Source organism: Prosthecobacter dejongeii (assembly GCF_014203045.1).
Classification (GTDB): Bacteria; Verrucomicrobiota; Verrucomicrobiia; order Verrucomicrobiales; family Verrucomicrobiaceae; genus Prosthecobacter; species Prosthecobacter dejongeii.
In genome coordinates this window covers 574688-1036060 of record NZ_JACHIF010000001.1, presented here as the reverse complement: position 1 = coordinate 1036060, position 461373 = coordinate 574688, and the positions used below count along the sequence as shown (strand labels likewise).

Here is a 461373-nt window from a genome sequence, read left to right as displayed (position 1 = left end):
GTATTGAAGAACTTGCCCGCCACCTTTTCTGCGGGGGCCTCAGCGGCCAGCAGGTTGGCAGAGACGGCATTGTCCACAAAGGTAAAGTCGCGGGCCTGGAGACCATCGCCAAACACCAGAGGGCGCTCGCCTTTGAGCATGGCGGTGCAGTATTTAGCGATCACGCCTGAGTAGGGTGAATCAAAGGCCTGGCGCGGACCAAAGACATTGAAGTAACGCAGACCCACGGTTTCCAGACCATACAGGCGGTGGAAAAGCTGGCCGTACTTCTCACTCGCGTATTTCTGCAATGCGTAAGGTGAAAGCGGGTTCGGTGGCAGGCCTTCGTACTTGGAAGGAGCATCGGAATCGCCATAAATGGAGGAGGAACTGGCGAACATGAAGCGCTTCACGCCGGCATCGCGGGCTGCGATGAGGACCTTCAGTGTGCCATCCAGGTTTTGCGAATTGCTCTCCCACGGTTGTGCCACGGAGCGGGGCACCGAAGGCAGGGCACCTTCATGAAACACCCAGTCACAACCGGCGGTGATCTTCGCCAGCAGCGCTTCATCGCCGATGTCTCCCTGAACGAATTCCAAATCATCCCCCGGTTTTTTCCAGGCTAGATTCTCCAGGTTACCCAGGCTGAGATTGTCCAGCACGACCACACTCGCCCCACGGGCACAGAGAGCTTCAGCAATGTGAGAACCAATGAATCCGGCACCGCCGGTGATGAGAGCTTTCATAAAAAAGGTAAGGCCATCGTTTGGAACGTGTCAGGGCGATTTGCAATCACTGGATGGTTCCAAAGCGGCCAGAGATCAGGTCTTCCTCAGCGGAATTCGGGCTAAGCTTTGTAATAATGCGGCTGGCCTTTGAGCAACTGGCCAAAGGCATTGCGTGTATCCACGATGAGGCGGGCATTTTCGGCGATCAGTGGATAATCCACGGCTTGGTGATTCGTCGCCAGAAGGACCAGGTCATAGCTGGCGAGGTTCTCAGCAGACAAATCCACACTGAGGCGACCTGCAAAGTGGCCGTGCTCACGCGAAGGCCGGATGACGGGGACGTGCGGGTCGTGGTAAACCACGTCGGCGCCTGCCTCTTCCAGCATTTCCCAGAGGACGTAGGCTGGGCTTTCGCGGTCATCGTCCACATTTGGTTTGTAGGCGATGCCTAGCAGAAGGACTTTGCTACCCTTCAATTCTTTGCCATGGGCCGCCAGCGCCTCGCGGCAGCGCTGGATGACGTAGGCCGGCATGGCAGTATTGACCTCGCCTGCCAGTTCGATGAAGCGTGTCTCCTGGCCGTATTGACGGGCTTTCCAGGTGAGGTAAAACGGATCAATGGGGATGCAGTGGCCGCCCAGGCCTGGGCCAGGGTAGAAGGGCATGAAACCAAAGGGTTTGGTCTTGGCAGCAGCGATGACTTCCCAGATATCAATGCCCATTTTGTCATACACCACCTTCAGCTCATTCACCATGGCGATGTTGACCGCGCGGAAGATGTTCTCCGTCAGTTTGACCGCCTCGGCGATGCGGCAGGAGTCCACCGGCACCAGCGTTTGGATGGCCCGGCCATAGACTTCCATGGCGCGCTGCTGACAGGCGGGGGTGAGGCCGCCGATGACTTTCGGGATGCGGGAAACATCGCTCAGGGGATTACCTGGATCTTCGCGCTCGGGAGAAAAGGCGAGGTGAAAGTCCACCCCAGCAATCAGGCCAGAGCCTGCTTCGAGAACTTCTCGCAGTTCCCCATCCGTCGTCCCGGGGTAAGTGGTGGATTCCAGGACCACGAGTTGGCCCTTCTGGAGGTAAGGAGCGATGGCCCGGCCGGTGTTCAGCACGTAGCTCAGGTCCGGCTCATTGCCTGCGGCCAGAGGGGTAGGCACACAGATGATCAGTGCGTTGCACTCTGCCGCCTGGGAAAAATCAGTCGTGGCGCGGAAACGACCCTCGCTGACTGCTGCGGCAATGTCTTTTTCAGGGATGTGCAGAATATAGGTCTCACCTGCGGTCAACTTATTGACTTTCGTAGGGTCAATATCCAGACCAAGAACTCGACTGCCGCATTGGGCAAATCGCAAGCTGAGAGGGAGTCCGACATAGCCGAGACCGATGATGCCAATGAGTGAGTCGGAAGACATGACAATAAAATGCGGTAAGCGTGAGCGCCTTTCTATGGTGGAAATATGTTCCCCGTGCCACCACTTTCCCAGGAAATCCGTGAGGGAGGCCTCACATAAACTCCGCATACAAGCCATTCTTGACGCTTGCAAAGATCCACCCCTGGGGAATTGTCATCCAGCCCATAGCTTTCATAGCACGGGCCGTGAGTCAAAAAATCAAGCCCGCGCACTTCATGATCCTCCGTCTTACACTTCTTTTTGTGGCTGGCGCCCTGCTCAGCAGTTGCGCCTATCCTTTCGGCCACAGCAAAAACGGCAACTACTACGGTGGCCAGGGCATGGGCACGGCTCCTAGAACGCGTGTCCCTAAAGAAGTGCAGAGAGAGCGTGGAATGTTCTAAAAACATTCCAGCCGCGGCTTCCCCTCACCCTCACATCTTGCTCCCAGGACTTGATAGTCCTGATCCGTTTTTCCGATCCCTACTTTCATGCGTCACACCGCCGTCCGCGCTCCATCATCGGGCTTTACCATGCTGGAGTCCCTTTTGATGATTTGTCTGATGACCGTTCTGGCGCTCATGACTTGGGGTATTTATTTGAAAGAAACGGATCCGGCCCGCAAAGGTCCTGGCGTCTGGGAAAAAGTGGAGTCGCCCTTTGTCCCTGCCTTTCGTGAGGTGGACAATCCTGTCATCATCGTTCCAGACCCACCGCTGAAAAACCCAGTGGGACAGCCACAGTAAGCTTTGTGGCCGGGCTTTCCCCAGCCCTTCGTTTCACACAAAGACTTGCCCATGGATTCTGAAGCGAGCCCCCCCGCCCCGGATACTCTTCTCGCCCGCACAGGTCGCGCAATGATCGCGGCATCGGAAAATGAGGGCTGCTTTCCCATTCTCCTGCGCTGGTTGCGGCGTCTGACGCTTTGGAGCGTCATTCTCTACATCGTTTCGTTAATTGTCGTTACACAGGCGCTCAGTTGGGGTGGTGAGCGCAATGTCACGACGGCCTTCCTCATTTTTTTGCCACCTTCCATCTGGTGGCTGCCTGCGCCCCCGCTCGCCTTCGCCGCTCTGCTTTTGCATCGCCGCGCCCTGCTGTTTTTGCTGGGGGTGATGCTGTGGTTCGGTTATGGGTTTCTAGACTGGCGGCCAGGCCAAGACGCCTTCACTGGGGAAACAGCTCTGAAAGTGATGACCTACAACCGTGGGCAGCACATGAATCAGAGCCTTAAACCTTTCAAAGAGGCCACGCTTCCGGACATCATTGTCCTGCAAGAAGCCTATGGCCGGGCTGCGGGTTACGCGGCAGATCCAGATTACGCCGACCTGCCGCACACTCGCAACTTGGGCGAGCACACACTGCTCAGCCGTTACCCCGTGCTGGAGGAAAAAATGTTGCCCGCCCTGCCGGGGCAGTCGCCCAAAGCGGTGCGCTTTGTCATCGACTGGAAAGGCCAAAAAATAGCGCTTTACAGTGTGCATCTCCAGACTCCCCGTGAAGTGCTGGGGCACCAGGTGCGCGGGGGTTTCCTGTATGGCATCCTTGGGCTTCCAGGGACCCCTTGGGCTGGTAAGCGGCAGCAAATGCAGACGTTCTGGGATGGCCAGATCGCGGATGCTGAAATCATCCTCAAAGCGGTGCGTGAAGACCCCCTGCCGACTCTGCTGGCCGGCGATTTTAACTCGCCACATGTCGGTTACGTGCATCGCCTCATCACGCGGGAGTTGCAGGACTCGCACGCCGAGGCGGGGCAGGGTTTTGGCCTCAGTTTTCCTGGTAGCACTCACAATCCTTTGAGCATGGGTGGTCCCTGGCTGCGGATTGATTATGTTTTTGCCAGCCGTCACTGGCAGGTGGAGCAATGCGTCACGGAGGCGGATCGCCGTTCTCAGCACCGTGCTCTCACCACCACGGTGACGCTCAAGATGCCTTAACTGGGGCGGCCTGCCAGAGGCTGAGTGCATCACGCCGGGCTTTGAAGTAAGCACCCAGCGCGCGCAGGCAGGTCACCTGCAGCAGTAAAAACCCGGCTGGAATGGAAAAGAGCCGCAGCTTCATCTGGGGGAAAAGCAGCCCCAGTGTGGCGGCTCCGTAGGCGAAGACTTGGCCCGCCAGCAGCAGTACCACCCAAGGAGACGGTGGGGCAAGCACGGAGAGGAGCAGCACCGCGAGCATGAGCCAGGGGACTGCCAGCCGCAGGTACTTGTGGGAAATGAGCTGCCACCAAGTGCGATTCCGCCAGGGCAAAATCCAGCCAGGGAAGTGTTCCATCATCTGGTAATTGCCAGCGAGGGTCCGCAGCTTACGCTTTTTTTCCAGCGCTGGGTCCAGCGTCTGGGGATCATAAGCAATGGCGGTGGGCGCATAAAGCACCCGGTGTCCTGCCACGGCAATGCGCATGGGCACCACCACATCATCCAAAATGGTGGCGGGGTGCAGCGGCTGAAAAAGCTGACGACGGATGGCATAGATCGCCCCGGTGCAGCCGATCACCGAATCGTACCGCCCCTCCCACTCGCGCAGTTTGCGTTCGATTTTCCAGTAAAGATCCACGCCCTGGCCACTGCCTGAAGCGGAAGCAGCGATTTCCAAAAGCCCGCTGACGGCGCCCACCTCTGCATCCGCAAAGGGCTGCGTCAGTTCCATCAAGGCCTGCGGGTGGAAATCCTGTCGCGCATCGCAGAGAACGACTACTGGATATCGGCAGGTAGGCAGGGCTTCATTCAGAGCGGTCGCTTTACCACGCTGCTGGGGGTGGCTCATCACACGCACTCGAGTGTCTGCTAGCTCTGCCACTTTTTCTGCCGTAGCATCGGTGCAGCCATCACAAAAAACGACGATCTCCAGCTCTCCTGGCCATTCGCAGCCTAACAGGTTGCGCAGTCGTTCCTGGATCCGGGATTCCGCATTGTACACGCTCATCACCACGCTCATGCCTGCGGGCAAGGTTCCATCGGTCTTGACCTGCTTTGGCCTCAGGCGGGCCAGCAGCGCCATCCACAGCGGGTAACCCGCATGCGCATAGGCGATCAATAGCAGGCAGGTCAGCAGGAGCAGCAGCCACATGAGCTCAATCCTTTCGAGCCAAAACCAAGTACTGGCCTCCCAGCGGCAGCTTGCACAGCGTGGGCTCCAGAGGACGCAGGGCCTTCAAGCTCGCCGGAAAAACAAACAGGTAATCTCGCAGCACGATGCGGAATCCGGCCGTTTTCATCTGCCCGGCTGCCTCTGCGGGAAAGAGCATGATGGCATCCCGATCAAAGGGCACACGGCTCATCAATAGATGCACGATGGGATTCCACTTATTGTTTTCCCAAAAGGCAAACCAGCCCCCGGGTTTCACGCTTGCATACACGCGCTGAAAAGCTTCCGCCCGGGCAGCAACGGGGATGTGGTGAAACACACCGTTGCAGAAAGCCAGGTCAAAGTGATTCCGGGGCAGCAGATCCGCCTCGTGAACGAAGGAGTAGTTGCCATGAGGGTGATCCTTGATGGCCTCGGCCACGGATTCACTGGAGGGATCAAAGCCGATGTATTGCTCCAGATGCAGCCCCTCCATCAGTAGAGAGGCTGAGGTCCCCGTGCCACAGCCAAAGTCCAGGCAAGTGCGCGGATGTGCACCTTGGGCACCCAGCCGATCCTTCAGCCAGCGCATGCGCGTTTCCGCAAAGTACTCTTTCGTCTCACCAGTAAATTTTAACCCGCGATTGATGGCGGCATCATAGTCGCCTGCGTAGGCATCAAATTCAGCAGCAGGAGAGTCAGGCATGGGGGAGAGATCTTGGGTTTAGGCCTTCAGTGCCCAGTCGAGGAGGGCCTGCGCATCTTTCCAGACACCGCCTTCGGTATCATTGAGAACGACGACGATGCGGCGGCGGCCATTCCGCTCGCCACTGGCTACCAGGCAGTAACCGGCGGCATCGGTGTAGCCTGTTTTCATGCCATCGCAGTAGCCTGCACTGCGCAGCACACGGTTCGTATTGGAAAGTTCCGTCACTTTACCACTCGGCCATTTGAAGGTGTACTTTTGCAGTTTGACGATCTCACGGATTTCCGGCTTTCCATCGCAGGCTTTGGCGATGCGGCTTAGATCCCGAGCCGTGCTAAAGGGCTCGTCATCATTGCGGGAAGGCAGGCCGTGAGGATTCACGTAGTGGCTGTCTTGAAGGCCGAGAGCCAAGCAGCGCTCGTTCATTTTGGCGGCAAAGGCTTCCACGCTGCCTGCATTGTCCCGGGCCAGAGCCTGGGCGATGTCGTTGGAGCTTTTCACCAACATGGCGGTGAGCAACTGGCGGCGGGTGAATTGTTCCCCCACCTTCAGACCAAGGCGCACGGGGGAGCACTGGGTATCACTCAGTTCGACGGTGACGATCTTGTCCAGGTCTCCGGCTTCGACCACAAGCAAGGCGGTGAGCAACTTGGTGGTGCTGGCGATGGCACCGCGCTTGTCTGGATTTTTTTCAAAAAGGACCTCATCAGACGCGGTATCCACCACGATGACGCGGTCGGCACTCACCTGAGGGATGGGGCCCCGCAGCTCGCGGATCTCCACCTCACGGCGCACGCGTTTGGTTTTCTCCACTTCTTGGGCCAGTTGCTTTTGCAAAATGGCCACACTCTTTTCTTTCGCCAGGAGGTCTAGGCGGGAGCTTTCCACCACCTGCTTGTCCTTAGAAAGGGCCAGCTCACGCTGAATGATGGCGGCCTCCTTTTTATTGACCTCATCCTCACGCCACTGGATTTTCAGTTCGCGTTGTGGGTCTTCGCAGCCAGTGAGGGGCAGCAGCGCCAGGAGAGAGAGCCAGCGGTGAGCGGTGGTTTTGTGGAAAGTGGTCATATCACAGTTCAGCCAGGAGTTCCTTCAACCGAGCGGCAGGCCACTGCCCAGGAGCATTCGCCTCGCCAAGATAGCCGTAGTTGAGCAGGCTGCCACACTTTGCAAGGACCAACCGCGAGACTCGCCCTAAAGGACCCATGCCCATGCTGGAAAGTCGCAGCCGATGCACCTCAGAGGTGAGGGTGATCAAACGGTTTAGATCTTCGGATTTATTCAGAAATGTGGCCAGCTTCACGGCATCCAGCCCGGCTGGCTGGGCAAAGTTGATGGCTCCACGCAGGACTTCCTCCCCAGGAGTTGCCTGGAAATCATGGAAGGAGCCGATGACCCGCACGCCCATGCCTTGGGCCTTCTGCACAAGAGGGCGCATGTCCATGGCGCTGCGTAGCTCTATGTCCACCAGGGTGGCCAGGTCCAGCAGCGGCTCCAGCAGGGCAATCCGGCCTGCGGCGGCCTCAGTGCCCTGCCCACCTTCCGCAGGATGACGGGCGGTCAATAGGACGGGGATGGCATTTCCCGCTAGGGCAGTGCGGATGTCTGCGGCTGGAGTTTTGAGGGTATCAAGACGTAGCTCGATGACGTCACAGGATAACTCCCGCTGCGCAGGGGAAAGGCCGGCCCAAAGCTGCAGGGTATTAAGATCTGGAATGACCCCGACTGTCAGCGGGCGCGAAGACAGGAGCAGGTTACTGGAGGAAAGAAGTTGAGGCATTCGCTAGGTTTGTTATAATTTTAATAGAATTAAAGTAATCGCGTAGGATAGTAATACTCAGATTATGATTGGCCGCCGACAGGAAATCAATTTGCAGCTCACGCAGTTGCTAGACAGCGCTTTGCTGATCTTCTGCCTATGGCTCGCATACTTTCTCCGGTCCACCGTTCTTGCCCATGTTTGGCCTGACTTGGTGGAAATTCCACCCATGGAGAAACTCTACTGGATCATGGCCGTGGTGGGTCCGTTCACGCCCCTGGTGCTGGAGGCTCGGGGATTTTACTCCAATCTTTATCACAAATCCCCCGCGCAGAGCCTCCGGCAGTTGGGCGAGGGGCTGGTCATCATCGGCATGGTGGTCGGCGCTTTGGTCGTTTTCATGAAGTGGGAGGTGCCCAGCCGCTCGGTGGTCATCCTGGCCGTCGCGCTGGCTGGCTTTGCTTTGCTCATCCGGGAGACAGTCCAAAAGAGCAAGCTGCGTCACCGCATCGCCTCAGGCAAGGGGCGTGAAAAAGTGCTCTTGGCGGGTCTCAAGTCAGACATGCAGGATTTTGTCGAACGGCTGCCAGCGGAGCAACGCGCCAGTTTGGAGATCTGTGCGCTTATTGACATCACGCTGCGACCTGTGAGTGACCTCGTGGCGGAAATGCACCAGCATTCCGTAGCGCGGGTGATTTTTGCCGCTCAGCACGTGCATTTTAGCAAGATCGAAGAGGCCGTGCAGGCCTGCGAAACTGAGGGGGTCGAGGCCTGGATCGCTGCGGATTTCTTCCAGACCGCCATCGCCCGTCCCACCTTTGATGTCCTCGGTGGTCGGCTCATGCTGGTCTTCCACAGCACGCCCCAAGTGTCCTGGGCCCTATGGTTCAAGGAAATTGTGGATCGTGTGGGCGCAGCCGTGCTGTTGCTACTGACGTTGCCCCTTTGGCTCGTGGCCATGATCGGCATACGTCTCTCCTCTTCAGGGCCCATCTTTTTCCGTCAGGAACGCAGTGGCCACTACGGTAAAGCCTTCAGCATGTGGAAATTCCGCACCATGCATGCCGATGCTGAGGCACGCCGCGCTGAGCTGGAAGCGGCGAATGAAATGACCGGCCCGGTTTTTAAAATCACTGCCGATCCGCGCATCTTCCCCTTCGGCCGCTGGCTTCGACGCATGAGCATTGATGAGCTGCCGCAGTTGATCAACGTCTTGCGGGGGGAAATGAGCCTGGTCGGGCCGCGGCCGCTGCCAGTTTACGAGATCGAGAAGATCGAAAAACACGCTCAGCGCCGCCGCCTGAGCGTGAAGCCTGGCCTCACCTGCCTGTGGCAAGTCGCAGGCCGCAATGGCATCCGGAATTTTGAAGACTGGGTCGCCCTGGATCTTCAATACATTGATAATTGGTCTCTGTGGCTGGATTTGACGATCCTGCTCCGCACCCTCCCGGCTGTCCTGCGTGGCGCTGGTGCTTCTTGAGTGAGAAAGAGAGAGAAGTTTATTAATCGGGCAGTCTTTTTGAAAACGGCCTAACTTAAAAGCTTGCGATACACGGCTTCCGTTCGGTCGATCTGTGTCTCGAAAGTCAGTTCCTCCAGGGCATGCTCGCGGGCTCTGAGGGCCATTTTTTGAGTTAACTCGGGCTGGGCAAACACCTCGCGGAGGGCCTGCGCCAGCGCGGGCACATCTCCTGGGGGGACTACACGACCCCAGACGCCATCTGCCACCACCTCTGTCAGCCCGCCGGCGGAAGAGGAAACCACAGGTGTGCCCACCAGCATGGCCTGGGGCAGCACCTGGGAGGTGGCTTCATTTTTCAGCGAAGGCAGCACGCACACGTTCATGATTTTCATGACATTCGCCACATCTGTCCGGTGCCCGGTGAGGACGGCCCGGCCTTCCAGGCCGGCTTCCTGGATGCGCCTTTGCAGGGTGGGCCGCTGCGGTCCCTCCCCCACGATGAGCAAACGCGCCTGGGGCATTTCTTTAGCTAGGGTCATGAAGGCCTCCAGCAGGATCTCATGTCCCTTCCAGCTACGCAGCACAGCCACGATGCCGATGATCTGATCCGTCTCTGCAAAGCCGAAAGATGCGCGCAGCCCATCCACAGAGACACCTGGGTGGAAGATGCTAGTATCTGCCCCGGCTGGCACGGAGTACTGCCGCTCGGGATGGCAGCCGCCATCCTGGACCAAATGATCCCGAATGTGTCGCCCACTGGAAATCACGGCCTCTGGGAGCAGGTCATAGACGATCTTGGAATTCAGCCCCCGGCGCACGGGGGAGGAAAGGTGGCGGCTGCGCACCATGGGCACGCCGGCCAGTTTGGCCCCCATGCCACCCACCCAGCCATCCACAGAACTGTGGGTGTGGACGAGGTCAATGCGCTCACGGCGGATCAGTTGGGCGAGGCCAAACACCGTGGGTAAATGGAAGGCGGACTTGAAAGGGAGATGCGAAACTTGAAAGCCGGACTCGATAGCGCGTTTTGAGATGGTGGACGCCTCACGACAAACGAGCTGCATGTGCCAGCCGCGTGCCCGGAAAGCCTCCATCTCACGCAGGATGCGGATCTCCTGCCCTCCCCAACCGAGGGACCATTCGGTGTGCAGGATGCGGCGGTTGAGGGCAGGCTGGGTGGGCATGCTCTTTCGATGGCTCTGTGAAAGGACACGTCAAGCGATAGTCGCGGCCCGGGGCATCTCAGCGTTTTTTCGCAAAAGCGGTCTGGATGAATTCGCCACGGGTGGCAGCCTTGGCCAAATCTTCGGTAGGCAGGCCTAAGTTGACTGCCAGCTTCAGCCAGCGATTGCGCGTGCTTTCATCCATGGCACGGCTGAGTTCCGCCGCATGGCCAGGATTCGCCTCAAAGTATTGGCCGTGCAGGTTCTTACCGCGCTGACCGGGTTTGTCTGGCATGGGGTTCAGCCCGTGCAGTCCACCAGCTGTGCCCCACCACTGCACGGCTTCAAACTGGGGATGCCCTGGCAGCACATCGGCAATATAAACGGTAGCGGATTTATCCTGATGCAGGCGGGCCTGTAAGGCTGCGAGTTGGATTTCATGCACGGGTTTACCCGTCTGGATTGCGATGGCTGCGGCATGTCCGGACGCTTGGCCGAGAGACATCCAGATGGGCTCCAGACGCAGAGCACAGAAACCGACGTGGGAAGAAGAAACCGCCACGGGCACCAGCAGATTGTTCCGCTCCTTGGAAACCAGCGCCCCATAAGGGATCTGATAAGGCGGCACGGGATTGTACATTTCCCCCCCGTGTTTGCCGCCGATCTGGGGTCCGTCGTGGGAGGTGCCATGGCAGTTGTTGCCATAATCGCCCATGGCGATGGCGTCTGTAAACAGCTTGGCGCGGGCGTCGCCGGGGGCGTGTTCACTGTCCTGCTGGGTGTAAACATGCTGCCCCACCATGCGGCGTGCCTCGCGCACATAGAGCTGCGGGGGGAGGTGCAGGGTCTCAGTGAACTCATCTTTGCACCAGCCCCATTCGCGAGCGGGCTGCTGGATGACCTCCGGCACGGCTGGGTCATTGATGAGGAAGTAGAGCAGCCCCACATTGTAACGCAGATGCTCCTCATAGATGGCCTGTCGGGTCGCTTCATCGCCTTCCGGCCAGCCTAGGTTATGCCCGGGCATGGAAAGACGAATGAGACCACGGGAGACGTCATTGAGGTCATACTTTCGGTTCGGCAAAGCAGGCGTCTGTGCTTTGACAATGCAGCGCGAAGGATAACCAAAAACGCGATCAATCTTCCCTGGTTTTAAGAAGTCCAAGACGGCGACAAAATCCTCGCGGCGGTAGCCCTTGGGGGCGGTGATGGGCACACGATTGTTCGGGTCATCCGTGGCACAAAAGCGGAAGTTGTAGGCTTGCAGTTGACCATCGTCTTTCTCGGGTGCCAGGGATTCTCCATATTGATCCTGCCCTTCGCGGCCGACATGGTATTTCACCCCGGCATTGGCCAGGAGATCCCCTTCGTAACTGCCATCAATGAAGACTTTGGCTTTCACCTGGAGCGTGTCCTGACCGGTGGTGAATACCGCCTGAGCGATCGCGTCATCTTCCACATCCACAGAGGTCAAAACGGCCTGTTTATGCACGGTGATGCGGGTTTGCTCCTTCAGCATCTGCTCTAAAATGAAAAGGTTCACCTTCGGCTCGCCAAAGGTGCCTTCAAAGCAGGCCTTCACCTGCTCAGAGTCGGCTCCATAGGTCTTGATGTAATGGGCCTTCACGCGCTGGCTGAATTCCAAAAAGCTGCCAGTGAGAGATTCAAAAGAATGAAAATCTGTATGGGAAAGCCCGCTGGTCAGGAGCCCGCCTAGGCGTGCGGTGGGCTCTACCAAAACCACTTCAGCGCCAGATTTGGCTGCCGAAAGAGCGGCGGCGACTCCCCCTGGAGTGGCGCCGTAAATGCAGACATCCGTTTGCAGGTCCGCTGCCTGAAGGCAGGGGGCGAAGAGAAGGGCTAGGGGTAAAATTCGCATGGCTTTGGGGGGCCATGATATACCCTACCTGACCCGCCAATCTAGCACGCCTTTTTCCGTCTTCTCGTAAACCACGGGTTGAGCTAGCTCGGGCTTCTTCGGTCCTTCGGGCAAGTGCCGTCCCTCGGGATCAAACCACGCGGTGCGTCGGCCTTGATGCCGAATCCAGCCAATCAAACGGCCTGATTCATCATAACGATTCACATCCCGCCAGGGTTTAGGCGTGGTCAGTCGTGGGTCCACCCAGGCAGGGGCCAGCGAGCGTTCCAGAACTTCGGGAAAAAGAACTTGGCTGAGCAGGGTTCGATTGAGCCCGCTGAGGTAATAACGATCCGCTGAGGTGAGCTTGTCGGGAGCTGTGGCAGTCGTGAAGGTGCCTCCATTTTCTTCGAGCAGGATGTTGAGATCTTGCAGGCGCTTCACTTCGGTGGCGATGTCTGCCACTGCCGTGGTTTTGGGGGATTTGGCCGCGAGCGTGAGCAGTTCTTTTTGGAAAGCCGGGAACAGATCTGTGAATGCTACGATGCCCTCCAATGAATGCTCGATGGCGAGACGGGCTGTCGATCCTGGGTTACCCGACAAAGGCTGATGGAGGGCCTTAGCGACATCATCTAACAAACGATTTTTCAACTTTTCAGACTCTTCTTTCTTCGCCGGATCGGACTCTATTTTTTGTTGGGCGAGCCACTGCTCATTCAGGGGCTGCCAGAGCTGGGAGATGGCCAGCCGTTCTGCGGGCGGCAGCAGCTTTTCGGTGAGCCGACTGCGTAGGCCTTCTCCGGTGATCGAAATGGCTCGCATGGCCTGGAGCCACCGCAGATCTCGCGGGCTGGTGGGTAGGCCTAAATCCGGGTTATGAGCCTGGTAATAGATTTCTGAAACGCGGCCCTGCGCATCATAGAAATGTCTTTCGTTAGGCAGCAGGTAGAAAGTGATGAAGGCAGGTGCGCTGGTGCTGATGCCGTTGGAGGCAAACACGCCAATGTCTATGCGGTGACTGAGCAGGCCGCGGACCGACTGGATGGGGGGCTGCCAGCGTACTCGTACGCGTGCCTCGGGGACTTCGGGGGAACTTTCCAGGCTGACGAAGCGTGGATCTCCTTGTAGCAGATGCCATTGCAGTTTGACCGGGCGGCCCATGAGATCTGCGCTCTTGCGGGCACTGATGACCAGGGTGGATTCGCTGCTGCGTTCACGCATGATGCGGGCGATGGACACGGGCGTATCTGCTAGCTTGGACGGGTGCGGTTTTCCGGCTTCAAAGAAGTCTTTACCCTCCGCTCCGGCAGTCTCCTTGAGGACTTCCATCTGCACCACGGGTGGGATCATGGGGGGACGCATTTCATGGGCGAGGCGTACCATTTTTTCTTCGTCCAAATCTGCCGCGTCAAACACCACGGGATGGGCCTTCCCCGTGAAATAATCCGTCTCGGTTTTGACCTGCCGATTGGCCTGCCGGAAGAGGGACTGCACGGTGGGTATGAGCAGGCGTTTTTGGATCAGAGTGCGCTGGGTATCTGGAGGGAAGGCCGCTAGCGTGGCGAGGATGGCTTTGAGAAAGGGTTGGTCACTGCCGGATGAGCCTTGAGTGATCAGCGTGCAGGCATTGTTCGAAGGATACATGTCTCCATAGCCTCCGATGCCATTGGCACCTGGATCATGGTCCTGATGTTCAGGGTAGATCATGAGGTTATTCGCCAGATACTGCATCATGAGGAACTTCTGGCCGGAAGGATCCATCTGATACATTCGCGGTAGGCTACCACCCTTGTCTGCTGGGGCGGACATGGAGCAGTTGCCTACAGTGGGATTCAGGCGCAAAACAACCGCAGGCCCCGTAGGCGGCCCGCTTTTAGCATCGGGCTGGAAGGTCTGGAGTTGGGGGTAAAGGCCCGGCGGCAAGGGGGAGTGCTTGCCATCCCGGTTTTCATAAGTGATCTCACTCAGTCCAGCGGCGGTGCCTGCGGCATGCCATTCATTCAGCCATTTGCCCACCGTGTCTGTCCGGGAAGTGACTTGCGCTCCGGCCTGGCTGGCGTGGAGCATGGCTAGGCTGAAAAGCCCGAGTCTAAAGCCGGAGATAAGCATGCTCACGGGATCCAGCATCCCGCGAGCCGACCGTCTGTCAATTGAATGACACCGTGAGAAAAGTACTACACCAGGTCAGCGCGTGTGTAAGCAGCCACGACCGGGTAGCCTTTGCTCTCGATGTTTTGGCGACCCCCTTCCTGGCGATCCACCAGGATGAGGGCAAAGGCGACCTTGCCGCCTTCTTCTTCGATGGCCTGGATGGCTTTCAGCGTGGAATCGCCCGTGGTGATAACGTCATCCACCACGACCACAGGCTGGCTAGGATCAAAGTTTCCTTCGATGCGCTTGCCCCGACCATGGCCTTTCGGTTCTTTGCGCACGTTGAAGGCCTGGATGAGCTTGGTCTCGCCAGCGAGGCTGGATGTCATCGCCACAGCGAGGGTGATGGGGTCTGCGCCCATGGTCAGTCCGCCCAGGGAGCCGATGCTCAGGCCCTTGGCGGCTTCCTCTTTGCGCAGCAGATCATGCAGCACGCGGCCTACCAGGACGGCACCTCGGGCATCCAGGGTGGTCACCCGGCAGTCCACGTAAAGATCACTCTCCTTGCCAGAAGCCAGGGTGAATTTGCCCGTTTTCACGGATTTGGTGCGAAGGATCTGGGCGAGTTCGGTGCGGTCGGATTCGAGAGACATGAAATGCGTTTAGCGGGGGCCGTTTCGAGAAGCAAGGGCAGGATTTTGCCTCAGGCACGTAAAATGCTGGACAGCAGCGCGGCTGACTGAGAGAAGTTTAGGTCAATTGATCAGGTCTATATGAAGGAAAAAACCCGCCCTTGGAACTTTGAACGCCTCGTATGGCTGTGCATTAGCCTTTCTATGGTGACGGTTTTGCCTTGCGCTGAAGCTCAGCAGACTTCCTATAAGCGGCTGACCTTCCCTGGGAACAGGCACGTCCTAGCAGACTCGATTCGTCTGCCCGCGAATTATTACTCTGGAGATGGTGATGTGGTCATCGCCACCTCTGGGGCAGCTTGCACTCTGGAGTTTGATGCCGCCAGCATTGTGGAAAAAATCCGCTTCATCGTCCGCAAAGGTGCTCATTTGAAGGCGCGCGGGGCTCTGTTTCGTGAATGCCAGTTCGTTCTGGATCCTGGCGCAGAAGCGTCCTTTGATTCCTGCGGTCTGGATCGTTGTGAATTCAATGGTGATCCCACGCAAACCATCACGCCTGCGTCCCTCCGCATCATCAATAGCATTGTCCACTCTGGCGGCTGGCTGGTTTCGATGAATCATCTCGGGCTCGAGATGATGGACAGCGTCATCATCGACCAGCGCATGCGCAGCATGGAGCTGCGCACGCAAACGAACGCCGCTAGCAGCTTTGCGGATTTGGCCCGCCGCCCCGCAGTGCGCTACACCCGTTTTTTAAACTCATTCATTCACCCCAGCCTGTTGTTGACCGTTTCTCAGGTCACTTTTGAACGGTGCAGCGGCTTGTTCTCTGGGAATCGGGTGCTCATTGGTGCTGGCGGCACCAGCCCCATGGTCATGCTGCCGGTCCGCTGGGTGAATGGCACTCCTGAGAAACTCCCACCTCAGATCGCCGATGGCGTCGGCATCACGCTGGTGGAGCAACCCATCGCCGGAGGCTGTTCCCTGACTGCGACGGTCGAAAATGGCGTGCTTGTCATGGAGAACATGACGCAAATCGCTGCCCGCCCCATCCAAAACTTCCTGCCTCTTTCAGTGGCAGAAAATTCAGTGCCAGGCTCCCCGGCCTCCATGCCTGGTACCGTGCCAGCAGCGCCCAGTTCCGCCAAGGAACTGAAGCTGAAGCAGACCCATGTGAATGGGCTCCTGGTCATGCCCCTCGCCACAGGCCTCACAGCGGGGGAGGTCACCCGCATGAACATGACCGCTGTGCCGGGGAACTCCAATCTGCGCTTCAGCCAGTCTGTGGGAGCGGAGATGATGACGGCGCTCAACGAAGTGCGTAAATACATTTTCCTCCGTCACGAGGGCCTCCCGGCCAATCAGGATCTCGAGATCGCCTTTGAGGAAAAATACTCCGGTAAAGATGGACCCTCGGCTGCCGTTGCCTGCACGCTTTTGGTGGAGTCCCTCTACACAGGCCAGACCTGGGATCCTAGCTTTGCCGTCACAGGTGACATGAATGCCGATGGCAGTGTGCAACCCATCGGCGGTGTTTCCGCTAAGCTGCGAGGGGCCACGAAGGGGGCCTGTAAAATCGTCGCCATCCCGGCAAAAAATGAAAAGGCTGTTTCTGACATTATCGTGATGGACGGCCCTTCCGCTCTGGTGGGCATTCACGTTTTTGGTTTGGAAACCTTCGAGCAAGCCGTCAGCTTGGCCTCCACCCAGCGCGCCACCGCTTTGCAGCAGGCGGTGGATGAGTTTGAGGTCATCCGCAGCGTCCTATTGCGAGATCCACGGCAGATGGTGGCCATCTTGAGGAGTCAGCAGGCCATCGCCCGGCTCCAGGCCATTTTGGAAAAAGCCCCCAATAGCCTGTCTGCCAAACACCTGCTCCTCTTTGCTCAGGGGCGCACACCTACCACCCTTTCTATTGGCGGCTCCCTGGAGGGGGCTGATGCCAATGCAATGGGCCTCGTCAGCTCCATCAAAAACGACTTCAAAGGCACCGTCAGCACGCTGAAGCAGGATGAACTGGGTGGGACCATGAATCGCCTTCGCAATCTCCGCCCGCGCCTGGATGCCCGTGTTTGGCCCTATGTAGATGCCCTGCTCGACTACGGAGAAATCGTCCGTAGCGAAGTCTTGAACCCAGCCCGCACCTACGCCAAATTCAACGAAATGGCCACCCGTGCGCGCAAGGCAGCGGACATTGTCGCTTCTGCCAAAGAAACCCTCCTCGCAGACCCCCAAGTCCGCGAAGACCTCGGTTTATAAAGGTTTCAGATGCTCGGTCAGGCCTAACTAAAGTTGGCAAATTGCCATGTTCCTTGGCTTGACGCCCTCTCAGCTAGGCCACTAAGCTGCCCACTCAGTTTTACCACGGAGATCCAATGTCTATTTTACGCCCTCTCACCCTGGCAGGTCTCCTTATGAGCCTGGTCGTTTCTTCACTTGCTGCCCAGGAGTCCAAGCCTGACGCGGAACCCACCGCTGAAGAACGTGCTGCCCTAGAAAAACAGTTTCTCGATAAAATCGAGTCTCTGGGATGGACTCGCGAAGGCAAAGCCAAATTGGGCACGATGGCGGAGGTCGCCATCCCTAAAGGCTGGCGCTTCACCGACGGTAACGGCACGCGCTCGCTGCTGAAGATGTATGGTAACCTGCCAGGTGAGTCTGAGCTGGGCATGCTGACCACCGAAGGCCAAGGCCCCTGGGTCATCTTCGAGTTCGAAGATTCCGGTTACGTCAAGGATGATGAAAAGAACCAACTGGATGCGGATGCCATGCTAAAATCCCTTCAAGAAGGGCAAAAAATCGGCAATGAACGCCGGCGGGAGATGGGGCTGGAAGAACTTCAATTGTTAGGCTGGGCCGTTGCTCCTCGCTTCAACGACCAGACCAAAAACCTCGAGTGGGCCCTGCGTATCGGTTCTAAAAATGGCGAGTCCATCAATTACAGCACGCGCCTCTTAGGCCGCAGTGGTGTCATGGAGGTGGATCTGGTCTGTGGTCCTGAAGAAATGACCACGTTGCTTCCTCAGTATCAGAGCATCATCGCAGGTTTCCAATACGTGGCGGGCAACAGCTATGCCGAGTATCGCGAAGGTGATAAGGTGGCGAAATATGGTCTCACGGCTCTGGTAGCTGGGGGCGCTGCCGTTGCTGCTGGTAAAATGGGTCTTTTCGCCAAGTTGGGAGGCCTGTTAGCCAAACTGGGTAAAGGTGTGTTTGTCATCATTGCCGGGGTTGGCATCGCCATCAAAAGCCTGATCGGCAAGCTCTTTGGCAAGAAGGAACAGATCTAACCGTCCATGACTGACGGCCAGTCCCTGCTGCTCATTTTCGCAGTGCTCTACTTGCTGGAGTGCCTGCGTTGGCTACCGCCGCGTTGCTTCTTGTTATTGGGGAGTGGAGACCACTGGCATTTTCGTACGGCCTTCCAGCCTGTTCAGCTCGCTGGAGGCTCACCTGCATTACTGGCTTTTTTACCGCCTTTGCAGGCCCATGTGGCCACGCTGCCCTGGCTGCTCGTCCCTGCTTCAGCGGGCTTAGAGATCCGACAGGACCGGCTGCGTCCCCTGCTCCTCTCTTGGGAAAAAGTTCAGCCTCGTGCGGATGGGCGCAGCCTGCATTTGGCCCCTGGGTACCGCATCCGCTGCCTGAGTGAAGTGCACGCGCGCCATGCGCAGGAGCAGGTCACCTGCTGGATCTCGCTCACTCAGGAGGCGCGTGCCGCAGATTTCCTCCAGCACGCCCAGGCCACCCTTGAGGCTGCGCCTCTTTTAGAACTCACCGCTTCCATCACCGCCCAGACGCGTCAGCTACGTTGGCTAAGTCATCTTATCTTTATCTGGACGTTCGTTGTCCTGGTTATTCTATATCGTTGGTTAGGAGATACTGTCGAAATGCTTTGGGCCACTGCGGTTCTTTTCATGCTCCAGTTTACCCAAGCCATCTTGTTTTTCCGTCGGGCTCAGGGTTTGCCTTATCGTTTTTGGAAGGCCCTTGCCATCGCACTCCTGCCTCAGCATGCGATGCGTGCGGCGGATCACTTGTGTGACTTCAACACACCCTGCCCATCCCACCCACTCGCAGCTCGCGCGCAAGTGGGCGAGGCTGCTTGGAAAAAGCTGGCGACTGAACTTTGGAACCAAACTCGCTATCAACCCTCAGCCACCTCCAATCTACAAAGTCTCGCTTTGGAGAGGTACTTCATGGCGCAAGAGGTGCCTCTGACGGCCTTGGAGACAGTCCCCCTTCAGCAGCCAGGTTCGGCTCTCTACTGCCCAGGATGCTTGGCCCAGTTTCAGGCCACAGCGAGCCACTGCCAGGACTGCCACGGCACGGAACTGCGGGCTTTTAACGCGCCAGCTTGCACAGTGACGCCTGACAGCTAGCCTGAGGTTGTGCCTCGCCTTGATCAACTGCTCTCCTCCCTCGGTTATGGTTCGCGTAAAGAAGTCGCGGATTTTGTCAAAAAAGGGCGCGTGCTCTGGCGCGGGGAGGTGGTGAAAAGGCCGGATCAAAAGGTCGAAGCCTCCGACGTCAGGCTGGACGATGAACCGCTGGAAGCACCCGATGGCCTTTTGGTCATGTTGAACAAGCCGTTAGGCCATGTTTGCACGCACAGCGACGGCGAAGGAACCACCGTTTATGAACTGCTCCCGCCTCGCTGGATGGCGCGGAAACCCGCCATCACCAGCATTGGGCGGTTGGACAAAGACACCAGTGGCTTGCTCCTCATCACGGACCTGGGGCCTCTGGTTCACCGCTACACCTCGCCCAAAGCCGAGGTGGAAAAAATCTACGAAGTCACGGTGGATCGGGAGCTTGATCCCGCCCTCATCACCACCTTCGCTAGCGGCAGCGTACTGCTGCGTGGTGAGGATAAACCCTGCCTGCCGGCGCAGCTCGAGATCACGGGTCCCCTCACTGCGAGGCTGACGCTCATGGAGGGGCGTTATCATCAGGTGCGCCGCATGTTCGCTAGCCAGGGTTGGCACGTGGAAAAGCTGCACCGCAGCCGTTTTGGAGACTACAGGCTGGGGGATTTGGCTCCGGGCGAGTGGCGGGTGCTGGAGCTGCCTGATGTGAAATAAAAAGAGCGGCATCGCTGCCGCTCTTTCGTGGGATGATTTTAAGCGTCGTCCATGATCAATGCTCGTCAGCATCTGGCTTCGGCTCAGGCAGGAATTGGGTGAGGATGGCACCGATGAGGGCATAGCCACCGGCCACACAGGCACCGACGATGGCGATGCGGGCAGGATCAGGCTTGTCAGAAGCCGCCAGCGTCAGGGTGATCCAGGCAGCCGCAGTGCCGATGACGCGGCCCCCGATGTTGGCGGCAAAGCTTTCACCCGTGCCACGAAGGTGCATGGGGAAGACCAGGGGAATGTAGTTCCCCCAAAAGCTGAACTGCGCCACGGTGAGGAAACCGGCGACGAAGATGCCGATCTTGATGATGCCCAGGCTCTCCGGGTTATTGAGTTGGCCAGCCATCCACCAGAAAAGCAGCGGCACCAAGATGAGTGCGGGGATCTGGAAAACACGGAACAAGGTGCGGCGGCTAACGATGGCGACGGCCAGCAGAGCCAGGGCAATACGACCAACCATGCCGCCGATTTCCTGCCAGAAGGTGATTTGGGCCACGGCAGCATCGCTGGCATTGCCACCGATCTGGCGCTTCTTACCGGCGGGGATCTCGGGTTTGCCTTCAGCCTTGGCTTCCTGGACGGCTTTGCCCACGGCACCTTTGGCGGTGGCGATCATCGCGGCATGACCGGCTTCATTCGGCGTATTCAGTGCCTGCGCACCCAGGATCTGAGGAAGCTGCTGGATGGCGCCAAAGGCAATGCCGTAGCTGGCTGCGAAAACCAGGGTGGTCAGCACGGTGGTGCGGATGAGTTCTGGCGCGAACAACTCGCGGATGCTTGGGCGCTTGAGCACGCCAGCCTCTTTCTTGCGCGCCCACTCGGGCGACTCTGGCAGGAACGGGCGGATCAAGATGAGCGGCAGGGCTGGAATGACGCCCGAGATCAGCGTGTACCGCCAGGCCTCGTGGCCGCCGTGAATGGCGGGCAGATCCAGAGCGAACTTGGCTGCCAGCACATTGGCACCCGCAACGAGCAAGCCGCCGATGGAGGAGAAAGCCTGGGTGTAACCCAGCACTTTTTCACGCTGTACGTTGTCTTTGAACAGCTCCGCCAGCCATGCCACAGCCGCCACGAACTCCACACACACGCCGATGAAGACTAGGCAGCGGAAGAACAGGAGTTGATAGAGGTTCTGGGAAAAGCCAGCAGCGCAGGCGGCAAAGGCATAAAGAAGGATGCTGTAAGTGAGCACCCGGCGGCGGCCGAGACGGTCCGTCAAATAACCGCCAATGAGGCCAAAGACGCCCCCGGCTAGAGCGGGAATGAAAAACAGCATGCGCGCCCACTCCGTGAACTGGGGTGTCCCAGGCAGTAAAAGCGGCACCCCATCTGGCCCCACTCCCCCCAGAGAAGCCAGCGCTGGCTTCACGATCAGCGGTAGCATCAGCAGTTCATAAATATCGAAGGCAAAGCCGATCGCTGCGATGAAGCAGATCAGCCACTGAGTGGAGGTAAGTTTGGGAGCGGGCATGTGGGAGGGGTGATGGGTGGTTGAGTCGTGGTTAAGCAGTTGTTTGCTGTAGTTGGCAGTTGTTTGCCGTTGTTTCTAAGAGTCTGCGGCGCGGCGGAGCTGGGATTCGCGGAGATTATGAATACGCACACTCAGGTCATAAGCTTGATCCAACAATGGATCGGTGACCTTTTCTTGGGAAAATCCCAGATCGGTCGCAATGATGAGGTCAGATGCTGTTTCCATAAGTGAACCGTAAGCCTGAGCGGAAAAATGCGCCTGATCTTTTAGACTCGATCTTCCACAGCCTTCGGCCAAATTATTGGCCACGGAAACGGCCGAGCGGGTCAATTGACTGGTTAGGCCGAAACGCTCGTCTTTCGGAAAGGTTCGTGAGCACTCGTAAACATGGGTCACTAACTGCCTTGCGCGTTGCCAGACTTCAAGCTTCTCAAAGGGGAATTGCTTTCTCATGATTCACAAACAGATAGAAGTGTATCGTCGATTTGGTGGGTTGAGTTGCCAAGGGATTCGCATTTGAGCATTTTCAAATCCATGCCAACAACCGCCAACTATAGCCAGCCAGTGCAAACAGCTTTGCGCCACTGCTCAACAACCGCCAACTTTTATTAAGCTAGCTTCGGTCGCAGCATCTCGAGGATCTTGGGCACTTCCACCAGAGGATCGGTGTTCTTCACTTCATACTCGAGGGTGAACCAGCCTTGGTAATTGGCTTCGCGCAGGATCTTTAAGACGCGATCCACATCGCTCGGCTCATGTTCGCCTTTAGCGGCGCCTTTACGGCTGATTTCCATCTTCAACTGTACATTCACGGAGTAGGGGGCGATCTTGGCCAGGTCAGCGTACGGGTCTTCCGTGTGGAAGTTGCCGCTGTCGAAGTTGATGCCTGCCCAGGGGCTGTTGGCGGCCTTCACCATTTTGATGAGGTTTTCTGGCTCGGCCACGATGCCGCCGTGGTTTTCCAGGCCCAAAAAGACGCCTTTTTTGGCGGCGTAGTCCAGGCACTCTTGGTAGGCGGCTTGGCAGTTCGCTACGGCTTCCTCTTCACTCAGTCCCTTCGGCTGTGGCCCGGCGAAGACCCGGATGTGAGGGGCACTCATGATGGCGGAGTAATCGATCCAGCGTTTCACATCGGCGATCTCTTGATCCAGCTTTTCACCTTTGGGCAGGGCAAAGTTGTTACCTACGGCCGTCCCGGCGAGTTGCACCCCGCGCAGGTAAGCGTGGCGTTTCACTTCCAGCAGGTATTTCTCATCCACATCGGGTGGGAAAAAGTAGCTCGTCACCTCCGCTCCCGGCACATTGTTATCCGCGCACCAGTCGATGAAATCCAGGATGCTCCAGGGCTTTTGCCCCTCTTTGGCTTTTTGCTCCTTGCCGCGCATCCACTGGAAGCGTTCACGGAAGCTGTAAGCGGCCACGCCTAACTGCATGCGGCTTTTTCCGGCCCGCTTGATCGGCTCGATGGCGGGAAGTGCGGTAGCGCCTAGGGCGCTGAGACTGGCGGTGAGGAACGAGCGGCGTGTGGTCATAATGGAAAAAGCGAGTGTACTGAACGCTGCGAAGAAACGAATATTAATTTTCGGTTCGATTTGATTCTCTTCTGCCTTTGAGAAATCGACCTGTGTGTAAGAAGCCTTACCACCTTGTGAAAAAACAGTTGCCCGCCTGGGTGAAAGGCATTAAAGAATCCATCCGACAAACGCGCAGTTAGCTCAGTGGTAGAGCATCACCTTGACATGGTGGGGGTCACAGGTTCAAATCCTGTACCGCGCACCATCTCCTCAAATCAAAGGAGATGATGTTAAACGTGAAGAGCAGCGGTGCAACTCCTGCTCAACTTCGCTGGCGCAATATCAAGCCGCTTTAGCTAGGCAAGACTTGTGATTCGTGCGCGGGCATTTCAGTTTAACATTCAATTTTCGTTGACTCATTAGACCAATCGGTCTATTGATGTAATCATGAGCGACAGATCCACGAAGGAACGCATCCTCGACGCGGCCGAAGGGCTGATGCTTGAGAAGAGCTTTCATTCGGTGGGGCTCAATGAAATTCTCAAAGCTGTTAAAGTGCCCAAGGGGTCTTTTTATCATCACTTTGAGTCGAAGGAGCAGTTTGGGGTGGAGATGCTGCGACACTATGTAGCGGAGTCCACCGCTTATAAAAGTAAGCTGCTGCTTTCCCCCACCCCAGAGCCAGATCCCCTTCTTAGACTGGTGACTTATTTGGAGTCGAATGTCTGCCGGACCTTAGAATCTGAAGGGAAATGTCCCTGTTTAGTCATCAAATTGGCCTCTGAGGTCGCAGATTTTAGCGAGCCGATGCGAGAAGTCCTGGCTCAGGGAACTCGGGAATGGGTGGCTATTTTCGAAAAATTGCTCATCGAAGGTGTCCAAAAAGGCAAGATGGCCACCAGTATTGAGCCCACCCTCATGGCCCCGGTGATTTTGGATCTCTGGACGGGTGCCATGCACCGCGCGTCCACCACTCGCAGTGTGACTGCCCTGCGTGAAGCCATTACCTTTTTGAAATCCACCCTATCTCCCCACAAAATTTAGTTTTTTAACTTCCAGTAAACCGACTGGTCTATTCAAACGTAACTCGAACTCAAAACCTAGCTTTATGAAACCCCAATCTCTCACCAACGAAACCTTCGATGCCGCAATCAATAACGCCGCGGGCCAGCCTGTCCTGGTGGACTTTTGGGCTGAATGGTGTGGCCCGTGTAAGATGCTAGCACCGATCCTCGACCAGATCGCTGGTGAACAAGCAGGCACTGCGACCATCGCGAAGGTGGACATTGATGCACATCCGGAACTGGCTGAGCGTTTTGGCATTCGCGCCATCCCGACACTCATCGTGTTTAAGAATGGCCTGCCTGTGAACACGATCACTGGCGTTAAAAGCAAAGCGTTCATTGAAGCCGCTCTGGCAGCCTGATCCGATATTCCCGGGAACCTTTCCACGTTATGAATCTCACCCAGCGTCCTCCCCGCAGCCCACGTGTCCGCCTGGGCGGTTATGTGCTGCTGCCTCGATTACTCGATAAATGCCGCGCAGAAATCGCAGGCACGGCAGGCGAGTATCACTACAATTGCCCCATGGACCGCCGCTTTTTCGATTTCGCCGGGGTGGATCATGAGGCCCTGAAAACGCAGGTGAGTGAAGGCCTGGGAGATGGGGCTGTCCTGGCGTGGATTCTTGAAAACCGTGCACATCAGCACAGCGATTGGGAGATTGCCCAATGGAGCGCCCATCGTGAAACGGCGGTGCCTGCCGACAATGAAAGCCGTTCATTTATCAATGAAAAGGTGGCCGAGGCTGGCGGCGCAGACCGTGAAGACATCGGCACCTGGTTCGATTTCCTCGATCTCGACGATCATGTCACCTTCGGTGGCAAAGCTTAGACTCCCATATCACCTCATTCACCCCACATATGAGTACGCCCATTCACGCCCTAGCTGCCTTTGGTGCCAAACAGGCCCTGCAATCTTATGAATACACACCGGGGCCACTCGGTGATGAACAGGTAGAAATCGCCGTGGAGTCCTGCGGCATCTGCCACAGTGATCTTTCCATGCTGGACAATGACTGGGGCATCTCCAGTTACCCCTTTGTTCCAGGTCATGAAGTCGTGGGCAAAGTGGTGGAACTGGGGCCGCACACGAAACGTCTCAAAGTGGGAGATCGGGTAGGCCTGGGGTGGAACTCGGGAAGCTGTGGTGCCTGCGCTCAGTGTCTGTCTGGGAATCAAAACCTCTGCCCCACAGCGGAGGGTACCATCGTAGGTCGTCACGGAGGCTTTGCCAGTCGTGTGCGCGCTCATTGGACTTGGCTGAATCCCCTTCCCGAGACGCTGGATGCCAGCAAGGCAGGCCCACTTTTCTGCGGCGGCATCACTGTGTTTAATCCCATCATTCAATGCGGTGTGCAGCCCACAGATCGCGTGGGTGTCATTGGCATCGGTGGTTTGGGACACCTGGCTTTGAAGTTCCTCCGTGCTTGGGGCTGTGAGGTGGTGGCCTTTACCAGCAGTGATTCGAAGCGCGAAGAAGCCTTGCAGCTCGGGGCTCATCGCACGCTGAATTCGCGAGACAAGGGAGACCTTAACAAGGCGAATGGCAGCTTCGATTTTATCCTCAATACGACCAATGTGGCTCTGGACTGGAACACGTACATTGCGGCGCTCAAGCCTAAGGGCCGCCTGCACACCGTCGGAGCGGTTTTGGAGCCGATGGGCCTCGCGGCCTTCCCGATGATCTCGGGTCAAAAATCTGTCTCAGGTTCACCTCTGGGCAGCCCGGCCACGGTGGACACCATGCTAGAATTTTGCGCCCGTCACAGCATTGCGCCGACCACAGAGACTTTCCCTATGTCTCGCGCCAATGATGCACTGGAGCACCTGCGTTCTGGCAAAGCCCGCTACCGAATTGTGCTGGAAAATGATCTGAGTGCCTAACCAATTCTATTATTCGTCATGTCATCCCCTTCCCTCTTTAGCCCACTCACCCTCGGTGCCGTGGCAGTGCCCAATCGCATCTTCATGGCACCGCTGACCCGGTGCCGGGCCGACGTGAATCACGTGCCCACAGATCTGATGGTGGACTACTACACCCAGCGCGCCAGTGCAGGTCTCATCGTGGCAGAGGCCACCATGGTTATGGAGGGGAACTCCGCCTTTGCGGGACGTGAACCAGGCATCTACTCAGACGCGCAAATCGTTGCCTGGAGAAAGGTGACGGATGCGGTGCATGCGAAAGGGGGCCGCATCTTTCTCCAGCTCTGGCATGGAGGCCGAGCCTGCCATCCCTATTTCAACAATGGGGCCGTCCCCGTCTCCGCCAGCGCGATCCCCATTACCAATGATGAAGCTCACACGCCGGAAGGAAAGAAGCCTTATGCCACCCCGCGTGAACTGCGTGATGATGAGCTGCCGCAGATCGTCGAAGGATTCAAAAAAGCGGCTTTGAATGCCAAGGTGGCCGGCTTTGATGGCGTGGAAGTCCATGGAGCTAATGGCTATCTGCTGGATCAATTTCTGCGTGATGGCAGCAACCGTCGCAGTGGTGAGTACGGAGGCCCTTTGGAAAACCGGGCTCGCCTGCTTCTAGAAGTGGTGGATGCCGTCACTGATGTCTGGGGCGTGGGTTATGTGGGCGTGCGCATTTCACCACTGAATAGCTTCAACTCCATGGAAGACAGTGACCCCGCAGGTCTAACCGCTTATGTGGCTACACAACTGGACCAGCGTGGCATTGCCTACTTGCATCTCATGCGTGCCGATTTCTTCGGTGTGCAGCAGGGGGACATGGTCAGCATCGCGCGTGCCTGTTTTAAAGGGGCTTTGATCGGTAACATGGGCTATACGCCGGAAGAGGCCGCCCAAGCCGTGGAAGTAGGTACCCTTGAAGGCGTCGCGTTTGGTCATCATTACATCAGCAATCCAGATCTGGTCGAGTGCCTCCAGGCGGGCGTACCTCTGGTGGAGCCTGATGCCAGCACCTTCTACTCTCATGATGCGAAGGGATACACGGACTATCCAACCCGAACTGCGGCGTGATGGCTACCCAGCGCCCACCCGTCTCTGAGAAGGCTCTGCTCATTCTTTTAGCGACGGTCCAGTTTGCCCACATCATGGACTTCATGGTCATGATGCCTCTGGGCCCGCAGCTCATGCGGGAGCTAGACATCGGGCCAGAGCGGTTCAGCGGCATGGTCGCCGCTTATACTTTTGCAGCTGGCATCGTTGGTCTGCTAGCAGCGCCGTTTATGGATCGGTTTGATCGCCGTAAACTGCTGTTGTTTTGTTTTGCGGGGTTCATCATTGGCACCCTGGCTTGTGCCTTGGCGCATACCGCAGCAGCATTGACGCAAGCACGCATTATCTGTGGTGCTTTTGGCGGTGTTTCCGGGGCCTTGATCATGGCCATCGTGAGTGATGTGGTACCCCCTGAAAGACGTGCCGCTGGCATGGGCATCGTGATGACTGCATTCTCCGCCGCTGCGGCACTGGGCGTGCCTCTGGGGCTTTATCTGGCGCAGAAGTTTACCTGGGAAACACCCTTTTTTGTGATCGTGGGCATCGGCATCGTGACATGGCTGTCGTTGTGGTATTATTTGCCACCTATCCGTGACCACTTGAAAGTCAGCACCACACTGCGTGGCGAAGCTTTTTGGGCGCTGCTGCGCAATGCCAATGCTGGTTGGGCTTTGATGTTCATCTTCATGTTGGTGCTCGGGCACATGATCATGATCCCTCTGCTCTCTCCGTATCTGGTGCATAACTTGGGACTGCCCGAAGAGCATCTCTCGCTGGTTTATCTGATCGGTGGTTGCCTAACCATTTTTACTTCACCGTGGGTAGGACGTCTGGCGGATCGCCTGGGTCGCATTCAGGTGCTGGGCATCATGATCATTGTGGCAGCTGGCGTGGTGCTGACCATCACACATGCTCCTCATCTTCCTACCGTGGCTATCCTCAGTTTGAGCGGTCTGTTTTTTATCTTTGCCAGCGGTCGTTTTGTCCCTGCACAGGCCATCGGTTCTTTGGCCGTGCCTCAGTCTCAGCGCGGGGCCTTCATGAGCCTGAATGCCTGCGTGAGGGATCTGGGCGCGGGGGTAGCGGCTAGCCTTGCCGGCTTCATGGTCACCACGGCCCCTACCGGCGAGTTGGTTCATTACAACCGTATCGGTTACGTCGCTGTGGCGGCATCTGCTCTCAGTTATTGGATCGGTACTCGAGTGCGTACCCAGGACATTGTGGTTCCTTCCTCTATTGCTTCATGACTTCTCTTGAAACCATCCGTGATCTCTACCGCGCCATGCGTGAAAAGGACGATGCCGCAGTACATGCTCTTTGTGCTGAAGATATCGTTTGGCAGCAGAGCGCAGGTTTTCCAGGTGGCTCCACCTGGCATGGTCCTGCCTCGGTCATCGAAAATGTTTTCCGTGCCAATTCCCGTCGCTGGACAGGCTTTGCCTTCACGGAGGAGGAGATGATGGAGTTCGGCGATCGTGTGACTGTTCTAGGCCATTACTCCGGTACATCGCCTGCGACGGGCAAGTCCATGCGCGTGGCCGTGGCGCATGTGTATGATCTTAAAGAAGGTAAGGTGACACGCTTCCGCATGTATGCAGACACGCACCCTATGTGGCAGGCCATGACGGCGGATGCGTGAGATATTTCGCCAGATGCAGGTGGCTGGCGGCGTTCAAGAAGGACCTACCATGAAATTACGCCTTCTGCTGCCACTCGCCCTGTTATCCCTGCTCACCTCTGCCAGTGCTCAGGATGCCTTTGTCCCCCTCTTTGATGGTAAGACCCTGACTGGTTGGGAGCAGCACAGCGGCTCTGCCGAGTATCGTGTGGAAAATGGCGCGGTGGTAGGGAAGACGGTGCCCAATACGGGTAACTCTTTCCTCTGCACGGCCAAGAAGTACGGCGACTTCATCCTGGAACTGGAATTCAAAGTGGACCCCTCCATGAACTCCGGCATCCAGTTCCGCAGCAACTACTACACGAAGGAAACGGAAGTGGAGATCGCGGGGAAAAAGAAAAAGTTTCCAGCGGACCGCGTTCATGGTTATCAGTTTGAAATTGACCCCAGCGCACGTGCTTACACAGGCGGAATCTATGATGAAGGCCGGCGCGGCTGGCTGTTTGACCTGAAAAACAACGAAGCTGCACGCAAAGCCTTCAAACAAGGCGAGTGGAATAAGGCCCGCATTGAGTGCAAAGGCGACAGCATCAAAACCTTCATCAATGGAGTGCCAGCTGCGGATCTCAAAGACGACATGACCAAAGAAGGTGTGATCGCCCTCCAGGTGCATGGCGTGGGCAAAAAAACCGAAGCTATCGGCAAAGAAGTCATGTGGCGGAACATCCGCATTCAGGAACTAAAGTAAGCGGTAGTGGAAGTGATGCAGGCACTCTTGCCTGCAATCGAAGGGCGTTAGATTTCCGCCGCCTGTGCTATTCGTGCAGGCGGACAAGTTTTCGATCCTGCCCTTCCAGACAGGAGTGACCGCATCACTTTCACATCATCTTGCATCCAGCCGCCTGCATGTCTTTGATGGCGCGCTCCACATCACCAGGTTGGAGATTCACTCCACGGCAGGCATCGGTGATGAGGCTGACTTGAAAGCCTTCCGTCAGAGCATCTAGCACGGTGAACTTTACGCAGTAATCCGTGGCCACTCCTGCGACGTGCAATTCCGTGACACCCTGAGACTGGAGCCACTCACCCATGCCTGTGGAGGCACGATGACCATTGTCATGAAGGCCACTGTAACTATCAATCTGTGGGTTCATGCCTTTGGTAAACACCCTCTGAATGAGCCGGGTATCGAGGCCAGGGGCAAACAATGCACCTCCTGTGTTTTGCACACAGTGCGTGGGCCACAAGGTCTGGGGTAACCCGTCTAACGAAATTTGTTCAAAAACGTTCTTGCCGGGATGATTGTTGGCAAAGCTGCCGTGGTTCTCTGGGTGCCAATCTTGAGTGGCGACGACAAGGTCATACTTTGGCATCAGTTCACTGACCCTGGGGATGATCTGGTCACCCCCCGGCACAGCGAGTGAACCGCCAGGCATGAAGTCGTTTTGGATGTCGATGAGGAGAAGGGCTTTCATAAGGAATAAGGGCAAATGCTAGATTTGAGGAAGCTGCCAGTATCTTTCAGTGCGTCGGCTTTTACTGCCAAGTAGCTGACTGTGGCGGAGGTCTGTTTGTTTCAGTCGCTTCAGTGTACCGCAAAAGGCTTGAAACTGGGTGTCATAATAAAAAGCCGATGTTTGGCTTACCCAAGCTTCGTGATCCGTGGCTTGAATGAGCTGATTCGTAGCGAGCACTGATGACTGTTTTTGGAGAGGTTGGAGGAGCCATTTTTCGCAAAGTTTTCGTTCGGGTCCGGTCGGTAGGAACTGTTTCACATGTGGCAACTGGCGAAAGCTTTTTAACAGGAGTTGCACACAAATAGGGCCACCATCGAAACCTAATTCACGCAGGCGTAGCTCGGTGGCACCCACCGCATAGGCATAGGGGCGATCTTCATAAAAGGTCAGTCTCTGTGGCCCACGAAGCTGCCTAGCGGAATCATGTGTTAGGCGATGATCCACATGCGTGCCTACCCCGAGGGGTGCGTAGAGGTAGGTGGGGCGGATTTGGTTTAAACAATCGGTCAGAGAATGTGTCACTGCCTGCAAGGTGTGCGAATCTGCGTCATGCCAGCCAAAGATGATTTCACGAAAAGTTTGGTAACGAGGCATCCTGTCAGGAGCATCCAGATGACCCAGATGAATGGCTTCAACGCCTAACGAGTGAAGTGCTTTCCTATCCTCATCGCGTCTTTGAGGGTAATCCAGTGAGCCTTCGGTGAAAACCGTGGCCACCACCACCCGCGTGCCTTTGGCGACAAGTCGCTGAATCAGCGTGGCGCAGGAAAAGACTGCGTCATCCAGATGGGGGGAAATGAAAAGGGCCGTGCTCATGTCAGGTGATCAAGGCCGCACCTACGCCAAAGCCGAGGGTGAGAACTAAAGTGCGTCTTTGCACCAGAGGATCCAGCAAGGCCGAAGTCGCGGCCAATTCAGCATCGTTTAAAACAAGGAGCTGTGTTTGGCCGAACCCAGCCAGTACCAATGCCTCAGGAAGTAAGGAGGCATCACCTCCCATGCCGATGTAGGAGCTGCCTTCGGGTATGCCTAAATCGTCCAGACGGCTGGGTAGAGCGCAGACTAGACCATCAGGCCGTCGGCCCATGAGGTGGAGGAAACTTTGCAGTGCCTTCGCAATAAAATGCCGCAGCTCGGCACGCTGGTCAGCGACCGAGGTATCCAGCCTATCCTCCCTCAGGGGTAGTCGTGTCAGGTCACGAGGCCACGTCTGTTGATAGCCTGCTGCACTGATCTTGAGAGCACTCTGGCCTAAATCGAGAACCCATCCTGTGAGGCCCTGCTGGCCTAACAAAAAATGTCCACCTGCATCACCTGCAAAGTGTGAGGCTGTGCAAAGGTGGGTTCTTGACCAAGGGCCCTCTTGAAGACTTGCCAGCACGCTTTCGGCGCCGCCACCTGCTAGATAGAGTCCCTGAAAACCCCGCACGCACTCAGGCACCAAGCCTTCAGAACGCGTTGCTCCTTGGCCCTCCCAAACCTGCGTGAGGCTGTGTTTCAGGACACCACCAAAATCTGCCTGGGACATGTGATCCCACAAGATGCCCGTGCCGAGACACAGGTCCCAAAGTTCCAAAGGGAAGATACCGCTGGGACGCACTCGGATCATAGGGCTTTTTTGGTTTCAGTGACAGGGAGCCAAGTCTCCGGTGGCTGACCCGGCAAGGACTGAAAATAGAATTTTTCCAGTCTGTAACATAGATTGCAGCAGCCGAGTGCGAGCCGAAAAATGCGCCAGAGGAGGCGATCACGCCAGGGGGCGCGGCGTTCGGCTTCCCAGTCATAACCGCGCTGCTGATGCGCGGGGACGGATTCTGGAAAGAGGAGGTTTAGCCGCTCATGCTCTCTCCGCATGCGCAAATACATGCGATACATGCCGGTGAAAGTCTCAGGCGGCCGATAGCGAATCTCTGCGCTTGGGATTTCGCGAATGCCTTCAACTCCATAACGAAGGAGGATGTCCCGGCTTAACCAAATATCATCTACACGTAAGCCTGCGTGGAAGTCATAAAAGCGATCTCGGGGCAGTTGCAGCAGCCTAGGCTTTAGCTCCACCAAAGTGGGGGCCTGCCAATCGCGGATGGCGAAGAGTTTGCCATTGAAATAGCGGCGGGCTTTTTGGAAACCTTCCACGCGATTGTAGCAATACAAAGCGGCGGCCATGAGGCTAGACCGCTGAGGTGGCAGGGGGCGTTTGGTTGGGTAAGCCACTTGAAGCTGTGGATCGTCCAACATGGCCCGAGTGACCTCAAAAATGACGTTTTCACCCAAGAGGATATCGGCATCGGTGAAGATGACAAAAGGCCGCCTGTGGGCGATGGAGCGCTGGGCTTCGATGAGACCACCCTGAGCCTGGAGGATCTGCACGCGTGGGAAGTTTTTAACCACCGCTTCCGTGTTGTCGGTGCATTCATCCAGGATGGCCACGACTTCATAGGTGGCGATGTTTTTGCCCTGAGCATAGGCCACAGCAAGCAGCACAGAAGTGAGGGTGGCCGCGATGCAAGCCTCCTCATTCCGGGCGGTGATGCCGAGCGTGATGCATGGTTTCATAAGAGAGCCGTGATCAACTCTGCTGCTCGGTGCGCCCCGTCCACGGCGTAAGATTCGGCGACTCTTTTGACATGAGTTTGAATGCTTGGGTCATTCAGAAGTCGCTGCAGACTGTCCCGTGTTTCTGTGACAGTAGCGCTTTCAAGATTCAGCTCCAGACCTACACCCGAATGGCGAATGAAGTGCGCTTGATGAAACTGGTCATTGCAGACGGGAGAGATGAGTAGAGGCACGCCAAAGTGAAGAGCCTCCATGACACTGTTGGCCCCGCCATGGGTGATGAAGGCCTGAACGTGTGGCAGTAGCTTGAGCTGGGGCGCATAACGAAAGGCTAGTACGTGCGGAGGTAAATCAGCCAAAAGCGATGTGCCGAACAAATCATTCACCGAGAGGACCAACTGCACCCGCATGCCAGCCGTGGCCCGGATGACTTTGTGAAACAGCGAAGGTTGATGATAAATCTGGCTGCCGAATGACATGAAGATCTTTGGGCGATCAGTGGCGAGAAGCTCCCAAGGGAATTCAGTTTCATCTCCGCGCTGTGTAGGCGGTAGCGACGGTCCCACCATCTCTACTCCAGGCACGGACCTGCCAATGAAAGCAGGTGTGGTAAAGGCGATGGTGAGCTGGGGGGAAAGCATGTCGCAGCCACGGAACTCCATGTTCATGCCATAGGCGGCGAAGAGTGCTTGACGCGCTGGACTCAGGGCTTGGACGGTCTCCAGCAGATCGCTGGTGATGCGATCATTGAGAACAGGGTTGAGCGAGTTTGACAATGCTACCCAGGGAATGCCTGCATGATTCGCAGCAATCGCGGCTGGGTAGATCATGGGATCGGTCACGATAAGGTCCGGCTGAAAGTTCTGGATAGCAGCTTCCAGTGCAGGCAGTTGGGCGGGTGCTTCCTCCACCAGTAGCCGCTGGATCCACTCGCGTAACCAAGTGGGATCACGTACCTTTTCAGCGAAGAAAGCCCCACGATTGGCATCGGGTGGTGGCGCAGCAGGCACCTGCATTTCTAGGGCTTGAAGCCCTGCTGCGTGAAGCTGGGCGGAGATGTCATGGGCAGCATGAAAGCGCACCTCATGCCCCAGGCGCTGCAGCCACACGGCGGGGCCGATCATCGGATTGAGATGACCTTTCTCAGGGATGGTGAAAAAGAGGATGCGTTTCATGGTTCTCGCACGTGGTAGGCGGTGGCCCAATGGTGAAAACAAATGACTCGAAACAGCAGCGCGCGCTCCATTTCGGTGGGTGTGTAAGCTGGGTGGCAGAGCTGCCGGAGAGCCTGCAAATCCAACCAATGACTGAGGAGCTGGGACGAGGCATCGAGTGCCTTTTGAGCCTCCTGCTGATAGATACGCGTGCAGGCATCATCTTTGGACAAGCTAGACTTCCGTCTCACTCTCGCGGTCTCAGGCATAAGCCCTTTGGCTGCCCGGCGGAGAAGTGATTTTTCCATGCCCCCGTGCAGTGCCAAGTCGGGGTGGATCTGCACGGCGAGCTCCAGCAGTTCCGCATCCGCAAAGGGCACACGGGCCTCCAAACCGTGGGCCATGGTGTGGATGTCTCCATTGTGAAGCAGCCTGGGCAACCAACGCTGTACGATGAGATGGGTGATGCCACGTAGCCGATCTGCACGATTGTTGTTTCCATGGCCTGCTTCGGTCATCAGATGGCTGTAGTGATGGATCAGGTCTAAGGCTGCGCCTTCCATGGAAGGATTGAGTTTAGGACTGCCAAAACGGCACAACAAAATCGCTGGCCCACAGATGCTGATATCATCCAGCATGAAGCCATAGCCATAGTGGGTTTCATCCGCTGCATCGCCGACGAGCACCGCTCGATATTGGGTAGAAACAGCGCGTGCGAGGTGGTGCTGTGCCAACTCTTGCTCCCAGGCTGGCAGGGCATCATTCTGAATCGCCAATGTGCGCAGGTCATCGGCCAAGGTGGCACGACTCACGGGCACTAGGTGGTGGTTCAGCCCGATCTCGCGCGCTGCTTCAGCTGCAAACGGCACGTCGTCAGATTTTACCATCAAAGCTTTTGCATAGTCAAAGTGAGGCTGGCCCTCAAACACAATGGTATAACCACAAGTTACGTTGTGAGATTTTGCACAGGCTGCCAGCAGTGTGCTATCTAATCCGCCGCTGAGAAATACGGCGGCGCGCGTATCGGTATCCAGGGTCCTAGCCACGGTGCGCGGAAGCAGGTCGTGCAGGGTTTGTTGCAGACTTTCGGCATCCTCATTGACACTCCTCCGCAGATCATATCGCCACCAAGCGCGCTGTTCCATGCGGCCTTCTCTGAGGCTCAATAAATGCCCAGGCGGCAGGTGGTACATGCCCGCGAACATGGGCTCTGCCACGCCGCTGAAGCAGGGAGCCACGAAGTATTCTAAGACGGCCTTTGCATGGATCTGGGGCCTTCCTGGCAGGATCTCGATCAGAGCTTTCGCCTCAGAGGCAAAGGCCAGCCCATCGGCATAGGGCATCCAGACAAAAGGCTTCACGCCTAGCCGGTCACGACCTGCTAAGCCTTCGTTCTTTTGAGTATCCCAGAGGAAAAAGGCGAACATGCCATTGAGCCGTCGCAGCGCCTGTTCTCCCCAGGTGACGAGTGCGGCGAGCAGCACCTCCGTATCAGACTGTGTGATGAAAGGCCAGTGCTCGGCCAGATCTTGCCGCAGAGTGCGGTGATTGTGTATTTCGCCATTGAAGACCAGAGTCCAGCGGCCATCGGGCGATGACATGGGCTGCTGTCCGCCAAACGCATCCACTTGAGCTAGGCGATTGGCCCCCAGCACGCAATTGGGCCGCCTTTGAATGCCACTTCCATCAGGGCCGCGATGCCGCATACGGCGCAGCATGGTCTGCAACTTCTCGGCTGCGACTTCAGTCTCCAAGTGAGGAGCGATGATTCCAGCAATGGCGCACATCAGTTTATAAAATCAGCGAGAAGTCCAAACGAAGTCCACAGCGCCGTCTCGGCATTCACACAGGGCTGTGGAGCTGGGAGGTTGAGTTGTCGAGCCAAGGCGTGAATGGCAGACTGGTTCCAGTAAACAGAGAGATCCAGGTCAGGGGCATAGGTGGCAGTTTTGGGTCGGGTGATCAGTGCCTCGGGCAGCCAAGCGCGGGCTACTTCACGCAGAGCGCTTTTGTCAGGGGTGGGGGCGGGAGCGGCAGCCATTAATATTTCGTCGAAGAAGGGTGAACGGAGTTCCAGCCCTGCAGCCCGTGTCAGCGCACCGATGATGGGCAGGTAGTTGCGGGGATCGCTACCCGCGAAGACTTGATCCGCTCCATCGCCTGTCAGCAGGACTTCGTAGCCTTGCTGCCGCAGGGCTCGGGCCAGCAGCCAGCGATGCACGGGGTGTAGATTGAACAACGGCACCTCAGCCGCTGCGATCACCTCTGGAAAGGCAGCGATCCATTGGGATTCATCGGTTTCGATGACCTGTAAGTTTTCTACACCTAAGAGCTTCGCCGTCTGGCTGGTGAGGTGCCTTTCACAGTAACCAGCGAGGCCGCTGCTGAGCGTAAAAACGGGTATGTCATCTCGGCCTAAGCGACGAAGTATGGCCACGAGCAAGGCGCTGTCTAGCCCCCCGCTCAAAGCTACGGCGGCCCGTTTTCCATCCGCCAGCAGACGCGCCACGGATTGCTTGAGCAATTCGGTCAAGGGTCCGTCTATCTTGGGCAAGATCGGGCTGGGCCGGATCTTATAATGGTCCTCGGTTTGCACCAGATCATGCCCCGGCGGAATGGCATGTATGCCTGCAAAGCAGGTGTGCAGCCCATCGGGTTGGCGGGCCAAGTAGTTGCGAACGCCTCCGAGATCCCAAGTCCGTTGCGAGTGAGACTGAGCCATCACTGCATGAATGGTTTCACCTTTGGTTAGGCCGTCGGTGGTGTAGTAACTAGGCCGGATGCCAAAGGGGGCATAGCAGCGCACCGTCTTCATGCTGTCACTCGCACCCGCTCCTCTCCGGGTTTCAGTTGGCGGTGTGGGGCTTCCGGAGCATTGCCGCCCAGACAAAGGGCACAGGCTTCCAGAGGCTCGCTGCGCTGAAGGTAAGACTGGATTTCTTCAGCCGTGTTAGCTTCGTGCAATAACACTCCATCTGCCGTGAAGTCCTCATCGAGCATCTTGCTAAAATGAGCCGGGCGGGTGCAGGCATAAAAGCGCCCATCCCGGATCATGTGGCAGCGACGCCTCAACCAGCAGGCGGCCCAGACGGCCTCATTTTCTGCATCATCCTCGCACCGTTCTTCGCGATCCATTTGCACAAACTGGTCCTGCTTTTTCCAGTTCAGGCGCACGTGATGCTGTGCGGCTTTTTCTTCGATGAGTTGGATTGTGGCGGCAGGCAATGCAGGCTGGGGATAAAGCGATACGGTAAGGGCATCCAGCATTTCCCAAAATTCGTCAGCCTGTCGAGGCAGTAAAAAGCCATTTGTCGTGACGGAAACAATGGTGGCGATGTTTGCCGCTTTGGCCACCTCAAGGCATTCAAGGAGTCGCGAATGTAGCAATGGCTCCCCCCCTACCAATTTCAGCCAAGTCGGCGCAATGACCCGGCGCGCGAGTCGCAGCTCATCTGCGAGCGCAGCAGGTTCCACCTCCCACTTTGGCAGCTGAGGGGACAGGGAGCAGCACGACGCGCAACGTAGGTTGCAGTGATCCACAATGTGCGACTCCAGCGACCGAGTCTGCACGCGACCGTCAACGATGGGGAAGACGTTTTTCATGGGGCCTTGAGGATGTGCTCATAAAGCTGCTGATCCTGAATCGAGAAGCAGCAGAAGACGATGTGATTTAGCGAGGTGTCACGGACCGCAAAATCACGTGCTGCGGTGACGGCAATGTGTGCAGCCAAGTCTAAGGGATAGCCATAAATGCCAGTGGAGATGCAAGGAAAGGCAATGCTGCTTAACCCATGTTTATTGGCCAAGTGTAAGCTCTCGTCATAGCAGGCACGCAGCAGCTCAGGCTCACCGTGAGTGCCACCCCGCCATACTGGACCTACTGTGTGGATAATGTGTCGTGCTATGAGCCGATAACCTCTCGTGATCTTTGCCTGGCCGGTTTTGCAGCCGCCTAACAACCTGCATTCGTGGACTAGATCCGGCCCAGCGGCGCGATGAATGGCTCCGTCCACACCGCCACCGCCTAGCAAAGATGAATTCGCAGCATTCACGATGGCATCCACATCTAGGGTGGTGATATTGGCTTGGATAGCTTCGAGGGTCATCTTGAGGTGAATGGGGATTGGATAGCGAAGAGCGTTTTGCGGGCTAAAGCCTTGGAGTACTTTTGGCTTTCGCCATCATCGCCAGCTTCTTTTGCGCTAGGCTACCTTCGACCCCGGCAGGGTATTCGTGAGGATGCTGCAGGCGTCTCACCGTGGCGTGCAGGTGCTGAAGCTGATGACGGGTGCGGGCCTGAATTTCTTGAAGGGTAGGTTGTTCACCCACGAACTGGCCGCGCTGGAAGACTGGCTGTAAGAGATCCTCATGAGTGGCGGCTTCGGGCATGATCTTGCTGCGCTGAGGATCGGCCGGGTGCATGATCTCAGTCGGTGCGGGACAGCCGGTTTCTTGATCGTAAATGGCATCGCCGCGAAACTCGCCATTCAGGGTGAAACGGCGCACTTGCTGGATGCCAGGATTGCTCACTTTCACCGCCTGCTCACTGAGTTTGATCTTGGGTTCCCATTCGCCATTTTCATGGCGGATGGCACCCAGCTTATAAACGCCGCCCAGAGCAGCCTGTTCACCACCCGTAACGAGCTTGGTGCCCACACCCCAGACATTGATCGCAGCCCCCTGATGCTTCAGGCTTTCGATGAGATGTTCATCCAGGTCGTTGCTGGCCACGATGTTGGCTTGAGGAAATCCGCCCTCATCTAGGATGCGGCGTGCTTCCGTACTAAGCCAGGCGAGGTCTCCCGAGTCCAGCCGGATGCCCGCTAGTTCGTGACCTTGAGCCCGCAGCCTGTGGCCGATCTCCACGGCATGGCGGACGCCTTCCACGGTGTCGTAGGTATCTACCAGAAACACACAGTTGTTAGGCATGGCCTCGGCATAGGTGGCGAAGGCTTCCAGCTCGGTGTCGAACGACATGACCCACGAGTGAGCATGCGTGCCACGCACGGGAATGCCATGGGTCATGCCTGCGAGCACGTTCGAGGTGGAGGCACAGCCGCCAATGAAAGCCGCCCTACTGGCCATCACGGCACCGTCTGGTCCCTGAGCACGGCGGAGGCCGAATTCCAATACGGGCTCACCCTGCGCAGCCTGGCAGACGCGCGCGGCTTTGGTGGCGATGAGGGTTTGAAAATTGATGATGTTCAGCAAAGCAGTTTCGACAAGCTGAGCCTGAATGAGCGGACCCTGGATGCGCAGCAGGGGCTCATGAGGAAACACCACCGTGCCTTCAGGAATGGCCGTCACATCGCACTGCCACTTCATGGCACCGAGATAGTCGAGGAACCCAGGTTCAAACAACGGCTTGCCATCCCGTCCAGGGATGGTGGCTAGATACTCCAACTCCGCTCGGGCAAAGCGGAAACCTTGCAGCCACTTCACCACATCGCCCAGACCGGCAGCGATGGCGTAGCCGCCTGCAAAGGGCAGCTTGCGAAAGAAGAGATGGAAGACGGCTTCTTGTTCAGCTTTACCACACTTCCAATAGCCCGCTGCCATGGTGAGCTGATAGAGATCGGTGAGGAGGGGGGTATCTGTTTTCATGGAGAAGGGAGGGTCAGAGGTGACCATCAAGGTATTCTTGCAAGCGTGGATTCAGTTGTCTGGCAAAGATTCCGTGATACCAGGGCGATCTTATTTGAAGGTAAATTACGAGTAATGTCGCAGGTAATTGCCAGCCCATGATCGGCCAAAAATTCAGGTGGCCTTGGACCATGTGAAGGAGAACATTCACCACGAAAGAACCTGCCCAGATCAGTTCCCAGCATCGCCAAACTAGGAAGACATTGCAGAAGAGGAAGAAGTGGCCAATGGCCATCGGAACGACCCACCACAGTTCATAAGCGCGCTGATGCACCCAGGTGGCAACAACTGCGGCCGTTAGCAAAATAGCAGCATCTGTAGAAGAGAAACGGAATCCGAATTGGCGTTTCATGGGCTGTTTTGAAGTCATTTTATGGGCCTAATAAAAGCGAAGATGGATTCTGGAATGGAGGTTCCCAAATTCTAATCAGCCCTGAAAGGGCGTGGCAGCAAAGCCCAGGGTAAGCGAGCCTTAGCGAGCGGAGCCCTGGGTATAAAGAAGGGAAAAGAATCTGAGTCCAAGCCCTGAAAGGGCGAGGCACATGGGGGCTCGAAGATGAAGCGTTTCAATCCCATACATAGGCCTCGTTGTAGTCGATTTGGTAGAGTTCTAGCATGCGTCTGAATTCATCTTGGAAAGTTCGTTCCACGTGGTGTTCGGCTTGATTTCGAATGTAGTGAGTGACCGTTTCTAATTGGGATGCGCTGACAGAAAAAGCACCGTAACCGGACTGCCAAGTAAAGTGGCCGATGTGGCCCTGTGTCTTCATCCACTTCGAAGATTCTACCTTGGCGGTCTTCACCGCATCCGAGAGGGAGACAGTGCCAGCGAGTCGAAAGAGAAGATGCACATGGTCAGGCATGCCACCGACACAAAGCGCGGGGCAATCCACGGCGTTCAAGGTGCCAGCAAGATAGGCATGCAGTTTTGGCTGGATAGCGTTGCTAATGCAAGGTTCCCGGTCCTTGGTCGAGAATACCAAGTGGATATAAATCTGAGCGAGCGATGGAGACATGCTGAGGGTGTTGAGGGTTTGAAGTGCGTGTCATTGTCTCGCCCTTTCAGGGCTCTTTTTGAGAGACGAAGAGGTGTTGAAATCCCAGGGCTGCACTCGCTGAGGCTCGCTTGCCCCGGGCTTTGTTGTTACGCCCCTTTAGGGCTGGGGAAGAAGGGAGGAGGGCATTATGGAAGAAAGTTCAGATCCAATCTTTCGCGGGATTTTAGCCAATCTTCCGGAATGCCAGAACGGCCAACAAACATTGAAACAATGCCGCCGACGATGGCGCAGTTGGTGTCACAGTCACCGTCCCCTTCAAGGGTGGCGATGAGGGCTTCACGATAGTCATCGAGATGACGGATGGCACACCAAATGGCAAAGGGCACTGTGTCTGCCGCAGTGACCAGAAACCCGGAGCCTAGGATGCGAGCCGCATTTTCTGGGAGCATCTCAAGCGGGACTGCGAAGGCTCTTTGGAGTCCCTCCCATGTTTCGCCGTGTGGGGTCCGTTCCAGTGTTGCTTGCCAGATGCTGTGACGCGCCGCCTTCAATTCTAGCCCACGACTCTGCCAAGTCTGGGCAGCAGCTAGGGAAACCGCGACACTGCCCGCGATTCCCTCAGGATGGGAATGTGTGACTACGGAGCTTTGGGTGCTTTCACTGACAACACATTCAAGGTCGTCGGCGAAGTAAGCACCTAGAGGAGCCGATCTCATGGCACTGCCATTTCCTTTGGATCCACGTCCATTGAAAGCTGCTGTCGATGTCTGTCTCCAGCCTGTGCCACGGGCCATCTCCTGCAACTGCAATCTGGCCCCTCTGCCATAACCCCGGCCAGGATCCGCCAAGTAGCGCTTGGTAAACCGATCGGCGAGAGAGTCAGGTGAAATCTGTCCCGTTGCAGCGAGTTCCTCCACGATGGCCATCGCCATTTGACTGTCATCCGTGTGCCACCAGTGGGGCCCGGGAAGGCCATTATGTTCGACAATGCGTCTAGCGCTGCGTGATTGGGTCGAAAGCAACTGGCCGAAGGCATCCCCTACCGACAAACCATCCAGCGACAGTAAGGCTCTCTGGAGACGAGCTTCGTGAGTGGGAGCGTTGTGTCTATCTGTCATGGTTTGGCGTTAGGTTGTGTGTAAGATTACAAAAAAGCTCGGTCAGGACTCATGGTGCACAGAGAGGAATGAAGGGGTGGAAAAGATCATGGAGGCTTTGCTGGCGGGGCAGTTTGGCCTGCCAGTCTTTAGGGATGGAATCGAGTCCGTAATAGACACCTGCAAGGCCGCCAGCGACGCAGCCGGTGGTGTCGGTGTCATCGCCCAGATTCACGGCTTTGAGGACGCATTCGGAGAATGAGCTTGTGGTTAGGAGGCACCAGAGGGCGGCGGTGAGGGTTTCCATGACGTAGCCTCCAGAGCCGATCTGAGATTCTGGTAGGGTGCCAAGTGTGGGTTGCATCACCGTGACGAAGTGGCTGAACTCTTCGGACTTTTCGTAGATACCTACGAAACAGACTTGTGCTTGCTGAAGCGCAGCTTGCGGGTCCAGGCCGTAGATCAATCCGCGAACCATGAGCCCATAAAAAACACAGGCCATTTGGGAGCGTTGATGACCGTGTGTGATGGCAGAGGCTCTATCCAAATGGCTGCAAAAGAGAGTTTCGTCCTTGAGGTGAAAAGCCAGGGCCACGGGCAGAATGCGCATGAGGGAACCGTTGCCATTGTCATACTGATCCTGGCCACCTGCCAGCTCAGCGGGGCAACCTTGCTCAATGAGTAGCAAGGCCTTTCGAGTGGCGATGCCGATATCAAAAACGGTTCCATGAGCGGTCCAGTGCCCGAGGTTGCACCAGCGCACAAAACGAGCCCCCATGTCCTCGGTATCGAAACCTTTTTCCACCAAGCTTTCGACGGAGCAGAGGAGCAGGGCTCCATCATCCGACCACGTGCCTGCAGGCTGGCCGTGGGTGCCATAGTCTCGCATGCCCGTCACAGGATCTGCCACACGGTCGGCTCGCGGTTTGAATTCCACGGGCACTCCGAGGGCATCGCCGACGAGCGATCCGTAAAGGCCGCCGAGAAAGCGTTGTTGGTTAGTTTGGGCGTTCATTGATGGCGTTTCCAATCCGTGACGAAAGTTTGCTGCCGGGCGGTTTCCGGTATGACGGGGAAATAGGCACGGGCATGAGCGGTGAGTTGATGCAGCTTTTGGAGGGGATCAGGCTCTCCGTGGCGGGCTAGCCAACAGCCTATGACGGTGCCTGTGCGTCCTTTCCCACCCCAGCAGTGAACATAGGCGGTGCGTCCTTCAGCAAGCACGGCATCAATGGAATCCAGAGTCTCAATCATCTGCGTGACGGTGGGGATGCCAAGATCGCGGATGGGCTGATTCTCCCAAGTGACCGGCTGGCTGCGGGTGCGGCCGAGCGCGTACCAGGCTGGGCTGTAGTCCACAAAGGTCCGCTGGCGGGTGTGGTCGCACTCGTCCTCCTGCATGAGATTGATGATGTGCGAAACCCCGAAATCGAATAGCGAAGTCAGTTTCGAATTGGCCACGTAAGGGTCGCGGTCACCGGGATAGAAACCGGCCAGGAGTTTGCCTGGGACAACCCAGTAGCTGCGGGTGAAGGGGAGTTGGCGGAGAAGGCGGGTGTTCATAAAGGGCTCGGGGGGTTAATTTTTGATTTAGATATTCCCGGACTTCCATGAGGGCGAGGCCAAGGAGATTGAGGCCTTTCCGTTCAGCTCAATGTTTGGAAGCTGCTAACGTCGGGACTGCCATTTGGAGAGGAATTCATAATTCAAAGTGGAATCCCTTTTTCTTGAGTTTCTCGTAACGCACGGGATCGAAGCGGAAGAGTTGAGCGGGGCGGTGGGCGCCTTCGCGGTGGGTTTCGTCCAGGGGGAGGAGGAGGTCGTAGCTGAGGACTTTTTTGCGAAAGTTGCGCTTGTCCAATTCAGTGCCGAGCACGGCCTCGTAGAGCTGTTGGAGGTGGCTGAGGGTGAACTTGGGGGGCAGCAGTTCAAAGCCGATGGGCTCGTAGCGGAGCTTGCCGCGCAGTCGTTGCAGGGCTGTGGCTAGGATATCGGCATGGTCAAAGGCGAGGGCAGGGATGTGACGGACGGAGAACCACTGGGCATCGGCGGCATCGGTGGTGGCCTGAGTACGGTGGTAGGTAGGCTTGGTCAGGGCATAATAGGCCACGCTGATGACTCGCTCGCGAGGGTCGCGGTTCACCGAACTAAAAGTGTAGAGTTGTTCGAGAAAGAGTTTTTCTAAGCCCGTCTCTTCCAGGAGCTCCCGACGTGCGGCTTCATCGAGGGTTTCATCCACACGCACAAAGCCACCAGGCAGGGCCCACTGGCCTTTGAAAGGAGAGATCCCACGTTCAATGAGCAGCACTTGGAGTTCTGCAGCATCAAAGCCGAAAACAACACAGTCCACGGTAAGAGCAGCGCGTGGGTATTCATACGTGTGTTTCATGGCTCTATGAAAGTGTGAAAACTACACTATGTAAAGCATGGATGTTGAAATTCTTTTGGCTAAACACCATGCAATCGGCAAGAAAATGCATTTTGACAGACGGGCAGAACGCCTGATGCATGCTGATTATACGTGGGATATACTATGCTAATGCATTGAAAATGAACACTTTTGGAGAGTGCTAAAAATCGTGGCATGGCCAGTGCACTAGATCTGAATCACGGTGCTTTAACACCTTTTGTTTAACATCAACTCAACGACTACCATGAAACTCATTCGCATCCTGACACTCACCGTTGCTGCCTCCGCCCTCACCATGATCGCAGTGAGCTGCAAAGAAGAAAAAGGCCCAGCTGCTAAAGTGGGCGACAAAATTGACGATGCTCTCGACGCACGTCCTGCGGAAGGCATCCGTGACGCTGTGGAAAAAGTGACGGAATAATTCGCAGTCTTTCCCCCCGACAACAGGCTGGCTAGCTCCTTCCTCCACGGCTCAGCCAGCCTGTTTTGTTTTTCAGTCTAACAAACTTATATACATCATATTATGGGCTTCATTTCTTGGATCATCCTCGGCCTGCTTGCGGGCGGTATCGCTAAGTTTCTCATGCCAGGCAAAGACCCTGGCGGCTGTTTTCTCACCATCATTCTGGGCGTGGTCGGGGCCTCCGTGGGCGGCTGGATCGGCACCCAGCTAGGCTTTGGCTCGGTGGAACAGTTTGATCTGCGAGGGCTAGGCATTGCCATTCTTGGCTCTCTGGTTCTGCTGATGATTTATCGCGTCATTGCCGGACGGAAGTAACCCCCTTGAGTCGCCGCAGTTCACAATCATTGATTCATTCCCGCCTAATCCAATCCTCATGAGCGATCGCAAAAAAGCCTTGGAAAAAATTCACGTCATCCCTGGTATGGGCTGCATGGTGCAGCCTAAAGGCGTGGCTTTTCGTGTGTGGGCACCCCATGCAGAAAGTGTTTCAGTGGTGGGGCTTTTTAATAATTGGGACCCTGCGGCACACCCCATGCAGCGTGAGGATGGGGACACATGGTTCACCATGGTGGATGTGGCTGAGGAGGGCCAAGGTTACCTCTACCACATCCGGAATGGTGAGCAGGAATTTACCCGGCCAGATCCACGCGGGCGAGCTATGGAAAACTCGGTGGGCAATACCCTGGTGTGGAAGCCTAAACCGGAAGAGGCAGGTCCTGCCTTTACCGCGCCCAACATGAATGACTTGGTCATTTATGAAATGCATGTGGGGTCATTCAATGTGCCTGAAGGTGCCAATCATGGTACCTTTGCGAGCGCGGTGGAGAAGATGCCTTATTTGAAAAGCTTGGGCATCAATGCGATCGAGGTGATGCCTGTAGCAGAGTTTGCGGGAGATCTTTCTTGGGGATACAATCCCGCCAGTCCCTTTGCTGTGGAGTCTGCCTACGGGGGACCTCAAGGATTGCTCGCTTTCGTCAAAGCCGCACACGCTCATGGCATCGCGGTCATCATGGATGTGGTGTACAATCACTTTGGGCCCTCAGATCTCGGCCTCTGGCAGTTCGATGGCTGGTCTGAAAACGACAAAGGCGGTATCTACTTTTACAACGACCACCGCTCCAGCACGCCATGGGGAGACACCCGGCCTGATTACGGGCGGGGTGAGGTGCGCACCTACATTCGCGACAATGCGCTGATGTGGTTTGAAGAATACGGTGTGGACGGCCTGCGCTGGGACATGACGGTTTTCATCCGCAGTTGCCAAGGCAATCCTGGTCACCCAGACGATGATCTTTCTGAGGGATGGGGCCTGATGCAGTGGGTGAATGACGAGATCCACGCGCAGTATCCAGATGCCATCACCATCGCGGAAGATCTGCGTGACAGCGAATGGCTAGTCAAAGGCACAGGCGCAGGGGGGGCAGGCTTTCGCTCACAGTGGAATGCGGCTTTTGTACATCCTGTGCGCGATGTGATGATCCAGACAGCTGATGAACATCGGCGGTTGGAAGCCATTCAAACAGCTCTGACCTGCTGCTTTGATGGCGATGTCTTCAAGCGTGTGATTTACAGCGAGTCACATGATGAGGTGGCCAATGGAAAAGCGCGCCTGCCCACGGAAATCTCCCCGGATGATGCGGGTGCGCTGCCTGCAAGACAGCGGTCAAACCTCGCTGCGGCTTTGGTCTATACCGCGCCAGGCATCCCCATGATTTTTCAGGGGCAGGAGTTCCTCACAGATGAATGGTTCCGTGACGATGTGCCCCTTGACTGGTCGCGGCCTGAGGATTTCAAAGGCGTACTAGCTCTATACCGAGATCTCGCTGGTCTGCGTAGAAACCTGGGGGGTAACACTGCGGGGCTCACAGGTCAGCACGTGCATGTGCATCATGTGGAGCATGAGCGTAAGGTTCTGGGCTTCCGTCGCTGGCGCGAGGGAGGGGCGGGAGATGACGTGCTCGTCATTTTAAATCTGAGTCATACCGCTGCAGATGATGTGCGTGTGGGCGTGCCAAACGCAGGCTGCTGGAAGGTGCGTTTCCACAGTGACGCCCAGGTCTATGGGCACGATCTGGGAGGTCACCCCTGCCTGGATGCCGAGGCCACGGAGGGAGAATGGGAGGGGTATCCTTTCAGCATTCATCTTGCCTTAGGGGGATACTCTGCGGCTATTCTTTCGCAGGATAAGTGAGTGGCTTCCGGCACTCATGAGTGAGCCTGCAGGCGCTGAATGAAGCGGATGAATCCCTTGTTTGATTCTCACTCGCGCGAAAATTCTCTGCATAAACTCGCTGTTGCGTTGAAGGCGTGGGCTTATCGTACACGCCAATCCATGCAGCAGCGCCGTACCAATCTCTTGCTCATCCTCCTGGTCATCACGCCCGTAGCGTTGTTGACTTGGCTGGGCACATACCTCATCCGTGATGCTGCACGCAGCACGGACTCTGCCATGCAGGCGGTGCTAGCAGAGAGGCTGGCTGTGGCTAACCAGCAATTGGTCAACGATCTTCGCCGATTTACGGATAAACTGGATCTCATGGCCAACGCTGAGGGAATGACAGGTCGCGAGGTAGCAGCAGCTCTGGGCACGCATCAATGGATGATGGAGACCTGGGTGGCCCAGGAAGGCGGGGCAGTGATACCCGTCTTTGAAAAATCGGGCCATACCCCAGGTGAACGTGCTGATGCGCAGTTGAGATCGTCCGTGCTGCTGGACACTTTAAAGAGTGCCGTCAGCCAAGCGAGCGCCACGACAGGGCCCTTTTATGCTTGGGTCAATGCCACTCCTGCTCAGGCGACAGACCGCAGTCGCCAAGCGACGTGGATGACCTTTGCCCGAGCAGATAACTACCGTCTGCAGAATTTGGAATTGGAAACAGGACCGAGCAAATTTCTTTCGGGCTGGCACGTGACGGACGGTGATTTTATTTATTGGCGGCAGGTTTCGCCTAGAGAGGTGGTCTGTGCCCGGCTGATCAGCCTGCTTCTTCGGCGGGCGCTGTATGATCGCCTGCCTCCCCCTGGGTTGGATCCTTATCCCGGCAAATTGCTCCTGGCCACAGCCAGTGGTATCCAATTGCACACGGCTGGGCGCATGCTGTCAGGGTCCAGTGCGGCACCTTCAGCCCGTCTCGTGTGCTCTGCTCCGCTCAGTCAATGGGTGCTGTCGTATTCACCCGCCTCGGTGGAGTTCCCGAAGCCTTATCTGTTTCCCATTTTATTGGGCGTGAGTTCTGGCTGTTTGTTGGTGTTAGCTTTGGCCTGGACATTCTTCCGTGAAAATGCGCGTGAACTGCGTCTAGCTCAGCAGCGAGTGAGCTTTGTGAATCAGATCTCGCATGAACTCAAAACACCACTCACGAATATCCAGCTCTACACAGAGATGGCGGCGCATCGGATCGAAGATAGCGGTGACGCCATCGCGCAGCGCCATCTTCGGGTGGTAGAGACAGAAACGGCCAGGCTGAATCGCCTGATTCAAAACGTGCTGAATTACGCCCGCCAACAGCGGGATAAATTGAGCGTCCAAATCAAGCCCATCGTGCTGGATGAAGTGGTGAATCGTGCGGTGGGAAATTGGCGTACTTTGTTAGAAAACAAAGGCTTCCAGGTCCACACCGTTCTGCAAGGTCCGCCACTCATGAAGGCCGATGCGGATGCCCTGGAGCAGATTTTGGGAAACCTTCTCTCCAATGTGGACAAGTATGCAGCTCATGGAAAATGGGTGTCTATCCGCACGGAGACGGCTGGCAGCAGCGTCAGGATCGTGGTGGAAGATCGGGGTTCTGGCATTCCTTCAGGGAAACGCCGCATGGTGTTTGAGCCCTTTGAGCGCCTGCGGTCCGATTTGAATGAAGGCGTCAGCGGCACCGGGATTGGTTTGACGATTTCGCGTGAGCTGGCTGATTTGCACGGCGGCTCACTGGAGGTTTGCAGCCTCTACAAAGATGGCGCTAGATTTATTCTCACCTTGCCCGTTCATCCTCTATGAAGATCCTCATCGCCGAAGACGACGACCACACCCGCGAAGCCCTGCGCGAGGTGCTCAGCATGGAAGGTTATGACCTCGTGACAGCGAGTGATGGCCTGCAGGCGGTGGATTTCTTTCGCGCTACGCGGCCTGACTTTGTCTGCCTAGACGTGATGATGCCCGGCCAAAATGGCTATGAGGTCTGCAAGCAGATTCGCAAGATGGATGAGAATGTGCCCATCCTTTTTCTCACCGCCAAAGCGGAGGAGATTGATACCGTGCTGGGGCTGGAACTGGGGGCAGATGACTACATGACCAAGCCCTTTGGGGTCAAAGAGATCATCGCCCGCATTCGCGCCATCCTGCGGCGCACCGCAGCCCGTGCGGGAACAAAACCGCAGAATGAAGACTTTTTGATGGATGACCTGAAGGTGGTGCCGGCGGAATTGCGCGCCTACCGGGATGGGGCCGAGATCCAGCTCAGCCCACGTGACATGAAGGTTCTGAGCTTACTCTATGAGCGCAGGGGCAAAGTGGTGGACCGCAACACCATGGCAGATGAAGTTTGGGGCGTGGACTATTTCCCCGAAAGCCGTGCGCTGGACCAGCACATCTCCCAGCTCAGAAAACGGGTGGAAAAAGATCCTGCCAATCCGCAGATCATCCGCACTGTGCATGGGGCCGGATACCGATTTGAGTAAGGGAGGTTGGATCATCGCCTGACGCAACTTGTAGTTAGAAATAGTTCTTGCCTTCTTTTGGCTTACAGATGTAATCTTGAGATTACATTTGTAATTCAAGAAAATGCCTGCGCGTCCCCAGCCCCCGCTTTCACCCAAAATCTCCGATGCCGAATGGACCGTCATGAAGGTCTTATGGGAGCGTGGGGCGAGCACCGTGGCGGAGGTGGTAAAAGAGTTGGAAGGCCGCCTTCATTGGAAACCACGCACCGTGCAGACTCTGGTGCGCCGCTTGGCGGACAAGGGGGCTCTCGCGGTGGAAACCGTCGGGCGTGAATTTCGCTACGCACCGGCTGTGGCCCAAGACGAATGCCAGCATGAGGAAAGTCGCAGTTTCCTCCAGCGTGTGTTCGATGGTCGGCTCACGCCTTTTGTGAGCGCGCTGATGGACCGTGAAGAAGTCTCTAAAGATGATCTAGATGCCCTGCGCCGAGTGCTGCGTGAGGCGGAGAAAAAACTCAAAAAGTAGCCTCCCATGAATGCTGCCACTTTGGATTCCGCTCTTCACTGGCTCATGCGTACATCGCTGGAGGCCAGTGTACTCATCTTGGTTGTCTTGGGTCTGCGGACATTGTTAGGAGCACGGCTGGAGCCTGCTTGGCGGATCGGTTTGTGGGTGCTGGTAGGAGCCAAGTTGTTGTTACCGGCTTGCATCCCTGCAGGGTTTGGTTTGGGAGGGTGGGCGCAGAGCGGCCTGGTAGCTTCACTGCCCCTCCGGCACGAAATCACGGAAGACCCAATGAACGATCTAAATAGCGCCCTGAATGTGAGCGCTCAAGAGGTCGTCACACCAAGTAACCAAGCTACTTTTTCTAGGGCACATGCGCTATTTGTGATTTGGGCGGTGGGGGCTTTCTCGATCTTAGGCTGGGCCTTTTGGCGGCAACGTCATTTTGACCGTCAACTGGCACAAGCACCGCATGGAGAAGATGCAGCGTTGCTCTCCGTCGTGCGTGAGGTAAAGCGGCTGGCTGGTGTGAAGGCTGAGGTGCAGGTGCGGCTTTTGCCTCCTGGCAGCACACCCGCTGTCACAGGCCTGCGGCGGCCTCAGGTTTTACTGCCAGCAGACTGGGACATGTGTTTTGATGCAGCCAGCCTGCGGCATGTGCTTTTGCATGAACTCCTGCATGTGCGGCACCGGGATCTCTGGTGGAACTGGGCCATGCTGCTGGTGCAAGCGCTGCATTGGTTCAATCCTCTTGTGTGGTGCATCGGCTCACGCTTTCAGGCGGACCGGGAACTTCGCTGTGATGCCGCTGTGCTGCGCCTGCTTTCGCCTAACGAACGATGGGCTTACGGGCACACGCTCCTTCGCATTCAAGAAACCTTTTTTGCACCCCCGGTCATGGCAGGCGTGGCCTCGTGCGTGCGTAACCACCCCAGCCTGCTGCAACGCATCTCCATGATCGCCCAACCTCACCGCAACCATCCGTGGCTCCACGCCGTCTTCACCCTCGCATTTGGTGTGATCACTTGTTATGCTTTCACTACGGCGCATGCGGCTGAGGAGAAGGCCCTGCCTGTGAAGGAACGCAGCCGTGAGGGAGAACGTGGTGCGCTCTCCCATGAAGCCGAGAAGTCTCCCCGAGCCAGCCGCGAAGGCGATGGCAAAATGACGGGCGAGGGCGATGGGCTGAAGAGATCTGACATGCGCGACCGTGAGGACACCAAGACAGGGCCACGTGATGGGGATCGACCCAAAACCACTGAGCGAGATGGTGAGCGGCCTAAATCTGGACCACGCGATGGCGATAAACCGCACAGTGGTGAACGTGATGGTGAACGCCCAAAATCAAGTGAGCGGGATCATCCAAAATCTGGCTCTGAGGAGCGCGAAGGTAGGCGCAAGAATGCCGATGTGAGAAATTCTGAAAACGCCTCTGGCGAAACCCTGAACCTCCGTGTCACCCAAAATGGTGAGCGTGTGATCATCGGCCAGGAAGAAGTCGCGATGAATCGGTTGCGCGGTCATTTGCAAAGTTTTTTGCCAGAGCATCCGGGCGCTCAGGTTATCGTGAGGGGTGATTCTGGCGTGCCTTATAAAGCCCTCGCCGAGGCGATGGATGCCGTGCGCGACAATGGGAATAAGAATGTCAAAATCCAGGCTGATTGATTCGGCGGTTGGATTCCTTGGGACAGGCGATTGCGCCGGAGATCATTCTTCAATTTAGGCAGCAGAGGCCCCTCGGCTGAGTGGTTCAACGATGCTGCATTTATCCTTCAGTTCTTATGTTTAGAATCACCTGTTTATTCTTCGTCTGCTGCACCCTGGTTCAGGCAGCGACTCCGGTGGATGTGAGCCGTGCATTGTCCCGAGCTGTCGCTTTTTATCACACAAAGGCGGCCACGCATGGCGGCTATGTTTACCGTTACAGTGCAGACTTTACGCTACGTGAGGCGGAAGGCATCCCTGGGCCAGACACGATTTGGATCCAACCGCCAGCGACTCCGGCGGTAGGCATGGCTTTTTTAGATGCGTATGAAGCCACGAAAGATGAAACCTGTCTAAAGGCGGCGCTGGCAGCCGCGCATGCCGTCAGCCGCACCCAGTTGAGCTCGGGCGGGTGGGATTATTCCGGTCATTTTGATGCCGCCAGCCGAGCGAAACATCTGTATCGTCGGGATGTGGAGGGAAAGTTGGTGGAGCGGAAAAAAATCCCTCAGGGTGAGGCGGGCTGGCATATCTGGCGGCAGCGTGAACACAAGGACGCCAACTACTCCACGGTGGATGATGACGTGACGCAGGCCGCCACGCGCCTGCTCATCCGGGTGGACCACGCGCTGGCCGGAAAGGATGAGGAAATCCATGAGGCTGCGGACTATGCGCTCAATGCGATTATGAACGCGCAGTATCCAGCAGGTGGCTGGTCGGCTAGTTTTGATACCTGGCCGTCCTCGCCCCCGCCTGTGGACAAATATCCCGTTAAGTCGGGTAACTACCCAACGACGTGGCCGCGCAAATGGCCGAAGGATTTCACGGGCTGTTATGTGCTGAATGACAACACTCATGCTACCCTGATGAGCACGCTGTTGCTGGCGTGGAAGCTGCGCTCAGATGAACGTTACCTTACCGCTGCAAAGCGGGGTGGGGATTTCCTGGTCACCGCTCAAATGCCTGAACCGCAGCCCGCCTGGGCTCAGCAGTACAATGCGGAGATGCAACCCGTATGGAGTCGTGCGTTTGAACCCAGCTCCGTCAGTGGACGCGAATCTCAGGCAGCCATGTGGGCTTTGCTAAAACTCAGTGAAGCCAGCGGTGATAAAAAATACCTAGTCCCTGTCGCGAGGGCCTTGGGCTATCTCCGCAAGTCGTTGCTGCCCGGTAATAAGCTTGCGCGCTTCTATGAGCTACAAACGAATAAACCGCTGTACTTCGAACGAGGTGAAGGCGGCAAAGGCTTCGAGCTTACCTATAGTGATAAAAAAGCCTCTTCAAATTACGGCTGGGTATGGGACAGTGAACTGGATGCCATTGAGGCTACCGGACGCAAGATCGCTCGCAATGAGCCCGTGACCTTTCCCCGCACTGAAAAGGAGCGCTGGTCTTCACCGCCGACAGATCAAGACATCGCGCAAATCCTGCGTGAACAAAAGCCCGATGGATCCTGGACGGAGACTCAAGATGAGAGGGGCATCATGCGGGATGCCAGCGGTAAAAAAACACAGCCCAAGGGCGGTGTGATTTACAGCGATACCTTTGTCCAAAACGTCCGCGCGTTGAGCGCTTGGTTAAAGACTCAAGGAGGCAAACCCTGAAAGCTTGCCTTACCTGAGTCGTCTTGAGTTTGCTGCTGACGCAGATCCATAGCTTCGCTACGGACGATGAGAATCCCATGCCATGTCCCTACAAGCCGATGCAGCAGCCGAAGGTGTCTGAGGTCAAAGGCAAAGCATGGCCACGAGATGATTTGGACCATTTTATCCTGGCTCGTTTGGAGAAAAAAATCTACGCCCGATTCAGGATGCAACACGGGCAATGTGGATGGCAGGTGGTCGTGTGAAGGGAGAATATGTGCACGGCAGCACGAATGAAATGGGAGATACCGCAGCGACAGGGGTGATGAGTACGGATGATCTGCATGCCACAGTTCTACACCTGCTGGGCATCAATCATGAGCGCCTAACCTATCGTTATGCGGGGCGGAATTTCCGGCTGACGGATTTCAACGGCGAAGTGGCAAAGGCTATTTTGGCCTAACGGATGACAGCCCTTTCAAAGGCTGGCCTTCTCTGCGGTTTCATGCTTTGATAGCTGCCACCATGAATCGCCGCACCATCCCCTCGCTCCAGATGAGTGATTACGGACAGGATGGCCTGCGTGAACAAGGCGTGGTGGTGATGCCGCTGGAGATTTCCATGAGTCAAGAACCGCAGCGGCTGATTCCCCATTTTCATGATTTCTTTCAGCTCTTCCTCATCCAGGGACCAGCGCGGCTGATGCATGATTTCCGTGAATATGATGTCACGGGCATCACGTTGTTCTTCCTGAGTCCAGGGCAAGTGCATACCATTTATCCACGGTCAAATTCCATGCGCGGAACAGTGGCTTCGTTCACTCAGGCGTTCTTTGATCATCAGTTGCCGCCGCCCAGCATGCTGGTGGAGTTACCTTTCTTTTTTGCTTCTGGGGCCCCGCCCTGGTTCTCCGTGGAGAAAAGAAAGGCCGCGCGCCTCATGGGTTTGTTTGGAGATTTGCAGCGCGAGTATGATGGCGGGCAGCGTGGAGTGATGGAAGTGCTACGGTCGCTTCTGCGCATCCTGTTAATTGAGGCTAGCCGTATAGAAACCGTGGGACAGCCCGTGAAGGAAGCCACCCGTGCTGCTCTTTTGGCACGTCAGTTTCAGTTGGCCCTGGAACACCACTTTCGAGAATGGCAGGCTCTGGCACCTTATGCGAAACAACTGGGCATCACGGTGAATCATCTCAATGATGTCATCCGTGAGGAGACAGGCCATGCGGCAGGGGAGTTGATCCGTCATCGGCGTCTGCTAGATGCAAAGCGGCTGTTGCTGCATTCCGATCTCAGTGTTTCTGAAATTGGTTATCAGATCGGTTTTCAGGATCCCTCCTACTTCAGCCGATTCTTTCGCCGATATGCAGGTGCAACTCCCGCTGATTTCCGGGAGGCAATCCGAGAAAAATACCATTGAGACTGGGCAGAGCACCAGGGCTGTCATTTGAGGATGAGCGACTTCTTGGCAAGAGTCCTCGTCCTTATGAATGAGACTGTGATTGATGGGGTACCCGCGCCGACGAGGGCTCCGCAGAATGCCACGGAAACGGTGTTTGCCCTGCTTTTTGCCATCAGCTTTTCGCACCTGCTGAATGACACGATCCAGGCTTTGCTGCCGGCAATTTACCCGGTGCTCAAGGAGTCTTACGGACTCACCTTCACGCAGCTCGGACTCATCACGCTGACCTTCCAGGTCACCGCCTCGCTTTTGCAGCCACTGGTCGGCTACATCACAGATAAAAAGGCCATGCCCTACTCCCTGCCTGTGGGCATGGGCTTGACCTTAGTAGGCCTGCTGGCGCTTTCGCAGGCACATACATTCCCGACGATTCTCATTGCTTCCGGCATGGTGGGGGCGGGTTCGGCCATCTTTCATCCAGAGGCTTCACGCATCGCTCACATGGCCGCAGGACGGCGGCGGGGGCTGGCGCAGTCCCTCTTTCAGGTGGGTGGAAATGCAGGTACTTCCATCGGTCCCTTGCTGGCCGCATGGTTCATCGTCCCTCATGGTCAGGCAGCCCTGTCGTGGTTCTCGATCATCGCCATGGTCGGCGTCTTGATCCTTTTTCAGGTGGGGCAATGGCAGGCACGAAACCTGCATCGCATTCACAAAAGGCGGGGCACGGCTGCAAGCACGATGAGTGATGCGCCGACAGGCAAGCGCGTGGCCTTTGCCGTGGCGGTGCTGGTGGTGTTGATCTTCTCCAAGTATGTGTATCTGGCCAGCCTAACCAATTACTACACCTTCTATTTGATGGATCGTTTTCACGTTACGGTGCAGCAGTCGCAGTATTACTTGTTTATCTTCCTCTTTGCTGTCGCCGCAGGGACCATCATCGGTGGGCCCGTCGGGGATCGCATCGGTAGGAAGCGGGTGATCTGGGTTTCCATATTGGGAGTGGCTCCCTTTGCGCTCTGGTTGCCGCATGCTGACCTGATGACCACGGCCGTGTTGACCGTCATCATCGGTCTGGTGCTGGCCTCAGCCTTCTCCGCCATTCTGGTTTATGCGCAGGAACTCATGCCGGGCAAGGTGGGCATGATCGCCGGGTTGTTCTTCGGTTTAGCCTTTGGCATTGCCGGTATCGGCTCTGCTGTGCTCGGAGCCATGGCCGATAGCCAGGGCATCAACTTTGTCTTCCATGCCTGTGCCTATCTCCCTCTGCTGGGACTGCTGACGGCGTTTCTGCCGGATGTCGAAACTGCCATTGAGAAGTGAAGACCAGCAACGGTAGCAGGGAGACTTTGACCCCATTGCCCTGGGCCTTGTGTGGATGTGAACTTGAAGTGGTTTCGATAAAATCAAAATCTCATAAACAAGAGGCTCGCAGAGCTACCAAGCTTGCAACTTGGCCGCAGCATGATTGGGTAAACGTCCGACCATGAAAGAAGACCCCACGGTGCCTAGTGATGCACGTTTTGAGACCCGAGCCATCCACATCGGCCAGGATTACCGCAGCGAAACGGGTGCGGTCATCCCACCGATTTACATGACCTCGACCTACGAGACGGGGAATCCTGGCGGCTTTGACTACACGCGCAGCGGCAGCCCCAATTATCGCAATTTGCAAAACACCCTGGCCAGCCTAGAAAATGCCCAGCACTGCACGGTCTTCGCCAGCGGCGTCTCCGCCATCACCGCCATTGCCTTTGGCCTGAAAGCCGGGGACACCATCGTCTCCGAACAAAACATCTATGGCTGCACCTACCGCCTGTTTGAGCGCGTGCTGCGCAAGTTCAATGTGGAGATCGAGTACGTGGACCTGGCCAATCCCGCGAACTACGCCCGCATCGCTGAGATCAAACCAGCCCTGGTATGGCTGGAGTCCCCCACGAACCCCCTGCTCAAAATTTTGGACATCAGCGCCATCGCCGATGTGGCCCACAGCGTTGGCGCCACGGTGGTGATGGACAATACCTTTGCTTCTAGCCTCCTGCAGCGTCCTCTGGATCTAGGGGCCGATCTCTCCCTGCTCAGCACCACGAAGTACACCAATGGTCACTCCGATGCCCTGGGTGGCGCGGTCTGTTCGAATTCCGCCGAGTGGCAGGAGAAAATGATCTTTGCCCAAAAAGCCCTCGGTTTGCAGCCCAGCCCTTTTGATTCCTGGCTGACCTCACGTGGCGTGAAGACGGAGGCCCTTCGCATGGAGCGCCACAGTGCCAATGCCCTGGAGTTGGCCACCCGCCTGGAGGCCCGGGCCGACGTGAAAAGTGTGCGTTATCCCTTCCTACCTTCGAACCCTCAGTATGAGCTAGCGAAAAAGCAGATGAGCGCGGGCTCGGGCATGCTGTTGGCTGACTTTGGCCACACGCAGGAGCAGGCCCTCGCTTTCATCCGCAGGCTGCGTCTTTTCACACAGGCCGAAAGCCTCGGCGGCATCGAATCTCTGGTGTGCCATCCAGCCACCATGACCCATGCCTCCATCCCCAAAGACATCCGTGAAGCCGCCGGTGTCACCGATGGCCTCGTGCGTTTTTCCGTCGGCATTGAGCATGTGGAGGATCTCTGGGCAGACATCGAGCAGGCCTTGAAAGCCTGATCTCTCGCCCCGCGCCTCCCTCACCTGCTTCCCCCCTTTCTTTGACGTGGCATTACGCATTCATACCGCCATCACCCATGGTGAAATTGATAACACCGAACGCGGCCGCGTTCGGGGTCGTTTGTGGTTAATCGGACGTGAGGAGCCCGTGGAACTGGACCTGGATGGTGATGCCTGGCGGGACGTGGCTGGCACGCGTGTCTCCTTTGTCAATCCCACTGCCCTGCCCCAGCCTGAGTTGCGGAAGCTGAATCGCCTCCAGCATGGAGTGGTCGGTGACATCACGGCTTCGCGCAGGGTGAAGGTCTTCACTGTGCCGGAAGAAGAATGGCAAGCCGCCTACCGGGAAGACCGCATCGAAGACGTCCCCACGGAGTGGCGAAACAGCCTCTATCTGGAATGGTTCACTGCCGAGCAAGGCCGCTGCGTGGTAGAGAGCGCGGATTTAGAGATCACCATTTCGGAACATGTCTGGGAAATGGATGAGGATGAAGAAGGTGCGCAAAAGCTGGCGAACATGCAGGCCATGCGGGATTTCCTCGCGGCCATCATTCAGCGGCCTGAAGAGACTGAAAACGAACCAGAAGATGACGAGGGTGATCTGGCTCTGACCGAGGAGCAGTGGGAAGAACAACTGCAAGCTTCAGATCGGCTCGCTGATGCCAGCATGGAAGCCTACGAAAAGTATGGCGAAGATGAAGATGCCGATGAAAAAACGGCCTTCGTCATGGGCTGGGACCATCTGCTGGAAGACATGGCCGATGCTCAGGAAGGAGTGCAACCCTCAGAAAACGATAGCGACGATAAAAAGCGCCGCCGTGAATGGGCCGAGCTGATGAATCAAGCGGCCGAAGATGTGGAGCACGAATCCTGGAAACAGGAGGAAAAAGATGAACCGCATCCTCTCAAAGACCAGTCTCACCAGTATCTTGTCCGACTCATGAGCGACATGCGTGCGACGGGCCTGAATAAAGATCGGGGAGATGACCCCGATCATCCGCTGGATCGTTTCATGTCGAACGTGATGCAGGTCAGTGGCAAGCTCGCCGCCGCCCTGCACTCCCGCCGTGACTTGGAAAACCCGATGGATCGCGGTTACGTCCTCGCCATCACCAAACGCTGTTTGAACTGGATTCACGAAGCCCTCGCCGCTCTCCAGGATCTTCACGCCTTGGAGGACTATGCTTCGCATCGGCGGCTTATTGAAACATGGCGGGAGGGTGCCCTTCGGCTGCGTAATAGTATCGCGGACCTGCGTGAGGAATTGACCAAAGAATAAGTTTCAAATTACGCCGAGGGGAATAGGACCGTTTTGTTTGTATGCACTTGGCGAAGCAGCCGCCGCGATGGATTAGCTAGGCTAGAAACAGGAAAAAATCTCCAGATTTGAACAAAAAAAGCGCATTTCCATCTCATAGCTTCTGATTTCTGCCGCAAGGCAGTTTGCATGCTCCCAAGCACATGATGAAACAACGCTTTCCGTTCCTATCCTTTTCTTTACAGCCCCTGCGCTTTCTCGTTCCCGAACTCCCACAAAGCGCTCACACGCGCTTGTTCAGTCATTTGCAGAAGGCGGACTATTCGGTTCGCCTTCTTCGTTATTGGTGGGCGGGGCAGGCGCTGAAAGCCGAGGCCAAGAGACTAGGGCGACCGCTAACCGTTGTGGATCTGGGCTGTGAACGTGGCTGGCTGAAGCACTTTACCCCGGCAGGGACCGTGGATCGCTGGATCGGCCTGGATTGGAACCCGCGCGAGGAGGTCCGCACTCTGGCAAACTACGATGAGGTGCATCACGCAAACTTCGACGATACACTGCCTGTCTCTTCCCAGGTGGCAGACGCCGTTGTTAGCTTGCATGTATTTGAGCACCTGCCCCGCCCTGGCAGCACAATAGCGGAGATCAGCCGGCTCCTGCGTCCGGGTGGGATTTTCCTGGGCGGCTCGCCCACCATGCCACACTGGTTGGCCCAGTGGAGAGAGCGTTATTTCCGCCGCCGTTTGCAAAAAGGGCAGATCGCCCACGGGGGGCACATCACCGTTCTTTCGCCTACACGCTGGCGACATCTTGCCGAGGATGCTGGGCTGGATGTGGAGTTCATAACAGGTAGCCACTTGATGCGGCGCACTGGCCATGCGCTGGAGAATCAGCGCTGGTGGATTCGGCTCAACCAAATCTGGGGTGGTCTATTTCCCAGTCTCGGGTCGGAAGCTTATCTTCAGGCGCGCCGTCAGCCGCAGTGGGTTAGTCAAACCGATGATCTTTCCTCTCACGATCCTCACTGGCGCGGCCTGTGGGTGGGGCTTGGCGTGGCTGCCCTTCTACTGCTCATGGGGGTAGGTTATGGGTGGGTTCAAAATCTGCAGGAGGCGCATCGGGAAACACTGGCCTCCTGGCTAGACGCTCATCAAAAAGGTGGGGATGTGTTCATTTTGGGTGAAGAGGCTTTTCACCCAGAGATTGTAGATCGCCATGATACTCACCCAGCCGACTCCCTGAATGCGCTCAGTCATTTGTTGGAGCGGCACCCGGACGCACACGTGCTCGTTTCCCTGCCCACGGCTCTGGATCTGATCAACCGGAACACCACCGACCTCTGGCAGGTAGATTCGCGTCTGGATTTGGATGACCACGATTACCTCCTGTTGAAAAAGCATAGCGACGGCACCCCACTTCATGAATACCTGCTCGGTGCCGTCCATGTGCCCGCCAAGCCAACTTCATTGATGGATTGAGGGGGTAGCTTTATAACCGAAAGCGACGACCACCAACGTGAGACTGTTGAATCGAAGCAAGATATGTTTCGTCATCAGTCTCATGCTGGTTTCTGAAAATTCGCTTACGCCAATCTCACACTCCTCTTCTTGTCCAGCTTCAGAACGGCGCCGGTTTCCCAGGCGGGTTCGGCTTTGGGGTCGGTGAGTTTTTCGCCGTTGAGCTGGATGCTGCCGCCTTGGACGAGGCGGCGGACATCACCACCTGAGACGGTCTGCTCAAAGACGGAGAGGTAGGCATGCTGAACCACGCCCAGCACATCGCGGCGATCCGCCAGAGTGAGCAGGGGCAGCTCCACATTGGCGAGATCTTTCTTGCTGAAGCGCAGGTCCCAGTCGTCGCGGCATTCCTGGGCAGCAGCGGCACTGTGGTAAACGGCCACGCATTTGCCTGCCAGGGCTTTCTTGGCTTCCATCGGGTGCATCGTTGCATCCAGTTCTTCGCCGAGGACGAGCAGGTAGTACTTTGCCATGAGCTCGTCCGGGATGCTCATGAGTTTGCCGAACATCTCCTTCGGCGCATCCGTCAGGCCCACGTAGTTGCCCAGGGACTTGGACATCTTTTTCACGCCATCCAGACCTTCCAGCAGGGGCAGGGTCATGCAGATCTGTGGCTCCATGCCTTCTTCCTTTTGCAGGTCGCGGCCTACCAAAATGTTAAACAACTGGTCGCTGCCGCCGATCTCCACGTCGGACCGCACCACCACGCTGTCCCAGCCTTGCATGATGGGGTATTGGATTTCGTGCAGGCGCACCTCGGTGCCATTGGCCACGCGGTTTTTGAAATCTTCACGCTGAAGCATCTGTTGCAGGGTGACGCGGGCATTCAGTTTGATGACTTCCATGAAGGGCATCTCTTTGAACCAGTTGCCGTTGAAGACGACTTCCGTCTTGTCCTTGTCCAGGACGAGGAAGGCCTGGTCGGTGTAGGTCTTGGCATTCGCCAGAACTTCGTCGTAAGTCAGCGGCGGGCGTGTGGTGGAGCGGCCGCTGGGGTCGCCGATCATGGCGGTGAAGTCGCCGATGATGAGCACAATCTGATGCCCGAGATCCTGAAACTGACGCAGTTTTCTCAAGGCGACGGCATGCCCCAGGTGGATGTCTGGAGACGTGGGGTCCACACCCAGCTTGATGCGCAGGGGTTTGCCTTTGGCCAGTTTCGCCGCGAGTTCTTTCTCACTGTGGATCGTCACAGTGCCGCGCTTGAGGATTTCGAGTTGTTCAGGAACAGAGAGCATGATGGAAAACGGAAGGATGCCGGGGTGACAGCATGTCGAATGCCGGGCAAATGACAAATGCCCAAAGCAGAAGTTGCTGCTTTTCACCTTCACAGGGTTGGACGCAAGAAATCAAGGAGCCACATCCAAGGCCGTGAGATTCCAATAAGGGCTGTTTTCTAGAGGAATGACAGGTGGGATGATGTATTTCTGCGGCCTCATGTGTTGCAAACGTCCCTTGTTTCTACTGGCCCTTGGTTTCTGTGCGCCCTTGTTTGGGGCTTTGGAGCTCCAGGTCTCCCCTGTCCTATCTGTGCCACAGGCCTTGCAACAGGTGCGCGAGATGCGCCTGGCTGGCAACCAGGAGCCTGTCACGCTGCGCCTGCCCGGTGGGATCACGGAACTCACCCAGCCCATCGTTTTAGAAGCTCCCCATTCCCACCTCACCATCACAGGCACGAAAGCCACACTCATCGGTGCCCCGCTGGTTACGGATTGGCAGCCCCATGAGGGCCAGATCTTGCGCGCAGATGTTTCGAAGCTGGTCCCCAAAGGCTTTTTGCCCAAACAACTGCTCTTCGGCGGCCAGCGCCAAATTTTGGCCCGTTACCCGAACTTTGAGGAGGCGGATCCCCTTTACGGTGGCTGGGCCTTTGTGGCGGACTTTCCACAGGCTGGGGCACCTGAAGGACATCAGTGGAAACGTCATCTTTATGTCAAACCTACCGACATCCGAAAATGGGCTCACCCAGAGGATGTGGAGTTGGATATTTTTGCCCAATACGGCTGGTGGAATTTCATCGAGCCCATCCAGTCTGTGGACTCTCAAACGGGCCTGCTCACCCTCAAGAAAGATTGCAGCTATGACCTGCATCCGCATAACCGCTACCACTTCCAAAATGCCCTGGAGGAACTGGATGCGCCAGGCGAATGGTTTTATGACAAGCACACGGGCACGCTATACTTTTGGCCTCCTCAGCCCCTAGCAGATCAGGAAGTTCGCCTGCCCCTCCTGGAGAGTTTTTTCAAGGTCAAAACGGGCGCTAAAAACATCACCTTGAGCGGCCTCACCCTCACTGGTTGCCACGGCTCCGCCATCACGATGGATGGCGCGGAAGATTGCCGCGTGGAGCGCTGCACCCTTACCCAGGTGGGGGCCTTCAGTGGTAGCGGCATCACCGTGAGCACGGGTAAGAATGTGCGCTTATCTCGCAATGAAATCAGCTACACAGGTAGCAATGGCATCAGCCTCAGTGGGGGAGATGGCAAAACGCTGACAGGTCCCGGTCACGTGGCGGAAGACAATCACATCCACCACATCGGCGTGTTCAATAAGAACGCTTGCGGCATTGCCCTCAACGGTGTGGACCACACGGCGGCGCATAACCACATCCATGACGGCCCACGAATGGGCGTGCAGATGAGTGGGAACAATCTCATCGTGGAGTACAACCATCTGCATCATCTGGTGCTGGAGACCCAGGACGGCGGTGCCATCTACACGGGCGGGCGGGACTGGATCAGCAGCCGGGGTAGCAAGTGGCGGTATAACTTGATCCATGACATCGTCGGTTGTGGTCAGGAGGCGGGCGGTCTGAAACATCCCTGGTTCACCTTTGGGCTCTATCCCGATGATAACAGCGGCGGGCTGGACATCATCGGCAACATCGTTTTCCGGGTGGCCCACACCCCCATTCACATGCACAACGCCCGCGACTGCGTGGTGGAAAACAACGTCTTCGCCCTCGGTGGTAAGTTCCAGTTTGATCTCCATGGTTGGACAAAAACCATGCGGTTTTATGACAGTCACTACCCCACCATGGTGAAGGGCTACGAATCCGTCATGGGCCAGCCGGCGTGGAAAAACATGCGCAACATGGATCTCCACCCGAAGGATGCCATCCGTGAAGACGGCACCATGATGAGCGGCAATGTGTTTCGGCATAACATCATGTTAGGCGATACGCCCGGCGTGAAGTATGGCGATGTCCGTCATGCCTCCCCCCAGTGGAACTCGATTGATTATAACCTCGCCTGGAATGGCGGGCATCCCATCGTCACAGGCATCAATCAAGTAGGCCCAGACAAGGGCGAGCCGCTGGTGGTGGAAAACTTCGATCAAGCTCCAGCGGGTAAAACTCCGAAAGGCTGGGGTTTTAACCATCGGCCTAACCCAGAGGTACAACTCCTCGTGGCTGAAGGGGCCCTGCGTGTGGACTGCGCTTTGGGGAAAGATCCCAAGAATCCCAAAAGCGTCTTTCATGGCCCAGATGTGCCTATCCAACCCGGAGCTGCCTATCGGGTGAAACTGCGTGTCAGATCCACCGAGCCGAGTGCCAAAATGAGCCTCGCCCTGGCTTCGTTTAAGAATGGAGAGGGCTACTGGCAGACCGGCAGCACCAGCATCGTCGCGACGAGCGAATGGCAGGAAGTGGAGGCCACGGGTCGCATGCTGCGTGAAAATGAAACTGGCTGGAAACCCTGGATGAAAGCCTTCTGGCTGCGCGTGGACTGCCATGAACCTCAAGGCCAGATCTTCCTGGATGACATCCGCATCACCGAGGCAGAACCGCTGGATGAATGGACCGCCTGGCAGTCTGCGGGGTGGGATAAACACAGCCTCGTGGCTGATCCCCAGTTTGTGGACTGGAAGAACGATGACTGGCGCCTGAAGCCTGAATCCCCTGCCTTCAAGCTCGGTTTCAAAGCCATCCCGGTGGAAAAGATCGGCGTGCGCAAGGAGTAGCGAAGAGCCAAACAGTCATTGCCGAAGAATCTCCCGCGCTGCATAGCATCCCATGCACTACTTTATCACCGGCACCGATACCGACGCTGGCAAAACCTACGTCACCTGCTTGCTCATTGAGGCTCTGCGTCGTGAAGGGCATGCCGCCGTGGGCTACAAGCCGCTGGCCTGTGGTGACCGCATGGATGCCCACGCCCTGCGGCAGGCTAGCGAAGAAGTGCTATCTCTGGAGGAAGTGAATCCCGTCTATCTCAAGGTGCCTGCCTCTCCGTTTGCCGCTGGACTGCTGGAAAACAAAAAAGTGGATGTGGAGGCCGCCAAACAGGGGTTTTTCTCCTTAGCCGCCCGGTTTTCTCAGGTGCTGGTGGAGGGGGCTGGGGGCTGGGAAGTGCCATTGACAGAGAAACTGAGCATGGCGGATCTTGCTGGCGAGATGTCCATTCCCATCATCGTCGTGGTGAATAATAAATTAGGCTGCCTCAACCACACGATTTTGACGGTTAAAAATATCCAAGCTCGTGGCCTAACCTGCGCGGGCATCATCCTGAATAATACCCACGATGAAAGGGACCTAGCGAGCATTTCTAACCGCATGGTTCTGGCGCAATTCTTAAGTGTACCCGTCCTTGCGGAGATCATGCATGGTGAGTCTCAGATGGACTGGCCAGCAGATTTACCCTTATAAAGACTGTCACGATTGATTAAATTTGGGGTAATTACCTGGGGGGCTTGTGCCGAAATGCTTGATTTCCCGGTTGCCGTCCCGATGATGCCACCCTTTTATCCCATCGCCCAACCACGATGAAATTTGCCATTTTCGGAGACATTCATGCCAACCTGGAGGCCCTGCAGACCGTTCTGTGGGATGCCCAGGAGCAGGGCTGTGCCAACTACGTCTGCCTCGGTGACATCGTCGGTTATGCCGCGAATCCTGTGGAATGTCTGGAAACGGTGCGCCAGATGGGGTGTCCCGTCGTGCGTGGAAATCATGACGAAGGCGCGGCCAGTGAAAGCCACCTGGATGAGCTAAATCCCCTGGCCCAAGCGGCTCTGTTGTGGACACGTCAGCAGTTGAATGACGATCAACGTCAATGGCTACGTGAGCTGAAACTGGTGCGCCAGGTGCGGGATTTCACCATCGTCCACTCCACGCTAGATTCTCCGGGAGCCTGGGGCTACGTGACCAATCGTTTTGATGCGATGGCCAGCTTCAGCTACCAGTTTACCCAGGTCTGCTTTTACGGTCACACCCATGTGCCGCGCATTTTTGAAAAGGATGATTCCGTGCGCGCTGCCCGTGGCAATGATGTCACTCTCCAGCGTGGCGTGAAGTATTTCGTCAATGTCGGCAGTGTGGGCCAGCCCCGAGATGGAGACTGGCGTGCCGCCTATGCCATCTATGATGTGCAGGCGCAGACCATTTCCATCCGCCGCCTGGAGTATGACATCCAGACCGCGCAGGATAAGATCCGTGCCGCCGGGTTGCCCTCTCTGCTGGCTGAGCGTCTGTCTTTGGGCAAATAAATGAGCGCGTCTGGGCTGCCTTCCTTGGCTGGTTTTCGGTCGGTCATGATCGTCAAACCTAGCTCGCTGGGAGACATCGTCCACACGCTCCCCGCCGTGCAGGCCATCCGGCAGGCTTACCCACATTTGTCCATGCGCTGGCTGGCGAATACGGAATGGACACCGCTGCTCCAAGGCTCCCCCTTGTTGGACGAAGTCATCCCCTTCCCGCGTAAGCAGTTCCGTGGGCTCGGTGGATTATTCAAACTCCATGCTTGGACTCGTCAATGGCGCTCCTTGTCTCGGGAAGCGCCGGAGATCGTACTGGATTTTCAGGGTCTTTTTCGCAGTGGCTACATCGCACGTTCACGCGGTTCACGACCTGTCGTGGGCCTCTCGGATTCCCGAGAAGGTGCCCGTTTTTTTCATGATCACGTAGTGCCGGTGGATGCAGCGGCCCATGCGGTGGATCGTTACCTCACCCTGCCGCGCGCCTTTGGTATCCCGGTGGAGGCTGAGAGCCTGACTTTCCCCTTGGCCCATGGACAAAAACCCGTGGGATGGCCAGATCGAGAGGATTTGATCGTCCTACACCCCTGGTCACGGGGGGAGGGAAAGTCGCTGTCACCAGAGGTCGTCCAGGCCCTGTGTGAGGCCTTGGCTCCTCGGCCCGTGGTGCTGGTGGGCATGTCTCAGGGGGCAGCCATTCCGCGAGGTGCTCATGTGGTGGATTTCAGCAATCGCACCTCGTTAGCAGAGCTCATCTGGAGCCTGCGCCAGGCGCAGTGCGTCATCAGTGTGGACAGTGGCCCCATGCACATGGCGGCCGCAGTGAATGATCGCACGCTGGGCATCCATACCTGGAGCGATCCGCGCCAAGTGGGCCCCTACAACCCACGCGCGTGGGTGTGGAAAGCTGGCCGAGTAGCACGGCGTCACACCTTAACCGCAGAGGAATGTACCACCAGTCGTCAGGTGACCCTGGCAGATGTACCCCCAATTGCCGCCTTCGTCAGGAACTTCGGCGAGTAAGCATTGACAACCCAGGGCTGATTTCTAAACTCGACTTTGTAATTCAAACTGCACACGGGACCTGGAGGTTTACACTCAATGAGGAACGACGAATCTGAAGAGCCGAGGCGCGGCAGCCCAGCGCTGCACTCCGAAAAGATCATGACGGACCGGAAAATTTTCTTTCTGGACCTCAAAGAAAATGAACGGGGTCGCGTGATCAAAATCACCGAAGACGTCCGTGGCCGTCGGGATACCATCATGCTGCCCCTGGAGGCTGCCGATGAATTTCTCGATGCCCTTCAGCGCATCCTCGAAGTCGAACGCGACCTTCAGTAGCTCCTCGGCTCCAGGTCCCCTTCCCCCGCGACCTCATGACGGAGGAAGAAATCTTCCATGCCCTGCTCACTCAGGATGACCCTGAGGCCAGGCAGCATGTGCTTGAGGAACATTGCCAGCACGATCCCCTGCTGCGGCGGCGGGTCGAGGCCTTGCTGGATTCGCTGAAGACAGCGAACTTCATGCGCGTGCATTTGGAGCCGCCAACGGTGGTCAAAAACGCCATGGCGGAGAGTCAATCCATCGGCCCGTACAAGTTACTCCAGCAGATCGGAGAAGGGGGTTTTGGCACCGTCTGGATGGCGGAACAAACCCAGCCCGTGCAGCGGCGTGTGGCCCTGAAGATCATCAAGGCCGGCATGGATACCAAGGAGGTCATCGCCCGTTTTGAGCAGGAGCGTCAGGCCCTCGCGCTGATGGATCACCCAAACATCGCGCGGGTGCTGGATGCGGGTGCGACTGAAACCGGGCGTCCCTTTTTTGTCATGGAATTGGTTCGCGGCGTGCCCGTGACGAGGTTTTGTGATGAGCACCTGCTCAACCCAGAGGCGCGGCTTGCTCTCTTCATCCAGGTCTGCAGGGCGGTGCAGCATGCTCACATGAAGGGCGTCATTCATCGCGACCTGAAGCCCTCGAACATCCTCGTCACTCTCCATGACGGCGTGCCCGTGCCGAAGGTCATTGACTTCGGCGTGGCGAAGGCCATGCAGCAGCGCCTCACGGACAAGACGCTCTTCACGCACTTCGAGCAGATGGTGGGCACCCCCCTCTACATGGCCCCCGAGCAGGCGGAACTCAGCGGGCTGGACATTGATACCCGCTGTGACATCTACGCGCTCGGCGTGCTGCTCTATGAACTCCTCACGGGTTACACCCCGTTCAGCCAGGACGAACTGATGAAGGCCGGGTTTGATGAAATGCGCCGCCTCATTCGCGAACGTGAACCGAAGAAACCTTCCACCCTTTTGAAGACGCTGGCCGCAGCCACCGTCAGCACCGTGGCCAGCCATCGCCAGAGCGAGGCGCCCAAGCTCATCGGCCTGCTGAAGGGCGACCTCGACTGGATCGTCATGAAGGCCATGGAAAAGGACCGCCGCCGCCGTTATGACACGGCCAGCGCCTTGGCGGATGATCTCCAGCGCCATCTCGATCACGAGCCCGTCCTCGCCCGTCCACCAAGCACGATCTACCGCCTGCATAAGCTGATGCAGAAAAACCGGGCGGCCTTCATCACCGTCACCTTGGTCGCCTTGTCTCTACTCGTGGGGCTAGCGATCTCCACCACGCTTTATGTGAGGCTGAAGGTTGAAAAAGCCCAGCGCGCCGTGGAGGCAGCCCAGTTTGCCATCATGAGCGGTGAGGATGAGTGGATCACCGCCGCCATCCGTGAATGCACCGCCGCTGGTGTGCCCCAGGCCTTCATCGGCCTGCTGGAGGGGGAACAGCACTTGATTCAAGGCCGGGTGGAGGATGCCATCCATACGCTTGAGGACCTTGTTCGTGAAGCCCCCCAGAGCATCCCTGCGCGTGCCCTCCTAGCCACCGCGCATGATTTGGCGGATGACACCCGCAGCTACCATCGGGTGATGGCCACGCTGGCGGATGCCAAGCCGAAAGAGCGCGAGGATTACCTCATTCTCGGTCACGCTCTCAGCCACAGTGAGGATGCGAAGGAACGCCAGCAGGGGGTCGAGTTCATGGCTCACGCCATTCATCAAATGAGGGATTCGCCCATGGCGCGGGTGCTCCTAGCGGAGGCCCGCACCCGACTCGCCCTTCACAGCCACAGCCTGGAGGAAATCCAGGAAGCGATCGCCGACATCAATGCCGCCCGTGGCTGGCAGCGCCACGGCATCGCCGTGCTCGCCATCAGCTCCTGGGCCTATGCCGTGGGGGCGAAGATCGCTTCTGAAAAAGACCGGGCTGATCTACGCCAGTCCTGGCTGGCAGTCGCCCAAACGGATGGGGAACAACTGGCCACCTTCACCAGCTACTACGCGGAAAAATACCTGAAACTGCAGAAAGCCATCTTTGCCGATTTGGGCGTGAAGTGATGTGAATGAAAATGAGTTAGGCGGATGCAGCATCACGCGAGTTTCAGCGTCGTGTTTGCCTGACACAGTTCATCATGAATGATGCGCAAGGCATCGGCAGTGGGATGGACATGGCTGCTGCCCAGGCGTTCCAGAAAACGGCAGGCGGCATACCCCTGGGCCTTGGCTTCATAGGCAGCGATCCAGCGATGGCGGGCGGGCAGGTGCTCAGGCTTCACCGGCCAGTAACCGGGCCGGGGGCGAATGTGCTCGCGGATACCGATGCGCCAGGGTTTGGGGCTGAGGCGCGCACGGAAGCAGTGCTGATTGCGGCACATGCGGACGTAGATCGGGTCCGCATCCAGCGCTTCAAAGAAGTGCTGAACCACCTCATCGCGCGCGCCGAAGGTGGTGTGCATGACCAGAACGCGCAGTCCTTTGGGGGTCTCATAAACCCTCAGATGCCAGTCCGGGTGCTGGCGAGAAAACTGGTGGATGCGCTGGTGGGCGCGTTCGCGAGGGCCGCCTGTGGCTTTTTCATACAGGCGGAAAAGAAGCAGCGCCAGAGGTGAGCCGACCACCAAGGCGATCAACAGGCTGATCACGGTCACTTTGATGGAGCCTTGCCAGAGACCCAGCGCGGTGGCGACGGCCACCAGGGTAAGATAAACGGAGCAGCTCAATTTCAGCGGTACACTCTGGCCAAAGTCCACATCGGCAAAGAGTACGTCAGGGGTATTCAGGCAGCGCGCACCGTACAGATTCCGGGTGATGACCGCCTCCCCATGACGGGCCAGGATTTCCTCGCGGATGGGCACACCCTCTGCGCCGTTGTAGGCCATCTTGGGTTCGTATTTTTCCACCATCTCGCCGGCGGCGATTTCCTTCAGGGCCGCCTTGGCCCGTTCATCAGCATGGGCCTGGGCCTCTTCCTGGCTGATGTCGGACCAGCCAAATCGGCGCACGGTGACCTGACGGTCATCAAGACGTGCTTTGATTCGGCCCTCGGCCCAGAATTCAGGGACAATCATCCTGCGACCATGAAAGGGCGCATTGTGGCTGTCAAAACATCATTCCTTTGCACCCGGCGCGCTTTGCAGGCAAACATGGGCGTATTCTTCTGCTGGATTTTCCTTGCCGCCGCCTTCCAGGCGCACAGGAGTGTCGGCGCCCTATTTCAACCATGTCCCAACCTACCCTCACTCTCGGCACTCGCGGCAGCGAACTGGCACTCACGCAGACCCGCATGGTCACGGACGACCTGCAGGCGGCGCATGCGAATCTGCAGGTGGTGCGCCAGATCATCCAGACCAGTGGGGACAAGCGCCAGGACCTGCGTTTTTCTGAATTCAACGCGGTGGCCCATGTGGACAAAGGCATCTTCATCAAGGAACTCGAGATTGCCCTGGAGAACAGCGAGATTGATGCCGCCGTGCACAGCCTGAAGGATGTGCCTTCGGATCTGGCGGCGGGTTTTGTCATCGCCGCTGTACTGCCTCGCGCGCCGATTGAGGATGTGCTGATCACTCGGGAGGCCTGCACTTTGGAAACACTGCCCAAGGGGGCCCGTGTGGGCACCAGCAGCGTGCGTCGCGCGGCCCAGCTCAAGTGGCTGCGGCCGGATGTGGAGATCGTCGAGATTCGCGGCAATGTGCCGACTCGCGTTAAAAAAGTTCTCGGCGAACAGCCTCTGGATGCCGTGCTGCTAGCCGCTGCCGGTTTGATCCGCCTAGGCCTCATGGAAGGCAGCCAGATTCAGATCGAAGGTCACACCCTCAGCGCCTTGACGCTGGATCCCGTGACCTTTTTACCCGCTGCAGGGCAGGGGGCCATCGCCATTGAATGCCGTGCCGGCGATGAAACCTCCATCCAGGCCGTGCGGGCCCTGAACCATGCCGAAACAGAGGCCCGCGTAACCGTGGAGCGCGAGTTCCTCCGTCTGCTAGGGGCAGGCTGCCAGACCCCTGTCGGTGCCCATACTTGGATCAGTGGGGACCAGCTCACCATGGCGGTGCGGGTTTTTAACGAAGCGGATCTATCCGTGGCACCCGTGGAACTGGAGGCCACCGGCCCCGTGTCAGATCCTAAAGCTCTCGCTGCCACCTTGGCCAAGCAAGTGCTTGGCTGAGCGATCAGTGAATGATCTGCACTTCATCCCCCACGCGGACGAGGCTGAAGAACTTCTTCGCCTTGTCATACGGCAGGCGGATGCAGCCGTGGGAGGCTGGCCGCCCGGTCACGTAGCCGCTGTGCAGGCCGATGGCGCTGCAATTCAGTCGCATGAAAAAGGGCATGGAGACATGGTAAAGCGTGGAGGTCCAGGCCCGGTGCTTATCGGTGATCACATAACGGCCAGCAGGGGTGGAGAAACCCTCGCGTCCTGTGGAGACGAGACAGGTATCTATGACCTGCCCTTCCTGCGTGACCCAGGCGCGCTGTTTGCTCAGGTCCACCGTCACCAAGATCTGCGGTTCAGACTCAGGCTGGCGACCTAAAATGATGCGCATGAGAAACAGGTAACCCTGAGTGGCAGCAAAGTTGATGGGGTAACGTTTGTACCGTGTGGTGCAGTAACTCGTCTTGGCCCCTGCACGCAGCAGTTCCGCCGCGCCTTCCACATCCCCTCGGGCGGCACAGGCGATGAGCGGTGTCACCCCTCGGTCATTTTCCAGCGAGTGTTTGAGGTCCTTGATCATGACGCGATCCAGCACCGCTTTTGAAACCGGACTGGCGAAACGTGTGTTCGGATCTGCCCCAGCCGCCGTTAAGCTGCGCAAGATGTCCACCCCACGGCGTAGGGACGCGAGCGCGATGGGCGGCTGCTTTTCAAACCCGGGCTGCAAGGCATCGGCCCCGCCATAAAGCAGCGCGCGGACGCTGCTACCTGACATGTGGCGGATGGCTGCGCAGAGCGCTGTATCACCGCCCGGACTGAGTTCATTGGCATTGGCTCCCTGGGAGATGAGCTGGCTGATCCACTCGGCATCATCGTTTAAAACCGCGTAGTGAAGCAGGGGCAGACCGCCGAGGTCAGGGATTTCCGTCCGCAGACGCTCATTCACATCGTCCACCAGCGGCTGCCATTGCCAGGGAGGTAGGGCAGACTTTGGAGCTGGAGCTGGGGAAGGGACCGGGGCAATCTTCGGTGCGGGCTTTTCCACGGCCGGTTCCAATGCAGCCACTGGGACGGCAGCGGCGGTTTTTTGGGGAGGCGGCTGCGGGGTCGGAAAGCTGTTTTGCAGTACTTTCTTTTCCGGGCTGGGAGTCTGATTCAGAGCCTCTAGCGCCTGCTCAGTTTTGAGATCCGGTTGGCTCAAGATCACAATCATCCCGCCGCCGACAGCCGTTCCGACAAAAGCCGGAAGGACCCAGGCGAAAAGACTTTGAATCCAACTGGATTTTCCAATCATCGAGGCGCAATGCTTAGCAGCCTGTCGCGTACTGTCGAACGACGTTTCACAGAAGTGCACATGCTGCCATTTCTGCTACGCAAAAACGACTCCACAGTTACTCAATTTCTCGCTTCGATTTTAACAGTTATGAAGAGCACGGATATTCGGATCACTCAGGCGCAAGTTTACTTTTTACCCGTCACCATGCGGGTGCCGCTGAAGTTTGGGCCGGAGACCGTCACCAGCACCGTGTGCCTTCGCACTCAAGTCACTGTGGAGGATCGGAACGGCCGCTCTGCTACGGGTTGGGGAGAGACACCACTCAGCGTTTCGTGGGTCTGGCCAAGCACCCTGGCGGTGGCAGAGCGCGCCCGCCGCATGGAGGCCTTTTCCATCCAGCTCGCCAGCCGCTTGGTGCAGTCGGGCCTAGTGGGGCACCCGATGGAGATCGGGCAGGATTTCATCCATGGCCCCTTGGCCGAAACGCTGGCCGCCGCCAATGCCGCCGCCGGGAGCCCGGAGATGCCCTATCTGGGATCTCTGGTGGCCTTCAGTGCCTTCGACATCGCCACTCACGATGCCTATGGCAACCTCCTGGGCCGTGACATTTACGAGACCTACAACGCCGAGTTCATGAACCGCGATCTCTCGGCTTTCCTGGAGCCAGAAGCCGATAGCAACGTCAGCTTCGCAGGCCGTTACCCGGCCGATTTCTTGGTCAAAGAAGCCCCGAAAGTTTTGCCCGTGTGGCACCTCGTCGGCGGTGTGGATGCGCTGGAAACGGCGGACCTCACGGGCAGCGAGCCGAAGGATGAGCACCCGCTGCTCCTGGCCGACTGGATCCAGCGCGATGGCCTGAAATGCCTGAAGGTGAAGCTGCGCGGCACCGATGCCGCCTGGGACTATGAGCGGATGGTGCGCGTGGGCCGCATCGGCCTGACCCATGGGGTGAAATGGCTGAGCGCGGACTTCAACTGCACCGTCAAAGACCCCGCTTACGTCAATGACATCACGGACCGTCTCCTGGCCGATGAGCCCGAGCTGTATGCCCGCACGCTGTATGTGGAGCAACCTTTCCCTTACGACCTCGAAGCGCACCAGATTGACGTGCGCAGTGTCTCCGCCCGCAAACCGCTGTTCCTGGATGAAAGCGCGCATGACTGGGAATTCGTCCGCCTGGGCCGCCGTTTAGGCTGGTCGGGCGTGGCTTTGAAGACCTGCAAGACCCAGACCGGCGCGCTTCTCAGCCTCTGCTGGGCCAAGGCCCACGGCATGCCGCTCATGGTGCAGGATCTCACGAACCCCATGCTGGCCATCATCCCGCACGTGCGCCTCGCTGCCCATGCAGGCACGATCCAGGGCGTGGAGTGCAATGCCATGCAGTTCTACCCGGATGCCTCCGTGGTGGAGGAAAAAATCCACCCCGGCCTCTACCGTCGTCGTGGGGGCGTGGTGGACTTCAGCACGCTCAGCGGCAGCGGGTTCGGCTACCGGGTGGAGGAGATCGCCCGCCAGCTCCCCGCTCCGGCGGTGGCCTGATCAGGCCTCCTCTTTCTTCATCCGCTTGCTCACATCCAGCTCGATGGGGCCGTACTTTTGCTCATAGGCCTGCAGGGTCTGGGTGAGGTGTGCCCACAGTCGCTTGGCACCATCGTAGGAGGTGACCACGCGACTGACGATCTTGGCCTCTTCTTCCACCATCGGGCCAAAGGCATTCAGGTTGAGACCGAAGTCAAAGATGACCTCATTGGGCGTCGCGAACAGGCGCGTCACATTGGAGTACACCGCCTCGGCAGGCGGCGTGATTTTGGCCGGGGCAGGGGACTCGGGGCCGACGATTTTGACAGGGTTGGACATAGTTGGTTAGGGCTGAGTTGGAGAAAGTAGGCGTCCGGGGTGCGCATACACGTTCATGGTCTCCCCCCGGAGAAAGCCGATCAAAGTCTGGCCTGAATCGCGCGCAAAGTCCACCGCCAGACTGCTGGGCGCAGAAATCGCCGCTAGGATGGGGATGCCGCCAGCGAGGGCCTTTTGCATGATCTCAAAAGAAACCCGCCCGCTGACTAACAAAATGTGCTGCGAGAGCGGCAGCAAGTTCCGCTGCAGCGCGTAGCCCAGCACCTTGTCCAGGGCATTGTGGCGCCCCACATCCTCCCGCAGCACGATGAGGTTTCCCTCCAGATCAAAAAGCGCACTCGCATGCAGCCCGCCCGTCTTGGAAAAAGTCTCCTGCGCAGCGCGGAGCTTGGCGGGCAGTTGGGAGATCAGTTCCTGGCTGACTTGTGGAGCGGAGTGTTCAGTGTTCTGTTTACAGTGTTCAGTATTCAGAGGCGCTGCTTCGGGGACTGAAGACTGAACACTGGACACTGAACACTGGTCCCCGGCGAGCGGCGTGAATTTCTGAAACACGGACTCAATGCTCGTCTTGCCACACAGACCACAGCTCGAGGCGCTGAAGACATGGCGGGTCAGCGATTCCCAGTTCACCACGGCCCCGCCCAGCAGCACGTCCACGATGTTACCGAATTCGTTGTTCACGCTCGGGCACTGGGAGATTTCCAGGATGTCGCGGGCTCGGGTGACGACGCCTTCCGTGACCAGAAACCCGGCCACCAGCTCTTCATCATGCCCTGGTGTGCGCATCACCACGGCCACGCTGCGGCCCTCCACGCGGATCTCCAGTGGTTCTTCCCGCGCCACCACATCCTCCCGAGTCACCGCCGCCTGGCCTAACTGGAGGTGTGTCAGTTCAAGGGTGGCGATCTCACTCATGACGTGGTTTCCACCAGATCCGCGCTGACGAGACCCTGGGTCACATGGCGGGGCTCGGCAATCAGGCGCACCAGTTTGTCGAAGATCTCGCGGCCTTTGATGATCTCAATCTCCACCCGCAGGAAGTAGATGGGGATGTCCCCAGGCGGCAGTTTGGGGAAGCGTACAAAGTCCTTCTCAGTGGTTAGGATGGCATGGGCATCGGCCTTTTCACAACGTTCGATGAACTGCGTGATGTCCTTTTCCTGGAAGCGATGGTGATCCGTAAACCGGGCCACCCAATGCACCTTCGCACCCAGCTTCCGCAGCCCGTTTTCAAAACTCTCCGGCACCGCGATCCCGGACAACGCGCCCACGTATTTGCCACGAAAGGTGTCCAGCGGCAGGCGCTCACCCGTGTGGATGTGCTCAAAGTGCACGGGCCGGTGGCGACACTCGATGATCTCGGCCACCGGGTTGTACTTGCGGATTTGCTCGATGATTTCGCCACTGTCGCCATCGGACTTGGTCAGGAAGATGTAGCTGGCGCGCCGCAGGCTGGAGGGAGGCTCGCGCAGGGTGCCGCGCGGCAGCATGTAGCCTGTGCCAAAAGGGGCCGTCTTATCCACCAGCACGATGTCATGGCGATGCTTCAGCTTCAGGTATTGCAGGCCATCGTCCAGGATGAGCACATCCGCGCCGAATTTGCGGATGGCATGGGCCCCCGCCTTCACGCGGTTGCGGTCCACCACCACCGGCACGCCCTTGCAGTTTTGCGCCAGCATGAAGGGCTCATCCCCCGCCACGTAGGAATCCAGCAGCACCTTTTCACCATCGGAGACCACACGCGGCAGCAGCTCGCGCGGTTTGCGGGCCAGGCCCAGCTTCGCGGCGATGCGCCAGCTCAGCGGGATTTTGCGCTGGCGTTTGCTCTTGTAGCCTCGGCTCAGGATGGCCACGCGCCGTCCTTGGGCCAGCAGCGCCTTGGAAAACAGCTCCACCACCGGCGTCTTGCCCGTGCCGCCCACCGTGATGTTGCCAATGCTGATCACCGGCACGCCCAGGTGGTGATCGTGAATGAAACGCTCGCGATAAAGAAACAACCGCAGCCGCACCGCCCCCTTGTAGATGCCCGAGAGAAACCAGAACACCATCCGCAAAAAAGTCGCCCTCATGCCACGACGATTGTGGATGATGACATCAATGATGAATTGTTCGAGATCTTCGAGAGTGTCCTTCATCCGGTGGGCGAGGGGAACAGGTAGAGCGGGAGGGGCGGATGCTCAAGTACAGTAGTCATCAGTCTCTGAATGATGAGTTTTAGATTCCGCTGCTGGAGGAGATGGATGACGAACTTACCTGCGGCTAACCAGCAAGGGAGGAAAGCAGGTCTTTACGGGTGCGGTGGATGAATTATGTTGGAGGCATGAGCACCCTCACAGCGATACTCAATCCATCGCCCGACGGAACGTTGCATTTGCCCTTGCCGGCAGGATGGCGACCTCAGCAGGCTGTACGGGTCAAAGCTGTCTTGGAGCCAGTTCAAGACAATGAGGGAGAGACGGAAGAATCTGCGAGCCTGAAGGGATTTGGCTGTTTGCGAGGCCTGATATGGATGGCTCCCGATTTTGATGAGCCACTGGAGGATTTTGAGGAGTATTCTGCATGAAGCTTCTGATTGATACTCATGCCTTATTGTGGTTTTGCGAAGGCCACTCCTCGCTCAGCGCAAAAGCACGTGCCGCCATGGAAGATGAAAACAACGAGCGTTACGTTAGCTATGCCTCAGCCTGGGAAGTCGCTATTAAAGTGAGCCTTGGGAAACTCCATCTTAAACTGGATTATGACATTCTATTTTCGCAGGTGGTGCAGGCCAATGGATTCCAAATGATAGGCCAGGATTTAGGACACTATCAGGCGTTGATCGCCATGCCAAAACACCATGGTGATCCTTTTGACCGGTTGCTGATCGCGCAGGCTCAGGTGGAGGGTATGACTATCCTAAGCTGTGACAGAAACTTTGCGGCTTATGGAGTGCCGCTTCTTTGGTGGCGGAGTGACTTCCGATTGGTAGAGAAGAAGCACGCCTTTTAGGGCTGGGGAACTTTATAAACAAGACTGATGTGCATTGGATTCCCTCTGCTAAAGAACTCTCATTTGCATTTTAAAAGATGGTCTCTTCCCGATAAAGTAGAATATGAGTTCCATTCGGAATCCCCAAGAAAAGAAGCGGCTCAGTTATAACCGCGATCATTACAACCGTAATGGGGAAAACAACAAGAGCTGGCGCAAGAAGAAGCCGTTGAAGAAACGGAGTTCCCGCAAATCATTTCGAAAGACGTCGAATGACCTCGTGAAGGTCGTCGCAGATGGAAATGATGCTCCGGTGAATGCTGCCAAAAAACTTGGGGATCTTTGTCAGAGTAAAGTTCTCGATTGGGGATCCATTCACTTGCGTGAATTTGTAACGAATCGCAAGGAGATGCGACAGGAGCGCAGTCAGTCCGACAAGTAACAGAATAAACTGGGCAGCCGACGGAGGAAGAAGTCTTCCGAGAGGCAGACTTTTGCGGCTAGTGACTGTTATTATTCGAGATCTTTGAAATCAGCCTTTCCCACAACATCACTCGGAGAGTGATGACTACTGTACTAATACCTCCGCACCACGGTATCCGCAGGTTCCCGCACCAGATCCTTCTCGGGATAATCCAGGGTGAAATGCAGGCCGCGGCTTTCGTGGCGGCGGATGGCGCATTCGACGATGAGGGAGGCGGTTTCGACGAGGTTGCGCAGTTCTAGGAGTTCGCTGGTGATGCGGAAGTTCCAGTAAAACTCCTGCACCTCGCGCTTCAGGTTGCGCAGACGGGCGGCGGCGCGTTGCAGTCGCTTGGTGGTGCGCAGGATGGAGACGTAGTCCCACATCAGGCGGCGGATCTCGTCCCAGTTGTGGTAGATGACGACGAGCTCGTCATTGTCCACGGCCTCACCACTCTGCCACGGTGGCAGGGTGTAGGTCTGCTCCGCCTCTTTGCCGATGGGCATCTTGCGCAGCATGTGGTCCACGGCGCGGTGGGAGATGACCAGGCACTCGAGCAGGGAATTGCTGGCCAGACGGTTTGCGCCATGCAGGCCCGTGCAGCCTACCTCACCCACGGCGCAGAGGCCACGGATGCGGGTGGCCCCGTTCACATCTGTCACCACGCCCCCGCATTGATAGTGGGCGGCGGGCACCACGGGGATGGACTGCTTGGTGATGTCAATGTCCACCTCCAGGCAGGCTTTGTAGATGTTCGGGAAGTGGCTGAGGATGAACTCCGCCGGGCGGTGGGAGATGTCCAGGTACACGCAGGGGCCGCCGGTGCGCTTGATCTCGCTATCAATAGCGCGGGCGACGATGTCACGCGGGGCCAGGGAGCCGCGCGGATCATACTTGTGCATGAATTCATTGCCCTTGTTGTCAATCAGCCGGGCACCCTCACCCCGCATGGCCTCGGTGATGAGGAAGGAGCGTTTCTGTGGGTGATACAGGCAGGTGGGGTGGAACTGGATGAACTCCATGTTCGCGATGCTGGCCCCGGCGCGCCAGGCCATGGCCACACCGTCGCCCGTGGCGACGCGCGGGTTCGTGGTGTAAAGGTACACACGCCCGCAACCGCCGGTGGAAAGCACGATGCGGTCTGAGCGGAAGGTCTCCACCTCATGGGTGGACTCATTCAGCACGTAAAGCCCGAGGACGCGGTCCTCCGTGACAAAACCCAGCTTCGCCGTGGTGATGAGATCAATGGCGAAGTGGTTTTCGTAGATGGTGATGTTGGGCCGATCCTTCACCGCCGCCAGCAGCTTCTCCGTCAGCTCCCGTCCGGTGGCATCGGCGGCGTGCAAGACCCGGCGCTGCGAGTGGCCGCCCTCGCGGGTGAGGTCAAATTCCAGGTGCCCATCGGAGGCCTCGCGTTGGTCGAAGTCCACGCCCCATTTTACCAGTTCGCCGATGCGGTCCGGCCCTTCGGTGACGATGGTGCGCACCGCCGCCTCATTGCACAGTCCCGCGCCGGCGATGAGGGTATCGCTGACATGCTGCTCGATGCTGTCTTCCTCACTGGTCACGCAGGCGATGCCGCCCTGGGCCCAGTTAGAGTTCGAGTCCAGCGTGCCTCGCTTCGTGATGATGGCCACGTTTCCATGCTCAGAGGCATGCAATGCGGCACTCAGACCACCGGCACCGCTGCCAACAATGATAAAGTCGTAATCAATCACAAAGGGATAAACGGGTTGAAGCCATGCCTCGAGCCCGCGATTTGGAGATCGGCAAAGTTTTCCGGGTTGGAACGGCGCTGCCTCTCGTCAAGAAAGGGCTCCTGACGCCGCTAAACATGGCGAGAATGACAGCTCGCGCCAGCGGGTTGTTAAGGGGGGCAATGCGATGCACTTTTAAAACCGTCCTTGGTTCACCGCTTGAAACATCTGACCCACAGTCTGCACGAGGCGGTTCGCCATCAGGTGTTTACGATAGCCGTTATTCTCCGCTGCCCGACGCTGGGAGTATTCCAGTTCCAGTCTCACTTGGCGGTTTTGGGCCACAAATGCTGCGGAGGCAGGCAACGGATAAAGGAGGCCCGTTTCAGGTAATAACCGGGCAGATTCGGCCTCTAAAATGGCTTTCCAAAGCAACGGCAGACTGGCCATCGATTTTAGGCCTATGTTATGGGTGTTGGGATCCAGACGAAAGAGAGCCAGTGTGGCCTCATCTCGCTCGGCTCGTGGCATGGGCACATGATCGGTGGTGGCGAGGAGCTTTTTCCACGCATTGAGGTAATCCGGATCTAGCTTCACTGCGTGGCGGTAATGTTTGACGGCTTCCGCGTGGTTACCCTGCTGATCACGCAGGTAGCCTAGCAAATAGAATATCTGAGGCTTATTCGGCATTTCCACGGCCAGACGGGTGAAAACTTGGTCAGCGATGTTCTGAGCACGTTTGCCTTTGAAGGCTCCCTCGCAGCCGAAGCAGTGGCTTTCCACGCGGCCAAAGCTGTCTGGCATCAGCTCAAAGGCGCGCCGGTAATACATCTCCGCTTTGGCGAAGTCCCCCAGCTCACTGTAGCGCAAGGCCAAGCGGGACTGGATGCAGTAAGCATCCGCAAAATGGGTGAGGGCCTCCTCATACATGGCCACAGCACGGGACAACAGTCCGGCCTCCCACCAGTCATCCGCATTTTCAGAAATGCGGATAGCCTTCACCGCTCCGCGCATCACCTTGGCTTGGTCAGCATCACCCTTCTTGTCCAGAATGTCTGCGAGGACGGCATAGGCGCGCATGCGGTCGCCCTTGCCCTGTTCGCCATCGCTGGGATCAATAGCGATGGCGGCACGTACAGACTTTTCGGCTTCCTCTAGCCGCCCTTCATTGAGCTGCAATTGGGATTTCCAGATGAGCGGTCTCTCTTGAAAACGATGGGCAGCCTGGAGGGCATCCAGGCGGGTTTCTAAGTCGTCTCCTCCCAGGCTGAGAAGAAGGGCATAAATGGAGTCCTCGTCTGGATGAAGCTGTACGGCTCGCTGGGCGATGCGTCGTGCGACGTCGTTTTTGCCCGTCTCCGCCAAGGCCTTGGCCGCCATCACGAGAAGGGAATTGTCGAATGAGGTCAGTGTCAGATCAGCCAGATCCGTTGCACGCCAGCCGGGAGAAGTATCGAGAAGCTGAACGATCTCCGCGTACCGACCTGCCTGATGATATACCCCGACAAGCGACTCCAAGATGTCCCGCGTCTCGCGCATGGAACGCTCCTGCGATCCCGAATCGGAAGAGCGGACTAGCTGCTCCTTCAAAAAGGTTTCCGCAGCGCTGCTGCGGCCTGCCTTGACCAGTAGCTTCGTCACCGTCCACAGCTCGCTTTCCATTGACGTTTCATCTTCGGGAATCTGGGCATAGGCGGCCAGAGCCCCAGCGACGGCTTCATCCACAAGCTCGGGCCTCTTCAGTAAAAGCCCCAGGCTGAGGAGCCCTTCAGCGAGATTGATCCGCTCTCTTTCAGGCGAGTTTTGTCTCTGGCTGGAGATAAGCTGGAGATTGCGCTGCGCTTGTGGGGACAGTTTGTTTCGCACTCCCTCAGGCAGTTCATCGAGCGAACGTGAGTCGGAGCGTGGCGTCCCTTTTGCAGGCTCTCTTTTTACCATCTCACGCAGTATTTTCACCCCTTCATCCACCTCATCGGCCGCCAGCAGAGCGCGGTAAAAGTGGCTTTCCACTTCGCTCCTCGCCTGACCCACCAGAGCGGGCTTGGCCATGGCTTCGCGCAGGGATTGCAGCGCTTCCTTGGATAGGCCTTCATGAGCCGAGATCTCGATATACACCTTCCACAAAGGTAAGGCCGGCTGCTGGCTGAGCATGGCGTGCAGAAAATCCCGCATCTGCCGCCCAAAGCCCTGCTTTTGCAGGGTCTCGACATCGGTCGAGTAAAGGGTGAGTTTAGCACCACGCTCATTCGAAAGGCGGTTCAGGGTGAAAGCCATCGCCTCTTCCGTCCGGCCTGCGGCAATCAGGTGCAGCAGATAGAGTCTTTCCGCATCGCTCCGGTCGGACGAGTCGTCATCGGGGAATTTCTTCACCAGCCCTTCATAAAGGGGCAGGTCTGCCTCCGTCTCGACGAATCCCCAGACGGGTCTTTTCAGAGTCGGCAAATTCTCCAGGGCCAGCTTGGACGTGAGGCGGCGTGTTTGTTTGCCACTGACACGGATGCCAGCTTTCAGTCGCAAAGCACGCGCGATGAGAGGAGCCACCGTGGCCTCATCGGCCTCCTGGAGCAGATCAGGAATCAGGATCTCCTCCGTCATGCCTTCATCTTTTTCATAGGCGTCTAAAGTCGCTGTGAGGGCTTCCACTTGCTCCTTAGTGCTCCCTGCCAAAGTATCCAGCACGCGTCCAAGGCGGTCCACAGACTGCTGGAAGTAAGGCACGCCCCGTTTGGCAATCTTGGGGTCTTTGGCGATCAGGTCGCGAAGTCCGGCCATGGCTTGCTGCCGAGCCTGGGAATCATCCCGTAGCACTGCACTCATCAGGATGAGGCACTGCCTCTGCAGCGGCTCTTTATCTTTGGGGCGTTTTTCGATCGCCACCGCCAGGGCATCCCAGGTCTGTGCAGGTGGTAAAACCTCCGCCAGTTCCTCAAAGTTAATGTCCTGGTCCACGTGAGTCCACGCCTCAAACAAAACCAGCCATTGGGCAGCAGCTTCTTCTGCCGACAGCTTTGATGCACGGGCGGTATAATTCTTTAACTCTGCCCTAAGAGCTTTCACCTCCGCCTCCTCTTCATAAGAGCCTGCGAGCGACCGGAACAGGCTGTTTTTAATAAGGAGCCTGCTACCGAAAAAAACGGCGAAACAAAAGAAAAGAGCGAGGATAAAGAAGCGCGGGCGCATGATCAGGAAAAACTGCATCCAGTGGACCTTACATGTCTACTGGAAACAAGCCTTAATGGTTAGCCTGCCCTCAAACCCGAATTTTAACCCGTCTTGCTCTTGGCTTACTGCTCCTCACTCTCAATCGGGCCGATGTCCATGCCGTCGTAGCAGTCCAGGCCTTGATCGTGGGCGAACTGGTAGAGCTCGTCGTTTCGGGCATCCAGGGTGGCGGGGGTGTGGGTTTCTTCTTTTTCCACATGCAGCCACCAGGGGCGATTGCCTTGGGCGTCAGCTTCATCGAGCTGGTAGATGTCCACGAAACAATAACCCTGAGCCACCAGGAGGTCCTTTGCTTTCGCCAAGGCTTCCGGCTCATGATGGGTGAAAAAGTAACCCCACAACATGTCGCCCGCCATGTTCCAATCGGTCTTTTCAAAGATGTTGACGAACATCTTTTGAAGCATTTCGAGCGTGATGGTTTTAGGCTGGCGGGTTTTAGGCTTAGACATGGTCGGTGAAGGGGATAATGACAATAAATGGAATTGCCATTCGCTCAACGTCAGTCGTTTTTTTTGATGATGGGTGCTTCCCACCCATCATAACTGCCGCCGAGTTTCTTAGCCTGCCGTCCCAATTCGATGGAGTGACTGCTAATGTCGCCGATTTTAATCGTGCCATGATGAGAGACTCTGACACACGAGCCCCCCCTCATCATCCATCGTTGAGAGATCCGGCTCAGACTTAAAGCGGCTGGTTTCTAACCATGTTTTAAATAACGCGGCGGCACAGGGATCGGTGAAATAAATCCAATGATCCACTTTTCGAGGCACAGATCCATCATCGCCATGTTTTTCTAAAACTTCGATGACCTGGAGGTCCTTGATTACCTGCCGATCATCCTCTGTCGGGTATAGTTCCTGCCAGTAACCTTCATGTGTTGGGTCACTTCGAAACGACGGCACAAATTCATAGCCCGTTTGCTCGGTCACCAATGCGCTGAAGTCAGCCCAATCTGACTCCGAGCGTGATGTGTAAATGTAAAAGTAACGATATCCTGAAACGGTTACTCTCCCCACAAACCAATCGTTTACTAGACCTACAAACTGGGTCAAACAATCTTCGATAGAAGAAACGGCTTCGAATTCTATCTTCTTTGGAAGACCCGTAGGATAAGGATCCTGATAGGTAAGAGCAATTCGAACAAGCTTTGAAGGTGCCTGTTGGTCAATGATTTTCTCAATGCCTTCATCAAAGAAAATAAACGCTTGGTTATCCCCCATCGAACATGGGTAAAATTGCCACTGCTCACTCATAGTGTTACACAAAGTGGAACGGCACTGTCACCTCACCATCTCAATGTTATCAATCAGCCGCGCTTTATCAAAGAACACGGCGAGGGCGATGAGGCCGTCGTTTTCGAGGGTGGGCAGGGGTTGCAGGGTGTGGCGATCCACGAGGGCGATGTAGTCTTTGCGGCCCAGGGCGGCGTGCTGGGCGAGGTGCTGGTGGATGATGTCTAACAGGCGGGCGCTTTCGCTTTCGCCACCTAGCCAAGCCTCGCGGGCTTTGACCAAGGCGGCGCGCAGGGCTGGTGCTTGGGCACGTTCGGCAGGGCTGAGATAACGATTGCGGGAGCTCATGGCCAGGCCGTCGTCTTCGCGCACGGTTTCGATGCCGTGGATCTCGACCGGGAAGTCGAGATCGCGGACGAGGCGGCGGATGATGGCGAGCTGCTGGTAGTCCTTTTTACCAAAGACCGCGTTATCAGGCTGGACGAGGTTGAAGAGCTTGGCCACGACGGTGCAGACCCCGTCAAAGTGACCAGGGCGGCTGGCCCCGCAGAGGACTTTGGAGAGGCTGCTTTCCTGGATCTGAATGCTGCGGTCGGTGTGATAGACCTCTTTGACGCTGGGGGCAAAGACCATGTCGGCGCCGGCGGCCTGGCACATGGCGAGGTCGGTTTCGAGGGTGCGAGGGTAGCGGTCGAAGTCTTCGTTAGGCCCAAATTGCAGTGGGTTTACAAAGATGCTGGCCGCGACTTTCGCGTCCGTGCCTGCCAGCTTCCGGGCCTCGCGCACGAGGGTGGCATGGCCTTCATGCAGGGCCCCCATGGTGGGCACAAAGTACACGTGGCCGGCGGCCTTTCTCCAGGCGCGCAGGTCTTTGACAGTCTCAATCAAGGTCATGATTTCAGGTCTCTGGATTCAAATATGGCAGCGCCTGCGATGAAGAGCGAGGCATTGACGGCAGCGAGGACAGTGAAGGCGCGGATGACCTGGGGCCAGGCGATGTCCTGGGCCAGGATACGCGCCCAACTGCTGATGTGTTTGGTGAGCAGGAGTTGATCGTAGCTTTCCATGAAGCTGGTCTCCCGCAGGATGCGATCAATGAGAAAGTAGGACAGGGCGGTGATGGTGGCTGCGGCGGGCTTGATGGGCAGGCAGGAAAGGAAAAAGGCGATGCTGCTGACCGTGCTCATGCTGAAGGCCAAGAATAGCGAGGCGAGAGCGAAACGCTTTAGCCCCGGCAGCCAGTCATAAAACTCCAGCACGCCCACATCGGGTATCATGACAAAGAAGCCGCCGCCCCAGCCTTTGAGAGACAGGCCTAACAGGAAGGATGACCACGTGATGAACTGCACCAGCGCAAAGGTGTAGCCGATGCAGGTGAGGTACTTGATGAATAGCAGGCGCACCCGGCTGATGGGGCGGACGAGCATGAGCCGATAGTGACCATCCTCATTTTCCTTGGCCACGATGTCCCCGGCTACGAGCGCGAGGAAGATGGAGCCCAGCAGCACCACGGAAAAACCGATGATGATCTGCGCCAGCGTGAGCGCTGAGAAATAGTGCTCAAACGACTGACCCTGGCGCGAGATCATGCGGTCAAAAAAACGCTCCACTCCTTGCAGGTGGGAGACGATGAGCAGCACGATTTCAAAGAGTAGGAAGGCCCCAAAACCGATGAAGGTGCGGCGCTTGGCAAAGAGCTTCAGCAGTTCACCCTGCCACTGACGAAAAAAGAGAATCATGCGCTGGTTTTCCCAAGGTAAAATTCTTCCAGGGTGGGCATGTGCGGCTGCCAGGATTCCACCCGCACGTGGCTTTCCACCAGAGCCTTCAGCATCTGCGGCCCATTCAGGTAATCGGGCAGGGTGACGATGCGGCTGACGGGATCCATGACGGCTCCTGCCTGGGAGATGGCTTCGCGGGCCTTGGCGAGATCCGGTGTTTCCAGGTGATACACACCCTGCTTTTTCTCCCGAGAAGGCACGGGCCCTTCATACATCTTGCGGCCCTGTTTGAGGATGACGCAGCGGTCACACATCTGCTCCACCTCCACCAGGAGATGCGAGTTTAAAAGGATGGTCATGCCGAAGTCAGATCGCAGCTTGAGCACAAACTCTCGAAACTCACGAATGCCTTCGGGGTCGAGGCCATCGGTAGGCTCGTCTAACAACAAGCATTTCGGCCGGGGTAAGAGTGCCTGAGCCAGGGCCAACCTCTGGCGCATGCCGTGGCTGTAGGTTTTCGTCTTGTGATGGGCGCGGTCGGCCAGGTTCACCAGCTTCAGTACGCGGCGGGCTTCTTCCTCATCCCACCAGCCGGAGAGGGAGCAGAGCACGCGCAGGTTTTGCCAGCCAGTGAGGTAGTCATAAAAATGCGCGGCCTCATAAATGGCTCCCACGTGGCTGAGGGCCTGGGAACGCTGCTGCTGCACGGAGTGGCCGGCGATGCTTACCTCCCCTTCATCGGGACGCACCATGCCCAGCGTGATGCCGAGGATGGTGCTCTTGCCCGCGCCATTGTGGCCCAGCAGGCCCAGGATCTCGCCCTGGCGCATTTCAAAGCTGACGTCATCCAGCGCCAGACGGCCATTGGGCCAGCGTTTGGTGAGGTGACGGACTTCGAGGAGGGCCATGGGCCGCCACCATGGCGAAGGCCAGCCCTCTGTGCCAATCAGAATCTCAGCGACTGATGCGGAAGGTCACACCCCCCACCCGGCCACGCACGCCGCCGTGAACATGCGGTGGGCAGTAAGGCGTGCCATAACCACCCCCGAGATAACCGGAATAATACGGGTAACCATACCCGTAGCCATAACCATACCCCGGAGAACGATCGCGATAACCCACGCCGCGATAGTCCCGGCTGTCAAAGACTGCACCTAGAGGCGTCACCTCCGGCACGAGGGGCGGATTCGGCGGTGGGGCTTTGGCGGCCGCCTCCAGCTCGGCACGGGCCTGGACCTCAATGCCTCGCAGCCGCGCGAGCTCGATCTGCTGCGCCATCAGCAAGGCCTCGCCACGGGCCTCTTCCTGCTGGCGGCGGAGCGCAGCCTGGGCCAGGCGGCGTTCTTCTTGGTCTCGCTGGTAGGCTTTCGCCTTGGCGGGGTCATACCCCAGGCGGGTGCGCCATTCTTGAGAGAGGTCCGTGAAAAGGATCTTGGCCGCTCCATTGGCATGGGTGAAGGAAACCCCATCGGGATGCACCTTGACGATTTCACACTGGCGGTAGGTCTTCCCCCGCAGGGTGGAGATCTTTTCCAGCGTCTCTGCCTGGGCCGAGGCCACGGCGATGAGCACGATCAAGAGTGGCGCGAAGGTTTTCATGACAGTGATGAGACGACCCTCACGCAAATTTCCTTCAAACGCCGCCGCGTCAACTGGTGTGAAGGTCCTTATTTATAACCGGTGATGATGGCACAGGAGGTGTCTTTTTTCTTTCCAGCCTCCGTCTGATGAACGGTGACGACGTAAACGCCGGTCTTCTTCGGCTTGAAAAACAGCAGGAAACCCCAGCCATCCATCACAGGCTGGATTTCGCCGACCGGGTCGCCTTTGAAATCAAGCACGGAACCGCTGATGTGGACGCCATCCTTACGCGGCACCGCCACGCCGATGCAGTATTCATTGCCCTTAAAGAGCTGCATTTTCACCGCCTTGCCGATTTCTTGATTCAGCGCGCCTGTCCAGGCCTCCGCCCGGAAGATGTACCCCGCCTTTTCCTGATCGCGGGCCAGGGCCTGAGCAGCGGCTTCCGCCTCCTCGGGGGTGCCGGCATTCAGCGGAGAAAATGGGGAAAACAGGCAAAGGAGGGCCAGAAAGCAGAAAACCGCTCTGGCAGTGCGGGGTGGGAAAAGGGAAGGGGTCATGGCAGGACAGTGTGCAAAAGACGATCTTTGAGCAACATAGGCATTGCATCAGGAAAAAGCCAAGATTCTGTGTGCTTAGATTAAAATGCCAGCCTGGCATTCAAGAAATAAAGCAATCCCCCAATCCCGCATCATGGCCACACTTGTTTTTTACCTGGAGGATGGAAGCACCCTGAATCATACGTTGGATGAGGGGACAACGACGATCGGTAGGCACCCAGACAGCGTGGTGGTGCTGGAATTTGCTTCGGTTTCCGGGCATCATGCCGTCATTGAGCTGAACGAAACGGGCTGTTTTGTCAGTGATCTGAAGTCCAGCAACGGCACGCGGGTAAACGGAGTGGAGATTGAGGAAGCCCAGCTCCAGGATGGCGACCGGATCGCTTTTGGAGACGTGCAGGCGGTTTTCGCGGCGGCTGAGGTGCCACCGCCCGTCTATGTGCCAGCGCCGGAGATCATCGCTGCGGACGCACCACCACCCGTGTTGAAGACCAATTACCGCCAACCGCCACCCAAGCGGAACCCGAAGATCAAGCGCAAGGGTGGCTACCCTGACAGTGATGGGGGCGGCTGCGGCACGGCCATCGTCGTCATCGGCCTCTTTATCGCCGCTCTACTTGCCGGTCTTTACATGCGCCATCATAAGGAAACCGAAGGGGGCAATTTCTTTGAAGATCTTGCGGAAAGGTTGGGGACCAACATCCCGAAGATCAAGATCGAGAAAAAAGACGGTTAGTCGCCGCCGAGGTGAAGTTTTAGCGTGTCGGTCATCGTTTCATGGGCAACTTAGTTTGCCCTCATGAACCGCCGCGCTTTCCTCGCTACCTCCTTCGTTTCTTCCCTGTCTGCGCCGGCTCTCTGGAGTGCGGCGGCGCCGAAAAGCCGAGTGGCTGTGATCGGCCACACGGGACGGGGAAATTTCGGTCATGGGCTGGATACCATGTGGTTGGACATCCCTGAAACGGAAATCGTAGCCGTGGCAGATGCGGATGCGAAGGGCCTGGCCGGAGCGCTGAAAAAGCTGAAGCTTGACCAAGGTTTTGCGGATTATCGCAAGATGCTGAAGGAGACTCGCCCAGACATCGTGGCCATCGGCCCCCGGCACATTGATCAGCACCATGAGATGGCCCTGGCCGCCATTGAGGCTGGCGTGCGCGGCATCTACATGGAGAAACCCTTCGTGCCTACCCTCACCCAGGCAGATGAAATCATCGCCGCCTGTGAAAAACATGGCACCAAGGTCGCTCTGGCTCACCGGAACCGCTATCACCCCGTGCTGCCTTTGCTGAAAAAGCTCATCGCCGAAGGCACCATCGGTCGTCCGCTGGAGTATCGGGTGCGTGGTAAAGAAGATGCCCGGGGCGGCTCCCTGGACCTGTGGGTGCTAGGCTCCCACCTTTTCAACTTGGTCCACTACTTCGCGGGAGAGCCGCGGGCCTGCCTAGCGACCGTTTACCAAGACAGCCGTCTGGTGACAAAGGCCGATGTAAAAGAGGGTGCAGAGGGCATCGGCCCTCTGGCCGGGAATGAGGTGCATGCCCGCTTTGAGATGGCCGATGGCCTGCCCGCTTTTTTTGATTCAGTGCAAAACGCCGGGACCAAGACAGCGGGCTTTGGCGTGCAGATCATCGGCACAGAAGGAATCATTGACCTGCGGATTGATGAAGAGCCGGTGGCTCATTTCCTGCCGGGTAGCCCCTTTGATCCCGTGGCTGAACCACGTGCTTGGGTGCCCATCTCCACCGCAGGCATCGGCAAACCAGAACCTCTGGAAAACATGCGCAAGCTGGTGGGTGGCCATGTAGCCCCAGGGCGTGATCTCCTGGCCGCCATCGCCGAAGGACGTGAGCCTCTGTGCAGTGCTAAGGACGCACGAGTGACCCTGGAGATGACGATGGGTATCTTTGAATCCCATCGCCTCCATGGCCAGCGGGTGGAACTGCCGCTGAAGGATCGCCAGCACCCGCTGACGAGACTTTGAATTTTAGACCGGTTTCCAAAAACCTTGTCCGAAAAGCGGCGACGGGGCGGGACGATTGGCGGCGTTACTCACTTGGCTGTTATCATCAAGATAGCAGCCTGCGCTCTTGCCTTGCCACTCATCCCGCCGCGCCTGCCTTTTCAACCGGACAATCTTTTTGGAAATCGGTCTATTTCTGCAAGTTCCGTCGAAAGCAGGCATCCCGAAGATGAACCCAAACCTTCTGAATGCCATGAATGCGGACCCTTCTTCTGATGCCTCGCCCCTGCAAATGCTGCCCATGCTGCTGCTAGCCTTGTGGCTCTTCCTTCAGGCCATGAATGGCGGCTGATAAGAGCCTGGAAGATTTGGCTCACAACCCCACGGCCTTACGCGGATTTGTATCCAGCAGCAGCTCGAGTTCGGCTTTCGTCAGGCCCAGAGATTGCTGCCCATTGGATAGGATGCGCGGGATGGTGACGGTGCTGCCGACAAAGTGAGATCCATCTGGAGAACGGGCCACGAGGTCTTCGCCAATTTTGATGTCCCAGCCCGCGAGGGTGTAATTGCCAGGGCCGAGACGGGCGGCCGAGATGGCATCGGTGACAAAGATGGTCTTCTCCAGCCCAGCGCTGCGCAGGTAGTTGATCAGCGCAAAGAAATCAATGTGGACGCCATCTGGGATGAAGCAGAGCCAGAGCCGATCCCGCAGGGCCAGGGCACGGTGAATGATGTTATCATGCCGATGCATCAGCATGGGGCAGCCATTGCCCACATGAGTAAACATGCTGAGACCGTGCTCGGTGGCTGCGCGCAGTTGCTCCAAAGAAGGATTGCAGTGACCGGCAGAAACGGTGACCCCGTTGCTGGAGAGAAACTCCGTGACGTGGAAGTTTTCATCATGCTCTGGGGCCAGGGTGATGATTTTGGTCAGGCCACCCGCAGCATCCAGCAGGCGCTTGGTATCCTCCAGGTTTGCCGGCTTCACACATTGGGGGGGGTGGGCGCCGACATAGCCTTTTTCAGGGTTGATGAACGGTCCTTCGATGTGGATGCCTGCGATGACCTCCTGCGCTAGGGGATCCTTTTCACGCAGCCTGACCAGGGTGCTCATGCGCCGTTCCAGCGTGGCCACATCATCCGTGATAAAGGTGGCTAAAATAGCGTCACACCCGTCTTCACGCAGGCAGTGGCAGGCGTGGTGCAGCGCCTCGGCCGTGAGGTCATCGCGGTTAAAGTCGGTGCCTGCGTAGCCATTGACCTGAAGATCGAGCGGTTTCATGAGAGAGTTTAAGGAACGAGCCATAGACTAACAGTAAGCGCACACCTTTTGCGACCTCGGATGTCGCCGGGTTCTGTGCTTTTGTGATTCAGCCTCGCCGAAGGGGAGCGCCCTTGTGCGGAATCTGTCACGGGTGGCTAAAACTTCCATTCAGTTGCCCAAGGAAACTCTTTGAGCCGTCGTGAGCCCGACGTAGTACAAGCTGGATGTTTCCCCCCAACCCCACGGATACTGAGACCCCCGGCGGCTACGACCGCGAGGTGGTGGAGCGTGTCTGGGGACTGGCCCAAGTGATCCCAGGCAATGATCCCGCCGTCTGGCGCAAGGATGAGTTCGGTGCCTGGATCCACCGTCATGATTACCGCCACCGGCACAGCGAGTTTGGCTGGGAAATCGCCGACTACGGTTACCGCCGCCAACTGGGGGGCCTCGCCTCACTGCGCCCCATGCAATGGCAAAATCACGTGGACTTCCAGGTCGCTGCACGGAACCCCGCCGTGATGACTGCCGACGGTTTGCGCAATGCACGGCAGCTTGTGTGAGAGAAATGGAATAACAAAAAGTGTGGAGGGGTGGGCTGGTCTTCGATGTCGAGTTCTAGAGGTGTCCTTTTTGGGAAAAGGGCACCCTTTTGCGAACGGGATTCTGCGTGCTGCGACCACCCCCTCACCTTGGCCTTTCGCTGCGCGGCTTCGCACCCCCAATTCTTGGGAGAGAGGGAAAGCGCCGTGGAATCTCAAGATGCAAGGGCGAACGAGTGATGATTTACAGTAAAGAAGGTGCCTTTGGTCTTCAGCAAACGAAGGCCAAAATACGTCCTCCCTCGCCCCGCTTGCGGGGTTGCAAAGCCGCGAAGCGAAAGGGCTCGGGGTGAGGGGAGGTCGCAGCTCTAACGCCCCCCTTCCAGTTGTCATTGAGGGCCGAACCCAGGTTTCGCAGCACTCGGCATCAAAGCCAGCCGGTCTGGTTCAGCCGCCCGGTCAGCTCCATCTGGCGTTCCAGTTGGCTGGCATAAAGCGCGGCATTTTCCGGATTGGGCTTGCAGCGTGTGCTTTCATCCAGCGTCACTAGTTTAGCGCAGAGACTGTCATAGCTCACCGTCTCACCTTTCTCATGGGCTTGGGCATAGGCCGCCTGGATGGCTGCACCCAGGGCGGCACCTTCACTGGTGTTGAGGGTCACGACTTCGGCATTGAAACAATCAGCGGCGATTTGTCTCCAGGTGCTGCTTTTGCTGCCGCCGCCGGTGAGGCGGATCTCGGTCGGGTTCAGCCCCAGATCGCGGAAGCGTTTCAGGCCATAGGCCAGTCCCAGGGTGGCGCCCTCCACCGCTGCACGGGCGATGTTTTGCGGCGTCATGTTGGTGGGGCGCAGGCCGTGGATCACGCCGCTGCCATTCGGCAGGTTCGGCGTGCGTTCACCATTCAGGTAAGGCAGGAACATCACCCCTTCCGCCCCGGCAGGTGCGGCTTTCACAGCGTCTTCCAATTGGGTCAAATCCCAGCCATACATGTCGCGTACTTGCTCGGTGACCACCGTGACGTTCATGGTGCAGACGAGCGGCAGCCACTGGTCCGTGCTATCGCAAAAGGCGGCCACTTCGCCCTGGCCATCCACCACGGGGGAGGCGGCCACACCATACAGCGTGCCGCTGGTGCCGAAGCTAGCGGTGACCACACCGGGCTTGATGTTGCCTGTGCCGATGGCTCCCATCATGTTATCGCCACCACCCGCGCTGATGATGACGTTTTCACTCAGGCCCCAGGCCTGGGCCAGTGCGGGACGCAGACGACCATGCACGCTGCGGCTGGAGCCCAGTTCCGGCAGCATGGAGCGAACACGTGGGTCGATGTAATCGCAGAGTTCGTAGCACCATTCACGGGTGTTCACGTTCAGGATGCCCATGCCCGAGGCATCGCCGTATTCCATGCGCTTCACGCCACTGAGCCAGAAGTTGATGTAATCATGCGGCAGCAGGATGGAGGTGGTTTTGGCAAAGTTCTCCGGCTCATTCTGCTTCATCCACAGCAGTTTTGGGATAGTGTAGCCGGGTAGCATGGCATTGCCTGCTAGGGCAATGATGCCGGGCTGACCGCCGAACTCATGGGCCAGCTCTGCGCATTGGGGCTGGGTGGAGGTGTCGCACCACAGCTTGGCCGGGCGAACGGGCTGGTCATCCGCCCCGAGGGCGACAAGGCCGTGCTGCTGGCCACTGACGCCGATGCCGGCGACTTTGGCCTTATCGGCCCCCAGTGTTTCCAGGCACTGTTTCACACTGCTCTCCACCGCATCCAGCCAGTCTTGAGGATTCTGCTCCAAGTGGCCAGGGGGCAGGCCTTCGATCAGCTCATAGCTGCTGTGGCCAGAGGCGAGAATCTTGCCCGTGTCGAGATCGAGAACGATGGCCTTCGTGCTCTGGGTGCCGCTATCAATGCCGAGGAAATACATGGTGCTGGGTGGGTTGAGGAACGGGCCACTTTTGGCAGCGGCACTTCCCCGCAGCAATCCAATTCTCTGTCCGAGATGCCTTAAACCAAATGTAGGGGATGGGGAATGCGGGACATGGTCAGTTGCGAGGTGGTGCGGCCTGTGGCATAAGGCACCCTATTGCACTTATGGTCACCAAACTTCTTCATACCCGTTATCGCGTGAACGATCTGGACAAGACAGTCTCTTTTTACAAAGACGTTCTGGGGCTGGAAGAGGTCAAACGGCACAAGTCTCCGCGCGGTTCGGAATTGGTTTTCTTGAGGACACCGAATAGCGATGAACTCATCGAAATCTGCTCCTTCCCAGCCAGCGGCCCCGTCACTCTGGGGCCCGATGTCACGCATTTAGCCTTTGAAGTGGAAGATCTGGAGACCTTCGCGAAACATGCGGCAGAAAAAGGTTACCCTTTTTCAGATGGGCCTACGGAAAGCTCCAGTGGCACGTTTGCATTCATAGATGCACCTGAAGGTTACGAAATTGAACTCATTCAGTATCGGAAATAGCGCGAAAGTGGATGATCGAGTGACGTTGATGCTCAATAGATAACACATTATGGACTTCGACTGGCTAGGCGTTGCATTTGATCTCACGAAATTGCCTCCCAAGGACATTGAGGAGTCATTCGAGGATCCTTTTTCCCTGAAACTGCTGCCGGATGACAATGGCGATGGCACCAGCGCCCGTTATTACAACCTGGGCAAAGCCCTCAGTGGCCGCGCAGTTTTCAGTGCCTTTTGGACCGACGGTAAACGTTACCGCGTCATTTTCGCCCGCGACATGACCCATACAGAGGCAGATTTTTTCGAGCGCAAGAAAGCTGAGGACATGTAACCATGGAAGCACCACGACGCAAAGTTGAGACCACCCAGATCCCGCGATTCAGCGATGAATTGCCGTGCATCCAGACGTGGAAAGAAGTGCCCTCCTTTGATACGGCCGAGGCCGAAGGGCAGTTTTGGGCACAGCATCAGGTGGATCCCCGCCTAATGCAGATGTCCATTCACCGGTCGGATGTCCGTGAATCCACCACCATCACCCTCCGGTTTGATCCCCGGATGCTGAGCCGCATCAAGCGCATCGCCCGCCGCCGTTATCTGAACTATCAGAGCATGATCAAGCAGTGGTTGAGCGAGCGCATGGAGCAGGAAATGCGGGAGTAACGTCACCATTGAGCCTGCTGCCTGAGGCATCTTCATGGATTCTATGTCGCCCCTATTGGTTCGCTTGATCGTCCAGCGCTGGCTGTGGTGGCTGGGCGTAGGCGTGTGGGGCGTGGTTCTTTTCACCCTTTCCTCGCAGAGCACGCTCCCACCAGGGCCGGAGATTCCTTTTCAGGATAAGATCATCCATTTCCTCTACTTCAGTGGAGGCGGTTTTTGTTTCGTGCTCGCTTACTTACAGGGGCGGGGTGCCCCACTGAAACTTGGGCTTTGGGCTCTCGCTGGAGCCATTTTTGGGGGCCTTATCGGAGCTTTAGATGAGTTCCATCAAACCTTCACCCCTGGCCGCAGTGGCAATGATGTGGGTGATTGGCTAGCGGACTTCACCGGGGCCGCCACAGGGGCCCTAGTGGCATGCTGGTTCGTGCGCTGGACCCTGCGCTCGTCGGCAAAGTGAGCTGGGTGAAACGGGCCGTAGCGATCACCAAAGGGGTCCAAAAAAGCAGCGGTTCATATCTGGCCACCGTGACTAGTGCCCAGACGCTGTCACCATCAAAAAGCAAACCTGTGATGCCGTAACCACTGAGCATCAGCCAGATCACCTCCCCGCGTTTTGCCAAGACGTAGGCACGGCTCAGGCCCCAAAAAACGAGGGTTCCGAGTCCAAGAATACCAGGAAGGCCACCATGCACAAAGGTATCCCAAAACACACCATGCAGATGCTCAGGGTACCAATGGAGAGAGCAGGACCAGCAGTCATCATCCGCCCACATGCCCTTGCCCAGGAGCCAGTCCTGCCAGGTAGTCATGCTGCCCAAGGCGGCTCCATAGATCAAAAAGCGCCCGTTATCAGAACGAGCCATCGCGGTCTGCATCGGATTGGATGAAACCACGGCATCGCCGATTTGCTGCATGGCCGCTTCGTTGGAAATCCCGCGCCGTTTGGAGGCATCTTGGGCTGCGAGGTGAGAAATCAGGGGGGCGGAAAGTTGAAACAGAACCAAGATGGACGCCAGGGTGGCGAGAGGCCGCCAAGTGCGCCGCCAGCCCGAGGCTAAAAGGAGGATGAAATGCCCGGCCAGCAGGGCCAGGAGGGCTCCGCGACTCAGAGTGAGCACCGTGGCGGCATCCAGTAAAACCAGGGCGAGCAGCCAACGCCGGCGATTGCGGGTGCTCGTGGCTTCCATCCAGCCTGCGGCAGCCCAGCAGGCGGCAAAGCCAAAGGTGAGGCCGGAATTGACGGAATTCCAGCCGCCATAGACGAACCAATTGCGCAGGCGTGCGCCAAAGACGGCTTCTGGATGCACGGTGTAGAACACACCTAGACTCACGCAGGCCGCTACAGCAGCCATGGCCACCAGTGGTTTGCCAATCGCCGAGACGATGTCGGGTCGCTTAGCTGCCTGCCAAAGTGTCAGGAGAAAGCCGAGAAGTAAGACACTGTTTCCCCAGCCCAGCCATAAAGTCGTCAGCGTGGCCCCTGGAGATTCAAAGAGGGAGCTGCGCAGCAGCAGTGCCGCCCAGAGTACGGACGCTGCCTGCATCCAGCGGTCACGCCGCAGTGCCTCTGCCAGGTTTTCATGGCCGCCAGCCAGCAGCCACAACGTGGCCAAAATGAGTCCCCAGGCCAGTTGTAGCCACTGGTTATACATCACGAAATAGCCGCCCAGAAAGCCTGCCATATTGGCCAGCAGTAAAGACTGCCGCCAGGAGAAGGCCTGCTCGCCTGACAAGGGGATAGGCGCATCGTCCAGTCGCCAAGTGGTAGCGCCGACGGCGGAGAATGGCGGGCGTTCAGGCATTAGAAAGGAGACCAACCTTAAGCACAGTTTAGGTTTTAGCCAAGGTCTTCCTGCAAACAGCACTCTGCGTGCTTGCTTCCCCGACTGCGCCCTGCTTTAAGTCCACTGACTGTTTTTCAAACGGACTGTCTGCTGAAAAGACGAATTCACCCTGGGCGATTTCAATCTAGGAGGCGGGCTCACCGTCTTTTCATTTCCTTTCAGAAAGGCAAGATTTTTGGAAACGGGTCTAAAACTGCTTTACGAACACACGCTTGTGCGTCAACTGTTCGCTCGAACATTTAATTTTACGCTCTATCACCATGGCCAAGTCCCCTGCTAAAGAAACCTCCGCTGAGCCCAATGCCAACAAGATTGCTGAGGCACGCTCCCGCAACCTGGATCTCGCTATTCAGCAGATTCAGAAAGACTTTGGCGAAGGTTCCATCCTGCGCATGGCTGGTAATGAAAAAGTGGATGTGGCCGTCATCCCGACAGGGAATGTCTTGATTGATCAGGCTCTTGGCGTCGGCGGTTTTGCCCGCGGTCGTGTGGTGGAAGTGTATGGCCCTGAATCCTCGGGTAAAACCACGCTTACGCTTACCGTGATCGCTCAAGCCCAAAAGGCAGGTGGTCTGGCAGCCTTTATTGACGTGGAGCACGCGCTCGATCCCAATTACGCACGCCGCCTTGGGGTGAAGATGGATGAACTCCTCGTCTCTCAGCCAAGTTCAGGTGAAGAAGCTCTGCGCATTTGTGAAACCCTCGTTCGGTCCAATGCACTCGACGTCATCGTCATTGACTCCGTAGCGGCTCTGGTCACACGCCAGGAGCTCGAAGGTGACATTGGCGACTCCACCGTGGGCGCTCAGGCCCGTCTCATGAGCGCCGCCCTCCGAAAGCTCACGGCCATCATTTCGAAAGCCCGCACCTGCTGCATTTTCACCAACCAGATTCGTGAAAAGATCGGCGTTATGTTTGGTAATCCTGAAACCACTCCTGGCGGTAAGGCTCTGAAATTCTACTCCAGTGTGCGTGTGGACATCCGCCGCATCGGTGCCATCAAAAGCAGCGACGGTACTGTTACCGGTAACCGTACGAAGCTGAAGGTCGTCAAAAACAAGCTCGCCCCTCCTTACACCGAGGCCGAGTTCGACATCATGTACAATGAAGGCATTTCCAATGTGGGTTCCATGCTGGACCTAGCCATGGAAAATGACATCCTGCAGAAGCGCGGTTCCTGGATCAGCTACAAAGGCACACAACTCGCCCAGGGTCGTGATGCGGCCAAGGAAGCCCTGAAGGCAGATGCCGCTCTCTACAACGAGATCGAAGCTGCGGTGAAGGCGAAGCTGAATGAAAAAGGCGGCTCTACTGGGGGCGGTGCTACTCCAGCGCCTGCTGCGTCCGCGCCTATCACCGAGTAATTTGAAGAGGAGAACGATCTCAAAGCTGAGATCGTCCTCCAAGAATGGACTCCGCACAGTCTTCACTGGGTGGGAAGCTCCTGAGCTCAAGGTGAACCACCTGCACAGCAGGTGGCGCTGAGAGCTTGAGGAGTCGATTATGAGCTGTATGCTCAAACGTGCTGGTTGGTTTAGCATGATGACCAAACGGTATCTGGGACAGCGCGCCTAGCCAAGATCCCCACTGGACGCCTGGTCCTGCCCGGGGAAAAGTGCAGGCTCTGTGATCAAGCGTCTTTTGCCCTCCCCTCTGACTGATGTGGCCCTGCTGCTGCGCTGGGCACTGCTGGCGGTGCCTGTGGGCCTGGTGGGAGGCTCTGCCAGCGCTCTGTTTCTATGGGCGCTGGACTGGGTGACGCGCACGCATGCCACGCATCCAGAGCTGATTTGGGGCCTGCCCGTCGGGGGTGTTTGGGTCGGGTGGTTATACCATCGGTTTGGCAAAGGGAGTGAGCGTGGGAACAACCTGCTCATGGATGAAATCCATCAACCGGGTGGAGGGGTGCCTGCTCGCATGGCCCCGCTGGTTTTGCTGGGTACATTGGTCACGCATCTGTTGGGTGGCTCGGCTGGGCGTGAGGGCACGGCGGTGCAGATGGGCGGTAGCTTGGCGGGACTGCTGGCGCGGTGGTTTCGGGTGCGTCCAGAAAATCAACGGCTCATGCTCATGAGTGGCATTGCCGCAGGCTTTGGGGCGGTGTTTGGCACGCCTCTGACAGGGGCCATCTTTGCCATGGAGGTGCTGGTGATGGGGCGGTTGAATTACGAGGCCTTGATTCCCGTTTTGGTGGCCAGCCTGGTGGGGGATGTCACCTGCACGGCTTGGGGCATCCATCACACCCTGTATCATCTGGAAGTTTCACCCGAGGCGGGTTTGCGTGCTCCTTTAGAGTGGCTGCTTTTGGCAAAGGTGGGGCTGGCCGCCATCGCTTTTGGTCTTATGGCGCGCTTTTTCGCCGCGTTGACCCATTCTCTCCAGCGGGGGATGGCCCAGCTAGTGAGTTACCCTCCCTTGCGCCCGGCGGTTGGTGGGCTCGTTGTCATTGGGCTGGTGTATCTTCTCGGGACACGCGACTACTTGGGCTTGGGGGTCGAGGCGAATCGTGCCGGTGGGGTGAGCATTGTGTCTTCGTTTGAGACTGGAGGTGTCACACCCTGGAGCTGGCTGTGGAAGACGTTGTTCACTTTGGTGACCTTGGGTAGCGGATTCAAAGGCGGCGAGGTCACTCCTTTGTTCTTCATCGGTTCTACGCTGGGCCATCAGCTCGGTCTGCTTTTCCAGGAGCCGGTGGCGCTCTTTGCCGCTTTGGGGTTCATCGCTGTTTTTGCAGGCGCAGCGAATACGCCCCTGGCTTGCACAATCATGGGCATTGAGCTCTTTGGGGCTCACTACTCGGTTTACTTCGGCGTGGCCTGCTTCGTGGCGTATTTTTTCAGCGGTCACTCCGGCATTTACAGCGCCCAGAAAATCGGCGTGCCTAAACGACCGCCAGAACACTAGCGCAGCCGCTGCTCGCCATTGCCATTCTGCTTGAAGTAAGCATCGCGGGCCTTGCGCAGTTCTTCCAACCGGGAGGCCACATCGGCTTTACGCTGGGTCTGCTGTTGCACCTGGGCTTTGACGAAATGATTGTTATTCCCCAGAGTGCGCCAGGGGCCAACAGGGACTTCGTGAACGTCCACAAAGCGCCAGTCGCATTTGCCATTGCTGTTCATGCCCAGGTAATCTCGCACCGCCGGGCTGACATCAATGCCGGCTCCGCGATTGCTCGTGTTCTTGGGCTTGGCATTGCCAAAGACATACTCATGATCATCCGTGACGAATGGGCCACAGTCTTCCCACTGGGCGTAGCAAACGCGGTTGCCATAACGGATCGCCACCCAGGTGCCGCGCAGCACGGTCTTACCAGGTTTGGTGAAACGCTGCTTAAACCATGGGATCACGCGTGAGGCCTCAGGCTTGTGCGTGGAGTAGTCCTGACAGTCATTGTATGGCAGCGCGATGTAGAAGGGATTCAGCCCAGGGGTAAAATTGAGCGGGCAGAAGTTGTTGCCACGTTTCAAGGGATCCGGGTCATCGTAGCCGCCGAAGTTCTTTTCCCATTCCGTGTCCCAAGAACTCTTGTTGTTAGGCGTGGGGTTGTTTTCGGTCGGTTGTTCACCCACCCAAAAAACCGTGGCCATGATGTCCGTCTTCCAGGGATACTTGGAGTAGCCCAGCCGTGGCATGGTGGGGGAGTTCACACGCGGGACAGCCAGGGGAGCAGGCGGGTTAGCCACGGCACTGCCTGTGGCGCTCACTTTAGGCAAGGACTGCCCCATGAGCGATCCGGCTGCTGCTGAGAACAACAACAGAAAGAGGAGAGAGCATCGTGGGGGGGCGGCGATCATGCTTTCTTCAAGAGACGGACGGCAAATGTAACCGACAGACCCGGAGTAAGGCAATCTTAAAAGACACTGTTCATTTGAAATGTCTTTAGACCCGTTTTCTCCCCGGCTTTCAGGTGGCGGCAGGGAGAGTTTCCGAGTAAAAAGCCCCATGAGCTCTGAGCCCGCCGCCCATGCCACGTCTGCCTTGCCCAGTACTTTTCATGCGGCGGATTACGAATTTGCCCAAGATCTGTTGGATGGTGACAAGGCGGCCTGGGCACGTTTTGATCAGGAATTGAAACCTTCCATGCTGGCCAAACTGGCGGCTGCGGGTGCCACCCATGCCGATGCCCAGGAAGTGATCGGGATCGTCACGGAAAAGCTCTGGGCGCAGAGAAAGTTGGAGGCTTACTCCGGCTCAGGCCCTCTGGTGGGATTCGTCCGCACCATGGCAGCCAATGTCTGGCTGGAATACCTGCGCAAGCACCGCCGCATGGTCCCTGCCACGAATCTGACCCACGAGGATAACGATGCCGACCCGCTGGACTCCTTATCCAAAGAGGCCAAGGCCGCGCCCCAGGAAACACCGCTGGCCCAACTGCTGCGAGATGCCCTGCTGCATGCCCTGGCCCAGACGGATGCTGAGGCTCTGCTGGTGCTGCGGCTTTCCCTCCTCCAGGAGGTGAAACAGCGGGATCTCTGCGCCGTGTGGGGAGGCTGCCATGAGGGCACCATCTCCCGGAAAAAGATGGAGGCCATGGAGCAGATCCGCGATGCCACGCTAGCCTACCTAGCGGAAAAGGAGCCGACTTTGCAGATTTCCTGGCAGGATCTCCTCGAAGCCTGTGGCGAAGGGGCCGAGGCCATTTTAGGCCCTTCGGAATAAAAAGCTACTTTCTGTGCAAGTTCCCCACCGGCCCTGCATCCACCCATAGATACCCCGCCATGAATGCCGAACACGATCTCTCCATCCTCGCCAATTTCCTCCGCCGCATGGTGCCTGACGTGGAAGGCCACGACATGGGCGACCCGCCAGCGGAATTGATCCCGAGATTGGATGCCTTCGCTGCGGGTAAGGCCGACGCCAAAGAGCGCTCCGCCCTGGCTCTGCTGCTCAAAGAACATCCCGAATACCTGCGTTACCTGGGCAGGGCCATTCGCAGCCGCGCAGCTTGAGCATACTCTTCTTTAGGGCATGGGGATGGCCAGCGTTCGCATCATCTCCTTCGCGCTTTCCACACTCAGATCCGGGCGCAGAGACAATAGGCGAGCCAGCCAACCCGTGACCCGAGGTGCAGCAAAGCTGCTGCCCGTCACCACCTTCCACCCGCCCTGCCAGGGCACGCGTACTTGGTGCCCATGCGCTAAAAATTCCACCATGCTGCCTGGGCGGTGGGCCCAGGGGTGATCCGGCAGATCTGCCAGATTCACCGTGATCACGGTGGGGAACCAGCCTGGCCACTCGCGTAGGTTGGCGTCTTCATTACTGCATGCCGCTACGATGTGGGTGCGGCGCAGGTAGGCTTCGTCCGTCCATTCCTTGTAGGGCATGACAAAACGGGCCTCGCCTGGGCTGCCGAAGCTGCAATTCAGGATGTGGTACCCGCGCTGCATGGCCAGGCGGGCGGCCTCCCAGATGATGGTGGTGCGGCTGCGCAGGTCCCCATCCAGCACGCGGAAGCTGCCTAGCTCTGCCTCCGGCGCGAGGCTGCGGATGATCCAGGCAATGGCCGTACCGTGGCCCATGGCATCGCCGCCACTTTCGGTGACTTTGAGAAAAGGCCCTTCTCGGGCAAAGGTGACATCGTCCCGGAGTGTCAGCCCCGCTAGGGCAGGGTGTGCCGTCTCGATCCCCGAATCGAGAATGGCGATGCGCACGCCCTGGCCCGTGGCGTTTTGGAGGTCCTCGTGCGTCATGGTCATTCCTCCGTGCCCAGCACCCAGGCCGTCAGGCGGTGTTCAGTCAATTTTCCCACTGCCGCTGCGGTCGTCTCCATCGCGCTTAGATCCCCCGGGGTGAAGGCGGCTGGCGGAGCATAGTGGGAGGGGAAGTCTGCAGTGGATTCCGGCACACGGGTCAGTTCTGGCAAATCCTGGAGACGGATGAGCCGCACGGCGGTAATCACCCCGCGCAATTCACCGGCGAATTTTAGAGGCACGGCCAGCATGGCCCAGGTGAGCACGCCCAGGCTGTGATCCAACTCCTGATTTTGCCGCTGGTGAAAACACACCTCGCTCTCACTGGCGGCCAGGCCACTGGTAAAGACCAGGCCGGTGATGCCCTGGGTGGCAGGTAGGCGAAAGCTGCCCACAAAACGCGCTGCATCGGGCCCATTGTTCCAGACAGGCAATAGGATTTGGGAGTTTTCCAGGGCAAGCCATAGGCTACCTTCATCCGCCTGGATGCTGGCCAGCGTCTGCTGGATCAGCCTTGCGGGCAGGCCTTCCACCAGGGCTGCGGGGTTTTGCTGGAGGGCATGCTGGGTAAAGTGCTCGCGCCTCAGCGCCAGTTTCTCCTCCAGCGAGCTTAATTCGGGGTCTGGAAAGCTGGAAAACGGCGCGGCCATTCTTTAGGCATAGCATGAAGACGCGGGTTTGAGAAGAGAACGCTTGCGGGAGAGGGACAATGTTTCGACTATCGGCCCACCCAAAGATTTCGGGTCTCATGAAACGTTTTTTCTCCTTCGGCAAACGCACGCCGCCTCCTCAGGCGGCGCCTTCGGTGTCTGAAGGTGTGGCGGGCTGGGCCCCCATGCAGATTTATCCCTCCCCTTCTGAGCTCACAGGGATGATGCCTGCGGGTGAGTATGTCTTTGATGCCCTCATCGGCCAAGGCGGGATGGGAGCTGTGTATCGCGGGCGTCAGTTGAAGCTGGACCGGTCCGTCGCCATCAAGATCCTGCATCGCCAGCACGGCACGGATTACTCTTACGCAGAAAGGTTCCGAAGGGAGGCCCAGTCCTTGGCTCAAATGAGCCACCCCAACATCGTCAGCGTCTATGATTTCGGGGTAGTGGGGGACTACCTTTACTACGTCATGGAGCACATCGAGGGAACGGATCTGCACCACCTCCTCAGCACCCGGCAAATCACGCCCGCCAGAGCGGTGGAAATCCTTCCCGCTCTCTGCGATGCGCTCTTTTATGCGCATTCTAAAGGCCTCGTCCACCGTGACATCAAGCCGGCGAATGTGCTCATCGCCCATGATGGTCGCGTCAAGTTGGCGGATTTTGGCCTCGCCAAACGTTTCGATAAACCCAGCACCCTACTCACCCATAGTAACATGGCCATGGGCACGCCTGACTATGCTGCGCCTGAGCAGTATGACCCGCAGGCTGTGATTGATCATCGGGCGGATATCTATGCCCTGGGCGTGGTGTTTTACCAGATGCTCACCGGCACCGTCCCGCGTGGCGCGTGGCAGCCGCCGTCTGCCCTGGTGGGCACAGACCCATGTCTGGACATGGTCATCGTACGTGCGCTGCTGCCAGACCGAAATCAGCGCTACAACTCGGCTGCAGAGTTTAAGCAGGCCCTGCTGGCTAGTCTCACAGTGCCCATGGAGTCTGCCCAGGCACCCATCCAGGTGACCACGCCAGCTCCCTCCTCCCGCCCGCTTCAGGGGCGGGTGCTAGTGCTGGAGGATGACCTGCTGCTGCGCCAGCTCATCGTGAGGAATCTGAAGCAGGAAGGTTTTGAGATCGTCGAGACAGGCGATGGTGCCGATACTGTGCGCCGCTATAGCGAGGCCATGTTGGCGGGTCAGCCTTTTGATATGGTCCTCATTGATCTCACCATTCCCATGGGGATGGGCGGGGCCCGGGCCATGGAGCTGCTTTTGCAGATTGATCCCCAGGTGGATGCCATCGTCTCCAGCGGCTACCGCAGTGATCCCGCCATGCTGCATCCAGCCGCCTATGGCTTTGCCGATGTTTTGCCCAAGCCCTATGACAGTGCGGAACTCACGCGCATCGTCCGTCAGGTCCTCCAGCGGCGTCAGCGGCGGCTGGGCCTCTGAGTGCAGGTCCTGTACATGAAGCACCGCCCGCCAGGTGACCAGCGTGCGGTGCGACGTGAGTGGCTAAACCACGAGTTGAAGTCTTAGTGCTTGTGACCCTTTTTGGAGTCGCAGCAGGCGCTCTTTTCCTTTGAGCAGCAGGCCGCAGCAGCTTTGCCGCTAGGTGCCGTGCAGGAGGAACAATCCGCCTTTTTGCTAGCGCAAGAAGCGAGGAGCAAGGAGGCAGAAGCGAGGCCAATGGAGAGAAGACGGATCATAGAGAGAGTGTCGGTTGGAAACAGGTAGTCTATGAGACGACCTCGAAACCATTCAAATTACTTGCTCATCTGCACCGGTGCTGGTGGTGGCGGTGGGGGAGCCTTGGAGGCGCAGGAGACGAGACCACCGGCGATGACCGATGCTGCGAGAGCGAGGAGGGCGTATTTCATAGTGTGTTATGTAACGTGTTTGTTTGAATGCTACAGCATCCACAAGTGAGACTGAGCGTGGCGAGGCTAACGACAATTCCAGTATTTGCAACGGGCCAAATCGCAATGTTCTGCGTGGTAGATTCGCAGGAGTGAGAGATCTTCCATTAAGCCAGGAGATCTTTCACCACATGACCGTGTACATCGGTAAGGCGGTAGTTACGCCCCTGGAAACGATAAGTGAAGCGCTCATGGTCAAAGCCCAGCAGGTGCATCACCGTGGCCTGGAAGTCATGAACGTGGACTTTTTTCTCCGCCACGCTGAAGCCCAGTTCATCCGTACTGCCATAGTCAAAGCCGGACTTTACTCCACCACCTGCCATGAAAAGGGTAAAACAATCGGGGTAATGATCCCTCCCTAGCACCTTGCTAGCAGCGGTGCGGCCCTCGCGGAAAGGGGTGCGGCCAAATTCACCGCCCCAGATGATGAGGGTATCCTCCAGCAGCCCCCGTTGTTTCAGGTCTTTGATCAGTGCGGCCACGGGCTTGTCCGTCTCGGCCATTTTTTTCGTTAGACCATCGGTGATGCCAGAGGCCTCTGAGGTGCCATGAAAGTCCCAGCCCCAGTCAAAGAGCTGTACAAAGCGCACGCCTTTTTCCACCAAGCGGCGGGCGAGCAGGCAGTTATTCGCAAAGCTGGCTTCCCCGGGCTTGGCCCCATAGTCCTCGATGACTTTGGCAGGCTCTTTGGAGATATCCATCACCTCCGGCACACTCATCTGCATGCGGTAAGCCAGCTCGTATTGGGCGATGCGCGTCACCGTCTCTGCATGGCCCAGTTCTGCGGCCTGCTGTTCATTCAGATCCTTCAGAGCATCCAGCGTGCGGCGGCGCAGGTTCCGGTTCATGCCCGCTGGGTCAGAGGCATACAAGACAGGATCACCTTTGCTGCGGCATTGCACCCCTTGAAAGACGGAAGGGATGAAGCCACTGCCCCACAGGCCCTGGCCGCCACTGGGCTGAGTGCCGCTGGAGATGAGGGTGACGAAGCCGGGTAGATCCTGGTTTTCCGTGCCCAGTCCGTAAGTGGCCCAGGAGCCCAGAGAAGGCCGTCCCTGACGGGTATGCCCGGTGAATAACAGAAGCTCCGCAGGGGCATGATTAAACTGGTCCGTGTGCATGGACCGCACCATGGTAATCTCATCGGCGATGGTGTGGAAGTTCGGGCAGGCATCGCTCATCCACATGCCTGCTTTGCCATACTGTTTAAAGGTTCGAGGTGTGCCCATCAGCTTTGGCACGCCGGTGGTGAAGGCAAAGGTACGACCTTTGAGGATGGAGTCTGGGCAGTTCTGCCCATCGTGTTTCACCAGCTCCGGTTTGTAATCGAAAAGGTCCAGGTGCGGGGGCGCGCCAGACATGTGCAGGTAGATCACCCGCTTGGCTTTGGCCGCGTGGTGCGTCACCCTCGGGGCCATGGGGTTCTCTGTTCCAGGCATGGCTTTACCTTGGCCTTGCAGGGCCTGAAGAGCGATGGCCCCCAGGCTAAACTGGCCCGCCCCACTCAGGAAGGTGCGGCGTGTGGTGAATTCGAGGCTGTCGTGGCGGACGGGGTTCATGGGCACAGTCAGGGCAAAGTTATCTCCGCATCACAAATTCATCCAGGTTCATCACCACGTTGGCCACAGTGGTCCAGGCGGCTAGTTCAGCGATGTCTGCGTCTTTGGGCGCTGGGCCTAGGGGATCAGTCGCCATTTTTACAGCTTCTTGCGGCTGCGCGCGGTAGTCGGTCAGCGCCTCGTCATGCAGCTTTTGCAGGGTGGCCCGTTCGTGGTCAGTGGGAGTGCGGGCCACGCAGAGTTGGTAAAGGTGGCCGATCTTGTCTTCCACGTTCATCAGTCTGCGGGCCATGGCTTGATGCGTCTCGATAAAGACGGGGTCATTGAGCGTGACAAAGGCCTGGAGTGGGGTGTTCGTGCGACCCCGGCGGATGGTGCATACTTCGCGGTTAGGCGCATCGAAGGTGCTAAAACTGGGGTAAGGGCTGTTGCGCCGCATCTCTGTGTAGAGGCTGCGACGGTGCTTGTCTTCACCTTCACTCAGCGTCCAGTCATTGCTGCGACCAAAGGCTGTGGTGAGGCCCATGTTTGGTGCCAGAGGGCGCACTGAGGGGCCGCCCATTTTATGACTCAGCAGTCCGCCGACGGCCAGGGCCTGATCGCGCAGCAATTCACCCGTCGCGCGGAAGCGCGGCCCACGAGCCAGGAGGCGATTTTCAGGATCGCGCTCATTGAGCTCAGCCGTGCTGCGGGAGTCTTGGCGGTAGGCCTGCGTGGTCACCATCAAGCGTAGCAAGTGCTTCATATCCCAGCCGCTATCCATGAACTCCGCCGCTAGCCAGTCCAGCAGTTCTGGATGAAAGGGTAACTCCCCCTGACTGCCAAATTCCTCGCTGGTGCGCACGATGCCGATGCCGAACAAACTTTCCCACAGGCGATTCACGGTCACACGTGCGGTTAGGGGATTTTCCCGGTTCACCAGCCAGCGTGCCAGCGTGAGCCGGTTCCGTGGAGCTTCTGCGGGCAGTGGGGGGAAAACGGCGGGGGTGCCTTCCTGTACTTCTTCGCCCAGTGCCTGCCAGTTACCACGGAGTTGAATGTGGGTCTTCCGGCGTTCTTTGTTAGGCAAGTCCATCATCACCGGCACCGTGACGGGCTTCGTGCGGCTGAGTTCCTTGTTCAGAAAATTCAATCGCGCACGCTCGGCCTTGGCTTCGGGCGCGACAAAGCGGGTGTAATAAGTTTGCAGGGTCTTTTGCTGCTCTGGGTTCCGTTTCGCGGCGGCTAGGGCCTCGGTGACCTTCTTGTCTTTGATGGCCGGTTTGCTCGTCAGCCATGTTTCGTAACCCTTCAGCCAAGTCTCGGGATTTTTAGCGAACTGAGCTTCCAAACCAACGGCTTCTTGCTGCCACTGCTGGCGTTGTTTCTTCACTTCCGCAGGAAGAATTTCGTGAAAGGGGGCTTCGTCTTTCTTATCAGCATCCGCACTCTGATTCAGGAAGGCGTAGGCCTGGAAGTATTCCTTGTGGGTGAGAGGGTCATACTTGTGCGTGTGGCACTGCGCACAGGCCATGGTGGTGCCCATCCACACGGCAAAGGTGGTATTGACTCGATCTACCACAGCAGCGATGCGGAATTCCTCATCGCTGGTACCACCTTCGTTTTGGGTCATGGTATTGCGATGGAAAGCCGTGGCGATAAGTTGATTGTCCGTCGGGTCGGGCAGCAGATCCCCAGCAATTTGTTCGATGGTGAATTGGTCGAACGGCAGGTTTTGATTCAGTGCCCGAACGACCCAATCTCGAAAGGCCCAGATCTCGCGCGGTTGATCGCTGGGGTAACCGGAACTGTCAGCGTAGCGGGCTAGATCCAGCCACTGCCTGGCCCAGTGTTCACCAAACGCGGGTTTGGCCAGGAAATGATCCACCATCCTTTCATACGGGGCTTTTTGAAAAGCCTGCAGTTCCTCCAGCGTGGGCGGCAGTCCTGTCAAATCCAAGGCCACCCGGCGAATCAGTGTCGAGGCATCGGCAGAGGCTTGGAAAGCCAGTTTGTCCTCATGAAGCCGTTTCAGTAGAAACGCATCAATCGGTTGGGTGTCTTTTATCCGAGGGACGGGTGGCCTAACCACTTTTTCGTAACTCCAGTGGCCGCCCCATTTGGCACCTTCCTGGATCCATTGTTTCAGCAGCGCCACCTGGGCCGGCGGAATGACCTTGTGCTGCTTTGGCGGCGGCATCACTTCATCCTTGTCGGTGGAGAGGATGCGCTGCAGCAGAGCGCTTTGAGCGGGATTTCCTGGCACCACGGCTCGTACGCCGTCATGATCAGCCTTAGCTGCCGCTTCATCATCCAGCCGCAGCCCGGCCTCACGCTTTGCCTCATCGGGACCATGGCAGAAAAAGCAGTTCTCGGAGAGTATGGGGCGGATCTGCCGAGAAAAATCCACCGCAGCCAGCTTCCCAGTGAGCAGGGGCGAAAACAGACAAAGAAATGGGAAAAGCCGCGACATGGAATCAGGGCTAGATACGCGGCTCAGCCGTGTATCTTCCCAGGGCTGCGAGGATAGTCCATTGGTAGAGCAGAGACTTGCTAAGTTCTGTTAGCTGAGTCCTAGACGGGAGCTCGGGCTGCACTCAGCAAGCCCTCCCAGGTGATCTGCAGCCTGGATCACTCCAAGCCAGGGGGTTTTTCAGAGACCTTGCGGCCTCCAGGGCTTTTCGGCGCGACTGGAGGTTTGGTGGGGTCAAAGTATTCGCCGCCATGGATCTCGGCTTCGCCTTTGCCATTCAGCGCCATCTGGGGCCGATCTCCATTTTGCTCACGGTAGTAGGAGCGCTTTTTCAAGGAACCATCTGGAGCCACGATGCAGTGTGCATAGATGTGTGGCTGAGCCAGGAAGAGCGCATGGAGTTTGTTTTCGCGATCCAGGGTGATCTGTGGATCATGCGCCATACTGATGGGGCCCAGGCGGTAGGTCTGGAGGCGCAGCTTCGTCTTGTCATCAATCAGGCGGAAATAAAGGGAAGTGTTATCCATATCCGTGAACAAAATCACGGCATAACGGCGGGCTTCGCCAGCGCCTTTGTAGCCTTCAGGAACACCGAAGGCTTGTTCCCACATCGGTTTGTTATCGGTGATGTTAAAACGCACACGGGCACTCGCGTAAAATTGTCCTGATGGGGTGTGTGCCACACGTGCTGTTAGGCCGTAGTTGCCGATTTCAGTGGGTGAGTAGGCATCCGTCACCGTGATTTTTTTCTGGATGGTGCCACCGGCGGGAATCTGCACCAGCTCTACCCCAGAGACTTCAATAGGTGCCAGGGGGCGGCCACTGCTATCCGTCATTTCAAAGGACATCCACACGGCACGACCAGGCCCACCCAGCACGACATCGGCACCAGAGCGATTCGTGATTGTGACGGAGGCAGGGATAGCTTCCAGCACCATATAATTGGTTCGGGGTAAGGTCAGCCCGACCTGGAACTGGGCCTGCGCGGTGAGCGCGAGCAAAAAGAAAAAGAGGGGGGTGAGATAGCGCATGACTGATTGAAAGCGGAAAATGGAGGAACAGAAAACTCTAAAATGCGCTCCAGCCCTCAAAGAACGGCTTCCCGGTCACTTTTTCGGGGCAGGGGTGAGATCGCTGGCCGTGCGGAAGCCACGGGCCAGGGTGGACTCTGAAGCTGATTCAGCAAAAAAGCGGGTGGTTAAAAGATCGTTGCTGCCTTTGAGCGCGAAGTGCCCACCGCGTACCACAGGTACACGCAGGTCTGGGTAATCCGGGTGGGCGGGCCAGAGTTCGCCCGTGCGTTCACTGGCGGTCCATTCGGAGACATTACCTGCTAAGTCGCAGATGCCATAGGGACTAACATCGCCAGATTTGCGGTCAGCCGGTGCCCAGAGATTGTAGCCGTCCTTACCACCGCCTTTACCATTGGCGTCGTAGTCATCTCCCAGATTGGCTAGGGTTTTGTCCGCTTTATTGCCCCAGGGAAACAGCAGGCCCTTTTCACCGCGCGCGGCTTTTTCCCATTCTTCTTCGGTGGGCAGGCGCTGGCCTTTCCATTTGGCATAAGCGTACGCATCCCACCAGTCCACCTGCGTTACAGGGGTGTTCAGGCTCAGGGGTTGACCATTGAAGGTGGCCCCAGCTTTGGCGGCTGCATAGGTTTCCGCCCATTTGGCAGGCGTGTGGCCAGTCTTGGTCTTCGGCTGGTCGGGGTGGTCAAAGGTGGTCGTGGGAGAGTCTTCCAGCGCCTTCACAAATTCACCGTATTGGCCGATGGTGACTTCGTGTTTGCTGATCTGGTAAGCCGGGAGGTTGCGGGATTCCTTCTTCTGATAAATAAAATTTCCGGCAGGAATAGTCACCATTTCCTCCTTGAGCAAAGGTGTCGTGGTGGGCGTAGCGGTGCCCACCAGATTGCCCAGACCAAAAACGGCTGCTAGGGCCGCTGCTGCCAGAGCCCAGGCCCACCAGGGGGTAGGGCGCTTGCTAGCAGAGGCACCCTCTTCGGCCTCGATCCGGCGCATGATGCTGCGTTCCCGCATGGCATCGCGAACGTCGTCCAAAGCTTCCAACAAACCATTCCAGTCATGCCCGGCGTCTGCCAAGGTCGCGAGCAGCCCGCGGGCTTTGCCTTCACTGGCGAGCGGCTGCACGAGGTCTAAAAGTGCCGCCACTTCTTCCACGGCCACACGTGGCCGGCTGCCTGCTGGGCGGAAGATGTTCACGATGCTGGCTTGGTTCTCGGCATCCAGGTAAATATCCCGCGCATACAGGCGGCGATGGTGGTTGCCACGCTCCACGGCATACTGCATGGCCTCGGCGACGCCAAAGAGCAGCTCGGCGATTTTCCGCTCAGAGAGATGCTCCCCAGCGGCTTCCATTTCCTCAAGGTTGCGGCCTCGCGGCAGTTCACGGGTATAAAAAATCAGTCCATTGACGGCACCGGCTTCATAAAGCGGCGCGATTCGAGGATGCGAGATGGAGGCTTTCAGCCGTTCGCGTTCTTTGAATCCCTGAATCGCATCGGGTTGGCTCAGTAAGTCAGGCCGCAGTAGCACCAGGGCCACGGGCCGCTGGACCGTGACCTGGATGGCGCGGTAGGTTTCAGATTCTGTTTCCTGTGTCAGGCGGTCCTGCACTTGGTAATTGCCAAGCATGGTGCCAGGGGCCAGGAAGGGGGGCAATTCCACACAGCACGGAGGTGTTGGGGCCGTGAGTGCTGCCTGCGCTTTCAGCAAAAGCTTTTCCGCGCTGTAAGGCGCATCCAGCAGCACGGGCCAGCCGGCGATCTGGGATTCAAATCCGGTCAGGTCATAGCGCGTGGTGAAGAGCACCTTGGCTTTGGGAAACCGAGTCAGCGCGCTGTCACGCAGATTAAAACCCGTGTCGCCACTGGCAGCAGGAATGGCTTCGGTAATCAGCAGGTCTAACTCAGCCGCTCGGCCGAGCCAGGAGCGCCCTTCGGTGACGGTGGCCACGCTGTGGACGGTCCAGCCAGGTGGTTGTCGGAGGGCTTCAGTTCGGGGGCCGCGAGTGTCGGCATTGGCATCGAGAAAAAGGATCGTCATCGTATCGGGGGGCAGGGCCGTCAGTTCGTCAACGGCGGGAGCAGCGGGTTCACACCACCGGGGACGGTCTGGGGCGTGCGTGAACCAAAGTCCAGGAGGTCGCGCGGTTCTGCGGCCACGTCCTGGAGTTTGTGCTGGTAGTAGAGCCGGACGACGTAGCCGTGGTAAGAACGGCGGCCGTGGGCGGCAATTTCTCCCGGAGTGAGTGCCGGCAGGAAATAGGTTACATCAAGAGGTTCTTCACCGATGCCGCTCCAGTCCACAGGCGCAGCGGCCCAGGCAGAGACAGGTTCATCGGCGATGGTTTGGGCGATTTTTTCGCCATTCACACGGTCAAAAAAGTACACGTCAATGTCCACCTGGCTGGGGTCCACATTGCCATTGCCCTGACGTAAGATGGGGATGCGTAGCACCACCTTTTCACCATTGGTGGAGGCAGGATCACGGGCGGTTAGGCAGGCTCCCAGGGAAAGCATTTTCCCACCCTCACCGCCCGTCAGGGCCGAAAAAGCTGTGCTGGCTGGGGAGGTAGCAGCGGCTGCAGGTGTGCTGAGGCGGCGTTTCGCCAGGTCGCGAAAGCCCGCTGCACGTGCGGGATCCATGCTTTCCAGTTGTCTCCATAGAGCTGCGGCTTTGTCTCCCAGCCCCATGGTTTCATAACATTGAGCCGTCTCCGACATCACCTCCGGGCTCGCCGGATATTGGAGATCCGCGCGTCGGAGGACTTCGAGGGCACCTTGCATGTCACCTAGCCCACGCACTTGTTTGGCCAAGTCGATCATTTCTTCCAAGGACATGTTCGCTGCGGGATCTGCCGAGGGCATTTTAGCAGCGGGTGCAGGCGTAGGAGTCGGCAGTTTAGCCGTGGCGGCCACTGGTGCTGGGGCTTGGGACGCTGGGGCTACTGCAGGTGCTGGCGGGGTGGTCGGCTGCGTGGCGGGTCTCACTGCCGGAGGAGTGCCTGTCGGCGGGGCAAAGGAGCCAATCGCCGGCGGTGAAAAACTAGGTGCCGCAGGTGCCGGGGCCGCCACAGGTGGGAGGGCGGGGACGATCTGCCCAACGGCCGGGGGGCTGAAGCTGATGGTGGGCCGCACCGGGGTCAGCGGCGTTTCAGAAGGATTCACCCCAGGAGAAGAGCCCGGTTTGGCCGTAATTTCAGGCCTTCGTGAGGCGTCCCAGACGACTTTGGTGACTAAAACGACCTGCACACTCGCGAGTAGGCAGAGAACTCCGAGGGCCGTCGCACTGGCACGGCCCCGGTCAGCGTTGAGAATGGAAGGGGCTTGAGCCATGCCGATTGCCGCAGGAAATTCGTATGGTACGTTCCGCGCTCTCAAGTGTCAATGCTCCAGCCCTTTTCCACCGATTCTCCACCCGAAAAAGGAAGATTGTGGACACATGTGACCATTCCCTTGGGCAGCCCAGCGGAAATCGGGCGTCTTTTGGCCCCAGAACCCGGCTTTATTTGGCTGGATAGCGCCGTGGCGGGTCCGAGTGCGGTCTCTCTGCTCACGGCTTGGCCAGATCGCCTGCTTGAGGGGACTCTCGCCCAGGACTGGACTGCGGTGGAAGAAGCCCTGGATGAAGGAACCGCAGCTGCTCACAGCGGCGGTTTGTTCGGTTGGGTGGGGTATGATGGGCAATTTGTGTTGGGCCTTTATCCACATGCGCTGCTGTATGACCACGCGCAGGGAGAATGGTTCGAATGTGGTGATTTTACTCAGAAATTAAGTTCGATCCCCTCTCATCCCCAAGAATCTCCCGCCCTCACATTGCCGCGGCAGCCCTTTGCGCCCTTGGTCTCTCGTGAAAATTTTTTGGCCCAGGTTCGTCGGGCGCAGGAGTACATCATCGCTGGGGACATCTATCAGGTGAATATTTCCCAGCCCTGGCGTGCTGAATGGCCCGTGGGCACCCCGTTTTTTCCTTTTTACGAACGTCTGCGCCGGGTTTCCCCAGCGCCCCATGCGGCCTGTATGAATTTGGGAGAGACCACCCTTCTTTCCGCCTCGCCTGAACTGTTTCTCAAACTTTCTGGCCGCACTATCGCGACGCATCCCATCAAAGGCACCCGCCCACGCTTTCCCACAGATCCTGCCCGTGACGACGCCTCTGCCCGTGAGTTGTTAGCCAGCGACAAGGAGCGAGCGGAGCTCCTCATGATTACGGATCTGGAGCGCAATGACCTCGGCCAGGTGTGTGAGTTTGGCAGCGTGAAGGTGCCAGATCTTTGGCGGGTGGAAAGTTTCGCCCAGGTGTATCACCTCGTCTCCACCGTCACGGGCACGCTGCGGTCTGGCATCAGTCATGCGGCGGCTTTTCGGGCCTGTTTCCCTGGAGGGAGCATCACCGGTGCGCCGAAAAAACGCGCTTCCGAGATCATTGCAGAGCTGGAGCCCTACCCCCGTGGCCCCTACACGGGGGCGGTGGGTTACTTTGGTTTCGATGGCGAAAGCCAGTGGAATATCGTCATCCGTACGGCCGTGCAAAAAGGCGGGGAGATTACCTTTCATGCGGGATCTGGCATCGTCGCAGACAGCATCCCTGAAAAGGAATGGGAAGAGACGCTGCATAAAGCCTCCGGCATTTTGGCCGCCTGGGCCGCTGAAGATTGAGGCTCGATGTAATATCGTGCAAAAGGCAGCCTCTGGCCTTTTTCATCGCTGCAATCGGCATGGGAAAGTCGCCGCCGATATGAATGGCTAAGGATGCTAAAGCGTTGATGTTCAGCGCTTTGGGTGTGCCGAACATCACGGGGCATGAGTCTAGCTAAAGGGAAAGTAGTCGCCGTCCACTCGGATGGCCCATTTCTCAACTTAACCATTCCACCCTTATGAAACGCACTCTGCAAATCCTCTGCCTAGCTGTGGCCGCCCTCGGACTGTCCAGCTGCACCACCTATGTCGAAGAGACTGGCTACGTTGCTGCACGTCCTGGTTATGTCGCTGGGTATGGTTATCGCACCGCTCCACGCCATCACCACGGCCCATACTATGGCAGCAGCCGCTATTATGACGGCCGCACGGTAGCCTACCGCGGCCCTTCTCGTTATCGTTCCAGCTATCGCGACTATGATGGCCGCCGGGATTATGACCGCCGTCGTAGTGTCCCTTATCGCTCCACCAGCGTGAGCACCCGAGTTCGCGGCGATGTGACCCTGTTCCGCTAAAAACCCTCTCTCTTTTGCATCAACCTAACCTTCTTCACTCCCATGAAATCCATCGTCTATCTGACCCTCTCCGCTATGCTGGCCTTCGCCTTCCCTAGTTGCACGACCAACGTCAATGCGGGGGGCGGAGCCAGCGTCAAGCATGGTAAGGCCAAGCACTCCCACCACCAAAGCAAGACTGGAGTGAAAGCCAATGTCGGCGCTTCCCTGGGCTTGTAACATGGATCTTTTAAAACCCTTCTGTGCGGGTGGAGCTTCTCCATCCGCACTTTTTGTTAGGAGTCAGGCCATCGTATGGCGTTGACGAAATTGTCGAGGTGTCATGCCTGTGCGTTTGCGAAAGTGCTGGGTGAAGGCGCTTTGATCGCAAAACCCATGATCCAAGGCGATCTCGGCGATGGAGCTCCCCGTCTGAGTCAAGGCCTCCGCAGCGGCTTGGATCCGCAGTCGTAGAATAAGCTCATGAGGAGTGCTGCCCAGCGTCTCGCGCAGTTTTCGGTGGAGCTGTCGTTCAGAAAGATTCACCGCTTTGGCCAGATCGGAGGCTGTTAGGCTTTCGGAAAGGTGTGTTTGGATGTAGGCCACCGCTGCCGCCACCTCGCGGACAGCGTGTTGTGCACCCTTTTCTTCACAGCGGCGGCTCAGCCCCATGATGCCAATGATGGTCCCATCTTTACCCGTGATGGGCAGCTTGGTAGTCATGAACCAATTCAGTGCTCGCTGCTCATCCAGCCATAACTCCAGCCGGTTCACCACAGGCTTACCTGTGAGGATGATTTCTTGGTCATCTTGGCGGAAAGCCAGTGCCACATCTGGTGGGAAGAAGGCATCGTCTGTCGCTCCGATGAGCTCTTTCTCATGCTTTAAGCCCAGACGTTCCAACTTGGCGGCATTCGCGGCGATGAGACGGCCTTCGGCGTCTTTGACGAAAAAGAAGACCCCAGGGAGATGATCCAACATGGTCCGCAGAATCTGTGGATCCAACATGAGAGAAAAAAACTCGGTTTGAAGACTGGAGATCATGGCAGGGATTTAACAAAAGATGGCGCTCACTCACAAGACGCCACCCGTTCTCCTCTGCTATTCTTCGACCATGCGCACGCAGCTTCTTTCCTTTCTCTGCCTCACGTCCCTTCTCTCAGCGGCGGAGGTGGACCTTGTCGTTTATGGCGGCACCCCAGCGGGCATCAGCGCAGGCATTACCGCCGCGCGCGAAGGGGCCAAAGTGGTCATTATCGAACCGACCCAGTGGATCGGGGGGCTTGTCACGGGCGGGCTGTGCCGTACGGACGTGGGGCGGGAACAGACCATCGGAGGTTTCCCACGTGAGTTCTTCAGCCGCGCCGCCGCCGCACAACCCGGCACCAGCATGTGGTATGCGGAGCCGAAGACGAATCTGGCCACCTTCAAAACCATGCTTGAAGAAGCGGGCGTGGAAGTGGTCACCGCGCAGTCCTTGAAATCCATCACGAAGGAGGGCCCGCGCATCACCCGTCTCACCACCAGTGCGGGTACGACTTATCAGGGGAAGATGTTTGTGGATGCCAGTTATGAGGGCGACCTCATGGCCGCTGCCAAGGTGAGTTACATCGTTGGCCGGGAAAGTCAGGCGCATTATGGGGAATCGCTCGCAGGTTATTACCCCATGCCCATCCGCCCGCGCACGGTGGAGGTGATGGAGAGTGATTGCCCCAGCATCGGCGGCACAGGGCCCAGTTACATTCATGGCACCCCTGCTGGGATCTCAGGGCTGGATGCTGCAGGCAAACCTATCTTTGGGGTCTATGCCGCACCGCAGCTCCAGCCGGGCAGTGCAGATCACCGCACCCAGGCTTACAACTTCCGCATCTGCGTCACTCAGCGACCCGACCTGAAAGTGCCGTTTCCCAAACCCGCGACTTATGACCCAGCCAAATACGAGCTGCTGCTGCGTCTCATTCGGGCTTTTCCAGGCGTGCGCTTTGGCCGCTTGTTTCATCTCGGGGGTGTGGCTAACGACAAGTATGACCTGAATGCCCAGGGCCTGTTTTCCACCGATTATCCAGGTGCCAATACGGCCTATCCGGAAGGAGATGCGGCCACGCGTGCGCAGATCTGGCAGGATCATGTGGACTTCATTCAGGGCATGCTCTGGTTTCTAGGTCATGATGAACGCGTTCCGCAGAGCTTGCGAGATCAGTGCAACTCCTGGGGACTCTGCAAAGACGAATTTGCCGACAATCAATACTGGCCCTACGCCCTCTACGTCCGTGAAGGTCGTCGCATGATCGGTGAGTACGTCATGGTGCAAAAGGATCTGCAAAACGACATTTTTAAAGAGGACTCTGTGGGTATGGGTTCCTTCGTTATTGATTGTCACATCGTGCAACGCATCCTCGCGGAGGACGGCACGGTGAGGGATGAAGGCAGTTTTCCAGATGCCCCCGCTTTGCCTTATCAGATCGCTTATCGCAGCCTGACACCGAAGCTCACGGAGTGTGAAAACCTGCTCGTTCCCGTCTGCCTTTCCGCCAGTCACATCGCGTATTGTTCCCTGCGCATGGAGCCCGTGTACATGGCTCTGGGGCAGGCCTCAGGCTTGGCAGCAGTGATGGCGATGCAGAACAAAACTTCGGTGCAGGCCATTGATACGAAAGCGCTGAAACAGAAGCTGCTGGATCAAAAAGCGGTTTTGGAACTGGCGGAGCTCGCCACCATGGCTCGTTCCTCGAAACTGCCTGGACTCGTCATGGATGACCAAGATGCCGAGCGTGTGGGCCACTGGCAGGGTAGCACCTACGGGAGCACGTTGGATGGCTCCAGCCGCCATGATGAAAACCTGGAGAAAGGCAGCAAGAGTGTCATTTACCGTCTCAAAGTCCCCGCCACGGGGCGCTATGAAGTGCGTGTCTCTTACGCTTCCGCTCCCAATCGTGCCAGCAATGTACCCGTCAGCATTGCCCATGCAAAAGGCAGCACCCAGGTGCTCGTGAACCAGAAAAAAGTCCCCCCGGTGGATAAGCTCTTCATCAGTCTGGGCACCTTTTCATTTAAAGCAGATCAGGATGCCGTGATCACCATCAGCACTCAGGCCACGGATGGCATCGTGGGCGCAGATGCCGTGCAGTTGCTCCCGCAATAAATCCGCAGAGTCAGGAGAGGACTGGTCTCATGAAGAGACCAAAAGAAGTTCGTGTTTTTAAGGGTGCGATTGGCGTTGGTATCCGCGTGATCATGAAAGCGCTGCTCTCCTCCGCCCTTCTCCTGTCTCCTCTGCTGCTTTCAGCAGCCAGCCCCACAAAGCCTCTGAACATCGGCTCTCGGTGGGAGCTTTTCATGGATTCGCTCCTGCTGACCCAGGTCAAGGGGGTGACCCTGAAACTGCATGAACCTGTGCGCCGGGAAGTGGTGCTGGTGACGGATCAGCCCTGGGAAGGACCCACGTGTGCATACTTTTCCGCCATTCAAGATGGGAAGAAAGTGCGGCTCTATTATCGGGGCTCTGCTGGCGGTTCAGATCACTCAGCGGACCAAGTGACATGCGTGGTAGAAAGTGAAGATGGCATTCATTTCAGCCGTCCTAAGTTGGGACTGATTGAAGCTGGCGGCACCAAGGAGAACAATGTCATTTGGCGCGGCGTGGAGTCGCACAACTTCGCGGTCTTTCTCGATAGCAACCCTGCCGCCAAACCGATGGAACGTTACAAAGCCTTGGGTGGGGTAAAAGAGCCTGGGAAAAATTGGATGACGGGGGAAACCCCTGGCGGTCTTTATGCGTTTGCTTCAGCGGATGGTTTGAAGTGGAATAAAATGCGGCCAGAAACGGTGATGACCAAGGGGGCTTTCGATTCTCAAAACATTGCTTTTTGGGACGAGCCTAACCAACGATACACCAGTTACACGCGCATCTTTACGAATAAGATCCGTGACATTCAAAGCAGCCCCTCCACGGACTTTTTGACTTGGGGGGAGCCTACCTTGAACCGTTATGAGGCAGAAGTTCCGCGTGAGCATTTTTATACCTCCGCCACCATCCCTTGCCCCACCGCTCCTCACCTGTATCTTGCTTTCCCAAAACGCTACATGCCTGGCCGCAAAAAGATCGCCACACACGCACTGCCTGGAGTTTCAGACACGGTGTTCATGACCAGTCGTGATGGGGTGAATTGGGATCGCACTTTTTTAGAGGCGTGGCTACGTCCAGGCCCGGACCCGCTGAACTGGACCGACCGAAACAACATGGTCGCCTCGGGCATCGTCGAAACGGGGCCCGGTGAGTGGTCTCTTTACGCCAGCGAGCACTATCGTTATCCAGATCACAGGATGCGTCGCCTCAGTCTTCGCAAGCAGGGTTTTGCCTCCGTGCACGCCGATGTCAAAGGCGGTGAATTTGTGACACCTCCGCTCATTTTTACAGGCAAAAAATTGCTGCTCAACTACTCCACTTCAGGCACAGGCCGTGTGCAGATCGAGGTGCAGGATGAGGCGGGGAAAGCCATTCCAGGATTCGCCTTGGCTGAGATGCCAGAGCTTTATGGCGATGAATTTGAAGCCGAGGTGACATGGAAGAAGGGCTCCGATCTTGGCCTTCTCCAAGGCAAAGCCGTACGCCTCCGCATCTCGATGAAGGATGCCGATCTCTATGCCCTGCGTTTCGCTCCTTGAGGCTTGACGGAATGCTCCTGTCCTGAACAATCGCTCCTGGAATCCCTGCTGCCAAAAGCGGGTCTGATTTGATCCACTCTTCCATGAAACTACGCCCCTCCCGTATCCTGCGCGAACTGCGTGCAGGTGAGTCCTCCACGATTCTTAAACTGAATCTCATTGATCCGCGCATCATCGAATTGGCTGGTTTAGCTGGGGCCTCGGCAGTGTGGCTTTGCAATGAACATGTGCCCAACGATTGGTTGAATCTGGAACACCAGATCCGTGCTGCCAAGCTGTATGACATGGACACCATCGTGCGGGTGAATAAGGGCGGTTACAGTGAGTATGTGAAGCCCTTTGAGTGCGATGCAACTGGCATCATGGTGCCTCACATCACCAGTGCTGAAGAGGCACGGCAAGTGGTGGACATGGTGCGCTGTCGGCCGGTGGGTAGCAAAGCGCTGGATGGGGGAAACATGGATGGACTCTTTTGTCAGGTGTCGCTGAGTGAATACGTTCACCACTGCAATACTGAAAAGTTAGTTATTCTACAAATCGAGTCTCCCGAAGCTCTGGAGCAGGTGGAGGAGATTGCCGCTGTGCCGGGGTATGATGCGCTGCTGTTCGGAGCGGGGGATTTCAGCCACCGCGTGGGTTTGTTAGGCCAGGCCACCCACCCGCAAGTCGTCGCTGCCCGCAAGCGGGTGGCAGCGGCGGCATTGAAACATGGCAAGCATGTCGCCGTGGCCTCGCTCTTTGGTCAAAAGGAGGAGGTCATCGCCGAAGGCACCCGCATCTTCACGCTAGGGGCGGATGTGATCGAGCTTGGCAACGCTATGCGCAAGATGGTGACAGATTTCCACGGGGCGGCAGGGCGCGGTGAGACGGACTCGGTTTACGCTTCCAAATAACGGCCATGCTTTCTTCCTTTTCTCTCCAAGGTAAAACCATCCTGCTCACTGGGGCTGCGGGTCTTTTTGGCCGTGGCTTGGCCACTGCTCTGGCTGAAGCCGGGGCCACACTCATCATCGCCTCCCGCAGCGCGGAAAATCTACAGGCCGTGGCCACTGCGGAAATCGCGCGTGGGCACCGGGTGCACGCGGAGGCTTTTGATCAGGGAGATGAAGACTCTATCTTAGCCCTGCGCAGCCGCATTGAATCTCGCTTTGGTCCCCTCCATGGGCTGGTGAATAACTCCGTGCTGCGTCCGATGAAAGGCACACTGGGCAATGTGAGTCAGTGGGAAGACTCCATGCGGGTGAATGCCACGGGGCTGATGCTGATGCATCGCCATTTTGGCAGCACCATGGCTGAAGCGGGGCGCGGCAGCATCGTCAATATCGGCAGCATCCAGGGCATGATCGGCCCCAGCTATGAGCTCTATGCGGGAACCAGCATGGGTGACATGCCCCCCGATTACTTTTTTCACAAAGGCGGCATGCTGAATCTCACGCGCTTTTATGCGGCGCTTTATGGACCGAAAAACGTGCGGGTGAACTGCCTGGCACCAGGTGGGTTTTACAACAATCAGCCCGAGTTGTTTGTGCAGCGTTACAGCGAGCACACGATGCTGAATCGCATGGCGGATGACGATGATCTGGGTGGAGCTGTCGTCTTCCTGCTCAGTGAAGCTTCACGCTACATCACCGGGGTGAATCTGCCGGTGGATGGGGGTTACACCGCGAAGTGATCACCGCTCACGAAACACCGAAGGATCATCGGCTTTGCGACGTTCATGCTTACCCATGAAATGGTTCTTTCTTCCTCTTTTCAGTCTTACGCTCACCGCGGCCGAGCCGTTAAAGCTACCTCTGTGGCCTGAAGGCGCACCTGGAGAGATGAAAGCCCCCTCTGCCGCCACGGCGGAGTTCATTCAGAAGCGGGCGGGCAAGAGCACGGTGACGAACGTCACCTCCCCTACGATCACGGTTTACCAGCCAGATAAACCGAATGGTACGAGCGTCATCGTAGCTCCAGGTGGGGCCTATGCGTTTCTTTCCGCTGTGCATGAAGGCACGCAGGTCTGTGAATGGCTGAATACCCTGGGAGTCACGGGCGTGCTGCTGACTTACCGCACCCCCACGCGGGATGAAACACCTCCCCATGAGAAGCCGGTGCAGGATGCTCAAAAGGCCCTGGAGATCATCCGTCAACACGCCACTGAGTGGAAGCTGAACCCCAAACGTGTGGGCCTCCTCGGCTTTAGCGCGGGGGGCAATCTGTTGGGCCATCTGGCCTGTGATCGCGATTCCAAGACGAATGCTCAGCGCCCAGATTTTGGCATCATGATCTACGGCGGCGGTTTCCTAGATCCTGCGGATCCCTTCAAGCTGAATCCTGCTTTCACGGTGCCTGCCGATGCGCCGCCCATGTTCCTCGCCTGTGCCAGTGACGATGGCAATAACCCGGTAGCTGCCACCCTGCTTTACCTGGAGTATAAAAAGCAAAAACGCTCTGCCGAACTGCACCTCTTTTCCGCCGGCGGTCATGGCTTTGGCATGAGGGATAACAAACAGCCTATCAACGCCTGGCCCGCCCGTTGTGCTGAATGGATGGGCAGCATGGGCTGGTTGCCGTGATGTATCCGGAGGTGTGAACCCTTACTCCTCAGGGGGAAACAACCCCTGACTGTCTAAGAGGCTCGATTCGCCTTCACCGCCACCGCTTCGATCTCATACCGCAACGAAGGCGGCAGGCAGTTCGTGATCGTGGTGCGGGCGGGGAAGGGAGCGCTGAAGTATTCGCGATACAGTTGGTTAAACGTGGCCACGTCTTCTGCATCGCGCACGTAGTTGCGGGTCTGCACCACGTGGGCCAGGTCACTGCCTGCCGCTTCCAGCACCTTGCGCAGGTTTTCCACCGAACGGCGAAATTCGCCCTCAAAGCTGTCGCTGACAATTTTCCCCGTTTCATCCACGGAGGCTTGGCCAGAAACGAAGATCAGGTCCCCCACCACCACGCTGGGGCTGAAGGGCAGGTGCGAGGTGGGTGTATCGGGATTCTGCGGGTAGGAGACCAGGGGATGATTCATGGCGGGACGATCCGTGGCTGGGCTTTCCACGATTGACAGAGGCTCAGAGCAGCTTTTTACGCTTGAACCACCAGATGGGCAGCAGGGCGGAAATCACCAGCACGCAGATGACGGCTGGGTAGGCCCAGGGCAGCTTCAGCTCAGGCATGTGCTCAAAGTTCATGCCATACAGGCTGGCGATGAGCGTCGGCGGCATGAACAACACGCTGGCGATGGTGAAGATCTTGATGATTTGGTTCTGCTGGATGTTGATGAGGCCCAGGGTGGACTCGAGGAGAAAGGTCATCTCCTGCTGCTGTTGGTTGGTGTAGTCATCCAGAGACTTCACGTCGCGCATCACGCTGCGGAACTGGGCCGCGAGGTCGCTGCGCATCCAGGTCGCGGCATTGTTTAAAAAGAACTGCAGCATGCGGTTCACACTCACGAGGCTTTCACGCAGATTCGCGACTAGGGCACTGCGGCGGCCCAGGGTGCGGACGACGTCTCCCAGGTCTTTTTCCACAGCGGCATTCGCCTTATTTGGATCCAGGCTGAAGACCTCACGACCAATCTTTTTCAGGTCGGATTCCACGGCCTGCAGCGCATCGGCGATGCGGGCCACGATGAGTTCACACAGGGTCAAAAACACGGCATCGCTGCTCATGGGGCAGGAACACTGGCGGCGGACCTGCTCCACCATGACCCGGAAAGCCATGGGATCTGCGTAACGGACTGTCGTCAGGCAGTCGGGAGCCAGCACAAAGGTGATGGCGGTGGTGTCAGGATCGGGCGTGTCCAGTCCTACGGGAATCCACGCCGTCATGTACAGGGCACCGTGCTCTGTGTAGAGTCGGCTGGATTCCTCGATCTCCTGCATCTCTTCCCGGGTCGGGAGGCCGTGCTCCAGCCAGCTTTCCGCCTCCAGTTCCTCCGCACGGGAAGGATTCAGGAGGTCTAAGTACACCAGATTGTCCGGGAAGGGACGTACCTTCTCGTCCTGCCAATCGAAGAGCTGACCTTGCTGGGTGATGAGTCGAACCATGATGGGGGGCGCAAACAGTAGCGGCAGAGTGAGGAACCGCCAAGGAAAAGGCGCGGAAGATGTCAACTTGTCACGAAAGCACCAGAAACAAGGGCGGGCCTGGATGAAGGTTGAAGACTGCCCCTCGTCTCGCGTAGAAAGAAACCTCTGCATGATCCTCTCTCCAGCCTGGTACCACATCGAAAATGAGGCCGAAATCGCCTCGCCTGCCCTGCTGCTCTACCGTGAGCGCATTGAGTATAATCTCCAACTCATGCTGGAGATCGCTGGTGGGCCTGAACGCCTGCGACCGCATGTGAAGACCCACAAGCTGCAGCCGCTGATCCAGCGCCAGGTAAAGTTGGGCATCACAAAGTTTAAAGCCGCCACCATCGCGGAGGCGGAAATGTGTGCAGCCGGGGGCGGTACCGATGTATTGCTGGCCATGCCTTGCGTGGGGCCGAATGGCCATCGCCTGGCCCTGCTGGCCGTAAAGTTTCCTGAAGTGAAGTTTTCCGCCATCGCGGATGACGAGGCCTCGCTGCGCACGCTCGCGGCTGCGGCCCAGCAGCACGGTGTGACGCTAGGCGTTTACCTGGAGCTAGATTGCGGCATGGGCCGCACTGGCATCATCCCTGGAGAGGCGGCGGCTTTCCTCGTGCATGTGATCAAAGACACCCCGAGACTGCTTTTCCGCGGCCTTCATGCCTATGATGGGCACATCCATGATGCAGATCTCGAGACCCGCCGCAGCCGCTGTGAGGCGGCTTATGCGCCCGTGTTGGAATTTCGCAAGCGTCTGGAGGGGGAGGGCGTGCCCGTGGGGGAATTGGTCGCCGGCGGCTCCCCCACCTTCGGCATCCACGCACCTTTGCTGGATCGCACGCTTTCCCCAGGCACCACGGTGCTGTGGGACTTTGGGTATGGGGACAAACACCCTGATTTACCTTTTTTGCCTGCCGCTGTTTTGCTCGCCCGGGTGATCAGCAAACCAGGCACGAATCGCCTGACTCTGGACCTCGGTCACAAATCCGTGGCCCCAGAAAACCCGCATCCGCGTGTCCGGTTCGAGGAACTGCCTGAGGCGGAGGTGCTGATGCAAAGTGAGGAGCACCTGGTGCTGCAAACCGACCGTGCGCACGAGTTCCAGATCGGCCAGGCTCTGCATGGCATCCCGCGCCACATCTGCCCCACCGTTTCCATGCACGGGGAAGCCGTAGTCGTGGAGGGGAAATCCGCCACCCAGCGCTGGCCCATCACCGCGCGCAATCGGCGCATCTCGGTGTGAGGGGGACGTCGTTTGGCTTTCGTTAGCAATCAAATCCTGAGCGTCTAAAACGCGTTCCCTCGCCCCAGGAACTGGGGAGAGGCCCAGGTGAGGGGTGGTCGCAGCACGCGAAACATCGTCCGCAAAGTGTGCCCAGGTTCTTAAGCCTTCACCTCTCAAAGAAAAAGGAGACCGCCTTTGGAGCTCTGATCTCCAAGAGCAATCCTCTCCTGAACACCTCATTCGCCAAACCAACAAAAACGGGCCGGAAGTTTCCTTCCGGCCCGTCGTTGGGGGTTTGGGTTTTTTATCGTAAGGTCTGTCTTCGCAAGCTCCCGGTATGCGAGGACAGATCTCTCAAGACAAAAAAGTGTTTTTGAAGAGCGACCTGCCATGACAGACAGGCCACCCCCCTTATGAGTTCAAAAAGAACTCATTTATTCCATTACATCATGCCGCCGTGGTCATGAGCGTGGCCGCCATCGGCCTTCTCTTCCTTCGGAATGTCGGCGATGAGGCACTCTGTGGTCAGAAGCAGGCCGGAGATGGAGGCAGCGTTCTGGAGAGCGCTACGAGTCACCTTGGCTGGGTCAACGACACCCGCCTTGATAAGGTCGGTGTATTCACCTGTGGCCACGTTGTAACCTTCGTTGCCTTTGCCCTTCTTGACTTCAGCGACGATGAGTGCGCCTTCGACGCCAGCATTGGCTGCCAATTGACGAAGAGGAGCCTCGATGGCGCGAGCCACGATCTCAGCACCGGTCTTCTCGTCACCCGTGAGGCCGAGGTCGCCGATGGCGGCCTGAGCGCGGATGAGTGCGACACCACCGCCAGGAACAATGCCTTCTTCCACCGCAGCGCGGGTGGCGTGAAGGGCGTCTTCCACACGGGCTTTCTTTTCCTTCATCTCGGTTTCGGTAGCAGCACCGACGTTGATGACGGCCACACCGCCGGCCAGCTTGGCAAGACGCTCCTGGAGCTTCTCACGGTCGTAATCGCTGGTGGTTTCTTCGATCTGGCGCTTGATCTGGCTGACGCGGCCGGAGATGGCCTCGCTGCCGCCTTCACCTTCGACGATGACGGTGGACTCTTTGCCGATCGTGATGCGCTTAGCCTGGCCCAGGTCAGAAAGCTCGATGTTTTCAAGCTTGATGCCGAGGTCTTCGGTGATGCAGCGACCACCGGTGAGGATGGCGATGTCTTCCAGCATGGCCTTGCGGCGGTCGCCGAAGCCAGGAGCTTTGACGGCCACGATGTTGAGCGTGCCACGGAGCTTGTTGACGACGAGAGTCGCCAGGGCTTCGCCTTCCACGTCTTCAGCGATGATGAGGAGAGGCTTGCCGGAGCGAGCGACTTTCTCAAGCAGAGGAAGCATGTCTTTCAGGCTGCTGATCTTCTTCTCGTGGATGAGGATGAAGGCGGACTCAAGGTTCGCTTCCATGGACTCAGCGTCCGTGACGAAGTAAGGGGACAGGTAGCCTTTGTCGAACTGCATGCCTTCGACAACGTCGAGGGTGGTTTCGATGGACTTGGCTTCTTCGACGGTGATCGTGCCTTCCTTGCCCACTTTGTCCATAGCTTCGGCGATGATGTTGCCGATCGCGGTGTCCCAGTTGGCAGACACGGTCGCGACCTGGGCCACTTCCTTGCTGTCCTTCACGGGGGTGCTGATTTCTTTCAGCTTGGCCACGATGGCTTCGGTCGCCTTAAGGATACCGCGCTGAAGGGAGGTTGGGTTAGCACCAGCGGTCACGTTGCGGAGACCTTCGGAGTAGATGGCTTCAGCCAGGACCGTAGCGGTCGTGGTGCCGTCACCAGCGATGTCGGAGGTCTTGGAGGAGACTTCCTTGATGAGCTGGGCGCCCATGTTTTCATACGGATCAGGAAGCTCGATTTCCTTGGCCACGGTCACACCGTCTTTGGTGATCGTTGGGGAACCGAATTTCTTTTCAAGGATGACGTTACGGCCTGCAGGGCCAAGGGTAGCCTTGACGGCACGAGCCAGTTTGGTGACGCCGCGCAGGAGGGCCTGACGTGCGGATTCGTCGAAGTGGAGTTGTTTTGCCATAGTAAGTTAGCGTGTGAGGTGTGGTTTGTGAATGTGTAAGTCAGGGACGGCCATCAGAAGCACGCCCAGTGGACTTAGGCGATGATGCCCAGGATGTCGGTTTCGTTGACGATGAGGAGGTCTTCGCCGTTCACTTTGACTTCGGTGCCGCCGTATTTGGAGATGAGGACCTTGTCGCCAGCCTTCACCGTGAAGAGTGTGCTGACGTCTTTGCCTTCGTCGTCCTTGCCAGTGCCAAGGGCGAGCACTTCAGCTTCCTGTGGCTTTTCTTTGGCGGTGTCTGGAAGGAAGATTCCACCGGCGGTTTTTTCTTCGCTGATGGAGCGCTTGAGGAGGACGCGACGTCCAAGCGGGGTGATTGCGGTAGCCATAGTTGGTCTATTTTCTGCTAGCGGTTTACTTGTTCTGGTTTGGTTTGTTCATCTGCCCGGCTTGCAGTCACGCATGCGATGTGTGGCGGCCAGCCGGGCGGAAAATTGTTGGGGGGAGAGGAAGTCGGAGCGGAGCGGGATTTATTTCGCTGGAGGCTGGTTTTCTTTGATGGCGATGCCATTGCTGGCGCGATCTTTGCCGCCGTAACTCAGTTCAGGGGCAGCCTCGCCGATTTCCTCGACCAGGAAGCTGACAATGCGCTTGGGATCCTTCGAAAGGACGGCCTGCAGCATGCGGGACTTCTGGTCGCGGTTGTAGTTTTTGGTGTCGAGATCTAGACCGACAGAGCCGGGGGTGCCTTCCAGCCCCTTCATCTTGGCGGCCAGCTCCACGGTGGAGTTGATCTGGTTTTGCAGACCTTTGTCCTGGCCGAGTTTCGTGAGGGCCACTTTCAGGCTCTCATTCACTTCGGGCAGATTCAGGAGATCTGCGGCAGGTTTATTCGGGTACTTGTCCAAGATGGACTCAGCCTCATCGGCCAGTGCCTCGTTTTCTTCTGCTGCGGCTTTCTTGGGATCTTCAGCGAGGGCTTGCGACAGCTCGGCCTCGATCTTGGTATCGGAAACCACCGCTGCTTTAGGAGTGGGTGCCAGCACCGGGGCTTGGGCAGTTTCCTTTTTGCCACAAGAAATGAGAAGCGCGATGCCTACCACAGCCACAGCAGCGCGTGCCGATGCGAGATCGGTCGGGCTTTCCTGGGAGGGCTGGCGTTGGGCCAACCCTCTTGGGGAGTCGCTGTGCTGGCAACCTTGCGGTTGCGATGTCATCACGCTTCGCATGCTTTTTTGGAAGGCGATTACTTATCTTTGTCCACGACTTCGAAGTCGGCGTCCACGACCTTGCCTTTGTCCTGGGACTTAGGTTCGGAGGCAGAGGCGCCTGCGTCGGCGGCTCCGGCCATGCCGCCCATGTCGGGCATACCGCCAGGGGCACCGGTGGCACCAGCCTGGGCAGCGGCCTGGTAGGCAGCGGCGAAGAGTTTTTCCAGTTCTTCGGTCTGGGCCTTCATCTTGTCGGTGTCACCGGCTTCGACAGCAGACTTCAGCGCGGCCACCTTGTCGGTGATCGGGGTGAGCTGGTCGGCTGGGACTTTGCCTTCCCATTCTTTCAGCGTCTTCTCGATCTCGAAGGTCAGGCCTTCCGCCTTGTTCTTCACTTCCACGGCTTCTTTGCGCTTCAGGTCTTCCTCGGCGTGCTCTTCAGCATCGCGTTTGGCTTTTTCGATCTCGTCCTGGCTGAGGCCGGAGCTGCCCTGGATGGAGATGCGCTGTTCCTTGCCCGTGGTTTTTTCCTTGGCGGAGACGTGAAGGATGCCGTTGGCGTCAATGTCGAAGGTGACTTCGATCTGGGGTTGGCCACGTGGCAGCGGCGGGATGCCGTCGAGCTTGAAGGTACCCAGCGTCTTGTTGTCGCGGGACATCGGGCGCTCACCCTGAAGGATGACGATTTCCACACCCGGCTGGTTGTCAGCGTAGGTAGAGAACACCTGGCTGTGCTTTTTCGGGATGGTCGTGTTACGTGGGATCATCGGGGTGGCCACACCGCCTGCGGTCTCGATGGAGAGCGTCAGCGGGGTCACATCGAGGAGGAGCACGTCCTTGACGTCGCCTTTCAGCACGCCGCCCTGGATGGCAGCACCGATGGCCACCACTTCGTCTGGGTTCACGCCCTGGTGAGGGTCTTTGCCAGCCAATTTCTTGGCGGTTTCCACCACTTTCGGCATGCGGGTCATCCCGCCCACGAGGACGAGTTCGTCGATCTTACTGGCGTCCAGCTTGGCAGCAGCCAGGCACTCTTTCACGGGCTTGATGGTGCGCTCGAACAGGTTGTCTGTGAGCTGCTCCATCTTGGCGCGGGTGAGGGTCTTCATGATGTGCTTTGGCCCAGTGGCGTCGGCAGTGATGAAGGGCAGGTTCAGATCGTAGCTCTGGCTGGAGCTAAGGGCGATCTTGGCCTTTTCAGCTTCTTCCTTGATGCGCTGAAGCGCGTCAGGCTGGCCGCTGAGGTCAATGCCGCTGTCGGTTTTGAATTCGTTGACGATCCAGGTGATCAGAGTGTTGTCCCAGTCGTCACCGCCCAGGTGGGTGTCGCCATCGGTGGCCAGCACTTCGAAGACGCCGTCGCCGATTTCCAGCACGGAGATGTCGAAGGTACCACCGCCCAGGTCATACACGGCGACTTTTTCGTCGGACTTGCTGTCCAGGCCGTAAGCGAGGGCGGCAGCGGTCGGCTCATTGATGATGCGGCGGACGTTCAGGCCGGCGATTTCGCCTGCGGCCTTGGTGGCGTTACGCTGGCTGTCATTGAAGTAAGCAGGGACGGTGATCACGGCTTCCGTGATGGCTTCGCCGAGTTTGGCTTCAGCATCAGCCTTCAGCTTGGCCAGGATCATGGCGCTGACTTCCTGGGGGGAGTAGGTTTTGGTTTCGCCACCCACTTCCACCTGCACGTGGGCATCGCCATTGGCGGCGGCCACTATCTTGTAAGGCATGCGCTTGTCGGCCTCAGTGAGTTCAGCGAACTTGCGGCCCATGAGGCGCTTCACGGAGAAAACGGTGTTGCGGGGGTTCGTCACGGCCTGGCGCTTGGCAGCCTGACCGACGACACGTTCGCCGCTCTTGGTGAAAGCGACGACGGAAGGCGTGGTGCGTGCGCCTTCAGAGTTTTCCAGCACCGTGGCCTTGCCACCGTCGAGGACGGCCATGCAAGAGTTGGTGGTGCCGAGGTCAATGCCGAGGATTTTGCTCATGATGTATGGTTAGGAGAAAGATTGAAACTTGGGAAAACAGGTTGGTATTACTGGTTTCTACTTGGCTAGAGACGTGCCAGCTTGGTTTGATAAAGTGTAAACCGTTGATTATCATTGGATTAAGGAAATTGGGCTAATGCACGGCAGATGTTCTGTGTGGGCTAAAAGTGCCATTTATGGCACAACTGCGCTGGCACTTGGCACTTTAGTGTGGCGCATGTGGCACTTTGGATGCCCGAGAACGCTGCGTGATGCCGATGCCTGCTAAAAAACGGGGGTATTGATCCAGCGAGGTACCGTGTGGGGGCAGCACGAGGAACTTCGTTCGAGAAGGGGTGCACATTAGCCAAAAGCGAGACCTCTGTCTTTCACCCCAAGACCACCCCACAGCCCCTCACCCCGGGCCCTGCTCCCCACAAACGGGGAGAGGGGGGATGTGTTTTGGCCTTCGTTTGCTGAAGACCAACCGGCCAACATTTGCTCTGAAGCCGCCCTCCGTTCGCTCTTTCATCCAGAGTTTCCAAAAACGCGTTCCCTCTCCCCCGAATTGGGGGATGAGGCTAAGGTGAGGGGGTGGTCGCAACACGGAAAGACCACGTTCGCAAAAGGGTGCCCTTTAGACAAGAGCCCTCCACCGCCCCTCACTCCTTCGAGAATTCTTTGTCCAGGGCGTCCAGATACTTGGAAATGGCATCGGTGCGCTGGGGGAGCTCGTTTTGAATGGTTTCTGGTAACTTGAGGTAATCCTCAAACAAACCGGACATGGCGGGAGCGCCATTGGCTTCGTGGAGGTCCAAAAGGTCGCGCACCGCATCGGTTTTCTTCGTGGCTTCTTGGGTCCGGGCACGAAGATCGCGCAGGCGGGCATCCAGTCCCTTGGTCTTGCCTTTGAGGATGTCTTCCATGGCCGACACATACTCCGTCACAAGGGGACGGTAGAGGACGGAAGCGCGATTTTGCAGAGCGGCCAGGGCATTGACATTGCGCTCCATGATCTTGCCCAAGTCCTTGCGTTTGAGAATGGCTGCGTAGTCCTCGATGGGGATGGAGGCCGTCACCAGTGCTTCATCTTTGGACGACTTGGGTTTTGCTGCGGCGGGTTCTTTGGGTTTAGAGGGAGCGGTGGGTTTGGGCTCTGGGGCAGGGGGTGTGTCTGCGGGCATCTCTTCCTGGGCTTCCGCCTCAGGTTCAGGGGCTTTTTCTTCCTTCTTTTCAGAGCCAAAGAGGCGCAACCGCACGGGCTGACGTTTGGTTTTGGGGCTTTCCAGTTCAGCCGCTGCGTCGGGCATCGCCTCATCCACCTTCGGCTCGGGAGACTCCTTTTTGGCAGGCTCTTCTTTTGGGGCTTCGGCAGCGGGGGGGGCTTCCTTGGCTTTCTTGGTTTCTTTGGTGGGCTTTGGGGCCTCCTCCTGCGTTTTGGGGGCTTCTGGCTCGGCGGGGTCGTCTTTAGGCTTCTTTTTTCCGAATAGCCCAAACAGACGCTTTTTCTCTGCGGCGGGGGCCTCCTCTTCGGGGGCTTCTACGGCCACTTCCTGCATGGCCAGAGCGAAGATGGGGCGGCCGCTCCGAAGTTGGGCGATGAGGGGATCTGCGCTTTGGGAAAGGACTGTTTTCTTCTCCTTCGTTTCTTTTTCCGGAGCTGGGGCTGGGGCTTCCGAAGGCTCTTCAGGCTTGGCCTCCTTCTCCTTTTTACCCCCCCGGAACCAGTTCAGTGGGTTGAGCGTGGAGGGTTTTTTGTCCCCTTCGGCTTCGGACTTCGCTTCAGGTTCGCCCTTCGGTTTTTCTACCGTGGCTGTGGGGGCGGGAGTCGCTGACTTGGGGGGGGCGGGCGTGGTAACCTTGGCTTCCTCCAGGGGTGGTTCTTCCACGGGCTTGTCTGCCTTGGGTTTATCCTCGTCAAACCAGCGGTCCAGCAGCGGTTTGCGGCGCGTGCCGCTAGTGGTCGGGGCGGGTGCTGGGGCTTCAGGCAGGGCTGATTCTGCCGCTCCCGCAGGTGGTTCCGGGGCTTCGGGCATTGCACCGGAGCTTTCAGCCTCGACTCGCGCGGCTTCTTCAATCGCTGCGGCGATCTCGTCATCGCTGCTCTTGCGGCGCGAGAAGGGATTCAGGCGGCTCATGAAACCGCGTTTTTCCTGGGGCTCCTCGTTGATTGTGGCGATTTCAGTTTCGACTTTGGTTTCGGCAGGTGTGGGCTCGGCGGTTTTGGTGGCAGGCTTTTCGGTCTCCAGGCTTTTGGGAGCGCTTGGTTTGACGGCGGCCACGACCCGGCGGGATGAGGTCGGGATCTCGCTCGGTTTGGCCTGATAGCGGAAGGTGAGGGCTTCTTCCAGGGCGATGAGGGTATCCTGCGGACTGAGGGGTTCGGCCATGCCGGGACTGGCCAGGGTGGCAAGCTGCAGCGCCCACCATTTATTCAGGCTTGCTTCGCTACTGGCGAAGTTGGGGAACCACTGGTTTAGCAGCTCGCGCTCGCTGCGGGGGTCACTGGCCAGGGCATTGAGGAATTTGACCACTCGCAGGCCGCTGTCAGGCTGATCTAGCAGGGCCAGGACGAGCGCGCAGCAGGAGGTCTGGTAGATGGTTTTGGAAAGCGCGTCGTCAATGTCCGCAGCGGAGGCTTCGATGATTTCTTCGATGCCAAAGATTTTACCGCTTTTGAAAATGGCAGCAAACAGGGCGCTGGGGCGGGCACGCTGGCGGTAGTCCAGCGCTTCTAAGACACCTTGGAAAAGCCAGTCCGGTAGAAGTAGCTTGCGCTGCGTCGTGATCTCCTTGCGGTCACGCAGGATGCGCTCAGCCAGGAGCGCACGGATGACCTCCTTGCGCAGGTCGGTGGGGCGCAGGTCTGGCCGCATGTTCACATTCACCTGGATGTGAAAGCCACCGTGGGTGAGCTGCGAGATGACAGTGGAGGCCGTTTTTTCCGCTTTGCGGGCTGTTTCCCCTGAGTTCAGCAGGACCACGATGGGCAGAGCCCAGGGCTGCTTGTCATGCAAAAGGTTGCGTAGCTCGGTGGCGATGTCCTCGCATTTGCCGGAAAGGGCGCTGCGCAGTGTGAGGTCATCTCCGTGGACGATGAACTGGCCGCTGGTGCTGGTGGAGGATCGTGCCTTTGGCTTGGTCAGCGGCACGCTGGGGGCGCTGTTAAAGGTCGGCGGTGGGAGCCCGGAAAGTCCTGTGGGGGCAGGAGAGGTGGCCTCTTCCTGGCCCACTGCGGGCGGCAGGGCCCCTGGGGCGGGTGGCGGCATCGCAGGCGCGGCCTGGAGCTGGCCCGGTAGGGGAGGGGCCACGGGGATAACCGGGGCGCTGCCGGGCGCGGGTGGGGGAGACACCGGAGGTGCAGCGGGGACGGGGGGCGCCGCTTCCTGGGCAGTCACAGGCAGACCCAGACTGAGGAGCAGGGAGGCAGAAACAAAAGAGACGAGGGCAGCAGCGCGTGACATGCGGGCAAAAAGGTTACGGGAAACGGGGGTCGAGCACGAGCTTGTCCTGGGCGAGCTGGATCTGATTCATCTGGAACAAGGCCTGAATTTCTTCCTGGAGAGTGGCGGCCAGTTTCTCCAAAGCAGGAGCCAGAGGACGCAAGAGACCGTGGGGCACTTCCAGGTGACCGTAGCGGCCACCCACCACCTCCACGCGAAAAGCTTTCTCCTGTCGCGCGATGCGGAAATCCACCGTGGCGGTGCTGAGGTGATTGCGCACCTTCCAGACTAGGGTGGCATGGGCGATCTCAGGCTCCAGTTCCAGGGCCAGGCGCTCAAAGGTGGCCCATTCTCCAGCGGGCTGCGGCAGGGTGCCCTTCAGAGTTTTGGCCAGGTGGCGATTCAGCTCCGCCTCGCTGACCTCAAAGACAGCAGAGCGTTTGATGGCGGCCTGCTTCAGATCATCCACCAGTTCCCGCTGGCGTGCGCCGGGCTTGGGGGGCTCCACCGGCGCGATGGCGGTAGGCCGGTGTGCCACCCAGGCCGCACCGGTCAGGGCGCTCAGGCCGATGAGCAGCAAAAGATGGAAAAGGAATTTCACAGGAACGTGGATGATGCATCAGAACCCCGCCAGAGAGCAAGCGCGGAATCCGCCAGCTTCGGTAGCAATTCTGGAGACCGCACCATCTTGTCGCTCGCCCTTCCCGGCGCTTCAACGCTCGATGCTGAAACTCCGCTGGCCGAGCAGGGCGGGAATCACGGACACTTCACGTTCCTTGATCAGCGAGCCCAAGTTGCTCTCATCAATGGCCGCGAGAAAGGCCTCCAATTCCTCGGCATCTTGCGACATGGCCTGCAACTGCACCCGACCATCGGGCAGATTTTTGACTGTGCCTGTGACTTCATACCCCGCCGCGATTTGTTTGGTAGAGTAACGAAAGCCCACGCCCTGGACGCGACCGGTGTAGATGACTTGCTTGGCAATCATGGAGCTGTCTTGGATACGGCATCCAGCGTGCTTCGCAAGGCCTTGGCAAACTCCGCCGTCGCGGCATCCACCAGCAGGACACCCTGCCCCTGGCGATTGCGCAGAAGCAGGATGGAGCGCCCGCCAGCGGTGAGGGCCATTTCCTCGGCAGAATCCTGCGTAGGTTCTACATCGTAACGTTGCAGCAGGCAGTTGCGCATGGCTTTGAAAAAAGCCCCCGCCTGTGCCGGGGTGAGCCACTGCGTCTGCCAGGCGGCATGATCGCGCGGATGATCTGGGGCTGCGTAGGCTAACAAACGATCCGACTGCCACCCGCGCGCAGCTTGCCCGGCATCTTCATCGCTGTTGTAAGTACGCAGCGCATTGAAAATGGCAAAACGGCCCAGGCTATCGTCCCAATAAGGTGTGCTCTCCGCCACACGAGTGCTGGCAAACTGCGGGCGCGTGGATGGCAGTGCGGAGTTATCCAGATATCTCTCAGCTTCAATGATCTCCGCACAATCGCGGGGTGGGCGGGAGTAGGCCGCATTTAGCTGACCGAACTCCCCAGCGCTGTGCAGCGTTTGGGCGAATTCAAACCCGGGACGAAAGGGGAAAAGTGCCAGTTCTTTCAGGAACACCGGCATGGGCACCTCATTGAGCGGGTGGTCTGGGTCTTCTGCAGGCAGGTCACTTTTCGGCGCAGCCTCGGGATTCTGCAGGCTGAACAAAAAGCGTGTCAAACCTGCATCACCCGCCAACAGAGATTCACGCGCCAGCCGCTCATCCGTGGTCAAGGGTTCAGTGCGCTCTTTCGGAAACAGGGTGCTGCCGTATTGCCGAAGGAGCTGCCCAAAGGCGATCGCCATGGGGCGATCTGGGGCGGGTTTGCCGGGGATGGGATTTTCCTCCGTCACCAGCAGCGTGCCGCTTTCTTCATCATACCAGCCACCCAGTTGCCGGGCCCACAGGGCCGCGCGTAGGGGCAGGGGGTCCACAGGTTTATCAATCCAGCCCAGGGCGGTGAGAGCCAATCCAAAACGGGGGCCTTCATCATCGGGCTGTTGCTGCCGCAGCCAGGTCAGAATGGCGCGCTCCACCTCCGGCTGGGTGACGCCCGTGGTCGGGATGGGCAGGGCCTGGAGCTTGCGAAATTTCATCAGTTCGATCCCCATGCCCACATAGTCTGGTGGGTCTTCATCCACCACCACGGGCTCCATCTTGGGCACGCCTTTCATGCCCAGTGTGCCCAGCTTTTGCAGGAGCTGCGTGTTTTCCTCCTGCAGCGTGCCGACCTGCCCTTGAAGGTACTCCACCTGACCTTCCAGAAGCTTGATCTGCGCCCGTAGATCTTCCTGTTCTTCCGGGCTCTCGCTAGGCTGCGCCTTGGGCAGTTCCAGGGGATCTTTCCGCGACGGAGTCACAGCGACGGGGGCTGGCTTTGGCGCAGGCTTTTGTGAAAGGAACACGCTGACGCCTGCCCCCAAACCAATGAGGACCAGCAGGAGAGCAGCGGGGGAGGCTTTCAGCATGAGGGCAAGGATAGGCAGACGCAGCCGTCTGAAAACCGGATTAACGGAAATCTGAGCTGGGGTGATGTCAGACGTTTCAGGAACTCAGTAAATTTCCGGCTCAGGCACACCTTCAGGATGATGCTGGAGGAAGTCGAAATCCGCCCCTTCATTGGCCTGCGTGACGTGGTTTACAAAGAGCTTGGCAAACCCGCGCTGGTAACGTGGCGGGGCGGGTTTCCACTCGGCCTTGCGTTTGGCCAGTTCCTCATCACTCACATGCAGGTGCAACTTCCGGTTAGGCACATCCAGCTCGATGAGGTCGCCATTTTTCACCAAGGCCAGCGGTCCGCCCACGGCACTTTCCGGTGCGATGTGCAAGGCACAGGCACCGTAGCTGGTGCCGCTCATGCGGCAGTCAGACAGGCGCACCATGTCGCGAATGCCCTGAAGAATGAGTTTCTTTGGGATGGGCAATTGTCCCCACTCCGGCATTCCTGGGGCACCCACAGGGCCGGCATTGCGCAGGATGAGCACGGTGTCCTTCGTCACGTCTAGGTCCAAGTTATCAATCTGGGCCTTCATGTCCGGGTAGCTATCAAAAACCAGCGCTGGCCCTGTGTGCTGGCAGAGCTCGGGAGTTGCAGCGGCGTGTTTGATCACCGCCCCGTCCGGGCAGAGATTGCCGCGTAGGATGGCGGTGCCGCCATCGGGTTGGATCGGGTTTTCGGGCGTGCGAATGACATCGGGCTGGTAGATTTCGCAGCCCTCTACATTTTCGCCCAGGGTCTTGCCAGTGATGGTCAGCACATCCGTGTGCAGAAGATCACGCATGCCATTCAGCAGCGCACGCAGGCCCCCGGCCACGTAAAACTCATCCATCAGGTACTTGCCCGCCGGGCGCATGTTGGCCAGCAGGGGGATGCGACGGCTGATTTCGTCAAACTTCTCCAATGGCAGCTTAATGCCCAGGCGGCCTGCCATGGCCACCAAGTGAACGATGGCGTTCGTGCTGCCACCCAGCGCCATATCCACGGCGATGGCGTTTTCAAAGGAACGCTCCGTGACGATCTTCGAAGGCTTCAGGTCATTCCAGGCATTCTCCACGATCTGCCGACCTGCGGCAGCGGCCATGCGCACATGCGCGGCATCCACGGCTGGTACGGAGGAGGCCCCAGGGATCACAAGGCCTAGCGTTTCCGCCAGGGCCGTCATGGTGGAGGCCGTGCCCATCGTCATGCAGTGGCCCGGGCTGCGGGCGATGCCGTCTTCGATCTCGCACCACTGTTCCCAGCTCAGATTGCCCGCACGTTTTTCATCCCAGTATTTCCACACATCGCTGCCGGAACCCAGCGTTTCACCGCGCCAGTTGCCTTTGATCATCGGCCCGCAGGGCATGTAGATGACCGGGATGTCCATGCTAAAAGCGCCCATCAAAAGGCCTGGCGTGGACTTGTCACAGCCGCCCAGCAGCACTGCCCCATCCAGGGGATTGCCACGCAGCACTTCCTCGGCCTCCATGGCTAGCAGATTGCGGTGAAACATCGCCGTCGGTTTTGTCAGCATCTCGCCTGCCGAAAGCACCGGGATCTCCATGGGGTGCCCGCCCGCCTGCAAAATGCCCCGGCGCACGCCATCCGCCGTCAGCTTCAGGTGCATGTGGCAGGAGTTTTGTTCCGACCACGTGTTGAGGATGCCGATGATCGGCTTGCCCACATAGTCTTCCGCGCCCCAGCCCGACTGCTTCGCCCGCGAGCGATGCCCAAAGGAACGGAGTTCATCGCGGCCATACCAGCGCCAGGAGCGCAGTTGTTCAGGGGTCTTGCGGGTGGTGGTCATGTGGGTGTGAAAGCCGATGATGGGCCGGACCACGAAAAATGCCAGAATTCAGAGTTAAGGATCGAGATTTATTTATCCTCCCCGGGTTTTTCATCGGCATTTAAGGTTTTGCTAAACTCCTTAAATTTAGCGCTCACTTCATGGGTTAAAATTTCCCACTCCTCTTTCTTTTCAGAATAGTTATACATCTTTTTCCCAGTGAGATGGAAGATGGCAAAAACGCCGGTCGTGGACATCATACTTTTACGTCCCCCTTCATCAAATGCGTAATGGATGACGACGGTTTGGCGATAGTTGCTAAAGCTTCCTTGTCTGCCAAAATCAAAATCTTCAGAGCGATGTAAAATAAATGAGGATTGGCTGAATCCCCCGTATCTGCCACCAGCTCGTTCCTTGGGTGCACTCTCCAGTTCCTCAAACTGCTCTTTCAAAAGCGAGTCTTTCTCCAACAGCAAATTGAACTTCTCAATGAGTTGCTCGCCATAATCATACTCCTCGGCTTCCTCGCTTTTGGGAGTCAGGACAATCAGCGGTTCTACTGCGAAGCTACAATTCACAGCCAGCATCAAAAAGAGCAGTAGGGTCTTCATTCTTTGACCTGTATATTGGCGCTGATGAAAAAGGCAAATTCATTGATGTATTCCATTCTCCTCGAGTGAGAGAATACTGAAGCATGGAAATCGCCCATCCCCCAGGACTTGACCCATTTGTTCAGCACTTGGTGCATACTGGTCGTTATGCCGACGAAGCAGATGTGGTGAGAACGGCTTTGCGAGTTTTGGAACGTCAGGAATGCGATGAATCACCAGCCCTGGAGTCCGCCCTTTTGGAAGGGGTGCGATCCCCACACCGACCTTACGGCCCGGCGGTTCTTGAGGCCATCCGTCAAGCTGCGGGGATCCTGTGATTAACTTGCCGTGGCTGGTTGGTGGCCACTATAAGTAAAAATGTGGCCAAGCTAATTCCAAAATGGGTCATCTGGCGGAACAAGTTGTAATATCGTTTTTTCGATTTCTAGCGCCAATTTGTATTCGATAATGTCCGGATAGTTTTGCGACTTAACTTCCGGGGCATAAACTGCAAAGTGGCAATCCACATCCAGTTCAGGAATGACGATATCAAAAATGGTTTGAGGCGAGTCCGAAACCGAAGCATGCCGCAGAGGTGTTAGCAAATCCACCTTTAGGTCGATCACTGCATCCGAATAATTGAGAATGCCACTCTTCAGGACTCGTTTGAAAAAATCGGCTCCTCGTTGCGGATTTGGTGGACATACCAAACGATTTTCTTGGCCCGGTTCTAAAACATAGATAGAGCCATCCCCACTCACTCGAAGCGAGATGTTAGAAGCTCCTAGCCCTCCACGATATGAAAGGGTCATAAAGCCTTTGCTGATTGAAGCATCAAACTTTGACAGTTTTCGATTGGCTTCTGACAACTCAGATTTCCAATGAAACAAGTTGGGACCATAAATATTTTGGCGAAGTCGCGCAATCGAAGCAAGATGCCGTGATTCTTCGAACTCACGATTTCCTTTTTCATGCTTGCTGACGTACATGGCTCCGGCACAGAAAGAGGAAATACAGAGAAGTGCTATGAGGAAAGCCTTTTTCATCATGTTGTGGGTATATTAGTGACTGATACGTGCTATGCCAAGGCTGGTTATTGGACATAGAATTGATCGCAACACGTTGTCGTAAAGCACACGATATACAGTCTCTTCTTTTTATCTCTGGCTTTAAATCATGAAACCTATTCTTCTTGTTATTACTTCCATCGCCCTCATCACTCCTGGCTTCGCTCAGGACAAAGACGCGGAGGGTTTTGTCGAGCTATTCAATGGCAAGGACCTCAGCGGCTGGGACGGCGATCCGAAACTCTGGAAGGTAGAAGAGGGTCTTGTGACAGGCATCTGTACGGGCCCGGACAGTCCGGTGAACAACACCTTCCTCATCTGGCGCGGGGGGCAGGTGAAGGACTTTGAATTGAAGGCCACGATGCGCGTGATTGGGGACAACAACTCTGGCATCCAGTATCGCAGCCGTCCGCTACCGGAGGCTGGCCCCTGGGGCATCGCGGGTTATCAGCTCGATATCCATCCGGCCCTTGAGCACACCGGCATGACCTATGAGGAAAAGGGCCGTGGCATCTTCGGCCTCAATGGCAAAAACGTGCTGCTTGATCCTGAAGGCACGCGCTGGCTCACCAACGAGCACGAGCCCGTGAAAGTGGATGTCGCTCAGTGGAACGACTACACCATCATTGCCCGTGGCAATCACCTCATTCATCAGGTCAATTGCCAGACCACCTCGGAGTTGGTGGATCACGACGCCAAAGGTCGCACCCTGGAGGGCCTGCTGGCCATCCAACTCCATCGCGGCAATGCCAACACCGTCCAGATCAAAGACCTGCGGCTCAAGGTACTTAAACAGGTCCCTGTCCTCCCCTTTGATCCCACCACCCTGCCCGCCGGCGCAAAAAAGATCGAGCGCCCTGGCACCAAAAATCCTCAGGGCACCGGCCCGGCAGCGCCTGCGAAAAAGTAGGGTTGCTCAATCAAACTCATGCGTTGAATTTTAAAAAGCGGAGGTTAAGTTACTGACCATGTCCGCAACATTGGATACTTTGCACACCGATGGTCGCATCGTTTTCTCATTCCCTGAGAAGGCACTTCCACATGCAGATGAGGCCAGTTTTATTGCCTTCGTCAAAGCGGAGTGGACCGCCCGGCAGAGTCGGTTTTCCCAACAAGACGCCGAAGCTCTGGCGCAGGAGGTGGATTCCTCCTGGTGGTCTCGAAATCGCGAAAGAATTTTGGCGCAGGTAGATGCCGGATGAGTGCCTGTGTGGTCATTGATGCCAATCGCATCTTCTCAGAATTGATCGCGGCAAACCATCATTTACGGCGCGCTTTCGCCTCATTGCCAAACACCCGTTTTCTTTGCCCAAAGTACGTTTTCGTAGAGATCTTTAAGCATAAAGAACGCATTGTCTCTGCAAGTGGACTGCCTGAGCACGAATTACTGTCGCTACTTCACAGCATCTTGGAGCGAATAGAATTCATTGATGAAGACAGCATCCGACTGGGAAGCTGGACTGAATCATGGCGGCTATGCAGGGACGTGGATGAAAACGATACCGCCTATGTGGCGCTTACTTTGGATATGGATGCGCTGTTTTGGACTAGCGACCGAGTCTTGGAAACAGGCTTGAGAAAAAAAGGCTTCACTCGTTTTTTCACCCCGTTGTGGTGAGCTCCACGCGGTCTTCTCGAATGGGCTTGCATCATCGCTAACTCCCCCCCAATTCACAAAACCTCGGGCATTCATCGCAAAAGTACGCTCTCTGGGGCGTATCCTTTTCTCCCCCCAAACTCTGGCCCTGCCCATGCTTCACCGGATGACCCCTTCCGTTCGCCTTTTCATCTTCACGTCTCTCGCGGCGTCGCTTCATGCGGCACCGGAGTGGAAATCTGTGCAGCCGATGCTGGCAGAGACTTGTTACGACTGCCACAATGGCAAAAAGACCAAGGGTGGCGTGGACCTGGAGCGCTTGGAAAAAGAGCCTTCGGTGGAGAAGGAATATGCGCTTTGGGAAAAGGTGAAGGACGTGGTGGCCAAGGGGGAAATGCCGCCGGAAGATGAGACCCAGCTTTCCGCTGAAGAGAAAAAACAGCTCCTCGCTTGGGCCACTGGGGCGATGGATGCCGTCGCTACTGCGAATGCGGGAGACCCCGGAGCGGTGACGCTGCGCCGCCTGACCAATGCCGAGTATGATTACACGATCCGTGACCTGACGGGTGTGAACTACGGCCTCGCCAAAGAATTCCAGCCCGATGGTGGCGGGGGCGAAGGTTTCGCCAACACGGGTGACACGCTTTTTGTTAATCCGGCCCAACTCGACAAGTATCTGGCCGCAGCACGCAAGCTGGCGGACCACGCCACCATCCTGCCCGGCACGGGGGTCACCTTTCACCCGCAACGGGTGGGCATGCGGGGCAATGCTCAGGTCAAGGGGCAAGCCCAGCAGGCGCTCTACGTCTGGTATCAAAAGATGTCCGGCCCGCACCTACCCACCTATGACCGTGAACTGCGTGAGGCCGACTACATGCTGGCCTGCTGGAAATGGAAGCACAAGGACCTCACCGGAGCCACCTCGCTGGAGCAACTGGCCCAAGAAGCGAAGCTGTCCGTCCCTTTCCTGAACAACTGGTGGACGATGCTGAACGACACCAAAATCCAGTCTCGTTTCCTCGACCTCACGAAGCTGCCTTGGCGCAATCTGCCCCCGCCAGATGCGGCCAAACCCAAGGAAGTACCCGCTCCCGTGCTCGCCTCTTTGCAGGCCATTCAGGATCAGCGTCGCTCCTGGAATAACCCCCAAAATCCCGATAAACCCGGCACGGGCGTGCAGCGCCGCCAGCAGGACGCGGATGGCCTTCGCACCTATGGGGGCAGCCGTGTGCAGGTCAAAGGGCACAAGGAATTCCACGTCGTGCTTGGAGATACAGGCGATGGCAATGGCGGTGACTACGTCACTTTCACAGGCCTCAGCATTCGCCGTCAGGGCAAGAACTATGAATACGCGGCCTACATGCGCCAGGAACGGAATGCTTTCCGCAAACAGGTGCAGGACATCGAGGCGGGAAAAGCGGCCGTCAAAGAACTGACGCTGGAGCAACTGAAACAGCGGATCGCCACCGCTGAGAAAGCCCTATCCTACTTTGGCAAAGACCCTTTGGGTAAAAACGGCATCGGTGAAAATGTCCTCGCGGCCAAGGCCCCTCGGGTCATCACCCTGCCGCTTCCAGAAGGCACCACTGAAGTCTTCGGCTCAGGCCGTCTGGACATGCGCAGCTCGGAGGTGGATCTCGCCACCGTGCAGTGGGACCTCGTTGTGGGCACACCTCCAAACACCAAGGAGATCATTCCCGGCGTGTTGACCGTGTGGAAACGCAACACCGATGCCCATCGTCAAACCATGGCGGACTTTGGCCGCATGAAGACCGTGTTCCCAGACATGCTGGAGCGCCGCCTGGAGGAAGTGGCACGCAACCTCTACAGCGACAAACCTGGCCCCGGCGTCTATTACTTCAGCGATGAGCAGCTCAAGTCCATCATCCCTGAAGTGGAGAAAAAGCGCCTGGAGCAGATGCGTCTGGACTGGAGCTTCCTTTCCCGTGACACCCTGAAAAAAGAACAGCAGGTCCAGTATGACGATCTCATGCGCCAGCATCTACATCGTTTCGCCAGCCAGGCCTGGCGACGTCCCACCACCCAGGCAGAGCGTTCGCAACTTTCGAAGCTGTATCAGGACGGCCTAACCAAAGATCTAGATCGCGAATCCGCTGCACGTGAAGTCGTCACGCTCATTCTGGTTTCGCCTAACTTCTTGTATAAAACCGAAGTCGGCACCGTGGCAGGAGCGGAAAGTGATGCGGGCACTCCTGCCCGCAAAAACGAGGCTCCCAAGAGTCCCGCCGTTGCCAAAACATCTCCGAATAAGACTCCCGAGGGGAGCGTGGGCACTCCTGCCCGCCCCATCGAAGGCCAGACCACCAGCGTTCCTCAAAGCGCATCCCCTCCTGCTACCGCCGCCCCGACTGAAGTCACCCTCAATGCCTGGGAACTCGCCTCCCGCCTCAGCTACTTCCTCTGGTCGTCTCAGCCCGACTGGCAACTGCGCAAAGCCGCCACCGATGGCAGCCTGCTGAAGCCTGAAGTGCTGGCCGCACAGGTGAAGCGCATGCTCAAGGATCCAAAGGCCGAAGCCATGGCCAAGGAATTTGCGGGCCAGTGGCTGGAGTTCAAAGGCTTCGACAAACACGCCGCTGTGGATGACAAAAAGTTCCCTCAGTTCACCCCCGAACTGCGTCGTGATCTGGATCGTGAAACCACTCTGTTTTTCACCAACCTCATCCGCGAAGATCGGCCAGTTCAGGAGATCATCGGGGCGGATTACACCTTCCTCAATGAACGCCTCGCCAAACATTATGGCGTGCCAGGCGTCACGGGCGAAGAGTTCAAAAAGGTCAACGTCGCGGCCCAGCATCGCGGTGGTTTGTTAGGCCAAGGCAGCCTGCTCACCAAGACCTCTCGCAGCCACCGCACCAGCCCAGTGCTGCGTGGAAATTGGTTGCTGCAGGCCGTGCTAGGCACCCCCGTGCCACCTCCGCCGGCGGATGTTCCCGAGCTGAAGGAGCATGGCGAAAAACCTGCCACCGTGCGTGAAATGCTAGAGCAGCACCGCGCCTCCAAATCCTGCTCCGGTTGCCATGATCGCATTGACCCTCTCGGCTTCGCTTTGGAAGGCTTCGATGCCATCGGGCGTTATCGGGAAAAGGACGAAAGTGGACTGCCCCTGGACACCTCGGGACAGGTCAAAGGCGGAGCCAAATTTGTTGGCTTTGAAGGGTTGCGCGAATATCTGAAAACCCAGGATGACCAGCTCACTCACCACTTTTCGCGCAAGCTCATCGGCTTCGCTTTAGGTCGCCAAGTGTTGCCCACGGACAAGCTGCTGATGCAGAAGATCAAAACCGACCTGGCTACCAACGAAGGTCACTTCTCCGCTGCCGTGCTCGCCGTGGTGCAGAGCCGTCAGTTTACCAGCAAGCGGCTTTAGAGCAAGGACTCCGAAGCGGGAATTGAATGCACTTCGAACATTCAGAAACCGGCCGGATAGTTCGGCGAAGAAGGTCGAAGATTTGTGCGAAATCCTTTCGAGCCGAACACATCCGGCCTACGAACCAGCGGTCAAACGTAGGCCGGATGTGTTTGGCGCGTAGGCACTCCGTTCTTGTGGAAAGCTCATCGCCAAACTATCCGGCTTTCTGGGGAAGGTCTGAGTGGCCCTTAAGCCGCAGAGCGGTTAGCAGCCAAGTTCGTCCGCTATCCCACCACTTACTTCTCCACACAGGCCACGGCCATGGCGGCCATGCCTTCTTCACGACCGACAAAACCCATGCGCTCATTGGTGGTGGCTTTGATGCCGACCTGATCTGGTTGGATGCGCAGCGCCTCGGCGATTTTATCCTTCATGGCCGCCGCATGTTTCATCACCTTCGGAGCTTCGGCGATGAGGGTGGAGTCCACGTTGGTGATGACGTAGCCTTTTTCCTGCGCTAGCTCCGCGCACTTTTCCAGAATGCGCAGGCTGCAGATGCCTTCGATGCTGGCATCCGTCGGTGGAAAGTAGAAACCGATGTCCGGCAGGCCTAACGAACCAAGGATGGCATCGGCAATGGCGTGGCATAGCACATCTGCATCAGAGTGACCTTTCAGGCCACGGATATGGGGGATTTCGATGCCTCCCAGGATCAGGGGGCGTCCTTCTTCAAAGGGGTGCACATCATAGCCAATGCCGACTCGGTTCATGCCCATGCCTTAGGCCGGGTTTCCGAAGTGGCAAGGCCGAAAGGGAAATCAGCCCGGCTTGCCGCCCAAAGTCCGCATCTGCGCGCGATATTCACGGGGGGTGCTGCCCACCACTTCACGGAAACGGCGGTTGAAGTTGGCCAGATTGCGATACCCACAGTCTAGAGCGATATCCGTGATGTTGTTCTGGTCTTCCGCGATCATGCGGCAGGCGCGGCCAATTCGGACTTCGTTGATGTACTCCGGTACGGTTTTGCCCGTTCGGGAGCGGAAAAAGCGGCTGAATGCCCCTTCGCTGAGGTGCGCCAGCTTCGCGAGCTGAGCCCGATCAATGTCCTCCGTGAGATGCTGGTGGATGTAGTCACACACGCGTTCCATGCGGCCTTGGTCCGTGGCGTGCAGAGTGGGCTCGTAGGCGGCACTGGCCAGAGGTTTCAGGTCCTTGGCGCGGGACATCACATCCAGGATGGCCAGCAGGTCCACCACGCGGGTGAGGCCGTCACTTTCAGCCAGATGGCGCAGGCGCAGGGAGACTTCTTTCCGCACTGGGCCTTTGATTTCCAGCCCGCGACTCGCACGGCGTAGCAGGCGGCGCACAGATTCCAGCTCAGGCAGGGCCATCAAGTCCTTACCCAAAAAGTTCTCTTCAAAACGGATGATGATTGCATCCACGATGCCCGCACCCTCTTCCTGGTGCCACACATGCGGCAGGTTGGACCCGACGAGGACCAAGTCGCCATCGGTGATCGGGGCGATGTTATCCCCCACCACGCGGTGACCACGGCTGCGGATGGCCAGGGTGATCTGAAATTCCGGGTGGAAGTGCCAGCGGGTGCCGTAGTCGGGACCATGCACGAGCTCACAATGAAACGATTCCCAATCGCGGCGCGGGACTTTCTCAAAGACAGGCTTCATGTCCCGGAATGTAAACACGGATTCCGCGAATGCCAAATGCACGCTTGTGCTCAAGAATGGACTTTTGGTGCTCTACGCCTGTCCTCATCCTAGGGTTGCAGCTTTGCCCGGCGTGCCCTTTAATGGCTGTTTCCCATGCCACCTGAACACGAGGCCCTTCTCATCCTGACCCGCCAGCAGTTTCCCACGCTGAGGGATGTCCCTTGCCAGGTGGAGCCCATCGTCAAAGGCGGGTCGGACCGCCATTTTTATCGCTTTATCTGGGAGGGGGCCGCTCACCCGCCCATGATTCTCATGGTTTACACCATGGCCCGCCGGGATAATCCCAAGTTTGTCCCCGCTACGCATCGGCTGGCAGGGCTTGGGGTACACGTGCCGAAGATTTATGCCTTTGATGAGCAGCGGCTGTGCGTCTGGCTGGAGGATCTGGGCCGGGATGACCTGCATGCCCACCGCGAAGATGCCTGGGAAATCCGTCAGGGTTACTACCAGGCCACCCTGAGACAGGCGGCGAAAATCCACTCGGTGGGTGCAGCCAGCCTGTCCGCCGCAGACCTCAGCACTCTGGAGCCTGAGTTCAATGAGGCGCTCTACGAATGGGAGCAGAATTACTTCATCGAGCACTTCGTGCGGGGTGTCCTCCGCCGGGATGTCGAGATGCCAGAACATGCACCAGCCCGCGCGGTGTTGTTGGACCTTCGTCAGCGCCTCGCCCGGCTCCCGCGCTGCCTGGTGCATCGGGATTTTCAGAGTCAAAACGTGCTGCTGCGGGATGGTGAAGCCTGGCTGGTGGACTACCAGGGCCTACGCCCGGGATTGGCCGAATATGATCTGGCCTCCCTGCTTTTTGACCCCTACGTGACTCTCAGCCGGAGTGAGCGTGGCGAGCTGCTGCAATACTACGCAGACTTCCGTGGCCTGCCCCTGCCAGAGCTGCGCCAGGTGGTGTATCAATGTGCTGCCCAGCGCCTCATGCAGGCCCTCGGGGCCTATGGAAATCTCAGCCGCAACCAGGGCAAGACCCACTTTGAGCAGCACATCCCTGCCGGAGTGAAGAATCTCACCTCCGTGTGCGATGAGGCCCCTGAGCTGGAGTCCCTGCGCAGTCTTTTCCTCTGATGCACGTTTTTCTGCCTGTCATTGATTGCGGCCCGTTCTTGGTCCAGGAGCTTCAGCGCGCCAGCGTTTCTGCCACGGAAGATGCCGTCACAGGTCTCATCCACGCGCCAGCCCTGCCCGCGCTCCCCTGGCTGGCTTTCGCTCGTCAGACTCTGCCGGAAGCGAGCGAGGTGAAAGAGGCCTCCATCAATGCGTGGGCAGACCACATCATCACCCGCATCGCCGGGATCTTGCCGGACGCCCAACCCTGGCGCTTGCACCTCTGGCCGGCCTATGGCGAAGGAAAGGCGGGACTGCATCGCTGTGACCTCATTCGCACCGCGCTGAATGAGCGGCTGAAAAAGCGCCGCCGCGCCCTGACGCGTTCCTTGGAAGAAAGTGCCGCCCCCTTCACGCCAGAAACTTCCCTCGTGCAGGCTGTGCTTACGGGGCCAGACGCAGGTTTTGTCTCCGTCAGTGCCGCTCCGCAGCCTTCGCAGTTGCCTGCACTCATTTCGCCCTTCTTGGCCGGGGACATTCCCCATGCCGAAGACAAAGCTGCCCCCAGTCGCGCTTTTGCCAAAGTCATTGAGTCTGAGCTGCGCCTGGGCCAGCAGATCGAACGGAGCCAGACCTGTGTGGATCTGGGTGCCTCCCCAGGCAGCTGGAGCTACGTGGCCATTCAGCGCGGAGCTTACGTCACCGCCATTGACCGCAGCCCTCTGCGGGATGACCTGATGCGCAATCCTCGCCTGACCTTCCAGCAGGCCGATGCCTTCAAATTCCGCCCCCAACAGCCCGTGGACTGGCTGATCTGTGACATCATCGCTGCGCCCCAGCGCAGTGTGGATCTTCTCATGGATTGGCTGCGCGAGCGCCAGATGCGTCGTTTCATCGTGACGCTCAAGTTTAAAGGAAGTGACGAGTATCACCTCATGGATGCTCTCAAAGAACTCGCCCCACCTCTGTGTGCCGACTTCCGCCTCACCCGCCTCTGCGCGAATAAAAACGAAGTCACCGCTTTCGGCGTGGTGGCTTAAGCTCGCGTTGCCATGACCCTCATCATCTTCGACCTCGAAACCACGGGGCTTTCTCCGCGCTACCACGAAATCATCCAGATTGCGGCGGTGAAGGTCAAGGTGGGCTGCTGGGAACCGCTGGGTCATTTTGATTCGTTTGTGCGGCCCCAGGCTAGGATGCCGCGCTTCATCACGGGGCTGACGGGCATTTCTCAGGCGCAGGTGGAGCGGGCCCCCACTCCAGCGGAGGCCCTCCAGGCCTTTTCGCAGTTTATCGGTGAGGAAACGACGCTGGTGGCGCACAATGGCCCCGGCTTTGACATGCGTTTCATCGCGGAAAACTGCACACGCCACGGGCTGCCCGTGCGGCCCACGGCCATGATGGATTCTCGGGCGTTCTCGCGGAAGATCTGGGGTGGCCGCAGCGGTCATGGACTGGACCCGATCTTGCATCGCCTGGGACTATCCTCGGATGGGGTAAAGCGCCATGATGCCCGGGGCGATGTGCACTTGCTAGCACAGGCCGTGCGGAAGATGTGGGGGCAGCTAGCGCCAGATTTTCAGAGCTGCCCGGTAGAGCTTAAAACAGGCGTCATCCCCGCCCTGGTTCCGGCTTTTTAGCCGGTTGTCAAAAAGAACAGTATGGACAGTTGTTCTGCGGTTGACGAAAGAAGCGCACGTCACCACCCGTGACTAGAAGCTCATGTCTGCCATTTTCCGTCTCCAGCTTTCCACGCTCGCCTTTGCGGCAGCTCTTGCGGCCCAGCCAGCCACCACCCCGGTTTTTTGGCCGGATAAAAATGGCCCGACTTTCGATGGCGTGGTGCCTGCGGCTGAGGCGGCTAAATTGCCCCTGAAATGGAATGCCACCACCGGGGAGAACATCGTCTGGAAAGTGGACCTTCAAGATGATGGCCATAGCTCCCCTGTCATTGGCGGAGATCGCATCTGGTTCACTTCAGCGACCACGGATGGGAAGAAGCAGTTTCTTTATGGCATTGACCGCCAGAGCGGCCAGATCATCCATCATGACGTGCTGTTTGAAAATGCAGATCCCGAGGGTTTGGGCAATCCGCTGAACAATTACGCCGCCCCATCGCCCGTGCTGGAGGCGGATGCCCTGTATGTCCACTTTGGCACCTACGGTACGGCTCGTATTGATCCCGCCACGGGCAAAAAAGTCTGGGAGCGTCGAGATATCAATGTCCGCCATTATCGGGGGCCCGGCTCCTCACCCATGATTCATGGCGATCTACTCATCCTGACCTTTGACGGCATTGACCAACAGTTTGTGACCGCCCTCAATAAAAAGACCGGTGAGACTGTTTGGAAGACCGCTCGCACCACCGACTATGGCGACCTGGATGCTGAGGGCAAACCCACCCGCGATGGCGACATGCGGAAGGCCTACCACACGCCTAGTGTTTTTAATCTGGCCGGCGTGGAAACCCTGGTGTCCATTGGCTCTCGCGCTGCTTTTGGTTATGCGGTGGAGACGGGCAAAGAACTGTGGACTGTGCGCCATGGCGGTTTCAACGCGGCCATCCGCCCCCTGGTTTATCAAAACGTGCTGGTGCTGAACACCGGGTCTGAGCGCTCGCATACCGTCGGGGTAAAGATTGATGCCCAGATGAAAGGTGACATCACAGCCAGCCATGTGATTTGGGACCGCGAAAAGCGCAACGCCAGCGAGGCGAATTCAGTGCTGGTGAACGGGCTCCTTTTTCAGATCACCCGGGGTGGCATTGTCACCTGCATGAATCCCGTCACGGGGGAAGATGTTTGGGAGGAACGCCTCACAGGCCAGCACCTGCCCAGCCCTATCGCAGCCGGGGATCGCCTCTACTTCAGCAATGACCGTGGAGATACCCGGGTGCTGCGTGCAGGCCCTCAATTTGAGGTGCTGGCCGAAAACGTCCTACCGGATGCGATGACTGCGGCACCTGCGGTGGCGGAGGGAGCTCTTTTTATCCGCACCAAAAAACAACTTTTCAAAATTGCCGCTAAGTAACCTTTGGATATGCCCTAACGCCGCTTTGTTTTTTGCTCTTTAGGCCATCGGACGCATAAAAACGCGCTGGGAACCGCATTCTATCAGGAAAGCGAGTTATCAGAGAAATAACAGCTTCTTATCACAAATACGTCGCAAGTTTCGAATAACGTGTTATTCTAAAGACCTCTATGGCTACGACACCGACTCGCAAAACACGTTTCTCCCGCCGCGTCCCTGACCATGTAACCGATGAGCTCGTCAATGTATTGTCCAGTGGGGACACTCTTGAGTTCAACGCGTTGTTCAAACTGGTCTATGACAATTTAAAGCTGAAGAACGCTGTGAGTGGGGGCGAAGAAATGCTCCGCCTGCGTTCTTATGAGAAGCTTCAGGGCCTTGTGAGCCGTGGCCTTTGTGCCAAGGTCAGCAAGACCTACCGTGGTCTGGAAGGTCTGCGCGCAGCGCATCAGGCAACGATTGCTGCCCGCACGGCAGCCGTGGTGGCCCGTTAATCCTTCTTTTTATTGTCTTTAAAACCGCCTTTCCCTTCACTGGGAAAGGCGGTTCTTTTTTGTCCCCACGCACAGCTTGACGAGCGAGTCAGGCACCCACACAAACTGTCTCTCCATGTCATACAGCGATTTTGAACCCGATTCCGAGGCTGAGCGCGAGCTATCCCCGCTCCTGCAGGCGATCGTGCCGAAGCTCACTCCCTGCCGCGTCCGCGAGTATCTGCCAGAGGATTTTGAAGCCTGCCTGGAGATCTACCGTTCCAACACGCCTGATTTGTTGCCTGAAGAAGGTCTGGAGGCCTTTGCCGAGTTTTTGACCGTGGGCACCTCTTACATCCTTGTGATTGAGTATGATGGCGAACTCGTTGCCTGTGGTGGCCTGGAATTGATTGGCGATTCAGACTCCGCCACCCTTGTTCATGGCATGGTGCATGGGGATTACCATCGCCGTGGGCTGGGCACCACCTTGCTAGCCGCCCGTATTGCTCTGCTGGAGACGGAGGATCGCCCGCTGGATCTCTGGCTGCGCACCACGCGTCATTCCGTGCCGTTCTACGGCAGGTTTGGCTTTGCCCTGCATTCGGTGAGGGCCGGGGGCGTGGAACGTGAAGGGGCCAATGTCTGGCTGAGCATTGATGACCAGGACATTGAGGACATCCGTTTTGCCTTGGAGGAACGCAGCATCCGTATCTTTTTAAATGATCCTGACGAGGATGACGAAGAGGAGGAGTTTTAATAACTGGATGAAAACGAGACTGACTCCTCAGCAAAAGAAGCTTTATAGCTATGCCAAGGACGGAAGGAATGGCCGTGCTGAGTCGAGGTCCGTCGCCAATAAAGCGATTTCGAAACGTAAGGCTAAGGCGAGTCGGGCTTTTCGCCGAGCCCTGATTCAGGCTTTAACAAAGGACGATGAAACTGTTGCCCGAGTGGATCGCAAATCCTTCAAAAAATCGCCAGACATTCCGTTGGCTGTTTATGTGCAAATTCGTTTGTCTCAGCGTGCGAAGATCAAGGACGAAACTCTTTTAAAGGCAGGACAGAAGGCAGCCAAAATGAGAGAGTTTGTTATAGACGGGCATCTCAGGGCAGATCGAAACCTTGGAGGTGCTTGATTGGCTGTTTTATTTTAAAAAACGACCGTTGTTTATTATCCACTATGAAATCCTTTATCCTTGGCCTTGTCGCCATCAGTCTAGTTCCACTTTTGTCTGCGGCTGATACCAAGCCTGCCGCTCAAAAACCCGCTTCTGAAAGCCCCAAATGGAAGAAGCTGAATCCGCAGACGCCGACAGGCTTCACGCTGAAGACCCTGGAAGTCGCCAAATACCCGGAGCACACGGTGGAACTCTACGTTTATGTACCTGAGGCGGAGGGCACCTGGCCTTGCATCCTGGACATCCATGGTGGCGGCTGGCAGAAGCGCCAAGTGGAGGCGGATAAGCCGATGATGGAGCGTCTCGCCCAGCGCGGTTTTGTCACCGCGCTAGTCAGTTACCGCCTGTCCACAGAGGCGAAGTACCCGGCAGCCCTGCATGACTGCAAAGCGGCCCTGCGTTGCCTGCGAGCGCATGCGAAGGAACTCAAGATTGACCCCGAGCGCATCGGTTGCATGGGAGGCTCTGCCGGCGGGCACCTCTCAGGCCTCACCGCTATGACCAGTGGCCTGCCTGAGTTTGAAGGTGCGGGCCCTTTTAAAGATCAATCCAGCACAGTGAAAGCGGCCATCGTCATGGCTGCCACACAGGATCTGGTGGCCTCCAATGTGGGTAAAAAGAACGAAGGGGCCGTTCTCTTCTTCGGCGGGAGCCTAGAGGAAAAAACGGAGGTGTACAAAGCCGCCTCACCCATCACCCACGTGCGCTCTGGCGTGCCGCCCACGATCTTCATCGAAGGGGAAAAGGACACCCTAAAAATCGGCCGGGCCGAAATGATGGACGAGCTCCAAGCCCTGGGCATCGAGACCTCCGTGACCACTCTCAAAGATGCCCCTCATCCGTTCTGGATGAGCGATCCCTGGTGCGCCGAGACAGTGGACATCGCCGCGATTTTCTTCAAAAAGCACCTGGGCGAGCCGATTCTGAAATAAAGGATTTTATTCCTCATGCGCTTCTCTCCTTGGTTCCTGTTTTTTATCCTCTTCGTGACCCCAGCGCTCGCGCATGTGGTGCCGAACATGACCATCGAGACGGAGTTTACCCAGGGGCGGCAGTTCACCTTGAAGATGAACCTGGATCCTCGGGTGTTTCTGAGTGATCAGCCCACCTCGCTGCCGCCGGTGTCGGCAGATTGGTACCTGAACCAGAGCGAGACGGAGAAAGCCGCGACCTATGCAAAGGCCACGGAGTATCTGAAAGCAAATGTCGGCCTAACATTCAATGATCAAACGCTGCCCTTGCCCGCCTGTGAATTTGTCGCGCTGGATGGGGCCAACTATGAGCCGGTGAAACCCGACACAGCAGAGACGCATTTACTTGCCACCGCGAAGGCTGAAGTTCCTGGGGGGACTGACAGCTTTAAGATCGCCTTTGGCAAAGGGGCCAACGTCAGCCTCATCCTACTCAACAGCGAAGAAGGCAATGACGAGCGCAAGCCGCAGGTGATCTTTCCTGGCGAAACCAGTCGCCCCTTTAAACTCACCCAGACTACGAAGGCGGCGGAAGTGACTCCTGTGGCTGCGCCAGCTATCACCCAAACTGAAGGCATCCAGGTGACCGATGTCAAAGTGACACGGGTCTATCCCGAGTTTCCCAGGACTCCGCTCATCATCGGTGCCGGGCTGTTCGTGCTCATGGGCATCGGCTTGCTGTGGCTCAAACGCAGGCAGCGTTGAGGAACTCGATCACGCGGCGCTCATGCCAGCCGCGGAGGCGATGATCCAGGAAGCCCACATGACCGCCGTAGTCTGGTGTTTCCAGGTGCAGCAGGTCACTGTGAAAGGCGAGTTCTTGCGGGAAGGACGGCAGGGTGAGCAGGGGATCGTTCAGCGCATTCAGCAGCAGGCTTGGCACACGCAGTTTGGTCAGGTGAGGCAGGGAACTGGCGCGCGCCCAGTAGTCATCGGCATCGCGAAAGCCATGCAGCGGCGCGGTGAAGCGATCATCAAATTCCTTGATGGTACGGATGCTGTGAATGCCACGCAGATCAAAGCTTTCAGGGAACCTCCGCGCTTTCGCCTCCATCTTGAGGACGAGGGTTTTTAAAAAGCGTTTCAGGTAAACGCGGTTGTCCTTGTGCTCATCCAGGACGCGCGCGCTGGAGGCCAGATCCACCGGAGCCGAGACCGCCACAGCCGCGACGATGTGTGGATGCGCGGGCATTTCGCCGATGCACTTGAGCGTGATGTTACCGCCCAGGCTGAAGCCGACGAGGGCCATCTGCGGGTAGGCATCTGAAGCATGCTCAATGACGCTACGCAGGTCATTGGATTCGCCACTGTGGTAGGAGCGTGGCAGGCGATTTTCCACCCCACCACAGCCCCGGAAATTCCATGCCAGTACATTCCATCCGGCACGCAGCAGCGCGGCACTCATGCTGCGGATGTAGATGGCCTCGGCAGAGCCCTCCAGCCCATGCGAGAGGATGGCCAATCGCTTGTTCCCAGCATGATACCAGCGCAGATCCAGGAAATCACCATCGCTCAGTTCCAGGCGTTCATGCTTGGGCTGGGGCGGGTGCGCCCGCGGGAGAAACACTGGCAGCACCGTCTGCACATGGCCATTACGCAGGAAACGGGGTGCCTGGTAACTGGAGGTGACGACGGGCATGACGCGAGATCATTTCAGCCACCAGCAGAAGCTGCCGCTGGGCACGGGCAGCACATTCGCCGCGCCGCGCAGTTGCATCTCTCCCTGTTCCAGGCTGCCACCGGAGGAGCCAAACTGTTGGACTAACAAATGATGTAAAGAGATGGGCGTCAGCTCGGGCGTGTGGCAGGAAAGCAGCACGCCCAGGGGTTGATCGGACATCAGTTTGCCAATCAAGGAGAGCAGCGGCGGCAGATCGTTTTCAATCTTGAAGATCTCCCCCTTCGCGCCACGGCCATAGCTGGGCGGATCCAGGATGATGAGGTCGTAGCTGCGCGCGCGCCGGTGCTCACGGTCGAGGAATTTGGTCACATCATCCACGATCCAGCGGATGGGTTTTTCATCCAGGCCATTCAGTGTGGCGTTCTTGCGTGCCCAGTCCACCATGCCTTTGGAGGCATCCACATGGCACACCTCCGCACCGCCATGCGCGGCGGCCAGCGTGCTGCCACCGGAGTAGGCAAAGAGGTTCAGCACACGCGGGGCGCGATTGTGTTTTTTGCGGTAGTCGCCACACACTTCACGGATGCGTTTCCACTGGTCGCGCTGCTCCGGGAAGATGCCCAGGTGACCAAAGTCCGTGCTACTGAGCTGAAAGCGCGTGCCATCCACACCGATGTCCCAGGTGCTAGGCAGGCGATCCCGTCCGCGCCACTGGTTGCCGCCATCGCGAAAGAACGTGGCGGTGGCCTTTTGCCAGATGATGGGGGAGAGCGTTTGCTTCCACACCGCCTGAGCGCAGGGGCGGGAGAGCACCACTTCACCAAAGCGTTCCAGCTTTTGAAAGTTGCCGCTGTCGAGGAGTTCGTAGCCGTTGGGATTCATCCAAAAAAGAGCGCAGATTAATCTCCAAGACCGACCGCCTGGCGCACGCGATCCAGCGTTTTACGGGCGACCGCACGGGCTTTTTCAGCCCCCTCAGCCAGCACCTTGTTGACATACTCAGGGTTAGCCACCAGCTCCGCACGCTTCTCGCGGAAGGGGGCGAAGTAGTCGGTGATGCCTTGGAGGAGGCGCTTTTTGAAGTCGCCGTAGCCTTTGCCTCCGGCCTGGAAATCTGCCACCATCGCCTCGTAATCGGCCGGGGAGGCGACGAGTTGATACAGCGCCAGGATGCTGCTGCCTTCGATAGGTTTGGGCGATTCCACCGGGGTGGAGTCTGTCGGGATGCCCATGATGGCCTTCTTCAGTTTTCCAGGCTCTTCAAAGAGCTGGATGGTGTTGCCATAGCTCTTGCTCATCTTCCGGCCATCGGTGCCCTGGACCACGGCGGTTTCCTCGCGGATGCGCGGTGTGGGCAGTTTCAGCAGGTCTTGGCCAAAAGTTTCGTTCATCTTGATGGCGATGTCGCGGGTCACCTCCACGTGCTGCTTTTGGTCTTTTCCCACAGGCACCAGATCGGCATCATACATAAGGATGTCTGCGGCCATGAGTACCGGGTAGGCAAAGAGGCCGTGGCTGGGCTTTATACCGTTTGCTACCTTGTCCTTGTAGCTGTGGCAGCGTTCCAGCAGGCCCATGGGGGTGACGGTGCTCAGGATCCAGGAAAGCTCCGTGTGCTCTGGTACATCACTCTGGCGGAAAAACACACACTTCTCGGGATCCAGACCGCAGGCCAGGAAATCAATAGCAAGGTCACGCACATTGCTGCGCAGGGTCTTACCCTCGTGGATGCTTGTGAGGGAGTGGTAATCGGCGATGAAGTAGAAAGCTTCGCCTTCGTGTTGCAGCTTCAGGGCCGCCTCCATCATGCCAAAATAGTTGCCGATGTGGAGACGTCCGCTGGGTTGGAGGCCGGAAAGGATACGCATAGTCGCCTAGAGATGGCGGGCGATGCGGTCAGATTCAAGGGCGTAGCTGGATTTTCCGCTGCTAGCTTTGTTCATTCAGGTGCCAGCGCATGAAGGGCCGGGCGGCTGCGTTTAGGCTAAAGCGCCACGCCATTCACTCCCGGACTATGTTTTTACGCTCCCTCTACAGCTTACTTTTCCTTTCCACAGCCCTTTCCAGCCCGGCACAAACCGCCCCTGCACCAGCCCCCGCAGTTCAGCCGATCATTGACAAAGTGGTCACGGCCATAGGCGGAAAGGACAAACTGCTCACGCTTTTTCGCATCAAGGAAACCTTTCACTTCGGTGCCAACCCCACGCCTGATGAGGGCAAAAAAGCCTCCTCCCGCGAGTCCGTGCTGGAAGTGCCGAAGTACTGGTGGTTGGGCAAAAAAGAACGTGCGGATGAACCAGCGAAATACGATGTCTGGGCCTGGACGCTCGGCATCCTGGTGGATCCCCAGTCCAAGGTGGAGATCGCCCCGGACCTCACGCATGAAGGCACGCCACTTTTTGGCCTCCGAGTCAGCGGCACGGTGGACCCCGCCATGGAGATCTACTTTGACAAAGAAACCCAGCTCCTGCGCCGCCTCGACTGGCGGGGGGACTACTACCTTTTCAGCGACTGGAAGGAGCACGACGGCGTGAAGTACGCTAGCAAGACGGTGATCTACAAAAAGGCCAGTGGTAAACCTTGGTTCTTCCATGAAGTGACGGAGGTGCAGCGCCTGAAGGAACTGCCTGCCGGACTTACTCGCCACTGAGACACTTTCATGAAACGCGTCTGCCTCATCCTGCTGGGACTTTGCCTGGGAACCTGGGCTCGTGCCGAGTCCCTGATCATCCATGATATCGCCGCTCTGAAGGCTGCCGTGGCTGGGCTGAAAGCGGGCACGGTGATGAAAATCGCCCCTGGGGACTACCCTGGCGGCTGGCATATCATAGGCGTGGAGAATTTGACCATCGAGGCCCTGGATCCCCAGTCTCCGCCGCATTTCAAAGGCGCTGGAAATGGCTGGCAGTTTTCCAAATGTGCGGGGCTCACGCTGCGGAATGTCCACATCAGTGGCCAGAGTGGCAATGGCCTCAATTTAGACGATGGCGGTGATCTAGCAAACCCAGTCAAGGGCATCACCCTCGAGCACGTCCATATCAGCGACATCGGCCCAGAAGGAAATCACGATGGCATCAAATGCTCCGGTTTGGAAAACCTCACGATCCTTGATTGTACCCTCACGGGCTGGGGTGGGCAGGGCATAGATTTTGTCGGCTGTCACAAGTCACTCATCACGGGCTGCCAGTTCGTGGGTAAGGTGGGATTCTCCGCCAGTGCAGGAGTCCAGCTCAAAGGTGGTACCTCAGAGATCGTGGTGGAAAAATGCCGCTTCACGAATGCCGGGCAGCGTCCGCTGAATATCGGTGGTTCCACAGGCCTCGCCTACTTCCGCCCGCAAGGGGCCAAGCATGAAGCGCACAGCATCGTGGTACGTGAAAACATCATGGAGGGCAGCCCCTGCGCCGCCGCCTTTGTCGGAGTGGATGGCTGTGAGTTCAGTGGCAACACGATCTTGTTTCCCGAAAAGTGGCTCTTCCGCATCCTGCAGGAGACCCAGGAGCCGGGCTTTGTGCCCTGCCGAAATGTTTGGGTGAAAAACAACCGCTTCGTCTTCCGTCGCGTTCAGGTGCAGGTGGATGTCAACATCGGCAGTGGCGTGGCTGCTGAGACCTTTCGTTTTGAAAACAATCATTGGTTCGCGGAAGATCGTCCCTCGGCCTCCAAGCCGAAACTCCCCGTGGCCGAAGTGGCCGGAGTCCATGGCACAGACCCACGTTAACGCGCTATTCCACTAGCTCGAAGATCCCAAAAGAAGCTGGCGTGTGGAAATCGGCCTTCTCTGTCTGTGGGTTCACCCACGGCATCCAGCCCGAGTGAATGCCGCCCTCCGCCGTGTGGGAAAACTCCGCTCGATACACCCCGGCATAAAATTCCGAGGTTCCGGCTTTCAGCACATTCAACTCACGCAGCAGATTTAAGGGCAGACTTCCCTGCACCTGATAACGATGGCCCTGAATACTTGCATTTAAGTGCAGCTCCGGGCAGGTCCAGTTCCAGTCATACTCGCGGTAGAATCGCGCCGCATAGACCAGGGCTTCGCTGCTTGGACTCATCTCAAAGGCGTAATAAGGTGTGAGTGTGAGATCGGGTGTCAGAAAGATCTCCACCCGGTCAGATCTCAGCACACGCTCCTTCACCGTCTCACCCGCGCCGAGCACCAGGTCTTCATCCACACAGTCAAAGCGGAAGTGCAGCCGCTCTTCATCCCAAAGAGCACGGAACTGAGTCGAGGGTGGAACTGTGGACTCCCAGGGGAAAGTGAAACGATCTAGACACACAGCAGCAGACCAGTCCAAGAGAGCTCCACGACAGCGTCGGACGGGGTAACGATTGAGGGTAAAAGGTGCAGGTGTCATGGCACAGATTCTTCATATTGACGGCAGTACAGGAAGTCTGTCAGCATGAGGATTCATGTTTTCTGTTTTTCGCCCTGCCCCAGATGCCCCGCTCCTCCCGGCGGACCGAACGGATGCTGAGTACAAACGCTTGCGGCTGCAGGTGTTCATCGGGATTTTCATCGGTTATGCAGCTTACTACTTGGTGCGGAAGAATTTCTCTCTAGCCATGCCGGACATTCTACGGGAGTTTCCGCAGTATTCCAAGGCCCAGCTCGGCACGGCGATGACAGGCCTTTCCTTTGCCTATGGGGTGTCCAAGTTTTTGATGGGCTCCATTTCAGACCGCAGCAATCCACGCTATTTCCTGCCGTTTGGTCTGCTGCTTTCGGCCTCCATCATCGCGGTCTTTGGCTTGGTGAAAGAGGTCTATGCATCCCTGGCCATCATTGTCATTTTGCAGACGCTTAATGGGTGGGTGAATGGCATGGGCTGGCCTCCTTGTGGCAAAACCATGGTACATTGGTTCAGCACGCGCGAGCGGGGCCGCACCGTAGCCATCTGGAATGTGGCGCACAATGTCGGAGCCGGGGGCATGGCAGGACTCGCCGCTATGGGCGTGTGGCTCTTCGATGACTGGGGCGCGAAGTTTTACTTCAATGCTGCTGCTGCTGGGATCGTCGCCGTTTTAGCTTTTTGGCTCATGCGGGACACCCCCCAGAGTTGTGGCCTGCCGCCCATTGAGGCTTACAAAGACGATTATCCTCCGAACTATTCGGCAGAGCATGAACGGACGTTCACCTTCAAGGAGATCTTCTTCACCCATGTGTTTAACAACAAGTTTCTCTGGGCCATTGCCGTGGCCAATGCGTTTGTCTATTTCGTCCGTTATGGCATCGCAGACTGGATCCCTACCTACTTGCAAACGGCCAAAGGATTCTCCTTTCAGCAGTCTAGCATCGCCGTTTCATGCTTTGAGTATGCAGCGATTCCTGGCACCCTCCTCTGTGGGTGGATCTCGGACAAAATTTTTAAAGGCCGCCGTGCCCCTGCCACCATTCTGTTTATGACTTTGACCTTTGTTGGCCTAACAGGTTATGCTCTCAATCGTCAAGGGCCTTTCTGGATTGATTGCACGTCCCTCACGGCCATTGGCTTTTTCATCTACGGCCCGGTCATGATCATTGGGCTTCATGCTCTGGATCTAGTGCCGAAAAAGGCCGCAGGCACAGCCGCGGGCTTCACAGGCTTTTTTGGATACGCTTTTGGCTCGGCTGCCGCAGGCACAGGCGTCGGCTGGTTGGTGGATCATTGGGGCTGGAGCTGGGCCTTCGTCATCATGGGGCTTAGCAGCTTGCTCACCATCGTCTTCAGCGCCATGACCCTCGGGCACCGGGCTGAAAAGAACACCTCACGCGTATGAAATATCTCCTCCCCCTCCTCGCTTTACCCCTTATGGCTCAGGAACCTTCTCCCCTTGTCATCGCCCATCGTGGCGCCAGTGGTTATTTACCTGAACACACGCTGGAAGCCAAGGCCATGGCTCATGCTCAGGGCGCGCCTTCCATCGAACAGGATGTGGTGCTGACGAAGGACGATGTGCCCGTCGTCTTGCATGACATCCATGTGGATACCATCAGCGACGTGGCCACGCGATTTCCCGGTCGGCAGCGCGAAGATGGCCGCTTTTACGCCTTGGACTTCACTCTTGCTGAGCTGAAGCAACTTCGCGTCACCGAACGGTTTCATGCCAAAACAGGTCAGCAGGTGTTTCCCAAACGCTTTCCGATCCATACCTCCACCTTCCAGATTCCCACACTGGAGGAGGAGCTGCAATTGATCCAGGGACTGAACCGCAGCACTGGGCGGCAGGCGGGCATTTATCCCGAGATCAAACAGCCTGCCTGGCATCGCAAGGAAGGTCATGACATCAGTCGCATCGTCCTGCCCATCCTGGAAAAGTATGGTTACAAGAGCCGCGAGGATGCATGTCATGTGCAGTGCTTTGAGTATGAAGAGGTGAAAAGAATACGTTTGGAGTTAGGCTGGAAAGGTCGCCTCATCATACTCATGGGGGCTGGGGCTCAAGGCACAGACGGCACCGACTTTGCCCACTTGCGTTCCCCGGCTGGGCTGGTGGAGTTGAAACAGGTGGCCGATGGCATCGGCCCGGCACTCAGCAGCATCATTGCCGCAGATCGCAGCGTGACAGCCTTGGTCAGAGACGCTCATGCTCAGGGTCTCAAAGTCCATCCTTACACTTTGCGTACCGATGAACTGCCCAAGTTCGCACACTCGGCGGATGATCTCATGGACTTGCTTTTCACCCAGGCCGGGGTGGACGGCCTGTTCACGGATTTCCCGGATGTGGTGTTGAGTTGGTTGGCCAAGAAGCGCTGAGCACAAAGGTGAAAACGGGCTATTCTACACAGTGAAAAACGCTTTTCTTTGCCTCCTGCTGGCCGCATTGGCGGCCTTACTGGTGCTTCATTTTCGTGACGATCGTGAAAGTCACGCACCGCCTGCGACAGCGTTGGGTCAGATTTTCCAGCAGGTCTTTGAAGAGCCTGGCATGAAAGGGGCTGCCATCGGCTTTTGCCTGTTGGATGCCCAGGGCCAAGTGATCGAAGAACTCAACAGTCAAACGGCCTTCATTCCCGCTTCTACCCTCAAGACCCTCACCACCGCCACCGCTCTGGAGAAATGGGGGCCTGATCATCGTTTGGAAACGACGGTAATCACCACCGCTCCCATTCAAGAAGGTCGCCTAACCGGGGATGTGATCATTCGCGGCGGTGGAGATCCCATGCTCTCTTTGAATGATCTCGAAGGCTGGGTGCTCACACTTCTCCAAAAAGGGGTAAAGCGCATTCAGGGCCGCATCATTGGCGATGGCAGCTTATTCCCCGGCTCCATTTACGATGATTTTTGGAATTGGGGAGACATCGGCAATGGCTACGGCAGCGGCGTTTCTGGGCTGAATCTGGAGCATAACCGTAGCCTGATCCGGATTCGCCCCGGTGAGGAGGTGGGGGCCAAAGCGATGTTTCTAGTGGCCAACCCTCAGGTGCCGAACGTTCAGTGGGTGAATGAAGCGACCACCGGTGCTGCGAATTCAGGAGATGGCGTCGTGATTCATGGAGGTGAACGCACTGGAGTTCTGCATTTGCGTGGAACTGTGCCTTTGAGTGCGGGTAACTTTGAAGTGACGGCGGCGGTGCCAGACCCAGAACTCTATGCAGCCCATCACCTGCGCGTGCTGTTGGTGGATGCCGGGATCGAGGTGGATGGAGAGGCTGCTAGCGCCAGCGAACTGCGCAACGCGGGTGGGTCCGTACCTGAGGCGTCGGAGATTTTAATCAAACATGCTTCGCCCACCCTGAGGGAGATCGTCACCAGCATCCATGCCACTTCGGACAATCACGAGACAGAGTGCTTGTATCGTTTGTTAGGTGTTCGTGAAGGAAAATCTTCCGATGAGGTTTTGCGGGCTCACTGGCAGTCACGAGGGTTGGTTTTTGAGGGATTGCGCATGGAGGATGGCTGCGGTCTCGCACGCGCTGATTTCATTCGGCCTCTGGATCTTGCTCGCCTCCAGCATGTGGCCGGCACTGGACCTCAGGGTGCCGTCTATCGCGAATCTTTGCTGGCCACGGAAGATGGCTCTGTCAGGTGGAAAGGTGGGGCCATGTCCGGCGTGCGTTCTTACACGGGTTATGTCAAATCTGCCTCCGGGGGTGAATTTTGTTTTGCCTTGATGGTGAATCATTTTGCGGATGCGCAGGCGGTGGCTCGTTTGCGCGAGGCCGTGTTGGGTGCCTTGAAGACTCGCTGATTTTTTTCTCCGCATGATCCTTTCTTGTGCGGAATCTCGCACGGAGAAGAGCCATGCATATCAAACCCACGCTCGTCTCTGCCATTTTACTGCTTTCACTCGCCTCATGTGCCACTTATACGATTTCACAACTTTATCTGGCATAATTAAGGGAATGGGTTTAAAATTGTCTATGGCCCGACCTCGAAATCCATTGGATCCGCTGCATCAAGGTGCCCAAGTTTTGGCGCTCCACCCCCGTGAAAAAGTCGGCTGGAGGCGTGAGCGCCTTCTTGCCGTCAAGCTTGGCCTGGAAGGAAAGCTTTCTTCTAAGGCCATCGCCGCCCAGCTTGGTCACAGTCAAACAACCATCACCAGTTGGTTCAACCTCTACCGAAAGAAGGGGATTGAAGGCCTTCTGGAGCAAAAGCAACGCGGCCAAGGTTTTGCTCCAGAGCTGGATGAAAGCCAGATGCAGGAACTGGCCGTTGAACTGGAAAAAGGCCGCTGGCGCACGGCCAAGGAGGCTTACGCCTGGCTCAAGGAGCGTTTTAACGTCAAGTTTGGTCTGCCGCAGACCTATCGCTATCTAAAAAAGCTCGGAGGGCGCTTGAAGGTGACGCGCCCCTGCCACACGAAAAAAGACCCGCTCAAGGTCGTCGCCTTCAAAGAAACACTGGCCCAAAAGCTCATGGATCTTGATTTGCCAAGGGATCGTTCGTTGAGGCTGTGGATCTATGACGAAGCTCGCTATGGACTGGCACCGGTGACGCGGCGCATGTGGACCAGGAGAGGGACTGAAGTTGTGTGCCCGGTCAACAAGCAATACCAGTGGGGATACGTGTTTGGAGCCTTGCAAATCGGAGGAGCAGGCTGCGAATTTTTGTTCAGCCCGAAAGTGAGCAAGGAAGCGGACCGCAACTTCTTGGAACAGATATCGCGGCGTGATCCGGGTGCCATGCATGTGATCATCGGGGATGGAGCGGGCTTCCACCATCGTGAGAAAGGCCCGCAGGAAGGAGTGCCCAAGAATGTGCGCATCCTGACCTTGCCGCCCTACAGCCCGGAACTCAATCCGGTGGAGAAACTCTGGGACCTCATGAAAGACAGCCTGTGCAACCGGGTCTATGAAACACTTGAAGAAGTGGAGAAGGACATCACTCGGGTGCTCAAAGGCTATTGGGAGGATGGCCGAAAAGTCTTCTCACTGATCGGCAAGGGCTACCTACTGTCAAAACTAAACGCTATTTGAAATTTTACTATTACACCAGATTATGTAGTTAAATCGTATTACACCACGCCGGGGCGGCCTGCGGATCTGGGGACATTCACGGACCCGAAAGTGAAGAAGGCCTACGTCGCCCGCCCAGCCATCCAGTTTCCAGCCAACATCGCCGTGGTACGTGTACAAGAGAGCGGCTACCGCTCCGATTCAGGGCGAGCTCACGGCTCAGGCGCTTACAGTGTGGTCACCACACGCGACATTGAGCGCGCGGGCGATCTGGAAAAACTTCAGAATCTCCCTGGCCTGGAAGGCGTGGCGACGCTGAATCGTCTGCTGCTGCCGGAGTCGCTCAATAGCGACGAAGATCTGCGGGAGGCCGCTGCAAAATTGCAGGCCGATGCTATTCTCATCTACACTGTCAGCACCCAGTTTCGAAATGAAGACGTGGTGCCTCCGCTGACGGTATTGTCGCTCGGTTTGTTGAGCGTGAATCGTTTTGAAATCACCGCTTCCGCTTCGGCCGTGCTCATGGATACACGCACAGGTTACATCTATGGTGCGCTTGAAGAGAGCAACGACAAGGTGGGCGGAAGTTTCATCTTTGATGGCAGTGACCTCGCCAGGAAAAAAGCGGAGCGCTCCGCCTTCGAAAAACTCCTGACCGCTTTTGATCCTTTCTGGAGGAAGACTTATGCGCGTTACCGCTGAGCAACGTTTCTGTCGCATCTTCTTGGATGAAACAGTCGCACTCAGGCGTTTCGTTGAGTGTTCATGACACCCCCCGTTTATCCCCTGGTCCCTGCGCGCGTTTCCAGCCGCCGTTCTTTCGTCACCGGCTCAGCCTCACTGGCGCTGGCGGCTTTGGCTTGTGAACGTGCCTTTGGCGCCGTGAAATCTGCGCCCAAGTTTTCCAGCTACCCTTTTACCCTGGGTGTGGCATCGGGAGACCCGACGGCGGATGGCATGGTGCTCTGGACACGCTTAGCCCCCAAGCCCTTGGAGGGCGGGGGGATGGAGCCTGTGCCAGTGGAGGTTTCCTGGCAGGTTTCGGAAGATGAGGGCATGACCAAAATCGTCCGTCAAGGCACCGCCATCGCGACACCTGAGTGGGGGCATTCCGTGCATGTGGAGGTGGATGGGCTGCGGCCAGAACGCTGGTATTGGTATCAATTTAAAGCCGGGGGTGAGGTGAGTCCCAAGGGCCGCACGCGGACTTTCCCCGCGAAAGAAACGTTGCCGGAAAAACTGCGTTTCGCCTTCGCTTCCTGTCAGCATTTTGAGACGGGTCTCTTCACGGCCTATGAGCACATGGCGAAGGAGGACCTGGACCTCGTCGTCCATCTCGGTGACTACATTTATGAAAAGGAAGGGCTGGATGGACGCGTGCGCAAACACACCGGGCCAGAGATCAATACTTTGGAGGCTTACCGCAATCGCCACGCACAGTATAAAGGAGATCCTGCCCTTCAGGCCATGCATGCCATTGTCCCTTGGTTAGTCACCTGGGATGACCATGAAGTGGACAATAATTATGCGAGTGACATCTCCGAAGAAAAGGACGTCAAAAAAGAAGACTTCCTGCTCCGCCGTGCTGCCGCTTATCAGGCCTACTATGAGCACATGCCTCTGCGCCGCAGCGCCATGCCTAAAGGGCCAGACATGCTGCTTTATCGCAATGTGAGTTATGGCCGCCTCGCCGATTTCCATGTACTGGACACTCGTCAGTATCGCAGTGATCAGCCCTGTGGGGATGGCAGCAAGCCTCTTTGCGCCGAAGCTTTGAATCCGAATTCCAGCCTACTTGGCGTCATCCAGCGAGATTGGTTGTTTGAAGGTCTGGCTAAGTCTCCCTCTACCTGGAACGTCCTGGCTCAGCAAGTCATGATGGGGCTCGCCGATCGCAAGGTCGGCGAAGAAAAAGGCTACAGCATGGACCAGTGGCCGAGCTGTGAGATGGAGCGCCGCCGCATCCTGAAATACTTCGATGAACAGCGCATCTCCAATCCTGTGGTGCTGACTGGGGACATCCATAGCAACTGGGCGAACAACCTCCTCACCGACTTCGATGATTTGGAGTCGAAAGTGGTCGCCACAGAGTTCGTTGGCACCTCCATCAGTTCAGGGGGCGATGGCTTGCTGAAACCTAAGACCCTGGATGCCATCTATGCCGAGAATCCCTTCGTCAAATTCCACAGCGCGGAACGCGGTTATGTGAGTTGTGAGGTCACGCCCCAGCATTGGAAAACGAACTATCAGGCCGTGGAATATGTGACCCGCCCTGGTGCTCCTTTGATCACTCGCACCTCCTTTGCCGTGGAGGCAGGTAAGGCAGGTCTTCAGCAGGCCTAACCAAAAAGACTATGAGACTGAATGAGCCTTCCCCAGATTCTGACATCCAACTCTCGCGTTGGTCACATCTTTGGAAGGCCATTCCAGCTGAGGGAGATGGCCACAGCTGCTTTGGCGATTTGGTGAATGCTTATTCGCAACCGCATCGCCATTATCATAATCTGCGGCATTTGAGTGAATGCCTTGCTGAATTGGATGAGGTGAAGTCCCTGGCACATGACCCCTTGGCTCTGGAAGTAGCTCTATGGTTTCACGATGCTGTCTATGACTCACAATCGAGTTCAGACAATGAAGCGCTCAGTGCAGACTTGGCCATGGATGCTTTGAGTACAGGTGGTGTAGCCAGCGACTTCATCCAGCAGGTGCGGTCCCTCATTCTGCTGACAAAAAAGCATGTCCCAGATACCACGCAGGATGCGGCCCTGATGTGTGATATTGACCTCGCCATCCTGGGCAAGGATGAGCCCCAGTTTTGGGCCTATGAAAAGGCGATTCGGCAAGAGTATGTGCATGTCCCCCTTGCGGATTATTTGGTGGGTCGCAGTCGTGTCTTGCAGGACTTTTTACAGCGTCCGCAGCTCTATGCCACACCTCATTTCCACGAGCGATACGAGGCGAAGGCACGGCGCAATCTATCAGCCTCCATCGCATGTCTATCAGCAGGTCAGATCGCGTAATCAAAAGAGGTTGTTCTTTACCAGAAAATGGAATTAACCTTCATAGGTTAGTGTCTAAACGACTGCACTTCTTTTTGAACCATGAGCCATCCACAAAATCCCCAAAAGAAAAAAGGTCTTTCCGGTCTCGCCATCGCAGGCATGGGCTGTGGTGTCTTGCTCCTCGCCGCGTTCCTCGGAGGCGGTTTCCTGGTGGCTAAGATTTCTTCCAAGATCAAAAACTTTGCCGAAGATCCGGCGAAGGCGGCGGTCTGGGCTCTGGAAATGAACCCTGACATTCAGGTCCTGAAAAAGGACGATGCCAAAAGAGAGATCACTTTCAAAAACAAATCCACGGGTGAAACTTCCACCATCTCTTATGAAGATTTGGAAAAGGGGAAACTCACCATCAAGAACGACAAAGGTGAAGAGTATGGTTTTGACGCCTCCAAGGCTCAAACTGAAGGTGTCATTATTAAGGGCCCAGATGGTAAAACCATCACCGCAGGTCCCGTCGCAGCCTCGGCTCCTCCGGCCGAGGTGCCTCAGTATCCAGGCCTCATTTTGCAAGAGGGCGGCGGCTACCGAGTGGACCAGCCGGAGTCCGTCGGTGGCATGACTATCGGGAGTGTGAATGGCGATGTACCTCAGGTCAAAGAGCACTATGAAGGTGTGCTCAAAACCATGGGTTATGAAGTCACGAGCATCGTCAATGGCGACCATGAATCCGTCTCCATGAATGGGACCAAGAGCGACGGCAAATCCACCATCACTCTCATGATCAGCCGTGACAATGAAACGCCGGGCAAGGTGCTGATCACCACGCAATATCAGCTTCCTAAAAAGTGACCATGGCTGGCCTCACACATCCAAATCTAGTGGTCCTGACCGGGGCTGGTCTTTCGGCTGAATCCGGTGTGCCCACCTTTCGTGGGGTGGATGGCTTATGGGAAGGCTATCAAATCGAAGAAGTTGCTTCACCGGATGCCTTTCGCCGAACGCCCGAATTGGTGCATCGGTTCTACAATCTACGCCGTGCCGCACTCCACACCGTGGAGCCCAATCCCGCGCATCAGGCTCTGGCTAGGCTGGAGCAAGGCTGGCCAGGTTCTTTTCTCCATGTGACTCAAAATGTGGATGACCTGAATGAACGGGCGGGTGCCCAAAAGCTGTGCCACATGCATGGAGAGTTGCGGAAGGTGCGCTGCCTCTGGTGCCGAAATGTCATGCCTTGGGAGGCAGATTTGGATTGCTCTACGGCTTGCCCCATCTGTGAAAAGGCAGGGAAGATGCGGCCTGACATTGTCTGGTTTGGTGAGATACCTTATTACATCGAGGAAATCACCCAGGCGCTCGAAACGGTGGATATCTTCATTTGCATCGGTACTTCGGGCGTCGTTTACCCGGCCGCAGGCTTTGCCCGACAGGCCGCGTCGAAGGGCGCTAAGCGGCTGATCGAGATTAACCTCGAATCAACTGAGATTAGCAGCCATTTCACCGAGCGTCGTGCTGGCTCGGCCAGTGTGGAAGTGCCGCGCCTAGTGGATGAACTCTTGGCAGGTGCTGAGGCACTTTGAAAATTCCTCTTGTGAGATTGTACTTTCAGTATAATCTGAAAATAAGATGAGGGATGAAGCTGCCAATTGGGAAACCTCGCGAGAGGAGTTCATTGCGCAGTGGGGAGCCCTCGGCAGCAACTGGGGCATCAACCGCACCATGGCTCAAATCCACGCGCTGCTGATGACCGCCCCTGAGTGCATGCACACGGAAGAGATCATGGAACGCCTCCAGGTCAGTCGTGGCAATGCCAATACCAATCTTCGTGAGTTGGTCGGATGGGGGCTGGTGCGCAGTGTTCTAAAAAAGGGCGAACGCCGCGAATACTTTGAGGCTGAGAAGGATGTTTGGAAGATGTTTATCACCATCGCGCGGGAGCGCAAACGCCGTGAACTGGACCCAGCGCTGTCGGTCCTCAAAAGCTGTGCAGAGCAGACCAAAGAAGAACCTAGCGGCCCCGGGAAAGACTTTCACCGACAGATGAAGGAGCTCCAGGAGTTCGTCGAATTCGGCATGAAGGTTTCAGACACCGTCTCAGGCATGAAACACTCCTCAGCCCTTCAGTGGGCCATGCGTCTGTTAAGCTGATGTCTCTTTTTTTGCCATAAACTTTCAGAAGTTACCGAAAGTACGAAATATAAAAGCATTATGAACCAAACACCTCCTCCCACAAAGCCACCACTAGCACCTCTCAATTTCGCTCCAACCAAAGGGCTAGCCAAGACACTCTACAGCCTGCTAAGGACGATTTTTTATCCATCCGAAGACGCGCATTCCAAACACCGTGCCACGGCCTTTTTCACTCTTTGAAACACCTTTTAAAAATTCAAGCCTAACCAAAAAGATGAATGCTACCACCCTCACTTACGCCCTCTACCTCGTCCTTGCCATCACCCTGACCGTCTGGGTGGCGCGAACGCTTCACAAGAATGGGCGCATCTTCCTCGTCGAATGTTTCCAAGGAAACATGGAATTGGCAGACAGTGTCAATCACCTCCTGGTCGTGGGTTTTTACCTCATCAATATCGGCTTCGTTTCGCTTTATCTGAAGACCTCGGAGAGTGTGATTGGGGCGCAAGGCGTCTTTGAAATCCTCAGTGGCAAGATGGGCATCGTGCTGCTGGTGCTGGGGGGCATGCACTTCTTCAATCTGGTGGTCTTCACCAGGATGCGTCGGCGTGGCCAGCTCGCCACCATGCCACCTCCCGTCCCCCCGATGCTGAGAGTGGATGTCGGATAACCCAGAACTCGCCTGCCTGCGCTCATGTAGGCGCGAGCATGGCGAGGCCTAACAAGAAAAACCATCATGAAACTAAAGCACAAGTTCTCTCGCACATTTGTGGCCATGTTTTGGGGATGGGTGGCCTGCAATATTGTGACCTTTCTCATTTCGTGGGGGCATTACCAGTTTCGTTTCGACCACCTCCCCAAGGTAACTGGAGAAATGCCTTTGTGGGTGGGTGCCACGGCCGCTGTCATTTTCGGAGCTTGGTTGCTGGTCTTTTTGCCAGTGGATCTATGCGTGAGTGAGACGTCCAGGTGGCGACACCCCAAACCGGCTGCACTCGCCGGAGGTGTCGCGGGATTTCTGACCCTGTTTGTGCCCTCCTTACTCAACAGTCCTGAACCAGACGTGCCCGACCTCCTTGCGATGTCTTTGCTGGCCGCTGTGTGCGGCCTCACGGCCAGCCTTTATCTCGCCCGGCGCTACCCTGTAAAGAGCCGCTAGAAACTTCTACCCCAATGCCTGATGAAAACCCTCACCGTCTTCTATGATGCCCATTGTGGCTTATGCTCGCAGGTCAGGGGGTGGCTCAGCCGTCAGCCAGCGTATGTCAGGCTGGAATTTGTCCCTTATGATTCGCCTGAAGCTGCACATCGGCTTCCTAGCATCCGGCATTTGCAGGCGGACCAAGAAATCGTCGTCATGGCGGATAGCGGAGAGGTCTGGCAGGGGGGCGGTGCGTGGGTAACCTGCCTTTGGGCACTCAAAGAGTATCGCGCTTGGTCAGCGCGTTTAGCCAACCCAGCCATGCAGCGATTGGCCAGGGGCATTGTTCACTCGATTTCGCAGCATCGTTACAGGCTCTCTTACCTCATGGGATTCCAGAGCGATGCGGAGATATTGAGGCTCGCTCAAGGCCATGAAAGTTCACGTTCACCGCGTGTTTTGCATGATCTAGACCTCATTGATTGATAATGACGTATTTCGAGTAAATAAATTTATAGACCAATAAGAATTTATTATGCAAACATAAGAACCTAAGGAAATATATAAGATTCGTAGTTGGAATATAAGCACAAGTACTTGTTTCAGTTATGAAAAATGACTTGTAGTAATTATAATAAATCAGATATTTTCAGGGATGTTTAACAAAACACCCCGATGAAAAGAGTTCCAACACATTCCGTTGCTTTGCTTCTGGCTGTGTTGATTTTACTAGTGGTGACTTGGTTTACCTTTGATCTACCTCGGAAACTTGAAGGTAAAAAGGTACAGGAAATCAGGAGTGCTAAAGCTTCTCCGCTGACACTGTCCTACGAATCTAAGGGAGATTCAGCATCTCAAATGCTTCCCACGTTTGATCTGCGAAGCCCTTTGGTAAAAGGGATCGAGCTTCATTTACCACTCGAAAGAGCCCGTGCCGTCGCCCAGTTAAAAAAGGCAGTGCCTCACCTAGCGGTGGATTTTGATCCCATTTCGCAAGCTCCCAAATGGGTGGCTTCGACATCGGGCTTTTTGACCGATGGGCAAAGCTCTCTAGCAGCTCAAGATGCGGATGCTCCGATTCGTAAGTTTATTGAGCAGCATCATGACGTGTTCGGTCATGGACCTGAGGCGCTCGATCGTGCAAGACGCGTGACAGACTACAGCATTCCTCGCGGCAACAGTCGCAAAGTGGTGTGGCATCAGCAGTTGGAAGGCATTGATATTTTCGAGGCGGTTTTCCAGGCGAATCTCACGGCCTCTTCCGCGCTCATCAATGTCGGTAGCCAGTTCATAGCGCAGCCGGAAAAAGCGGCTGGCAAAAAGGACCGCGCAGCGCTCTTGGCTGCCCCGCCAGTGCCGGTGGCGCAAGCTGTGGCTGCGGCGGGACAGAACGTGGGGGAAAAGATTGCCGAGACAGCCGTGCGCCCGATGGGGCCACCCGAGGACCAGCCAGACCGGAAACAGCGGTTCCGTGCGGCCGTGCTGACGGATGCCGAGGCGCGCTTGATTTGGGTGCCCATGGATGCGACCACGCTACGCCTTGCCTGGGATGTCACCCTCACCAGCCGCAGTCGTGGGGAGATGTATCGGGTCTTGGTGGATGCTGAAACGGCCTCAGTACTAGTGCGTCACTCACTCACCGCCTACAATGCCGAGGCCACGTATCGTGTCTTTACCGCGGAAAGCCCCACACCATTTTCTCCAGGGCATGAGTCACCATCCAGCCTTCAGCCTGCACCCGTGCAGCGTGTCAATGTGACCACCACGGCGCTCAGTCCTCTCGCTTCCCCCGGCGGATGGATTCCTGCGGGAAGTCTAACCACAAGTGGCAACAATACCGACACCTACGTGGATGCGAATGCCGATAACCTGGCCGATCTACCCCTCACCACAGGCTCTCCAGAACGTGTCTTCGACTTTCCGTTGGATCTGACGCAAGAACCTTGGGCGAATAAGGATGCTTCAGTGACGCAACTTTTTTACTGGACCAACTTTGCTCATGATCGCCTCTATGACTTGGGCTTCACTGAGGCTGCGGGCAATTTCCAGCTCGATAACTTCGGCCGGGGTGGAGAGGGAAATGACCCGGTCAATGCGGAGGCCCAAGATGGATCCGGCACGAACAACGCGAACTTTTCCACCCCCGTGGATGGTGGGCGCGGGCGCATGCAGATGTTTAACTGGACGGGCCCCAGCCCTGATCGTGATGGCTCTTTCGAGGCAGAGGTGGTGCTGCATGAATACGCGCATGGTTTGAGCAATCGTTTGGTAGGAGGGCCCTCAGTCACCATTTCAGCCCTCAGCACGCGTGGGATGGGGGAAGGATGGTCTGACTTTTACGGCATGGCGCTCACCGCAGAGGCACAGGACAATCCCCATGGTAACTGGGCACGTGGAGGCTACTCCCGTTACCTGGGCGGTGACTGGTTTTCTGAAAACTACTACTATGGAGCGAGGCGTTACAGCTACAGCACCGATATGGGGAAAAACCCCCACACCTTTCGGGACATTGATCCGACTCAAGTAAACTGGCATCCCGAAGTGCCGCGAAATCCCACTTTCGCTGCCACGCAGGATGCCACTCAGGTGCATTATCAGGGCACGGTGTGGTGCGTTTTTTTATGGGAACTGCGGGCGAATCTCATTCTGAAACACGGCTTTGCCATTGGCAATGAGCGGGCTCTTTTTTTGGTGACTGAAGGCATGAAATTATGCCCTTCCAATCCCAACTTTGTGCAGGCACGGGACGGCATCCTTCAGGCCGTTTGGGTGCATCATGCCGAAGATCTAGGAGAGGTCTGGACCGCCTTTGCGAAGCGCGGTCTCGGAGATGGGGCCATGGCTCCGACCAGCACCACCACCACTGGCCTCACTGAATCCTACACCGTTCCGGATGCGCTTGAAATCAGTGACCGCAGTGGCTGGAATGTGATGGGAAATAAAGGCGGTTCTTTTACCCCAACCGCGCAGACTTTGACCCTTCGCAACGATGGCGCAGAACCTCTGTCCTGGACCGCTAGCAGTGACGCTGCTTGGATGAGTTGTTCGCCTTCAGGTGGTAGCTTGCAGCCAGGAGCTCAGACAGTCGTCACTGTTCAATTTCAGGCAGGGGCACAAAAGGCGGGTTTTCACAGCAGCCAAGTGGTGTTTCAAAATTCGGCCACGGGTTTTAAGCAGCCCATCGGCGTGCGTCTCTACATCGCTCCCCCAGTGGTTCACTCATTCACTTTGGACGAGGCTCCCGCAGGCTGGACGACGACGGGCGAATGGGTGCATGGAGTGCCTGGCGGCAACGGGGGACAGGCCACGGGAGGGAGTGGATATGCAGATCCCGCCGCAGGGGCAACGGGCAGTCAAGTGTATGGAGTGAATCTCTCTGGCAATCCCACCAGCACTCCTTCAGGCCCTTTTTATCTGACTTCTGCAGCACTGGATTTTACCGCTTATAAAAACACGCGCCTGCGGTTTCAGCGATGGCTGAATACTCCCGGCCTAACGAACAATCGAATCACCCTGGAGGTTCGTCGTCTGGATGGACCTTGGCGGGAGGTATTTGTCAACGATAGTAATCCAACGTTGGATGATCACTGGCAGTTGATGGACTATGACATTTCCACTGTGGTGGATGGTCACCCCGGAGTGCAGGTGCGGTGGAGCTACCAGCCTCTGACGAATGCAGGCAACTACTCCGGCTGGAATGTGGATGACATTCAGTTTCTGGCCGAGCCGCAGACCGAGTTCACGCTGGAGCTGGCAGCGGCGGTGGCTGAAAATGCAGCCCCCATCACAGGCACCGTGCGTCTGGATGCACCTCGTTCTCACGCGATGAGCGTGACGCTTACATCCAGTGATGCCACGGCTGCGTTGGTTCCTACGACCCTACTTTTGCCTGCTGGGCAAGTCAGCCAGACCTTCAGCCTGCAGCCTGTGGATGATGCCTTGCTGGATGGAACTCAAACAGTTCGCATTACCGCTTCCGCCTCTGGCATTGCCCCCGGCGTGGCCACTGTGGCAGTGACGGATAACGAGAGTGCTACGCTGACACTCACTCTGCCCAGCCTCATCACTGAGGGCAACGCCGTCCTCAGTGGGCAGCTCCAGGTCAGCAGCCCGCCTGCGCGTGAAGTCCAGGTGATGCTGGCCTGCGATCATGCTAGTCTTTCAGTGCCTGCGGTGGTCACACTCCCAGCGGGCAGCACAGCACCTGTGAGCTGGACGATGGCGATGCCAGACAATGCCGTGGCTGAGGGGACACGGGCTGTCACAGTCACGGCTACCGTGCCCGGTTGGGTCTCCGCCAGTGCAGTCACGCAGCTCGTGGATGATGACGCACCCGCCATCCTGCTCACGGGGCCTAGTTTTACTCGGGAAGGGGATAGCTCCGTGGTTCTGACCGCCACTGTTAACACCGTGCAGGTTTCAGATCGAGTCCTGTTGCTAACCAACAGTGATGCATCGGAATTGGACATGCCTAGTTCTGTTATGATTCCAGCAGGGCAGTCTCAGGTGCAGTTCTCCATGACGGGGGTGGATGATGCACTTCGGGATGGCACGCAGCAGGTCGTGATCGCGGCCAGTGCTGTGGGTTATGCCTCCGCCACACGCACGGTCACGGTGGCGGATAATGAGGTGGACCATTACACCTTCGGTCCCATCGGCAGCACGCAAAAACGCAATAAGCCCTTCACGGTCAGCCTAACAGCTTTTGATATGAATGGTGAAGTCATCAGCAATCATCGGGGAGACATCGCCTTCAGCACTGATTCGGCAGTAGGGGCGGTGCCTTTTTCGGTCGCCACGTGGACTGATTTTTCTCACGGCGTCGCGACTGCGTCTATAGCGGTCTCGGCTACGACTTCCTCCATGACCTTCACTGCCACGGATGCGCACGGGCGCACGGGCACCAGTTTACCGTTTGCCGTGGACGCCGTGCAGCATGATGGTTTTGTTTGGACAGATCTGCCCACTCAGACTCCCACAGATGCCCCCATCACAGGCACCGTGACAGCGGTGGACGATGTAGGCCAGACGGTCTCCAGCTATGCGGAGCCGACGCTGGTGGATACCTGGATGGCCACGCTCACCCAGACCGTGGGCTCCACCACCACCGCCACGAATACTTCGCGGGTTTACAACACAACAGCGCGTGATTCCCGTGTGCAGATCCTCTACACTGCGGAGGAGCTAGGCGCTTTTGCTCGTTGGTTAGGCCGACTGGATTTCAGCCGTTATCAGGACAGTGGCCAGACCCTGGGGCAGTTCACCCTACGGCTCAAGCATACCCATCGCGATTCCTTGGCTGGAGCCACCTGGGAGGAGGGGGGCTGGACGACGGTGTTCAGTGCTGCGACCTTCGCGGTCAACGCTACCAACCCTGCTTTTCAACGCCCGTTTTTCTACAATGGCATTCAGAACCTCATGGTAGATATCTCCTTTCGGAATGCGGTCCCCACGGCTGCTCCCACCGTGCGCTGCAGCACCACCGCCCCGGCCAGGATGCTCTCCGGCACCAGCGATGGGCAACACGGAGATCCCCTCGCCTGGACGCAGACAACAGGTCCGGTGGCTGTGATTAGCGACGAGCTGCCGACCCTGCTGCACTACGAACTCAAGAACGTGGGGCCCATCGTCAATTCTCCTTTATCCTTCAGCGTCGGCAGTGCGGGGGTGCAGGCTTTCATGCCAGTATCACCCACGAATACCCTCTGGCTGCGGGCCCAGGCCCCATCGGGTGTTGTGGGTTTCAGCCCGCCCATTTTCACCACTTCTCCTTCTCTGGTCACCGGTTCAGACCTGGTGCTCTTTGAGGGGTTTGAAAGCGGGCTCTTAGGGCCGCAGTGGAGCACGGCAGACAGCAGCCCTACCGCACGGGCTCAAGTCGTTTCCGGCTACACGCCCAAGTCTGGCAGCTATCACCTGCTGCTGGATGCACCCACTTCCTCCACGGGCACCTTTGTCCGCAATAGCCCCACGCTGACGGTGAATCTGGCCGGGCGCAGCCATGTCTCCGTGGAGTGGTATGCGAAGGAATATTCCGATGATAATCATCCGGCCTCGCCCATGGGGCCGCTGGGCACCTTCGGCTCCACCGCGAACTTTGATGGCGTGGCCATCAGTCAAGATGGGGTGACCTGGCATGAAATATCCTCGTTCGTCAGCCTATCTTCCAGCTACGCTAGCACGGCCACTCGCGTGTATTTGGACCCCATTCTTCAGCACCTGGGCTGGAGCTACAATGCCACCTTTAAGATTCGTTTTTCTCAGTATGATGACCAGTCGGCCACCAGCGACGGCATCGCTCTGGATAGCATTGCTATCCGGGCAAATCCCACCAGTGCGATAGGCTTCGCGCTGCCAGCCACGATGATGGAAGGCAGCCTCAATGTGCCTGTGCAGGTGTCTCTAGCTTCTCCGGTGCTGTTCAACACGACCGTGACCTTCACCTGCAATGCGAGGGCACGCCTCAGCCTGCCGAGCAGCGTCACCATTCCTGCCGGGCAGACCTCTGCCACCATTCTCATCAGCGCACCGCAAAATCAGATCGCCGATCTGGGCAAAGCCGTCATCATCACCGCTGCTGCCACGGCTAAACCCACCAGCTACAACCACATCCGCGTGCTGGATGATGAAGTGACCTCGCTGAACCTATCTCTTCCTGTATCCGTCATGGAGGGGAACCCCACCGCGACAGCCACGGTCCAGATGTCGTCCTTTTTGGCAAACCCAATCCCGGTTTATCTCAGCTCAGCCAGCCCTGACCAAGTGAGGGTGCACAGCAGCGTGGCGACGATCCCTGCGGGACAAAATAGCACCTCTTTTCCCATCTCGGCCGTGGATGATGTCTTCCTCGATGGTGCGCAGGAAATCAGCCTAACCGCAAGTGCGAATGGGATGCAGGCCGTCACTGCTACACTTTCAGTGCTCGACAATGAAAGCGCTCAGATCGTCATGACGGAACCTGACCCACTGCGTGAAGGGGGTGTGGCCAGTGAGGTCACCCTCACTCTCTCCGGGCCACGCAGTGAGGATACCGTGGTGGAGTTATCCTCCAGCGACACCTCTGCGGCGACTGTGCCGCCCATCGTGATCCTGCCTGCGGGGGAGATGAGTGTCTCGTTTGAGGTGGCCCCGGTGGATGATGCGCTACGCGATGGCGAGCAGACCGCGCTCATTCGGGTCAGCTCGGCGGGCCTGCTGGGGGGCAGTGTCGCGGTACAGGTCTTGGATGATGAGCCTGCTCACATCGCGGTTAGTCCCATCGCCTCACCCCAGGTGCAGGGCAGGCCGATCCAGCTAAGCCTGACGGCCAAGGATGAAACCGGGGCGCTTATTCCCTACCACGGCACCGCACTCCTCACCGCTCGTTCTGGATCTTACCCACTGCCCGTCACACCCGCCGCGCCCATCACCTTTGTGCAGGGCACCTGGGTGGGTGCGGTGAGCCTGGGCGAGGCCCGTGGCAGCGTGGTGCTCGTCATCACTACGCCTGGGGGACTGGTGTCAATTTCACCGCCTTTCGATGTCAACCCCACCACGATTCCCGAAGGCCTCGTGGTGCCTGTTCCAGCGCTGAATCCTGAGCCGCTATTCACCTCTGGCCTGGCGAATCAGATCCTCTGGCCTGCGGTGCCTACAGGAGTGGAAATCCAAGTGGAGGCCGCCCTAGACGCTGCCTTTACCCAATCTCAAATCGGCACCTGGGTGCCTGGGGTGGGCTACACTTTCAGCGGTCTCGTGGACGGGCAGACCTACCACTACCGCGCCCGCAGCCGTGTGGCCACCAGCACGGTGACACCGCAGACTTGGCAGCAGACCGTGACAGCGGGCGAGGTGACCTGGAGCTCGAGCGAGATCGGCTCCGCAAGCGCGGGCACGTTTGAATCGCTCATCATCCAGCCCACCTCGCTTTACCGCTGGGGCACGCTCCTCTTCAGTCCGGACCAGCCTGCTCAGACCACCGTCATGGTGGATGTTTTAGCGCCGTCGGGGCAGGTTCTCGCCACGGCCGTGCCATCTGGCACGGATCTGCATGCATTGACCGGCGGGGCAGACATACCTGCCATCAGACTGCGTGCTCGCCTAACCAGTACTGTGACAGGTGGGGCCGCAGGTGCGCTTTCTTGGTCGGTCAGTCACCTACCACTGCCCACCTTTGTTTATTCCGCTCCCTCAGCCAGCGTTGCTTCCACGCAGGACTCCACCCCGCCAGCTCTGGCCCTGCTCACGCCTGTCATCCGCTGCCTTTCCAGGACGAGTGCAGATATCTCAGGCACGGCTGCGGATGCAGGCAGCGGTCTCGCTTCCGTCTCCATCAATGGCCAGCCTGTGGCGAGTGCCAATGGGTATGCGAGTTGGCACCAGTCCCTCACAGGGTTGCAGGACGGGGCGAATGTCTTTACCCTCACGGCGACAGACCGCGCCAGTCCGCCGAATACCACCACGGTCATCAGCCGCATCTACCGCATCGCCAATCCCGCTGGGGATAACAATCGCAATGGCATCGCCGATCTGCTGGATCACGCCCTGGGCATCCCGCCAGCGGTCACGCAGGGGCCCGCCATGCTGCCACACGCATCTCGGGGGAGGAGCCTCACCACCGGGGAAACCTACCTGCTCCTCAACTATCGCCGTCACATTGAGCGCAGCGGCCTGCACTACATCATCGAGACCAGTGAAAACCTCACCCACTGGGACTCCTCCGGCCAGGATGTGGTGGAGGAATCTGTGACGCCCAATGACGACGGCCTCACCGAGACCGTGCAGGTCCGGGTGACGCCAGAACTCGGCCACCAGAGGGCCAAGTTCGTCCGTGTGCAGGTGGGGCTGGACTCTAACTAGCCTGCGATCACCGCCGCGCGTGCATTCTCTTCCGCGCCTGTCTTCTCCAGGTAGTAGTCATAACCGCCACTGTAAGGCGTGACCACCCCGGCATTGATGTGCAGCACCTTCGTCGCGAGACTGCGGATGAAGTGCACGTCATGTGAAATGAAGACCAGTGTGCCTTCAAACTTTTGCAGCGCCAGGATCAGGCCCTCAATGGCCCATATGTCCAAGTGCGTCGTCGGCTCATCCATCAAAAGTAGGTTAGGCGGATCCACCAGGAACTTCACCAGATTCAGACGGCTCTTTTCACCCCCGCTGAGGACTTTGCACTTCTTGTAAACGTCTTCACGCTTGAAGAGGAAGCTACCCAGGATGCTGCGGGCATCGTCTTCACGCAACTCAGGGGCGCAGCGTTTTAGTTCTTCCAGGATGGTGCATTCCGGGTCCAGCGTATCGGCGCGGTGCTGGGAGAAGTAGCCCATCTTGATGTTCGTGCCAAAGCGGCGCTCGCCCTTTTGGAAAGGCACCTCGCCGGCCATGATCTTGATCAGTGTGGACTTGCCTGCGCCGTTGGGGCCCACCAGCACGGTGCGCTCGCCCTTTTCCACTTCCAGGTCCAGGCCCTGGTAGATCTTCTTCTCGCCGTAGGCCTGATGGATGTCCGTCAGCGCGATGACACGCTGGCCGCCGCGCGGAGGCTGCGGGAAATTGAAACGGAAGGCCTTCCGCAAGGGGCGCGGCCGGTCCAGCTTATCCATCTTCTCCAGTTGGCGCTCGCGGCTCTGCGCCTGCGCCGCCTTCGAGGTCACGGAGCGGAACCGATCGATGAATTCCTGGATCGCTTCGATCTCCTTCTGCTGGTTTTTCCAGGCTTGGTAGGCGCGCTCCCAGTTCGCTTCCTTCTGCGTCAGGTACTGCGTGTAGTTACCCTGGTACTGCACCAGCTTGCTCTCTTCGATCTCGTACACCGTCTCGATCAGCTCATCCATGAAGTCACGGTCATGCGAAATCAGCAGGATCGCACCCGGGTAGTTCTTCAGGTAATTGCGGAACCACATCAGGGACAGCAGGTCCAGGTGGTTGGTCGGCTCATCCAGCAGCAGCAGATCTGGCTCGATGACCAGGATCCGCGCCAAGTGCGCACGCATCACCCAGCCGCCCGAGTATTCACGGGCAGGTTTGCTAAAATCCTCTTCCTTGAAACCGAACCCCTTCAGGATCTTCTTCGCCTTCGCCTCGGCCTGCGGATCATTCAGCGCATCGTGCTTGGCATGCGCCTCATTGTATTCCGGGGCTGCCACATCGCCGCGTTCTTCGAACTCGCGGAGGATCTTTTCCAGCTCCTCGATCAGCCCCGCCTTGCCCGTGGCCACATCCAGGATGGTCTCCTCGCCCACCGGCTCGCTCTCCTGCGGCAGGTAGCCCAGGGTCGTCCACTCATCGCGGATCACCTCGCCCGCGTCCGGCTCATCCTCCTTCAGGATCAGAGAAAACAGCGTGGACTTGCCCGCACCGTTCGGGCCGACGAGAGCCACGCGTTCTGCGTAGTTCACAGTCATGTTGGCCCCGGTAAACAGCGTTCGGGCATTGAAAGTCTTGGTGACGTCGCGGAGGGTGAGCATGTGGGGCAGAGCCTTTAGCACTGTTAGGACCACTTTGCAGCTTGTTTTCTGAGGGGGCTGTAAAGCAGTGAATCGTATGGGAATTCTTTTCCATGCATTCGAGGCTTTTCCTCCACCAATTATATTGGAGCGTAAGGTTAATTTCTGAGAGACCAGCAAACCAGCACTGGTGAAACTTTGACGCCGATGATAAGGCGGGACTCGCGAAACGAAGAATATATTACGCTAATGCTTAGAGTGGGGCTAACTGAGTCTGGGTCGGCAAAGAGATATTTTGATATTCAGCTAGAGTTCTCTGTTTTGCGCACTATTCGCAAATACTTAATCCATTAATGGAATTATCAATCATAAATATCTTATATTAAATTGAAAGGAGAGGGTGATCTTGTGAGATAGCTTTTAAGCCGCAGGTTTTAGAAAGTTTTTGCCCTGAGCAGCCTGCCTAAGTTGAGAGCACAAACTCTCCAAATTTTCAAGAACCTTATCTGTCAGAGTAGTGAATGTGTCCAGTGGATCAGATATTTCATCTCTTAAAGACTCGCCATGAGCTACTTTATTCCGATATTTCAATAATTGGTTATCAATCAGCTTCTCTTTTAACTCATACAACGTTAGATACCGCAGGCCTAATTTACACACTATTGCTTTAAATTCAGCAGAGGTGAGGTTCTGATTTTCTTTGGTGGAGATGTGAAGATCAGCATTAACACAAAATTTCTGTGTGTTAGAGGTTGTGAAAAAATCCTGTGTTTTTTCAAAAAGTGAATAGTTACTTAGATTAACTTTACCTGAGTTTTCTAGGGACTCTTTTACTGCAAAAAACAAAAAATTTGGCTGCATCAAGTGGTAGCAACATCCTTGGTTATTTACATAGGATAAATAGGCTTTTGCGGAAAACTTAACAAGGCCTTCCCAGTGAGCATATAATAATACAACTCCTGATCTAAAATACACGTCCACTTGATGAGCTCGGGCGGATTTTAGAGCAAGTTTTATTGTGGTGATTTCGTGTTTGCGCCATTGAAAATCTTTATCTATTGCAGCTTCAAAGTCGCCGATCGATTTTATCTTCATTTTAGCTCCATGGGTTACCTATCTGAACAACTCACGCGCCAGATCAACAAGTTTGGGCAAACGGTTGATTCCTCTCATTCCGTGCTTGGTTGCTTCGTTAAAATTTGGATTATCCGCTAACGTAACTACTAGCGTGCTAAGCTTAGATGAAATTTCCACTTCGGTCTGCCCTTGTTGTATCGCAAAAGCAACGCCCGCCGAAATGCATTCAAATAAAGAAACAGAAAACTGTCCTTCATGTTTTTGTTTGGGCTGTGAATAACGTCTGAAGGCGTCCTCTCCTTTGAGCCGAGCTAAAATATTGAAAGTTGTATCAAATAATTTGGTTTCATTTTCGAAAGCAAAATCATTGTCTACCATTAACCTTTTCATTTGAGTAGTTAGGAATGGTCCCATATCCTCGTCATCAATAGGTGCACTCTTATCATACTTCACAATACAGATGAAGCGCAAAACGAGCTCCATCTCATATTTTTCATCAATTAGTCTATCAGTTAAATTTAAGCAGTTTATGAAGTTTTCATTTTTACTCCTCTCCTTAAGCCATTCGTAAGATTTTCGATTTACCATAAGGAGAAGGCAGTTACGCACTTCCTGTTCTGAAAGACCGGCTCCACCAGTGTTAAGTCGTTGGAAGAGTTCAAACTTAGCGTTTTCGTCGCTTTCTTTTTTAATGATTTTTACATCAAACTTTTCTCGTTTGAAGGCTCTTTTAAGATCGTCTGGCATTCCATTATCCCATGAAACCCCTTCAAGTGAGGGAAGGTAGGGGGTCTTCTCAAGAACAAGCTGTTCAACCTTACATCCGCTCTCATCCAGGAGTTCTCCCATAAATGAAAGAATAGTAGAAATTCGCTGCAGTCCATCTACGACGTCCCAAACACCATCGTTTCGCTGCGCTACAAAAATAGATGGAAGTGGAATTCCGAGTAATATGGATTCTATGAGTCTACTTTTTTGGGAAAGCTTCCATCTGAACTCCCTTTGAAATTCAGGGTGGATTTCGAGCTCACCATCCCTGTAGAGATTAACGATCTCCCCAATCGACATTGAATAGGCATCCGTATGTATTTCCTGGCGTCCTTCTAAAACTTCTTGTTCAAGTGGCATTGTATTCGGGGTTTATTATTAAGGGCAATCGTTTGGTGATATTGGTATTTCGCGTAACGAAGAAACGGTTAAATGTCTACATCGAATCCGTCCATCTAACCATTCTCGAACCTTTTCGGAACGGAGGTGTTTTTGAATACGACGGCAAGTTTGTATTTTTCCGTCTAATGGACGTAACGTAATAAGGTGATTTTCGACGGCGACAGAGCCTGAGTAATTAATAATTGTGGTAATTGCGCGATTAATATCTGATGGACTTGAAGTTCGTCGTACAGCTAGAAATGGACCATTAACACAAGTCCCCGAATATCTAATGGTAGAAGCCAGATTTTTTAATTCACGCCATGGCGGGGAATCGGCTGTGGTTAAATAAGCAACCTTCGGCCCTTCTTGTGTGTGGCGATGTGGAACTACTGTGCCTACTCGAACTTCACAAATGTCGCCGAGAGCATGAGTGTCTTGCCTCGAACTTTGCTGAAACCATACAATATTCGTATGCCCTGCTTTACCAGAAATTGCATGTAAAATGAAAACGTCTACGTCCGCTTCATTGCTGAATCTTCCAACGACTTTTACCTTTGCTGATGAAGCATATTGGCTGACCAATTTACGCCAGCGTTCATAACGGGAACCGCTACGAAGTACATCGGGAAGGATAGCGATAATTTGTTGACCTGATCTAGCTAACTTTAAACAATTGAGAAAAGCGACGGCAGCAAAGGCAACTTTACCCGAAGACCAATTATAACAGTCTTCTGGAGTTTCTATCATAGTAAATGGTGGATTCATCAAAATGACAGCTTTGTCAGGAATGCACATATCACCGTGAAGTAAATCATGGCATATAAGACCCTTAAAAAAGTTGTCCGGCACTAGCTGTCCGTGTTTAAGCTTTGCACCTCGACTCACGGCTGCCAAAATTAGTCTACGTTTTGCTACTTGAAGGAATTCTGGATGAATCTCGACGCCATACAGTCGCTTTTCCCAATGTAACAGAGTGGCTTCCAAATCGCCATTAATTAGGCGCAACCGTTCTGACCATCGCAAAAGAAGGTCTCCGGCACCACAATTTGGGTCCCATGCGGAAGTGTCTCCGTAATTTTTTGGTGCAATCAATTGCACCATTTGACGAGCTAATTTCTCACCAGTGAAAAATGCTCCGGAGTTGCGCAGTTGATGCCTGTTTACCAAAGTTCTAAGTTCTGATGCAGCTCCACCATTGAGATGAAAGTGTACAAGTTCGTTGTCGAAGACACATCTGCCCCACTCAATGCTTTCTAAAATTGCATCAAGAGTATTGATATAGGCAGTGTATTTTTCCATTGATGCTTAAAGGTGTAATAATTGAGAGTTTTTGAATGGAATTACAACAAATGCTTTTAAGTCCTAATGAACCTCTCTTTAAAGGGGCTTAGGCTAATGGGTTATATCAACCGCGTGCATTTGGAATTGAGAAAATGATACAGGTGTCTGAATATTTTGTAAAGTCATTGGCGGTAGTCGGATTTCTCTGAAAATGACGAGAGGTTGGCTGGTTTGATAAGAGACATTCTCACCCAAAACAATAAGCACCTGAATTCAGTACGGATACCCCCTCATGTGAGATTACTCTTAGGGCCATTGAAGGTTGATGATGACGCGTGGAGATCCCCCTTAATAAAATGGAGATTCCACATTTGTGGAAGATGGATTTTTATGGCTCCAAGACCTCCGGCAATTGATCAAAGGTGTAAAACGCTAGCTTCAGCTCGCGGGCTTTGAGGAAGAGGTGTTCGAGGGCCTGGGGGGTGATGAAGTGGCCTTTGCCGCCGATGTTACGGATGCCGTGGGCGTAGAGGGTGAGGATCTCGCCCCGAGTGGCGGTGCGGGTGAGGGCGGCGTCGAGCTGGTCGTAGGTGCGGTCTTCGCGGGTGGGGGCGTAGTCAATGCCTTTGGAGGGCAGAGCCCCACGGGTGGGAACTTGGGCGATGGGGGTGAAGAAGGGATCGCGGTCGCTGAGGCGGTCTCCCGGGGCCATGGGGCCGCCGATGCGCAGGTGACGGAAGATTTTGAGCAAGGCGGTTTCGGTGGCGGCATCGCTACTGCTGCTGGGAAAGGCAAACGAGGTCACGGAGATGCCCGCAGCCTGCCAGGCATCGAGCTGCGGTTGAACTTCGTGGCGAAGGTAGTCTTCGATGGAATGCTCCCGCACATAATCCACGGCTTTGAGATGATGCACGCTGTGGGAGCCGATGGCGTGGCCGTGGGCGATGAGTTGGCGGCAGGCGGCCAGGGCCTTTTCATCGATGGGGCCGCTGATGAAGAAGGTGGCCTTGACGCCGTATTGATCGAACAAGGGGAGGGCGGCCAGCCAATCGTCAAAGTTGCGGTCATCAAAGGTGAGGACGAGGCCAGCTTTTTCCAGAGGGGGTGGATTGGGGTTGGCGGGGGCGGTTTTCTCCCCAGCCCCGCAAACGGACCCCGTGGGTAGCAGCGCGAAGAATAAAATCGGCGCGAGGAGGCAGAAGGCGCAGTTCCGCAGGGCAGGGGTGGACATGAGGAGAGGTACGGGGGTGATGAAGCCTGCATTTCTACTGTCAGGAGAGTCCCCTGGCGCAAAGCCTGCTTTTGACTGATAATAAAGGCTTCTCCCGCGACGTATCTTTCCCATCACGATGTCCAAAATCCTTTCCCGTCGAACTGTCTTGCGTGGCCTGGGGGCCACGGTGGCGCTGCCTTTTCTGGAGGCGATGCAGCCACGTGCGGCGCGGGCAGCAGCGGCGGTGAAGGCGCCTACGCGCATGGGCTTCCTGTTCATGCCGAATGGGGTGCGGGAGGATCGCTGGACGCCGGAGGGGCTGGGGACGGACTTTAAATTATCGCCCATTTTGAGCCCGCTGGAGGCGCACCGGAAGGACATCACCGTGCTGACGGGCCTGGGCAACCGCGCCTCGTTGGCCGGGGACGGACACTATGCGAAGACGGCGAACTGGCTCACGGGCACGCCTATCGCCAAGACGACGGGCAAGGACCTGCACTGCGGCATCTCCGTGGATCAGGTGCTGGCCAAGGAAAAAGGTTACCTCACGCGCTTCCCCTCCCTGGAACTAGGCACGGAGCCGATCATGAGCGGGGTGGATCGCAATGTAAACTACACCATGCTCTACGGCAGCCACATCGCCTGGCGCACGCCCACCAGCCCCATCCCGGCGGAGATCAATCCGCGCTTCGTCTTTGACCGCCTGTTCCGCGAGGATGCCGCGCAGCGCCAAGCGAGTGCCGAGGAAAACAAAAGCGTGCTGGACCTGGTGCTGGCCGATGCCAAATCCCTGCGCGCGAAGGTGGGCAAGGAGGACCAGCAGCGCCTGGACGAATACCTGGAAAGCCTGCGCCACATCGAGCGCCGGATTGATGCCGACATCGCCCGCGTGGCCAGTGGGGAAAACCTGGACCCAGCGGCCAAGGAGGCCACGGCACGCTTGGACAAACGCATCGCTGAGGCCATGACCGCCAACCCCAAGGACGCGGGCTCCCGCCTGCGGCTGGACCACACGGAGCACTGCCGCCTGATGCTGGACCTCATGGCGCTGTCCTTCCAGACAGACAGCACCCGCACCAGCACCTTCATGTTTGGCTGGGCGGTGAGTGGCAAGAATTTCTCCTTCCTTCCGGGCGTGGAGGGCGGCCACCACCAGCTCTCCCATCACGAGGGCAAGGCGGACAAACTGGACGCTTACGAGAAGATCAACCGCTGGCACATCGAGCAGTATAGTTACCTCATCGACAAGCTGAAGAGCATCAAAGAAGGTGAGGGCAACCTGTTGGATAACAGCCTCATCCTCTTTGGCTCCAGCATCCGCGATGGCAACAAGCACGACCCTCGCAACCTCCCGCTCGTCCTCGCCGGTCATGGTGGAGGCGTGAAAGGCGGCCAGCATGTGGTGGCGGCCAAGGACACTCCCCTGTGCAATCTCTACACCGGCATGCTGAACCGCGCCGGCGTGGAAACACCCTCCTTCGGCGACAGCTCCGGCATCCTGGAGGTGTGATCTTCTTTGAAGGTATGGGTGGCGTCGTTTTTGGGTAAAGGGTGCCTTTCGCGGACGAGGTTCTGCGTGTTGCGACCACCCCCTCACCTGGGCCTCTCCCCCCAATTCTTGGGGGAGAGGGAACGCGCTTTGGGAGTTCAAAATTGAAGACCTAACGGGTGCTAATCATAGAGCAAACGAGCGCCGAATGGTCTTTAGCCTCAGAAGGCGAAAAGACATCCTCCCTCGCCCCGCTTGCGGGGAGAGGGCCAGGGGTGAGGGGCGGTGGAATGATCTCGGGGGTGGAGTGCAGAAGTGTCGTTTTGGAGAAAAGGCACCCTTTGCGGACGAGGTATGAACAACCCCGAAATTCACACCGCACAAACAGGCCAACGCATTTTATACTCGCTCCAAGCTCACTCAGGCAGGAGTGCCCGCCTCACGGGGCCTCACGCCACAAACTTGCCAGGATTCAGAATCCCATTTGGGTCCAGGGCCTTCTTCAGCCGGGAGTGGACATCCCGTGCTTCCGCCGAAAGGGCCTCGGGGAACCAGCGTCCTTTGGCGATGCCCACGCCGTGCTCGCCGGTGATGGCACCGTTCCAGGCGATGACCTTGCGGAAAAGCTGGTCCAAGGCCGCTTCGGCGCGCTCCCGCTGGGCGGGATCGTCCATGCTCTGCACCATGATGTTGACGTGGATGTTGCCATCTCCCGCATGGCCAAAGCTGGCAATGGGAAAGCCGCATTCGGATTGCAGGGCTTCGGCAAATTCCACCAAATCCACCAGGCGACTGCGCGGCACCACGATGTCCTCATTCAGCTTGATCAGCCCGGTGTTGCGCAGGCTGTAGCTGAACTCGCGGCGGAGTTTCCAGAATCGTTCGCAGGCCTCATCGCCCAGAGCTTCTTCCAGGGAGATGCAGCCCAGCTCACGCACGAGTTTCGCCAGTTGTACCAGCTCGCCTTTGACGGACTCTTCTTGACCGTCAATTTCCACCAGTAAATGGGCATCGCCCTGGGGCGTTACCGACTCGCCCAGATACTCGCGCGCTGCGCGGAGGGTGAACTTATCTGCGATCTCCAGAGCACTCGGTAGGAAGCCTGCATTTAGGATGCGCTGCACGGCATTTGCAGCCTCGGCAAAGGTTTCAAAACCGGCTGAAAGCATGGCGCGCATGGGCGGGTGGGGGATGAGGCGCAGGGTGGCCTGGGTGACCACACCTAGCAGTCCCTCGCTGCCGACCATGAGGCCCACCAGGTCAAAACCCGTTTTGTTTTTGTGACAGCGGCCCCCGGCCTTCACCACAGACCCATCCGCCAGCACGGCCTCCAGGCCTAACACATAGTGTCGCGTCACGCCGTATTTCAGGCAGCGCGGCCCGCCAGCATTGGTGGCCACATTGCCGCCCAGGCTGCACTCCTTCAGGCTGGCAGGGTCAGGGGGGTAAAACCAGCCCAGCTCCCGCACAGCGGCCTGCAACTCGCCGGTGATGACGCCGGGCTCCACCACGGCCACGCCATCGGCAATGTTGATTTCCACGATCTTATTCATCCGCGCCAGTGACAGGGCGATGCCACCCCGCAGCGGGACAGCGCCCCCAACGTAACCGACGCGCGAGCCCTGCGGCGTGACCGGGATGCGATGCTCGTTGGCATACTTCATCACCTTGGACACCTCCTCCGTGGACTCGGCATGGACGACCACCTCCGGTGGGTTTGAGGCAAACCATTTGTCTGTGCTGTGGGCGGCGAGATCCTCCACCGTGGAGGACACGCGAGCTGCGCCGATGAGGGAAATGAGATCGTCTGCCAGGGAGGCCATGCCTCACGGTGCATGGGGTCTGCGGCGGGTGCAAGATTTCTACACCGCCCACATCGCCCTTGCGCCGCGCGCGCCCCTCCCCTCAGTCAGCGCATGCTCGTTTCTGGCACTCCGTATCGCACCATCTGGCTTCATGAGGAAAGCGTCCGCATCATTGACCAGCGGCGGCTCCCCTGGTCCTTTGAGGTGGTGGATCTGCACACCGTGGCGGAGGTGGCGGAGGCCATTCGGGACATGGCTGTGCGTGGGGCGGGGCTCATTGGCGCTACCGCCGGTTACGGCATGTGGTTGGCTGCCCGCGAGGCCTCCACGCCGGAGGAACTGCGCACGCTGGCAGAGAGCCTCATCTGCACCCGTCCCACGGCGGTGAATCTGAGTTGGGCGGTGCATCGTCAGCTCGAGGCCATCCAGGAAACCGGGTTCGGGGACCGAGTCGCCAACGCTCGCCTCACCGCTGAAGCCATTGCCGATGAAGATGCCGCAGCCTGTGCCGCCATTGGTCGCCACGGACTGGAAATCATTCGCGACATCGCTTCACGCAAACCTGGCCAGGTGGTGAATATCCTCACTCATTGCAATGCAGGCTGGCTGGCCTTTGTGGATCACGGTTCCGCCACCGCGCCCATCTATGCCGCCCATGCGGCAGGTATCCCCATCCATGTGTGGGTGGATGAAACACGCCCGCGCAATCAAGGGGCCCGCCTCACCGCCTGGGAGCTAGCGCAGCAGGGCGTGCCGCACACCGTCATTGCCGACAATACAGGGGGCCACCTCATGCAGCACGGTCAGGTGGACCTGGTTATCACTGGGGCAGACCGCGTGACGCGCAGTGGGGATGTGGCAAACAAGATCGGCACGTATTTAAAAGCGCTGGCCGCTACCGATAATGGCGTGCCGTTTTACGTGGCCCTGCCCAGCTCCACCTTCGACTGGACCCTCCGCAATGGCGTGAAAGGCATCCCCATCGAACAACGCGGGGCTGAGGAGGTGGCGCAAATGGAAGGCGTGACTGCCAGTGGCAGCGTGGAGACCGTGCGCATCCTCTCCCCAGGATCGCCAGCGGCGAATTACGCCTTTGATGTTACGCCTGCTCGTCTGGTGACTGGTTTGATTACCGAACGTGGCGTTTGTCCTGCGACTGAAGAGGCCATCTGCTCCTTGCACCCGCAGGCGTCCAGCGCCATTCCATCTGCCCACCTCTCATGACTGGCTGGCGCGCACGCACACACTACTGGAGCCGCCACAGTGGCTTTCTCAAACGGCTGGCCCTGAGCATCGCCGGCGGAGGTTTCATCCTGGCCTTGGTCATCATCGCCCTTTCACCCGATACGGGGCGCTACATCACGGTGGACCCCACAGAGCAGAGGCTGCGTGAGCAGTGGCAGCAACTGCAACGCGCCGAGAAACCCACCCCGTATGAGCTGGTGCGCTGGCTGCATCTGGTCACGGACCAGATCCATAGCCTCAGTGAAGTGCTAGGGATCAAAACCACCACCTGGGAGGACTACTGGCGGGACGGTCAACTGGCTGGGTATGATGTGCAGCCGCTGCTGGCCAAGCACTCCGCCGACCCTGCGGTGCAGCAACTGTGGCGAGATTTCATCCAGACCGGGCTGAGTCGCGATGCCGACCTCATGCAAAGCCTGGGCGAAAAAGCCGCCCAGGAATCTCCCCTCATCACGGCCAACTTCATCCAGGCTCTCCAAATGAAGGAGCGGAACCCACCTGCTGCCCTGGCAGCGATGATGCGCGAGATCCAACTTTTTTCCGAGACCCAACTGGTGCGCGAAGCTGCCCTGCATCTCGCGCTCGATCTCAAAGACCTGCCGGTGCTGAGGCAGATCGCCGCCCAGCCTGACTGGTGGTCTTCCATTGACCCGGTGAGGCGTCAATACGCCGCCGCGCTGATCGGGGAATTTGGCCTGCAGTGGAAGGCGCTACTGGAATATCGGTTTCTCCTGGCGGCGCCATTGGGCACGCTTGCCATCGCTCTTTTAGCGGCTGCCATTTGGTACATCATCCTGGTGCTGCATGGCGTGCGGGGTCGGTGGCGCTGGGTAGTGCCGTTGCTGCCGTTAGCGGCTGGCATCATCAGTGTGGCCCCGGTGATCATCGTCGGCGCATGGCAAGAGGTGGCGCTAGGCATCCAGAAGGATGCCACCTTCCCACGGGATCTTTGGTACCAGATCGGTGGTGTGGGCATGCGGGAAGAATTGAGCAAACTCCTGCTCGCCAGCCTCTTTATGCCATTGCTGCTGCTGAAACGCCCGGCGGGTGGCGCGGTGATGGTGGGAGCCTTTGTGGGGCTGGGTTTCGCTTTGGAGGAAAATATCAATTACTACCTCCGGTATGAAGGCGGGGTGGCGTTGGCTCGCTTTTTCACGGCCAATTTTTTTCATGCCGCCCTCACCGGTACCACTACCCACGCTCTCTACCAGTTGCTGCGGTCGCGGTTCGGCACGGCAGATCGTTTTCTGGTCACCTTCGCTGGACTGGTGCTGGCGCATGGCTGCTACAACTATGCTTCGTCCGAGTCCCTGCCCGAAGGTTTTGCCATGCTCTCCACCATCATCCTGGCGCTGGTGGCTTGGCATTTCCTGGACCTAGTGGAGCAGGAGTGCCCAAGGGGCCGCCAGTGGATCTCCCCTGCCGCAGTCTTCATCGTGGGAACAGCCGTGCTGATGGCGGCTATCTTCATCTCCATCGCCCTACGCACACCCGATCGCCAACTGCTTTCCGCCGCAGCCATGAGCTGCGTCTCTATGTTCCCCATCGCCTTCATTTATTGGCGTCGGCTGGGGGTTTGAGGCGTTTTGAGCGGCAAGGAAAGGGGCTGGATGGGAGCTTTCTGCAAGAATCCCCCACGCTCCCCCTTTGACACCCGGCGCTTTGTCCGCCACACTCCGCGCCCTTTTACCTACTCGCATGTTTGAACTTCTGGCCACCGATCCCAACTCCTCCGCCCGGCGGGGACGGTTGACGACGCCTCATGGCGTGATCGAGACGCCCATTTTCATGCCCGTGGGTACCCAGGCCACGGTGAAGGCCGTGCACCCGGAAGAGCTGCGCTCGCTGAACGCGCAAATCATTCTCGGCAATACCTACCACCTGTGGGTGCGGCCAGGGACGGAAATCATCGGCGCGGCTGGTGGTCTGCATAAGTTCATGAACTGGGACCGGCCCATCCTCACGGACAGCGGCGGTTTCCAGGTCTTCTCCCTCGCCAAGCTGCGCAAGCTCAAGGAAGAAGGCTGCTACTTTAACAATCATGTGGATGGCAGCCCCATGTTCCTGGGGCCGGAAGTGGCGATGGAAATCCAGGCCACCTTGGGCAGCGACATCGCCATGCTCTTCGACGAATGCACGCCCTGGCCCTGCAAGCCCGAGGATGCCCGCAGCAGCATGGAGCTGACCCTACGCTGGGCGCGCCGTTGCCGCGACTGGATTGACCAGCACCAGCCGCAGACCGGCGGCGGGGCGCAGTTGCACTTTGGGATTGTCCAGGGCAGCACTTTCCAGGATCTGCGCGAACGCTGTGCCCGGGAAATGGTGGCCATGGGTTTCAGCGGTTACGCCATCGGCGGCCTCAGTGTGGGCGAGCCAGAAGAGGACATGATGCGCATTGCCGAGTGGACTTGCCCGCTGCTGCCGCAAAACCAGGCCCGCTACGCCATGGGGCTGGGCACGCCACCGCAGATGGTGGAATTGATCGCTCGTGGCATTGACATGTTTGACTGTGTGCTGCCGACCCGGCTGGCGCGCAATGGCACCGCCTTCACCCATGAAGGCACGCTGAACCTGCGAAACAACAAATTCGCCAAGGATTTCCGCCCCCTCGCTGAGGACACTCACCCGCTCTGCCAGGGCTTTTCCAGGGCCTACATCCGCCATCTCATCAATACCCAGGAGGTCCTGGGTTTGCGGTTGATTTCCCTGCACAATCTGCATTTCTACCTGTCCCTTGCCGCCAGGGCCCGCTCTGCCATCGAACAAGGTTGCTTTGCTGACTTCCGTGAGGAGGTCATCGCCCGTTACCAAACCCGTCCCGAAACCACCGACCCATGACCCAGATTTTCCTACCCTTCCTCGCTCAGGCAGCACCTCCAGGCCAGAGCAGTTCCACGACCTTCATCATGATGGCGTTGATGTTCGTGATGATGTACTTTGTCCTCATCCGCCCACAGCGCATGAAGCAAAAAGAGCACGAGAAGCTCATCAACAACGTCAAGGTGGGGGACCATGTCATCCTCAATGGCGGTGAGCACGGCATCATCACCAGCGTGAAAGAGCGCACCGTCATGGTGAAAGTGGCCGACAATGTGAAGATCGAATACGACCGCGCAGCCATCGCCTCCATCAGCAAAAAATCCGACGTGGTCGAAGCTACCACCACTGCCTGATCTGCCCCGCCTTCCCCCTTGTGCTCCCCTGAGCACTGAGCCCCGCTCTTCTCTCCTTTCACTCAATCCACCATGGCCGCCTTCTCAACCTTCCTCGTCGGAGCATCCATCCTCCTGCTGCTCCTCTTTTACGTCGGCACCACGATGCATGACCGTAAACGCAAGTACGGTTCCCTGCTGATACTCATCGCCACGGCCTTTGCTTTGTGGACGATCAATAGCATGGGCATCAAACTGGGCATTGACCTTCAGGGCGGCAGCGAGTTCGTCGTGCGTCTGGAGCCGGGCAAGTCCGATGACGGCACCGCCAAACCGGTGACCCCGAGCTCGGTCCAGCAGGCCATCGCCATTCTGGAAAAACGCCTCAATCCTGAAGGCAATAAAGACCTCACCATGCAGCCGCAGGGGGATGACCGCATCCTTATCCAGATGCCTGGTGTGAAAGCCGAGGAATTTGCCGATGTGCGCCAGAAGATCCAACAGGTGGCCTTCCTGGAGTTCCGCATCGTCAAACCCCAGGCCGCTCCTGGTGAGCTGCGCGCCCCAGGTACCGAAGAGCTGAAGTATAAAATTCAGAAGGACGACCAGGGCAAAGAACTACCTAGCCGTGGCGGCGAGACGGTGGGTAACCGCGCCGACATGGAAGGCAAGTATGTGAAGGAAGCTTTCGCGACGTATGATGCAGAAGGCTGGAAGGTCATTCTGAACTTCGACAGCACTGGAGCCAAGCTCTTCGACGAAGTCGCCGCTGTGAACCGTGGCCGCCAGCTCGCCATCATCGTGGACAAAGAAATCATCTCTGCCCCGACCCTCCAGACGGATCGTTTCGGTGGCACCGCCGTCATCAGTGGCCGTTTCAAGGAGCAGGAAGCCCGCACGCTGGCTAGCCTGCTGGAAAACCCCCTGGAAAACCCGATGACGATCCTGTCTGAAAGCGCCGTTTCCGCTGCTTACGGTCAGTCCTCCATCAATCAGGGCAAGTGGGTCGGCATCGCTGGTCTGGGCATCACCACCCTGTTCATGCTCTTTGTGTATCGCATGGCGGGCCTCATCGCGATTGTCGGTCTGGTCATCAACTTGGCCGTCCTCTTCGGCGGCATGTCCCTCTTCGGCTTCACCCTCACGATGCCAGGTATCGCTGGTATCGTGCTGACCATCGGCATGGCTGTGGATGCTAACGTGCTGATCTACGAACGTCTGCGTGAGGAACGTGAGGCGGGCAAGACCATCGCCGGTGCGCTGGAAGCAGCCTACGAAAAAGCTTTCTCCGCCATTGCGGACTCGAACATCACCACTCTCATCTCTGCCATCATCCTGTTCGCCATCGCTGGCGGTCTGGTGAAAGGCTTCGCCGTTACGCTGATGATTGGTCTGCTTTCCTCCATGGTCGGTGCTCTCATCGTGACTCGCGTGATCTTCATGTGGGTGATTGATAAAGGCCTGCTCAAGAGCATTTCCACCGTGAAGCTCTTCCCGGATGGCGTGTTTGACATCCTGGCCAAGGCCAAGGGCTTCATCATCGCCTCCCTGGTGGTCACCGCGATTTCCTTTGCGACCCTGGCTGTGAAGGGCAAAGGCAGCCTCGGCATTGACTTCCGTGGTGGTGGTCTCACCCACGTGGAACTGAAGACGGGCAAAGCCATCAGCGACAGTGAACTGGATGCCGTTCTCAAAGGCCTGAAACTGCCCGATGGTAAGGATATCGGCAGCTACTACCTCCAGCGCAAAGGCAATGCCACTGGCGGTGACGTCATCGCCATCCGCAGTGAATTCGAGGCGGGTCCCGTCATCGAGCAGGCGGTGAAGGCCAAGTTTGCCGATCAAGTCGAAGGGACTCAGGGCAGCCGCGTTGGTGCTGTCATCGGGGATGAAGCGGCTAAGACCTCCATCATCGCCCTCGTCGTCGCGCTGATCGCCATCTTCGTTTACTTGATGTTCCGTTTTGAGTTCGCCTTTGCCCTCGGAGCCATCGTGGCTCTGGCGCATGACGTTCTCATGGTGCCGGGTCTGTGCGTTCTTTTCGGCCAGGAACTCAGCCTCATCCACGTGGGTGCCATGCTGACCATCGCTGGTTACTCCATCAACGACACCATCGTGGTGTTTGACCGTATCCGTGAAAACATCCAGAAGGGTGTCGGCGGCAGCACGCGTGAGTTGATGAATGACGCCATTTGCAAGACCCTCAGCCGTACCCTCCTCACCGGTCCGACGGCTCTGGCCCCGATGATCGTGCTTCTGTTCTTGGGCAATCCGGCCATGCTTGAATTCGCCGTGCCGATCACCATCGGTGTGCTTCTGGGCACCTACTCCTCCATCTTCATCGCCAGCCCGCTGGTGCTGTGGTATGCGAAGAAGACCGGCACCAGCCTCAAGCGTCAGGTTTTGGATGCCCAGATCGAAGCCGAAAAAGCCCAGGCTGCCATCGCTGCTGCCAAGGCTCAGGCCTAATCTGGCTGAGAATCTTCCCACGGGTGAGGTCGCAAGACCTCACCCGTTTTTGTTGGTGGCAGCTTCCTGGGTGCTGGAGGGGCCACAGATCCTTTACCCTGTGGAGAATTCGGCCTTGCAGACCCTGCTCGAACGCCTCCAACAACTCGATATATCCCCCCTCGCCGCATCATTCTTTAGGCCAGCCTCGTCGTGAGGCAATCCTATGGCTCCCCGTTGCCCTCCAGAGAAGAATACGAGTTTTTGGTGCAGCGCGGGTGTGGCGACCTTAATATCTGACTTTGGCCATGGATAGCTTCCTCCCGCTGACCTCCATCGCCGAGATATGGCCAGCTAACCGAGCGTGCAGCTCTGACAAAGATAAGCCAGACTTCCGAACTTATCTGTTGGAGGAGCAACCTTTATCTCCGAATACGGTGTCAGCTTTCTACACTCTGTGCATTCGATGTCCAAGGACGGTAACCGGAGATGCATCGCGAGGCCTGCAGGTAGTACGTCCTTGACTCCAGACAGTTGGCGCAAACCTTTGACCAATGGAATGCGCAGGTCCGTAAAACCTGCCCAGAATTCACCGATGAGTGCCAGGTTCGGCTGACACTCCTTAAGTAAACGCGCCGTGCCACGATAGCCCAAATGGACGTCTTTGAGCTTCGAGGGGTCTCTAAGCTCTTCGATGGTTGGTTGGCTAATGTGTGCGATCAAAACATCACACTTGGAGAGATGTTGCTGAAGATCTGCAAAATATGCTGTATCCGCTGTATAGCCGATCCGTAGAACCGTTTTCCCTTTATTGTCGAGAAGTTCTACCATCATTCCCAGTGCGTGCTGTACATCAGTCCCGTGGTTTACCTTGAATGGAGTGATGCGCACGGGAATCTTTGCGGGGTGCTTGCCTAAATGGAAAGGTTGCGGAAACCCGCTTCCCATGACTATTGGCGGATGCTGATGCTGGGGCTTATCAAACCCGAATTTTGTCGCAGTGCTCGTATCTTCATCCCATAGCAACACATAAGGCTTGCTGCCAGGTCCCTTCGTGGAAGCCAAGCGTTTGTAGAGTTCATACCGGAGGTCGTCGATGTGCTTGAGGTCGCTGTTATGGTCGGGATGATTATGGCTCACCACCACGGCAGCGATTTCCCTCCCGTGATACCCAGCATCGTGAAAGTTTCTCAGAAAGTCGAATCCAGGATCAATCACAATCCCATAACCTCTCCACTTCAGGAAATAGCCACCACCGCGCCAGCGCCGCTCCGAGCCTTCTAGAAGGGTGACGGCACTGCTCCAGCCACGCAGAATACTCAGCGTGTTGTCCCGCTCGGAATCACCCTTCTTGAGGTATCTTTCATATTGGGTATCTCCGGCTTCGTCGATCGCCGCGATGATCCCTTCTTCTATTTCAGCAGTATCACCACCCTTCGCAGGTCTTGCCATCATGGCCCGGTCATCTGGAGAAAGGGCAGTAGGAACAATCTTCGATCTCAAAATCTGCAAGCCGCGGCGAGCACGAGCATGATCACCTCCTTGGGTGTCTTTGCTCGCAAGTGCCTTCTGGTAGGCACCCTCTGCTTCCTCCAATTTTCCTAAGTCGACATACGTCTGGGCAAGATTGGTCCACGCTTTTGCACGCGTTTGGAGGTTAGGATCTTCAAGAGCTTTGCGGTAGGCCTTAATCGCCTCATCGTGCTCGCCTTTGTCTCCTAGTGCGTTGCCGATGTTGTTCCAAGTGTATCCAGGGGTATCGTAGTTCGGATAGTCAAGAGCCCTGCGGTAAGCCTTAATCGCCTCATCGTGCTCGCCTTTGGCCCATAGTGCGTTGCCGATGTTGTTCCAAGCGTATCCAGGGGTATCATAGTTCGGATAGTCAAGAGCTGTGCGGTAGGCCTTAATCGCCTCATCCTGCTCGCCTTTGTCTCCTAGTACTATGCCGAGGTTGTTCCAAGCGTATCCAGGGGTATCGAAGCTCGGATCGTCAAGAGCTCTGCGGTAGGCCTTAATCGCCTCGTCGAGCGCACCTTTGTCTGCTAGTTTATTGCCGAAACTGTTCCAAACGTTTCCAGGTTGACTGAGTTTAGGATCGTCGAGGGCTTTGCGGTAAGCCTTGATCGCTTCTTCGTGATGGCCTTCTTCTTCAAAAGCAGCGCCTCGAACAAAATGAAGTAATCCTTGCCAACGTTCGGGTACCGAGTGTTCCGTCTCGGCGATAAGTTTGAGAGCCTTGTCGAACTCGCTCGTTCGACTTAGTTTACTTGCTTTGATCAACGCCTTTGCCCACTCCCAACTTTGAGCATCTGCAAAGGCCATCGCGGTCTCTGATGAAGAATCCGACGTTGACGCCTTATCTCCGAGAAGTGGTTGCTGCTCCCAGACAGCCCAGAACAGCCGGCTGAACTCGGACTCCTGATCATCCTTGGAGCGCTTCGAGGCTATTTTCCGCCGAGATGGTTGCATTGTGGATCATACAGGGCCGTAGTTGCGACACAACATATTCCAAATTTGATGAGCAAATCTCCTAATTGTTAAAAGATTGATTACCAAAGCTCGACGATGTGCAACGATTTCTGGTCTCACTTCCCCGTATCCAGGAACTTGATCACTTTTTCCAGCCATTTGGCTTCGGGAGCACCGTGGCCTTGGCCGGGGATCTGGAAGAGTTTTACGCCTTTGAAGTCGTCGGCCTGGAAGCCTTGCTCATAGATGGCCAGGGTGTTGTCGAGGTTGGAATCTTTGTCGCCGGTGATGAGGGCGAAGCGGTTTTGCTGCTGGGCGATCTGGGCCATCTGCGGATGGGGGAAGTAGCGGCGGTCATAGGCCATGCCTTCCTTGCCCTGGGTGGGGCGAAAGTAGTTCACGCCCATGAAACAGGCGGTGCCGGTGAACATGTCGGAATACGCGACGCCGATCATGGAGGCGACCCGCGCCCCACCGGAGTGGCCGCTGACGTAAACGCGGTCGGGATTCACTTTGTAGAGCTGGCGCAGGTGGTGGTTGGCATCCACGGCGAGGCGGATGCGGTCGGGCACTTCGCGATTGTTGCCGGAATTGACGGCACCGATGAAGATCAGCTTTTCATCGGCCAGCACCTTTTCCCATTCGGGATTGAGGTTCGGTTTTTCCCCGGGGCTGATCCAGATGAAAAGGCCGTGGGGATCGCTGTCCTTGTAGCTTTTGGGGACGATGATTTCGAAGGTTTCACGGCTGAGATCGTAGGGCCGAGGGGCATCGGAATCCGACAGCCGCATTTGGTACTGTTCGTCGCTGTTTTGCGGGATGGAGCCCTGGAAAGTGATGGTGCTGCGGACGCCTAGCTTGATTTCTGGGGCTGCGGGTGTGGCAGCGGCCAGGGGTAGGACGGCCGTGAAGAGGGCGAAGAGAGAAAAACGAAGCATGCAGTCATCACAACGGATGAAGTGGCATAATCCAAGAGAGAAGTTTCGCCTGGAGGCCCAGGGACGCACGGCAGCGGTTGCGCCCGCGCCATTCCCGCCTATCTACCCGGCCCGCATATGCACAGTTTCCGTTATACCCAGGGCGAATTGTTCGCCGAAAACGTCTCTCTCCAATCCCTGGCCGAGCAACACGGCACGCCCCTGTACGTGTATTCCAAAGCCACGATCACGGGCCACTTCACCCGCCTGGATGCGGCGCTGGGCCAGTTGGACCACCTCATCTGCTACGCGGTGAAGGCGAACTCCAACCTCGCCGTGCTGAGCACCATCGCCAAGCTGGGCGGTGGGTTTGACATCGTTTCCGCCGGCGAACTTTATCGCGTGATCAAAGCCGGGGGCGATGCCTCCAAGTGTACCTTTGCCGGAGTGGGCAAGACCCGCGACGAGATCGTCTATGCGCTGGAGCAGGGTGTGTACTGCATCAATGCGGAGTCCGAAGCTGAGCTGCGCTACATCAACCAAGTGGCGGGCGAGATCGGCAAAAAAGCCCCGGTGGCTGTGCGCGTGAACCCGAACGTGGATGCGAAGACGCACGCGAAGATCACCACGGGCAAGAGCGAGAACAAATTCGGCATCGAGTTTGAAAACATCCTCGAAGTTTATGGCCGTGTGGCGGCTGAGATGCCGAATCTCCAGATCAAGGGCCTGCAGATGCACATCGGCTCCCAGCTCACTAGCGTGGATCCGTTCGTTGAAGCGGTGAAAAAAGTGGTGCCTTTGGTCCAGGAAGTGAAGGACAAGTACGGTATCCAGTTTTTCAGCATCGGCGGTGGTATCGGCATCAATTATAAGCAGAGCCTGGACTCCGGCGATGAAGGCTGGTGGCAGGAAAACAGCGAAGTGCACCCCCTCACCGTCCAGGCCTATGCTGAAGCGGTGGTGCCTCACTTGGCTCCCCTGGGCCTGCGTATCCTGTGCGAGCCGGGCCGTTTCATGGTGGGCAATGCAGGCGTGCTTTTGACCAAGGTGCTCTATGAAAAGCGCGGTGCGGCCAAGACCTTCAAGATCGTGGATGCGGGGATGAATGACCTCATCCGCCCGACGCTGTATGAAGGCTGGCACATGATCACCCCGCTGAAGCAGCCGGCGACGGATGCGGTGGAGAAGGTGGACGTGGTGGGCCCCATCTGCGAAACGGGAGATTTCCTGGCGCAGAACCGCGAGATTCCCCTGGTGAATGAAGGCGACTACTTGGCGGTGCTCAGCGCCGGCGCGTATGGTTTTACCATGGCCTCCAACTACAATACCCGCCCGATGCCGGCCGAGATCCTGGTGGATGGTGACAAGGCTACCGTGGTGCGCGAGCGCCAGACGCTGGAAGACGTGCTGAAGGGCGAGCACATCGCCTAATTCGATCCCGATCTTCTGACAAATTCAGCCCTCTCTGCCAGCTTGGTGGAGGGGGCTTTTTTATGGGCTATCTGGACTCCGGCTTTGTCTCTTCCTTCTCCTCAGCCTTTTTCACCAGAGATTCAAAGACGAACCACTGGTCCCAGTGCTCATGGACAAAACGATGCATGATGGGCAGCCAGACTTTGCCCAGGTCATCGGCACGTTGCTTGGTCTTGCCATCGTAAAAGCAGGGGCCGCAGACGATGCGGTATTTCAGGGTGCCCATGAGTTGCAGGAAAATGGGGTAACAGGGCACTCGGGCGATCTCTGCCAGCACCAGGGGCCCGCGCGGGATTTTGAAGGTCACACCCTCATCATCCATCTCGATGGGGGAGACGCCTGTGACGACTCGATCCCCCTGAACGGCTACGGCTTCGCCTGCCATGAGGATGCGGCAAAGCTCCAGCCCTAGGTGGCTGTCCACCTCATTGTAGTGGACACGTAGGTGCGGATTTTCGGCTTCCACTTTTCTCAATTCGGCCGCTCGCAGTTCCTGCAGCTCCTCGGTTTGCTCCGGTACGCGGACCATGTGCAGGGTGCGGCCAAATTTTTGGGCGAACAGAGTGGCTCCAATGTCGTAATTGCCACTGTGAATCGTAAAAACCAGGACCCCGCCGGGCTGCGCGCGCATTTCTTCGAAGTGCTCGAGGTTGGGTATGTCCCAGGTGACCTCGCGCTTAAAATGCATGTGCCAGAGGCGGTCAAGGTAGGTCAGGGCGAACTGGTGGAATACCTGGTACCCGGCCCACCAGCGGCGCAGGAGGCCGAAGTCCGGGCGCAGCCCACGCAAATTATCCAGTACCGCCCGGCGCTGCGGGCCCGCCAGGCAGTAGATGGCCAAGACCACGGTGGAATTCAGTGCGAGGCACAGCCAAACGGGCAAAATGCGCAGAATTTTGAGCAAAATCTGAGTCCAGAAAGCACCATGCAGTCCAGTATTCCGCAGACGCGGCGCTTGCGGAGTAGGAGCTTTGGCGGTTTCTTCTGGAGGCATGAGGGGGCAGCTTCGATGTCTATCCGTGACTCCATGGGCCACAGCCTGAGACATCTCTTCAGCTCTACCTTTGCCTAGACCAGTAACTCCGTCAAAACAACATGAACGATCCCCAACTGTCTGCCATGCCAAAGACTGATTACGATGTGATCATCATGGGCGGTGCCTTTAGCGGTGCCTCCGCCGCCCTATTATTGAAGCGTGACCACCCCGAGCTGCGAGTGCTGGTGGTGGAGCGGAGGGTGGAATTTGATCGCAAAGTGGGTGAGAGCACCTCTGAGGTGGGGGGCTGCTTCCTCACCCGTGTCCTACACCTAGGCAGCTACCTCAGCGCTCATCATTATCAAAAACATGGCCTGCGCATGTGGTTCTGCAAAAGCCCACAGGACAGTGTGGAAGACTGCACGGAGCTAGGGCCCAAATTTCAAAGCCGTCTCCCCACCTTCCAACTGGATCGCTCTCTGCTGGATGAGCACGTGCTGCAACTGGCCCAGGAAGCTGGAGCGGATCTGCTACGCCCTGCTACCCTGCGTGAAGTGAATCTGGCTGAAGATGAGAGCCCCCACACCGTCACGGTGGCCAGCATGTCTCCTGAAGGCAATAAAGAGACCCGCACTTACTCGACTCGCTGGGTCATTGATGCCTCTGGCAAAGCGGCCGTGCTTTCAAAAAAGCTAGGCCTGCACCGCCCACTAGGTGATGAGCATGCTACTTCCTCCCTCTGGTGCCGCTACCGCAATGTCAATACGCTGGACAGTCACAAGAGCCGCAGCATGCACCCACAGCTCATGATGAGGGCGAAGGCCTCCCGCGCCAGCGCGACAAATCACCTCATGGGCCGCGGCTGGTGGGTGTGGCTCATCCCCCTCTCCAACGGCGACTACAGCGTGGGCATCGTGTGGGACCGCAGTGTCTTCACCCTGCCAGAAGGGCCCTCCCTCCAAGCGAGGTTGCACGCCCATATCTTGCAGCACCCGATTGGTCGGCTCATGTTTAAAAATGCCGAGCCGATTGAGGGAGACACTTTTTACTACAAGGGCCTGCCCTATCACACGGAGCAGATGGCGGGCAATCGCTGGGCCATGGTGGGAGATGCCGCCGGTTTCATTGATCCCCTCTATAGCCAGGGTCTGGACTACTGCGGCCACACCGTTTACGCCGTCACCCAGATGATCGGTAAAGAGGCCATGGGGCAGGACATCACCGAGACGCTGAACTACCTCAAAGGGGCCTACAAACGCAGTTACCGCCTGTGGTTTGAATCCCTCTACATGGGTAAGTACGAATACATGGGCGATGCCGAACTGGTGCGCATCTCCTTCATCATGGACCTGGGCACCTACTTTGTGGGGCCCGTGCGCCTGGTTTATGACAACCCAGACTACGAGTTTGGCCGCCTGCCATACGATGGGCCTGCCGGGACCTTTTTTGCCAAATTCATGGCGTTGTACAATCGCCGCCTGAATGCCATGGCCAAAAAACGTCTGGCCAAGGGCACTTATGGGCTCTGGAATACCGGCATGGATCTCACGCTGGGGCAGAGCTACACGCCGGATTTTTCTGCGCTGCGTTTCCTACGCTGGGGCATCCGTCTGTGGCTGATGGCTGAGCTACGCACGATCTTTGGCAAGGCCCCTAAAACCATGCCGGCGATGGCAGAGATGCCGATGGAAAAGGCCCCCATGCCGTCGGTGGCGTGATGGGCGTTTTCAAAGCTGCGATTTAGTGCGGCGGGGGAAAGTCGCTCGATCTTCCCCAGCGCCCGATGAGACCTAACGAGTGCTCTTGAGCAACTCGGACAGCGGCACGATGTCACCTTCGGGGACTTCGGGATCGAAGTCACCACGTGCACGGCGCTTTTCTTCGGAGGCTTTTTCTTTGGAGTCACGCAGCGCATTGCGCTTGGACTCCTTCTTTTCCTTGCGGGTGGAAGGCGTCATTTCCAGGAAGGTGGAGGAGGACTTCAGTTCGTTGATGCTGGGGTGTTTTTCTTCCAGCAGAGTCACCAGTTCTTCCGGTAGGCCACGCCACACCGTGAACATGCCATTGGAGACCGGGCGATCAATGATGACGTGGTCCACCACCGTGCCATTGACCATGGTCATCAGCATCTCTCCCTGACGCATGCGGGTGACGATGTCCAAGGCCTGGGTGCCTTTGAAATCCAGCTTCAGGGTCACACCATAGGTGCCATCATCTGCGGGGAAGGGATGGATGGCGGAGACGCCCTGGGTGCTGAATTCCGGAATGATCTTGAAGATCATGTTCCGCCCATTGACGTTGCGGCGGAAGATCGTCTTGGGGGAATCCATGTCATTTCCCTGGGAGTGGACGGTGATGACCACCTTCTCCTTTTCCATGGATTGACAGGCAGGAAACCAAACGGCCACCAAGAGAGCAAGAAACAGACGGTGCATAAGTGTAAGGAAACCAGATTGCCTCCGGCTTTGCAACCCAGGAGACAGATTATCCCACATCCCTTTGCCATTACGGGGCCTTCCCCGCAGGGGGCTTGGGGCGGATTTTTTCAAACACTTCTTTTTGCTCTGGGGTGAGTTCCTTTTCGATGTCCTGCGCAGCGCGCGTGACGATCTCCCAAACCTGGCGGATACCCTCTTCCCTCAGTTCTGTCAGCTCCGCCACGGCCTTGTCCGTGTGCGCTTCTAGCCTCGGACGCTGGGCCTCTGCTGGGTGCAGTTTTTCCAAGTGTTTCATCGCCTGCTGTTTCCAAAATGCAGGGTCCTCTTTCTTTTTCTGGATGCCTTTGCTGACGATGATCCCCAGGGTGAAGCCCACGCCGAGGCTGAACACGATGAGCAAGGTGATGAGGCAGCCTGCCTTAGTGCGGGGAGAGTAACTCATGGCCAGGAAAGCTCCATGGTGACGGCGCGGTCCAGCGCCGGGGCTTCGATGCGGGATTCAAACCAACCCGAAAACGCATAGCCCGCACTCAGGCTAAACACGACCGCAGTGGCCAGCACAGCCCGCAGACCCAGGCCATTCAAGACCTCCTCCCACACCTCCCCTGTCGTCTGCCGTGCCTGCGCCAGCACACGCGTGGTGAAACCGAAAGGTAGGGCCGGAAGATCGGCCTCAGTGGCCTGGCGGGCCTGCTGGGCGAGAAGCTGCCAGCGTTGGTCGAAGTTGTTCATGGCTTGTGAAATTCACTTTTCATCGTTTGGCGTGCCAGGGCACGAAGTTTGTGCCGGGCCCGCATGGCGCGCATTTTCACCATGGGGCGAGTCCAGCCCGTGATCTGGGATATCTCCTGGGTGGAGCGTTCCTCCAGATCCAGCAGCGTGAGCACCAGGCGGTCTGACGGAGACAGCAGGGAGAGCAGTCGAGTGACCACCGCTTTGGCATCGGTGCTGGGCGTGGTGGGTTGCTCCGCCTGGCGATTCAGCAGGTAGTCCATCCAGTCGGCCTCGCCCTCGTTGAGGTCGGTAAAGCGCCACTCGGGCCGCGCCTTCTCGGCCCGTAATGCATCCAGGCAGGTGCGTACGGTGAGGCGGCTCACCCAGTGCTCGAAGGGGATGCCGTCCCGCTCGCGATACGAGTCCAGTTTTTGAAACAGCTTCCCATAGACCTCCTGCATCAGATCTTCCTCGCTCTCGCGCCGGGGCAGGTGATTGCGCACCAGTCGCCGCACCAGCGGATGCAAGTGGACGATCAACGCCTCGGCGGCAGCGGCATCGCCACTGCGCACGCGCTGAAGACAGTCCTGCACCTCGAAAGCATCTGGCATCACGATGGCGGGAGTTTATGGAAGAAACGGGGCACACTGCGAGAACAACGTGGCGGCATGTCGCCCGGTAACGGCTTATTTGATCAAGTCTGCCACAGCAATGCGTAAACAGGCATCCGTGCGGGACTTTTGTTTGTCCTCCCCGCCCAGGCAATAGACCTGCCCCTCACACACCACCAGACCCACCATCGCCTTGTATGGCAGCGGTTTGGCGGGGCGATATTCGTTCTTCTGGAGATCGTAGAGAAAGGCCTCATCCGTGAAGCCTTCGGCATCGTTTTTGAAACCGCCGGCGAGGTAGATCAAATCGTCATGGAGAGCCACCGCCGTGAGACCCCGCACCGCATAGGGAAACGAAGGCAGCTTTCTCCAGGTCTGGGTTTCCATGGCAAAGGCGTAGGCATCGTAGGTATTCACCACGACTTGTTTTGCCACGTCCCAATGAGCGCCGCCAAAGATAAAAAGCTGCTCTCCCACCGTGGCTGAAGCTGCGATGCCAATCGGCAGACCGGGGTAATCAGGCAGAGGCTCTATTTGGCCGTCGGGATTTAATGTGAAAACAGATTTGGTTAGGCTTGCGAGGTCAGCGGCATCGGGAGTGCCTCCCACGAAGAGGAGCTTTTCTCCCATCATCCCGCCCGCAGCCAGCACGACGGGCTGTGTTTTGGGTAGCCCCTGACGCAGGACCAGATGGCCAGCCGCGAATGAGCCTTGAGAATCAAAGCCCTTTGTCCCGGTAGAGCCTCCGGCAAAAACGAAGCCCATTTTAGACTGCCCTGCCACCCCATAAGCCATAGGTGATGGCAGTTCCAAGGCGGAGGTCTTCCACTGCTTCTTGACGGGATCAAAAAGATGCACCGAGGAGAGCCACTTTTTCTCGCCATTGAGCCAGCGGGTACCACCTGCCACCACCACGTGTCCATGATCTACCCCACAGGCAAATCCGCCGTTCGCCTCCGGCAATCGGGGCAGTTTTTCCCACTCAGCGGCTTTCGCTTTCAGCAGGCACAGCACTGTCAGCAGGCAGCTTATGGTCAGGATCGGTCGCGCGGTCATAGGCATCCATACGGGTTTCAGGAGTTTTCCAATCAGGCCGCAGGCGAACATCGGCTTTTCCAGAGAGTTCGCCCACCGCGCTGGCGGGCTGCTTGTCCTCCGTGCGGCGCATTTCCCACCAGCACTGACCGCAGTGATTGTGGGCGTGGTTGATGACAAATCCGGCCTCCTTCATCAGCGGGCCGATCCAGCCCATGCAGTGGTCGCAGTAGTCCGGGTATTGTTGCAGGTCATTGCGGATCAAGAAACCCTTGGAAGGGCAGGCGTGCATATCAATGCGAAAGACATCTTCCTTTGCCGTCGTGGTCCAGTCACCGCCTTCCTCCGCCAGGGTGTGGCCCCAATATTCCTTCATGCCTTCGAAGCCCTTGCCCACAATCAGGGCCGTGGCATGGCGCTGCGAGTCTTCATAAATGGCTTCATGCCAGTAGCTACGAACTAGCCCATGCCCGCCTTGCTTCTGCAGCCAGTCAAAGGTCCACTCATAGTGGCCGCAGAAGTCGTAGATGCCGATCATGGGGGTATCAAACGGGGTTCGTGATCGGTTGCTTACGTGGTTCCGTTTCGTCTGTTAAAGGTTCGGGCAGTCCACTCACTCGGGCCAAGGGTGACAGCACATTCACGGGCCAAGGGCGGAAGCGTTCGATGATGCCGGGGGCCAATTCCTTGCCGTTTTGGTATCCTCGACGCAGCATCTCCATCTTCGCATCAATGTTATCCACATGATGTAGGATGACCGCCTCAGGTGTCTTGGGTAGCACGGGCGAACCAAATTCATACTGGCCGTGGTGAGAGGCGATGAGATGCAGCAGGTGCATGCGCACCAGATCTCCCGCAGGCTCCAGCATCGTCCAGGCAGGAGCCTCGGGCCGATCCATCATGTCACGCCAGAGTTTGTTCACCAATTCCAGGCCTAACGAAATGTGTCCCAACATTTCCCCATGCAGTTGATAGGGTTGGCTGAAGCCTGTCTCGGGGTAGGTGTTTTCCCACAGCTTGCCGCAATCATGAAACAACACCCCAGCCACCAGAAGATCGTGATTGAGGGTGGGATACACTCCGGCAATCGCCACGGCCGTGCGCATCATTTGCGCGACGTGTTCCACTAGGCCACCCCGGCGGGCATGATGATTTTCCCGCGCCGCAGCGGTACGGCGGAAACGCTCTCCATGCTTCTCCAAAAACAGACTGCAAAGTGTCTTCAGCCGAGGATCACGCATCGCCTCCACCAAGGCTACAATGTCCGCATAGTCCGCCCGCTGCCGCTCGGCCAGATCGGCATCGCCACTGAGGATGATTTGCTTTTCCTCGTCGCTGAGCAGGCGCATTTGTGGCTGCCGTGGCTCGATGCCATATTTCCCCGTGTCCACCCACTGCGCCGCCAGTTCGATGAACGTGCCGCGTTGGAGCTGCCGTGCGTCTTGAAACAATGGGTTATTATCAAACACGCGCCAGACCATGGAGTCTCCGGCATCGGCCAGTTTCACCTCCAGGAACGGCGCTCCACCTGAGGTTTGCTTTTCGATGCGGTTATCCACCTGAGCATGGACCCGGTAAGGCTGCGCTGAAGGACCCGCGATCTGCTTCAGTTGCGTGAGGGTCAAAAGGTCAAGATCAGCGGCATCGTCCATGCCTCAGTCAAAACCGACTCCGGCAGGGGATGCAAGGAAGAACGTGAGAGCAGATGGTGAACTGAAGGGTTTAGTAAAACTCAAAAGCTAGCCATTGGCCCAGACTGGACGAAACCACTTTAATACGTTAATATGGAACATGTCTGCGACTTTCAACTCCGTGCTTGAACAGGCTCTTCAGTTGCCTGTTGATGAACGTTCACGCATCGCCTCCCGTTTGATTGAAAGCGTGGATGAAGCCGAAGATATGGAGATAAGCCCTGCTTGGCAGGCTGAGATCGAAAGCCGAATGGAGTCCATTCGCCAGGGCAGCGCCAAACTCATCCCCCACGACGATGTGATCACCGGGCTTCGGCGTAAACTGGCTGAACAGCGAGCCTCCAAGTCCGCATGACCATCTTATGGCACGGCGATGCCGTTCGCGAACTTGAAGAGGCTGCGCTTTATTATAGAGGTATTCATGAGGAACTTGGTCAGAAGTTCGTTTCTACAACCGAGGTGGTCCTTGCCGAGATCCAAGCGAGACCGGTCATGCGCAGAAAATTCGATGGGGAAGCACAAAAAGCTCGATTAAAGAGGTTCCCGTATGCCGTGGTTTACTGGGTGGATCAGGCTGAGCTTCATATCATCGCCGTCATGCATTTGCATCGAGAGCCAGGATATTGGCACGGGCGATTGGATGAATAGATGACTTTATTTCCACAAGATTCACACCGCATTCGCCTTGAGTACACGCAGCATGTTTTCTCCCAGCACCAGGCGGATGGCTTCGTCGCTGTGGCCACGCATGACCATGCCTAGGGTGAATAGGGGCCAGTTGGTCCAGGCGATGCTTTGTTCAGCCTGAGGTGTGGTGACGTAGTCATCCTTGGGCCACAGGTGCTCCCAGCGGTCACCGACTCCCCCGAGAGGTGATGAACCATCCGGGCGGCGCAGAATTTTGGCACGCTCCTCTTTCTCAAATCGCGAGGTGTAGGAGATGTCGCAGCCGATGGCGGCATGCTGAGCACCGAAGGTTTTGATGACGTGATCCAGGTGATCCATGAGCGAGGTGATGTCCCCTTTGCCGCCGAGGAAACGCGAGATGCAGCACATACCCACGAGGCCGTCCGTTTCACAAATGGCGCGGATGGCACTGTCGGGTTTGCCACGGAAGTGAGTGTAAACCCCGGCGCAGGTAGTGTGGCTGGCCACCATGGGTTTGCTCGAAGCTTTGGCGGCATCTTCTGCCGTTTTCCAGCCGCTGTGGGCCACATCCACGATGACTCCGACCTTGTTCATTTCGGCCACAGTGGCTTTGCCGAAATCGCTCAAGCCGCCGTCATGCGGCTCTCCCGCGCCATCGCCGATGGGGTTTCGGCGGTTATACGTGAGGTGCATCATGCGGATGCCCAGCTCATGGAAGATGCGGACGAAACGCAGCTCATCCTTCACGCTGTCCCACTCCATTCGTAGCGGCACGCCATTGCCCGTAAAACAGAGGCCGACATGCCCCTCTTTTTTGAGGGCGACGATTTCCTCCGCTGTGGTGACCTTCGATAGCGCAGGCTTCAGGCCATCGGTAGCTTTGGTGAAATGCGCGAGACGCTTGATGAGTCGCAGCGGATCATTACCCTCCTCGCCTGCGTTTTGGAAAATGCAGGTCACGCCTGCCGCATTGAAGGCCTGGAAAAACTCCTCTCGCTCCCGTTCATTGGCCACCCCTCGGCTCATTGACATGGACTCGCGCAGATCACTCAATTCATCTGAAGAAGCGCCTTCCCGAATGGCCGCATTGATGGCCTCACCATCCACGGCGAAGCGGGGCGCAAAGCCATACGATTCGAAGACGACCGAGTTGAAGTGCAGTTCCCAGGCCCGTTCGACTTGTGCCTGGGTGGGTTTCAATAGGCCCAGAGCAATCTCGCGGGGCTTGTCGATCGTTGGGTTACCTGTTCTCCAGATCTCGCGGCTTGCTTGAGCCTGAGTGGAGATGTGGAAACTGCTGGCCAGGGCAGCCAGGGGTAACTGAGACAGCAGGGAACGACGGGAAAGACTCATAAATCTCTTTTGGTTAGGCGGGGTAGTGATCAGGGAGCCAAAGCCTTCAAAACAGACAGGGCTTTGTCCTCAAAAATCTTTTGCCACTCTGGGGCCACGAGGGCGTCACAATCCTCCTGGGCATATCCCGTGTTGTTCCGCTGCGCGACGGTGGCGGCGTAGTAGATATAGCCATTGGTGTAGCCTGCGACAAACGCATGAGGATCGGCGAACGCTCTCTTGATATTCAAGCCGACTTCGACTGTCAGTTCACCCGGAAAAGTGACCATCTTAAAATCTCCCACGCGCAGCCCAGCGATCTCTACATCGAGGGTGGGAGATCCTGCTGCACGGTTTTGCGCCAGATGTTTTTTGAGCAGGGCATGATTGGCATTCAGCCGGGTGAGCTTTTCCATGATCTGGATGTTTTGCAGGTAGGTCTCCACGGCTGCACGATTGTCGGCATCCAGCTTGGTCAGGGCATCTTGGCCTAACGATTGATCATGCAAATAACTTTGGGCGTAGTGGGAGGGGAAATCGGGTGTCAGCTTTTGCTGGATGAGCAGAGGCAGGAAGGTTTTAAAATTGATGTTCGTCGGCTTCAGCGCTGCCAGGAGTTTGATCTGCTCTGCCTCGATGGCGGCCATGCGTTTCTCCAAGTCCTGCCCCCGAGGCAATGCGAGGATTTCCTGGCTGACTTTGAGCGTGGTCGTGCTGGTGGTTTGGATCTTTTTGGCCGCTTGAATGACGCTAAGTCCCAGCTTGTGTCCGAGAGGCTCCGCATCCGCCGGGCGGCTGACTTCCTTGTAGCGCAGTGGATTGATGTCGCCGCCGCAGCCTTGGATAAAGAAGGCCATCGCTCCGCCGCCAAGGCTTTCTTCGATCAACTGCGAAGCATAGGCTGGATAGTCCGCCGAGCTGCCTTTGTGCGGCGGATTCATGATGGGGTGACAGGCAAAGGAATACAGCAGAGCTAGGGTCTGCCCATCTTCACGGTCCAGCCGCAGAAGACCGATCTGGGGGTCAATGGGCCCCACACTGGCCACGTCTTCATCCCGGGGCATGGAGTAGGCGCGGCGCATGTCCACCTCGCTCCCATCCTTCATTTTTAAGCGGCGGTTTTCACTGATGCGGTCTTCATGCCCCACCCCTGCACCTGCTTTGACCGGGACTAAATGAGCCCAGGCTTCCTTGATGGCTTGGGCAACTAACGTCTCCGCATCTGCACGTACGATGCCATGGCAGTGGCTGGCATTCACCACGATGCTTTCCGGTTTTACGCCTAACTCCTTTTGCAATTGGCCGCGTAAATTGGCCATGAAGCCATTGCCAATGCGACCAATTTCCCCCACTGCCACCGCATCTAAAGTGACCAGCACCAAAGTTTCTGCATCACTCTGAATGACCAAGGCCTTGGCAAAGCTAGGGTCATGAACAGGTCCGGCTTTGTAATCGGTGATGTCCACTTTAGATACCCCAGCACGCAGCCCTGCCGCTTCTAGGGGGGACGTGAACAGTGCCAGGAAAAGCAAAAACGTGGAGAGACGGGCGGCAGGCATTGCGCCTGAAAAAACGCATCTAAAAAAGACCTTTCAGCACCCATCAGCGCCAGAAAAAGATGTTTTTGTGACCCCCTCGTTCCGTTTTTAGGGCGTCTTATGTTAGGATGGGAACGCGTGGGCAAAGAGCGGGCGTAAATCTCTGCGCGGAAATACGCTATTCGCGCTAAAGAACCGCCCGCTCGTTCGTTGCACAGATGCCGGGTGCCGTCTTTCCAGACCTGCGCCTCGGGCCCAATTTCCTTCACCATGATTCGCAAGCCTCTTTCTGTCCTCCTTTTGCCCTTGGCTCTGAGCCTCAGCTCCTGCGGCCCCAAGCCTGAAGTCCAGGCGACTCAAGAAGCGCCTGCCGCCAAGCCTGAGGCCAAAAAGACCGAGGAAAAACCTGCACCTGTGGCTGCTGTGGCCCCTTCCGCCCCGGCAATTCCTGAAGCTCCAGCGATGGCCAATCCCCAGTTTCCTCAGGCGGTGGACATTGGTGGGTTTGGCAGTGACGAGCCCCTGGAGCCCAAAGACATGCCCTCCCGCGGCATCATTACCATGGGGCCGGAATCGTGGGAGCATAGCAATGGCGCTCACTGGGAAACCTACACGGGCACGAAGTTTAAGGCGAAGCGCTGGGGCCGTTACAAGGTGCGCCTGACTTACTCGCTGAATCGCGCAGCTTTAGGCATGCAGTTCCGCATGGGGGATTTGGTGGTCAAAAAGTCCCTCTCAAATGCCAGCACCCCACGCAAAACCTACCTGGGTGAAATTTATGTCGCTCAGCCAGGGGACCTTCCTTTTGCCCTGCTGACCCCGCCAACGGATAACGGCGGCTTTGTCCTGCATGAGGTGGCCCTCATCCCCACTTGTGAGGGTGAAACGCCCAAACAGGCGGAAGACGGCAGCATCACGCTGAGTGCTAAGGATGCCATCACGTGGTCTGAAAACATGCGCTATGAACCGAAGCCCGAGAAGAACTGCCTGGGCTACTGGACCTCTGAGGAAGACCTGGCCGAGTGGGAATTCCAAGTCACCAAACCTGGGCGCTATAAAGTCACGGTGAGTCATGGCTGCGGTGGGGGCAATCACGGCAGCGAGGTGGAACTCAAACACGCGGACCAGACCCTGAAATTCACCACGCAGGACACCGGCGGATTCCAGAATTGGAAAGAGGTGTCGCTGGGCGAAATCGAAATCAAGGCCACGGGCAAACAGCGCCTGCGCATTGACCCGGTGAACAAGGTGAAATCGGCCGTGCTGGACGTGCAGAAAGTGGTGCTGACACCGGTGGGTTAAGCCTCCGCTTTTTCAGCCAGCAGGATCCGCAGCACCTCCGCTGCAATCGCAAAACCAAAGGTGCCCGTGACAAAGGTGGCCGCGCCGAAACCCGCTGCGCAGTCCAGCCGCAGCCCCCCCTCTGTGCCCTGTTCCCGCTCGGTGGAGCAGGAGCCATCTGCTTGCGGATACACCGCTTTTTCCGTGGAATACACGCAGGGCACATCCCAGTGCATCGGCTTTCCGCCAAGGCTTTTGGCAAAACCATGGACATCCCGCAGGCAGCGGCGCAGTTGCAGCAGCAGCGGGTCCCCGCCAGCGTGACCTAGATCAGCCACCTTGACCTGGGTGGGATCTCGTCGGCCCCCCGCACTGCCAGAAACGACCACGGGAATGCCCAACGCCCGCGCTTTGGCGATGATGAGAGCTTTGATCTGAGTGCTATCTACTGCATCCACAAGGACATCGAAACCCGGTGCCAGCAGACGATCTGCATTGCTTTCCAGGAAAAATTCCGGCTGGGCGAGCACTTGGCATTCGGGCGTGATTTCCGCCACACGCCGGGCCAGCACCGCCACTTTCGGGTGCCCCACAGTGTGCGCCAGCGCGGGCAGTTGGCGATTGGTATTGGTGATGCAGACATCATCCATGTCCATCAGCGTCAGGGAGCCCACACCGCTACGGGCCAGCGCCTCCACCACCCATGAGCCGACCCCGCCCACACCGATCACCGCCACACGTGCGCCATGCAGCCGTGGCAGGGCCTGCACGCCGTAGAGACGGCCAATACCGCCGAAACGCTGGAGATAACTTTCTGTCATGCTTCCTTCCATAGCCGTAAAAGAACACAGGCAAGGCAAAAAACACCTGCCTGAATTCTTTGCGTTCCATGGGCCTCTTTGCAGCTATACCTCTCTCACATGTCTGAATTCTCGCTCACCTTCCTCGGCACCGGCACCTCCGTCGGCATCCCGATGATCGGCTGTGACTGTGAGACCTGCCACAGCACGGATCCCCGGGATAACCGCCTACGCTCCAGCATCTGGCTGCGCACGCCGGAGATGAGCTCGATCGTGGACACGCCGCCAGACCTCCGCACCCAGTGCCTGCGCGCAGGCATCCGCCACCTGGATGCGGCCCTCTTCACGCACCCGCACATGGATCACCTCACGGGCTTTGACGAGTTGCGCCGCTTCACCATCCCGGCAGATCAATTCATGCCCATCTATGCCATGCCCTCCTGCCTCGCCGTGCTGGAGCGCATGTTTGAGTACGCCTTCAATGGGGAGAACCGCTATCGTGGTTATCTCAAACCTTTCCCGAAACCCATTCATGGCCCCTTTCACTTGGGTGAAACGCTGGTGACACCCCTGCCTGTGCTGCATGGCAAAGTAGAGACCGTGGGCTACCTTTTTACCCGGCAAGAGCGCAAACTCTGTGCCTATATCCCTGATGCCAAGATCATCCAGCCCGAGGCCCTTGCCGCCATGGGAGGCGTGGATACTCTCATTGTGGATGCCCTGCGTTACACGGAGCACCCCACGCACATGAGCGTGGCCGAGGCCCTGGCCGTGCAGGCGCAGATCCGCCCTCGGCGCACCTTTCTCACCCACTTGCAATGCGAGGTCATGCACTCGCGGGCTGAACCCCTCCTGCCCGAGGGAGTCAAAATCGCCTATGATGGGCTGGAACTGCACTGGGATCTGTGATCATGGCCACCTCCAGACCATCATCCCTTGGGTTAGGCTGCTTTAGACAGACGATCGTGCACGGCCTAGCCCTACTTACTCTCTTCGCCAGTCCTCTGCGGGCTCAGGAGCCCCCGCCAGCTTTGGATCTCAGCGGTGAAACCGTGGTCATTTACAATCCCGACTTCGCCCAGTCTCAGGAACTGGCTGAATACTACGCCCAAAAGCGTGGCATCCCTGCGGACCGTGTCATCGGTCTCGATTGCCCCATGACGGACTCCATGACCCGCCAGGAGTATAACGAACTTTTGCGCAAACCTTTGTTCGAGGCCTTCGTGCGTCGGGGCTGGTGGCGGCTGGGCCAGCAAGAGTTAAAAGATCCGGTCACGGGCAAGTCCATGCCTGCCATGACGGTGGCCGAGTCTGCCGTGCGCGTGGTGGTGCTGATGCGCGGCATCCCGTTTCAAATTCAGCGCGATGCGCAAAACCCCAAGAACACGCAGGAAGATGAAGCCAGCGTGGATAGCGAACTGGCCCTGCTAGGCCTGCCGCGCCAGCCCATCGCGGGTGCTTTGCGTAATCCTTACTTCAAGCAGGACATGCGCTTCCAAATGTTCCAGGGCACACCGGGGCTGCTGCTGGTGGGGCGGCTAGATGGGCCGGATGCAGACACTGTGAAACGCATGATTGATGACGCCCTTAGCGCTGAAGAACACGGGCTTCGTGGGCGCGCCGTGATTGACCTGGCTCAGAAAACTGGAGCCTATCAGGAAGGTGAAGACTGGCTAAACCGCAGCGCCATCCTCTTTCGCCAAAAGGGCATCCCCGTTTATGTGGACAAGGCGGAGGCCGTGCTGCCAGACCACTGGCCCCTGCCGGATACCGCCTTTTATTTTGGCTGGTATACCACCCACGCCAGCGGGGCTATCGCCAGTCCCTCATTCAAATTTCAGACCGGGGCCATCGCCTGTCATTTGCACTCCTTCAGTGGGGCTGCCCTGCGTGCGCCAGATCGGCACTGGGTAGGTCCGCTGCTGCGCCAGGGGGCCGCCGCTGCCCTGGGAAATGTGTTTGAGCCCTACCTCAGCCTCACGGTCCACTTTGATGTGCTCAACCAGCGCCTGCTGGAAGGCTACACACTGGCGGAGGCGGCCTGGAATGCCACCCCCGTGCTCTCCTGGATGAACGTCGTCTGTGGCGATCCTCTCTACCGTCCCTATGCACGCGGCGCTGGCTCCAGCATGGGCGATGGACGCGACCGCGACTACGCTTTGTATCAGGGCACCTCCACCCGACATCCGGGTGAGGATAGCCGGGAACTGAAGCAGGCCCTGACCACCCTCGCCGAAACACGCAGCAAACCGCACCTGCTGGAACTCACCTCCCTGCTCTCCGCCAGCGAAGGCAAGAACAACGAAGCCATTGACCTGCTGGAGCACGCCCTCAGCCTCTACGTCATCGCCTCTGACAAAGCCCGCGCGCATCTATATCAGGCCCGTCTGTATCTGGATGAAAACCGTCCGGCTGAGGCCAAGGCCACCCTGCAAAAGATGCTGGATGATCCTAACCAAAAGGATGTGCCGGCCAGCCAAGCCGCCCGGCTCATTCACAGTCAGATTCCCTGAGCCAGCCGCACGCGGATGAGCAGGTCATTGATGCCAGAACGAGCTGCATCCTCGGGTAGCTCCCGCAGCGTGCTCGCCTCATGCGCGGCCTGTAGCATGGCCCTCAGGCGCTCAAACTCGCTCTGGTGAAAAGCCAGGTCTGCATCGTCCAGCGTGCCCTGTTCAGGCCCGGCCAGCTTGCGGGCGATGAGGTCATCCACATACGGCAGGCGAAAGGTCTCATTCAGCGTCACCAGATTCGCCTCCACCTCGCCCGTGCGCATCATCCAGATGCCCGTCAGCAGCACACGATAGACATATAGCAGCGGCTTCACCCGATGCGGCGATTCTTTCAAAAACAGCTCCCACTGCGTGTGTACAAAACCCAGGTAGTGATGCGAATGATGACGGGTGATGCAGCCCTTGGCGATCTCCTTTAGCTCCGCATGTTCCGGAGTCGTCTGCACGATCAGCGGCGAATAAAGCTGCTCCAGCACATAGCCGTTTTTCTTCAGCAGTAGGTTGAAGAACTTCTTCACATCATGGCTGACGATGTCCATCTCCAGCCCCTCAATGATGCGGGAATCCTCCACCGTCTCATGCCGGGCATCCAGTCCCAGTACCTGCCTGAGCGGCAGCACATGCGCGCCTCGCAGATCCACATCTGAATCCGGAGACGGAAAGCCATACAAGTGCGCTCCGCTAATGGTCGCAAACAGCAAGGGATAAGGCTGCGCCGTGGTGATGCGCTGAAGGCGAGGGTCTTGGACCGTGGCTGCGATGGAAGGTGTCATAAAGAATGGATGGTTAGGCCGCTTTGGAGCGCCGCGCCAAAATTAATATTTGGTTAGCCGCTTCATAGTCCGGTCTTTCGGGCAGCTTGGTTTCGGCCAGGGCTTGTTCGAATTCGCGGTGCAGGCGCTGCCGCCAGGCATCCACCTGCTCCCAGGTGAGTTCACCGCGCTTCACGGCCAGCAGTTCCTCGCGGCGCTCGCCCACATGCACGGGCACGCGGCCTTCGCGTACCGCCCCCGCTCCGCTCATGAGGAGGCGGAGGAGGTGCATGGCGTGCTTCCAGCGCACCTGCCCCTGATTGCGCAGGTCCTGCTCAATCTTTTTGAACTGACTGAGGGCATAACCGTTGAAGGTCTGGAAGATCATCTGGGAGAGGAACTTGTCCCGAATCGCCAGCAGCTCCTGAGCAATGGGCGTGGCCTTTTCCACCAGCGGCGAATACAGGCACTCAAGGATGTTGGGGTTGGCTTTCAGGGCCATGGTGAGAAACTTCTGCAGCTCCCAGTAGCAGGCCTGCTGTTCGTTGTCCTCAAACTGCTCGGGTGCACCATAAAGCGACCAGTGCAGATCTGCCGGGGCGAGGTAGATGCCGCGCAAATCTGTGTCCGAAGTCTCCGTCTCCAGGCCATAAGCCCGAGAACCGACGATGCAGCGGTAGATGACATGATCCTCTAGCGCAAAGTTTTGCAGGCTATTGGAGGCACCCTCGAGGCGATCTTTGAAAAGCTTCAGCACCTCCATCTCGTTAGGCAGCAAAGCGGCTTCAAAGCCATCAGGAAAACGCACGAGGTAACGCTGCTCCTCACCACAGGGAGTCCTTGTTACAATGCCCACGGCCCCACGCGGATGTACCAGGGCATGATTGCTGCCATGCACGCTGATGAGCGTGACCACCTGCGTGCCAGCGTGGATGTTTTGGGGTTGATGAGACATGAATAAACTTAGGAGGAGGCCGTCCAGTTCTCCACCTTCAGTCCAGGAATGCGAGTGAATTCACGGGTGTTGTTCGTCACCAGCACAGCTTTTAATGCCATGGCATGGGCGGCAATGAGCTGGTCATTTTCACCAATGTTTTTTCCTTTGGATTCCAAGTGATGGCGGATGAAGCCATAAGCCTCCACACAGCCCTCCACTGTCCAGTCAAACGCATGAAAGGCAGACATCGCCAGCCGGGTGGCGGCGGCCTCCTGCTCATAGTCCAGGCTATTGCGAGCGCCAAACTCCAGCTCTGCCAGAGTGATGGCTGAACAAGCTACCGTATGCCCGGCCTTGGACTGTGCCCGGCAAGCTGAAAGAATGTTTCGCGCCTGCTGCACACGCAGCTTCTGAGCCTCCGTCCTGGCGACCCTGATCTTCAGTCCTCGCATCATGTGAATGAGGATGTCTGTATCAAGCAAGTAGATCATCTTCAGTCAGACCCTTTGCGTTTCTGAGGCGGCTTTTTCTCACGCTTTTCGACGGCTTTCAGAAACTCATCCGAAAGCTGCTGGCAGCCTTCTTCCATACGATCCCAAGGATCGCGTTCACTGATCAAAATGCCTTCGGGAGTGTGGCGGATATAAACCTCAGGGCCTTTGACACGAAACTCCTTGGGCAGTCGCACGGCCTGGCTGCGCCCGTTTTGAAAAACTTTGGCGATGGCGGTCATGCTTGATCTATACCATCTGGTAGCATCAGATCAAGCCTCCCGTTATGCGCCATCACTTCACCTTGATCGGCTGTCGGGCGATCACCTCGTTTTCCTGGGTGGTGTAGCGCAGCTCGTAATCTCCGGCTTCTTCAGGGGCCTTGATCTCGACCATGGCAGGAGCATCCACGACGTAGGCATAGTCGAGGTATTCGGACTCTGGCGCGCCGACCTTGGTGATGGTGACAAAGTCTCCTGCGCCAGCAGGACCTGTCCAGGCGATGTTAATGGGTGAATCCTTGGCCACTTCGGTCGGGCCTTTGAGCGTGGCCTGCATAGCCGTGAGTTTGATGGGCCGGCTAAATATCACTTTGTTTTGCTGCTCCTCAGTGATCCGGATCTCCATTTCGCCAGTCTTGCGCGGGGCCAGAATTTTCAGCGGATTCTCCCCGCCATCCAGTCGGCGGTAGTCATTGTAGGCACCGGGCTGTGCTGTTTTTTCGACGATGGAAATGTAGAGATTCCCAACAGCCGGGGCTTTCCAGCCGATGGCTACCATGGACCCGGCCATGACGGTTTCAGGAGCTTCCAGGCCCAGTGTGGCTGCCTCCACCTTGAAGGCTTTGCGAGCGAAGGGCTTGATGCTGCCCTCGTTGGCATAGCGCATTTCATAGTCACCAGGTTCCGCCGGGGCATTCATCTGCACGCTGTCACTGTTGGCCGTGGGGCGTGTGTAAATTTGGTATTCGCCATCTTCAGCGCCTGCTTTCACCCAGCCGATCCAGTCGTTGTTCTGAACGGGGGCTTTGAATTTGACCGTCATCGGGGTGCTGGAGGTCACGGTGGCGGGTACTTCCAGCGTGACCTGCGGCACTTTGACCTCGAAGGGTTTAGATCGGCCACAAATCACGTTGGACCCATTCGCCCCGCGTTGGGTGAAACGCGCCTCATACATGCCCGGCAGGTCCGGGGCGATGATGGCCATCGTGGCCTCTTTTCCAATCGCATCTCGCAGATTGGGCACGGCGGAATCGGGTGCGTCTGCTGGAGCGATGACGATGTGTTGGTCACCGATGCCATTGGCCCCCGAGAACATCAGGGCAAACTCCTGCAACACGGTGATCTCTTCATTGGGAATTTCGATCGTGACCTTGGGCAGTTCTGTCACATCCAGCACGAAGGTATTGTCCGCTGAGCGCGCCACGCCCAGGTCCGTGAATGTGCGCCCGGCTGGGGCGACCTTCGCTGTGTAGATCCCGGGCGGCAGCTCGCCTGTCCAGGTGCCGGGCTCCTCGCCCTTCGTCAATTTATTGGGCGTTTTGTCTCCCCCGGTGAGGCTGATGTCACCCTCCGCCAGCGGCTCCCCGTTCTTCATGACCCGCACGGTGACCTTCAGCTTTTCCACCTTTGGCGGAGCGGCAGGGATGGCGACAGTGGTGGCGGTAGCGTTTTTGAGCGCCTCGGCCAGCTTCAGCACGCTGTCCGCGTTTTCAATCGGGGCCAGGACGGCAAACCGCGCCGCCACCCCTTTCGGCAGGCCGATGCCAATGATGCGCACATCGGCATCAATGCCCTCGGACTTCAGTTTGGCCAAGGCTGCGGTCACATCGCCTCCGCAGGATTCTTCGCCATCGGTAAAAACGATGACCTGTTTCTTACCCGGTTTTGTGAAATCCTCAGCCGCCGCATTCAGCGAGATGGCCAGCGGTGTGGCCCCGATGGCGCGGGCTTCTTTGACCAGCTTCAGCATTTCACCTCGCTGAAAACCTTCGATGGGGACGACTAGGGCGGTGTCCTCACAGGCCCCGGGTTCACGGTGAGACACTTTGGAACCATAGAGTCGCAGACCGATGTGCAGATCTTCCTTTTCAGGCGCCGTGGCGATAAATTCACTGAGCACCTGCTTCGCCGCATCAATGCGGTAACGCCCGTCGCTGAGCTTGTTCCACATGGAGCCGGAGCAGTCCAGGATGAGCTCCACGGAGGTCGGCTCGGCGAGCGCGGTGGATGACAACAGACCCAGACAAGTGAGGAAAACGGGAAGGCGCATACGATGGATACTTAACGAGTTATAGCCTCTTTGAGACACGACGGTTACTGCACAAAATAAACCGCTTAGAAGATTTTAGACCGCTGTGAAGGAAACTTCCGTTCTGGGCCATCTGCTCCTTTAGGGATCGAACAACATGTCGCGCTCACTACCCGAGACGCACCTTACATTTTGTGGGTTCTATATGCAAATAAGTTGCGCTTTAAATAAATGCAACTTACTTGCTTTAATGATCGCTCCTCCTTCACGTCTTCCTGTCACCGTTCTTTCCGGCTTTCTCGGTGCCGGAAAGACCACGCTTCTGAACCACATCTTGCGGAATCGTGAAGGCCGCAAAGTGGCGGTGATTGTGAATGACATGAGCGAGGTGAATGTGGATGCCCAGTTGGTGAAATCCGGTGATGCAAAGCTCAGCCGCACCGAAGAAAAGATGGTGGAAATGAGCAACGGCTGCATTTGCTGCACCCTGCGTGAAGACCTGATGCTGGAGGTGGGTAAATTGGCCCGCGAAGGTCGCTTCGATGCGCTGGTGATCGAGTCCACGGGCGTCTCAGAGCCCATGCCTGTGGCGGAGACCTTCACCTTTGAAGATGAGGCGGGGCACTCCCTTTCCGATTTAGCGCAACTGGACACGATGGTTACCGTGGTGGATGCCCGGAATTTTTTGGAAGACTACCACAGCACCGAAGACCTCCAAGACCGAGGCCAAGGCATGAGTGAGGAAGACGGGCGCACCCTAGCCCACCTGCTGACGGACCAGATCGAATTCGCCAACGTCATCCTCATCAACAAGACCGACTGCGTGGCACCTGAAGAAGTGAAGGAGATCCAGGGCATCATCCACGCCCTCAATCCCAAGGCAAAAGTCCACCTCACCCAGCACTCTGAGGTGCCCTTAGAAACAGTGATGCACACAGGTCTCTTTGACATGCAGGAGGCGGAAGAAAGCCAGGGCTGGCTGGACAGCCTCCAAGGCCACACGCCTGAGACTGAGGAGTATGGCATCAGCAGTTTCGTTTACCGGGCTCATCGCCCCTTTCACCCCGAGCGTTTTCAGGCCCACCTCAAGGCCTCCTGGGAAGGCGTGGTGAGGGCGAAAGGTCTCTTTTGGTTAGCCACTCGCATGGAACTGGCGGGTTTTGTTTCTCAAGCGGGCGTCTTGCGTGACACCCGCGCCCTTGGCTTTTTCTGGTCGGCCGTGGATCAGGCTGAATGGCCGCAGGATGCGGTGAGCCTCCAGGAGATCCAGGCAAACAGCCGTGACCCGTATGGCGATCGCCGACAGGAGATCGTCATCATCGGCCGTCACATGGATCAGGATTCCCTGCGTGCAAATTTTGATGCCTGTCTATTGACGGATGAGGAATACGCTGGAGGGCCTGCGGCCTGGAGCCGATTCCCCGATCCGTTTCCGAAATGGGGTCCTGCGGAAGAATAAATTCACGCGCCATCACAACTTCATTCCATCGCCAGCACCCCAGGGTTCCAGGTTTTGCAACTTTTGGTTAGCCAGTTCTGCATAACAGTCTGGCAGATCAAAATGCGCCAGTACGCCTGGCAGCATCACGGCATAGGGCCACTGGTATTCCGCATCCTCTGCGATCACTTGGAAAGAGGCGAGCGCATTTTTGAGGGTCACCTGCTTGACCTCGTTTGCAAATAGCGCAGTCAAGCCAGCGACCAAAGCACCCCACCCGCGCCCAGCGAGGTGGATCTCCTGATGTCCCGCCGCACGCAGGGCTTGGATGACCCGCAGAACGTCAAACACTCGCTGGCCTAACAAAGGACGGTTCAACATCAATCCATGCGCGGCATAGAAATAGTGGCTGCCGTAAGGTTTCAAAAATTGATTCACTCCGCAGGTATTCGGCTGGGATTCCCCGATGCCACGAACATCGCAACCGTAGAAAGCCGCTTCGGGCTCGGCCTGGATGAGTCCCTGCACCCAGGCATCGCTGCGCATCTCAGCATCGGCGGAATGGTGGGAGAGGTAAAGGATGGCCCGCTTGGCCGCACCGGGAATGCGGGAGGTCAGCTCCTCTTCCTGGAGGCGAGTGAGGAGGGCATGGATGCCAGGCTCCGTTTCTACCGTGTAGGTGCAGTAGGCTTTAGCCGGGTATTTGCGTGAACCTGCTCCACGAAGGATGCCGTAATCCGGGGCCGTGGTGGGCAGTGGGGGCAGCCGCAGCACCTCACGCACGGCGGCTTTTAAAGCTTCCCCCTTCAGGGCCTTGCGCTGCTGGGCTAGGTTTGCGACCTTCTCCTGGGTGAAGGACATGAGCGTGCGGGACTTCAGCTCCGCCACCTGCCCTTTGGGCGCGCACAGCAGCGTTTCGTCTTTCTCTAGGGTCAGCGTGGGCTCTGCGGCTACTTCGGGCAGACCCGTGACCTTGTTGAAGAAACGGTACATCGCCTCGCGATTGGACTGCGAGTAACCATGCGGGTCTGGCCCGGTGTGGAGCTGGATGTTCTCCGGTCTACCTAACAAGGTGTATAACTTTTTAAGCTGCTCATAGGCCTCGGCAGAACCGCGAGCATCAAAGAAATCCTTTTCCTGTGCCATGATGATGACGGGCTTCGGAGCCATGGCAGCGATGAAATCCAGGTGATCCAACCCCAGTGCCAGCACCTGCGGCGGGCACTGCTCCGTATCGGCGGGCAGTTCGTTTTCCACGTTGCGACGGAAGGTTGTCACAAAGCAGGAGGGCGCACCCATGGTAAACCGGGGCTCCAGCCCGCAGAGCCAAGTGGTCTGTGTGCCGCCGCCCGAGTTGCCCGTGACACCGAGATGCTGCGGGTCCACCTCATCCCGCGTGAGCAGGTAGTCCAGTGCGCGGATGCCATCCCAGGCAAACCAGCTGCCGAGGAACTCGCCGACAAGCGTCTGGGAATTGCCCATCTGGATGTGCTCTGACACACCACCACCCAGACGCGACTTCAGGCCTGCATTGTCCAGGTATTGAAAGCGTTCTCCCTGACCTACGGGGTCAATGATGAAACAGATGTGCCCAAGTCGCGCGAGGCCCTGGGCAAAGCTCTGGTAAGCCTCGGCGGCCTTGCCATTCAGGGAATGCCCGCACAGGCCCACGGTCGCAGGCATCTTGCCCGTGCGACCTTTCGGCACATACATATTGCCCGTGACGAAGTAACCCGGACGGCTTTCAAAGACGATGTTTTCGATCCGATATGCCTCGCGCTCCACCACGCCTGTGACCTTCGCATTCAGCGGCGTCTTCTCGGGCAGCGGGCCAAAACTCTGACGGATGCGCTTCTGCACAGATTTCACATAGGCCTCAGCATCGGCCTGAGTTTTCAGGGCGGCACGCTGGGCATTCCCTTGGGCTTCGATCCCACGCACCACATCCACCAACCAGTCCTGCTGCATGCGCGGGAAACGGTTCAGCGGCTCCAGGGCAGGGGAAGAAACCGGGGCCGATGTGACTGCGTTGGCCGAGGCAGGTGACTTGGGTTTGCTGCCACCTTGCTGGGCCTTGGCGAGCGTCGGCAGGCTGAGCAGGGTCAGTCCGGTACTTTGAAGAAACTGGCGGCGAGGAGTGATGGAGGGAGCGGAAAATGGCGCAGACATGTTTGCAGGAGTGTACCTTTCTCCCTGGCAGTTTCTTTCCCGCAGTCTTTGGAGCCGTGGAGGAACGACGCCCCGTGTGTGCCATCACCCGCATTGTGCGATGAACACGACTTCAGGCATGATTTCGCACGCGGAATATTTCAGTGCGTTGAGTTCGGGTGGCAGCCTCCAAAAACCGACTTTTCCTGATCGGAAATCTAGTTTAGATTTATTCTATGATGATCGACCGCATCGCACCGGAAGCCTTAAAGCTTCCTCTGGAGGAGCGGATACAGCTTGCGGCCTCTTTATGGGAGAGCATTGAAGATCCGTATGCGCTGGCAGCGGATCGGGAAGACGAAGAGGCCATCTTGTTAGCGCTCGTGCGAGATGCAGAAATTGAATCCGGGAAAGTCGCCCCAATCTCACACAGCGATTTGATGAGGCGTCTTCGAAAATGAAGATTGAATCTCTGGGTGACCGCGGTGAAGCATGAGAAGAGGCACCCTGCGTTTGGTTTGGGGCGACGCTAAATCATCAAGGGAGAGCAAGTAGAAACGCGCCATCGCCTACCTTCTAAAAGTTATAGCATTTTAGATAAAGGAGTCACCCACCCTAAAATTGAATCCCCGAATGGGAGTGTGATTGAGGATCGAAGACGAGTCGCGTCATTTTTTTTGGAAAAGGTCCCCTTTCGCGAACGAGGTTCTGCGTGCTGCGCCCTCCCCCCTCACCTTGGCCTCTCCCCCAATTCTTGGGGGAGAGGGAACGCGCTTTTGGCAGCTCAAAATTGAAGACCTAACGGGTGCTAATCATAGAGCAAACGAGCGCCGAATGGTCTTTAGCCTTAGAACGCGAAAAGACGCCTCCCTCGCCCCAGGAACTGGGGAGAGGGCCAGGGGTGAGGGGCAGTCGAGAGCTCTCGGGGATCGAATTTTAGAAGTGTCGTTTTTGGGAAAAGAGCACCCCTCTGCGAACGAACTTTCTACGTGCTGCGCGCCTTCACCTTGGCCTTTCACTTCGCGGCTTCTCACCCCCAATTCTTGTGGTAGAGGGAATGCGCTTTTGGAAGCTCGGGATGAGCACAGACTAGCTACATCATTTTTTAAAATACTCTAGAATACTGTAAGCCCGTTATGGATTCATTCCTGGAGGCACGCTTCATAAAAAAACGGGTCTTCGGAGTGACCGAAGACCCGTTTGGTGAAGAGCTTTTTAAAGCGGGGTGATCAACCAGCGATGGAGAACACCTCACGGGCGTCGGCGATGCTGCCTGTCAGGGCGGCGGCGGCGACCATGACGGGGGACATGAGCACGGTGCGACCCGTGGTGCTGCCCTGGCGGCCTTTGAAGTTGCGGTTGCTGGAGGAAGCGCAAAGCTGGTCACCCACGAGCTTGTCGGGGTTCATGGCCAGGCACATGGAGCAGCCTGCATTGCGCCATTCGAAACCGGCGTCGGAGAAGACTTTGTCGAGGCCTTCCTGACGGGCCATGACATCCACGATCTGGGAGCCAGGAACAGCGATGGCTTTGACGCCTGCGGCGACCTTTTTGCCCTTGATGAACTTGGCCACTTCGCGGAAGTCGCTCAGACGGCCGTTGGTGCAGGAACCGATGAAGGCGACGTCAATCTTCGTGCCTTTGATCGGCTCGCCCGCAGGCAGTTTCATGTAGTCCAGGGCGTCCTGGATGGAGATGCGGCCGGGTTCAGTCGTGGCGCTTTCAGGGGTCGGCACGTTTTCAGTAACGGCGATGGCCTGATCCGGGCTGGTACCCCAGGTGACTGTCGGCGGCACGTCTTCAGCACGGATGTTGACGACGTCGTCATACTTGGCGTCCTTGTCGGAAGCCACTTCGCGCCACTTGGCCACAGTGCTGTCCCATTCAGCGCCTGTCGGGGAGTAAGGGCGGCCTTTGAGGTATTCAAAGGTGGTTTCATCCGGATTCACGTAACCACAGCGGGCACCGCCTTCGATGGCCATGTTGCAGACGGTCATGCGCTCTTCCATCGTGAACTCGTCAAAGATATTGCCGCCGTATTCGTAGGCGTAGCCGATGCCGCCATTCGCGCCCAGGAGGCGGATGATGTGCAGGGCGACGTCCTTGGAGTAAACTCCGGGGCGAAGTTTGCCCTCCACATTGATGCGGCGGACCTTCATCTTGCCCATGGCCATGGTCTGAGTGGCCAGGATGTCACGCACCTGCGTGGTGCCGATGCCGAAGGCGATGGCGCCAAAGGCGCCGTGAGTGGCGGTGTGGGAGTCGCCACAGGCGATGGTGGTGCCTGGCTGGGTGATGCCCTGCTCTGGCCCGACGACGTGGACGATGCCCTGCTTGCCGCTGGCTAGGCTGAAGTAGGTGATGCCAAATTCCTGCGCATTCTTGTTCAGCTCCTGGATCATCGCCTCAGCGAGAGGATCGGAGAAAGGCGAGACCTGGCTATCGGTCGGGACGATGTGGTCCACCGTCGCGAAGGTGCGGTGCGGGTAGGCTACCTTCAGGTTGAGGTCGCGCAGCATACCGAAGGCCTGCGGGCTGGTCACTTCATGCACCAGGTGGGTATCAATGAGAAGCTGCGTCTGGCCGTTCGCAAGAGTTCCGACGACGTGAGATTCCCAGACTTTTTCGAAGAGTGTTTTGCCCATGGTGTGTGAAGGATACGTTCCCGTCTGCCGGGTGGAGGCAAACCGGGGGAGGCCAGACTAGCACGAATTCGCGCGAGTGCAATTCACCGCGAAAAAATGTCATTTTCCGGCGGATGTCTCGGGTTTTCGGCCTGTCAAAGGCGCGAATGGGAGCCAAATGTCACCTCTAGGATCCCCCTGCCAGAGCCTGACGTGCGGTCTGCTCCGTCAGCAATTTAGAGGCATTCACCTCCACCAGGCTTTCGCGACCGAGGAATTCGAGGAGGATTTTGACACGATCCTGCCCATTGTGGATGCTGTTGACGATGCCTTTCAAGCCCCGCATCGGGCCCTCGGTGAGCTCCACAGTGTCCCCCACCTTCATGCCAGAGGGGACCTCCTTGATGTCCTGGCCATCCATCTCCTCACGGATCAATTGTATGACGCGATCTGAGACCGAAACCATCTGATCTCCAAAATCCACAATGCGGATGACATTCTGCGAATGCCGCACTGCTCGAAGCGAATCGGCAGGAACAAAACGCGCAAAGAAGTAGCTGGGGAACAAAGCCTCCACAAACCACACCTTTCCCCGCCGCGTGCTCCGCTGAAAGCGGATGCGCGGGCAGTAGCTCTCTACCCCAGGCAGCCCCTGCATCATGGCGGCAGCCAGATGCTCGCATTTAGGTTTAGAGTGAATGACGTACCACGCAGGCTGGTCAGATGGCATGAGGTCTCAGACTGCAACGGCTACCCCGTTGCAGCAACTTTAAACCAGAAGCATTGCCAGCAGGTGGTGGGCTAGATCACTTTTTCTTTTTCGCGGGGGCCTTCGCCTTGCCTTTTCCAAAGCCAAATTTTTGGTACCACTTTTTCTCCGATTCGGGAGTATCAGGGGCGGGAGGTGCTGCTTTTTTACTGGCAGATTTGCCATGACGTTGTGGGCGAGATTCCGCTGCCGTTTCGGGTGACTTGGGTGATGGGGGGCTCCACGGCTGGACTTTTTCGGCAGATGCACTGCTGCGTTTACCTCCCTTTTTGGACATGGGTTGGTTTGCAGTGACTTCCTCCTGGCGTGGTCCTGCTGGACGATCTGTGCGCTCACCTAGGCTTCGGGCGCTCGATTTCTTCGATCCTTCAGAGCGGAATTTCCCCCCTCTTTGAGGGGCTGGATCCTGACGCTGAAACTCCTGTGGCCGGGACTCTTGAGTGCGATTTGGGGGGGCCTCCTCCCTGCGCCGATTAGGCTTCTGAAATTCACCACGCGACTTGCCCGAAGGCCTAACTGGTGGTTTGCCACGAAGAGGTTCAAAACGAGATTCCTGTGCTTGGGGTCTCTCGCGGGTGAGTTCAAAGTCCACCTGCTTTTTAAAACGATCCAACTTGTAAATCTGCACCGTCACGCGGTCGCCAAGCTTGATCACCCGATGGGTGTGGCGGCCGATGAGGTGATTGCGCGTGGGTTCCAGCATGTAGAAATCATCCTGGATGGAGGATAGCGGCACCACGCCGCTGAGGCCCAGGTCTGGCACATCCACAAAGAAACCAAAGTTTCGAGTGTCTGTGACCAGGGCCGAGTAGGCTGTGGGATTGCCTGAGGCGAGCTGCGACTCGAGGTAAGCGTAAAGCTTCACCTCTTTGCTGTCGCGTTCGGCATCGGCCGAGTTTTTCTCCGTCTCGGTGATGTGTTCGGCGATCTGTTTTAGCGCCGGGATGGGTGCCTCGACTTTGTCAAACAACACACGGTGGACGACTAGATCCGCGTAACGGCGGATGGGCGAGGTGAAGTGCGTGTACTTCGTCTTGGCGAGGCCGTAGTGGCCCAGAGGCTCCACGGCGTAACGGGCACGCATGAGGGAGCGCAGGAAGCCGATCTTCAGGGCCTGGCCGATGGGCAGGGTGCCCAGCTTGGCCAGCAGCTTTTGTACTTCTGGGCGGTGGGAAAGATCACCGCAGGGGATGCGGTGGCTCAGCACATCCTCACGGTAGTCTTGCAGTTTCTTGTCCTTCGGCGCTTCATGGATGCGGTAAACAGCGGGGCGATTCCGCTTCATGAGGTCGGCGGCCACGGCTTCATTCGCCAGCAGCATGTATTCCTCGATGAGTTGGTGAGAGACATCGTTTTCGATGCGTTCGATGCGCAAGACGCGGCCTTGTCCATCCAGGCGGATCTTGTTCTCTGGGAAGTCCAGATCCAGGGAACCATTGTCAAAGCGAGCCTTGCGGATGAGCTGCGCCATGTCATGCGCATCATGCAGCATGGATTCGATCTCGCCCACAGGTTGGCGCTGGATGACAGCGAAGGCTTCCTTGTAGGTGAAGCGACGCTTGGACCGGATGACGGCAGCGTAGAACTTCGTGGAGATGACCTCGCCGGTTTTGGACAAGAGAAATTCCACGCATTTGGTTAGCCGATCCACGTCTGGTTTCAGCGAGCACAGCTCGTTGCTCAGCGCCTCAGGCAGCATGGGAATCACGCGGTCCACGAGGTAGGTCGAGTTGCCGCGCTTTTTCGCCTCCACATCCAGCGGGCTGCCGGGGCGGACGTAGTGTGACACATCGGCAATGTGCACCCACACCTTCCACTTGCCGCCGGCGGCAGACTGGATGCAGATGGCATCGTCAAAGTCACGCGCATCGTCCGGGTCAATGGTGATGACATTATGGCCCCGGCAATCCACGCGCTGAGCACTTTCCTCCACACTCGGTTGGTTATCCGGGCGGGATTTGGCGATGCTGTTGGCCTCGGCCAGCACCTCTTTGGGGAAGTGCAGCGGCAGGGCGTAGTGGCGGAGCACGGACAGCATGTCCACGCCTTCGGCATCGGGCGCGCCCAGGACTTCGATCACTTCGCCTTCGGGTGGTGTCTGGCGGTTTTCCCAGGCGGTGATTTCCACCACCACCTTATCACCCATGTTCGCTTGGCGGCCCACATCGCGCGGCTCGGGCACGTAGATGTTGTGTGGGATGCGGGGATCGTCTGGGATGACGTAGAGGAACTGTTTGCTGCGCTGCAGGGTGCCCACAAACTGGGTGCGCTTGCGCTCCAGGATACGAACCACCGTCCCGGAATTATTATCCGTTACGCCTTTGCGCAGGCCGGTAGGCTTGACGTCGCGCCGCACCAGCACGCGGTCCCCATGCAGGGCGGTGGAGGTGGCGCTTTCAGCAATGCTGATTTCGCCGATGCCGGATTCATCCGGCTGGACAAACCCACGCCCGCCACGGGTGATCTGGATGATGCCCGGCACGAGGTCGGCATTGCGCGATTCGATGTAGCGATTGCCTTTGGTGCGGATGATGAGGCCTTGTTTGACGAGGTCCACCAGCACAGCTTGCAGCTCTTGTTGCTGACCTGGGTTCAGGCGCAGGAGGTCAATCAGCTCAGGGACGTTCGAAGGCGCGTAATCGGCCTGCCCGAGCAGTTTCAGAATTTTCGATTCCATAAAGGAGGTTACACAGAAACTCCGCCGGGCGTCACCTTTGTTTGTAGGTGACAAGCGTCCAGGCTGGAAAACTCTGCGTTTGTTAATTGAGGTATCTTACGTTTGTATCACTGCATGAACCCAAAAGGCATTCACTTTCAGTTTCAGGGCAAACGCGGTCTTCCGGCCGTTTTGCCGCTGATCTTCATGGCGATTGTCGCCATTGGGCTCATTGCATTATTTGTCTTTGTAGGCCTTGCCATTGCGGCGGTAGGCCTGGGTGTGTCTGCCTGCGCAGCACTTTATTATGCCGTTCGCCGCAAACTCACTAGCACCAGTTATCGCTCATCTCCGCTGAATGATCAAGCACATCGTGAAAATCCCCCTCACGACGTGAAGGTGATCGAGGTGGAAGCAGTGCGCGTGGAGCGTGAGTGAGTTTACGCTGACGCCGATTCATCAAGTGGGGCGTTCCCCCCATCAGTCTTTTGACTGCGGGACATAAAACAGCTTCTCAGCGTTAGCCAGAGCAAGACCCACCCGAGCGAAAACACAATCCGGTAAACAGCCACATCTTGCCTGTCTTTGAGCTCCGATGCTCTGATTTCCTGGAGTAGCTTGTAGCTGTAGAAAGCCGATTCGAGACTGTATAATGCCAGGATCCCGAACAGAGCACTAATAAGCGACGACTGCCACGGGCGGCTTCTGTCCCAACTGAGAAGCCTGAGCGGGGGTTGGGCTGCTACGGACGCTGCGCAGCAAAGCACAAAGAAAAAGGGGTAGCCCAAGACCGCAATCAAGAAGCCTCCAGCGATGGGGATCCCAATAGAATCAGCCTCTGGCGGATACCAGTCGAGGTGTTGAGTCACCTCAAAAAACCCTATCATGAGGAACGGGTGAGCAACCCAAAGAAGAGTCGAAAGGCACCATATCAAAGAGACAATCAAAACCTTACGGTTCTTCATGGCAGACTCATTTCACTCCGTTGTTCAAGAGGCTTGTCGGCGTTCGCCGTCGTTCGATCACTCCTCCTTTTTCTTCGCCGCCAGCTTGTGTTTGATCACTTCAATCACGATGGGCAGGACAGAGACGAAGATGATCAGCACAAAGACGAGCTTCAGGTTATTCTTGATGAAGGGGATGCTGCCGAGGAAGTAGCCGGCCAGGGTGAAGCTGAGCACCCAGATGAAACCACCGCCTAGGCTGTAGCTGAGGAATCGGGAGTATTGCATCTGGCCGAAGCCTGCGGTGAAGGGGGCAAAGGTGCGCACGATGGGGACAAAACGCGCGAGGATGATGGCCTTGCCGCCATGCTTGACAAAGAAGGCCTCGGTCTTGGAGAGGTAGTCTCGTTTGAACCACTTCTGCGTCACCATCCAGGTCCCGGCCTTGCGGCCGATCCAGTAGTTCAGGTTGTCTCCGATGATGGCCGCCGCGATCAGCAGCGGGATGATGAGCTCTAGCCGCACAAAGCCCTGGACGGACAGTGCCCCCACGGCAAAGAGCAGGGAATCCCCCGGCAAAAACGGCGTGACCACCAGCCCGGTCTCACAAAAAACAATGGCGAAGAGCAGCACGTAAATGAGCGTGCCATAGTTCTGGGCAAACGTGAGCAGGTGCTTGTCCACGTGCAGGATGAGATCAAGGAAGTCGCCAATCATGAACGTGTACTTTCCAGCCTCAGCGCGACGGGGCAAACGAAATGTCAGTCAGATAAGGGCTGCCTTTAGACCGTTCCCATTCCCACGGGGGCTTTCATCCCTCATCACCGTCCTGCGGCGTCACGATAAAGCCTGCGGTAGCACTCGGCCATGGCTTCCATGGAGTAGCGCTTCAGCACCGTCTCTCGGGCACCGCTACCACAGCGCGCGAGGAGTGCAGGGTCCTTTAGCGGGGCCTCGATGCAGTCCGCAAGCATGTCTGCATTCTGGATGTCTGACAAAAATCCGGTTAGGCCATCTTCGATGACTTCGGCATTGCCACAGGCGGAATGCGCCAGCACAGGCACGGCGCAGGCCATGGCCTCCAGCACCGCATTGGATAGACCTTCGATCTCGGACGGAGCGGCCAGCAGATCCATGGCGCGGTAGTACTTAGGCAGGTCGTTCTGATGCCCGGCCCAGAGGATGCGATCCGCGTAACGATGCCCCTTCATGGCTTCGATGAGGCGTTCACGGTCCGCTCCACCATCGCCCACCACCAGCAGGCGCAGGCTGGGCCATTGAACGGCCAGCTTTTCAAAGGCGGCAAAGAGCATCTCATGCCGCTTCAGCGCCACGAGGCGGCCCACGATGCCCACCACGATGGCATTGCCGGGGAGGCCCAGATCTTGTTTGGCCAGGGCCCGATCTCGGGCTGGCGAAAAGCGCTCGCTGTCCACGCCATTCGGCGTCACCACGATCTTCTTTTGGGGGTCCAGGCCCAGCTCTTGCAGATTATCCCGCACACTGCTGCTCACCACATGCACGCTGTGGCACAGCTTAAAAAACCAGCGCCGTTGGGCCAGCCGTTTCGGGGTGAGGTCCTGCTTTTGTACCTGCCCATGCTCCCCATGCACGATGGGGTGCGTGAGGCCGCCCAGAGTGGCCAGCGCCGCATAGATGAGCGTGCCTAAATTGTGTGAATGGATGACCTCTGCCTGCGTCTTTAAAATGTGTTTTCGCAGGGCGAGCACGGCCTTGAGAGAAAAGCCGCCCGTCTTACCCATCACCACCACCTTGTCAGGCTCGGGCATGCGTTCGGCGAAGTCGCCGCGAAAGCGCAGACAGGCCGAATGAATGTCAAAACCTTGGCCATTCAGCCTTTGAGCCACATTGACCACGCCGTTCTCCAGCCCGCCTGGGGCCAGGGAGTCGAGGACGTGCAGGACGCGGACGGTGGGGGAGGTGCTCATGCTTCAGTCAGCCACGGCCACCAGACCCACGGAGGGAAAAAGACGCTGGCAGAGCTTGCGCCGTAGCTTATGGGGCAGGGGACTCAGCAGTAGCTCTGTGGTGTCCACCAGGGCATTGATCAAAGCGCTGCGCTGGGGTTTGCCAAAACGGAAGACCCAGGTGGTGGAAAAGCCATGCTTCTTCAGCAGCTTGCGCATCTCCCGGTGGGTCCATTCCTGAAAGTGAAAGCACTCCAGCTTGTCCGTGAAAAAGGCTGAAATGTCATGCGGCCCCGTGTAGCGGTGCGGGGTGTCATAGACGTAAACACCGCCCGGTTTCAGCACCCGGCGGGCGATCTGGAAATGGGGAGCGATGTCATCCGGATGCAAATGCTCCAGAAACTGGTAGCTGAAGCAGATATCCACCGACTGCGGCGCGACATCCAATGAGTAACCGTCATAGACGACCAACTCAAGGTTAGGCGGGGACTCTTCCGTGGCAGAGCGCTGGTCTGAGATGTCCACCCCGATGACTTTTTTCACCTTGGCAGCAGCGGCGGCAGCTAGGCGGCAGTCGCCAGGGGCAAATTCCAGCAGCACGCTATCCGGCTTCAAGAAGGGGGCCAGGAGCCGCATCTGGGAGGCAACCTTGCGTTTGCTATCCTCCGGCGTATCCCGGCGGGTCAGGCGTGGATGATCCGGCACGCGGTCGAAGAGCTCGCCATACAGGGTGGCGAAAAGGGTCGTACGTTCTTCCTTGGTGGACTTCCTCAGGCGTGCGGCCAGCTCGCGCTCCACCTCATAATGATGACGCAGGCGGTCCAGGGTGCGGGATGATTCAGAGGCCATATAAGGTATTATCGTTGCGTGCAGGCAGCGCACAGGTCCAGGAAGATGCCCGTGGCAGCCGTCCATGAATAGTGGTCTTCCACGTTCATGCGAGCCTGTTTTGCCACTTTATCTGCCAGCACAGGCTCGGCAGCGAGTCGCAGGATCTCACGGGCAAAATCGCCCGCTTCATCGGCCAGCAGGATGTCGCTGTCATGCACGACCGGCAGGCCTTCCGCCCCGATGCGGGTGGAGATCACTGGCACTCCCATGGCCATGGCTTCGTAGATCTTGATGCGGGTGCCGCCGCCCGCGCGCAGCGGGACGATGATGGCGTGGCAGCTCTGCACATGCGGCCGCACGTCGTCCACTGTACCGGTGATGTGGATGCGGTCGCTGGCTCGGTCACGCAGGCTCGCGGGTGGATTCCGGCCGATGATCTTTAGGTGGCAGTCGGGCCGCTGGGCATGCACGAGGGGGAGGATGTCATCCAGGAAAAACTGGCAGGCATCAATGTTCGGCATCCAATCCATGGAACCCAAGAAGCCTAATGTGAAGGGTGACAGAGGAGCCGCTCCTGGTTTAAAAAACGTCACATCCACGCCCGTCGGCACATCGCCCAGCACATTCGTCAGGCCATAGAGATCGCGGGCCAAGCGGCTGTCATCAGGGGAGACGGTGATGACGCCGTCAAAGAGCCGAGAGAGCTTGTCCTCCCATCGGTGCATACGCCGGTATTGCAGGTGCAGGTAGCGGCGTTTGATGGGTGAGGCCTCCGCCTCCGCCAGCCGTTTCCAGATTTGAGATTCGATGTTGTGCTGAAACAGCACCGTCGGGCAGGCAAAGTCCACGCCCAGAAAGTTCAGCGCTGGAGCTAGGAAATCACAGATCACCAGATCAAATTCTTTCCCCGCTGCCATCTCTTGCAGTCGTGCCCGCAGCTTCGGCTCTTCGTAGCGCTGCACCGCATAGGGGCGGCTGGTCAGAACCGTACTGCGCGCCAGATCCACCCAAAAGCGGGGCGAACTCTTCGGCACCTGCTTGGACGTGATCCAGATTTTTCGCTGGGCATAAGCATCCGCCTCCTCTTCCGAAGAAACCTGCGTCCCCTCTGGCAGCAGGGCCAGATACGTCACCTCATGCAGGCGACTAATCTCCGTCAGCATCGCATGCGTGCGGCGTTTTCCCCCCGTATCGAGCGGATGAAGTGGCCCCGTTTTTACCCAGAGAATGCGCATGCGCCCCGCAGATAAAACAGGGAGGTGCTTCTGTCACGTAGAGAACCTTTCTGGGCACAGGTGAAAAGCTGGATTTTTTAGCGCATTCAAAACGAGTCAGGCTCGGCTCGATGACTGTGCCAAAACCGTAGCACGTAAACGAGGCTCTGATCCGCCTCCACTCGATAAATAATGCGATAACTGGCTTTGAAGACTTTGATTTCGCGTGTTCCAGGTAGAAGAGCGGATTTGAGTTTTTCCCAGCCAACGCTTTGCTTGGAATCGTCAGGTATTGGTGAGTTACATGGGCAAGATCACGCACATATTGTCCCCTCCCCCTCTCTGGTTCACTGTGCAGCGTCCAATAGTCGTCTATCTCGTTGAGATCACGAAGGGCAGACTCTGTTAGGCGGATTTGGAAAGTCGGCGTGCCCATTTGGCTTCCATCTGAGGGATCAATTCTTCCAAACCCAAAGTGCGTCTTTCACGGATATCGGCTTCCGCTTCGACGACAGCATGCAGAAATCGGGCCTCCTCATGCAAATTGGCCCAGGCCTCTGAGCTTTCAGGCAGATCCGACAGCCACGATAGAGTTTGTTCTTTGACGCTCATCGAGTGAATAGTCTTTGACGTGGATTGATTTGTAAAACCGAGACTCTTTTGGCTCGGAGGAACACAAATACATGTTCGTATCGAAATCTGGTTGCCGAGCGCCTGAGTGCGATTAATCTACTTGCCCGCCAAACAGGCGAACGCCGGGATAGCTCAGTGGTAGAGCAGTTGATTTGTAATCATCAGGTCGCGAGTTCGAATCTCGCTCCCGGCTCCCTTGAAATTCAACGAGTTACGTTGAATTTGGCTGCATAAATAATTTCTAACTGTGCAGACTCTGTGCATTTTAACAGGGCATGTGATCCTGACTCTCAGGTTAGCCTGGGCGAATCCACCATGTAGGTGATGTTCACAACATGCCTGGAATTCGTCATTTTGACAGCTGAAGCAGGCGAATTGATATAACCACAGACACAGAGTTCCGCGTCAATCTGCCAGATCTGACGTTCACGAAGTCTTCGACCGCTCATAGTGAGGCGGTGTCATGGACTGGCCTCTGTGTTTAGATATTTTTCACCACTCAAAATAAATCCTTCAGATTGACCTTCAGACCATCCGCGATTTTCAAAAGCACCCAGAGGGTCGGTCGGGCTTCATTTCTCTCCAGGTTGGGAATGGTGTTCCGGCTGATTTTGATTTTCTTTGCGAGTTGGGCCGCTGAAATTCCTTGTCGTTCTCGTTCGGCCTTCAATGCCATGACAATGGCGCGTTCGCGGGGATCAATTTGAGATGGGTTTTCCACCTCGTCACAAATCCCGCGTTGACGACACTAGCACGCCCATTAAAATGGGCATTACTCATTCTGAGAAGGACTGAAAATTATGATGCATTACCACATCCACAAAGATGGTCAGCAGGTTGGACCATTGACTGAAAATGAAATCACCACAGGTGTTAATTCTGGTCGTTTTCATGTAAATGACCTGGTGTGGCGGGAAGGCCTTGCTGAATGGCTGCCTATTTCATCAATATTTCCTTCTCTCCTTCCCAGTGGAATCAGTAGTCCTCCTGTACCACCGCCAGTCCCTGTAAGCCAAGCAGAGGAAAAGTTCGGCTGTAAGCATCTTTTCGGACTGGTGTTAGCAGCCATCTTTGGACTGGTGATCCTGGTAGCTATGTTTGGAGATTCTGACTCCTCAAAAGTTGAAGCCTCTTTGACAGAAGAACAAAAAGCAAACGAAGCCAAGAGGCAGGCGAAAGACGGGAATGCCATTATTGCTAATGCATCTGAAGGGACCACTCTTCAAAAGGAACAGTATGAACGTGAGCATCTAGGCAAGAGGTACTTTTTTAAAGGGAATGTGACGGATGTGAAATCAAACCGTACAATCACTGTCATACTGGACACCTGGAACCATGCAAACGTCACATTCCTGTCAGAAGATGTCAGTTCATTCCATAAAGATAAAGTGGTGTATTTCTCGGCAATAATTGAAGAGTTTGGTACAGGGATGCTTGTCAGGCATGATCTTGGAGAAGCAAGAATGGAAAATATAGACAATCCTGAGGAGGTATCCATGGAAGTGAAAACACAAGAACCCGTGAACCCTAATATCAAAGGGCCAAAGATTCTTGATATTCAACTTGGTGACCACATTTTCGAAATCCGCGATGTCTTCAATAAGAAATATAGATCTGAATTACAGGGTGAAGAAATGGAGATGAGGAGAGCCCCCGACAATTCTGCCATCATATGCACCACGGCACAAGGTTTAAAGGCGCTTCAGAAGATGGGTGTTCTTCATGGTTTTCAGAATGCAGTGCAGTCTTCAAAAGACAAATCAGCGGCTCTTTTGTTTGGAGCACTAGCTGGCGAAGACGGATTCATTGGAGGCACTATCGAACTAAAAACTTTAAAGGCTCCCATCATCTATGCTGACAAGGATGGGATCATTAACAAAGTCTTGATCAGTCCTATGGCGGCACAGGTTTTCTTTGGAACAGGATTTATGTCCAATAAGGAATTTGCCAGTTTTATGCATTCCAAGTATGATCTGCCTGATTTGGAAGGTGAGCTTGTTGAGGTCAGCGACGGGTTTACTCGCCAGACAAATTTTGAGACAAAATACTTTGGGTATTCCCACAGTTATTCCGTCAGTATTGACGAAACGAAAATGTTTGTCATTGAATCAATAAAGTAGGGGCATCTAAAGATTGCGACAGTCTGCATGTCAATCACACAGATTATCTGGATTCGGTTGTCCCTTCAGTCTGAGGAAATGTCAAATAAGGACTGACACATTGCACGTGAGGTTGTCACCGATGATTTCAAACCCCACCAGTCGGAAGCGTAACTTCCGTGTCAATCAACGAATTTAAGGGACCAAGATACCTGAGCTTGCCACAGCCGCTTAAATCGAGCCGCTTTAGCCCTTCATGGGCCGCTAGAGGCGAGATATCTGTGACCATGTCACAATGCATCAGGTTCACGCTGTGCAAGCGTTGAAGGCGAGCGAGCGGACTGAGATCTCTTAGAACCATGGCTCCAGAAAGATCAAGTACCCGGAGTGATTTCATATCACCGATCTCAGTAATGTCAGTGAGAGTTGTTGCCCCCTGAAGTTTAAGGTTCTCAATTTTTAGAAGTTTGCCCAAGACTTCGACATTTCGCAATGATTTGCACTGCACTAAGTGAAGAACTGTAAGATTGCTCAGAAAGCGAAATGAATTCAGATCCTCTACATCCTCTGGCAGATTGACAGAGAGACCAGTCAAAGATTGGGGAAACAGCCACGCAGAAAGTTCCTGCGCAGACTTTGCCACTAATTCTAAATACTTGAGGTCTGACAAATGTGAAACAGCTTTCAACACCATGGCTGTCAATGGCTTCAGAGCCTGGATCTGAAGCCGTTTAATACGAGATGTGGGCACGAGCCCTTCCAGGCCTCTGTAGGCGCACCAGGACACTGCTATAGGCTCGTCACCGGGCGGTAGAGGGCCGGGCGGACAAACGTCGGAACCGAGGACCGCGACGGGAATAGAATTGACCACTAACGTATCCCAGCCGCCATATTTTAGAAATTCAAATGTCCATACGGAATCCCGTTCCCTGACTTTCGATGGCAGTGGGCAGAGAATGCCAAATGCCTGTACCTGAGAAGGGACATCTTCAGGTTTATTCAGAATCAGAGTATTGCCGCTGAGCTGAGCATCGTCGGGAATGTCTAATAAGAACCCGATGTCTCGACTTCCATGACCAACCATCGTCCAGAATAAGGCAGCAGAAAATTGGAAGTCAGAAAATGGGCAGCGGTCAGAATCTTTGAAAAACGGTTGAACATTGACAATTATGGACCGTGGAAATGTCTGGGATATCAAATGTGTAAAAGGAGACTGGAAATGTCCTACAGCATAGAGATTTTAACATCGACAAATGCACGCCAAGCTTAGTAACTAAATCCAAATCGAAAAAGTTGAAGGAACCCCTCTAATTTGAGGATTTTGGGGGTACATTTTGTAACGAAATTGAGTGCTTTTGAGCCAAATAATATGGGAGGAGAGACGCTGGCGGATACATTCTGTAATCTTCTCTTAATATCCATAATATTTGCAATGTTATGGATATTAATTACATGTACAATTTGAAAACTATTCTATAGTTCTCAAATTGAGAATATAGGGGTCATTCATTTTTGGTTTTTTTTCGCCCCAGAGGCTTCTAGTATAATGCATCGAAATGCGATTGTCAATCACAGTTGGTTGGAAAATGGACGCCAATAATTTATTCAGAATGAAAATTTCGCCCACCGCTTAACCCAGACGCTTCAAAGAATTGCTGAATAAGTTTATCAGCATAAACATTCTCATTTGAAATAGTTTGTCATTCTACGTGACATTCAATTTTTTGATAAATGGCTTGCATACCATACTATTTTAGTATAAATTATTCCTGTGAATAAAAACACCAAAATTCTAAACATCCGAAATCGAAATATCGATAGACTTAAAGGGGCTATCGCAAAACTGAATCCTGACGAGCACATGTTTCTGAGTGGACCTGATGGATTCGTGTCAGGACGAAAGGGGACATTTTACCATCCTTCATCAGGGTTATTTGTTACCGCGAGTGGTCTGGTAAAGAACTTGGACAAGATGTCTTTTGAAAAGGGAGTTCAAATATTGACCTCGAGGCTGTGAACTTAGAGGCATGTCGCGACAGTGATTTGATTGAATAATCACCTCAATGTCAGTATTAACGCAAAGCAGGGTCTGGTCAGAATCTGGCTTTTTAACAAGGCGAGGCATGTGAAAACCTCTAGCGAGGTCCCTTCTAAGCCGATGGCTACAAGGGCCTTGGACTGAGCCATTTGGTATTCTAGGCATAGACGTCCCTCGCTCTTCCGTTCTGCCAGGCCAAATTTGCCAGAATATGGTGTGAGCAATCAATCAACGCCGCCGAGGGTGTAACATATTGCTTTAATCCATTGATGATTTTCGCCGACCCTCACACAACCTAATATATTATATATACATTCTAATTAATACAGTCCACCTCAATAGATACAAATCAGGAGATCTGGACAACTTTCCCTACTCACCAATGGGAGGAGACCCAAAATTCAAGTTTAATGAAACAACCCAAATACGTAAAATCTCAATTTGTCCTAACTCGAGGCGCTTATTCTAGGATCTCGAATATCGACAGGCTGCTCGCACTCCTTATCCATAAGCTTCGCAAGCAACTTTCTAACCGAAGAAACAAATTTCAGAATAAAACTGCAAATCAGTTTGTGGATTATCGGTTTACTTCGCTCAGCGCCAAGAGAGACCTCACGGCGGTATTGGGAAAGAATTACAGAAAAACAATTCTTGAGGCAGAGGCCCTAGGACTAATTAATATATTTCGCAGTAAAGTAAACATTGAATCTTATTCACAGCGCAAGAAGGCATCTTTCAGTAAAAAGTACACAGTCAATGACGAAATTTGGAATCAAATAAAGAATAGAGAATTTATAATAATATACCTTCAGATCCCAAATCCAGCTCTGACACACAAGTATGGTTCTCACAAACCAAGCAGTAAGGTAAAAGATAAATTTCTTATAATCAAAAATAATTTGGACCAGCTCATTATTGCCGACGAAGTATTTAGTGACCCGGACTTTGACTATCTTGAATCAAATTCTTATGTTCGCTCTTTTTTTACCAAGAAGTATCTGATCTCAGATGGCGATCCAGATGCGATGGACGAAGAGAAGACAGGTAGAATATATCACGATGTCATATGCATGAAAAAGGCGTTGAGAAAATATATTCGTCATGTCGGTGGCAAACCTCTACTCATTATTGACGCTTCAGCCATGAACCCAATTCTTTTGGCTAGTGAAATTGAAGATTGGAAAGAAAGGTATCGCTGGTTAAGAATATGCATGTCGGGTAATTTTTACACAGATCTTGTCGGAGTTGATAAGATTGAGAAAAATGAATGGAAAACCCCATTTATGGAAGCTATGTCCAGTAAGGACTTAAAACACAATGAAAAGGTCCAACAGATTCGTACAGTGATTCAGAGAGATTTTCCATCTCTTCACGCAGCCCTGCAAAAGATTCATAAAAGCGGGGTGACGGTGGCCAGGAAACTAGGGAAAATCGAAACCAAAATCTTTAGATTTACTTTTAAGAATGAAAGCCGTTTTCACGTGTCTATGCATGACGGTCTATTGATCTCAAAAGAGGATCTTGTGTACTTCAATAACGCCATCCAAGATGCAGCTAAAATAATTATTGGCTATCCTCTCTTACTGAAAGTCGAGACTCTTGCAGGCGATGTCATTGGTGAAGGTGCTAAAATCCATGCACGGACTACTTGTGTAAACAAAGATTATGACACGTCGATGTCATTAAAACAAATAGCAGCCTAGTGAGATTGGCGCATGGACAGGGACAGTTTTATTCGGTCTCCAGTAATCGCCGAAACTCTCCGGTGTTTTTCAACGAGTAGCCGTCGCGATCATTGTTGAAGGAGGCCCATGTCCGCTTGGCACCGCTGAGGCGGCTGCGACTCACCCATGTCTGGAATTCCGCATCGGTATCGTCATGTGGGTACCATCGGATGGTGCCGTGGAGCCGGACATAAATTTGGTCCGTGGCTTGATCTGCTCATCCGGCACGTCCTGCCTCGTTTGAGGCTGTCGAGCATGGGATGCGCCGCACCGCCACGCGATATGATAAAACCGATGTTTCTTCATGGCTTTTGACCTGTTCGGTATCTGCATCTTATTCCTCAGAAACTAATCTTGAAACATGCCTTAGAGAATCTGAGATCACCTTCATCTGGTTTTATAAAGTCAGACGCTCAAAAAAATTTTGGCCAACATTCATTCCATATTTTTCCATAGTACGTACAAGATCCGATGGTTCCATTAGTGGTCTACTGAAATGTCGGCACAAAGATGCTTTCTTATTAACTGGAAATTAACTCTTGAATGGCAATGTCTGTGGGGTTATCTTACTTAGTTAGTATGATTTCAGTTAAACCAAACAAAAAAATTCAAAATGACATAGAGGCACCTTTATTATCTAGAAAAGACGTCTGCCGTATCATGTGTGTATCAAATATGACCGTCAAGCGGTTGCAGGGGCGTGGTCTTTTGACCCCTATATACTTTGGCCCAAGGCTTATCCGCTATCGCTCAGAAGACGTGGCTGATTTAATCAGCAAATCCGCCGCTTAGTGCTTGTTACATATTGACAATAAAGATTGGTGTCGCTCGCGATGTGCATAGTTGCTGCAAGTTCGGTAGTGATGAACAGGCGAATCTGTCCACGTTTTAGGGCGCACGTCACTGAGAAGCAGCAGATGGCCATGTTGCACTGAGTGTGTCACGAAATTTAGGCTGTTTTCAAAGCTTCTGCCCCAGGACATCTGGACGAAGTCCAAGTGACTCCTCTTAGCCAATTATAGCCATTTTAAAAGGTTTTCATCGCGTCGTTTTTATCATGGTACCCCCGCCCTCGTAGCCAGAGAAAGATGACTGGAGTGACAATAAGAATGTGGATCAAGCTGGAGATCATGCCGCCGATGACGGGCGTGGCGAGGGGTTGCATGACTTCAGATCCTTGACGGTGGCTCCACATGATCGGCAGCAGGGAGGCGACAATGGTGGCAACGGTCATCACTTTTGGGCGCAGGCGCAAGCGTGCGCCGTCCTTCACGGCCTGTACAAGGTCACTATAGGCGAAAGCGGCTCCAAGTTGCGCCATGCGGGCTTTCACGGTCTCCTCCAGATACACCACCATGACGACGCCGGTTTGAACAGCGGTGCCAAAGAGGGCGATGTAACCGACCCAGACGGCTCCATTGAAGTTGTAACCGAGCAGTTTTTGCAGCAGCACGCCACCACTCAAAGCGAAGGGCACGGCGAGCATGACGTGAGCGGCCTCCAGTGCGCTGTGATACACGATATAGAGCAGCACGAAGATGATGAGCAGTACGATGGGAAAGACAACCTGCATCGTCTGAACGAAACGGCGCTGATTTTCATACTCGCCGGTCATTTTGTAGGTCATGCCTTCCCAATTGATGGCCTTGAGTTTCTGCTCGACCTCCTGAACGAAACCGCCTAGGTCTCGGTCTTGCACGTTCGCCTGAACGTAGGAACGAAGTCGTCCGTTCTCACTGGCAATCTCATTGGCACCAACTTCACGGGTGATCTTCGCCACCATGCCAAGCGGGATATAAGTGACGGGAGTGTTTCCCGAGCTCAATGCCATACCTGCGGCTGGTGCTGCACCCGTGCCACCGGTCATGCCTCCGCCACTTCCCAACGGATCGGCACCGGATGCACTCATGCCCTGACGTTCAGCAACAAGGATGCTGCTGAGTTTCTCGATGTCGTCACGCTCGCCGCGTTGCACGCGGATCTGGATGGGGAAGCGCTGCCGACCTTCGATGGTGGTGCTGACGTTCTTGCCACCGATGGCAATCTCCACGGCATCAAGCACATCCTTGGCACTGAGGCCATAGCGGGCCATAGATTGGCGATCCACCTGGATATTGAGGTAGGGCTTTCCCTGCACGCGTGAGGGCGATACTCCGGCAGCTCCTTCGATGCTGTTGATAAGTTTTTCGATCTCGAAGGCTTTGCGCTGAATCTTATCGAGGTCGTCACCATAGATCTTCACGCCGACCTGCGCTCGAATGCCAGTGTAGAGCATGAGGATGCGGTTCTCGATGGGTTGCAGGAAGGCTGGCACATAGCCAGGCACTTGCTTCATCTTTTCAGTTAGTTCGGCTTTGAGTTTTTCCACTGTCATGCCTTCACGCCATGCAGGGTTGCGTTTTACGCTCCAGCGACCATCGCGGATGTACTCAGGTTTGAGCATGATCGTCGTTTCCAGCATCTCCGTGGGCGCGGGATCGGTTGCGGTTTCAAAGCGGCCCAGCTTGCCCGCGACAGACTCGACTTCGGGAGTCGCGGCGATGACAGCGTCCTGCCAGGACATGACGCGCTGGATCTCTTTGAGGCCGGTTTTTGGCATCATCACAGGCATGTAGAGCAGACTGCCTTCATTGAGCGGAGGCATGAATTCTTTGCCAAAACCAGTGACAATCTCACTGAGACGCGGATAGCCAGCATCGCGGATGCCCTTCACCGTGGCGCGTGGCAGGCCAAAAGCGGTGAGCAAAGCTACCATGAGGATACACATGGCTGCCGTGATGACCGTTTTCCGATGATTGAGTGCCCAGTTGAGAGTTGGCTCATACAAACGGAGCAGGAACTTCATCACGATGTTGCTTTCCTCTGAATGAAACGGCCCGCGTACAAGTAACGAGCACAACACGGGCACCAGTGTCACCGCAAGCAGAGTGGAGCCGATCATGGCAAAGGTCTTCGTGAAGGCCAACGGATGGAACAGTTTGCCTTCTTGACCGCTGAGCGCAAACACCGGCACAAAAGCGAGGATGATGATCGCCATGGCGAAGAAGATGGGCCTGCCGACCTGTGTGCAGGCAACGAGCGTGACATCCCAGGTCTCTTTAGAGTTTAGCCGCCCGCCTTTTTTGTGCTCAGCTTCTTCACAGTGTCGGATGACATTCTCTGTGACGACGATAGCGGCATCCACCAGCACGCCGATGGCGATGGCGATGCCGGTGAGCGACATGATATTGCTGGTAATGCCAAACTCCTTCATCAGCAGGAAGGAGATCAAGATCGAGATCGGCAATGGCAGTGTTACAATGAGGATGCTGCGGAAGTGCCAGAGAAAAATGATGTGTGCGAACGTGACGAGAATGAACTCCTCCAGCAGCGCGTGCTTAAGCGTGCCAATGGTGTTGTCGATCAACTCACTGCGGTCATAGAAGGGCTTGATGGTGACACCAGGTGGCAGGCTGGGCGCGATCTGTGCGATCTTTTCCTTGATGCGCTCGATGACGGCTTTGGCGTTTTCGCCAGTGCGCATGACCACGGTGCCACCCACGGCTTCATGGCCATTTAAATCAAGCGCACCGCGTCTAAAGTCGCCACCGATCTGCACGGTGGCGATGTCCTTCAAGTAAATGGGTGTGCCCCCCATTGCCTTCACGGTGACGAGTTCCAGGTCTTCGACACTTGTGACGAGGCCGATGCCACGCAGTACGAACTCGGCCCCATTTTCCTCCACTACCTTGCCACCGACATTGAGGTTCGCATTCTGCACCGCCGTCATCACATCCATGAGTGTGACGTTCGACATGCGCATCTGGGTGGAGTTTAGCTCGACCTGATACTGCTTCACAAAACCTCCGATGCTCGCCACTTCTGCCACACCTTGCACGCTGGCGAGTTGGTAGCGCACATACCAATCTTGCAGCGAACGAAGCTCCGCGAGATCATAGCCGCCGTCCTTTGCTTTGGAGGCATCGACATCGAAGTAGTATTGATACACCCAGCCGAGGCCGGAGGCATCAGGGCCAAGCTGCGGCTTCACACCTTCAGGCATGGAGCCTTGCAAGTAGTTCAACCGCTCCAACACTCGCGCTCGTGCAAAGTAGGTGTCCACCTTGTCCTCGAAGATGATGGTGATGAGTGAGAAGCCGAACATCGAAGTCGCACGCACCTCTTTGACGCCTGCCAGACCTTGCAGGCCAGTCGAAAGCGGGAACGTCACCTGATCCTCCACCTCCTGCGGGCTGCGGCCCATCCACTCGCCATAGACGAGCACTTGGTTCTCCGTGAGGTCGGGAATTGCATCGACAGGTGTGAGGTAAATGGCTCGCACGCCCAGCGCGATAAGCAGCAGTGCAGCACAAGCGACTAAGAAACGGTTTTTCAGGCTCCAATGAATGATGGTCTCAATCATGGCAACACTTCCCCAGGTTTGATTTCCTTCACGCACTCCAGCATGTCACTGCCGAAGAAAGGACTGTGCCCGGCGCGGGTGCTGAGCTGTATCCAGCGGCCTTTGGCGGGCACCTTTGGCACGATTTGATCCACCATGAAGCATTCCCAGACTTTGAACTCAGGAGCGCCTTTCGCCATGCGTAGCGGTTCCAGCAGGGCGGTGGTGGCGACCGTGAAGGTGTGGAAGGCGATACGCGCCTGCTTGATGTCCGCAAAGCCGTGAAAGTGTCGCGCTTTGTCGAGTGCATCGAGTTTGGGTTTCCATTCGGGATTCGTGCTCAAGGCGGTGATGAGATCGCCTGTCTGCACCATCGCGGCTTCGCTGGCTTTGTTGAAAGCGGCAAGATCATCATTGGAAAGCGTGGCAGCCATGGCATCAGCGACTTTGATAAAACTGCTGATAGCTTTGCTCTGTGGCGCTGTCAGCTCGGCGATAGACGTGGCGGGTGCCATGGGTTCCATTGGTGATGCAAAAGAACGGTTCATCTCCGCCTGGCCGTCAATCAGAAGGTTGCCGTTCGTTACGATCTTATCGCCAGCCTTGATGCCAGAGAGCACCTCCAGCAAGGTGTCACCACGTCGTCCGATCTTCACCACACTTCGTGCGTAGGCACCTCCACCTTGATCAACATAGACCACGGCTTCTGGTCCAGTCTGGATGACGGTGGACTTTGGCACCGTGAGCACTTCCGGTAAGTCCACCTTCACCGTTCCCTCGGCATAAAGTCGGTGAAGCAATTCGCGGCGACCTTCGACTATCGGATTCGGCAGTTCGACACGCACCTGGGTGGAGCGTGTGGTTTCATCAAAGTTCGGATCAATGAAGGTGATTTCACCTGTGAAGACTTTGCCCGGCACTGATGGTGTGGTGATCTGCACCTTTTGTCCGACCTTGATCCATGGCATGTCTTGCTCATAGGCATTGAACAAAAACCACATGACACTGAAATCAGCGATGGCAAAAAGCTTCTGTCCCATGGTCACATACTGGCCTTCAAAGACCTCATGCTCGACCACGGTGCCAGTAAGTGGCGCGAGGATTTCTGAGTTCAGTGCATCCGCAGGTTTGGAGTCGAGAGCCACGATTTGTTTTTCAGTGAGGCCTAATTGACGCAGCCGTAGCGCGGTGTTCTTTTTCAGCTCACCAGTGAGTTGCCGATATTCACGTTCTGCTTGCAAAAGCGTGGGGCTGTAAAGCAGTGCCAGCGGCTCGCCCGCGACGACTTCGACGCCATGATGATTGGCAAACAGGCGGTCGATGCGCCCGTCCACATACGCGCTCAGGATGCGGTGGCGACGCTGATCGTCATTGATGATACCGGAGACTGGCAGTGATTTGGTGAGCAGCTGCTTTTTGGCCTCCACTGTTTGCACATGGAGGACTTGGATTTGATTTTGTGTGAGCGGCACGACATCGCCACCAGAGGCGTCGAAACCCTTTTCACCTTCATAGACGGGCGTCAACTCCATGCCACAGATCGTGCAGCGCCCTGGCTTGTCGCTCTTGATCCACGGATGCATGGCACTCTGGTAAAAGAGCACCTTTCGCTCACTGGACGACGGCGCGGCAGTTATGGGAGTGCCTCCAAATTTGTCACGGAGGAACCAGCCTCCGGCGAGTGCAGCGATGATGAACAAAAGTGTGATGAGGTTCTTCATGGCCTAACGAGATGAAGGTTTGACGAGGCTGCCAGTGAGCGCGGACAGTGCTTGAGCCGCTACGGTTTGAGCCGCAAGCGCCCGTTTTTGCTCCTGACGCGCCTGGAGCAAAGCGCGACGGGCTTCGAGTACCTCAAGGAGTGTGGCCTTGGATGACACCCAGGCGTTTTGCAGGGTCTCAACGGTCTTTTCCGTCTTCGGCAGTACCTCGCTGGTATAGGCAGCGGCCAGACGGCGGTTGTTCTCCGCCTCAGTCATCAAAAGTGTGAACTGCGTGTACAGTTTACGCTGTTCGGCGGCCAGATCACCTTGCGCGGCAGCACGCATGCTTTCCGCACGAGCGATGTCGGCTCGATAAGCGGAGCGGTTGAACCAGGGTAGGTTCATTCCTACCGTAAACATGGTCATCGCATCGTGGCTGCTCCCCGCCGAGTAGGCATTCACCTGGACGCCCACTGAAAAAGCTGGCTTGCGCTTCTCTTTCGCAGCATCCGTCTCAGCCTGCGCACCCGCCACTTGATGGCGTAACGCGGCGAGCTTGGGATTGTCATGCTCCAGGCGTGCCTTCAATGCGGCGGTGCTGGTAAGTTCCGGTACTTTCATCGGCAGCGAGAGTCGTTGCCATGCGCTGTTTGTCGCCCGTCCCATCAGCAGATTCAGCGTGGTTGCATACAGCGTACGCTGACGCTTTGCTGCCTCCACTGTCTGCGTTTGCACCGCCAACTCACTTTCCAGCCGCAGTGTTTCCGTGGCTGTCGCATCAGGGCTTTTGGCACGTTCCTCGGCGGTTTTCACGATGGTTTGCAGCCAGCCAAGGTTCTCCGACTGAAGATTCACGACTTCATCCGCCAGTGCCAGCTCCAGCACTGATTGAGCGACAGCGAGGGCGATCTCATTCGCCGTCTGCCGCTTTGTGGCTTGCTGCACCTGCTGTTCGGCAATGGCGCGGCGTTTTTCCGCCTGATAAAGCTTGGGACGCGGCAACATCTGTTCGATGCCTGTGACAATGTCACCCTGTCCCTGGCGGTTCATCTGGCTGGCAAACAGGGTACCGAGGCCGAGCTGCGGATCTTCCCACAGCCGCAAGGCTCCGATGGCAGAAGCGGCAGCCTGGGCACGCGCCTGAGCGGCTTCGACTGAAGGATGTGTCGTGACCGCCTCTTTGACCAGACGTTCGATGAATGCTGGGGCGACGGGAGTAGCGCTGTCTTCGGCCTGAGCCGTGAATACTACTGCAAGGGACAGAGCCAGGGCAGAGAGTGATTGTGATGTCTTCATTGAGTCCTCATTGGAAAAGCTTCGTTACGGGTTCGTGCAGCGTGGGATGCGGGCACAATTCGCCTGTGAAAACGTAGCTTCGTCAGATGAGGAGGGCGCAATGCAGCGCCAAAGCTGGCGGGCAATGCGGAAGGAAGGTATCCGTTGCCAGAAGCCTCAGCGGTTTCTGGGAAAGGAGCGGAAAAAAGCGCAGCACGACCACACTCATGAGCACTGGCATGAACTTGAGCTCCTGAATATGCGATACCGGAGCCACAGGCGCGGGCTTTACCGGCTCACTATTCGGAGCCATACCACATCCACAGATGGCACCGGAGCAGCAAGGCAGCGAGCAACGAACTGTTGTTGGCTGCTCCGCCCTGCATGACGGGCCTGTTGCAGAAACGCCTGCCACCTGCACCATCAGGAAGATGGCAGCGGTGAGGATTCTGATCCAGGCGTGTCTCATGGGAGTCAAAAGCAGCAGGTCTCGTGTCGTATAACGCTGACAAAGCTCATTTCTTCTCTGCCGCCTTCACCTTGGCGACGAACTTAGCAGGCTCTTTGTTGAAGTCCTTTGTGCAGGCTTTGCAGCAGAGATATACGTCGGTGCCTTCGTAGGTGACTTTAACAGGCTTGCCCATGGTGCCAAGGTCTTCGTTAGAGACGACGCATGTTTTGAGCGGATAAGTGGCTGGTACAGCAGTATCAGCGGCGGAAGCAAGGCCAGTACTGAGAAGCAGGCTGGAGAGCAGGGCGAGGGTGAGTTTCATGATAGATGAGGAGGTCGTTGGTTTTGTGAGTGTCTGACAACTCGTGCAACTCCAGGCAGTGAAGAACCCCTCAAGATTCCGTCGAAAAAGTTCAGGGGGCCTGTTTTGCGATGATCCCCCTCAGCATCTGCCTCGCCCGATAGATGCGAACTTCGATGGCTTTGGCGGAGCAGCCGAGGGCTGCTGCCACTTCGGTGTGGCTCATGTCTTCGACGGTGAAGAGCAGCAGCGCCTCCCTCAGGTCGGTGGGCAAAATGGCGATGGCTTGGTTCACGAGCGTGGTTTTCTCATGCAGAGCCGCCGCATCATCAGGGGACAACTGCGGATCAGCAGACTCGTGGATCATAGCGCCTTCGTTGTCGGTGAGTGGCACGGTCGGATGCCTGCCTTTCCAGCGAATATGGCTTCGGGCCAGATTGGCAGCGATGTGAAAGAGATACGTCGAAAAAACGGCTGTGGGCTGGTAGCGGTGACGGCTGGTATAGAGGCGCACAAAGCTCTCCTGGGTGAGGTCCATCGCCGTCGCATGATCGCCCACCATGCGCAGAAGGAAGGCGGCGACTCGCCCGCGCCAGCGTGCCATGAGCGTGTTCAAGGCAAGGTCTTCACCATTGGCGAGCTGCTGCATGAGCTGGATGTCGTCATCAGATGAGGATGTCATGCGCGGCGAGAACGGTTAGTGGCCACCGGGACTGTGCCCGGCATCTGGGCCGATGATCTGCGGAAGCATGGTGTCAAGATAGTGCTTCGCCTGGTTGGGCGACATGACGGCAGCCGTTTCATGCAGATGCTTGAGCATGGCTTTCTGGCATTCTGCCCGCACGGCGGCCTGTTCCTCAAGTGCAGCAGAAAGTTCAGGTGAGGCGATGTTTCTTGCCTGCGCAAGCGTCTGAACTTTCTTCTGTGAAGCGGCTACCTTCATGCACAGCGCCTCGCAGGTGGGGCGGTAGGCAAGGTGTCTTTCCTTAACCTTCGCAAACTGCTCGTCTGTAAGCTTCAACTCATGGTGCAGCCATTTCAGCTCCGGCAGCAGAGAGCCGCCGTCATGGGTAGCCATCTCTTCACCGCTGGTGTCGCAGCGCGGCTGGCGCGTGACAAAATAACCGACAATGCCGACAAGTAGTGCGGTGAGGAAGATCAAAAATCCACGTTTCATGGCTGCATGGAAGCGTTGGTTGCTTTCAGCGGATTGATGGACTCGATGTATGCGGCACGCATGGAATCGCTATGGTCGGGTGCAGTGAGGTTGCCGAGGCTGATACCGGCAGCGAGCATGACTGCCACGGTGGCAAGTGCTGGCATCGGACGAGCAAGCCAGAGGAAAAACATCTGACTCCACTGCTTGCATTGAGCTGACCACGAATGTTGCTCAACCACAGCGATTTTCCCCCAGACCTCACGCTGAAAGGAAGAACCAAACTCGGGTTTGGGATGAGTCTGGCGGATTAGACAATCGATTTCGTCGTCATTCATGGAGGAGAAAGATGGTGGATGATGTGACTGAAAACAACCCGTCAGGTCACCTGATACCTGACGGGCTGGTAGGTTGTTCCTAGTTGGCACACTGCTTGCGTTCAGCAGCCGTGCAGTTCTTAGCGGCATGGCGTACACTACAGCCAGTGTTACACACAATGCTCTTGTTTGCTTGGAGGCCACGGCCACCCGGAGTTGTACTGTAGCTCGTTTTGGTATCGCAACAGGACATTCGTTCCGACTTGACGCTACCGCTTTTGGCGGACGTTTGGCCGTTGGCGAAACTCCAGTTAGACGGGACCGCTTGAACACTGGTGGAAGCGAAGCCGAAAAGGAGAGTGGCGACGAGGAGGGTAAGTTTCATTTTCATGGTTAGATTTATTTGGTCGGACGCATTAATCGCGTTCATGCAGTGCAACTCCGCCTGCACGCAAACCCCTCACTTTTTGATCAAAAACGCAGACGAGACGAATAGTGGGGCAAAGGGCTCGTCTGAGGAGACTCCATGGGCCATCCATGAAATCCACTACGCTTCGCCACTCTTGCGGGCATCCCGCTTGCGATTTCTTTCATCGCCTTTGCTGCAAAAGGCGTTTTCAATCCCCCGCACAACTGCCATGCACCTTCGTAATCAGTTCTGACGACATAACCATCATCATCTTGGCAACGCTGGTGTGACGGACAACAAGACAACTGATGGCCTGGTCATTGATGGCGGCGCTCAATGTCTGTCATCGCTCTTTTCCATTGCCTTCATGAATCGAGCGCCATCTTCGGGTGCCATCAAGGAACTGATCTCCTGATGGTGGCGGTGCTTTTCTTCTTTGGTTCGGGCGGGTTTGATGCTGAAGGGACTGCCGTTGCCATGGAAGTCGAGTTCGATCTGCTGGATGAGTTCCGCCTTCTCGTCGTCGATGTGATAAATGTGCTTCCACTTCTGAACAGTCTTTGAAATGGAGGCAGTCTGGTCGTGAATGGAGCGGCGATGCAAGAAGAAGGATGGAAGACCAAAAAATAGGAGTGCAAAGCCAATAAAAAACACTTTCTCACGCAGCTTTAGCGTGGCGGGTGGCGTCACAGCTTTCTTTTTGTGGGAGAGCTTGCTCATCGGCTTACTGCTTGGTGGTTTGTGCAGCGCCAAGAAGCCGGAGTGCGTTCATGATGACCAGCAACGTCGCGCCGGTATCCGCCAGGATAGCAAGCCACAGACTGGTGTGGCCGGTGAAGGCGAGGATGAGAAAGATGGCTTTCACAACGAGTGCGAAGGTGACATTGAACTGAATGATGCGCAGGGTACGGCGGCCCAGTGCAATGGCTTCAGCCACGCGGGTAAGGTCGTCTTTCATAAGGGCCATGTCAGCAGTCTCGATGGCGGTGTCGCTGCCGATGGCTCCCATGGCGATGCCGACGCTGGCAAGGGCCAGCGCGGGAGCGTCATTCACTCCGTCGCCAATCATGCCGACATAGTGATGCTCTGTCATGAGGCGGCGTATGTGCTCGATCTTTTGCTCAGGCATGAGATCGCCATAGGCTTCGTCAATGCCTGCAAGACGTGCGATGGCATCGACGGTGCGCTGATTGTCGCCGCTGAGCATGACAACTTTTTCGATGCCCGCGTTATGTAGCAGGGTGAGGGCATTGGCGGCTTCTGGCCGGATGGTGTCACCTATGCTAAGAATGCCCAGCACTTTGCCATTACAGCCTTCATGCGGCGCGTGGCCGAGGATGGCCAGGGACTGGCCTTTGATTTCGATCTCAGTTAGGCGGGCCTCGATATCCGGACTGCATAGCCCCAGTTCATGCGCCATTTTGTGATTGCCTATGAAGTGCGGGTGACCGTCAATAATGGCGGTGGCTCCTCGACCCGTAACGGATTTATACTGAGAAGACTCGATCCAGGTGATACCCTTGGCCTGTGCAGCAGCGACGACGGCTTTCGCCAGAGGATGCTCGGAATGCACATCAATGGCAGCGGCACGACGCAGGACATCTTCCTCTGCTATATCGCCAATGGGAATGACGCTGGTGATCTGGGGGCGGCCTTGCGTGATGGTGCCGGTCTTGTCCACGGCGAGAGCACGCAATTTGCCCACCGCTTCCAAATAGGCACCGCCTTTAATGAGCACGCCGCGTCGTGCGAGCGCAGTGAGGCCGGAGACAATCGAAACAGGTGTGGCGATGACGAGAGCACAGGGACAGGCGATGACGAGCAGCACGAGTGCGCGGTAAGTCCACTCTGACCACGCGCCACCCATGAACAATGGCGGCAGCAGGGCCACTAACAACGCCACCAAAAAAATCGCAGGCGTGTAGATGGCGGCAAACTTGTCCACAAAGCGCTGCGTGGGTGCCTTCTGCTCTTCGGCTTCCTCCACGAGCTTGATGATGCGTGCGAGAGTGCTGTCGCTTGCCGCTTTGGTGACACGCACGGTGAGCGAGCCTTCGCCGTTGATGGTGCCCGCAAACACGGGGTCACCGGGCTTCTTTTCCACTGGCACGGACTCGCCAGTGATAGGCGCTTGGTTCACGGCAGACTCACCGGCAATGACCTCACCATCCAAAGGAACACTGCTGCCGCTGCGCACGCTGATCTCCGCTCCCACGACGACTTCTGCCACGGGCATTTCTTTGGTAACACCATCGGCTCCGCGCACGAGCGTGGTCTGCGGCGTGAGTTTCAGCAGGGAGGCGATGGCACGTCGCGCACGACCCACACTCCAAGACTCAAGCATTTCAGACAGAGCAAAGAGGAAGACCACAGCCGCTCCTTCAGCGCCTTCGCCCACGAGCCACGCTCCCGTGACGGCTACGGTCATCAGGACGTTCATGTCGAGGCGTGCTTTTTTAAGCGCCTTGAAGGCGGCAGGAAAAACCAGCAGACCTCCCGCCAGTGTGGCGAGGGCAAAGCAGGCCGTGTGTAGCTGAACGGGGCCGAGTTTCAGCCATTGCAGCAGCATCCCGCTGCCAAGCAGCGCACCGGAGATGATGACGAGCGCATTGCGCGGCAGCGGTGTTTCATCGTGCCCGTGCTCGCAGGAGCCACAGGATTTGGATTCGGAGGCGGGGTGGTCTTGTGTGTTCATAAATCAAGTTCTTGGTGCGAGTATGATGACGCTCGCCCCAAGCAGGCATAGGAAAGCGCCAGTGAAATCAAAGCGGTCAGGAACAATGCCCTCAACCCTCCAAAGCCAGAGCAAGGATGCGGCGATGTAAACACCACCATAAGCCGCGTAAATGCGCCCGGCACCTTCTGCGGGATGCAGTGTCAGCAGCCAAGCAAAAAGCGCGAGGGTCACTGCGCCCAACAGCAGCCACAAAGGATGCCGTCCTTGGCGCAAAACAGCATAGGTGGCGAAACAACCGCTGATTTCGGCAAGGGCTGTGATGAAGAAGAGAATGAAAGTTTTCATGAGAGGAATGGATCAAATGAATAACCGCGACGGCAACCCGTCCGACTTACATGCCGCTCTTTGGCGGTAACGACTCAAATCCAAAACCAACGCATTATGAGAAAGGTCATCACTCTGCTGGCGATCACTGCCAGCTTCGCCATCTTCACTCCTGCCGCAGTGCAGGCGGGAGACCGCCATCATTCCAGCCGTTCCAGTCATGGAAGCGGTCATAGCTCCGACCACAATGGAGGCCACTCCAGCCATCACAACTCGGGACACAGATCCAACCACGGGAGTGGTGGCAGTCACGGCTATGACTCTCGTCATGGTTCCAGTCACGGCAGGCACAGCCCCTCTCATCGCTCCAGCCACCACCGCGATAACAGGGGCCATATCAGCCTGCCTGGATTTCACTTCGATTTTGGCGGCCGTAGCCGTCACTAACGGGGAGTGAATAGAATCGGAGGATTTCACCAATCCCGCCAGAATGTGCAAGAGCTCTGGCGGGATTTTTCCGCTCGGAGAGAAAGGATGTTTCATGAGCTTCAATCCGTTCCACCCATGAGTTTTTTGATGCTCGGCGCACTGTAGGCTTCACCGGCGAGTTTGCCGTCCACAAAGGCCCGCACGCCCCAGGCGTGATAGCGAACACCGGTGGCCTCAATGACCTTTGAGAGTGATCGCTTGCCGCTGCCGGTGCGAACCGAATGGCGAGGAGTGAAGGTGAAGTTGACGAGCTTGGTCTTTGCGTCGGCCTCTTTGCTTTGCACCAGTTCCACGGTCTCAGTGCCGCCCTCATGTTTAACCACCTTGTTCGAGTCGAGGTTGTCGCCAAAGAACGCCCATTCGAGCCGAACGGCGGCAGGCTTTTCGAGATGAAAGGCCGTGACCGAGATTTCAAGCCAGCGGCTTTGCACCTCTTGCGGATTGTTGCCTTTGGGGTCGTTGTGCTCGCTCTTGGCGGCAACCTGGAGCTTGATGCTGTTATCAGCGAGCGCTGATCCAGTAGTGGTGAGCAAAAGGCAGATTATCTGCGCGGAAATCCGGCGGAATGAAATCCGGCGGCTTCGGGTAGAGGTGGTTCGGGTATTCATAGTGCAGACACGCTCCTTCCGCTTTTTGGCCTTGTGATTCCTCCTTGTTTGTTAAGCAGCACGATCTGGGTGACAAAATCCGGTCCGATGAGAGGGTTGTGCAGGTTGACCTGGACTCGCATGCCTGTCTTGAGATGTGCAGGCAGGGCTTCTGGCTCGTCGTGCCAGAACTTGGCCCACTCCGAGTAAACGAAATGGCGGACAGGGCCGCCATCCTGGGCGAAAACGATCCAGCGGGAGGCATGATCGACGCTCTGCACAACGCCGGTCATCGTGCTGCCTCGCGGGTGTCTGGCTTCGGCGGTCGAAGGAAGCCAGAAGCTCAGGAGGAGGGCGGCAATGAGAAAGAGAATCGAGTGTTTCATAACTGTGTGTGCCCGCAGCCAGCAGCGCCGCCCTCACGGTGGGACGGCGCTGTGGCATGACGCAGGCGAGAGGTTACTTTTTCTCCTCTTCACCGTGCGAACAGGTGCAGGCGTATTCCTTGTTCTTGCAGGTAGGGCAGTCGTTGAGGTTCAGGTTGAACTTCTCGGTCACTGCCTTGGCACCTTCCTTCTCGCGGATCTGCACCACGGTGGGGAGGTCGTTGCCTTCGGGAACTGCCTTGTCTGAGACAAGCTTGTCGCCGTCTTTGGTGAAGCTCAGCTTCGTGGGAGCAGAGCGGTCGCCAAGGGTTACGCTGATGACTTGCGCTCCAGGAGCAACGACTTTCATGTCGTCGTCGATGAAGCGGATTTCGACCTTCTTGTCCTTGTTCACAAAGAACTCGACGTGGGGTTCGACTTCAGTGATGAGTTTGCCACCGGTAGGTCCGGCTTTGGCTTCATGCTCGTGGTCATGTTTGTCAGCAGCGGTCGCCGAGAAGGCCAGAGCGAGGGTCAGAAGGGTGGTGGTAAGCAGTTTTTTCATGATGTTGGTTCGTTTGGTTTGTTTGGTTTGTTTGGTTTTGCCTTGGCGGCGGAAGCCTGAGCCTCCGTCGATTCGGAAAGGGGTGGGTCAATGAGACGCAGGCGCATCGTTCTCGATGGCACTGGCGGCTGCCTTGCGCCCGAAGGTGTAGAACACAGTGGGCGTGACGCCGAGGCCAAGCAGCGTGCTGGTGATGAGGCCGCCGACGATGACGACGGCTACGGGATGGAGGATCTCCTTGCCTGGCTGATCGGCAGCGAGCACGAGCGGGATCAACCCGATGCCAGCGGCCAGCGCGGTCATGAGCACAGGCACGAGACGTTCCTTGGTGCCGCGAATGACCATCTTCCGGGTGAAGCCCTCGCCTTCGTGCTGCATGAGATGCAGGTAATGACTGATGAGCATGATGCTGTTACGGGCGGCGACACCAGCGACGGCGATGAAACCAACCAGCGTGGCGATGCTAATGTTGTTCAGCTTGAAGTATGTGAAGACGAGCCCGCCGACCATGGCTAGCGGAATGTCGCACAGCACCTGGATGGCGAAGAATGGTGTGCGGAAGTAGCCGTAGAGAAGGAAGGCAATCACGGCAAGCACCACGAGGGTAAAGGTGGCAATGCGCTGCGTGGCCTCCTGCTGCGCCTGGAACTCACCCTCGAAAGTGATGAAGTAGCCTTCAGGGAGCTTGACCTTTTCGGTGACTTCATCCCGCATTTTGACGACGAGGTTAGACACGTCCTGCACGGTGGGCTTGATAGCCAAGGCGAAGCGGCGCTGGCTGTTTTCGCGGAAGATGACGTTCGGCCCTTTGGCCTCGCGCACATCGGCGACAAGCGAAAGAGGGATGCGCTGGCCGCCAGCCTCAATGGGGAGCTCGGCGATCTTATCGGGTGAGTCACGCCACTCGACGGGCAGACGCAGGACGAGATTCACTGCACGTTGCCCCTCGCGCAACTCTGCCACTTCTTTTCCACCAATGAGAGCGGATAGCTGGTCGTTCAGCTTGCCTGGGGCGATGCCGTAAGCTTTCGCACGATCACGGTCAGCCTCGATGCGAAGCTGCGGGATGGATGAAGTCTGATCCAGCTTGCAGTCCTCGAATCCTGGGATGGTTTTCGCAATGGTTTGAATTTCGATACCAATCTGGCGGAGCTTTTCGAGATCTGGGCCAAAGACTTTCACCGCCACGGGTGCAGAAACACCACTCATCATGTGGCCGATGCGGTCAGCTAGAGGGCCGCTGACAACGGCGAAAACACCCGGCACTGTTTTGAGCTTTTTGGTGATGTCTTCGATGATCTCTTTGCGACCCCGGCCTCCGGCGGAATGGCCTTCGCCGTCACCCTCTTCCTTGCGAAAGTCCACGTCAAATTCGGCGGTGGAGACGGGGACAACATGATCCCCACGCTCGGCCCGTCCCAAGCGACGGCCTACTTTGGAAACACCTTCGACAGAGAGAATCTGCTGCTCCAGCACGTCGGAGATTTTGTTCATCTCCTCCAGTGAGGTGCCGGGAGCCGCCGTGGCCGCCACAAGGGCTGTTTCCTCCTGGAACTTGGGTAAGAAGTCCTTGTTCATCTTCGGGTAAAGCGAAAACGCAGCTATGACGATCACCAGCACGATGCCGAGCATGAGGAACGGCTGGCTGAGGCCGAATCGCAGCAGAGTGTTCTCCAGCAGCCATTTCATACCGCGAGTGAGGAAGCCGTCTTTGTGTTCATGGCCTACTTTGGGATTCAACAGAATCGAACATAGCACAGGAATCGCCGTGAGAGAGACGATGAAGGAAGCCATCATCGAGATAATAGTGGCGATGGCGATGGGGGCAAAAAGCTTACCTTCCACTCCCGTCAAACCCAGCAGCGGCAGGAACACCAGAATGATGAGCACCGTGGCATAGAGGATGGAATTCCGCACTTCGCCGGAAGCCTTGGCAATGACCTGCAATCTGGGGTGTGGATGCGGCAGAGCAGCGTTCTCCCGCAATCGGCGGAAGACGTTCTCTACATCCACAATAGCATCGTCCACAACCATACCAATGGCGACGGCGAGTCCACCAAGAGTCATGCTGTTCACACTGATACCGAACCATTTGAAGACCAGCATGGTAATGCCAAACGAAAGCGGCATGGCCATCAGCGTGATGAAGGTGGTGCGGAAGTTCAGCAGGAACAGGAACAGCACGATGGTCACCATGATGGCTCCGTCACGAATGGCCTCGGTGAGATTTCCGATTGCATTGTCGATGAAGTCTTTTTGCTGGAACAGCAGCGTGGTTTCGATGCCTGGAGGAAAGGTGGAGTTCAATTCATCCAATGCCACTTTGATTTGTTCCGTAAGTGCCCGTGTATCAAAGCCAGGTGACTTGGTTATAGACATGATGACGCCGTAGGTGGCAGACTTCTCCGGGTACTGGCTCACGGTGGCATCACCACGCATCGGCTCCACACTCCAGATAACGTTAGCCACATCCCCGATGGATATAGGGCGATCATTGACCTTTTTGATGACTGTGCGGGCGATGTCGTCCAGTTCAACGGTCATCGCCAAGTTGCGCACCATGATTTCCGTGGGGCCTGTATTAATGAAGCCGCCCGTCGTGGTGTTGGCCGCCTCCGTGGCCGCCTGCTCCAGTTCATCAAAGCCGATGCCATTAGCCTGCATTTTGAAGGGGTCAGGCTGGATTTCGATTCGCTTCACACCGCCGCCCATGTTTAGGATTTCGGCAATGCCCGAGATGCTTTGCAAGCGGCGCTTGATCGTCCAGTCAGCTAGGGAACGCACTTCACGAGGCGGCAGGTAGCCGGGTTCACCTTCCTTGATGGTAGAGCGCACGCCGACGAGAAGAATCTCACCCATGAGCGAGGCCACCGGCGTCATGAAAGGCTGCACGCCTTCTGGTAATTGCTCACGCACACCTTGAAGGCGCTCCTGGACGAACATTCGTGCTTTATAAATGTCCGTGTCCCACCCGAATTCGGCATAGACGAGCGATAGCGCCACGTCAGAATTGGAACGCAGTCGAGTCAGACCAGCTACGCCCATGAGGGCGCTTTCAATGGGCTGTGTGACCCGTGTCTCAACTTCTTCTGGTGCCAGACCGGAGGCCTCAGTCAGGATGATGACCGTTGGCTTGGTGAGGTCAGGCAGCACCTCCACAGGCAACTCCGTGGCTGTCTTCAAGCCCATCACCATGAGGATGAGCGAGACGCCAATGATGAGCGCCCTGCTGGCGAGCGCCCAATGAATCATTTTATTCAGCATACTAGTGCGCCTCCTTCTTGGTGGGGGTGGGGGCCTGGGTGTCGTTCTCGTCATCCACGCGGCTTTTCTTGGTGAAAATGGAAAGCAGCAGCAGGACAAAAAGAACGCCTGTGGCATACATCCACATAGAGCTGGCCCCGCCAGATTCTTCATGTCCATGCCCATCGCCGCCTCCTTGCTTGGCGGCCATCTCCGCTTTTTTCTCTGGGGTCAACTCACCCCCATCGGCGGCGTGTTCATGGCCGTGCGCAGCGTCCAATGCTTCCTTCAGCGAGACACTGCTGGCTCCGGCAAAAGAGAGTGAATATGCACCGCGAGTGACCACTTCATCCGCTGGCAATAGTCCGTTGGTAACTTCGACAAAACGGTCATTGATCTCGCCCACGGTGACAGGCGTTTTCACAAAGGCGTTCGCGAGGTCAAAATCCTTCACATAGACGAAGCGGTTACCTCCCTCGCCTTGCAAAGCGGCTCGCGGTACACTGACGACGTTGCTACGCTTGCTCATTACGATGCTGAATTCCGCCCTCATGTCCGAGCGAAGTTGCCCGCCATTGTTCGGAAGACGGAAGATGGCGTCGATTGTGCCACTCTCCTTGTCGGCACTGGTGCCGAAGCGCAGCAACTCGCCATCAAATTTCTCATTCGGCAGTGCAGCGACCTTGATATGCGCTACGGTTCCTGGCGTCATGCGCCCGGCTTGATGCTCCGGCACACGAGCGACAGCATAGACCTCGCTGAGGTCGGTGATCTCCAGCATCGCTTTCTCGGGGTCAATGGGATCGCCCAAGCGTGCATCCACATGGGTGACAAGGCCCGCCAGCGGTGCAACAAGAGAAATAACTGGTGGTGGATCGCCTGGCTGGCGGCTTTCCACCTTCGCAACTTCGTCGCCCAACTTCACTGTTTCCCCAGGCGATACCTTCAGCTCAACAATGCGCCCTGGAATGCGGCTACTGACAGCCGCGACTTTGCTGGGAATGGCCTCGATGCGGCCTAACGAAAAAATGGTGGCCTCGAAGTCGGTTTCTTCGACCTCGACGGTTTCGATGCGGAGGTTCTTCACTCCAGTCTCGTCGAGTACGACGGTGTTTGCAGCACGTTTAGCATCACCTTCGGCATGGACCACACCAGACATGGCGAGGGAGAGGATCAAAGAGACAAGGGGTCGTTTCATGTTGGAAATCAGATGGGGATGGTGAAATTAGCGTTTTGTAGAAGTGACTGGCACTGCGGGCGCGTGCTTGCCGATGGCCGTCTCGTAGCGGATACGGGCGAGGTGAAAGTCACGCACGGCATCCAGAGCTGCGGCTTCGAGTTGCAGGCGCTGCTCGCGGGCGCGGAGAATCGTGAGCAAGTCGGTCTGGCCGCTCTCGTAGGCTTTTTCGAGCTTGCCAGTCTGCTCGATCACGAGCGGAAGCAGCTTGTCGCGGGTTTCGTGTGCGAGATCATAGCTGGTCTGCATGTCTTTCCGGGCATTCTCCACATCACTACGGATTTGCTTGGCAAGCGCCGCTTGCTCCAGGCGCACACGCTCCGCAGCGGCGGTTTTCTCGGCCACTTGCCCCTCGTTCTTGTTCCAAAACGGTAACGGAAGCGAGATGCGGAAACCAATCACACCATTGGTCCGTCGATCATCTCCAGATGCATTTTGATATTCTGGCCCGGCGAAGATGCCAGCGCTCACGTCCTGCCACTTGTTGGCTTTGGCAAGACCGATGTCGGTTTGAGAAGCGATGAGCTTGGCTTCAGCGAGCTGATAATCTGCACGCATTATCCAATTTGCACCTTTGCCGGGCACGCCCATTTCAGGGAGGGTGCCGGAGATCGACAGAGCCTCATCTGGGTCAAGGTCTAGCATAGGCTTGAGAGTGCCCAACAGGCTGCGGCTCTCGCCTTCCAGCTTGCGGGCTTCCACAATGAGGCGTTGTGCGTCCACTTGAGCCTGTGCGGCATCCAGCGCCGAGAGTTCACCTGCCTTTGCGCGTCCGGCAACGAACGCTGAGAGTTTTGTCGCCAACGCTGTCTGCTGCTGGCGCAACCCCCGTTGCTGCTCAATTGCGAGAATCTGTACTGCCAAAGTTTGCGCATCAGAAATCAAACTCCGTTCGGCATCTTTCACCTCCAGCTCCGCTGCGGTAACGAGCTGCCCGGTGAGCTGCTTCTCCAGCCGCAAGCGCCTAGTGATTGGGAAAGACTGATCGAGAGATAGGATGACCTCGCCTGGTGAAAGAAATGTTTCATTGCGTGAATCCAAGCCCACTGAGGGATTCGAAAGCCGCCCGGCACCGAGCTGGCGAGCACGAGCCTCCTCCACAGCCATGCGAGCGGCCTTGAGAGACGGGTGCGAGGCGCGGACCCTTGATCCAATGTCCGAAAGGGTGAGAGTAACGGCAGATGCCGACGAGGCGGCTGCACACAGCAGTGGTAGAAGCAAAAAGGTAGAGCGAAGCATGAGAAAGACGGTGGTTTGTGGTTTGCAGGCGTGGACATGCCATGCCAGAAGCAGTGAGAAGATCGCCAGAGCGCCTCAGCCGTCAGTCGTGGACGGCAGCGCAGGCTTCTTACCTCAAACCAAAATCACCATGCAACGTGCCACCTGCAACGATGCAGGCGGACTCTCCCCCCCTGTGTCCAGGGGCATCTTCATCCATTCATTCTCAGCGAGCGCTTGAATCAGCACCCAGTCATGAACCCAAGTTTCAATGACCAATACCGCAACAAAAGTAGGAATCGAAACTGCCACCAAACTTGAAGGGGCAGCCTGCATGTCCACACCCAAAGGCGCGTGGTGATCCTTCTCGCCCTGATTGTCACACTCTTTCGTGGAGCTTTCCTCGCAGGGAACTTCATGCGACTGATCATCCACCACCACTTGATGGCAGTGCTCAACTTCAGTCTCCACAACAGCATTGCCATGGTTACAGGCATAGCCACGCTGCACGCCAAACACCTGCGCGCACGCCACGACCAAAACGGCCAGCATGAGGAGGATGTGTTTGCGGAAACGTGACATGTGAGGTTCTAAGATGCTCTGGTGGCCGATATATTCAATTTTAATTTTGAAGCCCCTGATTCCTGAGCTCGGAATCAGGAGCCTCGAAGTCGTTCAATCACTCGTCGCACGTACAAGCATATTCTGCGTTGCTACACCCGTTGCAGACATGGGTTTGGAGCTTGATACGAAAGTTCTTCACCTTCGCGTTAGGTGTTGCCTTGGCTTGCAGAACAATTTGGTAGCCTTCGCCATCTGGCAGTGGGGTCTTCGAGACCAGCATGTCGCCTTTCTTCTCAAACTCGATCTTCGTCTTGCCGCTCGGCGCTTCGGCTGTGGCGGTGATGACTTCAGTGCTGGCGGGCTGGGCTTTCAGCGCGGCGTCATAAACGGCAATGCTGATGGTACGGTTCTTCTCAACCAAGAATTCGGCGTGCTTATCGCCGAGTTCAAGGAGAAGGCCCTTGCGGGGACCGGCTTTGACTTTTGCATCAGCAAAAACCGCAGTGGTGGAAAGGGCGGCGATGAGGAGGATATTTAGCAGTGTTTTCATTGTGCGTTGGTTGTGGTTTGGTTTTTCGTTCAATCCAGTCGTAGAGCACAGGCACGACGAGCAAGATGAGAAAGTATATGAGGTATTCAGAGAATGACGGTGAAAGTGGGAGGCGGAGTTCTTTTCAGTTCCTGGCGTCATTGATGTGTGGCAGCCAAAATCATGCGGTGACCGCCATCGCGTGAGCAATCAGCAGGAATCCAATAAGCAACCAGCCTACCAACCGCATGGCGGGCCTGCCTGTCAAAGAACGTGGCAAAACCAATGCCAGTCCGAAGCCGCCAGCCGCGTGGCTGACATTGGAAAAAAAAATGTTCTGCCGCCAATAATCGAGCGTTTTTGCAGCACCATGAACCGATTCTAAAGTTTCTGCTGCAAATAGCGGTGAAGATATTAGAAGAGCGACCAGCGAAATATAGATTGTGATTTTCATGTCGGCAGTTGGTTTAGTTTCGGTTGCGGCTTGGTCTTCCGTTCAATCCAGTCGTAGAGCACAGGGACGACGAGCAGGGTGAGGAAAGTCGAGGTGAGGATGCCACCAATGACGACGGTGGCGATGGGCCGTTGCACTTCGGCTCCGGCTCCGGTGGCGAGCGCCATGGGCAGGAAACCGAGGCTGGCGACAAGGGCGGTCATGAGTTTGGGCCGCAGACGGGTGAGGGTTCCTTCGACCACGGCCTCGCGCAGCTCCCGGCCTTCGCTGCGCAGTTGATTAATGAAGCTGATGAGCATGATGCCATTAAGAACGGCGATACCGCTGAGGGCGATAAATCCCACCGCTGCGCTGATGGTGAAAGGCATTCCTCGGAGGTGCAGAGCGAAGATGCCGCCAGTGACGGCGAGAGGCACACACATGAAGATAAGCGTGGCCTGCCTCAATGAACCAAAGCTCAGGAAAATGAGAACATAGATCAAGGCGAGCGCGAGAGGCACGACAATCAGCAGTCGCGCTTTGGCCTCTTGCAGATTCTTAAACTGGCCGCCAAACTCGAAGTAATAGCCATCGGGAAATGTGACCGTCTCGCGAATGAGGTTTGTGGCCTCTTCCACAAAACCCTCGGTATCGCGCCCTCTCACGTTGATAAGGATGCTGACACGGCGCTGTGTATCTTCACGGGCGATCTGAACAGGCTGGGGCACCAGCACGATCTTGGCAACCTGGCCAAGCGCCAGCATGCCGCCATCCTCGGTACGCAAAGCGAGGCGTTTCATGCCTTCGAGATCTGCTCGGCGGTCTTCAGCCAGACGGACGACGATGGAGCTACGGCGATTTCCTTCAATGAACGTACCGACCTCTTTTCCGGCGAGTGCGGTTTCCACAAGTCGGTTCAATTCGTCCGCATGAACGTTGAACTTGCGCATGGCTTCGCGATCCGGCTGGATCTCAATCATGGGGTTTTTGCCAATGCTGTCGAACTCCGTCTCGCCTCCGCCACGAATGCTGGCAATGGCAGTGCGGACTTCGCCGGCGAGACGTTCGAGTTCATCGTAACTGTCTCCAAAGACTTTGCATACAAGGTCGGCGCGGGCTCCTGCCATGATCTCATTGAAGCGCATCTGGATAGGCTGGGTAACCAGGATGTTTTGGCCGGGCACCTGATCGAGCAATGCCTTTCGCATGAGTTCACCGAGGCGTTCTTTGCTGATGATTGTGCCATTCTCTTTCCGCCACTGGTCACGCGGATTGAGCATGAGGTAGGTATCGGCGACGTTCGGGTTCATCGGGTCGGTCGCGATCTCCGCCGTGCCGATGCGGGAGAAGATTTCCTTAACCTCCGGGAATTCGCGTCGAATGACAGCCTCGCTCTGTTTCTGCAAATCAAGCGAAGAGGAAAGCCCGGCACTGCTGCTGCGAATAAGCTGAAAGGCGAAGTCGCCCTCATCAAGTTGCGGAATGAATTCCGAACCGAGACGTGAGAACACCCAGAGCGAGGAACCGAACAGGACGAGCATAGGCAGCACGACAAGCAGGCGGAAGCGAAGGCCAAAGTTCAGGAGCGGTGTGTAAAGCCGCTTGGTGAAAGTGACGAGCCAGTTGTCTTTTTCCTGAATCTTTCCGCCGAGCAAATACGAACACAGCACGGGCATCAAGGTCACCGCCAGCACAAGCGAACCACCTAGCGCCAGCATGACAACCAGCGCCATGGGCTTGAACATCTTCCCTTCAATGCCTTGGAGCGCAAGGATGGGCACATAAACGACCGTGATGATCAACACGCCGAAGAACATTGGATTGGCAACCTCCTTGGCGGACTTAACCACTTCTTCAGTGCGCTCGCTGGCGGTGAGCCTGCGACCAAGCGCGTGCTGTCGCTCGCCTAGATGGCGGACGATGTTTTCGACCATCACCACAGCGCCATCAATGATCAGGCCAAAGTCGATGGCCCCGAGGCTCATCAGATTCCCACTGATGTGATAGCGCACCATCCCCGTCATGGCAAAGAGCATGGAAAGCGGAATGACGAGGGCGACGATGAAGGCAGCGCGAAAGTTCCCAAGCAGCGCAAACAGCACCACAACGACGAGCAAAGCCCCTTCGGTAAGATTCCTCTCCACCGTGGCAATCGTGCGGCTGACAAGATTGCTGCGATCATAGAGCGTCCTGATGACAACGCCGTGCGGCAGCTTGGCCTGGATGTCGGTAAGCTTCGCCCGCACGGCTTCAGCAACTTGTCGTGAGCTTTCACCTGCAAGCATGATGGCGGCACCCACAAGGGCCTCGTCTCCGTCGTCGGTAGCCGCTCCAGAACGAAAGGCGCTGCCGATGCTCACCGTGGCCACTTCGCTGATGAGGATGGGCTTTACACCACCTGCAAACTTGAGCGGTATGGCGAGGATTTGTTCGATGTCGTTCACGCGACTGACAGCGCGGACAATAAGCTGTTCGCCACCGATCTCGACATAGCCTCCGCCTGCATTGCGGGTGTTTTGCTCGACGATCTCTGCCAGCATGTCGAGCGAAAGACCTCGTTCGGCAAGACGGGCGGGATCAGGTTTGATGACGATTTGCTTTTGATAACCGCCGTTGGTGTTAACCTCCGCAACGCCGGGCGTACTGCGCAGCAATGGCTTCACCTGATATTCCTGAATTTGTGCGAGTTCCATGAGCTGCGCCTCACGGGTGGCGGGTTTGGTTTTTGCGTCGTCGCTGTAATCAAGACTGTAATAGAAGATTTCTCCCAGCCCAGTGGCAACGGGTGCCAGCTTCGGCGTAAGTCCTGGCGGCAGTTCGTCCAGCACAGCTTGTAGGCGCTCGGTGACGAGTTGGCGAATGCGGAACAGATCTACATCGTCATGGAAAACCATCGTGACTTGTGAAAGCCCAAACTTCGACAATGAGCGAAGTTCGATCATCTGCGGCAATCCCGCCATTTCGCTTTCAATGGGAAAGGTGACCAGCTTTTCGATCTCTTCTGGGGCGAGAGCGGAAACAGCGGTGTTGATCTGCACCTGTGGGTTGGTGATGTCCGGGACAGCATCAATGGGCAGATGGAGGGCCGACCACGAGCCGATGCCGAGAAGAACCAGCATGGCAAGCAACACGGCGGCACGATGCCGCATAGCGATGGTGATGAGATGGGCGAGCATGGTATGCTAGTGGCCGCAGTTGCAGGCCTTGCCGCCGCGTAGGATTTGCAGTTCGGCAAGCCAGAGCGACATCACAGGTGTGGTGACGATCTCATCCCCAGTGTAGAGGCCATCGGTGATCTCCACATGTTCGCCGCTTGCTGATCCAACTTTAACTGGAGTACGCAGGTAAAACTCGTCGTTCTTAGCATAGACAAACGTGCCTTCGGCGGTCGTGAGCAGTGCGGCTTTTGGAATCGCAGTGACGGCATCGCTCGCAGGAAAGCGGAAGGTCGCAGTGAGAGCGGCACCTGCTTCAACAGGTGCGGCTGTTTGCACCGTCACTTCATAGTCACCGAGGGTCAGATAAGGGGCCTTCTCGATGCGGAGCACGCTGCCTATGGTGGAGCTGATTTCCACATCCATGCCGGGCTTCACCTGCTGGGCCTGGGCTTCGGTAAGCCAGCCGCTGGCTTCACTTCCCCGCTGTATAGACTGCAAATTAACGGTGAAGGATGGTGCAATTTTTTCCTCCTGAACCTCAGCCGTTTGCAGGCCGATGGATTCCATCATGAGCGTGGTGAGGGAAACACCTTTGCCCTCTCTAAACTGCGCGCCGTTTTCCGGTGCAGCTGTGTGAGTTGGACTGGCGTTGGATTGACTGCAACTGTTGAGTGCTGCGGCTATGGGAAGGCAAAGAATGGAAAATAAAAGTTTCATGGTGGGTACAGGTCAAGGCTTCGGTGCGCTGAGGGTGATGAGAGAGCCAATCGCGCCAGTGAGTTCTTCCAGCATGAGCCCGGCTTCGAGCGCCTGGGACTGCGCCTCGCTGATGGACTCGACCGCTTCGAGATACTTGTCCTGGAGTTCGACAAAGGTCGCTGTGGGGACTGCGCCAAGACGGTAATGGCGATCCGCCAGCGCTGCCGCTTCACTGAATCTCGTGATGGCATCTCCTTTCCACAGCAGCACGCGTGACTGCTGGGTTTTGAACAGCAACATGGACTCGGTGACCAGTCTTTCGACCTCCCGTTGGGCAGCGTTTAATGTAGCCTGGGCTTGTGACAGCCGCGCCTCCGCCGAGGCGACTTCGGCTTTGCCAGACTTCCAGAATGGCAGCGGAAAGGAAATGCCGAGTCCGCCGACAGTTTGATCCTCCTGGCTTTTCGTGTTCTGAACTTCAACGTAGGGACCGACGGTGAAAGAGGGATAACGTTCGTTTTTGGCGAGTTCGACCTTGAACCCCTGCTGCTCAAGCTCCGTGCGCCGGATACGCAGATCGTAATGGTTCTGCATGGCTGTGCCCAGCAATGAGTCAAGGGAGGGTGGGGTCTTCATGTCAAACCCGGATCGCTTAACCACGAGAGGCGTGTCGGCACGGCGGCCCATGAGCTGGTTCAGTTCCAAGAGTATCTTTTGCACTGCTACAGCGGCTGTCGCTGCCCGCGACTCCGCTACCAGTGCCGCCGCCTCAATGGTCACTATCTCCAATTGGGGGGCAATACCTGCGGGCTCTCGCTGCACCATGACCTCACGCAACGCCGCATAACGTGAAGCGACCTCGCTGGCCGCAGCAGATATTTCCTGCTGTGCTGCGAGCGTGTAGGCCAGCACCCGCACTCGGGAGGCGAGATGAAAGCGAAAGCGTTCCAAACCAAGCTCAGCAAGGGTAATGTCACGATTCGCAATGGCCTTGCGCAGCCCCAGTCTTCCTGGCCATTCGATGGGCTGCGCCAGAGCGGCTGAGAAGGCCAGGCCATTTGAGCGACTGTCTGCCGATGAGACGCGGTTCTGCCCGATTTCGAGGCTCAGTTCAGGATTTGAAAGCCTGCCTGCCGTAGTGCGTGTGGCCTTCGCCGAGGCAATCTCCGCCTCATAGAAGCGAATCTCCGGATTGGCCGTCAGTGTGCGGGAAACAAGTTCTGAAATAGAACTGGCGGCAGGTTTGGTCTCCGCCGCAGGGAGCGATGGCAAAGCCATGATAATGACAAAGTAACAGAGGGAACGCATGAAAAGAACAGGTTGGAGGGGCAAGCAAAGGCATGAAACGGCCTCGTCACGAGACACGAAGATGCCCCCTTTGGACGAGGTGCATCACTTCCGGCGCACTCAGTCACCGCCTTTTAGGCGGACGTAGCGCACGGCAAATCACCCCAGAACGGCAGGGGCGCGTGCAGGCAATGAAGCACGGCTCACAAATGCCCAAGTCGTTCTCAGCTCCGGCGGTGCCGTGGTTGGCATTGACACCGGGGCAGCGGCCTGTTCAATCAGATCAAGCAATGCGAAAGCCTGTATGAGACAGATTAGTTCCACCATCTGCATTTCCGGCATTGCCACCATTTCCGGAAGAAAACTTTGGGCGATGGTACCGCTTGGGCAGATGTCTGGCATTGTGGGAACGTCATGGCCCTCATCGCCATGAGAACAGCACCCAGCATGTTGTTTCTCCACCTCCTGTGGCACCAGACAACACATCGACGCAGGCACCATGAGTGCCAGAAGGATGAGTGCGAGAATTTGCCAGAGGCGTTTCATTTGAAAATGCATCAAACGATCATCGCCAAAAAAGGAAGATCAAGCAGGATGTGAAAGGTTTGCCTCGTCTTTCGGATAATTTGGATGAATCGCACACTCCTTTTCAGAATGCATGGAGAACCAATCCGTCCATGCTGACGGCATCCAACCATTTTTGCCATTCATGAGCTCAAGGCGATAAAGCATGAGCGGGGCAAGAAATGGATCGGTTATTTATGTGCCTTCAGTCTTTCAGTCAGAAAAGTCGTGGAAATTCTTGTACAGATCCGTTGGCCATAAGTGAAAAGCACGCCAGCAATGAAAATTATTCGTTTTTTAAGATTCGATTCGCAGGCTAGAAACTTTGTCGCATTGGTTCTTCAGTCGTGGCTGGTCAAGCTCTGGTAATTGTCTTCAATGGTCCCCTCGATAGTTGGACAACTAACTTCGGACAATTAAGGGCAGCACATCCAACATGTTGGCAGACCACCCCACAAAGAGGACCAATTTATTTAAAACTTAGCGCCCATATATCAACCTGCGCTAGGGAGTCACTTAAAGAACCAGAATTATCGATAATCACGTCAGCATTAGGACGAATAAAGGAAATTAATTCAATTTCGGTGACATCAGCGTCGTATTCTTCACACTGTTCTTTAAGCCATCCACGACTGTCAAAGAGTCGCTGGTGTCTAATGACATTATCAACATCGACATAGACCAACTTCAGATATTTGTCACCCACGCGATCAAGCAAAAGATCGAGAATCAGCTTATGGCGTAGACCGTCGAGAACCCCGATACTATTGGAATCTGCGCCCAACGACTCAAAGACTAAATCGCAAAAGTGTTCTGGTTCATTTTCTACCATTTTTTGACCTATAGTCTGAAGAACTCGTTTATCCTCGGTAGACATACCAAGTCTTGCAGCTTCAAAACGAACAACGTTCCCGAAGCTCGTCCATTTAAGGCCCTGCGACAAGGCAAACGGCTTGGAAATACTGGTTTTACCTGACCCAGTGTGACCAGCAAAAACGACCAAATTATTTTGTGACTTCATGGCCTTGTTCCATCATTTCAATATTACCCATCCCCTTCGATCTGATTTCTTGAATGGAATATCTTCGAAAGATCGGAATGATGTGATCCATATTAGCGAACAATATGAGGCACTCTGTCGCTCATCCCAAAAATCAGAGTTCGAAGGACAGATTCCCCTGCCAAACTGCTCCTTGATTTGATCTAATGAACCTGGCAATAAATGATAAAACCAAACTTGATCGACGACACACACACCGGCTATTCCTGCGCCAGATCGTTTCAAAAGAATGATATCGCCCTTCTCTATGCATTCAAAAGGAGCAATGCGATTCTTTGAAAACCTGGTCTCAATAGACTTTTTCCCCTCTGAAATGAATGTAAAATAGGGTTCAACAAAAACTGCCAGGTGAATTTTAATGAGTTCATCAACCGAGTCCAAAATATCCGTCCACTGCCTATCATCTGCAAGCGCAGCCTTTAGTTTGTTAAGAGCTGAATCCCGGCCTTCAATCATACATTTCCTTCAAATAGGTTGCCCGATCATTGATTTCGCTGTGTAGAACTGAATTCAATTCACGAGCGTTTCTTTCACCGCCAGCGTTGGTTGATATGTTTATTCCGCCATCACGATTCTGGCCCGCCAACAACATTTCTGCTAATAAATATGGGTCGCTGCATTCGAAAAAACGATTTCCTGAAGTCACTAAATTAGCCCTGGCCCGCCCTAGAAAATTTGTACTAACAGACGGAAGAATAGCCTCTCGCCAAACAGGAGAAAGAAACGCGCGCCCTGAACCTCCTTGCTTACCGTCTTTTTTATCCCCAGAGTTTTTAACTGAAAACTTTATACCTTGGATAATAAATTCATTCCATTCAGCAGTGAATAGTCGAGACGTATCATCATTATAAGTAAGCCGACAGTTATCGGATACTCGATTTCGGAATATAAGTACTTCGGCGCTCCGCCAGGCGGGAATACGTGCACTAAATCCTGCGGCTTTGAGGCTAGTGCTTTCAAAAAATGGAGTTTTATAATGTAGTTTAATTTTATTCGTTGGATTCAATTCTAAACCGCCTTCCTTGCACCAATTTAACAGTTCTGCCAACTCTTTACTAGCACTGGATCGAGTGCCTTCTAACGGAAAACTCAATAATATCAACCCGCCAGGTTTCACTATAGATTGAGCCTTAACCATGAAGTGCTTTGTTAGATGATTGTACCAAGGCGGATCTACCACGGCAATATCCATCAGCGGATGCGTGGGGATGGGTTTAGTAAGATCACATGCCATGAGGTTGGCAGAATTAATCTGAGATTTTAATAGATCGGCTCGACGATCTAGCAATGACCAGCTCCACGAAGGCCTTATTTTGTCACCTGCCACCACAATGCTAGGGCAACCAAGGCAAGCAACGGAAGGCTGTTTTGAACCACCAATCTCCCGAGTTAGAAAATCAAGGATATCGCGAATACTCTCTTGGGTAAACCTCCATTCATAGTCAAGGGGGTGCTCAGGAGAGTTTGGGAAAGGTTCCGGGAATATCTGCCTAGCAACACTTGCTCCGGCTATTCCCAGGAGGCCACTCTCAAGATTCAAGCGAGAGAGAGACTGCCAGACATCTAGTGGGTAGTATCCTGGAAGTTTCCTGAGAAAAGATTCCCAATTTTCATGATCCCCAGTCCAAAAACTTCGAACACATTCATCTAGACGACGGACGAATATTGGATCTGATTCACACAGGAGCTGACTATCAAATCGCCACTTCATAAATTGGGAGATTTCGTTGATGAAGTGAAAATCGCGATTCGATCTCCAAATTCCAGCATTTGATGGCTTCCTGTTGAATTTCCATCGATTTTTGATGGACCGCGTTGATTCTCATTTCGTCTTGAGCAGGTCGAAAAGCTGACACACAAAGGGGCACGACTCTTAATGGCAGCAGCGGAGAAATTGCCTGTAATCGATCTACGAACTCAGTCATTTTAGCATCAATTGCTTTATTGTCAGGGGCCGTGAAGGTTGCATATCCATAGACATCTATACCGAGGGAAACAATCTTTTTAAAGATAGAGAATTGTTGATCAAATAAAGCAGGGGCAGCACGTGTATTAAAAGAAAATGACGACGAATCGAAGCCTTTAAAACAGCCAACTTTAGCGTAATTACGGTAAGATACCACTCGATCAATTTCAGACGTGCTAAGCTTTGTCCAGAAAAAGTCCGTACTCAAATTATCGTCGGACCAAAGGAATGTTCTTTCTGACAATCCACCTTTTTCCAAAGCATCCATGGTCCAAGGAATCCATTCAGGCGTAAGGTCCGGTTGTCCTCCAGAAAGGTCTATAATAGCCGGTGGATGCTCGTGCGCCCGATATCTATCTACTAATTCATCGGCAGTCAACCAAAGGCCTTTTTGCTCATCCGCTTTGAGCAGATCGAACGGCACATAGCAATACCAGCATCGCCAGTTACATGCAGCGTTCTGAAAGACTTGAGCTAAGGCAACATCTCCTGAATCTATCCCAAGCTTATGATTGGCGGGATCAATAGGCAAAGAATTTTCAGGCCAACCTAAAGCAGTCCAACGACGAAAATGCCTGATTCGTCCGACTCCTCCACAATTGGTAGGATCGGTAATATCTATTTCTTGACTCGTGCCGCTTAACTTTGCCACAAGTAATTCCTTAGTATCCAGACGTATTGCCTTGGCCCTTAACTTAGACGAGTATTGTAATGTGTCTATAGTGTTAAAATTCATAATGACAAATCCAATTCAGATTGAACCCGGTTTTCTTCATCGAGCAGATCTGGTAATTTAACATTTAGATATGCCCAAATCACCTTTTCAAGGTAATCCAGTTCAGCTTGCAGGAGATCCCGTTCCTCGGGGATGCCATGCCAATAAAAGACACATTTCCTACAACAGGTTGCTGTTGCATGTTGTGCGTAATGAATAGGATCATCGTCTCGCAGCAAGGGAGTTTGTTGTCCTTCACGAAAGTGATGTCCTAAGCCTATGGATTTTTTAAGCCGCAAACGAACTTTTTTTTCCAGGCGCTGGCGACCTATCATGAGGGGGCGACGTTTTGATACCCACGATATGTCATTCCTCCAAAAGTATGCGCGTATGTGCTCCTTTTTCAGGCTACTAACCAGTATACTGATGTTGTTAATATCTCGTTTATGTAGTAGGTCCCACTCAATTGGAGATGCTCCGCAATTCGTGCAAATGCTGGGCGAGTGGCGTCTTTCTTTCGGTGGTTTCTTGGGACTGAAGCAATGTTCGTCTTCAGCACACTTGAAGTCCGTGCATTTAATATCCAGCTTTTCTCTTTTTTTAGGCATAGACGTTGCCCCCCCCTTATTGTTTTTCTATTGCACGAATAAACATATCACGATCAAACTCATTTAGTACGGCAAGATTTACATGAGTGAGCAAACCCTTTCTGACGATCTCATCTGGGGCAATTAGACCTTTTTGAAGATTCTCGGCGGCTCCCCACCAATTAATCTGTTGATCCGCAAGCCTCCAGGCCATGTGATTGGCAAGTACGCCTACGTCCATTTCGAAAGTGTCTGCAACCTTCTCTATAGCGGCTTTCATCATCTTAACATTACCGCTGGCCGCTTTGACCACGGCTTTCTCGATTCTGTCACTATCACCATCAAAAAGAACATCTTCAGCCCATTCATTTGCTACGGTTTCATCATCATCAGTATCCGACTCTTTTTGACCGATGGGTTCAATTTCGATCACCGCTGATGTTTCAGATACGTGGTTGTTAACTACGTGTCCTATTTCATGAAGCAGGTCAAATAACCATCGAGCAGTTTGGCTAGTGTTTTGTTTGACTACTATTACATGTCTTCCGCTTATTTTCCAAACAGCTCCATGAAATGCACCGCTATAGCAAATAGGAATGACAATAATCCCGCAATTCCAAGTGTAATCCAAAACTGACTGAAGGCTTATTTTGCCAAAATCAGCTAATATGGCATCTCTGAAACTCGACCACTCTTGCGGAATAGCGATCATCGGTACGTGTTCACAAGCTTTACACGCAAGCGCAGCGACATAATGAGCGTAAACTGTAAATGCATCGACTTTCTCGCTGTCTGCGTTAGTGCGTAATTTATATCGAACCCTTGAGCCAAATGCAAATGGAAGCGATGAATCAGCATCGAGTAGCCGTCGAATTGATATACCAAATACTGAGCTAAGTTCTACCAAGGCATTCCAAATGGCCTCGCCCGAACCCAAGCCAGATATTAGTGCAGTGTAAGAATTAGCTGGAAGTATTCTGGCTAGCATTGCCTTATCAAACCCACAAGCCGCCAAACGATGGAGCAATCTCGGCATATCGCTTGCTGATTTCATTACAATCAGATCGCTGGCTACCCCAACATTAAGTGCCGTAGCGACGGATTTCAGAGTTGCCAAGCTCGCCGCTTCATAGTTATCGGCCTCCCATCTTTGCACTTGTTGCTCTTTTAGACCCAATATTGCGGCCAGTTCTTTTTGAGTCTTGCCTCTGGCGATGCGGGCTTTAATTAGCGATGAAGGAAGATCATCTAGTGACGAAACAGAAAATACTGATATATCCCCCCTCACTAAGGCTTCATATTCTGAAATTTGGAGGCTAAGTAAATCAATTTCAGATTGATGTGCAGCTCGGTGAATCTCTGCGAAGGCATTTTCGCTAGTGCCAATTTCACTTATTCTTTCAACGAACCGATCCAACTGGCTCTTTGATATGCGGTACTGTCTTTCGTTCTTGATCATTGGAGTGAAGAAAGTTTGAATGCCACTAATCCTTTTGGAGCACCGGTATCTTTATTAATTTGAAAGAATTCGAAGAAAGTTCGTGCTGGTCCTTCGGCTTGAGCTCCACTCGGAAAAAACTCTCCCCCAAATCTTGCTTTTTGAGCTTGCCTGAAATTATTGAAGTCAAAAAACACTGGATCAAGCTTTTCAAGTTGTACCCCTAAAGGGTCCCAGCAGGCGTCAAAATCTTCCGGTAATTCTTTAGTTGTTACGAAACTACCATCCAGATACACAAATCGGCAGCCTGCCAATCGGAGCAAATACGAACCTTCAATGAAGCCGTCGAAAAGTCGACGTCGTCTTGCTCCGACTGCGAATCGTTTGGCCAACTCGTTAGGGTCAGCTGTCCAGTGCAGCCCTGGGGGCAGCAGTCCGAATTGATCGTGAGGCGGAATCATTGGGCGTGCTCATAAGCAACACAACAAAAATGTTGTGTCAAGCTTTTTCGAGTGCTTTACCTAGCACTCGGGCTGTAGTGCTTATTCGCCCGTGAAGAACTCACCCGAGCACGACAGATTCGCGTGAAGGCTGTCGCCAAGTTCTACAAGGTAAAGCACGTGTTGAAGCGGGCCGAGGGGAAGCGATCAAAGTACGCCAATTGCCACAAAATTGAGGGGCTTGTCCCACGTTTCTCCGGTAAAGCCATCACTACGGTCAGGTATAAAAGTTCAATGAGAGAGTCGTGGAAATTTTGTACATAAATCTGCTTCCCGTGAGAGAACGACCACGGGCAGTGAAAATTATTTTGTGTTTATAAATTGTTTTTCTCTGGACAGAAATTTTTGTCGTCATTGATTTCAATCTCTCGATCAAAGCATCAAATCCCTCGCTTATCTGGCTTCCTCCTCGACTTCGGCTTTTGTGATTTCGAGCGTGGTTGAGTCAAGTGTTGGTGATTGTCAGTGTTGGTGGCGAGTAATGATCCGAGGCCGACCGTAACGCGCTTCTTTTGGGCAACATAGTGTTGCGCCGTGATGGCAACGTCGGCATGGCGCAAGAACCGGGAAGCGTCCAATAATCCATCTTTTGCTGCGATCTGTGAGCCAGCTTCCTTCCTCAACGTGTGCAGAGGCGTGCGGGCCTTGACACCGTGCTTACGCAACCATGTGACGAGGCGAGTAAAACTTTGGTCAGCCCTGTACTTACTCCAGGTAGGTTCCGCCGCCTCGGTCGTTAGGACAGGTCGCGGCACTTTGAATTTCCGTTTGGGTGGATCGGCGGCCATGACATAAATGGCGTTTGGATCACTCGTTCTGAGCTTCTTTAAGATCTCTGTCACTTCAGCGTCTATGGGCACTTCACCCAAACTGGTTTCGGCCTTGGGAGCAAAATCGGATTGGGATTCTACGCGGATCAAACCTGCGTCGAGGTCCACGGATTCCCAGCGGAGCTTGTCCGCTTCGTTCCGCCGCAGACCAGCAAATAGCCCCAGCAAAAATGCTTTGAATGCCTCGGGGTCCTCAACCGCCAGTTTGTTACGTGCGGCTGAGAGGAGGGATTCGACGTTCATGGTTGAAACGTAGCGCATCGACTGACGTGGATAGAGGTCCACTCCGTCAAATGGGAGTGGGGAAGGCAGAACGACACGGTTGGTGACCAGACGCAAAAGGCGTTTTGCAAAGAGGCTCTTACCCATGCGGATGAGTGAATTTGCACTGTTGCGAGCAGCGCGTGCTTTGGTCTCATCTCTGCCTGCCCGGCTGCTGACGTAGCGGAGTTTCCAAGCCTCAATCCGATCAGGAGTAAGTTTTGCCAACAGCACAGCATCCACTGCGGTGAGCCAGGTGCTACGACTGTCGCCGCAGCGAGCAAAACGGCCTGCTGTAGCCTCAATGCCTTCGACATCGGCCACGATGCGTCTGAAGGTTGCGACATAGCCACGCAACGTCGTTGCTCTCACATTTGACAGCTCCGTCACCGCTGCCAGCAAGTCACCCACCGTCGCGCCTTTAACCGGTGACGCCGACGCTGGCTTGAATTTTAACAATGCTTCCTCCCAGCCATTGCTACGAAGCATTTGATAAATGTTCAGTGCCTTTTTGGCTGCGGCCTCCTTGATGGGGGTGCCAAGCGGGAATCGATGCCGCTGTCCCCGATAGGCTATCTGAACGCTGTAGTCAGGAGAATCCACCTTCCTCACTCGCTCCTGCCAATGCCGCACATCCCCCTTTGGGTAGCTGTGCATTTTCTGTGCAGTTTTTGAGATCTTACCTGTGCTGTTTTGATCCGATCTGATATCCTTCCTTGGTCGTTTCTCCCTTGTAGGAGCTTGTTTCTTTGTGCTCACTAGATAACATACAGGATCAGGAGCAAACATTCAATAAAACAATTTGTAATCATCAGGTCGTCGGTTCAAATCCGACTCTCGGCTCCAGCGATGACCCAAAAGGGGGGCATGAGGTTTTTTCTTTTGTCATGTGGCTGCAATTGGAAAGTCGGGGGCTGCCTACTCTTGGAATAATCCATCCAGGTAAATGAATGTGCCCGTCTAACCGATGAGATGCAGATTGCACACATGACGAATCGCGCTTTTCCCCACAATAAATGGGTATAAATTGTAGGCAGTGGCTGTTTATTGGCAGCATCCTAATTTTTTATGAGAACGCTCTCGCTCTTCGCGCTCGTCGCGGCTGCCTTCTTTTGTTTGCCGCTTTCTTCGGAGGCTGGGGCGATCAAATACAAGAATACCCCGGGTGACATGAGCTGGCCAGGTGGCCGGGTGCCGTATGTGTTCAACTCAGACATCACCAGCGCTGAAAAGCTGGTGTTTTTTCGCTGCGTGCGGGCTTGGCAGCGATTTGGCAATGTGCGCTTTGTGCCAACTACGGAGTCGGGTTTCCATCAGTCGCCAGAGGGTAACTACCTGCTCGTGCAGCGGAATGACCTGCGGTTTTTCGATGTGGTGAAGGATGTGAATTATGCCTGGATCGGCCGCTCTGGAAACATCGGTTTCCCGAATGCGCTGATGCAGCCCATGTCCATCCACAATTGGGATGGCGAAACGGTGGTGCATGAGATGGGGCACACGCTGGGCTTCATCCACGAGCACATGCGTGAGGACCGTAATACTTATGTGCGAGTGGACTATGACCAGATCAATGGCTTCACCCGCATCAATTTCGACATGGAGCGTGCCACCCTCCACACGACGTATGACTATGACTCCATCATGCATTACCCGGCCACGGCCTTTCGCGATACTTGGAAAACCGGGCTGTGCATGGAAGCGTTGGTGGACCCCTCGAAGACTGGAACGATGGGCTACAGCACTCACTTCAAGCCGCACCCCGAAGAGTGGAAAGTGGGGGATGAGATCGGCAAAATCACCTCGCTGCTGAGTGACGGCGACCGCGAGACCATCTATGACGAATACGGCACCTCCACCGAAGTCAGAGGCGTGATCAAAACGCCCGATGGGAAACCTTTGAGTGGTGTGAGGGCAACTCTGGTCGCGGTCGGCTCGGGCCACGATGAACAGGCCTTTGTGGATCTGCTAGGAGAAACCGGGGAGCGCCAGGTCCGCACCAATAGCAAGGGGGAGTTCTTTTTTCGTGGGGTGCCTTCCGGCAGTTTCAAGATCCAGTTATCCAAGTCGAAATTCACCTTCAGCCCTTCGGAAAGCACGTTCCAGGGCGGGTCTGCCCCCATCCTGGTGCATCTGTTTGACGCGACCCACACTGACAGTACGCCGCCGAATCCCTCCTTCACCGTGCCTCCACAGGCACCGCCAGACGCAGTCGGCTTTGAGCCAGCGACTTACAAAGCCTACCCGACTCTTTCGGGTGAAGCCCATGACACGGGTGGATCTGGCCTGAATCGCATTCAACTGGCGATGGATAATGGTGGCCGCTGGTGGAACTGGAGCACGCACAGTTATGGTGCGCCTGGAGCTACCTTTAACGAAGCTACGGATGCCCTTCCTCACACCACGTTTGACTCCGCAGGCAAGTGGACCCTGCCGGCCGATCAACTCGATAATTTGCCGGACGGCACGCACCACTTGCAGATCCGGGCGGGGGACTTTTCCAATAACTACTCGCCCTGGGAAGAGGTCAATTTCACACTGGATCGAAATCTACCGGTCGTGACGGCGGATGCGCCTCCTGCGGCTGAGTTCTTTGATTTCGAGACTCTCAACCTGGGCGGAACGGTCACGGATGCCACAGACCCGAATCCCACGGTCACCATCACTTTGATTAAAAGTGCGGGTTCGAAGTATTGGGATGGCAAGAACTGGGTTGATTCTTCGGCAGATCCGAAGACGCTGCGGCCTGCCGAAGTTAGCGGAGGGCGCTGGAAGCCCGCGGCTGTGGACACCCTGCCGCGCCGGTCTGACTTGTCCCCAGGGAACTACATCGTGCTGGTGAAGGCCAAGGACAAAGCCGGAAACTTCAACCTCCTGCCCACCGGCATCGATGGACTCGTTCGTTCTGCCGTGGATACCACCGTGCCAGATGTCGCCATTACCCCTTCGTTCCATGGCCAGCGGTATGCCGTGCATGAGATGCCCACGCTGATCGGCACAGCGAATGATGAACAAAGTTATGTCAAAGGTGTGCGGGTGTACCTGATGCGCCTAGTCCCGGGCATGAATGGGGCACCGAATGGCTTCCGTTATTGGACGGGTTTCGAGTGGTCCCCGGTGTCGCCCAATACGCCGCCACATCTGGAAGTTACCTATAACTCGACCACCCATGTGTGGAGTGCGCCCCCCTCTCGTGAGTGGGGCGACCCAGCCACCGATGTTCGCTTGCCAACAGGAGCCGCCGAACTGCCAGACGGCACTTATAAAGTCCAAGCCACCGCCTTTAACCGCGAGGAGCCGCAGGGCACTCGGTTGGTGGAGGAAACTTTCTACATTGCCACTGCTCCACCTCAGGTCACCATCACCCGTCCCGCCCACAATGGATTTGCCAAAGCAGGCTGGACCATCGGGGGAACGGTGTCAGACCCATCTGGCACGGGTTATGACAATGGCCGCATGAGCTTCACTCTGGTGAATATCGGCACAGGTAAGTTTTGGAATGGCGACGAATGGCAGGATAACATGGTCGCGCTGGAGGTGGACATCACGAACAACACCTGGACCTACGATGGCAGTGGTGCACATGCCCAACTGCCCCCAGGGGAAGGGCAGTATGCCATCAGTGCCACGGTCACGGATCGCAATGGTAACATCTCCCGGCCGATTTCAGGCGGTAACCAGATCCTCTTCCGCGCGGACCTGACTCCGCCTGTGTGTGAGATCGCCGGCCCAACCAACAATGCGATCATCACCACCTCTCCCATCCTCCCGTCCAGCTTTCATGGAACGGCTTCGGATGCATCCGGCCAGCCTCAGGTGACGCTGTTCCTGCGGAGATTGAAGGATAACTATTTTTGGAGCGGTCCCGGCACGGGTAACGGTTGGAAGGACGATGCCCAGGATGCCATCTTGACGAGTGCTTACGCCGGGGGGGGGCAGTCAGAGGCCTGGGCTTTGCAAACAGAGTTTCCATGCCTGAACCAGTTTTACTGGGGCATGCCGAATGGTGCCTATGTGCTGACTGCGGTGGCAAAAGATGCCGCAGGTAACACCACTCAGCGGGACGTGAATGTGACGGTAAATTACAATCCGCCCTGGCTGCGCCCGCAGGATGCGTTGGCCCGCTTTAACGTGCATCAAACGGCACCTGTGGCTGGCAGCACCGTGACGTCGGAACTGGCACAGACTTTCACACCGTGGCTGGATGGGCAGCCAGGGAATGGAGGCTACCTCACACCGCGCTCTTTTGGCCTAGATGCTACGGGCAACTTTTATGTGACCAACAACATGTCTCAGCGACAGATCTTTGGCGCCAATGAATACTGGGTGGATCACGGGGTGATCCAGCGTGTGGGACCCAATGGTTGGCGTCGCCAGCGAATGGTGGAGCAGGTGATCGCGGGCAGCGATGTTTTCTACTATGAGCGGTGGTCACCTGGTGGCCCGGCCATTCCGATCACAGCGGGTGAATTCTCGGTGCTGTCCACCACGCTGGTGAAAGGCTGCACGGATGCCGCAGGCAACACCTACGCTGCTTTTGAACTTACAGATTATTCGCCTTTCGGCAGTCCTAAATTTCCTTCTCGCAGTTATGTCCTGGTGGTCAAGTTCGATGCCCAAGGGAACCTCGTCTGGCGGCGCTACGTGCCGGGGCTAGTTCCCCCCAGCGACTGGCTGGCCATCGTGCACGTTCATGACCTTCTAGTGGCGGCAGACGGCACCGTCAGTTTGGTGATGGGAAACAATACCCGATTCAATGAATCCTTTTCCCAGTATCACGCTTGGCTCGTGCGTCTTTCGGCCACAGGAACCACCCTGGGCACGGCGCGGATGGGGCAAACTGGCGTCAGTGGCAATCCGGCACAGCCTTACAAAAGCTCGTCTCCTGAGCACTGCGTGGTCGCGGCAGATGGCACCACATGGATCCTTTCCACCGATGGCACGGCAGGCGTGTCTTACCCCTCACAAATCCTGCGGAAGTACGGGCCGAATGCGAATCTGCTGGCCAGCTATGAAACCAATCTTTGCAAAGCACCCGAGCGCTGGACTGACCTCGCCGTGGATGCAAATGGCATCGCCTATGTGACTGCGAACTTCCAGGTCAGTGAAAACGATGGCCGTGCCTGCCTGCTGCGTTTTGATAGCAATCTGAATTTGACCTGGCGCGCCTTTGGTCCGCTGGGTGGTGTTTACATCGGGGATGGGTTGGAAAGTGCCACCACAGACTATCGGGTGCAGGTGGGTGCGCAGGGCATCACCGTGATGCATGAGACGCCCGGCACCCAGGAGAGCGGTTACTATTACCGCCACCCCGTGGTGCTGCGCTTTACTGATGCAGGTGAACTGAAGTGGGCGCGCCGAGTGATGCCTACGGAATTGCAAGGAAATGCAGGTGCTTCCCATATGCAGGTGACCTCGGCTGGCGATGTCCTTTTGACCGGATTCTTCAGCGAAAGCCTCAGTCTGGCCACGTCATTTTATGGCAAGATCAGCAACGCTGGCGATCTCCAATACTTTGCCGATCTAGCCAGCACCGCAGGCGTGGCGCTGACATGCCTGACGGCCAATGATCGCCTAGCCGTTTTAGAGGCTGCCCCTGGCAGTGTCTATTCTCCTCAGGGAGACCAGAGCATCCGGATCTATGGGAATCCCGCCTCCGTCTTGCTGCCTGTCGTTCTGGATGCGGGCCTGCCGCAGAGCCGCAGTGTGCTCTCTGGCAGCACGGTGGAGTTCAGAGTGGTGAATCGCGGCAGCCCAGCTAGTTACCAGTGGCGCAAGCAAACTGGGGCAGGCACACCGCAGGACATCCTCGGTGCTACAGGGGATGCGCTGGCCTTAAGCAATGTGCAATCTGGGGACGCTGGCGGCTACAGCTGCGTGGTGACCAATGCGGCAGGCAGCGTCACCTCAGGTACGGCCACTCTCACCGTCGTGCAGGTGGTGCCGCTGGTCACCGCCCTGGATGACAGTGGACGCACGTGGACGACTGGAGGCGATGCCTCTTGGTATGGGGCAACCGGGGGTGTCAGCCATGACGGAACAGATGCCGCCGCCTCGGGGGAGCTGGATCACAATCAGGTCTCTTGGCTGGAAACCACCGTGACAGGTCCGGCCACCATCAACTTCTGGTGGAAGTCTTCCACGGAACATTTTGATGCCCTCACCTTCAAGGTGGATGGCGTCACTTCTGGTTCTCCTCTTGCGGGAGACCGGGACTGGACCCTGGTCACCCTTACTCTGGGCAGTGGCACGCACACTTTGCGCTGGGAGTATGAGCGCGATGGCGTTGGCGGTAGCGACTTGAACCGGGTCTGGGTGGACCAGTTTTCTGTGGTTTATCCGCTGACTTTGGCAGACGCTGTGGATGCCCCTGCCATGACCTTCACCACAGGCGGAGACGCCGAGTGGGCCGGCGTGGCCAGCACATCTTCGTCCGACTTTGTGGATCACGCCGCCAGTGCTTACATCAGCGCCAATAAAGAATCCTGGATGCAGACCACCGTCACCGGCCCAGGCACGCTGACGTTTTGGTGGAATGTGGAGTGTGATCCAGACCAGCACTACCTGCGGCTGAAGGTGGACGGTGCCGCCGTGCGCAGCATCACCGGTTTTCCAGGCTGGGCCAAGGTGACACAGGCCATCGGCTCAGGCACGCACACCATCCGCTGGGCTTTTGAGAGCGGCCCCGGCATCATTTTCCTGGGAGATGGTGGCAAGGTGGACCGTGTATCCTTCGCAGCGGGTGGGCTAGAGCCTGGTTTCCTCGCCCATCCAACCTCACAGATTCGCCTCGCGGGCGGGCAGGTCTCGTTCAGTGTCACGCCCAGCGGGGACAGTCCGCAATACCAATGGCTGAAAGGTCCAGCGAAAACCGTGCTGAATGGCACCACCTCCCAGGGTTTTACCAAGATCCACCTCAGTGCCGCAGATGCCACGCTCTACTGGGTGAAATTGACCAATGACCACGGCACCGCTACCAGTAACCCTGCTTATCTAGGTGTGGCTACGCCGCTCCCTGCTGCCAGCACCTTGAAAGAAGGGGCCGCGCTGGCGCTGAATGCCGCCGTGGCCGTGCCCCCAGGTTGCTCCATCAGCAGCTATCAGTGGCGGAATGGCAGCCAGATCTTGGCAGACGGAACTGTCAATGGCGTGACCACCTCTGGCGCAGGCACCAAGGCACTGAAAATCACGGGCCTGAAGGCAGCAAACAGCGGGCCTTACACCTGCATCGTGGAGATGACCACCCCCGGCGGCACCGTCACAGGCAGCCTCGGCGTGAGCACCGTCACCGTCCTGCCCAAACCTGAAGTGGCCGCCTTGCCACCGCGCACCTACACCGTGAGTGAATCGGTGGATGTCCAGATCAACTCGACGAACAGCCCAACCAAATATGCCGTCACGGGCCTCCCCGCCGGCGTGACTGTCAATGCCGCCACGGGTCGCATCACGGGCAAGCCCAAGGTAGCCTCCGCTCTCCTCAAAGACGGAACTCGGAAGCCCTTCAAGCTCAGCATCACCGCCACCAATGCCGCAGGCACCAGCAGCCCCGTGACGGTGGACTGGATTGTCCATCCCCTGGACTCTCGCTTGGTAGGTACCTACAATGGCTTGTTAGACCGCAATGCAGCGGTGAATGGCACCCTACCCACCTCCACCACCGGCCTCGGTGGCACCGTGCAGCTACAGATCACCAGCGGTGGAGTCATCTCCGGCACTCTGAAGCTGGGCAGCCAAGTCGCTTACCGACTGGCTGGCGCCGTGGACGTCTCTCCCACAAACGGCAGCCTCTCCTGCTCCCTGCCGATCACGCGCAAAGCACCCTGGGCAAATGTGACCTTGAACCTAAGCTTTGACCTGGCCAGCGGTGGCATCGCGGGTTCGATTACCGATGGCGGTGCCAATGCTCCACTTGTGAAAGGCTGGCGCACCACCAGCCTCACCAGCTACAACGGTCTCCACAACAGCGCCTTGTTCGTGGATGCTGGATTGTCTGGAGATTTCACGACGACGCCCAAAGGCGACGGTTTTGCGGCCCTGAATGTCACAGGCAAAGGCACCGCCAAATGGACAGCGAAATTGCCCGATGGCTCCGCCGTCATTGCCAGCACACCTGTTGGCCCCACGGGTCAGGTCATGCTGCATCAGTTGCTCCAGGGCGGGGCTGGCAGCGTGCAGGGTTGGGTCGAAATTGATGCCGCCACGCATGAAGTGGAGGGTGCCCCTAGCCTTAGCTGGTTCAAGACCTCCCAAGAAGCATCCCGCAATTACAAAGACGGCATTGCCCTGCAAAACCTGACTGTCACAGGAGGCCTCTATGTGGCCAAAAACGTCAGCCTCCACGCCCTGCTGGGTCTAGGTGCGCCGCCGCTGAATGCCCAGGTCCGCTTAAGCCAGGGCGGACTAGATCCCGCACTCGTGCAAAGCTTCACCTTGACCGCACCCAATACCGTCACGGTCCCGACGAACCCACTGGGAATGAAACTCACGCTCGCCCCCGCCACAGGTTTAGTGACCGGCAGCTTTACCCAGCCCGGGCTCACTGCCAAAACACCACGGAAGGCCGACGTCTTCGGCCTCATCGTGCCACGTCTGAGCCGAGGGGTAGGCTACTTTCTCCTCCCAGAGTTACCCACCCCCAGCACCACCCCCGCCACAGCCCCCATCTGGAGCGGCAAACTGGAAATCGGCGTTCCCGTAGAGCCCTGATGTGGAGATGAACTGATCTTCAATTTTACGTCAGGCCTGCGTGTCGAGCGCAAGCAGGAGGCGGTCTCCCCACCCAGCACACGGCCTATGTCTTTAGCGGGGGCCTGAGCGTGGCGGAATACATCCGCACAGGTAGTACCAATCCCAACACGCCTCTTACCAACAGTAGCGTGCCTACCGTGCAGTATGTGCGTGGCCGGGACATGGGCGGCGGGGTAGGCGGCCTGCTTTACAGCATCCGAGGCACCACGCTGAAGTACAATCACAGCAACGGACGTGGCGACATCGTGGCACATAGCGACAGCACAGGCGCCTTGTCGTGGACGGCCAGCTACGAGGCGTATGGCCAAACCACGAAGGAAACGAATTTCAACAGTAATACCAACGCCGATACTCAACGCGCTAACAGTAAGGACGAAGAAAAAGATACGAGCCTGCTGAACGAAGGCTACCGCTATCGCGACCTGGAAACCGGCGTGTGGCTCAGCCGCGACCCCGCTGGCTTCGTGGACGGCCCCAACCTCTATGCCTATGTCCAACAGAACCCTTGGAGTAAGTTCGATGCGGAAGGACTCTTCCTGAGTGCTCTGGTCACGGCAGGTTTCGCGGCGTATGATACGTATCAGTACGCGACTGGCAAGATCAGCGGATCGGACTATGCCGGAAGAATGGCGCTCAATGGAGCAGCTCTAGTTGCAGACGCAGCCAGCGGAGGCTTGGGGGGCGGGCTGGCAGTTAGAATGACTGCGACAGGTTCAAGGGCAGTTACGACCATCATCAAAACGGCCAAGGCTGTGGACAAGGCCAATGACCTGGTTGAGAACGTCCAGACCGCTGTTGAGACTGGACAGAGTATTGTGGAAGCCTCGGAGGGCGAAGGGCGAGGCTTGGTGCGAGCTGCTGCCAATGCCTTGGAGGATGCGGCAACAAAGAAAGTGCTGGGTGCTGTCGCAAAAAAGCCAACGGGCTCGTATACCAACACACACGAAAGTGGGAAAAAGTATCACGGTATGGGTACCGAGGAACGGATGAATACTTCGGCCAAAGAAAAGGCGACCGAGTACGGAGATCCAGTTGTCGAACAGGACTTCAAGCCTGCTGCGGACCGTCGGGAGGCATTCAAAGACGAAGCCCGGCGTATCCGCGAGGATGGCGGGGTTGAAAATCCGGAAAACTACAACAAAATCAACTCTCCCGGTGAGAAATACCTCAAACAAGACGGCGAATGAAAACTGCTGAAATCATAAAATGGGGACGTTGGCGCATTGCATGGGTTTCTTCGGGAAATCTCGACGAGGTGGGTAAACTCTTGCGTTCAGGCGAGATAGATGGCGTTGGCTTGAACCCTCATCACGGGTTCACTGGTGATCCGTCGTTCCTCAATGAACTACCGTCATTCGCTGGGATTATCGTGACCGAAACTGGCTCTCTAGATTGCCAAACACTGCCTCGTTTTAACGAGTTGCGCTTCATTAGCCTAGGAGGAATGAGATTGCGTGGATTTGATTTCAGGGAATTTATTAACTTGGTGGATTTACGGATCGTCTGGCATTCGGGTGACATCCTGCCCAGCAGCGGAGATTCTTTAGAGTCCCTTTATCTTAAAGGTTACAAACCCAAGACGAAAGATCTCAACGCTCTCTCTTCATTTGCTAACTTGGAAGCACTGGAGCTTGTCCAAGCAGGAGTGACAAGCCTTGATGGCGTGCAGAGGCTGGCGAGGCTTCGCCAGATTGACGTGAGTTATTGTAAAGCTCTTGTCACCATTGCCGCGCTGATAAGCACTCCCATTGAGCAAGTTCACTTTGAAGCCTGCGGAAATATTCAGGACATTCCGCTGCTAAGTAGGTGCGCTCGTGTCCGCTCGATTAAGCTTTCCTCATGTGGAAAGCTGCAGTCTTTGAGCTTTTTGGAGGAAAGCAAAACTATCGAGGAGTTCCGTTTTGTAAAAACGGAAGTGGCAGATGGGGATATGTCACCACTTTTGAAGTTGAAATCAGTTGGTTTCATTAATAAACGCGACTATTCGCACACAAGTGAACAAGTGAATGAATTCATCAGCAGGCGTGCTGCAAACAGTGACCACCCATAGCCCGTCATTCATGCCTGTCTCCAGGGCAATCCCCTCCGGCGAATTGGTCATGGGACGTGGGCATAGTGGGTCTTCAAGACATCCGCTGCGTTGTATATGGAGCTAGGTATAACAAGAGGTTAGATCAAATCAATCCTTGCTGGATGCCGCGTTGGACGGCCTGGATGAAGCCGATGGCGTTGCAAATGAGCCTCATCCTGTCCACGTTCCTGGCCTTGTAGCGGGAGGGCGGGCGGGAGCCCGGCACGATGCTGGTGGCGGTGACGATGTAACCGTAACCGGGGGTGGCCCAGTAGAGGGAGCTTTGTACTCGGCCTCTTCGCGGCCGATCCAGCGCCCGTCACGGAGCCTGCGTGCACTGCCCTGGAAGGCACTCTTCAATTGGCCCCAAAAGAGACGGTTGCCGACGATGGAGGGGCATTTGGACAGGATGCGGCACTCTGCACCAGGGGCTGGTTTGTGGGGGATGGCTTTGAAGGTAGACGTCTTGGGGAAGGGGTGTCTGTTGTTGATGACTACCGGGCGAGTATGAAGGGGAACTATGTTCAGGCTCGCTCGGGAGGAGGCGCTAGGAGAAGTGGCGCTCGGTGTTGACACCGAAGAAAGGGGCGAATCGAATCTAAACGTCTGGTTAGGCCAGACGCTCTGGGTTTTCTCTCTTGGGCCTGAGGGTCCATCTCTTCGGCTTCCTTTGGGGCTTGGAAGAGGACTCTGCTATATGAGGTGCGGAATCGTCTCGCTGGTCTGTTTTTCGCCCGTGAGGGGGTCAGGCGCGGCTCATCATGGTGACTACGCGGTGGACGATCTGGGTCAATTCACCGGCTTCGTAGGGCTTGGGCAGTACGCCGACGAAGCCTTTCTCGAGGAAGGTCATTTGCACGTCTTCATTGACGCTGCCGCTGGTGACGACGAGGCGCGCTTCGGGGTCGAATCGGAGGATCTCTTCAGCGGTTTCGCCACCGTTCATGCCGCCGCGGAGGGTCAGGTCCATGAGCACGACATCGGGTGGGGTGCCGGTGCGGGCGAGGCTGTGGTAGATCTTTACGGCATCTTGACCGTTGTCGCATTCGATGACTTCATACCCGCAGCGTTTGAGGATGAGCTGGGCGACTTTCCGCAGGTCATCTTCATCATCCACAATGAGGACGCGGCCCTGGCCTTTTTTCAAGGGCACGGGGGCATGGTCTCGCTCTGGGGTGCCCACCTGTCCTGTCATGGCGGGCACGGCGGGCAGGTAAACGCTGAACTCGGTGCCGACATTCAGCCTGGATGAGACACGGATGTCGCCTTCGTGAGCATGGATGAAAAGCTTGCAGGTGGTGAGGCCGATGCCGTTGCCATCGGGCTTGGTGGTGAAGGTTTCTTTGAAGAGACGCTCCAGGTTTTCTGGTGAAATGCCGCAGCCACGATCCCGCACGGTGATGCGCACGTAGGGGCCGGGTTTCAGGATGTCATCCTGGCCGAGACCGATGTCTGCATTCTCTGCATCCACATCCATGTAGCCGCCCTGGGGCATGGCCTGGATGCCATTGAGAATGAGGTTTTGCAGCACTTGGCTGATCTTCACCGCATCGGCCACGGGCCAGCGGAGGGCTTGGCCCAGGCGCACGCGCAGTTGGGCATTGGATCCTGCGCCGGCGAACTTGACTGTGTCATGAATGATGGCGGCTACATCAATGGGCTGCTTTTGGTTAGGCTTGGCTTTGCAGGCGGTCACCACCTGGGAGGTGAATTGACGAGCGCGCTTCAGCCCGCTGAATATGAGCTGCAGCTCTTCCTTCAGAGCAGGCTGTCCCTGCACTTGCTGGAGCAGGTCTGAAAGGCGCATGGTGACTGGGCCTAACAAATTATTGACATCATGAGCGATGCCCTGGGCCAGGGCGGCTAGATTGTCCTGCTTCAGTTGATCTGACTGGCTGTCCAGATCTTCTCCACGGGCAGGCACCGGTTTAGGCAGCGCTGCCGATAGGATGGGCAGGGGAGTGACGACGAGGGTGTAGTTCAGCAGCTTGCGCATGCTGTTGAAGACGGCACGTACGCGCCAGTTGCAGCGCTGGGGAGGATGGCCGTAAAAGTTCTGAACGAAGGCCTCGCACTCGTGTGCGCCGCCGTTTTCGGTGGCATGTTTCAGGCTGCCTAAAAGTGTGGCAGCATCGGAGTCGCCTGCGGCTAAGTCAGCAATGCCGAGGCCGCGAAGGCCTTTTTCAGGCTCGACGCCTACCAGCACGGCGGCGGCGGCGTTGCTAAAGAGCACCTTGGGCCCTGCGTTGTCCGTGGGTTCGGCCTCCAGGATGAGTACCGCCTCCGGCACTTGATCCACCGCGACTCGGAGGAAGTAGTTGGCCGTTTTCATCTGGTGCAGACTTGCTTCCAGTTCGGCCAGTGTGTCAGGACGCAGTGTATCGGGAGAAAGTGTCATGGCAGCCACAGGTAATCAGGGCTCCATTTAGCTATCTTAAATTATTAAGTAAACTTTAATTTTCGGGAAACTGATCTTTAATGCATCTCATTTTTGAAACTCTCGTCAATATAGCGCGCAGACTTCCCCTGGGGCGGCCTGGTGGAGGCTGGAGAGGTGGTGAGACTACAGATGGGCCTGGAGCCAGGCGGTGCTGCGCTGGAGTTCACCCTTTTGGTAGGCGATCTCGGCATCCTTTTTACCCGGTCCATCCGGTGCTTTAAAGCTGGGGATGGCTTTGCCTTTTTTCGACATTTCTACCCAGGCCTTGAAGGCGGCGGTATCGCGATAGCCGGGGTAGGGCTTCCAGAATTCTTCGCTCTTGTAGTTCATCGGGCGGGCAAAGCCTGAAATGGTCTCCACCTGGAGGGGGACGCCAGGGGCGAGCTCGGCAAAGCGTTTGGCGTAGGCTTTAAAATCCACCAGTCCTTCACCGATGGCGGTCCACTGCACCACGGCGCCTTCTTCCGTGTCCCACACCATGCTGTCACGCACGCTGGAGCAGACGGTGAGGGCACCGAGGGCCTCCAGATGCGCCATGGGCTCCTCCATGGCCCAGACGGCATTGCCGGGGTCAATGTTCGCGCCGACGTAGCCCTTGCCTGCGGCTTCGATGAGGGCCCTCAGCTCGTGGGATTGCATGTCGCCGGCGTGGTTTTCGATGGCGATTTTGATGCCTTCGGCTTCCGCGCGGGATTGGTTGGCCTGGATGACTTTGAGAATGGCTTCGATGTGCTTCTGGATGCCGCCATCTGTGGCGCGGTCTTTGTTATTTCCCAGGTAACAGCGGGCCACGGGCGAGCCCAGGGCCTTGGCCACACGGATGGTCAGGGCTAGATGCTCCTCTGGGGTGCCATAGGTGTCCTTCCAGGTATTCGAGGTGGGGCAGACGGAACCCGTGCCCACATACAGCTTGAGCCCGGCTTTGTCGGCCTGCTCTTTCAGGCCCTTGAGGTAGGCCTCTTCGAAGTTTTCAAAGATGTGCAGTTCTGAGATGAAGCAGGTGTCCAGCTTCAGACTGGCGGCATGGTCAATGTACTGGCCCGCCTTCCAGCCGGTGGCGCGCACGGAAAAGTGGTCCATCCCGATCAAAGGGCGCGAGTCTGAAGCCTTCAGCTTGGAGGCGGTGAGGGCGGCAGTGATGAAGGCAGACTGGTGGAGAAAGGCGCGGCGGTTCATGCAGACGGGAGTGAAGAGAGTCTGACATCAACGGTCAAGCCTGCAGTTCCCTGTCAGACATCCTGAATGAAAGCCGCCTTGTCTGCCAGGACTGGGCGCGTTATGAAACAAGTTAGCCATGCCCGCCCTAAACCCCGAATCCGACCTCCACTGGATGAGCCTCGCCCTGGAGCAGGCGCGCCAGGGCATCGGCTTCACCAGTCCAAATCCAGCCGTGGGGGCGGTGATCGTGGCGGAGGGTGAACTGATTGGCCAAGGGTTCCATCGTCAAGCGGGTCAGCCCCATGCGGAGATTGAGGCACTTAAGGATGCCCGCATTCGCGCGCCCGAGCGCATCGCGGGCTCCACCATATATGTCACGCTGGAACCGTGCAGCACGCAGGGACGCACAGGCCCCTGCACCTCCGCGATTCAGGCCGCAGGCATCACACGCGTGGTGTGGGGGGCGCAGGACCCAAATCCCAGCCACGTGGGCCGTGCGCAGCAGCTTTTAGAAAGCGCAGGCATCGCCGTGACTACCGGCATCCTGGAAAGCGAGTGCCAGGAAATTCTGCGCCCTTTTGCTAAATGGATCACCACGGGTCTTCCGTACGTCATTGCCAAGGCTGGGCAGAGCCTGGATGGTCGCATCACCCGCCCTCCCGGTGAGGGCCCCTGGATCACCAGCGAGGCCGCCCGTGCTCATAGCCAGGGCCTGCGCGCTCGGGTAGATGCCATCCTGGTGGGAGCGGAAACAGTGCGGCAGGACAATCCCCGTCTCACCCTGCGAAACGGCAGCCTCAAGCCACAGCCCTTTCGCATCATCCTCACCCGCAGCGGTCATCTGCCCGCAGACGCGTACGTCTTTACCGATGCCTATCAGGACCGCACCCTTGTGCTGCGGGATCTGGCCTTTCCCGAGGTCCTGCGGGATCTCGCCGCCCGTGGCATCACCAGTGTGCTCATTGAGGGCGGTAGCAACGTGCTCGGCCAGGCCTTTGCTGCGCGCTGTGTGGACGAGGTATGCTGGTACATCGCCCCGCGTCTCTGTGGGGGCGGGCTGCCTGTCATCGGCGGTCCAGATTGGCAAAGCTCCGTCGCATTGGAAAACGTCACCCTCTTGCCCATTGGCGATAACCTCTGCCTCACAGGTCGTCCTGTTTGGCCTAACCTAGAATCTGATCACGCATGAGCCGACCGGTTGTTTTTTTTGACCGCGATGGAGTCGTCAATCTTTCTCCAGGAGCCGGATACGTCCTCCGCTGGGAAGATTTTCATTTCAGTCCGGGCATTGTCGAGGCTCTGGCCTTTTGTCGAGCTCGTGGTTACGCCACCATTTTAGCCACCAGCCAGCAGGGGGTGGGCAAAGGGCTGATGACCCAGGCCACGCTGGATGACATCCATGCCCGGATGCAGGCAGAGCTGGCTCTGCACGATGCCGCCTTCGATGGCATCTACGCCTGCACCTGCCTTTCCAAAGACCCCACCTGCACCTGCCGGAAACCCAGTGCTGAGATGCTGCTGCGTGCAGCCCAGGAGCACGATCTCGATCTCGCCCACAGCTTCATGATCGGCGATGCTGATCGCGACATCGAAATGGGCACCCATGCCGGTGTCCCCATCAGCATCCGCATCGAAAGCGAAAACCCCCACCTCGTTTCCGCCACTCATACTCTGCCCGATACACGCGGGCTGAAGGCACTGCTGGAGACGTTATTATAAATCTTAAGATGAACAACTTTCGCAGGCCCTTTGTCTGCCAAGTATTCTTCTGCATGAATCATGAACTTATCCGCTGGGTAGTGGCCGAGGCGAATACGCATCCCCTGCTACAAAACCTCTACTTCACGGCCTTGCGTGAGGGGCAGCTGGATCGCGAGGTATTCCGGGAAACGCAACAGCAGTTCTTTTTTGCCGTGCGCTATTTCTCCCGGCCCATGGCGGCACTGACGGCGCGCATGCCAAGCTCTGCGCTGCGCCAGGGGCTCATCCACAATCTTTCTGAGGAACATGGTTTTGAGGATGGAGATGAGGGGGAAAGCCCAGCAGGCTTTGACCCTAGACTGGCGCATGACATGAGCTTCCAGCAATTTTTGGCCACCCTTGGTGTGTCTCGCGAGGAGGTGCGACGGCTGCGGGAAGGGCCCGCCGTCCGGGCCTTTAACACCAGCCTGATGGGGACCTGCCTCATGGAGCCCATCGAAGTCGCCTTCGGGTGTCTGGGCGTCATCGAACACACTTTTGCAGACATCTCCGCTCTCATAGGTGAGCAGGTGGTGAAGCAGGGGTGGATTGCTTTTGAGGACCTTGTTCACTACAAGCTCCATGCAGAGATTGACCAGCGCCATGCAGCGGATTTTTTCCAGATCGTCGCAGGATCATGGGATCGTGGGGGCGAGAACCGCGCCGCTGTACAGGATGGCGTGAAGCTGGGCCTGCATGTCTTTAATCGCCTCTATGAGGATCTTTTGGAGGAAGCCCAACCTACCCGCCCTCATGAGCCTGCCACCGCCCACGCTGCCGCCTGAGCTCCTGCGCCTCTGCCACACGCGGGCTGCTGGCCAGCATGTGCTGCGCCTTTTCATCTTCGCCGGGCTGTATGGCGCGGCGGCCTGGACTGCCTGCACGGCTGCGGCGCAAGTCACGCACGGGTGGCAGTGGCTGCTGCTGGTGCCGCTGTATCTTCTCGCGGCGGCCTCCCTGCATGGTGTTAGCCTGTTTACCCATGAGGCTGTGCATGGTACGCTTTCTCATCGTCGTTTCTTGAATGCTATGGGCGGTTCCTTGTGCGCCATTCCTGTGCTTCAAAACTTCAGCGCCTACCGTGTGCTGCACCTGCGCCATCATCAGCACCTGGGGGAGGAAAATGATCCTGATCACTACGCTAGCTACACCCGCTGGACTTGGTTGGTGTTCATCATGAACTGGCTGCGGCTGCTCATCGGATATCCCATTTACATCACTGCGATTCCGATTCTCGGTTTCAGGCATGGCACGAGGCGTGATCGGGTGGGTATCTTAGCGGAAGTCGCAGCCACTCTCATGCTCATCTGGCTGGCTTTGGAATGGCTGCCCGCTCGGTGGTTGTGGCATGGCTGGTTCATCCCCATGCTTTTCATCAATACCATGGTCAATATCCGCGGCATGAGCCAGCACACGCTACTGGAACATGCGGATGATGAGGTGCGCGGCACGCGCACCATTCTCACTTATCCCATCGTTCGTTTCTTCATGTGCAATGAAAACTACCACCTGGAGCATCACCTCTACCCCGGTGTGCCGTGGCATCATCTACCGCAGGTGCATGAGGCGCTGAAACAGCCACTGAAGGAGCAGGGTGCACCCTTTATCCGCTCCTACTGGGCATTTGTGCAGGAGTTCGTCACTGGTAGCCTCCGGCGTAGCCCGCTGGGTCCGAAGCAAAAAGTGGAGCCTCGGGTATGAGACCAGTCCCAGCTAGACATGAGTTTCTGTTCTTGGTTCTCGGCTCCGGTGTCCTGGCTGCCCTGTTTTGGGTGAAAGGCGTGCATGGCCTAACTATAAGTGCAGTGTGTGGAATGGTGGCCTATGCTGTCTTGTTGTGGAGGACGCAAAGCGGTGACCGCATGCGGCTGGTCGGTAGCTATTTAGTGGCTTGGGCCTTTTATGCTAGCTCCTCCACTCTGGTAGAGGTGCTGGGTATTCCACTGCGGCATCGGGAGCTGCTGGAAGCGGATGCTGCAATGTTTGGGTCATCACCTGCCATCTCATGGCAGGGGCGTCTGGCCCTGTGGGCAAACGAAGAACTGAGTTTCGGGTACTTGAGTTACCACCTTTACCTACACTGGGTGTTGTTGGATGCCCTGTGGCGCGATCCGTCTTGGCGTAGCCAGATCAGCGCACCTTTGTTCGCCGCCTTTGGCCTCGGATTTGTTGGTTATCTATTGTACCCCGCTGCGCCTCCCGCCGTCGCTTTTCCTGAGCTCTTTTCAGAGCCGGTCAAAGGTGGGGTGCTCACTGCCTGGAACCAGCAGATCAATAGCATGATGGCCGCCAGATACGATGCGTTTCCAAGCCTACATTTACTCATCACGCTCACGCTGCTGGCCTGGGACTGGGCGCACTTCCGCGCTCGCTTCTGGGCCATGCTGGCCCCCTCTGCTCTCATGATGGTGGCCACCGTCGCTCTTAGGCTGCATTATGCTGTGGATTTGCTCGCCAGCCTGCTGCTCTTCCTTATCCTTCAGATCTGCCATGAACGACCTGCCCCCCGCCGATCCCTGGGCTCTTGAGGCCGCCAAGTTGCCTCTGGCCTTTGCCCAGGTGCGGGAAGATCCCGCGCTGGATGTGGAGCTAGCCACGGCTTTGCCTGAAAATGCCACCGTCGTCATGATTGCTTCTGGTGGTGAAACATTGATCCAGCTCGCGCGCCTGCCACTGGCCCGCATCCATGCGGTTGATGTGAATCCCGCCCAGTTGGCCTTAGCACGGTTCAAGGCTCATCTTGCCACCCATGAATCGGCCATGGTATCATGCAATCTGTTAGGCCATGCGCCTTTGCCAGCACTAGAACGTGAAGAAGCGTTGCTTCCTCGGCTGGAGATTCTGGATTTACCCGCGGATGTCTTCGGTCCTCCGTCCTTGGTGTCCGAGCATGGGCCGGATCATTTGGGAAGGTATGAACGCTGCTTTGCCACACTGCGTCAGGCTCTACCCCCGGGCGTGTCAATAAACCAAAACGGTTTGGATGAAGCCTTGGCGAAGGTGATGTCCCTGGCCAATCTGGTGGCCCTTTTTGGCCAGGAGGCCACTCAAAATCCGCGTCTGCCTTTTCATGAACATTTCGCCTGGCGCACACGGGTGGCACTGAGCCGTGCCGATGCCGCAACCAATCCCTTTTTGCACCAGATGTATGGCGGACGTTTTGCCCCAGGCTGTCCTTATGACTGGTTAAGATCCACCGAGCCGCTGCAAGCAGAAATCGTCTGGCATCAAGGTCGTATGCAGGAAGTCCTGGATGACCTTCCGCCTGCGAGTGCGGACCTAGTGCACCTTTCCAACATCCTCGACTGGCTTCCCCCCGCCCATGCGGCGCAGACCCTTGCAGCGGCAGCGCGGGTGATGAAGCCGGGCGCGCGTCTTATCATTCGCCAGCTTAACTCCACGCTCGAAATAGAGACGTTGGTCGATGGAATCCGCTGGGATCGAGCCCAGGGGGAAGCCATGGAAAAACGAGACCGCAGTTTTTTCTATCCCCGCATCTTGGTTGGCACCCGACTATGACTCTGCACTGCTATTCCGAGCCGCCGCCTAGATGGATGGGTGAGGCGCTGGAGAGATTCGAGGGGCAGTTCCGATATCCTCTAGGGGACAGCGGCCACTTCTCCATCTCCCATGGCCGGGCGTATCTGCCATTTTTTACCGCCATGGGACCAGCGACTTTGCTTGTTGTCGAGCGCGAAGGGGAGGTCATAGGCACTCTGGCGCGGGTGCAGCGCTGGCTGCATTGGCAGGGTGAATGCCCGATGACGCAGTTGGCCCATTACCTGTGCGATCTCAAAATCAGCCCGCAGGCGCGTGGCAGTCGTGTGCTCGCGCTGCTGATGAATGAGGCGCGGCGGCAGATCGAACGGAGCAAGTCGCGAAGCTGTTATGGCATCGTCATGAACGGCACTGGCCGCCTGCCTATTAGCTATACAGGGAGAGTGGGGATTCCACTCTTTGAAAAAGTGGCCGAGATTGTGGTGCTCCGTCTTTCTTCATTGCAAAATACTGAGGCCAAAGCGGGCCATGCAGTGGAGAAAACATGTCCAGGCCCTCCGGCTTGCATCGTAACAGGCGGGCGCTCCGGACTGCGTTCTCAGATGCCACCCGTGCCGATCTTGGATGAAGGAGGGAAAATGCGCGGTCTGCTTGAAGATACCCGACTGAGTAAGCAGCTATGGTCTGATAGCGGTGTGGAGATGGTCTCTGCCCACCTTTCCGGGTTGTATTTTGACACTGCCCAGCAGGGTGCCGAGACGATTCGGAGGGCCGTTCAGGAAGCCGCACTGCAACAAATGCCCGCCGTTTTCACCGCCGTCCCCCGGTCTCAAATGGCAGTCCTGCGGCTTTACCTCAAAGATCTGAAAGTGGAAGAAGCTCCAGCCACAATTTATGGTCATCGGATTAAAGCTGGCTATGACTGGTGGGTGGACACAGCTGAGATCTGACGGCGCCGTCTTCACTTTCTTTTTCGACATGACTTCCGTTACTATTTACACTGATGGCGCATGTAGCGGCAATCCGGGCCCAGGTGGCTATGGGGTGTTGCTGCAGGCGGGCGCGCACACCAAGGAACTTTCTGAGGGTTATCGTCGCACGACGAACAATCGCATGGAGCTGATGGCTCTCATCAAGGGCCTGGAGCTGCTGAATCGCCCCTGCACGGTCACGCTTTTTTCCGATTCCAAATACGTCGTGGATACGGTGCAAAAGGGCTGGGCTAAGAGCTGGAAAGCTCGGGGCTGGGTGAAGGCGGACAAGCAACCTGCGGTGAATGCCGACCTCTGGGATCGCGCCTTGAAAGCTCTGGAAAAACACAAGGTGACCATTCGCTGGGTGAAAGGCCATGCTTCCAACGCGGGCAACAACCGCTGTGACGAACTCGCCGTCGCTGCTTCTAAATCCGGTGGGCTTCAGGCCGATGAGGGGTATGAACTGGCGAAGGCGAAACCTGCATCGTTGCTTTAAACGAAAAGGGGAGGGGTTCATGCCCTCTCAGGTTCACAATCACGGGCGTTATGGAGTCACTAACTCCAACGCACTCTTCAGATTTCCCTGAGCCCGTAGGGCTCTCCATAAATAGCCGGAGGTGAAGCGAGCTTTGGCGAGCTAACCTCTGGTATTGAATCATGATCCTGCTATCCCGAGGCTACCCGGAGGGTAGGCCCATCACCTGCTCATTTCATGAAGTTACCCCTACTGGTCTGAATTCCTCAAGGGGCTTAGCTCCTCCTAGAACACTTTGACCTTTAAAACGGGTGTGTCATTTCTTTTTACCACGGCACGTGGCTACCTACACCCAGATTCTTTATCATATTGTCTTTGCGACCAAACATCGCGAGCGAGTGCTTGACCAAGCTCGTCGCGATGAGCTGTTTCGTTTCATCTGGGGCGTGCTGAAAAATCGCCAATGCCATCTCTATCGGATCGGAGGAGTGGAAGATCATCTGCACATGCTGATCAGTCTTCATCCCAGTGTGGCTCTTTCGGATCTGGTCAAAGAAGTCAAAACGGCATCATCAGCCTGGATCAAGGGCCAAAAGGTATTTCCCAATTTCACTTATTGGCAAGAAGGTTATGGTGCCTTTACTTGTTCGTTGGAGCAGAAATCGGCCTTGATTGACTATATTCGGAATCAAGAAGCCCATCATCGTGAAGAGACGTTTCGGCAGGAGTACGAGCGTCTCTTGTCTGAAGTTGGTTTAGCTATTCATGACCGTGACAATGAAGGGTAGTGGGCTGAGGGATGAGGCGGAGTGATCGGGCAACCCTGCGGGTTGTCCCAGATTGGGAGGACCTCATCGGCGCGCATCCGGAGGTTGGCTCGCCGAGGCTCGCGGCACCTCCGGCTATTCATGGGTAGCCCTACGGGCTGAACAACAGGCGGAGTGATCGGGCAACCCTGCGGGTTGTCCCAGATTGGGAGGGCATTATCGGCGCGCATCCGGAGGTTGGCTCGCCGAGGCTCGCGGCACCTCCGGCTATTCATGGGTAGCCCTGCGGGCTGAACAACAGGCGGGGTGATCGGGCAACCCTGCGGGTTGTCCCAGATTGGGAGGGCATTATCGGTGCGCATCCGGAGGTTGGCTCACCGAGGCTCGCGGCACCTCCGGCTATTCATGGGTAGCCCTGCGGGCTGAAGAATGGGACCATGAAATCGCCATCAGTCAGGATGTCTCACTCCTGGGCTGTGGCTTTTGTGAGAAATCCTCCGAGCTCCACCGCTCTACTTCTTCCACAAGATCCTTGCCGCATACACGCTGTTGTCGGCACCGAAGGCATTTTCGGGTGGGACGATGATGTTTGGGGGCGTGTTTTGCATCCACTCGGCCACGGTGACCCAGGTCTCGTTTTCGCTGACTTCGGTGACGGCGAAGTTGCCCAGGCGCACGCCGCGCTCGGGCACCAGGATGCGCTCGGTGGAGCGGATGACTTTGAGCGTGTCAGGATTGACCTGAGCCATCACTAGTGGGGCTCGGTGGCGGACGATGTGGTCGTTGTTCAAGCCTCTGCGGTTGTAAACGAGATACAATCCATGGTTATGCGTGACCCAATGCTGCTGGGTGTTGTAATTGCCCAGGTCGCTGCCGTCTTCGAACTGCCAGGGCTGGATGGGGCCGTAGTTCAGGCCATCGGTGCTGGTGGTGACGTAGGCGGCGGTGTCGTTGCGGAGGGTCAGGTAAAACTTGCCTTGATAGTGGGTAAGCGATGGCTCATACACACCACGGCCTGACTCCAGCTTGAGGTCGTTGCCTTGGCCGAGGCATTTTAAAGTTTTCCCGTCGAAGCTGCATCGAAGCACGGTGACGCTGTAATACTTATCGCCTTGGCCCTTGAAATAAACAGGCAGCAGAATGTCGCCATTTTCCAGATCGAAGCGCTGTACACAGCCCGCACCTGAGTTGAAGAATTTAGCTTCCTTCGGCATTTCAAGCGTGGCCCATGGGGACCAAGTGTGGCTTTTTTCATCATAGACGGCGTAGCTGGTGCCGCGCTTTTGGTCATGCATGACTTTATCATTCTGGTAGTGAACGGTGTGACCCGTGCCTAGCAGCTTGCCCGACTTGGCATGCCATTTGGGGGTGAAGTCGCAAGCAGCCACAATGATGTCCCCCGGCATGTTGCGGCGGCCTAACGTTTGATCGTGTTGCTTGATCGGGCTCCAGGTTCTCCCCAGATCATCCGTGCGTAAATCATTGAGAGCAAAGAAGACGTCGCTACCCGTGAGGAGAAGCTTTTGCATCGTCATCACCACCGTTGGAGTGGGGCCCGGGATGGCACCCGCACGAGGATGCACCCAGCAGGTTTTGCCATCGTAGCCGCTGGTAACCGTCTCCAGTTTCACCTCATAAGGCAGCCCTTTTGGGGGTGGTGGCAGGAGTTGTAGGTAAGGGCGCAGTTCAGGAACTTCACGTGCTAAACCTTCCGCCACGAGACGTGCGATCATGCGGGCTCCTTCTTTATTGAAGTGGGTGCGGTCTGTGTCTGACGGGGCATAACGCAGGCAAAACTTTTCGCCCATTTGATTGCCGAACCACAGGCTGCGCTGGTGCAGATCAATGACGGGCACTTTCATCTGCTGGCCCACCTCCTTCACGGCCTCCACATAAGGCCAGAGGGTGGAAACCAGTTTGCCATTTTCATACACACGTCGCACGACGGATGTGATGAGTACAGGCTGGCCACCAGCGGTGCGCACTTCTTCGATGAAGCGGCGCAGATTATCCCGGTAGTCGCCTTTGGGATCCGTGGTGCGTTCGCCTTTGCCGGGCTGATCGTTATGACCAAACTGAATCAAAACATAGTCTGGGTTTTCCGCGATGACCTTGTTCCACAGACCCAGACTGCGAAAGCTTTTGGAACTGGCTCCACCCCGCGCATGATTGACCACGGTGGCCTGCGGCAAGAACTCGTGTAGCATCTGCCCCCAGCCTGCCAGGTCCGGCCGATCCTTCTTGGTCTGGGTGACCGTGGCGACTGTGGAGTCACCTGCCAAGACAATGCGGGGCCCGTTTTGAGCGAATGCCAAAACGCTAGAAGCCAGGGTGAGAGCGAGAATCAAAAAACGCATGGACTTATTAACGTTCACCAAAGGTTGTTGCTCTCAGCGACGTAGGTGGCTTGGTCGCCAGAGTGGATACTTTTCTCCTGATGAATGCCATTACTCGCCGATGCCGCAGGCCAGGAGCACTGTGTTTCAAAAGCTGACCTAACCAAGGATGAAGTCATGCCCATGTTTCTGATGCCGCCCGCGTTTGGCCAAATGATCCCCGAGGCGGATTTTGTGAATCTCGTCGGGTGGTTGCTGGGGAAATGAATCTCTGTTAAAATTCTAGTGGGTCGCAGCTCAGGTGAGTGTCGCTGTTTCCTCCTGCAAATAAGTCCTTCCCCTGTAAAACCTCACCACCAAGAGAAACAGCGCAGCAGTGACCGCCATGCACTGGACAAAGAACCAGTAGTAAGCTGCACCGTTTAGGCTACTGGCAAGACCGGCTTTCTCAATGGAGGCATTGACGAGAGAAGTGAAGACATTGCCCAGAAAGACGCTGGAATAATAGACGGCCATGATGATAGACTTCAGCCGCGCGGGGGCCTGGCTGTAGCTGAACTCCAAGGAGGTGATGGAGATCATGATTTCTGCCCCGGTGATGAGTACATAAGCCAGCACCTGCCACCAGATGCTGGGCCGTTCACCGGCACTGATCCAACTTTCCACCAGGGCAGGAATGACGAATGAGATGGCAGCGAGGATAAAACCTGCCCAGATCTTCCTCAAGGGTGTGAGGGTGAACAGACGGCCTAACCAAGGATAAATCACCCAGGAGAAAAGCGGGATCATCAGCATGACCAAGATGGGGTTGGCGCTTTGAATTTGATCTGGCAACACGGGGTAGCCAAACAGATGCAAATCCATGCGAGTGGCCTGGGCCACCCAGCGGGAAGCGGTCTGATCAAAGAGGGACCAGAACATGGCGATGAACAGGTAAATCATCACCAAGCCCGAGAGTGAGCGCACAACCTCAGGGCGCACCAGCTCTCTCATGAACTCCCTTGGCTGCGGAGGGATGTGGGCGAAACGCTGGCGGCCTAACCAAAAGAGGACCGTGGCAAGAAACATGAGAATGCCTGGCACGCCAAAGGCCACGTGTGGGCCATAGTGCTTCATGAGCCAAGGCGTCAGCAAGGTCGCGAAGAAAGAACCAAAGTTGATGGAAAAATAAAACCAGTTGTAGATGCGAGGTAGGAGATGGGCGTTGGTTTGACCGAATTGATCTCCCACGTGCGAAGCCACGCAGGGTTTGATGCCGCCTGCTCCGATGGCCACCAGTGTGAGTCCCCAGAAAAGCCCATCACGTGTGCTGTCCAGCGCCAGCACCAGGTGCCCCAGGCAATACACCAGCGATAGAGAAAGGATGGTCTTGTATTTACCCAGCCACAGATCAGCAATGAGGCCACCTGCCAGTGGGGTAAGGTAAACGGCAGCCATGTAAGCGTGGATCCATTTGGAGGCTTCAGCCTCGCTCATGAGATCCTTAGCTCCTTCATGAGTCACCAAGGCGGTGGTCATGAAGATCATGAGGATGGTGCGCATGCCATAGAAGCTGAAGCGTTCAGCGAGCTCGTTGCCAATGATATAGGGAATGCCTGGAGGCATCGTGGGCGTGGCAACGGGTGCGGTGCGGTAGGCCATGGGAGTGGTTTCGTTGTTAGTGGGCATCTTTCCTTTGCGCCCATTTCTTTCTTGCTGCGAGTGCGCGCAGGGTTTCATCCAGGCGCTTGGCGATGGTGTCTGGCTGTTTCGCCATGCCTACCCACACCTTGTATTCGCGCTGGTAGGTCGGCTTCAATTGGTCATAGAACGCAGCGGCTGCTGGGTTCTTTTTTAGCCTCGCAGCCAGGGCCTCCGGCATGGGCCATTCTTCGCGTGGGGGCGCTGGGGGTTTGGGCTGGGTAGGTTCAGCATCCAGCAGGACCGCAGCACGGAGTAAAGACCTGAGAGCGCGCAGATTCAGCCCCTCCAATCCGTTAGGCAGGTCTAGGCTGTGGATGGAGGCATTCTCCAGACCATGGTTAAAGAGGTGCGTGGGGTCGGGTAGATCGCTGCCTCGATAAAAGGTGAGCTGGGCGTGATCTTTAAACCCGCTGATGCCACACACTCGCTTTTTTAGGCTGTAGCAAAGCATATTAGAATTGATAGACTCCTTCAAGTCTGGCTCCCAGCGGAAGATGAGGTCACGCAGTTCCTCGCACACGGCTTTCGAGCCCTCTGGGCAGGTGGCGATCCATTTTTCAGGGTCAGAGGTGCGTGAGCGGCGGCAGTCCATGCAGACTTGGAATACAGGTCAAGAAAATCTAAGTGACAAGACTTTCGTCAAAGGAGACGCTTTTTAAGTTGGGTGAAGAGAGGGTTCTGGAAAAGGATGCTTTCCTGTCACGTAGCTAAAAGACTGCTGATTTCCCCAACCATGAAAAAACTTGCCCTATTCATGCTCGCTGCCACACCCGCGCTCTGGAGCGCGGAAGTTTTTGAGGCCCATCTGGGGCGTGAAAAGGAGCTGCCAGGAGGGAAAGAGGCGGATGGAATTCGGGGAGACTTTGTGCTGCGCAATGATTTGGTCGAAGCGGTGATCTCCCACAATGCACCGAATCGCCGGGCAAATATGAGCACCTTTTATGGAGCCGATGGCATGTCCCCTGGGTGCCTCTATGATCTGACGCTACGTGGCGCGGCCAATGACCAACTCACGGCCTACTGCCCGGCCGGATATGGTCCTGTTTCTTATGTGCGCATCGTCGAAGGCACACCGAAAGGTGAATCTGCGGTGGAAGCGGTGACTACGGCCGCGAGCCATGGTGGCATCTACAAACGGAACGAATATCGCGTCAAGGATGGCCAGCAGGGTGTCTTCATCACCACCACGCTGCGCAATGAAACGGACAAGCCACAGAAGGTCGGCACCAAGTCAGAAATGACCCGTTTTAATAACAAGGGGGATACTGTGGATGGCATCTTTTGGGTGGATGCGGTGAATCCCGCTCATCGCTGTGGATATGCCATCGCGAGTCTGAAGACCGAGGGGGTGAAAAATTGGGGAGGCGATATCGAAATCGCTCCTGGGCAGGAAGTCGTAGCTACGCGCTTTTTTGCGGTGGGTAATTCCCCAGCGCAGGCGGTGGGCGAGGCCTTGGCCGCCCAAGGTAAAAAGGTGGGCTGGGTGAAAGGCACGTTGAAGTCTGAACAGGGACCTGTGACTACCGCCACGGTGGCCGTTCCGTTTACGAAAGTGCCAGTGCCTGCCTATCCGAATGACCAAGGGGAGTATGCGTTTCGTGCGTTGCCCGGACCTCTGGAACTGACCGTGGCCGACCTAGGTCGTGCCGAAGTGAAGCTGGCTGTGAAGGTCAAGGCGGGTGAGGAGAACCGTGCGGAGACGATGCTCTCAGCCGCCGCGCGCATTCGTTTTGAGATTGCCGATGAAGCCGGGGTTTCCATCCCTTGCAAGGCCCACTTTGAGCCGCTGGATCAAGAGGCCTTGAAGTTGGATCTGGGCCCGAAAGAACGCGCCCACGGCTGTGTGGACCAGTATCATAGTGAGAAGGGCCAGTTCACCGTGCAACTGCCTCCAGGCAAGTATCGAGTCGTGGTGGTGCGTGGGCCGGAATACGGTCACCTGGCCCAAGAAGTCACTGTCGAGCCTAACAAGGAATTTGTTTTTAAAGGAACTCTCAAGCGGCTGGTGGATACCACTGGCTGGATCAGCGCAGACTTTCACAATCACAGCACGCCTAGCGGTGACAATGTTTGCGATACGGATGGCCGCCTCATCAATATCGCTGCAGAGCATCTGGAGTTCACACCCACCACAGAGCATAACCGTTTCTTTGATTGGGAGCCCACGATCCAAGCCCTGGGACTGAGTCCATTCATCAAGACGGTGAAGGGCGTCGAAATCACAGGTTCGGGCCAGCACATCAATGCCTTCCCTTTTGAGCCGGAGGCTTTTGTGCAAGATGGTGGGGCACCTGTGTGGAATAAAGACCCACGGGTGACGGCCCTGACGCTGCGCCGCTGGCAGGGGGAGCGGGCAGACCGCTGGATCCAGTTCAATCACCCGAACCTCACGGACATGTTTGTGGACCGGGATGGGGACAGTGCCGTGGATGGAGGGTTTGTGGGCGTGGGGACAATGATTGATGGCATGGAAGCACAGAATGGGGGCAGCACAGACATCCTCCATGATGCGCCGTTCAAACTCGCTCGATCTGGCAAATCCCTAGCCACCAAGGTGACGCAGTGCCGCGAATTCATGTGGCGCCAACTTTTGAATCAGGGTCACCGATTGGTGGCTGTGGGCGTGGCCGATGCCCATGCTGTGTATGGCAATGGTGTGGGCTGCTGGCGTGTTTACCTGCCTAGCAGCACGGATGATCCAGCGAAGATTGACTGGGCGGAACTGTCTCCGAAAGCCAAGGGTGGCAACATGGTGCTGACCACCGGGCCTTTCCTGCAAGTGAGCACAGCCGATGGCAAAATGGCCGGTAACGATGTTAGCTCCCCCGGTGGTGTCGAGCTGAAGGTGAAGGTGCAGTGTACCGATTGGCAGGACATCAACCGCGTGCAGGTGCTGGTGAATAGCCGGCCCGATCCGAAGCTGAATTTCACCCGCGAAACGCATCCCCAGATGTTCCAGGATGGCGTGGTGAAGTTTGACCAGACTCTGCAAGTGCCACTCAAAGAGGATGCCCACCTCATCGTCGTCGCCATGCATGAGACCATGGATCTGAAGACCGGTTACGGCACCAGTAGCTATGCCAGCATGCGCCCCTGTGCGTATAACAATCCCATCTATGTGGACGTGGATGGCGGGGGTTTTAAAGCCAATGGAGACAACCTGGGTTTTGACCTGCCGCTGTCGAACCTGACGGTGGACCAAGCCAAGGTGCTGCTGGAAAAGAAACCGTAAAGGATCTCTGGGCGCTGTCTCGAAGTTGGCTGGGAGTGAATTCCCGGCCATAGGAGGCAGCGCCAAAGTAACCAGAGCTTTAGCTCGCCCAGATGCCGTCTTTGATTCGGCTCGTTATGTCTTCAGCTCGGCATGAGAGCTTCGGCCTTCCCAAACAGCCGGATAGTTTGCCGGTGAGGTTTTAAGAGGGATCGAGGTACCTGGGCGACATACACATCCGGCCTACGGCAGAAAGGCTTGGCGAGAATAGACCCTGCACAGTTCTTTGGCTATTCTAATGCTGAATAGCCTTATCCCGGCCCTCATCCTCGCGCCACATTCAGGATGCTGGCGCAAGGTGCCTGCGGGGCGTCTTTTACCAGCCGTTCTTTTTGATGACGGCTTTCTTGCGGAGGCCTTCCATCCACTTATCAATAACGGCTTTGGACTTCTCGTTGGAAATGGCGCGCTCGATTTCCTGGCGCACTTCGCTCATGGGCTTGGAGTTGCCGTACTTGATGGCATCGCAGGCGATGATGATGTAGGCCGCTTCGTCATCAATGACACTGCTGAGGCCACCGGTTTTGAGGTTGAAGGCCACGTTGGCGATGGAGGGCTTCATCTGCTCACGGGACATCCAGTCCCAGGCACCACCGTCTTCGGCATGGCTGTCTTGAGAGTAAGTTTTAGCGGTGGTCGCGAAGTCAGCGCCTTTGACCAGCTTGGAATGGATTTCCTGGGCCATCTTTTTCTGGCTGGCAGGGGTGGCGGTGGCTTCACCGCTGAATTTAGCCACGGTGATGGTGCTGATTTTGATCATGTCGCCACTGCGCCATTTAGCGACGTTCTTTTTGTAGTAGGCCTCCACTTCGGCCGGTGTGGCAGGTGGCTGCTCGGCAGCTTGCTTGCCACGCATCGCCTGCACGATCATCATCTTCTCGCGCATGTCGCGGAACTTCTTCAGGGTCATGCCAGACTCGGCCAGTTCCTTGACGAAGGCTTCACGGTTGCCTTTGAAGCTTTCGCGGATGATGCCGTTGATGTCATCATCCACCCACTGGCTTTTGATGGCAGCGCCCATGCGCTTGAATTCCGCCAGGACGAGTTCGCGATCAATGAGGCCATCCAGAGCGGTGGCCTTCAGGGTGGCCATTTCACGCTGCAGGGCGGCTGGGTCGTTTTGATACTGCATGCGCAGCATCTGTTCTTGTGCATTCACCGCATCGCGCACTTCGGATTTGGTGATGACATTTCCATTCACAATGGCAGCGATGCCATTGCTGGAGGATTGCGAAAAAGCAGGCACTGCCGAGCAAAGCAGCGCCGCGAGGCAGGTAAGATGGCGCAGGGAAACAGACATGACGAGGAATTCAGCTCACGCTTAACCGCACGCGCCCCCGTGGCAAGGGCAAAACCAGCGGGTTCAGGCGGCGTTCAGTTTAGCCAGCATGGGCTGAATGAGCGGTAAAATATGGGAATAATGGGTGCTGCCGCCTGCACGACTGAGCTGGGAGGCAATGAGGTCTGCATCACTCACCACATCCGCGGGCAAAATCTCCTCGTGGCTGTGCCCCTCGCAGGAAGCATGAGTGTGGACAAAGGCAGAGGCACCCTCTCGGGTGATGGAGACTTCCAGGCAGGGGGCGATGAGGCGCAGGGATTGGAGCGCGCAGCCCTCGGCTTTTTCAATGAGCTTCACCTGGATCGTCTTCCCATCGGCCTTGCTAAAAGCGAGGCCAGGGGCCGACTCATCCAGGCTGGCACCCAGGCGCTGGGCGATCCACCCGCCAAGCAGGAGGGCGGCGCAGGTCTGCCCCTTCGCATGGGTGATCTCGAGCGTCTCCACCATGGGCAGGTGCTCGCGGGCTTTGGCGTCTTGAAAGCTATTTGCCAGCGCGGTGCGCAGGAAGTGGCTGCGTGTCCAGCTCAGGTCCCGAACGTCAAAGGAAGAGGCTGCGCGGGCTTCCAGCAGCATGGCAAATTCTGAAATCGGGGCAGACCAGCGGCTGCTATCAATGATGAGGGTGCCGATGCGGCTGTAGAAACGTTCCTCGAAATTTTTCGTCAGATCCCCCTGCCACCAGATGATCAGCGGAAGATCCGAATCCAGGTGTGCGAAGACGATGTTCTGGACTTGGGCCGCATCGCCACCTTCCAGGACAAAGGAAATCTGCTCGCTACAGACGATTTGTTTCCCCTGATAAGGGCGGCACAGGGCATTGATCCAGGCGCGGGCACGCGGGGGTTTAGCCTCTGGCAGGCAGGTGATGAGGAGGGCGCGGCAGGCATTGTCCGCCGTGATGCGGGCCATCTGCTCATTGTTCTTCACCACGCTTTCAGGGTCTTCGCTGTAAATGGCAAAGTTGATCAGCGAAGCCCGTGTTTTAGCCTCATCGCTGGACCACAGGTCCTTGAGTGCACGGTCAATCTTCGGCAGCGGAACTTCGGTGCCGAGGCAGGAAAGGGTGTCTTCAGTGAGGGGCATGAGAGTTAAAGGGAGCGTTTGAGTTCGCGGCGAATCCATTGAGGGTCTTGGCGCAGGTCAATGACTCGGTGGATCAAAAGGCGATCAGATTCGACGGTGTAGTAGATGCCTCGATGGAATTTTTTCAGGAGCATGCGGTAGAACCGGCCTTGGTGAGGATGAATCCCGTAACTGTCAGATAGGCCGCGAATGCCAGTGAGAGTGGATTGGAGGAAAATATCCCCTGTCCCCGGTTCTTGATCTTCATAGAAATGCCACCCATCTTCGAGATCTCTCTCGGCAGAACTGAGGATGATCAGCTTCATCGAGACTGGAGCTTGGTCTTGAGACGAGCCTCCACGGCATCAATTTCATCACCCGTTTCGAGGCCCGCGTGGTAACGATCATTTTGTTCCTCCAGATCTTTCACGAGCCATTCCGGAAAGGCGTCTTGATCCGTCGGCTCAGGGAAGAGCCGATCTACCAGAGCATGGAGCAGCTCTTTCTGTTCCTCAGGGGTGAAACTGTGGATCATCAACGAGGCGTTCATGGGCACAGTTTCGTCTGAGAACGGGTGAAAAACAATCAGATGTTCCTTAGAGCGTGCGCCACTCGCGGCCGTCCTGGCGCAGGAGGTCATCGGCCTCTTTCGGGCCCCAGGATCCGGCGGGGTATTCGCACATGGTCGGTGGGTTTTCCGTCTTGTGCCAGGCGTGCTCGAGTTCATCAATGAACTTCCACGCGCTTTCCACTTCGTCGCGACGGGCAAAGAGGGTGGCATCGCCGGCCATGGCGTCCAGGAGGAGGCGCTCGTAGGCCTCGGGGCTGGCTTTGCCAAAGCTGCTGCTGTAGCGGAAGTCCATCTTCACCTGCTGCATGGACAGGGCCTGACCGGGTTGCTTGGCCAGGATGCGCAGGGCGATACCCTCATCCGGCTGGATACGGATGACCAGGGTGTTTTCGCTGCTGCCGGGGAGACGCGCGGTGGCGAAGGGGACCTGTGGCGGTTTTTTGAAATGCACGCTGATCTCCGTGGCCTTTTTGGGCAGTTGCTTGCCCACGCGAATGTAAAAGGGCACTCCCTGCCAGCGCCAGGTATCAATGTAGAGGCGCAGGGCCACGTAGGCCTCCGTATTGGATTCCGGATTCACTCGGTCCTCCTGGCGGTAGCCCACACGCGCGGCTCCGTCCACACTGCCAGCCGTGTATTGAGCGCGGATGACATTGGCCCCCACCGCTTCAGGCCCCACCAGCGGGCGCAGCGCGCGGATGACCTTCACCTTCTCATCGCGCACACTGTCCGCGCTGAGGTCGGTCGGCGGCTCCATGGCCACCAGAGAGAGGAGCTGGAAGAGGTGGTTTTGCACCATGTCACGCAGAGCCCCAGCGGTGTCATAGTAGCCACCGCGGCCACCTTCCATGCCCAGGTTTTCGGCGCAGGTGATCTGCACGTGGTCAATGTAGCGACTGTTCCAGTTCGGCTCAAACAGGGCATTGGCAAAGCGCAGCACCATGATGTTCTGCGCTGTTTCTTTGCCCAGGTAATGGTCAATGCGGTAGGTGTCCTTTTCCGCAAAGGTGCCCGCCACGGTTTCATTCAGCGCCCGGGCGGTGACCAGGTCCTTGCCGAAGGGTTTTTCACACACTACACGCGCCCACTTACCATTCACCCCTTCATGCAGGCCTGCCTCACGCAGCATCTCCAAGATGGGTTTGAAAGCTTCTGGGGCGGAGGCAAGGTAAAATAGGCGGTTGGCTGGGGCACCGCGCTCTTCATCGAATTTGTCCAGCAGATCGGCCAGGGCCTTGTAGCCTTCCAGGTCTTCAAATTCGCTGCGGTGGTAATGGATGGTTTGGGCAAAGTTGGCCCACAATTCCTCATTGTGACCCTGGCGGCTGTTTTTGCGATTTCCCTCTTCCAATTCTTTGCGGAAGACGTCGTCAGATTTGTCCCGGCGGGCAAAGCCCACCACCTTAAACTGGGGGGGGAGGTCTCCCTCTGCCGCCACATTGTAGAGCGCGGGGATGAGTTTGCGGTTCGTCAGATCGCCCGTGGCGCCAAAGATGACCACGGTGCAAGGCTCTGCGCGATGGCGCTGGAGAAGCGTTTCTTGAAAGGGATTTTCCAGTTCAGGCATGATGGGAAAGGGCGTAGAGAGTAGCGCACCCCCCACGGCTGGCAACTAGCGATGCAGTCTCTGGGCCAGGACATGGATGAAAAGGGTTCATGGATGGGATGAAATGACTGGAGGGAAGGGGTGAGACAGGATTTGAACTTTAGGATTTCCCCGCGTAATCCCTCCAGGGTTCTTACGACGCTGCCATGATTCTCGAAACAATGCTTCAGAGGCTCTTCGCCAGCCTCGTCCACGGTCCGTCCATGAATGCACGGCCGCACCGTTCCCGGCAGCGATGCGACTGGATGGATCTGACCTCACTCCAGGGACTGGACCCAGCCTCGGCGCTGAAGACCTTGCTGGAAAAGCGAAAAATCGAGTTTCCGGCCAAGGTGCCTGCCTTCAGCGCCCCTGCTTTTCCTGAGGCGGAGTGGTCCGACGAACAAAAGAAAGCCCGGGATGCCTTTCAGAAGCAAACCCGTCTGCTGAAAAAGCTGCGCGACATGGCTGATGACGCCCTGGAATACATGAATGACCATGGCGAATCCTGCCTAGCCCTCGGTTTCCCCCTCATTTCCATGCCCCCGGTGGCGGATGAAAAATCCCTGCGCGGCTCCAGTCGCGTGCTCGCACCGCTGCTGCTCATGCCGGTGAATATCCAGGTGCGCACCGCCTCACGGGCCGGGGTTACCTTGGAATGTGTGGGCGAAGGGGCCGACCTGCTGGTGGCCAATCCAGCCCTCGTCGCCTGGCTGGAGCGGCAGACGGGCAAGACTCTGGGAGACCTTTATTTGGATGATGAAGCCGCAGACCCGTGGCGTGAGGTCGAGGAATTGCTGAAACAGATTCAGACGCTGCTGGATCTACCCATAGCCCCTGCTTTCCATAGTGACACGCTTCTAGAGACCGTGCCGCTGCTGGAAAAACTGCCGAAGAGCGTGACGGTGCTGCCCTCCGCCGTGCTGGGGCTTTTCCCTCTGTCCAATCAGTCCCTGCTGCGAGACACGCGCTGGATGCTGGAAAATCAGGCCATCTTGCAGGAACCGGCGTCCGCTTTTTTGAATCCTCAGGCGCTGCATGAGGTGTCGGAGGAAATGGCCGCGGAAGAAACCATCGCGGTCCAGGGGCGTCACTTTGCCCAGGAATGGTTGGTTTCTGCCGCTGATCCTTGCCAGGCCAATGCGGTGCTGGCCTCTCGCGAGGCCAAGGCGCTGGTCGTTCATGGCCCACCCGGAACAGGGAAGAGCCAGACCATCACCAACATGATTGCAGACCACCTCGCCCGTGGGGAGCGGGTGCTGTTCGTCTGTGATAAACGCACGGCTCTGGACGTGGTGAAGTATCGCCTGGATGCCGTCGGCCTCGGTGACCTCTGCGGTGTGGTGCATGATCCTAGTGGAGATCGCAAAGACTTCTACATGGGCCTGAGAGGAAAGCTGGAAACGCTGGCTGACATGCCTTCGCCTAAGGATCCCCGCAGTCAACTCGACTCGGTCAACAAGCAGCTCGCTGCTCTGCATGCGGAGCTGGAGGGCTGCCGGAAGAAGCTGCACCTCACTCCCGATGCGGCAGCGCAGAGTTTTCATGATTTGTTAGGCGCCTGGCTGGAGTATGCGGCCAAGGATCACCCCGCTTTGGCGGAATCCATCCCTTCACTGTTGCCTGCGATGGTGGAAGAGGCCTCGACCTCGCTGGATGAAATCTGCCGCCGGGCGGAGAAGGCGGGTTACCCGGCCAATCCGTTTCGCGATCTATTGGACATCGGTCTGGCGGATTTTCTGGGTCGCTCATCTTCAGATGTTCGGGCCACGTTGGATGCTCTCCATGCTGCCGCCGAAAAGGCTGATGCGCTGAAGCCGACTTCAGCGGTCGCTAACTTGGATCCCGCTAAGCCTCTCTCCGGTCAGGCTGCCATGCGGGATTCGTTGGTGAAATTGCTGCGGGAACTGGCCGCGGAGCAGGACCTCTCGTTCGCTCAGGCGTGTGTGGTTTTGCCGGAAGCACGTCGTCAAGAACTGCGCAAGGAACTGCCGGATGTCACCACTTGGCTGGAGCAGGCGGGGCCAGCGCTGGATCGCAGTCTCGTCAGCAGCGCACGCAGCGCCGGATTGCTCACGTTGGCGTTGGTGAATCAGCATCTGGCCTCGCTCCAGGCCTGGGAAAGTGTGGCGGGGAGTTTCTTCAAGCGATTGTTTGCCGGAGCCACAAAGACGGCAGCAAATGCGGCCTTGATGCCTCTCGGGTTAACTCTGGCCACAGGCTGGCAGCAGGGACTGGCTTTTTATCGGGGGGTGAAATATCGCTTGCTCGTGGCGGATTGGCTGGCCCGTGTCACCGGCATTGCCAGCATCACCTTACCTGAGGAGGTCGAAATGCACAGGCAGGTGAAGGTGGCCCAAACGGCCTGGGAAACCCACGCTCTCTTGCTCAACTTGGGCTGTGCCGATTCGTTGGCTGCCAGCTTGCAAGATCAGGCTTCCGTGGAATCACTTGCCGTTAGGCTGGAGCAGGAGGGCCAGTGGGCTCATGCATTGAATCAGCTCACCACGCTGGTCGCGCAGAGTGGGCTCTTCGCGGAAGCTGCGCCCAGGGAGTTGTTATCCCGGTGGCTCAGCGCTGGCAGCGTGCAGGAGACCACCCGCAGTTGGCAGGTACACGCTCCTTCGTTGGAGGACATGGTGCGTCTTCAGCATGCGCTGGGGCAGTTGCCCCCTTCCTTGCAGGATCCGACGCGGAAGCTTCTTGTCCAGGGTATCGCCTTTGAAGACCTGCGGGCCACCTTCATGCATCAGGCTGTGGAGAACGGGCTGCGCGAGCGTCTGCGCCAGGACCCGGAGCTTGCCGCCATGGATGGCGAGCGTATCGAGGCTGCTTTTGATGCGTTTTTAAAACTGTCTCAAGAGAAGCCGCAGCATGTGGGTGACTACATCCGGTTTTTGTGGGTGAATCATCAGCGTGAGCGCCTGCTGGCCAGCACGGGATCTCAGCTCAATAAACAAGGGGCTGGGCTACGGCAGCGACTGTATGTGAAAGGCAAGAAGGCGCTGAAACTGCGCCAGATGCTGGCCACTGGCGCGGAAGTGGAAGGGGGAGACCCGATCTATGATCTCTGCCCCGTGTGGATGGCCAGCCCCTCCACTGTTGCGCAGATCTTCCCCCGCCAGCCCATCTTTGATGTCGTCATCTTTGATGAGGCCTCCCAGTGCCGTCTTGAAGAAGCCCTGCCTGTGTTGCTGCGCGGTCACCGAGTGGTCATCGCTGGAGATCAAAAACAATTGCCGCCCACGCGCTTCTTTGAATCGGCGTTGGCTGATTCCGGCGATAGCGATGCGGAGACGGCTGAAGAGCTGTTTTATCAACAGCAACAGGAGGCGGAGGACCTCCTCACTGCCGCGCTCAACCTCGATGTGAAAGAGGCCTACCTGGATGTGCATTATCGCAGCCGCAATGAGGCGCTTATTGGTTTCTCGAACGAGCATTACTACGGCTCCCGCCTTCAGCCCATCCCGGGGCATCCGCGCAATAAAGCTCTCAGCACCCCCATCCGCCTGCATCGGGTCAATGGGGTTTATCAGGACCGCGCCAATGTGCAGGAGGCGGAGGCTGCAGTGAACCTCATCGCCGAACTGCTGGCCAACCCCGAGCCTCCCTCCATCGGAGTGGCCTGCTTTAACCTCACGCAAAAAGAGGCCATCCATGACGCTCTCGCCAACCGCGTGACTCAAGACCCCGATTTTGCCCGATTGTATGAGGTGGCGAAGAGTCGCAAGGGAAGGGATTCCTTTGAAGGACTGTTTGTTAAAAATCTCGAAAACGTGCAAGGAGACGAGCGGGATGTGATGATCATTTGCACCACCTTTGGTCCTGATCCGCAGGGCAAATTTCGCCGCAACTTCGGTGCGCTCTCTCAGCGTGAAGGTGGGCGGAGGCTGAATGTCCTGGTCACTCGCGCTCGCGATGCCGTGCATGTGCTCACCTCCATCCCTGCGGCAGAATACAGCGTGGCCGAGGCAACACCACCGGGCCAGATTCCCAATGGCCGCCTCCAGCTTTATGCTTACCTGCGATATGCTGAAAAGCTGGCGGCTGTCTTTACCCATTATCAGGAGGAACTGGAAAAAATGCGCCGGGACACCCAGCCAGAATTGAAAAAATGGGACAGCGCCACGCCTTCCCCTCTCGCGGAGGCCTTTGGCCATGCCCTTCTGGATCGTCACCAGACTGGCACGCACATTCATTGGGGCAATGAAGGTTTCTGTGTGGATGTGGCCTGTATTCACCCTCTGATGCCAGCGGATGTGACCGTGGGGGTGCTCACGGACTTTAGCCGATTCCATAAAACGCCGGACCCCATCGAGTGGGACATCTTCCGCACACGCGTCCTTCGCGCTCAGGGGTGGGAACTCCAGCGTCTGTGGTCACCCGTCTTGTTCCGGCGGGCGCCGGAGTCACTGCAATCCGTGAAGGATGAACACGACCGCCTCTCTCTGCCACCCACGGATAAGCAGGTGGCAGCGATGGTGGAGTGAGGTCGGTTGATTCACTGCTCAAGGCAGCAAATCCTGAAGTTGCACGGTGCCGACATGCACCGGATCTTTCACCGTGCCGAGGGGGATCATGAACTGGCCAAAACCGCGCTTTTCCGAGGTTCCCAAATGCCGCACCAAAACCCCGCTGAAGCTGCCACTGCGTCCACTCGTGAGGTCCTTGTACTTGCCTGAATAAAGGCCTGTGGTGGAGGCTAGAGTGAGGGTGACGCCGTAGGGATTCAGAGGGCCAGCTTTTGGCATAACGATTTTCGCAGGTGCTTTCACGGCGAAGCTTTGGGAAAATGCGGCGAGGTTGAGATCGAGATCACCCATAAAGGAAAGTGCGGCCGAAGGCTGATCCAGGCCGGGAGATTCTAAAAGAGGATCGAAGTTTTCGACCTTTGAGTACTTGTTCCCTACCAGGGTCAGTGCTCGCAAAGGAACGCCACCCGGGAAGGTGGTATCACGGGTGCCGGCGAGGCGCGGCAACAGCAGACAATCCAGCGGGATCGTGGCCTCATTGAGGGGCGCAAGATCCTGCGTCGTGGGGTGAATACTCACCGCTCCCTGCAGGCTGCCTTGGTCCTTGTCCAGCAGTGCATGGAACAGCACGGTCTGCGCGGAAGTCGTCAGCTTGGATGCGCAGGTGAAGGTAGAACCATCACCTGCACGACCTGTCCACTGAGACGTTCCAGTTTTACTCACCTTCACTCGGGCAAAGCCCTCTGCTAATGGAGTGGCGCTGGGAAAGCCCACCGTGTAGTCGCCCGAAATAGCCCCCGCGATTTCCGCCGCTGGCGTCACCCGGTGGATGAGCAAAGCAGCAGGATCCGTCGGCGTTTCCTCACTGGAAGAAATTTCTTGTAGCGAACCTGTAATCACCGATGCGTTCGCACTTAAAGTTAGGCGGAGAGCGGTGAGAAAAGGTTTCTTGCGGGGGATGCTCACCGTTGCCTGGAAGCTGCCGGGATCTGCCACCTGCGTGTCCAAGGCCATCTTAAAGGCGTATCGTTGGTTAGCCACTTGGAGACTGCCGCTGGCGACGCCGGTGGGGGCCACGGTGAAGTCTAGTCGCCCACCCAAGTCGCCATTGCTGTGGCTCTCGCGTTCTACCAGGCCGATGTAGCTACCCTCAAATGGGGTTTTCTCAATCGTCAGGTACATTTCCTTTGCTGTGCTAAGGCCCACATCATTGCGGGCAAAAAAGGTGATCTTGAACGGCTGGTAAGTCTCCGTGGCAGCATCGTAACGACTTGTCTGAAGAGGGCGGCCTGTGATGCGGCCTGTGCTTGTATTCAGGCTGAGGCCTTTTGGCAGGCCCACGGCAGAGTAAGTTTTCGGGGCTTGGGTGGCACGCACTTCCGCCTCTACGGGTTCACTGACGAGAAGGGTGGTCGGCAGGGTGACTTCTTCGATCACTGGCACCTCATCCACGATGCTCACCCGCGTTGGGGATTGAAACAGAAATGGCGAGTGGTCGGGGGTATTCAGGGTCACCCGGCAGTCATAGTCACCGCTGTCCTCCAGGCTCGTCTGGGTGATCGAAAGAGTGGCCGTTGCAGCACCGCTGATAAGTGCGCCATTTTCTTGAAGCCCATTGGTGAGAGGCGTGCCATTTTTGCGCCAGAGGTAGCTGAGGGTGACCCCAGCCACTTTCGGGGCGGTCACCTTGCTCGCCAGTTTTACAGCGCCACCTTTTTTCAAACTGAGGCTGGGCAATGCCGGGGCCACCACAGCCACATGGGCTGGGGCCGATTCTTTGGAGGTGCTGCTGCCGCTGATCACGACGGAGTAGCTGCCCGCATGTGTGGCTGTGGCTGCCTCAGTGACTTGGTAGTGGTCTGCCCTCGAATTGGGCAGATTTGTTTTGCCCTTTTTCCATTGGTAAAACAGCGGTGCGCGGCCCAGTGCGGAGACGCTCAGCTCCAGCGCACTTCCTTGGTGGATGATCTGGGGCAGCGGCTGCTGCTGGATGAAGGGAGTGCGGTGCACCGTCACCGCCGCAGGCTGACTGGGCACGGAGCCTGCCGGATTCGTAACGATGACATCGTAGGTGCCTTCATGCCGAATCTCGGTCGCTGCAACGACCCATTCGGAGGCCGTCGCCAGCGGGATAGGTTGTTCATTTTTACGCCACTGATACCTTAGGGTACCTGTTCCTGTGGCGATCACCCGCAGTCTCAGTTCAGCCCCCTCACTCACCTGAGTCGTGGTGGGGTGCTGCGTGATGATGGGCAGATTCGCCACCGTCAGCGTGAAGCTGGCACTTCTTTGGGCGCTGCCATCGCTGGCTGTCAGGGTGATGAGGGTGGTGCCACTCTGACCCGGTGCTGGAGTAATGTTCAATGTGCGGATATTGTTCGTGCCGCCTAACAAGATGTTTTCGTTCGGCACCAGAGCTGTGTTGCTGGAGGCCGCCGTGACCGTCAGAGCTGAGGGGACCGATTCCGCATCCTGGACGTTAAAATTCACCGTTCCCGTGGCAGTGTTTTCGAATACATGCCGATCTATGAGGCCAGTGATAGTCGGGGCATCATTGATAGCATTCACGGTGAGGGAAAAGGTGCGCTCCACGGTCAGGGCCCCGTCAGAGACTGAAACGGTAATGGTGGCATTACCATTGCGGTTGGCAGCAGGAGTGATGACGAGGGTGCGGTTCGCCTCCGCCCCCCCGAGAGTGAAAGCTGCACTAGGCGTGAGTGTGCTATTGCTGGAGCGAACGGTCACCACTAGGGCACTGAGGGCCGTTTCCAGGTCAGCGATGGTGAAGGGGATGGCGGCAGTGGCCGTGTCTTCGTCCGTGGTCTGATTGGGGATGCTACTGATCGTGGGCGCATCATTAACGGCAGTCACCGTCAGGGTAAAAGTAAAGTTGCGACTGGCAGTGCCATCATTGACACGGATGGTGATCACAGAGCTGCCATTTTTATTCGGCAGGGGTGTCAAGGTGATGGTGCGGTCCTCCCCACTGCCGCCCAAGACGATGTTGGCCTCAGGGACAAGACTGGTATTGCTGGAAGTGGCCGTGAGGGTCAATTCCTCTGCAGGTGTTTCTACATCCGCGATGGTGAAGGGGAGCGCTGTTGTGGCACTGTCTTCAAGGATCGTCTGGGTGGTGAGACCCGTCACGGTTGGAAGGTCATTGACGGAGCGTACGGTGAGAGTGATCGGCACGGCAGTGGTGGTGGTGCCATCCCCCACACGCACGGTGATCGTGCTGGTGCCGAATCGGTTCGCCCTTGGGTAAATACTGAAGGTGCGTTCCCTTCCCGTGCCGCTCCCGACGGAGAGCGTTCCAAAGGTGAGATTTGTATTGCTAGAAGTGACGGAGACGGTGAGGTCTGCCAGCGGAGTCTCTACATCCCCAATGGTGAAGGGGATATTGAGTCCTAAATCATCTTCATTGATCGTGATATCCGTCAGACCTGTGATCGTGGGAGCGTTGTTCAGTCCGATGCCCGTGAGGAAAATATCAAACGGACTGTTATTCAGGTCGTTGGATTCGATGTGCAGGGCGGCAAAACGTTCCCCCAATGCCTTGGGGTTAAAGGTCACCGTCAGCGTGGCACTGGCCCCTGGAGCCAAGGTGGAAGGTAGGGTGGAAGCGGTGAAGTTGCTCGCTTGCGGGCCGTCTTTAGTCAGGATGAGTCCTGTCAGCGTCTGCGGTCCAGTGTTTCGCAGCCTGTAAGTGATGACGCTGCTGGAGGCATTCACCAAAACCCCCCCGAAGTCGGCTTTCTGCGCGCGGTTTCCCAAGGCAGTTCCAGAGGGCCGCTCGACCACGAGACTCGCCTGGGCGCTGCCGTAACGGACGATCTTTTCCACGAGGTAAGAGCTGCCGTTTTTCAGGCCTCCATAGGCCCGGCCCCGGGCGCGCACCCAGGAGTTTGCCGGGAGGTTGAGCCCCGTCATTTGCCAGCCTCCAGGCATGCGTGAGGCCCTCCCCAGGGGAGACCAGGAGTTGCCATTCCAGCTCTCGAAACTCACATGACTGATCTCAGCGGCGCTGCCACCGCGCAGCCACTGGATCTCATGGTTACCTGAGACGGTGAGTGATTCACTGACAGGGATATTGTTAGGCAGTCGGGCCAGGAATTGGCGCGAGACATTCCCGATCTGGCTGAAAATGCCGCCTGCCAAAATGCTGCCATCTTTTTGCAGGCTCAGCCCATGCACCCAGTTATCGCTATCGGGGTCGAATTGCGGGTCCAGACTGCCATCCGAGAAAAGACGAGCGATGTGGCGGCGGCGGATGCCGTTCACTTCCGTAAACTGTCCAGCGATGAGGATTTTCCCATCGGCTTGGAGGATCATGCTTTCGATGAGGCCATTGACCTTCGGCGCAAAGGCCAGATCCAGGCTGCCATCGGCATGCACACGGGCGATTCCCTCACGTGTGATGCCGCCGACGGGTTCCATGTCACCTCCGATGAGGATCTTGCCATCTGGCTGAATGGCCAGAGTATTCACCGTGAGATCTGAAAACCAAGAACTGCTGCCTGCGCTCATGAAGCTAGTGTCCCGATTGTGATCGGGTAGGAAACGGACCAGACCTTTTTTACCATCAGGCGTGATGAAGTAGCCCCCCACGAGGTAACACCCATCTTCTTGCAGGGCTAGGGCATTCACATAGCTGCCCACTCCCATGTTCTGGGTGGTCACCTGACTGCCATCGGCGGAAAAACGGTACACATTCCCAAAGGATTCATTGGTGGATGAGTTTCGCAGCCTGATGGAGGCAATGATTTCACCTGTGGGGTAGATGATCATGCTATGGCCATCATTGAATTCGCTCCGGCCCACGAAGGTTCCATCGTTAGAACCGCTGGTAGTCCAGCGTTTGACCGTCTTAGAGTACCCAAAGGTGGACTGTGTGGTCAGCAGCTTGCCATCAGGCATCATCGCCGTTTGGTTGATACGGAAAGAGTCACTGAAAGGGAGGCTGGCCAGTCCTGTCTCATTCACCCATGCCAAGTCTGTCGCGGCGGTGCTGTGATTGATGGAATCCAAGTAACCTACCAGCAGGATGCGGCCATCGGGGTGCTGTGTCGCCGCATATACATAAGATCCTTCGATGGCCAAATTCAGTGTGGGATCTTCATGCACACCCGTCCCGGTGAGTGCCACGCGAAAGGGACGTTCATCCGCATCGTTGCTGGAAATGAGAAGGGTGCCTTCTCGGCTGGAGGCCCCCTGCGGGGTGAAGGTGACGGTGAAGGTGGTGCTGGCCCCAGCGGCGAGGGTGGTGACGGCCGGGCCGCTGATGCCAAAGTCGCTCCCTTGCTCGCCAATAACCGTGATGGCAATGTTGGTTAGATCAGCCGTGCCGGTATTGCGCAGGGTCAGTTCTTTAGCAGCACCTGGGACCAGCCAGTTCTGCGTGCCAAAGCTGAGGGTGTCCTGGTGATCTGTGAGGCTACCCTGGCCCGCCGCCTCCACTTCCAGTTCGGCCACCGCCGTGCCGTAGCTGTGGATTTGCTCTGCATGCCAGGAGCTGCCACTTTGGGTGCCGCCCTGTACACGGCCCTGGGCCCGGATCCAGGAACTGCCGGGAAGCGTCAGCCCGGTGAGCTGCCAGCCGCCCGAAATCGCGCTGGCTTTCCCGCAGGGCTGCCAGGTGAGGGTGGCATTGTCCCAGACATCGAAGGTCACTTTTTCCACTTCCGGGGCACTGCCGCTCCGCAGCCACTGGATCACGCCCGTGCTGGAGTTGGCCGTCAGGCTTTCAGCCGGTGGCTCTGCAGGGATGATGCGGGCGATGCCGCTGCGGGGAATGCCTCCCACGGTGGTAAAGTCACCACAGAGAAGGATGTGGCCGTTTTTTTGAAGACTGATTCCATAGCAAATTCCGCCTGCCTGGGTGGGCAACAGGCTGGTGAAGCTACCATCCGCAGCCAGCTGGCTGAAAGAGCTGACAATGCTGCCTCCCGCTTGCAGCGCCAGGCAAGATCCTACGGAGCCTGTAGTTGTAAATTGGGTGTCCAGGCTGCCATCCGCATTCAGGCGGGCCAGGGAGCTGCGCGCGATGCCATTGATATGAGTAAAACCGCTGCCTAGCAGGGTTTTCCCCTCTGGCAGTGTGTGGAGACACAGCACTCTTCCGGTCACATTGGCGATGGCAAAGGTAGGATCGCGCGTGCCATCCGCGTTCAGTTTCATGACCTTGTATTCGTTGGAAAATTGACCGGAAACCACCACTTGCCCGTTAGGCAGGCATTCCAGATCTTGCACGCTCTTGATGTTCGTGCTGGCTGCATTGAAAGAAGTGTCCAGCGTGCCATTCGTCTTCAGCCGTGCCAGCCGCCCATGCGTGGTCTGACGTTCCACATTGAGAAAATCCCCGCCTATAATCACCTTGCCATCTTCCTGTTGGGCTAGGGCATCCACTGTGGAACGATCAATCATGCCGTTGCCCATGTCACTGCTGACACCCGTGGCAAAGCTGGTGTCCAGGGTTCCATCGGCGTTTAGCCGTGCGACTCGATTGCGGGGTGTGCCGCCGATGTGGGTGAAATCGCCCCCAAGAATGATTTTGCCATCGGCCTGCACCATCAGGCATTTCACCCCACTGAAATCGGTGGGAAAAATGGGAGGATCCGAAAAACCTGTGACATCAGGGTCAAAGGTCAGGTCCACAGAGCCATCGGGGTTCAGGCGTGCGAGGCGGTTTCTAGCGATCCCTCCCACCTGAGTGAAATCACCGCCGATGAGGATTTTCCCGTCCGCCAAGGGCACTGCTACATGCACCGTGTCATTCGCATTGGGATCAAAGGTCGCATCCAGCACCTGGGCCTCGGCTAAGGGCACCGTGGTTAAAAAGGCTAGGAAGCCGAGCAGTACAAAGCGGCGACTGGGGGGCAAAGACATCATGAGCTTCCCCTATATCGGCAAATTCAGGAGGGGAGGCAATCATAATATGGCAGAGACTTATCCAGGGTATTACCATTAGAAGCTGGGCGTGGAATTCCCATCACCCACCTGGAGCGGTGAGGGGTCTGCCATTATCCTCGGACCCGAGTTGGATGAGGAAGGGCACTGCTGTGCGTGCCCATTCTTCGGGGGTGGGGTAGCCGTCGGCGGATTCGCCAAAACAACTGCGCAGCATGTGGGTATCAATGATCCCCGGGTTCAGTGGAATCACAGCCACCTTTCCGCCTGTTTCTTGAGCCACCGCCTGGGACAGACCTTCGATGGCGTACTTCGTCGCACAGTACGGAGCGACTTCGGGGGAAGTGCTGCGGCCCCAACCGGAAGAAAAATTGACGACCACCCCGCTGCCTCGTTTCAGCATGGCGGGCAAAAGATAGCGCATCACGCTGGCAGTGCCTTTGACATTGATGTCCACCACCCGGCTAAATTCCTCGGACGAAATCTCCCACAGCGGTGCATTGGCATTGACGATGGCGGCGTTGTTCAGCACCAGATCCGGCACGCCTTGTTGGTCCAAGACGCTTTGGCAAAAGGCCCGGACTTCGGCGTCATCCGCCACGTCACAGGCCATGAAGTGGTGTGGGGCAGGGAACTGTTGTTGCAGTTGCGCCACCTTTTCGGCATCGCGGGCACAGCCCACGACGGTCCAGCCGCGTGCGCTGAATTCCTGGATCATGGCGCGGCCTAGCCCACGGCTGCAGCCTGTGATGAAAACAAGTTTTTGAGAATTCATGACCATTCCTGGGGTATTCCTCCATTGGATGCCTTAAAAATTGAAAAAGAAAAGCGCGCCCAGCCATTCGCAAAAAGCCGTATTCGCCTTTACCCAAACACCACACTCCCACTATGATGAACGCTCCCATGCCCACCGTTCAAACGACGGCCAACGGCCGCAAATTCCCGAAGTTCGATCTCTATCGTCTTCTTCATACCGTTTTTCAGCCCACTTTTGGCTGTAAAATTTGTATCCTCATTGATCTCCCTGACCTGGCCGAGGCCAAGGACATGGCCTTTTTGAACAATCCCGCCCGCGCCGTCCAGCGCAATGCCCATAAGCACTTTTACCTGGGGCTGCAAAACGGCGTCATGGAAGAACTGGCGATGAAGGGTGGCGAAATCTACGCCTACACCCAGACGACGGGAAGCAATCTGGATCTGCCTGATGAATGCGTGGACATGGCGGGCAATCCGCTGAGCCTGGAGAAGGACATCTACACGAACTATGACATCATTCTCTGCATCTCCACTTTCTCCGCCACGGCGCCTTTGACCGCCTTTGCGAAGCAGTATGGTTTCCGTGGTGCCACCCTGCACGGTCTCAATGACATCATTTTGAATACCGGTCTGGCCGTGGATTACGATGAAGTCAGCCGAGATGCGGAAAAACTGCGTCTCGCCATGACTCAGGCTGACTCGGTGGAAATTGATTTCGCCCTCGAAACCGGCGAGGTGCTCACCGCCAAGCTGGAGCTCAGTGGTCAGGAAGCCCAGAAGAGCCACGGCCTCTGCCGTGGCACTGCGCCAGATGTCGCCAACTTGCCTGCTGGCGAAGTCTATTTCGTTCCGACCGGTGCGGAAGGTTTTTTCCCCATGAAGTATGAAGACGGGACCCTGGGCAAGCTCACCGTCACCGGCGGCTGCATCATCAAGAGCGAGCTCATCGCCGGCGATCAGGCCACCATTGACGCTCACAATGCCAAGCTGCTGGACGATCCAATGACGGGCGTTCTCGGTGAACTCGGTTTCGGCACGCAGGTGCTGCCGGTCTCTGGCGCGGACATCCAGGACGAAAAAGTTCTAGGCACCTGCCATTTGGCCACAGGTCGTGACGACCATCTCGGCGGTCACATCACCCCCGCCCAGTTCAAGCGCCACCAGAACGCCACGCATGATGACATTTTGTTTGCGCCTCACAAGACGCCGAACTTTGACATCAAACAGGTGCGCATGAATCGCGGTGGCCAGCAGGAAATCCTCATCGAGCACTTCCAGCCCGCTAAGTACCTGCTGGATGCGCTCGCCGCTGAGTAATCCGGTCTAATCAACTTTAAAGCCCTGCTTCCAGATCGGAAGCAGGGCTTTTTGTTGGAGAACATCCTGTTCTAGTTCTTCTTGGGTGCGAAAGCCTCCAACATATGCTCGCCAGAAACGGCTTTTTCTGCATGCTTTGGCCCATCATGCTTATTCGCAATGCTAGCCGCTATAAGGGGTATCCGGCTTCGGAAGAGATCAGGGCTTTGCTTGAGACACTTCAGCCGTGGGAGTTTCGGCAATGGGTGGAGAAGATTTCAGTGTCTCGGCATTTCCAGGTCAATCCTGACAGTAACGAGCAAACGGCTTACTGGTTGGCGCAGACATTAAAGTCCTGGGGATATGATGTGAAGTTTCAGGGCCGCTACCGCAATGTGGTGGCTACGTCTCCAGGCGTCGGCAAGCAAGCCGTTTTGGTGGGCGCTCACTATGACAGTGTGCCCATGACGCCAGGAGCCGATGACAATGGCAGTGCTGTGGCGGCCATGCTCGGCTGTGCCAAGGCCTGTGCTCAATTTCTGCCGAGAATCCCGGTGGTGTTTGTTGCCTTCAACTGCGAGGAGGATGGCCTGCTGGGGAGTTCAGACTGGGTCCATTCTTTTCTCCCAGCTTGTGGTTATGAAATCATCTCCAGCCATATTTTGGAAATGGTCGGTTATGCGAGCAGCGAGCCGGGGTCTCAAAAAATACCGCCAGGATTGCCAATCAAATTGCCGGACCGTGGCGACTTCATCGGATTGCTGACAAATCGTTCAGGGGCTGCGTTGATGGCAGATTCTCTCAATGGCCTTCGCACCTACTGTCCGCAATTGCCCGCCTACGGATTGGAGGTGCTAATCGGGCTTGAGCGGTTCTTTCCCGTGCTGCATCGAAGCGACCATTCACCCTTCTGGAAGTCACGTATCCCCTGTGTCATGTGGACGGATACTTCTGAATTTCGCAATCCCCATTATCATGGCGAGAGTGACTTGCCCCACACCCTCAACTATGAGTTTCTCACGAATGTCTGCCGCGCCTTAACCGCCGTGGTTCTGCGCTCCGCCACGACGATGTGAATCATTTTCTAAAGGTAGTCAGGACAATTCCAGATTTTACCTAACTGCTCACATCCCCGGAAACGAGAGCTTCAGATCCAGGGGGTCATCCATCTTTTGCTGAAGGGCGAGGAGCTGCTGGAACAAATTTTTAAGACGGGGCTGCTGAGAGGGTTGGGCGGCGAGGTCGCGGAGTTCTTCGGGGTCTTCGGCCACATGGTAGAGGCGGAGTTTTTTGGCTTCAGGATAGGCGATGAGTTTCCAACCATCGGCCAGGATAGCACGCTGGAGTTCCAGGTAGGCTCCATATACTGGGCTGGCGGTGGCCTGGGTGGACTGGCCGCGGATCAGCGGCAGTAGGCTCTGAAACTCGACCTCGTCAGGCTTGCCGCCGGCGAGGTCCAGGCTGGTCGCCATGACGTCCTGAAGATAGATGGGGGCGCTGATCTTGCCGGGTTTCACTCTGGGCCCTTTCACCAGGAAGGGGACACGCAGGCTGTGCTCATACATGTTTTGTTTGCCTAACAAACCATGCTTACCCACGGCGAGTCCATGGTCGGCCGTGAAGAAGATCCAGGTGTTGTCGGCCTGGCCGCTGGCCTCCAGGGCGGTGAGCACCCGACCAATCTGGGCATCAAGATGGGTGATGAGGGCGTAGTATTCGGCACGGTGGGTCTTAATGGCGAACTCCGTGCGCGGGAAGGGGGCCAGTTTTTCATCCCGTAGGCTGGGGCCGCAGCCCATCTGCTTTTGGTAAGGATACTCGGGCTGGTAGCTGGCAGGAATCTGGATGCGATCCAGCGGATATTTGGCCACATACTCGGCCGGGGACTGACGGGGATCGTGCGGTGCATTGAAGGCTACGTACATGAAGAAAGGCTGGGCCTTGCCGACTCCGCTTTGGAAAAAACCGATGGCGTCATCCGCGGTGACCTCGCTCCAGTGTTTACTGCCCTGCCAATAACCACCGAGGTCCGTGTCGGACGGGTTCCAGGCATCGGGCTGGCCTGCGATGGGGCGATTGTAACTGGCAGGTGTGTCTTTGGGCATGCCAGAGCGGACGGTGCCTGTGCGGGTGAAGCACTTTTCCGCCTGCACCGCGACGTGCCATTTGCCGGTCATGAGGGTCTCGTAACCACGTGCCGCCATGAGTTGCGGCCACAGTTTGCCCTCAGCTTGTGCCTGGGGCAGAGCCACCTTTTGCGCGCGCCACACATGCTTACCCGTGTTGAGCATGGTGCGGCTGGCCACGCAGACGGCACCGCTCCAGGAGCCCATGTTGTAGGCGTGGGTGAAGACCTTGCCGCTTTGAGCTAGGCGATCCAAATTCGGCGTCTCAATGTCCGTTTTTTCAAAGGCGCGGATGGCATCGTAGGTGAGATCGTCGGCAAAAAGAAAGAGGATGTTGGGTTTCTCCGCCGCGCTGAGGCACGTGTGCAGGAGACAGGCGCAAAAGAGCAGGAGCTTCGATTTCATGTGGATAGAACAAACGACCGAGAATCCTGGTCATTTCAGCGCATCGGTCTGGCGTGCTGTGTGCTTGTTTAAACCTTGAACATCATCTACTGGAAAGCATGACTCCCCCACCTGCGACTGATACCAAGCGTCCCGAAGAAGTGGTGATCCTCGGCGGTGGTTTTGCCGGGCTGACCTGTGCCAAGGAACTGAATGATGCGCGCTACCATGTCACTCTGGTGGACCGGTGGAATCATCACCTTTTCCAGCCCCTCCTTTATCAGGTGGCCACGGCGGGACTTTCCACCACAGAGATTGCCCAGCCGCTGCGCTCCATTTTGGCCGAGCATAAAAATGTGACGACGCTCATGGATGAGGTCACGGAGATTGATCTGCCGAATAAAAAGGTGGTCATGAAAGGCCACACGCTGGCCTATGATCACCTCGTCATTGCACTGGGTGCCAAGACGGGATTTTTTGGTCGCAATGAATGGGAGCCTTTCACCTTGGGGCTGAAGAGCCTGGAGGATGCCATGGACATCCGTCGCAAGGTGTTGCTGGCTTTTGAAAAAGCTGAGGCCACCAATGATCCGGCGGAAACGAAGCGACTGCTGACCATGATCGTGGTGGGTGGCGGGCCCACAGGTGTCGAGATGTCGGGGTCTCTGGCGGAGCTGGCCAAAGTGGTGCTGCGTGAGGACTTTCGCCGCATTGATCCCACCCAGGCGCACGTCCACCTCATCGAGGCGGGACCGAAGTTGCTGCCGATGTTTTCGGAAAGCCTAATCAACTATACTCGCGAGCACCTGGAGGAGATCGGCGTCACCGTGCATCTCAATTGCCCGGTCAAGGAAGTGGGGAAAGGCTACGTCATCGCGGGTGAGCAGCGCATCGAGGCTGACATTATCATCTGGGCCGCTGGCGTGGAGGCCAGCCCGGTTACCAAAACGCTCGCAGGCGTGCCGCTGGATCGCGGTGGGCGCATCCAGGTGCAGCCAGATCTCAGTCTGCCGGGTTACCCGCAGGTCTATGCGGCGGGGGATCTGGTGGCCCTCACTGATGTCAAAGGCGTGCGTGTCCCTGGGGTGTGCCCAGCGGCTATCCAGATGGGGCAGCACATCGCCAAAGTCATCAAAGAAGGCGACCGCATCCCTTACGCCTATTGGGATAAAGGCAGCATGGCTACCATCGGGCGCAAGGCGGCGGTGGCGATGTTTAAAGGCATGAATTTCAGTGGCTTTTTCGCCTGGCTCATGTGGCTCTTTGTCCACCTGCTGTTCCTGGTAGGCATGCGCAATCGCGCCGCTGTTTTCCTGCACTGGGTGTGGGGCTATTTCACCTGGCAGCGCGGCGCGCGCATCATCTTGAACCGAGACGAATAACCTTACTTTTGCCGCATGGCCCGCACATGGGCCAGTGCCGCCTCCGTCATGAAGGCACTCGCTTCCGGGCTGCTTTTGTGACCTGTCAGTGGCATGGTGTGCAGGGTTTTCGGCATGGTGAGAGCATTGTAGGCTGCATAGACGCTGCTGGGTGGGCACACGGTGTCAATGAAACCGACGGTCACGGCGGCTCCCTGGCACTTGGCGCGAGTGGCGAAATTGACGTTGTCAAAGTAGCGCGCTGTTTGCAGCTCGGCCTCCATGGCCTTGCCATCGGTGACGGTCACCAGTTTGGGCCAGCCATTGATGCGACCTGCGGAGATGCCCGTGTGGTCACAACCTGCCGGCACGCCCGCGCAAAAGAAGGTGACGCGTGGGTCCAGCCCTGCTGCGGCAAAGGCCTGGAAACCACCCTGGCTGCTGCCATAGACGATGAGCGTCTTGCCATCCCACTCCGGCTGCGCGGTGAGGAAATCCAGCGCGCGGATGACGCGGAGGAACATGCCTTTGAAGTAGCATTTTTCGCGATCATCCCGGCCCTGAAAGCGGTAGTCCTTCAGAGCGCCTGCGGCTTGCTCATCGTAAAAAGCCTTGGGTTTGCCATTCGGCAGTCCATGGGCATTGATATCCAGGGACAGCATGCCGCCTTCACGTTCCGACCACGCCACAGCGCCCAGGCTGGAACCGCCGACCCCGGCACCGTGCACGAAGAGGATGGCGGGGTAGCTTTTCGCCTTCGCATTTTTGGGCCTTCCGTAGTAGCCGGAGACTGGGGCCCCCAGGCAGGTGATCTGGGCGTCAAACGCATCCACTTTCGGCACAGGGCTATCCACGGGGGTCAGGGTGGACTTCATCTCCACTTGAGCCAAGGCAGCTTTTTGGGCGGACCAAAAAGCGTCGAAGTCATCCGGCACAGGCAGACTCGGCTTGATTTCCTGCGGGCTGAATCCAGCGCTGGCCTGGGCGAAATCCTTTTGGCCTGCGATGCTCGCACGCAGCAGCAGAAAGCCGGGTTCGCCCAGTGTCCCAGTCAGTGAGGCTTTGCCGTCCTGGATCTGGAGGATCTCCTCACGTTTGGGGTCCACTCCATCTTTGGAGAGGAAGCACTGGATCTGTCCCTGGGCCAGCGGCTTGCCAGCCTGAGTCACAGTCAGGTCAAACTGGGCCGTCTCCCCCGTCTGATACAGGGCCTGCGGACGGTCGGTCACGGCTCGAATGACGAGAGCGGGCGTCTGGGCGGTGGCCGAACAGGCTAGAGCGAGGTAAAAAAAAGTGCGTAACATGAGCGCAAAACAACGCGGCTGAAGCCGGAGATCTGTCGCTGGATACCTCCTGACGGATGGACCCACCCGATTCTAGCTGAACATTTAACAAAGTTTTACAGTCAAAGCGCTGGCTTGACCCTGCCTCCCAGGCGTTGCAGGATTCCAATTAAGCGCGGAATGCTGCGCTTTTCCCCATCATCATCATGATAACCCCTGCCGCACGCCTTGCATGAGTTTGCCGGATATCGCTGGACATGAATTGCAGGACTTGATCGGCAGCGGGCGCTGCGGAGCTGTTTACCGGGCGAGCTCCGGCGGCAAGGCCTGTGCGGTGAAGGTTTTTTCCTCCATGGCCATCAACCGCAAGGCCCTGGCTACGGCCCTTGGGGCATTGCAGCAGATGCCCCATCACCGCGGGGTGCTACCCGTAGAAAATTTTAATTTTGATCGCAGTCCCTATTATGCCGCCATGCCCCTGGTAGGCATGATGGTGAAGGACGCGCAAGGCCGCCGCCTGTGGCAGACGCCGACGCTGGAGTCCCTGTGCAATCAGCCGAACCCTGACCAAGCCTGGAACTGCATCTACCAGCTCTCCGATGCCCTGGCGTGGCTGCATAAGCACGGCATCCCGCATGGAAACCTGCGACCCTGCAATGTACTGCTGGAAGACGATGCAGAGGCGAGCATCCGCCTCACCGACATGGCGCAGGGCTGGGTGGGCGGCATCCATCACCTGGAACTGACGGACCATTTTGTTCATCTGTGCCCAGAGCAGGCGGAAAATCCAGAAGGCGTCTTCAATGGCTACGGCGCGAGCTGGGACGTGTACAGCTTTGGCGTCTTGGCCTTTCGCCTTTTGACCGGGCAACTGCCCCGGGGTGCCCGCGCCTGGGCAGAGCAAGTGAGCTCGGTGCAGAAAAAAGCCGCCACAGGGCTCGCTTACGGGATTGATAGCGCGGCATTGATCACTGCGGTACGCGCGCAGCCGAAGATCGTCTGGCCAGAGGCTCCTCAGTCCAAGTGGGATGAACGCCGCCGTAACATCATCGAGCGGGCTTTGGATCTGAATCCTGCGGCCCGCTGGACGGACATGCGCGAAGTCGTGCGTGAGTTTGAGGTGCTGGAGTCTGACTATCTGCTGGAGGAATCTCGTGAGCAGACCATTCATGAACGTAAGAAGCAGGCGCTGAAAGTGCGCATGCTTCAGGTCACCGTGCTCAGCCTTGTCACTGCGGCAGTGATGATCAGCACATACGCTTTCATGACCCTGCGCCGCGCGCAGAATGCCGAGGTCACCGTCGCTGAAAACAAGGTGGTTTTACAGCGGGAAATCGATGTGAGGGAAGGCAAGATTTCCACCCTCACCGGCCAGCGGGACAAAGCCATCGCTCAAAAGAAAACGGCGGATGCCAACCTGCAACATTCCCAGACAGCGGTGGATCAATTCCTCACGCAGTTGCTGGAATCCCCCACCAGCAATGAACTGGATACCGAGTTTTCCAAAGGCCAGTTGAGAGATGCTTTGGCCTTCTGCATGGCCGGGCTTCCTCCTCTGGAAAAAGACCCCGCTTTAGGCGTGGAGCGCCTGCGTGCGTATGGGAACATCGGCCAAATTCACCTGCGCATGCGGGATCATGAACAGGCACGGGTTTACCTGGAAAAAGCGCGTGATCAAGCTGCCCTCTTGCTCAAGGACGGGAAGGGGGATCCTCAACTGCCCTTGTTTCATCAATGGTTCGGCAAATACAGCCTGCTTCTCTCGGATCTGGCCAATCGTAAAGGCGAGCGCGCGACCTCGCTGGCCTACCTGCGAGATGCCACCACAAGCCTCACGGAAGGCCTCGCCGCAGATTCAAAAAATCGCCTCGCGCGCAATGAGTGTGCCCGCGCCTGGATGGAGTATGGGCTGCGCATGCAGGAGAGTGGGGACCTCAATGAAGCAGAAAAGGCCTTGGCTCATGTGCCCGAAGTTTTGGACCCGAAACTCATCGGGGCGGAACCGATTCCTGATGAACGTTTCCTCCTCTCACGTTCCAAATTTGCCAAGGGCCTGGCCCAGCGGGATGCTGGCCGTGTGCAGGATGCGCTGACCACCCTCATTGATGCGGTAACGGAAATGGGAGAGCTGGTCATGGGCTCCTCCCCACGCAATCAAGAGCAGGCGCTGATGCTGGCAGATGCCTACACCGAGCTTGCGGAATTGATCGGCAAAAGCATCGGTGCCAAAGAAGCCCGGGAAGCCCATCAGCAGGCCATCCCCATCCTGTTGGAGCTGAATCGTCTTTTACCTGAATGGGCGGAGGTGAAGTATCTCCTGGCCAAGAACTATGGTGGCCTCTCTCTGCTGGAGCGGGACGATGGCAACAACAATGACGCCATCAAAAAGAAGCAGGATGCCATGGAGCTGCTGAATGAGATCCTGGTGGATGAACCGGACAATCTGAACTTCGGCTTTCTCCAGGCTAAGCTGCGCGGTGAGTACGCGGAGCTAATGTCTGACCTTGGCAAGCCCAGCGCGGCACTGCCCATCGTGCAGCAGGCCGTCACTTCTCTGGAGACAATCCTTGCCAAAGAGCCCGATGCACGCCTGACGCCGCAGCGCAAGTCCCAGGAGATACAACTGGCTCAACTCTACGGCGTGCTGGGGCATACCAGTCAATCCCTCAGCAAGAAAGAGGAGGCGAAAAGCGCCTTCGGTTTCGCGGTGAAGAGATGGGAAAAACTTGCCGCGCTCATCCCCGGGGATGACATCATCCAGCAGGGTCTCATCTGGGCCAAAGACCGCCTCACCAAGCTGAAATAACTTCTCATGCCTTCCACCGCTTACGATCAGCTCCAATCCCTCGTCCAAGAGGTCAGCCTCCTCACCTCCACGGAGGCCACGCTTTCCTGGGATCAGGAGACATTTATGCCCGCGAAGGCTCTAGGCCATCGCGCCCGGCAGATGGCTTACCTGAATGGCAAGGCACATGCCCTCGCCACAGGCACGGTTTTTCGCAAGCTCTTGGAAAAAGCCGAGTCTGAAAAACGCCGCCAGCCCAAGGCGCTCGCGAACCTGCGCGAACTCCGCCGTGACTATGACCGGGCGGTAAAGCTGCCACAAAAGCTCGTCATCGAGGAAAGCGAAATCTGCGCCCATGGCAAAGCCGCCTGGGCAGAGGCGCGGAAAAAATCGGACTTCAAAGTCTTTGCCCCGCATCTGCAAAAACTCGTCACCCTCGCACGCAAGAAGGCGGATCTCTGGGGCTACGCCGATGAACCTTACGATGCTCTTTTGGAAACCTATGAGCGCGGAGCCCACACGGCTGAAGTGGCGGCCTTGTTCACGAAGCTAAAGCCCGAGCTTACCCAGATTGCCCGGCAGGCTGTGGAGCAGAGTGCAGCAGTGAAGCCTAACCTCTTGCGGGGTCATTACCCGATTGAAAAGCAGCAGATCCTCAACGCTGAAGTGGCCGCGAGTCTGGGTTTTGACTTTGAGGCGGGTCGCATTGACACCACCGCCCACCCTTTCTGCACCACCCTGGGCCCGGCAGATATTCGCCTCACCACGCGTTATGATGAGGCGGACTTCACCTCCTCACTTTTTGGCGTCATGCATGAGGCAGGCCATGGTTTGTATGAACAGGGGCTGCCTCAGGATGATTTTGGCCAGCCTTCGGGCCGGGCTTGCTCTCTGGGTATCCATGAATCTCAAAGCCGTCTTTGGGAAAATCATGTGGGCCGCTCCCGCAGCTTTTGGGAAAGGTGGTTGCCGCGCACGCAAGAAATATTCCCTCACCTGAAGAAGATCAAGCTGGAGAACTTTCTCCGTGCCATCAACCGCGCTGAGTATTCCTTCATTCGTGTGGAGGCAGACCAGGCGACGTATGACCTCCATATCCTCCTACGCTTCAGCATTGAACGCCGGATCATCAGTGGTGAACTGGCCGTGAAAGATGTGCCGGCTGCGTGGAATGCCGAGTTTGAAAGTTTGTTCGGCATGGTTCCGCCGGATGATGCCCATGGCTGCCTCCAGGACATTCATTGGAGCATGGGCGGCCTCGGTTACTTCGCGACTTACACCTTGGGTAATTTGAATGCAGCCCAGCTTTTTGGCACCGCTCGTAAGCAGAAGAAGATCGCCACCGCCCTCGACAAGGCCGACTACGCCCCGCTTCTGGCCTGGTTGCGTGAAAAGGTCCACTCCCAGGGCGGCACGCCACTGCCTGGCGAGATCATGGTTCATGCCACTGGCAAGCCTACGGATGCCAAATGGCACCTCAAACATCTGCGTGACCGTTTTGCGGAATGACGCGGCGGATCGTGGATTGTTAAGTTTCCACAGGATGTCGTGGGAAAGATATCGCCTGAGTTTCCTCTGTCGGCCATTGGATGCCCTAGGGGTGTAGGGTGGCCCAGTCATCTTATAAAGCGATTCATCAAGATTGCCTTTGCTAAAGTTGTTGATGCAATTTATTTGCGTTAATAACTCCATGCTGGTCACTTTAATCACGGGCTTTTTAGGCTCAGGGAAAACCACGTTGCTGCGCCGACTCCTGCGGGAGGTGGGGCCGCTGAGGCTGGGCGTCATCGTCAATGACATGAGCCCGCTGGAGGTGGATGGTGACCTCATTCGTGAAGGGAAGCGGGTCTCGGAAGCGGCTGGGACTTTGGTGAGCTTGGCTTCAGGTTCCATCAGCGGCAGTCAGCAGCAGGCCTTTGAGCACGCACTGGATGCCTGGGCCGGGCGCACGGACCTGGATCACGTCATCATCGAAACCTCTGGCAGTGCGCACCCGTGGCCTTTAGTTGAGGCCATCTCCCGCCGCGCTGCTTACACCCTGGGCCAACTGGTGACCCTGCTGGATGCGCGCACGATGACTGAGGACTACGAGGCGGGCCGTGGGCTGATGGATCGGCTCGCCCGCCATGAAAAACACGGGCAGCGGGGGCTTGAAAATCTGCTGGCAGAGCAGATCCAGTGGGCCAGCACCCTGCTGCTGACCAAGACGGACCGGGTGACACCGAGCGACGTGGATTCCCTGCAGGAATGCCTGGGAAAGTTGAATCCGGAGGCGGCGGTGCATCGTGTCTCTCACGGCCAAATATCTCCTTCTCTTTTGTTAGGTGGAGCTTCTTACGATCTACACCGGGCACAGGAAATGGCCCGTGTGCGATGGGGGGACGCTTTGGCAGGGGTGGGTGAGGCGGCGGCCTATGATCTGGGTAGCTCGGTGGTGTGTGATGCCCGGCCCCTGCACCCACAAAGGCTGTGGGATTTATTTCATCATCAGTTAGGTGTGGGTATTCACCGCAGCAAAGGCTTCCTGTGGATGGCCTCCCGGGATGAACAAGTGCTGTTATGGAACCAGGCCGGCGGTGGGCTGAGCCTAGAACTGCTGGCCTACTGGAAAGCGGCCCTGGTGAAAGATCCCTTGGGAAAATTATTGCCGGAAGAGATCGCCCATCTGGAGCAACAACTGAGCGCCCTGGACCCGCGTTTTGGAGATCGGCTGAATGAGATCACCGTCATCGGCACGCAGCAGCACCGGGAGTATTTTGTGGGGCAACTGCAAACCTGCTTTTGCACGGAGGCTGAGATCCAGCACTGGCAGCAGGGTGGGCGCTTTCAAGACCCGTGGCCACAGGCCTTGAAAGCGCGCGGATAAACCGGATTACTTGGTCATCTCTTCCTGGATGATCTGCATGATCTTGGGTTGCAAAGCCTGGGCCTTGGAGGCACCCAGCTTGGCGGCTTCAGGCAGGACCTTGAGCTGCTTGACAATGACGGTCTGGAACTCGGGCTTTTCCAGCAAAGGCAGCACGGCATTGATCTCAGCGAGGGTGAGGTTCTGAGCATACAGCTCCACCAGTTCACCCTTCATTTTGTCCCAGCCGATTTCGGCTTTCATGAATTCCTTCACGCGACCGATGGCGACTTTGAATTTTTCCTTCTGGGCCTCAGGCATCTGGTCCACAGCACCCCCGAGGGCGGACTCAAAACCGGCGGTCATGGAGGTCTCATACTGCTCCTGCTGGTGCATGAGCTTGAACATTTTTTCGATCGCGGCTTGATGCTCTGGCTCCACAGCCATAGCGGGTGTCAAAAGGGCGATGGCAAGGAAAGCACAGGAAATGATTTTTTTCATAAGGAGAAATCGGAGGGAAGCGGTTTCACTCTATCTTGGCAATCTCAAAAGCGGCGAAAAGGCAGTCAGCGTTGATCCTACCGGGCATTTTTGCCTTTGAAGTCCTGCTTTTGATCTCTACCATACCCCTATGCTCCAGATCGTTTTTAATGACATCAGTGCCGCCGAGTTGTCACGGCTGCCGACGCAGATCCAGTTCCACATTCTGGAAGCGTTGAACATTCAATCCAGCGATCTGGATGAGAACACATTGGCAAAAAAATTCGGTGTCCTGGAGCGCGGGCCGAAAAAGAAACTCTATCGCTGCCGGGCGGGAGATCACCGCATCTACTTTGCTGTGAATGATGGCGATGTTCGCATCCACCGCGTGCTCCATAAAAATACCCTGGCCGATTTCCTCTTCCGTAGCAATCTGCCCGGTGGCGGGGAAGATGAGGCGCTGAGCCAGTCGAAGAATTTTTGGCAGCTCATTGATGAAGGGGCCAAAACCCTGAAAACGGTCTGATCCACCGAGGCAACAGCAAGCGGCATTGACTCTTTCCGCGGGGTCCTTTTAGCTGAGGCCATGCGTTTTCTTTTGCTGTCCCTCGTCCTCGCTGCCGTTCAGGCACTGGCCCAAGACTTCCCGCCGGCAGGCATTCAACAACTGGAAAAGGTGGTGGATGCAGCCGTCGCCAAAAAAAGCCCGGTGGGGGCGGTGGTGTGGCTGGAGCATGAGGGGCGCGCGCACACGCTGGTCAAAGGGGATCGTGCCCAGGTGCCCAGCATCGAGCCGATGACGGTGGACACTGTTTTTGACGCGGCCTCGCTGACCAAGGTCATAGCCACAGCTCCTGCGATCATGCACCTGTGGGAGCGAGGGAAACTGAATCTGGAGGCCCCAGTCAGCCGCTACCTGCCGGAATTTACCGGGGAGGGGCGCGAGGCCATCCTCCTGCGGCACCTACTCACGCATACTTCGGGTTTAAAGCCGGGCATCCCGCGAGACCCTGCGTGGAGTGGTTATGCCGAAGGCATCCGCCGGGCGACAACCACCGTGCCGGATGCACCCCCGGATAGCTTTTTCCGATACAGCGACATCAACTTCATTTTGTTAGGCGAGATCGTCCAACGGGTGAGCGGTGAGTCGCTGGATAGTTACGTGCAGAAGGCTCTTTTCACCCCTTTGGGCATGACCTCCACCCGCTTCCGGCCACCAGCGGAATGGCAGGCACGGCTGGCACCCACGGAGAAAGATGAAAAAGACTTGATGCTGCGCGGGGTGGTGCATGACCCCACCTGTCGGCGCATGGGCGGGGTGGCTGGGCACGCGGGCCTTTTTACCACGGCGGGGGATCTGGCCCGCTTTTCCCGCATGATCCTGCAGGGGGGAACGCTGGAGGGTGTGCAGATTTTCAAACCGGGCACGCTGGCCCAAATGCAACGGGTGCAGACCGCCGCGACGGTGACGGAAAGGCGCGGCCTGGGCTGGGACCTGGAGTCTCCCTACAGCCGCCCTCGGGGAGATCGCTTCCCCATCGGCTCCTTTGGCCACACGGGATTCACTGGCACCAGTCTGTGGCTGGACCCGTATTCGAAGACCTTCGTCATCTTCCTGAGTTCCCGCCTGCATCCGGATGGGAAAGGCAGCGTTCGGGATCTGTATGAGGAGATCGGCCGGGCAGCCGCGCGCTGTGTGCCTAAGTTTGACTTCGACAAAGTCGCCGGGGCGCTGCACCCGCGAGGCGCCGATGAAGTACCCAGCGTGCTGAACGGCATTGATGTGCTGAAGCGGGATGGCTTTGCCCCACTCAAGGGTCTGCGGGTGGGCCTGATCACCAACCAGACCGGCATTGATGCCGAACGCACGCCGACCATCGACCTGCTGGCCAAGGCCCCGGAGGTGAAACTGCGCGCCCTTTTCAGCCCGGAGCACGGCATCCGGGGGGCACTGGACCAGGAAAAAATCAAGGACGGGGTGGATGCCAAAACGGGCCGCCCCATCCACAGCCTGTATGGGGAACGCCGCGCGCCCACGCCGGAGCAACTGGCCGAGCTGGACGCGCTGGTCTTTGACATTCAAGACATCGGCTGTCGTTTCTACACCTACATCTCCACGCTGCGTCTGTGCCTGGAAGCTGCGGCAAAGTCGAACAAAAAGGTTTTCGTTTTGGATCGCCAAAATCCCATCGGCGGAAACGCTGTCGAAGGGCCAACGGTGGTGGAGAAAGAAACCTTCACCGCCACACACGCCATCCCCCTGCGCCACGGCATGACGGTGGGTGAGCTGGCGCAAATGATGAATGCGGAGCGCGGGATCCAGGCGGATCTGCAAATCATCCGCCTGGAGGGTTGGCAGCGGAAGTGGCTGATGGATCAAACCGGCCTGCCCTGGGTGAATCCCTCCCCCAACATGCGGCGGCTGGAGGCCGCGCTGCTGTATCCAGGCATCGGCCTGCTGGAATTTTCCATCAGCGTGGGCCGTGGCACGGACAGCCCCTTTGAGATGCTGGGAGCGCCGTATGTGAATGACCGCAGGCTGGCCCATGAACTCAATCAGTTAGGCCTGCCAGGGCTCCGGTTCATGCCAGTACGCTTTACCCCCACGACCAGTGTTTTTAAAGACCAGGTGTGTGGGGGAGTGCGGCTGGAAATCACGCAACGCAGTGCGGTGAGGCCGGTGCTCACGGGCGTCTCCATCGCAGCGGTTTTCCAGCGTTTGTATCCGAAGGATTTTGCCTTGGAAAAGGTGAACACCTTGCTGAATCACCCCGCACTATTGAAGGGTCTCAAGAGCGGAAAAACGGGGAAAGAACTATCGGCTCAGTGGGCGGCTGAGACCGCTGCCTTTCAGGCGCGGCGAGCAAATTTTTTGCTGTATTGATGCGATGGCGCGGCAGACTCACAGGGCCTCTTCGGCAGATGCCTGAAGGGCAGGGGGCAGCTCATGCCTTATGTCCCTGACGTGCTGAGTTCAAAAACGGGTTATGGAAATCGGCCTAAATCCATGCACACGCTGTAACCCGGCCTAACAATTCCAGTAAAGAGTGAGGAGGGCAGAGATCCCCGCCGTCTGGCGCAGTCCCTGCTTCTCCACTTTTTAATCCGTTCCGACGATGAAAAGTGCTCTCACTCACCTCCCCGTTTGGGCTCGCCGGAGCCCGCTCCGTCATTGGCTCCTCATCGCCAGTCTCTCCTCTTCCCTTGCTGTGGCTGAGGTGCGAATGTGGACGGATGTCTCGGGTCGGAAGGTGGAAGCCGAGCTGGTGATGATGCAGGGCGAGTTCGTTTACCTTAAAACGCAGGATGGAAAAACGCACCCCTTTCCCCTCACTCGACTCAGCGCCGATGACATCGCCCTGGCGCGTCGCCTGACTCCTCCGGCCCCCTCAGGGGTAGCGGCGGCACGCCCTGTGAACCTCACGCTCGAACAGGCCGCAGAGCGCCTGGACCGTGTGGTGGAGGCCCACCTGAAGGCCAAGGGCATCAAGCCAAATCCGCCTCTCAATGACGAACAATTTGTTCGCCGTCTCTACCTGCAAACGGTGGGTCGCATCCCGAAATACGAAGAGGCCATGGCCTTCATCGCAGACAAGGACCGCAACAAACGCGCGAAGCTGACGGACCAGTTGCTCACCTCCCCTGGCCACACCAGTCACTTGTTCAATTACTACGCCGACATGCTGCGGCTAAAGACCCGTGTCTCCGAATACATCAGCGGCGCTGCTTACAACCGCTGGGTGAAACAGGCCGTCGCCGAAAACAAACCCTACGACGTCATGGTGAGGGAGATGATGACCGCCAGTGGCAACACGCAGACGAATCCCGCTGCGGGGTATCTCTTGCGCGATTCCGGCATGCTCCTGGATAATCTCTCCGTGACCAGTCAGGTCTTTTTAGGCACGGATATTTCCTGCGCTCAGTGTCATGACCACCCTTTTGATGACTGGACACAAAAGCAGTTTTACCACCTCGCCGCTTACTTTGGCAGCACCCGTTCGGCCCCAGACTACGGCATGTTAAAACAGGGCCTGGCAGATCGCGGTCTCGCCTGGCGGGACAATCTGACCCTGGTGGCAGAAGCAGATAAGTTTCAGCCCATTGATCCCCTCGTCAAACCGGCCGTGCAGCGCTTCCTGCATGCCTCCGCTCATCACATCACGGAAAACCCGAAAAGCGTGATGAAGCTGCCGCATGACTACCAATACAAAGACGGCACACCCGGGGAGGTGGTGGAGCCGAAAGTCCTCTTTGGCAATGCGCCAGACCTAACCAAGTTTGATAACCGCCGCGCCGCCTTTGCCCACTGGCTCACGGCGGATGACAATCCGCGCTTTGCCATCACCGTCGCCAATCGTCTGTGGAAGCGGGCCTTTGGCCGCGCCGTGGTGGAGCCCGTCACGGATGTGAATGATCTCAGCACCGCCGCCATCCCTGGCCTCGTGCAGCTCCTGGGCGAGGAAATGAAACGCCTGCGTTATGACATCCGCGAATTTGAACGCCTGCTTTACCGCACCCGGGCATGGCAAAGGGAGTCCTCCCTGGTCTCCATCGCGCCCGGCGCGTCTTATGACTTCCCTGGGCCTCTGCTGCGTAGGCTCACGGCCGAACAAATCTGGGACTCGGTTTTGACCCTCATTTTGGAGGATCCGGATTACTTCAACGGCCAGCGCGACTACACGGAATGGGAGAAGCTCTACAGCATGGATCGCGGCACCGTCACGGGGAAGGAACTCACAGAACGCTACGCGAAACTGGTAGAACTAAGCAGCAAAGATGGTGGTTTGTTCGGCTGGCCACGCGAGGATGAATCCATGCGCCCCAGCGGCTCGCCCCTTTACATAGATCCCCGCATCAAGGCCTGGCGGCTGTATGGTGATGTTCTCGTGCGTGCCTCGGAAATCACCCAACCCACGGGTGGCGGCCACCTGCTGCGAAATCTGGGCCAGTCCGACCGCGAGCTGGTGGATGCCAGCGTCATGACCGGCTCGGTCCCCATTTCCCTGGCCCTCATGAATGGTCGGGGCAGTCAGGTCATCACGAAGCCTGGTTCCCGCCTTATGAATGTGGTGGATCAACACAAGGCGGATGGCCCCAAAGTGGAGGCCGTTTTTCTCAGCATCCTCAGCCGCCTGCCCTCGCCAGACGAACGCTCAGCCGCTTATAAAACCATCCGCCAAGGTGGCAAAAACGGCTTTGCCGATGTCGCCTGGGCGCTGCTAAACACCCGGGAATTCCTATTCGTCCAATAAACTCATAGGGCACACGCCTTCGGGACGGCAAGACCACGTCTAAGCCACGCCACGCACTATTCGCTTGGCGTCATGCCTTCTCCCGCCTAAGTCAGCGGTGATGAAAGAGAGTTTGGACGGCCGCTTTCCCACCACCCACTGGACCTTAATCCAGCGGTTAAAAAGCGAGGACGCGCAGGTCAGCACCCGCGCTTTGGAAGATCTTTGCCGCCAGTACCACTACCCCCTCTACTGCTACATCCGCCGCCGCGGGCTGGACCATCACGATGCTGAAGACGCCCTGCATGATTTTTTAGCCAAGCTTCTGCGCCTGGATTCCCTCCAGGATACGGAGGAGGCACGCGGTCGCCTACGCGGCTTTCTCTGCACCTCCTTGCACCGCTTCCTCATCAACTGGCATGAAAGCCGCCGCAACAGTACCCAGCGAGTGAAATCCCTGGAGGACCTTTCGGAATCTGAAAAACGCTATCAGATGGAGCATCTCACCGATGCCGACACCCCCGAGCGGATCTTTAACCGCAAGTGGAGCCAGGAACTCCTCAAACGGGTGCTGGAAAGTCTGGATGAAGACTATCAGGCCCGGGGCAAAAGTGCGGACTACCAGGCCCTGAAGCCCATCTTACTCTCCGGCGGCAGCCTGCGCGGGTATGATACCCAGGCCCTCAGCCAAAGCCTCAGCATCACGGAGGGCACCTTACGCATTCGGCTCCACCGCCTGCTCAAAGACTACCGCACCCTGCTGCGCAATGAGGTTCTACAGACCGTGGGCCACATGGATCAGGTGGAGGATGAAATCAGCCATCTGATGGCCGTCTTCCAGAAATGACTGCCACTTCCTAGCTTTTCAAAAAAATATCAGGGGGTGATGCCTCAAACAATCATCTGAAAATCAACCTTTTAGATTCTAGATTGTAATCGTTAGAATTGTTCAAAAGAGCAGTTGCTTGAGCATTGGCGAAAAATTGGTTATGGGTAGGGGTTATGTCGTCCTCCCCCGCTGAAAGTCATCTGCCCGCGACTCAGTGGACGCTGATCGCGCGCCTCCGGCATGGCGATGCTGCAGAGGCCAAACGCGCGCTGGATGAGTTGATCACCCAGTACCGTTACCCCCTATACTGCTACCTCCGGCGGCGCGGTTACCAGCACAGTGATGCGGATGACATTTTGCAGGATTTTCTGATGAAGCTCCTGCGCAATGAAAGCTTCGCCGCTGCCGATGCCTCCAAAGGCCGCCTACGCTGCATGCTGCACGTCAGTCTCGAGCGTTTTGTCATCAGTTGGGAGCGCCTTCACCAGCACCGCCGCCGCGAGGTGAGCGCCGAGGAAGAGGCCCACCCTGGAGACTCCGACAGCGAAAAGCGCTATCAGCATGAAAAATTCCAAGACCACGAAACGCCGGATCAGATCTTCGGCCGCAAGTGGACGCTGACACTCCTGGGCGCTGCCCTAAACCGCGTGGGGGAATTGTACAAAAGCCGGGGCAAAGAGCCGTTGTTTAAAGTCCTGCGCCCCGTGCTCATGGATGGCGGCAGCCTGCGCGGGATCAATGGCCCCCAGATGGCCGAGCAAGTCGGCATGAACTACGGTGCCCTGCGCACCGCCCTCATGCGCATGATGGCCGACTACCAAGAGGCCCTCCAGGAAGAGATTCTGCAAACGGTGGAAGACCCCGCCGCTGCGAAGGAAGAACTGGCCCAGCTCCGCCAAAGTGTTTCTTGAGATCAAACTTTCGGGAATAAGCAATCAAGCGCCCTTCTCGCACGTTTGAAGATTACATCCATCATGAACAAAAAAGCGTTACTTTTCGTGGCCCTGTCCAGCCTCTCCCTCGTCGCCTGCGCGGATGACAAACCCAAGTCCCCTGCCCCTATGCCTAAAACCGAAGTCAACCTAACCGAAGCCGATTGGAAAAAACGCCTCACGGCTGAGCAATACGCCGTCACACGCCAGGCCGGAACGGAGCGGCCCTTTGGTGCCACTTACGAGGAATTTGAAAAGCAGGGTGAAGGCACCTACTACTGCGTTTGCTGCGGGGTGGAGCTCTTCACCTCCAAAGAAAAGTTTCACTCTGGCTGCGGCTGGCCTTCTTTCTATGATGCCTCCACCGCCAAGAATGTACTGGAGCGCCGCGACGACTCCCACGGCATGGCCCGTGTAGAGACGCTGTGCAAACGCTGCGGAGCCCACCTGGGGCACGTGTTTGAGGGCGAATCCGTCTCTGCCAATACGCCCACAAAGCGCCGCTTTTGCATCAATGGCGTGGCCCTCACCTACGTGGAAAAAGGCGGCACCGCCCCGAAACTGCTGGAGCTAACGGACGCCTCCGTGGACAAGAAGAAAGAAGAGGTGGCCAAGGAAGCAGGAGTCGAGGTCAAGAAGCCCTGACCTCAAGCTTGCCACCGCCCCTGCGTGCCCGCTAAAATGCGGGCATGAACCGCAAGCAAATCCTTCGCCTGTGCCTCATCGCCTTTTCCCTCTACTTGCTCAAAGTCGGCTGGGATAAGGTGCAGGATAACGTGGGCATGATGCTCGTCTATTTTCTCGGGCTGGGCATCGTGGCGGGGCTTTTGATCGTGGCCTACGTGCTGCCCTGGTTCGGCGATGCGGTCGGCACAGCGGTGTATTCATCGGGGGAAAAAATCAAAGCCACAGGCAGTGCCAAAGCCGCTGCGAAGATGGCCCAGGGCGACTACGAAGGTGCCATCGAGGAGCATGAAAAAGAGCTGGCGGCAGATCCTAGCCAGACCTTCCCCATTGTGGAAATGGCCAAGATCTGTGCCGATAAATTGGCAGATCCCCAGCGCGCCCAGCGCCTGCTGCAAAACCACCTCCAGGACTATCCTTGGTCACCCGATGATGCCGCGCTGCTACGCTTCCGCCTAGTGGATCTGCAACTGCATCATTTCAAAGACTTCCCCACCACGCGCCAACTGCTGGAGCGCATCATCGCGGATTTTCCCAACACCCGCCACAGTGCCAATGCCCACCACAAGCTGCATGAGCTGGAGCAGGCCGAGTATAAACACCTAACAGAGGAAAGTGGGCGCGCGCATCATCGGCCTTAGCTCGTCACCTGCTCAAGCTCGCCGCCATTGGACGATGTCTTTCCGCTCTCGCTTCCTCCCGTGGCCCAGTCGCTACCCCATGCTGCTGCTCATGCTGGCGGCCATCGTGGGTATCCTAGTTGCCGAGTTTCAGGCCTACACTCCTGGGTTGGGTTTCTGCCTTGTCACGCTTTTGGTTGGGCTGTATTTCGCCTATCGTCCAGGCCTTGCCACGGCCCTGCCACTCATCTGTCTAGGGTTCATCTTTTGGCATTCGCAGCGGTTGGCAGAGACCTTCGGCCATCCCGTGCGGCAGCATCTACTCACCCGCCCCGATACAGCAGAAACGGCCACGGTGCAGGGGCGGTTGTATCCCTGGACTGAAGGGGCCGAGCTGGATCAGGCCACCGCCCTCTGTGAAGTGACGCACCTCAAATGGTCACGGGAGACACAGTTCACGCCGCAGAAACTCAGTGTTAAAGTGCGCCTACCGGAGGGTTACACCCTCGCTACCCCCGGTATCTACACTCTCCAGGGCCGTCTCAGTCTGCCTGCACCGCCTAACAATCCCGGTCAGTTCGATGCCGTCACTTACAGCTTACGCATGGGCTGGGTGGCCACCTTAAAAGCCCAGGAAATCACCCTGGAAAAGGCAGATGCGCTAGCTCTTCGGTTTCGTCTCCTGCATGCAGCGGAAGCCTCCCGGCAGTGGATCACTCAGCGGCTCACTCAGGGCCTGGAGTCTCAGCCTACCCAGGCTGGCGTCATCTTGGCCATGGCTCTCGGTGCCTCCGATGCCGCAGGTAAGGACATTGAAGACGCCTTCCGCGACAGCGGCACCCTGCATGTCTTTGCCGTCAGTGGCCTTCACGTCGTCATGCTGGCCCACATCGCCTCCATGGGCCTCAGTTGGTTAGGCCGCCTACGCCTCAGCATCGTCCTCATCCTCCTCGTCTTTGCGTATGCCTTCATCACTGGTTGGCGCCCTTCCGCCGCACGGGCGGCCTTCATGACGGCCTTTGTTCTCGCGGCACCGCTGCTGAATCGTAAATCCCAGGTCATCAATATCCTGGGGGCCGTGGCCCTGCTGCTGCTCACGGCAGAGACTCACCTGCTGTTTATGCCCGGCTTCCAGCTCTCCTTTTTTGTGTTGCTAGCCATCGTCATGATCGCCTCCGGCCTGCTCACCTTGACCCACGCCTGGTCAGAGCTGGACCCGTATCTCCCACCCACCCTGGCTACCTATGGGCAGCGCTGCGGCTCACGACTTCGCATGTGGGCAGCCGCTTTATTATTCAGCTCCATCGCCGCCTGGTTCGGAAGTCTGCCCTTTTTGTTAGGCCATTTTCAGACCTTTTCACCGGTGGCTCTGGTGTCAAATCTGATCCTCGTGCCTGCATCGGAGCTGTGCCTTCTGCTGTCCTGCATCAGCTTGGTTTTTGCGAGTTTGCACTGGGGCTGGGCTGTCGCGGCGTTTAATCAGCTTAATGCCCACCTCGCCAGTTTCATGGTGGCGGCGGCCACTTGGTTCGCCACATGGCCGGGGGCAAATCATCACGTGAATGTGGTGCAGGTGACTGCGCCGGAGGCCGCGATACAGGTCTTCCAGCTTCCGTTTGGTGGTGGGGCCGCATATTTGGCCAGCGGCTCGCAGCACTGGCTGCTGGATACGGGAAATGAGGATCAGTGGCGGTATGTCGTGCGGCCCTTTCTCCGGCAGGCTGGGGTGGATCAGCTCCAGGGTCTCATCCTCAGCCATTCAGACATCTCCCATGTGGGTGCAGCCCCCTGGGTGCTTGCCGCCCAGGGCAGGCCCACCCTGCACACCAGTCACCTAGAACCCTGGAAGCCCGATCCACCTTTTTCCAGCCTGAAAAAACTCAGCACTCAAGTCCATCCAGACAGCCCCCTCTGGCAGCGCCATGAGCAGGGCCAGACCATCCCCATCGCTCCGTATGAAACCCAACCCATCACCGCTCAAGTCCTGCACCCGGGGCCACGTGACCTCCACGAAAAGGCCGATGATCGTGGTCTGGTTCTCATGATCCACCTCGGGGCCTTTCGCGTGCTGTGGCTCAACGACGCTGGCTTCATCACTGAAAAACGCCTGCTGGAGAAGCCAGACACACTGCGTTGCGACCTTTTAGTTCGGCACCAGCACAGCGCCGACATCGCCGGTCTCACGGAGCTTCTTCTGGCCGCGCAACCACAGGCCATCATCAGCTCCAACGACCGCTACAGCCCTGAAGAAACCCTGCCCCAGCGCCTGCGCGACTTTTGCCAGCAGCAGCAGGTGCCGCTCTTCGATCTGGAGGCGGATGGCAGCGTGCGTCTTGAGATTCAGGGTGCGCAAGCCCAGCTCAAGGCCTTCAAAAGCACACGCTCCATGATCCTCAAGCCACGCCAGCCCTAGGCGATTAAAACACCAAGAGACTCATCTTTGCGGCATGAATTTCAGAGCGGTTCATACCTCGTTCGCTCCATGATTAGCAGCCGTTCGGTCTTCAATTTTGAGCTTTCAAAAGCGCATTCCCTCTCCCCCCAAGAATTGGGGGGAGATGCCAAGGTGAGGGGGTGGTCACAGCCCGCAGAACCTCGTTCGCAAAAGGTGCCCTATTCCTCTAAACGACACCTTCACGCCCTCTGCACGGTCCCTCCCCCGAGCCCTCGTGTGCTCAAGATCATTTAAAATGCCCTAACGAACTTTGAGTTTCTCAAACGCTTCGCCACCTTTGCGCGCGCCCTCCACATACAGACTCATGGCTTGCATGTGTTTCACAAAATCGGCTGCTTCGATCTCGTCTCCCTTCAGCCAATACCCTTCAGGCGTCTGCGTTTTCAGCGCCTGCACGGTTTTATCCACAGCTCCTTTCGCGCGGCTGGTCCAGCTTTTCTCCGTGGTGGGTGCGGCCCGTTTCGCCAGCAGTTCTTCCCGTGGTTTTTTTAGCAGCTCCTTCAGGCGCTCCAGATCACGGCCCACGGTATCCAGCTTAAAGCCGTAATGCGTGGGCAGGTTGCCATCGTCATACACCAGCTCATATGTGTCCTTCACGAAGTAGAGGGGCTTATTCGTCTGCAGCTCATAAAACCGAGCATACTGGCCATCCGGCAGGGCAGATTTTTCATACCAGGCAAAGGCGGCGGGCAGGGGCTTGAGATATTTTTCATCTCCCGTCACCACGTAGAGCTCATGCAGCGTCTCCATGGTACTCAGGCTTTCCCCACCCGTCACACAGGGCGGCTCAAACTTGCGCGCCCACACTGGCTCCATTTGCAGATTGTACTGCTGGGCCCAGCCGGGCTGCGGCTCAGGCATCTGAGCGAGGATAAAAAAATCTCCTGCCTTTTTCGAGGCACTGAGGAAGCGCTCCTCCTGGGTCAACTCATACGCACGTAGCAGCAGTTGGACGATCTTCTGCATGTTGCCATCATTCAGCGTGTAAAAGCCCACGTAGTTCTCTTTGGGAAATTCCCGTGGCCATGCTTTTGGATAGGCCGCCTTCAGCACCGGCGTGCTTGCATCCACCGGGCCCGCATACTGTTGGGGAAATCCGCCGTTCGGGTATTGAGCAGCCAGCAGGCTATCCAGCCCAGCTTTCAGGCTGTCATGCAGGGCGGTCTCTTCCTTGCACTCCGGCAGATGCGCCAGCTCGAGGAGGAAGAGCAAAGCTGACTGCGTTTTATTATCATCCAACGTACTCTGGTAGTGGCGTTTACCAGGTTCCTTATCCCCTGCCAGCACCTGCTGGCGCAGGTGGTAGCGTTTCATGGACTCCTCGGCAAAGTCCATGGCACTTTCCCAGCCACCGCTGGAAAGCTGGCACTCCACGAGGGCGCGGCCTGCTGCTTTGGCCGCCTCTAGAAACTGCGCATCCCCCGTGGCCTGATAGGCCTTCACCAGCGCCAGGCCCACCGTCGTGGTGCCATGTGGCTGGATGGAAATGACCGTCTTCGACTTCTTATGCTCCGTCATGCCCAGGCTCAGATCCTTGGTCCAGGAACTGGCATAGCCCCCATGCACAGCCAGTTTTTCCGTGTAAAAAGACGTCGCTTTTTTCATCGCCGCCGTCACCACGGCGGGCTCAGGCAGGGGATCGGCGGCCAGGGCCACTAAGGGCAGGAGGAGGCAGAGAAACTTTTTCATGGAAGGTTGGGCGGTCCATGGCTGAACGCCTTTGCCGTCTCCATTTCATCACGAATGTTGTTTTTTAGCGCAAACGCGCCTCATCTCGAACCCACGAAAAAGGGCAAACCTCAAGCCCGGCCCCTTGGGACCTGACTCAAAATTTGCCCTTTGTCAGAGGCAGATCACCCATCATTCGATGCCGAGGTAATCCAGCAGCACTTCATCAATGATCCCCGTCGGTTCCAAACCGTTGTCAGCCTGGAAATTCGCGATCGAAAGGCGAGACATCGGACCGATGTCACCATCCAGAGGGCCGTCGTAGTAGCCCAAGTTTGCCAGGGCTTCCTGCACGGAGTAGTCCAGCGAATTCACTGGGGAATACGTCAGATTCACATAACTAGCTGGGGCGTAGCTGCGAGAGCTGTAATAAGACACACCGGGCGTCTCATAGTAGTAGGACACGTTCGGCGGGCCGAAATACCAGCCCAGACCGCGCCAGCCCTGCCCATGGCACAGCCGGTAGTGACTGCGGGGATAAGAGCGGTAGGCCTCATGACGGTCAATCCGTGCGAAACGCGACGAGTCGGTAAAGTGGCGATGACCGCTGTGGGCGGCAGCCACCACGCCTGGGCGGCGCCCAGGATAGGCTTTTTCATAAGGCGTCAGCGGGCGGCTCACCGAAGGGCGCTGCACGCTTGGGCGGGTGATCGTAGGCCTATCCGAACCGGAACCTGGGCGTGTCACAATCGAAGGCCGCTTGGGTATGCTAGGACGCGTCACGGAAGGGCGGCTAGGGACGCTGGGCCGGGTCACTGAAGGCCGCTCTGGCGTGGGGCGGGTGGTCACCGTCGGCCGCTGGGGGCTGCGTCCCGGGTAGGCCTTTTCATAAGCGGTCTTTGGCCGCACCACCGTGGTGGGGCGGGAGACGGAAGGTGGGCGCTGCACGCTGGGCCGGCTCACTGTAGGGGGGCGCTGCGGCGTGCTGGGCCGGGAGACGGAGGGGCGTGGGGCCGAAGGACGTGCCGCAGGGGGGCGGCTAGCAGAGGGGGTGGGCCGGGAAGGCGATGGGCGGCTAGGGGCAGCAGGCCGTGCTTGGCTGGGGGCCCGCTCACGACGCGAATCCTCCCGGGCAGCCTGGGAGGCCATGGGCGCTCCTACCACCAGAGCGGCCAGCAAGACCGCCACACCGGAGCCCAGATTCAGGGAAAAAAGTTTTAGTTTCATCCCTCACTCTGACGCACAGGCCCACGCTTGCATTCAATCCTTTGTGCCGATTTTTCCTACCCACCACTCCAGCCTAGGCCTTGCGCCGTAGCACAGCCACCCAGCGGTCCACGGATTTCCCTGGGGCATCCGAAAGGGCACGGGAGGCTTTGTTGCGCTTATTACTCACCACTTCCATGCCCAGCGCTTCCAGGGCTTTGAGGGCCAGTTTGTGCTCCACATCGAAGTAACTGGTGATGACCAGCATGCCATCGGGTCGGAGTTTGGCGATGCCTTGGTCAAAGATCTTTTTCCACAGCTCCTGCCCGTGCCAGAAGTTCTGATGACGCAGGAAGACGAGGTTGAAGTCATCTCCCAGTTCCTTGTGTTGATCCATCTTCGTCGCGTCCTCGATGAGAAACTTCGCCGGCAAATGGGCGTGCTGCTCACGCGCTTGGCGGATTTCGCGGATGCGGATGTCCGCGCCGATCATTTCTACCTGGCCGCCGGGAGTGAGTTCCTGGCCCACGGAGACCAGCGTTTCCGCCTCATCGCAGCGTCCGCAGGCGAGGTTGAGGATGCGCAGATCATTGGCAGCTTTCAGGTTCGGCTGCAGACTTTCCCGCAGCAGGCCTTTCAGCTTCGCCATGTCTTGGGCGATGGACGGTGGCAGCGACGTAGAGGCATGGACCAGGAGGGAATCTCCGGCCGGGGATGCCTGCGGCGTGCTGAAAGGCTCGTTCATGGGCGAATTGGAACATCATCCAGGCTCTCTGGCAAGTGGGCTGACGAGGGCAAAAAAAGGCCTCGAACGGCAGACAGTGGCGAATTTGGCATGGATGTCGCGCGTCTGGGAAAGAGTGTGTGCCTGCCGTTTAGGCTTGTGCTGGATCTGCCCACCCTGATAAAGATGCCTCCCATGCGCTGTTTTTCACCCCTGATTTTCCTGCTCGGTTCCGGGCTGGCACTTCATGCGGAGGAGTCCCTGGCCCCGAGGGCTGAGATCTGGCAGTCGCCCTGTGAGATCCTGTGTACGAATCTGACCAAAGCCATCCAGGAGCGGCCAGACCTGATGGTAATGCGGCTGGAGGATGCCCTGGTGATCAATGAAGCCTGCGCGGCGGAGATCGTCACTGCGGCCATGGATGCCGTGCGGGCCAAACCAGCGCTGGTGCAGGAAATCCTCAACACGGCCCTGAAAGTGGCTCCTTCCCGGTCCAGCCTGGTGATGAACGCCGTGCGCAGCTACACCCCAGCGAGTGAGCGGGTGGTGGTGCGGGAGGAAGTCCGCCGCGCTGAGGTGGCCCCCGTGGGAACATTGTTCGAGGTGCGACGGGCCGAGGTGGCCCATACCAGCCAGCCGCAGGCGATCGAAGAAGTGCGCCGCGCCGAAGTACCTGCACTGAGGGCGATCGAAGTGGAAGCCCCCACCCCTGCCTCAGGCGAATACATCCAGGAAGAAATCCGCCGCCCCGAGATCACCCTCATGGCGCGCCCCCGGTCCTGAGAGCGTGTAGCTCTCAAGCGGGTGCGGAATTCGACTCCAGCCACGCCGCATAGGCAGCCTCCGTCATTTCGCCTGCAGCCAGAGCCAAGGTGCGAACTGCCGCATCAGCTTCCCCCGCCGTGAAGTGATAGCCATTGAGTTCGAGCATCAAGATGCCAGTGATGAATCCGGTGCGTTTATTGCCATCCAGGAAAAGGTGGTTTTTGACGAGGCCATACACATAGCTAGCTGCCAGATCAAACAAGGTGGGGTGACCATACGCGAAGACATTTATCGGTTTACCCAAAGCAGAGTCTAACAATCCCTCGTCGCGGATGCCTGGAGAGCCGCCATGATCATGCAGTGACTGTTCATGCAGTCCTAAAACTGTTTCTTTTTCAATCCACTCGGGCTCGTTCATTTGGCCAGTTCTCGGAGGGTATTGCGGTAACGCTCCATAATGCTCTGCGCTGCTTTCATCTGGCGGCTGACGTTTTGATTGGAAGCATTCAGGCGCAAACTCCCATCTGCAGATTCCGTGATTAACACAGAATCTCCTTCGTCTGCTTTCAAATGAGCGAGGGCTTCTTTGGGCAGGACGAGGCCCACCGAGTTGCCAATCTTGCGAAGTTTGAGTTCCAGAACCATAAGGACAGTGTAGCCACGGATGTTATAACATCAAGTGATTACACCGTTCATTGGAGACGCTTAGAACTTCAGCTCTTCCTGGAAGATCATGCGGGCGGCTTGGGCCACGTCTTTGTCACCGCGACCGGAAAGGTTGACGATGATGACCTGATCCTTGCTCATTTTGGGCGCGACTTTCTGGACTTCGGCGATGGCGTGGCTGCTTTCCAAAGCGGGGATGATGCCCTCCACGCGGCTGAGTTCCTGGAAGGCTTCCAGGGCCTCGGTGTCCGTAGCGTAGTTGTACTCCACGCGACCTTCGTCATGCAACCAGGCGTGCTCAGGCCCTATGGCAGCGTAGTCCAGACCGGCGCTGACGCTGTGCGTGAGCTCGATCTGGCCGTCATCGTTGGCTAGCAGCCAGGTCTTCGTGCCCTGCAAGACACCCAGGCGACCGCCTTGAAAACGGGCAGCGTGGCGCTCGGGCACGATGCCGTCGCCACCAGCTTCCACGCCGATCATGCGCACATTGGCGTCATTGAGGAAGGGATGGAAAAGGCCGATGGAGTTGCTGCCACCGCCTACACAGGCCACGAGGAGATCTGGCAGGCGATTTTCACGCTCCAGGATCTGCTGGCGGGCTTCCACCCCGATGACGCGGTGAAAGTCCCGTACCATCATGGGGAAAGGGTGAGAGCCCAGAGCGCTGCCCAGGATGTAGTGGGTGGTGCGGACATTGGTCACCCAGTCACGCATGGCCTCATTGACGGCCTCTTTCAGGGTGGCCTGACCCGCGGTGACGGCCACAACTTTGGCCCCGAGGAAGCGCATGCGTGCCACATTCAGAGCCTGGCGTTCCATGTCCACCTTGCCCATGTAGATGGTGCAGTCCAGACCGAAGCGGGCGCAGACGGTGGCGGTGGCCACGCCGTGCTGACCCGCGCCCGTTTCAGCGATGATGCGCTGTTTGCCCAAACGCAGAGCCAGGAGGGCCTGGCCGAGAGCGTTATTGATCTTGTGTGCGCCCGTGTGCAGGAGGTCTTCACGCTTCAGGTAGATGCGTGCACCGCCCAGTTTCTCTGTCCAGCGCTCCGCAAAATAAAGGGGGGTGGGGCGGCCGACGTACTCGTGCAGGAGACGGTTCAGCTCGGTTTGGAAAAGTGGGTCAGCCTTAGCACGCTCATACTCTTCGGAGAGTTCATTGAGAGCAGACATCAGCGTCTCCGGCACAAACATGCCTCCATAGCGGCCAAAGTGGCCGTGTTTGTCAGGCATTGCGGGGAGAGAAGCAGCAGGGGCAGCAGTCATGGCGGGAGGGCAGGATAAATCAGATACGCGGCTTGGCAAAGGGCAGGAAAGAAATCGGGCAAAAGGAAGTCTTAAAGCGGTGGCCAAGACCTCTCTGTTTGCTCGGTGATGAGGGTGGGCACGCAGGCATCGTGGCTTTCACGGGGGATTTCCTGCAAGACTTGGGCCTCGAAACACAGGCCCACGAGGGCAGCGTTCACGGCGGGTAGGTCCAGGAAACGATCATAAAAACCACCGCCACGGCCCAGGCGGCCTCCATCGCTGTGGCTAAAGGCCAGCCCAGGGACGAGGATGAGTGTCAATTCCTCCGGGGGAATGGGGCGGCACTGTGAGACCACTGGCACCCATACACCCAGGGGCCCGCGTTCCAGATCGTGATCACCCGTGACCTCGTAGGCATGCAGTTCCACCCCCTCCATGGCAAAGAGGGCCGTCTGCCAGCCGTGAGTGCGCAGCCAGGGCAGCAGGGTGGTGATGATATCTGGCTCATTTCGCAGCCCCCCAAAGAGGCTGACGGTGCCAGGTCGTGCCCAGAGATCTCTCCGCGCCATGAGGCGCTGGACAATTTGCTCGGACCAAACGGCTAGCTCCTCCACAGGCATGGCGCGCAGGCGTTCGCGGACTTGGCGGCGCAGGTCGGCTTTGGTGAGAGGGGCGGTGGACATGGGCGTATGTGGCCAAAGAGCAGGCCTTTGGAAAGCGGCAAGTTGCGAGACATTCCGTCCCGCGCTTGCCACCTTTAGAAAGCGCCTGCATCATTCCCGTGAATGGTCGCCTTTCTCTTCCGCCGTCTTTTGAGCAGCCTCCTGGTGCTGTTCTTTGCGGTGTCACTCACTTTTCTTCTGACACGCTCGCTGCCGGGCGGGCCGTTTGATCGTGAAAAGACCAGCTCGGCCCAGGTAAAGGAAGCGCTGGAAAAACAGTACAAACTGGATGGCAGCCTGTGGCAGCAATACACCGCTTATTTGCGAGATCTGGCCCGGCTGGACTTGCGCGTGTCCTTCAAATACCGTGACTGGAGCGTGGCGGAGATCCTGGCACAGAAGATGCCCACGTCCATCAAGCTGGGCGGGGTGGCCTTTGTCATCGCCAGTGTGCTGGGTGTCTTCATCGGCAGTCTCGCGGCCATGCGGCGGGACACGGCGGTGGACTGGACGGCCATGTTTGGGGCCATCGTGGCCATTTCCATCCCCTCTTTCATCACCGGGCCGTTTTTGGTCGCGGTGTTTGCTCTTTGGTTAGGCTGGTTGCCGGTCGGCGGCTGGGGCAGTGTGCAGCACCTCATCCTGCCAGCCTGCTGTCTGGCGGCGCCGTATGTGGCCTATGTGGCGCGGCTCATGCGCAACAGCCTCCTGGATGTTTTGAAAAGTGACTTTCTGCGCACGGCACGGGCGAAGGGGCTGACGGAATCTCAGGCCCTGGCACGCCATGCCATGAAGGTGGCCATCCTGCCGGTGGTCACCTATCTCGGCCCGCTGGCGGCTCATCTGCTCACAGGTTCGATGATTGTGGAGAGTGTGTTTAACATCTCCGGTGCGGGCAGCATCTTTGTGAATGCCATCCAGAATCGCGATGCCTTCCTCCTTTGCGGTGCGGTGGTGATCTACTGCACATTGCTCATTGTCTTTAACCTCATCGTGGACCTGCTTTACAGCGTCCTGGATAAACGCATCCAGCTCCATGGCTAAAGCTCCCACCGCAGCCGCTATCAGCCGCCCAGGAGGCTGGGCCATTGTCCGGCGGAATCGCCCGGCGATGATCTCGCTCATCTACCTCAGCTTTGTGGCCCTGGTGGCCTTCACGCTACCGTTTCTACTGCCGGAAAGTCTGAAGGCAACTAGCAGCGGTACTTTTTTGCCACCTTTGTCGTTAGGTCAAGAGCACGGCCTGCTGCACCTGTGCGGCACGGATGTGAATGGCCAGGACCTGTTTTATCGCCTTCTCACGGGGGCCCAGGTATCGCTGGGGGTGGGCATCATCGGCGCTCTCATTTCCCTCTTCATTGGCACCACCTATGGCATGGTCAGTGGCTTCTTTGGTGGGCGTGTGGATGCCCTCATGATGCGCACAGTGGATATGCTGTATGCGGTGCCGCGCATCCTTTTCATCATGATCTTCATCGCCGCTTTTGATGGGGTTTTTAAAGATTGGTTGGACGGCACCCGGCTGTGGGCGCAGGAGCAGCAGTGGGGGAAGCTGGAGGAGGCCGCACGTTACCTCATTCCGTATTCAAAGATCTTGGTGATGATCCTTTCGCTAGGCCTGGTGGAATGGCTGACCATGGCGCGCATCATTCGGGGGCAGGTCTTGGTGCTGAGAGAGATGACCTTCGTCACTGCCTCCCGTGCGATGGGCCAGGGGGGCTGGACCATCCTGCGTAAGCACTTGCTGCCGAATTTGAGCACCCTTATTTTGACGTATCTCACGCTGACAATCCCCGCCGTCATCCTGGATGAGTCCTTCCTGAGTTTCCTCGGTCTGGGCATCGAAGACCCCGCTGCGAGCTGGGGCTCTCTGCTGAAGGATGGAGCGCAGGTAATCAATCCGCTCGAGAGCAAATGGTGGCTACTCGCCTTCCCGGCGCTGCTCATGTCGCTGAGTCTTTTGGCGCTGAATTTCCTGGGTGATGGGCTTCGGGATGCCTTTGATCCCAAGTCTGCGGAGTGAAAAAATGTTGCTGGAATGCCGCGTCATTCGTTGACTAGGCAATTGACTTTAAGAAAGCCTGCGCCTTCTTTTCGTTGTTCGCAGCTTTGGTTGTGAATAGGTGTCCCCCCCCACAAGTTCCTGTCCTCATGGCAAAGCCCAGCCAGCACCAACAGGGAAACTCCGCCAGCCAACGCAGCGGGGCCGGGCAGACCATCGTTGAGCTTTGCACCGTCTCTGATTGCGGTCTGGTGTTTTGGTCTCGGCAGCGTTTTGACATTGGGTCTGAGCTGCAAATCCGCGTCCTACGCAGTGCCATCCCGCATTTATCTGCCCCAGAAAGCACCAATGAAGAATGGGTGACCCTGCGTGGTTATGTGGTGGAATGCCCGGCGCTGCGACGTCCTAGTGGCGAGCATGGTTTTCAAGTCTCGTTATTGCTCGACAGTGCGCTGACTGCGATGACGCAGCAACCTCGCAGTCGCCCCACGAAGACCTGTCCCAAGATGCGCTCCAGCTTTCCTGGGCTGCAACGCGTGGGCTTGAATTGAGCCACCAGCCGCTACTTGTCCTTCGGGGCCATGTTGGCCGGGCCGTGAAAGGCGAGGGAGCGGTCGGCGATCCAGCGGCTGTCCTTGCCGGGTAGCAATTTGAAATGATGCACGGTTAGGCCCGTAGCCCCGCTGTCCATGCCGAAGCCTAGGCCCCCTCGCACTTTTTTCACAGGACCTATTTCCGCTTTGCCCAGCCACCGCCCATCGTAACCGACACGCAGGTGACGAGCCTCAAGGACGTTGCGAATTTCCAATCTGATGGTTAGGCGCTTGCCGGGGGTGTAAGTGGCCCCAGGACTTTCCCACAGGACACGCCCATGGGTAAGGATGCGCCGGGAGCTGAGCTCTATCGAACAAACGCCATTTTGCAGGCCTTGCTGGGATTCTTTGGGGAAGTCCACGTAGAGCGGGATGTCTGGGGAAGTGGGGGTGTAGCAGATTTCAAGGTCGAAGTCCCCACACTCCAGGAGGCCGGGGCAGATGAGTTTGCCCACGCGACCATCAGGGGTGTAAACGAAGTCCGTGCCCTGCCGGTGCCACTGGTTTTTGCCCACGCGACCGATGGACCAAAAGCGGTCCAGCACGGGATCCATCTGTGTGGTGAGATTGATCCATGGCAGTGAGTCACTGGCCATGGCTGGCGGAGGAGCAGCGGGACGGAGCCAAAACCAAGCGGCTGCTGTGGTGGCGGTGGCCACGCTGACGATGAGACCGCTGGTGAGGCGGCGGCGTGTCCAGGGACTGGGCGCAGCAGTGGGTTTTTCCAGATACAGGGACGAGAGGTCCTGCTGCATCTCATGGACGCTGGGGTAGCGCTGGTCACGATCTGTTTGCAGAGCGCGGTCCACCACGCGGTCCAGGCCCGCATAGGCATCCCGCCGCAGTTGGGTGGGCAGGGCAAAGCGGCCCTTCGGCAGGTGGCCGGTCAACATCTGGTAAAGCAGCACGCCCACGGCATACACGTCTGCGCGGCCATCCAGAGACAGGCCGGGGGAAAAGGCTTCAGGCGCGATGAAGTCGGGGCTGCCCACGGCCACGTCGCTGAGTGTGAGGGATTCACCCGCCTGCAAAGGCTGGCGAGCAAGGCCGAAGTCCATCACCTTTACCTGACCCTCAGGCCCCACCATGATGTTGGAGGGCTTGATATCGCGGTGGATCACACCCTGGCTGTGCATGTAGGCCAGCGCATCGCAGACCTGGGCGGTGATGCGGATGGCCTCATCCTGTGGCAGGGGGCCCGTGCTTTTTAGCCACTGCGCCAGGTCCATGCCCTCCACCAATTCCATGACCAGATAGGGCAGGCCATCGTGAGTTTCACCCGCTTCATGGACGGTGACCACGCGGGGGTGCTTCAGCCGTGCCATCGCTCGCGCTTCCTGCTGAAAGCGCAGGCTGAAGGCGGGGTCTAGCCGGGCTAGCTCAGGCGGCAGTACCTTGATGGCTACGGTTCGTTCCAGAGCGGGCTGCACGGCACGGTACACGGCGCCCATGCCGCCGCGAGCGATGAAGGCCTGCACCTGAAACTGTGGCAGGGATGCCTGCAAGGAAGCGACGGAGGGGGGCACCCAGGTAGCCCCATGCACAGGAGGTTGACCCGCCTGCCATAGCCCCTGCGCCTGAGAATCCGTCAGCTCAGGGGTGGATGAAGGGTCTGGGGTGGCAGACATAAGTCACTGGGTAGATATCATTCACCCCGCAGGTCATAACAAACGATGCGGGTGCCGTTTTTTCGATCCAGCGATTCCGCCTGCTGGTGCACGTAAAGCAGGCCGTGGCTCAGGGAGGGCAGGCTCCAGGTATTCAGCGCGTAAAAGAGCTGAGTGCGGGAGACCTCCTCACAGCCCTGGGGGGAAAGTTTCAGCGTGTGCAGGCTGCCGGTTTCACCCAAGCAGAGGAAGTGACCCTCCACCTTCAAAAGGCTGGCTCGCAGGATGCTTAGGCGCACGGGTTTGCTGCGGCCCTGGGCGGTGGCAAAGGCAGCGTCTTCCCACTCGATGTTTCTTCCCCACACCTCCGCCCCCGTGTCTGCATTCACGCAGACGAGGCGGGAATTGTTTTCGCGCTCGCCATCAATCGCGTAAAGGTGGCCTTCGTGATAAACGGGTGTCATCCAGTGCACGCCGATCTTTTTGGAATGCCAGACTTCTTTGACCTGGAACTGCGCATCATATTCCACCATCACACCGCCTAACGGCTGATTCTTTGGGTAGCAGGTGGTGATGAAAGCACGATTTTTTTCTGGGACTACCACAGGGCTGCTGCCGGTAGCCTGGATGTATTCCTCATCCCGCCAAGGAAAGCGGCTGTGTACGGTGCCGGTGGTCGGGTCAATGCATAGCAGGCCGCCGATGGCGGGATCACTCTCTCCTCCGGCATAGATGAGAACCTTCGTCTGGCCGTGCAGCTTCGCAGGAATGGGCGAGGCATAACTGGCACCCCATTCATCCTCCACCTTCCATTTCACCGCCCCTGTGGTTAGGTCAAAAGCAGCCACGCTGACGCCTTTCGTGGCCAGCTTCGCCGCACGATCTCGGCGGTCTTCAAAGCCATCGAATGCCTCCGCCTTGCCACCTACATTGACAATGACGAGCCCATCTAAAATCAGGGGCGAGGAGCCCGCGCCGAAGAAATCCTGTGGCACGTTGTATTCCTTTCGCAGGTCATGCGCCCACAGCACCTTGCCGGTCTTTAAATCGTAAGCGTGAAGCTGGGACGTCACGCCCAGCGTCACCACCACACCCTGGGAGATGACCGGACTGCTACGCGGGCCATTGCCGAACCCGTAGCGGTCCTGGTACTCGATGGGGTAGGCCTGGCTCCAGAATCGCTGGCCCGTTTCCCGGTGCAGGCACTCCACGGTTTCCTGCTTCTCCAGCGCGTGGAAAATCACGCAGTAGTCACCGCTGAGGATGGGGGAGGTGTAGGCCTCGCCCGTGGTCACTTCCCAAACAGGTGACAGGCCAGTCGCGGGCCAGGTTTTTAAGAGGTGGGTTTCGGGTGTGCTGGCATCGTGGCTGGGGCCCAGCACGCGCGGCCAGTCACTGGTTTTTGCTCCAGCGGCCAGGGGTTTCGGTGCATGGTGAAAGGTGAGCCGGTCAAAAGGCTGCGCCTCCTGGGCAGGGAGGGCTCCAGAAAACAGGTACAGGCAGAAAAACAGTCTCGACGCTTCCTTCATGGTCACGCAGACTAAAGACCGCTATGCAAAAAGCCATCGCCATCTTTTCCTTTGCCGCCCTCAGCCTGCTCGCCTCCTGCACCACTTGCCCCATGGGGCACAAGACCACTGCCCAGGGCAAGGTAGAGCACGTCGTCCTCCTGTGGCTGAAAAAGCCGGGCGATGCCGCAGATCGGGCCGCCATCATCGCTGCGGCCAAGGGTTTCCAAAAGGATATCCCCGGCATCCAGCACCTCAGCGTGGGCACCCCGCTGGCCAGTGAGCGCCCGGTGGTGGACGATAGTTTCGACGTGGGTCTGGTGATGCGCTTTGCCACCCCGGCGGACCTGGCCGTGTATGAAAAACACCCCGCGCACGTGAAAGCGGTGAACGAGATCCTGAAACCGAAGGCCAAAAAACTGCTGGTTTATGACGTGGTGGCCCAGTAGGCCACGAATTGTCCGTCAAAACCCTTGCAGCCGGGGCCAGCGCATTTCATCACTGCGGGATGCCCAAGCCCGCACCCGTCGCCCGTCAGAACCGCCACTCGTCTCCCACCACGGGGCACGTGCCTGTGTATGATGAAGATGACCTGTCTCTGCTGCTGGAGGGGAAAGAAAACCCGCTCGTGCTCATCCTGGACTGCATCCAGGATCCGCACAACCTGGGGGCCTGCCTGCGCACGGCCGATGCGGCGGGCTGTGATTGCGTGGTGATGCCGAAGGACAAGTCTGCGCCCATCTCCGATACCGTCATCCGCGTCTCGTGCGGCGGTGCCGAAAACATCCCTCTCGTGCGCGTGACGAATCTGGTCCGCGCTATGGAAAAGCTGAAGAAACTGGGCATCTGGATCGTCGGCACGGCGGATGAAACCACGAAGTCCATCTACGATCTGGATCTCAAAGGCCCCACGGCCATCGTCATGGGTGCTGAAGGCGACGGCATGCGCCGCCTGACAGGGGAGCATTGCGATTTCCTCGTCCGCATCCCCATGGCAGGTCGCGTGCCGTGTCTGAACGTCTCCGTGGCGACGGGTGTGTCTTTGTTTGAAGTGGTGCGCCAGCGGCAGGGGAAGAAGTAGAGAGCGTTAAGAATTTTCAGCGCTTACCTTTGGAGGGAGAGGAGAGTGTCTCATGCTCTCCTGTCACCTAAGTTCTCAACAGCGCGTTCTACCGGGCCCTGCCTGCGGGTTTGCGAAGTCTCGCTGAGAAAGATTTAAAAGGAGGTGAGGCCCATCCCTGCACTCCTTTCTTGCCAGAGTCTCCAAACAGGTGGCATGGGTGGCCATGCCTCAAGATCTCACCGCCACCCTTCGCCAGCACTTTGGCCATGCGGCTTTTCGCCCAGGGCAGGAGGCTGTGATGCAGGCGTTGCTGGCGGGGCGGAGTGCGCTGGCGCTTTTTCCCACCAGTGCCGGAAAGTCTCTGTGCTATCAGCTTCCAGCTTTGCTGATGGATGGAGTCACCTTGGTCATTTCACCTCTCATCGCGCTGATGAAAGATCAGGTGGAGGCGCTGAAGGCGAGGGGCATTGGCGCGGCGCGGTTGGATTCATCTTTGAAATTGGAAGAGGCGCAGCAAGTCTTTGAGGATCTGCGCACCGGAAAGACGAAGCTGCTCTACATCGCACCTGAGCGGCTGATGAATGAGAACTTCATGGAGCGGCTGAAGCGGATCAAAATCGCCATGATGGCGGTGGATGAAGCGCACTGCATTTCGGAGTGGGGGCATAACTTCCGGCCAGAGTATTTGCGTCTGGCGCATGTGGCGAAAGAGCTGGAGATTTCCCCCGTGTTGGCCCTCACGGCCACTGCGACCCCGAGCGTGGCGGCGGATATTCGGCGGGCTTTTGACATTGTCCAGGAGGATCACATCCAGACCTCCTTCCATCGGCCTAACTTACATTACCGAATCACTCCCTGCGCGGCGGTGAAGCGCAAAGAGGTACTGACGAAGCTGCTGCTGAAACGCCAGGTGCCGTCCATCGTATACGTCACACTGCAACAGACGGCTGAGGAAGTGGCGACGCATCTGCAAAAAGCTGGGGTCAATGCGCTGGCGTATCATGCGGGGCTGCCGGACGAATATCGGCACGCGGCGCAGGATGGTTTCATGACCGGACAGACGGAAGTGATCGTGGCGACCATCGCTTTCGGGATGGGGATTGATAAGGCGGATATCCGGGCGGTGTATCACTACAACCTGCCTAAAACGCTGGAAAACTACATGCAGGAAACGGGCCGTGCGGGGCGCGATGGCAAGGTATCTGTCTGTGAAATGCTGGCCTGCCAAGATGACTGCACCGTGCTGGCAAATTTCACCTTTGGGGATACCCCCACGCCGCAGGCCCTGCGGCAGTTGGTGGACCATCTGCTGCGGCAGGGAGATGAATTTGATATTTCCATTTATGATCTTTCTGGCAGCACGGACATACGCCCTTTGGTGATTGAGACGGTTTTGACAAACTTAGAGTTAGGTGGGCTGGTGCGCCCGCTGGGCATGTTTTATTCCAGTTATCAGTACAGTTTTCTCCAGCCCGAGGCGCGCATCCTGGCGGGGCATAAACCAGAACGGCAGGCGTTTTTACGGAAGCTTTTCGCCTGTGGGAAACGCGGGCACAAATGGACCACTTTAGTCCTGGATGAAGCTGCGGCTGAAATGGGCGAACCACGGGAGCGCCTGCTGAAGGCGCTGACCTGGCTGGAGGAGGCGGGAGAGATTCAGATGAAACCCAGTGGCTCACGCCAGCGATACAGGCTGTGTGGGGATGCTGCTGACCGCGATCCTGAGGCGGTGAGTCAAAAGATGCAGCAGCTCTTTGCCGGGCGTGAGCTGCGGGATGTGCAGCGGCTGGACCAGATCCTCGAACTGGCCAGTCAGCGCGAATGCATCCCGCGCTGGTTGCTACGCTATTTTGGCGAGGAGATGGCGGAGGACTGCGGCACCTGCACGAGCTGCCTGGAGCGGGCAAAAAAGGTGGACATGAGTGAGCCACGCAGCATTCCACAGTCGGCACGACCGGGAGTCACGACGGAAGATGTGGCGGTTATCCGCACACTTTTGGATGAGCGGCATCCCGCACTGCGCACGCCGCGGCAGTTGGCACGCTTTCTGTGTGGCATCACCAGCCCTGCGACCACGCGGGCTCGCCTCACACGATTGGATAGCTTTGGCATGCTGGACCAAGTGCCCTTTGCCGATGTGCTGGCGCAGGCGGAGACGATGCGCTGAGATTGGATTTCACCCTGCCTTCGCCCTTGCATCTGCGTGGTGACCCCGCACACTGGCGCGCCATGTCTCCCGATTCCCTCGAACGCCTTAGCTCCACGATCCGTGATGTGCCGGATTTTCCTCAACCCGGCATTCTTTTCAAAGATATCACGCCGGTGCTGGCGGATGCGCATCTTCTCCAAGAGGCCATTGAAGGCATGGCGGAAATCTTCGCCGGTCAGAAGGTGGATAAGGTGGTGGGCATTGATGCCCGTGGCTTTATTTTTGGTGCTATGATCGCGCAGCGGCTAGGGGCTGGTTTTGTACCCGTGCGGAAAAAGGGCAAGTTGCCCTGGAAGACCCGCGGGGTGGACTATAGTCTGGAGTATGGCACGAACAGTGTGGAGATGCACCTGGATGCCCTAGCCCCCGGGGAGCGGGTGGTGCTGGCGGATGATCTGCTGGCCACCGGTGGCACGGCTGGCGCGGCGCTGGAACTGATCCGCCAGTCCGGGGCTGAGTTGCTTGGCTCAGTCTTTTTCATTGAGCTGGCTTTTCTCTGCGGTCGTGAACGACTGGAGGGTATGGGGCCGATTCATTCGCTGCTGAAGTTTTGATTTTTTTGACCCCTCGCACGCATGACTGTACAGGAGTATCAGCGCCGTTTGGAAGCCGCCGCGCAAAAGGTGTTCGGCAAAGACGTGGCGCTACCCCGTGGCCGCACGGAGACGTTGAAACTCTGCAAGCGGTTTCTGCGCCTCAAGGAGCAGCGAATCAAGCAACGTCATCGAGCAGGCGGAAGTGGGGTGGAGATCTGCCGCATGCGGTCCGATGTCATGGACTACATCGTGCGGCTGCTGTGGCAGGAATGCCTAGCCGCGCTGGAACCTGCGGTGAGGAATAAGCTGAATCTCAGCGTGGTGGCTCACGGTGGATATGGGCGGCAGGTGATGAGCCCGGGCAGTGATGTGGACCTGACTTTCATGCTGCCGGGGAATAGCTCGAACGTTTCTCCGGAGTTGGCCAAGTTGATCGGAGACTACCTGCTGTTCTTTTATGACATGAAGCTGAAGGTGGGCCACGGCACGCGCAGCGTGGGTGACTGCCTGAAGCTGGCGAATGAAAGCATGGAGACCAAAACGGCGCTGATGGAGGCGCGTTTTCTCTGTGGTAGTGAGGAGGCCATTCAGGATTTCCGCGCTCGTTTTGACAAGGAGTGCATGACCGGGCGCGAGGCAGAATTTCTCAAGCTGCGTCAGCAAGATCTTGCGAGTCGTCACAATAAATACGGCGGCACGAACTGCGTGCAGGAGCCGAACGTCAAAAATGGCTGCGGTGGCCTGCGCGATTACCAGAACCTCATCTGGATGACTTATGCGAAGCTGGGCACGCTGAATCCGCAAGACCTGGTAACGAAGGGACTGCTGACTCCTGCGGGGTGGAAAGAGATCCAGCAGGCCTACGACTTCATCCTGCGCACGCGCAATGAGATGCACTACACAGAGAAGCGTGCCAGCGACATCCTGACCCTGCGCCTGCAAGGATTTGTGGCTACGAATCTAGGCTATCGGCACAAGCGAATCCTGCGCCGTATCGAGGCCTTCATGCGCGAGTACTACATGGCCACGCGGGACATCCTCCAGCGTAGCAGTGAAGTGATGGACAGGTTTCACCTTCAGGCTTTGGAAGATGAAAGCACGCGTAAGGGATTGCTAAACTTCATGGTTAGGCGCAAGACGGCGCTGAAGAGGGCTGAGAAGTTTGATGGTTTCATTGCCAAAAATGAGCGCTTGTTTGTCGAAGATAAGGCTCTCTTTAAAGAAGACCCCAGCAAGCTCATGCAGGTGTTTCTTCACACCCAGCAGCGGCATCTGCGGCTGAGTCCAGAGCTATTCCAGCTCATGCAGGAAAGCTTCCGTCTGGTGAATGTGAGCTATCGGTATAACAAAGGGGTGAGAGAAACCTTTGAGGCCATTCTTTCCTGCAAAGGGGATGTGGCACGGGTGATGCGGCAGATGCATCGCGTGGGTTTTCTGGGGCGCTACATGCCGGAATTTGGCGCGCTGACCTGCCTGGTGCAGCATGAATTTTTTCATCGTTACACGGCAGATGAGCACACGCTGCGCACGCTGGATAAGCTGGACGAACTCAGCGGCCCTCCCAAGCCTGGGCTGAGTCTTTATCAAAACCTTCTGCATGAACTGGCGCAGCCGGCGATCTTGTATCTGGCCCTGCTGCTGCATGATGCGGGCCGCGCAGCCAATGCGAAGGCCCATGATGCTGAAAGCACCGTGATGGCGGATGCCGTATGCCGCCGCCTCCAGATCAAAGGGGAGAAGCGCAAGCTTCTGCTGTTTTTGGTGGATAATCACCTGCTGATGTATCGCACCGCGACGACGATGAATCTGGATGATCCGAAGGTGATCGGCGAATTTGCCGGCATCGTGCGGACGAAGGAGTATCTGGACACACTTTTGGTGATGACCTATGCGGATTCCAAGGGCACCAGCGAAGCGAGTTGGTCCGGTTACAAAGAGGCCTCCATCCGCCAACTGTACCACAACACGCTGCAATTTATGGATGCGCCGGCGGACTTCATGCGCCGTGCAGCAGTGCCCATGGATGAGGTGAGAGCGGGTGTGGCGAAAGAACTGGGGGCTGAATTTGACCTGGAAATCAGCGCGCACTTCCAGCACATGCCGCGCAGTTACTTTAACTTCCGAGAGCCCGCACAGATCGCGGATCACATCCGCCAATTTCGCCAGTTTTTTACCCAGCTCATGGTGGAGGAGGCGGAGGCTGGCCTCCTACCGGTGATGACCTGGACGGACCATGTGGAGCAAGGCTACAGCGAACTGACGGTCACCTGCTGGGACCGCCATCAGTTGCTGGCGCGTATTTCAGGGGCGCTCTCTGCGGAAAGCATCAACATTCTGAGTGCCGATCTCTACCAACGCGGAGATAATCTGGTGCTGGATATGTTCCGCGTCTGCAATACGAACTTTGCGGCGGTGACGAGCAAGACAGCGAGGCAGCGGGTGGAGGCCTCCGTCCGCCAGGCTTTCCTGGCGCAGAAGTTTGATTTCGGTCCTGCCATCGCGAAAACGCGTAAAGCCATTCCTGGTTATGATGAGGTGATGTCCGAGATCCCACAGCGGGTTTACATCAACAACGAACTCTCGCATGACCAGACCATCGTGGAACTGCAGGTGGTGGACCGCCTGGGGCTTTTGTACGATGTTTTCATGGCCATCGGCAAGCTGGGGCTGAACATCACACATGCGCGCATCGGCACAGAAAAAGGCGTGGCGATTGACTCCATCTATGTGCAGGACGAAAATGGGAGGAAGCTTTCGACCCGACTCGTTTTGGACACCTTGCAGGGCAAGATCGAGGAGGCCGTGTTTGGTTAAGGTGGTGGGAAGGGGCGATTGAGGGCAGGCCTAAAAAGAATCGTCTCTTAACTACACAAAATCCTCGTATCCTGCGGGGGGCTTGCTAGTTTCCTGACCCGTGATCAAAAAAAGCACCAGGGGTATATGGGGCGCGCTTATCTTGAGCGTTGCCAGCAGCGACATTCATGCGGCAGAGCCCGTGAAGGTAACGCTGAAAAATGGTGCTCAGGTGCAGGGGGAGGTGCTTCGTGAACGCGATGATGTGCTGATGCTGGACCTGGGCTTCACCGTGCTGAATGTGCCACGGCTGGAGATCGCCAGTCAGGAAAAAGCCGGGACACAGAAAGTCTCTGGCCCGAGTGAGGCGGAAAGCGAAGACATGTACTTTGTGGAGCCTGGACGTGAGCCTCTGGCGGTGGATAAGAACGTCCTGCGCGTGGGAGAATCTGTGGTGCAGATCCAGACATCCTCCGGGCTAGGTTCAGGCTTCATCATCAATAAGTTAGGCCACGTGGTGACCAATCAACACGTGATCGCTGGTGAGCGAGAAATCTCCGTGGTGGTCTATCGCAAAAAGAATGGCGGGCTGGAAAAGGAGGTTTTCCCGAAGATCAAGATCATCGCAATGAATGGCTTTCTGGATTTGGCCATTTTGCAGATTGATGATCCGGCTGTGAGCAAGCTGCCCTTTGCGCCTTTGGGGGATTCAGACATGCTCATTCAGGGGCAGCCTGTGTTTGCCATCGGCAGTCCTTTGGGCCTGGAGCGTTCTGTCTCTCAGGGCATCGTCAGTGTGCGTGCTCGCGAGACCCGCGGTGCTTGGTCCATTCAGAGCACCACGCAGATCAATCCAGGAAACTCGGGTGGACCACTCTTTAATGCCCGTGGGGAGGTGGTGGGAGTGAACAATATGAAGCTGGCGGGTGTCGGTGTGGAGGGTCTTGGCTTTTCCATCCCTGCAAACTTGCTGAAACTGTTCCTCAAAAACCGGGATGCTTTTGCCTTTGACCCTCGCAACCCCAACAGCGGCTTTCGCTACCTTTCCCCTCCGGCTCCGGCCAGTGCCCCAGCTCCTGAAACAACTCCTAAAACCCCAGAGACTCAGCCATGAAACCCCCTCGTTTTCTTTCTCTTTTTACCTTGCTCAGCCTGCTGAGCAGTGTGTCTGCGCATGCGGATAAACTCGACGATTGGTATAAGCTTCTGCCGAAAAATACGGTGGGCGTGATCGCCATCAAAAATACCCCTGAGCTGCTGGCTGACTGGGATAAAAGCAGCTTCACGAAGCTGCTGCAGGACGAGGAGTTCAAGAAATGGACCGCACCTATGATGAAAGATGGTGAGGCCCCCTGGGATAAAGCTGTGAAGGAAGACTCAGGCGAAGGTCTGTATGACAGTCTGAAACGCTATCCTGGGGCTAGCATGGCCATTTTCCTGGGAGATAGCCCCGAGGACTTCTCTGGTGATGAGCCGCCCCTGTGTGGTCTCAGTGATGCTACCGGTCAGGAAAAAGGCCTGGAAGAGATGAAGCTCAAAGAGGCTGAAATCTCGATGAAAAAAGACGAGTCTCTGAAGCAGCGCACGCAGGACATCGCAGGTGTCACCGTGCACATTCTGGCAGCGACGGAAGACGCAGAGGAAGGCTGGGAAGATGGTTATGCCTTTGTGGATGGCACGCTGGTGGAGGCCAATTCCCTCAAGGACATGCAGTATTTCATCACCGCACTGAAAAGTGGTGCAGGTGAGGGCTCTGACGTGGTCGCAGGTCACCTCACTCGTTTAGCTCAGTTGACGGATGGGCACACAGATGTGCTCGTTTATTTGAATGGTGAAACCTTGGTCCAGTGGGGCCTGCAGGCTGCCACAGCGGCTGCGGCGGGCGGTACCAGCCAGATGCCGATCTCCCCTGAGACGATCATCGAAGTTCTGGGGCCACAGGAGATCCAGTCCATCGCACTGACACTGGACATCGCTGACGATCAGTCCCGCATCGAAATGGCGCTGCTGCATCCTGAAAAGCCCACGGGTTTTGTCAGCCTGCTGCGGAGTGCTGGCGGTGAAGTGGTGCTGCCTGCCTTTGTTCCTACCGATGTCATCAGCAGCACAGTGACACGCTACAGCCTTGTTGGCCTTTGGGATAAGCTGATGGTCATGGTGAACAAGCTGGGGCCCATGGCGGCCATGGCGACGATGCAGCTCGGCGGTGTGGAAGCACAGGCCGGAGTCAAACTGCGGGATGACCTCTTCGCCAGCTTGGATGATGAATACATCGAGATCACGGATGGCAGCCTGGAAAATCAGAGCCAGGTGCTCGCGATCAAGGTGAAGGATCATCAGCGTTTCGGCGGTGCTCTGGATGGAGTGAAACGCTTTGCTGGCGCTGGCTTTGCGGCTTTTGAAGAGACCGAATATCTGGGCCACCAGATCAATGTCATCAAAGCTGCCCAACCTACGGGCGCGGAGATGGCCTTCTGCCTAACGAATGATTATTTTCTCTTCAGCACGGGCCCGCAGGCGCTGCTGAAAAAGGTGCTCTCCCGCATGAAGGAAGCCAGCGGACCGAGCATCTGGGATGATGCCCGCGTGCAGGACCTCATCGCCCGCTTGCCAAAAGGCTATGCAGGCGTGGGTGTGGCGGATGGCGGCAAGATGATGAAGGTGGTGGTGGATGCCATGTCCATGGTGCAGGGCCAAGTGGGCAAAACCGCCAAGAAAAAAGGCAAGAAGGGCAAAGGCAAAAAAGCACCAGCTTCTGAAGACGAAGAAGCTCTGGAAGCCATTTCTGGAGCTGATACCTGGTTTGACCCGACGGCAGTGCCTTCGGATGCCATGTGGAAGCGCTACTTTGGCACCAGTGTCAGTGGCTACTATTCACCTGCCAATGCCATCTATTATCGCTCAGTGACCACTCCGGTGGAGGCCCAGTAAACGCTGACTCATTATGCGCGCGCTCCTTTTTCTCGCTGCCCTCAGCGCCCAGGCTGCAGATACCCCCGGCCTCTATTTTGATGGGCCGGAGGTGGTCAAGCTGGACTGGAATACATCGAGCCCTTGCTCGGGTGATTTCAATGGCGATGGGTTGCAGGATCTGGTGGTGCTGAACCAGGATCGCGCGCGCATTGAGTTTCTGCTTCAGCGCAAAGAGGGAGCCCAGCCGGGGGAGCCTGAGCGTACCTCACGTGCCGACCGCTGGAATCCCATCTTGGAGATTTCACGACTGGAAAAGCAACCTCTCGTCATCGGCCAGAGTGCCTGGTCATTGGCCGTAGGAGATTGGAATGGCGATGGGCGGCCTGACATCGCCTACACGAATGATGATGATAAACTGGTCCTCCGCACCCAGGGCAAGCCGGGAGATTGGAGCCAGAAAAAGGAGTTCACGCTCGATTCTGTGGCGGAGGATTCGGCAGTCCTTTTGGCCGTGGATCTCAATGCGGATAAAAAGCAGGATCTGGCTCTTTTGACCACTACGCGTCTCATGGTGTGGTTGCAAAGTGGCCCTGGCACATGGGCCGAACCTAAGACCTACGTGCTCGGCCAAACAGGCTGTGGAGGATTGCGCAGTGGCGACCTCAACGGCGACGGTAAGCTGGATCTCTTTTATACCGCGCCTGATGCGGATGCACTTTTGGTTAGGTTGCAAAAAGAAGGTGCCAGCTTTGGCGAAGAATGGCGACTGGAGATGCCAGAGAGCCGCTGCTGGGTACACCCAGCAAAGCTTGGGAAAGAAACGGGCCTCACCTGGATCCGCAGTGACACGGGCATGGTGGAGATCGCCCGGCTCACCACGGCAACGGCCAAGCCTGACTCTGAGCGTGCGGTGACCATCCGCCATGCCATGCCCTCCACGGAAAGCAAAGGCGGCGGCACCGCCTACGGAGATCTCAATGGTGACAAGGTGGCTGACATTGTCCTCGCAGAACCGAAGAACGCTCGACTTTGGTTCTTTGCAGGTCTGGCGGCTGGTGGTTTTGCCGAAGGTTGTGAGTTTCCAGCCCTCAGCGGCATCGAGTCTCTCTCCATCGCCGATGTGGATGGAGATAACCAGGCGGAACTGCTGTTGCTGAGCCCTGCTGAAAAAAGCATCGGCCTTTCCCGTTGGGCAAAGGATCGCCTCACTTACCCCGAAGTGATTTACCAGACGGCGGATACGCTGCTGACGCTTCAAACAGGTCGTTTAGGAGACTCCAAAGAAACCTCCGTGCTGGCCCTCACGGAAGCTAAAAGCAAAGTTTCGCTGCTGGCGCTCAACTGGTCCGCTGCGGAAAAGAAATTCCAGTCCGCCACTCAGGAACTGCCGAGCAGTCCGACCAAACCGAATGCTCTGCGCTTGGTGGATGCCAACCAGGATGGACGTGTGGATCTGGCGATTTTTTCGAGCATCGCTTCCATGCAGATCCTGCTCAGTCAAAAGGATGCCAAAGTCCCGTTCAAGAGGGCGGAGGGGCTCCCGGATAACTTGTTGAACAAGCTTTCGGCCATCGCCATGACGACTGCAGATCTGGACGGAGATGGCAAGGAGGAGATCATCGTCGCAAAGGATCAAATTGCCCGTGCACTTCGTGTGGGGGCAGATGGGAAAGCGGTGACGGTGGAACAGTTCAATGCGCCTGAATCCACCGCGCAGATCAGCGCGGTCATTGTCGTGCCGGGTAAAGCCAAACCGGATGTTCTTTTGGCCGATACAGTGAATGGCCAGCTTTACGAAATGGTCACGGGTAAAGACGGCGTGTATCGTTCCTCCCACACACACGCGCTGGCTAGCGTGACTCCAGACGAGTGTCATCTCATCCCCACGGGGAAAGGGCAGGGTCTGCTGCTGATCGGCAAAACCAGTTTTGAAATCAGCCCATTAACTGGCGAACTCTTGGCTCTAGAGACGGTCACCACTTTCGATAGCGAATTGAAAGACACGTCTGCGACAGATCTGATCGTGGCTCCATTTACCCAGGGGGTGAATGATGATCTACTCACGGTGGATTCGGGCAAAAGCCGTGTGCTGGAACTGTTCCAGGCCCAAGCGGAAACGCCTCCCGTGTGGACGAGTGCGCTGCACTTCCGTGTTTTCGAAATTGATCCTCAATACCGGGGTAAAACAGGCCTCACAAGCGAACCTCACGACTACACGACGGTGGATCTGAATGGTGATGGCAAGCTGGACCTGGCCCTCCTCGTCCATGATCGTCTGCTGCTGTACGTCCGGAAGTGAAGTGGACCCGGATGGAGGTTAGTAAGTTTCGAGAATCTCAACTCCAGGTGCCGTTCTTTAAAAAACCGATGGGCAGAGAGCTGGAATTTACGTTGTAAAAATTTGCGATGTTAGGCAGGACGTAATCCATATCGGCAGCAGGCACACCGAACCAGCGCAGCATCTCTGCAAAGAGGGAATCCACCGAGGTGGTGGGAATGGTGCGGCCGCCATAACCCGTGTCGTCGTTGCTTTCGAGAGTCAGGTCAGGGAATGTTCCGTAGATGCGGCCCCCCCGCACAGGACCACCCATGACCAGAGCATTGGCCCCCCAGGCATGGTCCGTGCCGCGACCATTGCTGCGCAAGGTGCGTCCAAAGTCCGAAGCGGTGTAAGTGATGACGCTGTCTTGCAGATTCAGTTGATCCAGCGCACGCTGAAAGGCAGTGAGCGCTGCATCCATCATTGTCAGCATCTCGGCCTGGGTTTCCAGCAACTCTCCGTGGTGATCCCACCCGCCGAAGCTGAGATACAGGGTCTGTCTATGCAGGCCTAGGCTATCGCGCAGGGCGATCATCTTGGCGGCGGCACGGAACTGCTGGGCGACCCAGTTGCCAGAAGGAAAGAGGCTGCTGATGGCGCTGTCATCATAACTGTTGAACTGCTGAAGGAAGAACTCCTGAAGCTCAATGCTGTTTTTGGTGAGGCGCGCATAGGACTGCTGCATGAGGTTGGCATAATTCTGTTCGATCATGCTGCGATGCGCTGCATTCTTCAGTCGCATGGGGTGCAGTTCATCGCCGATATCACTGCCCGTGAAAGTCAGTGCCCCACTATCGGTCACCACAAATTGCGTGGTGCTATTGCCCACCTGCCACAGGCTATTGCCAGCCAGGGAAATGTTCATGGAGATGCTGTCCGCATTGACGACGTTATTCAGTACATCGGCAGCGCGACCAGCCCAGCCGGCGAGCTGGGTCATGCCCTGCGGGACGGAGGTCTGCCACTGGTCAATCTGGTCACTGTGTGAATAAAGCGCGCGAGGCAGGGGCATGCTTTCCGCCAAGTATTGCGCCTTGGTCACGGGCTGGATCAGGGTACCCACATTGGAGATGAAAGCGGCACGGCGTTTCGCGGAGTCACCCCCTAGGCCATTGAAGAGTTCTTGCAGGCCGGGGCAGCTTGGGTGGATGCCATAAAGCTGCCCATCCCCGCCGTCTTGGTTCAGTGGGCGCAGCACGCCCGTGCCCAAGGCCAAATGATCCCGTGTTTCTGCATACACCGCGTGCCGAGCGCTGTCTCGTGGGACTAACCAATTGTAGGAATCATTTCCGCCATGAAGAAATAAGCATAGCAGCGTCCGATGATCTGTCGGGGCCGCCTGGGCGGCAGCATTTCCCGCCAGCTTGAGATTCAGCAAGGTATTGAGCACTGAAACGCTCCCCAAAGCAGAACAGGCAGACTGACCGATGAAACGGCGGCGGGTGGCATTCATGTTGAAATAGTGAGTGATTACCAAAGGCCTTCTGCCATCAACTGTAGCCTTAGCAATACCATGGTGTTTTGATTCATATTTAGAACCTGCACCGTGACTAGGCCTTCAGGCGTTCGACCACGAATGTAAGCCTTCTCGTATTTAAAATGCTGGTCCCATGAATCTCGGCGTGGATGATACAATGCTACGAGCGCCTTTGTTATGGGATGTAAGCCCGAGATGTTAACGCCTTTGTGACGGTTACAGAAAGCACATGACCAAGCCAAATTTTCAAAAGACGAGTTTCCTTGGTGCTTTCGAGGAATGATGTGTTCTACCTCAAACGGTGCCTGAGTGCCATGAGCAGGCAGGCGACAATATTCGCAGCGGTCTCCAGCACGCATCTTCACGCGTAACGATAAGCTGGAGGGCAGGCTGGACATGGTTAGCGCGCCTTGGTACTTTTCTTGATCACGCTGCTAGCTTGCGCTCGCAGAATGTCGAGATTCAGACAAGCATCAAGAATAGCGTCAAGTTCTGCCGATTCCTCTTCGCTGATGGTTTCACTTTTGACCTTCGCATTGAGAGTTTTGATGCGGCGGTGATCACGCGCGGATAACTGAGTGTTTTCCAAAAGCCAACGCGCAACAGGGAGTGGCATGATCGCTTTGCCTACAGCTTTGCGCGCAGGCGATTTTTTCGCGGGCAGCAGGGTATGAATCATGGTGAAAGTATGGTGGATGTAAAAGGGAAATTCAAGACTCGATCCAGGAAAGAGACCGGGTCATCTCATCACTGCGCCTTCGGGGCAGACGAGGGCGAGGTAGGCGGCCACCTGCACGCGGGCGGAGGTTTGTTGAGCGGGAATCTGGTTGATCACCCCGAGGATGAGCATGCGGGTGGAGGGGCGCATTTGCCCGGCGCAGAAGAGTAAGTTGAGGTGGTCCACTAAATCTGCAGGTGTTGAAGCGAGGGCTTTTTCACGGGAGAGATCCAGCGGAAAGCGGTAAGTTTCCCACATGGAAAAGCCCTGCATGAGAGTCTGCCAGAGGCGATTCGGAAAGGAGATGGAACTGAAGCTATCGGTGATCTGGAACACGGGACCGGCGAGATTGTTTTGAGTCAACAAACCAGGGGCGCGGTAGTCGGGTCGGTAGAAATTAAACACACTGGGGGAAAAGGTGGGTTCTTGGCGGCTGGCATTGAAGAAATCCCCCCAGTCCCACCACAGCAAATCCGGTACCTCCTTCAAACCGAAGGCGCGGGCCAAGGCCATGGTGCGGATCACAGGTTCCTTCAAGCGACCGTAGGAAGGCCGGCCCGTGATGCGTGGATCGCGGGCTTCTTCATCCAGGAGAATCGCCGTGACGACGGACTTCAAATCACCTCGCACACCTTCGCCATTGTCAGCGAAGACAGCGGCGATTCGCTGAATGTATGCGGGGCTGGGATTGTCTGTGACGAGGAACTGGATGAGCTGCCGCCCGACGAAGATGGGCGTGTTTGGGTGCTTAAAAAGATGTCTCACGGCATCGCTCACATCGCGCTCCGCATTCTCATCTGTGGCAGCACGGGCCGGGATGATGTAACCGCCTAACAAGGTTTTCTTGCCAAAGTCATGGTATTGACCACGCAAGGTCATGGGTGTGGCGAGGTCCTGCTCTGTCCAGCCGCCGCCGCCCCAGGTATGGCCGCCGAACCAAAAGCCTGTCATGACCCGCGCGAGCTGGGTGATCTCTGCATTCGTGTAGGTGGGAATGGACTGGCCCTGCCCATTGAGTTTCTGAGTGCCATCAGGATTCAGTTCCCATAGCCCGATGGTGAAGAGCTGCATGATCTCACGGGCGTAGTTTTCATCGGGATAGCGGTTGATAGAAGGGTCTGCTTTTTGGTTGCCCACGTGGCTGAGGTAGCGGCCCATGACGGGATGCAGGGTCACCTTCATGAGCAGATCGTGGTAATTGCCAAAAGCATGGCGAACGAGGACATCGTAATAGTCGGCCATGCCGAGGCAGCGGCTTTCCAGGTTGGCATCCCGCCGGGAGGTGACGAGGATTTGGCTGAGCGCAAAGGCCACGCGTTGGCGTAACTGGTCCTCTCCTTGGATGCTGGCGCGGGCAAAGGCGGTCATCATGTTATTGCCAAACAGGAAGGGGGCCTCGATTTCGCCACCGCGATTGAAGTTGCTCTGGGAACGCTGCCCTAGCATGTCGTCATAGATGCCCTGGATGTAGGTGGAGTGCAGGGTGGGTGGCTTGGCTACCTGCTCGGCTATCCAGTCGGCATAACCGAGAGTTTGTACCCGATGGATGTCCTCTAGGGTGGGGCCAAACGCAGCCTGCATGAGGAAGCGAGAGGCTTGGGAACGCATGATGGCTGGCTGGCCTGCACTGGCTGCACTACTGCCTTGGCCAAATTGCTCCAGCAGGCTCACCAAATCTCCACCCACCTCTGCATCGGGCACACCGTCGCCATTGAGGTCGGTAAAGACGGGAGGGCGAATGCTGCTATCTATCTGAGGATTCGACCCCAGCACGTTGACTTCGGTCCAGTCGCTGACGCCATCTCCATCACTGTCCACATCCTCTAGGGCGAGACGATAGAAAGTGCTGATGGGGTTTTGCAGTGCATTGGCAAAGGTCTGCGTCCAATTACTGCCGTCTGGGACTGGGGTGCCGGAAGCTGCGGCCCAATTGGAAAGATTGTGCGATTCCCACACATGGCCGGTTTTGAAATTCAGCGTCGGCCAGCGCACGGTGACATCAGTCCCTAGATGTTCGACGGTGGACCAAAAACGCGACTGTGGATTGAAAGGGTCAGTGCCCGCTGCGGCTTCATCACCATTGGTTAGGCCGTCCTTGTCCGCGTCCAAGTGACGGGGGAGAATGCCGCCGCCAGCCCAGTATTCCCAGGGATCTGACATGCCGTTGCCATTAAAGTCTTCCATGGCCGGGAGGCTCGGGGTGCCATGATAGAAAGGCGGTAGGCTGCTAGCCTGGAGGGGGTGACTGCCATTCTGCATCTCCAGCCCATCCGGTGCGCCGTCGTCGTCGCTATCGCGATCTCGTGGGCTTGTGCCTGCGAGGTATTCCTGAAGGTTGGTTAGGCCATCAACGTCGCTGTCCACACTGGCGTTGGTGGCATTGTTTTTATCCAACGTGTAAGCGTCCTCCCAAACATCGGGCATGCCATCTTCATCGGTGTCTTTGTAGGCGGCAAAGGCAGGCGTGTCCTCTAGAGGGGTACTTTGAAAAAACATCTGCACGCCAACGTGCCGGGTGATTTCCAGCCGATTGGCATTGGGGGGATCTCGAAGGTCCTGCCAGTTGACCGCATTGGTATGCACGTTCGTGGCGAGATGGCAGCCGACAAAGGTGCGTTCGATCACGGTGCTGCCTGTGTCTTGATTGATAAGACTGAAGGTGAAGGTCCAGTTCGTCTGGGCACCGGGGCTGGTGCCGAGGATTTGGAAACGCAGCCGATCCGAGATATCGGCACGGCCATGCCCGCTGAAGCCGAGCGCGGCTTTGTGGTCGGTGGGCATTTCATTCCAGTCGGCCTCCCAGATGTCCCAGCCATCATTGTCTGGGTGGCTGAAGCCATTTTCGTAGCTGGAATAGAGGAAGTGGGAAACGCGCCCGCCTTTCACGCGCAGGGCTATTTGGAAGGCATCGCGGCCTGGATTGGCCGCATTGGCCAGGCGGAAATTCATGAGTTGGTTATCGCCCCAGGGCATGTCCACCACGTGGCCACGTGTGTGGTCCCAGACGAGCTGCACATTGTCCACCACCCAGATGAAGTTGCGTGGTGAGGTGGTGACGATGGGCATCTGCGCATTGGCGGCATCGGCTTCCACAGGGTTGGTGCTCTGGCGGATCTCATCTCGGTCGCTGCGGCCATCGCCATCGCTATCAGCTAAGTTTGGATTCGTTGGTTGAGGGAGGCGGTTCACTTCCTCGCCATCGGCCAGCCCATCGCTGTCCGTATCGGCGAGCAGGGGGCTGGAGCCCGTGTCGGTCGCGCTCACCCACTGGCCGGTGGATGTTTCCACGTCGTCGGTTAGGCCATCGCCATCCGTGTCGGCCACATGAGGATCGGTTTGCCGGGTCCATTCGCCAAGGTTGTCCAGGAGATCGCCATCCAGGTCAGTCGCGGCATCGTTGGCGGCAGGATTGAGCTTGTGGGCTAGCTCCCACCAGGTGGGCATGCCATCATTGTCGGCGTTCGCGGTGGCATCGACGATCTGCACGCCGTGGATGCCCACCTCATACCAACTGGTGCGGAAGAGTTTCAGGTTAAAACTGCTGCCGCTGATGTTGCGAAAGCGGATGGTATTGCCACGCCAGGGGACCGCCTCACTGGAGATCAGGGGCTGGATGAAGCGCGTTTCTGGGGCGGTGCTGGAGGTGACAAACCAGCGATCACTCGTGGCCTGGTCATTGAGGCGCAGCCGCCCTTTGGCCCCATCATAAACGGAGCCCACATAGACGATGACATCATAGGTGGCGTAGGGCACCTGGCTAAAGGTGAGCGTGCCGCCTGTGTCATTGTTCACGCTGAAAAAACCATCGAACAATTTGCCCGTGGAACTGCCCCCGTGGCCGCTGGCCCAAAAGCCGGAGGTGGAGCTCCAGCTCATCGTCATCGCCGTGGGGGTGCCTGCGCTATTGACCAAAACCCCTGCTACAGGACTGGCCACGGCCTGATGGGTTCCGGTGGCCGAGTTCCAACTGGTGAGCGGGATCGTGCTATTCCAGTTCATCTGCGGGGCAAAGCCGGTGACAGCCCGTGCCGCGAGGGCATTTTCAGGATTCAGTTCGGAGACAAAATTCAGCCCGATGCTGCCACTCCAGACCGGTGGAGTGTGGGTGGCGGAAGTCGCATTGAATCCCGTGCGCAGCTCCCAGGCATCAGGGGCACCATCATTGTCCGTATCGGCCAGCAGCGGATTCGTCGGCGGTGTGGCGGTGGTTTCTTCGCCATCGGTTAGGGTATCGCCATCGGTATCGGCCAGCAGCGGCTGGGTGCCCAGCTCCACCTCGCGTCCATCTTTGAGACCATCTCCGTCTGTGTCGGCGACTCGGGGATCGGTTTTTAGCGCATACTCTTGCAGGTTGGTCAGACCGTCTTGGTCAGGATTGGCCACAGCATCGGCCGTGACGGCATCGCTCAGGCCGTGGTCTTCCTCCCACCAGCGGGGCAGGCCGTCGCCATCGGCATCCACCAGCGCAGTGGGGTGGATCTCCAGAGTCAGGGAGTCCAGCTGCACCCAGCCATCTGCCGCCCCGCCGATGCGCGCCACTTGCAGGATGTTTTCACCGACGAGTGGGGTCATGCTGCCTGCATTGGCCTCCACCACCACGGTGCCACTGGTGGTTGCGGTCTCAGTTTTGAGCACTGTGCCGTTCAGGCGCACTTCCAGTTCATGGGCTCCGTAGCCGGGCTCTGACCAGCCGCCCCAGACATGATGGAAGACGAAACGCAGGCGCAGGGTCGGCGTCACTTGGGCGGCATTCAGGTTGAAGTGCAGTCGGGTCAGCGGATTGCCCGTGCCGAGGGTTCGTTCCAGATTCGTCCACGGTTCTGCCTCAGCCACCAGGCCGATCGGTGCCGGGTAGGTACCCGAAAAATAATAGTCATTGTCCAGTGCCGTAGCACTGCCCGGGGCCGCATTCGTACCCCAGGTGCCGTCGCCAAATTCCTGGGGATTGCCATCTTGATTCCCCAACGAGCCAAGCATGGTGAATTCCCCCTGCAAAGCAGGCGTACCCAGGAGGAGGCCCAGGACGATGGCATGGAGGGTCAAATGGCCTTTCATGAGAGGAAAATGCACAAAAAATAAAGCGCCTGAGGCCAGAAAAGTAACCGCAGGGATTGATTCCCGCAATCCCAGGCCAAAGTTTCACTAGAGAGGACTGAAAATTTCTTCGGCCCAGGCTCTCAAAAATGACGATTTGCCCGATTTTGATGGAAAAGAGAAGCTTTTGGCCCCCGGATTGCTGCTTGACGGAAGTAAACCGGCAGTGATTGGTTGATCCCCGACATCCGGGCTCCCTATGATCGAGTGGGAAAAGCTTCTCTGGTTAACCAGTTACATCATCGTTTCCGCCGGACTGTCCGCCTTTGGGGCGCACAAGGTCAAGGTTCTGTACACCTATTGGAAGCACCGTAAAAACCCGCCCAAGGCCCTGCGAGAGTTCGCTGAACTGCCCGTGGTGACCATCCAACTCCCGATTTTTAACGAGGCGGATGTCTTGGGCCAGCTCGTCGCCTCCATCAGTGCCTTGGAGTACCCGAAAGATCGCCTGCAGATCCAGTTTCTGGATGATTCCACGGATGAAACTTCCCAGGCCTGCGAGCAATACGCTCAAACGATGCGGGAGCAGGGCTTCGACGTGGAGTATCGCCACCGCACGAACCGGCAAGGTTTTAAAGCTGGAGCACTGGATGCCGCCATGGCGACGGTCAAAGGCGAGTTCATCTGCATCTTCGATGCCGACTTTGAGCCGGAGCCGGACTACCTGATGCAGACCATCCACCACTTTACGGATCCCCAAGTGGGCATCGTGCAGGCGCGCTGGGGGCACAAGAATCTGGATTTCTCCCTGCTCACTCGTCTCCAGGGCATCCTGCTGGATGGGCATCTGATGATGGAGCAGACCTCCCGCAGCCGGCAGGGTGAGTTTTGTAACTTCAATGGCACGGCGGGCCTCTGGCGCCGCTGCGTGATTGATGAAGCAGGCGGCTGGAAACATGACACGCTGACGGAAGATCTGGACCTCAGCTACCGTGCGCAGATGCTGGGCTGGCGGTTCATTTACCTGAATGACATCATCGTCCCTGCAGAGTTGCCGCCGGACATGGATGGCTTTAAATCCCAGCAGCACCGCTGGACCAAGGGGTCCGTGCAGGTTTGCAAAAAAGTGCTGGGCAAGGTCTGGCGCAGCGATGAGCCCTTCATGAAAAAGGTGGAGGCCACCGCTCACCTGACCTCAAACTTTGCGAACTTACTGACTCTTTGCACCCTGGTGCTGCTGTATCCGGTGGATTTCCTGCCAGTGAATTCCTGGCAAAAGGCGGTCTTTGTGGACTTGCCGGTGTTCCTCTTTGCCACGGTGGCGGTGATCGCCTTTTACCTCACCGCTCAGGGAGCGCAGCGGCGCTTGGGCTGGCTACAGACCATCCCCTACATTCCGCTTTTCATGGCGCTGGGCATCGGGATGTCCATCAACAACGGCAAGGCGGTCATTGAGGCGCTTTTGGGCCAGGAGTCTGAATTTGTGCGCACGCCGAAGTATGGCGTGAATAGCCGCGCCCAGGCGCAGTCCTCGAAAAAATCCTTCCGCTACAAAGCGGGTAAATCCCTGTGTTTGTGGATCGAACTGGCCCTCGTCGGTTACTTTGGCCACCTGCTCTGGATGGCGGTGGAGAAAGAGCAGTGGGGCTCGTTGCCCTTCCTCGCCTTGTTCCTCGGTGGCTTCCTATATGTCTCTCTCAGTTCCCTGATGAAGCGCTTTTCCATGGCCACTTTCACCCCGCCCGAGCCGCCTTCCAAAGGCCCCAGCGAGACCGAAGAGGCTGAAGTGATGGTGGCTTGAGAGCCAAGAGACTCATTCCTTGGTGATCGTCTCGTCGAGATTCAGCAGAACCCGGGCGACGACGACCATTGGAGGCGCTTCGTCGGCGGCTTTGATCTGTCGCTGGCGTTTTAGCAGATCCGTCAGCAGCGCGGCTTCTTTGACCGTGGGTGGGCGTGAGGTGCAGAGGGTAAAGCCGTGGGAGATGGCTTTGGCATCATCGCCCGCGCCAGCTTTCTCCATGCGCTGGGCCAGATGCTGCGCCGCCTCCATGCTGAGGGTTTCATTCAGTGTCATCAGAGCCTGAAGCGGCGTGTTGCTGCGGGCGCGTTTCACGCAGGCGGTTTCTCCATTCGGCACGTCGAAGGTACCTAGGAAGGGGAAGGGGGTGCTGCGGCGACGGAAGACATAGACGCTGCGGCGATACTTTTGGTTATCTCCTTCAATTTTCCACGGAAAGGGGGCATAGCTCACGGGTTTTTCAAACAAGTACTCAGGGGCCGGGGGCATGACACTGCGCCCGCCTAACTGAGGATTTAACAAACCGCTGACCGCGAGCTGGATGTCACGCACCACCTCGCCCTCCACGCGAAAGCGGGGGCCACGGGCCAGCAGTCGGTTGTAGGGATCTTTTTCCAGCAGTGCAGGGGTGACTTTGCTCTCCTGACGGTAGGTGGCGCTGGTGAGGATGAGGCGGTGCAGGTCTTTGTTAGACCAGCCCTTGTCCATGAACTCAGCGGCCAGCCAGTCCAGCAGTTCGGGGTGGCTGGGCAGGCTGCCTTGAAGGCCAAAGTCCTCCGGTGTATCCACGAGCCCGATGCCAAAGTAAGCCTGCCAGACCCTGTTTACCCAGGCCCGTGCTGTGGTGGGAGACTGGCGGGAAACCATCCAGCGGGCGAAGGTGAGGCGGGAGCCGTCGGCATCCTGGGGGAGGGGATTGTTCAGCATCGCAGGCACACCAGCGGTCACTTGTTCACCGGGCTTGAGGAAATCCCCGCGCTTCAGCAGGTTGGTCATGCGGGGTTCATCGCGACCATCCAGCACCAGGGTAGTGGTGCCTTCTGGATGCTGCTTCCAGAGGGTTTCGATCTCGTCATTGACGCTCTTCCATTCGAGGAGGGTGCTGCGGAAAAAAGCAAAGACAGGGGAGGGGATGGCCGCATCTTTCATGGTGGCATCTTCTTTTTTCTCCACCCAGGCGCGGACGGATGGCGGCAGTGGATCAGCCGTCGCGTCAGGGGCATCGGTAGCGCAGATACGGTAGCGGCCCAGGTTCATCGTTTGCAGGTCATCGCTGTTCCAGCCGCCGTGCTTCATGCTGAGGCCTACGGTGAGCTCCATACTGGGAGTGACGACCAGGGGTTTTCCCAAAACGAAGACGGCTTTGCGGGGCACATTTCGGCGGCCGGGTCCGGCATCTATGCCCCAGGCTGTTTTGGCATCACCATCGATGGCGTAAGTGACCGGGCCCGTGACACGATTGTCCTTGTCCGCTTCCTTATCGCGGGCATAGGGCACCAAGGGTGTGTTTTCAGGCTCGCCGTAATCAGCGGTGGCTTTGATGAATTTCAATGGGGTGAGCTTGTCACCGACTTTGATTTCAGCCGTGAACTCCGTGAGGGCGGCCATACCTTTGATGGAGCGGCCTGGGCCATAGGCTGGCAGGTTGGGATCGTTGAGAAGTTCCAGGCGAAAGGCGGTGATGGTGCGCGTGGGGGCTACGCTCTCCTCAGGACGGCGGACAGGAGTGTCCACGCTCCTCTCGGGGATGCTTGTGCTCCTCTCGAGGCCCTTTAGATCCACGACAAATTTCACGTGGGACTTGGTGGGTGCGTAGCCTTGGGCCAAGATACTGCCGTCTTTTTGACGGATGGCTTTTTCACCGCCGGAGGGATCGTCTTCAAATTTCAGCGTGGTCCAGGCGGGTTGGTTGCCCTTCACCTGGGCGGCCCATTGCTCCAGGCGTTGAGGCCAGTCGGCGTGCTCATGCTTCAGTTTGTTTTCCAGGTCCTGGATGCTTTGTAAAACCTGTGCGCGCTGCATCTGCTCGCTGCTGGTATAGACGACGCGCCAGGGCTCGTTGTCGTTGTTCAGGAAGGCGAACATCTGATAATATTCCACCTGGCTGATGGGGTCATACTTGTGGTTATGGCACTGAGTGCAGCCGATGGTGAGGCCGAGGATGCTTTTGCCGATGGTGTCCATGCGATCAAACATGGCCTCCATGCGGAATTGCTCGGGGTCCACGCCGCCTTCCTCATTGATCATGGAGTTCCGCAGAAATCCGGTGGCGACGATTTGGTCCTGCGTGGCTTTTGGCAACTGATCTCCGGCGAGTTGCTCAATGATGAACTGGTCATAGGGCAGATCGCGATTGAAGGCGCTGATGACCCAGTCGCGGTAAAACCAGATGTGGCGCATGGGGTCCTTTTCATAACCGTTGCTGTCCGCATAACGCGCCGCATCCAGCCAGTGGCGGCCCCAGCGTTCACCGTAATGCGGGCTGGACAGCAACTTTTCGATCATGCGCTCGTAGGCCTTGGGAGAAGACTTAAAATCCTGCACAAAAGCCGTCACTTCTTCCGGCGTGGGCGGCAGGCCGGTGAGGTCCAGAGAAACGCGGCGGATGAGCGTTTCAGGAGCCGCTTCTGGAGAAGGCTTTAAGCCTTCGCGGGTGAGCCGCTGCTTAATGAAAGCATCCACGGGATGAATGGCCGCAGGCAAGGCTGGCTTGATGGGTGCTTTGAAGGCCCAGTGGTCCACTTTCGTTTCCAGACTGACGCTGGCACTGTCTGGCCACTCGGCCCCGGCATCAATCCAGGCTTTGATTTTGCCGATCTCTTCGGGTGAGAGAGGATCTCCCTTGCGGGGCATTTTCATCTTCGGGTTCCGGCCTTCGATGGCGTGGACCAAGATGGAATCCGCACTGTGTCGTGGCTTGATGGCCAGACCAAAGTCACCGCCCTTTAGCGCGCTAGGTTTGTGATCCAGACGGAAGGCCGCCTCTTGTTTGTTGCTGCCATGGCAGCCGTAGCAGCGCTGCTCAAAGATGGGCTGGATGTCCGCCACAAAATCCACCGCTTGAGCAGAAGAAAAGGCGAGTATAAAAAGGGAAAACCGCAGCATGTTAGGCAAGTTATACGCAAACGCAGATCAAAAGCCAAGAGCGCCCGGCATGGAGGATTCAGGCGAGCAATGCAAGGAGTGAGGGCTTCTAGCCCTCTCAATCCCGCAGTCGCGGGACAGGGATGGCCTCACTCCTTGATTTTAGTAGGACCTTCTTTACCACGTGGCCGTGGACATCGGTGAGGCGGTAGTCGCGGCCCTGGGTGTGGAAGGTGAGTCGCTCGTGATCGAAGCCCATGAGATGCAGCATGGTGGCCTGCACATCGTGAACGTGGACGGGATCTTCCACGACATTGAAGCCGAGCTCATCCGTCGCCCCGATGGTCTGACCGCCTTTGACACCGCCGCCTGCCATCCAGATGGTGAAGGCCTGCGGGTGGTGATCACGTCCGAGTGCGCGGCCTAACGCGGGATTGGTTTCCACCATTGGGGTGCGGCCAAATTCACCGCCCCAGACCACCAGTGTATCATCCAGCAGACCGCGTTGTTTGAGGTCCTTCACTAGGGCGGCACTGGCTTGGTCGGTCTCCTTGCAGTTGTTGCGCACGTTGCCTTCGACGTTGGAGTGGGCATCCCAGCCTTCGTGGTAGATGTTTACGAAACGTACCCCGCGCTCGATCATGCGCCGGGCTAAGAGACAAGCGCGGGCGTAACTGGGCTTGTCAGGATCGCAGCCATACATCTCCAGAGTCTCCTTGCTCTCGCTGCGCAGGTCCGTGAGTTCCGGGGCGCTGGTCTGCATGCGGAAGGCCATTTCATAGGAAGCGATGCGCGTGGCGATCTCCGGATCTCCCACCGCACCTAGGCGTTTTTGATTGAGCTGGCTGACGAGGTCCAGCGTGTCTCGCTGCGCCCGCGAATCAATGCCCGCAGGGCTGGAGACATTCAGGATGGGGTCACCGCTATTGCGGAAGCGTACGCCGTTGTAGATGGTCGGGAGGAAGCCGCTGGACATGAGGGCCGTGCCGCCGCTGAGGCCTGAGCCGGTGGACATGACCACAAAGGCAGGAAGGTTTTGCGTCTCGGCCCCGAGTCCATACAGCGCCCAGGAGCCCATGCAGGGGCGGCCCGGCTGGCCAAAGCCTGTCTGGAAAAAGATCTGCGCGGGGGCGTGATTGAACTGGTCCGTTTTCACGGAACGGATGATGCACAGCTCATCAGCAATCTTCGCTACATGCGGCATCACCTCGGAGATCCAGGCCCCACTTTGCCCATGCTGGGCGAATTTGAAACGAGGACCCAGAGCGGCGGCATCCGACCGGATGAAGGCGTAACGCTGGCCGCCAATGACCTCGGGAGGGATGGGTTTGCCCTCATACTTGGTGAGCATGGGTTTGGGGTCGAAGGTCTCGAGCTGACTTGGAGCCCCCGCCATGAAGAGGTGGATCACCCGTTTGGCCTTCGGGGCAAAGTGAGGGCCGCGCGCGCTCAGCGGATTTGCTGCAGCGGCACCGCTGAGTGAATCCGTCAGCAGACCGGCGGCGGCCACTTTGCCCAAACCATAAGTGCAATCACGCAGGAAGTGACGGCGGGAGTAGAAGGTGGGGGTGTGAAACATGACCGTCGTTTAGTTTTTGGTGATGAACTCGTCGAGGTTAAAGAGGGCGCGGGAGGCGAGAGTCCAGGTGGCGGCTTCAGGCGAAGGGGCATTGGCTTGGCCGCAAATCTCAGAGGCTTTGAGTTCGCCTGACTTGAGGCGCGCACGCTGCTGCTGGAGGAAGGTTTTCATAAGCTGGATTTCATCCGCTTCGGGCTGGCGAGAAAGCACCCGCAGGTAGAGCTGACGAAGGAGGGTTTCATCCCCGTCGGCCTCTTTGGCCAGCAGGCTGCCAAGCGACTGGGCACCCTCGGTGAAGATGACATCGTTCATGATGGTGAGCGCCTGGAGCGCGGAGTTGGAGGCTTCACGCTTGACCAGGCAGGCGTCTCCCGTAGGCGCATCAAAAGTGGTGTAGAGGGCAAAAGGCGCGGTGCGTTTGCTGAAGGTGTAGAGGCTGCGGCGGTAGCGGTCTGCTCCCGTGCTGGGAGTCCACTTGAATTTGCCATAGGCCACTTCCGTGACGCTGTCCGGCTGGGGTGGATAGACGCTGGGGCCGCCTAACTTAGGATTTAACAAACCTGCGGCCTTGAGCATGGAATCGCGGATCATCTCAGCCTCCAGCCGCACGCGAGGGAAGCGGGAGTAGAGAATGTTTTCCGGATCTTTAGCCTGGCTGAGATCGGAGACCTGGACCGATTGCCGATACGTGGCACTCGTCACCAGCAGGCGATGCAGCTTCTTCATGGACCAGCCCTGCCTAACAAACTCCACGGCCAGGGTGTCGAGCAATTCGGGGTGGCTGGGCAGGGAACCCTGGTAACCAAAGTCATCCACCGTCTTCACCAGCCCACGGCCAAACAGCGTGGCCCACTGGCGATTTACCACGACTCGCGGTGTGAGGGGATTTTCCGGTGACATGAGCCAGCGGGCGAACTCCAGCCGGGTCTTCGGTGCTTGTTGAGGAAAAGCATGCAGCACCGCCAGGGTCACAGGCTGCACAGGTTCCTTCGGCTGAGTGAACTCCCCGCGATGGTGGCGGAAGGTGGGGCGCTGATGATTGGCCGGGCGCTCCCGCATGACGAGGCTGATGGGAAGAGCGGGTGCCGTGCGCAGATTCCGAATAGTCTTGGCCTCTGCAGCGAGTTGGGGGGCGGTGAGGAGAAAGTGCTCCCAAAGCGTTTGCCGATCATTCGAAGTCAGTTCAGGCTTTGCTAGGAGGCTGGTCAGTTCGTTGCCCATGTCACGTGCGACTGCCTTCGCATCGGCGCTGGCCGAGAGGCGAAAGTGGCCCAATGGGCAGGCGTAGTGACGGCCAAATTGCATGATCACACGGATCTCCGTCCCGGCAGGAACCGGCTGTGCGAGGATAAAAACGGCTTCGTGACGTTCGCCATAACGGGCGGCGCAGCTCCAGCCTGTTTGGGGATCGCCATCAATGGCCTGCTGTGCGGTGGCTGGGTTTTTGCCAAAGTTGTTTTTAAAGTAGCTCTCCGTCGCAGAGGCAAATTTCACGGGCTGTCCGTTCACGATGACCTTGAACTCGCCCATGAAGAAATCGCCCTTGGGGCCTTCGTAATTGCACATCCCTGGGCCATGAGCGGGCAGGCTTTCGTGAGGCAGCGCCTCCAAACGAATGGCGGAGACGGGTTGGCTTGAGGGGGCGAGGGTCAGGTCGTAGGTGTCAGACTTGGTGATGTCGCCGGAGGCGAGGACGCTGCCGTCTGCGTGGATGGCCAGCAGCGGCAGATTGGTGGAGGCCTTCGTGGGCTTCAGCGTCTGCCACACCGTATTGCGGGCACGTTCGGTGGTCAGCCATTGATCGAAGGCTTTTTCGGCAGTGTTGCCGCTTTTTTGGTTAGGCCATTTAGATGGCAGATCTTTCAGCAAGGTGGCGGCCTTTTGGAGATTGGCCCGATGCTGGGCCGCGAGGGTTTCATCCGGCAGGTCCAGGTCGGGCTCATCCGCATTGTTGAGGAAGGCCATCATGCCGTAGTATTCCGTGTGGGTGATGGGATCGAACTTATGCGTGTGGCACTGGGTGCACTGAAGGGTGAGGCCCAGCCAGGTGGCCCCGGTCGTCGCCACGCGGTCCGTCATGGCGTGAAAACGGAATTCCAGGGGATCAATGCCGCCCTCTTCATTGAGCATGGTGTTGCGGTGAAACCCAGTGGCGATGCGCTGCGCTAGCGTAGCCTCAGGGAGCATGTCGCCAGCGAGTTGTTCGATGCTGAATTGATCAAACGGCATGTCGGCATTCAGCGCCTGGATGACCCAGTCGCGGTAGGGCCAGATGCTGCGCTCGCGGTCTTTTTCATAGCCGTTGGTATCGGCATACCGGGCCAGGTCCAGCCAGCGGCGGGCCCAGCGTTCGCCATAGGCAGGGGAGGCCAGCAGTCTGTCCACATAGGTTTCATAGGTGGCCTGCGGCTCGGTTTTGAAGGCGGCGACAAAGGCCTCCAGCTCATCTGTCGTGGGCTGTAGCCCGGTCAGGTCCAGCGAGACACGCCGGGCCAGGGTGTAAGGATCGGCCTCGGGGGCTAGTTTCAGCCCGGCTTCGTGGAGCTTTTTCTGGATCAAGTGATCTACGGCATGAACCCCGGCCGGCACGGCAGCGGCGAGGGGTTTGGTAAAAGCCCAGTGGGGGGCGTATTCAGCTCCTTCGGCCACCCATCGTTTCAGCGTGGCTTTCTGGGCGGCAGTGATGGGCTTTTTCGCGTGAGGCGGCGGCATCAGCTCGTCCTCATCCTCGGAAAGAATGCGGCGGATGATTTCGCTGGCCTCGGCCTTGCCGGGCACAATGGCCACTTCGCCTGATTTGCCCGCCTTGAGGGCGTCTTCGCGGATGTCCAGCCGCAGCTTGCCTTTGCGCCCCTGCTCGTCCGGGCCGTGGCAGTGGTAGCAGTGGTTCGACAGGATGGGGCGCACATCGCGCTGAAAGTCCAGCGCAGCGCCGGGAAGCGACGCAGGCAGGGCGAGGGCAAGGAGGACAAACAGACGAGGCATGGTTTCAGCCATGAATAACGTCTGCCAGGGCTGCATCCTACGCCGAACGCAGAATCATCCATGCCTTGTCAGGTCGGCAGGGTCTATTCTTCCCCGCTGAGGATGACGCTGCCTGTGGCTAGGCGGGTGCCATCGGCGGTGATGATTTCTCCGCTGATCTGGACGAGGCCAGGCATCACCGCATCCCGCCGGGCAATGATGGTGAGGGTCTCCCCAGGGGGAATGCTGCCCAGGATTTTGAATTGACGCACGGCGGTGAGGCGGACGTTTTTCAGCGGTTGGTCTCCGCGATCACTCTGGGCCAGGATTCCTCCGAGTTGGGCGAGGGATTCGATCATGATCACACCTGGGAGGAGAGGTTGGCCCGGAAAATGCCCTTCGAGGAAAGCTTCATCGCCTTTCAAGGTCCAGCGGGCCGTGGCGGTGACCCCAGCCTCCATGGAAACCAGTTCATCAACAAAGCGAAAGGAAGGACCGTGAGGAAGCGCGGAAAGGGCTTGGACAAGCGAGGTAGGCTGCAACATAATCGGCGCCCTCATTACCCCATGCTTACGGATTGTGCCAATTTTGAATGCTCAACATCCCTGACACGCTGACTTCAAAAGAGCGTATCGAGTTTTACCCTTTTTGCATGTTGGACCGCCTCCGCCTGATCACTGCCTGGTTCACCAGCCTCCTTTACTGGGTGATCGGGGGCACGGGCTTTGGGTTGCTGTGTTTGCTCCTGCCTTTATTATTTTGCCGGGATCGGGCGCGGGCGATCGGGCAGTGGGCGGTACAAATGGCTTTCCGAGGGTTTTTAGGCGTCCTACGGTTTTTTGACATTGTGGAATGCGAGTATGTGGGATTTGAGAAACTGCGGATCCAGACCGGGGGCATCATCGTCGCGCCGAATCATCCCGCGCTGTGGGATGCCGTGTTTGTGCTGGCAGAGGTTGACCACATGGCTTGCGTGTTGAAAGCATCCTTGATGTGCAATCCGATTTTGTTCGGGGGAGCGACGGCCGCAGGCTTCATCCCAAACGAACCCACTCACAAAATGCTGCGTCAGTGCATCGAGACGTTAAAGAAAGGGGAACGCCTGCTGCTTTTCCCGGAAGGCACGCGCACGCGCCCTGAGCATGGGAGGCTGAATCCCTTCCAGGGAGGCCTAGCGGTGGTGGCCAAAAACTCCGGGGCCCCCGTCTGGCCTGTGTATGTGGAAACGAACAGTCGTTATTTAAACAAAGGCTGGTCTCTCTGGCACCTGCCCACGGAAAAAGTACGCCTGCGCATGACGGTGGGGGAGCCGCTGCGATTTCCTGAACAAGGCGAAGCCCAACCATTCATTGATGAACTGCGTCAGCGCTACCTGCTGGCCCTGGAATCCCCTGCCGCATGAAGATCCTGGTCCTGATCCCCAGCTACAACACCGGGCGCATTCTGCCCCAGACTGTCGCCGACGTTTTGAAACATTGGCCTGAAGTGTGGGTGGTCATGGATGGCAGCACCGATGGCAGCGCGGCCCTGCTGGAGCCCCTGAAGGCCACGGCCCCTGGGCTGAGGGTGATCTCCATCGAAAAAAACGGGGGTAAAGGTGCCGCCGTTCTGCATGGCACCCGTCTGGCTCATGAAGCCGGCTACACCCATGTCCTGACCATGGATGCCGATGGTCAGCACCCCACGGATGACATTCCCCGTTTTGTAGCTTTAGCTCAAAAATACCCGCAGGCAGTGATGATGGGCACGCCTGTTTTCGGGCCAGAGGCCCCGCAACTCCGTGTGCAGGGGCGCAAGATCTCCAACATGTGGGCGAATCTGGAGACGCTGAACTGGGGCATCCCGGATACCCTTTTTGGTATGCGTTTGTATCCCATCCCCCTGCTGCTGCGGGCCTTTCGCGGCACCATCTGGGCGCGCCGCTTTGACTACGATACGGAGATCGCCGTGCGTCTGGCTTGGCAGGGCGCACCGATGCTGGCTGTGCCCACGACCGTCCGTTACCTGACCCAGGAGGAGGGCGGTGTGTCTCAATTTCGCTATTTCCGGGATAACAGTGTGCTGACCTGGATGCACGCGCGCCTGCTGTTTGGTTTTGGCTGGCGGTTACCATTGTTGCTCTTACGCATTGGACGAGGCGGCAATCCCCTGCGTAAAGTCACGGCATGACGCCCACTCTGGCCCAACTCGAAAACATCGCCGCCCTCTGCAACCGGCGATGGGATTTCTTCTACACCCGTTCCAAGCTCGCCAGCGATCCAGTTTACCAAGCGGTGGTCAAGGAGATCGGGTCTAGTTCGCTGCCAGTGCTGGACATCGGTTGTGGCATCGGCCTCCTGGCGCACTACCTCCGCGCCTGCGGCCACACGGCACCAGTCATCGGTTTTGACTACGACCAGCGTAAAATTGACAGCGCTGCGGCCATGGTGAGCAAGTCAGGTCAGCAGGGGCTTAGTTTTTCTGCGGGGGATGCCCGCACGGGACTGCCAGAATTCAGTGGGCATGTGGTCATCCTGGACATCCTCCAATTTTTCACGCCCGAGGAGCAAAACACCCTCATCACCGCTGCTGCGGCCCGCGTGGCACCTGGTGGGAAGCTGGTGATCCGCACCGGGCTGCGGGATGATTCCTGGCGCTTTCGCGTCACAGTCCTGGGGGACTATCTGGCTAAAATCACCTTTTGGATGAAGGCGGCCCCGACATGTTACCCCGATGCGGAACAGTTCCGTGACGTGCTCTCCAAAGCGGGCTTGCAGGTGCAAATCACCCCTTTGTGGGGGGGGACTCCGTTTAACAATCATCTGATTGTTGCACAAAGGTAACCTGCGTGATTCAACGCCCGTCTCGACAACGCTGTCCATCTCGGCTAGAAAACCGCCCGCATGTCGTCCACCACCCGTTTTATTCCCTTCCTGTGCGCTGCCTTGCTCTGGCTAGCTGGCGCGGCGGCGGCTCCGGCCCAGTGGCTGGTGTATGAGCTGCGCTTTACCCCTGAGGCAGAGTCGGTGAACTTCAGCTTTTACACAGGCGGCTACGTCGTTGTGCCCGCTGGTGGGGGCGAGGCCACCATCGTGCTGACCACGGAGGAAGGCGGGCGCTTTTACGCTGTGGCGGAGAGCAGTGGTAAATACTTCGTGGCGGCGAATGCCAGCGTGCGGAAGGCCGTCTTTGCCGCCGCTGCTTTCACGGGCACTTCCCAGGCCTTTTACACCGCTTCGGGCGTGATGAATCGCTCCCTCCTGCTCGGTGGCAGCGCGGGCTCGCAGTCCTGGCGGGTGGCAGAAAGCCTCACGGGGCGTCTCATGTCGGCCGATGATGAATCGGTCACTGGACCCGCAGCCGATGGTTCCTTCGGCGTGGTGGGCAGCGCGCTCATCACTGGTACTCTACGGGAAGACCTGACCGCGAATGTGAGCAGCACCTTTGGTTCCCAAAATGTGGCCACGGCCTACATCATCGAGCTGCTGGAAAAATACGGTTACACGCCGGATGACGGAAGCCTCCCCGCGCCCACCATCTCCTCCTCCGAGGCGGCGGTGATTGATGCCAGCCTCTTCCCTGTTGAAACCCACGGCCAGGCCCCTGCCAACGACTGATGAAAAATATCCGCCAAGCCTTGGTCCAATGTCTGGAGGCCTCAGGCGGCTCCGGCATTCCTCTTCCTACCGCCACGCCGAGTTCCTCGGTGGTGAATCAGCTCCTGGATACGGGAGCCTTGGATGAAGAATCTTTCCTCTCCCAGCTCGCCGTCCGTCTAGGATTGGGTTACGTCTCAGTCCCACTTCCGGACAGTGCCGACGCACCAGAGATGAAGCGCCTGCTGCCGCCGCGTGTGGCGTTGAAGCACCGCCTGCTGCCCCTAAAGATCGAGGAAGAAGAAGGCGGGGCCAGGAAGCTCATCATCGCCGCTTACGATCCCTTTGACCTCATCGGCCGCCAGGCCGTCTCGCGTGAAGTGGATGCGCCCGTGCGCTGGCAGATCGCCCCGCGAAAGCGACTGCTGAATGCCATGCGTGACTTCTATGGTGTGGGTGCAGATACCTTTGAAGAGATCCTGAAAGGCCGTGACGTGGACGGCTCTGACCTGGAGCAGCGGGATGAAGCGAACATCATTGATGCGGATGATGAAGAAGCCTCGGTGGTGAAGTTCGTGAACACCGTGATTCGTGAAGCCCTAGAGCAGCAGGCCACGGACATTCACGTGGAGCCCATGGAAGACAAACTGCGCATGCGCTACCGCATTGACGGTCGCCTGCGTGAGGTGCCCGTGCCGGAAAACATCAAGCAGCTCCAGCAGTCTGTGATCGCGCGTTTGAAGGTGATGGCCAAGCTGGACATCGCCGAGCGCCGCCTGCCGCAGGATGGTCGTATCAGCCTGCAGATCGCGGGTCAGCTCATTGACGTGCGTGTCGCTACCATCCCAAGTGTGGAAGGGGAGAGCATTTCGCTTCGTTTGTTAGGCCAGGAGAAGTTCAACCTGGACAAGTTGCGCATGGAAACGGACTTGCGGGGTGAGATCGAAGTCCTGCTGAAAAAGCCCAACGGCATCATCCTGGTGACGGGGCCGACGGGTTCCGGGAAGTCCACCACGCTCTACACCTTCCTCAGCCAGCTCAATACGGAGCATCGCCGCATCGTCACCATCGAGGACCCGGTGGAAAACAAACTGCCGGGGGTGGTTCAGATCGCGGTGCGGCCTGAGATTGAGCTCACTTTTGCCACCGGTCTGCGCAGCATTCTGCGTGGTGACCCGAACGTGGTCATGGTGGGGGAAATGCGTGACCTGGAAACGGCGGAGATCGCCATCCGTGCCGCTTTGACGGGTCACTTGGTGTTCAGCACCCTGCACACGAACAATGCCATCGGGGGCATCATGCGTTTGGTGGACATGGGCGTGGAGCCCTTCCTGGTCGCTACCTCCGTGCGTGCTTTCATCGCCCAGCGCCTCGTGCGTTTATTGTGCAATGTCTGCCGCGAGCCAGAACCAGATGCGGAAATGAAAATCCGCGAACTCAAGTACACCGGCCCCATCCGCACGCAAGTTTACCGGGCCAAAGAAGGTGGCTGCGAAGCCTGCCGCCATACGGGCTACAAAGGCCGAATGTCCATCTACGAACTCGTGCGCCTCACCCCTGCCATGGGCGAGCTCATCACCCATAAGGCCAGCAGCGCCCAGCTCATGCAGCAGGCCTACAAAGACGGCTACCGCCCGATGCGTGAGTATGGCGTGCGCAAGGTCCTGGATGGTAATACCACCATTGAAGAAGTCATCAGCGTGACCGTGGCGGAGTCGGAACAGTGATGTCTGGCCGAGATGGTGATGCAGGGGTAGGATTGAGTTTAGTCCTACCCAGTCATTCCGTTTTCGATGAAGAAGTTTTTCAAACGCCTGGCCATCCTCGCTATTCCGCTGGGTTTTCTGACACTGATCTTTCCAGAATGGCTGGTGATCCCATTGTTGCTGGTGGGTTATCTGGAAGGTCCGAATGCCAATAGCCCTTTTCCCGAAGCCCACGCAAGGGCGGTCAAAACATTCGTTGATAGCGAGGGGTTTGGCTTTGGACGATTCAAGCGATCAGGCTATTGGTTTGAGCATACCGTCCGTCTAGAAGAAAAGACTTTTCGGCCCATGAACGTCAATCTCATTGGGTTGACCCCCGAAGAAGGCGACCGTTATTTTGAAGGTCGCATGCCCAAAAAGGCGGAGTTGACCACAGCGAAAACGAGGAAGCTTTCAGAGGATGAGGCGGCTGCGGTGGCCCAAATTCGGGCAGGCACGGCCCCTTGGGTGCGATTGCCTGCTGCCTGGGAAACATTCGTGGGACCGCCTCGTGAAGACCGTTATGATACTGTCCATATCATCGCGCCGATCACAGCGGACAAAAGCTGCCTCGAATGCCACAAGGTCAAACAAGGCTCCCTTCTGGGAGCCTTTGATTATGAAATGATACCGATGCGGTGAGTTGCCCAAAAGGACCGAACGCGGATCAAGGCAGCAGCGCGTTTGGGGAATCCACGAAGAATTCCTTCAGGTCTTCATCCGGCAGGGCCCCATTGCGGATGCCTTCCAGGCGCTTGCGGCTGCCGCGCTCCGAAGTCGGGCGGTTGGCAGTGCGGGACACGATGTCACCGATCAGAGGAGCGGCGACTACGGCGCTGGCGGCCAGGAGCGTGAGGGAAACGATGTTTGAAGTACTGCGACCCATGCCACGGCCAAAGAGGATGCCGAGAGCGCAACCTGCAGCGGCAGGAGCGATCATGCTGGCGTAGGTTTCGTAGCGGCTTTCGACAGTGGATTCAGGTGGCATAACGCAGATAAGATAGCATCACCGCAGATTCTCCAAAGTGGAATTTGCTCCCGGTCACGATTGGGCCATCGTCAGCGCGCATGAGTCAGTCAGCATCCCCCTCCCGATACGCCCTCATTTTAGCTGGAGGAAGCGGTCAGCGCTTCTGGCCGATCAGCCGGGATGCCTTGCCAAAGCAGCTTTTGAAGTTGTTTGGAGACAAAACCTTGCTGGAAATGACGGTGGATCGCCTGGAAGGCGTGGTGCCGAAGGAGAACATCGTCATTCTGACGAACAAGCAGCAGGAAGCAACGGTGCGTGCCTTGCTGCCTTTTTTACCCTCGGAAAACATCCTGGCTGAGCCGGAGAAGCGGGATACCGCGCCGGCCATTGCTCTAGGTGTGGGCTGGGTGGTGGCGCGGGATCCTTCCGCTACGATGATGGTGCTGCCGGCGGATCATTTGATCCAAAATGTGGCAGAGTTTCAGAAGGTGCTGATCAATGCGGCCAAATGTGCCGAGGCGGCGAGCAGCCTGGTGACAGTGGGCATCAAACCCACCTGGGCCTGCCCGAGCTACGGGTATGTGGAGCGGGGCAAGCGCGCCTCCGTCCTGGGCGTGAGTGAGGTGGCTGTGTATGAAGTGGCGCGCTTCCGGGAAAAGCCGAATCCAGACTTGGCGGAGCACTTCATCGCGCAGGGGAATTTCACCTGGAATGCGGGCATGTTCATCTGGACGATACCGGCCATTTTCAGTGAGCTGTCTCGTCACTGTCCTGCTTTGGCGGACTTTGTTTCGGAGTTGCGCGGTTCCAAAGATTTCTGCGCTACGGTGGAACGCCAGTTTAGCAAACTGCCGAAGCTTTCCATTGATTACGCGTTGATGGAGCGTGCCTCCCGGGTGCTGAATATCGAGGCCACTTTTGACTGGGATGATGTGGGTAACTGGACCTCCGTAGGCCGCTACCTCAAGTGCGATAGCGAGGGAAATCAGCACAACTGTGCGATGACCCAGATGAATGCCGCCGATAACTTGGTCTTTTCTCAGACGGGGCAGCACATCGCTTTGCTGGGTGTGCAGGATTTGATCGTCGTGGCCTCCAAAGACGCGATTTTGATCACCAGCCGGGCTCAGGCGGAAAGTATCAAAAAGATGTCGGACCTGCTGCCCAAAGAATTGCGCTAAATTGCTTGTTGAAGATCAAATTCACGGTGGCTCTGCGTTGAGCCTTTCTCCCGATGCGCTACGCCTTTTTCGATCTCGACCACACGCTGTTGCCGTTTGATACGCAGACGCTGTTTTGCAATTTTGTGCTGCATCGGCATCCCTGGCGTATCGTCTTGCATGCCTGGTTTGTCCCCTATGCCCTGGGTCGTGCGGTGGGGGTGGTGAGCACCGCCACGGCGAAGCGGGCCTTCCTTTCCTACCTGTGGGGGATGAAGCGCGCGCACCTGCGCCGCCTGGCGCGTGACTTTGCCCATGATTGTGTGGATACCTGGATCTACCCGGAAATGCGGGCCGAGATCCTGCGGCACAAACACCAAGGGCGGAAGCTGGTGCTGAATACGGCGAGCCCGGATTTTTATGCCGAAGAAATCGCCGCTGTGCTGGATTTCGATCACTGTGTGGCCACGCGTTTCCACATCGGCAACATCGTGCCCCTGCGCCCGCCTTTAGTCGGGTCTAACAACAAGCGTGAGGCGAAGATTGCGGCCATGAAAGCCTCGGTGCCTGGAGTCGCCGCGCTGACGGATGAGCAGCGCTTCCACTGCTGGGCCTACAGCGATAGCGCCGCAGACATCCCCCTGCTGGAATTTTGTGGCAACCGCATCCTCGTACATCCGAGTGGTGGGCTGAAGAAGCACTTTCCTCAGCATGATGTCACGGTGGTCACTCCACGCCGCCCCTACTGGGGAAAGGTGGGGGATATGCTCTCGGCCCTGAGGCAGATGCTGGGACTGCATGGCGAGCGCGGCCCGGCCCGCTAAAAAAAATCCAGGTGCCCCGAAGAGCACCTGGATGATGAATCGAGATCTTCCGAGAGTCCTTAGACCACCGTCGCCATGGCGATGGGTAGTGGGTTGGAGCTGGACTCAGGCGTCTGGAAGAAGGAGACCTTGCCTGTGGAGATGTCATACATCCCTCCGACAATGGCGACTTTGCCCGTGCGTACGAGGTTATCAATGGTGGAGCTACGCTCGCGGATCTTGCGCATGGTGCGCAAGACATTGCGGCGAGCGACTTCGTTCGCATAGGCTGCTTTCTCGCCTGCCAGCCATTGATCTGGGGTCTTGCAGGTGCTGAGATCCACTGACTTTTGAATCTCCGTAATCAGCGAGTCCAGGTTCACACAGCCGGTGGCCTCGGCGGCCGTTTTATGGCTGCAAATGAGATCCACCGCCGCATTCACCGCCCCGCAGGAGGTGTGGCCCATGACCAAGATGATCTTAGCCCCGGCGACAGCGCAACTGTACTCCATGCTGCCCAGCACTTTGTCGCGGGCGATGTTGCCAGCGATGCGGATGGTAAACACATCTCCCAGCCCGAGGTCAAAGATCAACTCCACCGGAGCGCGTGAGTCAATGCAGCCGAGCACGACGGCCATGGGGAACTGGCCCAGGGAGGTAGCATCCACCTGGCGGCCCAGATCACGGCTGAGGCGGGTGCCGCTCAGGAAGCGATCGTTGCCCTCCTGGAAGATTTCCAGCACGCGCTGAGGGGTGAGGGCATCCTGCACTTCACGGCTGCTAAAGTCCACGAACTGGATGCGGTCTTCGAGCTGCGGATAGCGCTCTTTGAAACCCGTCAGGCTGAGCTGCACCCCGTGAGCTTGGGCCGTGGTGTCCTTGAAGTCGGTGATGAGATCGAGGATATCTGGATCAATGTAGTCCGTATTGCGGGCATCCAGCAGGACGTGACCACCGCGCGGCACGCTGCGCAGGGTTTCATCCAGCGTGGCGCGATTGAAGAAACTCACCTGGTTTGCCAGCTCGATACGGAGCACTTCGTCGCCCGTCGCGTGCTTTTCCATGACCTTGCGGATGGGGCGGCGTACATTGCTGTGAAGGATGAAGCCGATGGCGACGCCCAGGCCAATGAGGATGCCGACGAGGAGGTCCGTGAGAACGATGGCGACCACGGTGATGATGAAGGGCAGGAACTGGGTGCGGCCTTCGCCCCACATCTGCTTCAGCAGTTTCGGGCTGGCGAGTTTCAGACCTGTCATCAAGAGGATGGCGGCCAGGGCAGACAGGGGAATTTCATTGAGCAGGGTGGGGACAAACATCACGCAGCTCAGGAGCAGGGCTCCATGGAAAATAGAGCTGAGTTTGGTCTTCACCCCCGCATTGATGTTCACGGAACTGCGGACGATGACGCTGGTCATGGGCAAGCCGCCGATGAGGCCAACCGCCACGTTGCCGATGCCCTGGGCCAAGAGCTCACGGTTCGGTGGGCTGCTGCGCTGTTCGGGGTCCAGCTTGTCCACGGCTTCCAGGTTCAGCAACGTTTCCAAAGAAGCGACGATGGCGATGGTAACGGCCGCGATATAGACCGTGGGATTTGCCAGCACGCTGAAGTCTGGGAAGATCAAGAAACCGAGAAATTCCTTTGGCGAGTTCGACACCGGCACCTGCACCAGGTGACTGGTTTCGATGACCCAATCCCCACCCATTTTGCGGAGGAGCAAACTCATCGCCACACCGAAGATGACGACCACCAGCGGTGCTGGTACGGGAGATTTTTTCAGGACTTTGATCTTGTCCCAAAAAACCAAAAGGAGGATGGAAAGCAGACCTACCAGGGCTGCACCGGGCTGGATGTCAAACCAGGCTTCAGCCAGCTCAGAGAAAGTGTTCTCATTGTCTGGCTGGATAAAGGACTTATCACCCATGGGGTCCGCATCATGACCGAGGACGTGAGGGATCTGTTTCAGGATGAGGATGACCCCGATGGCAGCGAGGAGGCCTTTGATCACGCTGGAAGGGAAAAAGGCGGCGATGAAACCCGCCCGGCAGATGCCCAGCACGATTTGGATGACCCCTGCCATGACCACGGCCACCAAAAAAGCTTCGAAGCTACCCAGAGCGGCGATCTGTGCGGCGACCACGGCCGTCAGACCGGCGGCAGGGCCGCTCACACTGGTGTGAGAACCACTGAGCATCCCCACCAGCAGCCCCCCGACGATACCGGCTAGAATGCCTGAGAAAAGCGGTGCATTCGAGGCAAGAGCCACCCCTAAGCACAAGGGAAGGGCAACAAGGAAGACGACCAACCCCGACGTGAGGTCACGTGGGATCGTTTTCGGGGAGAGGGGATTGATGCTTGTCATTGTTCAGTGAATCGGGGCGTTCTTGGAAACCAAAAAGGTCCAATTGGGACGGCAAATAACGCACATCGTTCAACCTTTATCCGCTAAAATTATGCCCGATCATGTCTTATAAAGGTGTAAAGGAATCCTTTATTTTCAGCGAAAAAATGCCCTTTTGTAGAGCCTGACGAGATTTTTTCGCATGAATAAGGCCCATGCAGGCAAAAAAAACCCTTTTCCGTGAAAAAATCTTCACACCTGCTTTTAGCAAGGGCCTTCGGCTCGAGTTGAGACTTTACTGAAGTACCAGCACAAAGATGAGCTGACCATCCCGCCATTTCGGACCGCCGATAAAGAGGGGGCTGTCGGAGCGTAAAACGGCGTCGGTTTTAACCAGGACTTGCTGGTCACGCCAAAATTGCAGATGAAGATTCACCCCACCCCCTGTGGCGGGCCCTTTGGAATCCACTTTCAAAAACAGGTCCTTGGAGGGGACCACCCAGGATTCGTATTCGCGAAACACATCCTGGAGATGCTGGCCCAGGATCTCGTAGTGCTTATAAGGAAAGACTTTGCCCAAACGCTGAGAGAGATCGGCCAACTTCGCGGGAGGTTGCTCGTTGGAGCCACCTTTAGGGGTTTCATTGGAGGCGAAGATGAGCGCTCCCCAGACTTTCCCATCCGTCGCCGGTTTGACCGTCGGCAACTGCTGGGTGGCAGGTGGAGCGGCACTTTGGGCGAGAGCCCCTGTGAAGGCGGTCAGAGCCAGGGCGGCGATGGCAAGGAGAGATCTCATCCGCGTGGATTGGCAGCAGCCAGAAGGCGAGGCTGATTGCGGGCATCTTTGGCGACGACGAGCACAACTTCACCACGCTCCCCATAAAGAGTGGTGGTGGCGATTTCTTGCTCCGTCTCACTGCGCTCAATGTGGTAACCGACGATCTTACGATCCGCAGGCACATCCTCCAGGCCATTGAGCATGAGCACTGTGGCGTGGGCCTCTGGTGAGTGGAAGGAACTGACCTGTACACTCTGATTTGGCGCGTAGCTGCTGAGCACGACGCTGCCATCAGTGGCGTCCTGGCGGACAATCATGACCCCGGCGACCACCACGGCAGCGGTGACGGCAGCGAGTGTGGCAAAGCCCGGCAGGCGGAACCAGTCCAGCCAACTGGCCCGGGCCACGGGCTCCGGGAGGGCTGGCTGCTCCTGAGCGATGCGCATCTGAATCTGGGAATTGAAGAAATCACCAAAAGGCACGGGCATTTCCACCGGGAGTGCGGTGCGGACGTCTGCGCACATGCGCTGCATCATGTCGGCCTCGGCTTTCAGGGCGGGGTCAGACTCCAGCCGGAGGGTGAAGCGCGCGCTTTCAGCGGCGTCCATTTCTCCATCCAGCCAGCGGATCAGATCGTGGTCATCAGGTGGCGTTTTCATAGGTGTCCTTCAGCAGTTCCTGGAGTTTCTTTCGGGCGTAAAAAAGGCGGCTCATCACCGTGCCCAGGGAGCAGGGGATGGTGGCGGCGATTTCTTCGTATGGCAGGCCTTCCACCTCACGCAGCACGATCACCTGCCGATGATCCGGGCTGAGCTGGGCGATGGCGGCGCGAATGCGGTCCCCGAGTTCCGCATTCTTCAAAAGGGTGTCTGGGGCGGCATCGCCATGCGGCACGGTTTCGGCTCCTGCGGCGGCTTTGTGCTCTGTGCGGGAGTCGTCAAACTCACCTTCACCCTGGATGCGTTTCTTGCGCAGGTAGTCGTAAGTGACGTTGTGGGCGATGCGGTAGAGCCAAGTGTAGAAACTGGAATCCAGCTTGAAACGCGGCAGGGCGCGCCAGGCCTTGATGAAGGCCTCCTGCGCGAGGTCCCAGGCCTCAGTTTCGTTCTGGATCATGTGATAAGTCATGGCGTAAATCCGCCCCCGGTAACGGTTCACGAGCACGTCAAATGCACGTGTGTCGCCCGCCTGGCAGCGCTTGACCAGGTCGGAGTCCGGGACTTCGCCAGGATCAGGCGCAGTGGAGGCGGGCATGTTTTAGGAGTGGCAGAGGCTATGACGGGCGCAGGAAACGCCTTATTCAAAAGAATCCTCGCCTTTATAACGACGGGAGTCAAAGAGATGCATCAAGAACGACACAAGAAGCCCTCCTCCAGCCAGCGTTACTGGATGGGGAACGGGCTGATGTGGAATTTCTCGCTGTTCTTGGACTCGAAGTAGCCGAGGCTGATTTTGTCGCCGAACAGGGCCACCCAGTTGCCATAGGCATCTTGAGCCAGGGTGGTGTCATAGGAGGCGACGAGGTTTGGGCGCGGTGGGCCGATCTGGCCGCGCACAGGTTTTGGCGCTTCGGCGGCGTCCTTGTCCTTCAGCCAGCGGACGAGCGTCCAGGGGGCGAATTCCAGGCGCACTTCGGCATTGTATTCGCTTTCGAGGCGATATTTCAAAACGTCGAACTGGAGAGGACCCACGGCTCCCAGCAGAGGCACGCGGACGGCGGCATCGGGAAGTTCAAAGGGCTGGGCCACGCCTTCTTTGAGAAGTTGGTCCAAGCCATCGCGGAAGCGTTTGAATTTCGACGTGTTTTCGTTGTGCAGGTAGGCAAAACACTCCGGTGGGAAGGTGGGCATCTCGTCGAATTTGACGCCATTTTCTTCAGACAGGGTATCGCCGATTTGCAGGTCGTAGTTACCGACCAAGCCTACCACATCGCCTGCCCAGGCTTCATTGACGGTTTCGCGTTCTTGGGCGAAAAGGCGCTGGGAGTTGCCTAACCGCATGCGTGTTCCGGTGCGGGTATTCACGGCGGTCATGTCCCGCTGGAAGCAGCCGGAGACGATGCGAATGAAGGCCACGCGGTCGCGATGCTTCGGGTTCATGTTCGCCTGGATTTTGAAGACGAAGCCGCTGAAGGCGGGGCTGGTCGGCTCGATGAAATCCTCCCCGGACATGCGCGGGGCTGGCGGTGGGGCGATCTCTAGGAACCGGTCCAGCATCATCTGCACGCCGAAGTTGTTCATGGCACTGCCGTAGAAAACGGGGGAGAGCTGGCCTTTGCGCACCTGCTCAAAATCAAAGGGGGAACCACCGCCTTCCAGGAGGTCCAGCTCATCCACCACACGCTGGTAAACCAGGGGCGGCAGGGCATCGCGCACGCTTTCATCTTCGATGCCTTTGACGTTCACGGGCGCACGGAATTTACCACCCACGGTGCGCTCGAAGAGATGCACTTGGTTGGACTCGCGGTCGAAGACGCCTTTGAAGTCCACGCCATCGCCGAGGGGCCAGTTCATGGGGCAGGCGGCGATGCCGAGCACGCGCTCCAGTTCATCCAGCAGTTCCAAAGGTGGGCGCGCTGGGCGGTCCAGCTTGTTCATGAAGGTGAAGATGGGGACGCCACGGCGGCGACACACTTCGAAGAGTTTCAGCGTCTGACTTTCGATGCCTTTACCGGCATCAATGACCATGACGGCGGCATCCACGGCGGTGAGCACACGGTAAGTGTCTTCCGAGAAATCTTTGTGACCGGGGGTGTCCAGGAGGTTCACCACGCAGTCTTTGTACTCAAACTGGAGCACGGTGGAGGAGACAGAAATGCCGCGCTGCTTTTCCAGTTCCATCCAGTCGGAGGTGGTGGCACGCTGGTTCTTGCGCGCCGTCACGCTGCCGGCGAGCTGCACGGCCCCGCCGTAGAGGAGTAGCTTTTCCGTCAGCGTGGTCTTCCCGGCATCCGGGTGGGAGATGATGGCGAAGGTGCGGCGGCGGCTGACTTCGTGGGGGGCTTTGGCGGCGACTTCGGACATGGCGGTGGAAAACGGGGGCGGCTTTCATCGCCTCCCTCGCAGCTTTTCTCAAGGACGATTCCTGGGAGATGCGGCGCGTACGGGGAAGGAGGGGTTCCAAAGAGACGGGGAAATGCCGCATAGATTCCGGGATCGTCGGCGTTTGCATGGGTGACCTGGACATGAAAATCACCTCCTTTCTCTTCGCCTTCGCTGCTGCTGCCTTGCCCGCCCTCGGGGCAGATCTGGAACCCACTCTGGGAAACAAGGGCAAGCTTTTGCTGGAGGAGACCTTTTCAGGCCCCGAGGTGCCGAAGGGTTGGAATGCTAACACGGGCAGCCTGCGCATTGTCGAAGGTCAACTTCATGCCGGCGAGAAATCCAGTGACAAGCACATCGGCGCGTTCCGCTACCGCCTGCCTTTGCAGGACTGCGCGGTGCAGATGGAGTTCAAGCTGGGAACCATGCGGGTCATCAATCTCGGTTATGATCCCGCTCCAGGGGAACTGAAGAAAAAAGGCCACCTGTTTTCCGTTGTGGTCACGCCCAAAAGCTGGTCGTTGATCGAGCATAACGACAAGTCAAATCCAGCTTCCAAAACAAAGACCCACGCCACGGCGAAGACGGACTTCGCGCCTGATACGACTTACACCCTGTTGCTGGAGTGCAAAGGCAACGACGTCGTCGCCCACGTCACGGGTAAGGAATCTCTAAAGGCCAGCGCACCCGACTTCGGAGTCAAAAAGCCGGGCCTCGTTTTTCGTATGGGTGGCAAAGATGGCGAAGAAGTCGCGCTGGACAATGTGAAGGTGTGGGCGCTGGAGTGATGCGGCTCTGGCTTCTTTCGGGCAATCATCAGGGCGAGCCTTGTTTGTGTATGGCAATCCAGCGCCTCTTGGGCATCCACGGTCAACAATGACTGGACACTGAAAACGGCCGACTGGACACTGGGGATATGGATGACCTAGCCGCCCAGATGAAACGCGATCTCGAAGAGATCGGGCGGACTCACATGCCCTTTGGGAAGTATGGGCCGCAGAATCATCCGCCCTATGGGGTGCCCATTTACGACATCCCAGCGGAGTATCTGGGCTGGTTTGCTAACAAAGCCGGATTTCCGAAAGGGCGGCTGGGCACCCTGCTACAAATGGTCCACCAGATGAAGGTGGATGGGTCCGACATCGTCTTCGACATCTTCCGCAAGCAACGGGGCGGGCCCACGCGCTTGCGGCCGAAAAAGCGGCGTGTGTGGGAGGGGCTCAACCCACCCGGCGGCGACGACGCAGCAGAAGGCTGAACCCGCCGATGGCGAGCAAGAATGCGCGGCCGGGCTCAGGCGTGATGGTGATGAACCCGGTGGTGAAGAGGGCGCTGGTATCCCAGGCGAGCCCAGCATTGAGGGTGGGGAGAATGAGGTTGCTGAAGTTGCCGCTGTGCTGGGTTTCAGCACTGACAGCGCTCCAGTCGAACAATCTCCAGGAATCTCCCGCAGCCCACGTGGTGGTATCGCTGCCGGTGCTGTTGAGAACCTCCAGCGTGCCGGAAAGGCTGACGGCGGTGGCGGAGGTGAGGCGCAGCAGGTCGTTGTTTTCGAGGCTGTTGATTCCAGCGGAGCGAGAGAAGAGATCAAACTGCACGGTGCCACTGAGGGTGAGGGTGCCGAGGCCGCTGGTGGCGAGCTCGAGATCTGCCGGACTGCCGCCGGTGCCACCATGGCTGGTGCCGATGCGCAGCGTGCCGCCGCTATTGAGGGTGATGCTGGCGGTGGAACTGGCGGAGCCGATGCTGCCGGTGCCGCCCAGGGTGGCTCCCGTGAGGACGCTGACGGTGCCGAAACCTGTGCCAGAGCCACTGCTATTGTTCACGAGCAGTGAGCCGTTGTTCACGGTGATGCCGCCTGTGTGGGTGCTGGCGGCGGTCAGTTCCAGGCTGCCAGTTCCGGTTTTGATCAAGGAGCCGCTGCCGCTGATGGCGCCGCTGTAAAGGGTGGACTGGTTATTGCCGCCGACGGTGAGTGCCACGGGATTGTTGCCTGCGTTGGTGAGGTTCAGATTTTGCGTGCCTTTGATGCCGCCCAAGGTGGTGGCAGCCGTGGTGACGCCAAAGCTGAGGGCTCCGCCACGATAGTCCAGGGTGCTATTGGTCAGGGCTCCGGTCACAGCTCCAAACGTGGCGCTGGTGCTGCCTGCGGTGGCTGCGACGGTGGAGCGGATGGTGACTTGGGAATTGCTATCAATGGAAGCGATGAAGGAACCCGCAGGGATGCCCGCGCCAGTCACAGGTTGCCCCACCAGCAGCGTGGTCGTGGCATTGGTTAGGCCTGTGAGGACGGTGGTAAAGTTTCCAGTGCCGACGGTGGTGCTGGTGCCGACGGTGCCAGATTGCACATTTCCCGCAGAATTGCGGAGTTCGATTCCGCCTGCATTCAGGACGGTGTCTCCTGTGGTGGTGTTGTTGCCTTGCAGGCTGAGAATGCCATCGCCGTTTTTGACCAAGGACACCGCTCCCTGGAGGCTGCCATCAAAGAGGCTGTTGGTGGTTTGATTGAGGGTCAGTGAAGAGCCTGCCGTGCCTGTGAGAATGCGGGTAGGTGTGGCATAACCGCCGGAGCCGATGGAGATGGCCCCGGTGCGCAGCTCAGAGGCGGTCTGCTGGGTGGCATTGAGATTGAAGGTGGTGTTCGGTGAGGCACCGCTGAAAGTGGTGTGATAGCCCAGCTCCAATGCGCCTGTGGGGCTGAAAGCGTTGCTCACGGTGACCTGGGAAAGGGCACCCCAGCCGGAGTTCAAAACGCCGTAGGTGTTGCCTGCGACGGCGATGGTGGGCTGATTGGTGCCGGAAACGAGTTCCAGGCGGCCTGTATACATGTTGACCGGATTGTCTGAGAAGGTGACACCACCGACGACGATGAGGGAGTCTGAGGTGCTGGAGGCGGCACTGCGGAACCCGCCCGTGACAAAGAGCCGCCCGGTGTTGGTGGCGGTGATGCGCGTGCTGCCCGTAGCTGGCATGGTGATCAGCCCTGAGACAATGCTGTTGCCGCTGGTGTTGCTTTGCAAAGCCCCGGCGCTGCTGGCTCCCTGACCGGCGATGAAAATCGGATCGGCCAAGGTTAGGCCCGTGCCTTCCAGTCTCAGGGCTGCTCCACTGGCCACTGTGACGCCGCTGGCGGAGGTGCCCAGGGCTAAAGAATGACTGATGCGCAGGCGGCCTGCATTCACGTAGGTATGGCCGGTGTAGCTATTGGCGACACTGAGCTGGGCATCACCCGTGCCGGTTTTGTTCAGAGGGCCATTGCCCGTGATGGGTACGGCGACGGTGAGGGCCAGGGCGTTCGCTGCCGAGGTCGCCTCCAGGGTGCCGCCGGAGGCTCCCAGGGTGATGCCGCGATTGGTATCATCGAGGGAGAAGGCCGTGGCGGTGGAAAGGGTGCCGCCATTGAGGGTGAGCTGATCTGCTGCGAAGGCGGCGGGATTCAGTCCCAGGGCCGTTTCGGCGTCTATGATGACACGGCCTGCTAAAAGGGTGGTGCGGCCTGTGTAGGTGTTGGTGCCGGTGAGGCGGGTGGCTCCTGTCGTGCCATTGCTGCCGCCGATGGTCACGGAGACCACGCCCGTGCCGTTGTTGGCGATGGTGGAGTGGAGGGTGAGATCGTTGGTGGACCAGCGCTGGATGATGAGTTCCCCAGCGGTGTCCGGTGCGCCCCCTGCGGTGAGGGTGCCATCATTGGCTGCGGTGCCGATGAGGAGGGCGCTAGCCCCAGTGGCGTGAAGGATGCCGCCTTGGGCACCGAGGCGCAGGATTTCGCCTGTGCCAGGGTCAATCGTGGTGGTGCCACCATTGGCGGTCATGTTCAGGCTCTGAATGTCCGTGACGGCGGCGGCCAGGGTGATGTTGCCTGCGGTTCCGCCATTGATGATGCGGACGTTGGCCGCAGAGGTGTTCGGTACCGCGCTGGTGCCCAGTCGGTTGATGTCACTGTAACCGGTGAAGGCGGTGATGGCTCCATCTGCGGCATTCGTAGAGTTCACCGCCCAATCCGTGCCGCCGAAGGTGGCCCAAGTGCCGAGCATGCCCGCGCCATTGTTCAGGGTATCCGTGGTGGCAATGCCTGCCGCAGCGATATTCAGGGTGCCGCCCTCGCGGGTGATCTCATTGAGCTGGAGGCTGGAGGTGCCACCGAGGCGCGTGATGTTTGCTGCCCCCTGCAACGTGGTGGAGGCGACCACTTCCACATGGGAGCCTGCCGACGTCGCGGTGCGATCCAGTTGCAAGGTGGCGGTGCCCAGATTCAGGGCCGCTCCATCTGCCAGCTTGCTGCCATTGGCGGCGGTGGTGTAGTCCAAAATAAGCGTGCCGTTGTTCACGGAGGTCGTACCCGTCGTGGTATTGTTACCCATGAGCGCCAGGGATCCGGTGCCTGATTTGACCAGGGAAACAGCCCCGCTGAAAAAACCGTCATACGTCGTGGTGGTGAACTGATTGACGGTCAAAGTGGCAGGCGTGGCGCTAGTGATGACACGTGTCCCGGTCGTCGTCGTTCCAGTGCCAGAAGAGCCCGAATACAGAGAGCCGACGAGTTGGTTGAAGCCATTGAGATCCAGGTTGCCATTCAGCGCATAGTTGACGCCCAGGATTAATTCGCTGCGTTCCGGCAGTGCATTCTCACCCATCATCCGTAAAATAGTTCCTGTGCCGCTGGCTGACACGCGGGTCGCATTCCAGAAGTGCCCTGTTGAGCCCAGAGTGGTCAGCATGTTCGAGTCCATGTAAAAATTACCGGTGGATCCCAGTACCACAGGCTGACCGCTGAAATTGAGGGTGCCGCTGCCATTGATGACCAACTGCGCGCTCGTGACCACATTCATGCCGCCGGTCACGTTCAAAATGCCGCCAATGCTCACTCGAGAACTCCCTGTCATGGACAGCAAGCCCGTGAGGGTGTTGGTGCCGGACAGGTTCACCAGGGCTGCACCAAAGCCGCCATTTTCACCTACCAGCATGATGGGTTCAGCAACAGAGATGTTGTTGCTCAACGCCAACTGCCCGCCATCCAAGGCACTCACCACGGTGCGCCCGCTGGTGCTGCCCAGGGCATTCGGATGCGAAATGGTCAACCGCCCTTGATGGATGTTGGTTTCACCGGTGTAAGTATTGGCCACCGTCAGTACCACTTCGCTGGCCCCAGCCTTGGTGATGCCACCGCCGCCCGTGACATGAATCGGAGAATTGATGGTGAGGACGCTTCCTTGGGAAGTGATGACGCCTTCGTTCCAAGTGCCATCCCCAAAAGTGATGCTGCTGAACCCGTTGATGGCCGTGCTTGCCGTGCCAAAATTCGCCAGTGCGCCGCTGGCAATCGACAGCGTCCCCGTACCAGCCAGAGTGGTTGTTGAAGTATGGACGAACCGCAGGGAGTTCACCGTGGGACTTGCCGAAGTGATGGTGCCGTTGAAACCGGTGGTGTTTTCAGGTGTCGGCGTGTTGACGAAGCCCGCAGAAAGGACCGTGTATTCGCTGGCAGCCAATGGACGCAAACCACTGACAGCGTCATAGGTGACGAAGCTGGATCCATTTCCAGTCGCGGTGATGTCTCCGACCATGTAGGGGACAATGCGAATGTCTTTGACCGATCCCGGTGTGAGGCCGCTGGCGGAACTGGTGCCAACAAAACTCAGGCCGCTGGTGGAGGCCAGGGTGATGCGGGTGGCGTTCGTATCTGCCTGCCCCAAATTCGTTCCACGGGCCAGCAGGGTACTGGTGGTATTGCGTGTTAGGCCCGCTGCTGCCAGGGTGTGCAGGCGGCCCGCCGCAGTGCCATCCAGCGTGATGATGCCACGCCCCCCGGATACCGTGCTGCCCAGATTGATCTGGCCAATCGTTTCCGTCGTGTCCGCTGTGGCGTTGCCGGTGAGTTGAAGGTTGCCGATCGCACGGAGGTACACAGGTGTGGTGTCACCCAGGCGGTTCAAATTCCCTGCGGAGTTATCTAGGAGCAAGCGCCCGCCCATGGAATAAATGCTGCCGATCGCCGCCCCGTTATCTACATAAATACCGCTGCTATTGAGGACGGAGCCTGCTCCGGAGAGGGTCAATGACCCGGAGGAGGCATAGGTGCCGCCCGTGTAAGTATTGGCAGCAGTCAGTGTCAGGGTGTTATGCAAAGTGGTATTGGAAGTGTTGGCTCCTGCTTTGACCAAGCCGCCTGAACCGCTGACCACCCCATTGACCACAATATTCCCGGTCGTCGTCGCAGCGGCGGAACCCTGTGTGAAAAAGCGTGTCGCACTCAGGACCATGTTCAGATCAATGGTCTGGAGCGCCGTGCCGCTTTGCGTGATGTTGCCGCCGAGCGTGATGCGGTTTCCAGCCAGGTTGAAGGTGCCTGCGCCTGAGAGAAAAAAGATCCCGGCAATGTTCGTGTCTGCTGCCAGGTTATTGATGGTATTCAGTCGGGTGGTACCCGCAAAACCGATGCTGTTGCCTGCCACTGGGGCGGTGCCGCCCCAGTTAGCTGCGGTGCCCCAGTTGTCATCCGCACCGGCACCCGTCCAGGTGCGAGTTTGGGCAGAAAGGGATGAGACGACGAAAAAACCAATCAGGCTGCAAAGCAGTTGACGCATAGCGGGGGGAAAGTTGGCGGGTTGGGGGAGCGTAAGACTACGAGTGAAGGGGGTACATTCCAGCATTTTTATAGGGAGATGCTGCTGGCGGTAGTTCTGTGGCCGGAAAATGACCCCGAAGTCAGTCGAGCCTGAGGGGTTTCACGAGGGGGAAGAGGCGGCTTTGAAAACGGTCTTGGATGCTGCCAGAGGCCTTTGCTAAAAAGATCTACGGGGATCTAGTCTAACTAAATATTTGGAAGGGAGTGATCATGAGTCTGCCTCAATGGATGATGCACTCATGTGACAGGGAGCATTCTCTGTTGTGTGAAGATTTTGTGTAACTTGCGTAGTGGATCCCGGTACAGGGGGAAGACTCTGTGATACCCCCGCCACTTTATGAACGAGAGCATTGATCTCCTCGCCCACCACCGCATCATTCCTACCGTCGTCATTGATGATCTAAAGACGGCTAAGCCTCTTTCAGATGCTCTTGTGGCAGGTGGATTGCCGATTGTGGAAGTGACCTTGCGTACGCCAGACTCACTCGCCGCGTTGGAACGCATCATTGATCGGCGGGACATGATCGTGGGGGCAGGCACGGTGACAACCTTGGCGCAATTTGACGCGGCCTGGCGTCTCGGGGTGCGTTTCATCGTCACGCCTGGGTTGGATGAAAACATCCTGCGTCATGGCCGCCGCCGGGACGTGCTGGTCATCCCAGGAGCCGTCACACCCACCGAGATCATGCAGGCGCAGAATCTGGGGGTTTCGCTGGTGAAGTTTTTCCCTAGCCATGCCTTCGGCGGCATCAGTGCGATCGAGGCTCTTGCTGGACCCTTCCCGAAAATGCAGTTCCTCCCTACGGGTGGGGTGAGCTTTGACAATTTGCCGAGTTACCTGAAAAATCCCAGCATCGTCGCCTGTGGTGGGACCTGGATGGCGAAACGCGAGTGGATCCAGGAAGGGCAGTGGGAAAAAGTCCGGGAGGCCTGCGGCAAAACCGTGGGAGTGGTGCGCAATCGTTAAACTGGGGCTGTGCCCTGGCTTTCAGTCACAGGAATACGTGAGCCGCACACGCAGATACTGCCGTGGGTCAAGGTTCGGTGTTGAGTGCTGATGAAACATCGCCAGAATCCGCGTATGGATTGGCGGGTCGTTTGAAACGAACAACCGACTTTCCTCCCCCAACCACCGCCTCTGACCATGTCCCGCCGCACCCTTGCTGAGTCCTACGAGCACATCCCCACGCACATTTTTCCCAACTCTGGAGCGGCAGCAAAGGCCCTCGCAGCCGAGGTCAAGGCGTTGATCGAAGAGCGTGCTAAAGAGGGGAAAAATGTGGTGCTTGGTATGGCCACAGGTTCCACGCCCGTGCCTTTTTACCGCGAGTTGATCCGCCTGCATAAGGAAGAGGGCCTGAGCTTCAAAAACGTCATCACCTTCAACCTCGACGAATACTACGGCCTCGGGGGTGACCATCCAGAAAGCTATGCCTGCTTCATGCGGGAGCAGATTTTTGATCACATTGATATCCCAAAGGCGAACATCAACATCCCCAGCGGTCTCGTTCCTGGGGACCAGGTCTTTGCCCATTGCCGTGAGTATGAAGAAAAGATGGATGCTGCGGGCGGCATTGATTTCCAGATCCTCGGTATCGGGCGTACGGGCCACATCGGTTTCAACGAGCCGGGCTCCAGCCGGGACTCTCTGACACGCCGCATCACGCTGGACCGCGTGACGCGCCAGGACGCTGCGGCTGACTTTCGCGGTGAAGAAAATGTGCCTCATTTTGCCATCACCATGGGGGTGGGCACCATCCTGCGGGGCAAGAAGCTGGTGCTGATGGCCTGGGGTGAAAACAAGGCCGAGATGGTGGCCAAGGCCGTAGAAGGCGAAGTCACGGAGGCCATCTCCGCCTCCTTTTTGCAGGATCATCCCGATGCCCGTTTTTTCATTGATGTAGGTGCCTCTCGCGAGCTGACGCGGGTGAAGTTGCCATGGCTCGTTGGTCCGGTTTCCTGGACGCCGCGTGAGACCCGCCGCGCGGTGACTTGGCAGGCCTTTAAAACGAAGCGCCCGGTGCTGAAGCTGACGGATGAGCACTACAATGAACATGGCCTCAGCGATCTCCTCTCGGAACAAGGTCCGGCTTATCAGCTCAACATCCGCATCTTCAACCAGCTCCAGCACACCATCACGGGCTGGCCGGGTGGCAAGCCGAACGAGGACGATACCTACCGTCCTGAACGGGCGACGCCTTACCCGAAACGCGTGCTCGTTTTCAGCCCTGAGCCGCAGGACGCCATCGTGGCCATGGGCAGCACGATCGAGCGACTTGTCGAGCAAGGGCATGATGTGCGTATCGTGGCGCTGACCAGTGGCAGCCTGCGCATTGCCGACAGCGAGGCGGACAAATTCGCCGGCACTTTGCTGGAGCTGGCAGGCATCGTGGAAGACAGTCCGGCCTGGCAAAACCAGACCGCCTATGCCCGTGAGGTGCTGCGCCTGCTTGAGGAGAAAGGTGAATTTGGCGAAGACACCCCTGTGCTGCGTCAGCTCAAGGGCCTCATCCTGCGTGGGGAACTGCGGGATGCAGCCCACGCCTGCAATGTGGCGAATGATCATGTGACATTCCTGGACCTGCCGTTTTATGAGCAGGGCCGTTACCGCCGCTTTAAAAGCACGGAAGCGGACGTGGAGGCCCTGGCGGCCCTGCTGCGGGAAAACAAACCGCACCAGATCTATGCGACGGGGGATGCGGCAGACCCCAGCAGTGTGGCGGGTATCTGCTTTAAAGTTTTGGAGGCGGCCCTCAAAGCCTGCAAGACGGAAGACTGGTCTGGAAATACCAGTCTGTGGCTTTATCGCGGCAAGGAGAAGCCGCTCGCGGCACATGAGATTGACATGGCGGTGCCGCTCAGCCCCATGCAGCTCGGGCGTAAAGGCCGCGCGCTGTCCCGTTACGGTTCTCTTTCCAGCCTGGAACTGGCCTCGCCAGAATCAAACCGGCAAAACGCCCGGAACTACGATGCCCTGGGGCTGGCGGAGTATGAAGCCATCGAAACCTTCCAGCGCTGGAGTCGGGTGTAATTCGGGCGCGGCGTAAAGACATTCCTTTGCGTCCATCAGTGGGGGGCTGGCGTTGCTCAAAAAGCCATGCCCCTCAAATTCACGCTTTCCCTCTGTGCTGCTTGTTCTCTGGCGGCTTCTCTGCCTGCGGCTGAACTGATCGACCCGGCTGCTTTTGGCTTTGGCCGCCCCGGTTACATGGTGGATACCACCTTCATCGGGCAACAGGATTTCGATGGCAGCTTGCGGGGCAGTTTGGAAATGTTTGAAGTCCGCACCATCATCCCGGTGTGGAGCACGAAGGTGGGTGAAGGCGGGCGTTTGAGCACCTCGCTGGGCTACAATCTCACGCAGATCAACTTTGATCCAGGTGACAGGCTGGACCTGCACACGCTTGAAGCTCAGATAGCCTATTTCTGGAACTCGCCCACCAGTGACTGGTGGGGGCTGGGATTCGTCACTCCAGGTCTGGGCACAGACTTCAATGGCATCTCGCTGGATGATTTCCAGATCTCAGCCTTGGGCTTGATCGGGTATGAATTTACGAAGACCTTCACCATTGCTGGCGGTGTCTTCGCCAGTTATGCGAACGAGGATGGCACGCTGCTGCCGGCGCTGGGTTTCATCTGGCGGCCTGGAGATTGGATTGTGCAGGTGACGCCACCGTTCATGGTGCTGGGTTACCAGGTGAGTGAGCCACTAACGCTCAGCCTCAGCCTTTACCCCAGCGGTGGCTCTTGGGATCTGGACCGCAACGATGGGACGAATACCCTTGCAGTCTCAGGCTGGCAGAGTGCGGCCTCCATCATCTGGAAAGCGACGGATAAACTGACGGTATCTCTGCGTGGGGGGATCAATTTCGGGGGTGAATTTGAAATCCGCGATGAGCAAGAGCGCGTGCGGGTGGATGAAAATCTCGACCCAGCTCCCTTCGGTGCTCTGAATGTGCGTTGGTCGTTTTGACCTTCGCAGTTGGCAGGGAGTGAAAACGCGGCTTTCATAGCCCGCGATGAAGGCTCTGCTTCTCATACCCCTGATCGTTCTTTCCTGGAGTCTGTCTGCTATGGCCGCAGGTGGGGTGCAGGGCACGGTGGTGCTGGATAGCCAGCGCCCACCGGCGGTGGATGCGGGATACAAACCGAAGACGGTGAAACCCATCGAAGGGGAAGAGCCAGGGGTGGCCATTGTGTGGCTGGAAACCAGCACGGGTGATTATCCACAAACACGCACAGGTGAAGTGGTGAAGATCCAGCAACGCGGCTACCAGTTTCGTCCATCTCTCGTGGCTTTGCAAAAAGGTGCGAGTGCGGAGTTCCCCAATGGCGATGATGAATTTCACAACGTTTTTAGTTATTCCAAAATCCGCCGCTTTGACCTGGGGCGCTTTCGCAAGAATGAGCCCAGCCCTCGCATCCAATTTGACAAAGCGGGCCTGGTCAAAATCTACTGCGAGATCCACCAGCACATGCGCTGCCGGGTGCTGGTACTGGACACGCCCTGGTTTGCCGTGACGGATGCGCAGGGGCGATTCAAGATCAGCGGCGTGCCTGCGGGCAGCTACCAGATCAAAGCCCTGCTGCCCTCTGAAAAAACGGTGCAGGGTCAGGTGACGGTGACGGAGGGAAAGACGGCCTCCGCTCAGTTGTCACGATAATTTCCCCACTGTGCCATGACCTTTCGTGCCAAGCTTCAGCAGGCCATTCTGGGAGTGGTCGCCGGCACGACAGCGGCAGTGCTGATGGTGGCGCAGTCGCAAAACAGTGCGTCCTACCGGAGCATGGTGGACACGCTTTTCAGCCAGCAGATGGCCGCTTTTCGCGTGGAGCAGGAGGCGCAGCTGCAACTGGCCCGGAAGCAGGCGGCTCGGCTAGCGGAGTCCGTGCGGCTCTTTGCCGCCCTTGAGGAGGGAGACCCAGAAACTTACCAAGTGGCAGCAGATGAACTGCGGCTGGCAGAGTTTGATTTTTTTCGCCTCGCCAGTGCCCAGACTGGCCTGATGCCGCCGCCGGAGGGCAGTCGTTCAGGGCACTTCCAAGAGGCGGCTGAAAGGGCCCTGACGGTGCAGTTGGAAACCGTCTCTAAAACCCTGCCCGAAGAGCAAACTCAGGCGCAGGTGGGTTTTGTCCTGCTGCCGGGTTTTGAAGGCGGGCAGGATCTGCATCGGGTGCTGGCCCTGCACATTCGGAACTTTGACCAGACCGTGGGCACCCTGTTCCTGGGGCAAAGTGTACGGAGGCTGATGCCGGTGCTGGGCGGCCAGGGAAACCAGCCTTTGCAGGCGGCTTTTTGGACGCAGGGGCAGCTTCTCGGGGCCAGCCTCCCCCAGGCCGCCGCCGCACCCCTGAAGGCTCTGGAGCCGACGGTGGAGCAAGTGGAGTTTTCCTTTCAGCAGGAGGGGACGGACTACCTGGCGCATGCGCATCTGCTGAATGCGGCGTCTCGCTTTCCTGCCGCCTGGTTGGTGAGTGTGTTTTCTTTGGAGGAGCTTCAGGCCCAACAAAAAGGATTGCAGTGGCGCGTGGTCGGCATCGGGTCTGTGGCGCTGCTGCTGGCTTCCGTGGCGGGGTGGTTGTTTGCGGCGCAGTTGTCGAAGCCTATTGGCGAGCTGGTGACGGCGACCAATGCGGTGAGAGCGGGAAATCTAAAAGTGCGACTGGAGCGTGGGAGGACAGATGAGCTGGCCGCGCTGACGGAGTCCTTCAATGACATGACGGCAGGACTGGAGCTGAAGGAGCGCTACCACTCCGTGCTGAGCATGGTGGCGGATGCACGCGTGGCTGAGCAGCTCATGGCGGGCAGCATCCAGCTCGGTGGGGAGTTGCGCCAGGTGACGGTGGTGTTTTGCGACATTCGTGGTTATACCGCTCTCAGTGCAGGGCGGGACCCGCGCGAGGTCATCACCCTGCTCAATGATCACATGGGGGCGCTGACACGGGTGGTTTATCGCTGGCATGGGGTGATCAACCAGTTCGCTGGAGACGCCATCATGATCCTGTTCGGCGCCCCGGCGAGCCATGGTGACGATGCGCAGAATGCGGTGAGCTGTGCCCTGGAGATGATCGCCGAACGCCAGCGGCTGAATGCGGAAAGCCATGAGCCGATGGGCATCGGCATTGGCATCGCTACGGGCACGGTTGTGGCCGGCTGCATCGGGGCGGAAAACCGTGCGGATTACACCGTGGTGGGTGAGCATGTGAATTTAGCAGCCCGTCTGTGCAGCAGCGCGGCGGCGGGGGAGATCGTGGTGGATGCAGCTACTCATCAACGGCTGTCTTCCAATTTCCCTTCAGTGCCTCTAGAACCTTTGAAGTTGAAAGGTTTTGCAGATGCTGTCACCGCTTTCCGCATCGTCATTGCCCCCTCCCCCGTCTGATGAAAAAACTTCTCGCCCTTTTGCTTTTCAGCACGGTTTCCGCCACTGCCCAGTCCGTGTTGGAGACGGTGGATGAGGCGCTGACGGTGGCCACGCCTAACCAGATGTTTCGGGCCGATCTCTCGGGTCTGATGGATCTGGAGCTGTACGCACCCGATGCACCGGCCATGGGCCTGCTAAATACGGATGACGATCTGTTTTTCAATCCGCGCCTGACGCTGTTCCTAAACCTCCAAGCCACAGAACATCTGCGTGGCCATGTGCAGATGCGGGTGGACCGGGGATTTGATCCCGGTTTTGCCTCGGATGGGCAGACGCGCCTAGACGAATACTTTCTCGAATGGAAACCTCTGGAGAAAAGCTGGATCAACTTCCGGTTAGGTAAGTTTGCCACCGCCTTTGGCTCCTGGACGGGCCGCCGCTTGTCGTGGGACAATCCCTTCATCACTGCCCCCATGGCATACAATGACATGCTGCCGGTGACGGATGAGACCTTCGTGCCGCTGGGCGGCATCGCCGGTCGTCGGTTCAAACCGGACAATCGTGATACTTGGCTGCCCATCATCTGGGGGCCTTCGTATGCCACGGGGGCGTCGGTGTTTGGCCAAGTGGGTCCGGTGGACTACGCCTTTGAAGTGAAGAATGCGGCGCTGTCTTCGGCTCCGCGAAATTGGGATGCGATTCAGGGTGGCTGGGAGGGCACCACCTACACGGGCAGGGTGGGCCTGCGGCCTGCCCCGGAGTGGAATCTGGGCGCTTCTTACAGCCATGGGCCTTACCTGACAGATGCCTCGACCATCCCTCCCATGGTGATCATAGGCGGGGCACCTTTTCTGGATGAGGGACGGCGTGACTATAACCAGACTACTTTGGGTGTGGACGCTTCATGGGCTCATGGTCCCTGGCAGGTGTGGGGAGAGCTGATGACTAGCCGATTTGAGACGCCCAATGCGGGTGGTTTTGGTTTTGTGGGTTCAAGCATTGCCAATCGAGCAGCGGCAGTCCGAGTCTGGAGCGGCTTTGTGGAAGTGAAGCGCAAGTTAGGCCCCCAGTGGTGGGTGGCGACGAGATGGAATCAAAGTTGGTTCGGCGATCTGCCAGGCACTGACACGGCCTGGGACAATGACGGCTGGCGGGCGGATCTCTCTGTGGGCTACCGCTTTAGCCGCCACCTCCAGGCGAAGCTGCAATACAGCATGGCCGGACGGGAAGGCGCTGGCCGTGAGGGCCACCATTTGGTGGCTGGGCAAATCACCCTCAAGTTCTAACGTTGGTTAGGATTCGGAGGTTTGTTGCTGCTCCTTCACACGTTCGCGGCGGCGCAGCTCCTTTTCATCCTCCAGCAGTCGGAATCGCCACAGGGAGAAGCCGCCCCAACCCTGGCGGATGGGGGGCAGTTCCGTGAGGCGCACGCTCAGCATGGGGCGATCAGTAGCGTGCTCGTTCGCCCAAAAGATTTCATGGATGGTGTAAACGCCGTTTTGCTCCGGTAGGCGGTCAAAGGCTTCCAGAGCGGCCTCTGGAAAGTGGGCGTGGATGCAGACGACCTTTTGGCCGACAGGGTAGGGGAGCGCGCTCATACAGGCATGGATTACCAAGGTGCAAAGCGGGTGCTGTTCCATTAACATTATTTTTTTCCAGGGGTGTTCCGTGGCCTTAGAAGGGTGATTTTCCCATAGAAAAAGGCCTGAGAAAAAAACTTTGCGGATTTTGCGCAAGTCCTGACGGCGACCTGCATCTGGGCTGTGAAGGGCGGCTCTGAGCTGCCCACCCAATCTACAAAATCTAACGCACCGATCCCCATGAAACGCCGCACCACCCTCCTTGCCATCGCCGCCAGCTTCCTGGCCTCCGTGGCTTCCTCCGTCCAGGCTGCGCCTCTCCTGCTCAGCCGCATCATCACCATCAGCCCGGCTCAAGCCAGTGTCGGCCAAGTCGTCGAGGTGACCGTCTCCCGCCCGGAGTTGGACCCTGCCATTGCCAAACTGATCCAGATTAACAAAGGTAAGCTGATCAACCTTGCCTCCCGCTTACCCAGCAATCTGTCCAGCCGATTTACGCCTAACTACAAGGTGTTTTTCACTGGCCCTGGTAGCAGCTTTGTGGAAGGTCAAAATCTGACATCCCTGGGTAACAACCGCTACTCAGTGGTGGTGCCCCAGGGCGCGCGCACAGGCCGTCTGAAGTTAGTCAGTGGCACAGGCAGCTTGGCTCCCTCCAGCCTCTCCACGGGCACCTTCACGGTGAGCAATCTGGGCATCGCCTTTTTTAACAATAGCCAGTATAACATGGTGAGCATCAAGGTGAATGGTGTGGAGCAACTGACTAGCAACCAAGTGGTGGTGCCCGGTGGATTTGGCGAGCTGGGCCTGCCTGCCGGCAGCAACTATCGTGTGATCTACAGCATCGGTATTGACCGGAGCCGCCCGATCCTGACCCGCGATGGTGGCACGGTGACTGCCCGTCCTTTCAATGAAGCCGAAGGTGGTTATCCTATCGCCGTCACCGCCGCTCGCCTAACAGCGCGTGAGATGCTGCGTTCCACCCCCAGCTTCACTTTGAATGGTAACCTCATGACGTCCCGCTGGATGGGTTTTAATGTCGTCACGGGCTTTTTTGACGGGTATGACTTCATCTCCGACATCACCACTGGTGCAATGAGCTTCCGCAAATGGCAGGGTGATCCCGCCACCGTCATTGCCACTGGCACGGTGATCGAGCCCACCAACTGGCCTAACCAGGCGAGAGAGATTGCCGTCACCCTGCGCAACCCCAACAACACGGTTCACGCCAACATCGTGATCACGCTGACCAACCCTGGCTTCCTGCCTACCTTCATCACGGGTGACGGCCTCACTTACGAGCCACCGCTTCCCTAAAACCGGGGTGTTTTCCCTCTCCAGACTCCGCCGGGAAACCGGCGGAGTTTTTTTTGCGTGATGATGCGGTGGATAGTCGTGCAGCTGCACGTTCGCGCTCCTTCAGAGTGCCCAGCGAGCAGCGCAGGCACCCTGGGCTGAGTCCATCTGCTCTTCAGGCCACAAGCGGATGATCAAGGGGAATAAGGTCACGCGAATTTTTTTTCATGAATCTGCGCAAGTTCGCTGAGCGGCCTGCATCTGCACTGTGAACGAAGGCCTGATAGCGGGCTGGAACACTCTGAAATTTAGCTTCAAACACACTCACACGCTCATGAAAACGAAACGCTCTTTCCTTCTCCATCTCGGGACTCTCCTGGCTTTTTCCCTCGGCATGGCTAACCAACTATCGGCTCAAAATGTGGTGTCGCCCAAAGGCATCCCGATCATCACCTCCTATGTGCCTGCGGCAGCCCCGGTGGGCCACTCGGTGCTGGCGAACCTCGAAGCCGATAGCACCACTTTTGGCGGGGCAGTGTTTGGCGAAGTGCGCACGGTGACACACATCCAATTTCGCACGTCCCTGGGCATGGCAGTTTCGGCACCAGTGACCTATGTATCCCCCAAGCTGATCCGATTCACGATCCCGAATGCAGCCATCACAGGTGCCACGACGCTGGTGAACGGCAGCCTTTTTAACAGCCGCACACAGCCTAGTTTCTCGGTCGTCTCCTTAGCCCAAAGGGCTCGTGGGTTTGCCATCATCAATACCGCCCAGTGGGATGTGAGCAGTGTGAAGACAGGCACCACGGAGCTGCTGCCTGCGAATGCGACCGTGCGCACAGGTTCGGCACGATTTTTTCCCCGGAGCCTTACGGCAAATCGCCCCCTGCCACTGAATGTGACTTTTAAAAACCAGCCCACGACGGCGATTCCATCTGCCCCGCTGTTCTCAGTGGTGGAGAGTGTGAGCATCCGCGGGACGGCCTCGGGCCTCAGCCTTGTGACGTATGCGGAACTGACGCTGGACCCCTTCACCGTGGCGGAGATCCTGCGCATGGGGGCCACCACTGGCAATGCCCGCTGGAAGGTGCTGCAGCGTCGCCTGGACCGCACCATGGAGGTGACGCCGGATGGGGGTGTGGTGCTGACTCAATTCGCCTTCCCGATCAATAACACGGTGGCCCCGATCAACCTCACCATTGATGAAGCCAATGCAGAGTTTTCCCAGACCCAGATTCGCTTTTCGCTAAAGCAGGGCAGTCGCCGCTCTGGAGAAGTGATCACGATGTATGCGCCCTTTGATACCTTTGCAGCGACCAAACTGGGCCCCTGGAAGATGGAGGATGAGCTGCCTGCGACGGTGAGTCCAAACATCGGTGCTGAGCCTCCGAGTGCTGATGACCTTCAGCCCAGCCCCATGCTGATTCGCCGCGCGAACTGAGTCCTGGCCCAGAGAGAAAATCACCCGCCCCGCGTGCAGCCTGCTGTGCGCGGGGCCTCATGTTTCAAGGGCAGAAAGGTAGCCCTAGGTAGCCCTAGGAGTACTTCACGTCCTTGCGTGGCTCCATCTCAAAGGCAGTGGCCTCTTGCTCGGCCACATTGGGCTTCAGCACGTCTTCGCGGAATTTGATGTAGTGGGGATCATCCTGGCAGATGGCCAGTTTATCCATGCTCTCCACTTCCAGGTAAACGAACCAGGGGTAGGGGTCGTTGGGGTTCACGCGCTTGCCGGTTTTCACCGTCAGCACCTCTGGCACGCGCAGCAGGGCCATGCGGGCGCGGGACATCATGTCCTCCAGCTTTTCTTCGGTCACCTCAGGGCGCAGCTTGTAGAGGCTGAGGTAGGCGATCATCCGGGGCAGAAATCAGTTTTTCCAATCCAGCGCCCCTTTGCGCCAGGCATAAAGGAAAGCCACGCCGAGGATGCTGATGAAACCGAGGGCGGCCCAGGCGATGCCCAGGCCAAAGACGGAGAGGTAGTCGCGATAAATGATGGCCCCGGGGTAGAGGAAAACCACCTCGATATCGAACAGGACGAAGAGCATCGCCACGATGTAGAACTTCACGCTGAAGCGGGGCTGGCCTTCCGTGAGGGGCAGCATGCCGCACTCATAGGCGCTGTCCTTCATCGTGTTGCGCTTGGCAGACTTGCCCAGCAGCACAGAAATCAGCAGCGTGACGCCAGCAAAACCGCCAGCGAGGACGACTTGCAGAAGGACGGGGAGATAGTTCTCGATCATGACAAAGGGGAAAGGGGCGCGGAGTATTAACCGACCCTAGGGCCAGCGTCAAGGCGACGAAACGAGGCCTTCTGGACTGAAATGGCCCAGGATGGTTTTCTCTCCAAGACTCTCCTAGCGTTCCTCCTCGTTAGCCGCTAGGATGGATCATGTTCATCCAGCGCCTAGAGCGCGACCTCGCCATCTGCTCGGCCACCCAGATCACTCCATTTTTGGCGAAGGAGCCGGGCCGTTGGCATGTGGTCAGCATCCGCGAGCCCATCCAGGCCGAGGCCGACCTGACTCAGGCGTGCAGCAGCCATCCCATGGTGTTTGAGGATGTGCTGACCCTGCAGGGAAATCATGGCCAGGGGCCCACGGCGGCGCATTTGGAGGCTATTTTACGTTACACGGCCGAGACGAAACGTGAACCTCTGGTGCTGCAATGCTGGGCGGGCCGCTCCCGCAGCGCGGCCGTGGCGCTGGTGATCATCATCAAAGACCTGTGGGAACAGGAACTGGACGGTGCGGAACTGGTGAAGGAAGCGGTGGACATCCTGCTCACCCTCCGCCCCCAGGCCCTGCCGAATGCCCTCGTCCTGCGCCTGGGCCTGGAGCAATTTTTACCCGACCCCCTGGGCGAGACCCTCAGCAAGGCAATCATGCGCGAACCACGCATCCGGAAGAATTTCGGGTGAGGGGGGATTTGTGGCGATCAACTCATGGGTTTGCTCTTGATAGGAGCGCCGGATTTCCGCAGCATTGAGGATGTGCTTGTTCAATAGTGAGTCACCAGACAAGCCATGACGGGAATCAGAAGGGAAAACACGAAGGCCAGAAGGCACGAGGCGACGCCATAAATCACCCCCATGGTTCCAGCGATCTTCCTCCATTCCCGGTGTTTTTTGAAACGGTAGGAAGGTGACAAAACATAGTGCCAGCCTGCGGCTGTCAGTCTGATCAATCCAATGAGGCTGGCGTCGCCGCCGGAGGTGATGCGAATCATGATGCGCAGAGGTTTTCTGTTTTCATGAAAAGAGATCCGGGCCCACATTGCCCCGCAGCACGCCTTTGGGCCGGAAGGGCAGCGTGGCGATTGAAATGATCAGCCCTGTGACAAGGCCCACCGGGAAGATCACTGGGGCATAACCCCAAAGGAATATGAAAGGAAAAAGAAAGTATGGGATCACGAACAGCAGGGCGCCGATGATGGGGCTAGTGATTCCCAAGGCAGGTAGAACCAGCCAGTGAAGGTCGCGGCAAATACGATAGAGATACACCCAGGTGACGATTGAGATGACGGATGACCAGATCCACCAAAGGACTGACCGCCATTCCCACTCAAAGTTGGTCCAGTGTATGGTTTTTGGGTCGTATTTTCCCATCAGCCAGTAACCCACCCAGGCCATCAAGATGGCGATCACCGAGACTATGAGATACTCAAAGATGGTCTTCATCGTGGATTGAATAGGAGCGGGCATGGGTCATAGAATCCCCCAGCGATAGCCGATGAGCGCGGTATGCACAGCGACGAGGAGCATGGGGACCAGCAGCCATTTGAACGAAAGCTCTTCACGGACAAAATAGATCGTGAAGGCGATGCAAAGGAGATACACGAGGAGGCCAGTGGCTGAAACCAGGCTGACGAAGGCGACGGGGATGAGATCCAAGGTTGCAGTAGAACGGCAAGGAGCATGTCAGGCTCGCCCTCAAGAATGGCCTGGGGAATGGCGGGGATCAGCATCGCCCGCCAGCAGGCTCCATAACAACAGACCAAGCGCCCTAAAACAGTTTGGGCAGCCGATAGAATCACTTCCGTCGGGCTGCCCAAAAGGTTCATCGTTGATTCGATGGGTTAAACGTGGATCGGGTGGCCCTTGGCCACTTCGGTCGCTTCTTTCACCATTTCGCTCAGGGTGGGGTGGGCGTGGATGGTGGCTTCGATTTCGTCCCAGGTGGCTTCCAGGTTCATGGCCAGGCCGATCTCGGCGATCATCTCGGTGCTTTCGCTGCCGACGATGTGCGCGCCGATGATTTCGCCGTGAGGCTCACCGTAGAGGATTTTGACAAAGCCTTCGGACTCAGCGGCGGCGAGGGCCTTGCCACTGGCGACGTAGGGGAACTTGCCCACCTTGAACTTGAGGCCTTTTTCCTTGGCCGCGCGCTCGGTGAGGCCGATGCTGGCCACCTGCGGGTTGCAGTAGGTGCAGCCTGGGAAGACGGTGACTTTCTTCGGTTTGTGCTTGGCGAAGAGGCCTTCCACGCACTGCACGGCCTCATAGCTGGCCACGTGGGCGAGCCACGGTGGCCCGATGATGTCGCCTGCGGCGTAGATGCCTTTGACGCTGGTTTGGTAGCGGTCGTCCGTCTGCAGCCAGCCGCGGTCGGTCAGCTTCAGCTCGATGCCGCCTGGCAGCACGGGCTTCACGCCGATGGCGACAAGGCAGACATCGGCCTCCAGGGTCTCATTGGCGGCGCCTTCGACGGTGATCTTCACGCCCTTGCCGTCTTCGGAGGTGCCGGTGACTTTCGTGTTGGTGAGGATGCGGATGCCGGATTTGGCCAGGCTCTTTTCCACCACTTTGGAGACTTCGGTGTCTTCCACGGGAAGCACGTCAGGCAGCATTTCCACCACGGTGACTTTGGTGCCGTAGGCGTTGAAGAAGTAAGCGAACTCGATGCCGATGGCGCCTGCGCCGATGATGACGATGCTCTTCGGCTGGGTGGCCAGAGTCATGGCTTCCTTGCTGCCGATGACGGTGGTGCCATTGAAGGGGAAGCCGGGCATGTCGCGGGTCTTGGCCCCGGTGGCGATGAGGATGTTGGCGGCCTCGTGGGTGGTCTTGCTGCCATCGGCGGCGGTGACTTCCACCTTGCCTTCCGCTGGGATGCTGGCAGTGCCTTTGAGGTAGTCCACCTTGTTCTTTTTGAAGAGGAACTCGATGCCCTTGTTCAGCTTGTCAGACACTCCACGGCTGCGGCCGATGACCTTGGACCAGTCATACTCCACGCTGCCGATCTTCAGGCCGAACTCTTCGGCACGATGGGTGAGGGTGTGATACAGCTCGGCGTTTTTCAGCAGAGCTTTGGTGGGGATACAGCCCCAGTTCAGGCAGGTGCCCCCAGCGCGGTCATTTTCCACACAGGCCACTTTTTTGCCGAGTTGCGCTGCGCGGATGGCTCCGACGTAGCCCGCAGGCCCGCCGCCGATGACGATGAGGTCGTAGTTCATGTGTGAGAGAGAGGGAGAGTGGTGATACGCGCAGAAAAGCGCAGGGGGTGGGTGAGTTCAACAAGAGACTGCCCCCGCGCCGGGGGAAAGAGGGGGATTCTCTGGCGGAAAGGCGGGGCGGGTGGGCCATGGGGCTGCGGGATTCCGCCACAGGCTGCAAGGAAAAGACGGGTGGGGGCGATCTTTCCTGCACCCATGAAATGGCTCCTCCCGGTCCTGCTGCTCGTCGTCACCGCCTTCATCGTAGCCCAGGCTCCGGTGCCTGCCCCAGCCTGGAAGGTGGGGGTGGCCTCGGTCAAAATCACCCCAGAAACCCTCATGTGGATGGCGGGCTATGCCGGACGGACGAAACCTGCGGAAGGGGTGGAGCTGGACCTTTTTGCCAAGGCGCTGGTGATAGAAGATGGCCAGGGCGGCAAATTTGCCCTCATCACGATGGATCTCATCGGCGTGCCGCGAAATGTGCGCCTGTTTGTGGCGGCGGAGGTGGAAAAGCAGTACGGCATCTCCCCGGCGCGCCTGGCCATCAATGCCAGCCACACGCACAGCGGCCCGGAACTGCGGACGACGAGCACGCACGGGACAGATGACCCGGCGCAGCGGGAAAAGGAGGCGGCGGCCTACACGGCGCAGTTGCAGGACCGACTGGTGGCCCTGGTGGGGGAGGCGCTGAAAAAAGCGGTGCCGGCCACGTTGCACTTCAGCCAGGCCCAATGCGGCTTTGCCATGAACCGCCGCATGCCCAATGCCCAAGGAGGCTACGATAACTTTCCGAATCCGGATGGTCCCGTGGATCACTCGGTGCCTGTGCTGAAGGCAGCGGATGCGCAGGGGAAGGATCTCGCCTACGTTTTTGGTTATGCCTGCCACTGCACCACCCTGGGTCACCAGAAATTCAGCGGCGACTACGCGGGCTACGCCCAGCAGGCGCTGGAGCAGGCCCACCCCGGTGTGACGGCCCTGTTTATGAACGGCTGCAGTGGGGACCAAAATCCCTACCCGCGCCGGACGATGGAGCTGGCGCAGACGCATGGCCGCACCCTGGCCATGGCGGTGGAGACGGCGCTGACCACCCGCATGAAACCCCTGACGGGCGACATCCGCGCTGCTTACCGGGAGATCCCCCTGGCCTATGACACCCTGCCAGACCGGGAGCAGTTGCAGGAGAAGATGCAGTCCAAAACCCGTCTGGATGCCGACCACGCGAAGCGCGTGCTGGCCCGCCTGGAGGCCGATGGCAGCCTGCCGCAGACCTACCCGTACCCTGTGCAGGTGCTGCGCCTGGGGCCGGACCTCACCTGGGTGACGCTGGGAGGAGAAGTGGTGGTGGACTACTCCCTGCGGCTGAAAAAGGAGCTCAAGGACCCCATCGTCTGGGTCAGTGCCTACACCAATGATGTGCCCACTTACATCCCCAGTTTGCGCGTGTGGAAAGAGGGCGGCTATGAAGGCGGTGACGCCATGAAATGGGGCACCCACCCCACCCGCTGGAGTCCGGCAGTGGAGGACCACATTCTTTCCACGGTGAAGGAGCTGCGCCGAGAAATGGAGTAACAGAGGCGCGAAAACAGCGTTTCAGGCAAAGAATGGTTCTTTGTGCCACTCCGCCCCCGAAAGGCAGGAGGTGACATGGGCTCCTTTATCGGTTAGATTACCTATTCTCATGCGTCGCCACATCCTGCCCCTTCTGGTGCTCCTGCTTTTGCTGGCAGGTGTGGCCTGCATGGTGTGGCTAAAGCCCGGCCCGGCAAAGGTAAACATGGCCACAAACACTGTTAGCGCCGAGGCACCCGTGGCGGAACAGGTGGCTGAGGTTCAGCCAAGGCCTGTTTCTGCGGCACCAGTTCCGCTTTCATCCCCCCCGCTAGATCCCGCCCGGTTCCGCCGTGCTTACCTGATTTCTCTGGATGGGGCCAAACTGGGCCTGGAGAATGCCGAGGACATTGAGGGGGACTTTGCCTCCCCGCGCCGCCGCCAGGAAGAGTGGACTGGGATGCTGCGCTGCCGCCTGATCTCTGCTGACGGCAAGGTCCTGGCCGAGGAACTGCTGCCCGCGCCAGACCACCTCTGCACGGTGCTGGATGCACGCGATGGCACGCCCAAACCCGTGACTTACACCCCGCCCGGCCCGGTTCTGTTTCAGTTGCGGCTTCCCCGCCGTGCCGATGCCACCCGGCTGGACATTGCTCGTATCACAGGCCCTGGTGCCTTGGCACGGGATCTGCCTCTCGGTTCCCTTTCCCTTCTTCCTCCATGAAAACATTGCATTCATTGTTAGGCCTCACACTGCTCTTCCTCACCCTGGGGATGGCGCAGGCACAGACTTCTATTTTGGAGGTTGTGGGGGCAGAGGGCCCGCGCAGCCAGCGGCTGAACATGGTCTTCCTGTCGGAGGGGTTTACTCAGGCAGAACTGGATGCGGGCAAATTCTCCACGCATGTGGATGGAGTGTTGGCTTACCTTTTTGCTCAGGAGCCCTGGAGCCGCTATCGCTCCTACTTCAATGTTTACCTCATTGAGATTGCCTCGAACCAGTCTGGTACGGACAATCCGTATGGCAATCCCGCCTACACCCGCGACACGTATTTTAGCACAGGCTTTCATCCGCAGATTGAGCGTCTTTTGGTTTTGTCCTCCGCAGGCACTAGCCGGGCCTACTCATTACTCAACAAACACGTGCCCGAGTATGACATCCCCATCGTCATTGTGAATGATGAGACTTATGGTGGCTCCGGCGGGCCTATTGCGGTGGCTTCTTTGGATTCCTTTGGTGCTGAGCTAGTGGAACATGAGGTAGGTCATTCCTTTGCCAAGCTGGCGGATGAGTACGATTTCGACACTCCTGGTTATCCCGATGGCGAGTTTCCCAATGCCACCAGGAAGACCGTACTCTCGCAGATCCGCTGGAACATGTGGATCGAGCCGGGCACGCCCCTCTTCACGCCTGAGTATGATCCGCTTTATACAAACAAAGTGGGGCATTTTGAAGGGGCGCACTACCGCTCGGTCGGCTATTTCAGGCCGCATGATGCCGCCCTGATGCGTTTCCTCGGAGCTGCCCCAGGAGCTGTCACGCGCGAGGCCTTTGTGCTGAACTATTATAGCCGCGTCTCCCCGGTGGATTCTCATTCGCCCGTGAGTTTAAAACAGACTGTCACGCAGCGCACGCTGCTCTCCTTTTCCGTTGTGCCAAAAGCACCCACCACCGGGCCGGGGTTGACCGTGAGCTGGAAGGTTGACGGTGTGGCGCTGCTCGGTCTCTCCAACCCCACTTTCAATGTTCCCAGCCAGAACCTGGGAGAGGGCACGCATACGGTGACAGCTGTGATCACGGACCCTACTGAGTGGGTGCGCCGGGACCCCACGGGCCTGGTGGAAGAAACCCGCACCTGGACGCTGACGCTGAGCAACCAGGGCGAGCCGCCTGTCATCAATGACGGCCCAGCCTCCCTGCTGGTGGAGGTAGGCGATACCGCCAGCTTCAATGTGGATGCCACCGCTGCTGGCCCGGGTGTGCTGACCTATCAATGGTACAAAAATGGCAAGGCCATCGCCAATGCCAAAACGGCCTCGTTTTCTGTGCCGAGTGCGCTGCTGTCTGACGGGGCCATGTACACGGTGCGCGTGATGGGAGATGGTGCTTTCGTCGAGGCCTCGGCGGATCTCGTGGTGGTGGATCCACGCGTGCAGACGCTGGTCCTCGCCGAGGGCAAGACGGCCGCCCTGACGCCCATCGTGAGTGGTCCGGTGCAGGGCTACCAATGGCTGCGGAATAGCACGGTCATCGGCAATGGCACAGCCGGTTTTAGTGGTCTGGGCACGGCGAAGTTAAATATCTTTCCTCTCGCCGTAAACAGCCATAATGGAACTTACAGTGTGAAGCTCACGACTGATGCTGGTGAGGAGACCTACGTCACCCATCAGTTAGAGATCTTTAATCAGCCGCCGCAGCTTGCTCTTAGTGCAGGGGCTTCGCTGCCTGCGGGCCAGGTCGCTGCCATTTATGAAGCCGAGATTGTCGCGCTGCCTATCCCCGGTAAACCGGCCTCCACCTATGGGGCCACCGGTCTGCCCCCTGGGCTGAAGGTGGATGCCAAAACGGGCCGCATCACAGGCCGACCCACAGCATTCAAAGCCGATAAAGCAGGCAACGTCATCCCCTACGCCGTCACCCTCAGCGCGGGCAACGGCAAAGGGACGACGAAGGTCACGGTGAACCTGCTCATCTCACCTCTACCGCAAAACACCGTGGGTACCTTCGTCGCTGCTTTGCCCCGCCATGGCCTGAATGGCGGCCTGGGGGGGCGGATAGATCTGGTGACCACAGCTACCGGCACCTACAGCGGCAAGGTGGTGATGGGCAGCCTAACGTACAGTTTCAAAGGCCTGCTGACCTCCACGGTCGGCGTTCCTCAGGTGACGGGGGCCATCAACCTCCCACGTGCGGGTAAACCGACCCCTGCTTCCCTGGAGCTCTCCTTTACCCTCATCGGCCCGCCACAGTTGATGGTCGGAATTCTGGGGGCGAATGGAGATGGCTTTGGCTTCAACGGTTGGTTAAACCCATGGAGCAAGGCGAATGCTGCGGACGCTTACGATGGTTATTACACCTTCCAGATGGACCTATTCGCACCTCCCGTCGGCATACCTGCGGGCAAAGTTTTTGGCTCTTACACCGTCGCTGCTGATGGCAAGACCTTGATCTCAGGAAGGACGCCCGATGGCGAGACCTTCACCGGTGCTAGCCACTTGGGCCTAGGCGGCCAGTTGATGCTCTTCTCACTGCAAAAGGGCAAGCCTCAGGGCTCAGTGGTGGGCGCAATCCGCATCAATTCGCAGGGGGATCAAGACGATGCGAACAACTCGATGGATCCGCAGCTGGGGCAAATCAGTTGGTGGAAGCCTGAAAGTACGGATCCTAAAGCGCGAGTTTACAAAGACGGCGTGGGTCCTGTGGATCTGCTTATCACTGGTGGTCGCTACAATCCACCTGTCTCACCCCAGGTGGTTTTGAACCTGGATCCAGGTGTCTCCAATGCGGTGCTGAGATTCACCGGGGCTAGCCTTAGCGGTGTCTCAAATCCGCCAGGGACTGAGCTGGACATCTTGGCCGGAAGTAAAGCCCAGCCTTCTGAGCCTCTGGCGGCGAATACCACCCTGACTTTCAATCCGAAACTGGGCACCTTCACGGGCAAGTTTTCTCTGTTGGATGCGAACCCACGCGAGATCGCCCCTCTCCAGGTGCCGCGTGTGGTGACGTATCAGGGCATCATCACAAAGGGTGGCAGCACGCTCTATGGCTATGGTTTTTTCCTGCTGCCAGATCTGCCCTCCGTCTCGCTGGAAGATACGCCCACCACCAGCCCGATCCAGTCGGGTGCGGTGAACTTGATCAAGGTGACTGACCTTCCTTAAGCAGGCTGAATCTTTTCCTCCTGAGAGGCTCCAAGAAAGATGCAGTGAATTTATAATGCACCTTTTGAGTCGTCCTGCTTAAATCACGGCCATTCAAGCTGTGATCGAACTCATTCAAGAAGCCTTTGCGACCCATCACCTACCGCTCACTGCGTTGTTAGGCATGGTGATGTTTTATTGGCTGATGGTCATGGTGGGAGCGCTGGATTTTGATCTCGATCTTCTTGATGGTGGCTCGGACATGCCTGACCTTTCAGCGGATCACGGCGGCAGTTCTCTCGGTGGGGCCATGCTCACAGCAGGGAAGTTCCTGGGCTTCTCGCAGGTGCCCATCGCCATCTGGGGCAGCTTCTTCATTCTCTTCCTCTGGCTGGCAGGCCTGATCCTGAATTATCGCTTCAATGGGGAGGCGGGTGAACGCAGTCTCGCCACGGCTGCTCTGCTGCTGATTCCTGGCGGAATCTTGAGCCTGGCTGCAACAAAGCTGATCACCTACCCGGTGGCTAAACTCTTCGCGGCCATGAGCGATGTGGATACGGAAAGTGTCGCCATCGTGGGGCAGGCCGGGGTGGTCACCACCACCGTTTTGGATGATCAGCATGGTCAGGTAGAAGTACGGCAAGAGGGCGCACCTGCGCTCATCAATGCCCGGCTACAGCCTGGCCAATCTCCTTTGCAGAAAGGGGACCGTATCCGTGTCCTCGAGGCGTCTCCCGAAGGCTCCTATTATTACGTCCAATCCATTCAACCTCACACACTCCCATGAATGCTACCCACCCGCCTCTCGCCGTATTTGGTCTAGAGATCACCGCCTTTGCCTTTGCGGCACTGATCGGTCTTTTCATCGTCTTTGGGATCCTGATCCTCATCTCGCGTTTCTTTCGAAAGGTGCAGCAGGGCCAAGCCATCGTGCGCAACGGCATTGGTGGAACGAAGGTCTCTTTCAATGGCATGATGATCATCCCCATCGCCCATCAGGCCGAATACATGGACATCTCCGTGAAGCGCATCGAGATCGAGCGCAAGGCCACGGAAGGGCTCATCTGCAAGGACAACATCCGGGCGGATATCAAGGTCGCATTCTTTGTTAGGATCAACAAGATTGATGAGGACGTGAAGCGGGTGGCCCAGTCCATCGGCTGCGTGCGTGCCTCCGCCATTGACACTCTGCGCACCCTCTTCGATGCGAAGTTTTCTGAAGCTCTCAAAACCGTCGGCAAGCGCTTCGACTTTGTGCAGCTTTACAATGAGCGCGACCATTTCAAAACTGAGATCCTCAAGGTCATCGGTACCGATTTGAACGGCTTCACCCTGGACGACTGCGCCATTGACTTCCTGGAGCAGACCCAGCTCGAAAACCTGGATCCTCAAAACATCCTCGATGCCGAGGGTATCAAAAAGATCACCGAGCTCACTGCCACCCAGGCGAAGCTGGCCAACCACATCCAGCGCGACAAGGAGCAGATCATCAAGCAACAGGACGTGAAGGCTCGCGAGGCCATCCTGGAACTGGAGCGTCAGCTTGCCGAAACGGAGGCCAAGCAGAAGCGCGATGTCGAAAGCGTGAAGGCGCGTGAAGAGGCCGAGACGCTGAAGGTGCAGTCTGAAGAACGCCTGAAATCTGAGCGTGCGAAGATCGCCACGGATGAAGAGATCGCCATCGCCACCGAGAACAAAGACCGCCAGGTGCTGGTGGCCCAGCGCAACAAGGAGCGCACGGATGCTGTCGAGATCGAACGTGTCACCCGCGACCGCGACCTGGAAGTCATCGAGCGCGAGCGCATCACCACGCTGAAGACCATCGAGAAAGAGAAGGCCGTGGAAGTGGAGAAGAAGAACATCCAGGAGGTCATTAAAGACCGCGTGGTGCTGGAAAAAACCGTCGTCGTCGAGCAGCAGAAGATCAAGGACACCGAGGCCTTTGCCACGGCGGACCGCGAGAAGCAGGTGGCCCTCACCAATGCGGAAAAGAACGCCCAGGAACAGTTGATCCAGAAGATCAAGGAAGCCGAAGCCGCGAAGGAAGCCGCTCGTTTGGTCGCTGATCAAGAAGCCTACACCTCCATCAAGGCGGCGGATGCCTCCAAGGAATCTGCCCAGCTTCGCGCTCAGGAAATGCTGACCCTGGCCGAGGCCCGGCAGGAATCTGCCACGCGTGAAGCCACGGCTGAAAAAGCCTTGGCGGAAGGCAAGGCCGCACAGGCTGCTGCCCAGGGATTGGGCGAAGCCCAGGTGCTCATGGCCAAAGCCGAAGCCTCGCAAAAACAGGGCACGGTGGATGCCGAGGTCACTCAGCTCAAACTGGCTGCCGAGGCCGATGGCATCACAAAGAAAGCTCAGGCCATGAAGCTGCTGGAAGATGCCGGTCGCGAGCACGAAGAGTTCAAGCTCACCCTGGAAAAAGACAAGGCGGTCGAACTCGCTCAGATCAACATCCAGAAGGATATCGCGCAGCAGCAGGCCATCGTGCTGGGCGAAGCGATGAAGTCCGCGAAGATCGAGATCGTCGGCGGCGAAACCCAGTTCTTCGACAAGATCACCAACGCCATCGGCAATGCCCGGGCGGTGGACCGTTTCGTCGAAGGCAGCCGCACGCTCACCGATGTGAAGGAGACCTTCTTCAATGGCGACCCTGAGTACTTCAAGGCCCAGCTCAAGACCCTGGTGGATCAGTTTGGCCTAACCAGTGAAGATACCAAAAACCTCACCCTGAGCGCTCTCTTTGCCAAGCTCATTAGCCTGAATCCGGATGAAACCACCCTGAACAAGCTCACGGGCATGTTTGGTGCGGCCTCCCGTTTTGGTCTGGCCGAGCAGACCGTGAGCGGCCTGCTGGCCGGGAAGGCCCTCAAGAAGTGACATTTCATCAACCCTGCGTCAGCGGGGTTCCTTTCAATCACAGGTCCGTTTGAGGAATATGAATGCTTTTCCTGCCATGGCTGGGGGCTTCGATAGGATCCGGCTCTGGCCATGGTCCTGGAGTGGCCGTGGGCAGATCCGTCGGCCGCGTCAGAGCATGGCGTGGACCGACCAGGACGGAACCCCTTCAGGGTTCCTCTTTCATTGGTGCGCTTGGGCTTCTAGCACCAGGGTAGCCGCTGCGCGGCAACCCTTCGCTGGAATCCAAAAGCCCTTTGGGCTTTGGGGGACAGGGCCGGTGGCTGCGGGCATCATGGTTATCTCATCGTGCCGGAGACATTTCTGCTGTGTGCCAACGGCACACCGTACCTTAGCGAAGGGTTGCCGCGCAGCGGCTACCCTGGTTCGCAAGAGCGCCGCCACCTCTTCTCTGGAGGAACCCCAACGGGGTTCCGTACCAGCACACGCCGCATCCTTCCTAACGGCCCCCATTTTGACAACCCCTTTAAAGATTCGTCATGGCTGATACGCCAACCTCTGCCCCTACACCCCAGGCTCCTGCGGCCAAGCTGGAAGCGGGCGCTTACGAAGTCATTCGTCAGCGTCTGGACAAGCATGGTGCAGAACTACAACGCCGTCTGGATCTGCTGAATGCGGATCGCAAAGCGGAATTCGGTGGCATTGATACGACCCTATTGGCGACGACGCGTCTGACCACGGAAAACAACTGTGTGCCTCGGGACATGGTCGCCATCGGGCCGAAACGCTTTTTGTTCGGCTACAATGTCCACCTGGGGCTGCGCACGCAGATGCACGTGGCGGATGTGTTTGCTGTCTATGACTTCCAGGCGGATGACCACAGCTTTCACCCGAACAAGGATGACCTACTCGCAGACAAGGGTTTCGCGGAGGACTTTGATTACCTTTATCGTTATTACAAGAGTGCGTCCTTCCTGAAGTTTCACCGCATCGGCCCGCATCTCTACATGGGCATGCAGGTGGGCCGTGGGGCCACGGAGGTGAAGACCTTCAAGTGGCTCATTGATGACGAGGCGGGTACGATCAAATACCTGGGCAATCGCTTTGACCACGAATTTGCTTTCCCCACGCATCAGGAGTTCGAGTGGAAACGGGCGCGGCGTGAGATGTATCGCCACGGCCTGCATCCTCACATCAGCATTGAGGACCGGGTGTTTGTGGAAGCCGTCGGCGGTGACCTCACCGTGAAGGTGGAAAACAACACGGAGACTGGACGCGGCATCTACAACGAGCCCGTGGACAATGCGGACCAGACCCTGGACGATGCCGAAATCCACTACGCCATCGTGGGCAATCTCATCCTGATGAAGGTGCTGCCTTATCAGGAAAAAAACTGGCGTTACCTGGTCTTCAATGAGCGCACGCGTGAGGCGCATCGCATTGACAGCATTGCTGAATCCTGCGTGCTGCTGCCGGATGGTCACGGCCTCGTTTTCCCGCATGGGTATGTGCTGCAAACCGGTGAGGTGAAGCGTTTTGAAACGGGCCTGCCGCCCATGCGTTTCGAGCGCCGCATCGCTGCTGCCAATGGCGAGGACACGCTCTTTGTCTTCAGCCATTTGGAGAGCGGTTCCTACCTGCTGCTGAGTTATAACCTCATCACGCAGAGCGTTGCCACGCCCATCATTTGCCATGGGTATAGCCTTTTCCCATCGGGTGAGCTCATCCTTTTTCAGGGTGATGAGGAGCCACGCAAGCACCACTTGGTGCAGTCTTGGCGCACGCCCTTTGTGACGCAGCAGGACAGCCCGCATGCGAAGTCGCAGACCTTTCTCAGCAAGATCGGCAATGCCGAAATCGTCCGCTGCATGGCCGAGTGCAATGGCGTGCTGACGCTGCTGGCGAAGGACGATTCCTTTTCAGGACTTTACGTCGAGCTAGCCCGCAGCGCGGGTGACATCGCCGACAGTTACTTCTGGGTGGATCGTGAAGAGGCGCAAAAGCTCAAGGAATCCCTTGTTGAAATCAAGACCACCGCCGAGGCAGCCCTGGGTGAGTTTGAGAAAGTCCGCCGCATGCGCAAAGCCGCGGCAGACCAGACCGAGGCCCTGCAAACGCAGGTCAATAAAAGCCTCAGCGCGGCCGGCGGGAGTGATCCCGATAACATCCTGGCCTATGTCCACCTGCTGGCCACGCTGCGTGAACTGCGAGGCCAAATCATCGCCCTGCGAGATGTGCGCTACGTGGATCTGGAGACTATCGCCCGCATGGACACAGGTGTGGCGGAGGCGACGGATAAGCTCTCTGAAAGATGCGTGGCCTTCCTGCTGAAGCCCGAGGCACTGGACCCCTATCGCCAGCAGATCACTGAGCAGCAGACACGCGTGCCCACGCTGCACAAAGTCACTGAGGCTCAAGAGGTGGAAGAAGCTTTGGCGAAGTCCAGCAGCGAGCTGGAAATGCTCACGGGCATCGTCAGCAGTTTAAAGATCAAAGATGCCACGGAGACCACCCGCATCATCGAGGCCATCTCCACGCTGTTTGCGCAACTGAATCAAGTGCGCTCCGTGCTGCGAAATCGCCGGAATGATCTGGCCAAGGTGGAAGGGGCCGCGCAGTTCCAGGCCCAGCTCAGCCTGCTGAATCAGAGCGTGCTGAACTTCCTCGAAGTGGCGACTACACCGGAGAAGTGCGATGAATCTCTGACTCGCGTGATGGTGCAGATCGAGGAACTGGAAAGCCGCTTTTCGGATTTCGATGAATACGCGGCCGAGCTCACCACCAAGCGGGATGAAATCAATAGTGCCTTTGAATCCCGTCGCTTGTCTCTGGTAGAGGCGCGCAATCGCCGTGCGCAGTCGTTAGGCCAGTCGGCAGATCGCATCCTCACCAGCGTGCGCAATCGCCTGGCGGCCTTTGCCAAGCCGGAGGAAGTGCATGCCTGGATCGCAGGGGACGCCATGGTGGCCAAGTTGCGGGACTTGATCGAAGAGCTGCGCAAAATGGGCGACAGCGTCCGCGCAGACGAACTTCAGACGAAGCTGAAAACCCTCCACCAAGACTCGCTGAAGCAGATCCGCGACAAGGCGGAGCTGTTTGTGAATGGCGGGGACTTGATCCAGCTCGGCAAGCACAAGTTCAGCGTCAATCGCCAGCCCCTGGAGCTCACCATCCTGCCGCGTGATGAAGGTCTCGCCTTTCATCTCACGGGCACCCGGTATTTTGAGGCCGTCACGCATCCTGAATTGGAGGCGCTGCGGCATGTGTGGAACCAGGCGGTGGTTTCTGAAAACGACAGCGTTTACCGGGCGGAATATCTCGCGTGGAAGTTCCTGCAATCCGGCACGCCTTTTTCACCCCAGGCCGTTCCGGACTTCATGGCCCCGCGTTACCATGAAGGTTATACCAAAGGCGTGCATGACCATGATGCGGCGCTGATCCTACAGCCTCTGCTGGAAATGCAGGCTGCTCTGGGCTTGCTAAAACATTCCCCTCAAGTGCGAGGGCTGGCCCTGCTGGTCTGGCATGGCTGGGAAGACTCGGCTGAAAAACAGGCCCTGGCCGCCCGCATGATGGCGAAGGGGCGAATGCGTGATTTGTTAGGCCATGCAACCGTGGAGGTGAATGCGGCCCTGGCGGCCCGTGTCGCCACGGAGTGCAGTCGCCTCACAGGCATCCATGAGCTTGGCGATACTTCCTCACCGTCTCTCCACACGGCTGTCGCAGCCTGTCTGACGGATGAGCTTCAGCATCTTTCCAGCAAACATCCCACGCTGCCGGTCACGCGCTCCAGTGCGGCGGTGGAGCTGATGCGTTCCTTCCGCAAGGAGCTCACAGTGAAACGAGCCGCTCAAGACTTTGAAGCCAGTTTAGAAGCCTTGACCGCTCAGCCTTGGCTGGCTTTTGAGATCGCTCTCGACTGGCTGCGCGCGCTGCATTCGACCACGGATTTTGGTCTGTTGGTGGAGGCCGCAGCGCTGCTGGTGCTGAAGGATCAGCCTCCAGTAGCCTTGCCTGCTTCACCTCCTTCACGCGCCACGCTCACGGGTTTCACCGGCACTCATCCGCGCATTCAGGAGGCGAAGCTGGAGCTGGATTACCACGAATTCACCGCGCGCCTGCAGCGTTATGACCAAAGCATTGTTCCGGATTATGAGCGTTTTCAAAAGCTGAAGCACGACCTCGCCCAGCAGCGTCGCACCGAGTTGCGGCTGGATCAGTTCAAGGCTGGCGTGCTCAGTTCCTTTGTGCGCAACCGCCTCATTGATCAGGTGTACTTGCCCATCATCGGGGCGAATTTGGCCAAGCAGATCGGTGCTGTGGGCAACGACACGCGCACGGATCGCATGGGCCTGCTGCTGCTCATTTCACCCCCCGGTTATGGCAAGACCACGCTCATGGAGTATGTGGCCAGCCGCCTGGGCATCACCTTGGTTAAAATCAATGGTCCGGCCATCGGTCACAAGGTCACATCATTGGACCCCGCAGAGGCCCCGAATGCGAGCGCCCGTGAGGAGGTGGAGAAGCTGAACCTCTCGCTCGAGATGGGGGACAATGTGATGATCTACCTGGATGACATCCAGCACACGAACCCCGAGTTCCTGCAAAAGTTCATCTCTCTCTGCGATGGCACGCGCAAGATCGAAGGTGTCTTCCAGGGCCAAGCCAAGACCTACGATCTGCGTGGCCGCAAGGTTGCCGTTGTCATGGCAGGTAATCCCTACACCGAAGTCGGCGGTAAATTCCAAGTGCCGGACATGCTGGCCAACCGTGCCGATACTTACAACCTGGGCGACATCCTCGGCGGTCATGAAGCGGCCTTTAAAGACAGCTACATTGAGAACTCACTCACCAGCAATCCGGCCTTGGCACGCGTGGCGGCCCGCAGCCACAAAGATGCGCTGGCCGTACTGAAGATCGCCATGACGGGCAATCGCGAAGGCATTGAGTTTGAGGGCAATCAAAGCGCCGAAGACATCAATGACTGCGTGGCGGTCATGGAAAAGCTGCTGAAGGTGCGCGAAGTCATCTTGCGGGTGAATCAAGAGTACATCCGCAGCGCGGCCATGGAGGATGCCTACCGCACGGAGCCGCCTTTCAAGCTCCAGGGCAGCTACCGCAACATGAACAAGATCTCTGAGAAGATCCAGCCGCTCATGACGGCGGCGGAGGTGCAGTCTCTCATTGAGGATCACTACCGGGGTGAGTCACAAACACTCAGCCAATCCGCTGAGGCGAACCTGCTGAAATGGCGCGAGATCAATGCCTTGGCCAGTGAGGCTGACCAAGTCCGGTGGATGGAGATCAAGCGCACCTTCGGTCGCAATCTCCTCGCTGGAGGTGGGGGTGAAAATGATCCCGTCAGCCGCATCACGGGGCAGATGAGCGCCTTCACTGCCGGGCTGGAAAAGATTGAGCAGGCCGTGGCTAACCCCACGCTTTCAGACATCTCCATTGAGCGTCTGCAAAAGATCATCGAAGGCCTGCGGGCCGTGCCCGTCACGGTGGAGATCAAAGTCCAGCCTGTGGAGAAACAGGATGAACACGACTCCCCCGTGGATGTGCAGAGCCGAGTGAGCCAGGACGAATAAGAAGGTGAAGACGCTACTGCAGCGCATTGAGCATGCGCTGGAGATTCTGCATCTCTTCAGGCATGAGAGGTGCGGGTTTGTCCGTGTCTATTTCAGTCAGGGTAGTCGCGGCGGCAGCCTTCTTCCCAAGGCGGATCTGGAAGGCAGCCTTGCGCATCAAAATGAGGTTCTTATCCATGGGCTTGAGGTCTTTATCCGCCAGCATGAGATCGAAGAGCGGCTCCGCTTTTGCGGCTGCCCCTGCTGTCCATGAGCTTTCAATAAGCTGATACGTCCTCATCCATTTCGGATTACCAGACTCATGAAGGGCCTGCGCTTGTGCCATCATTTCGGCATGGGTGAGCAGTTGATACTTGTTCTGGATCTTCTCCAGAAGCGGGTAGTTCTGAGTTCGACGGAGAGAGGGGAATAGGCTGACCATGAGCTTCACCCGCTGCTCATCTTTGAGACGTGCGGGGCTGCCTTTCTCTCCCACATAAGAGTCCGCAAGGATTAAAATCCGGTCATTCTTGGACAGCATGTCCTCATACTGCTTGATCTGCTGGGGGGACAAAGTCTTCTTCCAGGCTTCTAGCCCACCTTCCGTCTGTGTGGCCAGAAAGTAGGCAAAGCTGATGGCGGTCTCCATTTGATAGCTTTGTTGCGCCCGACCGAGAAGGAGGTACTTTTCAAAAAAAGGCAGCCACAGTTTCGCATTCCTACCTTCGCCTCGTTCCCACAGGGCTGTGATGGCATCGGCAGGGTAGTTAATCAAGTCGGTGAGGGTGCTGCGGCTGGTGTAAGAGTCCGCAGATTCACCCTGCGTCAGCGTGGTGATAGCTTCGATCCACGGCTTCAAGTTGCCTTGAAGGGCTTGTCTCACAAAATGAGTGGAAAGAATATATTCCTGCATCGCGCGAATGCCGGAGTCCTCCAGGGTGATCAGGTCTTGGACGGATATTTTGTTAGACGCCTCGGTGCAGCAGTCACCCAAATGATCCAGGGCAGCGAGCGGTGCGTAGTTGGCCACCATGCTTACGGCATGCATCTGGATGTCGTCATGCGTAAAGCGAGTCTTCAGGATTTTGGGTGCCAGCTTGCCGATGCGTTTGGCCAGCGTTTCCGGTTCTTTAAAGGCGCGTAATAGAGCGGGGTGTGGATCGCTGGCTTGCAGCACGATGAGTTCCCCCAGCAGGGCGAGTTGCGGGTCCTTGCAGGCCGCAAGGAAAGCGGGAAGCTGCTTACGCATGTCTGGGTGCCAGGTGTAGATGCCGGACTGCCAGGCGTGCATGGAAGCGTGGTGTTCTTTCAGCAAGGCCGCAGCCTTTTCAGGGTAGCCTGCATCCACTAGGACGGCGATGATGGAGCGGTTTTGGAGCATGTAGGATGCTTGCTTGCTCAGCATGACATCAATCCAGGCATCGTTCTTCATCTTGCCAGCGAGATGCAGCATGGCAAAGCGGGCTTCAAAGCTCACGCCAAACATCACAGGCCGGCCAGAGGGATCTCTTTTGGCATTTTGCTTTTTTACCCAGCCATCCCATAGCATCTGTGCGGTTTCCCTCCATTCTGCCGTCACAGGCAAGCGGCCAAAACAACGCATCACCGCAGCCAGAGTATTGCTCTTCACCGCGTGTCCTTGTAGATTTTCAGTGGCCAGGAGACGCGTGAGGGGCATCACCACCTCCCCAGGTATTGCCCAGGGATAAGTCACACAGAGATGGTGACCCAGGGCTAAACGCACCTGCGGGTTCAGCTTCTCATTCATGATGACTTTACGGTAGTGGCTCCATAACGGTTCATGGGCGGTATGGCCACGGATGGCGCAGGTACCCTGAGGACTGATCCCTTCCGGATAAGCCTCCAAGTAAAGTTTGGCGGCGATTTCCAGTTCACGGGCCAAAGCCTTGCAGGGATGAGCGGCGGGCAGTTTTTCTGACCACTGGAGGAAGGCCTGTCGGTCAGCCTGGCTCGCGTAAGTCAACAAGCCGTGAAACGCAAGCGCCATCAGGGGAATAGGTTCGTCTTTGAGCCAACTGTGCAATTCCTCCATCAGTTTCTCCAAAGCCAAAGCCGGGTCAGCCCTGCCTCCGTAGGCCTGCCAGCGCTGGTGCAGATAAAACGCCCAGTTATAGTCCACCGCCCAACCACTGTGGGCGAGTTGACCCGACTTATCCGCATTGAAAGCCTGGATGCCAAAAGCCAACATCTCATAGTCAGCAGGGGTGATGCAGTTTAACAAAAAGGATGATCGTAGCGTCCTGCCCGTGTTATCGGATGGCGCGGGTATCATGTTTCTAGACATGGGCGAGGCCTCCAGTAACTCCGATACTTTATTGAAGACCTGCAACGCTTGAGCTTGGTTCTTCTCTGCGACCAGTTTGCGGATCAAGGTCTTGGTGTTGCTGTAGAGAAGCTGTTCAGGCATTTTCAGACTTCCCAAGTCCTTTGCCGCCAGCAACGAATCTAGAAGTGAATTTTCCTTCTTTTGCCTAGCTTCTAAAACGCTTTGCAGTGCCTCGCGCACCTCGGGGGGAAATTCTTGAGACGTGCGGAGAGATGTCCAGGAGACTTCCAGGGCGGTCATCAAAAGAGTTTTGGATTCCGCAGGAAGAAGTGCGAAATCCTTCGCACGACGCTTGGCGAAATCATTGAGTGCTTGGTTGCGATCCGACTCCGTTAAAGCCAAGAGGAGGTCCATGCCAAAGGTGCGGGACTTTTGCTGCGCTAAATAGTCCTGAAGATCTGCGTTGATATCCTCTAGCTTCAGTCGGGCGATGCAAAAATGCAGCAGGCTTGAATAGGCAGTGCCGCCCAACCCAGGAAGAGGGTTAAAGTCGGCGGCTTCATGGAAGAAACCGGAGCGTGCGAAGGCATCGAGAATGAAAGCGCTATCCGTCTCGCGCCCCTGAAAGTAGTTGCCACAGTAGGCGACACCCAACCACTCTGAATGCTGATCAATACCCTGTTTTTGCGCCTCTTGAGCCATCCAGGGCCACAGGCCAGGATCCAGTTTGAGATTTTGCAGGAAGCTGCCCAATTTCGTTCTTACAGGGTTGTTTTTATTCGCATCATTTGATTCTGTCTTTGAGAGCAGACTAACAAGATGTTGGACTACATTCTTTACGCCGTTGGGATTGTGCTGCGCGATCAAAGCCAGATCCTGAGCTAGCAGATTATTCTGGCTTCGATTTTGGATGCCCTCGTTATCTGAAAGAGTCAGCAAGGTCATGCGCGTGTCTTCCGCTCTTTCCCGCTGTTTTTGGAGCAGTACGTGAAGAATGGGGGAGTCACCCGCATAGACGATGAGGGGGCTGAGCTCTGACTCTAACAGCAGGTCAAAATCGGCCCGGGAAACTGCTGGCATTTGGGTGATTTCATCGCTGTGGCTTTTAACAAAAGCCGCCAGTTCCTTTCGTGGCTGTTCATTCAGAAGGCAGCGCAGGAGCTTGATTCCAAAGGTTTCAGGTCTTTCTCCTAACGATTCTAAGATCAGTGCAGGGAAGTTTTTTTTGCCTTTAATGATCGTAGCCAAATAGGCGAGAAAAGAGCTCTTGGAGTTTCCTATCAGAGAATAGGTGCGGAAGGTCTGTGCTTCATTCAGAAAAGGGGAGTTGTTAAAGAAAGCCAGTAGTTTGGCAGACTGGTCCATTTGTCCTTCTACATGGAGTGATCCTAGAGTGTTATTCAGCCAATCCATTTCATTCAGCAGACCTTCACTTTCCGCGCGTTCCATTGCCATTTGAAACAGTTCTGGAATGACAGCGCATTGATTCAACCAATTACTCAGTGGGGTATGTGAAGGGGAATTACCAGTCTGTGTGCGAGATTCTGCGGCAATGAGAAGGGTCAGCTTTTCATAGACCTGCCGAGCTTCTTTGGGGGAGACACGGATGTAGCGGCGCAGCTTCGGAGCCAGCTCCTGATTGTTCCCCAGGTATTGACCTGAAGATGCCAGACTGGGGGCATCCAGGAAGCTTTCCAGCACCTTTTTATCTTCCGCCGCGCGTGCTTGAAAAAGCGGCAGCAGGGTGGCTTGCAATTCTTCCGACATCAGGTGCAATTCCGCATACTTGGAGTTGGTCGAAGTGAGTGAATTGAGCAAACCCACCGCCTCAGCAGTTGGCAAGAGACGCAGATCTGCCTGATTCGCGCGGATAAAGTTTTCCAACGCTGTGGGGGAGCTCTCCAGGGCAGCGCGGGCCAGTTTTTCGCCAAACGTCGGCGAGGGACGCTCTTGCAGAGTGGTGGTTAAAAGCGTGAGAATTTTAGTGTTATTCCGGCTACGCAATTGAGTGAGCAGGCGGATCATCGCCAGGCCCTCGGAACCCCCTGGTATCACGAGTCCACGAAAGTTTTCGGCCTTTTCAACAAAGGGCGTGCCAGTGAAAAGAGCGAGGATGTGCGCGGGTTGGTTGAGGATATCATAGCCCTCCAAGGCATACAGATACTGTCGGGTCCATTCGCCATTGAATTTTTCGGCCTCAGCGATGGCCAAGACTTCCCTCATGAGCTGTGGAACACGGCCCATTCTGGCCAGCAGTTGAGAGACAGGGCCATCTTGATTTGCATTTGCCTGGATTTGAGCCGGAGTTTGTTTGAGAAGAACAAGGCAATGCTTGAGCAGCCTGCGTGCTTTTTCGACATTTACGAAGGCGACGTCTTGGAGGATCTTGGAAAGAAGCTCGTCGTTGTTGTAGTCATCCATTCGGGTCTGTTCCCAGGTGCTGGCGGCCAAAATCAGGTCGGCTTTTTCCAGGGCCCACTCACGCTCTGCGGCATTCAGTGGCTCCAAGAGGGCCCGGGTCTCATCATCGAAGAAACGGGTAAAATTAGATCCTTGCTGAGCGATGAAAGCGGATAGCTCGAGCTTGGCGATGGCAGGGAGATCTGGCAGTTCCTTACCGCGGCGCATGAGAAATGCTTTGAAAACCTGGCCTTGGTTTTGAGAGTTCGACGAGGTCAGGGACGTCAATAGATCTGTGCCGAAAGTTTGCGGCTGTCGTGTTTTAAGCGCCTCCAGCAGTTGATCTCGAGCTTTCTTGATTCTCGGGTCTGAATCATCCATCCGATTGATCAGGGTCTGGAGAGCGGTGTATTGATTGCCCTTTTGGTTAAACCAAAGGCGGAAGTCGCGGGCGGAGCCGGTGAAATGGAGCGCGTCCAGGGTCACTAAGAGCTCAGCCGTGGGGCCAAAGATCTGTTCTTCATCAAAGAGATTTCCACACACTTGGGAAAACAGGCCGGGTTCATCCATAAGGCCGTCTTCCTGCGCTGCACGGATGCCGATGCTCTGAGGCCCGCGCCGAATGACCTCACTCAACAGTGAGAAATAGTTCTGCCAGCGAGTGGAGGTGGAGCTAGGATTGTAGGGTGAGAAATGGCGGCGATTGGTGAGTTGTTGTTGGACAAATTGATTCAGGTCCTGCCGCCTTTTTTCACGATCTTTGCCTAACCAAAGATCGCGTATTTGGATTATGAACCGACTAGCTTCGTCAGCTTTGCCTGTCTGCGCGATCATGCGGATGTAGGTGGTGAGTTCCTGAGTCTGGATGCCGTAATTAGGGTTCTTTAGACGTTCCAGGTAGATCTCATGAATGGGAGTGCTGAAACCGCGCTGCCCCCAGATGCGGGTGATCTCTTGGCTGGTGCCGGAGTAACCGCGGTCGGCGTGACTGCGCTGCCAGTCTCGAGCGACTGCGAGGAACTCGGCCTCTGGGCAGGTGAGGAGCTGAGCGTAAGCGCGCATCTGCTTTTCCGTAGTGGAACCGAGGGCTCTTTTGACCAAGGAGAAAAAGTCGCTTTCGATCTTCTCTTTTTCGCCTCGCGCGACCATTCCCCGAAGCAAAATGTCTTCAGGCTGCGGCATGGCGATTTGGTTGCCATTTTCACCGAAGCGCGTGGGAGAACGGCCAAACCAATAACCGATGTTCGGGGTATAACGGCGGGCTAAAATTTGACGGTTGAGGATGTCCCGAGCGAGGGTTTCGAGCATTTCCGTGGGCTGCCCTTCCTTTAGCGCAAGGCCCGCATAAGGACCAAAACCACACTGAGCTAACATGGGTATTTTCATCAGCGCCAGGCAGAGCTCGCCATGGGCAGCACTTAGCTGGTCTTTGGCCTTCTGCGCCGCTTCGCTCAGATTCTGAGCGGCGCGACTGACTTCATGAAGGCCGCGAAAGGAGACGTTTCCATACTCGCCTTGTTGGGCATAATTAGGCATCTGGGCAAAGACGCCCAGGAGGGAGGGTTCCAGACGTCGTTTAGGGTCCAGGTTTTTTTCGATATAGGCGGCCATCAATCGGATGACGGCCAAGCGGTGTTCGATGACGCGGCCACTTTGGGAGCGTGGATTCATTTCCAGCGAGAGCCGTTGGAGCGCGAGATTAAGATCTTGGCGAGGGATGGCGCTCAGATGGAGCAGGGCTTTGTCCATGTCTTTTCGGCTCAGGAGAATGGCCAGTCGGGTTTGGACTTCGCTGTTGCGGGCCTTCAGAGCCAGGGTGGCTTCATATGCGGCGACGGCTTCCTTTTCCAGCCCGAAGAGTTCTAAGAAAGCGGCTTCACGTTGCAGTTGCTGCCAGCCTTTGGCGGGATTCGCCTTGAGCTTTTCCATGAGAGGACCGGTAGCTTGCTGCGCATCCAGCATCTTGCGTAGGGACTGCAATTCATTGTCGGCATTGCTCCAGTCTGCACTCAGCCAGATCTCGCCAATCCGCCGCACCCGCTGTTGAAACTCAGTCCAAGTGGCGTCGGAATTTTTATTGGTTAGGAACTTCTCAAGTTTGGTCAGAGAGCTGGGTTGACCGCGACTGTGAGAACGTGAAAACGGATTGCCGCTGGAGTTGTTGCGGGCCGTTTGCGCACGTGGCGCGGTGGCCTTTTGGATGAGTTCTGCTTGCTCCGCGAACCCGAGGGTAGCCGCCACATCCATCAAAGAAATGTTCTGTTGGCTGGCAGACATCGCCTGGCGGGTGCGCTCCAGGCTCTCTAAAATGAAGGGCTTGTCCTCGGCGGTTAACGGCTGGCCAGCATTCACCTGCTGGAGTGCTGTGAAAAGGACAGCGTTGTCCACCGGAGATTGCAGAGCTGGGTCCAGCCCGAGTGTGCGCAGTTCTCGCAGAAAGGTTATCTGGAGGGCTTGGTCCTGAAGAATCTGCGCCATGCTGGCCGCAAAGAGCCAATGATCTGGAGTCAGTCCCGGCTGCTTCAGCCACTGCGTCAGCTTTTCTTTGGCCGAGGTAGCGGGGCCAGAGATACAGCTCATCAAGATCTGCAATTCTGGGGTTTTCAGATGCGAGGCGATCTTGGTCAGGGCCACTTGGGTCTCGTCATCCACGGGACCATTTCTCATCCAGCCGTTGTAAGAGAATTGGTTATTCTGCATCAATTGTTGAACGAGCTCAATCATGCTTGGGGCAAGACCTAGGTTGGTCCACAGAGCAGGCAAAGGCTGCGGCTCATAGTAGCCGGTGGGATACCTTTGATTCCGGGGGGTGGAAGAGAGTCGGCTAAGCTGTTGGGCATTTTCTTTCTCCAGCAGGTCGGCCACATCTTCCACATTCCCCAATGCTTTGAAGACCATGATGAGTGCATAAGCACCCCAGGGTTGTTGATTGGTATCTGGCCCTTGATAGAGAGTTTTGGACCAAGTCTTAGCCAGTGTAAGCACCTGCTGAGAGAGCTCCGGCGAGAGGGGCGGGCCTCCATTGGAGGCGATGATACGGCGCTGCACGGCTGTAAGCAGGGCATTGAATGTGTTGCCATTGCCTTCCGGGATATTTTGTGACTGGCTGAGCACCTGGGAAGCGAGGGCATCGGCTTCCGGTTCATTGAGGGCCAGTGCGCCCACGCCGGCTTGGAAGGCGAGCATGGGGTAGCTGTCTTTAAACAGGGCCACACAGCGTTTTAGTTCAGGAAGAAAGTCCCCAGGAAATTGGTTCAGATGCAGGAGCCAAAGCGCATGCAGAGCCTGGTGCTCAGGGTGGGCCTCCAGCAGGTCTGGCGGGATGCTTAGCTGGCCTTCATACATGGGCACTTCTAGCAGCAGGGCGGGTTCGCGGATGCCTGCGACTTCCAGGTGTTTGACCAGCCCACTGCGCTCCTCTTCCTTCATGCCCTGGCCGATCTGGATGAGGTGATACAGAGCCATGGCGGAGAGGTTGGTCACATTTTCAGGCTGCTGCACCCAGCCTGAGGGGAGGCCCGGGGTGGTGGGTCGGTTCACCTGCATGAAACCGTAGCCCCAGCTGCCGCGTTGTTTCTGCCGGTGCTGATAAGCAGTGTGGGAAACATGGGGGAGCTGCATCCACTCTGCGGTGCCTTCGGGTAAATTAGGCAGTTGGGCACTGTAGCTTTGAGGTTGCTGAGTGGCAGAGGGAGGGGCGGCTAGCACCTCGGGCAGTTCCTCATGCAGACTGAGCAGATGCACAAAGGCGCCGATGGCCTCGCCCTGGCGGCCTTCTTCTTCTAGAGCCACTGCATGGAGGTAGTGTAGCCGGTAGTCTTTGGGAAAGCGAGGCAGCAGTGGCGTGAGGAGCTCGATCGCACGCTCCCACTGCCCATGCTCGCAAAGGGTGTCTGCCATGGTTTCAATGGCACGCGCATCTGCCGTAGCCACGCCTGCCAGTTCAAACATGAGGCGATAGCCCGCTTCCTCATCGCCGTTGCTGATCATGAGGGAGGCGATCTTTTGCCGGGTAGTGGGCGTGCTATCCAGGCTAGCCGCCGCATTCAGAGTTTTTAGAGCTTCGGCATACAGGCCGTTTTCCTCCTCGATGCGGGCGATCTCCGACAGCAGAGCGAGGTCCCTCGGGCGGAGGCGCGAGGCCTCATACAGACAGCGTCGGCGTTCTTCATCATTGTTCGTGGCTGCATGAAGGGTGGCTAGGGCTAACCAGGGCAGGGGGCTGGCACGATTTTGGCGCTGCCGCTGCTGGAAGTCTTCGATCAAACGCGGCAGCGTGCCCGCGTATTGAGTCATCTGCGCCAGCGGCGTCAAAAAGCGCAGACGCGCCACCGGATCTTCCGTCTCCTCATAGAGGGCCATGTAGGCGATGCGTGCTTCCTCCATCTTGCCGGCAGAGGCCAGTGCGCTGGCGAGGGTACTGAGTATCTCTTTGTCTTCGCTGAATTTACGGGATGCAGCACGCAGCACATCCAGAGCAGCCGTTTGTTTGCCCTGCTCCATGAGAATGCTGGACTCTTCCAGCCAGGGCTGCACGGCCCCGGGAGAGATTTTTTTCCATTCCGCCAGGGCTGTGAGAGCTTCGTCAAAAGCGCCGGTGCGCCGATGCAGACGCGCCAGTTGCTGCGCACGGTCACTGGTCATGCCGCCGGGAAGTTGCATCACCTGCGCCAGCACCTCAGCGGCCCGTTTCCACTCCTGGCGTTGCTCCAGCAGGCGCACATGCTGCGTGCCTAACATGAGTTGCTGAGCGGGGGTGGCCTGGGGTGCCTGGAGGGCCGTCTCAGCGGCTGCGGATTGCCCGGCTTCCTCCAGCAGCTCGGCCAAAAGGCAGCGATCAGGGATGGTCAAACTCGGTTGCTTTTGCAGCTCTGCGATGATGGTGGGTGCCGCCTCTGCATCTCGGATGGCCTGATGGGCCAGCTTGACGGCTTCTTGCAGTCCCGAAGCTTCACCCGTGAGGGCCAGGCGTGCCCGCGCCCAGAGGACAGCTTTGGCAGACTCTTTGTTAGTCAGAGCTAGCTGAGTCAGCAGACCGAGGTAGCGTGGCTGCGTGGCGTGATCTTTTTCCCGTGTGACCAGTAGGGCCTGTGCTTCTTTGGCCTGGCCATGGGCGAGCAGGGCCTGGCCTGCGCGAAGGATGTCCTCCAGATCGCCTTTTTGAACCAGGCCCTTCCAGATCAGTAGCGCGGCGGCATCATCGCCACTGCGGTGCAGGTAGTGGGCCAGACCCTCCTGGGCGGAGACGCTCTGCGGATGCGCGGAGACGAGCTTTTCATAAGCGCTTTTTGCCGCCTCTTTGAGCCCCCAGTTCTCAAAAAGGCGTGCGACGCGCAGGTGATCATTCTCAGGGGCCAAGCCATTGACCGCGCTTTTTTCTAAATAACTCGCCAGGGTGGCCTGAGCGGCGGGGAGGTCCTTCTGCCGTTCTTGCAGGCTGGCTAGGCGGATGAGCAGCTCTTTATCTTCGGGATGTTGTTTGGCTAAAATCTGAGCCTGAGTGGCTGCCTCGGGAATACGATCCAAATCCTCAAGCAGGGCGATGTAGGCTTCCTGCAAATCTCGGCGTCCAGGGTTACGGGCCAGCCATTCGAGGAAGAGCGTGGCCGCCGCATCGGCCTCACCCAGTTCCCCTAACACACGGGCATAGGCGATGCCTAGATTCACACGCTGGGCCTGAGTGGTGGATAACGTCTCTAGCCGTTTTTTAAGTCCTTCCAGGTCATCTTCCCGGCGAAAAACTTCGTCCAGGCGGGAGAGCACGTCCGCCTCCACCCAGGAGTCCTGGCCGCTTTGGCTGAGGGCTGCTTCCAGCACACTGAGGGCTTCATCGCGCTTTTCAGCCCGCAGTAGCAAATCTCCCAGGCGCAACTGACGCGCCAATTTTTCGGAAGGGTCACGAGTTTTCTCCACCAGTTTTTTGGCCTCCGTCGCGGCTTCTATATAAAGACCTTCCTCCGCCATCAGTTCCACGATGTCTTCCGTTAAGTCCAAATCTTCGGGATGCTGTTTGGCCAGGTCTAACCAAGTTTGCAATGCCTCGGGAGTGCGGTTCAGTCTAAGGAGGGCGCGACCTTGCTGACGGGCGATGTCAATTCGCAGTTGCTCACCGGGGTTGGCCTCCGCCGCTGCCTTCAGGCTTTGTAATGCTCCTTCAAAGTCGGATACGCGTGCCTGCATCCGGGCTTTTTCCAGCCAGGCATCCGGGTCCTTTGGAGAAAGCTTCAGAGCGGCCTCCAGAGCTTTCAGCGCCTCGGTATCTTGACCCCGCCGGGCATGCAGGAGGGCTAAAAGCCGGTGGTCTGCCGCTTTGGCTTCAGGCTGCTTGCTCCGCTGTTGCAGGAAACTTAGCAGAGAATCCGCCGGGGCCGACTCTAGCCAAGTATCATGAAAGCGATCAAATAAAGTGCCCGCCTGGGGGCGTCTCAGCAGCATCTCATGATAGCGGCGTGCCTCCGGGGGTAACTCCTGGGCAGAGGCAAAAGGAGTCAAAAGCAGGAAAAGGAAAACGCAGCGCCTATACATGATTCTGTTTTAGGTGAAATGAGGGGGCTAAGGCAAGTTTTTCATCCTGCCTAAGGGTGTGATGAACATTTGACAACAGGCCCTGTCATAGACGTAGTTATTCTGTCATGCGCTCAAAAGCTCGTTACCAAATCCTCACCTTCCTCGCGCTTCTCGCGCTGGGCTGGGCGCAGGTTTTCGGGCTGATGCGCGGCTACATCTGTGACTGTGGAGGGGAGGTGGAGATCACCGCCTTTGATCATTGCCACGGTCCCCATGGTGTGGCCTGCCATCATGACGATGAAGATCCTTCTCATCACCACGATGAAAGTCGTGAGGACACTCACGAACATGCGCCGCTGAAAGAGCCGGGGGATGCCAAGCAGTTAGTCACCCAAAGTTCGACAGCCCCTCTACCCGTCCTCGCGGTGGTCGCGATTTTGGAATCCTTGACGCTGCTGCAAGTCGGAGACGACACGGCTAGCCGCGCGCTGATCCCACCCCGGGAGCAAAGCATTGGCCGACGATGGCCGGAGGTGCTGACACGCTCCATCGCACTGAGAATTTGAGGTCCAGACCTGAGGCCGTCATCCACGATGATGACCCGCTCTCTGCTGTCTTTGCCAGGCTGGTCTTTGACCCGCCTACCACCTCGAATTCTTTTATATGTCACGTTCCCTTTTATTCCTTTTCTGCCTAGCGGCCAGTTCATCGGCCTCGGCCCTTTCTCTTTCTGAAATCGCCCCGCGTGTGCGGGATCATCACCCCCAACTGAAGGCTGCACGCCTGGCTGTGGAGCAGGCGCGGGGGCGCCAGCTCGGCGCAGGACGACTGGCGAATCCCACTCTGGGGGTGCAGTTTCAAAACGAGAGTCGTGTCTCCCCCCGTTCCACCGAGTTTTCAGTGGATCAGGCCTTTCCACTCACTCGCCGTCTAACCCTGGAAAAACAGCACAGCGCCCAGCTCGTCGCGGCTGCGGAACTGGAGGTGAAGGATGTGGAAAGACGCCTCATCGCTGAGGCGCGTAGCCTTGCCGTGAAGCTGCTGGCTTTAGAAAAACAGCGGGCACTGCGCCAGCAGCAGACGCAACTGGCTGACAAACTCTCCCGGTTTGCCAAAGACCGGGCAGCGGCGGGGGAACTTTCGCCCCTGGATGCGGCCCAGGCGCAGGTGGATGCGCAGCGACTGCAACTGGAGGCGCGTCGCCTGGAGATCGAGTCGGTGAGTCTTCAGGGAAGCTTAAAACCCATGTTAGGCATCCGTCCAACAGAGGCGCTGAAGCTCACAGGGGATCTCCCCGCTCTGGTCATGCCGGGTCGTGTGCCCTGGCAGCAGCGTGCAGACTATCAGTTGGCCCAGGCCAAAACCGAGGCGGCCCAGACGGAGGCGGCGCTGGCGCATGCCCGCCGTTATCAAGATGTCAGTGCCGGATTCTTTGCCGCCCGTGAGCAGCAGGATGTGAGCTCGCGCAACACGGAACGCACGGGTTTTGTAGGCTTTCGCTTTTCCATTCCTCTGCCCTTGTGGAATCGCAATCAGGGAGAGATCGCAGAGAAGAAGGCCAGCATCGAACGGGCGCGGCTAGAGACGGAAGCGCTCGCTACCGAAATCACCAGTGAAGCAGAAACGGCCCGCCAGGAAATGGAGGCCAATGCCGCTCTGGTGAGCGAGACGCGCGACAAGCTTTTACCCCTGGTGAAGCAGCAAACGGATAAGCTGGAAAAGGCCTATGAAACGGGTCAAACAGATCTCCTCACCGTGCTGCGTGCGCGGGAGCAGCGGTTGCAACTCGAAACCGCCGTCCTGGATGCCAGCCGGGACTTTCACCTCGCGCGCATCCGTTACGATGCAGCCGTCGGGGCGGTGCGTTAATCGCCTGCATTGAAGCCTAACCATTGATAGAATCATCATGACTTACTATCTCATCAAACTTTTCCTCAGTGCCGGTGTCATCGTGATGGTGACGGAGATCGCAAAGCGGAACAACTCCGCTGCCAGCATCATTCACTCCCTGCCTCTGACGTCTCTGCTAGCCTTCATTTGGATCTACCTGGAGACCAAAGATTCAGCCCTCATCGGGCGACATGCCTTTGGCACTTTTTGGTTCGTGTTGCCCACCTTGCCCATGTTTTTGCTGATGCCTTGGCTCATCAAAAAGCTTGGTGGTTTTTGGCCTGCTTTTGGGACGGGGATCATGCTCACCATCCTCCTCTACTTCCTAACCATGCGCCTGCTGAAGGCTGCGGGTGTGAATCTTTAAACATCATTTTTTCATGAATTTTAAACACTACTTTTGGTTATTTTTATTGCCGTTGATGGGAGCGGTGGCTGCCGATCCCGAGCGTCTCGGCAACACGGTCATTCTCGAAGAATCCGCCGTGGCGAATTTGCAACTTCAGTACGCCGAGGCGGAAGAAACCACATTCGAGGAGACCATCTTTGCCTTGGGGCACATTGAGGTCCTGCCGGGTAAAAAAGCCATCGTTAGCAGTCGCATTCCGGGCCGTGCTTTCTCGGTGCTCGCCATTCCCCATCAGGCGGTGGATGAAGGAGACGAAGTCGCCTGGGTGGAAAGCCGCCAGCCTGGTGATCCGCCACCTACGGTGATGCTCACCTCCCCCATTACGGGTACGGTTTCTAAGGTGGAAATCGCGGTGGGGCAGCCCATCTCGCCGGATCAGGCCTTGATGGAGATTGTGAATCTGGAAACGGTGGAAGCTTCGGCCCAAGTACCCCAGCATCTGGCGGGGCGGTTACAAGTCGGCCAGTCTGCTCACATCCGTCTCAGTGCGCTGCCTGACAAGGTCTTTGAGGCCAAGCTGGCTCACATCGGCACCGAGGCGGATGAAACCACGGGCACGGTGGAAGCCGCGTTTCATGTTCCGAATCCAGAAGGCCTTTTGCGGCCGGGGCTGAAGGCTGAATTCAGCATCGTCGTCAGCACTCGTGACGGGGTGCTTTCCATTCCACGTGCAGCCGTACAGGGAGATGCGGCACAGCGGTTTGTGTACATCAAGGACTACGACCTAAAGAACGCTTTTGTGAAAACGAAGGTCGTATTAGGCGCGCAAAACGACCAGGTTGTGGAGATCCTCGGCGGGCTTTTCCCCGGGGATGAAGTGGTGATCCGTGGGGCCTACGCCCTTGCCTTTGCTGGCAAAGGCAGTGTCTCACTCAAAGTGGCCATGGATGCTGCCCATGGGCACCCGCACAATGAGGACGGCACGGAGATGTCGAAGGAACAGATCGCCGCAGCCCAGGGGGGGCATGGGGATCACGACCATGATGAAGGTTCTGGCTGGAACATGCTGACCACCTTTTTCGCAGCCAGTACGGGATTTTTGTTCGTGCTGCTGGTGGTGACCTTGCTGGTGACTCGGAAACGTGTGGCGGCCTAACATTATGTTAAACCAACTCATCCGTTTTTCCCTGCATCATCGGCCCATCATCTTGATGGTGGCCCTGCTGGTGCTGCTGTTTGGTTTTCAAACGCTCACGCAGCTCCCTGTGGAGGTGCTGCCAGACATGACCAAACCCACGGTGACTATCCTCACGGAATCCCCCGGCCTCGCGCCTGAGGAAGTGGAAGTGCTGGTCACTCAGCCCATCGAAAGCGCCGTGCAAGGTGTCGGTGGTCTGGATCGCCTGCGGTCAAATTCCGATGTGGGGCTCTCGCTGGTCTTTGCGGAGTTTGGCTGGGGGACGGATATTTATCGGGCTCGCCAGCTTGTGCAGGAACGGTTGCAGACGGTGCTGAATACCCTGCCTGCCAGAGCTAAACCAGGCATGACTCCCGTCTCATCTCTCATGGGAGAAATCTTGCTGGTGGGGCTGCGAAGCACGGATGGTAAGGTGCTGCCGGCGGACCTGCGAATCCTGGCCGACTGGACCATCCGCCGGCGTTTGCAGAGTATCAGCGGTGTGGCAGAGGTGCTGACCATCGGGGGAGGAGTGCAGCAAATCCAGGTACAGCCGAACCCGAATCGGTTATCGGCGTTTGGCGTCACTTTTGAAGAAGTGGAAACGGCCGTTGGCCAGGCCGCAGGCAATGCCACCAGTGGTTACCTCCAGGCCGGGCCTCGCGAGATCATGGTGCGCAATTTGGGCATGACCACACGGCTGGAAGACATCGCCCACACAGTCATCAAAACGGTGGAAGACCGCCCCGTTCTCATCAGCGATGTGGCGGAGGTGAAACACGCCGTGCAGACCATGCGTGGAGATGCCAGTGTGAATGGTACCATGGGCGTGGTGCTCAGCATTGATAAGGCCCCGGGCTTTGACACGCTGAAGCTCTCCGCACAGATCGAAGCCGCTCTGGAAGAGCTGAAGCCGAGCCTGCCTGCGGGAGTCACCGCCGAGATCATGTTCCGCCAAGGTGACTTCATCGAACACGCCATCGGCAATCTCAAGGAAGCCATCCAGGACGGGGCCATCATGGTCACCCTCATCCTGTTTTTGTTCCTGCTGAATTTGCGCACCACAGCCATCACGCTCATGGCCATGCCGCTGTCCTTTGCCGTCACTATCCTCATCTTTAAAGCCTCCGGCATCAGTGTGAATTCGATGACTCTCGGTGGCCTCGCTGTGGCCATCGGCATGGTGGTGGATGATGCCATTGTGGATGTGGAGAACGTTTATCGTCGGCTTCAGGAAAATGCCTCGCTGGCAGCGCCGAAGCCGGTTCTGAATGTCATCGCCACCGCTTCGGGAGAGGTGCGGAATTCCATCCTCTACGCCACCGTGCTGATCATCTTGGTGTTTCTTCCTTTGTTAGGCCTGGAGGGCATTGAGGGTCGTCTTTTCACGCCCATCGCCATCGCCACCATCACCAGCATGGCCGCATCTTTTGTGGTCAGCCTCACAGTCATTCCTGTGCTGTGCTCCTTGTTGCTGAAAATCAAAAAGAAGCCCGAGGCCCGGCATCATGATGGTTTTTTAGTGCGCGGCATGAAGTGGGCCGTGCAGCACAGCTTTCTGCGTGTGGCGCTGGGTGCGCCCATGTTAGTCATCGCTGTCGCAGGCATGCTGCTCATTGCTTCATTGATGCTTTATCCCATCATGGGGAAGGAATTTCTGCCGTCTTTCAATGAAGGCAGCGCCACCATTTCCCTGGCCAGCGCACCGGGCACCTCGCTCGCCCAGTCCAATGAGATCGGCGAGGTGGGCGTGCGGCTTTTGCAAAGCATCCCTGAGGTGAAAAGCGTGGGCCGCCGCGCAGGCCGTGCGGAAAAAGATGACCACGTCATGCCCGTGAGCGTGAATGAATTCGATGTCGAGTTTCATGAAGGTGGCCGCGCACGTGAGATCGTCTTTGCCGAGATCCGCACCAAGCTAAAGACCATCCCAGGAACCTTCCTGAATGTGGGCCAGCCCATCGGCCATCGGCTTTCCCACATGCTTAGCGGTGTGTCGGCCAAGATCGTGGTGAAGATCTTCGGCCCGGATCTGGAAGTGCTGCGCGAAAAGGGAGAGCAAGTGCGCGATCTCGCGAAAACGATCCCTGGCCTCACGGATGTCAATCTCGAAGCCCAGGTCCCGATTCCCCAAATTAAAATTGAAGTAAATCGGCAGCGCGCCGTCGCATATGGAGTGCAGCCCGGTACCCTCAATGAACAAGTCTCCACCCTGCTGGGGGGCAAGACGCTGGCAGAGCTGCGGGAAGGGCAGCGCACGGTGGATCTGGTCCTGCGCCTGCCGGAAAGCTGGCGGGATTCCGCCGAAAAACTCGGGGAGCTTCTTATCGAAACGGAAAAGGGCCCTCGCATCCCCCTGCGCCTCATCGCCGATATCCGGGAAGGAAAGGGGCCCAACGTTATCAACCGCGAAAATACCCAGCGCCGCATCGTCATCGGGGCGAATACCGGCGTGCGTGACCTGGAGTCCATCGTGGACCAGTGGGAAGCGGCGGTGCGGGCAAAGGTGAAGCTGTCTGAAGGATACTTCCTGCGCTTTGAGGGCGAGTTTCAGGCGCAGCAGGCTGCGGCAAAGCGAATCGGCTTTTACTTTGTCCTCGTTCTCGGGGTCGTCACGCTGCTGCTGTTCAGTTACTTTCATAGCCTGTCGTTGGCTTTGCAGGTCATGTTAAACATCCCCCTGGCCCTCATGGGCGGGCTAGCTCTCACTTGGCTTCTGGTGGATAACATCAGCATCGCCACCATCGTTGGGTTCATCGCCGTGGGCGGCGTGGCGGCACGCAATGGCATCATGATGATCAGCCACTACCTGCACCTCATGTCGCATGAGGGGGAAAGTTTTACCCGCCAGATGATCGTGCGCGGAACGCTTGAGCGTCTGGTGCCTGTATTGATGACGGCGCTCAGTGCAGGCATTGCCCTCATCCCGCTGTTGCTCGCGGCGAATGAACCGGGCAAGGAGATTCTGCATCCGGTGGCCGTTGTGATTGTTGGCGGTCTCGTCAGCAGCACCTTTCTGGATCTCATGATCACCCCCGCCGTCTTTTACCTCTTTGGCCGCAAGGCCGCCGAATCTGCTGTAGGTAGCCATGCTCCCGCAGCGCAGTGAACCTCAGAACCAACCGAAAAAATAGAACCATCCATGAAAAGATCATTTATCACCTCCCTCATCCTCGCCGCCACCACCAGCCTGCTGCTCGCCCACGGCGGTGTCGAACTTGGGCCTAACAAAGGCCGCATCGTCGAATTCAGCAAAAATGAAACCATGCACGGCGAAGTCACCGTGAAAGGGGACAAGTTCCACATCGCCCTCCTGGACAAGGACATGAAGCCCGTGGCCGTGGAAGCGCAAAGTCTCGTGGCCCTCACCGGGGACCGTGACAAACCTACCAAGTTGACGGTCGAAAAAGACGCCAAAGGCTTCATCCTGCCCGTCATCAAATCCGGCGACATGCTGATCCTTCAGTACAAAAATTCGCCCGATGCTAAAGCGATCGTCGCACGTCTGGAATATGACACCTCCACCTGCGAAAAGTGCAGCAAGATGGAATGGCTGTGCGAGTGCAAGTCTGAGTAAAGCCGGCCCTCAGAGGCAGGTCTAACCAAGCAACGGCGAAAAAGACAGGTGTCTGTATCCTGTGCTTTTTCGCCGTTCTGCATCTTTCGGTCCTGGGGATGGTGTGGCTAGGTTTGGCCATGCTGAATTCCGCCTTTTTATCGCCAAATTGCATTCTGGAGGGCCGCGAAATCACACGTTTACTCGACGAGACGCTGATTTTGGCTAGTTTGCATGCCCGCTAGGCCCCGGCTTGGCGTATTTTTTGTCCCACCCTTCTGCGAAACACTCAAGAAATGCTTCCCGAGCACTCCCCTTTTTCCCCTGACCTGCGTCGGGCCCTGGACGGCCTGATGGCGAGTTTCACCCCTGCCCAGCGCTTTTGGCTGGCCGGGTATCTTTCCGCAGGGGACTCCGGCGCTGCCGCTGCCGTGCCAGCACCCGCTGCTGCGGCGACGAAGTTGACCATCCTGTATGGCTCGGAATCGGGAAATTCGGAAAAACTGGCAGATCTGTCCGCGAAGGACGCGAAAAAGCGCGGCTTTTCCCCCACGGTCAAAAACATGGCGGATATCCAGCCTGCCGACCTGGCCAAGGTGGAAAACCTCCTGGTCATCATCAGCACCTGGGGCGATGGCGAGCCACCTGAGACGGCCACCGCTTTTTACAAGGCCTTCATGAGTGAGACCCTCAGCCTGCCAAAGCTGCGCTTCTCCGTCTGCGCCCTCGGCGACACCTCCTATGAGAAATTTTGCCAGATGGGCAAGGACTTCGATGCCCGGCTGGAAAGCTTCGGTGCCCAGCGCATCCACCCGCGTGTGGACTGCGACCTCCAGTATGAAAAACCGCATCGTGCTTGGTTAGACGGCGCTTTGGCGGCCTTTGGTCCTGCCGTGGCGGCAGCACCAGCGGCTACCGTCAGCTTCGCTGCTCCGGCAGCCGCTGAGCATGACAAGAGCAACCCCTTCGGCGCTGAACTGAAAGAGCGTGTGCTGCTGAATGGCAAAGGCACGGCCAAGGAAACCTGGCACTATGAGCTTTCCCTGGAAGGGTCTGGCCTCACCTATGAGCCGGGCGATTCCCTGGGCATCATCCCGGTGAATGCCCCCGACATGGTCGAAGGCATCCTGAAGGCAGCTAAGCTGGTCGGCACCGAGAAGGCCAGCGTGCCTGACATTGGCAACAAAACGCTGGCAGATGCCCTGCGTGAAGACCTGGACATCACCGCGCTTTCCCGCCCGGTACTGACCAAGCTGCTGGAACTCACCAAGTCCAAGAAACTGGCCACCCTCCTGGGTGAAGGCGCCAAGGATAAGCTGAAGGATTACCTGCATGGTCGCTGGATCGTGGATGCCATCGAGGACTTTGCCTCCAAGGGCCTGTCCCCTGAGGCGCTGGTTTCCCTCCTGCGTCCGCTGCCTCCGCGCCTGTATTCCATCGCCTCCAGCCCGCTGGCGCATCCAGATGAGGTGCATCTCACCATCGCCTCTGTGCGCTATGAATCCTTTGGCAAACAGCGCAAAGGTGTGGCCTCCACGTATCTGGCAGATTTGGTGAAGCGCGGAGACGTCGTCCCGGTTTACACCAACCAGAATAAAAACTTCCGCCTGCCTGCCTCAGGGGATACCCCCATCATCATGGTCGGCCCGGGCACCGGCGTGGCCCCCTTCCGCGCCTTTGTGGAGCACCGCGCCGCGCTGGAGCAGCAGGGTAAATCCTGGTTGTTCTTTGGCGATCAACGCTACACCTACGACTTCCTTTACCAGACCGAGTGGCAAGACCATCTGGCCAGCAAGGCCCTGACCAAACTGGACGTCGCCTTCTCCCGCGACCAACCCGAAAAAATCTACGTGCAGCAGCGCATGCTGGAGCGTGCGAAGGAGCTCTACGCCTGGTTGGAAGAAGGTGCCCATTTCTATGTGTGTGGAGATGCCACCCGCATGGCCCACGACGTGAACGAAGCCCTCCTCACCGTGGTCGAAAAACAAGGCGGGAAATCCCGCGAAGCCGCTGAGGCCTACATCGAAGACCTCAAGAAAGCGAAGCGCTATCAGCGCGATGTCTATTAATCCCCTGGAGCTCACACCCCACCCCCTCCAAATACCATGAGCGAAAAGCAACTCTCTGCCAATGAAGGCATCAAGACTCGGTCAAACTACTTGCGCGGCACCATCGCCGAAGGTCTGGCCGATCTGTCCACGGGCTCCCTTTGCGAAGACGATCAGCAGTTGATCAAATTCCACGGCAGCTACCAGCAGGACGACCGTGACCTGCGCCCAGACCGCCGCAAGCATCGCTTGGAGAAAGCCTTCTCCTTCATGCTGCGCATCCGCGTCCCCGGTGGTGTTTCCACCTCCGAACAATGGCTGCAAACGGACCGCCTGGCAGATACCTATGCCAATGGCACCATCAAGCTGACCACCCGCCAAGCCTTCCAACTCCACGGCATCATCAAGTCCAACTTGAAGCGCACGATCAAGGAGATCAATGACGCTGCCATGGACACCATCGCCGCTTGCGGCGACGTGAATCGCAACGTGATGTGCAATCCGAACCCCTACCTGTCCAGTGTGCACGCCGACGTGCTCCAGGCAGCGAAGGACATCTCCGCCCATCTCACTCCCGCCACTCGTGCTTATCACGAGATCTGGCTGGATGGAGAAAAGGTACAGAGCACCGAGGAAGAAGTGGAGCCGATCTACGGCAAAACCTACCTGCCACGTAAGTTCAAGATCACCATCGCCGTGCCACCGAGCAATGACGTGGACATCTTCGCCAACTGCCTCTCTTTCATCGCCATCGTCGAAGACGGCAAACTCGTCGGCTACAACGTCGCCGTTGGCGGCGGCATGGGCTCTACCCATGGTAACGAAGCCACCTATCCCCGCATCGCGGATGTCATCGGCTTCTGCACAAAGGAGCAGGTCGTGGACGTGGCAGAAAAAGTCGTCCTTGTGCAGCGTGACTTTGGGGACCGCACGGACCGCAAGCACTCCCGCTTCAAGTACACCGTGGATGACCACGGCCCAGAGTGGATCCTGGCCAAGCTGAACGAATACCTCGGCTACAAACTCGGCCCGGTGCGCCCCTACGTCTTTGCGGACAATGGCGACCGTTTCGGCTGGGTGGAAGATGAAACCGGTGACTCCCATTACACTCTCTTTGTCGAAGGGGGGCGTGTGCTGGATACCGAAGGTTACCCCATGCGCACCGGCCTTCGTGAGATCGCCAAGATCCATGACGGGGATTTCCGCCTCACGGCGAACCAGAACCTCATGATCGCCAAGGTCTCTCCGGCCAAGCGTTCCCAGATCGAAGCCCTGCTGGAAAAATACGGCATGGCCAAGAGTCACGAGCAGAGCGCGCTGCGCCTCTCCACCATCGCCTGCGTGGCCCTGCCCACCTGTGCCCTGGCCCTGGCCGAGGCCGAGCGCTTCCTGCCCACCATCGTCACCCAGCTCGAAGAGAAGCTGGAAGAAGTGGGCCTGCGTCATGACTCCATCACCATGCGCATGACGGGTTGCCCGAATGGTTGCGGCCGTCCCTTCATCTCGGAAATCGGCTTCGTTGGTTTCGGTCCAGACCGCTACAATGTCTATCTGGGCGGTGGTCACGCGGGTGAGCGTCTTAGCAAGCTCTTCCGCAAGGACGTGCCTTCCAAAGACATCAAACCCCTCTTGGACCCGATCCTTGAGCACTACGCCAAGGAGCGCCTGGATGGGGAGCACTTCGGTGACTTTGTCATCCGCGCTGGTTATGTAGCCGCCACGGTGCAGGGACCCGACTTCCACAAAAATATCAAACCTGAAGCCGTCGCTCTGAACAGCTAAGTTCATCTCTGGGTTTCATCTCCGAAGGCGGGAACTGCGCAGGCAGTCCCCGCCTTTTTTGTTAGGTAGCTTTGCCTCCTTAGAGGTCGTGGTGAAAAAACGGGCCTCGTTTGTTTTTCCCCGGGGTCTGATTTTCCAGATTGTGCCATGGCATTCCCCGGCAGACGTGACTAAAATAGGGAGTCTAACTTGCTGCTGATCCTCCCCCCTCATGTCTGACCTTCTGGCCCCCCATTTCCCCTCGGTGAACGAGTTAGGCGCGTGGCTGCCTCAGTATGAAGTGCAGCGGCAAACGCACAGGGGGCATGACCATGCCATCTTCTTAGGTCGCCAGTCGGCGCTGGATCGGCCTGTGGTCATTGAGGTGATCCCACCGCCACCCGAGGACCTGGCGCAGGCTTTGCAGCAGCGCTTGCGCCGCCGGGCGCGTCTCGTGCATCCTCTGATCACGGCAGTTTATGATTTTGGTCACACGCCTGCCGGGCAGTTTTATCTGGTCATGGAGCACGTGGAGGGTCGGCCTTTAGCCACGCTGATTGAGGAAGGTCAACTCAAGCCCAAGACCGCTTTCCCTCTAGCCCTGGAGTTGTGTGAAGCTTTGCAGATCCTGCATGATCAACAGATGCCGCACGGCGCGCTGGATATCCATTCGACGTGGGTGACGCCTGAGGGGCATGTGAAGTTGACCTGCATCGGCATGGCGCAGGATGAGGTGGGGGATCTCGCCTGGTTGCGCCCTTTCTACGGCAGCTTAAAGGGGGACCTTCAGGCGCTGGGCACAGCTTTGCACTGGATGTTTGCCCGCTGTGCGCCTGGGGCTGATGGACGGCTGGCGCGTGATCTGCCACCGGCGTTTGCGGCGGTGATCCGGCGGACTTTGGAGTCAGAAACGGCTCGCCCTTTTGCGCAACCTTCCGAGGTGGCAGCCGCGCTGCGAGCGGCCCTGCATGGTGAACAGGAGAAGGGCGAGAGCGCGACCACTCGTTCCCGAATGGTGGTGGCCCCAGGTGCCAAGCCGCCCGCCCCTGCCACTCCGCCTGCGGCTCCACCACCGAAGGTGGTGCCTGGGAATTTGCAACCCGTGGTTAGGCACTACGAACCGTCTTTTTTTCAGCGGTTGGATGCCTTCGTGTGGAAGGCTTTCAGCACGGGGCTGCATGTGATGATTTCTTTGATCAGTGTCGCCAGCCTGATTTTGCTGATCCTGTTTAAGGACAAGATCGTCATCGAACAAGATAACACCCTACCCATGGCGACGGTGGAGGAAATGGAGGCTCCGGAAAAACCGATCCCGGCGGAGGTGCTGGGGGCGCTGCCTCCGATGCAGGATCTGCCCACGCCTAACCAGACCGTGGTCATCAAGCCCATCACACTGCCCCCTGCGAAACCGCCAGTAGATCCGTTGGTAGAGTTGAGGACACAGTACATAGCCGCCGTGCAGGAGGCGGCGAATCAGGCACTGGAAAAAGTACGCCTAGATGACCTGCCGCATCTCCAGCGGGAGTTGCAGCTTTTGCAAAGCGGCGGCGAAATACCGGCGGTGGATGAGCCAAATCTCCCCGCTTCGTTGAAGGCGCTTCGGCAGCGGTATCGAGAAGTGCGCGCGGGGCGGTCACAGGGCACGCCCTGAGACACAGCACGGTAAACTAACGCGCCGCAGCCAAGGCAGGGCGGCAGCAAGTTAAACTCCAGTCTGTGATTTGTTCCAGGAAATGCGTTTGAGCTCTGGCGTGCGCGTTGTTTGTTAGCGACCATGAAACCGATCTTTGTGGACCCTGATCTCACGCGCGTGAGTTTCGCCCGAAACTTGCTGGAGGGGGAAGGCATCGCGTGTTTCATCCAGAATGAGAACACCCGCACCTTAGGGCCGAGCGTAGCCGGGTACAGCTACAAAAATCCCCTGGACCCCGCACTTTGTCTGCTGGACGATTCCCAGAAGGAGGCTGCGACGGAATTGATCCGCCTGCATTTTCAGAACGCGACCGTCGAAGGGCCTGAATGGACCTGCACAGGTTGCAATGAAACGAATCCGGCTGCGTTTGATCTTTGCTGGAGCTGCGGTGCGGAGCGCGTGGCTTGATTCCTTTTTCTTCTATGAAACGCTGCCTTCTTCTCCTTGCGGCCCTTTTCGGCGGGCTCTCTCCTGCCTGTTTGCAAGCCCAGGCCCCGACGGAAGCGAAGGCGAAAAAAAGCACCGGCCAACCGGAAGGGTTTCATGAATTGAAGATCGGTGAACCTGCGCCTGATTTTGAGCTGCTGGGCATTGATGAAGAGATGCACACGCTGAAGGAATACGCGGGCGCTGATTACCTGCTGGTGGCTTTCCTCAGCAATCACTGCCCCACCTCCCAGGCCATCGAAGAGAGGTTGAAGCAACTGGCACGTGACTACAAAAGCAAAGGTCTGCGAGTGGTGGCCATCAATCCGAATGACCCCGCAGCCCTGCGGCCGGATGAGCTGGGGTACTCCAAATACAATGACAGCTTCCCCGAGATGAAACGCCACGCAAAGGAGCAGGCGTTTAACTTCCCCTACCTCTATGATGGCGAGACGCAAAAGACTGCTTTGGCGTACGGTTGCCTAGCCACGCCACACGTTTTTCTTTTCGATGCGGAGCGGAAGCTTCAGTATCAAGGGCGGTTGGATGACTCGCGCTTTGCCGATGTGAAGACCGTCACCAGTACGGATGCGAAAAATGCGCTCGATGCGCTACTTGCGGGCCAGCCTGTGGCCGTGCCGGTGACGCCGCCGCATGGCTGCTCCACCAAGTGGATCAGCCACCGCGAGCAAGTGACCGCAGACAATGAAAAATGGGAAATGGGTGAGGTGACGGTGGAGTTGATTGATGCCAAAGCTCTGGCGGTGCTGCGTAAGAACGACACCCAAAAGGTCCGCCTCTTCAATGTCTGGGCCACGTGGTGTGGCCCTTGTGTGAAGGAATTTCCTGAGCTGGTGGCGACCTCACGCAAGTTTGGCCTGCGGGATTTTGAGTTCATCAGCATCAGCATGGACGACCCTGAAACGCTGCCCGAGGTGAAGGCCTTTTTGGAGAAATACAACGCAGTTGTGCCTAACAAACTGAAACCCAGCCTCAAGGCCGAAGGCCGCAAGGGCAACGCGTATGTTTTCAATGAAGCGAACAGCGATGCCCTCATCCAAGCGCTAGACCCTGAGTGGCCCGGCCCCATTCCGCATACTCTGGTGGTGGCCCCGGGTGGTGAGGTGATCTATCGCCACAACGGCATCGTGGATGGCGATGACCTGCGCGCAAAAATCTTGGAGCACATGGGCCGTTTCTATGTGCCCGAGCAACCCTGAACCCA

General features: G+C 57.3%; 381 protein-coding genes and 2 tRNA genes (1 of these 383 running past the window's edge). 191 read left to right on the top strand and 192 right to left on the bottom strand.

Annotated elements, in window-relative coordinates; translation table 11 throughout:
* Both HNQ64_RS04060 and HNQ64_RS04055 read right to left on the bottom strand, forming a co-directional pair.
* Positions 1 to 725, bottom strand: partial view of an NAD-dependent epimerase/dehydratase family protein gene (locus HNQ64_RS04060; protein WP_184205601.1) — the 5' portion only. It extends 211 nt beyond the left edge of the window; 725 of the gene's 936 nt are visible here — the first part of the coding sequence; its start codon is at positions 723 to 725; its stop codon lies beyond the left edge, outside the window.
* 101 nt (positions 726 to 826) lie between these two features.
* The gene (locus tag HNQ64_RS04055; RefSeq protein ID WP_184205599.1) at positions 827 to 2125 is read right to left on the bottom strand and encodes a nucleotide sugar dehydrogenase; all 1299 of its coding nucleotides are present in this window, start codon (positions 2123 to 2125) and stop codon (positions 827 to 829) included.
* 215 nt (positions 2126 to 2340) lie between these two features.
* Between HNQ64_RS04055 and HNQ64_RS04050 the strand changes: the two genes are divergently transcribed.
* The 3 genes from HNQ64_RS04050 (at position 2341) to HNQ64_RS04040 (ending at position 4041) form a co-directional block, all read left to right on the top strand.
* Entirely contained in the window at positions 2341 to 2508 is a 168-nt protein-coding gene (locus HNQ64_RS04050; protein ID WP_184205597.1) for a hypothetical protein, read from the top strand.
* Positions 2509 to 2595: 87 nt separating this feature from the next.
* The gene (locus tag HNQ64_RS04045) at positions 2596 to 2850 is read left to right on the top strand and encodes a type II secretion system protein (protein ID WP_184205595.1); all 255 of its coding nucleotides are present in this window, start codon (positions 2596 to 2598) and stop codon (positions 2848 to 2850) included.
* Positions 2851 to 2901: 51 nt separating this feature from the next.
* Positions 2902 to 4041 carry an endonuclease/exonuclease/phosphatase family protein gene (locus tag HNQ64_RS04040; RefSeq protein ID WP_184205593.1) on the top strand — a complete coding sequence of 380 codons (1140 nt, stop codon included), beginning with the start codon at positions 2902 to 2904 and terminating at the stop codon, positions 4039 to 4041.
* On the opposite strand, the gene HNQ64_RS04035 is transcribed toward HNQ64_RS04040, so the two are convergent.
* Genes HNQ64_RS04035 through HNQ64_RS04020 form a run of 4 tightly spaced genes read right to left on the bottom strand, consistent with a single transcriptional unit; the run spans position 4028 to position 7656 of the window.
* Entirely contained in the window at positions 4028 to 5173 is a 1146-nt protein-coding gene (locus HNQ64_RS04035; RefSeq protein WP_184205591.1) for a glycosyltransferase family 2 protein, read from the bottom strand. The genes HNQ64_RS04040 and HNQ64_RS04035 overlap by 14 nt on opposite strands.
* Positions 5174 to 5177: 4 nt before the next feature.
* On the bottom strand, positions 5178 to 5876 hold the full coding sequence (locus HNQ64_RS04030) for a class I SAM-dependent methyltransferase (protein WP_184205589.1): 699 nt from the start codon (positions 5874 to 5876) through the stop codon (positions 5178 to 5180).
* An 18-nt stretch (positions 5877 to 5894) separates the two neighbouring features.
* Positions 5895 to 6944: a D-alanyl-D-alanine carboxypeptidase family protein gene (locus HNQ64_RS04025; protein ID WP_184205587.1), complete on the bottom strand. Its 1050-nt coding sequence runs from the start codon at positions 6942 to 6944 to the stop codon at positions 5895 to 5897.
* A 1-nt stretch (position 6945) separates the two neighbouring features.
* On the bottom strand, positions 6946 to 7656 hold the full coding sequence (locus tag HNQ64_RS04020) for a type I 3-dehydroquinate dehydratase (RefSeq protein ID WP_184205585.1): 711 nt from the start codon (positions 7654 to 7656) through the stop codon (positions 6946 to 6948).
* A 64-nt stretch (positions 7657 to 7720) separates the two neighbouring features.
* Here HNQ64_RS04020 and HNQ64_RS04015 point away from each other — a divergent pair, with 64 nt between their 5' ends.
* A complete protein-coding gene (locus HNQ64_RS04015) occupies positions 7721 to 9115 on the top strand; it encodes a sugar transferase (protein ID WP_184205583.1) in 1395 nt (464 codons plus the stop codon).
* Positions 9116 to 9165: 50 nt separating this feature from the next.
* Here HNQ64_RS04015 and HNQ64_RS04010 read toward each other — a convergent pair whose 3' ends face one another.
* From HNQ64_RS04010 to pyrE, 4 genes are all read right to left on the bottom strand, one after another.
* Positions 9166 to 10281, bottom strand: a complete 1116-nt coding sequence (locus HNQ64_RS04010) for a glycosyltransferase (protein WP_184205581.1) — start codon at positions 10279 to 10281, stop codon at positions 9166 to 9168.
* 58 nt (positions 10282 to 10339) lie between these two features.
* The gene (locus HNQ64_RS04005; protein ID WP_184205579.1) at positions 10340 to 12139 is read right to left on the bottom strand and encodes an FAD-dependent oxidoreductase; all 1800 of its coding nucleotides are present in this window, start codon (positions 12137 to 12139) and stop codon (positions 10340 to 10342) included.
* A gap of 24 nt (positions 12140 to 12163) precedes the next feature.
* Positions 12164 to 14227 (bottom strand): hypothetical protein, encoded by a 2064-nt coding sequence (locus HNQ64_RS04000; protein WP_184205577.1) that lies wholly within the window; start codon positions 14225 to 14227, stop codon positions 12164 to 12166.
* A 65-nt stretch (positions 14228 to 14292) separates the two neighbouring features.
* Positions 14293 to 14862: an orotate phosphoribosyltransferase gene (gene pyrE / locus HNQ64_RS03995; protein ID WP_184205575.1), complete on the bottom strand. Its 570-nt coding sequence runs from the start codon at positions 14860 to 14862 to the stop codon at positions 14293 to 14295.
* 120 nt (positions 14863 to 14982) lie between these two features.
* On the opposite strand from pyrE, the gene HNQ64_RS03990 reads away from it, so the two are divergent.
* The 4 genes from HNQ64_RS03990 to HNQ64_RS03975 all read left to right on the top strand — a co-directional run bounded on the left by HNQ64_RS03990 (position 14983) and on the right by HNQ64_RS03975 (position 19925).
* On the top strand, positions 14983 to 17100 hold the full coding sequence (locus HNQ64_RS03990) for a S16 family serine protease (RefSeq protein ID WP_184205572.1): 2118 nt from the start codon (positions 14983 to 14985) through the stop codon (positions 17098 to 17100).
* Between the two features lie 116 nt (positions 17101 to 17216).
* Positions 17217 to 18131, top strand: a complete 915-nt coding sequence (locus tag HNQ64_RS03985; RefSeq protein ID WP_184205570.1) for a DUF2167 domain-containing protein — start codon at positions 17217 to 17219, stop codon at positions 18129 to 18131.
* A 6-nt stretch (positions 18132 to 18137) separates the two neighbouring features.
* Positions 18138 to 19223: a hypothetical protein gene (locus HNQ64_RS03980; protein ID WP_184205568.1), complete on the top strand. Its 1086-nt coding sequence runs from the start codon at positions 18138 to 18140 to the stop codon at positions 19221 to 19223.
* A 9-nt stretch (positions 19224 to 19232) separates the two neighbouring features.
* A complete protein-coding gene (locus tag HNQ64_RS03975) occupies positions 19233 to 19925 on the top strand; it encodes a pseudouridine synthase (protein ID WP_184205566.1) in 693 nt (230 codons plus the stop codon).
* A gap of 55 nt (positions 19926 to 19980) precedes the next feature.
* Here HNQ64_RS03975 and HNQ64_RS03970 read toward each other — a convergent pair whose 3' ends face one another.
* The 3 genes from HNQ64_RS03970 to HNQ64_RS03960 form a co-directional block, all read right to left on the bottom strand.
* A complete protein-coding gene (locus HNQ64_RS03970) occupies positions 19981 to 21450 on the bottom strand; it encodes an MFS transporter (RefSeq protein ID WP_184205564.1) in 1470 nt (489 codons plus the stop codon).
* A gap of 75 nt (positions 21451 to 21525) precedes the next feature.
* The gene (locus HNQ64_RS03965; protein ID WP_184205562.1) at positions 21526 to 21903 is read right to left on the bottom strand and encodes a four helix bundle protein; all 378 of its coding nucleotides are present in this window, start codon (positions 21901 to 21903) and stop codon (positions 21526 to 21528) included.
* A 155-nt stretch (positions 21904 to 22058) separates the two neighbouring features.
* Positions 22059 to 22982, bottom strand: a complete 924-nt coding sequence (locus tag HNQ64_RS03960; protein WP_184205559.1) for a sugar phosphate isomerase/epimerase family protein — start codon at positions 22980 to 22982, stop codon at positions 22059 to 22061.
* A gap of 172 nt (positions 22983 to 23154) precedes the next feature.
* Between HNQ64_RS03960 and HNQ64_RS03955 the strand changes: the two genes are divergently transcribed.
* The 9 genes from HNQ64_RS03955 (at position 23155) to HNQ64_RS03915 (ending at position 29355) form a co-directional block, all read left to right on the top strand.
* A tRNA-Val gene (locus HNQ64_RS03955) sits at positions 23155 to 23229 on the top strand.
* A 182-nt stretch (positions 23230 to 23411) separates the two neighbouring features.
* Positions 23412 to 24008 carry a TetR/AcrR family transcriptional regulator gene (locus HNQ64_RS03950; protein ID WP_184205557.1) on the top strand — a complete coding sequence of 199 codons (597 nt, stop codon included), beginning with the start codon at positions 23412 to 23414 and terminating at the stop codon, positions 24006 to 24008.
* A gap of 64 nt (positions 24009 to 24072) precedes the next feature.
* A complete protein-coding gene (gene trxA / locus HNQ64_RS03945; RefSeq protein ID WP_184205555.1) occupies positions 24073 to 24390 on the top strand; it encodes a thioredoxin in 318 nt (105 codons plus the stop codon).
* 29 nt (positions 24391 to 24419) lie between these two features.
* Entirely contained in the window at positions 24420 to 24857 is a 438-nt protein-coding gene (locus HNQ64_RS03940; protein ID WP_184205553.1) for a DUF5069 domain-containing protein, read from the top strand.
* A gap of 29 nt (positions 24858 to 24886) precedes the next feature.
* The gene (gene ahr / locus HNQ64_RS03935; RefSeq protein ID WP_221305321.1) at positions 24887 to 25909 is read left to right on the top strand and encodes an NADPH-dependent aldehyde reductase Ahr; all 1023 of its coding nucleotides are present in this window, start codon (positions 24887 to 24889) and stop codon (positions 25907 to 25909) included.
* A gap of 18 nt (positions 25910 to 25927) precedes the next feature.
* Positions 25928 to 27010 carry an alkene reductase gene (locus HNQ64_RS03930; protein WP_184205551.1) on the top strand — a complete coding sequence of 361 codons (1083 nt, stop codon included), beginning with the start codon at positions 25928 to 25930 and terminating at the stop codon, positions 27008 to 27010.
* The gene (locus HNQ64_RS03925) at positions 27010 to 28236 is read left to right on the top strand and encodes an MFS transporter (RefSeq protein ID WP_184205549.1); all 1227 of its coding nucleotides are present in this window, start codon (positions 27010 to 27012) and stop codon (positions 28234 to 28236) included. The genes HNQ64_RS03930 and HNQ64_RS03925 overlap by 1 nt, the downstream gene beginning before the upstream one ends.
* Complete coding sequence (locus HNQ64_RS03920; protein WP_184205547.1) at positions 28233 to 28628, top strand: nuclear transport factor 2 family protein; 396 nt, start codon at positions 28233 to 28235, stop codon at positions 28626 to 28628. Before HNQ64_RS03925 ends, HNQ64_RS03920 begins: the two co-directional genes overlap by 4 nt.
* A gap of 49 nt (positions 28629 to 28677) precedes the next feature.
* Complete coding sequence (locus HNQ64_RS03915; protein ID WP_184205545.1) at positions 28678 to 29355, top strand: 3-keto-disaccharide hydrolase; 678 nt, start codon at positions 28678 to 28680, stop codon at positions 29353 to 29355.
* A 130-nt stretch (positions 29356 to 29485) separates the two neighbouring features.
* Here HNQ64_RS03915 and pncA read toward each other — a convergent pair whose 3' ends face one another.
* From pncA to HNQ64_RS03835, 16 genes are all read right to left on the bottom strand, one after another.
* The gene (gene pncA / locus HNQ64_RS03910; RefSeq protein ID WP_184205543.1) at positions 29486 to 30082 is read right to left on the bottom strand and encodes a bifunctional nicotinamidase/pyrazinamidase; all 597 of its coding nucleotides are present in this window, start codon (positions 30080 to 30082) and stop codon (positions 29486 to 29488) included.
* 18 nt (positions 30083 to 30100) lie between these two features.
* Complete coding sequence (locus tag HNQ64_RS03905; protein WP_184205541.1) at positions 30101 to 30940, bottom strand: PIG-L deacetylase family protein; 840 nt, start codon at positions 30938 to 30940, stop codon at positions 30101 to 30103.
* 1 nt (position 30941) lies between these two features.
* Positions 30942 to 31733: an ROK family protein gene (locus HNQ64_RS03900; RefSeq protein ID WP_184205539.1), complete on the bottom strand. Its 792-nt coding sequence runs from the start codon at positions 31731 to 31733 to the stop codon at positions 30942 to 30944.
* Positions 31730 to 32677, bottom strand: a complete 948-nt coding sequence (locus tag HNQ64_RS03895; protein WP_184205538.1) for a glycosyltransferase — start codon at positions 32675 to 32677, stop codon at positions 31730 to 31732. The genes HNQ64_RS03900 and HNQ64_RS03895 overlap by 4 nt, the downstream gene beginning before the upstream one ends.
* The gene (locus HNQ64_RS03890) at positions 32674 to 33852 is read right to left on the bottom strand and encodes a glycosyltransferase (protein WP_184205536.1); all 1179 of its coding nucleotides are present in this window, start codon (positions 33850 to 33852) and stop codon (positions 32674 to 32676) included. The genes HNQ64_RS03895 and HNQ64_RS03890 overlap by 4 nt, the downstream gene beginning before the upstream one ends.
* Positions 33849 to 35618 (bottom strand): asparagine synthase (glutamine-hydrolyzing), encoded by a 1770-nt coding sequence (gene asnB, locus HNQ64_RS03885; protein WP_184205534.1) that lies wholly within the window; start codon positions 35616 to 35618, stop codon positions 33849 to 33851. The genes HNQ64_RS03890 and asnB overlap by 4 nt, the downstream gene beginning before the upstream one ends.
* The gene (locus tag HNQ64_RS03880; RefSeq protein WP_184205533.1) at positions 35618 to 36646 is read right to left on the bottom strand and encodes an asparagine synthase-related protein; all 1029 of its coding nucleotides are present in this window, start codon (positions 36644 to 36646) and stop codon (positions 35618 to 35620) included. Before HNQ64_RS03880 ends, asnB begins: the two co-directional genes overlap by 1 nt.
* Entirely contained in the window at positions 36643 to 37434 is a 792-nt protein-coding gene (locus tag HNQ64_RS03875) for a radical SAM protein (RefSeq protein WP_184205532.1), read from the bottom strand. The genes HNQ64_RS03880 and HNQ64_RS03875 overlap by 4 nt, the downstream gene beginning before the upstream one ends.
* Positions 37431 to 37937 (bottom strand): O-acetyl-ADP-ribose deacetylase, encoded by a 507-nt coding sequence (locus tag HNQ64_RS03870; protein ID WP_184205530.1) that lies wholly within the window; start codon positions 37935 to 37937, stop codon positions 37431 to 37433. The genes HNQ64_RS03875 and HNQ64_RS03870 overlap by 4 nt, the downstream gene beginning before the upstream one ends.
* Before the next feature lie 43 nt (positions 37938 to 37980).
* Entirely contained in the window at positions 37981 to 39435 is a 1455-nt protein-coding gene (locus HNQ64_RS03865) for a nicotinate phosphoribosyltransferase (protein ID WP_184205528.1), read from the bottom strand.
* A 13-nt stretch (positions 39436 to 39448) separates the two neighbouring features.
* Entirely contained in the window at positions 39449 to 39826 is a 378-nt protein-coding gene (locus HNQ64_RS03860) for a hypothetical protein (RefSeq protein ID WP_184205526.1), read from the bottom strand.
* A gap of 214 nt (positions 39827 to 40040) precedes the next feature.
* Positions 40041 to 40490, bottom strand: coding sequence for an IS200/IS605 family transposase (gene tnpA / locus HNQ64_RS03855; protein ID WP_184205524.1), 450 nt, complete (start codon positions 40488 to 40490; stop codon positions 40041 to 40043).
* Between the two features lie 167 nt (positions 40491 to 40657).
* Positions 40658 to 41590, bottom strand: a complete 933-nt coding sequence (locus HNQ64_RS03850; RefSeq protein ID WP_184205522.1) for an ADP-ribosylglycohydrolase family protein — start codon at positions 41588 to 41590, stop codon at positions 40658 to 40660.
* 49 nt (positions 41591 to 41639) lie between these two features.
* Complete coding sequence (locus HNQ64_RS03845; RefSeq protein ID WP_184205520.1) at positions 41640 to 42584, bottom strand: ADP-ribosylglycohydrolase family protein; 945 nt, start codon at positions 42582 to 42584, stop codon at positions 41640 to 41642.
* Complete coding sequence (locus HNQ64_RS03840) at positions 42581 to 43132, bottom strand: protein-tyrosine phosphatase family protein (RefSeq protein WP_184205518.1); 552 nt, start codon at positions 43130 to 43132, stop codon at positions 42581 to 42583. Before HNQ64_RS03840 ends, HNQ64_RS03845 begins: the two co-directional genes overlap by 4 nt.
* Positions 43133 to 43268: 136 nt before the next feature.
* Positions 43269 to 43958, bottom strand: a complete 690-nt coding sequence (locus HNQ64_RS03835) for an NUDIX hydrolase (protein WP_184205516.1) — start codon at positions 43956 to 43958, stop codon at positions 43269 to 43271.
* Positions 43959 to 44223: 265 nt separating this feature from the next.
* Between HNQ64_RS03835 and HNQ64_RS03830 the strand changes: the two genes are divergently transcribed.
* The 14 genes from HNQ64_RS03830 (at position 44224) to HNQ64_RS03765 (ending at position 59665) form a co-directional block, all read left to right on the top strand.
* Positions 44224 to 44400: a hypothetical protein gene (locus tag HNQ64_RS03830; protein ID WP_184205514.1), complete on the top strand. Its 177-nt coding sequence runs from the start codon at positions 44224 to 44226 to the stop codon at positions 44398 to 44400.
* A gap of 102 nt (positions 44401 to 44502) precedes the next feature.
* The gene (locus HNQ64_RS03825) at positions 44503 to 44757 is read left to right on the top strand and encodes a GlsB/YeaQ/YmgE family stress response membrane protein (RefSeq protein ID WP_184205512.1); all 255 of its coding nucleotides are present in this window, start codon (positions 44503 to 44505) and stop codon (positions 44755 to 44757) included.
* A 58-nt stretch (positions 44758 to 44815) separates the two neighbouring features.
* Complete coding sequence (locus tag HNQ64_RS03820) at positions 44816 to 46636, top strand: alpha-amylase family glycosyl hydrolase (RefSeq protein ID WP_221305319.1); 1821 nt, start codon at positions 44816 to 44818, stop codon at positions 46634 to 46636.
* 48 nt (positions 46637 to 46684) lie between these two features.
* Positions 46685 to 48436: a sensor histidine kinase gene (locus HNQ64_RS03815; RefSeq protein ID WP_221305318.1), complete on the top strand. Its 1752-nt coding sequence runs from the start codon at positions 46685 to 46687 to the stop codon at positions 48434 to 48436.
* Positions 48433 to 49116 carry a response regulator transcription factor gene (locus HNQ64_RS03810; protein ID WP_184205509.1) on the top strand — a complete coding sequence of 228 codons (684 nt, stop codon included), beginning with the start codon at positions 48433 to 48435 and terminating at the stop codon, positions 49114 to 49116. The genes HNQ64_RS03815 and HNQ64_RS03810 overlap by 4 nt, the downstream gene beginning before the upstream one ends.
* A gap of 103 nt (positions 49117 to 49219) precedes the next feature.
* Positions 49220 to 49624 carry a BlaI/MecI/CopY family transcriptional regulator gene (locus HNQ64_RS03805; RefSeq protein ID WP_184205507.1) on the top strand — a complete coding sequence of 135 codons (405 nt, stop codon included), beginning with the start codon at positions 49220 to 49222 and terminating at the stop codon, positions 49622 to 49624.
* Between the two features lie 6 nt (positions 49625 to 49630).
* A complete protein-coding gene (locus HNQ64_RS03800; protein WP_184205504.1) occupies positions 49631 to 51268 on the top strand; it encodes a M56 family metallopeptidase in 1638 nt (545 codons plus the stop codon).
* Between the two features lie 116 nt (positions 51269 to 51384).
* Positions 51385 to 52911: a pectate lyase gene (locus HNQ64_RS03795; protein WP_184205502.1), complete on the top strand. Its 1527-nt coding sequence runs from the start codon at positions 51385 to 51387 to the stop codon at positions 52909 to 52911.
* 226 nt (positions 52912 to 53137) lie between these two features.
* The gene (locus HNQ64_RS03790) at positions 53138 to 53353 is read left to right on the top strand and encodes a DUF1501 domain-containing protein (RefSeq protein WP_246430925.1); all 216 of its coding nucleotides are present in this window, start codon (positions 53138 to 53140) and stop codon (positions 53351 to 53353) included.
* A 62-nt stretch (positions 53354 to 53415) separates the two neighbouring features.
* Positions 53416 to 54306 (top strand): helix-turn-helix domain-containing protein, encoded by an 891-nt coding sequence (locus HNQ64_RS03785; protein WP_184205498.1) that lies wholly within the window; start codon positions 53416 to 53418, stop codon positions 54304 to 54306.
* A gap of 66 nt (positions 54307 to 54372) precedes the next feature.
* Positions 54373 to 55608, top strand: a complete 1236-nt coding sequence (locus HNQ64_RS03780) for an MFS transporter (RefSeq protein WP_184205496.1) — start codon at positions 54373 to 54375, stop codon at positions 55606 to 55608.
* Positions 55609 to 55771: 163 nt separating this feature from the next.
* On the top strand, positions 55772 to 56932 hold the full coding sequence (locus tag HNQ64_RS03775) for a trans-sulfuration enzyme family protein (protein ID WP_184205494.1): 1161 nt from the start codon (positions 55772 to 55774) through the stop codon (positions 56930 to 56932).
* Between the two features lie 46 nt (positions 56933 to 56978).
* Positions 56979 to 58211 (top strand): hypothetical protein, encoded by a 1233-nt coding sequence (locus tag HNQ64_RS03770; protein WP_184205492.1) that lies wholly within the window; start codon positions 56979 to 56981, stop codon positions 58209 to 58211.
* A 182-nt stretch (positions 58212 to 58393) separates the two neighbouring features.
* Positions 58394 to 59665, top strand: coding sequence for a class I SAM-dependent methyltransferase (locus tag HNQ64_RS03765; RefSeq protein WP_184205489.1), 1272 nt, complete (start codon positions 58394 to 58396; stop codon positions 59663 to 59665).
* A 104-nt stretch (positions 59666 to 59769) separates the two neighbouring features.
* Here the strand turns inward: HNQ64_RS03765 and tyrS are convergent, their stop codons facing one another.
* Positions 59770 to 60942 (bottom strand): tyrosine--tRNA ligase, encoded by a 1173-nt coding sequence (gene tyrS / locus HNQ64_RS03760; protein WP_184205488.1) that lies wholly within the window; start codon positions 60940 to 60942, stop codon positions 59770 to 59772.
* A gap of 199 nt (positions 60943 to 61141) precedes the next feature.
* Here tyrS and HNQ64_RS03755 point away from each other — a divergent pair, with 199 nt between their 5' ends.
* The 6 genes from HNQ64_RS03755 to HNQ64_RS03730 all read left to right on the top strand — a co-directional run bounded on the left by HNQ64_RS03755 (position 61142) and on the right by HNQ64_RS03730 (position 68574).
* Positions 61142 to 63667: a right-handed parallel beta-helix repeat-containing protein gene (locus HNQ64_RS03755; protein WP_184205486.1), complete on the top strand. Its 2526-nt coding sequence runs from the start codon at positions 61142 to 61144 to the stop codon at positions 63665 to 63667.
* Positions 63668 to 63719: 52 nt separating this feature from the next.
* Positions 63720 to 64352: a dethiobiotin synthase gene (gene bioD, locus HNQ64_RS03750; RefSeq protein WP_184205484.1), complete on the top strand. Its 633-nt coding sequence runs from the start codon at positions 63720 to 63722 to the stop codon at positions 64350 to 64352.
* A 116-nt stretch (positions 64353 to 64468) separates the two neighbouring features.
* Positions 64469 to 65191, top strand: coding sequence for a metallophosphoesterase family protein (locus HNQ64_RS03745; protein WP_184205483.1), 723 nt, complete (start codon positions 64469 to 64471; stop codon positions 65189 to 65191).
* A gap of 45 nt (positions 65192 to 65236) precedes the next feature.
* Positions 65237 to 66202, top strand: a complete 966-nt coding sequence (locus HNQ64_RS03740; protein WP_184205481.1) for a glycosyltransferase family 9 protein — start codon at positions 65237 to 65239, stop codon at positions 66200 to 66202.
* Positions 66203 to 66280: 78 nt separating this feature from the next.
* A complete protein-coding gene (locus HNQ64_RS03735) occupies positions 66281 to 66520 on the top strand; it encodes a DNA-binding protein (RefSeq protein ID WP_184205479.1) in 240 nt (79 codons plus the stop codon).
* 35 nt (positions 66521 to 66555) lie between these two features.
* Entirely contained in the window at positions 66556 to 68574 is a 2019-nt protein-coding gene (locus tag HNQ64_RS03730; protein ID WP_184205478.1) for a serine/threonine protein kinase, read from the top strand.
* Between the two features lie 32 nt (positions 68575 to 68606).
* Here the strand turns inward: HNQ64_RS03730 and HNQ64_RS03725 are convergent, their stop codons facing one another.
* Complete coding sequence (locus HNQ64_RS03725; protein WP_184205476.1) at positions 68607 to 69584, bottom strand: hypothetical protein; 978 nt, start codon at positions 69582 to 69584, stop codon at positions 68607 to 68609.
* Positions 69585 to 69736: 152 nt separating this feature from the next.
* On the opposite strand from HNQ64_RS03725, the gene hemC reads away from it, so the two are divergent.
* Positions 69737 to 70681 (top strand): hydroxymethylbilane synthase, encoded by a 945-nt coding sequence (hemC, locus tag HNQ64_RS03720; protein WP_184205474.1) that lies wholly within the window; start codon positions 69737 to 69739, stop codon positions 70679 to 70681.
* A 4-nt stretch (positions 70682 to 70685) separates the two neighbouring features.
* Here the strand turns inward: hemC and HNQ64_RS03715 are convergent, their stop codons facing one another.
* A complete protein-coding gene (locus HNQ64_RS03715) occupies positions 70686 to 71963 on the bottom strand; it encodes a L,D-transpeptidase family protein (protein ID WP_184205472.1) in 1278 nt (425 codons plus the stop codon).
* A 60-nt stretch (positions 71964 to 72023) separates the two neighbouring features.
* Between HNQ64_RS03715 and HNQ64_RS03710 the strand changes: the two genes are divergently transcribed.
* A complete protein-coding gene (locus HNQ64_RS03710; RefSeq protein ID WP_246430924.1) occupies positions 72024 to 73484 on the top strand; it encodes a mandelate racemase/muconate lactonizing enzyme family protein in 1461 nt (486 codons plus the stop codon).
* On the opposite strand, the gene HNQ64_RS03705 is transcribed toward HNQ64_RS03710, so the two are convergent.
* Genes HNQ64_RS03705 through lpxK form a run of 3 tightly spaced genes read right to left on the bottom strand, consistent with a single transcriptional unit; the run spans position 73485 to position 75937 of the window.
* Positions 73485 to 73802, bottom strand: coding sequence for a DUF3467 domain-containing protein (locus tag HNQ64_RS03705; protein ID WP_184205470.1), 318 nt, complete (start codon positions 73800 to 73802; stop codon positions 73485 to 73487).
* Positions 73803 to 73808: 6 nt separating this feature from the next.
* Positions 73809 to 74717 (bottom strand): formate dehydrogenase accessory sulfurtransferase FdhD, encoded by a 909-nt coding sequence (locus tag HNQ64_RS03700; protein ID WP_184205468.1) that lies wholly within the window; start codon positions 74715 to 74717, stop codon positions 73809 to 73811.
* A complete protein-coding gene (lpxK, locus tag HNQ64_RS03695; RefSeq protein WP_184205467.1) occupies positions 74714 to 75937 on the bottom strand; it encodes a tetraacyldisaccharide 4'-kinase in 1224 nt (407 codons plus the stop codon). Before lpxK ends, HNQ64_RS03700 begins: the two co-directional genes overlap by 4 nt.
* 185 nt (positions 75938 to 76122) lie before the next feature.
* Here lpxK and HNQ64_RS03690 point away from each other — a divergent pair, with 185 nt between their 5' ends.
* The 3 genes from HNQ64_RS03690 (at position 76123) to HNQ64_RS03680 (ending at position 77211) form a co-directional block, all read left to right on the top strand.
* Positions 76123 to 76365 carry a DUF2281 domain-containing protein gene (locus HNQ64_RS03690; RefSeq protein ID WP_184205466.1) on the top strand — a complete coding sequence of 81 codons (243 nt, stop codon included), beginning with the start codon at positions 76123 to 76125 and terminating at the stop codon, positions 76363 to 76365.
* Positions 76362 to 76790 carry a type II toxin-antitoxin system VapC family toxin gene (locus tag HNQ64_RS03685; protein ID WP_184205465.1) on the top strand — a complete coding sequence of 143 codons (429 nt, stop codon included), beginning with the start codon at positions 76362 to 76364 and terminating at the stop codon, positions 76788 to 76790. The genes HNQ64_RS03690 and HNQ64_RS03685 overlap by 4 nt, the downstream gene beginning before the upstream one ends.
* A 103-nt stretch (positions 76791 to 76893) precedes the next feature.
* A complete protein-coding gene (locus HNQ64_RS03680) occupies positions 76894 to 77211 on the top strand; it encodes a hypothetical protein (protein ID WP_184205464.1) in 318 nt (105 codons plus the stop codon).
* Between the two features lie 134 nt (positions 77212 to 77345).
* Here the strand turns inward: HNQ64_RS03680 and nadB are convergent, their stop codons facing one another.
* From nadB to HNQ64_RS03630, 9 genes are all read right to left on the bottom strand, one after another.
* The gene (gene nadB / locus HNQ64_RS03675) at positions 77346 to 78950 is read right to left on the bottom strand and encodes an L-aspartate oxidase (RefSeq protein WP_184205463.1); all 1605 of its coding nucleotides are present in this window, start codon (positions 78948 to 78950) and stop codon (positions 77346 to 77348) included.
* 174 nt (positions 78951 to 79124) lie between these two features.
* Entirely contained in the window at positions 79125 to 82127 is a 3003-nt protein-coding gene (locus tag HNQ64_RS03670) for a tetratricopeptide repeat protein (protein ID WP_184205462.1), read from the bottom strand.
* Between the two features lie 86 nt (positions 82128 to 82213).
* A complete protein-coding gene (locus tag HNQ64_RS03665; RefSeq protein WP_184205461.1) occupies positions 82214 to 82600 on the bottom strand; it encodes a ribonuclease E inhibitor RraB in 387 nt (128 codons plus the stop codon).
* Positions 82601 to 82756: 156 nt separating this feature from the next.
* Positions 82757 to 83404: a DUF695 domain-containing protein gene (locus HNQ64_RS03655; protein ID WP_184205459.1), complete on the bottom strand. Its 648-nt coding sequence runs from the start codon at positions 83402 to 83404 to the stop codon at positions 82757 to 82759.
* Between the two features lie 27 nt (positions 83405 to 83431).
* The gene (gene panC, locus HNQ64_RS03650) at positions 83432 to 84277 is read right to left on the bottom strand and encodes a pantoate--beta-alanine ligase (protein ID WP_184205458.1); all 846 of its coding nucleotides are present in this window, start codon (positions 84275 to 84277) and stop codon (positions 83432 to 83434) included.
* The gene (locus tag HNQ64_RS03645) at positions 84274 to 85122 is read right to left on the bottom strand and encodes an ABC transporter permease (RefSeq protein WP_184205457.1); all 849 of its coding nucleotides are present in this window, start codon (positions 85120 to 85122) and stop codon (positions 84274 to 84276) included. Before HNQ64_RS03645 ends, panC begins: the two co-directional genes overlap by 4 nt.
* The gene (locus HNQ64_RS03640; RefSeq protein WP_184205456.1) at positions 85119 to 86012 is read right to left on the bottom strand and encodes an ABC transporter ATP-binding protein; all 894 of its coding nucleotides are present in this window, start codon (positions 86010 to 86012) and stop codon (positions 85119 to 85121) included. The genes HNQ64_RS03645 and HNQ64_RS03640 overlap by 4 nt, the downstream gene beginning before the upstream one ends.
* Before the next feature lie 46 nt (positions 86013 to 86058).
* Positions 86059 to 86703: a hypothetical protein gene (locus HNQ64_RS03635; protein WP_184205455.1), complete on the bottom strand. Its 645-nt coding sequence runs from the start codon at positions 86701 to 86703 to the stop codon at positions 86059 to 86061.
* Positions 86704 to 86771: 68 nt separating this feature from the next.
* Positions 86772 to 87245, bottom strand: a complete 474-nt coding sequence (locus HNQ64_RS03630) for a hypothetical protein (RefSeq protein WP_184205454.1) — start codon at positions 87243 to 87245, stop codon at positions 86772 to 86774.
* Positions 87246 to 87378: 133 nt separating this feature from the next.
* Between HNQ64_RS03630 and HNQ64_RS03625 the strand changes: the two genes are divergently transcribed.
* From HNQ64_RS03625 to HNQ64_RS24100, 3 genes are all read left to right on the top strand, one after another.
* A complete protein-coding gene (locus tag HNQ64_RS03625; RefSeq protein ID WP_184205453.1) occupies positions 87379 to 87981 on the top strand; it encodes an FHA domain-containing protein in 603 nt (200 codons plus the stop codon).
* Between the two features lie 63 nt (positions 87982 to 88044).
* Positions 88045 to 89226, top strand: coding sequence for a Gfo/Idh/MocA family protein (locus HNQ64_RS03620; RefSeq protein WP_184205452.1), 1182 nt, complete (start codon positions 88045 to 88047; stop codon positions 89224 to 89226).
* 208 nt (positions 89227 to 89434) lie between these two features.
* A complete protein-coding gene (locus HNQ64_RS24100; RefSeq protein WP_281382860.1) occupies positions 89435 to 89557 on the top strand; it encodes a hypothetical protein in 123 nt (40 codons plus the stop codon).
* 21 nt (positions 89558 to 89578) lie between these two features.
* Here HNQ64_RS24100 and HNQ64_RS03615 read toward each other — a convergent pair whose 3' ends face one another.
* On the bottom strand, positions 89579 to 90487 hold the full coding sequence (locus tag HNQ64_RS03615; protein WP_184205451.1) for an N-acetylglucosamine-6-phosphate deacetylase: 909 nt from the start codon (positions 90485 to 90487) through the stop codon (positions 89579 to 89581).
* A 206-nt stretch (positions 90488 to 90693) separates the two neighbouring features.
* Here HNQ64_RS03615 and HNQ64_RS03610 point away from each other — a divergent pair, with 206 nt between their 5' ends.
* Positions 90694 to 91029: a hypothetical protein gene (locus tag HNQ64_RS03610; protein WP_184205450.1), complete on the top strand. Its 336-nt coding sequence runs from the start codon at positions 90694 to 90696 to the stop codon at positions 91027 to 91029.
* A gap of 406 nt (positions 91030 to 91435) precedes the next feature.
* Here the strand turns inward: HNQ64_RS03610 and xylB are convergent, their stop codons facing one another.
* Complete coding sequence (xylB, locus tag HNQ64_RS03605; RefSeq protein ID WP_184205449.1) at positions 91436 to 92935, bottom strand: xylulokinase; 1500 nt, start codon at positions 92933 to 92935, stop codon at positions 91436 to 91438.
* A 167-nt stretch (positions 92936 to 93102) separates the two neighbouring features.
* Between xylB and HNQ64_RS03600 the strand changes: the two genes are divergently transcribed.
* Genes HNQ64_RS03600 through HNQ64_RS03585 form a run of 4 tightly spaced genes read left to right on the top strand, consistent with a single transcriptional unit; the run spans position 93103 to position 94594 of the window.
* Positions 93103 to 93480 (top strand): VOC family protein, encoded by a 378-nt coding sequence (locus tag HNQ64_RS03600; protein ID WP_184205447.1) that lies wholly within the window; start codon positions 93103 to 93105, stop codon positions 93478 to 93480.
* A 49-nt stretch (positions 93481 to 93529) separates the two neighbouring features.
* Positions 93530 to 93808 (top strand): BrnT family toxin, encoded by a 279-nt coding sequence (locus HNQ64_RS03595; RefSeq protein WP_184205445.1) that lies wholly within the window; start codon positions 93530 to 93532, stop codon positions 93806 to 93808.
* Between the two features lie 2 nt (positions 93809 to 93810).
* Positions 93811 to 94137 (top strand): CopG family antitoxin, encoded by a 327-nt coding sequence (locus tag HNQ64_RS03590; RefSeq protein ID WP_184205444.1) that lies wholly within the window; start codon positions 93811 to 93813, stop codon positions 94135 to 94137.
* A gap of 34 nt (positions 94138 to 94171) precedes the next feature.
* Positions 94172 to 94594 (top strand): VanZ family protein, encoded by a 423-nt coding sequence (locus tag HNQ64_RS03585; RefSeq protein ID WP_184205442.1) that lies wholly within the window; start codon positions 94172 to 94174, stop codon positions 94592 to 94594.
* On the opposite strand, the gene HNQ64_RS03580 is transcribed toward HNQ64_RS03585, so the two are convergent.
* Positions 94521 to 95939: an O-antigen ligase family protein gene (locus HNQ64_RS03580; protein ID WP_184205440.1), complete on the bottom strand. Its 1419-nt coding sequence runs from the start codon at positions 95937 to 95939 to the stop codon at positions 94521 to 94523. The genes HNQ64_RS03585 and HNQ64_RS03580 overlap by 74 nt on opposite strands.
* Positions 95940 to 96241: 302 nt before the next feature.
* Here HNQ64_RS03580 and recA point away from each other — a divergent pair, with 302 nt between their 5' ends.
* Both recA and HNQ64_RS03570 read left to right on the top strand, forming a co-directional pair.
* Positions 96242 to 97345 (top strand): recombinase RecA, encoded by a 1104-nt coding sequence (gene recA / locus HNQ64_RS03575; protein ID WP_184205437.1) that lies wholly within the window; start codon positions 96242 to 96244, stop codon positions 97343 to 97345.
* 262 nt (positions 97346 to 97607) lie between these two features.
* On the top strand, positions 97608 to 98885 hold the full coding sequence (locus tag HNQ64_RS03570; protein ID WP_343075874.1) for a voltage-gated chloride channel family protein: 1278 nt from the start codon (positions 97608 to 97610) through the stop codon (positions 98883 to 98885).
* Here HNQ64_RS03570 and HNQ64_RS03565 read toward each other — a convergent pair.
* Positions 98882 to 99775 (bottom strand): hypothetical protein, encoded by an 894-nt coding sequence (locus HNQ64_RS03565; protein WP_184205435.1) that lies wholly within the window; start codon positions 99773 to 99775, stop codon positions 98882 to 98884. The two genes, HNQ64_RS03570 and HNQ64_RS03565, sit on opposite strands and share 4 nt — an antisense overlap.
* A gap of 148 nt (positions 99776 to 99923) precedes the next feature.
* On the opposite strand from HNQ64_RS03565, the gene HNQ64_RS03560 reads away from it, so the two are divergent.
* Positions 99924 to 100640: an RNA polymerase sigma factor gene (locus tag HNQ64_RS03560; protein WP_184205433.1), complete on the top strand. Its 717-nt coding sequence runs from the start codon at positions 99924 to 99926 to the stop codon at positions 100638 to 100640.
* Between the two features lie 59 nt (positions 100641 to 100699).
* Positions 100700 to 100930: a hypothetical protein gene (locus HNQ64_RS03555; RefSeq protein ID WP_184205431.1), complete on the top strand. Its 231-nt coding sequence runs from the start codon at positions 100700 to 100702 to the stop codon at positions 100928 to 100930.
* Between the two features lie 12 nt (positions 100931 to 100942).
* On the opposite strand, the gene HNQ64_RS03550 is transcribed toward HNQ64_RS03555, so the two are convergent.
* Together HNQ64_RS03550 and HNQ64_RS03545 are read right to left on the bottom strand one after the other, a co-directional pair.
* Positions 100943 to 101671: a S8 family serine peptidase gene (locus HNQ64_RS03550; RefSeq protein WP_184205429.1), complete on the bottom strand. Its 729-nt coding sequence runs from the start codon at positions 101669 to 101671 to the stop codon at positions 100943 to 100945.
* Positions 101672 to 101673: 2 nt separating this feature from the next.
* Positions 101674 to 102321, bottom strand: a complete 648-nt coding sequence (locus tag HNQ64_RS03545; RefSeq protein ID WP_184205427.1) for a GAF domain-containing protein — start codon at positions 102319 to 102321, stop codon at positions 101674 to 101676.
* Positions 102322 to 102419: 98 nt separating this feature from the next.
* Between HNQ64_RS03545 and HNQ64_RS03540 the strand changes: the two genes are divergently transcribed.
* Positions 102420 to 103772 (top strand): protein kinase domain-containing protein, encoded by a 1353-nt coding sequence (locus HNQ64_RS03540; protein WP_184205425.1) that lies wholly within the window; start codon positions 102420 to 102422, stop codon positions 103770 to 103772.
* A gap of 574 nt (positions 103773 to 104346) precedes the next feature.
* On the opposite strand, the gene HNQ64_RS03535 is transcribed toward HNQ64_RS03540, so the two are convergent.
* From HNQ64_RS03535 to HNQ64_RS03515, 5 genes are all read right to left on the bottom strand, one after another.
* Complete coding sequence (locus HNQ64_RS03535) at positions 104347 to 105798, bottom strand: DUF1501 domain-containing protein (protein ID WP_184205423.1); 1452 nt, start codon at positions 105796 to 105798, stop codon at positions 104347 to 104349.
* Between the two features lie 19 nt (positions 105799 to 105817).
* Positions 105818 to 108250 carry a PSD1 and planctomycete cytochrome C domain-containing protein gene (locus tag HNQ64_RS03530; RefSeq protein WP_184205421.1) on the bottom strand — a complete coding sequence of 811 codons (2433 nt, stop codon included), beginning with the start codon at positions 108248 to 108250 and terminating at the stop codon, positions 105818 to 105820.
* A 158-nt stretch (positions 108251 to 108408) separates the two neighbouring features.
* Positions 108409 to 109281: a hypothetical protein gene (locus tag HNQ64_RS03525; RefSeq protein WP_184205419.1), complete on the bottom strand. Its 873-nt coding sequence runs from the start codon at positions 109279 to 109281 to the stop codon at positions 108409 to 108411.
* A 75-nt stretch (positions 109282 to 109356) separates the two neighbouring features.
* Positions 109357 to 111318 carry an SUMF1/EgtB/PvdO family nonheme iron enzyme gene (locus HNQ64_RS03520; RefSeq protein WP_184205417.1) on the bottom strand — a complete coding sequence of 654 codons (1962 nt, stop codon included), beginning with the start codon at positions 111316 to 111318 and terminating at the stop codon, positions 109357 to 109359.
* A 20-nt stretch (positions 111319 to 111338) separates the two neighbouring features.
* Positions 111339 to 112610 (bottom strand): tetratricopeptide repeat protein, encoded by a 1272-nt coding sequence (locus HNQ64_RS03515; RefSeq protein WP_184205409.1) that lies wholly within the window; start codon positions 112608 to 112610, stop codon positions 111339 to 111341.
* Positions 112611 to 112718: 108 nt separating this feature from the next.
* On the opposite strand from HNQ64_RS03515, the gene HNQ64_RS03510 reads away from it, so the two are divergent.
* From HNQ64_RS03510 to HNQ64_RS03500, 3 genes are all read left to right on the top strand, one after another.
* Positions 112719 to 113933: a chorismate-binding protein gene (locus tag HNQ64_RS03510; protein WP_184205407.1), complete on the top strand. Its 1215-nt coding sequence runs from the start codon at positions 112719 to 112721 to the stop codon at positions 113931 to 113933.
* A gap of 218 nt (positions 113934 to 114151) precedes the next feature.
* On the top strand, positions 114152 to 114487 hold the full coding sequence (locus HNQ64_RS03505; RefSeq protein WP_184205405.1) for a hypothetical protein: 336 nt from the start codon (positions 114152 to 114154) through the stop codon (positions 114485 to 114487).
* A 42-nt stretch (positions 114488 to 114529) separates the two neighbouring features.
* Positions 114530 to 114706: a hypothetical protein gene (locus tag HNQ64_RS03500; RefSeq protein ID WP_184205403.1), complete on the top strand. Its 177-nt coding sequence runs from the start codon at positions 114530 to 114532 to the stop codon at positions 114704 to 114706.
* 63 nt (positions 114707 to 114769) lie between these two features.
* On the opposite strand, the gene HNQ64_RS03495 is transcribed toward HNQ64_RS03500, so the two are convergent.
* Entirely contained in the window at positions 114770 to 115510 is a 741-nt protein-coding gene (locus tag HNQ64_RS03495) for an AraC family transcriptional regulator (protein ID WP_221305317.1), read from the bottom strand.
* Between the two features lie 70 nt (positions 115511 to 115580).
* On the opposite strand from HNQ64_RS03495, the gene HNQ64_RS03490 reads away from it, so the two are divergent.
* The 5 genes from HNQ64_RS03490 (at position 115581) to HNQ64_RS03470 (ending at position 121692) form a co-directional block, all read left to right on the top strand.
* On the top strand, positions 115581 to 117608 hold the full coding sequence (locus HNQ64_RS03490) for an FAD-dependent oxidoreductase (protein ID WP_184206141.1): 2028 nt from the start codon (positions 115581 to 115583) through the stop codon (positions 117606 to 117608).
* A gap of 92 nt (positions 117609 to 117700) precedes the next feature.
* Entirely contained in the window at positions 117701 to 119131 is a 1431-nt protein-coding gene (locus HNQ64_RS03485) for a hypothetical protein (protein WP_184205401.1), read from the top strand.
* A gap of 83 nt (positions 119132 to 119214) precedes the next feature.
* Positions 119215 to 120024 carry an HpcH/HpaI aldolase family protein gene (locus tag HNQ64_RS03480; RefSeq protein ID WP_184205399.1) on the top strand — a complete coding sequence of 270 codons (810 nt, stop codon included), beginning with the start codon at positions 119215 to 119217 and terminating at the stop codon, positions 120022 to 120024.
* Between the two features lie 5 nt (positions 120025 to 120029).
* On the top strand, positions 120030 to 120803 hold the full coding sequence (locus HNQ64_RS03475) for an SDR family oxidoreductase (RefSeq protein ID WP_184205397.1): 774 nt from the start codon (positions 120030 to 120032) through the stop codon (positions 120801 to 120803).
* A gap of 55 nt (positions 120804 to 120858) precedes the next feature.
* Positions 120859 to 121692 (top strand): alpha/beta hydrolase, encoded by an 834-nt coding sequence (locus HNQ64_RS03470; protein ID WP_184205395.1) that lies wholly within the window; start codon positions 120859 to 120861, stop codon positions 121690 to 121692.
* Positions 121693 to 121745: 53 nt separating this feature from the next.
* On the opposite strand, the gene HNQ64_RS03465 is transcribed toward HNQ64_RS03470, so the two are convergent.
* Both HNQ64_RS03465 and HNQ64_RS03460 read right to left on the bottom strand, forming a co-directional pair.
* On the bottom strand, positions 121746 to 122144 hold the full coding sequence (locus HNQ64_RS03465) for a RidA family protein (protein WP_184205393.1): 399 nt from the start codon (positions 122142 to 122144) through the stop codon (positions 121746 to 121748).
* A 43-nt stretch (positions 122145 to 122187) separates the two neighbouring features.
* Positions 122188 to 123165, bottom strand: a complete 978-nt coding sequence (locus tag HNQ64_RS03460; protein WP_184205391.1) for a magnesium transporter CorA family protein — start codon at positions 123163 to 123165, stop codon at positions 122188 to 122190.
* A 151-nt stretch (positions 123166 to 123316) separates the two neighbouring features.
* On the opposite strand from HNQ64_RS03460, the gene HNQ64_RS03455 reads away from it, so the two are divergent.
* Positions 123317 to 124432: a D-TA family PLP-dependent enzyme gene (locus tag HNQ64_RS03455; protein ID WP_184205389.1), complete on the top strand. Its 1116-nt coding sequence runs from the start codon at positions 123317 to 123319 to the stop codon at positions 124430 to 124432.
* A 424-nt stretch (positions 124433 to 124856) separates the two neighbouring features.
* On the opposite strand, the gene groL is transcribed toward HNQ64_RS03455, so the two are convergent.
* The 10 genes from groL to HNQ64_RS03405 form a co-directional block, all read right to left on the bottom strand.
* On the bottom strand, positions 124857 to 126479 hold the full coding sequence (groL, locus tag HNQ64_RS03450; RefSeq protein ID WP_184205387.1) for a chaperonin GroEL: 1623 nt from the start codon (positions 126477 to 126479) through the stop codon (positions 124857 to 124859).
* Positions 126480 to 126553: 74 nt separating this feature from the next.
* Positions 126554 to 126850 (bottom strand): co-chaperone GroES, encoded by a 297-nt coding sequence (locus HNQ64_RS03445; protein ID WP_133795214.1) that lies wholly within the window; start codon positions 126848 to 126850, stop codon positions 126554 to 126556.
* Positions 126851 to 126991: 141 nt separating this feature from the next.
* Positions 126992 to 127678 carry a hypothetical protein gene (locus HNQ64_RS03440; RefSeq protein ID WP_221305316.1) on the bottom strand — a complete coding sequence of 229 codons (687 nt, stop codon included), beginning with the start codon at positions 127676 to 127678 and terminating at the stop codon, positions 126992 to 126994.
* A gap of 29 nt (positions 127679 to 127707) precedes the next feature.
* Positions 127708 to 129660, bottom strand: a complete 1953-nt coding sequence (gene dnaK / locus HNQ64_RS03435) for a molecular chaperone DnaK (RefSeq protein WP_184205385.1) — start codon at positions 129658 to 129660, stop codon at positions 127708 to 127710.
* Positions 129661 to 130301: 641 nt separating this feature from the next.
* Complete coding sequence (locus HNQ64_RS03430; RefSeq protein WP_184205380.1) at positions 130302 to 133103, bottom strand: hypothetical protein; 2802 nt, start codon at positions 133101 to 133103, stop codon at positions 130302 to 130304.
* Between the two features lie 13 nt (positions 133104 to 133116).
* On the bottom strand, positions 133117 to 133683 hold the full coding sequence (locus HNQ64_RS03425) for a hypothetical protein (RefSeq protein ID WP_184205378.1): 567 nt from the start codon (positions 133681 to 133683) through the stop codon (positions 133117 to 133119).
* Positions 133684 to 133794: 111 nt separating this feature from the next.
* Positions 133795 to 134070, bottom strand: a complete 276-nt coding sequence (locus tag HNQ64_RS03420) for an acylphosphatase (protein ID WP_184205376.1) — start codon at positions 134068 to 134070, stop codon at positions 133795 to 133797.
* On the bottom strand, positions 134067 to 135581 hold the full coding sequence (locus HNQ64_RS03415; protein ID WP_184205374.1) for a hypothetical protein: 1515 nt from the start codon (positions 135579 to 135581) through the stop codon (positions 134067 to 134069). Before HNQ64_RS03415 ends, HNQ64_RS03420 begins: the two co-directional genes overlap by 4 nt.
* Before the next feature lie 84 nt (positions 135582 to 135665).
* Positions 135666 to 137399 (bottom strand): L-arabinonate dehydratase, encoded by a 1734-nt coding sequence (gene araD, locus HNQ64_RS03410; protein WP_184206138.1) that lies wholly within the window; start codon positions 137397 to 137399, stop codon positions 135666 to 135668.
* Positions 137400 to 137467: 68 nt separating this feature from the next.
* On the bottom strand, positions 137468 to 137989 hold the full coding sequence (locus HNQ64_RS03405; RefSeq protein ID WP_184205372.1) for a hypothetical protein: 522 nt from the start codon (positions 137987 to 137989) through the stop codon (positions 137468 to 137470).
* Between the two features lie 83 nt (positions 137990 to 138072).
* Here HNQ64_RS03405 and HNQ64_RS03400 point away from each other — a divergent pair, with 83 nt between their 5' ends.
* Positions 138073 to 138306: a type II toxin-antitoxin system ParD family antitoxin gene (locus HNQ64_RS03400; protein ID WP_184205370.1), complete on the top strand. Its 234-nt coding sequence runs from the start codon at positions 138073 to 138075 to the stop codon at positions 138304 to 138306.
* 51 nt (positions 138307 to 138357) lie between these two features.
* Here HNQ64_RS03400 and HNQ64_RS03395 read toward each other — a convergent pair whose 3' ends face one another.
* On the bottom strand, positions 138358 to 139017 hold the full coding sequence (locus HNQ64_RS03395; protein WP_184205368.1) for a hypothetical protein: 660 nt from the start codon (positions 139015 to 139017) through the stop codon (positions 138358 to 138360).
* A 127-nt stretch (positions 139018 to 139144) separates the two neighbouring features.
* On the opposite strand from HNQ64_RS03395, the gene HNQ64_RS03390 reads away from it, so the two are divergent.
* The 4 genes from HNQ64_RS03390 to HNQ64_RS03375 all read left to right on the top strand — a co-directional run bounded on the left by HNQ64_RS03390 (position 139145) and on the right by HNQ64_RS03375 (position 144023).
* Positions 139145 to 139945: a 3-keto-disaccharide hydrolase gene (locus HNQ64_RS03390; protein ID WP_184205366.1), complete on the top strand. Its 801-nt coding sequence runs from the start codon at positions 139145 to 139147 to the stop codon at positions 139943 to 139945.
* Between the two features lie 58 nt (positions 139946 to 140003).
* Positions 140004 to 140237 (top strand): hypothetical protein, encoded by a 234-nt coding sequence (locus tag HNQ64_RS03385; RefSeq protein ID WP_184205364.1) that lies wholly within the window; start codon positions 140004 to 140006, stop codon positions 140235 to 140237.
* A gap of 8 nt (positions 140238 to 140245) precedes the next feature.
* On the top strand, positions 140246 to 140653 hold the full coding sequence (locus HNQ64_RS03380; protein WP_184205362.1) for a PIN domain-containing protein: 408 nt from the start codon (positions 140246 to 140248) through the stop codon (positions 140651 to 140653).
* A gap of 145 nt (positions 140654 to 140798) precedes the next feature.
* Positions 140799 to 144023 carry a DUF1592 domain-containing protein gene (locus HNQ64_RS03375; RefSeq protein WP_184205360.1) on the top strand — a complete coding sequence of 1075 codons (3225 nt, stop codon included), beginning with the start codon at positions 140799 to 140801 and terminating at the stop codon, positions 144021 to 144023.
* A 278-nt stretch (positions 144024 to 144301) separates the two neighbouring features.
* On the opposite strand, the gene ispF is transcribed toward HNQ64_RS03375, so the two are convergent.
* The gene (gene ispF / locus HNQ64_RS03370) at positions 144302 to 144781 is read right to left on the bottom strand and encodes a 2-C-methyl-D-erythritol 2,4-cyclodiphosphate synthase (RefSeq protein WP_343075873.1); all 480 of its coding nucleotides are present in this window, start codon (positions 144779 to 144781) and stop codon (positions 144302 to 144304) included.
* A gap of 42 nt (positions 144782 to 144823) precedes the next feature.
* Complete coding sequence (locus HNQ64_RS03365) at positions 144824 to 145690, bottom strand: AraC family transcriptional regulator (RefSeq protein WP_184205356.1); 867 nt, start codon at positions 145688 to 145690, stop codon at positions 144824 to 144826.
* 135 nt (positions 145691 to 145825) lie between these two features.
* On the opposite strand from HNQ64_RS03365, the gene HNQ64_RS03360 reads away from it, so the two are divergent.
* The 9 genes from HNQ64_RS03360 (at position 145826) to HNQ64_RS03320 (ending at position 153145) form a co-directional block, all read left to right on the top strand.
* Positions 145826 to 146809, top strand: coding sequence for an aminoglycoside phosphotransferase family protein (locus HNQ64_RS03360; RefSeq protein ID WP_184205354.1), 984 nt, complete (start codon positions 145826 to 145828; stop codon positions 146807 to 146809).
* The gene (locus HNQ64_RS03355) at positions 146809 to 147828 is read left to right on the top strand and encodes an SAM-dependent methyltransferase (RefSeq protein WP_184205352.1); all 1020 of its coding nucleotides are present in this window, start codon (positions 146809 to 146811) and stop codon (positions 147826 to 147828) included. Before HNQ64_RS03360 ends, HNQ64_RS03355 begins: the two co-directional genes overlap by 1 nt.
* A gap of 12 nt (positions 147829 to 147840) precedes the next feature.
* Positions 147841 to 148428 carry a 3'-5' exonuclease gene (locus HNQ64_RS03350; RefSeq protein ID WP_184205351.1) on the top strand — a complete coding sequence of 196 codons (588 nt, stop codon included), beginning with the start codon at positions 147841 to 147843 and terminating at the stop codon, positions 148426 to 148428.
* Positions 148429 to 148510: 82 nt separating this feature from the next.
* Positions 148511 to 149818, top strand: coding sequence for an outer membrane protein assembly factor BamB family protein (locus HNQ64_RS03345; RefSeq protein WP_184205349.1), 1308 nt, complete (start codon positions 148511 to 148513; stop codon positions 149816 to 149818).
* 170 nt (positions 149819 to 149988) lie between these two features.
* Complete coding sequence (locus HNQ64_RS03340; protein WP_246430921.1) at positions 149989 to 150312, top strand: hypothetical protein; 324 nt, start codon at positions 149989 to 149991, stop codon at positions 150310 to 150312.
* A gap of 115 nt (positions 150313 to 150427) precedes the next feature.
* Positions 150428 to 151048, top strand: coding sequence for a GNAT family N-acetyltransferase (locus HNQ64_RS03335; RefSeq protein WP_184205347.1), 621 nt, complete (start codon positions 150428 to 150430; stop codon positions 151046 to 151048).
* Between the two features lie 7 nt (positions 151049 to 151055).
* Entirely contained in the window at positions 151056 to 151427 is a 372-nt protein-coding gene (locus HNQ64_RS03330) for a hypothetical protein (RefSeq protein WP_184205345.1), read from the top strand.
* A 44-nt stretch (positions 151428 to 151471) separates the two neighbouring features.
* A complete protein-coding gene (locus HNQ64_RS03325; protein WP_184205343.1) occupies positions 151472 to 152401 on the top strand; it encodes an alpha/beta hydrolase in 930 nt (309 codons plus the stop codon).
* Between the two features lie 15 nt (positions 152402 to 152416).
* Positions 152417 to 153145 (top strand): hypothetical protein, encoded by a 729-nt coding sequence (locus HNQ64_RS03320; RefSeq protein WP_184205341.1) that lies wholly within the window; start codon positions 152417 to 152419, stop codon positions 153143 to 153145.
* On the opposite strand, the gene HNQ64_RS03315 is transcribed toward HNQ64_RS03320, so the two are convergent.
* From HNQ64_RS03315 to trpS, 3 genes are read right to left on the bottom strand one after another with little or no spacing between them, the layout of a single operon-like run.
* Entirely contained in the window at positions 153126 to 154079 is a 954-nt protein-coding gene (locus tag HNQ64_RS03315) for a YheT family hydrolase (protein WP_184205339.1), read from the bottom strand. The genes HNQ64_RS03320 and HNQ64_RS03315 overlap by 20 nt on opposite strands.
* A gap of 9 nt (positions 154080 to 154088) precedes the next feature.
* Positions 154089 to 154943 (bottom strand): class I SAM-dependent methyltransferase, encoded by an 855-nt coding sequence (locus HNQ64_RS03310; RefSeq protein WP_184205338.1) that lies wholly within the window; start codon positions 154941 to 154943, stop codon positions 154089 to 154091.
* 17 nt (positions 154944 to 154960) lie between these two features.
* On the bottom strand, positions 154961 to 155929 hold the full coding sequence (gene trpS / locus HNQ64_RS03305) for a tryptophan--tRNA ligase (RefSeq protein ID WP_184205336.1): 969 nt from the start codon (positions 155927 to 155929) through the stop codon (positions 154961 to 154963).
* Positions 155930 to 156075: 146 nt separating this feature from the next.
* On the opposite strand from trpS, the gene HNQ64_RS03300 reads away from it, so the two are divergent.
* Both HNQ64_RS03300 and HNQ64_RS03295 read left to right on the top strand, forming a co-directional pair.
* Positions 156076 to 156711: a hypothetical protein gene (locus tag HNQ64_RS03300; protein ID WP_184205334.1), complete on the top strand. Its 636-nt coding sequence runs from the start codon at positions 156076 to 156078 to the stop codon at positions 156709 to 156711.
* 9 nt (positions 156712 to 156720) lie between these two features.
* Positions 156721 to 157782: a right-handed parallel beta-helix repeat-containing protein gene (locus tag HNQ64_RS03295; RefSeq protein WP_184205332.1), complete on the top strand. Its 1062-nt coding sequence runs from the start codon at positions 156721 to 156723 to the stop codon at positions 157780 to 157782.
* Between the two features lie 4 nt (positions 157783 to 157786).
* On the opposite strand, the gene HNQ64_RS03290 is transcribed toward HNQ64_RS03295, so the two are convergent.
* Positions 157787 to 158419, bottom strand: coding sequence for a sugar-binding protein (locus tag HNQ64_RS03290; protein WP_184205330.1), 633 nt, complete (start codon positions 158417 to 158419; stop codon positions 157787 to 157789).
* 55 nt (positions 158420 to 158474) lie between these two features.
* On the opposite strand from HNQ64_RS03290, the gene pgtP reads away from it, so the two are divergent.
* From pgtP to HNQ64_RS03220, 14 genes are all read left to right on the top strand, one after another.
* Complete coding sequence (pgtP, locus tag HNQ64_RS03285) at positions 158475 to 159821, top strand: phosphoglycerate transporter protein PgtP (RefSeq protein ID WP_184205328.1); 1347 nt, start codon at positions 158475 to 158477, stop codon at positions 159819 to 159821.
* Positions 159818 to 160798 (top strand): glycerophosphodiester phosphodiesterase, encoded by a 981-nt coding sequence (gene glpQ / locus HNQ64_RS03280; protein ID WP_184205326.1) that lies wholly within the window; start codon positions 159818 to 159820, stop codon positions 160796 to 160798. The genes pgtP and glpQ overlap by 4 nt, the downstream gene beginning before the upstream one ends.
* Before the next feature lie 31 nt (positions 160799 to 160829).
* Entirely contained in the window at positions 160830 to 162233 is a 1404-nt protein-coding gene (gene dacB / locus HNQ64_RS03275) for a D-alanyl-D-alanine carboxypeptidase/D-alanyl-D-alanine endopeptidase (protein ID WP_184205324.1), read from the top strand.
* A 172-nt stretch (positions 162234 to 162405) separates the two neighbouring features.
* Positions 162406 to 163464, top strand: a complete 1059-nt coding sequence (locus HNQ64_RS03270) for an IS630 family transposase (RefSeq protein WP_184205322.1) — start codon at positions 162406 to 162408, stop codon at positions 163462 to 163464.
* 90 nt (positions 163465 to 163554) lie between these two features.
* The gene (locus HNQ64_RS03265) at positions 163555 to 164145 is read left to right on the top strand and encodes a hypothetical protein (protein ID WP_184205320.1); all 591 of its coding nucleotides are present in this window, start codon (positions 163555 to 163557) and stop codon (positions 164143 to 164145) included.
* Between the two features lie 63 nt (positions 164146 to 164208).
* Positions 164209 to 165786: an alkaline phosphatase D family protein gene (locus HNQ64_RS03260; RefSeq protein ID WP_184205318.1), complete on the top strand. Its 1578-nt coding sequence runs from the start codon at positions 164209 to 164211 to the stop codon at positions 165784 to 165786.
* An 11-nt stretch (positions 165787 to 165797) separates the two neighbouring features.
* Entirely contained in the window at positions 165798 to 166463 is a 666-nt protein-coding gene (locus HNQ64_RS03255; protein WP_184205316.1) for an HD domain-containing protein, read from the top strand.
* A gap of 81 nt (positions 166464 to 166544) precedes the next feature.
* On the top strand, positions 166545 to 167291 hold the full coding sequence (locus HNQ64_RS03250; RefSeq protein ID WP_184205314.1) for a hypothetical protein: 747 nt from the start codon (positions 166545 to 166547) through the stop codon (positions 167289 to 167291).
* 2 nt (positions 167292 to 167293) lie between these two features.
* Positions 167294 to 168019 (top strand): NAD-dependent deacylase, encoded by a 726-nt coding sequence (locus HNQ64_RS03245; protein WP_184205312.1) that lies wholly within the window; start codon positions 167294 to 167296, stop codon positions 168017 to 168019.
* A gap of 46 nt (positions 168020 to 168065) precedes the next feature.
* Positions 168066 to 168587 carry a GbsR/MarR family transcriptional regulator gene (locus tag HNQ64_RS03240; RefSeq protein ID WP_184205310.1) on the top strand — a complete coding sequence of 174 codons (522 nt, stop codon included), beginning with the start codon at positions 168066 to 168068 and terminating at the stop codon, positions 168585 to 168587.
* A 256-nt stretch (positions 168588 to 168843) separates the two neighbouring features.
* Positions 168844 to 169239: a hypothetical protein gene (locus tag HNQ64_RS03235; protein WP_184205308.1), complete on the top strand. Its 396-nt coding sequence runs from the start codon at positions 168844 to 168846 to the stop codon at positions 169237 to 169239.
* A 66-nt stretch (positions 169240 to 169305) separates the two neighbouring features.
* A complete protein-coding gene (locus tag HNQ64_RS03230) occupies positions 169306 to 169728 on the top strand; it encodes a hypothetical protein (protein WP_184205306.1) in 423 nt (140 codons plus the stop codon).
* Positions 169729 to 169749: 21 nt separating this feature from the next.
* Positions 169750 to 170196, top strand: coding sequence for a thiol-disulfide oxidoreductase DCC family protein (locus HNQ64_RS03225; RefSeq protein WP_184205304.1), 447 nt, complete (start codon positions 169750 to 169752; stop codon positions 170194 to 170196).
* Positions 170197 to 170568: 372 nt separating this feature from the next.
* Complete coding sequence (locus HNQ64_RS03220) at positions 170569 to 178548, top strand: M36 family metallopeptidase (RefSeq protein ID WP_184205302.1); 7980 nt, start codon at positions 170569 to 170571, stop codon at positions 178546 to 178548.
* Here the strand turns inward: HNQ64_RS03220 and HNQ64_RS03215 are convergent.
* The 5 genes from HNQ64_RS03215 to HNQ64_RS03195 all read right to left on the bottom strand — a co-directional run bounded on the left by HNQ64_RS03215 (position 178545) and on the right by HNQ64_RS03195 (position 184875).
* The gene (locus HNQ64_RS03215) at positions 178545 to 180155 is read right to left on the bottom strand and encodes an ABC-F family ATP-binding cassette domain-containing protein (protein WP_184205300.1); all 1611 of its coding nucleotides are present in this window, start codon (positions 180153 to 180155) and stop codon (positions 178545 to 178547) included. The genes HNQ64_RS03220 and HNQ64_RS03215 overlap by 4 nt on opposite strands.
* Before the next feature lie 399 nt (positions 180156 to 180554).
* The gene (locus HNQ64_RS03210) at positions 180555 to 181229 is read right to left on the bottom strand and encodes an MAE_28990/MAE_18760 family HEPN-like nuclease (RefSeq protein ID WP_184205298.1); all 675 of its coding nucleotides are present in this window, start codon (positions 181227 to 181229) and stop codon (positions 180555 to 180557) included.
* An 18-nt stretch (positions 181230 to 181247) separates the two neighbouring features.
* Positions 181248 to 182339 carry a GmrSD restriction endonuclease domain-containing protein gene (locus HNQ64_RS03205; RefSeq protein ID WP_184205297.1) on the bottom strand — a complete coding sequence of 364 codons (1092 nt, stop codon included), beginning with the start codon at positions 182337 to 182339 and terminating at the stop codon, positions 181248 to 181250.
* A gap of 18 nt (positions 182340 to 182357) precedes the next feature.
* Positions 182358 to 183662: an N-6 DNA methylase gene (locus HNQ64_RS03200; RefSeq protein WP_184205295.1), complete on the bottom strand. Its 1305-nt coding sequence runs from the start codon at positions 183660 to 183662 to the stop codon at positions 182358 to 182360.
* A gap of 370 nt (positions 183663 to 184032) precedes the next feature.
* A complete protein-coding gene (locus tag HNQ64_RS03195) occupies positions 184033 to 184875 on the bottom strand; it encodes a polysaccharide deacetylase family protein (RefSeq protein ID WP_184205292.1) in 843 nt (280 codons plus the stop codon).
* Positions 184876 to 184993: 118 nt separating this feature from the next.
* Here HNQ64_RS03195 and HNQ64_RS03190 point away from each other — a divergent pair, with 118 nt between their 5' ends.
* On the top strand, positions 184994 to 186367 hold the full coding sequence (locus tag HNQ64_RS03190; RefSeq protein WP_184205290.1) for a DUF1552 domain-containing protein: 1374 nt from the start codon (positions 184994 to 184996) through the stop codon (positions 186365 to 186367).
* Between the two features lie 428 nt (positions 186368 to 186795).
* Here the strand turns inward: HNQ64_RS03190 and HNQ64_RS03185 are convergent, their stop codons facing one another.
* Positions 186796 to 188169: an FAD-binding oxidoreductase gene (locus tag HNQ64_RS03185; protein ID WP_184205289.1), complete on the bottom strand. Its 1374-nt coding sequence runs from the start codon at positions 188167 to 188169 to the stop codon at positions 186796 to 186798.
* A gap of 93 nt (positions 188170 to 188262) precedes the next feature.
* Between HNQ64_RS03185 and mtnA the strand changes: the two genes are divergently transcribed.
* The 5 genes from mtnA (at position 188263) to secD (ending at position 195017) form a co-directional block, all read left to right on the top strand.
* Positions 188263 to 189375: an S-methyl-5-thioribose-1-phosphate isomerase gene (gene mtnA / locus HNQ64_RS03180; RefSeq protein WP_184205287.1), complete on the top strand. Its 1113-nt coding sequence runs from the start codon at positions 188263 to 188265 to the stop codon at positions 189373 to 189375.
* The gene (locus HNQ64_RS03175) at positions 189372 to 190976 is read left to right on the top strand and encodes a PrsW family glutamic-type intramembrane protease (protein ID WP_184205285.1); all 1605 of its coding nucleotides are present in this window, start codon (positions 189372 to 189374) and stop codon (positions 190974 to 190976) included. Before mtnA ends, HNQ64_RS03175 begins: the two co-directional genes overlap by 4 nt.
* A gap of 118 nt (positions 190977 to 191094) precedes the next feature.
* On the top strand, positions 191095 to 192234 hold the full coding sequence (tgt, locus tag HNQ64_RS03170) for a tRNA guanosine(34) transglycosylase Tgt (protein ID WP_184206134.1): 1140 nt from the start codon (positions 191095 to 191097) through the stop codon (positions 192232 to 192234).
* Positions 192231 to 192569, top strand: coding sequence for a preprotein translocase subunit YajC (gene yajC / locus HNQ64_RS03165; RefSeq protein ID WP_184205283.1), 339 nt, complete (start codon positions 192231 to 192233; stop codon positions 192567 to 192569). The genes tgt and yajC overlap by 4 nt, the downstream gene beginning before the upstream one ends.
* 72 nt (positions 192570 to 192641) lie before the next feature.
* Positions 192642 to 195017, top strand: a complete 2376-nt coding sequence (secD, locus tag HNQ64_RS03160; protein WP_184205281.1) for a protein translocase subunit SecD — start codon at positions 192642 to 192644, stop codon at positions 195015 to 195017.
* Between the two features lie 333 nt (positions 195018 to 195350).
* Here secD and HNQ64_RS03155 read toward each other — a convergent pair whose 3' ends face one another.
* Together HNQ64_RS03155 and HNQ64_RS03150 are read right to left on the bottom strand one after the other, a co-directional pair.
* On the bottom strand, positions 195351 to 197465 hold the full coding sequence (locus HNQ64_RS03155; RefSeq protein ID WP_184205279.1) for a tetratricopeptide repeat protein: 2115 nt from the start codon (positions 197463 to 197465) through the stop codon (positions 195351 to 195353).
* A gap of 116 nt (positions 197466 to 197581) precedes the next feature.
* The gene (locus HNQ64_RS03150; protein WP_184205277.1) at positions 197582 to 198403 is read right to left on the bottom strand and encodes a PHB depolymerase family esterase; all 822 of its coding nucleotides are present in this window, start codon (positions 198401 to 198403) and stop codon (positions 197582 to 197584) included.
* A gap of 117 nt (positions 198404 to 198520) precedes the next feature.
* On the opposite strand from HNQ64_RS03150, the gene lysA reads away from it, so the two are divergent.
* Positions 198521 to 199813, top strand: coding sequence for a diaminopimelate decarboxylase (gene lysA / locus HNQ64_RS03145; protein ID WP_184205275.1), 1293 nt, complete (start codon positions 198521 to 198523; stop codon positions 199811 to 199813).
* 67 nt (positions 199814 to 199880) lie between these two features.
* Here the strand turns inward: lysA and HNQ64_RS03140 are convergent, their stop codons facing one another.
* Complete coding sequence (locus tag HNQ64_RS03140; protein WP_184205273.1) at positions 199881 to 200849, bottom strand: LpxL/LpxP family acyltransferase; 969 nt, start codon at positions 200847 to 200849, stop codon at positions 199881 to 199883.
* A gap of 101 nt (positions 200850 to 200950) precedes the next feature.
* Between HNQ64_RS03140 and HNQ64_RS03135 the strand changes: the two genes are divergently transcribed.
* On the top strand, positions 200951 to 202549 hold the full coding sequence (locus HNQ64_RS03135; protein WP_184205271.1) for an NAD(P)/FAD-dependent oxidoreductase: 1599 nt from the start codon (positions 200951 to 200953) through the stop codon (positions 202547 to 202549).
* 72 nt (positions 202550 to 202621) lie between these two features.
* Here the strand turns inward: HNQ64_RS03135 and HNQ64_RS03130 are convergent, their stop codons facing one another.
* The 7 genes from HNQ64_RS03130 to HNQ64_RS03100 form a co-directional block, all read right to left on the bottom strand.
* The gene (locus HNQ64_RS03130) at positions 202622 to 203266 is read right to left on the bottom strand and encodes a hypothetical protein (RefSeq protein ID WP_184205269.1); all 645 of its coding nucleotides are present in this window, start codon (positions 203264 to 203266) and stop codon (positions 202622 to 202624) included.
* A gap of 70 nt (positions 203267 to 203336) precedes the next feature.
* Complete coding sequence (locus HNQ64_RS03125) at positions 203337 to 203711, bottom strand: hypothetical protein (protein ID WP_184205267.1); 375 nt, start codon at positions 203709 to 203711, stop codon at positions 203337 to 203339.
* The gene (locus HNQ64_RS03120; protein WP_184205265.1) at positions 203708 to 204001 is read right to left on the bottom strand and encodes a hypothetical protein; all 294 of its coding nucleotides are present in this window, start codon (positions 203999 to 204001) and stop codon (positions 203708 to 203710) included. Before HNQ64_RS03120 ends, HNQ64_RS03125 begins: the two co-directional genes overlap by 4 nt.
* Positions 203998 to 204594, bottom strand: a complete 597-nt coding sequence (locus tag HNQ64_RS03115) for an RNA polymerase sigma factor (protein WP_221305315.1) — start codon at positions 204592 to 204594, stop codon at positions 203998 to 204000. The genes HNQ64_RS03120 and HNQ64_RS03115 overlap by 4 nt, the downstream gene beginning before the upstream one ends.
* Before the next feature lie 75 nt (positions 204595 to 204669).
* Entirely contained in the window at positions 204670 to 205650 is a 981-nt protein-coding gene (locus tag HNQ64_RS03110; protein WP_184205261.1) for a Kelch repeat-containing protein, read from the bottom strand.
* Positions 205577 to 206167, bottom strand: a complete 591-nt coding sequence (locus HNQ64_RS03105; protein WP_184205259.1) for a hypothetical protein — start codon at positions 206165 to 206167, stop codon at positions 205577 to 205579. The genes HNQ64_RS03110 and HNQ64_RS03105 overlap by 74 nt, the downstream gene beginning before the upstream one ends.
* Positions 206168 to 206174: 7 nt before the next feature.
* Positions 206175 to 207281 carry an HD domain-containing protein gene (locus HNQ64_RS03100; RefSeq protein WP_184205257.1) on the bottom strand — a complete coding sequence of 369 codons (1107 nt, stop codon included), beginning with the start codon at positions 207279 to 207281 and terminating at the stop codon, positions 206175 to 206177.
* A 139-nt stretch (positions 207282 to 207420) separates the two neighbouring features.
* Here HNQ64_RS03100 and HNQ64_RS03095 point away from each other — a divergent pair, with 139 nt between their 5' ends.
* The gene (locus HNQ64_RS03095; RefSeq protein WP_184205255.1) at positions 207421 to 207675 is read left to right on the top strand and encodes an addiction module protein; all 255 of its coding nucleotides are present in this window, start codon (positions 207421 to 207423) and stop codon (positions 207673 to 207675) included.
* Positions 207672 to 207968 carry a type II toxin-antitoxin system RelE/ParE family toxin gene (locus HNQ64_RS03090; RefSeq protein ID WP_184205254.1) on the top strand — a complete coding sequence of 99 codons (297 nt, stop codon included), beginning with the start codon at positions 207672 to 207674 and terminating at the stop codon, positions 207966 to 207968. Before HNQ64_RS03095 ends, HNQ64_RS03090 begins: the two co-directional genes overlap by 4 nt.
* 21 nt (positions 207969 to 207989) lie before the next feature.
* Here HNQ64_RS03090 and HNQ64_RS03085 read toward each other — a convergent pair whose 3' ends face one another.
* Together HNQ64_RS03085 and HNQ64_RS03080 are read right to left on the bottom strand one after the other, a co-directional pair.
* A complete protein-coding gene (locus tag HNQ64_RS03085; RefSeq protein WP_184205252.1) occupies positions 207990 to 209321 on the bottom strand; it encodes a dipeptidase in 1332 nt (443 codons plus the stop codon).
* Positions 209322 to 209350: 29 nt separating this feature from the next.
* Positions 209351 to 210859: a hypothetical protein gene (locus tag HNQ64_RS03080; RefSeq protein WP_246430920.1), complete on the bottom strand. Its 1509-nt coding sequence runs from the start codon at positions 210857 to 210859 to the stop codon at positions 209351 to 209353.
* Positions 210860 to 211108: 249 nt separating this feature from the next.
* Between HNQ64_RS03080 and HNQ64_RS03075 the strand changes: the two genes are divergently transcribed.
* Positions 211109 to 212140 carry a DUF5077 domain-containing protein gene (locus HNQ64_RS03075; RefSeq protein ID WP_184205250.1) on the top strand — a complete coding sequence of 344 codons (1032 nt, stop codon included), beginning with the start codon at positions 211109 to 211111 and terminating at the stop codon, positions 212138 to 212140.
* On the opposite strand, the gene HNQ64_RS03070 is transcribed toward HNQ64_RS03075, so the two are convergent.
* Positions 212137 to 212940: a tRNA threonylcarbamoyladenosine dehydratase gene (locus HNQ64_RS03070; RefSeq protein ID WP_184205249.1), complete on the bottom strand. Its 804-nt coding sequence runs from the start codon at positions 212938 to 212940 to the stop codon at positions 212137 to 212139. The genes HNQ64_RS03075 and HNQ64_RS03070 overlap by 4 nt on opposite strands.
* Positions 212941 to 213039: 99 nt before the next feature.
* On the opposite strand from HNQ64_RS03070, the gene HNQ64_RS03065 reads away from it, so the two are divergent.
* Complete coding sequence (locus HNQ64_RS03065; RefSeq protein ID WP_184205247.1) at positions 213040 to 213828, top strand: MBL fold metallo-hydrolase; 789 nt, start codon at positions 213040 to 213042, stop codon at positions 213826 to 213828.
* A gap of 2 nt (positions 213829 to 213830) precedes the next feature.
* Positions 213831 to 215432 carry a TIGR03790 family protein gene (locus HNQ64_RS03060; RefSeq protein WP_184205245.1) on the top strand — a complete coding sequence of 534 codons (1602 nt, stop codon included), beginning with the start codon at positions 213831 to 213833 and terminating at the stop codon, positions 215430 to 215432.
* Here HNQ64_RS03060 and HNQ64_RS03055 read toward each other — a convergent pair.
* Genes HNQ64_RS03055 through HNQ64_RS03035 form a run of 5 tightly spaced genes read right to left on the bottom strand, consistent with a single transcriptional unit; the run spans position 215420 to position 219883 of the window.
* Positions 215420 to 216205: a nucleotidyltransferase domain-containing protein gene (locus HNQ64_RS03055; protein ID WP_184205243.1), complete on the bottom strand. Its 786-nt coding sequence runs from the start codon at positions 216203 to 216205 to the stop codon at positions 215420 to 215422. The genes HNQ64_RS03060 and HNQ64_RS03055 overlap by 13 nt on opposite strands.
* Before the next feature lie 13 nt (positions 216206 to 216218).
* Complete coding sequence (locus tag HNQ64_RS03050) at positions 216219 to 217139, bottom strand: nucleotidyltransferase domain-containing protein (protein ID WP_184205241.1); 921 nt, start codon at positions 217137 to 217139, stop codon at positions 216219 to 216221.
* Positions 217140 to 217147: 8 nt separating this feature from the next.
* Positions 217148 to 217612 (bottom strand): type II toxin-antitoxin system VapC family toxin, encoded by a 465-nt coding sequence (locus HNQ64_RS03045; RefSeq protein WP_184205239.1) that lies wholly within the window; start codon positions 217610 to 217612, stop codon positions 217148 to 217150.
* A gap of 2 nt (positions 217613 to 217614) precedes the next feature.
* Positions 217615 to 217854: an antitoxin gene (locus HNQ64_RS03040; RefSeq protein WP_184205237.1), complete on the bottom strand. Its 240-nt coding sequence runs from the start codon at positions 217852 to 217854 to the stop codon at positions 217615 to 217617.
* A 52-nt stretch (positions 217855 to 217906) separates the two neighbouring features.
* Positions 217907 to 219883, bottom strand: a complete 1977-nt coding sequence (locus tag HNQ64_RS03035; protein ID WP_184205235.1) for a VWA domain-containing protein — start codon at positions 219881 to 219883, stop codon at positions 217907 to 217909.
* Positions 219884 to 220112: 229 nt separating this feature from the next.
* On the opposite strand from HNQ64_RS03035, the gene zigA reads away from it, so the two are divergent.
* Positions 220113 to 221321 (top strand): zinc metallochaperone GTPase ZigA, encoded by a 1209-nt coding sequence (zigA, locus tag HNQ64_RS03030; protein WP_184205233.1) that lies wholly within the window; start codon positions 220113 to 220115, stop codon positions 221319 to 221321.
* A 12-nt stretch (positions 221322 to 221333) separates the two neighbouring features.
* Here the strand turns inward: zigA and HNQ64_RS03025 are convergent, their stop codons facing one another.
* Entirely contained in the window at positions 221334 to 223469 is a 2136-nt protein-coding gene (locus HNQ64_RS03025; RefSeq protein WP_246430919.1) for an alpha/beta hydrolase family protein, read from the bottom strand.
* 215 nt (positions 223470 to 223684) lie between these two features.
* On the opposite strand from HNQ64_RS03025, the gene HNQ64_RS03020 reads away from it, so the two are divergent.
* Positions 223685 to 223909: an addiction module protein gene (locus tag HNQ64_RS03020; protein ID WP_184205231.1), complete on the top strand. Its 225-nt coding sequence runs from the start codon at positions 223685 to 223687 to the stop codon at positions 223907 to 223909.
* A 768-nt stretch (positions 223910 to 224677) separates the two neighbouring features.
* On the opposite strand, the gene leuC is transcribed toward HNQ64_RS03020, so the two are convergent.
* From leuC to rnr, 3 genes are all read right to left on the bottom strand, one after another.
* Positions 224678 to 226093, bottom strand: coding sequence for a 3-isopropylmalate dehydratase large subunit (gene leuC, locus HNQ64_RS03015; RefSeq protein ID WP_184205229.1), 1416 nt, complete (start codon positions 226091 to 226093; stop codon positions 224678 to 224680).
* Positions 226094 to 226259: 166 nt separating this feature from the next.
* Positions 226260 to 226802 (bottom strand): transcription termination/antitermination protein NusG, encoded by a 543-nt coding sequence (gene nusG, locus HNQ64_RS03010; protein ID WP_184205227.1) that lies wholly within the window; start codon positions 226800 to 226802, stop codon positions 226260 to 226262.
* 76 nt (positions 226803 to 226878) lie between these two features.
* On the bottom strand, positions 226879 to 229518 hold the full coding sequence (rnr, locus tag HNQ64_RS03005; RefSeq protein WP_184205225.1) for a ribonuclease R: 2640 nt from the start codon (positions 229516 to 229518) through the stop codon (positions 226879 to 226881).
* Between the two features lie 114 nt (positions 229519 to 229632).
* On the opposite strand from rnr, the gene HNQ64_RS03000 reads away from it, so the two are divergent.
* Positions 229633 to 229935, top strand: coding sequence for a hypothetical protein (locus HNQ64_RS03000; RefSeq protein ID WP_184205223.1), 303 nt, complete (start codon positions 229633 to 229635; stop codon positions 229933 to 229935).
* Between the two features lie 584 nt (positions 229936 to 230519).
* Here HNQ64_RS03000 and HNQ64_RS02995 read toward each other — a convergent pair.
* The 6 genes from HNQ64_RS02995 to HNQ64_RS02970 form a co-directional block, all read right to left on the bottom strand.
* Positions 230520 to 231158, bottom strand: coding sequence for a DedA family protein (locus tag HNQ64_RS02995; RefSeq protein ID WP_184205221.1), 639 nt, complete (start codon positions 231156 to 231158; stop codon positions 230520 to 230522).
* Positions 231159 to 231262: 104 nt separating this feature from the next.
* Entirely contained in the window at positions 231263 to 232390 is a 1128-nt protein-coding gene (locus HNQ64_RS02990; protein WP_184205219.1) for a glycosyltransferase, read from the bottom strand.
* 3 nt (positions 232391 to 232393) lie between these two features.
* The gene (locus tag HNQ64_RS02985) at positions 232394 to 233218 is read right to left on the bottom strand and encodes a class I SAM-dependent methyltransferase (protein WP_184205217.1); all 825 of its coding nucleotides are present in this window, start codon (positions 233216 to 233218) and stop codon (positions 232394 to 232396) included.
* An 8-nt stretch (positions 233219 to 233226) separates the two neighbouring features.
* Complete coding sequence (locus HNQ64_RS02980; RefSeq protein WP_184205215.1) at positions 233227 to 234435, bottom strand: glycosyltransferase; 1209 nt, start codon at positions 234433 to 234435, stop codon at positions 233227 to 233229.
* A gap of 86 nt (positions 234436 to 234521) precedes the next feature.
* Entirely contained in the window at positions 234522 to 234707 is a 186-nt protein-coding gene (locus tag HNQ64_RS24430) for a type II toxin-antitoxin system RelE/ParE family toxin (protein WP_184206128.1), read from the bottom strand.
* Between the two features lie 112 nt (positions 234708 to 234819).
* Complete coding sequence (locus HNQ64_RS02970; protein WP_184205213.1) at positions 234820 to 235026, bottom strand: hypothetical protein; 207 nt, start codon at positions 235024 to 235026, stop codon at positions 234820 to 234822.
* A 142-nt stretch (positions 235027 to 235168) separates the two neighbouring features.
* On the opposite strand from HNQ64_RS02970, the gene HNQ64_RS02965 reads away from it, so the two are divergent.
* Positions 235169 to 235240, top strand: a tRNA-Thr gene (locus HNQ64_RS02965).
* A gap of 306 nt (positions 235241 to 235546) precedes the next feature.
* Here HNQ64_RS02965 and HNQ64_RS02960 read toward each other — a convergent pair.
* A complete protein-coding gene (locus HNQ64_RS02960; protein WP_184205211.1) occupies positions 235547 to 235768 on the bottom strand; it encodes a helix-turn-helix domain-containing protein in 222 nt (73 codons plus the stop codon).
* Between the two features lie 79 nt (positions 235769 to 235847).
* Between HNQ64_RS02960 and HNQ64_RS02955 the strand changes: the two genes are divergently transcribed.
* Positions 235848 to 237167 carry a DUF4339 domain-containing protein gene (locus HNQ64_RS02955; RefSeq protein ID WP_184205209.1) on the top strand — a complete coding sequence of 440 codons (1320 nt, stop codon included), beginning with the start codon at positions 235848 to 235850 and terminating at the stop codon, positions 237165 to 237167.
* 127 nt (positions 237168 to 237294) lie between these two features.
* Here HNQ64_RS02955 and HNQ64_RS02950 read toward each other — a convergent pair whose 3' ends face one another.
* Positions 237295 to 238230 (bottom strand): leucine-rich repeat domain-containing protein, encoded by a 936-nt coding sequence (locus tag HNQ64_RS02950; RefSeq protein WP_184205207.1) that lies wholly within the window; start codon positions 238228 to 238230, stop codon positions 237295 to 237297.
* Positions 238231 to 239594: 1364 nt separating this feature from the next.
* Here HNQ64_RS02950 and HNQ64_RS02945 point away from each other — a divergent pair.
* Positions 239595 to 240887 (top strand): hypothetical protein, encoded by a 1293-nt coding sequence (locus HNQ64_RS02945; protein ID WP_184205205.1) that lies wholly within the window; start codon positions 239595 to 239597, stop codon positions 240885 to 240887.
* Positions 240888 to 240915: 28 nt separating this feature from the next.
* Here HNQ64_RS02945 and HNQ64_RS24240 read toward each other — a convergent pair whose 3' ends face one another.
* The 34 genes from HNQ64_RS24240 to HNQ64_RS02770 form a co-directional block, all read right to left on the bottom strand.
* Positions 240916 to 241104, bottom strand: a complete 189-nt coding sequence (locus HNQ64_RS24240) for a DUF72 domain-containing protein (protein ID WP_184206126.1) — start codon at positions 241102 to 241104, stop codon at positions 240916 to 240918.
* A gap of 831 nt (positions 241105 to 241935) precedes the next feature.
* Positions 241936 to 245310: an efflux RND transporter permease subunit gene (locus tag HNQ64_RS02935; protein ID WP_184205203.1), complete on the bottom strand. Its 3375-nt coding sequence runs from the start codon at positions 245308 to 245310 to the stop codon at positions 241936 to 241938.
* Positions 245307 to 247010 carry an efflux RND transporter periplasmic adaptor subunit gene (locus tag HNQ64_RS02930; RefSeq protein WP_184205201.1) on the bottom strand — a complete coding sequence of 568 codons (1704 nt, stop codon included), beginning with the start codon at positions 247008 to 247010 and terminating at the stop codon, positions 245307 to 245309. The genes HNQ64_RS02935 and HNQ64_RS02930 overlap by 4 nt, the downstream gene beginning before the upstream one ends.
* A 3-nt stretch (positions 247011 to 247013) precedes the next feature.
* Positions 247014 to 248288 carry a TolC family protein gene (locus HNQ64_RS02925; RefSeq protein ID WP_184205199.1) on the bottom strand — a complete coding sequence of 425 codons (1275 nt, stop codon included), beginning with the start codon at positions 248286 to 248288 and terminating at the stop codon, positions 247014 to 247016.
* Between the two features lie 82 nt (positions 248289 to 248370).
* Complete coding sequence (locus HNQ64_RS02920) at positions 248371 to 248580, bottom strand: hypothetical protein (protein WP_184205197.1); 210 nt, start codon at positions 248578 to 248580, stop codon at positions 248371 to 248373.
* Positions 248581 to 248782: 202 nt separating this feature from the next.
* Positions 248783 to 249040: a hypothetical protein gene (locus HNQ64_RS02915; protein WP_184205195.1), complete on the bottom strand. Its 258-nt coding sequence runs from the start codon at positions 249038 to 249040 to the stop codon at positions 248783 to 248785.
* 91 nt (positions 249041 to 249131) lie between these two features.
* The gene (locus HNQ64_RS02910) at positions 249132 to 249701 is read right to left on the bottom strand and encodes an RNA polymerase sigma factor (RefSeq protein WP_184205192.1); all 570 of its coding nucleotides are present in this window, start codon (positions 249699 to 249701) and stop codon (positions 249132 to 249134) included.
* A gap of 15 nt (positions 249702 to 249716) precedes the next feature.
* Positions 249717 to 250196 (bottom strand): Spy/CpxP family protein refolding chaperone, encoded by a 480-nt coding sequence (locus tag HNQ64_RS02905; RefSeq protein WP_184205189.1) that lies wholly within the window; start codon positions 250194 to 250196, stop codon positions 249717 to 249719.
* On the bottom strand, positions 250193 to 250513 hold the full coding sequence (locus HNQ64_RS02900) for a hypothetical protein (protein WP_184205186.1): 321 nt from the start codon (positions 250511 to 250513) through the stop codon (positions 250193 to 250195). The genes HNQ64_RS02905 and HNQ64_RS02900 overlap by 4 nt, the downstream gene beginning before the upstream one ends.
* Before the next feature lie 721 nt (positions 250514 to 251234).
* A complete protein-coding gene (locus tag HNQ64_RS02895; protein ID WP_184205183.1) occupies positions 251235 to 251621 on the bottom strand; it encodes a hypothetical protein in 387 nt (128 codons plus the stop codon).
* Positions 251622 to 251625: 4 nt separating this feature from the next.
* On the bottom strand, positions 251626 to 253596 hold the full coding sequence (locus HNQ64_RS02890; RefSeq protein WP_184205181.1) for a heavy metal translocating P-type ATPase: 1971 nt from the start codon (positions 253594 to 253596) through the stop codon (positions 251626 to 251628).
* Positions 253597 to 253599: 3 nt separating this feature from the next.
* Positions 253600 to 253923, bottom strand: coding sequence for a YnfA family protein (locus HNQ64_RS02885; protein ID WP_184205178.1), 324 nt, complete (start codon positions 253921 to 253923; stop codon positions 253600 to 253602).
* A gap of 12 nt (positions 253924 to 253935) precedes the next feature.
* Positions 253936 to 254445, bottom strand: coding sequence for a hypothetical protein (locus tag HNQ64_RS02880; RefSeq protein WP_184205175.1), 510 nt, complete (start codon positions 254443 to 254445; stop codon positions 253936 to 253938).
* A gap of 5 nt (positions 254446 to 254450) precedes the next feature.
* A complete protein-coding gene (locus HNQ64_RS02875) occupies positions 254451 to 254999 on the bottom strand; it encodes a hypothetical protein (protein WP_184205172.1) in 549 nt (182 codons plus the stop codon).
* A complete protein-coding gene (locus tag HNQ64_RS02870; protein WP_184205169.1) occupies positions 254996 to 255364 on the bottom strand; it encodes a hypothetical protein in 369 nt (122 codons plus the stop codon). Before HNQ64_RS02870 ends, HNQ64_RS02875 begins: the two co-directional genes overlap by 4 nt.
* Before the next feature lie 73 nt (positions 255365 to 255437).
* A complete protein-coding gene (locus HNQ64_RS02865) occupies positions 255438 to 255908 on the bottom strand; it encodes a hypothetical protein (RefSeq protein ID WP_184205166.1) in 471 nt (156 codons plus the stop codon).
* A gap of 87 nt (positions 255909 to 255995) precedes the next feature.
* Positions 255996 to 259172: an efflux RND transporter permease subunit gene (locus tag HNQ64_RS02860; protein WP_184205163.1), complete on the bottom strand. Its 3177-nt coding sequence runs from the start codon at positions 259170 to 259172 to the stop codon at positions 255996 to 255998.
* Position 259173: 1 nt separating this feature from the next.
* Entirely contained in the window at positions 259174 to 260349 is a 1176-nt protein-coding gene (locus HNQ64_RS02855; RefSeq protein ID WP_184205160.1) for an efflux RND transporter periplasmic adaptor subunit, read from the bottom strand.
* A 27-nt stretch (positions 260350 to 260376) separates the two neighbouring features.
* Complete coding sequence (locus HNQ64_RS02850; protein WP_184205157.1) at positions 260377 to 261627, bottom strand: TolC family protein; 1251 nt, start codon at positions 261625 to 261627, stop codon at positions 260377 to 260379.
* A 114-nt stretch (positions 261628 to 261741) separates the two neighbouring features.
* A complete protein-coding gene (locus tag HNQ64_RS02845; RefSeq protein WP_184205154.1) occupies positions 261742 to 262188 on the bottom strand; it encodes a hypothetical protein in 447 nt (148 codons plus the stop codon).
* 97 nt (positions 262189 to 262285) lie between these two features.
* Entirely contained in the window at positions 262286 to 262720 is a 435-nt protein-coding gene (locus HNQ64_RS02840; protein ID WP_184205151.1) for a hypothetical protein, read from the bottom strand.
* Positions 262721 to 262880: 160 nt separating this feature from the next.
* On the bottom strand, positions 262881 to 263153 hold the full coding sequence (locus HNQ64_RS02835; RefSeq protein ID WP_184205148.1) for a hypothetical protein: 273 nt from the start codon (positions 263151 to 263153) through the stop codon (positions 262881 to 262883).
* The gene (locus tag HNQ64_RS02830; protein WP_184205145.1) at positions 263150 to 266308 is read right to left on the bottom strand and encodes an efflux RND transporter permease subunit; all 3159 of its coding nucleotides are present in this window, start codon (positions 266306 to 266308) and stop codon (positions 263150 to 263152) included. Before HNQ64_RS02830 ends, HNQ64_RS02835 begins: the two co-directional genes overlap by 4 nt.
* A 6-nt stretch (positions 266309 to 266314) precedes the next feature.
* On the bottom strand, positions 266315 to 267007 hold the full coding sequence (locus HNQ64_RS02825) for an efflux RND transporter periplasmic adaptor subunit (RefSeq protein ID WP_184205142.1): 693 nt from the start codon (positions 267005 to 267007) through the stop codon (positions 266315 to 266317).
* A gap of 12 nt (positions 267008 to 267019) precedes the next feature.
* The gene (locus tag HNQ64_RS02820) at positions 267020 to 268297 is read right to left on the bottom strand and encodes a TolC family protein (RefSeq protein ID WP_184205138.1); all 1278 of its coding nucleotides are present in this window, start codon (positions 268295 to 268297) and stop codon (positions 267020 to 267022) included.
* A gap of 138 nt (positions 268298 to 268435) precedes the next feature.
* The gene (locus HNQ64_RS02815) at positions 268436 to 268822 is read right to left on the bottom strand and encodes a hypothetical protein (RefSeq protein ID WP_184205135.1); all 387 of its coding nucleotides are present in this window, start codon (positions 268820 to 268822) and stop codon (positions 268436 to 268438) included.
* A gap of 487 nt (positions 268823 to 269309) precedes the next feature.
* Entirely contained in the window at positions 269310 to 269861 is a 552-nt protein-coding gene (locus HNQ64_RS02805; protein WP_184205130.1) for a hypothetical protein, read from the bottom strand.
* A 12-nt stretch (positions 269862 to 269873) separates the two neighbouring features.
* Positions 269874 to 270356, bottom strand: a complete 483-nt coding sequence (locus tag HNQ64_RS02800) for a hypothetical protein (RefSeq protein WP_184205127.1) — start codon at positions 270354 to 270356, stop codon at positions 269874 to 269876.
* Positions 270349 to 271611, bottom strand: a complete 1263-nt coding sequence (locus HNQ64_RS02795; protein ID WP_184205125.1) for a hypothetical protein — start codon at positions 271609 to 271611, stop codon at positions 270349 to 270351. Before HNQ64_RS02795 ends, HNQ64_RS02800 begins: the two co-directional genes overlap by 8 nt.
* A complete protein-coding gene (locus HNQ64_RS02790) occupies positions 271595 to 272602 on the bottom strand; it encodes a hypothetical protein (protein WP_184205122.1) in 1008 nt (335 codons plus the stop codon). The genes HNQ64_RS02795 and HNQ64_RS02790 overlap by 17 nt, the downstream gene beginning before the upstream one ends.
* Positions 272599 to 273189 (bottom strand): DUF4186 family protein, encoded by a 591-nt coding sequence (locus tag HNQ64_RS02785; protein ID WP_184205120.1) that lies wholly within the window; start codon positions 273187 to 273189, stop codon positions 272599 to 272601. The genes HNQ64_RS02790 and HNQ64_RS02785 overlap by 4 nt, the downstream gene beginning before the upstream one ends.
* Positions 273190 to 273205: 16 nt before the next feature.
* A complete protein-coding gene (locus HNQ64_RS02780) occupies positions 273206 to 274627 on the bottom strand; it encodes a helix-turn-helix domain-containing protein (RefSeq protein ID WP_184205117.1) in 1422 nt (473 codons plus the stop codon).
* The gene (locus HNQ64_RS02775; protein WP_184205114.1) at positions 274624 to 275067 is read right to left on the bottom strand and encodes a DUF6932 family protein; all 444 of its coding nucleotides are present in this window, start codon (positions 275065 to 275067) and stop codon (positions 274624 to 274626) included. Before HNQ64_RS02775 ends, HNQ64_RS02780 begins: the two co-directional genes overlap by 4 nt.
* 419 nt (positions 275068 to 275486) lie before the next feature.
* Entirely contained in the window at positions 275487 to 276986 is a 1500-nt protein-coding gene (locus HNQ64_RS02770) for a tyrosine-type recombinase/integrase (protein WP_184205111.1), read from the bottom strand.
* A gap of 279 nt (positions 276987 to 277265) precedes the next feature.
* On the opposite strand from HNQ64_RS02770, the gene HNQ64_RS02765 reads away from it, so the two are divergent.
* The 3 genes from HNQ64_RS02765 (at position 277266) to HNQ64_RS02755 (ending at position 286992) form a co-directional block, all read left to right on the top strand.
* Complete coding sequence (locus HNQ64_RS02765) at positions 277266 to 284900, top strand: M12 family metallopeptidase (protein WP_184205108.1); 7635 nt, start codon at positions 277266 to 277268, stop codon at positions 284898 to 284900.
* A 110-nt stretch (positions 284901 to 285010) separates the two neighbouring features.
* A complete protein-coding gene (locus HNQ64_RS02760) occupies positions 285011 to 286129 on the top strand; it encodes an RHS repeat protein (protein WP_343075872.1) in 1119 nt (372 codons plus the stop codon).
* Entirely contained in the window at positions 286126 to 286992 is an 867-nt protein-coding gene (locus tag HNQ64_RS02755) for a hypothetical protein (RefSeq protein ID WP_184205105.1), read from the top strand. The genes HNQ64_RS02760 and HNQ64_RS02755 overlap by 4 nt, the downstream gene beginning before the upstream one ends.
* Before the next feature lie 766 nt (positions 286993 to 287758).
* Here the strand turns inward: HNQ64_RS02755 and HNQ64_RS02750 are convergent.
* Together HNQ64_RS02750 and HNQ64_RS02745 are read right to left on the bottom strand one after the other, a co-directional pair.
* Positions 287759 to 289411, bottom strand: coding sequence for a hybrid sensor histidine kinase/response regulator (locus HNQ64_RS02750; RefSeq protein WP_184205102.1), 1653 nt, complete (start codon positions 289409 to 289411; stop codon positions 287759 to 287761).
* A 165-nt stretch (positions 289412 to 289576) separates the two neighbouring features.
* Entirely contained in the window at positions 289577 to 290629 is a 1053-nt protein-coding gene (locus HNQ64_RS02745; protein WP_184205099.1) for a sugar phosphate isomerase/epimerase family protein, read from the bottom strand.
* Positions 290630 to 290747: 118 nt separating this feature from the next.
* On the opposite strand from HNQ64_RS02745, the gene ribD reads away from it, so the two are divergent.
* The 9 genes from ribD to tnpA (HNQ64_RS02700) all read left to right on the top strand — a co-directional run bounded on the left by ribD (position 290748) and on the right by tnpA (HNQ64_RS02700) (position 298086).
* The gene (gene ribD, locus HNQ64_RS02740; protein WP_184205096.1) at positions 290748 to 291800 is read left to right on the top strand and encodes a bifunctional diaminohydroxyphosphoribosylaminopyrimidine deaminase/5-amino-6-(5-phosphoribosylamino)uracil reductase RibD; all 1053 of its coding nucleotides are present in this window, start codon (positions 290748 to 290750) and stop codon (positions 291798 to 291800) included.
* Complete coding sequence (locus HNQ64_RS02735) at positions 291797 to 292330, top strand: D-glycero-alpha-D-manno-heptose-1,7-bisphosphate 7-phosphatase (protein WP_184205093.1); 534 nt, start codon at positions 291797 to 291799, stop codon at positions 292328 to 292330. Before ribD ends, HNQ64_RS02735 begins: the two co-directional genes overlap by 4 nt.
* Before the next feature lie 53 nt (positions 292331 to 292383).
* Positions 292384 to 293136 carry a TenA family transcriptional regulator gene (locus HNQ64_RS02730; protein ID WP_184205090.1) on the top strand — a complete coding sequence of 251 codons (753 nt, stop codon included), beginning with the start codon at positions 292384 to 292386 and terminating at the stop codon, positions 293134 to 293136.
* Positions 293105 to 294052 (top strand): fatty acid desaturase family protein, encoded by a 948-nt coding sequence (locus HNQ64_RS02725; RefSeq protein ID WP_184205087.1) that lies wholly within the window; start codon positions 293105 to 293107, stop codon positions 294050 to 294052. Before HNQ64_RS02730 ends, HNQ64_RS02725 begins: the two co-directional genes overlap by 32 nt.
* On the top strand, positions 294049 to 294879 hold the full coding sequence (locus HNQ64_RS02720; protein ID WP_184205084.1) for a phosphatase PAP2 family protein: 831 nt from the start codon (positions 294049 to 294051) through the stop codon (positions 294877 to 294879). Before HNQ64_RS02725 ends, HNQ64_RS02720 begins: the two co-directional genes overlap by 4 nt.
* Positions 294842 to 295870: a DUF3419 family protein gene (locus HNQ64_RS02715; RefSeq protein ID WP_184205081.1), complete on the top strand. Its 1029-nt coding sequence runs from the start codon at positions 294842 to 294844 to the stop codon at positions 295868 to 295870. The genes HNQ64_RS02720 and HNQ64_RS02715 overlap by 38 nt, the downstream gene beginning before the upstream one ends.
* Complete coding sequence (locus HNQ64_RS02710; protein WP_184205078.1) at positions 295867 to 296799, top strand: hypothetical protein; 933 nt, start codon at positions 295867 to 295869, stop codon at positions 296797 to 296799. The genes HNQ64_RS02715 and HNQ64_RS02710 overlap by 4 nt, the downstream gene beginning before the upstream one ends.
* A gap of 28 nt (positions 296800 to 296827) precedes the next feature.
* Positions 296828 to 297319 carry a ribonuclease HI gene (gene rnhA / locus HNQ64_RS02705; RefSeq protein WP_184205075.1) on the top strand — a complete coding sequence of 164 codons (492 nt, stop codon included), beginning with the start codon at positions 296828 to 296830 and terminating at the stop codon, positions 297317 to 297319.
* 317 nt (positions 297320 to 297636) lie between these two features.
* A complete protein-coding gene (tnpA, locus tag HNQ64_RS02700; RefSeq protein WP_184205073.1) occupies positions 297637 to 298086 on the top strand; it encodes an IS200/IS605 family transposase in 450 nt (149 codons plus the stop codon).
* A 491-nt stretch (positions 298087 to 298577) separates the two neighbouring features.
* Here the strand turns inward: tnpA (HNQ64_RS02700) and HNQ64_RS02695 are convergent, their stop codons facing one another.
* On the bottom strand, positions 298578 to 300422 hold the full coding sequence (locus tag HNQ64_RS02695; protein WP_184205070.1) for a GDSL-type esterase/lipase family protein: 1845 nt from the start codon (positions 300420 to 300422) through the stop codon (positions 298578 to 298580).
* An 84-nt stretch (positions 300423 to 300506) separates the two neighbouring features.
* Here HNQ64_RS02695 and HNQ64_RS02690 point away from each other — a divergent pair, with 84 nt between their 5' ends.
* Positions 300507 to 300668 (top strand): hypothetical protein, encoded by a 162-nt coding sequence (locus tag HNQ64_RS02690; protein ID WP_184205067.1) that lies wholly within the window; start codon positions 300507 to 300509, stop codon positions 300666 to 300668.
* Positions 300669 to 300698: 30 nt separating this feature from the next.
* On the opposite strand, the gene HNQ64_RS02685 is transcribed toward HNQ64_RS02690, so the two are convergent.
* Positions 300699 to 302069, bottom strand: a complete 1371-nt coding sequence (locus HNQ64_RS02685) for a POT family MFS transporter (protein WP_246430918.1) — start codon at positions 302067 to 302069, stop codon at positions 300699 to 300701.
* On the bottom strand, positions 302059 to 302676 hold the full coding sequence (locus HNQ64_RS02680; protein WP_184205063.1) for a YdeI/OmpD-associated family protein: 618 nt from the start codon (positions 302674 to 302676) through the stop codon (positions 302059 to 302061). The genes HNQ64_RS02685 and HNQ64_RS02680 overlap by 11 nt, the downstream gene beginning before the upstream one ends.
* A gap of 141 nt (positions 302677 to 302817) precedes the next feature.
* Between HNQ64_RS02680 and HNQ64_RS02675 the strand changes: the two genes are divergently transcribed.
* A complete protein-coding gene (locus HNQ64_RS02675; protein WP_184205060.1) occupies positions 302818 to 305316 on the top strand; it encodes a CehA/McbA family metallohydrolase in 2499 nt (832 codons plus the stop codon).
* Positions 305317 to 305671: 355 nt separating this feature from the next.
* Here the strand turns inward: HNQ64_RS02675 and HNQ64_RS02670 are convergent, their stop codons facing one another.
* The 5 genes from HNQ64_RS02670 to zwf all read right to left on the bottom strand — a co-directional run bounded on the left by HNQ64_RS02670 (position 305672) and on the right by zwf (position 309897).
* Entirely contained in the window at positions 305672 to 306655 is a 984-nt protein-coding gene (locus HNQ64_RS02670) for a peptidylprolyl isomerase (protein WP_184205057.1), read from the bottom strand.
* A 63-nt stretch (positions 306656 to 306718) separates the two neighbouring features.
* Positions 306719 to 307780 (bottom strand): glucose-6-phosphate dehydrogenase assembly protein OpcA, encoded by a 1062-nt coding sequence (locus tag HNQ64_RS02665; RefSeq protein WP_184205054.1) that lies wholly within the window; start codon positions 307778 to 307780, stop codon positions 306719 to 306721.
* A gap of 5 nt (positions 307781 to 307785) precedes the next feature.
* A complete protein-coding gene (locus HNQ64_RS02660; protein ID WP_184205051.1) occupies positions 307786 to 308085 on the bottom strand; it encodes a type II toxin-antitoxin system RelE/ParE family toxin in 300 nt (99 codons plus the stop codon).
* Positions 308082 to 308309: a hypothetical protein gene (locus tag HNQ64_RS02655; RefSeq protein WP_184205048.1), complete on the bottom strand. Its 228-nt coding sequence runs from the start codon at positions 308307 to 308309 to the stop codon at positions 308082 to 308084. Before HNQ64_RS02655 ends, HNQ64_RS02660 begins: the two co-directional genes overlap by 4 nt.
* A 46-nt stretch (positions 308310 to 308355) precedes the next feature.
* Positions 308356 to 309897 (bottom strand): glucose-6-phosphate dehydrogenase, encoded by a 1542-nt coding sequence (gene zwf / locus HNQ64_RS02650; RefSeq protein ID WP_184205045.1) that lies wholly within the window; start codon positions 309895 to 309897, stop codon positions 308356 to 308358.
* 185 nt (positions 309898 to 310082) lie between these two features.
* Between zwf and HNQ64_RS02645 the strand changes: the two genes are divergently transcribed.
* The gene (locus tag HNQ64_RS02645) at positions 310083 to 314405 is read left to right on the top strand and encodes an AAA domain-containing protein (protein WP_184205042.1); all 4323 of its coding nucleotides are present in this window, start codon (positions 310083 to 310085) and stop codon (positions 314403 to 314405) included.
* A gap of 18 nt (positions 314406 to 314423) precedes the next feature.
* Here the strand turns inward: HNQ64_RS02645 and HNQ64_RS02640 are convergent, their stop codons facing one another.
* Positions 314424 to 321275: a choice-of-anchor D domain-containing protein gene (locus HNQ64_RS02640; RefSeq protein WP_184205039.1), complete on the bottom strand. Its 6852-nt coding sequence runs from the start codon at positions 321273 to 321275 to the stop codon at positions 314424 to 314426.
* 100 nt (positions 321276 to 321375) lie between these two features.
* Positions 321376 to 322068 carry an SDR family oxidoreductase gene (locus HNQ64_RS02635; protein ID WP_184205036.1) on the bottom strand — a complete coding sequence of 231 codons (693 nt, stop codon included), beginning with the start codon at positions 322066 to 322068 and terminating at the stop codon, positions 321376 to 321378.
* Between the two features lie 128 nt (positions 322069 to 322196).
* Between HNQ64_RS02635 and HNQ64_RS02630 the strand changes: the two genes are divergently transcribed.
* Entirely contained in the window at positions 322197 to 323366 is a 1170-nt protein-coding gene (locus HNQ64_RS02630; protein WP_246430917.1) for a M29 family metallopeptidase, read from the top strand.
* 131 nt (positions 323367 to 323497) lie between these two features.
* Positions 323498 to 324421, top strand: coding sequence for a M28 family peptidase (locus HNQ64_RS02625; RefSeq protein WP_246430916.1), 924 nt, complete (start codon positions 323498 to 323500; stop codon positions 324419 to 324421).
* Positions 324422 to 324469: 48 nt separating this feature from the next.
* On the opposite strand, the gene HNQ64_RS02620 is transcribed toward HNQ64_RS02625, so the two are convergent.
* A complete protein-coding gene (locus HNQ64_RS02620) occupies positions 324470 to 325876 on the bottom strand; it encodes a sulfatase-like hydrolase/transferase (protein WP_184205028.1) in 1407 nt (468 codons plus the stop codon).
* Between the two features lie 98 nt (positions 325877 to 325974).
* Here HNQ64_RS02620 and HNQ64_RS02615 point away from each other — a divergent pair, with 98 nt between their 5' ends.
* A complete protein-coding gene (locus HNQ64_RS02615; protein WP_184205025.1) occupies positions 325975 to 327237 on the top strand; it encodes an NAD(P)/FAD-dependent oxidoreductase in 1263 nt (420 codons plus the stop codon).
* 2 nt (positions 327238 to 327239) lie between these two features.
* On the opposite strand, the gene HNQ64_RS02610 is transcribed toward HNQ64_RS02615, so the two are convergent.
* Positions 327240 to 328520 carry an acetylxylan esterase gene (locus tag HNQ64_RS02610; RefSeq protein ID WP_184205022.1) on the bottom strand — a complete coding sequence of 427 codons (1281 nt, stop codon included), beginning with the start codon at positions 328518 to 328520 and terminating at the stop codon, positions 327240 to 327242.
* A gap of 211 nt (positions 328521 to 328731) precedes the next feature.
* On the opposite strand from HNQ64_RS02610, the gene HNQ64_RS02605 reads away from it, so the two are divergent.
* From HNQ64_RS02605 to HNQ64_RS02595, 3 genes are all read left to right on the top strand, one after another.
* Positions 328732 to 331305, top strand: coding sequence for a protein kinase domain-containing protein (locus tag HNQ64_RS02605; RefSeq protein WP_184205019.1), 2574 nt, complete (start codon positions 328732 to 328734; stop codon positions 331303 to 331305).
* Between the two features lie 6 nt (positions 331306 to 331311).
* Positions 331312 to 332793 (top strand): carboxypeptidase M32, encoded by a 1482-nt coding sequence (locus HNQ64_RS02600; RefSeq protein ID WP_184205016.1) that lies wholly within the window; start codon positions 331312 to 331314, stop codon positions 332791 to 332793.
* A gap of 181 nt (positions 332794 to 332974) precedes the next feature.
* Positions 332975 to 334150 carry a CobW family GTP-binding protein gene (locus tag HNQ64_RS02595; RefSeq protein ID WP_184205013.1) on the top strand — a complete coding sequence of 392 codons (1176 nt, stop codon included), beginning with the start codon at positions 332975 to 332977 and terminating at the stop codon, positions 334148 to 334150.
* A gap of 6 nt (positions 334151 to 334156) precedes the next feature.
* Here the strand turns inward: HNQ64_RS02595 and HNQ64_RS02590 are convergent, their stop codons facing one another.
* On the bottom strand, positions 334157 to 334630 hold the full coding sequence (locus HNQ64_RS02590; protein ID WP_184205010.1) for a DUF2059 domain-containing protein: 474 nt from the start codon (positions 334628 to 334630) through the stop codon (positions 334157 to 334159).
* A gap of 130 nt (positions 334631 to 334760) precedes the next feature.
* On the opposite strand from HNQ64_RS02590, the gene HNQ64_RS02585 reads away from it, so the two are divergent.
* The 8 genes from HNQ64_RS02585 to HNQ64_RS02550 all read left to right on the top strand — a co-directional run bounded on the left by HNQ64_RS02585 (position 334761) and on the right by HNQ64_RS02550 (position 345318).
* Complete coding sequence (locus tag HNQ64_RS02585) at positions 334761 to 335135, top strand: type II toxin-antitoxin system RelE family toxin (RefSeq protein WP_184205007.1); 375 nt, start codon at positions 334761 to 334763, stop codon at positions 335133 to 335135.
* Between the two features lie 60 nt (positions 335136 to 335195).
* On the top strand, positions 335196 to 337493 hold the full coding sequence (locus tag HNQ64_RS02580; RefSeq protein WP_184205004.1) for an exo-beta-N-acetylmuramidase NamZ domain-containing protein: 2298 nt from the start codon (positions 335196 to 335198) through the stop codon (positions 337491 to 337493).
* Between the two features lie 232 nt (positions 337494 to 337725).
* Complete coding sequence (locus HNQ64_RS02575; protein ID WP_184205001.1) at positions 337726 to 339861, top strand: DUF1549 domain-containing protein; 2136 nt, start codon at positions 337726 to 337728, stop codon at positions 339859 to 339861.
* A gap of 100 nt (positions 339862 to 339961) precedes the next feature.
* Positions 339962 to 340687, top strand: a complete 726-nt coding sequence (locus tag HNQ64_RS02570) for an RNA polymerase sigma factor (RefSeq protein WP_184204998.1) — start codon at positions 339962 to 339964, stop codon at positions 340685 to 340687.
* Between the two features lie 155 nt (positions 340688 to 340842).
* Positions 340843 to 341580 carry an RNA polymerase sigma factor gene (locus tag HNQ64_RS02565; protein ID WP_184204995.1) on the top strand — a complete coding sequence of 246 codons (738 nt, stop codon included), beginning with the start codon at positions 340843 to 340845 and terminating at the stop codon, positions 341578 to 341580.
* Positions 341581 to 341643: 63 nt separating this feature from the next.
* Positions 341644 to 342246: a peptide-methionine (R)-S-oxide reductase MsrB gene (msrB, locus tag HNQ64_RS02560; protein ID WP_221305314.1), complete on the top strand. Its 603-nt coding sequence runs from the start codon at positions 341644 to 341646 to the stop codon at positions 342244 to 342246.
* A gap of 44 nt (positions 342247 to 342290) precedes the next feature.
* Complete coding sequence (locus HNQ64_RS02555; protein ID WP_184204993.1) at positions 342291 to 342926, top strand: tetratricopeptide repeat protein; 636 nt, start codon at positions 342291 to 342293, stop codon at positions 342924 to 342926.
* 34 nt (positions 342927 to 342960) lie between these two features.
* Positions 342961 to 345318 (top strand): ComEC/Rec2 family competence protein, encoded by a 2358-nt coding sequence (locus tag HNQ64_RS02550; protein ID WP_184204990.1) that lies wholly within the window; start codon positions 342961 to 342963, stop codon positions 345316 to 345318.
* Between the two features lie 282 nt (positions 345319 to 345600).
* On the opposite strand, the gene HNQ64_RS02545 is transcribed toward HNQ64_RS02550, so the two are convergent.
* The 3 genes from HNQ64_RS02545 to HNQ64_RS02535 form a co-directional block, all read right to left on the bottom strand.
* Positions 345601 to 347049 (bottom strand): pectate lyase, encoded by a 1449-nt coding sequence (locus tag HNQ64_RS02545; RefSeq protein WP_184204974.1) that lies wholly within the window; start codon positions 347047 to 347049, stop codon positions 345601 to 345603.
* A gap of 171 nt (positions 347050 to 347220) precedes the next feature.
* Positions 347221 to 348255 (bottom strand): peptidoglycan-binding domain-containing protein, encoded by a 1035-nt coding sequence (locus tag HNQ64_RS02540; protein ID WP_184204971.1) that lies wholly within the window; start codon positions 348253 to 348255, stop codon positions 347221 to 347223.
* Between the two features lie 73 nt (positions 348256 to 348328).
* The gene (locus HNQ64_RS02535) at positions 348329 to 348979 is read right to left on the bottom strand and encodes a methyltransferase domain-containing protein (RefSeq protein WP_184204954.1); all 651 of its coding nucleotides are present in this window, start codon (positions 348977 to 348979) and stop codon (positions 348329 to 348331) included.
* A 174-nt stretch (positions 348980 to 349153) separates the two neighbouring features.
* Here HNQ64_RS02535 and HNQ64_RS02530 point away from each other — a divergent pair, with 174 nt between their 5' ends.
* Positions 349154 to 349741, top strand: coding sequence for a hypothetical protein (locus HNQ64_RS02530; protein WP_184204951.1), 588 nt, complete (start codon positions 349154 to 349156; stop codon positions 349739 to 349741).
* Positions 349742 to 349754: 13 nt separating this feature from the next.
* On the opposite strand, the gene HNQ64_RS02525 is transcribed toward HNQ64_RS02530, so the two are convergent.
* The 4 genes from HNQ64_RS02525 to HNQ64_RS02510 all read right to left on the bottom strand — a co-directional run bounded on the left by HNQ64_RS02525 (position 349755) and on the right by HNQ64_RS02510 (position 352320).
* Positions 349755 to 350141 (bottom strand): type II toxin-antitoxin system death-on-curing family toxin, encoded by a 387-nt coding sequence (locus tag HNQ64_RS02525; RefSeq protein WP_184204949.1) that lies wholly within the window; start codon positions 350139 to 350141, stop codon positions 349755 to 349757.
* On the bottom strand, positions 350138 to 350368 hold the full coding sequence (locus HNQ64_RS02520) for an AbrB/MazE/SpoVT family DNA-binding domain-containing protein (protein WP_184204947.1): 231 nt from the start codon (positions 350366 to 350368) through the stop codon (positions 350138 to 350140). Before HNQ64_RS02520 ends, HNQ64_RS02525 begins: the two co-directional genes overlap by 4 nt.
* Before the next feature lie 60 nt (positions 350369 to 350428).
* Positions 350429 to 351655, bottom strand: a complete 1227-nt coding sequence (gene trpB, locus HNQ64_RS02515) for a tryptophan synthase subunit beta (RefSeq protein WP_184204944.1) — start codon at positions 351653 to 351655, stop codon at positions 350429 to 350431.
* A gap of 71 nt (positions 351656 to 351726) precedes the next feature.
* Positions 351727 to 352320 (bottom strand): 5-formyltetrahydrofolate cyclo-ligase, encoded by a 594-nt coding sequence (locus HNQ64_RS02510; RefSeq protein ID WP_184204941.1) that lies wholly within the window; start codon positions 352318 to 352320, stop codon positions 351727 to 351729.
* Positions 352321 to 352422: 102 nt separating this feature from the next.
* On the opposite strand from HNQ64_RS02510, the gene HNQ64_RS02505 reads away from it, so the two are divergent.
* From HNQ64_RS02505 to HNQ64_RS02495, 3 genes are all read left to right on the top strand, one after another.
* On the top strand, positions 352423 to 353343 hold the full coding sequence (locus HNQ64_RS02505; protein WP_184204938.1) for an ABC transporter permease: 921 nt from the start codon (positions 352423 to 352425) through the stop codon (positions 353341 to 353343).
* Complete coding sequence (locus tag HNQ64_RS02500; RefSeq protein ID WP_184204935.1) at positions 353336 to 354322, top strand: ABC transporter permease; 987 nt, start codon at positions 353336 to 353338, stop codon at positions 354320 to 354322. Before HNQ64_RS02505 ends, HNQ64_RS02500 begins: the two co-directional genes overlap by 8 nt.
* 128 nt (positions 354323 to 354450) lie before the next feature.
* Positions 354451 to 354852 (top strand): hypothetical protein, encoded by a 402-nt coding sequence (locus tag HNQ64_RS02495; protein ID WP_184204933.1) that lies wholly within the window; start codon positions 354451 to 354453, stop codon positions 354850 to 354852.
* Between the two features lie 11 nt (positions 354853 to 354863).
* Here HNQ64_RS02495 and HNQ64_RS02490 read toward each other — a convergent pair whose 3' ends face one another.
* Together HNQ64_RS02490 and HNQ64_RS02485 are read right to left on the bottom strand one after the other, a co-directional pair.
* The gene (locus tag HNQ64_RS02490) at positions 354864 to 356522 is read right to left on the bottom strand and encodes a serine/threonine-protein kinase (protein WP_184204930.1); all 1659 of its coding nucleotides are present in this window, start codon (positions 356520 to 356522) and stop codon (positions 354864 to 354866) included.
* Between the two features lie 17 nt (positions 356523 to 356539).
* Positions 356540 to 358030 carry an outer membrane protein assembly factor BamB family protein gene (locus tag HNQ64_RS02485; protein ID WP_184204928.1) on the bottom strand — a complete coding sequence of 497 codons (1491 nt, stop codon included), beginning with the start codon at positions 358028 to 358030 and terminating at the stop codon, positions 356540 to 356542.
* A gap of 23 nt (positions 358031 to 358053) precedes the next feature.
* Between HNQ64_RS02485 and HNQ64_RS02480 the strand changes: the two genes are divergently transcribed.
* From HNQ64_RS02480 to HNQ64_RS02445, 8 genes are all read left to right on the top strand, one after another.
* A complete protein-coding gene (locus HNQ64_RS02480) occupies positions 358054 to 358458 on the top strand; it encodes a Dabb family protein (protein ID WP_184204925.1) in 405 nt (134 codons plus the stop codon).
* Positions 358459 to 358517: 59 nt separating this feature from the next.
* Positions 358518 to 359090, top strand: coding sequence for a 23S rRNA (guanosine(2251)-2'-O)-methyltransferase RlmB (rlmB, locus tag HNQ64_RS02475; RefSeq protein ID WP_184204923.1), 573 nt, complete (start codon positions 358518 to 358520; stop codon positions 359088 to 359090).
* Between the two features lie 205 nt (positions 359091 to 359295).
* A complete protein-coding gene (locus HNQ64_RS02470; protein WP_184204920.1) occupies positions 359296 to 361239 on the top strand; it encodes a RecQ family ATP-dependent DNA helicase in 1944 nt (647 codons plus the stop codon).
* A gap of 62 nt (positions 361240 to 361301) precedes the next feature.
* A complete protein-coding gene (locus tag HNQ64_RS02465; protein WP_184204918.1) occupies positions 361302 to 361835 on the top strand; it encodes an adenine phosphoribosyltransferase in 534 nt (177 codons plus the stop codon).
* 21 nt (positions 361836 to 361856) lie between these two features.
* Positions 361857 to 364631 (top strand): [protein-PII] uridylyltransferase, encoded by a 2775-nt coding sequence (gene glnD / locus HNQ64_RS02460; RefSeq protein WP_184204915.1) that lies wholly within the window; start codon positions 361857 to 361859, stop codon positions 364629 to 364631.
* Between the two features lie 142 nt (positions 364632 to 364773).
* Positions 364774 to 365724: a S1C family serine protease gene (locus HNQ64_RS02455; protein WP_246430915.1), complete on the top strand. Its 951-nt coding sequence runs from the start codon at positions 364774 to 364776 to the stop codon at positions 365722 to 365724.
* Positions 365721 to 367541, top strand: coding sequence for a hypothetical protein (locus HNQ64_RS02450; RefSeq protein WP_184204912.1), 1821 nt, complete (start codon positions 365721 to 365723; stop codon positions 367539 to 367541). Before HNQ64_RS02455 ends, HNQ64_RS02450 begins: the two co-directional genes overlap by 4 nt.
* Before the next feature lie 13 nt (positions 367542 to 367554).
* Positions 367555 to 369822: an FG-GAP repeat domain-containing protein gene (locus HNQ64_RS02445; protein ID WP_184204909.1), complete on the top strand. Its 2268-nt coding sequence runs from the start codon at positions 367555 to 367557 to the stop codon at positions 369820 to 369822.
* 37 nt (positions 369823 to 369859) lie between these two features.
* Here HNQ64_RS02445 and HNQ64_RS02440 read toward each other — a convergent pair whose 3' ends face one another.
* The 4 genes from HNQ64_RS02440 to HNQ64_RS02425 are packed head-to-tail and all read right to left on the bottom strand — an operon-like array spanning position 369860 to position 377093.
* Positions 369860 to 371296: a DUF1501 domain-containing protein gene (locus HNQ64_RS02440; RefSeq protein ID WP_184204907.1), complete on the bottom strand. Its 1437-nt coding sequence runs from the start codon at positions 371294 to 371296 to the stop codon at positions 369860 to 369862.
* Positions 371297 to 371313: 17 nt separating this feature from the next.
* Positions 371314 to 371679: an HNH endonuclease gene (locus tag HNQ64_RS24425; protein ID WP_408004356.1), complete on the bottom strand. Its 366-nt coding sequence runs from the start codon at positions 371677 to 371679 to the stop codon at positions 371314 to 371316.
* A gap of 41 nt (positions 371680 to 371720) precedes the next feature.
* Positions 371721 to 371999, bottom strand: coding sequence for a hypothetical protein (locus HNQ64_RS02430; protein ID WP_184204901.1), 279 nt, complete (start codon positions 371997 to 371999; stop codon positions 371721 to 371723).
* A gap of 60 nt (positions 372000 to 372059) precedes the next feature.
* On the bottom strand, positions 372060 to 377093 hold the full coding sequence (locus HNQ64_RS02425) for a DUF1800 family protein (protein WP_184204898.1): 5034 nt from the start codon (positions 377091 to 377093) through the stop codon (positions 372060 to 372062).
* A gap of 238 nt (positions 377094 to 377331) precedes the next feature.
* On the opposite strand from HNQ64_RS02425, the gene HNQ64_RS02420 reads away from it, so the two are divergent.
* Positions 377332 to 378873, top strand: coding sequence for a glycosyltransferase (locus HNQ64_RS02420; protein WP_184204896.1), 1542 nt, complete (start codon positions 377332 to 377334; stop codon positions 378871 to 378873).
* Positions 378874 to 378885: 12 nt separating this feature from the next.
* On the opposite strand, the gene HNQ64_RS02415 is transcribed toward HNQ64_RS02420, so the two are convergent.
* The 4 genes from HNQ64_RS02415 to HNQ64_RS02400 form a co-directional block, all read right to left on the bottom strand.
* The gene (locus HNQ64_RS02415) at positions 378886 to 381978 is read right to left on the bottom strand and encodes a PSD1 and planctomycete cytochrome C domain-containing protein (protein ID WP_184204893.1); all 3093 of its coding nucleotides are present in this window, start codon (positions 381976 to 381978) and stop codon (positions 378886 to 378888) included.
* 97 nt (positions 381979 to 382075) lie between these two features.
* Positions 382076 to 383536 (bottom strand): DUF1501 domain-containing protein, encoded by a 1461-nt coding sequence (locus tag HNQ64_RS02410; protein ID WP_184204889.1) that lies wholly within the window; start codon positions 383534 to 383536, stop codon positions 382076 to 382078.
* Between the two features lie 9 nt (positions 383537 to 383545).
* Complete coding sequence (locus tag HNQ64_RS02405) at positions 383546 to 386521, bottom strand: PSD1 and planctomycete cytochrome C domain-containing protein (protein WP_184204887.1); 2976 nt, start codon at positions 386519 to 386521, stop codon at positions 383546 to 383548.
* A gap of 83 nt (positions 386522 to 386604) precedes the next feature.
* On the bottom strand, positions 386605 to 387045 hold the full coding sequence (locus HNQ64_RS02400) for a 3-hydroxyacyl-ACP dehydratase FabZ family protein (protein WP_184204885.1): 441 nt from the start codon (positions 387043 to 387045) through the stop codon (positions 386605 to 386607).
* Between the two features lie 47 nt (positions 387046 to 387092).
* Here HNQ64_RS02400 and HNQ64_RS02395 point away from each other — a divergent pair, with 47 nt between their 5' ends.
* The 6 genes from HNQ64_RS02395 (at position 387093) to HNQ64_RS02370 (ending at position 392462) form a co-directional block, all read left to right on the top strand.
* Positions 387093 to 387902, top strand: coding sequence for a lysophospholipid acyltransferase family protein (locus tag HNQ64_RS02395; RefSeq protein WP_221305313.1), 810 nt, complete (start codon positions 387093 to 387095; stop codon positions 387900 to 387902).
* A complete protein-coding gene (locus tag HNQ64_RS02390; protein WP_184204879.1) occupies positions 387899 to 388669 on the top strand; it encodes a glycosyltransferase family 2 protein in 771 nt (256 codons plus the stop codon). Before HNQ64_RS02395 ends, HNQ64_RS02390 begins: the two co-directional genes overlap by 4 nt.
* Positions 388666 to 389322: a class I SAM-dependent methyltransferase gene (locus HNQ64_RS02385; protein WP_184204876.1), complete on the top strand. Its 657-nt coding sequence runs from the start codon at positions 388666 to 388668 to the stop codon at positions 389320 to 389322. Before HNQ64_RS02390 ends, HNQ64_RS02385 begins: the two co-directional genes overlap by 4 nt.
* Before the next feature lie 60 nt (positions 389323 to 389382).
* A complete protein-coding gene (locus HNQ64_RS02380; protein ID WP_184204874.1) occupies positions 389383 to 390096 on the top strand; it encodes a hypothetical protein in 714 nt (237 codons plus the stop codon).
* Positions 390096 to 391802 carry a GspE/PulE family protein gene (locus HNQ64_RS02375; protein WP_184204871.1) on the top strand — a complete coding sequence of 569 codons (1707 nt, stop codon included), beginning with the start codon at positions 390096 to 390098 and terminating at the stop codon, positions 391800 to 391802. Before HNQ64_RS02380 ends, HNQ64_RS02375 begins: the two co-directional genes overlap by 1 nt.
* Positions 391803 to 391868: 66 nt before the next feature.
* Positions 391869 to 392462: a hypothetical protein gene (locus HNQ64_RS02370; protein WP_184204869.1), complete on the top strand. Its 594-nt coding sequence runs from the start codon at positions 391869 to 391871 to the stop codon at positions 392460 to 392462.
* A 25-nt stretch (positions 392463 to 392487) separates the two neighbouring features.
* On the opposite strand, the gene HNQ64_RS02365 is transcribed toward HNQ64_RS02370, so the two are convergent.
* Entirely contained in the window at positions 392488 to 392808 is a 321-nt protein-coding gene (locus tag HNQ64_RS02365) for a hypothetical protein (RefSeq protein WP_184204866.1), read from the bottom strand.
* A gap of 80 nt (positions 392809 to 392888) precedes the next feature.
* On the opposite strand from HNQ64_RS02365, the gene HNQ64_RS02360 reads away from it, so the two are divergent.
* Entirely contained in the window at positions 392889 to 393971 is a 1083-nt protein-coding gene (locus HNQ64_RS02360; protein WP_184204864.1) for a mannose-1-phosphate guanylyltransferase, read from the top strand.
* 53 nt (positions 393972 to 394024) lie between these two features.
* A complete protein-coding gene (locus HNQ64_RS02355) occupies positions 394025 to 394774 on the top strand; it encodes an HAD family hydrolase (RefSeq protein WP_184204862.1) in 750 nt (249 codons plus the stop codon).
* A gap of 59 nt (positions 394775 to 394833) precedes the next feature.
* Here HNQ64_RS02355 and HNQ64_RS02350 read toward each other — a convergent pair whose 3' ends face one another.
* The 5 genes from HNQ64_RS02350 to HNQ64_RS02330 form a co-directional block, all read right to left on the bottom strand.
* Positions 394834 to 397116: a bifunctional SulP family inorganic anion transporter/carbonic anhydrase gene (locus HNQ64_RS02350; protein ID WP_184204859.1), complete on the bottom strand. Its 2283-nt coding sequence runs from the start codon at positions 397114 to 397116 to the stop codon at positions 394834 to 394836.
* 274 nt (positions 397117 to 397390) lie between these two features.
* The gene (locus HNQ64_RS02345) at positions 397391 to 397891 is read right to left on the bottom strand and encodes a hypothetical protein (protein WP_184204833.1); all 501 of its coding nucleotides are present in this window, start codon (positions 397889 to 397891) and stop codon (positions 397391 to 397393) included.
* Entirely contained in the window at positions 397888 to 398532 is a 645-nt protein-coding gene (locus HNQ64_RS02340; protein WP_184204831.1) for an anti-sigma factor family protein, read from the bottom strand. Before HNQ64_RS02340 ends, HNQ64_RS02345 begins: the two co-directional genes overlap by 4 nt.
* Positions 398516 to 399127, bottom strand: a complete 612-nt coding sequence (locus HNQ64_RS02335) for a sigma-70 family RNA polymerase sigma factor (RefSeq protein WP_184204829.1) — start codon at positions 399125 to 399127, stop codon at positions 398516 to 398518. The genes HNQ64_RS02340 and HNQ64_RS02335 overlap by 17 nt, the downstream gene beginning before the upstream one ends.
* A 128-nt stretch (positions 399128 to 399255) precedes the next feature.
* The gene (locus HNQ64_RS02330; RefSeq protein ID WP_184204827.1) at positions 399256 to 400896 is read right to left on the bottom strand and encodes a peptide chain release factor 3; all 1641 of its coding nucleotides are present in this window, start codon (positions 400894 to 400896) and stop codon (positions 399256 to 399258) included.
* Between the two features lie 161 nt (positions 400897 to 401057).
* Here HNQ64_RS02330 and HNQ64_RS02325 point away from each other — a divergent pair, with 161 nt between their 5' ends.
* Both HNQ64_RS02325 and HNQ64_RS02320 read left to right on the top strand, forming a co-directional pair.
* Entirely contained in the window at positions 401058 to 401702 is a 645-nt protein-coding gene (locus tag HNQ64_RS02325) for a hypothetical protein (RefSeq protein ID WP_184204825.1), read from the top strand.
* A 128-nt stretch (positions 401703 to 401830) separates the two neighbouring features.
* Entirely contained in the window at positions 401831 to 402172 is a 342-nt protein-coding gene (locus tag HNQ64_RS02320; protein ID WP_184204823.1) for a putative quorum-sensing-regulated virulence factor, read from the top strand.
* Here the strand turns inward: HNQ64_RS02320 and HNQ64_RS02315 are convergent.
* On the bottom strand, positions 402135 to 407498 hold the full coding sequence (locus HNQ64_RS02315; protein WP_184204821.1) for a beta strand repeat-containing protein: 5364 nt from the start codon (positions 407496 to 407498) through the stop codon (positions 402135 to 402137). The two genes, HNQ64_RS02320 and HNQ64_RS02315, sit on opposite strands and share 38 nt — an antisense overlap.
* Before the next feature lie 378 nt (positions 407499 to 407876).
* Here HNQ64_RS02315 and HNQ64_RS02310 point away from each other — a divergent pair, with 378 nt between their 5' ends.
* The 6 genes from HNQ64_RS02310 to HNQ64_RS02285 all read left to right on the top strand — a co-directional run bounded on the left by HNQ64_RS02310 (position 407877) and on the right by HNQ64_RS02285 (position 415190).
* A complete protein-coding gene (locus tag HNQ64_RS02310) occupies positions 407877 to 408506 on the top strand; it encodes a bifunctional 4-hydroxy-2-oxoglutarate aldolase/2-dehydro-3-deoxy-phosphogluconate aldolase (RefSeq protein WP_184204819.1) in 630 nt (209 codons plus the stop codon).
* 177 nt (positions 408507 to 408683) lie between these two features.
* Positions 408684 to 410570, top strand: coding sequence for a glucosamine-6-phosphate deaminase (gene nagB, locus HNQ64_RS02305; RefSeq protein WP_184204817.1), 1887 nt, complete (start codon positions 408684 to 408686; stop codon positions 410568 to 410570).
* Between the two features lie 66 nt (positions 410571 to 410636).
* Positions 410637 to 411512: a DUF6268 family outer membrane beta-barrel protein gene (locus tag HNQ64_RS02300; protein WP_184204815.1), complete on the top strand. Its 876-nt coding sequence runs from the start codon at positions 410637 to 410639 to the stop codon at positions 411510 to 411512.
* A gap of 46 nt (positions 411513 to 411558) precedes the next feature.
* Positions 411559 to 412203 (top strand): carboxypeptidase regulatory-like domain-containing protein, encoded by a 645-nt coding sequence (locus HNQ64_RS02295; RefSeq protein ID WP_184204814.1) that lies wholly within the window; start codon positions 411559 to 411561, stop codon positions 412201 to 412203.
* Positions 412204 to 412218: 15 nt separating this feature from the next.
* Positions 412219 to 413922: an adenylate/guanylate cyclase domain-containing protein gene (locus HNQ64_RS02290; RefSeq protein ID WP_184204812.1), complete on the top strand. Its 1704-nt coding sequence runs from the start codon at positions 412219 to 412221 to the stop codon at positions 413920 to 413922.
* Entirely contained in the window at positions 413922 to 415190 is a 1269-nt protein-coding gene (locus HNQ64_RS02285) for a TonB-dependent receptor (RefSeq protein WP_184204810.1), read from the top strand. Before HNQ64_RS02290 ends, HNQ64_RS02285 begins: the two co-directional genes overlap by 1 nt.
* Positions 415191 to 415196: 6 nt before the next feature.
* Here HNQ64_RS02285 and HNQ64_RS02280 read toward each other — a convergent pair whose 3' ends face one another.
* Positions 415197 to 415502: a hypothetical protein gene (locus HNQ64_RS02280; protein WP_184204808.1), complete on the bottom strand. Its 306-nt coding sequence runs from the start codon at positions 415500 to 415502 to the stop codon at positions 415197 to 415199.
* A gap of 222 nt (positions 415503 to 415724) precedes the next feature.
* Between HNQ64_RS02280 and HNQ64_RS02275 the strand changes: the two genes are divergently transcribed.
* Together HNQ64_RS02275 and HNQ64_RS02270 are read left to right on the top strand one after the other, a co-directional pair.
* Positions 415725 to 416801: a hypothetical protein gene (locus tag HNQ64_RS02275; protein ID WP_184204806.1), complete on the top strand. Its 1077-nt coding sequence runs from the start codon at positions 415725 to 415727 to the stop codon at positions 416799 to 416801.
* Between the two features lie 313 nt (positions 416802 to 417114).
* A complete protein-coding gene (locus tag HNQ64_RS02270; protein WP_184204804.1) occupies positions 417115 to 418224 on the top strand; it encodes a hypothetical protein in 1110 nt (369 codons plus the stop codon).
* 94 nt (positions 418225 to 418318) lie between these two features.
* On the opposite strand, the gene HNQ64_RS02265 is transcribed toward HNQ64_RS02270, so the two are convergent.
* Both HNQ64_RS02265 and HNQ64_RS02260 read right to left on the bottom strand, forming a co-directional pair.
* Complete coding sequence (locus HNQ64_RS02265) at positions 418319 to 418636, bottom strand: Dabb family protein (RefSeq protein WP_184204802.1); 318 nt, start codon at positions 418634 to 418636, stop codon at positions 418319 to 418321.
* A 12-nt stretch (positions 418637 to 418648) separates the two neighbouring features.
* Positions 418649 to 419023, bottom strand: a complete 375-nt coding sequence (locus HNQ64_RS02260; protein WP_184204800.1) for an NADH-quinone oxidoreductase subunit A — start codon at positions 419021 to 419023, stop codon at positions 418649 to 418651.
* Positions 419024 to 419172: 149 nt separating this feature from the next.
* On the opposite strand from HNQ64_RS02260, the gene HNQ64_RS02255 reads away from it, so the two are divergent.
* The gene (locus HNQ64_RS02255) at positions 419173 to 419700 is read left to right on the top strand and encodes a hypothetical protein (RefSeq protein WP_184204798.1); all 528 of its coding nucleotides are present in this window, start codon (positions 419173 to 419175) and stop codon (positions 419698 to 419700) included.
* Between the two features lie 80 nt (positions 419701 to 419780).
* Here the strand turns inward: HNQ64_RS02255 and HNQ64_RS02250 are convergent, their stop codons facing one another.
* The 4 genes from HNQ64_RS02250 to lpdA form a co-directional block, all read right to left on the bottom strand.
* Positions 419781 to 420008 carry a hypothetical protein gene (locus HNQ64_RS02250; protein WP_184204796.1) on the bottom strand — a complete coding sequence of 76 codons (228 nt, stop codon included), beginning with the start codon at positions 420006 to 420008 and terminating at the stop codon, positions 419781 to 419783.
* 22 nt (positions 420009 to 420030) lie between these two features.
* On the bottom strand, positions 420031 to 420483 hold the full coding sequence (locus tag HNQ64_RS02245) for a hypothetical protein (protein ID WP_184204794.1): 453 nt from the start codon (positions 420481 to 420483) through the stop codon (positions 420031 to 420033).
* A gap of 3 nt (positions 420484 to 420486) precedes the next feature.
* Positions 420487 to 420672 carry a hypothetical protein gene (locus tag HNQ64_RS02240; protein WP_184204792.1) on the bottom strand — a complete coding sequence of 62 codons (186 nt, stop codon included), beginning with the start codon at positions 420670 to 420672 and terminating at the stop codon, positions 420487 to 420489.
* 185 nt (positions 420673 to 420857) lie between these two features.
* Positions 420858 to 422234 carry a dihydrolipoyl dehydrogenase gene (lpdA, locus tag HNQ64_RS02235; RefSeq protein WP_184204790.1) on the bottom strand — a complete coding sequence of 459 codons (1377 nt, stop codon included), beginning with the start codon at positions 422232 to 422234 and terminating at the stop codon, positions 420858 to 420860.
* A gap of 195 nt (positions 422235 to 422429) precedes the next feature.
* Between lpdA and HNQ64_RS02230 the strand changes: the two genes are divergently transcribed.
* From HNQ64_RS02230 to HNQ64_RS02205, 6 genes are all read left to right on the top strand, one after another.
* On the top strand, positions 422430 to 423788 hold the full coding sequence (locus HNQ64_RS02230; protein ID WP_184204788.1) for a neutral/alkaline non-lysosomal ceramidase N-terminal domain-containing protein: 1359 nt from the start codon (positions 422430 to 422432) through the stop codon (positions 423786 to 423788).
* Between the two features lie 109 nt (positions 423789 to 423897).
* Positions 423898 to 424491 (top strand): hypothetical protein, encoded by a 594-nt coding sequence (locus tag HNQ64_RS02225; protein WP_184204780.1) that lies wholly within the window; start codon positions 423898 to 423900, stop codon positions 424489 to 424491.
* Positions 424488 to 427649 (top strand): M64 family metallopeptidase, encoded by a 3162-nt coding sequence (locus HNQ64_RS02220; RefSeq protein ID WP_184204778.1) that lies wholly within the window; start codon positions 424488 to 424490, stop codon positions 427647 to 427649. Before HNQ64_RS02225 ends, HNQ64_RS02220 begins: the two co-directional genes overlap by 4 nt.
* A 100-nt stretch (positions 427650 to 427749) precedes the next feature.
* Positions 427750 to 428415, top strand: a complete 666-nt coding sequence (locus HNQ64_RS02215) for a DUF1449 family protein (RefSeq protein WP_184204776.1) — start codon at positions 427750 to 427752, stop codon at positions 428413 to 428415.
* Positions 428412 to 430508, top strand: a complete 2097-nt coding sequence (locus HNQ64_RS02210; RefSeq protein WP_184204774.1) for a flotillin family protein — start codon at positions 428412 to 428414, stop codon at positions 430506 to 430508. The genes HNQ64_RS02215 and HNQ64_RS02210 overlap by 4 nt, the downstream gene beginning before the upstream one ends.
* A gap of 518 nt (positions 430509 to 431026) precedes the next feature.
* Entirely contained in the window at positions 431027 to 436078 is a 5052-nt protein-coding gene (locus HNQ64_RS02205) for a DNA repair ATPase (RefSeq protein ID WP_184204772.1), read from the top strand.
* A 13-nt stretch (positions 436079 to 436091) separates the two neighbouring features.
* Here the strand turns inward: HNQ64_RS02205 and HNQ64_RS02200 are convergent, their stop codons facing one another.
* Complete coding sequence (locus tag HNQ64_RS02200; RefSeq protein WP_184204770.1) at positions 436092 to 447236, bottom strand: tetratricopeptide repeat protein; 11145 nt, start codon at positions 447234 to 447236, stop codon at positions 436092 to 436094.
* Positions 447237 to 447376: 140 nt separating this feature from the next.
* Here HNQ64_RS02200 and HNQ64_RS02195 point away from each other — a divergent pair, with 140 nt between their 5' ends.
* The 11 genes from HNQ64_RS02195 (at position 447377) to HNQ64_RS02145 (ending at position 461368) form a co-directional block, all read left to right on the top strand.
* Positions 447377 to 447817: a hypothetical protein gene (locus HNQ64_RS02195; protein ID WP_184204767.1), complete on the top strand. Its 441-nt coding sequence runs from the start codon at positions 447377 to 447379 to the stop codon at positions 447815 to 447817.
* 97 nt (positions 447818 to 447914) lie between these two features.
* Positions 447915 to 449120, top strand: coding sequence for a TolC family protein (locus tag HNQ64_RS02190; RefSeq protein ID WP_184204764.1), 1206 nt, complete (start codon positions 447915 to 447917; stop codon positions 449118 to 449120).
* A 37-nt stretch (positions 449121 to 449157) separates the two neighbouring features.
* Positions 449158 to 449508 (top strand): DUF3147 family protein, encoded by a 351-nt coding sequence (locus tag HNQ64_RS02185; protein ID WP_184204762.1) that lies wholly within the window; start codon positions 449158 to 449160, stop codon positions 449506 to 449508.
* Positions 449509 to 449521: 13 nt separating this feature from the next.
* Positions 449522 to 450646, top strand: coding sequence for an efflux RND transporter periplasmic adaptor subunit (locus HNQ64_RS02180; RefSeq protein WP_184204760.1), 1125 nt, complete (start codon positions 449522 to 449524; stop codon positions 450644 to 450646).
* A gap of 4 nt (positions 450647 to 450650) precedes the next feature.
* Positions 450651 to 453773 (top strand): efflux RND transporter permease subunit, encoded by a 3123-nt coding sequence (locus HNQ64_RS02175; RefSeq protein ID WP_184204759.1) that lies wholly within the window; start codon positions 450651 to 450653, stop codon positions 453771 to 453773.
* 33 nt (positions 453774 to 453806) lie between these two features.
* Complete coding sequence (locus tag HNQ64_RS02170; RefSeq protein ID WP_184204757.1) at positions 453807 to 454241, top strand: hypothetical protein; 435 nt, start codon at positions 453807 to 453809, stop codon at positions 454239 to 454241.
* Between the two features lie 275 nt (positions 454242 to 454516).
* Positions 454517 to 456289 (top strand): sulfite reductase subunit alpha, encoded by a 1773-nt coding sequence (locus HNQ64_RS02165; RefSeq protein WP_184204755.1) that lies wholly within the window; start codon positions 454517 to 454519, stop codon positions 456287 to 456289.
* Positions 456290 to 456325: 36 nt separating this feature from the next.
* A complete protein-coding gene (locus tag HNQ64_RS02160) occupies positions 456326 to 458050 on the top strand; it encodes an NADPH-dependent assimilatory sulfite reductase hemoprotein subunit (RefSeq protein ID WP_184204753.1) in 1725 nt (574 codons plus the stop codon).
* A 211-nt stretch (positions 458051 to 458261) separates the two neighbouring features.
* Entirely contained in the window at positions 458262 to 459680 is a 1419-nt protein-coding gene (locus HNQ64_RS02155) for a protein kinase (protein WP_184204751.1), read from the top strand.
* A gap of 123 nt (positions 459681 to 459803) precedes the next feature.
* Entirely contained in the window at positions 459804 to 460130 is a 327-nt protein-coding gene (locus HNQ64_RS02150) for a putative signal transducing protein (protein ID WP_184204749.1), read from the top strand.
* 14 nt (positions 460131 to 460144) lie between these two features.
* On the top strand, positions 460145 to 461368 hold the full coding sequence (locus HNQ64_RS02145) for a redoxin family protein (protein ID WP_184204747.1): 1224 nt from the start codon (positions 460145 to 460147) through the stop codon (positions 461366 to 461368).
* The last annotated feature ends 5 nt before the right edge of the window (positions 461369 to 461373 follow it).

Coding starts and splice junctions, on each gene's coding strand:
- HNQ64_RS04055 (WP_184205599.1), bottom strand. CDS start 2,125: ATGTCTTCCGACTCACTCATTGGCATCATCGGTCTCGGCTATGTCGGA.
- HNQ64_RS04050 (WP_184205597.1), top strand. CDS start 2,341: ATGATCCTCCGTCTTACACTTCTTTTTGTGGCTGGCGCCCTGCTCAGC.
- HNQ64_RS04045 (WP_184205595.1), top strand. CDS start 2,596: ATGCGTCACACCGCCGTCCGCGCTCCATCATCGGGCTTTACCATGCTG.
- HNQ64_RS04040 (WP_184205593.1), top strand. CDS start 2,902: ATGGATTCTGAAGCGAGCCCCCCCGCCCCGGATACTCTTCTCGCCCGC.
- HNQ64_RS04035 (WP_184205591.1), bottom strand. CDS start 5,173: ATGTGGCTGCTGCTCCTGCTGACCTGCCTGCTATTGATCGCCTATGCG.
- HNQ64_RS04030 (WP_184205589.1), bottom strand. CDS start 5,876: ATGCCTGACTCTCCTGCTGCTGAATTTGATGCCTACGCAGGCGACTAT.
- HNQ64_RS04025 (WP_184205587.1), bottom strand. CDS start 6,944: ATGACCACTTTCCACAAAACCACCGCTCACCGCTGGCTCTCTCTCCTG.
- HNQ64_RS04020 (WP_184205585.1), bottom strand. CDS start 7,656: ATGCCTCAACTTCTTTCCTCCAGTAACCTGCTCCTGTCTTCGCGCCCG.
- HNQ64_RS04015 (WP_184205583.1), top strand. CDS start 7,721: ATGATTGGCCGCCGACAGGAAATCAATTTGCAGCTCACGCAGTTGCTA.
- HNQ64_RS04010 (WP_184205581.1), bottom strand. CDS start 10,281: ATGCCCACCCAGCCTGCCCTCAACCGCCGCATCCTGCACACCGAATGG.
- HNQ64_RS04005 (WP_184205579.1), bottom strand. CDS start 12,139: ATGCGAATTTTACCCCTAGCCCTTCTCTTCGCCCCCTGCCTTCAGGCA.
- HNQ64_RS04000 (WP_184205577.1), bottom strand. CDS start 14,227: ATGCTTATCTCCGGCTTTAGACTCGGGCTTTTCAGCCTAGCCATGCTC.
- pyrE (WP_184205575.1), bottom strand. CDS start 14,862: ATGTCTCTCGAATCCGACCGCACCGAACTCGCCCAGATCCTTCGCACC.
- HNQ64_RS03990 (WP_184205572.1), top strand. CDS start 14,983: ATGAAGGAAAAAACCCGCCCTTGGAACTTTGAACGCCTCGTATGGCTG.
- HNQ64_RS03985 (WP_184205570.1), top strand. CDS start 17,217: ATGTCTATTTTACGCCCTCTCACCCTGGCAGGTCTCCTTATGAGCCTG.
- HNQ64_RS03980 (WP_184205568.1), top strand. CDS start 18,138: ATGACTGACGGCCAGTCCCTGCTGCTCATTTTCGCAGTGCTCTACTTG.
- HNQ64_RS03970 (WP_184205564.1), bottom strand. CDS start 21,450: ATGCCCGCTCCCAAACTTACCTCCACTCAGTGGCTGATCTGCTTCATC.
- HNQ64_RS03965 (WP_184205562.1), bottom strand. CDS start 21,903: ATGAGAAAGCAATTCCCCTTTGAGAAGCTTGAAGTCTGGCAACGCGCA.
- HNQ64_RS03960 (WP_184205559.1), bottom strand. CDS start 22,982: ATGACCACACGCCGCTCGTTCCTCACCGCCAGTCTCAGCGCCCTAGGC.
- HNQ64_RS03950 (WP_184205557.1), top strand. CDS start 23,412: ATGAGCGACAGATCCACGAAGGAACGCATCCTCGACGCGGCCGAAGGG.
- trxA (WP_184205555.1), top strand. CDS start 24,073: ATGAAACCCCAATCTCTCACCAACGAAACCTTCGATGCCGCAATCAAT.
- HNQ64_RS03940 (WP_184205553.1), top strand. CDS start 24,420: ATGAATCTCACCCAGCGTCCTCCCCGCAGCCCACGTGTCCGCCTGGGC.
- ahr (WP_221305321.1), top strand. CDS start 24,887: ATGAGTACGCCCATTCACGCCCTAGCTGCCTTTGGTGCCAAACAGGCC.
- HNQ64_RS03930 (WP_184205551.1), top strand. CDS start 25,928: ATGTCATCCCCTTCCCTCTTTAGCCCACTCACCCTCGGTGCCGTGGCA.
- HNQ64_RS03925 (WP_184205549.1), top strand. CDS start 27,010: ATGGCTACCCAGCGCCCACCCGTCTCTGAGAAGGCTCTGCTCATTCTT.
- HNQ64_RS03920 (WP_184205547.1), top strand. CDS start 28,233: ATGACTTCTCTTGAAACCATCCGTGATCTCTACCGCGCCATGCGTGAA.
- HNQ64_RS03915 (WP_184205545.1), top strand. CDS start 28,678: ATGAAATTACGCCTTCTGCTGCCACTCGCCCTGTTATCCCTGCTCACC.
- pncA (WP_184205543.1), bottom strand. CDS start 30,082: ATGAAAGCCCTTCTCCTCATCGACATCCAAAACGACTTCATGCCTGGC.
- HNQ64_RS03905 (WP_184205541.1), bottom strand. CDS start 30,940: ATGAGCACGGCCCTTTTCATTTCCCCCCATCTGGATGACGCAGTCTTT.
- HNQ64_RS03900 (WP_184205539.1), bottom strand. CDS start 31,733: ATGATCCGAGTGCGTCCCAGCGGTATCTTCCCTTTGGAACTTTGGGAC.
- HNQ64_RS03895 (WP_184205538.1), bottom strand. CDS start 32,677: ATGAAACCATGCATCACGCTCGGCATCACCGCCCGGAATGAGGAGGCT.
- HNQ64_RS03890 (WP_184205536.1), bottom strand. CDS start 33,852: ATGAAACGCATCCTCTTTTTCACCATCCCTGAGAAAGGTCATCTCAAT.
- asnB (WP_184205534.1), bottom strand. CDS start 35,618: ATGTGCGCCATTGCTGGAATCATCGCTCCTCACTTGGAGACTGAAGTC.
- HNQ64_RS03880 (WP_184205533.1), bottom strand. CDS start 36,646: ATGAAGACGGTGCGCTGCTATGCCCCCTTTGGCATCCGGCCTAGTTAC.
- HNQ64_RS03875 (WP_184205532.1), bottom strand. CDS start 37,434: ATGAAAAACGTCTTCCCCATCGTTGACGGTCGCGTGCAGACTCGGTCG.
- HNQ64_RS03870 (WP_184205530.1), bottom strand. CDS start 37,937: ATGACCCTCGAAGCTATCCAAGCCAATATCACCACCCTAGATGTGGAT.
- HNQ64_RS03865 (WP_184205528.1), bottom strand. CDS start 39,435: ATGAAAACAGATACCCCCCTCCTCACCGATCTCTATCAGCTCACCATG.
- HNQ64_RS03860 (WP_184205526.1), bottom strand. CDS start 39,826: ATGAAACGCCAATTCGGATTCCGTTTCTCTTCTACAGATGCTGCTATT.
- tnpA (WP_184205524.1), bottom strand. CDS start 40,490: ATGTCTCCATCGCTCGCTCAGATTTATATCCACTTGGTATTCTCGACC.
- HNQ64_RS03850 (WP_184205522.1), bottom strand. CDS start 41,590: ATGACAGATAGACACAACGCTCCCACTCACGAAGCTCGTCTCCAGAGA.
- HNQ64_RS03845 (WP_184205520.1), bottom strand. CDS start 42,584: ATGAACGCCCAAACTAACCAACAACGCTTTCTCGGCGGCCTTTACGGA.
- HNQ64_RS03840 (WP_184205518.1), bottom strand. CDS start 43,132: ATGAACACCCGCCTTCTCCGCCAACTCCCCTTCACCCGCAGCTACTGG.
- HNQ64_RS03835 (WP_184205516.1), bottom strand. CDS start 43,958: ATGAAACACACGTATGAATACCCACGCGCTGCTCTTACCGTGGACTGT.
- HNQ64_RS03830 (WP_184205514.1), top strand. CDS start 44,224: ATGAAACTCATTCGCATCCTGACACTCACCGTTGCTGCCTCCGCCCTC.
- HNQ64_RS03825 (WP_184205512.1), top strand. CDS start 44,503: ATGGGCTTCATTTCTTGGATCATCCTCGGCCTGCTTGCGGGCGGTATC.
- HNQ64_RS03820 (WP_221305319.1), top strand. CDS start 44,816: ATGAGCGATCGCAAAAAAGCCTTGGAAAAAATTCACGTCATCCCTGGT.
- HNQ64_RS03815 (WP_221305318.1), top strand. CDS start 46,685: ATGAATCCCTTGTTTGATTCTCACTCGCGCGAAAATTCTCTGCATAAA.
- HNQ64_RS03810 (WP_184205509.1), top strand. CDS start 48,433: ATGAAGATCCTCATCGCCGAAGACGACGACCACACCCGCGAAGCCCTG.
- HNQ64_RS03805 (WP_184205507.1), top strand. CDS start 49,220: ATGCCTGCGCGTCCCCAGCCCCCGCTTTCACCCAAAATCTCCGATGCC.
- HNQ64_RS03800 (WP_184205504.1), top strand. CDS start 49,631: ATGAATGCTGCCACTTTGGATTCCGCTCTTCACTGGCTCATGCGTACA.
- HNQ64_RS03795 (WP_184205502.1), top strand. CDS start 51,385: ATGTTTAGAATCACCTGTTTATTCTTCGTCTGCTGCACCCTGGTTCAG.
- HNQ64_RS03790 (WP_246430925.1), top strand. CDS start 53,138: ATGGCAGGTGGTCGTGTGAAGGGAGAATATGTGCACGGCAGCACGAAT.
- HNQ64_RS03785 (WP_184205498.1), top strand. CDS start 53,416: ATGAATCGCCGCACCATCCCCTCGCTCCAGATGAGTGATTACGGACAG.
- HNQ64_RS03780 (WP_184205496.1), top strand. CDS start 54,373: ATGAATGAGACTGTGATTGATGGGGTACCCGCGCCGACGAGGGCTCCG.
- HNQ64_RS03775 (WP_184205494.1), top strand. CDS start 55,772: ATGAAAGAAGACCCCACGGTGCCTAGTGATGCACGTTTTGAGACCCGA.
- HNQ64_RS03765 (WP_184205489.1), top strand. CDS start 58,394: ATGATGAAACAACGCTTTCCGTTCCTATCCTTTTCTTTACAGCCCCTG.
- tyrS (WP_184205488.1), bottom strand. CDS start 60,942: ATGCTCTCTGTTCCTGAACAACTCGAAATCCTCAAGCGCGGCACTGTG.
- HNQ64_RS03755 (WP_184205486.1), top strand. CDS start 61,142: ATGTGTTGCAAACGTCCCTTGTTTCTACTGGCCCTTGGTTTCTGTGCG.
- bioD (WP_184205484.1), top strand. CDS start 63,720: ATGCACTACTTTATCACCGGCACCGATACCGACGCTGGCAAAACCTAC.
- HNQ64_RS03745 (WP_184205483.1), top strand. CDS start 64,469: ATGAAATTTGCCATTTTCGGAGACATTCATGCCAACCTGGAGGCCCTG.
- HNQ64_RS03740 (WP_184205481.1), top strand. CDS start 65,237: ATGATCGTCAAACCTAGCTCGCTGGGAGACATCGTCCACACGCTCCCC.
- HNQ64_RS03735 (WP_184205479.1), top strand. CDS start 66,281: ATGAGGAACGACGAATCTGAAGAGCCGAGGCGCGGCAGCCCAGCGCTG.
- HNQ64_RS03730 (WP_184205478.1), top strand. CDS start 66,556: ATGACGGAGGAAGAAATCTTCCATGCCCTGCTCACTCAGGATGACCCT.
- HNQ64_RS03725 (WP_184205476.1), bottom strand. CDS start 69,584: ATGATTGTCCCTGAATTCTGGGCCGAGGGCCGAATCAAAGCACGTCTT.
- hemC (WP_184205474.1), top strand. CDS start 69,737: ATGTCCCAACCTACCCTCACTCTCGGCACTCGCGGCAGCGAACTGGCA.
- HNQ64_RS03715 (WP_184205472.1), bottom strand. CDS start 71,963: ATGATTGGAAAATCCAGTTGGATTCAAAGTCTTTTCGCCTGGGTCCTT.
- HNQ64_RS03710 (WP_246430924.1), top strand. CDS start 72,024: ATGCTGCCATTTCTGCTACGCAAAAACGACTCCACAGTTACTCAATTT.
- HNQ64_RS03705 (WP_184205470.1), bottom strand. CDS start 73,802: ATGTCCAACCCTGTCAAAATCGTCGGCCCCGAGTCCCCTGCCCCGGCC.
- HNQ64_RS03700 (WP_184205468.1), bottom strand. CDS start 74,717: ATGAGTGAGATCGCCACCCTTGAACTGACACACCTCCAGTTAGGCCAG.
- lpxK (WP_184205467.1), bottom strand. CDS start 75,937: ATGAAGGACACTCTCGAAGATCTCGAACAATTCATCATTGATGTCATC.
- HNQ64_RS03690 (WP_184205466.1), top strand. CDS start 76,123: ATGAGCACCCTCACAGCGATACTCAATCCATCGCCCGACGGAACGTTG.
- HNQ64_RS03685 (WP_184205465.1), top strand. CDS start 76,362: ATGAAGCTTCTGATTGATACTCATGCCTTATTGTGGTTTTGCGAAGGC.
- HNQ64_RS03680 (WP_184205464.1), top strand. CDS start 76,894: ATGAGTTCCATTCGGAATCCCCAAGAAAAGAAGCGGCTCAGTTATAAC.
- HNQ64_RS03670 (WP_184205462.1), bottom strand. CDS start 82,127: ATGCAGTTTTTCCTGATCATGCGCCCGCGCTTCTTTATCCTCGCTCTT.
- HNQ64_RS03665 (WP_184205461.1), bottom strand. CDS start 82,600: ATGTCTAAGCCTAAAACCCGCCAGCCTAAAACCATCACGCTCGAAATG.
- HNQ64_RS03655 (WP_184205459.1), bottom strand. CDS start 83,404: ATGAGTGAGCAGTGGCAATTTTACCCATGTTCGATGGGGGATAACCAA.
- panC (WP_184205458.1), bottom strand. CDS start 84,277: ATGACCTTGATTGAGACTGTCAAAGACCTGCGCGCCTGGAGAAAGGCC.
- HNQ64_RS03645 (WP_184205457.1), bottom strand. CDS start 85,122: ATGATTCTCTTTTTTCGTCAGTGGCAGGGTGAACTGCTGAAGCTCTTT.
- HNQ64_RS03640 (WP_184205456.1), bottom strand. CDS start 86,012: ATGGCCCTCCTCGAAGTCCGTCACCTCACCAAACGCTGGCCCAATGGC.
- HNQ64_RS03635 (WP_184205455.1), bottom strand. CDS start 86,703: ATGAAAACCTTCGCGCCACTCTTGATCGTGCTCATCGCCGTGGCCTCG.
- HNQ64_RS03630 (WP_184205454.1), bottom strand. CDS start 87,245: ATGACCCCTTCCCTTTTCCCACCCCGCACTGCCAGAGCGGTTTTCTGC.
- HNQ64_RS03625 (WP_184205453.1), top strand. CDS start 87,379: ATGGCCACACTTGTTTTTTACCTGGAGGATGGAAGCACCCTGAATCAT.
- HNQ64_RS03620 (WP_184205452.1), top strand. CDS start 88,045: ATGAACCGCCGCGCTTTCCTCGCTACCTCCTTCGTTTCTTCCCTGTCT.
- HNQ64_RS24100 (WP_281382860.1), top strand. CDS start 89,435: ATGAACCCAAACCTTCTGAATGCCATGAATGCGGACCCTTCTTCTGAT.
- HNQ64_RS03615 (WP_184205451.1), bottom strand. CDS start 90,487: ATGAAACCGCTCGATCTTCAGGTCAATGGCTACGCAGGCACCGACTTT.
- HNQ64_RS03610 (WP_184205450.1), top strand. CDS start 90,694: ATGTTTCCCCCCAACCCCACGGATACTGAGACCCCCGGCGGCTACGAC.
- xylB (WP_184205449.1), bottom strand. CDS start 92,935: ATGTATTTCCTCGGCATTGATAGCGGCACCCAGAGCACGAAGGCCATC.
- HNQ64_RS03600 (WP_184205447.1), top strand. CDS start 93,103: ATGGTCACCAAACTTCTTCATACCCGTTATCGCGTGAACGATCTGGAC.
- HNQ64_RS03595 (WP_184205445.1), top strand. CDS start 93,530: ATGGACTTCGACTGGCTAGGCGTTGCATTTGATCTCACGAAATTGCCT.
- HNQ64_RS03590 (WP_184205444.1), top strand. CDS start 93,811: ATGGAAGCACCACGACGCAAAGTTGAGACCACCCAGATCCCGCGATTC.
- HNQ64_RS03585 (WP_184205442.1), top strand. CDS start 94,172: ATGGATTCTATGTCGCCCCTATTGGTTCGCTTGATCGTCCAGCGCTGG.
- HNQ64_RS03580 (WP_184205440.1), bottom strand. CDS start 95,939: ATGCCTGAACGCCCGCCATTCTCCGCCGTCGGCGCTACCACTTGGCGA.
- recA (WP_184205437.1), top strand. CDS start 96,242: ATGGCCAAGTCCCCTGCTAAAGAAACCTCCGCTGAGCCCAATGCCAAC.
- HNQ64_RS03565 (WP_184205435.1), bottom strand. CDS start 99,775: ATGATCGCCGCCCCCCCACGATGCTCTCTCCTCTTTCTGTTGTTGTTC.
- HNQ64_RS03560 (WP_184205433.1), top strand. CDS start 99,924: ATGAGCTCTGAGCCCGCCGCCCATGCCACGTCTGCCTTGCCCAGTACT.
- HNQ64_RS03555 (WP_184205431.1), top strand. CDS start 100,700: ATGAATGCCGAACACGATCTCTCCATCCTCGCCAATTTCCTCCGCCGC.
- HNQ64_RS03550 (WP_184205429.1), bottom strand. CDS start 101,671: ATGACGCACGAGGACCTCCAAAACGCCACGGGCCAGGGCGTGCGCATC.
- HNQ64_RS03545 (WP_184205427.1), bottom strand. CDS start 102,321: ATGGCCGCGCCGTTTTCCAGCTTTCCAGACCCCGAATTAAGCTCGCTG.
- HNQ64_RS03540 (WP_184205425.1), top strand. CDS start 102,420: ATGAAACGTTTTTTCTCCTTCGGCAAACGCACGCCGCCTCCTCAGGCG.
- HNQ64_RS03535 (WP_184205423.1), bottom strand. CDS start 105,798: ATGAACCCCGTCCGCCACGACAGCCTCGAATTCACCACACGCCGCACC.
- HNQ64_RS03530 (WP_184205421.1), bottom strand. CDS start 108,250: ATGTCGCGGCTTTTCCCATTTCTTTGTCTGTTTTCGCCCCTGCTCACT.
- HNQ64_RS03525 (WP_184205419.1), bottom strand. CDS start 109,281: ATGCGCTATCTCACCCCCCTCTTTTTCTTTTTGCTCGCGCTCACCGCG.
- HNQ64_RS03520 (WP_184205417.1), bottom strand. CDS start 111,318: ATGACGATCCTTTTTCTCGATGCCAATGCCGACACTCGCGGCCCCCGA.
- HNQ64_RS03515 (WP_184205409.1), bottom strand. CDS start 112,610: ATGGCTCAAGCCCCTTCCATTCTCAACGCTGACCGGGGCCGTGCCAGT.
- HNQ64_RS03505 (WP_184205405.1), top strand. CDS start 114,152: ATGAAACGCACTCTGCAAATCCTCTGCCTAGCTGTGGCCGCCCTCGGA.
- HNQ64_RS03500 (WP_184205403.1), top strand. CDS start 114,530: ATGAAATCCATCGTCTATCTGACCCTCTCCGCTATGCTGGCCTTCGCC.
- HNQ64_RS03495 (WP_221305317.1), bottom strand. CDS start 115,510: ATGATCTCCAGTCTTCAAACCGAGTTTTTTTCTCTCATGTTGGATCCA.
- HNQ64_RS03490 (WP_184206141.1), top strand. CDS start 115,581: ATGCGCACGCAGCTTCTTTCCTTTCTCTGCCTCACGTCCCTTCTCTCA.
- HNQ64_RS03485 (WP_184205401.1), top strand. CDS start 117,701: ATGAAAGCGCTGCTCTCCTCCGCCCTTCTCCTGTCTCCTCTGCTGCTT.
- HNQ64_RS03480 (WP_184205399.1), top strand. CDS start 119,215: ATGAAACTACGCCCCTCCCGTATCCTGCGCGAACTGCGTGCAGGTGAG.
- HNQ64_RS03475 (WP_184205397.1), top strand. CDS start 120,030: ATGCTTTCTTCCTTTTCTCTCCAAGGTAAAACCATCCTGCTCACTGGG.
- HNQ64_RS03470 (WP_184205395.1), top strand. CDS start 120,859: ATGAAATGGTTCTTTCTTCCTCTTTTCAGTCTTACGCTCACCGCGGCC.
- HNQ64_RS03465 (WP_184205393.1), bottom strand. CDS start 122,144: ATGAATCATCCCCTGGTCTCCTACCCGCAGAATCCCGATACACCCACC.
- HNQ64_RS03460 (WP_184205391.1), bottom strand. CDS start 123,165: ATGGTTCGACTCATCACCCAGCAAGGTCAGCTCTTCGATTGGCAGGAC.
- HNQ64_RS03455 (WP_184205389.1), top strand. CDS start 123,317: ATGATCCTCTCTCCAGCCTGGTACCACATCGAAAATGAGGCCGAAATC.
- groL (WP_184205387.1), bottom strand. CDS start 126,479: ATGGCAAAACAACTCCACTTCGACGAATCCGCACGTCAGGCCCTCCTG.
- HNQ64_RS03445 (WP_133795214.1), bottom strand. CDS start 126,850: ATGGCTACCGCAATCACCCCGCTTGGACGTCGCGTCCTCCTCAAGCGC.
- HNQ64_RS03440 (WP_221305316.1), bottom strand. CDS start 127,678: ATGACATCGCAACCGCAAGGTTGCCAGCACAGCGACTCCCCAAGAGGG.
- dnaK (WP_184205385.1), bottom strand. CDS start 129,660: ATGAGCAAAATCCTCGGCATTGACCTCGGCACCACCAACTCTTGCATG.
- HNQ64_RS03430 (WP_184205380.1), bottom strand. CDS start 133,103: ATGTCACGCGCTGCTGCCCTCGTCTCTTTTGTTTCTGCCTCCCTGCTC.
- HNQ64_RS03420 (WP_184205376.1), bottom strand. CDS start 134,070: ATGATTGCCAAGCAAGTCATCTACACCGGTCGCGTCCAGGGCGTGGGC.
- HNQ64_RS03415 (WP_184205374.1), bottom strand. CDS start 135,581: ATGCTGAAAGCCTCCCCCGCTGCTCTCCTGCTGGTCCTCATTGGTTTG.
- araD (WP_184206138.1), bottom strand. CDS start 137,399: ATGACCACCACCCGCAAGACCCCTGAACAACTGCGCTCCTGGCGCTGG.
- HNQ64_RS03405 (WP_184205372.1), bottom strand. CDS start 137,989: ATGAAGACCCTACTGCTCTTTTTGATGCTGGCTGTGAATTGTAGCTTC.
- HNQ64_RS03400 (WP_184205370.1), top strand. CDS start 138,073: ATGGAAATCGCCCATCCCCCAGGACTTGACCCATTTGTTCAGCACTTG.
- HNQ64_RS03395 (WP_184205368.1), bottom strand. CDS start 139,017: ATGATGAAAAAGGCTTTCCTCATAGCACTTCTCTGTATTTCCTCTTTC.
- HNQ64_RS03390 (WP_184205366.1), top strand. CDS start 139,145: ATGAAACCTATTCTTCTTGTTATTACTTCCATCGCCCTCATCACTCCT.
- HNQ64_RS03385 (WP_184205364.1), top strand. CDS start 140,004: ATGTCCGCAACATTGGATACTTTGCACACCGATGGTCGCATCGTTTTC.
- HNQ64_RS03375 (WP_184205360.1), top strand. CDS start 140,799: ATGACCCCTTCCGTTCGCCTTTTCATCTTCACGTCTCTCGCGGCGTCG.
- ispF (WP_343075873.1), bottom strand. CDS start 144,781: ATGGGCATGAACCGAGTCGGCATTGGCTATGATGTGCACCCCTTTGAA.
- HNQ64_RS03365 (WP_184205356.1), bottom strand. CDS start 145,690: ATGAAGCCTGTCTTTGAGAAAGTCCCGCGCCGCGATTGGGAATCGTTT.
- HNQ64_RS03360 (WP_184205354.1), top strand. CDS start 145,826: ATGCCACCTGAACACGAGGCCCTTCTCATCCTGACCCGCCAGCAGTTT.
- HNQ64_RS03355 (WP_184205352.1), top strand. CDS start 146,809: ATGCACGTTTTTCTGCCTGTCATTGATTGCGGCCCGTTCTTGGTCCAG.
- HNQ64_RS03350 (WP_184205351.1), top strand. CDS start 147,841: ATGACCCTCATCATCTTCGACCTCGAAACCACGGGGCTTTCTCCGCGC.
- HNQ64_RS03345 (WP_184205349.1), top strand. CDS start 148,511: ATGTCTGCCATTTTCCGTCTCCAGCTTTCCACGCTCGCCTTTGCGGCA.
- HNQ64_RS03340 (WP_246430921.1), top strand. CDS start 149,989: ATGGCTACGACACCGACTCGCAAAACACGTTTCTCCCGCCGCGTCCCT.
- HNQ64_RS03335 (WP_184205347.1), top strand. CDS start 150,428: ATGTCATACAGCGATTTTGAACCCGATTCCGAGGCTGAGCGCGAGCTA.
- HNQ64_RS03330 (WP_184205345.1), top strand. CDS start 151,056: ATGAAAACGAGACTGACTCCTCAGCAAAAGAAGCTTTATAGCTATGCC.
- HNQ64_RS03325 (WP_184205343.1), top strand. CDS start 151,472: ATGAAATCCTTTATCCTTGGCCTTGTCGCCATCAGTCTAGTTCCACTT.
- HNQ64_RS03320 (WP_184205341.1), top strand. CDS start 152,417: ATGCGCTTCTCTCCTTGGTTCCTGTTTTTTATCCTCTTCGTGACCCCA.
- HNQ64_RS03315 (WP_184205339.1), bottom strand. CDS start 154,079: ATGCCCGTCGTCACCTCCAGTTACCAGGCACCCCGTTTCCTGCGTAAT.
- HNQ64_RS03310 (WP_184205338.1), bottom strand. CDS start 154,943: ATGAATCCCAACGGCTACGAACTCCTCGACAGCGGCAACTTTCAAAAG.
- trpS (WP_184205336.1), bottom strand. CDS start 155,929: ATGCGTATCCTTTCCGGCCTCCAACCCAGCGGACGTCTCCACATCGGC.
- HNQ64_RS03300 (WP_184205334.1), top strand. CDS start 156,076: ATGTTTTTACGCTCCCTCTACAGCTTACTTTTCCTTTCCACAGCCCTT.
- HNQ64_RS03295 (WP_184205332.1), top strand. CDS start 156,721: ATGAAACGCGTCTGCCTCATCCTGCTGGGACTTTGCCTGGGAACCTGG.
- HNQ64_RS03290 (WP_184205330.1), bottom strand. CDS start 158,419: ATGACACCTGCACCTTTTACCCTCAATCGTTACCCCGTCCGACGCTGT.
- pgtP (WP_184205328.1), top strand. CDS start 158,475: ATGTTTTCTGTTTTTCGCCCTGCCCCAGATGCCCCGCTCCTCCCGGCG.
- glpQ (WP_184205326.1), top strand. CDS start 159,818: ATGAAATATCTCCTCCCCCTCCTCGCTTTACCCCTTATGGCTCAGGAA.
- HNQ64_RS03270 (WP_184205322.1), top strand. CDS start 162,406: ATGGCCCGACCTCGAAATCCATTGGATCCGCTGCATCAAGGTGCCCAA.
- HNQ64_RS03260 (WP_184205318.1), top strand. CDS start 164,209: ATGACACCCCCCGTTTATCCCCTGGTCCCTGCGCGCGTTTCCAGCCGC.
- HNQ64_RS03255 (WP_184205316.1), top strand. CDS start 165,798: ATGAGACTGAATGAGCCTTCCCCAGATTCTGACATCCAACTCTCGCGT.
- HNQ64_RS03250 (WP_184205314.1), top strand. CDS start 166,545: ATGAGCCATCCACAAAATCCCCAAAAGAAAAAAGGTCTTTCCGGTCTC.
- HNQ64_RS03245 (WP_184205312.1), top strand. CDS start 167,294: ATGGCTGGCCTCACACATCCAAATCTAGTGGTCCTGACCGGGGCTGGT.
- HNQ64_RS03240 (WP_184205310.1), top strand. CDS start 168,066: ATGAGGGATGAAGCTGCCAATTGGGAAACCTCGCGAGAGGAGTTCATT.
- HNQ64_RS03235 (WP_184205308.1), top strand. CDS start 168,844: ATGAATGCTACCACCCTCACTTACGCCCTCTACCTCGTCCTTGCCATC.
- HNQ64_RS03230 (WP_184205306.1), top strand. CDS start 169,306: ATGAAACTAAAGCACAAGTTCTCTCGCACATTTGTGGCCATGTTTTGG.
- HNQ64_RS03225 (WP_184205304.1), top strand. CDS start 169,750: ATGAAAACCCTCACCGTCTTCTATGATGCCCATTGTGGCTTATGCTCG.
- HNQ64_RS03220 (WP_184205302.1), top strand. CDS start 170,569: ATGCTTCCCACGTTTGATCTGCGAAGCCCTTTGGTAAAAGGGATCGAG.
- HNQ64_RS03215 (WP_184205300.1), bottom strand. CDS start 180,155: ATGCTCACCCTCCGCGACGTCACCAAGACTTTCAATGCCCGAACGCTG.
- HNQ64_RS03210 (WP_184205298.1), bottom strand. CDS start 181,229: ATGAAGATAAAATCGATCGGCGACTTTGAAGCTGCAATAGATAAAGAT.
- HNQ64_RS03205 (WP_184205297.1), bottom strand. CDS start 182,339: ATGCCACTTGAACAAGAAGTTTTAGAAGGACGCCAGGAAATACATACG.
- HNQ64_RS03200 (WP_184205295.1), bottom strand. CDS start 183,662: ATGGAAAAATACACTGCCTATATCAATACTCTTGATGCAATTTTAGAA.
- HNQ64_RS03195 (WP_184205292.1), bottom strand. CDS start 184,875: ATGTCCACCCCTGCCCTGCGGAACTGCGCCTTCTGCCTCCTCGCGCCG.
- HNQ64_RS03190 (WP_184205290.1), top strand. CDS start 184,994: ATGTCCAAAATCCTTTCCCGTCGAACTGTCTTGCGTGGCCTGGGGGCC.
- HNQ64_RS03185 (WP_184205289.1), bottom strand. CDS start 188,169: ATGGCCTCCCTGGCAGACGATCTCATTTCCCTCATCGGCGCAGCTCGC.
- mtnA (WP_184205287.1), top strand. CDS start 188,263: ATGCTCGTTTCTGGCACTCCGTATCGCACCATCTGGCTTCATGAGGAA.
- HNQ64_RS03175 (WP_184205285.1), top strand. CDS start 189,372: ATGACTGGCTGGCGCGCACGCACACACTACTGGAGCCGCCACAGTGGC.
- tgt (WP_184206134.1), top strand. CDS start 191,095: ATGTTTGAACTTCTGGCCACCGATCCCAACTCCTCCGCCCGGCGGGGA.
- yajC (WP_184205283.1), top strand. CDS start 192,231: ATGACCCAGATTTTCCTACCCTTCCTCGCTCAGGCAGCACCTCCAGGC.
- secD (WP_184205281.1), top strand. CDS start 192,642: ATGGCCGCCTTCTCAACCTTCCTCGTCGGAGCATCCATCCTCCTGCTG.
- HNQ64_RS03155 (WP_184205279.1), bottom strand. CDS start 197,465: ATGCAACCATCTCGGCGGAAAATAGCCTCGAAGCGCTCCAAGGATGAT.
- HNQ64_RS03150 (WP_184205277.1), bottom strand. CDS start 198,403: ATGCTTCGTTTTTCTCTCTTCGCCCTCTTCACGGCCGTCCTACCCCTG.
- lysA (WP_184205275.1), top strand. CDS start 198,521: ATGCACAGTTTCCGTTATACCCAGGGCGAATTGTTCGCCGAAAACGTC.
- HNQ64_RS03140 (WP_184205273.1), bottom strand. CDS start 200,849: ATGCCTCCAGAAGAAACCGCCAAAGCTCCTACTCCGCAAGCGCCGCGT.
- HNQ64_RS03135 (WP_184205271.1), top strand. CDS start 200,951: ATGAACGATCCCCAACTGTCTGCCATGCCAAAGACTGATTACGATGTG.
- HNQ64_RS03130 (WP_184205269.1), bottom strand. CDS start 203,266: ATGCACCGTCTGTTTCTTGCTCTCTTGGTGGCCGTTTGGTTTCCTGCC.
- HNQ64_RS03125 (WP_184205267.1), bottom strand. CDS start 203,711: ATGAGTTACTCTCCCCGCACTAAGGCAGGCTGCCTCATCACCTTGCTC.
- HNQ64_RS03120 (WP_184205265.1), bottom strand. CDS start 204,001: ATGAACAACTTCGACCAACGCTGGCAGCTTCTCGCCCAGCAGGCCCGC.
- HNQ64_RS03115 (WP_221305315.1), bottom strand. CDS start 204,594: ATGCCAGATGCTTTCGAGGTGCAGGACTGTCTTCAGCGCGTGCGCAGT.
- HNQ64_RS03110 (WP_184205261.1), bottom strand. CDS start 205,650: ATGACCGCGCGACCGATCCTGACCATAAGCTGCCTGCTGACAGTGCTG.
- HNQ64_RS03105 (WP_184205259.1), bottom strand. CDS start 206,167: ATGATCGGCATCTACGACTTCTGCGGCCACTATGAGTGGACCTTTGAC.
- HNQ64_RS03100 (WP_184205257.1), bottom strand. CDS start 207,281: ATGGACGATGCCGCTGATCTTGACCTTTTGACCCTCACGCAACTGAAG.
- HNQ64_RS03095 (WP_184205255.1), top strand. CDS start 207,421: ATGTCTGCGACTTTCAACTCCGTGCTTGAACAGGCTCTTCAGTTGCCT.
- HNQ64_RS03090 (WP_184205254.1), top strand. CDS start 207,672: ATGACCATCTTATGGCACGGCGATGCCGTTCGCGAACTTGAAGAGGCT.
- HNQ64_RS03085 (WP_184205252.1), bottom strand. CDS start 209,321: ATGAGTCTTTCCCGTCGTTCCCTGCTGTCTCAGTTACCCCTGGCTGCC.
- HNQ64_RS03080 (WP_246430920.1), bottom strand. CDS start 210,859: ATGCCTGCCGCCCGTCTCTCCACGTTTTTGCTTTTCCTGGCACTGTTC.
- HNQ64_RS03075 (WP_184205250.1), top strand. CDS start 211,109: ATGATTCGCAAGCCTCTTTCTGTCCTCCTTTTGCCCTTGGCTCTGAGC.
- HNQ64_RS03070 (WP_184205249.1), bottom strand. CDS start 212,940: ATGACAGAAAGTTATCTCCAGCGTTTCGGCGGTATTGGCCGTCTCTAC.
- HNQ64_RS03065 (WP_184205247.1), top strand. CDS start 213,040: ATGTCTGAATTCTCGCTCACCTTCCTCGGCACCGGCACCTCCGTCGGC.
- HNQ64_RS03060 (WP_184205245.1), top strand. CDS start 213,831: ATGGCCACCTCCAGACCATCATCCCTTGGGTTAGGCTGCTTTAGACAG.
- HNQ64_RS03055 (WP_184205243.1), bottom strand. CDS start 216,205: ATGACACCTTCCATCGCAGCCACGGTCCAAGACCCTCGCCTTCAGCGC.
- HNQ64_RS03050 (WP_184205241.1), bottom strand. CDS start 217,139: ATGTCTCATCAACCCCAAAACATCCACGCTGGCACGCAGGTGGTCACG.
- HNQ64_RS03045 (WP_184205239.1), bottom strand. CDS start 217,612: ATGATCTACTTGCTTGATACAGACATCCTCATTCACATGATGCGAGGA.
- HNQ64_RS03040 (WP_184205237.1), bottom strand. CDS start 217,854: ATGACCGCCATCGCCAAAGTTTTTCAAAACGGGCGCAGCCAGGCCGTG.
- HNQ64_RS03035 (WP_184205235.1), bottom strand. CDS start 219,883: ATGCGCCTTCCCGTTTTCCTCACTTGTCTGGGTCTGTTGTCATCCACC.
- zigA (WP_184205233.1), top strand. CDS start 220,113: ATGATCGCTCCTCCTTCACGTCTTCCTGTCACCGTTCTTTCCGGCTTT.
- HNQ64_RS03025 (WP_246430919.1), bottom strand. CDS start 223,469: ATGTCTGCGCCATTTTCCGCTCCCTCCATCACTCCTCGCCGCCAGTTT.
- HNQ64_RS03020 (WP_184205231.1), top strand. CDS start 223,685: ATGATGATCGACCGCATCGCACCGGAAGCCTTAAAGCTTCCTCTGGAG.
- leuC (WP_184205229.1), bottom strand. CDS start 226,093: ATGGGCAAAACACTCTTCGAAAAAGTCTGGGAATCTCACGTCGTCGGA.
- nusG (WP_184205227.1), bottom strand. CDS start 226,802: ATGCCATCTGACCAGCCTGCGTGGTACGTCATTCACTCTAAACCTAAA.
- rnr (WP_184205225.1), bottom strand. CDS start 229,518: ATGGAATCGAAAATTCTGAAACTGCTCGGGCAGGCCGATTACGCGCCT.
- HNQ64_RS03000 (WP_184205223.1), top strand. CDS start 229,633: ATGAACCCAAAAGGCATTCACTTTCAGTTTCAGGGCAAACGCGGTCTT.
- HNQ64_RS02995 (WP_184205221.1), bottom strand. CDS start 231,158: ATGATTGGCGACTTCCTTGATCTCATCCTGCACGTGGACAAGCACCTG.
- HNQ64_RS02990 (WP_184205219.1), bottom strand. CDS start 232,390: ATGAGCACCTCCCCCACCGTCCGCGTCCTGCACGTCCTCGACTCCCTG.
- HNQ64_RS02985 (WP_184205217.1), bottom strand. CDS start 233,218: ATGGCCTCTGAATCATCCCGCACCCTGGACCGCCTGCGTCATCATTAT.
- HNQ64_RS02980 (WP_184205215.1), bottom strand. CDS start 234,435: ATGCGCATTCTCTGGGTAAAAACGGGGCCACTTCATCCGCTCGATACG.
- HNQ64_RS02970 (WP_184205213.1), bottom strand. CDS start 235,026: ATGAGCGTCAAAGAACAAACTCTATCGTGGCTGTCGGATCTGCCTGAA.
- HNQ64_RS02955 (WP_184205209.1), top strand. CDS start 235,848: ATGATGCATTACCACATCCACAAAGATGGTCAGCAGGTTGGACCATTG.
- HNQ64_RS02950 (WP_184205207.1), bottom strand. CDS start 238,230: ATGGTTGGTCATGGAAGTCGAGACATCGGGTTCTTATTAGACATTCCC.
- HNQ64_RS02945 (WP_184205205.1), top strand. CDS start 239,595: ATGAAACAACCCAAATACGTAAAATCTCAATTTGTCCTAACTCGAGGC.
- HNQ64_RS02935 (WP_184205203.1), bottom strand. CDS start 245,310: ATGATTGAGACCATCATTCATTGGAGCCTGAAAAACCGTTTCTTAGTC.
- HNQ64_RS02930 (WP_184205201.1), bottom strand. CDS start 247,010: ATGAAGAACCTCATCACACTTTTGTTCATCATCGCTGCACTCGCCGGA.
- HNQ64_RS02925 (WP_184205199.1), bottom strand. CDS start 248,288: ATGAAGACATCACAATCACTCTCTGCCCTGGCTCTGTCCCTTGCAGTA.
- HNQ64_RS02920 (WP_184205197.1), bottom strand. CDS start 248,580: ATGGCTCCGAATAGTGAGCCGGTAAAGCCCGCGCCTGTGGCTCCGGTA.
- HNQ64_RS02915 (WP_184205195.1), bottom strand. CDS start 249,040: ATGAAACTCACCCTCGCCCTGCTCTCCAGCCTGCTTCTCAGTACTGGC.
- HNQ64_RS02910 (WP_184205192.1), bottom strand. CDS start 249,701: ATGACATCCTCATCTGATGACGACATCCAGCTCATGCAGCAGCTCGCC.
- HNQ64_RS02905 (WP_184205189.1), bottom strand. CDS start 250,196: ATGAAACGTGGATTTTTGATCTTCCTCACCGCACTACTTGTCGGCATT.
- HNQ64_RS02900 (WP_184205186.1), bottom strand. CDS start 250,513: ATGAATGACGACGAAATCGATTGTCTAATCCGCCAGACTCATCCCAAA.
- HNQ64_RS02895 (WP_184205183.1), bottom strand. CDS start 251,621: ATGAGCAAGCTCTCCCACAAAAAGAAAGCTGTGACGCCACCCGCCACG.
- HNQ64_RS02890 (WP_184205181.1), bottom strand. CDS start 253,596: ATGAACACACAAGACCACCCCGCCTCCGAATCCAAATCCTGTGGCTCC.
- HNQ64_RS02885 (WP_184205178.1), bottom strand. CDS start 253,923: ATGAAAACTTTCATTCTCTTCTTCATCACAGCCCTTGCCGAAATCAGC.
- HNQ64_RS02880 (WP_184205175.1), bottom strand. CDS start 254,445: ATGAAACATCCTTTCTCTCCGAGCGGAAAAATCCCGCCAGAGCTCTTG.
- HNQ64_RS02875 (WP_184205172.1), bottom strand. CDS start 254,999: ATGAATACCCGAACCACCTCTACCCGAAGCCGCCGGATTTCATTCCGC.
- HNQ64_RS02870 (WP_184205169.1), bottom strand. CDS start 255,364: ATGAAACACTCGATTCTCTTTCTCATTGCCGCCCTCCTCCTGAGCTTC.
- HNQ64_RS02865 (WP_184205166.1), bottom strand. CDS start 255,908: ATGAAAAAACTGCTTACCACCACCCTTCTGACCCTCGCTCTGGCCTTC.
- HNQ64_RS02860 (WP_184205163.1), bottom strand. CDS start 259,172: ATGCTGAATAAAATGATTCATTGGGCGCTCGCCAGCAGGGCGCTCATC.
- HNQ64_RS02855 (WP_184205160.1), bottom strand. CDS start 260,349: ATGAAACGACCCCTTGTCTCTTTGATCCTCTCCCTCGCCATGTCTGGT.
- HNQ64_RS02850 (WP_184205157.1), bottom strand. CDS start 261,627: ATGCTTCGCTCTACCTTTTTGCTTCTACCACTGCTGTGTGCAGCCGCC.
- HNQ64_RS02845 (WP_184205154.1), bottom strand. CDS start 262,188: ATGTCACGTTTCCGCAAACACATCCTCCTCATGCTGGCCGTTTTGGTC.
- HNQ64_RS02840 (WP_184205151.1), bottom strand. CDS start 262,720: ATGAAAACACTGCTAAATATCCTCCTCATCGCCGCCCTTTCCACCACT.
- HNQ64_RS02835 (WP_184205148.1), bottom strand. CDS start 263,153: ATGAAAATCACAATCTATATTTCGCTGGTCGCTCTTCTAATATCTTCA.
- HNQ64_RS02830 (WP_184205145.1), bottom strand. CDS start 266,308: ATGCTCGCCCATCTCATCACCATCGCTATGCGGCATCGTGCCGCCGTG.
- HNQ64_RS02825 (WP_184205142.1), bottom strand. CDS start 267,007: ATGAAACTTTTATTTTCCATTCTTTGCCTTCCCATAGCCGCAGCACTC.
- HNQ64_RS02820 (WP_184205138.1), bottom strand. CDS start 268,297: ATGCGTTCCCTCTGTTACTTTGTCATTATCATGGCTTTGCCATCGCTC.
- HNQ64_RS02815 (WP_184205135.1), bottom strand. CDS start 268,822: ATGAAACGCCTCTGGCAAATTCTCGCACTCATCCTTCTGGCACTCATG.
- HNQ64_RS02805 (WP_184205130.1), bottom strand. CDS start 269,861: ATGAAGTCACAAAATAATTTGGTCGTTTTTGCTGGTCACACTGGGTCA.
- HNQ64_RS02800 (WP_184205127.1), bottom strand. CDS start 270,356: ATGATTGAAGGCCGGGATTCAGCTCTTAACAAACTAAAGGCTGCGCTT.
- HNQ64_RS02795 (WP_184205125.1), bottom strand. CDS start 271,611: ATGAAGTGGCGATTTGATAGTCAGCTCCTGTGTGAATCAGATCCAATA.
- HNQ64_RS02790 (WP_184205122.1), bottom strand. CDS start 272,602: ATGAATTTTAACACTATAGACACATTACAATACTCGTCTAAGTTAAGG.
- HNQ64_RS02785 (WP_184205120.1), bottom strand. CDS start 273,189: ATGCCTAAAAAAAGAGAAAAGCTGGATATTAAATGCACGGACTTCAAG.
- HNQ64_RS02780 (WP_184205117.1), bottom strand. CDS start 274,627: ATGATCAAGAACGAAAGACAGTACCGCATATCAAAGAGCCAGTTGGAT.
- HNQ64_RS02775 (WP_184205114.1), bottom strand. CDS start 275,067: ATGATTCCGCCTCACGATCAATTCGGACTGCTGCCCCCAGGGCTGCAC.
- HNQ64_RS02770 (WP_184205111.1), bottom strand. CDS start 276,986: ATGTTTGCTCCTGATCCTGTATGTTATCTAGTGAGCACAAAGAAACAA.
- HNQ64_RS02765 (WP_184205108.1), top strand. CDS start 277,266: ATGAGAACGCTCTCGCTCTTCGCGCTCGTCGCGGCTGCCTTCTTTTGT.
- HNQ64_RS02755 (WP_184205105.1), top strand. CDS start 286,126: ATGAAAACTGCTGAAATCATAAAATGGGGACGTTGGCGCATTGCATGG.
- HNQ64_RS02750 (WP_184205102.1), bottom strand. CDS start 289,411: ATGACACTTTCTCCCGATACACTGCGTCCTGACACACTGGCCGAACTG.
- HNQ64_RS02745 (WP_184205099.1), bottom strand. CDS start 290,629: ATGAACCGCCGCGCCTTTCTCCACCAGTCTGCCTTCATCACTGCCGCC.
- ribD (WP_184205096.1), top strand. CDS start 290,748: ATGCCCGCCCTAAACCCCGAATCCGACCTCCACTGGATGAGCCTCGCC.
- HNQ64_RS02735 (WP_184205093.1), top strand. CDS start 291,797: ATGAGCCGACCGGTTGTTTTTTTTGACCGCGATGGAGTCGTCAATCTT.
- HNQ64_RS02730 (WP_184205090.1), top strand. CDS start 292,384: ATGAATCATGAACTTATCCGCTGGGTAGTGGCCGAGGCGAATACGCAT.
- HNQ64_RS02725 (WP_184205087.1), top strand. CDS start 293,105: ATGAGCCTGCCACCGCCCACGCTGCCGCCTGAGCTCCTGCGCCTCTGC.
- HNQ64_RS02720 (WP_184205084.1), top strand. CDS start 294,049: ATGAGACCAGTCCCAGCTAGACATGAGTTTCTGTTCTTGGTTCTCGGC.
- HNQ64_RS02715 (WP_184205081.1), top strand. CDS start 294,842: ATGAACGACCTGCCCCCCGCCGATCCCTGGGCTCTTGAGGCCGCCAAG.
- HNQ64_RS02710 (WP_184205078.1), top strand. CDS start 295,867: ATGACTCTGCACTGCTATTCCGAGCCGCCGCCTAGATGGATGGGTGAG.
- rnhA (WP_184205075.1), top strand. CDS start 296,828: ATGACTTCCGTTACTATTTACACTGATGGCGCATGTAGCGGCAATCCG.
- HNQ64_RS02695 (WP_184205070.1), bottom strand. CDS start 300,422: ATGCGTTTTTTGATTCTCGCTCTCACCCTGGCTTCTAGCGTTTTGGCA.
- HNQ64_RS02690 (WP_184205067.1), top strand. CDS start 300,507: ATGCCATTACTCGCCGATGCCGCAGGCCAGGAGCACTGTGTTTCAAAA.
- HNQ64_RS02685 (WP_246430918.1), bottom strand. CDS start 302,069: ATGCCCACTAACAACGAAACCACTCCCATGGCCTACCGCACCGCACCC.
- HNQ64_RS02680 (WP_184205063.1), bottom strand. CDS start 302,676: ATGGACTGCCGCCGCTCACGCACCTCTGACCCTGAAAAATGGATCGCC.
- HNQ64_RS02675 (WP_184205060.1), top strand. CDS start 302,818: ATGAAAAAACTTGCCCTATTCATGCTCGCTGCCACACCCGCGCTCTGG.
- HNQ64_RS02670 (WP_184205057.1), bottom strand. CDS start 306,655: ATGTCTGTTTCCCTGCGCCATCTTACCTGCCTCGCGGCGCTGCTTTGC.
- HNQ64_RS02665 (WP_184205054.1), bottom strand. CDS start 307,780: ATGCCCCTCACTGAAGACACCCTTTCCTGCCTCGGCACCGAAGTTCCG.
- HNQ64_RS02660 (WP_184205051.1), bottom strand. CDS start 308,085: ATGAAGCTGATCATCCTCAGTTCTGCCGAGAGAGATCTCGAAGATGGG.
- HNQ64_RS02655 (WP_184205048.1), bottom strand. CDS start 308,309: ATGAACGCCTCGTTGATGATCCACAGTTTCACCCCTGAGGAACAGAAA.
- zwf (WP_184205045.1), bottom strand. CDS start 309,897: ATGCCTGAACTGGAAAATCCCTTTCAAGAAACGCTTCTCCAGCGCCAT.
- HNQ64_RS02645 (WP_184205042.1), top strand. CDS start 310,083: ATGATTCTCGAAACAATGCTTCAGAGGCTCTTCGCCAGCCTCGTCCAC.
- HNQ64_RS02640 (WP_184205039.1), bottom strand. CDS start 321,275: ATGATGTCTTTGCCCCCCAGTCGCCGCTTTGTACTGCTCGGCTTCCTA.
- HNQ64_RS02635 (WP_184205036.1), bottom strand. CDS start 322,068: ATGAATTCTCAAAAACTTGTTTTCATCACAGGCTGCAGCCGTGGGCTA.
- HNQ64_RS02630 (WP_246430917.1), top strand. CDS start 322,197: ATGCCCACCGTTCAAACGACGGCCAACGGCCGCAAATTCCCGAAGTTC.
- HNQ64_RS02625 (WP_246430916.1), top strand. CDS start 323,498: ATGCTTTGGCCCATCATGCTTATTCGCAATGCTAGCCGCTATAAGGGG.
- HNQ64_RS02620 (WP_184205028.1), bottom strand. CDS start 325,876: ATGAAATCGAAGCTCCTGCTCTTTTGCGCCTGTCTCCTGCACACGTGC.
- HNQ64_RS02615 (WP_184205025.1), top strand. CDS start 325,975: ATGACTCCCCCACCTGCGACTGATACCAAGCGTCCCGAAGAAGTGGTG.
- HNQ64_RS02610 (WP_184205022.1), bottom strand. CDS start 328,520: ATGTTACGCACTTTTTTTTACCTCGCTCTAGCCTGTTCGGCCACCGCC.
- HNQ64_RS02605 (WP_184205019.1), top strand. CDS start 328,732: ATGAGTTTGCCGGATATCGCTGGACATGAATTGCAGGACTTGATCGGC.
- HNQ64_RS02600 (WP_184205016.1), top strand. CDS start 331,312: ATGCCTTCCACCGCTTACGATCAGCTCCAATCCCTCGTCCAAGAGGTC.
- HNQ64_RS02595 (WP_184205013.1), top strand. CDS start 332,975: ATGCTGGTCACTTTAATCACGGGCTTTTTAGGCTCAGGGAAAACCACG.
- HNQ64_RS02590 (WP_184205010.1), bottom strand. CDS start 334,630: ATGAAAAAAATCATTTCCTGTGCTTTCCTTGCCATCGCCCTTTTGACA.
- HNQ64_RS02585 (WP_184205007.1), top strand. CDS start 334,761: ATGCTCCAGATCGTTTTTAATGACATCAGTGCCGCCGAGTTGTCACGG.
- HNQ64_RS02580 (WP_184205004.1), top strand. CDS start 335,196: ATGCGTTTTCTTTTGCTGTCCCTCGTCCTCGCTGCCGTTCAGGCACTG.
- HNQ64_RS02575 (WP_184205001.1), top strand. CDS start 337,726: ATGAAAAGTGCTCTCACTCACCTCCCCGTTTGGGCTCGCCGGAGCCCG.
- HNQ64_RS02570 (WP_184204998.1), top strand. CDS start 339,962: ATGAAAGAGAGTTTGGACGGCCGCTTTCCCACCACCCACTGGACCTTA.
- HNQ64_RS02565 (WP_184204995.1), top strand. CDS start 340,843: ATGTCGTCCTCCCCCGCTGAAAGTCATCTGCCCGCGACTCAGTGGACG.
- msrB (WP_221305314.1), top strand. CDS start 341,644: ATGAACAAAAAAGCGTTACTTTTCGTGGCCCTGTCCAGCCTCTCCCTC.
- HNQ64_RS02555 (WP_184204993.1), top strand. CDS start 342,291: ATGAACCGCAAGCAAATCCTTCGCCTGTGCCTCATCGCCTTTTCCCTC.
- HNQ64_RS02550 (WP_184204990.1), top strand. CDS start 342,961: ATGTCTTTCCGCTCTCGCTTCCTCCCGTGGCCCAGTCGCTACCCCATG.
- HNQ64_RS02545 (WP_184204974.1), bottom strand. CDS start 347,049: ATGAAAAAGTTTCTCTGCCTCCTCCTGCCCTTAGTGGCCCTGGCCGCC.
- HNQ64_RS02540 (WP_184204971.1), bottom strand. CDS start 348,255: ATGAAACTAAAACTTTTTTCCCTGAATCTGGGCTCCGGTGTGGCGGTC.
- HNQ64_RS02535 (WP_184204954.1), bottom strand. CDS start 348,979: ATGAACGAGCCTTTCAGCACGCCGCAGGCATCCCCGGCCGGAGATTCC.
- HNQ64_RS02530 (WP_184204951.1), top strand. CDS start 349,154: ATGCGCTGTTTTTCACCCCTGATTTTCCTGCTCGGTTCCGGGCTGGCA.
- HNQ64_RS02525 (WP_184204949.1), bottom strand. CDS start 350,141: ATGAACGAGCCCGAGTGGATTGAAAAAGAAACAGTTTTAGGACTGCAT.
- HNQ64_RS02520 (WP_184204947.1), bottom strand. CDS start 350,368: ATGGTTCTGGAACTCAAACTTCGCAAGATTGGCAACTCGGTGGGCCTC.
- trpB (WP_184204944.1), bottom strand. CDS start 351,655: ATGACTGCTGCCCCTGCTGCTTCTCTCCCCGCAATGCCTGACAAACAC.
- HNQ64_RS02510 (WP_184204941.1), bottom strand. CDS start 352,320: ATGTCCACCGCCCCTCTCACCAAAGCCGACCTGCGCCGCCAAGTCCGC.
- HNQ64_RS02505 (WP_184204938.1), top strand. CDS start 352,423: ATGGTCGCCTTTCTCTTCCGCCGTCTTTTGAGCAGCCTCCTGGTGCTG.
- HNQ64_RS02500 (WP_184204935.1), top strand. CDS start 353,336: ATGGCTAAAGCTCCCACCGCAGCCGCTATCAGCCGCCCAGGAGGCTGG.
- HNQ64_RS02495 (WP_184204933.1), top strand. CDS start 354,451: ATGGCAAAGCCCAGCCAGCACCAACAGGGAAACTCCGCCAGCCAACGC.
- HNQ64_RS02490 (WP_184204930.1), bottom strand. CDS start 356,522: ATGTCTGCCACCCCAGACCCTTCATCCACCCCTGAGCTGACGGATTCT.
- HNQ64_RS02485 (WP_184204928.1), bottom strand. CDS start 358,030: ATGAAGGAAGCGTCGAGACTGTTTTTCTGCCTGTACCTGTTTTCTGGA.
- HNQ64_RS02480 (WP_184204925.1), top strand. CDS start 358,054: ATGCAAAAAGCCATCGCCATCTTTTCCTTTGCCGCCCTCAGCCTGCTC.
- rlmB (WP_184204923.1), top strand. CDS start 358,518: ATGCCCAAGCCCGCACCCGTCGCCCGTCAGAACCGCCACTCGTCTCCC.
- HNQ64_RS02470 (WP_184204920.1), top strand. CDS start 359,296: ATGCCTCAAGATCTCACCGCCACCCTTCGCCAGCACTTTGGCCATGCG.
- HNQ64_RS02465 (WP_184204918.1), top strand. CDS start 361,302: ATGTCTCCCGATTCCCTCGAACGCCTTAGCTCCACGATCCGTGATGTG.
- glnD (WP_184204915.1), top strand. CDS start 361,857: ATGACTGTACAGGAGTATCAGCGCCGTTTGGAAGCCGCCGCGCAAAAG.
- HNQ64_RS02450 (WP_184204912.1), top strand. CDS start 365,721: ATGAAACCCCCTCGTTTTCTTTCTCTTTTTACCTTGCTCAGCCTGCTG.
- HNQ64_RS02445 (WP_184204909.1), top strand. CDS start 367,555: ATGCGCGCGCTCCTTTTTCTCGCTGCCCTCAGCGCCCAGGCTGCAGAT.
- HNQ64_RS02440 (WP_184204907.1), bottom strand. CDS start 371,296: ATGAATGCCACCCGCCGCCGTTTCATCGGTCAGTCTGCCTGTTCTGCT.
- HNQ64_RS24425 (WP_408004356.1), bottom strand. CDS start 371,679: ATGCGTGCTGGAGACCGCTGCGAATATTGTCGCCTGCCTGCTCATGGC.
- HNQ64_RS02430 (WP_184204901.1), bottom strand. CDS start 371,999: ATGATTCATACCCTGCTGCCCGCGAAAAAATCGCCTGCGCGCAAAGCT.
- HNQ64_RS02425 (WP_184204898.1), bottom strand. CDS start 377,093: ATGAAAGGCCATTTGACCCTCCATGCCATCGTCCTGGGCCTCCTCCTG.
- HNQ64_RS02420 (WP_184204896.1), top strand. CDS start 377,332: ATGATCGAGTGGGAAAAGCTTCTCTGGTTAACCAGTTACATCATCGTT.
- HNQ64_RS02415 (WP_184204893.1), bottom strand. CDS start 381,978: ATGCTGCGGTTTTCCCTTTTTATACTCGCCTTTTCTTCTGCTCAAGCG.
- HNQ64_RS02410 (WP_184204889.1), bottom strand. CDS start 383,536: ATGTTTCACACCCCCACCTTCTACTCCCGCCGTCACTTCCTGCGTGAT.
- HNQ64_RS02405 (WP_184204887.1), bottom strand. CDS start 386,521: ATGCCTCGTCTGTTTGTCCTCCTTGCCCTCGCCCTGCCTGCGTCGCTT.
- HNQ64_RS02400 (WP_184204885.1), bottom strand. CDS start 387,045: ATGTTGCAGCCTACCTCGCTTGTCCAAGCCCTTTCCGCGCTTCCTCAC.
- HNQ64_RS02395 (WP_221305313.1), top strand. CDS start 387,093: ATGCTCAACATCCCTGACACGCTGACTTCAAAAGAGCGTATCGAGTTT.
- HNQ64_RS02390 (WP_184204879.1), top strand. CDS start 387,899: ATGAAGATCCTGGTCCTGATCCCCAGCTACAACACCGGGCGCATTCTG.
- HNQ64_RS02385 (WP_184204876.1), top strand. CDS start 388,666: ATGACGCCCACTCTGGCCCAACTCGAAAACATCGCCGCCCTCTGCAAC.
- HNQ64_RS02380 (WP_184204874.1), top strand. CDS start 389,383: ATGTCGTCCACCACCCGTTTTATTCCCTTCCTGTGCGCTGCCTTGCTC.
- HNQ64_RS02375 (WP_184204871.1), top strand. CDS start 390,096: ATGAAAAATATCCGCCAAGCCTTGGTCCAATGTCTGGAGGCCTCAGGC.
- HNQ64_RS02370 (WP_184204869.1), top strand. CDS start 391,869: ATGAAGAAGTTTTTCAAACGCCTGGCCATCCTCGCTATTCCGCTGGGT.
- HNQ64_RS02365 (WP_184204866.1), bottom strand. CDS start 392,808: ATGCCACCTGAATCCACTGTCGAAAGCCGCTACGAAACCTACGCCAGC.
- HNQ64_RS02360 (WP_184204864.1), top strand. CDS start 392,889: ATGAGTCAGTCAGCATCCCCCTCCCGATACGCCCTCATTTTAGCTGGA.
- HNQ64_RS02355 (WP_184204862.1), top strand. CDS start 394,025: ATGCGCTACGCCTTTTTCGATCTCGACCACACGCTGTTGCCGTTTGAT.
- HNQ64_RS02350 (WP_184204859.1), bottom strand. CDS start 397,116: ATGACAAGCATCAATCCCCTCTCCCCGAAAACGATCCCACGTGACCTC.
- HNQ64_RS02345 (WP_184204833.1), bottom strand. CDS start 397,891: ATGAGATCTCTCCTTGCCATCGCCGCCCTGGCTCTGACCGCCTTCACA.
- HNQ64_RS02340 (WP_184204831.1), bottom strand. CDS start 398,532: ATGAAAACGCCACCTGATGACCACGATCTGATCCGCTGGCTGGATGGA.
- HNQ64_RS02335 (WP_184204829.1), bottom strand. CDS start 399,127: ATGCCCGCCTCCACTGCGCCTGATCCTGGCGAAGTCCCGGACTCCGAC.
- HNQ64_RS02330 (WP_184204827.1), bottom strand. CDS start 400,896: ATGTCCGAAGTCGCCGCCAAAGCCCCCCACGAAGTCAGCCGCCGCCGC.
- HNQ64_RS02325 (WP_184204825.1), top strand. CDS start 401,058: ATGAAAATCACCTCCTTTCTCTTCGCCTTCGCTGCTGCTGCCTTGCCC.
- HNQ64_RS02320 (WP_184204823.1), top strand. CDS start 401,831: ATGGATGACCTAGCCGCCCAGATGAAACGCGATCTCGAAGAGATCGGG.
- HNQ64_RS02315 (WP_184204821.1), bottom strand. CDS start 407,498: ATGCGTCAACTGCTTTGCAGCCTGATTGGTTTTTTCGTCGTCTCATCC.
- HNQ64_RS02310 (WP_184204819.1), top strand. CDS start 407,877: ATGAACGAGAGCATTGATCTCCTCGCCCACCACCGCATCATTCCTACC.
- nagB (WP_184204817.1), top strand. CDS start 408,684: ATGTCCCGCCGCACCCTTGCTGAGTCCTACGAGCACATCCCCACGCAC.
- HNQ64_RS02300 (WP_184204815.1), top strand. CDS start 410,637: ATGCCCCTCAAATTCACGCTTTCCCTCTGTGCTGCTTGTTCTCTGGCG.
- HNQ64_RS02295 (WP_184204814.1), top strand. CDS start 411,559: ATGAAGGCTCTGCTTCTCATACCCCTGATCGTTCTTTCCTGGAGTCTG.
- HNQ64_RS02290 (WP_184204812.1), top strand. CDS start 412,219: ATGACCTTTCGTGCCAAGCTTCAGCAGGCCATTCTGGGAGTGGTCGCC.
- HNQ64_RS02285 (WP_184204810.1), top strand. CDS start 413,922: ATGAAAAAACTTCTCGCCCTTTTGCTTTTCAGCACGGTTTCCGCCACT.
- HNQ64_RS02280 (WP_184204808.1), bottom strand. CDS start 415,502: ATGAGCGCGCTCCCCTACCCTGTCGGCCAAAAGGTCGTCTGCATCCAC.
- HNQ64_RS02275 (WP_184204806.1), top strand. CDS start 415,725: ATGAAACGCCGCACCACCCTCCTTGCCATCGCCGCCAGCTTCCTGGCC.
- HNQ64_RS02270 (WP_184204804.1), top strand. CDS start 417,115: ATGAAAACGAAACGCTCTTTCCTTCTCCATCTCGGGACTCTCCTGGCT.
- HNQ64_RS02265 (WP_184204802.1), bottom strand. CDS start 418,636: ATGATCGCCTACCTCAGCCTCTACAAGCTGCGCCCTGAGGTGACCGAA.
- HNQ64_RS02260 (WP_184204800.1), bottom strand. CDS start 419,023: ATGATCGAGAACTATCTCCCCGTCCTTCTGCAAGTCGTCCTCGCTGGC.
- HNQ64_RS02255 (WP_184204798.1), top strand. CDS start 419,173: ATGTTCATCCAGCGCCTAGAGCGCGACCTCGCCATCTGCTCGGCCACC.
- HNQ64_RS02250 (WP_184204796.1), bottom strand. CDS start 420,008: ATGATTCGCATCACCTCCGGCGGCGACGCCAGCCTCATTGGATTGATC.
- HNQ64_RS02245 (WP_184204794.1), bottom strand. CDS start 420,483: ATGCCCGCTCCTATTCAATCCACGATGAAGACCATCTTTGAGTATCTC.
- lpdA (WP_184204790.1), bottom strand. CDS start 422,234: ATGAACTACGACCTCATCGTCATCGGCGGCGGGCCTGCGGGCTACGTC.
- HNQ64_RS02230 (WP_184204788.1), top strand. CDS start 422,430: ATGAAATGGCTCCTCCCGGTCCTGCTGCTCGTCGTCACCGCCTTCATC.
- HNQ64_RS02225 (WP_184204780.1), top strand. CDS start 423,898: ATGCGTCGCCACATCCTGCCCCTTCTGGTGCTCCTGCTTTTGCTGGCA.
- HNQ64_RS02220 (WP_184204778.1), top strand. CDS start 424,488: ATGAAAACATTGCATTCATTGTTAGGCCTCACACTGCTCTTCCTCACC.
- HNQ64_RS02210 (WP_184204774.1), top strand. CDS start 428,412: ATGAATGCTACCCACCCGCCTCTCGCCGTATTTGGTCTAGAGATCACC.
- HNQ64_RS02205 (WP_184204772.1), top strand. CDS start 431,027: ATGGCTGATACGCCAACCTCTGCCCCTACACCCCAGGCTCCTGCGGCC.
- HNQ64_RS02195 (WP_184204767.1), top strand. CDS start 447,377: ATGCGCTCAAAAGCTCGTTACCAAATCCTCACCTTCCTCGCGCTTCTC.
- HNQ64_RS02190 (WP_184204764.1), top strand. CDS start 447,915: ATGTCACGTTCCCTTTTATTCCTTTTCTGCCTAGCGGCCAGTTCATCG.
- HNQ64_RS02185 (WP_184204762.1), top strand. CDS start 449,158: ATGACTTACTATCTCATCAAACTTTTCCTCAGTGCCGGTGTCATCGTG.
- HNQ64_RS02180 (WP_184204760.1), top strand. CDS start 449,522: ATGAATTTTAAACACTACTTTTGGTTATTTTTATTGCCGTTGATGGGA.
- HNQ64_RS02175 (WP_184204759.1), top strand. CDS start 450,651: ATGTTAAACCAACTCATCCGTTTTTCCCTGCATCATCGGCCCATCATC.
- HNQ64_RS02170 (WP_184204757.1), top strand. CDS start 453,807: ATGAAAAGATCATTTATCACCTCCCTCATCCTCGCCGCCACCACCAGC.
- HNQ64_RS02165 (WP_184204755.1), top strand. CDS start 454,517: ATGCTTCCCGAGCACTCCCCTTTTTCCCCTGACCTGCGTCGGGCCCTG.
- HNQ64_RS02160 (WP_184204753.1), top strand. CDS start 456,326: ATGAGCGAAAAGCAACTCTCTGCCAATGAAGGCATCAAGACTCGGTCA.
- HNQ64_RS02155 (WP_184204751.1), top strand. CDS start 458,262: ATGTCTGACCTTCTGGCCCCCCATTTCCCCTCGGTGAACGAGTTAGGC.
- HNQ64_RS02150 (WP_184204749.1), top strand. CDS start 459,804: ATGAAACCGATCTTTGTGGACCCTGATCTCACGCGCGTGAGTTTCGCC.
- HNQ64_RS02145 (WP_184204747.1), top strand. CDS start 460,145: ATGAAACGCTGCCTTCTTCTCCTTGCGGCCCTTTTCGGCGGGCTCTCT.